This is a genomic window from Microbacterium sp. Leaf161, from assembly GCF_001423645.1.
GTDB classification, from domain to species: Bacteria; Actinomycetota; Actinomycetes; order Actinomycetales; family Microbacteriaceae; genus Microbacterium; species Microbacterium forte.
Genome location: NZ_LMOW01000001.1, coordinates 1 through 449,666 on the forward strand (window position 1 = coordinate 1; position 449,666 = coordinate 449,666).

Sequence of the window (449,666 nt, forward strand, 5' to 3'; positions counted from 1 at the left end):
AGACGAGGATAATTTGGCATTTGACAAGTGCACGCTGTTGAGTTCTCAAGGATCGGATGCTCCCACGACCCAGTCATCACAACCAGGCCCGAAGGGCAACTTCTCTATCTTAGCCATCCCGTCCCGCTTGTCAAATCAGCGCGCCGTGCGGATCTTGGATCCGGTACGCAGCCGGTGACAGCCGCAGAGGGGGTGGATCTCCCATCCTAGGCGCAAGCGCCTGTTCTCACAAGTGAGTGGATCGGGAGGTGGTTCTCCACTTGAGGGGGGTGAGGCTCTCGGCCTCTCCGCTTCCCTGTGGGGCGAACAAGTAATAAGTTACGTGGGTTCCGGGGTTCTGGCAAATCGGGCCACCACCCCCGGGCGTGTCGCCGCATCGTTCGATGGATCTTTTCCCAGTCCAGCGCCGGTATTCGTCTCACATCGCCGCCACGAGTACGATCGCAGCGTGAACGAGCCGACGAATCTCGACCCCGCTCTCGGGCTGTTGGACCGGGTGTGGGCAGAGCTCGGCATCGAGCCGCACCCCGCCGCCAGCGCTGCCCCGCCCCCTCATGCCGTGCCCCTCCCGTCGCGCCTGGCAACGGGTGATCTGGCATGGGCGAGCGTGCGCGCGGTCTGTCTGGCGTCCGGCATAAGCCTGCCTCCCGACCCCGATCGCATCGCCGCCGCGTACCGGAGTGATCGGGCTCTGAGCATCGATGGTCTCTCCCCCGATGTCTGGTCGCCATACTCGGGGTTCTTCCGAGCCTCCGACGGGTGGATCCGCACGCACGGAAACTATCCGCACCACGCGATGCGCCTGCAGGCCGGACTCGGACTGACCGCCGACGCCGACGCCGACGATGTGCGCACTGCCATCCTGCCGCTGAGTGTCACCGAGGCGGTCGAGCGGATCACGCTCGCACGCGGGCTGGCTGTGCCTGTGCTGCCGGAGGCCCCAGAGCGTGACGCGAGACTGCGCGCCACTCCCCTGCTCCAGGTCGAGCGGATCGGTCTCGCACCTCGCCCCGCCCGACACGGGATCGATCATCGGCACAGTCTCGCGCCTCTCGCCGGCGTGCGAGTGCTCGACCTCACACGAGTGATCGCCGGCCCCGTCTGCACCCGCACTCTCGCACTTCTGGGCGCCGACGTGCTTCGCGTCGACCCGCCGCGCCTGGTCGAACCCGAATGGCAGCACCTCGATACCGGCCACGGCAAGAGGACGACATTGCTCGAGGCCCGCACAGATCGGTTCGAGGAGCTGCTCGCTGCGGCTGACGTCGTCGTTTTGGGGTATCGGCCGGAATCCCTCGATCGTCTCGGTCTCTCTGCATCTGCAGTCCTCGAACGGCATCCGGCGCTGGTGGTCGCCCAGCTCAGTGCGTGGGGAATCGAGGAGCCGTCCCGAGCCGGTTTCGACAGTCTGGTGCAGGCGGAGTCCGGGATAGCCATGATCGAGACCCCCGACGGCGATCGCCCCGGGGTTCTGCCCGCACAGGCCCTCGACCACAGCACGGGGTATCTTCTCGCCGCCGCGGTCGTCTCGCTGCTCGACCGACGGCGGCGTGAGGGCGGCGGCTGGGTGGTGCGAACCTCACTGCGTCGCGTGGCAGCCGAGCTTCTCGGCATGTCGCGGTCCTCACAGCCGGAAGCGGGGCGGGAGCCGGACCTCGCCGCCCACACCTCCGTGTTCGATGTCGCCGGGCAGATGGTCACCACCGCCGCGTCTGCGCTTCCCGGCCTCGAGTTCGCGGCTCCCCACCCCTGGGGGTCGGATCAGCCGCGCTGGTGAAGGCGGCGGAACAACGGCAGCGAGAGGCACAGTGCGAGTGTCAGGACACCCCACAGCGCACACGCCGGCGGCAGCATCCGATAGGCCAGATGCTGATACGTGAACCCTTCGGTGAAGGGTCCGTATGCCGCGTATCCCAGGATCCAGGCGGTGACCAGCACTGCGGGAAGCGACAGCCACCAGGCGAGCCGGACGGCTGCCGGCATCGCGCGCTCGACGTCTTCGCGAGGGTCGGCGCTCTGCAGCCGGCGGATCGCCCAGATGCCGATGATGAGCAACCCGATCACGCTCGATCCGTGCTGCAGCCATTTGTACCCGGTGAGCGGCCCCCACATGTCGTCCAGTGCGGGAAGCGCATCCACTCCCCATCGCCCCTCGTGCGTGAACAGATCCCAGACGATGTGCGTCAGGACACCCAGAACCAGCGACGCCGCGAGCATGAGCGGATACAGCCGACTCTGCGCCCCGATGCCGACGGCCGCTCGCGCCGCCTCGACACCGGACTGCGACCACCCGGCGGGCAGTCGCCGAGCCAGCCAGAGCGGCGACAGCTCGCCGACCGCCGGGCGCAGCACCACGCGCCAGAGCAGGAACAGAACGAACGCGACCAGCGCTGTCCAGAGCACGTTGCCGAACGTGTGGGTGAACGAATACGGGAGGCCGAACCCCCTGAGGAACAGGGGAAGGTCCGGCGTCATGGCTCCGATCGCGATCGCGGCGGGCACGAGCGGGGTGCGGATGAAGGGCAGGGCGACCAGCGCGTGACTCGGCGTGAACGGCATCGGCTCTCCTGACGAGCTGGGTGGGGGGAAGCGTGACGGCGGTCGCCCGAGAATCCTCAGACGACCGCCGTCACACGATCAGCAACAGATCATCAGCCGAGGAAGACTCCTGCGAGAGTCTTCTTGCCGCGACGCAGCACGGAGACCCCGCCCGGAAGAGTCCCCTGGACTGTGGCCGAGTCGTCCTCGACGCGTGCGCCGTCGAGCGACACCCCGCCCTGACTGATCGCGCGGCGCGCTTCGGACAGGCTGGATACCAGCCCAGTGGCGACGAGCGCATCCACGACCGGTGATCCGGCGTCGACTGTCGCGTGCGGGAGCTCCTCGAGGGCGGTACGCAGCGTCGACGCGTCGAGAGCGGTCAGGTCACCCTGACCGAACAGCGCTTCGGATGCCGCGATCACGGCGGCCGTCGCATCAATCCCGTGGACGGTCGCCACGACCTCGAGCGCGAGGCGCTTCTGCGCTGCACGCCGGAACGGCTCGGACTCGACGAGAGCCTCGTACTCCTCGATCTCGGCACGGGTCAGGAACGTGAACACCTTGAGCCGCTCGATCACGTCGGCGTCCGCCGTGCTGAGCCAGAACTGGTACATCCGGTACGGGCTGCACATCTCGGCATCGAGCCAGATCGCATTGCCCTCGCTCTTGCCGAACTTGGTTCCGTCGCTGTTGGTGATCAGCGGCGTGCCGATGGCGTGCGCGGAAGCCCCCTCGGCGCGACGGATCAGGTCGGTGCCGCTGGTCAGGTTGCCCCACTGGTCTGAGCCGCCCGTCTGCAGAACGCAGTCGTACTGCCGGTAGAGCTCGAGGAAGTCCATCCCCTGCAGGATCTGGTAGCTGAACTCGGTGTAGCTGATGCCCTCATCCGAGTTCAGACGCGCGGCGACAGCATCCTTCTTGAGCATCGTGCCGACACGGTAGTACTTGCCGATCTCGCGCAGGAAGTCGATCGCCGACAGCGGCGCGGTCCAGTCGAGGTTGTTGACGATTCGGGCCGCGTTCTCGCCCTCGAAGCTCAGGTAGCGCTCGACCTGGGTCCGGAGGCGCCCCACCCACTCCTCGACCGTCTCACGGGTGTTGAGTGTGCGCTCCGCCGTGGGTCGAGGGTCACCGATCAGACCGGTGGAGCCGCCGACGAGGCCGAGCGGCTTGTGGCCGGCGAGCTGAATGCGACGCAGCGTCAGCAGCTGCACCAGGTTTCCGAGGTGCAGGCTGGGAGCTGTGGGGTCGAAACCGCAGTAATACGTGATCGGGTCCCCGGCGAGAAGGGCGCGCAGCGCCTCCTGGTCAGTGGACACGTGGACGAGGCCGCGCCACAGCAGTTCGTCCCACACGTTCTCGAACGTGGGGTCGATCGCCGGCGGGGCGGTCGTCAGAGCGGAATTCGACACGCGCCTCAGGCTATCAGCGGTCGGGCAGGCGAATCGCCGTGACGGCGTCCGATCAGCTGTGCGCCGCCCACCACACCAGGAATGCGGCACCCAACCCGATGACCCAGCTCACGAGGCTGCCGACGAGGAAGTACTCTGCGCGGGCTCCGGTCTCCCCGTCTCGAGAGATCTCCGGGAAGCGGACGATTCCCTTGGCTGCCAGCATCGCGGCGAGAATCGGATACGCGGCGGCCAGGGTGAGAAGCATCACGAGAATGCGTTCGAGCGGGCCGATCAGTCGCCCGCCCTTGAAACCCGCCCGGGGATCGCGTGCGGGCACGGCGTCGGCTTCGCCCGCCGGCTCGGACTGCTCTGCCGCCACCGCGTCTGCCGCACCCACGCCGGCCTCACCGATGACTCCGATCGCGCCGTCGTCAGCCTGGGCGCCAGGGGCCACCGGATGCGCGACCGGGGTGTCGGAAGCAGTCGGCTGCTCGTCTGGAGAGTCGAGCACCGCGGCTCGCCTCAACTCGGCAGGCCGCCACGTGTGCTCGCCGTCGAGCGCTGCCCGGACCACGAGATTCGCGGACTCCAACAGGAACACCCCTGTGCCCATGGTGAGGAGCGCGAGATCGAAAGGGATCTCTCCGAACGGGGAGCGCACACTCCACACAGACCCGATCAGACCGGCATCCGTGCGAGCACCCAGCCACACGACCGATCCGATGCTCAGCACACCGAGCAGCACGGCGGGCCAGAAACCGAGGGGCGCGCGCCTCTCCGCCGGCATGCACCACACCCAGAGCGCGCCGACCACGAGGCCGAGGACCATGGGCAGCAGGGCGTCGCTCACGCTGCCGAGCAGAAGGAGCATCACTGCGACAGTGAGGTAGCCGACCCATCGGCGTGGGGCGAACTGGCGCACGAGATCGGCTGAGCCCACGGCCAGCAGGATGAATCCGGCGACGATCATGCGCTCGACCCCCTCAGCGCGGCCACCCCTTCGATGAGGGCGGCGCTGCCGGCGCTGCGCAGCGACTTCGAGACGCTGGGCTGCGAGATGCCCTCCTCAGCGGCGAGGTCGTGCTGCGATCTGCCGACCAGGCGCCCATAGGTCAGACGCCGTTCACGCTCGTTCATCGCCCCGACCAGCTCGTCGCGGACGAGGAGGTAGGCGTTCGACGCGGCGATGGTGCTCTCCATGACCTCATCCTGCCCCGGGGCTCCGACAATCCACGTCCGCGTGCGCGGCACGGTGCGGTTCTCCCTCGCGTGCACGGTCTCGATCGCGGCGCGTGCCGCGTACCACCCCGGTCCGTCGGCGAGTTCGCCGTGCACGGAGTCGACAGAACTCACGTCTCCGATACCGATCCCGAAGCGGAAGGCGATGCCATCGGGAAGCGCGAGCTGGATCATCAGCAGCGACACCATCGCGTCCTCGAGTTCGAGGTAGACGCCCTGCTGTTCATCCCCTACCGTGGGCGTCAGCGCGTGGTGCGCGAGGGGCAGATGCTTCTCGACACGAGCGATGGTGTCGTCGAGGATGCGCTGCGCCGCCGACCGATCGTCGAGCTTGCGAGAGCCCACGATGTCGGCGAGTACGGCGATGACCATGTGATAACCGTATCACGAATAACTTTCATTTATGCCCTATTTGGTTATAGCATGAGAACATGCCTGAATCAGACATCATCCCCTGGTCCGACGGATCCTGGACCCACGCTCCCGCCCACCTCGCCCACGGCGACGACCACCTCGACGTGACAGCTGTGGAAGGCAGTGACGCCTGGCGGCACACCGCCTACGGGTTCGTGCACGACACCGAGCACGCGCTGCTCGCTCCCTTGGCCGTGGGCGAGGCGATGGATGTATCGTTCCGTGCCCCCTGGGACGGACAGTTCGACCAGGCCGGAATCTTCGTGCGCATCGACGACGAGCACTGGATCAAGGCGGGCGTCGAGTACGCCGACGACCATCTCGGTCTCGGCGCCGTCGTCACCGACATCCGCTCGGACTGGTCGGTCGGCTACGTCGACGACTGGCACGGCAGCGAGATCACGGTCCGTGTGAGCCGCTGGCCGGATGCCGTGATCGTGCGTGCACGCGCCGACGACGGCGAATGGCGCCTGGTGCGGGTGGCGCCGTTCGACGGTGGGGCCGCCGCATCCGCCGGTCCGTTCCTCGCCGGCCCCACTCGCTCCGGACTCGTCGTTCGCTTCACCCGCTGGACGCGCTCGGCCGCCGACGTCGCACTGCACTGAGTCCCACGGACACCCACGGACCAGACGCTCTGCGGAGCGCCGAAACGGCCCGCGGAACTCTCGCCGAGAGTTTCGCGGGCCGTCTGCGGTCATGCGGAGCGCTTCGCCTGCGCGTCGGCTAGAGCCCCAGAGCGTGCGCGGCCGCCTGTGCTCTGGCGACCAGCTCAGCACGCTGCTCGGCGACCCGGACGGGAGCCGTTCCGCCGACGCCCGTGCGGGAGGCCACGGATCCTTCGATCGTGAGCACCTCGCGCACCTCGGGCACGAGGTGGGGCGACACCGAGATCAGCAGCTCGTCGGATGCGTCTTCGAGGCCGATGCCCTGCTCTTCGCAGGCGCGCACCAGCGCGCCGGAGATCTCGTGCGCATCGCGGAACGGCACACGGCGCTTCACGAGCCATTCGGCGACGTCGGTCGCGAGCGAGAACCCCTCGGGTGCGAGGGCGGCCATGCGCTCGGTGTCGAACCGGAGCGTCGCGATCATCCCGGCGAAAGCCGGCAGCACGACCTCGAGGGTCTGCACCGAGTCGAAGACGGGCTCCTTGTCTTCCTGCAGGTCGCGGTTGTACGCGAGCGGAAGCCCCTTGAGCGTCGCCATCAGCCCCGAGAGATTGCCGATCAGGCGCCCAGACTTGCCGCGAGCGAGCTCGGCGATGTCGGGGTTCTTCTTCTGCGGCATGATGCTCGAGCCCGTCGAGTACCCGTCGTGCAGAGTGACGAAGCCGAACTCGCGAGTGTTCCAGAGAATGATCTCCTCGCTCAGTCGCGAGATGTCGACCCCGGTCATCGCCATGATGAAGGCGAACTCGGCGACGACGTCGCGCGCCGCGGTTCCATCGAGCGAGTTCTCGGCCGGGCGGTCGAGTCCGAGCTCGGATGCGACCAGTGCGGGGTCGAGTCCGAGCGTCGAACCCGCGAGGGCTCCCCCGCCGTAGGGCGAGACGCCGGCGCGGCGACGCCAGTCGACCAGACGCTCGAGCTCGCGCACGAGCGGCCACCCGTGGGCCTGCAGATGGTGCGCGAGGAGCACCGGCTGCGCGTGCTGCAGATGCGTCCGTCCGGGGAGGATCGCGTCGGGGTGAGCCTCCGCCTGTGCGACGAGCGCGTCGATGACCCGCAGGAGGTCTCGCGCGATCACTCGGGCGTGGTCGATCAGGTACATCCGCACGAGCGTGGCGATCTGATCGTTGCGGCTGCGGCCGGCACGAAGACGCCCGCCGAGCTCGGGCCCGAGCTCTGCGATCAGAGCCTGCTCGAGAGCCCCGTGCACGTCTTCATCCGACGGGACGGGCAGCAGCGTGGCGTCGGCGACCTTGCGCGCCACGGCGTCGAGCCCCTCGTGCATCCTCGCCGCCTCGTCGGGTTCGAGGTAGCCGGCGGCCTCGAGCGCCTTCGCGTGGGCGTGCGAGCCCGCGATGTCGTACGGTGCGAGGATCCAGTCGAAATGCGTCGACCGGCTCAACTCGACCAGCTCAGGAGACGGTCCGCTCGCGAAACGAGCACCCCACAGCGCGCCCTCGTTTGTGCCGTCGTTCTTCGCGTCGACCATCATGCGTCCTTCTTGTCGAGCAGCCAGACGAGCAGGGCCTTCTGTGCGTGGAGGCGGTTCTCGGCCTCGTCCCACACGACGCTCTGCGGTCCGTCGATGACTTCGGAGTCGACCTCGTAGCCTCGGTCGGCGGGAAGGCAGTGGATGAAGATGGCCTCCGAGTCGGCGATCTCCATCGTCTCGGGCGTCACCTTGTAGCCACCGAGATCGCGGATGCGCGCGAGCTTCTCCTCTTCCTTGCCCATCGACACCCAGGTGTCGGTGACCACGACGTCGGCGCCGGCCGCTGCCTCGACCGCATCGGTGAACAGGGTGATCGAGCCGCCGGTCTCCGCGGCGCGGCGGTCGGCCGCCTCGACGACGTCCGCGCGCGGCGCGTAGTCGGCGGGCGAGGCGATGCGCACATGCATTCCCGCGGTCACCCCGGCCAACGCGTACGAGTGCGCCATGTTGCTCTGACCGTCGCCGAAGAACGTCAGGGTGAGCCCCTTCAGATCGCCCTTGTGCTCGCGGATCGTGAGCAGGTCGGCGAGCAGCTGGCACGGGTGGAAGTCGTCCGAGAGCGCGTTGACGACGGGCACGGTCGTGCCGGCGGCCATCTCCTCGAGCCCCGCCTGCGCGTACGTGCGCCAGACGATCGCCGCGACCTGCCGCTCGAGCACGCGCGCGGTGTCGGAGGGGGTCTCCTTGCCGCCCAGCTGACTGCTGGCGGTCGAGATGATCAACGGCGACCCGCCGAGGTCGGCGATGCCGACCGCGAACGAGACGCGGGTGCGCGTCGACGACTTGTCGAAGATCACCGCGACCGTCTGAGGGCCCTCGAGGGCCTTGTTCGCCCAGCGGTCCTTCTTCAGCTCGATGGCGAGATCGAGGATCTCCGCCTGCTCAGCGGGGGTCAGATCGTCGTCACGCAGCAGGTGGCGGGTCATGCGAGGGCCTTTCCGGATTCGGCGAGGGATGTCTGGACGTCGGAGAGCGACGCGGCGAAGAGCTCGCGGAACTCGGCGAGTTCGGCGTCTCCGATGGTGAGGGCGGGCGCGATGCGCACGGTCTCGGGGTTGGCGGCGTTCACGATGAGACCGCGCTCCTGTGCAGCCGCGACCACGTCGTTCGCGACGGGGGCGCCCAGAGCGACCCCGATCAGGAGTCCTCGGCCACGCACTCCCGTGACGAGAGGCGAGTCGATGTCGGCGATGATCTCGCGGATCTCTTCGCCACGGCGCGCGGCGTTGTCGACGAGGCCTGCGCTCTCGATCTCGGTGAGCACCGCGTCGGCGACGGCCGTCGCCAGCGGGTTGCCGCCGAACGTGGAGCCGTGCGAGCCGGGCGTGAAGAGCGAGCTCGCCGCACCATAGGTGACGAGAGCACCGATCGGGAAGCCGCCGCCGATGCCCTTCGCGAGTGTGATGGCGTCAGGCGTGATGCCTTCGTGGCTGAAGCCGAACCAGGCACCCGTGCGCCCCGCGCCGGTCTGGATCTCGTCGACGATGAGCAGCGCGCCGTGCTTCAGGGTGAGCGACCGAGCCGCCTGGAGGTACCCCTCAGGAAGCTCGACCACGCCGGCCTCGCCCTGGATCGGCTCGACGATCACGGCGGCGACACGGTCGTCGATCGCGGTCTCGAGTGCCTCGATCGTCGCCGGGATGTGCTCGACTCCGCCGGGCATCGGCTCGAAGGGCGCACGCATCGCCGCTTTCGCCGTGAGCGCGAGGGATCCCATGGTGCGGCCGTGGAATCCGTTCTCGAGTGCGATGATCCGCGGCTTCTCCGTTCCGCCGTGCAGGCGGGCGAGCTTGAACGCGGCCTCGTTCGCCTCGGCGCCGGAGTTCGAGAAGAACACGCGCCCGTCGATCCCGGCACCGGCCAGGCGCTTCAACCGTGCGGCGAGCGCGAGCTGCGACGGGGTCGCGAAGTAATTCGACACATGCGCGAGGGTCGCGGCCTGCGTCGATACGGCCTCGACGAACACCGGATGCGCGTGCCCGAGCGAGGTCACCGCGATGCCGGCGAGGAAATCGAGGTGGCGCTTGCCCTCGGAGTCCCAGAGGTACGACCCCTCCCCACGGGTGAGCATCGCCAGTCGGGGGCCTGCGTTGAGGACCAGATCGCTCGCTGCGTCATCCTGCCAGTTGCTCATGCCTTCACTCCTGCGCTTCCCATGACCACTTCTGTTCCGATTCCCTTGCTGGTGAAGAGTTCGACGAGCACCGAGTGCGGCACGCGTCCGTCGATGATCGCGGCGGCGTCGACGCCGCCCTCGATCGCGTCCAGGCAGGCCTTCATCTTCGGGATCATGCCCGACTCGAGGGTCGGCAGCATCTCGATGAGAGCCTCCGACGTGAGGTGCGACACGAGAGAGTCGCGGTTGGGCCAGTCGGCGTACAGTCCGGGGACATCCGTGAGGATGACGAGCTTGCGCGCCTTGAGAGCCACGGCGAGCGCGGCAGCCGCGGCATCCGCGTTCACGTTCAGCGATTGGCCCGGGTGATCGAGGTCGGGGGCGATGCTCGAGACCACGGGAACGCGTCCGGCCGCGAGGTGGTCGAGCACGGGCGTCGGGTCGACCTCCACCACATCGCCGACACGGCCGAGGTCGATCTCCTCGCCGTCGATCACGACACCTCGACGACGCCCGCCGAACAGCCCCGCATCTTCACCGCTGAGCCCGGTGGCGATCGGGCCGTGCGAATTGATCTTCGACACGAGCTGCGGGTTCACCTGGCCGGTGAGCACCATGCGTACCACGCTGATCGCTTCGGTGTTGGTGACCCGGTAGCCGCCCTTGAACTCGCTCGGGATCTCGAGGCGCTGCAGCATGTCGGAGATCTGGGGCCCACCGCCATGCACGACCACCGGCAGCACGCCGACGTACCTCAGATACGCGATGTCCTGCGCGAACGCCTCCTGCAGCTCGTCCGAGACCATCGCATTGCCGCCGTACTTCACGACGACGATCTGGTCGCGGAACTTCTTCAGCCACGGGAGCGACTCGATGAGCGTCGCGGCCTTGACGGCGGCGACGTCAGGCGTGGTGTCCTGGATGTCGGTCATGAGGCGTAGGCGCTGTTCTCGTGCACGTAGTCGTGGGTCAGGTCGTTGGTGAGGATCGTCGCAGTGGCCTCGCCGACTTTGAGGTCGATCACGAGGTGCGTGGCGCGAGGGGTGAGGTCGACCTCTTCGCGCGGACGGTCGGGGCCGCCCTCGCTGCACACGCGGACGCCGTTCATCCAGACGTCGACGTCGTACGGGTCGAACTGCGCGTTGGTCGTGCCGATCGCGGCGAGCACCCGACCCCAGTTGGGGTCGTTGCCGAAGATCGCGGCCTTGAAGAGGTTGTTGCGGGCGACCGAGCGGCCGACCTCGACGGCCTCCCCCTCGCTGGCGGCGTGCCGCACCTCGATGGTGATGTCGTGACTCGCGCCCTCGGCATCGCCCTGCAGCTTGACCGCGAGTTCCAGGCAGAGCTCGGCGAGGGCAGCCGAGAAGTGCTTGAGGTCGGGGGTCACCCCGGAGGCACCGTTGGCGAGCAGCGTGACCTGGTCGTTGGTCGACATGCAGCCGTCGGAGTCGAGGCGGTCGAACGTCGTGCCGGTCGCGAATCGCAGCGCCGCGTCGGCCTCGAGAGGTTCGAGCACGGCATCCGTTGTGATGACGACGAGCATCGTCGCGAGGCCCGGGGCGAGCATGCCCGCGCCCTTCGCCATGCCGCCGATCGTCCAGCCGTCCCGGCTCACGACAGCGGTCTTCGAGACGCTGTCGGTGGTCATGATGGCCTCCGCCGCGACGTCGCCGCCGTCGGCCGACAGCTCGGCGATCGCCTGTTCGGTGCCCGCGAGCACCTTGCCGCGGAAGACCTCGTCTCCGACCCCGATGAGACCCGTCGAGCAGACGAGGACGTCGCCGGCGCTGACGCCGAGCAGCTCCGCCGCTTTCTCGGCGGTCTGGTGCGTCGTCTGGAAACCGAAGCTGCCGGTGAAGCAGTTCGCTCCGCCCGAGTTGAGCACGACGGCCTCGACCACGCGATCGGCGACGGCCTGCTGCGACCAGATGATCGGGTTGGCCTTGGCGCGGTTGCTCGTGAACACGGCGGCGCCGACCTTGCGCGGGCCGCGGTTGACGACCACTGCGACATCGGGCTTGCCGGTCGACTTGAGGCCGGCGGCGACTCCGGCCGCCTCGAATCCTGCGGGGGCGGTGACGCTCACGGTGCGACTCCGTTCACTGAGAGGGCGCGGGACTCGGGAAGTCCCAACGCGAGGTTCATGGACTGGATGGCAGCGCCTGCGGTGCCCTTGACGAGGTTGTCGACCGCGGCGACCACCGTCACGCGGTTCGCAGCACGGTCGATCGCGAGGCCGATGAGTGCGGTGTTCGCGCCGAGGACATCGGCCGTGCGCGGGAACTGCCCCTCGGGCAGCAGCTGCACGAACGTCTCGTCACCGTAGGCGTCCTCCCAGGCGGCGCGGATCTCCGCGTTACTGACGTCACCGGCGATCGGCGCGGTCGAAGTGGCGAGGATTCCCCGCGACATCGGAACGAGCACAGGGGTGAAGGAGATGCGGATGCCGTCGGCGGCAGCACCGGATGCCGCGGCGAGCGCCTGGCGGATCTCGGGGATGTGCCGGTGGGTGCCGCCGACCGCATAGGGATTGGCGCTGCCGAGGATCTCACTGGCGAGCAGATTGGTCTTGAGGCTCTTCCCCGCACCCGAGGGGCCGACGGCGAGCACCGAGACGATGTCTCCCGCGTCGATCACTCCCGCTGCGACGCCGGGAGCGAGACTCAGACTCACCGTGGATGCGTTGCATCCGGGGGCGGCGATCCGCTTCGCATCGCGCAGCGTCTCGCGCTGCTTGATGCCGTCGACGAGCAGCTCGGGGACCCCGTAGGCCCAGGGTTCGTGGAAGTCGCCGCCGTAGAACGCATCCCAGGACGCCTGCGAGGTGAGGCGATGGTCGGCCCCGGCGTCGATCACCAGCGGGGTGTCGCCGAGCGCGTCCGTGTACTGACCCGACTGACCGTGCGGCAGAGCGAGGAACACGATGTCGTGACCTGCGAGCGTCTCGGGTGTGGTGTCCTGCAGAGTGAGGTGAGCGAGAGACCGCAGGTGCGGCTGATGCTGCACGAGCGGCTGACCGGCGTTCGAGTGAGCCGTCACGGTGCGGATCTCGATGTCGGGATGAGACGCGAGGAGGCGCAGGATCTCGCCGCCCGCGTAGCCGGATGCGCCGGAGACGGCGACGGAGTACGTCATGCTTCTACCTTAACGGTCGGACCCCTCGGCGAACGCGGGGTGCAGTGTCGGGAACCGGGGCGGCGACACCGGCACTCGACCGCCGTGCGTACGCAGGCAGAAGCGCAGGGTCGCCTAGAGTCGGCGGCCGCTGCGGCGTCGGCGCACCGCGATGGCGCTCGGAGCGAGCGTCAGAGTTGCGGTGGCGGCCGAAGGCATGTCGCGACGATAGCGCGCTCGTCGCGGCATGCGCAAATCCGGTCCGTCATCCAGCAGGCACGTGGAGCGCTGGCGCCGCGAAGAACGCGAGCTCGTGGGCGCTCGAGACCTCGAACGCTCGGAGCATCCGTCGACGCCGCGGGGCATCCGACTGCGCCGCCGCGTCCATCACGTAGCCCACCGCCTGCTCTGTCGCCGCCTCGAAGGCCGGATCGGCGTAGGTCGCGAGCCACGACGCATAGGGATGCTGCGGATCGCGTGCGTACTCGCCGAACGCCCCCGCGTGCAGACGCGTCCCGAGATCGGTGTAGAGCCAGAAGCAGGGAAGCAGGGCGGCGATGAGCTCTGCGTAGTCTGCGCCGAAGGCGACGGATCGCAGATGGTCGAGGTACGCGACGGTCGCGGGGGCCGGATCAGCGGCGAAAGTCTCCGCCTCCACGCCCGCACCGGGGGTCAGCCACGACGCGTGGAGTTCGAGTTCTCCGGCGATCGCCCCGTGCGCCGACTCCGCCCAGAACGCCTGCTCGTGCGGTGTCGGTGCGAGCCGAGACGCCTCGGCGAGGACCCTCGCGTACTCCCGGAGGTAGAGCGCGTCCTGGCGAAGGTAGAACAGGAACCACTCGCGGTCGAGTGTCCCGTCGGCGAGAGCGCCGACGAAGGGCAGCTCGTCGATATCTGCCCGCAGGTGCGCGATCCGCTCCCACCACTGATCGCGGATGTGCGCCCGGTCGGGGGTGGTCTCGAGTCCGCCACGTCGCCAGAGGCCGCCGAAGTGGTTGATCGGCCCGTGTCCTCGTCCGACGTGGAGCGCATCGCTCTCCGTCAGAGACTCACGCAGCCACGAACGGGCCGAGGCGACCGCGTCGGTGAGGGACTCGCCCCTGGCGAGGCGGGTGGCGAGGGCGGACGAGAGGGAGCACCCGGTGCCATGCGTGTTGCGGGTCGCGATGCGCGCGCCCGGATACCCCCGACTCACTCCGTCGGCAGCGTCGATCACCGCGTCGGGAACGTCGTCGCCGTCGAGATGCCCTCCCTTCACGAGCACCGCCGCGCCCACACGGTCGGAGAGCGCAGCTGCCGCCGCGAGCGCGTCATCCCACCCGTCGATCGGATGGTCGGCCAGCGCGGCGAGCTCGGCGAGGTTGGGCGTCACGACATGCGCGCGCTCGAGGAGTCCGCGCAGCGCGACCTCGGCCTCCCGGTCGAGAAGCCGGTCGCCACTGGTCGCGACCATCACCGGGTCGAGCACGATGATCGGCGGCCGCATGGCATCGAGCCAGTCGGAGACCGCACGGATCACGTCGGCATTCGCCAGCATGCCGATCTTCACCGCATCGATGACGATGTCGTCTGAGATCGCATCGAGCTGCTCCCGCAGGAACTCCGCGGGCGGCACATGCACCGCCCGCACGCCCACGGTGTTCTGAGCGGTGAGTGCGGTCAGAGCCGCCATGCCGTACCCGCCGTTCGCGGCGATGGACTTGAGGTCGGCTTGGATTCCCGCGCCGCCCGATGGATCGCTGCCCGCGATGCTGAGCACCCGCGGCGTGCCTGACGCTCGCCACCGCCGGAGGAAACTCTGCGCCGTCTGCTTCGGATCGACCGCGGCGCAGATGGCCGAGACCACCGCGAGGCCGGCCGCGCCCGCGTCGCGGAGTCGCTCTGTGTCATCGATGTCCACGCCGCCGATGGCCACGCAGGGCACGGCGGACGTCTCGATGAGCGACCGGAAGCCGTCGATGCCCAAAACCGGCGGATGGTCGGGCTTGGTGTCGGTGGGGCGGATCACACCGACGCCGAGGTAGTCGACCACGCCCGCGGGCAGAGCCGCCACCGTCTCGAAGTGGTCGGGTGTGTTCGCCGTCAACCCGATGATCGCCTCGGCACCCAGTCGCTCGCGCGCCCGCAGTACCGACGCATCGCCCTGACCGAGATGCACGCCGTCGACGCGAGCTCCCCGAGCGCGAGCGACGAGCGCCGCATCGACCCGGTCGTTCACCAGGAGGATCGCACGGCCGGCGATCACGCGCGACAGCTCGACCAGCTGATCGGCGGTCTCGGCATCCGTCGCGATCTTGTCGCGCAGCTGCACGATGCGCACTCCCCCGTCGACAGCGAGGCGCACGGTCTCGACGACACCCCGCTCACCGCAGAGGCCCGGATCCGTGACGAGGTAGAGCGAGAGGTCGGCGATCACAGCGCGCTCTCCTGAACGCGCGCGGAGGCCACCAGGTCAGCCGGCTGCACGGCGGCGAGCGCGTCGAGCAGAGCGACAGCGAAGGTGCCGGGGCCCGAGGCGTGCACCGCGGCCCTCTCGGCGGCGATCGTGTAGACGAGGCTCGCCGACGCCACCGCCGTGAGCGGATCGGCAGAGGTCGAGCGCGCCGCGCCGAGGAACGCGGCCATGACCGCGCCCAGCGCGCACCCGCCGCCGGTGACCCGGGTGAGCAGCTCGTGACCGTTCGCGATGCGCAGCAGACGGACGCCATCGGTCACCAGGTCGACCGGTCCAGACACCGCGACCACAGAGCCATGACGCGCGGCGAGTGAGAGCGCTGCCTCTGCCGCATCGTCTGTCGTGTCTGTCGCGTCCACACCCCGGCCGCCTGCGCTGAGTCCGGCGAGCGCGAGGATCTCGGATGCGTTCCCCCTGATCGCCGTGGGGCGCGAGGCGATCAGCTCGTGGGCGAGGGCTGTGCGCACCGGGAGTGCGCCGATCGCGACGGGATCCAGCACCCACGGAGCGCCCGCGGCGACGGCACCGGCCGCGGCTTCGAGGCTCGCCGCCCGCTGCTCGGGGGTCGGCGTTCCGAGGTTGATCAGGACGCCGGACGCCACCCCGGCGAACATTCCTGCTTCGTCGACGATGTCGACCATCGCCGGTGCCGCGCCGAGGGCGAGCAGCACGTTGGCGGTGAACCCCGTGACGACGCTGTTGGTGATGCAGTGGGTCAGAGGTGGACTCTCGCGCAGCTCGGACAGGAGCTCTCCGGCCGTGGCAGCCAGGGTCGATTCGGATTCAGGACGCAGACGATCGCTCAATGCGACATCCCTTCGCTAGTACGAACTAGATCAGGTTCGACGGGTCTGTTCTCAGCCGCGGATGCGGCACCCCGTGTCACTGCTCGCAGTCTAGCGAGCGCGCCGTCAGCGCAGGAGCTGGATCAGCGCGAGTTCGTCTGTCCGGGTCAGACCTGCCCGCCGCTCGCGATCGACACCGCGTTCCTGCTCGTCTTCGACCACCGCGGCGATGGTCTCGTCGAGCGGGCGCAGCTCTCCCCCGGCCGCACGGTAACGCGCGTTCGACCTCGTCATGAATCCGGTCATGTCGCTCGGGAGCCACAGCGGCAGCGATCGCTTGCCCGCCCAGTACTCCACCTCATTCGCCACGAGCCAGTCGTCGGTGGCCGTGACGGTGTCTCCTCGGTGACCCACGTGCCTGCGCACCGCCTCGATGACCTCGGCCATCGGGTGCCGGTCGCCGGTCGCGTTGATCACTCCGGTCGCGGTCGTCGTGCTGATGAACTCCGACAGGTCATCGACATCGATCACCTGCACGTCGCGCCCGTCTGCACGGGGCAGCAGCACGGGTTCGTCGTGAGCGCGCAGGAACGCCGCAGCCCAGTATCCGAAGCGGTCGCTCGGGTCGCCCTTCCCGACGATCAGCCCCGGGCGCACGATCAGCGTTCGGTCGCCGAGCGTGCGAACCGCGTTCTCGGCGGCGACCTTCTGCGCGCCGTACTCGTACTCATCGCCGGCGCCGGCCGGCTGATGCAACGGCGCGGACTCATCCGCCCCGACCGTCTCATCATCGGAGTATGCAGACACCGACGAGACGTACGTCCAGCGGGCGGCTCGATCCCCGAGCGCCTCGACCGCCGCCGCCACGTGCGCCGCATTCGAGGAGACGTCGATCACGTGATCCCAATCGCGACCGCGGACGGCGTCATAGGCGTCGGCGTCGTCACGATCGGCCAGAACCAGGCTCGCACCCTCCGGGGACGGTCGACCTCCTCGCGCGAGGCACATCACCGCCGCCCCGTTCACCAGCATGCGTCTGGCGATCCGACCGGACAGCCAGCCGGTCCCGCCGAGAATCAGAGCGTCAGTCATGGACCCATGCCACCATCTCCGCCGTGCGAGGGGAAGTGTCTTCCGCTCACGGCGGATGCCGGGTTCACCGCGGACGGAGGTCTGACAGCCCCGTGAGCTCCGGGACGGTCCAGGAGGGATCCGGCCGCCAATCGCGCCAGTCCGCGGCGAACGGCCAGTCACCGTCGCGGTACGACGCGATCGCCGCGTCGGCGTGCCGCTCGATCTGCGCCGCCTGCTCGGATGTGAGACGGCCCTGCTCGACGGCCGCGATCAGCTCATCCTCATCCTTCAGATGCACCCGGCCGTCCGGCTCGATCTCGACATCGAGGATGTGGTCCGACGAGTAGGTGTCGCGGTCGGTGCGCAGGTGCGCGTTCTCGAGGTTTACGTACCAGCCGGCGAACTGCCACTCCGCCCCGCTCACATCGCTCCAGAAGAGCCACACCGACCACGCGGCGCCTGCGGGGGCGATCCGCAGGATGCCGTTGCCCCACCACTCCTCCACGATCCGCGTCCGCGGGTCCAGCCATCGCCGCTCGAGCGGAACCGTTCGGATCCGCTCGCCTTCCGGAGTGCCCTGCCCCTCCTGCAGCGTGCCCGGAGCGAGCCAGGCGACGAGGCCCCGCTCGTCGTCGCGGACGACTCGCATGGGTGTGATCGTCGACGCATCTCCGGGCTGCCACCCCGGCTTCCGGTAGTGCCAGGAGATCTGATCGCCCGGGTCGAGGAAGGGCGCCTCGCCCATCGGTCGGACGCCATCGGGAACCGCCGCAGGCGTGCTGTGGGGAAGGATGCTCATCACGACACGCTACCTCGCGGGAAAGCCAGGTTCAGGTCGGCTCGGCGGTGGCGGTCACTTCCACATCTGACGCCTCGATCGCTGCGTGGCGGACTGCATCCCGTACTGGAATGCAGTCCGCGCAGTGCTGAGTCAGTCGCGCAGCGTCGCGCCGAAGCGCTCGGCCGTGACAGCGACGCCCGCGAGCTTCGCCTCGGTCGCCTCGGCCGCGGTGAGCGTGCGATCGTCCGCGCGGAATCGCAGAGCGAAGGTGAGACTCTTCTGCCCTTCCGCGACGCCGTCTCCGCGGTAGTCGTCGACGAGTCGGATCGCCTCGAGGAGCTCTCCCGCGCCTTCGGCCAGCGCAACCTTGACGTCGCCGGCGGGGACGTCAGCCCCGAGCACGAGCGACACGTCCTGCGTGGCGGCCGGGAACGTCGACAGCGAGGCGGCGACCGCACGGGCGTTCGCCAGCGTGAGAATTCCGTCGAGATCGAGCTCGAGCACGGTCGCGCGACCCGGCAGGTCTGCTCCCGCTGCGACGTCGGGGTGGAGTTCTCCGACATAGCCGACCTCGACGCCGCCGACCGACAGCACGCCTGTGCGCCCGGGGTGCAGCGCCGCGCGCTCGCCCTGGGCCACCTCGATGTCCACGCCGGCAGCTGCGGCGATGACGCGAGCCGCGTCCAGCGCTTCCGACAGACCGGCCGCTTCAGCCGCACGGCCGGGCTGGCGTGCCACGACATTGCCCGTGAACAGCGCCGCGACATGGCGGTGCTGCGGCGGGATCGACGCGTTCAGCGCGGCGAGGGTCTCGTCCGACGGACGCACGCCGAGCGGCGGCACATCATCGGTGCCGTACTCGACACCGGGCTCGGGCAGGAACACGACTCCGGTCTCGAACAGCGCGAGATCCGTGAGGCCGCGCGAGATGTTGCGATGCGCGGTCTGCAGCAGTCCCGGGATGAGCGAGCGACGCAGGAACGGAGCAGAGCCGTCGAGCGGGTTCGCGAGCCGGATGCTGGGCAGGTGCTCTCCCGACGCCGAACCGTGCAGGTCGTTCTCGGCGTCGGTGGTGAAGGGGAAGGAGGGCGTCTCGACGAGACCGGCTGCTGCGAGCGCGTCAGCCACGCGACGTCGCCCCTGCTGGTGCGGCGTCAGGCCACGGCCGGACGGAGGCGTCGGCAGCACCGAGGGGATGCGGTCGAGACCGTGGATGCGCGCGACCTCTTCAGCAAGAGACCACTTGTCGGTGAGATCCGGGCGCCAGGTCGGCGGGATGACGACCCAGCCGGCATCCGTCTCGGTGACCTCGCCACCGATCGTCGTGAGCGCGACCACGATCTCGTCGTCGGAGTAGTCGACCCCGATGAGTCCCTGGACGAATCCTCGCGGCAGCTCGATCTCGGCGACGAAGACCTCGGCGAACAGCGCGCCACCCTCTTCGGTGAGCGTGCCGCCGGCGAACTCGACCATCAGGTCGGCGGCTCGACGAGCCGCGACGAACGGCACGAGGGGGTCGACGCCGCGCTCGAAGCGCTTAGACGCCTCGCTGGGGAGCTTGTGACGACGGGCCGTGCGCGCGATCGTCACCGGGTCGAACGTCGCTGCTTCGATGAGGACGTTGCGTGTCGTGTCACTCATCTCGGTCGTGCCACCACCCATGACACCGGCCAGGCCGATGGGCCCGGATCCGTCGGTGATCAGGAGATCCTCGACGTGGAGCTTCCGCTCCTGGCCGTCGAGAGTCGTCATCTTCTCACCGGGGGTCGCACGGCGCACCGTGATGCCACCCGAAAGCTTGTCGAGGTCGTATCCGTGCAGCGGCTGCCCCAGCTCGAGCATGACGTAGTTGGTGATGTCGATCAGGATGCCGAGTGAGCGCATGCCGGCGAGCGACAGGCGAGCGATCATCCACGGCGGGGTCGGGCGCGACGGGTCGACGTCGCGGACGACACGGGTGACGAACTCGCTCGCCCCGACGCGGCCGCGCACGGGGGCGGCGTCGTCGACGATCGCCGTATGACCGGTTCCGGGCTGGAGTTCGGCGAAGTCCCGTTCGGCCGGGTCGCGGAACGTAGCTCCGGTGGCGTGCGAGTACTCGCGTGCGACACCTCGGAGCGAGAACGCGTACCCGCGGTCGGGTGTCACGTTGATCTCGACCGCGACATCGTCGAGACCGAGCAGGCTGATCGCGTCAGTGCCGACGGGAGCGTCGATTCCGAGGTCGGCGAGAACGAGGATGCCGTTGTGCTCGTCACCCAGACCGAGCTCCCGCGCCGAGGCGATCATGCCGTCGGACACATGACCGTAGGTCTTGCGGGCGGCGATCGGGAACGGCCCAGGCAGCACAGCGCCCGGCAGGGTCACCACGACCTTGTCGCCGGCGACGAAGTTGTGCGCTCCGCAGACGATCCCGCGGATGCCGCCGTTCGCCTCGCCGACGTCGACCTGGCACCAGTTGATCGTCTTGCCGTTGGACTGCGGCTCCCCCTCGAGGGAGACGACCTGTCCGACCACGACGGGACCCGAGATCTCGAAGCGGTGGATATCCTCCTCCTCGAAGCCGACGGTGACCATCGCCGCCAGAACGTCTTCGGGCGTCGCATCCGCTGCCAGATCGACGTACTCACGCAGCCACGAAAGCGGGACGCGCATCACACCACCATCCCGTACTGCTCGCTGAAACGGACATCGCCCTCTGCCATGTCCCGCATGTCCTGCACGTCGCTGCGGAACATGAGTCCGCGTTCGACGCCCATACCGAAGGCGAAGCCGCTGTAGACGTCGGGGTCGATCCCCGCCGCACGCAGCACGTTCGGGTTGATCATGCCGCAGCCGCCCCACTCGATCCAGCGGGCGCCGCCCTTGAAGGTCGGGTGCCACAGGTCGAGCTCGGCAGACGGCTCGGTGAAGGGGAAGAAGTTCGTGCGGAAGCGCGTCTTCGCCTCCGGTCCGAAGAGCTGACGCGCGACGTGGTCGAGCGTGCCCTTGAGGTGGGCCATCGAGATGCCCTTGTCGACGACCAGCCCCTCGAACTGCGTGAAGACGGGGAGGTGCGTCGCATCGAACTCGTCGGTGCGGTACACGCGACCGGGGCAGAGCACGTAGATCGGCACGTCGCGGTCGAGCATCGAGCGCACCTGCACGGGACTCGTGTGCGTGCGCATCACGAGGTGGCGCGAGGGCGGGTCGACGTAGAAGGTGTCCTGCTCCTGGCGAGCGGGGTGGTCGACGTCGAAGTTCAGCGCGTCGAAGTTGAACCACTCGTGCTCGAGCTCGGGCCCTTCCGCGATCTCCCAGCCCATGCCGACGAAGATGTCGGAGATCTGCTCGCTGAGCAGGGTGAGCGGATGCCGCGCCCCGACGCGGGTCCGGGAAGAAACGGCGGTGATGTCGATGCGCTCGGATTCGAAACGGGCGGCGACCTCGGCGGCTGCCAGCTCCTCCTCCTTGGCGGCGAGGGCCTTCGTGACCTGACCGCGCCCCTGCCCGACGAGCTTGCCGAAAGCCGCCTTGTTCTCGGGAGCCACCTGCCGCATCGAGGCGTTCAGGACGGCGAGAGGCGAGCCGTCTGCGACATGAGCGGCTCGAGCCGCCTTCAGCTCGGTGGTATCGGCGGCCGCAGTGATCGCTTCGAGTGCGGCCGCGACGGCGGCTTCGACCGCTTCCGGGGTGATTTCGGGAGACTCAGACACGAGATAGGAGTCTACCGGGACGGCGGACTGCTCCTTCCCGGGGCCGGGCTCAGAGCGGGCCGAACATCGGCACTGCGACCAGGGGCACCCATGTGACCCGATCGCGCTCGAGCGCGGCCACGAGTCGCTGGTCCCGCGCCGCTTCGCGACGCAGCGTCTGACGCCCCCGGCCGATGACCGCGGCCGGGATCACGAACACCGAGACGAGCAGGAGTGCGAATCCTGCGTCGAGGACGAGGAGCGGCACCGGGTCGACCGAGGAGACGATTCCGGGGATCAGGAAGGCGTTGAGCGCCCCGAAGATGCTGGCTGCGGCGATGAGGCCGCCTCCGAGCGAGCCGGCACCCCGGGTGGTGTACGACGTGCCGGGTTTCGGGATCCAGCCTCTCACCCGTGCGAGGAACACGCCGGAGACGACGGCGACGATGCCACCGACGATCATCGACGGCACGTATGCCGAAGGCGGCATACCGACCGCCAGCAGGACGAGCCCGAAGACAACCGACGACGAGCCGAGCGCGAGGAACGAGGCCCACATCCCACGGCGCATCGCGCGAGCATCGGCGACCTCACGCAGCCGAGACCGGGAGTCCGTGCCATGCAGCGCGGCCAGGTCAGCATCCATCCACTCCGCGAGCGTGCGGCTCGTCGCAGGCGGATAGGCGGAGATCGGCTCGACGCGCATCACGACGGACGCTCAGACCGGGCCGGGGCCGTCCCCGCCCGCGACACCGCCCCCGCGCTGCAGGGTGATGAGCTCGGTGTTGGTGCCGTCGCCGTGCTGGCGCGGGTCCCCGGCCGCCTGGATCGCCTTGACCTTCGGCGAACGACGGGTGCTGATCTCCACCCACTTCGCGATGCCGGAGAGAATGAGGCACATGACGATGTAGATGCCGCCGATGACGAACGCCGACTGCAGGATCGGACGCCCCTGCTGCGACGTCAGCTGCTTCGCGTAGTACAGCAGCTCCGGGTAGGTGATGATGAACCCGAGAGCGGTGTCCTTCATGGTCACGACCAGCTGGGCGACGATCACCGGGAGCATCGCCCGGATCGCCTGGGGCAGCAGGATGAGACGCATGACGCCGCTCTTGCGGAGTCCGATCGCGTAGCCGGCCTCTTTCTGCCCGCGGGGCAGGGACTCGATACCGGCCCGAAGCACCTCTGCGAGCACGGAGCCGTTGTACGCCATCAGCGCGATGACGACCGCCCAGTACGGGTCCATCTTGATGCCGACCACGGGCAGTCCGTAGTACAGCAGCATCATGAAGACCAGTACCGGGACCGCGCGGAAGAGCTCGGTGATCGCGGTCACCGGGATCCGCACCCAGGCGTGGTCGGAGAGCCGACCGATCGCGAGCACGAATCCCAGCACGATGCTGAGCACCGCGGCCAGCGCGAACGCGGCGAGCGTGTTGCCCAGCGCCTTGAAGATGCCCATCCACACGTTGGAGAACGTGAAGACGAACCACTTCTCCGCCGAGAACTGGCCCGTCTCCACCATCCGCAGGACGATGAAGCCGAGAGCGGCGAGGACGAGGATGACGGTGGCGACCGCGATGACGCGGTTGCGGGCGATCGCCCGGGGCCCCGGGACGTCGTACAGTACAGAGCTCATCGCGCGATCCTCCATCGGTTCTCGAGATATCGCTGCAGCCAGCTCAACAGCAGCACCAGGGCGACGAACACCACCGCGACCCAGAGGAGGACCTCCATCGGGTTGCCGGGGCGATCGGCCGAGTCGTTGATGGTCGAACGCAGTGCCGCCAGTTCGGCGACCGAGAATCCGGCCGCCACGGTCGTGTTCTTGAGCAGGGCGATGAAGACGCTCATCATCGGAGGCACCACCGAGCGGAACGCCTGCGGGAGGATCACGAGGCCCATCACCTGGCCGAAGGGAAGCCCGATCGCTCGCGCCGCCTCAGCCTGGCCGACCGGGACCGTGTTGATTCCGGCCCGCAGCACCTCGGCGACATAGGTCGCCGTGTAGATGCCGATGGCGAGGATGCCGAGCACGAGGTTCGACAGATCGGGAAGCCCGAGCTGCGGGTACCCGAAGATGAAGAAGAAGAAGACGAGGGTGAGTGGGGTGTTGCGCACGGTGTTCACGTACACGGTGCCGACGCCTCGCGCGATGGGCACTGGAGACACGCGCATCGCCCCGACGATGAGGCCGAGGATCAGCGCGATGATCCCGCCGGCGAAGAACACGATCAGCGTGTTGCTGATCGCCTGTCCCCACAGGTCGAGGTTGCCGAAGATGACGTCCACGCCACCCTCCCTTCTTCAGAATGAGTGGGCGGCCTCCCTGAGGAGGCCGCCCATGTCGATCAGTACGCGTCGACCTCGGGCTGCTCGACCTCGATGCCGCTGGAACCGAGGTTCGCGTCGAAGATCGCCTGCCAGATGTCGCCGTTGTCGGTGAAGAGCTCGTTGATGTGCGTGCGCAGCGCGTCATCGCCCTTCGTGAGGCCGACACCGTAGCGCTCCTCGGTGAAGAGGCCGCCGGTGACCTTCACGTCGTCCGGGTACTGCGCTGCGTAACCGATCAGGATCGCCTGGTCGGTGGTCACAGCGTCGACCTTGCCGTCGATGAGATCCTGCACGCAGGCGGAGTACAGGTCGTACTCCTGCGTCTTGATCTCGGGGAAGTTCGCCTTGATGTTCTGGATCGGCGTCGAGCCGGTCGCAGAGCAGACGGTCTTGCCGTTGAAGTCCTCGAGCGCCTCGGCGTCGTCAGCATCAGCGGCGACCAGGAGTCCCTGGCCGGTGATGAAGTACGGGCCGGCGAAGTCGATGAGCTCCTTGCGCTTGTCGTTGATCGAATAGGTGCCGACGTAGTAGTCGATGTCACCGTTCGTGATCGCCTGCTCGCGGTTCGCCGAGGCGATCGGCTTGAACTCGATCTTGTCCTCGTCGTAGCCGAGCGATGCGGCGATCCACCGAGCGATGTCGACGTCGAAGCCGGTGCGCTCCCCCGTCGTCACGTCGAGGTAGCCGAGTCCTGGCTGGTCCTCCTTGACGCCGACGACGACCTTGTCGCGCTCCTGGATGGCGTCGAACGTCGGGCTGCCCTCGAGCTGCACGTCCTCGGCGACCTCGAACCAGGTGGAGTCCTCGCCCTCGTCGCCGCCGGTTCCGGCGCCGGGGTCGGACGGGCTGCCGCTGTTGCAGGCGGTCAGCGCGAACAGTGCCACCGTCGCGATCCCGATCCCTGCCAGTGTGCGTGTGCGTCGCATGTGCGTCTCCTTCGTGTGCTGTGTGTGCAAAGGTCTGTGAAGCTCGTCAGTGCGTGAGGAGCTTGGAGAGGAAGTCCTTGGCGCGGTCGCTCTTCGGGTTGGTGAAGAACTCCTCGGGTGTCGCCTCTTCGACGATCTTCCCGTCCGCCATGAACACGACGCGGTTGGCAGCCTTGCGCGCGAAGCCCATCTCGTGGGTGACGACGATCATCGTCATGCCGTCACGGGCGAGTTCGACCATGACGTCGAGGACCTCGTTGATCATCTCGGGATCGAGCGCACTGGTCGGCTCGTCGAAGAGCATGACCTTGGGCTGCATGGCGAGGGCACGGGCGATCGCGACGCGCTGCTGCTGTCCGCCCGAGAGCTGGGCGGGGAGCTTCGACGCCTGCTGGGCGACGCCGACGCGCTCGAGCAGCATCATTGCCTCCTTGTCGGCATCGGCCTTCTTCATGCCGCGGACCTTGATCGGGCCCAGCGTGACGTTCTCGAGGATCGTGAGGTGCGCGAAGAGGTTGAACGACTGGAACACCATGCCGACGTCGGCTCGCAGGTTCGCGAGTCCCTTGCCCTCGGCCGGCAGCGCCTTGCCGTCGATGCTGATCGTGCCGCTCGTGATCGTCTCGAGTCGGTTGATGGTGCGACACAGGGTCGACTTGCCCGAGCCGGAGGGGCCGATCACCACGACCACCTCGCCGGCGTTCACGGTGAGGTCGATATCCGTGAGCGCCTGGAAGTCGCCATAGTGCTTCTGGACGTTGTCGACCACGACGAGAGGCTTACCAGAGGTCATCATTTCTCCAAACTAGCCAGGTCGATCACGTGGCTCCACATTGATGCGTCGACATTTACACGTTCGTAACCACGCGAAGAGGCGAATCCCGTCCGGATGCCGGAGTGCCCCACGGTCCGCCCCCGCGAACCGTGGGGGCGTCCCTGCTGCGCGGTTCCTCCCCCGAGTAGAACGTTGCAGCAAGCCTCCGACCGGATCCGCTCGCACGACGATCCCCGGGAACGACCGAGAGCGCGCCCGAGTGAAGGGCGTGGGCTCTGTGGCATCTGAATTCTCCGTCGAATCGAGCGCGATCGACCACCACATTGGCAGAGCAGCATGCCGGCATGAGACTTCTTGAGGATTTCTTGAGGCCTCAGTCCCGCTGGTCTCGGTAGTACTCGATCGCACCGGGGTGGAGGTCGACCGGCCCTGTGAAGATCGCCTGTCTCCGGTCGAGCAGAGAAGCGACCGGGACCCGCTGCGCGATATCCGTGCGGCCGTCGAAGAGGCTCGTCAGAACGTCTCGCACGATGCTGTCGGGAGTGTCGGACGAGGTGACCAGATAGTTCGGGACCGCCATCGTCGGCACCGACTCGTCGAGCCCGTAGAGGCCCACGGGGAAGTCCGACGGACGGTATGCGTCGGAGTAGCGCGTGTTGATCGCGGTGACCCAGGTCTGCTCCACCGGCACCAGCCGCACGGGGGTGGTCTTCGCCAGTTCGGCGATGCCGGGAGTCGGGATGCCACCCACCCAGAAGAATCCGTCGATGCCTGACCCCTCGAGTGCATCGATCGACGCGCTGAGGTCGAGCTGCGGATCCGCGATCGACGCGATGTCGACCTCTGCGGCATCCAGGGCTCGTGCGGCGATGACGTTGACGCCCGAGTTCTCCGCGCCGAGCGACACGGTCTTTCCCGCGAGGTCGCCGAGGTCGACGATGTCCGAGTCGGCGCGCACGACCACGTGGAGGTACTCGTCGTACAGGCGGGCGACGGCCCGCACCGGCAGCGCCTCGTCGAATGCCCCGGCACCCGCGACCGCGTCCGCCGCGGCATCCCCCTGTGCGAAGCCGAGGAGAGCCTCCCCCGAACTCACCCGAAGAAGGTTGTCGACCGACCCGGCGGTCTCTGCCACCTCCACGCGGACGTCCAGCGAGCCGGACAGCGCGCGAGCGACCTCCGCACCGTAGGCGTAGTACACCCCGTTCGATCCCCCTCCGGCGATCGCGTACTGAGAGTCACCCCATTCGTCCGACCGGGTGCTGCAGGCACTGCTCGCGCCCGCGATCACCAGCATGGCCGCCGCAGCCGCGATCCTGCGCCAGCGGGCGTGCCGGTTGCCGCGCGGACTCATTCCGCAGCTCCGTCCGGCAGCAGCAGCGAGACCAGCAGCCCGCCGTCCTCCGGCGTGTCGACCCTCAGCTCGCCACCGATCGTCGCCAGGAGGTCGGTGGCGATCGCGAGGCCGAGCCCTGAACCGGGCACCCCGCCGCTGTCGTCGCTCCGCCAGAACCGGTCGGCGGCGTTCTCGGCCTGCTCGCGGGTCAGACCCGGGCCGTGATCGCGGACGGTCAGCACGCAGAGTCCCTCGCTGCGGTGCGATCCGATCTCGACGACGGTGTCGGATGGAGAGAACTTCACCGCGTTGTCGATGACCGCGTCGAGCGCGCTCTCGACGATCGTGCGATCGGTGACGCTCATCACCGGGGCGTCCCCCGACGAGAGTGTGCGGATCCCCCGGTGAGAGGCCACCTGGCTCCAGGCCTCGGCGCGCCTGGCCGCGAGCGTCGTCAGATCGACAGCCGAGATCGTGGTGTCTGAGCGTCCGCCCCGCGCGAGCCCGAGGAGCGTCTCGAGGATGCGAGCCATGCGGCGTCCCTCCTCCCGCGTCTCCTCGACGTCGTCCTTCCAGTCGTCATCGAGGCCGGTCGAGAGGTGCTCGACGCGCAGAAGCAGCGCATTGAGGGGGTTGCGGAGCTCGTGCGAGGCGTTCAGCGCAAACTCCTGCTGGCGCGTCATGACGCGCTCGATCTCATCCGCCATGCCGTTGAAGACGCGGGTCATCCGGCGCAGCTCGGGTGGTCCGGTGTCCTCCGCGACTCTGGCGTCCATCTCCCCCCGCTCGATCGCGATCATCGCCTCGTCGAGACGACGCACCGGAGAGAGCACCCACCTGGCGAGCTGGAACACGAGCAAGACGCCCAGTCCGATCGACACCGCCGACACCGCCGACAGCACGAGGATCTGCCGCAGGATCTCCGTCCTCGGCGCCTCGACGTCGGCGGAGAGCATGACGGCGCCGATGACGTCGCCGTCATCGAACACCGGCTCGACGAGCGAGGACTCGGCCGCGATCCAGGGGAACACCGGCTCAGGAGCTTCGGCCCGCCGCCCCGAGAGCGCGAGGTCGACGCGTGCGGCATCGTCGTCGGGCAGCACCTCGGCTGCGTCCAGTCCCGAAGCCCACACGCCGCCGGCGAGATCGAACACGACGATGTCGATCCCGTACACCTCGTGGAATCGCTCGACCTCGGCATCGATCACGGTCGCGCTCCCCGACCGCAGCGCCTGTCGTGCACTCGTCACGAAGTACCCCAGGTCGCCGAGCTGCTCGGTGTAGAACGCCTGCTGGATGCTGCGGGTCGCGCTCCAGGCCGTCGCGCCACCCAGCGACAGGAGGATCGCGACGAGCGGCACGAGGAACACGACGACCAGACGTCTGCGCATCGACGGCTACCCGGCCAGCCGGTAGCCGACACCGCGCACGGTCTCGATCAGACGACGCTGGCCCGTCTTCTTGCGGATGGCGCCGACATGCACCTCGAGAGAGTGGCCGAACCCGCGCCAGTCGGTGTTCCAGACCTCGCGGATGAGTCTCTCTTTCGGCACGGCCACACCGGGGTACCGGGCGAGCACCGACACGATGTCGAACTCCTTGCGAGTGAGCTCGATCGGGGCCCGGTCGATGAGCACCTGACGAGCGACGAGGTCGATCTCCACCTCGCCATCGTGCAGGAGCACACGCGCCTCGGACTCTGGCCGCACCGGTCTCGAACGTCGGGTGACGGCCTCGATGCGAGCAAGGAGCTCGTGCACGTCGTAGGGCTTGACGACGAAGTCGTCGGCTCCGGCCCGCAACCCTCTGATGCGCTCGGTGACCTGGTTGCGCGCTGTCACAATGACGATCGGAACCTCGGAGCGACCGCGGATCCGGCGGCAGAGATCGATGCCGTCGACATCGGGCAGACCGAGATCGAGGAGCACGACCTCGGTGTCGGCACCCAGCAGCTGCAGGGCGGACGCTCCGTCTGCCGCTCGTACGGACGCATAGCCCGATCGGGCGAGGAATGCCTCGAGTGCGGCGGCGACGCGCTCGTCGTCCTCCACGATCAGAATCCGCATCGACCCTGGGTCCCCTTCTCCGCTCGAGCAGGGACAAACCTACCAGCAGAGCGAGAGAGCGCCTCGCCGGCTGCGATCAGGCGGAGGATGCCGCCCGCTGCGCGAAAGCGCTCTCATAGAGGCAGACGCTCGCGGCCGTGGCCAGATTCAACGACTCGGCCCGACCGAAGATCGGCAGCTTCAGCACCTGATCGGCCTGGTCGAGCGCGTCGTCCTCGAGACCCCGCGCCTCGTTGCCGAACAGCCAGGCCGTCGGCTCGGCGAGGACTCCGTCCGCGCGTGCCCGAAGCAGATCGTCGCCCTTCACATCCGCCGCGAGGATCTGAAGACCGGCAGCGTGCGCCTTCTCGACCACATCGGCGAGCTCGGCTCCCACCGCCACGGGCAGGTGAAACAGTGACCCCGTCGTGGCACGGACGACCTTCGGGTTGTACGGGTCGACCGTACGTCCGGTGAGCACCACGGCATCCGCCCCCGCCGCGTCGGCGGCCCTGATGATCGTGCCGAGGTTTCCCGGGTCCCTGATCTCCTCGCAGATCGCGACGAGACGCGGGGAGTCCGCGAAGATGTCGCGGACGGAGGTCGGCGCCTGCCGGACGACCGCGACCAGTCCTTGCGGCGTGACCGTGTCCGCCATCGCGTTCAGCACGTACTCGGTGACGTGCTCGACGTCGATGCCGGCATCCGATGCCTTCGCGCGGATGTCCTGATGCTTCTCCCAGCCGGTCGGTGTCGCGAACAACTCGACGATCGCCTCGGGGCTGTAGGTCAGCGCCTCTCGAACCGCCTGAGGTCCTTCGAGGAGGTAGAGCCCTGTCTCTGCTCGCGCGCTGCGCTTGGTCAGCTTGGCGACGGCACGGACTCGGGGCGAACGGGGGTTCTCCAGCACGTTCACAGTCTAGAGAACGGCAGAGCTGTTCCTGCGCAAACGCCGGGCGAACGACAGAGGACGCCCTCCCGAAGGAGAGCGTCCTCTGTGGTGAAGAGCTGCTTACGCAGCGGACTTCGGAGCGTTGACGTCAGAGGGCAGAGCCTTCTTCGCCGTCTCGACCAGCGTCGTGAAGGTCGCTGCGTCGTTGACCGCGAGGTCGGCGAGCATACGACGGTCGACAGTGACACCCGCAAGACCGAGGCCCTGGATGAAGCGGTTGTACGTGATGCCGTTCTGGCGTGCAGCAGCGTTGATGCGCTGGATCCACAGGCGACGGAAGTCGCCCTTGCGCTTGCGACGGTCACGGTACGAGTAGACCAGCGAGTGGATGACCTGCTCTTTGGCCTTGCGGTACAGGCGCGAACGCTGACCGCGGTAACCCTTTGCGCGCTCGAGGATGACCCGACGCTTCTTGTGGGCGTTTACCGCCCGCTTGACTCTTGCCATTTTCCTGTGTTCCTATTCGTGCGTCGGGCGCGTCAGCGGCCGAGAAGCTTCTTTACGACCTTGGTGTCTGCCTTGGAGACAACCTGGTCCTGGTTGAGCCGGCGGGTGCGACGGCTCGACTTGTGCTCGAGCAAGTGGCTCATCCCGGCCTGCTTCTTCTTCAGCTTGCCGCTGCCGGTGAACTTGAAGCGCTTCTTGGCACCCGAGTGGGTCTTCTGCTTCGGCATCTTCTCTTCCTTCGTATGGCGCCTTCTCAGGCGACGGTGTCAACCCGCGGTGCGGGAGTCTGGGGGCGGGAGTTACTCCGCTGCGGCCTCGGCCGGTGCGTCGGTGTCGCTCTTGGCTTCGCGGGCGGCCTGCTTGTTCGCTGCGCGCTGGGCGTCGCGAACCGCGTTCTGCTCCTGCTTGGCCTCGGACTTGCTCTTGAGCGGAGCCACGATCATCACCATGTTGCGACCGTCGATGGTCGGGTTCGACTCGACGGTTCCGAGCTCGGCGACGTCCTCGGCGAACTTGCGGAGAAGACGGACACCCTGCTCGGGACGCGACTGCTCGCGGCCGCGGAACAGGATCATGGCCTTGACCTTGTCGCCGGCCTTCAGGAAGCCCTCGGCGCGCTTGAGCTTGGTCGTGTAGTCGTGCGCCTCGATCTTCAGTCGGAAGCGGACCTCCTTGAGAATGGTGTTCGCCTGGTTGCGGCGAGCTTCCTTCTCCTTCTGGGCGGCTTCGTACTTGAACTTGCCGTAGTCCATGATCTTGACCACGGGCGGCTTCGAGTTCGGTGCGACCTCGACGAGGTCGAGGTCGGCTTCCTGCGCAAGGCGCAGCGCCGCCTCGATGCGGACGACGCCGATCTGCTCACCCGCGGGGCCGACGAGGCGGACCTCGGGGACGCGGATGCGCTCATTGGTGCGGGGATCGCTGATGCGTAACTCCTTAGACGATGGGATTCAGCCACCAGGACGCAGTCAGCATCCCGGGCGAAATCAGAATCGTCCCCACCCACCGGCAGTCAGACGCCGGCTATGCACCCTGCCTGCCGGATCAGTCTGGCGACGCGATCCGGTGGAGTGCAAGACCCGGTAGCCTGGAACGGCAAGCGCGGGTGGGAAGTGAATCCTCTTTCGTACCGGAGCATGACGCTCCGGAGCCCGACACAGTCTAACAGAAGGCAAGGCGAAGTGACGAACCAGGCATCGGACGAGGCTGCACGCGAGCGCGAAGAGCGCTGGGCACGGCAGGAGGAGGCGGCTTCTTCCGCCACCCGGGACATCGCAGACGTTCCGGCGGTGGAGGTCATCACCACCGCAGCCGTGCACCTCATGAGCGCGGCGGCCGTCAAGCTCGGCCTCGCCGACGACCCGCACGCGGCAGAGCAGCTCGATCTCGACGAGGCTCGCAAGCTCATCAACTCTCTGGCCGGTCTCATCACCGCCGGCGCGCCCGAGATCAGCGACATGCACGCACGCTCCCTGCGTGACGGGCTGCGCTCACTGCAGCTCGCGTTCCGCGAGGCATCGACCATCCCCGACCCGATCGGCAAGGGTCCGGGCGAGAAGTGGACCGGGCCGGTCAACTAGTCACCGCGTGTGGCGGGCTCCTGGATCCCGTGCGACGCGGCTGACCTGAGCGTCAGAATGCTGCGGTCCGGGTTCCAGGAGCATCGCGGGCTCCGCCGCAGGGTTCCCAGATGGTCCGGTCGGCGGCGCGCACCACGTCGACACACGAGTCAGTGGGGCGCATGCGACGGACTGCGTCCGAAACGTGCCAGCAGATGCCAGACCCGCTTCAGCGCCTGCGGCTCATGGATGCCGGAGCGCGCTGCCGCTCCGACCACGTCGGGCGTCAGTTCGTCCGACAGACTCCTCGCCAGTTCGACGTACTCGGCTCCGCGATACCTCGGATCGAGGGCGGCCGTGTCAGCCCTGAAACCGGGATGGAAGTCGACCGCTGCGAGCCGAGCGGCGGCGGCATGTGCGTCGGAGTCGCGAAAGCAGGGGTCGAGGACGATCTCCTCGACATCCACCGCGAAGTCGACTCCCCCGTGAACGTGCGCCTCGACATAGCGATCCAGCGGGTCGATGTCGCCCGATCGCATCTGCTCGACCAGAGCGTCGACGCCATCGAGGTCGACGACGCCGTCGGGCTCGAAGACCGAGTCCGGGTAGCAGAACGTGGCGCGCGCAGCCGCCTCGGAGCGGAGCCGGACGAACGACGACCCGAATCGTGGAGATGCTCCGTGCGCGTCGCCGAGGTCGAGCGCGCCGTACACGGGTCTCGCGTGGGGCGCCCCGGCGTCGTATCTCCCGTCGAACAGACGGCTCTCCCAGCGCCACCGATCGCCCTGCCGATGCGCGGTGAGCCCGCCGTTCGACGTCCCCGTCTCGAACTGTGAGCGATACCGGCCGTCCCTCGCCATCGCATCCATGACCGTGCCGTCTCGAAAGGGCCAATCCGGATGGAAGTGCAGGAGGACGGCGACGGGCATGCAGCAACCCTAGCGATGGGGTGCGCTGCTCCGGTCAGGCCGAACGACGGAGCTTGACGGTCAGCGAGTCGGCGAGCACGGCGATGCGGTCGTCCGCCGCCCAGCGTTGTGCGAGGCGGGCGAGCACGGCATCGAGCACCTCGCGTTCGAGGCCGTCGACCAGCTCGAGTATGACGATGAGCTCTGGCCCGCGCAGGCGCGCGTCCGGGTCACCCGCGGCGACTGCGACATCGATCACCGCGAGTTCGTGCGCGACGCTCGCCTGCAGGGCGCCGAACACCTCGGGTGACAGGAAGCTCGGCTCCCAGCCGTGCCCCTGCGCGATCGCCCACACTGCCGGGCGACGGATGACGAACTCGGTGTCGGAGGTCGGATCGAGCACGATGAGGTCGGTGTCGTCCGCGGACGCCGCGAGTGCGGCGCGCGTCGCGTCGACCGGAATCGGTCGCGCCGTGGCGTCCCAGCGCTGCATCGCCTCGACCGAGGAGAACACCGGCTGCACCCGGCGACCGTCCGGCGCAGCCACCGTCACGATGGAGAGCTCCTGCGTCTTGTCGACCGCGAGACCGCTGGGGGCGACGCCCTCTTCGCCCTTCTCGGCGACCAGAGGTATCAGCACCCGTGCCGTGCGGAACGCGTCGACGACCTCGCTCTGAGCGCCCTCACCTGCACGGAATCGCAGGAGGGCATCGAGAAGCGCCGGGTCCGCGGAGCCGTCGTCCCCCGCATGCGGATTCGACTCGAAGCTGCGCCCCTCCCAGGGCACACCTGCGGAGTCTCCCTGCTTCGGCGACGCATGATCCTGTGAGCCGAGGCCCTGTGAGCCGTGGCTGCAGGCGTCGTCAGTCCCCTGCGACATCCAGAGCCTCAGCCAACGTGAAGGCGCCGGCGTAGAGCGCCTTGCCGACGATCGCACCTTCGACACCCAACGGCACCAGCTCGCGAAGCGCGGCGATGTCGTCGAGGCTCGAGATGCCCCCGGAGGCCACGACAGGCTTCGGCGTGCGGGCGGTGACCTCGCGGAGCAGCTCGAGGTTCGGGCCCTTGAGCGTTCCGTCCTTCGTGACGTCGGTCACGACGTAGCGGCTGCAACCGGCATCCTCGAGGCGCTCGAGCACCTCCCAGAGGTCGCCGCCTTCCTTCGTCCAGCCGCGTGCGGCGAGCGTCGTGCCGCGGACGTCGAGTCCCACGGCGATCGCCTCGCCGAAGCGGCCGATCACGTCGGCGGCCCACTCCGGGTTCTCCAGCGCGGCCGTGCCGAGATTGATCCGTGTCGCGCCGCTCTCGAGAGCCGCCTCGAGCGTCGCATCGTCACGGATGCCGCCAGACAGCTCGACGTTGACGTTCTTGAACTGCTTGATGACCTTGCGGAGGATCGGGGTGTTGCTGCCGCGACCGAAAGCTGCATCGAGGTCGACGAGGTGGATCCACTGCGCGCCCTGCGCGACCCACTCCCCGGCGGCGTCGAGCGGGTCGCCATAACTGGTCTCGGTGCCGGCTTCACCCTGGGTGAGACGGACTGCCTTGCCGCCGGCGACATCGACGGCGGGGAGCAGAGTGAGAGAGGGAGACTGAGCGAAGTCGTTCATGGTGTCCTTGATGACGAGGGCGCGCCGAAACGGCAATACGAAGACCGACCATAGCCGCCTGAGGACACCGATCAAAATGACGCTCTAGGTCAGCTGAGGTGCAGCCTCAACTCCTGCGGTGACCGAGTCCATTGACCAACTGCTCCCTATGACCGCTTCCAAGCACCCCGACGGCCTGAGATCTCAGCAACTCGAAACGTCTCCAGCGGATTGCGCCGCCCCCGCTGAGTCGCCCAACGATCGATCTGCTCGGGAACACTGACCCCGTCCCACTCCATCCCCTTCAACTGAGAAGAATACGTTGCACTAGCCGCGATACGCCGGATCCAGTCATCTCGTTCGATTGTCACTCCGAACGACGGACCGACCGCATATTTCGGCGGCAGAAGTGGAGGCGCGTCGTCGTAATGTGTCGCGTAGGGCAGATCGTTCCATAGCAAAACCGACCACGTCTCTCGCCCGTCGGCACCCACGGCCTCGAGGACGGCGTCGCGCGCGCGCGCATGGTCGACATGCCCACCGATGCTTGCCGGCGCGAGCACCACACCACCCTCATACTCACTCAGGCGTCTCCGTATGCGCGCGACAATTCGTTGTAAAAGCAACCGCTCCGAGGCGGCATGAACAGTCGGGTGGTTCGTAGGAGTCGCCTCGGTGATCAGCCATCGCCCGTCATCTTGACGACGATAGATGGCGTCGAGTTCATCCCAATGCTCGTGTTGGCCACCCAGTAGTTGAATGGCCGCGCGGTCCTCCGCACGTCGCACCTCCACCATCGAGTCTAAGTCGCCCCAAGTGCCGTGATACGCGGAGGCTGTGGCCGAAATCTCAGAGGGAGGCTGGCCTCCAAAGATCGTGATGACCGTGAAGGAATCCAACCGTCCGGCAGCCGAGAGCAAGCCTCCAGCAGAGAACACAGCGTCGTCGAAATGAGGCGAGAATGCCAAGACGACCCCTGGATTCAGTACGTCCTGAACCGACCTCATGAAGGGTATATCCGGACTTACCAAATCCGGAATTAGAGTGGGACGCCACTCTCCAGCGGTCATATCGCCTCAACTCTACGACTGGGTGGTTGACACGCAGAAGACCTTCAGACGCGCGATCAACGTTCGGACTATCGAGCATACCAAGAGTCGACATCCGCGAGTGCGACCGATCCGCTGTCGCGTTGCGAGTTTGGGCCGAAACGGTCCCGCGTGTGTCGAATGCCCACTGGTATCGCTGAGAGGAACGCTACCGGCGTGAAGGACACGACACATTTCGGACGGCGGGTCTTCAATCCTTTACGGATGACCGTGCCGTAGCCGTCTCACACAACGAGCATCTCTCATTGCCCTCAACTGCGCCCTTAGCGTAGTCGCGACACGCAAATCATCTCACTTCCGGGGCACACTTCCACATACACTGAATCCTGCAGAGACCACCTATCCGCGGGCGGAGACGGCTGTCTCTCGTGCACCGTGACGGCCACCGCTGAAAGGCAGAATCACATGAACGAACTCCCGATGTCTACGAGGAACATCCAATTCTTCGACGAGCTGTACACGCAGGAGAGTGATCCGTGGCAGACCTACTCGAGCCCCTACGAGCTCGAAAAGATACGACGGACGTTGGCGGTCGCGCCAGAATCGCAGTATCGCCGTGCGCTCGATATTGGGAGTGGAGCAGGCGCGATGATCGAGCCTCTCCGCGAGATCGCATCAAGCGTGACTGCAATCGACGGATCCTCTGTCGCGGTGCAGCACTTGCGCACCCGATTCCATGATGAGGTAACAATCCGCGAGGTCGTTCTCCCACCTGCGGAGAGCCTGGAAGGTCCTTTTGACCTGATCGTGATGTCGGAGGTCGGGTACTACCTATCACCTGCGGATCTCACTACTACCAGGGAAGCGATAGTTGAGGCGCTCGCGGTTGGCGGGGACCTCATCCTCGCCCATTGCCTAAATGAAACGCACGGCCTTCGGCTCGGCGGCGACGAAGTACACCGGTTCTTTGGCTCGGACTCGAGACTTACGCAGAGCGTCATTGAGACCCACACTGTCGACGACACGACATTCGAGATCTGTCTCTATAACCGATCTCGCTAGCCCCTCCGGCGGGGGTTGGGATCCGCAGAGCGGGAATAGCCCTATGCACCTTGCCCATCGCTCAACGCCTTCGAATGCGCGCACGCTGTCGCGATGTGTTCTCGTGCCCGACACGGCTGTCGCCGTCGTTCCCGCTAGTGGGCTGGACTCCGAGCAAACGTGGACGCTTCGCTCGAACTTTCCCTCAGATTCCGGCGCGCTCGTAGGACAGCCGGGATCAAAAGCGTAACAGCTGCCGCCCACGCGATGGGGCTGGTGAGGGCGACGCCGACATAGCCCATCAGCGAGCCCAGAGTGATGGCGGCAATAACTCGCGCGGCCACTTCCGCAAGGCCGCTCAGCGTTGGCATCAGCGGTTGGCCGAGACCCTGCAACGTATAGCGGAAGATGAAGAGAACCGCGAGCACGGGATAGCTCGCTCCGTTGACCACCAACACGATCCATGCCATGCGAATCACGTCCTCGGCGCCTTCCCCAGTGAACAGGCTAACGATGGCGGCACCTCCTACGACGAGAACGCTTCCGAGAACCACAGCCGCCGCGCCAGCAATGACAACAGACTGCGCGACGCCCTTGTGCAAGCGTTCCGAGCGTCCGGCGCCAAGATTCTGCGCTGCAAACACCGACGTCGCCATTCCGAGGGACGAAAGGAAAGCAACAGCGACTCCATCCACTCGCCCTGCTGCTGTGTAGGCGGCGACGGCGTCGGCCCCTAGCCCATTAACCGCAACTTGCACGGTAAGGAGCCCGATGGCGATGATGGAGGACTGGAATCCCATGGGAAGGCCGAGTCGTGCGTGCTCCCACAAACTCGCTCCGACGCCGCGGAAGTCTGCGACTCCGACTTGCAGAGCTGGAACGCGCCTTCTGATGTAGATGAGACAAAGAACTACCGATATTCCCTGCGACACAATAGTTGCCAGAGCCGCGCCTGCAATTCCAAGACCGATACCCCCGACAGCAATAAACACAAGCGCTATATTGATCACGCTCGAAAGAGCGAGAAATATCAATGGGGTCCGTGAATCGCCGATCGCTCTGACAAGCGCCGCTAGATAGCTGGACCCCATGATGAGACTCCCACCAAGGAATGTGATCTGCGCGAACGTCGTTGCATCATTCAGTAGGGACTGAGGGGTCTGCAGGAGCACGAGCGCCGGCTTGGTCACGAGCGGGCCAAGAATGGTGATCACCAGACTCGTGAACAGAGTCAGTGAGACTCCCGCCGCAACCGAACGACGCAGCCGCGCCTGGTCCCCTGAGCCGAACGCTTGGGCTGCAGGTATCGCAAACCCGCTCGCCGCTCCCCAGGCGAATCCGATGAGGAGGAACACAAGACTGCTCGTAGCGCCGACCGCCGCTAGCGCACTCACTCCCAGCAACCGTCCGACCACGATCGCATCAACAAAATGATAGGCCTGCTGAAACAGATTGCCCAGGAGTAAAGGAGTCGCGAACGCGAGGATCCCCTTCCAAGGGGTCCCAACCAGGAGTGATCTAGGCATTCACAGGCTCTCAGAAGGTGGGACGCGGTTGCGCTACTACACGAAACTACAAGGTATCACGACGAACCGGACCCGAGAACAAGCGCGGCGAAGTGTCCCCTGATCTATCCACTCACTTGACTTACGCGAAGTCGTACACAAAGATCGGATCTCAGGCAATGAAGCCCGAGAGACCAGGGGGGTTTGGATGGCACGGTTTACTGTTTCCGCAGAAAATTACGGATACGGGCCCGCTTCGAAATTGGAGACCATCAGCCGGAATCTCATCCAACGGGGCCATGAGTGCCACTTCGTCGGAAGCGGTGTCGCGTTGTCATTCGCGAGATCGAATCCAGCAAGCTTCTCCTCAATTCGGCAGTTCGACCGATTCGTGGATGTGTCCCCGGAGGGTACAGACGCAGTCATTAGCGTGATGGAGCCAGCACTTGCGGTGTGGGCGCACGCGTATGACCTCCCCTCCGTCTATGTGGACAGCTTGTATTGGATGTGGAATTGGGACGGAATCGAACCGATAGCAGAGCATCATCTCCGTGAGCTTCGACGCACTACGGGACCAGCCGATGCACTCGCGTACCTCGGAGATGTGCCGATGCACACCGCTCAGTTCATGGCAAACTGCTTGAGCACCATCACTTGCGCACAGATGGCCGGCGACCGAGACTGTCGTCGAGTTCCCGACCATGACGTCGTTCACCATGTAGAGGGAATCGTCGATCTCTCCCAGAGAGCATCAGTTCCCCGCGACATGTGGCTTGCCTCGACGGCTGGGCTAACAAATCCTTTGATGAATGATCAACGGGCGGCAGAGTGGATCTACACCGTTGCTGAGCTACTCATGGATGCCTCCGACTCTGCTGGAACGAGTGCGCCGATTGTCCTTGCCGGCAATCCTCTTCACCTTCGAGCGATGCGCTCGCTCCCGCGGCGGATTGAGCTCCGACCACTCAGCCACAAGGACACTCTGACTACACTCAATCGCGCAATCGGATGTCTGACCCCGCCGGGACTGACGACGGTGCTCGAGTCGCTCGCGTACGACACGCCGGTACTGTTCCTTCCCGAGCAGCACTACGGTCACCACGCGAACTATGCACGTATCACCGGCGTCGACGGCCCCTCTGAGGTGTTCCCCGACGCGCTCGTCGGCACCCGGAAAATGCGAGTTGCCTCCGCCGATGCGATGGCGGAGACGAAAGAACTGGGGGCGCTTCTCCGCGAGTGCTCCATGAACCGAGGCGCGATGTGGGATGACATGGTCGATTCCCTAGCTCGCGGAATGAGGAGCGCGATGCGCGGTGAGGATCTTGTGTCACGTCAACAGCAGGAACTGCAGCGCCTCGCTGGCGGAATCGACGGCGTGCACCAAGTGGTCGATGCTGTGGAAACCGTGCTCACAGCTCGCCATCGGTTCGCCGGAGTCGGCGCCCAGAGCACGCTGTCCGCAGTAAGTTACATCTGAGTTCTTGAGGTGGATATCCTAAACCCCTGTCATGTCGCTGCTTCCGATTCACAATCTGCGGCGGTTACCGCACCCGAGGCGAGCGACGGGGCGCCTCTGGCGATCAGCGTCGCGATGATGCATCACCCATCTCGAAGCAGGAATGTTCGCACTATCCGACGGCTCTGCGCACCGCTGGAGGTCTCGGTCGTCACTGACCCCGACCCCGATGGCATTCCTAGCCCACTCCGCACGGCACGAATCGCGTGGGTTCCGCCCGCGGGGAGCACCCATCACATGGTGATCCAGGACGACATAGTGCCGGCCCCCGGTTTTGCGGCAGCAGTCCTGCAGCTCGTCACTGCCCGTCCCGATGCCGTGATCGCTCTGTCTACTAATAGCGACAGCCCTTGCAATTCGTGGCAGGTACGGTCGGCGGCAGTGGCTGGCCAATCATACGCGAACCTTGTGCCATGGGAATGGACGCCTTCTCTCGCGCTGATCATGCCTCACGAGCTGGCGCGCGAGGTTGCCTCGCACCTTCAGGCGCTTCCCTCGACGATGAAAGCTGATGACCTCGCAATCGGTGATTTTCTGCGTGATCACAAGGTGAGGGTACTTACACCGATTCCGCATCTCGTTGATCACGGCGGGAGTGACAGCGTCGCTGGAAATATGGACGAAGGCCCGCGCCACGCCACTGTCTTCGCGGGACGCCCAGGGGCGACGCTTCCGGATTGGTCCCGTATCGCCCATCTGGAACGAGCTTCGCTCGATGGCAAACCAGAGGACTACCTGCACACCGTGACATTGCAGGACTCCCGTTGTCTCGTCGACACGCCCATCCAGGGCGATGAGCTGTGGCCCGCGAAGCGGCGTTGGCGTATCTGGGGTCACTGGCCAGAGCAAGTCGAGTTCTTCGGAGTCACCAGGAGAGAAGTCCTGACCGACGCAGAACAATCGCGAGTGGGCTTGATACCTGCGTTGCCTGGTCATCTCATGAACGAGATATGGGCTGCGGGCTTTCTACTTGGTCTGGACGCAAGTAGGCGTCAGTGGGTGGAGGCTCCGCCCCCTGCGGGCGTTCTAGGCTCAGCCGCGATGGCATCGCTTCGAAGCTGGCTAGAGGTTGGACTTCGCACGTCTCACCTCGACGTAATTGGACCAGCGGAGATGGAGACGCTCATCAACTATTGCGCGCAAGCCGTTCGTAGAGGCGGCACCGCATCGAGATCTGATCCGCGCGCAGATTGATGGAGCACCCATGAAGACACGAACTTTGAGGATTCTTGCCGCGCATCGCTTTGGCGACATCGGTGGGAATGCGGACCTAAATTTGCTCTACGAGGGCATCAAGTCGTCAGGACCCGTGACTATTTTGCCACTCACTGCACGATCACTCTGGCGCGAGCGCGCCGACATAATACATGTCTATTGGCCTGAGTGGTGCATCAACCGCAAGCACGGCTCAATAGTCTCTGCAATCGATGCCGCACGTCTGCTCCTTCAATTACGGCTCGCCCGACGACGGGGCGCACGACTGGTATGGAGCGCAAACAACATCATCTCCCACGAATCTGACCGCTCAGGAGTCGTCGACTTCTTCATGCAGGCTTTCGTTCGACAAACCGATCTGGTGCTCTGCGCGTCCCAAACATCTATGGATGACTTCCAGCGCTACTACCCCACGCTGCGAAATGTGGAACAGCGAGTAATTCCTCTCGGCCACTATCGAGGTGTCTATCGGGACGGTCAGGTTTCCCAGGCCTCGGCTCGGGAAATACTATCGCTCCCGCCAGATAAACGTATCGTGATCGCCCTAGGTATGCTACGACCTTACAAGAACCTGATGCAATTGCTCGAATGCCATGCTCAAGTTACCCGCGACCGCGAGGATGTCTTCCTTTACATAGTTGGAGACGCTCTCGACGAGCGATTCGCGAAGCGGCTCGTCGAGAAGGCGCAGCAGGTTGGCAATGCTCGCGTTGACGTCCAGTATGTGGAGGACGACAACATGCATCTCTATTACCAGGCCGCCGACGCTGCAATCCTTCCCACCTCTCTTTCTGTGAATTCCGGAAGCGCGATGTTGTCCTTGTCATTTGGCGTTCCGGTAATGATTCCGCACCGAGGTACGTTCATCGAAATGCGGGAAACTGTCGGCGCCGACTGGGTCCACACCTTCGACGGTGGCATCCGTGCAAGCGTTCTCGACCGCACATTTGACCTCGCCAAGCCCGCTACGTTACCCGACCTGGACAAACATCACGACTGGAGAAATATCGCGCGAACGACATACGATGCTTTCGTTGAAGCCGCAACAGCCTAGTAATGCACCATCTTGCAAAGGATACATATGAAAAGGCACATCCAATCACCAAGTTCCTGGGATGCCGAACAACTCGCAGATAGCGGATGGCGGATACGCTGCTCCGACAGCGAGATCTCCGCGTTGGACTCACTTCTGGATACATTGCGATCGCGTGGCGTGACGCTGGACTCAGCGACGAAGGAAGATTTCGCAGACGCTACAATGCAGGACTTGGCTCATCGCATTCTCGAACAACTGCGAGACGGCCCCGGAGTTGCTTTGGTCGGTACATGGCCCCTGCAGAAATGGGGCATCGATGACGCCGGGCTCCTATTTTGGGGCCTCGGCGCACTCCTTGGATCTCCGCGAGCGCAAAGCGAAGATGGTGCCCGCTTGTACTCGGTCGGCGAAGAAGTCCCGCGCGGCGCAGACCTTGAGATGGCCTATCACGTCGACGTCGGCCGCCCGCCTAGTCCCCCAGAGGTTATCGGGCTTCTGTGCTGCCGCGCCGCTCGCACCGGCGGCGCTTCGTCCGTTGTCAGTGGGAAACACGTCTACGAATCGCTTGCGTCATCTCGAGCCGACCTAGCGGAGAAACTCCTCGACCCGATTCCATTCCTTCGACCCGACGTCGGAGGTGGATGGCAGGACCGAAAGCACATCGATTTGCGGCCGGTCGTCCAAACTGGAGATGACTTCCGGATCAACTACAGCAGATACTGGATGGACCAAGGCGAACTTGCACACGGCGAACCACACGATGAGATCACTGCTGAGGCTCTAGCCGCTTTCGAAGATCTGCTCAACACCCCCGGCATCGGCGCGAGTCATAGACTCGAAACTGGCGAGATGATTTTCATCAACAACCGGCACGTGCTTCACGCTCGCCAGCGTTACGAGGATAGCGCGTTACCTGATGAGAAGCGCATGCTCTGGCGTGTATGGGTCGATCTCGAGAGTTCGTCCTGAGATACGGCCGCGAGGATCTCGACGAGACGAACTCGGAGCCTTCTGGTTGGCCCGCAAGATCTGGCCTCTGGACGGCGTCGATCTGGATTTCGGGCCGCCGCCCGTCCTGTTTCTAGCCGACATGACGGGCGGTTACCCTGCTCGAGATCAGCGACGTCACATGGACGTAGTTTTATGTCAAACGATGAAACCTGATCCTCGGCACGAGATGAACTACCGCAGGCTGTCGACCCAGTTGCGGAGCAGCTGGATTCCTGCCTCTCCCGACTTCTCCGGGTGGAACTGCGTCGCCGAGAGCGGTCCGTTCTCGACGGCGGCGAGGAACGGGTCTCCGTAGGTCGACCAGGTGAGCACGGGCTGTGGGAACGGCGGGATGACATCGAGCTCCCACGACTGCGCGGCGTACGAGTGCACGAAGTAGAAGCGCTCGTTCTCGATGCCCTTGAACAGCACGGAATCGGCGCCCGGCTCGACGGTGTTCCACCCCATGTGCGGAAGCACGGGCGCGTTGAGTTCGGTGACCGCTCCGGGCCACTCGCCGAGGCCCTCGGCATCATGCCCGCGTTCGACGCCGTGTGCGAAGAGAACCTGCATCCCGACGCAGATGCCGAGGACGGGGCGTCCGCCTGCGAGGCGACGGTCGATGATCTCGTCGCCGCCGTGCGCGTAGAGCGCGTCTCGGACGGCTTGGAACGCGCCGACGCCGGGCACCACGAGACCGTCGGCCTCGAGCGCCTCTTTGCGATCGCGCGTCAGCACGGCGTCCGCACCCGCAGCGACGAGAGCCTTCACCGCCGAGTGGACGTTGCCCGATTCGTAGTCGAAGACGGCGACCCTGGGTGCCGAGCTCACAGCGCACCCTTCGTCGACGGGATGCCGTCGACCAGGGGGTCGAGCGCTTTGGCCTGGCGGAATGCTCGAGCGAACGCCTTGAACTCGGCCTCAGCGATGTGGTGGGGGTCACGGCCACCGAGGACGCGCACGTGCACCGTCAGCCCGGCGTTGAACGTGATCGCCTCGAAGGAGTGGCGCACCAGCGACCCGGTGAAGTGCCCCCCGATGAGGTGGTGCTCGAAACCGGCGGGCTCTCCCGTGTGAACGAGGTACGGGCGCCCCGAGATGTCGACGACGGCCTGGGCGAGCGCCTCGTCGAGCGGGACCAGCGCGTCGCCGTAGCGGGAGATCCCGGACTTGTCGCCGAGCGCCTCGCGGATCGCCTGACCGAGCACGATGGAGATGTCTTCGACGGTGTGGTGGGCGTCGATCTGCGTGTCTCCGGATGCGCGCACGGTGAGATCGGTGAGAGAGTGCTTCGCGAACGCCGTCAGCATGTGGTCGAAGAACGGCACCGACGTGTCGATGCGGCTCGCACCGGTGCCGTCGAGGTTCAGCTCGAGCTCGACGGTGGACTCCGACGTGCTGCGCACACGCGTGGCGGTGCGGGAGGTCTGGGCGGGGGTGCTCATGAAGCCGATCCTATCGAGGCGAGGGCATCGAGGAACGCGGTGGTCTCCGCCTCGGTGCCGGCGGTGACGCGGAGGTGTCCGGGGATCCCGACGTCGCGGATCAGCACTCCCCGGTCGTACAGCTGCTGCCAGACCTTCTGAGGCTCTGCCACGCCCCCGAAGAGGACGAAGTTCGACCACGACTCGTGCGGCGTGTAGCCGAGGGCCTCGAGCGTCGCCGAGATGCGATCCCGCTGCTCGACGATCTCCTCGACCATGCCCAGCATCACGTCGGAGTTGCGCAGTGCGGCCACCGCCGCCGCCTGAGTGAGAGCGCTGAGGTGGTACGGCAGACGCACGAGCCTCAGGGCGTCGATGAAGGCGGGATCGGCGGCGAGGTAGCCCACGCGAGCACCCGCGAACGCGAAGGCCTTGCTCATGGTGCGAGACACGGCGAGCCGAGGGCGTCCTTCGAGCAGTGTCAGGGCGGAGGCCGCCTCGCGCGGCGCGAACTCCTGGTACGCCTCGTCGACGACCACGATCCCGGTCGATGCCTCGTAGACCGCTTCGACCACGTCTAGACCGAGCGGTGTGCCCGTCGGGTTGTTCGGGGAGCACAGGAGGATGACATCGGGGTCGACATCCCTGACCTGGGCTGCCGCCTCTTCGGGCGTGATCGTATAGTCGGGCTGCCTGGCGCCGGCGACCCACCGCGCCCCGGTCCCCTTCGAGATCAGCGGGTACATCGAGTAGGTCGGGCTGAAACTGAACGCCGTACGACCCGGCCCCCCGAATGCCTGCAGGATGTGCTGAAGGACCTCATTCGACCCGTTGCCCGCCCAGATCTGATCCGCCTCGAGACCGTGGCCGAGGTACTCGGCGAACCCCTCGCGCAGCGTGGTGAACTCGCGATCCGGGTAGCGGTTGACGTCTCGGAGCGCGACCGCGATGTCATCGAGGATGTCGCTGGCCACGGCGTCCGGAACCGGATGCGTGTTCTCGTTGACGTTCAGTGCGATCGGGAGAGGCGCTTGAGGCGCTCCGTACGGCGTGAGCCCCCGGAGGTCGTCGCGAAGTGGCAGGTCGTCGAGTGATGCAGTCACCCTTCCCATGGTAGGCCGCGTTCGCCCGATGAACGCCCGTGAGGACCGAGTATGAAGGGGAACTCCCCCGCCTCGCTCCACGAATCGGGGGAAGTCGGGCTCACTCCGAATACTGCGCCGGAATCGCCAGCTCCTGACCGATCTGCAGCTCCCCGCCGCGCAGCAGGTTCAGCCGTGTGATGTCGCCGATCACGTCGCGCGGATCGGCCTCGGGCGCGATGCCCTCTGCGATCGACCAGAGGGTGTCGCCCGGCATCACGGTCACGGTCGCGAACGTCGCCGTCGCCGCCTGCTCGCCCGAGGCCATCGCGCTGCCGCCGCTGATCGCCGCGAAGGCGATTCCGACGGCGAGGGGCACCGCGGCGACGGCGAGCACGACGCGTCGACCACGCGCCGTCAGCCGGAGCCGCGTCGCCGGACGAGCCGGAAGGACTGCTGCACTGCTGAAGGTGATGGTGCTCATGTCGTGCTCCTCTGCATCTACCGCGTGGGCGGTGAAGTTGGCGTAGCGTTCGCATCCACGCCTCGGCCGGGAGCCGGGGATGCGAAGCTACGTACCGAAGTTATCTTCGAATTCGAACATCTGTCAAGCGTTCTTCGAAACAGAAGTGCGAGAATCGGCCGACACGCTCGAACAGATCTTCCACATCGTCGCGTTTCTCGGATACGGTTTCGATAGGAACACCCCATCACGGGCCTCCGACATTCGAACTGAGACGCCGGATCGCACACCTGAGGAGCACCATGAGCGACAACTCCGCCCCCGAGGCCGACGCCCCGCGCACTCGTCGCCGGAAGAGCCTGAGCCCGAAGCAGATGGCGATCCTCGAGGTCATCCAGACGTCGATCAGTCACTACGGCTACCCGCCGAGCATGCGCGAGATCGGCGACGCCGTCGGACTCAAGTCGCTGTCCAGCGTGACTCATCAGCTGGGTCAGCTCGAGCTCAGCGGATATCTGCGCCGCGATCCGGGAAAGACCCGCGCGATGGAGGTGCTCATCGACCTCCCCGGGGCGAGCGGTGAGAACCCTGCCGATGTGGCGACGCCCGTCGGAGACGCCGCACTGGTTCCCCTCGTCGGGCGCATCGCCGCCGGCGTTCCGATCACCGCCGACCAGCAGGTCGAGGAGATCTTCCCGCTCCCCCGTCAGCTCGTCGGCAAGGGCGACCTGTTCATGCTCAAGGTGTCGGGCGAGTCGATGATCGACGCCGCGATCTGCGATGGTGACTGGGTCGTCGTCCGTTCGCAGAACAGCGCAGAGAACGGTGAGATCGTGGCCGCCATGCTCGACGGCGAGGCCACCGTCAAGGTACTCCGGAGACGAGACGGCCACACGTGGCTGCTGCCTCGGAACTCCGCTTTCGAGCCGATCCTCGGCGACGAGGCCGTCGTGCTCGGCAAGATCGTCGCGGTGCTCCGCTCCGTCTGACCCTCTCCGCACACGAGCCTCCGGAATCGTGCATTCTCGGAGACCTCGTCGCCTGGCCCGAAACCCACCCTGTGTGACGCCGTGAGCCGGTGCACCATAGGCTCGAACCATGTCGTCGCCGTTCGGTACCTGGCCCTCTCCGTTCACTCCCGACCGGATCGCCGCGTCGTCTCCGAGGATCGACGGCGCCGCCTTCGTCGGCGATGACATCTGGTGGGGCGAGTCGGTGCCTGCCGAGGGCGGTCGCCTGACGGTACGAAGTTCCAGCGGCGCCGAGATCCTCCCCGCGCCCTGGAGTGCACGGTCGCGCGTGCACGAGTACGGCGGAGGGGCGTGGACGGCGGATGCCGAGGGGACACTGTTCTTCGTCGAGGCCAAGGATCAGCGTGTGCATCGGATGCCCCGCGGTGGCGCCCCGATGCCCCTGACTCCCGCGGGGCCGGCACATGGCGGCCTGCGCCTGCAGAACGGGCGACTGTTCGCGGTGCGGGAGGACCTCTCGGTCGACCCGCACCAGCGCGGCATCGTCGAGATCCCGACAGACGGGTCCGCCTCCGACGATCCGACGCTGCTGAAGGTGCTCGTGGAGGGAGAGTCGTTCTACGCGCATCCTGCGCTGTCTCCCGACGGGACTCGCGCCGCGTGGGTCGAATGGTCGGGCGAACGCATGCCGTGGCAGGACGCGTCGCTGGTGCTCTCCGACGGCACCGGCCGGACGGAGCTGCCCACGCGAGCCGCCCTCCAGCCGGAGTGGACGGACGACGGCGAGATCCTGTACTCGGATGACCCCTCCGGTCGCTGGGCGCTGCACCGACAGCGCGTCGACGGCCGCGAGGCGGTCGGTCCCGCAGAGCGGATCGACGACACGGACGCCGACACGGGATACGGACTCTGGGTGCTCGGCAATCGCTGGTATCGACCGCTCGCCGACGGTCGCATCGTGGCGGTGCGCACGAACGGACGCGACGAGGTGGACGTCATCGAGCGGGACGGCGGTGCCCACCGCATCCCCGTTGCCGCCGACGGCCATGTCAGCATCGACGATGTCGCAGGCACCCGAGTGCTCCTCTCCGGCAACAGCTCGACGACCGCGCCAGGTGTCTGGTGCGTCGACGTCGACTCCGGCGACATAGAGGTGGTCGCGGGAGCGACGCCGGCGGACCCGACGTGGATGCCCGCAGCATCAGAGATCCTGGTCGATGGCGCTCACGGCCCTGTCCATGCTTTCGTCTACGAGCCCGTGAATCCGTCGGTTTCAGCCGCAGACGACGAGCTCCCGCCCTACCTCGTGCTCGTGCACGGCGGCCCGACCGCCCATGTGACGGGCGCCTCGTCCGCGGCCATCGCGTTCTGGACCAGCCGCGGCATCGGCGTGCTCGACGTCAACTACGGCGGATCGACGGGATACGGGCGCGCCTACCGAGAACGACTCGACGGCGGATGGGGCGTGGTCGACGTCGACGATGTGATCGCCGCGGCGCGCGGCCTCGCCGAGGCCGGGCTCGCCGATCCCGACCGCATCGCGATCCGAGGGGGTTCGGCCGGCGGCTGGACGGTGCTCTCGTCGCTGGTGCGGGGCGGCACGTTCGCCGCGGGCATCAGCCGATACGGCGTGGCCGATCTGCGGATGCTGACCGAGCACTCGCACGACTTCGAGGCGCACTACGTCGAGGGCCTGGTGGGACCGCTGCCCGAGGCCGAGGCGCTCTACGTCGATCGTTCTCCCCTGACGCACGCCGATCGGATCGGCGTGCCCGTGCTGCTCATGCAGGGAGCGGAGGACCGTGTCGTGCCGCCGTCGCAGTCCGAAGCGATCCGCGACGCTCTGGCGCAGCGAGGCGTCGAGCACGAGTACGTGCTCTACCCGGGTGAGGGCCACGGCTTCCGTGCGAGCGAGACCATCATCGACGCACTCGAGAGGGAGCTCGGCTTTCTCGGACGCGTGTTCGGCTTCACGCCCGCGCGCTGATCACTCCCCGACGCGGTTGCGCAGGCGCATGGCGCGGTCGGCCTCGCGGGTGTCCTGACGCTCACGCAGCGTCTGACGCTTGTCGTATTCCTTCTTGCCCTTGGCGAGGGCGATCTCGACCTTGGCCCGACCGTCCGAGAAGTACAGCTTCAGCGGGATCAGCGTGTAGCCGCCGGCAGACACCGCATGCTGCAGCTTCGCGATCTCCTCGCGGTGCAGCAGCAGCTTGCGGACGCGCTTGGCGGAGTGGTTGGTCCAGTGCCCCTGCGAGTACTCCGGAATGTGCACGGAATCGAGGAAGACCTCGTTCCCCTTGACGAACGCATACCCGTCGCTGAGGTTCGCGCGTCCCTGACGCAACGACTTGACCTCGGTGCCGGTGAGCACCATCCCCGCCTCGTACGACTTCTCGATGTTGTAGTCGTGACGTGCGCGACGATTGGTCGCGATGACCTTCTCCCCGCGTTCCCTGGGCATGATTCTCTCCTGATCCGTGTCGCGCAGTGTTCCAGAGCCCGAGTCGGGCGCACGACAGCCTGTCAGTCTATACCGGCGAGCCGCTCACGTGCGAAGCCAGCGCCGGATCGCGAAGCCCGCCGAGAGCGCGGCCAGCACGACACCGATCCCGATCAGCACGGGGACGACGACGACGGCATCCTGCATCGACACCCACGTCGTGATGAACGGCACGCGTCCTCGAAGGTAGCCGTCGACACCGAAATGCACCCCGGCGACGACCGCCGCGCTCGCGAGGGCCGAGCCGAGGAACGCGGCGAACACGCCCTCCAGCACGAACGGCGTCTGGATGAAGCGGTTGGATGCACCCACCAGACGCATGATCCCGATCTCCTTGCGCCTGGCGTAGGCGGAGAGTCTGATGGTCGTGCCGATCAGCAGGATGGCGGCGATCAGCATCAGCGTGGCGATCCCCACCGCGATGTATGTCGCGACCGTCAACGCGGAGAAGAGCGGCTCGAGGTACTGCAACTGGTCCTGCACCTGCTCGACGCCGGCGACGCCGTTGAACGCCTCGGAGATCACCTGAGACTGGCCGGGGTCCTTCATGGTGACGAAGAAGACCTCGAACGCCTGCTCCGGGGTGATGACGCTCGCCTGGTCCTCGCCGAGCTGCTCGACGAGCTTGGCGTAGGTGTCCTCCTTGGAGTCGAAGGTGACCTCGCTGATGAGGGGGGCGAGCGCCTCGCCCTCGAGCTGGGCCCGCACGGCGTTCACCTGCTCCTCCGAGGCACCACCGTCGACACAGGTGTCCTGCTCGGAGATGTCGGAGCACATGTACACGGCGACCTGGGCCCGCTCGGTCCAGTACCCGCGCATGGTGCCGATCTGCGCCTGCATGAGGATCGCAGCGCCGACGAACGTCAGCGACACGAAGGTGACGAGAACGACGGAGATGACCATCGAGATGTTCCGTCGGAGGCCGCCGAGGGCCTCGGTGAGGATGAGTCCGATTCTCATGACGTCGGCCCCACTTCTTCGGAACCGTCATCAGACAGGCCGAGGCGATCGGCCACGCCGAGCTCGGCGACGTCGACCTGCGGCATCACGATGGGATGCGTCCGAGGCGCGACAGGGGCCTGGACGGCCACGGGCTGCTCCTCGACGACGGGCGGCTCGATCGGTGCGGCCTGCGCCTCCGGCGTCTCGGATGCGGTCGGTACGGCATCCGCGGATGCTCCCTCGGCCCTGCGCTGAGCGGTGAGCTCCTCAGCGAGCGCAGCGCGGACGAGCGAGAGGTCGGCGGTCTGGCGCTGCACCTCCTGCACCGCGGTGAGGGCGGCTGCCGCTGCCGCACCGCGCACCTCCTCCGGGACGAGGCGCGGGATGTTGGATGTGTCGCCATACCCGCCGTGCACTTCGTCTCGCACCATCTCGCCGTCGCGGAGCTCGATCACTCTGCGCTGCATCTGGTCGACGAAGCCCGCCTCGTGCGTCGCCATGAGCACGGTCGTACCGCCCGCGTTGATCCTCGCGAGAAGCTGCATGATGTCGACCGACGTCGCCGGGTCGAGGTTTCCGGTCGGCTCGTCCGCGAGCAGCACCTGGGGGCGGTTGACGAGCGCTCGAGCGATCGCGACGCGCTGCTGTTCTCCACCGGAGAGCTCGTGCGGCATTCTCTTCTGCTTGCCGTCGAGCCCGACCAGCGCGAGCGCCTCGGGGACGGCCTGCTGGATGAAACCGCGCGACGAGCCCGTCACCTGCAGGGTGAAGGCGACGTTCTGATAGACGGTCTTCGACGGAAGCAGTCGGAAGTCCTGAAACACGGATCCGATGTGGCGGCGGAAGTACGGCACCTTGCGGTTCGCCAGCGAACGCAGGTCGCGTCCGAGCACGGCGACGCGACCGGTGGTCGGCACGTCCTCTCGGAGGATCAGCCGCAGACAGGACGACTTGCCCGACCCTGAAGCGCCCACGAGGAAGACGAACTCGCCTCGCTGCACTTCGAAGTCGACATCGGACAGAGCGGGCCGTGAGGTCCCGCGGTAGCGTTTCGTGACGTTCTCGAACCGAATCATGGCGGTTCGAGCCTAAGCGCGCCCGTTCATCTGTTCGCGAGCGACACCCCGCGGGAGCCCCCTGCGTGTCACACCGCACTGCTATACATGGAGGTGCGATCCACGCCATCAGGGTGGACGATACTCCGAGGGGGAACCATGACGACGCCTGCAGGCTGGTATGACGACGGATCCGGGCGCCAGCGCTGGTGGGACGGCACCCAGTGGACCGAGCACTTCGCTCCGATCGTCGACTCCACGGAGCCCGCAGCGGATGCGTCGACCGCCGGTTCGACCGACGACGAGGCGACGAACTCCGGTTCCGCCCAGAGCGCGCATGACGCCTCCTCCGCAGGCTCCCCGGAGACCGCGGCCGACGCAGAGACCGCCGCGTCGATCGAATCCGTCGCTGCGGTCGAGACCCAGTCGTGGAATGCCCCTGCACCCTCCGACTCCGATGCCGGTGCGCAGGCGCCTGCGGACGAGGTCGCAGCTCCCGAGTCCGAGTCCTCCTGGTCCGCCTCCGAGACTCCCGTTGAAGAACCCGGCAGCGCGCAGGCACCCGACTTCACCGCTCCGGGCGCCGCTGCGCCGGCCGACGGCACCGTGCAGCCGTATGGCGGGGGCGCGCCCTCGTACCCCGGTGCCGCTGCTCCTGCGCAGCCCCAGGAGTACCCCGTCACCGCCGGCTACCCGGGGGCCGCAGCGCCGAGCTACCCCGGCGCCGCACCCTATGCGTCCGCAGGACAGCAGTACGGTGCTCCCACGGGCTACCCGCCCGCGTACGGAGCGACGGCCCCGGCAGCTCCGTCGGGGCCCTCGATCCTCGGCCTCGTCGGGCTCGGGCTCGCAGCGCTCGGCACCATCCTGTCGTGCATCCCCGTGATCTTCTGGCTCGGATGGCTCTTGCTGGGCGTCGGATTCATCGTCTCGCTGATCTCGCTGTTCCTCAAGGGCAAGAAGTGGCCGGGCATCTCCGGCCTCATCCTGTCGGTGATCGGCGCGATCATCGCGGTCGTCATGTTCTTCGTCATCGTCTTCGCGACGGTGTCCGAGGCCGTCCGCGACCTGCCGACGGCCCCGCCGTCGAGCGATTCGGACACGGGCACCGGAACGGAACAGGATCCCGGGACCGACGAAGAGGGCACGGGAGCTCCCGAGGTCGTCGAGGGCGAGATGGGCTCCCCCGTGCCGATCAACCAGATGGCCGCCACGAGCGAGGTCACGATCCACTCGGCCACGTGGGCGACGAGCGACGGCTCGAGCATTCCCTCGACCAACGGCGGTTACGTGATCCTCGACGTCACCTTCACCGGCGTCTCGGGCACGAGCTACCTGAGCGCATTCAACTTCGGCATCGAGACCGCTGAAGGCGTCGAAGGGACCTACGACTACTACGTCGACGGGATCGTGGCTGAAGAACTCGAGCCCGGCGACACGGTCGACGGCAAGATCACCTTCGACGTCGCGCAGAGCGAGTCCTACGACGTGATCTTCACCGACGAGGTCCTGCAGGAGGTCACGCGCATCACCGTCACCCCGTCAGCCGGCTAGAACACAGCGCAAGGCGAACCCGTCCGGCGGTCGCCGGCGGTTCGCGTCGCAGGTGGGCCCGTGCACGATGCTTCGGCATCCGGCACGGGCCCACTTCCGTCCCGGCCCACTTCTGCACGGGCCCATCTCGGCTCCGGCCCGCTTCAGCTCCGGCCATGTCCGCCCGTCGCCACGCGCACTCGTCGGGGTTCGGCCTCCGACATGGACACGAACCGCGAGGGGGGACGACAAAAGCGGGCCGCCTCGAAGAGGCCGCCCGCTGAGAGTGAGCCTTCGCTCAGTCCTCGTCTTTGCGCTTGCGCCAGCGGATGCCGGCCGAGATGAACCCGTCGAGATCGCCGTCGAACACGGCAGCCGGGTTGCCCGACTCGTGTCCGGTGCGGAGGTCCTTCACGAGCTGTTGGCCGTAGAGGAAGTAGGAGCGCATCTGATCGCCCCAGCTCGCCGTGATGTTGCCGGCGAGTTCCTTCTTCTTCGCGGCCTCCTCCTCCTTCTGCAGGAGCAGGAGTCGGGTCTGCAGCACTCGCATGGCCGCGGCGCGGTTCTGGATCTGCGACTTCTCGTTCTGCATCGACACCACGATGCCGGTCGGCAGGTGGGTCAGGCGCACCGCGGAGTCGGTGGTGTTGACCGACTGTCCGCCAGGGCCCGACGAACGGAAGACGTCGACACGGATGTCGTTCTCGGGGATGTCGACCTCGGTCGCCTCCTCCATGAGAGGGATGACCTCGACCGCGGCGAACGACGTCTGACGCTTGTCGGCAGAGCCGAACGGGCTGATGCGCGCGAGGCGGTGCGTTCCGGCCTCGACGGACACCGTGCCGAACGCATAGGGCGCGTCGATCTCGAACGTCGCCGACTTGATGCCGGCCCCCTCGGCGTACGAGGTGTCGAGCACCTTCACGGGGTACTTGTGACGCTCGGCCCAGCGCAGGTACATGCGCATCAGCATCTCGGCGAAGTCGGTGGCATCGTCGCCGCCGGCACCCGAGCGGATCGTGACGATGGCGGAACGCTCGTCGTACTCGCCGTCCATCAGCGTCTGGACCTCGAGCTGGTTGATGATCTCGGTGAGCGCGGTGAGCTCGGCGCGAGCCTCGACGGCGGATTCCTCATCGCCCATCTCGTTCGCGAGCCCGACCAGCACTTCGAGGTCGTCGAGTCGACGACCGATGCCCTCGACCCTGGCGAGCGCCGACTGCCGGTGGCTCAGCGCGCTGGTCACCTTCTGGGCGCGTTCGGGGTCGTCCCAGAGGTCCGGCACGCCGGCTTCCTCGCTGAGGCGCGCGATGTCGGAGCGGAGGGTCTCGACATCGATGACCTCGCGGATGTCACCGTAGGTGAGTCGCAGGGCCTGGATGTCGGCGGAGAGATCGAGTTCGAGCATGTCGCGTCCAGCCTAACGTGCCGCCTGCGCGGGCGGGGACGGCGTTCGAACGGGAGTAGCGTGAAACGGGTGAGCAGCGCATCCACGGTCCTGAGGCGGTTCGGGCCGATGGTGTACCTCCCGACCGTCCTCTTCTCGCTCGGCGAAGGCGCGGTGATCCCGCTCATCCCGGTGATCGCGGCGCGGATGGGCGCCGACATCGCGTTCGCCGCGCTCGTGGCCTCCGCTCTCGTGGTCGGCCAGCTCTGCGGAAACCTCCCCGCCGGCTGGGCAGTGGGCCGCATCGGCGAACGCTTCACGATGGTGATCGCGGGCGTGATCGCGATCAGTGCCGGCGTGGGCATGGTCTTCGCCCCCACGCTCGGCGTGCTCGCGGCGTCCGTCTTCCTCCTGGGCTTCTGCGCGGCCGCCTTCGGTCTGGCACGTCATGCCTTCATGACGACGAGGGTGCCGATCGCCTTCCGCGCGCGGGCCCTCTCGCTGCTCGGCGGCAGCTTCCGCCTCGGGATCTTCATCGGACCGTTCGTCGCTGCGGGTCTGCTGCAGCTGTTCGGTTCGGAGACGGCAGCGATCTGGTTCTTCCTGGGCTGCCTCGTCGTGATGGTGCTGCTCGTGCTGTTCGGCCCGGATCCTGAGAAGACGATCGCGCCGACGACTGCGGTGCGCACCGCTGCGCTTGCGGATGATTCGGGCGAGCCTGTCACAGGTTCGATTCCCACGGCAGCGCGCGCGGGCATCTTCCGCACCATGTGGCAGCAGCGCAGCGTACTCGGCCGACTGGGACTCGCCGCCGCGTCGCTGTCGGCCGTACGGTCTGCACGGCAGGTCGTGCTGCCGCTGTGGGGGTTGTCGCTCGGCCTCGACGCCTCGACGATCGCGCTGGTGGTCGGAATCTCGGGTGCGATCGACTTCGCGCTGTTCTATGCGAGCGGCCAGGTGATGGACCGTTTCGGACGGCTCTGGGCGGCGATGCCGGCGATGGTGCTGATGGGAGCGGGATTCCTCGCGCTCTCCTTCACACATGATCTGGATGCGGCCGTGCTGTGGTTCGGCATGTTCGCCGCCGTGCTCGGGGTCGGCAACGGGCTCTCGAGCGGCATTCTGCTGACGCTGGGCGCCGACGTCGCCCCGAAGAGCGAGCCTGCCGCGTTCCTCGGCTCGTGGCGCACGCTGACGGATGCCGGAGGAGCCGTCGCTCCCCTGCTGGTCTCGGCGATCGTCGCGATCGCGTCCCTGCCGATCGCGGCGGCGGCCATGGGCGTGATCGGTCTGGTCGGCGCGGGCGGGTTCATCCGCTGGATCCCCCGGTTCGTGCCCCGCACGAGAGAGGAGCCTTCATGACCGGTGGCCTCGGCGCCGATGTGCGTCTCCTGGTTCTGGGCGCCGCGGTGTCCTCCGAGCGCGAGCGCGCTGCCCAGGTCGACTTCGCGAGCTTCTTTCCCGACGACCACGGCCCCGTCTCCCGTGACGACGGTCCACGCCACGCCACGGCATCCGCGCTCGTTTTCGATCCGACACTCACTCGAACCCTGCTCGTGTTCCACGCCAAGGGGCAGTTCTGGGTGCAACCTGGAGGACATCTCGAGGCGGGCGACCTGTCGATTGCGGATGCCGCGCTCCGTGAGCTGCGTGAAGAGACCGGAGTGGTCGTCTCGGGCCTCGCCGAGCCTCTCGTGTACGACCTCGACCACCACGCGCTCTCCTCGGCCTTCGGACGCTGCGCCTCGCACCTCGATATCGGGGTCGCCGTCGTCGTCTCAGATGACACGGCACTGATCGTGAGCGACGAGTCGGAGGACGTGCGCTGGTGGCCGATCGACGCGCTGCCCGTGCAGGTACCGGATGGATTCCCACGGCGGGTGCGTCGACTGCGGGATCGTCTGATGAACTGACGACCTCGCGAAGGACCGGTGTCCTGAAGGAGCGGTGTCGTGAAGGAACGGTGTCGCGATGGGCCGGTGTCGCGAAGGGCCGATGTCGCGACGGGCCGGTCCGTCCCGATCAACGCAGAGCCGTGCGGCTCGTCGCCGTCGCCTCCAGTCGCACTCCGTCCGGAACGAACAGCGACGCGAGCGGCGGACTCCACATGGTGGCGACGGTCACCCGCGAGGAGCGGCCGTCGGGGCTCGACGCCGATTCCAGAGTCACCGCCGCCGGGAGTGCTGCGAGCAGCGCCTCGACCTGATCTCTGACGCCCTGATCGGTGAGATCCGCGTGTGCAGCCTCGCCGTCGAGCGCCAGGGTGAATCCGTCCGCTCCGGCGAGCGCTGCCGCGTCGGCGATCGCATCGAGTCTCTTCTGCGAGATGTACAGGTCCGTCGCGCACACGCTCACGAAGATGAGGGCGACTGCGAGCAGCGCATAGCCGAGGGTCAGGAGCAGCACGCTTCCGTCGTCGCCCGCCTGCTTCACCCGTCACCCCACAGACGGGACATCTTCTGCACCGCCGCCCCCTCGACATCGATCGATGCAGCCTCGTCCACTCCGAAGATCGTCGGCACGAGGGGCAGGGACACCGACGTCGCGACCGTCACGGTCACGGTCGCGCCCGCCGACGGACATGCCACCTCGATGGGTGCGCAGGTCACAGACACCTCGATGGATTCCGCATCGAGGCCGTACTGATCGGAGATGCTCGCGATCACCTGCTCGCTCCGCATGGCTGCCGTCCCGGCATCAGGCGCGAGGGCGATCGCCCGTGCCGTGTGCCGTGCGGCGGCCTCGACACCCAGCGTCTGCTCCTGGACAGCCCCCAGCGCGATGATCAGATACACGAGCGGCACGAGCAGAATGACGCCGACGGCGATGAACTCGAGGGCGGCCGAGCCGTCGTCATCCGTCATCGAACGACTCCTCCGGTGCATGCGCCTGCACCTCCAGTGCGAGCGGCACACCGAGGAGACCGATCACGGGAAGTGTGGTGCGGATGCGAACCTCGATCGTCGGCTGAGCGAGTGACATCGAATGGACGACAGTCACATCCTCGGCGTAGGTTTCGCCGACCGCGCGGGTGATGACCTCCCGTGCACGCTCGGCTCCCTGCTCTGTGCTCGTGTCCGCCAGAGCGGCGTGATAGGCCCCGTCGACCGCCGCGTCGTGCACGACGTTGCGGACGTAGACGGCGAGCGCGAGTTGCATCACGGCAAGGGTGAGCAGGGTGAGCAGCGTTCCCGCGAGCACGAACTCGACCGGGCTCGATCCGCGGTCGTCCGTGAAAGAGGGCCGTGATGATGTGACCGGCATCGAGATAGCCCCTCAGAGTCCCGACACACGCTGGATGGCCTGCTCGAACAGCGCACTGAGCGCAGGTCCGGCCACCGCCCAGATCAGCACCACGAGGCCTGCCGTCATCAGTGTCACCAGCACCCAGCCAGGCACGTCTCCGGATTCGTCGTCGAGGAGATTCTTGGCGGGAGCATGAGAGAGGCAGGTCGCGAAGCGCGCCCTGTGAGGTCGAGGAGTGTTCATGTCGTCCTTTCTTGATCGCTCAGCCGATGCCGAGACGCAGAATGAAGAGGCCCGGATAGATGGCGAAGAGAACGGAGAGCGGAAGGATCAGGAACACGAGCGGGAGGAGCATCAGGATCTCCTTGCGTCCGGCCTGTTCGATGAGGACACGCTTGGCATCCTCGCGTGCGTCGCCGGCCTGCGCGTGCAGGACGGCCGAGAGCGGGGCACCGTGCTCGAGAGCGGCGATCACCTGGTCGATGGCGCGTGAGAGCCCTGGAAGCTGCAGCCGCACGGCCATCTCGGTGAGGGCGTCGGCGAGCGGCGAACCTGTGCCCACGGCGAGAACCACACGGCGGAACTCGCCGGTGAGCTCTCCGGATCCGACCGCGGCCACCCGGCGCAGGGAGTCGAGGAACCCCTCCCCTGCCGACAGACACAGTGCGAGGAACTCGAGGGTCGTCGGCAGTTCGTCGGTCAGTCGAGCTCGACGAGACGAGACTCGCGCCGTGAGCTGCATGTCGTACCCGAATCCCCCGGCGGCTCCCAGAATGCCGGGCAGCAGCGCGATCGGCGGACTCATGCGGCCCGCGAGGGCGAGGCCGATGACGGCGATCGCGCCGGTCACGACGCCTGCCAGCACCCAGCCGAGCTGACGCCCGCGGAAGGCGCCCTGTTCCAGGGGGAGCCCGGCCTGCTCGATCCTGCGACGCAGAGTTTCTCCACCGCCGAGAAGGCGCTCGAAGATCGCCCGCGATCGCAGCCACACCGTCCGGTCGCCCGCCGAGAGCACTCCGACTCGCGGGAGTGCGCCGTCAGGCAGGTCGTCATCAGAGACCACGTCTCGCACGTACGAGGCGATCCGCTGTGAGAGGGGCGATGCTGACCAGTGCGGCATGGCGGCGAGGAGGCAGAGCACGCCCGACCCGAGCGCGACGCCGCCGAGAATCGCGATCGCGACCGCGGAGACCGGGTTCACCCGAACCACCTCCCCGGCTCGGGCAGACGACCGATGTGGATCATGATGCGGTACGCGGTCACCGACACGGCAGCACCGAGGAAGATCACCAGCATCCCCTCCGCGGTGCCGTAGGCGGCAGCACCCTCGGGGCGCAGCACGAGCAGACAGAGGATCACCCAGGGCGCCACGGCGCCGAGCACGGCCGCGCCGCGGATCCATGACTGCCGGGCCTCGACCTCGCCGCGCAGCACAGCGTCTGCGCGAACCGACGACGACAGCGCGCGCAGCACGCCGGTGAGCTCGGTTCCCCCGACCTGTCTTGCCATGCGCAGCGTCTCGATGATCCGGTCGGCGATGGGATCGGCCAGCGCGGACTTCAGTCGATCGAGGCTCGTCTCGAATCGACCGGTGGCGCGCAGATCCCTGGCGAACACGATGAAGGCGGGCCGGATCATCGACGGCGACGACTCGGCCAGGCTCGCGACGGCATCAGGCAGCGACAGCCCCACGCGGATGGAGGCAATCAGGAGATCGCAGACGTCGGGCCAGAGTTGTCGCCGCTGTTTGCGCAGCCGCATCCGCCGCGATCGTGCGAACACGATCGGTGCCACCGCTGCAGCCGCGCCTGCCAACCCGGCCAGGAGGGGAATCGCCGTGAGAAGCCAGACGAGGGACGCTGCGGCGAGCGCGACCGTCGCCATCACCGACAGAAGTGTGCGCGGGCTGACGGCGGCGAGACCACCCTCTTCGAGCAACCGAGAGAGATGGCCGCGGCGTCTGACCTTCTCTTCCTCCGGACGTGGAGGCCACAGCCATGGCGACGTGCACAACAGCACGCCGGCGGCGAGCATCGCTCCGAGCAGCACCGTCATGGGGTGCCTCCGACCCTCATCAGCTCGCCGCGTCGCCATGCCGTCCCGGCAGCGACGGCGGGCCCGCCACGGGTGTAAACCTCTCTCGCGACGATCCGACCGTCGATCACCTCGCCGGTGGGCGCGATGACCTCCTCCACCCGTCGGACCCCGTCGTCGCCGCGTACGCAGTGCACGACCAGATCGACGGCTCCCGCGAGTGCAGGCACGATGAACGATCGGTCGAAGTTCCGTCCGGCGAGGAGCGGCAGCAGTGTGAGCTTGTCGAGCGCCTCGGCGGCGGAGTTCGCGTGCACGGTCGCTGCTCCTGGCACACCGGTGTTCAGTGCGAGGACGAGGTCGAGCGCCTCCGCGTCCCTGACCTCGCCCACCACCAGGCGGTCGGGCCGCATCCTCAGCGCCTCTTTCACAAGTCTGCGCAGCGTGATCTCGCCCGTTCCCTCGAGGCTCGCCTGACGGCCCTGCAAGGAGACGACATCGGGCCCCTGCACGGCGAGCTCGAATGTCTCCTCGACGGTGATGATCCGCTGATGGTCGGAGCACGAGGCGAGCAGCGCACCGAGGAACGTGGTCTTGCCCGCATGGGTGGCGCCCGACACGACGACACTCTTACCCGCACGCATCGCCTCGCGCAGCAGGTCGCCGAGCTCTGCGGTCAGAGCCTCGTTCTCGACCAGCGCGTCGAGGGTGCGAAAGCGCGGCAGGAACTTGCGGATGTTGACCGACCACGATCCGCGGACGACATCTGCGATCGCGACATGCAGACGGGATCCGTCGGGAAGAGACGCATCCACGAACGGCTGGCTGATGTCGACGCGGCGCCCGGTCGACTGCAGCATCCGTTCGACGAGCTCGCGCAGGGCCGCGTCGGTGAGACGCAGCTCGACGCGTTCGGCGATTCCGCCGCGGGCGATGTGGATGCTCTCGGGACCGTTGAGCCAGATCTCCTCGATCTCCGGGTCGTCGAGAAAGGGCTGTAGCGCTCCGAACCCGCTCACCGAGGCGAGCACGTCGCGCACGCACGCGGCTTCGTCGTCGATCATCGCCGCGCCCCGTGCGAGCGCCAGATCGTTGAACCTGCGGACCTCCGCCAGCGCGATGGCGCGCGCCGCCGCGGGATCGGATGTCGGATCCGTGCCCTCAGAGCGGAGTCGCTGCCGCACGCGCTCGGCGACGAGGACGGGAGGCGGGATCACCCGAGCATCCTCGCAAGGATCGAGCGCCGCCCGTCGGAGTTATCCACAGTGACAGCGCTCGGGCTGCGGGCGGATCCCCAGCATCGACGGATCCCCCGATCAGTAGACTTATCTCACCGCGCGGGAGTGGTGGAATTGGCAGACACGCAGGATTTAGGTTCCTGTGCCCTAGGGCGTGTGGGTTCAAGTCCCACCTTCCGCACCGATCTGTCGTGTTCCCCGCGACAGGTGTCTGTACCGCCGCACACATCACTACGACGGGAAATCCATGCATCACGCCGCTCTCATCCCCTGGCTCGACCCCGCCACCATCATCGGATCGGCCGGGCCGTGGGCGCTTCTCGTGGTGTGCTTCATCGTCTTCGCCGAGACCGGCCTGCTGGTCGGGTTCCTGCTTCCGGGCGACACGCTGCTCGTGATCTCGGGCCTGCTGTCGCACCCGCTCGCGGGTTCGGAGCACGGAGTCTTCGGCATCAACGTGTGGATCGTCGCACTGCTCATCGGCCTGTCGGCGTTCGTCGGCGGCGAGGTCGGCTATCTGATCGGCCACAAGGGCGGGCCGGCGGTCTTCGAACGCAAGGAATCAGGGCTCTTCAGCAAGAAGAACGTCGAGCGGACGAACGCCTTCTTCGAGCGCTTCGGCGGCATCACGGTCATCCTCGCCCGTTTCGTGCCGATCGTGCGCACCTTCGCCCCGGTCGCGGCCGGTGTGGGCCACATGCCGTGGCGCCGCTACACGCTGTACAACCTGATCGGCGCCATCCTCTGGGGCTTCGGTCTGACGATGTTCGGCTACGCCATCGGGTTCATCCCGCCGGTCGCGCACTTCGTCGAGAGCTACATCGACCTGATCCTCCTCGCTGCCGTCGGTGGCACCGCGCTGATCACCGTCTGGCACTACTTCTCGGAGCGCCACAAGGCCAAGAAGGAGGCTGCGGCCGGCGAGGGTGAGACCGACGCCGCCGAGGCCGAAGAGCTCGCGCTCGACCCCGAGGTCTTCGACCGCGCTCCCGACTTCGACGGCGACGGCAAGCACTGATCCCGAACGACTGAGAGAGGCGGGCTGAGGACTCAGCCCGCCTTCTTCTTGGTCGGGCTCTTCTTGGTGCTTTCCTTCTTATCTGACGACTCCGAGCGCGCGGCCTTCGTGCGAGCGACGCTGGCGCGCAGCGCCTCCATCAGGTCGATGACCTCGCCGCTCTTCGAGTCGTCCTCGGCCTCGCCGAAGGTCTCCGAGACGTCGAACGTGTCGCCCGCCTCGATCTTCGCGTCGATCAGAGTGCGCAGCTCCTTCTGATACTCGTCGACGAACGACTCGGGGTCGAAGTCGGCCGAGTAGCTGTCGACGAGTGAAGCCGAGAGCTCGAGTTCCTTCTTAGAGATCCGCACATCCTCATCCAGAGCCGGGAACGCCGCCTCGCGCACCTCATCGGCCCACAGCAGCGTCTGCAGCACCAGCACCTTGCCCCGCACGCGGAGCGCAGCGAGGCGGGTCTTCTGACGGAGCGTGAACCGCACGATCGCGGTGCGGTCGGTCTGCTCGAGCGTCCTGCGCAGAAGCACGTAGGCCTTGGGCGACTTCGAGTCGGGCTCGAGGTAATACGGCTTGTCGAGGGTGAGCAGGTCGACCTGGTCGGAGGGCACGAACTCGACGACGTCGATCTCTCGGCTCTTCTCGGCCGGGAGCGCCGCCAGGTCTTCCTTGGTGAGAACCACCGTCTGCCCCTCGTCGACGTAGGCGCGATCGATGTCGGCGTAGGCCACGGTCTCGCCGCACACCTCGCACGTGCGCTGATACCGGATGCGTCCGCCGTCCTTCTCGTGCACCTGATGCAGCGGCACGTCGTGGTCTTCAGTCGCGGAATACACCTTGACCGGCACGTTCACGAGGCCGAAGGTCAGCGCGCCCTTCCAGATCGTTCTCATGCCCCCAGTGAACACCAGCCGCCCCGATGGGGGCCAGTACCTTGACTACGCTGGCGCTATGGCTCCGGAGGCGCAGAACGTGCAGATCGACGGTCGTCGACTGCGCATCACGAACCTCGACAAGGTCGTCTACCCCGAGACCGGCACCACGAAGGGCGAGATCATCGCCTACTACACGGCGATCGCGCCCCACATCCTGCCGCTGCTCGACGGACGCCCGGTCACCCGCAAGCGCTGGGTCGAGGGAGTCGGAACCGCCGATGCTCCCGCCGACGCGTTCTTCACGAAGCAGCTCGAACCCGGCGCTCCGAGCTGGATACCCCGACAGGAGATCCAGCACTCCGACGGCCCCAAGGCCTACCCCCTCGTCGAGGACGTGCCGACCCTGGTCTGGCTCGCTCAGGTCGCGGCGATCGAGCTCCATGTTCCTCAGTGGCGCTTCGACACGGATGGCCTGCCCGGCACACCCGATCGTCTCGTGCTCGACCTCGACCCTGGCCCCGGAGTCGGGCTCGCGCAGTGCGCCGAGGTCGCCCGCATCGCCCGCGCCCTGCTGACTGACATCGGTCTCGTGCCGGTGCCCGTCACGAGCGGCAGCAAGGGCATCCACCTGTACGCGGCGCTGCCGGGTCAGCAGACCAGCGACGAGATCTCGTCGGTCGTCAAGGAGATCGCCCGGCTCATCGAGACCGAGCATCCGGATCTCGCCACGAGCACCATGGCCAAGGCCGCACGCGGGGGCAAGGTCTTCCTCGACTGGAGCCAGAACAACGGCAAGAAGACCACGATCTCGCCGTACTCCCTGCGAGGACGAGCGCAGCCGTGGGTGGCAGCGCCTCGCACCTGGGAGGAGCTCGACGATCCCGATCTGGCGCAGCTCGACTTCGCGAGCGTGCTCGAGCGGGCGGAATCGGGGCTGGATCCACTCGCACCTCTTCGCACCGAGCATCCCCCCGAGCGCCCGCGCCGGGTCGAGGCGAAGTCAGAGCAGGTGCCCGCAGATACGACAGCCACACGACCGGCTTTCCCGCGTCACCGACCGCGAATCACCGGGGCAGCGAGCGCGTCCGCACCAGGGTCCCCTGCATCCGTCTCCCCCATGCTCGCCGAGAACGGCACACCGGCCATCGCGCGCGGCCTCAGCTCGCCCTCGTGGGTCGAGGTCAAATGGGACGGCATCCGCGCGATCGGCACCTGGGCCGACGGCCGGATGCTGCTGCACGCCCGCAGCGGCACAGACATCACAGCCCGGTACCCCGAGCTGACGGCCGACGGCGCGCCCTTCCTGCCGGTGGCCGACGCGATCATCGACGGCGAGATCGTGGCGTTCGACGCGCACGGCAGGCCGAGCTTCTCGATGCTGCAGAACCGCATGCACCTGACTCGACCGCGCGAGATCGAGCGCGAGGTCGTGCGCACCCCGATCGTCTACATGGTCTTCGATCTGCTGCGGCTCGACGGCCACGACCTCAGCTCGATGCCGCTCTCGCAGCGACGCACCCTGCTCGAGGACGTCATCTCCGACCTCGACGCGCCCGTGCAGGTGCCGCCCGTGTTCGACGACCTCGATGCGGCTCTCGCTGCGAGCGACGAGTTCGGCCTCGAAGGTGTCGTCGTCAAGGATCCGGCGTCGCGCTATCGTCCTGGTCAGCGCTCACCCTCGTGGCTCAAGCTCAAGCACACGCGGATGCAGGAGGTCGTGATCGTCGGCATCCGTCCGGGCAAGGGCGACCGCGAGGGGACGTTCGGCTCACTGCTGCTCGCGGTACCCGACGAAGGTCGGCTGAGGTACGTCGGTCGCGTGGGCACGGGCTTCACCGACCGGATGCTGCGCGACCTGCTCGCTCGCCTCGCGACCCTGCGCGTCGAGTCGGCGCCGCTCGACGGCGTCCCGGCTCTCGATGCCTCGGACGCTCTGTGGGTCGAGCCGGAGCTCGTGGGCGAAGTCGAGTTCGCGAACTGGACTCCCGACGGAGTGCTCCGGCATTCGCGTTGGCGAGGGCTGCGCCCCGACAAGGCACCCGCAGAGGTCGTCGTCGAGGCCTGACGCCTCAGGCGTGATGCGGCTCGCAGTCCGACTGCTCGGCCGGCTCGATCTGGAACGTCGAATGTGCGACATCGAAGTGGTGCGCCAGGCACGACTGCAGATCATTGAGCAGCTTCGTCGAGCGTCCGTCGGCCAGCAGAGCGGGGTCCACGCTGACATGTGCGCTGAACACGGGCGCCCCGCGCGTGAGCTGCCAGACATGCACGTCGTGCACTCCGATCACGCCGTCGTAGTCGAGCAGATGCTGGCGGATCTCGCTGACCGCGGTGCCCTTCGGCGCCGATTCGGAGAGCACCGAGAACACCTCGCGAAGAAGCGAGATCGCCCGGGGGATGATCAGCACCGCGATCATCAGTGAGGCGATCGCATCCGCGGGCATCCATCCGGTGGTCACGATCACGATCGCCGCGATGATCACCATCGCCGACCCGATCAGGTCGCCCATCACCTCGAGGTAGGCTCCGCGGACGTTCATGCTGGTGCGCTGTGCTCGGCTGAGCAGCCACATCGAGATCGCGTTCGCGACGAGGCCCACGACCGCGACGACCAGCATCAGCCCGCCCACGACCTCGGTCTCGCCCGGGTTCAGCAGCCGTCCCACCGCTTCGAATGCGACCCAGCCTGCAAGCAGGATCAGGATGATCGCGTTGATCAGCGCTCCGAACACCTCGGCTCGCTGATATCCGAAAGTACGTCGGTCATCCGCCGGACGCGCGGCGACGGCGGCGGCGATGAGCGCGATCACGAGAGCCGACGCATCCGTGAACATGTGGGCGGCGTCGGCCAGCAGCGCGAGCGAACCGGTGAAGATCGCACCCACGACCTGCACGACCATGATGGTCGCGGTCAGGGTCAGCGAGATCGCCAGCAGGCGGCGATGGCTGGCCGAGCGGATGCCGCCGGCGGCGGGCGCATGATCGTGCATGTCTCCAGGCTAGACCGGCTCTCACGCGCGTCGGCGGGGATCCGCCCAGTCGGGAATGGTGATGATTCTCAGTAGTCGATTCGTCAGCGGGACCGGGAGTACTCGAGCACGACGCAGCCGTTGTCGAACGAGCGCACCTGATCGAGTGCGAACCGCGTCGGGGAGAACGGGTGGCGCGCCATCGGGATGCCGGTGCCGGCGATCACCGGGTACTTCTTGACGATCAGCCGGTCGATCTCATCGAGGAGGACCCCCGCGAGCGACGCACCGCCCGCGAGATAGATGCCGAGCCCGTCCTCCGCCTTGAGCTGCCGAACCCGCGCGACGGGATCGGTGCTCACGACCTCGACATTGGCTTCGCCCGGATCGTCGAGCGAGCGGCTGAACACGACCGTGCGCAGGTGCGCATACGGATCGGTGATGCCGACCTCCTGCGCGGGCTCGTAGGTGCGTCGTCCCATGACGACCGTGTCGAACCGGGTCAGCGGTTCGTCTTCGCCTCCGCCGGCCGCGCGGACGTGAGCCGGCTGGATGTCGGCGAACTCCGTGCCCAGGACTTCGGCGAAGGCAGGGGTCACCGGGTAGAAATCGACCTCATCGTCGGGGCCTGCGATGAACCCGTCGAGGGTCACTCCGATGTAGTAGGTCAGGTCTCTCATGCCGACCACCATAACCACTACGCGTGAAGTACGTCAAGCGTAGTGGTTACGTTCGGCTCAGAGATCAGCGAGCAGAGGCAGCAGCTCGACGAAAGCGCGGGCGCGGTGCGACTGCGCCTGCTTCTCCTCCGCGCTGAGATCCCCGACCGTGCGCTCGGCCCCCGCGGCCTGGCCGTCGGGGATGAAGATCGGATCGTATCCGAAGCCACCCCCGCCCGATGCCTCGGTCGCGAGACGACCAGGCCAGTTGCCCACGACCACGTGCTCGCGCCCATCCGGCGTGACGAGTGCGATCGTCGAGTTGAAGTGAGCGACGCGATGCGGGTCGGCGATGTCGTGCAGCTGGTCGAGCAGCAGTTCGAGGTTGGCCGCGGCGTCCTTCTTCTGCCCCGCCCAATAGGCCGAGAACACCCCGGGCGACCCACCGAGCACATCGACGCAGATGCCCGAGTCGTCCGCGAGGGCCGCGAGACCCGTGTGTCGCGCAGCGGCGCGTGCCTTGATGAGCGCGTTCTCGGCGAACGTGACGCCGTCCTCGACCGGCTCCGGGCCGTCATACGCGATGATCTCGAGATCAGGGCGCGCAGACGCCACGATCTGCTGGAACTCCGCGACCTTGTGCGGATTGTGAGTGGCCAGGACGACCCTCATCAGCCCGCGAGAGCCTTCAGCTGGTGGTCCTTCAGGTCGGCGCAGCCCGCGACGCCCAGATCGAGCAGGGCGTCGAGCTCGCGCTTGTCGAACGGCGCCCCCTCTGCCGTGCCCTGCACCTCGACGAAGAGCCCACGACCGGTGACGACGATGTTCATGTCGGTCTCGGCGCGGACGTCCTCGACGTATGCGAGATCGAGCATGGGCTCGCCGTCGATGATGCCGACCGAGATCGCCGCCACCGAATCGAGCAGCGGCGTCGCGTTCTTGCCGATGAACTTCTTCTCCCGGCCCCACTCGATCGCGTCTGCCAGCGCGACGTATGCTCCGGTGATCGCGGCCGTGCGCGTCCCTCCGTCAGCCTGCAGCACGTCGCAGTCGATGACGATCGTGTTCTCGCCGAGAGCCTTGGTGTCGACAACGGCGCGAAGCGCGCGACCGATCAGTCGGGAGATCTCGTGCGTGCGTCCGCCGATGCGACCCTTGACGCTCTCCCGGTCGTTGCGGCTGTTCGTCGCGCGAGGAAGCATCGAGTACTCGGCCGTGACCCACCCCTTGCCCTTGCCGGTGAGCCAGCGAGGGACGCCGTTCGTGAACGACGCCGTGCACAGCACCTTGGTTCCGCCGAAGCTGATCAGGGCCGATCCCTCGGCGTGGCTGCTCCATCCGCGCTCGATCGTGATCTCGCGGAGCTGGTCGGTGGAACGGCCGTCGGCGCGGACGATGCTGGTCATGGGTTTCCTTCGGGTGGAGGTGGATGAAGCGGGTGCTGCGGGAGAGCTACGACCCGGAGGCCGTCGCAGGGAGGGTGATGACGCCGGTCTGCACGAGCTGGACGTCGCGCACCTCCCGGCCCATCAGACGGTTGGCGAGGGCGGTGAACTCGGTCGTCGAGTCGCCGGTCGCCTCGTAGACGTACGACGCCGTGGCGTCGGGAGAGGCGAGAAGGTCGCCTCGCACGAGCTGACGGTACACATCACCGGCGGTCTCGTCGTCACTGGACACGAGCGTGACGCCCTCCCCCATCACGTAGCTGATCGCACCGCGGAGGAACGGGTAGTGCGTGCACCCGAGCACCAGCGTGTCGACGTCGGCATCCCGAAGCGGTGCGAGGTACTCCTCGGCGGTCGCGAGCACCTCCGGGGTTCCGGTGATGCCCCCTTCGACGAACTCCACGAAACGAGGGCACGCGGCGGTGAATACCTCGAGGCGCTCGTTCACCTCGAGCATGTCCTGGTAGGCACGCGACCCGATCGTGCCGACAGTGCCGATGACACCGACGCGGCCGTTGCGCGTCGTCGAGACGGCTCGGCGCACCGCCGGACCGATCACCTCGACGACAGGGATGTCATACCGCTCCCTGGCATCGCGGAGCATGGCTGAGGACGCGGTGTTGCACGCGATCACGAGCATCTTGACGCCCTGCTCGACCAGTGTGTCGAGGACTTCGAGGCCGTACCGCCGCACGTCCGCGATGGGCTTCGGACCGTACGGGGAGTGTGCCGTGTCGCCGATGTAGACGAACGATTCCCGGGGCAGCTGGGCTCGGATGGCACGTGCCACCGTGAGTCCGCCGACACCGGAGTCGAAGATTCCGATCGGGGCGTCGTTCATGACTACCCAGCCTACCTGCGCGCGAGCGCGTCATGCTCAGCAACCCGTGCGGGTGTCGTCACTAAGCTGAGCGGATGACGACGTCCACGGCGCTTCTGACCGATCGTTACGAACTCACCATGCTCGCCGCCGCGCTTCGCGACGGCACGGCATCACGACCCAGTGTGTTCGAACTGTTCTCCCGGCGATTGTCCGGAGGCCGCCGCTTCGGCGTCGTGGCCGGCACCGGCCGCCTGCTCACGCTGCTGCGCGAGTTCCGCTTCGGAGACGACGAGCTGCGCTTCCTGCGCGACAACGACGTCGTGGATGCCGAGTCGCTCACCTATCTCGAGAACTACCGCTTCACCGGCTCGATCCGGGGCTACCGCGAGGGCGAGCTGTACTTCCCCGGGTCTCCGATCCTGACGGTCGAGGGCAGCTTCGCCGACGCCGTCGTGCTCGAGACGCTGGCTCTCAGCGTCCTCAACCACGATTCGGCCGTCGCCACTGCAGCATCACGCATGAGCATCGCCGCCGGCGAGCGACCGCTCGCCGAGATGGGATCACGCCGCGCGGCAGAGCAGTCGGCGGTCGCGGCGGCCCGCGCCGCATACATCGCCGGCTTCCGCGCGACGAGCAACCTCGAGGCCGGACGTCGCTGGGGAATCCCGACGATGGGCACCGCCGCGCACTCGTGGACCCTGCTGCACGAGACCGAGGAAGAGGCCTTCCGCTCGCAGATCGACAGCCTCGGCACCGATACGACCCTGCTCGTCGACACCTACGACATCCGCACGGGCGTCGAGACGGCCATCCGCGTGGCCGGCACCGGCCTCGGCGGTGTGCGGATCGACTCGGGCGACCTGCCGATCGTCGCCGCAGAGGTGCGGGCACAGCTCGACGAGCTCGGTGCGACGGGCACGCGCATCACGGTCACGAGCGATCTCGACGAGTATGCGATCGCCGCGCTGGCGGCGTCACCGGTCGACGCGTACGGTGTGGGCACCTCAGTGGTCACGGGCTCCGGATACCCCACGGCGAGCATGGTCTACAAGCTCGTGGCTCGCCAGGATCCGAGCGGAGCGTGGATCGGAGTGGCCAAGGCCTCGACCGACAAGGCATCCCACGGCGGGCGCAAGGCCGCATTCCGCACTCTCGTCGACGGCGTCGCCGAGGCTGAGACGGTCGTCGTCTCAGACGGCTTCGAAGAGCTCGACACCCCGGCGGAGCATGCGGACGGGCGGGCGCTGCAGACGACCTTCGTCGAGGGCGGAGAGATCGACACGGCGTTCGAAGGTGCCGAAGGCACCGCTTCCGCTCGGGCACATCACCTTCGGGTGCGGGAGGAGCTTCCTGTGCGGGCGCTCGCGCTCAGCAAGTCCGACCCGGCGATCCCCACCGTCTTCGTCGACGCGAGCTGACTGCCGGCGAGTCGGCGCAGACTCAGCCGACCATCGTCTCGTAGATCTCCTTGCACGTGGGGCAGATCGGGAACTTCTCGGGGTCGCGACCCGGCGTCCACTTCTTGCCGCACAGTGCGCGCACCGGCTTGCCGGTGATCGCCGATTCGAGGATCTTGTCCTTCTTGACGTAGTGCGAGAAGCGCTCGTGATCGCCCGGCTCGAGGTTCTCCTCGCGGAGGAGTTCTTCCAGTTCGCGATCAAGCGTTGCCACGCCGCCCTGATCGGGGCTGTCCAGCGGAGTACTCATGCCGAGAGTCTAGCCGCGCACGCGCCCCGTGGGGCGGCTGTCACGCGGTCTCGACGAACTCCATCAGCCGCTCGCCCTCATGCTCGAAGATGCGCCCGCCCACACCGACGCCGATCGCGAAGACCGCGATGCCGGTCGCGAGTCCCGCCCAGAACGTCGCGGGAGCGAACTGCGACCCCTCGAGCATCGTGAGCACGAGCAGCCAGATGGTCGGCACACTCACGACGATCGCGCCGAGGAACGCCGCGGCGGGGCCATATGCACCGCGCGACGTCGGCCGCTGCGGCTGCTGGAACGGGCTGTCCCCCGGACGCGACACGGCGTAGGGAGCGATCACCGAGACGATGCTCGAGAATCCGAGTGCCGACAGCAGGAGGCTGGCCCCGAGGCCGGTGAGCGGAAGGAGCAGACGCCAGTCGTCGATCCACAGCAGCGTGAGGGGAACGGCGATGGCGAGCACCGGAACAGCCACGAGTATGACCGGGACGAGTCGTCCGAGACGATCGGGGATGCCGCGGACGCCGCTGGCCACGTGCGTCCACAACGCCGTGGAATCGTAGGCGACGTCGTTGTGCGGGAGCCACCCGAAGAACAGGGCCATCACCGGGACCGGAACGAGCGCAGCGATTTCGAGCGGCACTCCGGCGACGAGGAGAGGCAGCACGGTGAGCACGCCCGCGACGGGGACGACGATGAGGTTCATGATGTACCTGCGGTCGCGCAGCCAGTAGACCAGGCTGCGCGAGGCGATCGCACCGAAGGCGTTCGACGGGAGCAGGCCGAACCAGCCGAGGCCCGAGCGCTCCCGCAGGGTCACGGGCCGCTCTGTGGTGGTGAGCAGTCTGCGCACCAGCCACGACCACGCCACGCAGAGCACCAGGATGGTGACGAGGGCCACGATGCCGCTGATCCAGTTTCCGGCGACATCGTTTGTCGCGAAGGAGAAGAGGAACCGCGACGACGCCGCCAACGGGGTGAACCCGATCGTCGCCGTCAGCGACGCGACCGCCGCAGGAACCTGCCCGTCCCACTTGAGCGAGGCGAGGAACACGGCGACGGGGAACGCGATCACGATCACGGCCAGTGCGAAGAGCGCGGTGAGCTCGCGCGACCGACGCTCCGGCAGCAGCAGCGCGTTCACCGCCATGCCGATGCGCGCCGAGAGGATCGTCGACAACAGGCTGACGACGCTCATCAGCACCGCGACGAACCAGGGTGCGCCGAGCCTGATCGCCACGATGCACACGCTGATGTTCACTGCGATCAGGGCAAGGCTCGGGACGCTGACGAACGAGGCGAGGGTGAGGATCCAGGGCATCTGCCGCTCGTCGACCCCGAACACCGCGAAACGCCGGGGATCGAGCTGGTCGACGGCACCCACGAGGATCGGCCCGACCAGGAATCCGAGGAGCAGAGCGGCGCTGCCGAGCACGATGACCGTGCGCGCGACAGCGACAGGGGCGTCGTCGAGGCTGAGGACCGCAGCGCAGACCACAGCCGTCAGAACCACCACGACAGCGAGCATGACCAGGGTGCGCACCCGACGTTCGCCGCGAAGCGATCCGATCAGGAGCGCCGCCCTCAGTCGGAGAACGTGTGCAGCCACTCGAGCCCCTCCACCTCTCCGATGCCACCGGAGAGTTCGACGAACCGCGCTTCGAGCGTCTGCCCTGCGCGGACCTCATCGATCGTGCCTTCGGCGAGCACTTCTCCCCCGACGATGATCGCCACGCGCGAGCAGACGCGCTCGACGAGGTCCATGCCGTGGCTCGAGAGGACCACCGTTCCACCGTGCGAGACATAGGCCCGCAGGATGTCCAGGATCACCGCGGAGGACACCGGGTCGACGGCCTCGAAGGGCTCGTCGAGCACCAGGACGCGCGGCGAGTGGATCATCGCGCCCGCGAGCATGATCTTCTTCGTCATGCCGGCCGAGTAGTCGGAGACGACGCGGTTCAGCGCCTCTCCGAGGTCGAAGGCTCGTGCGAGGTCGGCGACGCGCTTCTCGATCACCGCCGATGCGAGCCCCCGCAGCAGCCCGTAGTAATAGAGGAGCTGCCGCCCGGTGAGCCGGTCGAACGTGCGGAGGCGATCGGGCAGCACGCCCATCATGCGCTTCGCAGCGAGCGGCTTCGCCGACTGATCGATGCCGCAGATCGCGATGTCGCCCGCGTCGGCACGCAGAAGGCCCGCCACGATCGAGAGCGTCGTCGTCTTGCCCGCACCGTTGGGACCGACGATGCCGTAGAACGACCCTGCGGGCACAGTGAGATCTATGCCGTTGACCGCGGTGTGGTCGCCGAAGCTCTTCACGAGGCCGCGGATGCGGATGGCTTCGGAGCCGGATGCCTCCTCGATTCCGCCGACGGCCTCATCCGTCTCATCCGTATCGGACACGGCGTCGACGAACTCGGATGTCGCGTCCTCGTCGACGGTCGGCTCCTCAGCGGACTCGATGACCGGCTCGGCTTCCGCCGTGGCGCCTTCGACCGGTGACGTGTCGAGGGCAGGATCGGCCGACGCTTCGTCTGCGGATCGCGTGCTCGGAGTCGACTCGACGGGCGCGGACGTCGCATCGTCTTCGCTCTCGACGGCGACCGCGTCGGAGGATGCCGCCGCCTCGGTCGTCAGCGGCAGCGACGGGGTCTCGATGGGGGTCTCGATGCGCGTCTCGACAGCGGCATTCTCTTCGAGAACCTCGCCCGTCGTGTCTGACTCAGTGACGCCGAGCTCGCGTGGATCCGCGTCGGCCGTGGTCACATCAGCTCCCGTTGTGTCCACAGCGACGGCCTCGATCGCCACAGTGTTCTCAGCCTCGACTGCCGACTCCTTCGCCGCAGCCGCCTTGGCAGCGGCCGCCTTCGCTGCCGCTGCCTTCGCTGCCGCGGTCTTCGCCGCTGCTGTTCTCGCGGCAGAGGTGCGCGCCGCCGACTTCGCCGCAGCGCTCTTCTCTGAGGCCGCCTTGGCAGCGGCGGTCTTCGCGGCGGCGGTCTTCGCGGCCGACGTGTTCGACGTGCCTGAGGCAGCGGTCTTCGAGGCAGCCGTCTTCGCAGCGGGGGTCTTCGCAGCGGCGGCCTTGGCAGCGGCGGTCTTGGCTGTCGTCGCCGTGGTCGCTGCGGAACGTGCCGAAGCGGACTTCGCCGCAGCCGCACGAGCCGTCGTGTCGCGCGTCGAGTTCTTGACTGCGGCCGCGCGCGCCGCAGCGGTCGTCGTCTTCTTCGATCCTGCGGATCGCGGACCGGAGCTTGCGGAGCTCCGGTCGATCTTCAGCGCCGGCTCGGCGACCACCTCGACGGTCGCCGCGGCCTTGTCGGCTGCGGCCTTCGACGGAGCACGTGTGCCGGTCGTCTTCTTCGCGGGGGCCTTGCGGGCGGGAGTCTTCTTCGGGGCGGCGGGCGCGGCGTCAGCCACCTGATCGGTGCGGTCGTCGGAGGAAGAAGCAGTCACCGTCCTACGGTATCAACGGGTGCCGACTTTCTTCGGGTCACCGCAACAAATCGCCCTTCGGATCGTCAGACCGACCTCTCGTCGCCCCGATCTGGACGAATCTGAGTGTTGGGTGTGTACTGGATCACGAAATGGCAACAGCGACCTCAACCCCCGGGGCTTCCCAGGCTTGATCGCTAGCATGACTCTCGGCACGACGAAGTGTCTGGTCGGTGAACCGACCGTGAACACATACTTCCTTTAGGAGCACTCGTGACTCTTCAGACCGTCATCCTCGCAGCAGGCATGGGCTCGCGCCTGGGCCGTGCGCTGCCGAAGCCGCTCACGGAGCTGAGCGACGGCCGCACGATCATGGGCCAGCAGCACGACAACATCCGCGCCGCCTTCGGATCGGACGCCCGCATCACCGCCGTCGTCGGATACCGCGCCGAGACCATCATCGAAGCATTCCCGAACGTCAACTACGTGCACAACGAGCGCTACGACGAGACCAACACCTCGAAGAGCCTGCTGCGCGCCCTCAGCGCCACGGGCAAGTCGGGCGTGCTCTGGATGAACGGCGACGTGGTCTTCGACCCGATGATCCTGGGTCGGGCCGCCGCCTACATCGAGCGCGACCAGTCGTTCGTCACCGTCAACACCTCCAAGGTCAGCGACGAAGAGGTGAAGTACACGGTCACCGCCGAGGGCTTCATCAACGAGCTCTCCAAGACCGTCAAGGGCGGCCTCGGCGAGGCCGTGGGCATCAACTACATCTCGTCCGCGAACAAGAAGGCGTTCATGCGTCAGCTGCAGCGGGTCGAGGACCAGGACTACTTCGAACGCGGCCTCGAGCTCTCGATCGCGGAGGACGGACTCCTTCTCGAGCCGATGGACGTCTCCGACCTGTACGCGGTCGAGGTCGACTTCGCCGAAGACCTCGAGCGGGCGAACCTGTTCGTCTGATCGCTTCCACGAAAGCCCGGCTCCGTCAAGGGGAGCCGGGCTTTCGGCGTTTTCGCGGTCTGGGTTCCTAGGATCGTTCCATGGCCCCCAAGGTGCACAAGATCCACTCCCTCCCCGACGACGCCGCGTGGGACAAGGGGGTGCCGCCGGTGGGCTCCGCGGAGCACCCGCTGATGGTCCGAGGACTCGATCGCGTTCTCGCCATCCAGCGCCCTCTCGTGCTCGCGCATATCCGCAGCATCCGCCTGAGGAACCCGCACGCGTCGCCCGAGCAGATCATCCGCATCCTCGAGCGTCGCTACCTCGCGGCTGTCACGACCGGCGGTGCCGCCGTCGGCGCGACCGCCGTCGTTCCCGGCATCGGCACAGGCATCACTCTCGCCCTCTCAGGGGTCGAGACCGTGGGGTTCGTCGAATCGACCGCACTGTTCGCGCAGTCGGTCGCCGAGGTCCATGGGATCGCGGTCGCCAACCCCGACAGGGCCAGGGCCCTGGTCATGACCCTGATGCTCGGCAAAGAGGGCGTGGCGCTGGTCGGACAGCTGGCAGGACAGGCGACGGGTCGCGGCGGCACGCGATCGTCGTACTGGGGTGAGACGGTGACCAAGTCGCTTCCTCGGGCCGCTGTCGGACCGCTGGTCGACCAGCTCAAGACCCGGTTCGTGAAGCAGTTCGCCGCGAAGGGCGGAGCATCCTTCATCGGCAAGGCGCTGCCGTTCGGAGTCGGTGCCGCCGTGGGTGGCGCGGGCAACCACATCCTCGGACGCCGCGTCCTCACTACATCGCATCATGCCTTCGGCGCCGCCCCGATGGACATGCCCCTCGAGCTCGAGCCGGTCGACGGGGCGGAGAAGCTCGAACTGCGGATGCTGCACGGCGCGCAGTTCGTCGGGGGCGCCGTCGCGGGTGCGGCCGGATCGGCGGCACGCGGTGTGGGCTGGGCAGGACGGAAGATCGCATCCGTCGGTCGTGGCCGCAAGAGCGGCGCCGACGAGATCGGCCCGACGGGAACTCACGATCTTCCGGGCGAGCTCGGATCCGGCAGGTCGGACGTCGTCCAGGACTGACGCGATTCGGCATCCGCCGCAACCTGCGCCGACTGCACGACAGCAGCCAAAGGATCCGGCGACCCGTTGTGGCGAGCATCCAACGGACGAGGCCGACCCGACGATAGGGTGGAATCCGTGACGGACAAGCCCGAACTCTCGACCACCGCCGGCAGGATCGCAGACCTCCGCGCTCGCTACAACGAAGCCGTTGTCGACGCTGAGAAGGTCGCGCAGGAGAAGCAGCACGCCAAGGGCAAGATGACCGCCCGCGAGCGCATCGAACTGCTCGTCGATCCAGGGAGCTTCGTCGAGTTCGACGAGTACGTCCGACACCGCACGACCTCGTTCGGCATGGATCGCAATCGCCCGTACGGCGACTCGGTCGTCACGGGCGTCGGCACGATCCACGGACGCACCGTGGCCGTGTACTCGCAGGACTTCACCACGTTCGGCGGCTCTCTGGGCGAGGTCTCGGGCGACAAGATCATCAAGATCATGGAGTTCGCGCTGTCCGGCGGCATGCCGATCATCGGCATCCTCGATTCGGGCGGAGCCCGCATCCAGGAGGGCGTGCTCGCGCTCAGCAAGTACGGTGAGATCTTCCGTCTGAACACCCGTTCGTCGGGCGTCATCCCGCAGATCTCACTCATCATGGGCCCCGCAGCCGGCGGCGCCGTGTACGGCCCGGCGCTGACCGACTTCGTGATCATGGTCGACAAGACCAGCCAGATGTTCGTCACCGGCCCCGACGTCATCAAGACGGTGACCGGCGAGGACGTCGGCATGGAAGAGCTCGGAGGAGCCCTCACGCACAACACCCGCTCGGGTGTCGCGCACTACCTCGCCGAAGACGAGGACGACGCGATCGACTACGCTCGCACGCTGCTCGGGTTCCTCCCCGACAACAACATGGCGGAGATCCCGGCCTACGAGAGCGGCTTCGAGTGGGAGACGACGGATGCCGATCGCTCCCTGAACACGATCATCCCCGACTCCGCCAACCAGCCGTACGACATCCACACCGTGATCGAGCACGTCGTCGACGCGGGCGACTTCATCGAGGTCCAGCCGCTCTTCGCACCGAACATCGTGATCGGCTTCGGACGTGTCGAGGGCCGCTCCGTCGGCATCATCGCCAACCAGCCGTCGCAGATGGCCGGAACCCTGAACATCGAGGCGGGCGAGAAGGCCAGCCGGTTCGTGCGATTCTGCGACGCGTTCTCGATCCCGATCGTCACGCTCGTCGACGTGCCCGGGTACCTGCCGGGCACCGACCAGGAGTGGACCGGCGTCATCCGCCGCGGTGCGAAGCTCATCTACGCGTACGCCGAGGCGACGGTTCCTCTGGTCACGGTCATCCTCCGCAAGGCCTACGGCGGGGCCTACATCGTGATGGGCTCGAAGCAGCTCGGTGCGGATGTCAACCTCGCCTGGCCCACGGCGGAGATCGCCGTGATGGGCGGTCAGGGTGCGGTCAACATCCTCTACCGCGGCGAGATCAAGCGTGCCGAGGAAGCCGGCGAGGACGTCGCCGCCGTGCGCACGCGCCTCGCCAACGAGTACACCTACAGTGTGACCTCGCCTTTCCTCGCCGCGGAGCGCGGCGAGATCGACGGCATCATCGAGCCCGCGAACACCCGGGTCTCGATCGCCAAGGCGCTGCGCGCCCTCCGTGGGAAGCGCGCCGAGCTGCCGCCCAAGAAGCATGGGAACATTCCGCTGTGACCATCGGGGCAACGCGGGACGCGACGTCGGAGGAACACCAGCCGCCGACGATGCAGATCACTCGGGGTGCCGCCACCGAGGAGGAGCTCGCCGCTCTCATCGCGGTGGTGAGCGACGCCTACGCGCAGGAGGCTTCCGAGGCCGTGGCAGACGAGCCTCGCGTGTCGGCATGGGCCCGCACACAGCGACCGCTGCGACGTCCGCTGCGACGCGACATCCCGTGGGGCCGCTTCACCGGCTGACCGCAACGGGCACGGAGTGCCTGCGAGGCCCGGAGCCCCCCCCAGCTACCGGGCCACGCAGACGACCCTCCGATGATGCGGGGCCGTCGCCCCTGGCACCTTGTAACCCCAGATGGCGCATCTCTTCGATAGTACATCGAATGGAGTTATAGCCCTGGGGGCGTAACCGATATACCGGTATGTGAATCGCGGGACGGCGTTCAGTCCTCCAGGTACAGGTCCGAGGCCCGGGGTGTGAGAACGGCGTCGAGCACGACACAGGCCGCGCCCACCGCACCGACGTCGTCTCCGACGACGGCACCGTCGACGGTCAGTGTGCGCACTGCGCGAGTCGCGCTCCTCCGGTGCAACGGCTCGGGGATCTCACGAAGGTAGACATCGGAGAGCGGCCCCCAGAACGGGCCCCCGAGGACGACGCGATCGACGTCGAGCACGTTCGTGAGCACCGAGATCAGCACCGCGAGATGGCCGGCAGAACGACGCAGCACGCCGAGCGCCGGCAGCTCCCCTGCCGAGGCCCGCTCGCACAGGCGCAGGAACCGCTCGTCGACCTCGTTCGCGCCTCCGCCCTGAGGCTCATCGTCGAACACCCCCGCCGCCTCGGCCTGCTCGACGATCGCCTGCGGAGTGCACACCACCTCTACGCAGCCGCGCGAGCCGCACGCGCACGGCGGCCCCTCCGGGTCGACCATGATGTGGCCGATCTCACCGAAGTTGTGGGTGCTGCCGGCAACCACGCCGCCGTCGCGCGCGGCGGCTGCTCCCAGCCCCGTGCCGAGGTACACGAAGAGAAAAGACCCCTCGGACGTCGCATCTCCCGTCCACAGCTCCCCCACCGCGGCAGCGGTGGTGTCCTTTTCGAGCGTGACCTCGAAACCCGTCGCCTCCGCGAGCACCGAGCGCAGCGGAACACGGTGCCACCCGTCGAGCTTCGGAGGGTCGATCACGGTGCCCTTCGCGGCGTCGAGCGGGCCGGGAGCAGCGACTCCGACTCCCGCGACCAGATCCCGATCGATGCCCGCTTCGTCGATCAGGATCTCGATCGTCTTCGCCATCGTCTCGACGATACGGCTCGGATCTCGGTCCTGAGTGCGCACGACCCTCCGACCGACCGCCTCGCCGGTCATGTTCAGCAGCACGAACGTGATCACGGCCGGATCGAGATGCACGCCGACCGAGAAGCGACTCTCCGCCACCAGGCGCAGCGTGACGCGCGGTTTGCCCGGCCCGTTGATGGTCCGTCCGGCTTCGGCGATGAGCCCCTCGTCGAGAAGACGCCGGGTGATGTTCGTGATCGTCTGCGCGGAGAGACCGGTCGCCTCGACGAGTTCGATCCGGCTGAGTCCTTCACCCGACCGGCGGATGGCCTCGAGGATGACCGACTGATTGAAGTCGCCCATACGGGGGAGGTTTGTTCCTCGACGCATTCCCATGCCCCATCTTCTCGCACCGGGGCCGCATCCGTGTCCCCCAAAATACCTACAGACAACGACTTGACTAACCGCGAAACTGAGTAAGACGCTCAGCGTTCGGCTGGTCTCTCTGTCCCAGGGTAGATAGACGCAGACCGGCCACCAGCGGACGGTTTTCGGGTAACTTGTCCGCTTGGCGAGGGGCAGGCGGATTCGCCGCCCCTCGCCCACTCTGTCTGACCTCGACTCTGACCTCCCTCCCCCGGCCAGAGCCGAGGGCAGGGCCAGGCGTCAGCCCTCCGGCGCGTCTCGGGGGATCTCGTGCCACACGTCGACGGCATCGTCGTCGCTCTGTCCGCCTGCACCTGCCCGACCGACGATCGTCACGGCGGTGAGAGGATCCTGAGCCGCCCGGATGATCCACCGCTCCGCATCGGCATCGCGCAGCACTCGCGCGAGCTCGTCGCGGATCGTCGCGCGCCTCTCCTCGTCGACGTCTGCCAGGCCGCCCTCATCGAAGACCGTGACCACGGCACCCCGGCGACGCGCGTCCTCGATCGCATCACGTACCGCGTCGTTGAGCAGATCCGCGCCGCGCAGCTCGTCGCGGAGCCGTCCCTCGGCCAGGCGCGCCTGCAGACGTTCCTCGTCGTTCAGCGCGCCGCGAGAGGCGACCGTGCGGCTGAGCACGGGCCCGGCGACCGCGAGCGCGAACTGCGTGCGCAGGCGACGTTCCTTCTGGCGCACCTGCTGGGTCGCGTGCCACGCAGACACCGCCTGCTGGATTCCCGCGAGACGCTCGGTGTCGCGGACGGCTCTGTCCCAGAAGATCACGAGCAGGTGAGCGATCACGACCCACATGAGCGAGCCGACGAGACCGAGCGACAGTGCGACGAAGAAGCCCAGATACGCCGAGGAGGTGGCGACGAGGACGGCCACCACCAGCCAGCCGATGACGAAGCGACGCCGCACGATGCACACGACGCCCATCAGACCGAGGGCACCGATGTACCAGGTCGCGAACGGCGCCGTGCGCGTCAGCGGATCGAGAGACAGCGTCACGAGCACCGGAATCAGGATGCTCGAGACCAGGGTCGCCAGCGCCGCCCAGAGAGGCATCCGCACCGAGACCGCCGAGTCCCAGAGGATCGCGACGTTGACGACGACGAGATAGAGGGCGATCGCCGCGACCATCAGCAGCGGTGCGGACGGCTGCTCGATCCACCAGACGCCTCTGGCGGCGAAGTACATCGCGAAGCCGACAGCGAGTGAGGTCGCGACGCTGCGCACCGTGCGGTTCATGGACGCTCCCAGCCCAGAGTGACAGTGGTGCCGCACTCGCTCGAGTCGATCTCTGCGGTGCCGGCCACTCCGGCCATGCGCGCGAAGATCGATGCTCTGATTCCGAGGCGGTCGGCACCGATCGCCCGAAGATCGAACCCCGGCCCCGTGTCCGAGATCGTCACGGTGATGCCCTCATCACCTCGGCCCTCCACGAGGATGTGCAGGCCGCGCCCGCCCGCATGGGTGACGGCGTTGCCGAGCGCCTGCCTGGCAGCGAGCACGAGCGCTCTCGCGGCGCGTCCGGGGATCAGGCCGATCCCGCCTCGTTCCTCGACGATCGCATCCGCCCCGAGCTCCGAGAGCGCTCTGCGGAGCTCGACCACGACCTGTGCCGCACCCACAGGTTCATCGCTCCCCTCCTGAGCGACTGCGGCCTCCGTGTTCGCCAGCCGGGTGAGAGCCTCGCGCGCCATACCCACGGCGAGGTCCTGCGCGCGCTCTCCCTCCGCTCGCTCGGCGGCGATCAGTGCCGCGAGAACGCTGTCATGCATGAGTGCCGACATGGCCGCGCGCTCCTCTTCTGCCGCGGCCGCGGCCGCTGCCCCCGCATACGACGCGACCGCCCGCGCGCGAGCCTCGTCGACGCCGGCGGCGACCGAACGGAACATCCACCCGAGCGCGATGATGACGAAACCGAGAATCAGCGTGAACGACACGTCGAAGGCGGTCGTCACCCAGAAGTCACGAGAGAAGTCGCCCTCGACGAGACGGACGTAGCCGTAGACGAACGGCAGACACAATGCCCAGGCGAACTGGAGCCAGAGCGGGAATGCGAGCATGGCGGCCACGACGCCCACGTTGACGAGGAAGAAGATCCATGGCTGGTCGGCCGCCTCTCCCACCGGCTCGACGAAACTCGGCCACGCACCGAGCGCGACCGTGTAGACGATCGCGAACGCCCCCGACGCCGTCCTGACACCACGGCCGATGACGCACGCGATGAGCATCACGATCAGCGGAATGAAGACGACGAGCAGGATCGTGATGCGCGCAGCATCCGCCCCCGATGTGGTGGTGATGCCCGCGATCAGCGCCTGCGCTCCGAGAACGCCCGATCCGATCGCGACGACAGTGGCGAGGATGCGCTCCATGCGCTTGCCGGTGAAGCGCTCGAACTCGGTCTCCACGCTGCCGGGAGAAGGAATCTTGCTCCAGGCCTCGCGGATGCTGAGCGGATCAGCGGCCACTCGGCGCCCCGTCTGCGGCGACGATCCCATCCTCCATCGCGCGGCGCAGAAGGTCGACCTTCGTCGGTGCCGGTCGGCCGACCTCCACGTACTTGACCCGGATGCGAGTGATGTTCTCCTTCGCGGTCGAGTAGGCCACGCCGAGTCGCTCGGCCACAGCCTTCAGCGGCAGGCCGGCCGCATAGAGCCGCAAGACCTCTCGTTCTCGGGTCGACAGCTGGGCATCCGCGAAGTCGCGATCCCCGTCGACGGCGCTCGCCCACTCGACGTTGTTGAGCGCCTCACCCTGGGCGACGGTGCGGATGGCGTCCAGCACGTCGTCGAGCGCCGAGGACTTGCTCACGACGCCCGCCGCACCGGCGGCGAGCGCCTCGCGCACGGCCGCCGGTCGATCGGCGACGCTGTGGATCACGACGCTCGCGCCGTCTGCGACGAGTGAGCGGACGTTTTCCGTCACCGTGGTGCCGTCGCCGAGCGTCAGGTCGAGCACCACCACGTCGGCCGGCTGCGACGACGTCGCCGTCCTCCACTCGAGATACGACACGACCGTGCTGCCGGAGAAGACGACGGTCTGCGCTCCGTCACGAGCGCACGCCGCCTCGAGACCGAGACGGACGGATTCGTGATCGTCGATGAGTGCGACCCTGCTCATCCGCCCAGCCTACTGAGTAGTCAGCGTCCGCAGATCACCGGTCACCGAGTGAGCAGCGCGACGACCTCGAAGTGGTGCGAGTGCGGGAACAGATCGAACCCTCGCAGAGTCCCCACGTTCCACCCATGCGCACGGAAGGTGCCGAGGTCACGGGCGAGCGCGACGGGGTCGCACGCGACGTAGGCGATGGCTTCGGGGGCGAGCGTGTCGAGAGCGTCGACCACGGCGCGGCCGGCGCCCGCACGCGGCGGATCGAGGACGACGGCTCCTGCGCGCGTACCCGCGGGGACACCGGCGAGATAGCGGTCGACTCTCGCCGTCACGGCATCCACTGCGAGGGGCGCGAGGTTCTGCTGCGCGTGAAGGGTCGCTCGTCGGCTCGACTCGACCGTGACGATGTCGGTGCCGCCGAGATCCGCGAGCGACGCGGCGAAGAGCCCGACTCCCCCGTAGAGATCGAAGTGCTTCTTCTCGGGGTCGACATGGCCGTCGAGGATTCCGTAGACGGCGCCGTCGAGCACCGAGGCGGCACGGGGGTGCACCTGCCAGAATCCACCGGCGTCGACCTGGAACCGACGGTCGCCCACCTGCTCGTAGACGACCTCGGGGGCCGGCCGACGATGCTGGCCCCGCGCCGGGCGCTCGTCGAGGCGGTCTCGGCGGATGACCCGCACCTCGCCGTCGCCGGGTTCGACGAGGTCGACGCTTCCCGCGTCGCCGCCGGCGAGGCGCAGCGCCGCCTTCGCGACCGCCGGGCGGGCGAGCGGGTGGGAGCTGACCGGGATCACGCGGTGGCTGCGCGCGGCGTAGGGCCCGACCCGGCCCTCGTCGTCGACGTGCAGGGTGACCCTCGTGCGCCACCCGGTGCCGTCGGTGGAGTCGACGGCTTCGATCTCGGGGGCCTCGAGTCCGGGACCGGCGAAGCGATCGAGCGCCTCAGTCAGCACCTGACGCTTCAGCACGCGCTGCTGCGCGAGGTCGATGTGCCCGAGGTCGGCACCACCCGGCCGATCCTCCGGGGTGCGAGAGACGTCGGCCTCCGCCCAGACGTGCGGTCGGCGGTGCGGCGAAGCCTCGAGGACCTCGACCGTCTCGGCGCGCCAGAAGCTCTTCGACTCTCCGGTCGAATCCTCGGTCAGGCGCGCGCGGACCCGCTCACCGGGGATGGCGTCGGAGACGAAGACGACGCGACCTTCGTGTCGGGCGATGAACGTGCCGCCGTGCGCGATGCCGGTGATGTCCAGATCGAGCAGGGCTGGGGAGGAAGTCATCCTTCGAGGATACGGTGGTGAACATGCGCGTCTGCCTCGCCTCCACCTCTCCCGCCCGTCTCATGCTGCTGCGACAGGCCGGCATCGAACCGCTGACCCAGTCGCCCGGCGTGGATGAGGATGCGGTCGCCGCCGCTGCCGCTGCCGAACGCGGCGCCGAGCTCGCGCCGGCCGACCTCGTGCTGCTGCTCGCCCGCGCCAAGGCCGCGGATGTCGCCCAGCGGCTCGCGGAGGACGGGTCGTTCGACGGCATCGTGATCGGCGGGGACTCGATGTTCGAGATCGGCGGTCGTGTCTACGGCAAGCCCTACACGGCGGAGGAGGCGACGAGGCGCTGGCAGGAGATGCGCGGCGCCACCGGGATCCTGCACTCGGGTCACTCGGTCTTCCGGGTCTCCCCCGGCTCCGCTCCGGTCGAGGCCACCGCGACGGCGGAGGCTTCGGTGACCTTCGCCGAGGACATCACGGATGCCGAGATCGCGGCCTACGTCGCCTCCGGCGAGCCTCTGCTCGTCGCCGGCGCATTCACGGTCGACAGCCTGGGCGGAGCCTTCATCACGCGCGTCGACGGAGACCCGTCGACGGTGGTCGGGATGTCGCTGTCGACCGTCCGCCGCCTCGCTGCGGATCTCGGCGTGACGTGGACCGACCTCTGGTCGTAGAGTCTCGTCGACGTTTCTCCCTCTTTCTTGTGGAGAGTCGTCAAAGCGAACGCCACCCTTCTCGCTAGGCTGGCAAGCATGCCTGATATCGCCAAGGTGCTCATCGCCAACCGCGGCGAGATCGCCGTCCGCATCATCCGTGCCGCTCGCGACTCGGGGATCGCCTCGGTCGCCGTGTACGCCGACCAGGACCGGGACGCTCTGCACACCCGCCTCGCCGACGAGGCATACGCCCTCGGCGGTGCCACGAGCGCCGAGACCTACCTGCAGATCGAGAAGATCCTCTCGATCGCCCGCCGTGCCGGCGCAGATGCCGTGCACCCCGGGTACGGCTTCCTCGCCGAGAACGCCGAGTTCGCCCGCGCCATCATCGGTGCAGGTATGACCTGGATCGGCCCCTCCCCCGAGGCCATCGAGGCGCTCGGCGACAAGGTCACCGCCCGTCATGTCGCCGAGAAGGTGGGCGCTCCCCTCGCCCCCGGCACGCCGGGCCCGGTCGCCGGAGCGGACGAGGTCATCGCGTTCGCCCAGGAGTTCGGTCTGCCGATCGCGATCAAGGCCGCGTACGGCGGTGGAGGCCGAGGCCTCAAGGTCGCCCGTGAGCTCGACGAGGTCGCCGAGCTGTTCGAGTCGGCCACCCGTGAGGCCGTCGCGGCGTTCGGTCGTGGAGAGTGCTTCGTCGAGAAGTACCTCGACAAGCCCCGCCACGTCGAGACCCAGTGCCTCGCTGACGCGGAGGGCAACGTCGTCGTGATCTCGACGCGTGACTGCTCGCTGCAGCGGCGCCACCAGAAGCTCGTCGAGGAGGCACCGGCTCCGTTCCTCACGGACGAGCAGAACGACCTGCTCTACTCGGCCTCCAAAGCCATCCTCAAGGAGGTCGGCTACGTCGGCGCAGGAACCTGCGAGTTCCTGATCGGCGCCGACGGCACCGTGTCGTTCCTCGAGGTCAACACCCGCCTGCAGGTCGAGCACCCCGTCTCCGAAGAGGTCACCGGCATCGACCTGGTGCGGGAGCAGTTCCGCATCGCCGCCGGCGGCACCATCGACTACGACGACCCGAAGCCGACCGGCCACTCGATCGAGTTCCGGATCAACGGCGAAGACCCCGGTCGCGGGTTCCTCCCCCAGCCGGGTCCGATCCACGTCTTCAAGACCTTCGGCGGCCCCGGCATCCGGCTCGACTCCGGCGTCACCGCGGGCGACTCGGTCTCGGGAGCATTCGACTCGCTGCTCGCGAAGATCATCGTCACGGGCAAGGACCGCGCCGAGGCTCTGGAGCGGTCGCGCCGGGCGCTCGACGAATTCGAGGTCGCCGGCCTCCCGACCGTGATCCCGTTCCACCGCAAGGTCGTCCGCGACCCCGCCTTCACCGCGGAGAACGGCGAGTTCGGCATCTTCACACGCTGGATCGAGACCGAGTTCGAGAACGACATCCCGGCGTGGGACGGCGAGCTCGAGTCTCCCGCGGCCGCCGAGAACCGCCACACGGTGGTGGTCGAGGTCGCAGGCAAGCGCCTCGAGGTCAGCCTTCCGGACCGCGTCGCTGTAGCCGCAGGCACCGCCGGACGACCGGCCGCCGTGCCGCCGTCTCGTCGCAGCCACGCCACCTCCGTCAGCGCCGGTGCTTCCGGCGACGCCGTGAAGTCGCCCATGCAGGCCACCGTCGTCAAGATCGCCGTCGAGGAGGGGCAGCAGGTCGTCAAGGGCGACCTCGTCGTCGTGCTCGAGGCGATGAAGATGGAGCAGCCGCTGCAGGCCCACAAGGACGGCACGATCGCGAACATCAGTGCGGTCGCCGGTGCGACGGTCTCGGCCGGGCACCAGCTGCTCACTATCAGCTGATCGCGTAGGAACGACAAGGGCCCCCGCCTCGAGGCGGGGGCCTTCGTCATTCCTTCAGTCCGCAGGGGCGGAGGCGCACCACTCGTCGAACATCCGCTGCCCTGCCGAGGTGCCGAGAGCGGCGCGTGCCGCCGGCGAATCGTGGAACTCACGCAACGCCGACCAGACGACCTGCGGGTGCGTCCTCAGCATCGCCGGGGCGACGGTGACCGTGGCGGGAACGCGCATCCCGTCGGATGCGGTCACGCGACGCGGATCTACGCGGAGTCTGATGAGCGGGAGCTCGTCCATGCCGCGCCGGGGCTCGGTCGTGTCCGGCTCCACACCACGGATCGCGCTCCACGGCACGTACAGGGTCTCGGTGGCACGCATCAGGAGCACCCCGTCGGGGCCGATGCCCAGCCCCATCGGTCGACGGCCGAAGGAATCGGAACGGTATTGCGTGATGGCCGCGCGCACCGCCGTGTAGACGAACAGCGCGGCGGTCGCCGCGAGCACCGCCACGCCGAGGAAGGCCTCCGGTCGGCCGGTGAGCCCGATCCCGACCGCCACGATCGTCGCGGCCGTGAGCGCGATCGCCCACACGACGCACAGCATCAGGGTGACGACGCCCGGGCGCCGCTCCGGCACGAAGTGCACGCGTGCATCAGGGCTTCCTATCCGCCCGCGCGTCAGCGTCGCCGCGTCGACCAGACGCGCGCTCCCTGCGGCGAAAGGCCTGCGGGCAGCGACGGCGAGGGCCGTGAGACCGAACAGCGCGACGAACGCCCCCGACCACAGCGGCCCCGCGGCGCCGCCGGAGAATCCGGCCATGGCGGCCGCGGCGGCGAAGAGGACCACGCCGAGCCAGAGCATGCCGGTGTTGCGTCGGGGGCGACGTTCGCCCCACTTCGCCGGCCATCCCTGCAACCGCGGCGATGCGAACGAATCCGTCACGGCTGCCCCTCCGCGACGAGGAGCGGCGGTTCGACGAGGGCAGTTCGCATGGCCACCATTATCGCAGCGCATTCGAAGTAGGCTGATCGCCGGACCACCACCGAGGAAGGATCGCATGTATCGGATCGACCCCGCGCGACTCACGGCGCACGCCGGCGCACTGACCGACGATTCCGGATCGACGGCCACAGCCACGACCTACGCCTCCGACCACATCACGCTCGAGTACCTCGACACTTCTTTCGTCTATTCGAAGGCTCTGTTCGCGGCCAATGAGACGGTGGAGGCGCTCAACAGCTACTTCGGCGCACTGAACACCGCGCTGACGGCATCCGCGACCGAGCTGCAGGGCACCGCGACCCGATCACTCGAACTCGACGACGCGATCGAAGCCGACCTCGACCGGAACTATCCCGGCGGGGGCGGCAGCGGTGCCACGACATCGGCGGACGACGCGTCGTCCGGTTCGCCCCACAACGCAGTGGACGAGCTGTCCCCTCCGGCCACGGAGACTCCGGAGGATCTGGTCTCCACCATCCTCACGACCGACTGGCTGAGCCCGTCGTCGGTGCTGGCCCAGGTGCTGGACTGGATCTTCGACTGGAACTACCTCGACGTCATCTCCAAGAACTTCAGCGGCGATTGGAACAAGCTGTACGAAGTCTCGGACTCGCTCCGCAAGCTCGGCGCCTACACCGGCACCCAGGGCGACAACGTGGCCTACGAGATGGCCGTGACCGCCGGATCCTGGACCGGGGAAGCGGCGACAGCCGCGAACGCGTTCTTCACCGACCTCGCGGAGCTCCTCCGCGAGGCGGGCACCAAGATCGCCGAGCTCGGACCGGAGTTCGAGATGGTGGCGCGGGGCATGATCAGCACGGCTGCACTGGTGAGCGGCATCTTCTCGAAGATCCTCGACGCCGCACTCGTGGCCGCCGTCTGCATCGCGGCGGGCACAGTGACGATCGAGACGGTCGTCGGTGGAATCCTCGGCTACCTCTGCGGTGGCATCGAGATCGGATACGCCCTGTGGCTCGCCAAGTCCGCCTACGACACCGTGCAGTCCGTGCTGACCTTCTTCGACGCGCTGAACGCCTCGGTGGGAGTGCTGAGCTCGCTGCTCGCGGGCGGCACCGACCTCCCCCTCCCCGTCGGATACGACAATGCGCAGGTGAACTGATGATGGACGACCCCTCGATCTCTCCCGAAGGAGAAGTCCCCGGCCAGCCCCGCGTGCTCGGCACCGCTCAGGCCGGAAGTCCCCTCGACCTCCGCGCCCGCGAACTGCTCGCACGCCTGAGCCGCGATCCGCAGATGGACGAATCGGTGCGCAATCGCGCTCAGGCGGCGCTCGCCGGACGCGCGACGCTCCGGGACGTCGCCCAGACCCCGGCATTCGCCGCACGGATGGAAGAGGCGGGCCGCCTGCTCAAGGCCGCCCTCGCCGATATGGACGACGAGCAGCGAGAAGCCGTGCGAACGGCCTTCCTGTACGGACCGGGCGACCGCTCCGACACGACCGGTTCGGGTGACGACCGTGCGCGGTGAGCGCGCGCTCGCGGTCGTCGGCACGGCACTCGCCGCGATCCTGCTCAGCAGCTGCTCGTCTTCCGCGGAATCCACGCTGACCGTGCAGTTCGAAGAGGGCGAAGGACAGACCGTCTCGGTTTCAGATCTGCAGTGCGTCACCTCAGGCGATCGATTCACCGCATCCAGCGCGCAGGACCGCGTCGGCGAGCTCTCGGCGTTCACCGCGTCCATCTCCGGTGCCGCGGACGCGACCACCTGGATCAGCCTCGGAGACGACCGGTGGCTGCTGACGACGGACGCGTTCGAGCATGACGGCGCGGTGACGTTCGACAACGCCGAAGCCCGAATCGGCACCTCCACCGACGGGTATCCGGCCGAACTCGAGACGTCGGCGACACTCGACGGCACACTGACCTGCACATCGCAGAAGGACTTCTGAGGGGAGTGAGATGAACAGTCGAATCATCTCGATCGAGCACGACCAGCTGGACGCCGCGTGCACCGAGATCTCGGAGCATGTGAGGCAGATCGACGCCGAGCTCGATCGACTCGAGGCTGCGGCGGACGCGCTGTCCTGGCAGTGGTCAGGAGAGGCACAGGTCGCCTATCGTGTGGCGCAGCGCGAATGGCACCAGTCGATGCGCGAGATGACGGCGATCGCACATGCGCTGTCCGCGATCGCCCATCGGGGCAACAACAGCTTCCGCGCGCAGGATCGCCGCGACGCGGCCGTCTGGGCACGCTGAGGCGAGCCGTCGGACTCGCGCCGGTACCGTCTTCGCAGACGACGGTACCGGCCGTGGTCCGACCGTCTCGACGAGCTACGAGATCTTCGCGTTGACGAGGTGCATCGCCCGGCTCGCGTCGGTGATGCTGCTCGACAGCGACGGGTAGGCCGCGAACACACGCGATACCTGGTCGACCGTCAGACGGCGTTCGACCGCGACGGCGATCGGGTAGATCAGCTCGGATGCCTTCGGTCCGACGATCACGCCGCCGATCACGGTGCCGGAGCCCTTGCGGGCGATGAGCTTCACGAAGCCGTCCTTGATGCCCATCATCTTGGCCCGTGGGTTCGCGGCGAGAGGCAGCTTGTAGACGAGCCCGTCAGCCACGCCGTCCTCGACGTCCTTCTCGGAGTATCCGACCGTCGCGATCTCGGGCGCGGTGAAGATGTTCGACGTGATCTTGATCAGCTCGAGCGGGATCACGATGTCGCCCAGCGCGTGGAAGACGGCCGTGCGGCCCTGCATCGACGCGACGGATGCCAACGGGAAGAAGTTCGTGCAGTCGCCGACGGCGTAGACGTTGGGAACCGAGGTGCGAGCCACGCGGTTGACGCGGACGTGTCCGCTCTCGTCGAGTTCGACTCCCGCATCCTCGAGGCCGATGCCCGCGGTGTTGGGGATCGATCCGACGGCCATGAGGCAGTGGCTGCCGTCGACCGTGCGTCCGTCCGACAGCGTCGCCGTCACGCCGTCCTTGGTGACCTCGACCTTCTCGGCGCGAGCCTTCGAGAGCACCGTCATGCCACCGCGCTTGAAGACCTTCTCGAGCACGCGCGCGGCGTCCTGATCCTCGCCCGGAAGCACCTGATCGCGGCTGGACACCAGGGTGACCTTCGCGCCGAGGTTCATGTAGGCGGAGGCGAACTCGGCACCGGTCACACCGGATCCGACGACGATGAGGTGCTCGGGCAGAGCTTTCATGTCGTACAGCTGCGTCCAGGTGAGGATGCGCTTGCCGTCGGGCTTCGCCGAGTCCAGCTCGCGCGGCGACGCGCCGACGGCGACGATGATCGTGTCGGCCTCGATGCGGTCGAAGTCCGTGCCGCCGTGACCGGTCGAGACGATGATCGCGTTCGGGCCCTCGAGGCGCCCGTGTCCGGACAGGATGCGCACTCCGGCCTCGAGCAGAGCGGAGCGCATGTCCTCGGACTGCTGTCCGGCGAGGGCGATGAGTCGCTTGTTGACGGCGGCGAGGTTGATCGCGATCTCGGGCTTCAGCGGCTTGCCGTGCTCGCCCTTCGCATAGAACTGCACACCCAGGTCGGACGCCTCCGAGATCGCGATGGCCGCATCGGCCGTCGCGATCAGGCTCTTCGAGGGCACGACGTCGGTGAGGACCGCCGCACCGCCGACTCCCACGCGCTCGACCAGGGTCACCTCGGCTCCGAGCTGGGCGGCGGCGAGTGCCGCCTCGTAGCCGCCGGGACCGCCGCCGAGCACGGCGACGCGCTGAGTGCGCTCAAAAGGGGTGGAAGACATGATCTCCATTCTTCCGCAATCCTGGCCCCCGAGCCTGCACCTTCCTAGAGTGGATCCATGTCCGAAACACACAGCAACCCCCTCGACGACCCGAATGCGAACCCGTTCGAGGTCGCAGCCGACGCAGCCGCCGACATCGCGCGCCTGACCGGAGTCGAGAAGCACGACATCGCCCTGACCCTCGGCAGCGGCTGGGGAAAGGCCGCCGACATCATCGGCGAGACCACAGCGACCATCCCCGCCACCGAGGTGACCGGCTTCTCGAAGCCCGCTCTCGAAGGGCACGTGGGCACTCTGCGCAGCATCCGCACCCCCGACGGCAAGAACGTGCTCGTCATCGGCGCCCGCACCCACTACTACGAGGGCCACGGTGTGCGCCGGGTCGTGCACTCGGTGCGCACAGCCGCAGCCACGGGGGCGAAGATCATGGTGCTCACCAACGGTGCAGGCGGCATCCGCGAGACGTGGACCCCCGGACAGCCGGTGCTGATCAGCGACCACATCAACCTCACCGCCGACTCGCCTCTCGAAGGGGCGACCTTCATCGACCTCACCGACCTCTACTCCCCGCGCCTGCGTGACATCGCCCGCGGCGTCGATCCCTCGCTCGATGAGGGCGTCTACACGCAGTTCCGCGGCCCGCACTACGAGACGCCGGCCGAGGTGCAGATGGCGAAGCACATCGGCGGCCACATCGTCGGCATGTCCACCGCCCTCGAAGCGATCGCCGCACGCGAGGCAGGCATGGAGATCCTCGGGTTCTCGCTCATCACGAACCTCGCAGCAGGCATCCAGAAGACGCCTCTCAGCCACGCGGAGGTCATCGAAGCCGGCCGCGAGGCCGAGCCGGTGATCTCGGCGCTGCTGGCCCGAGTGGTCGAGGCGCTGTGAACGACGAGCGCCTGGCGCAGGCGCGCGCCTGGATGAGACAGGACCCGGATCACGAGACCCGCGACGAGCTCGCCGCGGTCATCACCCGCGCGGCCTCCGGCGACGAGGCGGCGGCCGCCGACCTCGACGACCGCTTCGGCGCCAGACTCGCGTTCGGCACGGCAGGGCTCCGCGGGGCGCTCGGCGCCGGCAGCAACCGCATGAACCGCGTGCTCGTCGCGCAGGCGGCCGCGGGTTTCGCCGCCTACCTGCGCGAGAAGTCGCAGGGCCGCACGCCGACGGTCGTCATCGGCTATGACGGCCGCCGCAACTCCCGGGTGTTCGCGACCGACTCCGCCGAGCTGTTCGCCGGAGCAGGTCTGCGAGCGATCCTCCTCCCGAGGCTGCTGCCGACACCCGTGCTCGCCTTCGCGGTGCGCCACCTGGGCGCGGACGCCGGCGTCATGGTGACGGCATCGCACAACCCGCCGAACGACAACGGCTACAAGGTCTATCTGGGCGGCGCCGACCAGGGTTCGCAGATCGTCGCACCCGCCGACGCCGAGATCGCCGCGCACATTCAGCGGGTCGCCGACGCGGATGACGTCTCGGCCCTGCCTCGCTCCACCGACTACGAGACGGCGGGTGAGGACGTCGTCGAGGCGTACGTGGCGGCGACAGCCGCGATCTCGCCTGCGCCTGCGGGCGCATCGGACCTCCGCTGGGTCTACACCGCGATGCACGGGGTCGGCTGGGAGACGCTGTCGAAGATCGTGTCGGCCGCCGGATATCCGCAGCCGATGGTCGTCGAGGAGCAGCTGACGCCCGACGCGACGTTCCGCACCGTGTCGTTCCCCAACCCCGAGGAGCCGGGGGCGATGGACCTGTCGTTCGCTCGGGCGCGCCGAGTGCAGGCGGACTTCATCATCGCGAACGATCCGGATGCCGACCGCCTCGCCGTGGCCATCCCCGATGCGTCCTCCGAGAGCGGATGGCGTCGCCTCACCGGCAACGAGGTCGGACTCCTGCTCGGTGCGCGCGCGGCTCGGGCGGCTGCGGGCACTCCCGGGGCCTCGCTGGCCTGCTCGCTCGTCTCCTCCCCCGGCCTCGGCGCCGTCGCCGCGCACCACGGCCTCGACTTCCACGAGACGCTCACGGGCTTCAAATGGATCTCCCGCGCCCCCGGCATCGTGTTCGGGTTCGAGGAGGCCCTCGGGTACCTCGTGAACCCCGAGACCGTGCGCGACAAGGACGGCATCTCGGCCGCCGTCGCGGTCCTCGGTCTCGCGGCCGAGGCTCATGAGCGCGGGAAGTCGCTCGCCGACCTGCTGTCGGAGCTGGGCGACACCTACGGCCACTTCGCCAGCGGACAGGTGTCGGTGCGCGTGCAGGATCTCTCGGTCATCGGCAGTGTGATGCTGTCCCTGCGCACGATTCCGCCGCGGCAGCTCGGTGGCCACGCCATCGCCTCTGCGGAGGATCTGCTTCACGCCGATGAGGGACAGCCGTCCGGCGATGTGCTGCGGTACCGGCTCGCAGACGGCTCGCGCATCATCGTGCGTCCGAGCGGCACCGAGCCGAAGCTCAAGGTCTACATCGACGCCACCGCCGACTCTGCGGACCGGGCGAGTGCGACGATCGCGGAGCTCGAGGCCGCGGTGCGCGTGCTCCTGGAAGAACGCTCGTAGGCCGCATGCCGAGAAGACATGTCGTGATCAGCGCCCACAACGGGGTGCACGCGCGCCCCGTCGCCGAGCTCGTCAGGCTCGTGCAGGCGCACCCGCACGTCGTGACTCTGCGCACGTCGTCGGGCGCAGTCGTGGACCTCAGCAGCGTTCTCGCGCTGATGGACCTCGCACTCGCGCCCGGCGACGCGGTGGTGCTCGAGACGGCGGAGTCGGCGGATGCCGAATCGGTCCTCGACACCCTGGCCGGCGTGCTGGATCCTCGGGCCTGACGCGGTCGTCAGCCGTCGATGACGGCGACGAGCTCGTCGAGGAATGCCTCGAAGCTCGTGCCTCGGCGGAGGATCCGCTGCACGCTGTCTCGTTCGCTGAACACCTCGACGAGCTGCTCGAACACCGTCTGGAATGCGGCGCGGTCGCTCTCGCTGAAGGCGGCGAGGGCGACCACCTGCACGCGCCCCTCACCCCAGGCCGCCGATCCGTCGGCGACGCCGATCGCGATCGCGGTGCGCGTCGCGGTCATCTGGAGCGCGTGCGGCACCGCGAGGGCATCGGTGAACGCCGTCGATGACATCCGTTCGCGAAGAATCGTGTTGTCGACGTAGTCGTCGCCGATGAGACCGGCATCGACGAGCAATCCGCCCAGCCGCCGGATGATCGCCTCCTCGCCCTCATCGGGCAGCGGGTAGACGAAAGCATCGGCGACGAAGTAGCGCGCGAGCTCGGCGCGGAGCCTGGTCAGGCGGCGTCCGCGCCTGACGCGCGCCGCCGCCTGCTGGATCCGATCGACATCGGCATCCGTGAGGAACGGCTGGATGCGCACGAAGCGATCTCCCGACGCCCCCGGTTCGATCGTGCTGAGCACCAGATCGGTGTCGAACGATGCCCAGTCCGGGTCGACCTTGGTGATGACGCTGGTCACCTCGATCGCTGAGCCCAGGGAGCGGTCGACACTCGAACGCAGCAGCTCGTGGAGCTCGTAATAGCCGGGACACACGATGGTCGCCGTGAGGATCGACTCCGCCTTGCGGCTGCGCTCGAGGCGGCCGCCGACATGCATGGCGATGTACGCGATCTCGTCGTCGTGGATCGGCGTGCCGAGTCGGTCGTGCAGGCCACTGGCTATCGCGACAGCCACCTCGAAGATCATCGGATACGAGGTCTTGAGCGAACGGGTCAGCGGATTGCGCGTCAGCGCGCTCTCCTCTGCTCGCCGCATCAGATTCTGCACGTGCAGGGCGAGGCGCAGCACGAACGTCTCGTCGACCAGATCGACTTGGAAGTCCTCCGCCGCCCTCGCGATCTCGGCTCGGACGGCGGCCTCGACCCGCGGGTCGACGCCGCTGCGGGCGACATCACCCGCAGCGTCCTCTCCCGGTGCCACGATGCGGGTGAGCACAAGGGACGCGAGATGGCCGCTGTCGCCGTCTCCGAGCGTGACAGAGAAGTGCTGCTGAGCGAGGCGGGCGATCACGGCGCCGACCCGCGAGATCTCCTCGCGTGCGCCGGCGGGCCCCGACTCGAGCGCATGCCCTGCGGCGACCCTCTCGGCGGCGATGGCGATGTGCAGCAGGACGTCGGAGATCGCAAGCTCGTTGACGTAGTAGCCCTGCTCGCCGAGTTCGCGCACCAGCTCGGATTTGAAGGGTGCGACGGCATCGGCGGCAATGACCCCTCCGGCGAGCGCTCGCCGGAACGTCTCGGGGTGGAACGACGCGGCGTCCATCTCGTCGTGCGCCAGCCGAGACAGCAGGCGCCGCTGTGCCGCCTCGTTGCCGCGCAGGCGCACGATCTCCCGGTCTCTCTCGAGGGTGAGATCGGTGCCGTCGATCAAAGCGCGCACGCGGGCGAGGTCGGCTTCGAGAGTGGCCTCACTCACATGCAACGCCTCGGCCGTGGTGAAGACGTCGACGCCGTCCGGCACATCCAGCAGCGTGCGCACGAGACCGTGCAGGCGGTCACGCGGAGCGGACTCACCGCTCTGACGGGCGCGCAACGCGTTCCGCGCCCCTGACCCGGCGCGGTACCCGGCCGGGCCCGATTCGACGGCATCCGCCGCTCCGGTCCTCGCATTCAGGGCGGCGACGTACGAGCGGATGCTGCGTGGGGTGACGCCGAGCTGATCCGCGAGGTTCGCTGCCGTCACCCACTTCTCCTGTCGGAGCAGAGACGACAGGAGCTGGTCCTGACGCTGTCGCGACATGATGCTCCCTCCTCCGTGCCGACTGCACTGTCCTGACGTGACTTCCATGATGTCAGGAAGGCGGGGGGCCCGCTCCGAAACCGATGTTCCGCAGGGGCGGAAAGGAACCTGTTGGCGACCGCACCCCGACTGTTCCCAGACTGTTCTCAGGAAAGGTGAGCATCGATGAAGATCCTCGTGGTGTGCGGCGCCGGTGCGTCGAGCACGTTCGTCGCGCAACGACTCCGCCGTGCGGCCTCCGAAGCGGGCCTCGACTGGGACACCGCCGCCGGTATGGAGCAGTCCGTCGCCGGCAGCGACCACGACCTCATCCTCATCGGTCCTCATCTCGCCGATCGCCTCGAGGCGATCCGCCGGGCCGCACCCGCTCGGGTGGCAGTGCTCCCCGACGACGTCTTCGCCGACCGGGACGGCACCCGCACGCTCGCGCTGGCGCGGTCGATCGTCGCCGACGCCAGGAACACCCCGAAAGGAACATCATGACCGTCTCCCGCACCGTCCGCATCGGCTCATCCCATGGACTCCACGCCCGTCCGGCGAAGCTGTTCGCACAGGCGGCCAAGGATTCGGGGATCCCGGTGACCATCGCGAAGGACTCGGGCAAGGCGGTCAATGCGGCCAGCATCCTCGGGGTGATCGCGCTGGCGATCGAGCACGGCGACTACGTCACGCTGACCGCCGAGGGCGACAGCGCCGAGGGCGTGCTCGACACGCTCACCGAGCTGCTCACGACCGACCATGACCAGGACGCCGGCGCGTGAGCGAGCTGCGAGGAGTCGGGATCGGTCTCGGGGTCGCCCAGGGCGTCGTCGTGCGGATGACCGAGGCGCTGCCCGCTCCCGACGACACGCCCAGCACCCAGGGAGCCGACGCGGAACGCAGCAGGGTCCGCGAGGCGGTCGCGGCCGTCGCCCAGGAGCTGACTGCCCGCGGAGAGACGGCAGGCGGCTCGGCGCAGGAGGTTCTGGAGGCCCAGGCGATGATCGCCGAGGACCCGACGCTGCAGGACGAGGTCGACACGCGCATCGACGACGGCGCGACCGCCGAATGGGCCGTGCACGACGCGTTCGCGGGCTTCCGCGCGACGCTCGAAGCCGTCGGGGGCTACCTCGGAGAGCGTGCAGCCGACCTCGATGACATCGCCCAGCGCGTGCTCGCCCGCCTTCGCGGCGTCGATGCGCCAGGGGTCCCCGACCCGGGGCATCCGTTCGTCCTGGTCGCCCGCGACCTCGCCCCGGCGGACACCGCGCTGCTGAACCTCGATCAGGTGCTGGCTCTGGTCACGTTCGACGGCGGACCCACCTCGCACACGGCGATCCTCGCCCGCGAGAAGGGCATCGTCGCGATCGTCGGCGCGGCCTCGGCATCCGCTCTCACCACCGGCCAGTCCGTGATCGTCGACGCGGCCGCCGGAATCGTGACGCTGGACCCGACCTCCGACGAGAAGGAGCGCGCCGCACAGCGCGCAGCCGCCCGACGCTCTGCGGACGACGCTCCCTTGACTCCCGGCGCCCTCGCCGACGGCACGCTGATCCCGCTGCTGGCGAATCTGGGGAAACCTGCAGACGCATCCGATGCCGTCGAACGTGGGGCCGAGGGCGTCGGGCTGTTCCGCACCGAGTTCCTGTTCCTCTCATCGGCTCAGGCGCCGACCGTCGAGCAGCAGCGCGAGTCGTACCGCGAGCTGCTCGCGGCGTTCCCGGGCAAGAAGGTCGTCGTGCGGATGCTGGACGCCGGCGCCGACAAGCCGTTGGCATTCCTGAACGACGCGCACGAGGAGAACCCGGCTCTGGGGCTTCGCGGCCTCCGTGCCCTGCGCGCGAGCGAAGACATCCTGCGCGAGCAGCTGACCGCTCTCGCCGAGGCGGATGCCGCGACCGATGCCGACCTCTGGGTCATGGCGCCCATGGTCGCGACCGTCGAAGAGACGCAGTACTTCACCTCGCTCGCCCGTGAGTACAACCTCAAGACCGCCGGCGTGATGGTCGAGATCCCGTCCAGCGCGCTGCTCGCCGACCGGATCCTCGCGCATGCGGACTTCGCATCGATCGGCACGAACGACCTCACGCAGTACACGATGGCCGCCGACCGCATGCTGGGTTCCGTCGCCGGATTCCAGGACCCGTGGCACCCCGCCGTGCTCAGGCTCGTGCGCGAGGTCGGCACAGCAGGAGCCCGCCTCGGCAAACCCGTCGGGATCTGCGGTGAGGCTGCCGCCGACCCGATGCTGGCCGTCGTGCTCGTGGGGCTCGGCGCCACGAGTCTCTCCATGGCGCCGTCAGCCCTCGCAGACGTGCGGCACACCCTGTCGCAGCACACTCTCGACGAAGCCCGCAACTTCGCCGAACTCGCACTGGCGGCCGACGACGCCGCCGGTGCTCGCCTCGCCGTGGCTGACGCCGCGGCATCCCTCCCCCCTCACCAGAAAGAGACGACATCATGACGACGACGTCACCGGCCGCCACGAAGGCAGGCGGCCTCCGAACGGGCGTGCAGCGCTTCGGCACGTTCCTGTCCGGAATGATCATGCCCAACATTCCCGCGCTGATCGCGTGGGGCATCATCACGGCGTTCTTCATCCCTGTGGGCTGGACGCCGAACGACCAGCTCGCGACATTGGTCGGACCGATCATCCACTACCTGCTGCCGATCATCATCGCCTACACCGGTGGAACGATCGTCTACAAGACCCGAGGCGGCGTCGTCGCAGCGATCGCCGTCATGGGTGCAATCGCGGGATCGGACTACCTGATCGCCCAGGTAAACGCGACCCTCCCGGACGACAACCAGCTCGGCCAGATCCACATGTTCATCGGCGCGATGATCATGGCCCCACTGGCTGCGTACACGATGAAGTGGCTCGACTCGCTGTGGGACGGCAAGATCAAGTCGGGCTTCGAGATGCTCGTGAACATGTTCTCGGCGGGCATCTGGGGCTTCGTCATGGTCGTCATCGGCTTCTACCCCGTCGCATGGCTGGTCAACGGGCTCATGAACGTCCTCTCCACCGCCGTGAACTGGCTGATCGAGACGAATCTGCTTCCGCTGACCAGCATCCTGATCGAGCCGGCCAAGGTGTTCTTCCTGAACAATGCGATCAACCACGGTGTGCTCACGCCCCTGGGTACGCAGCAGGCGGCGGAGGACGGCAAGTCGATCCTGTTCCTCCTCGAGGCCAACCCCGGCCCCGGCGTGGGTCTGCTGCTCGCGTTCACGTTGTTCGGAATCGGCGCTGCGCGCGCCTCCGCTCCAGGTGCCGCGGTCATCCAGTTCTTCGGAGGCATCCACGAGGTCTACTTCCCCTTCGCGCTGATGAAGCCTGTCCTGATCCTCGCGCTCATCGCGGGTGGCATGACCGGCGTCACCACGAACATGCTGTTCGGAACAGGTCTGATCGCTCCGGCCGCACCGGGAAGCATCATCGCGGTGCTCGGGCAGACCTTCCGCACCGACTATCTGGGTGTGATCCTTTCGGTCGTGCTGTCGGCGGCCGTCACCTTCATCATCTCGATGTTGATCCTCCGGGCGAGCCGCAAGAAGGATCTGGCCAAGGAAGACGCATTCGCGGCAGCAGTGGCACAGACCGAGGCCAACAAGGGGAAGTCGTCTGACGCGCTGAGCGGACTCGCCGCGAGCGCGGCAGGTGCGGCAGCCACGGGCGCAGGTGTCACCACCGACCGCCGCATCGAGAACATCGTGTTCGCCTGCGACGCCGGCATGGGCTCGTCGGCCATGGGCGCGAGCGTGCTGCGCAACAAGTTCAAGAAGGCAGGGGTCGAGGGCGTCACCGTCACGAACCAGGCCATCGCGAACCTCGACGGCACCGCCGACCTGGTCATCACGCAGCAGCAGCTGACCGACCGGGCGCAGGCGCAGTCGCCGAACTCGATCCACGTGTCGGTCGACAACTTCATGAACTCTCCGAAGTACGAAGAGGTCGTCGAGATGGTGCGCGAGCAGCGCGACTCCGGCGCGTGACAGACCGGGCGGGGCGGGTGCCACGGCATCCGCCCCGCCCCCACATTCTCAGAAAGAAGGAATCACCATGAGCGTTCTCACCCTCGACCAGGTCCGCATCCACGCAGGCTCCAGCACTCAGCAGGAGGCTCTGCAGGAGGCGACCGACATCCTCGTATCCGTCGGTGCCGTCACTCCCGCCTACGTCGACGCGATGCGTCAACGCGAAGAGACCGTCTCGACCTACATGGGCAACGGTCTGGCGATTCCGCACGGCACGAACGACACCAAGGATGCGATCCTCGCCTCGGCTCTCTCGGTCGTGCGCTACGACGGCGGCGTCGACTGGGCCGGTGAGCCCGCGACCTTCGTGATCGGCATCGCCGGACGCGGCGACGAGCACCTCGAGATCCTCTCGCAGATCGCGATCCTCTTCTCCGACGAGGACGACGTCGCCAAGCTGAATGCCGCGCAGACCCCGGACGAGCTGTACGCACTCCTCTCGGCGGTGAACGACTGATGAAGGCCGTCCATTTCGGCGCAGGCAACATCGGCCGAGGCTTCGTCGGACTGCTGCTGCACGAGGGCGGCTACGAGGTCGTGTTCTCCGACGTCGCCGACGCTCTGGTCGACGCGATCAACGCGGTCGACTCCTACACGGTGCATGAAGCCGGCCCTGGCGGCACCGACCACGTGGTCACGGGCTTCCGCGCCGTGAACAGCAAAACCGACCCGGATGCCGTCGCCGACGAGGTCGCGACCGCCGATGTCGTCACGACGGCCGTCGGGCCGACGGTGCTGCGTTTCGTGGCTCCGACGATCGTGGCAGGGCTCGCCCGCCGCTCGGCCGGCGCCGCACCGCTGCAGGTGATGGCGTGCGAGAACGCGATCGGCGCGACCGACACCCTTCGCGCCGAGATCGAGAAGGCGGCGGGAGTGGATGCCGAAGAGCTGCTCTCCCGCGCGGTGTTCGCGAACACCGCAGTCGACCGCATCGTGCCGGGACAGCCCGCGGACGGAGGAGTGGACGTCACGGTCGAGCCGTACTTCGAGTGGGCGATCGAGTCGGAGGCCTTCGGCGGCGCGTTGCCGAAGATCCCCGGAGCGCATTTCGTCGAGAACCTCGCGCCCTACATCGAGCGCAAGCTCTTCACGGTGAACACCGGGCACGCCGCGACGGCGTACTTCGGCGCTCGTGCCGGCATCGAGCGCATCTCGGACGCGCTGGCGGATCCCGACATCGCCGCTCGCGTGTCGGCTGCGCTCGAAGAGACCTCCGCGGTCCTGGTCGCCGAGCACGGCCTCGACCCCGCCGAGCTCGCCCAGTACCGCGCGACGATCCTCGAGCGGTTCCGCAATCCCGCGCTCGTCGACACCGTGCAGCGCGTCGGACGACAGCCGCTGCGCAAGATCTCGCGGCACGAGCGGTTCATCGGCCCCGCGGCGATGGCCGCCGAGCGAGGACTCTCCACCATCGCACTGGTCGGCGCCGTCACCGCCGCGCTCGAGTTCGAATCGCCCGACGACGAACAGGCGGTCGAGATGCAGGAGGCCCTGCGCACCGAAGACGCTCTCGCCTTCACCTCGCGCACGACGGGACTGGATCCCGAGCATCCGCTGTTCCCTGCGGTTCGCGACGCCGTCGTCTCGCGTCAGACGGCCCTGAACGCCTCCTGAGCGCCGCTGCACGCATCGCCTGCGCCCTCTGCCGATACGATCGGCGGAGGGCGCAGGTGCGCGCACAGCGAGGTGCGGGAGCAGCATGAACAGATACGCCGTCATCGGCGCGGGGCCGTCAGGACTCGCTGCCGCCCGAGCGCTCACGAGACGTGGGATCGGCGTCGACGGATACGAGGCCGCGGCAGGGGTCGGTGGACTCTGGGACATCGACAACCCGCGCAGCACCATGTACGAGTCGGCGCACCTGATCTCCTCACGTACCACCACCGAATTCTCCGAGTTCCCCCTGCGATCGACGGTCGACTACCCGGGCCACCGCGTGCTGCGGCAGTACTTCCGCGACTATGCCGACCACTTCGGGCTCACCGACCGCTTCCGGTTCGAGACGAGGGTCACCCGTCTCGAACCGCAGGGCGGCGGCTGGGACCTCACCAGCGACGGCCCCGAGGGCGAGCACACCAGGTGGTACGCCGGCGTCGTGCTCGCGAACGGCACTCTGGCCGAACCGAACATCCCCGCCTTCCCGGGCACCTTCACCGGTGAGCTGATGCACACCAGCGCCTACCGGTCCCCCGCCCAGCTCGCGGGCAGGCGCGTGCTCCTGATCGGCGCGGGCAACTCGGGCTGCGACATCGCGGTGGATGCCGTGCATCACGCCGCGTCCGTCGACATGAGTGTGCGTCGCGGCTACTACTTCGTCCCGCGGTATCTCTTCGGTCGCCCGAGCGACACCCTCAACCAGGGTCGTCCGCTGCCCGCACGCATCAAGCAGGCCGTCGACAGCCGCGTGCTGCGGGCATTCACCGGCGACCCGGTGCGCTTCGGCTTCCCGAAGCCCGACTATCGCATCTACGAATCGCATCCGATCGTCAACACCATGATCCTCAACCACCTCGGCCAGGGCGACCTGCGCATCCGCCCGGACATCGACCGGTTCGACGGCTCGACCGTGCGGTTCCGCGACGGCACGGCCGACGACTACGACCTCGTGCTCCTCGCGACCGGCTACACGCTCGACTATCCGTTCGTCGACCGCGCGCACCTGCACTGGCGCGGCGCGGCCCCTCGGCTGTTCCTGAACATCTTCCCCGCCTCGTTCAACGGCCTGTACGTCATGGGAATGATCGAGGCATCCGGCATCGGCTGGCAGGGACGATACGAGCAGGCCGACCTGCTGGCGACCTATCTCGACGCCCTCGAGCACGACCCGGACACCGTGACCCGGTTCCGAGACCGGGTGGCCTCTGAGCCGTGGCCCGATCTCACCGGTGGCTATCGCTACCTCGGACTCGACCGCATGGCCTACTACGTCAACAAGGACGCCTACCGCGGTGCCGTCCGCCGCGAGAAGCACGCGCTGGAAGACCAGACGGGGCGGCGGCCCTGATCCTCGCGGCAGAGGCCGTTCACATGCGCAGGCTCTAGCCTTGATCCGTGCAGAAGAAGCGTGGCCGTCGTGTCCTGAAGGTGATCGTCTGGGGACTCGTCGCCGTCCTCGTGCTCGGAATCGGCGGCATCGTCGCCTGGAGCCAGATCGGGGTGATGCCCGCCGAGAAGGCACCGCTGGCGAGCGTCCGGGAGAACCCGGCGATCCACGTCGAAGACGCCGAGCAGGGAATCGTCCTCACCCCCGCCGACGGCGAGTCCGAGACGGGTCTGGTGTTCATCCCCGGGGCGAAGGTGGACCCGTGGGCGTACGCCGCGATCCTGCAGAGCCTCGCCGAGGAGGGCGTGACGGTCGTGATCACCCGCCCGTGGCTGAACCTCGCGTTCTTCGACCTGCGCGGCCTGGATTCCTTCACGTCGGCGGCTCCCGACATCGACGAGTGGGCGGTCGGAGGTCACTCGCTGGGCGGCGTGCGCGCGTGTCAGCTCGCCGCAGACGCCGATGCGCTCGTGCTGTTCGGGTCGTACTGCTCGAACGATGTCTCCGACACCGACCTCGCAGTGCTGAGCATCTCGGGCAGCGAAGACGGGCTCTCGACGCCCGAGAAGATCGACGCGGCCCGCGACCTGCTCCCCGCCGACGCCGAGATGGTCGAGATCGAGGGCGCATCCCACGCGTCATTCGGCGACTACGGCCCTCAGGCCGGCGACGGGACGCCGACCATCGCGGACGACGAGATGCATGCCGAGATCGCCGATCTCCTGAACCCCTTCATGGCTGAGCTCTCCCAGGGCTGATCTGCTCTCCGCCCGCGTCCGAGGCCCCCGGTGTCAGACGATCACGGGATCGAGCAGCGGATGCAGGTGCCTGGTGCCGAGCACCCCCGACGCCGTCCGCGCGCCCGCGCGGAGAGCCGACGGCACGTCGGCGCCGGAGAGCCGGGCGTCGAGCACACCGGCGAGGAAGGCGTCGCCGGCGCCGTTCGTGTCGACGACGTCGACGGGCACGGCCGCGACGCGGTGCTCGACGCCGTCTGCATCGATCGCCACAGCGCCCTCCGCGCCGAGCGTGCACACTGCGAGCGACGCTCCCGCCGAGATGCGCGAACGGAGAAACGCCACCGGATCGGCGAGGCGGTCGGCGTTGCAGAACACGACGTCCGCCGCATCGAGAAACGGTGTGTGGAAGTCGGCCTCGCCGTCGTAGTCGTGCACGTCGACCCAGATCGGGCGCCCGGTGGCTCTGGCCGCGGGAAGCAGCCTCAGGGGCTCCGCCGCGAGGTCGAGCACGATCGCATCGGCCTCTCGCATCGCAGAGACCAGAGCAGCGTCATCGGCACCGCCGGTCACCGAGGGCGACGCGAGATAGAGCGACACGCGCTCGCCGCGACGGGTCATGAGGTTCAGATGGCGCTCCGTGACGTCTCCCTCACCCCACAGGGTGCGCACACCTGCCCGATCGAGAGCACCCCGCACGCGCTGACCCGGCTCGTCCGCCGCACTCACCGCGTACAGCAGCGTGGGGCGTCCGAGCGCGGTGAGGCTGAGCGCCTTGCCTGCGCTCGTGCCGCCTGTCGTCTCCCACGAGTCCTCGGCGAACTGCATGTGGGGCACGGGCTCCGGCAGACGATCGAGCACGACGATCGAGTTCCACGAGACGGGGCCCGCGATGAAGACGGATGCGGTCATGGGTCCATCCTGCCCCGTGCGGCGGCTCGATCAGCCGATCCGCTTGATCAGCGAGTCCAGGCCCATCCCGTAGTCGATGCGCACGACCGGCAGCGCGAGCTTGTCGGTCCCGATCTCGACGTACCCGGGTTCGATGGTGCGGGCCATCTCGAAGCCGGCCTGTGCGACACCCTGCTTCGCGGTGTCGTTGTAGTGCCCGAACGGATACGCGATCACCTCGCGTACCCCGAGCACATCCCCTGAGAGATTCAGGTCGGCCGCGATCTCGTCGGCCGTCCAGTTCGTCATCCGGCCCTTGCCGTTCTCGCCGGCCTGATGCATGTCGTGGGTGTGCGAACGGCGCAGCACGTAGATCGACGGCGGCGGATCCTGCCGGTAGGCCGTGATCATGAACGACGTCGACAGGAGCCTGTTCCGCTCGATCACCGGAACGGCCAGATCGAACCAGGTCTGGTCGGCGTCGTCGTCGGTGATGATCACCGAGCGGGCGGGCAGCGAGAGGCGCCCGTCGATGAACGCGCTGAGCTCGTCCCAGGTCGGAAGATAGAACCCGGTCGTCGCGATGTGAGTCATCTGCGCGTCGAAGTCGCCGATGTACGCGTAGTTGCCGCGCAACCACCCCGTCTCGCCGTCCGGATTCGTCGTGAACTGGTGGTACATCAGGATCGGCACCTGCACATCGGCAGCGGTGTTCGCCTCGGGGGTCGTCCACCCGGCGAACAGTTCGGTCTGCTGATCGACGCAGGCGACAGGGTCGGCGCCGTTCACCCGCGCGGCGACGGTGTATGCGGCGGCATCCGCCTCGGTGGTGTACCACCCCGCGAACACCCGCCCATCCTGCACGGGGATCGGAAGCGCCGCGTAGAGGGCGTCCTGCCTCTGCAGCATGGGCTCGGCCGGGGCCCCCTCGCCGAAGAAGCTCACCGCGCACGCCAGCGGATCGTCGGCATCGGCGAGCAGCTGCTGAGCGGGTGTCAGCGGACGATCGATGGCCGCGGCGCCGGCGCGCGGAACGCTCTCCTCCGGCGCACGCGTCGACCACGCGTATGCCGCGGCAGCCCCTGCGGCGAGCACGACGACGGCGCTGATGATCACTGCGACGCCGACGCGGCGTCGCTTCCCCCCGGAAGCCATGATCTAGATGTCGAATCCGTCGGCGATCATCTCCACGAGCTCTTCGCGCTCCTCGACGGGCAGGAAGGCCGCGGCCGCGGCGTTGAACTGGAAGGTCTCGAGATCGTCGAGGTCGTACTCGAACGTCTCGACGAGATTGGCGAGCTCGCGCGTGAGAGACGTGGCGCTCATCGTGCGGTTGTCGACGTTCACCGTGACGGCGAACCCGAGCTGGTAGAGCAGGTCGAAGGGATGATCGGCGAGGGTGTCGCCCCACGCAGCGATCGCCCCGGTCTGAAGATTGGACGACGGCGAGAGCTCGAGCGGGATCTCGCGGTCGCGCACCCAGCGGGCGAGATCGCCGAACTGCACCTGCACCTCGTCGCCCTCCTGGGTGATCACCTGCAGGTCCTCGGCGATGCGCACGCCGTGGCCGAGGCGCAGAGCTCGCCCGTCGATGAGCGCCGAACGGATCGAGGCCGAACCGGCGGCTTCTCCCGCGTGCACCGTGACGGGGAAGAAGTTCTCGGCCAGGTAGTCGAAGGCGGCTCGATGGTTCGAGGCGGGAAATCCGTCCTCCGGGCCGGCGATGTCGAATCCGACGGCCCCGCGTCCGCGGAACCCGACCGCGAGCTCTGCGATCTCGCGAGAGCGGTCGGTGTGACGCATCGCTGTGATCAGCTGGCCGACGCGGATGCTGTGGCCGTCGCGGTCAGCGGCGTCCTCGCCCTCCTCGATGCCCTGCTGCACGGCCTCGACGGCCTGCTCGAGCGAGAGACCGCGGGTGAGGTGCTGTTCGGGCGCCCAGCGAACCTCGCCGTAGATCACTCCGTCGTGTGCGAGGTCCTGCACGAACTCGCGCGCGACGCGGGTCAGCCCCTCCGTCGTCTGCATGACGGCGGTCGTCAGATCGAACGTCTTGAGGTACTCGACCAGAGAACCTGAGTCGCTCTTCTTCGCGATCCACTTGCCGAGAGCGGCCGGTTTCGACTCCGGCACACCGACGCCGATCGCATCCGCCAGTTCGATGATGGTCGACGGGCGCACTGCGCCGTCGAGGTGGTCGTGCAGCGACACCTTGGGCAGGCTGCGCAGAGACGCTCCCTGGATGGTGACATCGCCGTTCGCGTCGATCGACATGGGGATTCCTCTCGGTCGCGGATTCGCTGTGTTCAGGCTAGCGGTCGGCGGATCAAGCCGAGATGCGCTCGCGCACGATCGGACCCGCAGCCGGAGCCTCGTCACCGATCGCCCATGCGCCCTCGAGCGCCTCGAGCGCGCGGGGGAACCTGGCCTCATCAGCAGCGGAGAGGGTGAACAGCGGCTGGCCGGCCACGACGCGGTCGCCGGGCTTGGCGTGCAGATCGATGCCGGCTTCGAAGATGACCGGGTCCTCGGCCCGCGCGCGTCCTGCACCGAGACGCCACGCCGCGATGCCGAACGGCAGCGCGTCCATCTGAGACACCACGCCGTCGGCGGGAGCGGTGACCACGTGCGTCTCACGTGCCGTCGGCAGCGGTGCGTCGGGGTCGCCGTCCTGCGCGCGGATCATGGCCTTCCAGCCGTCCATCGCACGTCCGTCGTCGAGAGCGGCCTCGACATCGGCATCCGGCTGTCCTGCGAGCGCGAGCATCTCGCGCGCCAGGGCGATCGTCAGTTCGCGGACGTCGGAGGGGCCTCCGCCTGCCAGCACCTCGACGGACTCGCGGACCTCGTTGGCGTTGCCGATCGCTCGCCCGAGGGGCACGTTCATGTCGGTGAGCAGTGCGGTCGTGGCGACACCGGAGTCGGTTCCGAGGGCGACCATCGTGCGCGCGAGTTCGCGTGCCCGATCGATGTCCTGCATGAACGCCCCCGAGCCGAACTTCACGTCCAGCACGAGCGCATCCGTGCCTTCGGCGATCTTCTTCGACATGATGCTCGACGCGATCAGCGGGATCGCCTCGACCGTGCCGGTGACATCGCGCAGTGCGTAGAGCTTCTTGTCTGCAGGCGCGAGACCTGACCCTGCGGCGCAGATCACCGCTCCCACATCGCCCTGCATCTGCGCGAAGATCTCTTCGTTGCTGAGCGCGGCACGCCAGCCGGGAATCGACTCGAGCTTGTCGAGCGTGCCGCCGGTGTGGCCGAGTCCACGGCCGGAGAGCTGCGGCACCGCCACGCCGAACACGGCGACCAGCGGTGCGAGCGGCAGGGTGATCTTGTCGCCCACCCCTCCGGTCGAGTGCTTGTCGACGGTCTTCTTGCCGAGGGTCGCGAAGCTCATCCGCTCCCCCGAGGCGATCATGGCTTCGGTGAGCACCCGGATCTCGTCGCGCTCCATGCCGCGCTGGAAGACCGCCATCGCGAACGAGGCCATCTGCGCGTCCGACACGTAGCCGCGCGTATAGGCGTCGACCATCCAGCGCAGCGCCTTCTCGGGCACGGCACCTCCGTCACGCTTGGCACGGATCACATCGACGGCGTCGAAGGGTTCAACGCTCATCGGGCGTCCTCCAGGTCTCGGGGGCCGAACGCATCCGGCAGTACTTCATCGATGGTCCGGATGCCGGAGACGGTCTCCAGCAGCATCCCGGGCATCGCGTGCTCGTAGAGCAGTTGGCGGCAGCGGCCGCACGGCATGATCGTCTGTCCGTCGTTGTTCACGCATACGAAGGCGACGAGCTGGCCGCCACCGGACATGTGCAGGTCACCCACCAGTGCACATTCAGCGCACAGGGTCACCCCGTACGACGCGTTCTCGACGTTGCAGCCGGCGACGATGCGACCGTCGCCGACGAGGGCGGCGGCTCCCACGCGGTACCGCGAATACGGCGCATAGGCCTTCGTCATGGCGTCTGTCGCGACCTGGCGAAGCTCGTCCCAGTCGATGTCGGTCATGTCTCTCCTAGGACTTTATGTACGGCTTGCCGCTGGCCGCCGGCCCGCGGATCTGACCGGCGAAACCGGCGACCGCGAGAAGCGTCACGACATACGGGAGCATCAGCATGAACTCGCCGGGGATCGGTGTCTTGAGGATCGACAGCAGGTTCTGCAGGTTCGTCGCGAAGCCGAACAGCAGGGCGGCGAGCGTCGCGCGGATCGGATCCCAGCGTCCGAAGATCACGGCGGCGAGGGCGATGAAGCCGAGACCGGCCGTCATGTCCTTGCCGAACTGCGGCACCGAGACGAGCGTGAAGTACGCGCCGCCGATGCCGGCGATCGCGCCCGCGAGCAGCACGTTCCAGAACCGTGTCGAGTTGACCTTGATGCCGACCGTGTCCGCGGCCTGCGGGTGCTCGCCGACGGCGCGGACCCGGAGCCCCCACTTCGTGCGGTACAGGCCCCAGGCGACGATGGCGACGGTGATGAACATGAGATAGACGATGAACGTCTGGTTGAAGAGCACCGGACCGATGATGGGGATGTCGCTGAGCAGCGGGATCTCGATGCGGCTGAAGCGCACCGGGGTGTTGAGCTCGGCCTCGTTCGGTGCGAGCAGCGCACCGTAGAGGAACCCGGTGAGACCGCTGACGAGCACGTTGAGCACGACACCGACGATGACCTGCTCGACGAGGTACTTGATCGCGAACGCGGCCAGCACGGCGGCGACGAGCACGCCGCCGAGCATCGCACCCAGCAGTCCGATGAACGGACTGCCGGTGACGCTCGAGAGCAGCGCGGCCGAGAACGCGCCGAGGAGCAGCTGGCCTTCGATCGCGACGTTGACCACGCCCGCCCGCTCGCCGATGACGCCGCCGAGGGCGCCGAACACGAGGGGAACGGAGAGGGAGACGGCTCCGAAGAGCAGGCTGCTGACGGGAACGAGGCCACCGGCGCCCGCCCACACGAGGAACCCGAAGACGGCGATCACGCTGAAGGCGATCACCAGCCAGATCGAGGGCTTGCGGTACGTCCACGCCCGCAGGAACGCGAGCACCGACAGCAGCGCGAGGATCACGATGACGACCCAGCTGGTCGGCCCGGTCGGCAGCGCCACGTCGGGCAGCGCGAACGGCGACGACGGGTCGTTGAGTCGGAAGCTGCTGGTGCCGCTGCGTGGCACGAGCAGGAAGAGGAGCGCCAGCAGCACGGTGGCTGCGGCGAGGACGATCGGCGCTTTCAGGTGCCGCTCGCGCACGGTGGCGAGCTGCACGGTTCCGTCGGCGGCTTCGCTCTGGACGAGGGAGGTCATGCGGTCACCGCCTTCTTCGTGGCTTTGGCTCTCGCCTTGGCCGCCTTCTCGAGGTCGGACTTCGGCAGGAAGAACACTGCGCGCAGCAGAGGCGGCGCGGCGATGAACAGCACGACGAGCGACTGCACGACGAGCACGATGTCGACCGGGATGTCCTGCGCCTGCATCGAGAACGAGCCCGCCTTCAGGGCACCGAACAGGATACCTGCTGCGAAGGTGCCCCATGCACGGCTGCGGCCGAGCAGGGCAACGGTGATCGCGTCGAAGCCGATCCCGGCGTCGATCGTCTCGGTGATACCGGTCGTGACCGCACCCTGCACCTGGTTCATGCCGGCCAGACCGGCGAGAGCACCGGCCAGGAGCATCGCGTAGACGTAGACGCGCTGCACGCTGATTCCGGCCGCGCGCGCGGCGTGCGGGTTCTCACCCACGGCGCGCATCCGCATTCCGAGCGACGAGCGCTCGATCAGCCACCAGACGAAGAGGGTCGCGATGATCACGATCACGAACCCGAGGTCGAGCAGCGGGAACTGCGGCCCGAGGAGCTCGGGGAACTGCGCGCTCTCAGGGGTGGCGTAGCCGAGGGCCTGGTTCGTGCCGGGCTTCTGCAGCAGACCGGGTGTGCGGATCATCCACAGCAGCAGGTAGTACGCCACGTAGTTGAGCATGATCGTGAGGATGACCTCGTGGGCGCCCGTGCGCGCCTTGAGCAGACCGGCGATCGCGCCCCACAGTGCTCCGCCGGCGATGCCGGCGATCAGGGTGACCGGGATGTGCAGCCAGAACGGCAGGTCGAGCTGGAAGGTGAGGAGACCAGCGGCCGCCACGCCGATGAGCATCTGACCGCGCGCACCGATGTTGAACAGGCCGACGCGGAAGGCGAGGGCGACGCCGAGACCGGCGGCGATCAGGGGCGCCGCGAAGCCCAGCGTGTTGGTCAACGGGCGGATCTGCGCGGCGAAATCCGCACCGCGTGCGTTGAAGATCGCTCCGCGGAAGAGCGCCTCGTAGCCGTTGTAGACCGCGTTCCAGATCGCGGCGAAGGTGTCGCTCGGACGCTGGAAGAAGTAGCCGGATGCCTCCAGCACGTCCTCGTTGGTGAAGGCGATCAGGATGCCGCCGACGACCAGCGCCAGGAAGATCGCGAGGATCGTCGTGACGGCGCTGCCGCGGAGCATCTCCTTCAGGATCACGTTGCCGCGCGGGGGCGGCGGAACCTCGCCCGTATCGCGCGGCGTCGTGGTCGTGTTCACCGAGAGCTGATCGGCGGAACCCCGTCCCACCGAGTCGCTCCCGTGTGGCGTCGTACCGCTCATGCGGCCACCTCTCCCTCGGCGGCGCCCGCCATCATCAGTCCCAGCGTCTCGCGCGGGGTGTCGCCGGGAACGATCCCGACGATCGTGCCTCTGTACATGACGGCGATGCGGTCGGCGAGAGCCGCCACCTCGTCGAGCTCGGTCGAGACGACCACGACGGGGATCCCCGCGTCTCTCGTCTCGATGATCCGCTTGTGGATGAACTCGATGGAGCCGACGTCGACGCCACGGGTCGGCTGCGCGGCGACGAGCAGTTTGAGCTCGCGGCTCATCTCGCGGGCGATCACGACCTTCTGCTGGTTTCCTCCTGAGAGGGTGCCTGCCGCGGTGTGCGGGCCCTGCGTGCGGATGTCGTACTCGCTGATCCGTGCGCGGGCGAAGTCCTCGAGCGCAGATCGCCGGATGGTCCCGCCCCGGCTGAACTCCTCGTCGCCCGTGCGGTCGAGGATCAGGTTCTCCGCGACCGAGAAGCCTGCGACGAGTCCATCCTCGGTGCGGTCCTCGGGCACGAAGCCGACACCCGCGTCGAGGATCGCTCGCACGCTCTTGCCGACCAGTTCGGTGCCTCCGAGGGTGATCGATCCCTCGACCCTGGCCGCGAGGCCGACGATGGCCTCGACCAGCTCGGTCTGCCCGTTGCCCTGCACTCCGGCCACGGCGAGCACTTCGCCAGGGCGCACGGAGAAGTCGATGCCGTCGACGACGATCGCCCCCGCGGAGGTGAGCACGCGCAGTCCCTTGACCTCGAGGCCGCCCTCGCCGAGGCGCGGCGGGTCCTTGTGCACGGTGAGCTCGACCGCACGTCCGACCATCAGAGAGGCCAGCTCGGCGTTGGTCGCCGTGGGCGATGCCTCGCCGACGATGCGGCCGAGGCGGACGATCGTGATCGTGTCCGCGACCTCGCGCACCTCACGCAGCTTGTGGGTGATGAAGACGATCGCCGTGCCTTCGTCCCGCAGCTGACGCATGATGCCCATCAGCTCGTCGGTCTCCTGCGGCGTGAGCACAGCGGTGGGCTCGTCGAAGACCAGGACCTTGGCATCGCGCGAGAGCGCCTTGATGATCTCGACCCGCTGCTGCACGCCGACGGGGAGGTCGCCGACGATGGCATCAGGGTCGATGTCGAATCCGAAGCGGGCGGCGACGGAGCGGACGTGCTCACGCGCCTTCGTGATGTCGAGGGTGCCCAGGCCCTTGGTCTGCTCGTGGCCGAGCATGACGTTCTCCGCCACAGTGAACACGGGGACGAGCATGAAGTGCTGATGCACCATTCCGATGCCGGCGTTCATCGCGTCGCCGGGGCCGCGGAACCGCTGGACGACGTCGTCCAGGAGGATCTCGCCCTCGTCGGCCTGATACAGCCCGTAGAGGACGTTCATCAGAGTGGACTTGCCTGCACCGTTCTCGCCGAGCAGCGCATGGATCTGCCCCGGCTCGACGACCAGGTCGATGTGGTCGTTGGCCACCAGGGTTCCGAACCGCTTGGTGATACCGCGAAGTTCGAGCTTCATATCTGCACCTTATCCAGAAGTGTCATCCAGAAGAGTCCGAAGAATCTCCGGCGCATCGCACGGGGATCGCCCGGATGCGCCGCGAACAGTCGTCATCGTCCGTCCACGGCGCGGGGCGAGTGGCCGCTTGCACCACTCGCCCCGCCATGGATGTGAACTGCTTACGGGGAGTTCTCCGACTCCACCGTGATGTCACCCGAGATGATCTGCTCCTGCAGAGCCGAGATCTCATCGAGCAGCCCGTCGGGCAGGTCGCCCTCGAAGGCACCGAAGCCCGAGAGCTTGACGCCCTCGTTCTCGAGCGTGCCGATGTAGGGAGCCGGGTCGAAGTCGCCCTCGGATGCGGCGACGGTCGCGTCCTCGACGGCGACGTCGATGGCCTTCATGATCGAGAAGAGGGTGACATCGGCCACGCTCTCATCGGCCACCGCGAGGTCGCTGTCGACGCCGACCAGCAGCGTGTCCTTGCCGCTGTCGGCGATGGCCGCCGCAGCGCTCTGGTAGATCGGTCCACCGACCGGGAGGATCACGTCGACGCCCTGGTCGAGCACGCCCTGGGCGGTCTGCTTGGCGGTGTCGTTCGCGTCGAAGCCGCCGGTGAAGGAGCCCTTCTGCGTGGCGGCGTCCCAGCCGAAGACCTCGACGGCGCCCGACTTGTCCTCGTTGTACTTCTCGACTCCGAGCTGGAAGCCGTCCATGAACACGGCGACCGACGGGATCTGCATTCCGCCGAAGGTGCCGACCTTGTTCACGCCCGATGCAGCAGACCAGCCGGCGGCGGCGTAGCCACCGAGGTAGGCGGCCTGAGCCGTGTCGAAGACGAGGGGCTTGATGTTGGGAGCATCGGTGGTGCCGTCGAAGTCGTTGTCGGCATAGTCGTCGATGATCGCGTAGTCGATCTCGGGGTTGGCGAGAGCGGACTCGACGGTCGCGGCGGAGAGCTTGAAGCCGACTGCGACGATGAGCGAGCAGCCCTCCGAGACAGCGGTCTCGAGGTTGGGCGCGTAGTCGTTGTCGTTGGCGGACTCGAACTCGATCGGCTTGACGCCGAGAGTCTCCGCTGCGCGGTCCATGCCCTCCTTGGCGGACTGGTTGAACGACTTGTCGTTCCAGCCGCCCGCGTCCGAGACGAGGCAGGGGATGAAGTCGGAGTCAGCCTCGCCGCCGCCGGTGCCGCCCGATTCGGTGGGAGCCTGGCCGCAGCCGGCAAGTGCGAAGACGACGCCAGCGGCGATGGTCGCGCCGAGCAGCTTCTTGGTGGTGGAGATGGTCAACTCATGCCTCCTGAACGGTGCCGCGGCCCTCGCGGATCGCTCAAAGTTACCCAGTGTTTCGACTTTTGTGCATGCACGAGGGCGAAGCACTGGCGAATGGTTACAAACCTGAAACCAAGACAGCCGATGAGCGACGGTGCGTGCTCATCAGAGCACGTCGCTCCGCCCCGTCAGCTTCAGGGACTCGACGACACCCTTCACCCGCTGCGCATGTTCTATCGTCGTGACGAGCAGAGCGTCTGGCGTGTCGACCACCACGATGTCCTTCACGCCGATCAGGCTGATCACGCGAGAGGTCTGACTGACTAGGATCCCGCTGGCAGCATCCGACAGCACCCGGGCTTTCGGCCCGAGCACGGCGAGGTCGTTCTTCCGACCGTTGTTGATGAGCTTGGTGAGGGAGGCGAAGTCCCCCACGTCGTCCCAGTCGAAATGCCCGGGCACGACCGCGAGGCGTCCGCGTCGCGCAGCCGGCTCAGCCACCGCGTAGTCGATCGCGATCTTCTTCAGCCCGGGCCAGATCCGATCCACGGCGGGGCCGCGGCGCTCACGGTCGTCCCATGCCTCGGCGAGCTCGAGCAGCCCGGCGTGCAGGGCCGGCTCGTTCGCGGCGAGCTCATCGAGCAGCACGCTCGCCTTGGCGATGAACATTCCGGCGTTCCAGAGGTAGCCGCGGTCGGCGAAGTAGGCCTTGGCCGTGTCGAGGTCGGGCTTCTCGACGAAGCTCTCGACCAGGGCGGCCTCGCGCGCCCCTTCGACGAGGAGCTCCGCGCCCCTCTTGATGTAGCCGAAGCCGATCGCGGGCTCGGTCGGAGAGATGCCGATCGTGCAGATGTATCCCTCGCGCGCGACCTCGACGGCGTCGCGGACGGCGAACTCGAACACACGCGTGCTGCGGATGACGTGGTCGGCGCTGAACGAGCCGATGATCACATCCGGGTCTCTCCGATGCAGGATCGCGGCCGCCAACCCGATCGCCGCCGCGGACTCGCGCGGCTCCGACTCCAGGAACACATTCAGATCCGGTATTCCGGGCAACTCCGACTCCACCGCCGCGCGGTGGGCCCGACCTGTGACCACGGCGATCCGGTCGGCCCCGGCCAACGGCTCCAGCCTGTCCCACGTGTCGCGCAGCAGAGAGTGCCCGGAACCCGTCAGATCGTGCAGGAACTTCGGCGCGTCCGCGCGGGAGAGGGGCCAGAGTCGGCTGCCGATTCCGCCGGCAGGGATCACGGCGTAGAAGTTCTCGATGGGTTGGCTCACCCTGCCAGGGTATCGCCACGGAAAGTCTCGACATCGAGACACTTAGGCTCCCCTTCGTCGCCCGCAGTCGTCTCACGGGAATAGGATGGTGTCCGATCGGCCGTGCCTGATGACAGCAGGCTCACGCTTGGAACACGCACTGCACGCGACCGAGTCACTTCGATCCAGGGAGGACGACCGTGTCCACAAGCGCTCGCTTGACACCGTCGATTTCGGAAACCACTTCCAAGACGCCACGCGGCACCCTCTACCGGGGTCGCGAAGGCATGTGGTCGTGGGTGCTTCACCGCATCACCGGAGTCGCCATCTTCTTCTTCCTGTTGGTGCATGTGCTCGACACTGCACTCATCAGGGTCTCCCCCGAGGCGTACAACGCCGTCATCGGCACGTACAAGAATCCGATCATGGCGCTCGGCGAGGTCGTGCTGGTGGCAGGCATCGTGTTCCACGCGATGAACGGCCTCCGCATCATCGCCGTCGACTTCTGGTCGAAGGGCGCCAAGTACCAGCGCCAGCTGTTCTGGGGCGTGCTTCTGGTGTGGGGCATCATCATGGCGGGCTTCGTGCCTCGTCACCTGATGCTCGCGTTCGCCGGCTTCGGAGGAGGACACTGATGACCGCTCAGACCGTCGCAGCCCCTGTCCGCCGTCAGCGCGGATTCAACCTCGAGAAGTGGGGCTGGCTCTTCATGCGCGCCTCCGGCGTCGTGCTCGTCGTGCTCATCTTCGGACACCTGTTCATCAACCTGATGGTCGGCGAGGGCATCCACGCCCTGGACTTCGCGTTCATCGCCGGAAAGTTCGCCACGCCGTTCTGGCAGTGGTGGGACGTCCTCATGCTCTGGCTCGCGCTGATCCACGGCGCCAACGGCATGCGCACGATCGTCAACGACTACGTGACGAACAACACCGCTCGCAAGGCGCTGATCTGGGCCCTCGGCCTGGCCGCAGCCCTGCTCATCATCCTCGGCACCCTGGTCGTCTTCACGTTCGACCCGTGCCTCGGCGTGACCGAGTCGAGCACACTGTGGGAACAGTGCCAGACGCTGGGCAAGTAGAAGAGAAGGCATACGAGAAGTGACTACCGAGACCCAGGATTCCGTCGTGCGCGACGGCGTGCACTACCACCAGTTCGACATCGTGATCGTGGGCGCCGGCGGCGCCGGCATGCGAGCGGCCATCGAGGCAGGCTCCGGCGCGAAGACCGCGGTCATCTCCAAGCTCTACCCGACGCGTTCGCACACCGGTGCGGCACAGGGCGGCATGGCGGCTGCGCTCGCGAATGTCGAGGAGGACAGCTGGGAGTGGCACACCTTCGACACCGTCAAGGGCGGCGACTACCTGGTCGACCAGGATGCTGCGGAGATCCTCGCCAAAGAGGCCATCGACGCGGTCATCGACCTCGAGAACATGGGTCTCCCCTTCAACCGCACGCCCGAGGGCAAGATCGACCAGCGTCGATTCGGCGGCCACACCGCCGAGCACGGCAAGACGCCGGTGCGCCGCGCATGCTACGCCGCCGACCGCACCGGTCACATGATCCTGCAGACGCTGTTCCAGAACTGCGTCAAGCTCGGCATCAACTTCTTCAACGAGTTCTACGTCCTCGACCTGCTCACGGTGAAGGACGCCGACGGCAAGACCCAGATCTCGGGCGTCGTCGCATACGACCTCTCGACCGGTGAGCTGCACGTGTTCCAGGCCAAGGCCGTGATCTTCGCGACCGGCGGCTTCGGCAAGATCTTCAAGACGACCTCGAACGCGCACACCCTCACCGGCGACGGTGTCGGCATCGTCTGGCGAAAGGGCCTCCCCCTCGAGGACCTCGAGTTCTTCCAGTTCCACCCGACCGGACTCGCCGGACTCGGCATCCTCCTCACCGAGGGCGCCCGCGGCGAGGGAGCCATTCTGCGCAACGCCTCGGGCGAGCGCTTCATGGAGCGCTACGCCCCGACGATCAAGGACCTCGCCCCTCGCGACATCGTCGCCCGCTGCATGGTGCAGGAGGTGGCCGAAGGCCGCGGCGCCGGTCCTCACAAGGACTACGTGCTGCTGGACTGCACTCACCTGGGTGCCGAGGTTCTCGAGACCAAGCTGCCCGACATCACCGAGTTCGCCCGCACGTACCTGGGTGTCGACCCGGTCGTCGAGCCCGTGCCGGTGATGCCGACGGCCCACTACGCGATGGGCGGCATCCCCACGAACAACGACGCAGAGGTTCTCGCCGACAACACCACCGTCGTCCCGGGTCTCTACGCCGCGGGCGAGTGCGCCTGCGTCTCGGTGCACGGCGCCAACCGTCTCGGCACCAACTCGCTGCTCGACATCAACGTGTTCGGCAAGCGCGCAGGCCGCAATGCGGTGGAGTACGTCAAGACCGCCGAATTCGTGCCGCTTCCGGAGAACCCCGCCGGGTTCGTCTCCGGGATGCTCGAGGGCCTGCGCAACAACCAGGGCACCGAGCGCATCGCCGTGCTCCGCAAGGCGCTGCAGGACGAGATGGACAAGGGCGCGCAGGTCTTCCGCACGCACGAGTCGCTCGAGCACGTGCTCGGCGTCATCAAGGAACTGCGCGACCGCTACATGAACGTGCACGTCGACGACAAGGGCAAGCGGTTCAACACCGACCTGCTCGAGGCCGTCGAGCTGGGCTTCCTGCTCGACATCGCCGAGGTCGTCGTCTATGCCGCGCAGAACCGTGAGGAGAGCCGGGGCGGCCACATGCGCGACGACTTCCCCACCCGCAACGACGAGAAGTACATGCAGCACACGATGGCCTATCTCACGGGCGATCCGCACTCCTCCACTCCGAGCGATCACATCAAGCTCGACTGGAAGCCGGTCGTGTTCACGAAGAACGAGCAGGGCGAGTTGAACTACCCGCCGATGGAGAGGAAGTACTGAGCATGTCGAACGCCATCGCCGAAGCTCCCGCAGACACGACGCAGGACACGGGCATCCAGTCGTTCATCGTCACGTTCAACATCCGTCGATTCGACCCCGAGATCGACTCCGAGCCGCACTGGGTCGACTACGACGTGGAGCTGTACTCGACCGACCGCGTCCTCGACGCCCTGCACAAGATCAAGTGGGAGGTCGACGGCTCGCTCACGTTCCGCCGCTCGTGCGCCCACGGCATCTGCGGCTCTGACGCGATGCGCATCAACGGCCGCAACCGCCTGGCGTGCAAGACGCTGATCAAGGACCTCGACATCTCGAAGCCGATCTACGTCGAGGCGATCAAGGGCCTGCCGCTCGAGAAGGACCTCGTCGTCGACATGGAGCCGTTCTTCGCGTCGTACCGCGAGGTGCAGCCGTTCCTCGTCGCGAACTCGGTGCCGGAGAAGGGCAAGGAGCGGGTCCAGTCGATCGCGGATCGCGAGATCTTCGACGACACGACCAAGTGCATCCTCTGCGCCGCGTGCACCTCGTCGTGCCCCGTCTTCTGGACCGACGGTCAGTACTTCGGACCCGCGGCGATCGTGAACGCGCACCGCTTCATCTTCGACTCCCGCGATGACAACGCTGCGGTCCGTCTCGACATCCTCAACGACAAGGAAGGCGTCTGGCGCTGCCGCACGACCTTCAACTGCTCCGAGGCCTGCCCCCGCGGCATCGAGGTCACCAAGGCCATCGCCGAGGTCAAGCAGGCAGTGCTTCGCGGTCGTCCCTGACTCTCGCGCGCTGACGACGACGGGCGGGCTCCTTCACGGAGCCCGCCCGTTCTCTTTGTGTGGATAGGGTGAGGATGTGTCTGATCCCGCTGGCGCCGAGAGCGAGCCCCGCCGCCTCGACGCGGCCGTCGAACGGGCCACCGCACTGACCCAGCGCACGCTCGGGCTGTTCCCCGTGCGCGTGTGGCGACATTTCCTGCAGCACAACGGGTTCCTCCTCGCAGCGGGCGTGAGTTACCAGGCGCTGTTCGCGATCTTCGCGGCGATCTATCTCGCCTTCGCCATCGCCGGTCTCTGGCTCGGAGGCAGCACCGAAGCGGTCGACGGCATGATCGACATCATCAACAGCTACATCCCCAACCTGATCCAGGACGAGGGCGGGGTGTTCACCCCCCAGCAGGTGCAGGAGATCGCTGCGAGCACGACCGGGCTGCTCAGCATCACCGGTCTGATCGCGCTCGGAACCGTGATCTGGACGGCCATCGGCTGGGTGACGTTCTCGCGACGCGCGACACGCGACATCTTCGGCCTGCCGCCCGACCGCCGCAGCTACGTCATCCTGAAGGCGAGGGATCTGCTCGCCGCGCTGATCTTCGGAGCGTCGCTGATCGCCGGTTCACTGCTCAGCTCCGCCAGCGCGGTCGCGATGAGCTGGATCCTGAGCCTGCTGGGATGGGGATCCGCCCTCGACGGCCTCACCAGCATCCGGATCGGCACAGTGCTCGTGTCCTTCGCGCTGCTGTCGGGCGCACTCGCGGCGATGGTGCGCTTCCTGACCGGCACATCCCTGCACTGGAGCACGATCTGGCCGGGCGCGCTCCTCGGCGGCGGGGCGATGACGATCCTCCAGTTCGGCGCGGGATTCCTGCTGAGCTACACGCCAACGAATCCGCTGCTCGCCACGTTCGCGATCTTCATCGGTCTGCTGCTGTGGTTCAGGGTGAACGGCGTGGTGATGCTGGTCGCCTCCTCGTGGATCGCCGTCGCGGCGAAGGATCGTGATCTGCCGCTGCTGGCTCAGTCCGACGCGGAGCGGCGGGCGGCTGAACACCAGACCCTGGTGGCAGCAGCCCGCATCCGCGTGCGCGAGGCGCACGAGGCTCGCGAGACGGCTCCGTGGTACCGCGCCTGGGCCGCCGCCAGGGCCGTGCATGCGACGGAGCAGGAGCTCGCCGATCTTGAGGCCTCCGCTCCCCCGCCCGTCGATGCGAGCTCCGCCTTCGCCCAGCGTCTGCTGGCCGATCTGCAGCGTCCGTCCAAGGATGTCGGCGGTCCTCGTTAGGCTGGTGAGCATGCCTCATCTGCGTATCGCCTCGGTCAATGTCAACGGAATCCGAGCGGCGGCTCGCAACGGTATGAGCAGCTGGCTCGATGCGGCCGACGTCGACATTCTGACGCTGCAGGAGGTCCGCGGGCAGGACGAGCACCTCGAGGCCGCGCTTCCCGGATGGACGTTCGTGCACGACGAGGCCACGGCCAAGGGACGCGCCGGCGTGGCGATCGCGAGCCGCGTGCCGGCCATCGCCTCCCGCACCGAGTTCGGCGACGACGACTTCGATTCGAAGGGGCGATGGATCGAAGCTGATTTCCTCATCGGAGACCGCCCGCTCACGGTGGTCAGCGCCTACGTGCACAGCGGCGAAGCCGACACTCCGAAGCAGGAGGAGAAGTGGAAGTTCCTCGATGCGTTCGGTGTGCGTCTCGCGGATCTCGGCGATGATGACGGCGCGCTCGCTCTCGTGACCGGTGACCTGAACGTCGGCCATCGCGAACTCGACATCAAGAACTGGCGGGGCAACCGCAAGAAGGCCGGTTTCCTCCCCCGCGAGCGCGCGTACTTCGACCGATTCCTCGGAGCGGCGGGCGAGACGGTCGAGTCCGCAGACGGCTCGACAGGCACCGGTCTCGGCTGGGTCGACGTCGGGCGCGTGTTCCACGGTGAGGTCGACGGGCCGTACACGTGGTGGTCGATGCGCGGTCAGGCATTCGACAACGATTCGGGGTGGCGCATCGACTACCACCTCGCGACTCCCGCGCTCGCCGAGCGGGTCACGGCCTATCACGTCGCCCGCGCGGCCGCGTACGACCAGCGCTGGAGCGACCACGCTCCGGTCGTGGTCGACTACAGCTACTGACCTCTCGCGCACCGACTGCCTGCTGTCCGGGTCTCGGTCCGGGTGCGATCAGGCAGTGACGAGAGCGACGACCAGTGCGGCCGCGACCGCGAGGTATCCGAGCATGCTCCACAGGTAGGCCGTGCCCCGGAGTGCGCGAGGGAACACGAGCGGCACCGCGATCGCGACGAGGATGCCGGCGATGAGCGCGAGGAACGTGCCGAAGATGATCCCATAGCCATGCGGGTCGCCGCTCGTCCATCCGAACCGGCTGCTCAGCGCCACCCACGCGAGCAGGACGAACGGTGCGCCGAACAGCACCGTGAGCACGACTCCGATGATGCGAGAGACCCCATCGCTGCGTTCCCTATCGGCGCCGGCAGCATCCGGAGCAGTCGTCATGGAGCGAGTCTCCCCCGCCGGCTCGCGGACCACCACCACCCCCATAGGATTGATACCGTGACGAAACCTCGCCTCTACTCAGGAATGCAGCCCTCCGCCGACTCTCTGCAGATCGGCAACTACATCGGAGCGCTCCTGCAGTGGCGGGACCTGCAGAGCTCGTACGACGCGTACTTCTCCGTGGTCGACCTGCACGCGCTCACAGTCGCTCAGGACCCTGCCGAGCTGCGTGAGAAGACCCGCCGGACCGCCGCCCAGTACATCGCCGCAGGCATCGAGCCCTCGCTGTCGACGCTGTATGTGCAGTCGCACGTCCGCGCGCACGCGGAGCTCGCTTGGATCCTCTCGACGATCACAGGGTTCGGTGAAGCAGGCCGCATGACCCAGTTCAAAGACAAGTCAGCGCGCTACGGCGCCGACGCGACGAGCGTCGGCCTGTTCACCTACCCCGTGCTGATGGCCGCCGACATCCTGCTCTACCAGACCGACGTCGTGCCTGTCGGCGATGACCAGAAGCAGCACGTCGAGCTCACGCGTGACCTGGCCGAGCGCTTCAATTCGCGGTTCGGAGAGACGTTCGTCGTGCCGCGACCCGTGATCCAGAAGGACACGGCGCGCATCTACGACCTCCAGAACCCGACGTCGAAGATGTCGAAGTCGGCAGAGAGCGACGCAGGCGTGCTGTGGATGCTCGACGACCCGGCGAAGTCGGCGAAGAAGATCATGCGCGCGGTGACCGACAACGAAGGCTCGGTCCGCTTCGATCGCGAGAGCAAGCCCGGCGTCTCGAACCTGCTGACCATCTACGCGGCGCTCTCAGGACGACAGGTTCCCTCGATCGAAGACGAGTATGCGGGCCGCGGCTACGGCGACTTCAAGAAGGGGCTCGCCGAAGTGGTCGTGAACGAGTTCGAACCCGTGCGTGCTCGTGCGCTCGAGCTTCTCGACGACCCGGCCGAGCTCGATCGGATCCTCGCGCAGAACGCTGCGCGCGCGGATGCCGTCGCCGACGCGACCCTCGGAGCGGTCTACGACCGGGTCGGACTGCTTCGTCGCGTCTGACCTCGACAGCCATAGGATGGGGGCGTGACTGATCCGCAGCAGCCCCCGTCCGGTGCCGTCCCCCCTGTGCCTCCCGTGCCCCGGTCGGACGAGGAGCAGCCGCAGTTCGCATCGTCCGTGTCGTCACCGGCGCCGCAGATCTCGGCGCCGGCGCCGCCCGCCCCGCCTTCGTACTCGACGCCTCCGGCTCCGCCCGCGTACGAGGGCGCGCCTCCCGTCTACCAGGGCGCACCCCCCGCGGCTCCCGCCGCACACGGCGAACAGGCCTTCCCCGCTCCCGCCGCCCCGACCCAGCCGTTCTCCGCCGGCCAGCCCGCACCCGCATACCCGGCACCGACGGGCGCCCCCGTGTACCCGCATCCCGCGGGTCAGCAGCCCGGCGCACCGACCTACCAGGCGGCGCCTCCCGGCGCCTACCAGGTTCCGGTCGGTGGCTACTCGGCGCCCGCAGGCGCGTATCAGGCGCCGATCACCGGGGAGAAGAAGTCCGGGCTGATGGGCATCCTGGCGCTGATCCTGGCGATCGTGGCCGCTGTCGTCACGCCGATCGTCGCCGGAGTCGCCGGCTTCGATATCGGTCGTCGCCTCCCGGGCGGTCTCGACACGACCGATCCCGACTTCCTGTCGATCCTCTCGCCCGCGCGTGACCAGGTGCTGTGGGCGGAGATCTCGTTCTGGACAGGGACGATCCTCGGCATCGCCGCCATCGTCATCGGCATCATCGCGATTCGCAGGAAGCAGGCGCGCGGCGCGGGCATCACTGCACTCGTCGTCGCGGTGCTCGGCCCGATCATCTTCTGGGTCGTCCTGCTGGTCACCCTGTCGACCGGCACCGCGACCGGCTTCCTGCCGTAACGAAGCGGTGCGACGACCGCACCTCGTTCGGATCAGCGTGGCGCGTGGTGCTTCTGCTGCGCGGAGAGCAGGCCTTCCTCGACGAGCAGCTCGACCGCGTCCGCCCCGTCTGACACGAGAATCGGCAGGTTCGCGCGCTCGTCTTTGCCGAACGGAGAGAGCACCCAATCGGCGGGGTCCTGTCGACCCACCGGGCGGCCGATGCCGACGCGCACCCGCGGGAACTCCGGCGTGCTGAGGGCGCGGGCGATGTCGCGCACCCCGTTGTGTCCGCCGTGGCCTCCGCCGATCTTGAGCTTGACGGTGTCGAAGGGGATGTCGAGTTCGTCGTGGACGACGATGACCTGCTCCGGCGGCACCGAGTAGAAGCGAGCGAGAGCCGCCACCGGAGTGCCGGAGACGTTCATGAACGTGTTGGGCTTGGCGAGCACGAGCTTGTCACCGCCCGGACGTACCCAGGTCTCGACGACACGTGCCCCGCCCTTGTGCTCGCGAAAGCTCTCGCCACGACGCGAGGCGAGCTCGTCGACGACCATCTGGCCGATGTTATGGCGCGTGGCCTCGTATCGCGTGCCGGGGTTGCCGAGCCCCACCACGAGCCAGGTGGATGCCATGTGGTCGTCCTCTCGCATGCGGGCCCTTCGCGGTGCCCGGGTCAGGATACGACAGAGGGGGCGCGATCTGCTCGCGCCCCCTCTGTGATGCAGTCAGCTGTGCGCTGCGCCTGCGGAGATCACTCCGCGGCGGGAGCCTCTTCGGCGGCAGCCTCGTCGGCTCCGGCCTCGTCCTCACCGAGCGACTCCTCAGCCGGGATCGCGATCGCGACGACGAGCACCTCGGGGTCGGTGAGCAGCGTCGAGCCCTTGGGGAGCGTGACGTCGGCGGCGGTGATGTGCGCGCCCTCTTCGAGACCCTCGACCGAGACCTCGACGTTCTGCGGCAGGTGCGTGGCCTCGGCCTCGATCGAGATCGTGTTCGCGTCCTGGTTGACGATCGTGCCGGGAGCCGGCTCTCCGGTGACGATGACGGGAACGTCGATCGTGACCTTCTCGCCCTTGCGAACGACCAGCAGGTCGATGTGCTCGATGATCTGGTGCACCGGGTCGCGCTGGACATCCTTGACGAGGGCGAGCTGGTCCTTGCCGTCGATGTCGAGCTCGAGCAGCGCGTTCGCGCGGCGGATGATCAGCGAGACCTGGTGGCCGGGCAGTGCGACGTGCACGGGGTCGGTGCCGTGACCGTAGATGACGGCGGGGATCTTGCCTGCGGCGCGCAGACGACGGGCGAAGCCCTTGCCGAAGCTCTCGCGGAGCTCGGCCTTGACCTTGGTGTCTTCAGACATGGGGTTCTCCTTCGGGGCACGCAGCGACAGCTACGCGGTGGTCTTGGAATTGTTCTCGAACGCAGACACGTGAGGAAAGCCACCGGCTTGCTTCGCCGCGTCGATAACGGATGCCAGCGCACGCGCAGAAGCATCCCTCGCCGAGGTACTCCTCTCATGGTACCGGATGAGCCGATAGGCTGAGAACACCGATCCCCTCTCTGCAGAACATGGAGTTCCCACATGCTCGACGGCGTCTTCTTCTCCCACGCGATCGCCTGGCTCATCGGCGCGATGACCGTGTGCGCCGCAGGCTTCACCTTCGCGGCTCTGTTCTCGCTCGGGCGCTCGGGGTACCGCAAGGACTGATCTCCTCGCGTCCGACACCACCCGTCACACGGGAGCACCACCCCGGACGCCGCGATAATCTGGGAGCATCCCCTTCTTCTCGATCTAGGAGCCATCTGTGCCCGAAGCATCAGCGAACATCGGAGTCGTCGGACTCGCCGTCATGGGTTCGAACCTCGCCCGCAACCTCGCCAGCCGCGAGGGCAACACGGTGGCGATCTTCAACCGCAGCTACGAGAAGACCGAGACGCTCGTCTCCGAGCACCCTGAGGCCGGCTTCATCCCGGCCAAGACGTACCAGGAGTTCGCCGACTCGCTGCAGAAGCCGCGCACGGCGATCATCATGGTCAAGGCCGGCGGCCCGACCGACGCCGTGATCGACTCGCTCGTCGAGGTCTTCGAGCCGGGCGACATCATCGTCGACGGCGGCAACGCGTACTTCCCCGACACGATCCGCCGCGAGAAGGCCGTCCGAGAGACGGGCATCAACTTCGTCGGCGCCGGCATCTCGGGCGGCGAAGAGGGCGCGCTCACAGGCCCGTCGATCATGCCCGGCGGCTCGGACGAGTCCTGGATCACCCTCGGCCCGATCCTCAAGTCGATCGCCGCGATCGCCGAGGGCGAGCCGTGCGTCACGCACGTCGGACACGACGGCGCGGGCCACTTCGTCAAGATGGTGCACAACGGCATCGAGTACGCCGACATGCAGCTGATCGCCGAGGCCTACGACCTCATCCGTCGCGGCACGGGCAAGTCCCCCGCCGAGATCGCCGAGATCTTCGCCGAGTGGAACAAGGGCGAGCTCGAGTCGTACCTGATCGAGATCACCGCAGAGGTGCTGCGCCAGGTGGATGCCGAGACCGGCAAGCCGCTCGTCGACGTCATCCTCGACCAGGCCGGGGCCAAGGGCACCGGCGCGTGGACCGTGCAGACCGCCCTGTCGCTCGGCGTTCCCGTCTCGGGTATCGCCGAGGCCACCTTCGCCCGATCGCTGTCGTCGCACCCCGAGCAGCGCGAGGTCGCAGGCTCCCTTCCCGGCCCTGACGACGCGTTCACCGTCGCCGATGAGGCCGCGTTCATCGAGGACGTGCGTCTCGCGCTCTACGCCTCGAAGATCGTCGCCTACTCGCAGGGCTTCGACGAGATCCGCGCGGGCGCGGCAGAGTACGGCTGGAACATCGACCTCGGTGCGATCAGCAAGATCTGGCGCGGCGGCTGCATCATCCGTGCGCAGTTCCTCAACCGCATCGCCGACGCCTACGCCGCAGAGCCCGGCCTGCCCGTGCTGCTGACGGCTCCCTACTTCACCGAGGCGATCACCCGCGCGCAGGCGCCGTGGCGTCGCGTCGTGATCGCGGCGGCTCAGGCCGGCATCCCCGCTCCGGCGTTCTCGTCGTCGCTGTCGTACTACGACGGCATCCGCGCCGACCGCCTCCCGGCCGCCCTCGTGCAGGGACAGCGCGACTTCTTCGGTGCGCACACCTACAAGCGCATCGACAAGCCGGGCACGTTCCACACGCAGTGGTCGGGCGACCGCACCGAGATCGAAGCCGAAGACACGCACTGAGCGCTCTGACGCATGACGAAGGCCCCGGCGAGTCTCGCCGGGGCCTTCGTCTTGTCTCACCTGGTGATGTCCTGCACCGTCCCCTTCGCGAGCCGCAGCCGCCTCGTCGCCCGGCGAGCCACCGCCGAGTCGTGCGTGACGACGATCATGGTGATCCCCTCGGCGCACAGTCCCTCGAGCAGCGTGAGGATCTCGTCTCGCATGCTCTCGTCGAGGTTGCCGGTCGGTTCATCGGCCAGCAGCACCCGAGGCCGCTTCACGATCGCCCTGGCGATCGCCACGCGCTGCTGCTGACCGCCCGAGAGCTCGGTCGGCAGGTGGTCACCACGGTCGTCGAGGCCGACGTGAGCGAGCGCCTGCGCCACGCGGGCCGATCGCTCGGCGCGGCTCAGCGAGGCAGGCTCGAGCGCCATGTTCACGTTCTCGACAGCTGTGAGGGTCGGGATGAGGTTGAACCCCTGGAAGACGAAGCCGATCTCCTCGGCCCGGATGCGAGTGAGCTCACGAGCGGATGCGGAGGCGAGCTCGATGTCGCCGAGCTTCAGCGACCCCGAAGACGGCTTGTCGAGCGCTCCCAGCAGCTGCAGCAGCGTCGATTTGCCTCCTCCAGTGGGCCCCTGGATCGTGACGAACTCGCCGGGGTCGATGGTGAGATCGACACCGGTCAGCGCCTTCACCGTCCTTGCCTTCTGCCGGTAGGTGCGAGTGACGCTCTGCGCGCGGTATATCGGCGCCGCGGCATCCGTCCCGTTCGCCGTGGGGGCGATGTCTGCGATGGTCATGATGTCTCTCCTCTGTCTGTGATGTGTCGTGAACTCTGTCTGTGATGTCTCGTGAACCGTCAGGCGACGGAACGCAGTGCCTCGGCAGGGCTCAGTCGCGCCGCCCGCCATCCGCCGAACGCTCCGGCCACGAGGCCACCGAGCACGGCGAGACCGACGGCCGCGACCAGCACCCAGGGGGTGAAGGGGGCCTGCAGCACGATGTCGGCCGCCTGTTGCGTCTGGAACATGCCGCCACCTCCGGCGGGTCCGCCACCCGTTCCCCCGGGGCCGCCTTCGGCAGTGCCCGCGGCCGCCGCGGCGACCGTGGGCTTCACGAGGTTGATGACGACGATCCCGGCGATGCCGAGCACCAGGCCTACGGCGCCGCCGATGAGTCCCTGCACCATCGACTCGCCCGCGACCTGACGCACGACACGGCCGTTGGACCAGCCGATCGCTTTGAGGGTGCCGAACTCTCTCGTGCGACGTGAGACGCCAGACAGCGTCAGCAGCACCGAGAGCAGCACGGCGACCGCGAGCACGATGATCGACAGCCAGGTGCCGAGGTTCGTGATCAGCGAGGTCGCGCTCGACAGCGACCCTGAGACGGTCGATGCGAGCTCGGACTGCGACGTGACGGTGGCATCGGGAAGCTCGTCGGCGAGTGCCGTCTGCACAGCGTCGATGGACGCCGCCGACTCGGCCTGCACGTAGACGGTGGAGACGACGTCTCCGCCACCCGAGAGCTCCTGGGCCGTGTCGAGGGGCAGGTAGACGTTGGCCGCGGTGTCGGCGGAGTCGGAGGTGGATGCCACGATGCCGACGATCTCGACATCGGAACCGGCGACGTCGATCGTGTCACCGACGGCGATCTCGTTCGTGCTCGCGTAGGTGGCGTCGACGAGGGCGACGAGCGCACCCGCATCATCGCTGTCGAGAGCGCGGCCGTCGCTGATCTCGACCGAGGCGAGTGGACCCACCGACGTCACGGCCGGATCGATGCCGAGCACCGTGAACGACTCGACGCCGAAGGAGCCGCCACCGCCGCCGCCCTGGGGCGGTGCGTCGCCCTCGGTGGGAGCGGTGCCTTCAGCGGTTCCGTCCTGCGCTCCGAAGCCGCCGCTGGGCAGCTCACCCGAGAAGGTCGAGTTCGTGAGGCTGAGCGCAGCGGATGCCGCCGTCACGCCGTCCGTCGCCGTCACCGTGTCGAGCACGGTCGCGTCGAGAGTTCCGCGCATGAAGTCCGTCATCAGGGTCGACTGACTCAACGTCGTCGTGTCGCCTTCGGTGGCTCCGTCCTCCGATCCGAAGTCGAAGCGCTGACCACCGCCCTCCCCCGGCTCAGCCGCGGCCCCGGTGACCGTGAGGTCGGTTCCGACGCCGTAGACCGACTCCAGTGCCTGGGCCTGCGCATCGCGCACTCCCGCGGTGAGCGCGTTGACGACGATGACCAGGGCGATCGCGATGGCGAGCCCGATCGCGACGATCATCGTCTGTTTCTTGCGGCCCGCCAACTCGCGCCGCAGATATGTCCCGTACATGTGTCTCCTTCCGCCGCGCCGTTCGCGGGCCGATGATGACGCTAGGGAGCGGACTTTTGCGAGATCGAGGGAGGAGTGATGAGAAGACTATGGCCGGCGGATCTCACAGCCCACGCATAGCGCTCTCCATAGAAACCCCATAGGTGATTCCGCAGAATGTACTCATGAGCTCCGATCTCCCCGAACTGCGCCGCCCCGACGGCTCCCCCCTGCGCATCCTCGCCGTCGACGATGAGCAGATGCTCACCGATCTCCTCGCGATGGCCCTGCGGATGGAGGGCTGGGAGGTGCGCACCGCATCATCCGGCCTGGAGGCGCTGCAGGTCGCGCGCGAATTCGAACCCGACGCGCTCGTGCTCGACATCATGATGCCCGACCTCGACGGCATGGCCGTGCTGCGGCGCCTTCGCGAATCCGGCAGCCTCGTGCCGGTGCTCTTCCTCACTGCGAAGGATGCCGTCGGTGACCGGGTCGCCGGCCTCACCGCCGGTGGTGACGACTACGTCACGAAGCCGTTCAGCCTGGAAGAGGTGATCGCCCGACTGCGCGCGATCATCCGCCGCACCGGACACGCGACGGCCGACGACGGCCAGTCGATCCTCCGCGTCGCCGACCTCACCCTCAACGAGGACAGCCACGAGGTCGTCCGCGACGGCACCGAGATCGAGCTGACCGCGACCGAGTTCGAGCTGCTCCGCTATCTGATGCGCAACGAGCGACGAGTGCTGTCGAAGGCCCAGATCCTCGACCGGGTGTGGAGCTACGACTTCGGCGGCAAGTCGTCGGTCGTCGAGCTGTACATCTCTTACCTGCGCAAGAAGATCGACGCCGGGCGCACCCCGCTGCTGCACACGGTGCGAGGTGTCGGCTACATGATCAAGGCGCCCCAGTGAGCCTGACGGGGATGGCTCGGCGACCGATGAGTCTGCAGACACGGCTGATGACAGCCGTGATCGGGTTCGTCTCGCTCATCCTCGTGATCGTCGCCGTGATCACCAGCGCTCTGCTCGGTAGCACACTGGAGAGACAGCTCGAGGATCGCCTGCACAGCTACTCAAACCAGGTGACACGCTGGATCAGCCAGGTTCCGGCGGACTACGCGACCATCGACTACGTGGTAAACGGCACCAACCCCGTGCCCGGAATCCTTCTCGCAGTATCAAGCTCGGCGGGCGGCACGGGCGGGGTCGTCTTCCCCGACACGAAGGACCAGTGGAGCGGCGTCTCACAGACGCTGACCGACGATGACCTCGATCGCATAGATGCCGCACTGGACGGTCGCGCAAGCGCTGTGGTGACCATCGACGACTTCGGCTCGTACATGGTCTTCGCGAAGCCGGCACCCAACGGTGTCAACGTCGTCACCGGACTCCCCCGGACCGAGATCCAGAATCAGCTGACGACACTGCTCACGGTGATCGCCCTGGCGACGATCGGAGGCCTCATCCTGTTGGCGCTCACCACGGCGATCACCATCCGCGTGGGGCTGAGACCATTGCGCGCGGTCGCGGCGACGGCAACCCGGGTGGCTAATCAGCCCCTGGACCGAGGCGAAGTGCAGATCACCGAGCGCGTTCCCGCGTCGGAGGCCGATCCGCGCACGGAGACCGGCCTGGTCGGCTCGTCTCTGAACAAGCTTCTCGACCACGTCAACGACTCCCTCGCCTCGCGTCAGAAGAACGAGGAGCGGATGCGCCGGTTCGTCGCCGACGCGAGCCACGAGCTGCGCACTCCGCTGTCGTCGATCCGCGGATACTCCGAGCTCTCGCTGCGCGCGTTGAAGCAACAGGGTGGCGAGGCGGCCGTCGAGAGCACCACCACGTCGCTCGAGCGCATTCAGGCTCAGTCGCTGCGCATGACGCGCCTCGTCGAGGACCTGCTGCTGCTCGCCCGTCTCGACGAGGGACGGGAGCTGGTCTACGGCACCGTCGACCTGACCCAGCTCGCGCTCGAGGGCCTCTCCGACGCACGCCCGACTGCGGCAGACCATCACTGGAACATCGAGGCGCCGGACGAGCCGATCGTCATCGTCGGCGACGCGGGGCGGATGCATCAGGTCGTCGCGAACCTTCTCGCCAATGCCCGGACGCACACGCCCGCGGGCACCTCGATCACTCTGCGCGTGAGTCGCGAGGGCGATGAGGCCGTGTTGCGGGTGCACGACGACGGGCCCGGTATCGACCCCGGCGTGCGCGATGAGCTCTTCGCCCGGTTCGCGCGTGGCGACAGCTCCCGCGCTCGTCAGACCGGCGGCACCGGCCTCGGACTGGCCATCGCGAAAGCGATCGTCGAGGGCCACGGCGGCCACCTCACCGTCGCCAGCCAACCCGGCGACACGACGTTCACGGTGCGACTCCCCCTGAGCCCGGCCACTGCATCCACCGACTGACGTCCCGTCCCCAAGGCTGCGGGGTCAAAAGAACATCGGATACAGGCGATCCCGGTGCGTTTTTGACCCCGCAGGACATGCCTCGGAGTAGACGCACGCCGAGCGGAACCCCGGCTCAGTATCCGGCGAAGGCGTCGGTCGTGAGGGAGCGGGCCTTCTGCAGCGCGGGAGCGAGGTCGGCGATGAGCCGCGGAGGACCGGAGATGTACGAGTGCCGCTCGCCGATGTCGGGAACGTGACGCTCGAGGCCTGCGGCGTCGAGGCGCGCGCCCTGCGCCCAGGTCCAGTGCGTCGGAAGGTTCGCAGGCTCATCGCGCGTGAAGACGATGACGCGCGCGCCGGTGGCGGCCAGCTCGTCTCGGAAGGCCAGCTCCGAGCTGTCCGAGGCCACATAGACCAGCACGATGTCACGCTGCTGCTCCGTGAGCTGGAGTTGCCGCAGCTGCGACACGAACGGCGTGACGCCGATGCCTGCGGCGACCATCAGGACGGGCGTCTCCGAACGCGGGAGGAGGAAGTCGCCCCACGTGCCCGTCACGGCGAGAGCTGAGCCCGGTTCCGCTGCAGCCAGTGCGCGCTTGTAGCTCGACGGATGCTTCTGATCGCCGTCCTTGTAGGCGATGCGGAGCGTCGGGAGGTCTGCCGGCGCCGAGACGATGCTGAACTCACGGCGGGTTCCGCGGGCATCCGGTCGGGCGTGCGGCACATCCAGTTCGAGGTACTGCCCCGGAAGGAATCTCAGCTTTCCCTGTGCGCGGAACGTCAGCTCCTGAGCGGTCGGCGTGATGAACTGCCGCTTCTCGAGCACGAGCCGCACCGACCCTCGCAACGCGAAGGCGAACGCGAGCAGGTTCCCGATGAGCAGCGCGCGCTCCTGCCCGAGGGTGAAGAGGCCGCCGATCGCGATCGGCCACCCGGCGAGTGCTCCGACGAGAACCGCCACCGAGAACTGCTGCCACCGGCGCGGCGGCAGAGTCAGCGGCTCGGAGAGCATGAACGCTCCGAGGAACAGGAACGGGGACTGCAAGATCGCGAACGAGAGAGCGGCGCCGGGATCGAAGGCGATCGAGAACTCCTGAGCCTGCACGGCCTGCCGCAGCATCGCGACAGCGATCGCCACGATGAGGAAGACGACGACGACGCGCACCTTCTCGGTGCGCCAGAGGACGACGAGTCCGAGAAGCAGGACGGGGACGAAGAGCGACGGTGTGCCGACCCACCACGACGAGGACGTCCCGAGCCACTCGAAGGCACCGAAGGATCCGAGGATCGACACGACGGCCGCACCGAAGGCGGCGGGGTTGAGGACGTGCCGACCCCGCCACACGATCAGATACTTCGACAGGCTCGCCACGACTCCGGCGATGGCCAGCCCGAGCAGGGCGTTCGGCTCGATGCCGGGGCGGAGCACGAAGAGCAGAATCAGTGCCGTCACCAGCGAAGACTCGATGCGCCACGGCAGCCGCAGGATGCGCTGGGCCGCCGCGTCCACCAGCGATATGACAAGCGCAAGCACGATGAAGGACGCGATGATCTCGAGCGGTGTCGGCGAGACGATCACGCCGAGAGCCGACAGCACCACGGCGATGAGCCCCAGCGCGAGCAGGGCGAACAGCACCAGACGGTACATGGAGATGCCGCCGAGCAAGGCGAGAACCCGCTGCCGCAGCGCGGTGATGGAAGTGATCACAGGTCTACTCTCCCCTACTTCGATGCCTCATCGGCGGGTGGTGAACAGCTGTGCGGGGCAGCCCGGCGAACGCTCGGCGCGTCCGTCGGTCGTCATGCGCACCCACTCGACGCCCCACGATGCGGCGAGCTCAGGGCCGTCGTCGAAGAACAGGGCGGTCGCGACGGCATCCGCTCGCATCGCCTCAGGGGCGATCGCCCACGTGGCCGCCCAGGTGCGGACCGGCACCCCGGTGCGAGCGTCGAGCACGTGGTGGAGTCCATCACCCCACGCTCGGCGATTGATCGCCGAGGCACAGAGCGCGGCATCCTGCAGTTCGATCACGCCGATCGCCTTCGTCGGATCGTACGGATGCTCGAGTCCGACCCGCACCACGTCTCCGCGGACTCTCATGTCACCTCCGGCATCGACCACGAGGTCACCGGGCACGTCGGCGAGCACCCCGGCCACGAGATCGACCAGACGCCCTTTGCCGAGTGCCCCGACGTCGAGAAGAGCCGGCGCGGATGCCGTGGCCTCCTCCGCCGTCCAGCGCACCCGATCGGTCCAGTCTGCCGGGGCGGCGATCGGGGAGCTCGCGACGAGCGAGTACGACGCGTCGTAGCCGAGGGCATCCAAGCTCTCCGCGACGAGCGGGTTCACCGCCCCGGAGCTCGCCCTCGACAGGTCGCGGTAGGCATCGAGCATCGCGCCCGCATCGGGAGACGAGATCGAGCCGCCGTCTCGGCCGACACGGGTGACCGATGAGTCCTCTCGGAACCGCGACCACTCCTGGTCGAATCGCTCGATCTCGGCCCCGACGCGTTCACGGTCGTCCGCGCCGAGCTCGTGCGACGTCTCGATCTCCCAGAGTGTGCCGATCGCGTCGAAACGCCAGACCGTCATGCCGTGGTCAGGCGCCTCAGGCGGCGGCCTGCTCCTTGATCGACTCGACGGCCTCGTTGAACCCGCCGCTGGTGAGCGACGAGCCCGCCACACGGCTGACCTCGATGTCGTCGAGGGACTTGCCCACGACCTCATCCGCGATGCCGCCGATGAACTCGCCCTGGTATTGCTCGCTCTCGCGGGCCTGCGGGTCGCCGGTCACCTCGACATCCGTGACCAGACCGTCGGCGACCGTGAGGGTCACGCTGATCGTCTCGACCGTCTCGGGGGTCTGGTAAGAGCCGTCGGCGGTGTAGGTGCCGTCGGTGTAGTCGCCGCCGGCCGCCGCTCCGGAATCGGTCGATTCGGTGCTCGTGTCGGTCCCGGTGTCGGTCGACTGGTCTTCGGCGTCAGCCGTGCCGGAGCACCCCGCGAGGACGAGCAGTCCTGCGACGCCGGCCAGGGCTGCGCCCTTGCGAACAGAAGTCGGTACAGTCGTGCGGATCATGATGGTCCTCCCGGCCTTGATCGGTGTGTGTGGTTCGACCGTAGGGACAGCATCTATGCGCGGGCTGTGTCCGAAGTATGGGTCGCCTAAGCGTCGCCGCCGAACATGCTCGTGACGGATCCGTCTTCGAAGACCTCGTGGATCGCGCGGGCGAGCAGCGGAGCGATCGGGAGGATCGTGAGCTTGTCCCACTGGCGCGACTCGGTCAGTGGGATCGTGTCGGTGATCACGACCTCGTCGATCGACGCGTCCTGCAGACGCTCGGATGCCGGGTCGCTGAAGATCGCGTGCGTCGCGGCGACGATCACGCGATGCGCACCGCTCGCCTTCAGCGCCTGCGCCGCCTTCACGATCGTGCCGCCGGTGTCGATCATGTCGTCGACGAGGAGGCAGGTGCGCCCCTCGACGGTGCCGACGATCTCGTGCACGGAGACCTGGTTGGCGACCTTCGGGTCGCGACGCTTGTGGATGATGGCGAGCGGTGCCCCGAGGCTGTCCGACCATGTGTCTGCGACGCGGACGCGCCCCATGTCGGGCGAGACGACGGTGAGGATCTTTCGGTCCTCGGCGCTCAGCGTGCTCTTGAAGTACTCCATCAGCACGGGCTTGGCGAAGAGGTGGTCGACGGGGCCGTCGAAGAATCCCTGGATCTGGGCGGCGTGCAGGTCGACGCTCATGACGCGGTCTGCACCGGCCGTCTTGAGCAGATCGGCGACGAGGCGGGCACTGATCGGCTCACGGCCGCGGCCTTTCTTGTCCTGACGCGAGTACGGATAGTAGGGGGCGACGACCGTGATGCGCTTGGCGGAGGCGCGCTTCGCGGCGTCGATCATGATGAGCGTCTCCATGAGCCACTCGTTGACCGGCTCGCCGAAGGTCTGGATCAGGAACAGGTCGCAGCCTCGGATCGACACCTCGAACCGGGCGTAGATCTCACCGGATGCGAAGGTGCGGTGCTCGGTCGGCACGACCTCTGTTCCGAGTGATGCGGCCACCGCTGCGGTCAGCGCGGGGTGCGATCGACCACCGGCGACCACGAGTCGCTTCTTGGTCTTGGCTACGAGACCCGGAGCGATGCCGTTGTCCCTGTCCAGATCGACCGTCTTCTTCTTGCGCGCCATCGTTCTGCCTACTCCGCCACTCGGGATCGGGCTGCGGCGTCTGCCGCGCCCGTGCCTGCCCTGTTCTTCTCGACCCAACCCTCGATGTTGCGCTGAGGGGCGACGCTCATGGCAAGGGAGCCGGCAGGGACATCCTTGCGGACGACAGCGCCGGCACCTGTCTTGGCGCCGGCTCCCAGCCTAACGGGCGCGACGAGGGTCGTGTGCGACCCCGTGTGCACCTCGTCTTCGACGATCGTTCGGTGCTTGTTCACGTCGTCGTAGTTCGCCGTGATCGTGCTGGCGCCGAGGTTGACGCCTCGACCGATGGTCGCATCGCCGACGTACGACAGGTGCGGGACCTTGCTGCCTTCGCCGATCTCGGCGTTCTTCGTCTCGACGTAAGCGCCGATCTTGCCGCGGGCCCCGAGGACGGTGCCGGGGCGCAGGAACGAGAAGGGGCCGACGGTGGCCTCGGCGCCGATGACCGCGAGCGTGGCATCGGTGCGGCGGACGATCGCGTCTTCACCGACCTCGCAGTCGACGAGGGTCGTGTCGGGGCCGATGATGGCACCTTCGGCGATCGTCGTGGCGCGCAGGATATGGGTGTTCGGGAGGATCGTGACGTCGGGCGCCAGGGTGGCGTCGTCGTCGATCCAGGTCGTCGCCGGGTCGATCACGGTGACGCCCTCGAGCTGCCAGCGCCGCACGATCCGGCGGTTGAGCAGACGACCGACCTCGGCGAGCTGAGCACGGTCGTTGACGCCGTAGGTGACGGTGACGTCGGAGACGACGGATGCCGCCACACGGCTGCCGTCGCGGCGCAGCAACCCTGGCACGTCAGTCAGGTACATCTCGCCCTGCGCGTTGTCCACGCCGACGGACGGCAGGTACTTGCGCAGCGTCGCGACCCGGAACACGTACATGCCCGCGTTGATCTCGCTGACCGCAGCTTCGTCTGCTGTGGCGTCCTTCTGCTCGACCACGCGGTCGACTCCGCCGTCTGCATCGCGGATGACACGGCCGTAGCCGGTCGGGTCGTCGACCACCGCGGTCATGAGTGTCGCTTCTGCCTCGGCGGCGCGGTGCGCGTCGAGGAACGAACGCAGCGTGTCGGCATCCGCGAGCGGGCAGTCTCCCGAGAGCACGAGCACGTCGCCGTCGAAGTCCGCGGGGAGCGCGTCGACCGCGACCTGCACCGCTCGCCCGGTGCCCGGGACCTCGTCCTGGTCGATGAAGACGGCGGCCGGGTAGTCCTTCTCGAGTGCGGCGACCACCTGGTCGCGCTCGTGCCGCACGACGACCTCGACGTGATCTGCCTCGAGGCGCCCGGCCGTCGTCAGGACGTGGCCCACGAGTGGGCGCCCGCCGATCGGGTGCAGCACCTTCGGCAGGCGCGAGCGCATGCGGGTTCCCTGGCCTGCGGCGAGGATGATGATCGCGAGATTGTTCCCAGTCATGCTCCGCCGCCAGGACTCGAACCTAGACCTAACAGCTCCAAAGGCTGTCGTGCTGCCATTACACCACGGCGGACCGCTGCTCCCGAGGGAGCCGCGGATCAAGTCTGCCACGTCCGCCTGCGTGCTACCGGCGATAATGGACGGATGACTGAGGCGGATGAGGTTGATCGGATCGTCGGCGCCTGGAACACCCAGCGACCCGACCTCGACTTCTCACCCCTCGAGGTGCTGTCGCGGATGGATCGCCTGACCCGGCTGCTCGACCGCGCTCGTCGCGACGTGTTCCGCCGGAGCGATCTGGAGGCCTGGGAGTGGGACGTGCTGTCGGCGCTGCGCCGCGCCGGGGCGCCCTTCCAGCTCTCACCCAAGCAGCTCCTCCAGCAGACGCTGGTGTCGAGCGGCACCATGACCAATCGCATCGATCGTCTCGTCGGGCGTCGTTTCGTGCGGCGTGAGGGCGACCCTGCTGACGGCCGCAGCGTGCTCGTGACGCTCACGGATGATGGGCGAATCCGGGTGGATGCCGCGATCACGCGTCTGGTCGACGTCGAGGACGACCTGCTGCGGGCCCTGTCGCGCGGCGACCGCGATCGCCTGGCTGCGCTGCTGCGCAAGCTGAGCCTCAGTTTCGACGCGTGAGGAACTGACGACATGGCGATGCTCTCCCCTCTTCCCGTGCGCGACGGCGTCGGCGCCACGCGCCTGCACGTTCCGATGAGCGGCGACTGGCCGACGGTGGGCGCCTACATGATCGACCGCTTCTTCCACCTCGACCCCGAAGGTCTGCTCAGCCGCTTCGACCGCGGCGAGATCGTGGCCCGCGACGGCACTCCCCTGGCGCGGGACACGCCCCTGGGCGTCGAGGAGTTCATCTGGTACTACCGTGATCCTCCCGTCGAGACGCGCCTGCCGGTCGAGATCGAGGTCATCCATCAGGACGACGACCTCGTCGTCATAGACAAGCCGCACTTCCTCCCGACGATCCCCGGCGGAAAGTTCCTGCAGAACTCCGCGCTGATCCGCCTCCGCAACCTGCTCGGCAACGACGAGCTCGCACCGATCCACCGACTCGATCGGGCGACCGCCGGGGTGCTGATGTTCTCGGCGCGTCCGGCCACGAGAGGCCCGTACCAGCTGCTGTTCGAGACCCGACAGGTGCAGAAGGTCTATGAGGCGGTCTCCGCCCGGCCGGCCGACTGGGAGGCGGCGCGATTCCCCCTCGTCTACCGCAATCACATCGTGAAGCTGCGCAACGAGCTGAAGGTCCAGGTCGACGACGAACGCGAGCCCAACGCCGAGACGCTGATCGAGGTCCTCGGTGCCGACGAGCGCGTCGTGCACACGCTGCTGCGCCCGCACAGCGGCAAGATGCATCAGCTGCGGGTGCACCTCGCCGCTCTCGGCCTCGGCATCCTGAACGACCCGTTCTATCCCGAGCTGCGCGGCGAGCGGCCGGACGACTTCGATCACCCCATGCAGCTGCTCGCGCGCGAACTGCACTTCATCGATCCGCTGAGCGGCGCGCCGAGAGTGTTCTCCACGACGCGCACGCTGCAGGAAGCGCCCGTCAGCGGCGCATGATCTTGCGCGCGAGCCGCGTGCCGAGCATCTGCACGAGGTGCACGAACACCACGATCAGAACGATCGCCGCCCACATCACGAGCGGCTCGAACTGACGGAAGCCGTAGATCTGCGCGAACGCTCCGAGACCGCCGCCGCCGATGAGACCGGCCATCGCCGTCATGTCGATGAGCGCGACGACGATGAATGTGTAACCGAGGATGAGCGGTCCGAGGGATTCGGGGATCGCCACGGTGAACAGGATGCGCCAGGGGCCGGCGCCCATCGCGCGGGCGGCCTCGATGACCCCGGGCGAGACCGAGACGAGATGCTGCTCGACGATGCGGCCGATCGCGAAGGCCGCGGCGAGACCGATGATGAACGCTCCGGCAGTGGTGCCGATCCCCGTGCCGACGACGACGCGGGCGAACGGCTGCGCGACGGCCATGAAGATCACGAACGGGATCGGGCGGAAGAAGTTCACCGCGAGGTTCGCGACCACGGAGACAGGTCGGTTCTGGGCGAGCCCGCCGGGGCGGGTGACGTAGAGGATGACACCGATCGCGAGACCGAGGATGCCGCCGAGCACGAGCGCGAACGACGTCATGTAGAGGGTCTCGAGCGCGGCCTTCCAGAATTCGGGCCACAGTTCGTTCAGACGGTCCATCAGCGCGCCTCCTCTCCGGCGATCTCGGTGACTTCGACGCGCTGCGAGATCTCCCCGAGGGTGCGGTCGATCACGGCGCTCTCGCCGCGGATCGCGAGCGTGAGGTGGCCGAAGGCCCGCCCGCGGATGTCGTTGATCCCGCCGTACACGAGCTCGAAGTCGAGCCCCGCCCCGGCGAGGTCGAGGAACACCTGCGCCTGCGACGAGTCGCCGTCGCGGAACGAGAACGTGACGAGGCGGCCTCGGTGGCGCTCGCGCAGCACACCGAGCTCGGACGGCGAGGGGATGCCCTTCACGACCGTGCCGACGAAGCGCTGCGACGCGGGGTTCTGCGGAGCGGAGAAGACGTCGAAGACATCGCCCTGCTCGATCACGCGACCGTTCTCCATGACCGCGACCTTGGTGGCGATCGTCTGGATGACGTCCATCTCGTGCGTGATCACGACGATCGTGACGCCCTGCTCCCGATTGACCCGCTTGAGCAGATCCAGCACCTCGTGCGTGGTCTGCGGGTCGAGGGCGCTGGTGGCCTCGTCGGCGAGCAGGATGGCAGGGCCCGTGGCCAGGGCGCGGGCGATGCCGACGCGCTGCTTCTGACCGCCGGAGAGCTGCTCGGGATACGCCTTGGCTTTGTCGGCGAGGCCTACGAAGGTGAGGAGCTCGGAGACCCGCGTCTCGATGTCGGCCTTCGACCAGCCGGCGAGCTTGAGCGGGTACGCGATGTTCGCCTTGACGCTGCGCGAGGCGAACAGGTTGAACTGCTGGAAGATCATCCCGATCCCCCCGCGGACCTTGCGCAGCTCGCTCTCCCGGAGAGAGGTGATGTCCACGTCGTCGACCGTGATGGTGCCGCTGGTCGCCGGTTCGAGGGCGTTGATCAAGCGGACCAGCGTCGACTTGCCCGCTCCGGAGTATCCGATGATGCCGAAGACATCGCCCTTCTCGATCGAGAGGGTGACGTCGTCGACGGCCACGACCTCGGCGTCTTCACGGGTGCGGGAGGGGTAGGTCTTCGAGACGTTCGTCAGGGTGACGATCGGCATGTGGTGCTCCGGTCTGCTTCGGGAACGAAGAATCGGGTGACGCACGAAGCGCCACCCGATTCTCCCTCATCGGACGGGGGTGTTCTGCACCCGGTCGTCCTACTTCTTGGCCTCGGTGTCCTCCTGGACCTTCTTCAGCGAGGCGACGAGATCCTTGGCGGGGGTCTGCAGCGGCACCGCAGTGTCACCCGAGGACTCGATCAGACCTGCCTGCACGTCTTCGTTCGTCTGGAAGATCTCGACGAGCTTGAGGTACGTCTCGTTGTCGGCGTCCTCGGCGCGCGACGCGAAGATGTTCACGTACGGCAGCGCGTTCGGGTCCTCCGGGTCGTCCTGCGCGATCGCGTCGTCGAAGGTGAGACCGGAATCCTCCACGAAGTCGTTGTTGATGATCGCCGCGGCGACATCCGGCAGCGACGTCGGGATCAGGGCGGCCTCGAGGGCGGTGACCTTCACCTTGGACTTGTCGGTGTCGACATCGGCGAGGTCGGAGAAGATCGTTCCGCCGCTCTTGAGCTCGATGAGACCGGCCGACTGCAGCACGAGGAGTGCGCGCGCCTGGTTCGAGGCATCATCCGGGACGGCGACGGTCTCGCCCTCGGGGATGCTGTCGACGTCGTCGTACTTCTTCGAGTACAGGCCCAGCGGGTAGATCGCGGTCGAGCCGATCGGCGTCAGGTCGGAGCCCGAGGCGCTGTTGTACTCGGCCAGGTACACGATGTGCTGGAACTGGTTGAGGTCGATCTCACCCTCGGTGAGCGCGGGATTCGGCTGCTCGTAGGAGCCGAAGTCGACGAGCTCGACCGTGATGCCCTCGTCAGCGGCTGCGTCGACGAAAGGAGCCCACTGCGCGTCTCCCTTACCGACGACCCCGATCTTGACGGTCTCGTTCTCGGAGTCACCGCCGCCTGCGCCGGCGTCGGATGATGCGGTGGCGCAGCCTGCGAGTGCGACGAAGAGCGGGACCGCGGCGAGCGCGGCGATGACGGATGTGGTCCGACGGGATGCTGTGATGGACATGAGTGTTCGGGTTCCTCTCTTGGGGGACTCGAATACGTTAGGCAGGGCGACGCAGTGCGCGACAATCGAGCGTCACAGAGCGTCACAGCTCTCAGTCGTAGTCCTCGATGCCCTGCAGCCTGACCTGCTCCAGGTCGAGTCGCGCCGAGATGCGACGCACGACGAGGTCGTCGACGGTGCCGTCCCTGCGCAGCCCGAGCAGCACTTCGCGCTTGCGGTCGAGAAGGGCGAGCTTGAGACGCGTGTGCTCCTCGTGGCGCAGCAGCGGCGAGCGCTGCATGACGTCGACGTCGACCGACGTCGCGAGCATCTGCAAAGTCCTCACCTCGCCCTCTGTGCCGTCTTCATCGTCGACGAGGCGCGTCGCATCCGGCATCCGCACCGTCGTCGGCGCAGCATCCGCTCCTGCGTCCCCCGCCTCGGATATCGAGCCGCGGCCGAGGGGATCCGGCTCGTCGAGCATCACATCGAGCGCCTGCGCCTCGGCGTCGACGATGGCCTGTTCGCGGGCCAGGGCGCGCGCGTTCGAGAACTCGAGCATCTGATAGCCCTCGGCGCGCACCTTGTCGCGGATCTCCTGTCCGACGCCGTGCTCGACCGCGAGGTCATCGAGGGCTGCGAGTGCCGCGCCCGAGATGGTGCGCTCGGCCAGCTCGTACTCCTCGTCTTCGGCGTGGTCGACCGGGAATCGGGCCCAGCGCACGATGGCCGGAAGGAGCGGCCCCTGCACGAGCAGGCTCAGCAGGATCACCCCGGCGGTGACGAAGACGATCTCGTCACGCCCCGCGATCTCGCCTTCGGTCGCACTGGCGGCAGGCACGGACAGCGCGATCGCGAGCGAGACCGCACCTCGCATGCCTGCGACGGTCGACACCGCCATCGAACGCGCCCGCGCACCGCGCGACGGGCGCGCGGGGTTGCGTCGCTGGAACGGGGCGTTCATCACCTGGAAGAGGTAGCGCACGACGAGCAGCGTCATCCACACGGCGAGCGTGATCAGCACCAGACGGCCGATCGCCGCGGCCGAGATCTCGTGCGCGACGAACTGCACCTCGAGCCCGATCAGGACGAAGAGCGCGCCGTTGAGCAGGAAGACCCCGAAGGGCCAGGCCGCCGCGACCTGACGTCGAGACGAGGCGGTCGTCACCCGAGGCGACACATAGGCGACGATCAGGCCGGCGACCACGACGGCGAGGACGCCGGAGGCGTGCACGATCTCGGCCAGCAGGAACGCCGAGAACGGGATCAGCAGAAGTGTGACGTTGATGACGATCGTCGAGGAGGTGCGACGCAGCAGCAGGTATCCGAGCGCGGCGACCACGACACCGGCGGCGATGCCTCCGATGTACGAGGTGAGCACCGACATGGTCACCGACAGCGGCGTCACGTTGCCCCCGAGGGCCAGCGAGATGGCGATCGCATAGAGCACCAGGGCGGTGCCGTCGTTCGTCAGGCTCTCCGCCTTGAGCTTCATGAACATGCGCGTCGGCAGCAGGCGTCCGAGGGCGGCGACGGCCGTGGCGTCCGGTGGGGCGACGGCAGCGCCGAGAATCAGGGCGGTCTCCCACGGCATCCCGAACAGCAGTCCGATGCCGGCGACGGCGAAGGCGGATGCCACCACGAGCAGCGTGCTCATCGGCAGGATGTAGCGGAAGTCGCGGCGGATCGACCGCAGCGAGGTGGTCAGGCTCTCCCAGAACAGCATCACCGGGAGGAACAGCAGCAGCACGGTCTCGGGCGGCAGCTGGATCTCGCGCAGCTGCGGCACGAAGCCGAGCAGCAGACCCAGGATGACGAGCACGAGCGGCAGTGCGAGCCGCACACGCGGCGCCAGCATCGTGCCAACGAGGATCGTGAGTCCGATCAGGACGGTGACCTCGAGTCCTTCCATCTGAACCTCCCGGGTACCGCAGGATCAAGCTGTGCGATCCCAGATGGCATCGAACCCCGCCCAGAGCACAGCGCATCGCACTGCCACCGTATTCCCGCTAGGGCCGAATGGCGAGACCCCGAATCAGTCGAGTTCTTCGGTCAGCTCGAACCAGCGGAGTTCGAGCTGCTCGATCTCGGCCTGCTGATCGCTGATCGCCTTCATCTTGTCGCCGAGGCCCGCGAAGTCCGACTGGTCGTGTTCCGCGAGAGCGGACTTCGCCTTGTCGACCTGCTGGGTGAGCTTCTGGATGCGGCGCTCGAGCGACGAGACCTCTTTCTGCGCCGAACGCAGGGCGGCGCCGTCGAGGCTGGAGGCCTTCTTCTCGGTGTTGACGGCAGTCTGAGACTTGCCGGGCGCCGAGGTCTGCAGCTGACGCAGCCGCAGGTATTCGTCGACGCCGCCGGGCAGATGCCGAAGGTGGCCGTCGAGGATCGCGAACTGCTGGTCGGTCACGCGCTCGAGGAAATACCGGTCATGGCTGACGACCAGCAGGGTTCCGGACCACGAGTCCAGGAGATCCTCGATGGCCGCGAGCATGTCGGTGTCGAGATCGTTGGTCGGCTCGTCGAGGATCAGCACGTTGGGCTGGTCGAGGAGCACGAGCAGCAGCTGCAGTCGCCGCTGCTGGCCTCCCGAGAGATCCTTCACCGGGGTGGAGAGCTGTGCGGAGTCGAAGCCGAGCCGCTCGAGCAGCTGCCCGGGCGTGAGCTCCTGCGCCTTCGAGCCCGAGCCCATCGTGTACGAGGTGCGCAGCCGCGAGATCACTACTCGCACCGGCTCGCGCCGCACATCTTCGAGTTCGTCGAGGCGCTGCGTGAGCGTCTTGACCTTCACGGTCGAGCCGCGCTTCACGCGGCCGACGGTCGGCTCGACGGTGCCGGCGATGAGGCCCAGCAGCGTCGACTTGCCGGCGCCGTTGACGCCGAGGATGCCGGTGCGCTCCCCCGGCGCGATGCGCCATTCGACGTCACGCAGCACCTCTCGCGTGCCGCCGTCGACGGTCGGATAGGTGACTCCCACGTCGAGCAGGTCGACGACGTCCTTGCCCAGGCGCGACACCGCGAGCGACTGCAGAGAGATCTTGTCGCGGATCTCGGGCACGTCGGCGATGAGCTCGTTGGCGGCGTCGATGCGGAACTTCGGCTTCGCGGTGCGAGCAGGGGCGCCTCGGCGCAGCCACGCGAGCTCCTTCTTCGCGAGGTTCTGTCGCTTGGCCTCGGTGGCGGCCGACATCCGGTCGCGTTCGACGCGCTGCAGAATGTATGCGGCGTACCCGCCCTCGAAGGGCTCGACGATGCGGTCGTGCACCTCCCAGGTCTCGGTCGAGATCTCGTCGAGGAACCATCGGTCGTGAGTCACGACCATGAGCGCTCCGGAGTTCGGGCTCCACCTCTTCTTGAGGTGCCCGGCCAACCAGGTGATGGCTTCGACGTCGAGATGGTTGGTGGGCTCGTCGAGCGCGATGACGTCCCAGTCGCCCGTCAGCAGCTTGGCGAGCGAGACGCGACGACGCTGACCACCGCTGAGAGAGCCGATCTCGGCATCCCACGGCAGATCCTTCAGCAGTCCCTCGATGACGTCACGGATGCGGGGGTCGCCCGCCCACTCGTATTCCGGGGTGTCGCCGACGACCGCGGCGCTGATCGTGAGGTCGTCGCTGAGGGTGTCGGCCTGGTCGAGGACGCCGATGGTCGTTCCGCCGCGCACCGTGACGCGGCCCGAGCTCGGCTCCTTGAGGCCTGCCAGCATCCCCAGGAGGCTCGACTTGCCGTCGCCGTTGCGGCCGACGATGCCGATGCGGTCACCTTCTTCGATGCCGAGGGTCACGGAGTCGAAGACGACCCTCGTCGGATATTCGAGATGAAGGGCTTCTGCCCCGAGAAGATGTGCCATATCACTCCCCAGGGTAGTCGGGCACGCTGGGTGAGCCGGTCAGCTGAGCGCTGCGGTGACAACGGGAGCATGACGCGCCTCCATCTCGGCATCCCAGACGCCCAGGAGCTGGAAGGTCGCGATGCGGAACACGAGGGCGCGGATGATGTGCTGGCGCCCGTCTGCTCTCTCGTCTGCAAGCCTCAGCATGTCCGCCGGTGCGAGACGATGCCAGCACGCGGCATCGGCCAACACGATCGCGTCGGCGAAGCCGACCGGACGCCAGTAGGGCGCCCAGTCGATGATCACCGGGGGCTGCCCGGGTTCGAACATCACGTTGCCGAGAAGATCGCCGTGGACGATCTGGGCCGGGACGGCGACGGGCCTGAAGGCGTCAGCGAGTCGCCGGAGTGCGTCGCCGGGCGGCAGGTCCTCTTCTTGCCAGGCGATCCTGTCCGACCGCGCCCAGGGGTCGCGTGCGGCATCGAGGAAGTCCGGACGATCGAGGTCTGCGACAGCTCGATGGAACGCGGCGGCGGTGGCGAGCACGTCGGCCACGCGGGTCTCATCCGTGTGACCGGGCAGCCACTCCCAGGCCTCCCAGCCGTCGATCGTCCACGCTCCGGATGCCGACGGGATCGGGCGCGGCGTGCGGAATGCCGAGGTGTGCGGCAGCTGCGCGAGGACGTTCGCCTTCCACAGCGTCTCGCCGTCTCCGGCCGAGGGGCGCAGGACTGTGTCGGCCGCACGCCAGGTGAGACCGCGGCCTCCGGGGAGGTTCCGGAGTTCCTCGTGATCCGCGGCGGGGATCCCGAAGTCCGCGAGTACCGCGTTCGAGGGTGGCATCGCGGTCGTCATGATCCGAGGCTATGCCAGCGGGTGCGGTGGCGGTGGGCCGAAGAGTTCGGGGAGGGACGCGGTGAATGCGTCGAAGTGGCTGTACCAGATGGTGTGCGCGGCCCCGGGGATGCTGCGGACATCGGCGCCGTTCGCCGCGAATCTGCGGGCGTCGTCGTCGTTGACCCACGCGCTCGGTTCTGCGCGCACGACGATCGAGCCGGCTTCGGGAAGCCAGGAGTGATCCGTGTCGCAGGAGATGGACGCTGTCGTCGCCGGGTCGAAGAGTGCGGCGGCGCGAGCCTCCACCTCGGCATCCTGCGCGGAGTAGAAAGGGCGGGATGCGAGCAGATCTTTCGGAGACAGGCGCGCTCTGCGGTCACGTGCGTACTGCGCCGTAAGAGCCGCGCGGTCGTGTCCCCCGGACAGAGAGAACGCCGCGTCGACATACACAGACAGGTCGGGCTGCAGCATCTCGGCGGCCGCGGCGAGGACCGTCGCTCCGTAGGAGTGGCCGATGGCGGCGAGCGGGCGCCCGGGGGCGAGGTGCCGGACCGTCTCGACCATCGAGGCCGCGGCACGCTCGATCGTGAGCTGCGGGTCGCGCTCCGACAGGCCGTGACCGGGCAGATCGACGGCGACCACGCGATGGCCGTTGGCTGCGAGCGCCGGGATCACGCGCCTCCAGCTCTCGGAAGACCCCATCATTCCGTGCAGCAGAAGCACCGTGCCCGGGCCTGTTCCTGTGTCGATCGCGTGGAGGAGCATCCCGTCAGTGTTGCACGCTTCCGTTACTCTTCCGTGATCATATCCAGATCGGAATGTTTCGGATTTATCTTCGAATGTCGGTGGTCTCTGATCTACTTATGACATGACAGCACTGCTCGACGCGCCGGACGCACAGATCGCGACACTCGCCGATCTCGTCGACGCGCTGCAGGTCGCGGAGGCGACGCTGAGCAGCATGAGCGCCGCACGCGACGGGCTGCTGGCGATCGCCGGGCGGCTGGCGATCGACATCGCCAAGCAAGGTAATCACCCCGATCGCGGAGACCACTCTCTTCGCACCGTGGCTGCCGAGATCGGTGCTGTGCAGCGCGTCAGCGATCGCACGATCGAGCGGCGGATGGCTGCCGCAGAGCTGCTGGTCGATCAGTTTCCGGCCGTGTGGGCGGCACAGGGGGCTGGGCGGATCAGCCCGGCTCATTCCCGGGTGATCGTCGACGCGGGGTCGGGCATCGAGTCGCCCAGCGACCGTGAGAAGTACTCCGCGGTCATCCTCCCGATCGCCGAGGCGGAGTCGCCCAACCGTCTGCGTGCGTTGGCCCGGCGAGTAGCCGAGCGGTTCGCTTCGACGACCGTGTCGGAGAGACACCGTCGAGCGAGGTCGCAGCGGCGGGTCTGGGTGACGGACGGCGACGACGGAATGGCGGCTCTGCACACGCACGCGCCCGCCGCGCTCGTCCACGGCATGTTCGACCGTCTCTCGCAGATGGCGCACGCACTGCGCAACGAGAACCTTCGCGCGAGGCGACAGGCAGCTCGCGACGGCAGCGAGTTCGAGCCGGATGATCGGACGGTCGATGAGATCCGTGCCGACCTGCTCGCCGATCTCGTGCTCAGCGGACAGCCGACAGGTCACGACAGCGAAGACGGACTGCTCGGAGCCATCGACGCCCGGATCGAGATCACCGTTCCGGTGACGACGCTGATGGATGATGACGCGCACGCCTCGTCTGATGCCGATGCGGCACCGCCGGCCGAACTCGACGGGCGGACCCCGATCGATGTCGACACGGCGCGCAAGATGGCGGGCCAGACGAAGGGGTGGGACCGGGTGTTGACGCATCCGATCAGCGGTCGGGTGCTCGCGGTCGATCGGTATAGACCGAGCCGCCACCTGCGCAGACACCTGCGTGCGCGTGACCAGCGATGTCGCTTCCCCACCTGCGGGATCGTGGCTAGCAAATGCGATCTCGACCACAATCATGCTGCCTCTACTGGTGGCGCGACCTGCGAGACGAACCTCGCGTCCTTCTGTCGCCGACATCATGTTCTGAAACATCACTCCCCCTGGCACGTCGAGCAGCAGCCAGGCGGAGTCGTGGAATGGACGAGTCCCACTGGCCGAACCTACGTCGACACTCCTCCTGCACCGAACACGGTGACCTTCACCGTGGAGGAGGATGCTGGGCCCGCGCCGTTCTGAGGAAGCCCCGGTCGCCGCCTCGCGCTGTGGATAACTGCGACAGCACCTATTGCCCTTTGGCTACGGTGGCGCGGTGACCTCTCCTCGCTCGCGACCCTTGCCGACGCTCCCGACTCGACCGACATCAACAGCTGCCCCCGGGATGAGACGGCGATGACGACGCATCGGAGAAGTGCGGGTGTCGTGATCGTCGGGCTCACGCTGGGCCAGGTGCTCGGGTGCGCTCCGGCGCCTGCCCCTGCTCCCACGCCGACACCCGCGTTCGCCAGTGAGGCGGAGGCATTCGCGGCAGCGGAAGAGGTGTACCGGGCGTACTTCGACGCCCTAAGCGCTCGGGTACGTGGTGAATCAGAGCCAGACCCACAAGAGTTCCTCACATCCATCGCGCTCGAAAGTGACATCGACGCTCAAAGGTCACTGCGCGAGTGGGGGTTACGTGCTAGCGGAGAAGCGAAGATCTTGTCGTTCCGCGGCACCGAAACAGGCGGTGACGAGCCGACCACGACGGTTGAAGGGATCGTGTGCATAGACGTATCCAAGTTTCGAGTCGTTGATGCGGGCGGCATCGACTTAACGCCTCCTGACCGAGGCGATGTTGTTGCGCAGCGTGTGGAGTTCGCCGGCGACGGCAATCACCTACTGATCGCTCACGAGGATTCCGCAGACGAGGAAGCGTGTTGATCAGTGCAGTGACAGCGATGATGACGCTCATGCTTATGCTGGCCGCACCAAGTGCCCCTACCGAGCCCGCTTCGGCCTGCACCACGTCCTCGCAGATGATGGGCCTGTGCGGCTCCACGGATGGCTCGTCTCTTACGATCTCGGGCACGCAACAACAGCAGCCCAGCATCGATCCCGGCACGAGCTCGCGACAGAGCAACGGCGGACCAGGCAGCCCCGGCGGCCCATCCGGCCCCGGCACACCGTCGGTGCCGAGCGATGAAGCGATCGACCTCGCGGCGTGCATGGACGACTCGGGCACCACGCGATGCGCACCCCGCCCGAACCGGCCCGCTGCCCCGGCGACGACCCCGTCCGCACAGGGCACTCCGACGATCACCATCTCCGACCTCGCGCGGTTCGCCCCGGCATCCGTCGTCGCCGCCGCCGAACCCGGAAACGTCGGGATCGCTGGGATGCCGACCAACTTCACCGTTGCTGCGACACCGCAGATCCAAGGCGGCGAGCTGTTCGGCCTGCCACTGCGCGTGCGATTCGTCCCGGCTGCATACGACTACACCTACGGCGACGGCAGCTCGGCGACACTGACAACGCCGGGGCAGACGTGGGAGGCGCTCGGCCAAGCACAGTTCACACCGACCCCGACCAGCCATGTCTACCGCGAACCCGGCGTGTACCCGGCCCGCGTGGACATCCGATACTCCGCGCAGGTGAACCTCGGCGGAGGCTGGATCGACATCCCCGGGCAGCTCACCACCAGTGGCGCCACGCAGGAGATCCGCATCCTCGAAGCCCGCACCGCGCTCGTCGCCCACACCTGCGACGAGAACCCGGCCGGCGTCGGCTGCTGAAGAACGCACCACAGCAGCACGCCAATAAGGAAGACCCCCTAACCCCGAAGGTCCGAGCGGCCCTGTTCTGCGAGATGACTGATCGCTTTCTCGTGCGACTCGACGATCTCGAGGAGGCTCGGCCTTCCGAGAGCAAATTCGCCTACGGCGCTCTGCTCCTCGAGAGGCAGCCGCCGACCGATCCCCCGCCTAAACTAGACAGGTGCCATGGAGTCGCCGGGTGTTCTCGCTCTCACTAGCCGACCGCAAGGCAAAGCTGGTGCAGTCGAGAAGGCGACCCGGTCGCTTCGAGCTCAGCGTGGATGGAATTGCGCAGTCCGTCGTCTCGATCACCGAACCCACCGCCCTCGAGTACAGCTACACCCGACACATCGCCCGCGCAATGGATGCCGCCGCCGAGCCGGATGCGCCGCTGTTCACCGTGCATCTGGGCGCCGGAGCACTCACGCTGGCACGCTACGTCCAGGCGACGCGCGCCGGATCACCTCAGCTGGTGGTGGAGTTCGAACCCGCGCTCTACGCCGCCGTCATCGACGCGCTGCCATTGCCTCCCGGGTCTGACATACGAGTCATCCTCGGTGACGCTCGTACGGTCGCGGACGCCGCTTTTCCGAACGAGAAGACATCGCCGGTGCAGTCATCTCCGTCCCCCGGGCTTGACGACGCAGCGAGTTACCGCACCGCAGTCGACACCGATTGGGTGGAGGCGTGCTTCACCGTCGTCGATCTCTGGGATGCCGCCGTCATCCGGCATCGTGTGGCCAGCCAGGAGTTCTATCGCCGGGTCGCCGCCCGCTCCGCAGCAGCGGGCGTGGTCGCCGTGAACCTGCTCGACGGGCATCCGTTCGAATACTCACGACGACAGGCCGCGACCCTGAGCACCGTGTTCGATCACGTCGCTGTCGTGCTTGACACAGAGCCGGAAGATGCGGAAGGGCCACTCGGCAACGTCGTCATCTTCGCGAGCGATGAGCCGCTGGACAAGGTGACCGCCTCCGTTTTGCTCGACACACCGCGACCTCATCTCCTCCGCGATGGCGCTCTGACGTCGTGGATCGCTGAAGCGCGCATCATGACAGATGCCGACGGCACAGACTCTCCCGATCCCGACGACCCCCTCTGGGGCTAGCGCACCGTGTGCGGACGTCCTCCGACAGGACGTCCGCTTCTCGCCAGCGGCTCGCCCGCGCGCGGTGTGAAAAGTCGACCCGACATGGCAAAGAGCCGCCCGGACCCGAAGGTCCGGACGGCTCGTCGTTGTTCGAGCGGAATCGCTTACTGGTACGACTTCACGATCTCGAGGAGGCTCGGCACGTTGGCGTAGGCTTCAGCGGCGTTCTCCTTCGTGACGATGATCGGGTCGAGCAGGTATGCCGGAACAACCTTGGCGCCGTTGTCGTACGACTCCTCGTCGTTGACGTCGACCTCCTCGCCCTTCTGCAGCTGGCCGACCATCTTGATCGACTGCTCGACGAGCAGCGCGGTGTCCTTGTTGATCGTGGAGTACTGGATACCCTCCATGATCGACTTCACCGACTCGACCTCGGAGTCCTGACCCGTGACGACCGGAACCGGCTTGCCGGCCTGCTGCACCGACGTGATGATGGCGCGAGCAAGGGTGTCGTTCGGCGACAGCACACCGTCGACCACGGTGTCACCGCTGTACGACGAGGTCAGAAGCGTGTCCATGCGGTTCTGCGCGTTCTCCGGAAGCCATCCCTCGGTCGCGGTCTGCGCGATCTCGGTCTGACCAGACACGACGACGAGGTTGCCGTTGTCGATCTCCGGCTGGAGCACGTCCATGGCGCCGTCGAAGAAGACCTTCGAGTTGGCGTCATCCGGCGAGCCCGAGAAGAGCTCGATGTTGTACGGAGCCTCGTGGCCCGCACGCTCGGCGAGTCCGTCGAGCAGAGCCTGGCCCTGCAGCTGGCCGACCTTGAAGTTGTCGAACGCGACGTAGTAGTCGACAGCCTCGGTGTTCTCGATCAGACGGTCGTACGCGATCACGTACGCGCCTGCATCCTTGGCGGCCTGCACCTGGGTGGCGAGCTGCTTGCCATCCTTCGCACCGATGATGATGACCTTGGCGCCGTTGGTGACCATGGCCTGGATCTGGTTCTGCTGCTCGGCGACCGTGTTGCTCGCCGGAGCGTACTGCACGTCGGCCTTGAAGCCGGCCTCTTCGAGGCCGTCCGTGAAGAGCTGGCCCGCGAGGACCCAGTTCTCACTGGTCTTGTCGGGAAGCGCGACACCGATCGGAGAATCGGCGGCGAAGCCTGCTTCGGCCTCTTCGCCGGATCCCGTGTCGGTTCCGCCGCCGCGCTCACCGGAGCAGCCCGTGAGTGCGAAGGCAGCCGTCGCGACGAGCGCTGTCGCTGTGACGATGATCTTCTTCATGTGATCTCTTTCTGTGTGATGTGACGGATTCTGCGTGCGAGCACTGCGCGGAGATTCCGCTTACTCGGCCCTTGTCTTGTCGACGGGAGGGGCTTGGTAAGTCCTGTTGGGTTCGAACGTCTCGGTGGCCGGGTCCTGCTGGCGGCTCGAGCGACGCATCATGAAACCGATGAGAGACGGGCGGCCCTGCTGCTTGTTCCAGACGTCGATGCCGACCGCGAGCAGGAGCACGAGGCCCTTGATCATCGAGACGACGTCGGCACCCTGGCCGAGCAGAGCGAGACCGTTGTTGAGGAAGGCCATGACCAGACCACCGATGATCGATCCGATCACGGTGCCGATGCCACCCGCGACGGCGGCGCCACCGATGAACACGGATGCGATGGCGTCGAGCTCCCAGCCGGTGCCGTCGTTCGGTCCGGACGCCTGCGAACGGGCGACGAAGATCATGCCGGCGAGAGCGGCCATCATCGACATGTTCATCATGACGAAGAAGTCGACCCAGCGGTCCTTGACACCCGAGAGGCGTGCGGCCTGACGGTTGCCACCCACGGCGTAGATGTGACGGCCGAACACGGTGTTCCGCGTGATGAACGAGTAGATGATGACCAGCGCGAGCAGGATCAGACCCGGAACCGGGAAGCTCGTGCCGGGGCGACCGGTCGCGAACATCCACGCCGCGGCGAGGACGACGACCGAGAGCAGCACGACCTTGACCACGCTGACCCACAGAGGCGCGCTGTCGGAGCCCATCTTGTGCTGCTGGCGACGGGTGCGGATCTCCCAGAAGACCAGCCACGCCACGGCGACCAGGGCGAGGAGCATCGTCGGCACGTTGAAGTCGAGCGGAAGCCCGACCTCGGGCAGATAGCCGGTGCCGATCACCTGGAAGCCCTTGGGCACCGGAATCGTCTGAGCGTCACCGATCCACTGCTGCGCGCCGCGGAAGAAGAGCATGCCGGCGAGCGTCACGATGAACGCGGGCACCCCGACATACGCCACCCAGAATCCCTGCCAGGCACCCACGAGGGCACCCACACCGAGGCCGAGGAGGATCGCCGCCGGCCAAGGGAGGTTCCAGTCGGCCATCGACTTCGCGACGATGATGCCGGTGAACGCCGCCACCGAGCCGACCGACAGGTCGATGTGCCCCATGATGATGACCATCACCATGCCGATCGCGAGGATCAGGATGAACGAGTACTGGTTGATGACGTTGATCAGGTTGCCCGACGTCAGAGTCGCGCCGTTCGGTCCGTTGCGGAGCAGCGTCAGGATCTCGAAGAGGGCGATGATGACGATGAGGCTGCCCAGGATGCCGAACTGGCGCAGCGACGAGGTGCCGTTGCTTCCGAACATCTTGCGGATGTCGCCGAAGTGGAAGCCGCGCTTCGTTGTCGTGAGGTCGGTGGTCATGCTGATGCTTTCTGAGTCGCGGAGGTCATGCTGCGCATGAGGGCCTCGGGTGTCGCCTGGTCGGCCGGGATGCAGTCGGTGACCCGACCTTCGAAGACTGTGTAGATGCGGTCGGAGATGCCGAGCAGCTCGGGCAGCTCGCTGGAGATGACGATGACGCCCTTGCCCTGCGAGGCGAGCTCGTTGATGATCGCGTAGATCTCGTACTTCGCACCCACGTCGATGCCTCGGGTGGGCTCGTCGAGGATCAGCAGATCGGGGTCGGTGAACATCCACCGCGCCAGCACGACCTTCTGCTGGTTTCCTCCCGAGAGCTTGCCGACGCCCTCTTCGACGCTCGGCGTCTTGATGCGCAGCGCCTTGCGGTAGCGCTCGGCGACCGAGTACTCCTCGCGCTCGTCGACGACGCCGCGCTTCGAGATCTTCGACAGCTTGGCCGCCACGACCGACCGCTTGATGGTGTCGAGCAGGTTGAGGCCGAGCACCTTGCGGTCCTCGCTGACGTACGCGAGACCGTGCTTGATGGCGGAGGAGACGTCTGGGATCGAGATCTCCTGGCCGTCCTTGACGATCTGCCCGCCCAGGAAGTTGCCGTACGAGCGGCCGAAGATGCTCATCATGAACTCGGTGCGGCCCGCGCCCATCAGCCCGGCGATGCCGACGACCTCGCCGCGGCGGACGTTGAGGTTCGATCCCTTGACGACCATGCGCTCGGAGACGGTCGGGTGCTGCACCCACCAGTCCTTGACCTCGAAGAAGACCTCCCCGATCTCGGGGGTGCGGTCTGGGTATCGGCTCTCGAGCGAGCGTCCGACCATCCCGCGGATGATCCTGTCCTCGTTGATCTCGCCGCGCGAGATGTCGAGCGTCTCGACCGTGCGACCGTCGCGGATGATCGTGATCTCGTCGGCGATCTGCTCGATCTCGTTGAGCTTGTGGCTGATCATGATCGACGCGATGCCCTTGGCCTTGAGGCCCAGGATCAGGTCGAGCAGGTGCTGCGAGTCGTTCTCGTTCAGGGCGGCGGTGGGCTCATCGAGGATGAGGAGCTTGACGTCCTTGTTGAGGGCCTTGGCGATCTCGATCAGCTGCTGCTTGCCGACACCGAGAGTCTTGATGGCCACGTCGGGGTCTTCGCGCAGGCCGACGCGAGCCAGCAGCTCGACCGTGCGCTGGCGCTGTGCACGCCAGTCGATCTTGCCGAAGCTGCGGATCTCGTTGCCGAGGAAGATGTTCTCGGTGATCGAGAGCTCGGGGATCAGCGCGAGCTCCTGGTGGATGATCGCGATCCCGGCCTGCTCGCTCGCCGCGATGTCGCGGTAGCGCTGCTCCTCGCCATAGAGCAGGATGTCCCCCTCGTACGTGCCGTAGGGGTACACGCCGGAGAGGACCTTCATCAAGGTCGACTTCCCGGCGCCGTTCTCCCCGCAGATCGCATGGATCTCTCCTGCGCGGACGGTGATGGACACGTCGGACAGCGCCTTGACACCCGGGAACTCCTTGGTGATGCTGCGCATCTCCAGGATGGGGCCTGACACGACCGGCAACGTTGCTGTGGTGCTCACAAGATCTTCCTCGCGACGGGCGGTCACCTTCGATGTGACCGTTCACATTGGATTACATAGTCTACGCTCGCCGAGACCCTGTCAAGACCACGAGCCAAATTGTGGCTCTATCGAGGTGCGGACGATTCCCTCGTGCGCAGGGCGGTCTGGAGCGGCCCGAACTCGGGCACCTGCTCACCCCGGATCTGCGCGAGCAGGATCCGCACCGCCCGGCGCCCGAGCTCGGGGAAGTCCTGATGCACGGTGCTCAGAGTCGGCGCGACATGCGCGGCGACGGGGATGTCGTCGAAGCCGACGACGCTCACATCCTCGGGCACGCGGACGCCGGCATCCCGGAAGCCGTGCATCAGACCGATGGCCATCTGGTCGTTCGCAACGAACACGGCCGTGAAATCGCGGCGGCGCGACAGTTCCTTGCCCGCGAAGTAGCCGAAGTCGGCCGTCCAGTCGCCGCGGATCGGCGGGAAGGTCGGAAGATCGGCTTCGCGCAGCGCATCCAGGTACCCGCGCATGCGCGACTCGGCCTCGATCCAGTCCTGGGGCCCTGCGATGTGGATGATGTCGCTGTGGCCGAGCCCGATCAGATGCTCGGTGGCGGCGCGGGCACCCGCGACCTGGTCTGCCGACAGTGTCACCCCGTCGGAGCCCGAGGCGGTCTGCAGCGACACGAACGGCATCTCGACCGCCATGCCCTTGAGCACGTGGAACGCCCTGACCTGCGGCGCCAGCACCACGATGCCGTCGACCTGCTCGCGCGCCAGCTGCCGCAGGGCATTGCCGATCGCCTCCGGCGTCGTGGCCGAGAGGTTGAGCGTCGAGACCGAGTACCCCTCTTCGCGGGCGGCATCCTCGATGCCGACGATCGAGGACGTGGGCCCGAACTCCCCGACGGTCGCCGCGAGGATGCCCAGCATGTTGGACTTGCTGGTCACCAGCGCCCGGGCTGCGAGATTGGGACGGTAGTCGAGCACCGCGATGGCGTCGAGCACCTTGGCCTTGGTCTCGGGACGGATGCTCGCGTGATCGTTCAGCACCCTCGAGACGGTCTGGTGCGACACCCCTGCGAGTCGAGCGACGTCGCGGATGCTCGGCATCCGGGCACGCTCGGAGGCAGTCGACATCACAGACCTCCTTGTATGTGCACGGTCACATCGTCTCTTCATTATGTATGCCGAGCGCGCCGAACGCACCTCGCCGACGCGAGGATGCCGACAGCGCGGGTCAGGCGAGGATGCGAGCGCCCGGCACCGGGCCGTGCACATGCAGCGACTCGAGCCCGTGCTCGCGCAGCAGCGACTGCACTTCCTGCGCACCCTCGGGGCTCGCGCAGAGGAGTGCGACGGTGGGCCCTGAACCGGACACGATCCCCTGCAGCGCACCGGCATGGATGCCGCGCAGTATCGTCGTCTCGAGTTCCGGCCGCTCATGCAGGGCGGCCTCCTGCAGGTCGTTGTAGATGCTCTCGGACAGCAGATCCGGGTCGCCCGAGCGCAGCGCCTGCAGCACGGGCGCCGGAACTTCGAGCGACAGCGGCGGATCGTCGGCGAGCGCGCCCTCGGCGTCGCGCAGGGCATCGAGCCGCGCGTACACGACCGGCGTCGACAGCCCCTCGTCACTCGGGACGAGCACCCAGTCGAAGCGTCCTCTCGCCAATGCCGGGTTCAACTGGTCTCCCCGACCCGTGCCGACGGCGGTGCCGCCGTGGAGCGCGAAGGGCACATCGGCGCCGAGGCGTGCCGCGAGCTCGTGCAGGCGCGCCGTCGAGAACCCGGTGCCCCACAGCGCATCGCAGGCCACGAGGGCGGCAGCGGCATCCGCTGACCCGCCTCCCATGCCCCCGGCGACGGGCACGCTCTTGCGGATCTCGAGCGCCACCCCGCCGCCGTACTCGGCTGCGGTCGCCAGCAGCTTCGCCGCTCGCATGGCGAGGTTGCGATCGTCGAGCGGCACCGTGTCCGGGTCATCGACGCCCGACACCGTGATCGAGAAGTCGTCGGCGTGCCGGGCGATCACGTCCTCATAGAGCGACACCGCCTGGAACACTGTCGCCAGCGCGTGGTACCCGTCGTCGTGACGGCCGCCCACGCCCAGGTAGACGTTGATCTTGCCTGGCGCGCGCACGTGCACGGAATCGACGGGGGCGGCGAAGCTCATCTCGGTGCTCCCGTCACAGCTCCGTGGACGACGCCCACAGGTCGACGTCGATGGCCCCGGCCGCCTCATCGATGCGGCTGAGCTCGTCAGCCGTGAATGCCGGTCCGTTGACGGCGGCGATGTTCTCATCGAGCTGCTCGGGGCGCGACGCCCCGACCAGTGCAGAGGCGACCACCGGGTTGCGCAGCGTCCACTGGATCGCCATCTGAGCCAGCGACTGCCCCCGACTCTCGGCGATGGCGTTGAGCGACCGGAGCGTCTCCACAGCGGCATCCGACAGCGGAGCATCGGGCAGCGACCCGCGCTTCTGGGCCCGAGCCGCGGTGCCGTCACCGAGGTACTTGTCAGTGAGGAGCCCCTGCGCCAGCGGTGTGAAGGCGATCGCGCCGACGCCGGACTGCTCGAGCGTCTCGGTGAGCCCGTCTTCGACCCAGCGGTTGAGGATCGAATAGGCGGGCTGGTGGATGACGAGCGGGGTGCCGAGCTCGGTGGCGACGGCGACGGCCTCGGCCGTGCGCTCGGCGCTGTACGACGAGATGCCCACGTAGAGCGCCTTGCCCTGACGCACGAGCGTGTCCAGTGCGCCGACGGTCTCGGCGACGGGGGTCACCGGGTCTGCACGGTGCGAGTAGAAGATGTCGACGTGGTCGAGACCCATGCGCGTGAGCGACTGCTCGGCACTCGCGAGGATGTACTTGCGGCTCCCGAGGTCGCCGTACGGCCCCGGCCACATGTCCCAGCCCGCCTTCGACGAGATGATCAGCTCGTCACGATAGGGGCGGAAGTCCTCGGCGAAGATGCGACCGAAGTTCTTCTCGGCGGAGCCGTAGGGCGGCCCGTAGTTGTTCGCGAGGTCGAAGTGGGTGATGCCCCGGTCGAACGCGTGACGCAGCAGTGCGCGCTGGTTGTCGAGCGGGATGTTGTCGCCGAAGTTCCACCACAGGCCCAGCGAGATCGGCGGCAGGTAGAGCCCCGAGGAGCCGACCTGGCGGTACTCGAACTGCTGGTAGCGGCTCTCGTCGGCAGCGTACGGCCGGTGGAGCTCAGGGACGTTGGGACGGAAGCGGGGAGACTCGGTCACCGTGCCAGGTTAGCCGGTGATGGCGGTGTCTTCGATCTGGGCGACGTGCCGCGCAATACGGTGATAGTCGTCGACCGTGAGATCCTCGCCGCGAGCGGTCGGCGCGACTCCTGCTGCGATCAGGATCTCGGATGCCGCGGCCGAGCTGCCGAAGAGCTCGGACAACGCCTGACGGAGCATCTTGCGGCGCTGGTTGAAGGCGGCATCCACGATCGTGAAGGTGAGTCGGCGTTCATCCTCCGTGCCGCGCTCGCCCTCCGACCGGTCGAAGCCGACGAGGAGGCTGTCGACGTTGGGCACCGGCCAGAAGACCTGACGGGACACGGTGCCCGAGAGCCTCCATTCGCCGTACCAGGCCGCCTTGACGCTCGGGGTGCCGTAGATCTTCGACCCTGGCTTGGCCGCGATGCGCTCGGCGACCTCGGCCTGCACCATCACGACGCCGCGCTTCAGGTACGAGAAGTTCTCGAGGAAGTGCAGCAGCACGGGGACGGAGACGTTGTAGGGGAGATTCGCGACCAGCACGGTGGGTTCGCCGGGCAGCTCGGTGATGCGCAGCGCGTCGGCATCGACGACCGTGAGCCTCTCGGCGGGAACGCCGTGCTCGACCGCGGTCTGGGCGAGCCGGGCTGCGAGCCGGTGGTCGATCTCGACGGCGGTGACGGATGCCCCGGTCTCGAGGATCGCGAGGGTGAGCGAACCGAGCCCCGGCCCGACCTCGACGACCCGCTCCCCCGGCTGCACGCGGGCGGCGTGCACGATCTTGCGCACGGTGTTGGCATCGACGACGAAGTTCTGTCCGAGCTTCTTGGTCGGGGTGACGTCGAGCTGAGCGGCGAGGCGGCGGATCTCGGTGGCGCCGAGCAGGGTGACTGTCATTGCTCCATTGTCCCCCACCCCTCACCGGTGTCCGAATCCGCCAGTAGTCTTCTGTGGTGCCCTCCCTCGGTGAACTGATCGCGCCCCGTCGGATGGGCAGGGATTTCCGCTGGCTGCTCGCATCGTCGTGGACGAGCAACGTCGGAGACGGCGTCGCTCTGGCGGCCGCTCCCCTGCTCATCGCCTCGATGACGTCATCGCCGATCCTCGTCGCCGCCGGCGCCATCATGCAGTTCCTTCCGTGGCTGCTGTTCGGGCTGCACGCCGGAGCGATCGCCGACCGGTTCGACCGCCGACGCCTCGTGATGTTCGCCAACGCGGCGCGGGCCGTGGTGCTCGCAGGCCTCTGCGCGTTGCTGCTCACGGGCACGGCGAACATCTGGATCGTGCTCGCTGTGGCCTTCCTCTACGGCACGGCAGAGGTCTTCGTCGACACGGCGGGAAGCACGCTGCTGCCGATGCTCGTGAAGCCCGCCGATCTGGGCATCGGCAACGCGCGTCTGCAGGCCGGGTACCTCGTCGCGAACCAGTTCGCGGGTCCTCCGCTGGGAGCCTTCCTCTTCGCCGCGGGCACGGCGTGGCCCTTCCTGCTCGAGGTCCTCTGCGTGCTCCTCGCGGTCGTGCTGATCTCGCGCATGGCCCGCACGCCGGTGCCGCCCCGGGCGACGGGCGACACCGAGAAGACGCACGTGCACACCGACATCGCTGAGGGCCTGCGGTGGCTCTGGCAGAACCCGCCGGTGCGGATGCTCGTGCTCATCATCCTGGTGTTCAACGTGACCTGGGCGGCCCCCTGGGGCGTGCTCGTGCTCTACGCCACCGAGCACCTGAACATGGGCGCCGTCGGCTATGGAGCGCTGACCACGGCATCCGCCGCCGGTGGCATCCTCGCCACGCTGTGCTTCGGGTGGCTCGAACGACACGTGTCCTTCGCGACGCTCATGCGCGTCGTGCTGTCTCTCGAAGTGCTGATGCACCTCGCCTTCGCGCTCACCAGCACCGGGTGGGTCGCGCTCGTGATCATGTTCGTCTTCGGCGCCTACGCGTTCATCTGGGGCACGATCTCGACGACCGTCCGTCAGCGCCTCGTGCCGCCCGAGCTGCAGGGCCGGGTCGCCTCGGTCAACATGGTCGGCGTGTTCGGCGGCATGGTGATCGGGCAAGCACTGGGCGGCGTGATCGCGCAGTTCTGGGGTCTCACCGCTCCGTGGTGGTTCGCGTTCGTCGGCGCTGCGCTCACACTGCTGTTCGTGTGGAAGCCGATCTCGCAGATCGTGTCGGCGAAGCCGGTCTCCGACACGCAGGCGATCGAGACTCAGGTGAACGAGCCGTAGACCCGCAGGGTGTTCGCGGCGAGCTGGGCAGAGAGCTCGTCGACCTCGATGCCGAGCTCGGCGGCCATGAACCGCACCGTGATCGGCACGAGATACGGCGCGTTCGGCCGGCCGCGCAGCGGCGTCGGGGTGAGGAACGGCGCGTCGGTCTCGACCAGGATGCGATCCAGCGGCGTCACCTTCAGCGCGTCGCGCAGATTCTGCGCGTTCTTGAACGTGACGTTGCCCGCGAACGACAGGTGGTATCCGGCATCCGCACAGATCCGGGCCATCTCGTCGTCACCCGAGAAGCAGTGGAACACGGTCCGGTCGGGGGCACCCACCCGCGTCAGCGTCTCGAGAACCGCGTCGTGCGCGTCGCGGTCATGGATCTGCATCGCGATGCCATGCTTCTTCGCGAGCGCGATGTGAGCCTCGAAGGACTCGAACTGCGGTGCTCGGCGCTCGGGCCCGGTGCGGAAGAAGTCGAGCCCCGTCTCGCCGATCGCCCGCGTGCGGGGGTGCGCGGCGAGCTCGTCGATCACCGCGATGGCCTCATCGAGGCGCCCCTCTTCGGCGTAGGCAGGCGCGTCGTTCGGGTGGATCGCGACAGCCGCGAGCACACGGGAGTCCGATTCCGCCGCCTCGACCGCCCACCGAGAAGACTCGATGTCACCCGACGCCTGCACCACCCCGGCGATGCCCACGGCCTGGGCCCGATCCAGCTGCTCGGTCAGCGACAGCGGCTCATCGCCGTCGAGGATCTCGAGATGCGCGTGGTTGTCGTACACGGGCACGGACAGCGGCTCGGGGGCCGCCGGATACCGCAGGTTCTTGCGTCCCTCGCCGTCTCGCTGCTGCACGTAGGTCATGCTCAGGCGTTGGACTCCACACGCGGGAACAGCGGGCTGAGGCCGTTGACGCTGGTTCCCGGGCGCAGCGCTCCCCAGGCTCCGGCCTCACGGATCGGCTGATCCTGCAGACGTCCGAGGCTCTCGGCAGCGCCGAGGGCGACCCAGAGCTTCTCCGTCGACTGCGGCATCACCGGCGAGAGCAGCACCGCGAGGGCACGCAGACCCTCGGCACACGTGTAGAGCACGGTGCCCAGACGTCCGCGCTGAGCCTCGTCTCCGCTGTTCGCCTGCTTGGCCAGCGCCCACGGCTCGTTCGCGGTGATGTAGCCGTTCAGGGCATCCACGATCGTCCAAATCGACGAGATGGCCTCGTCGATGCGGAACTGCTCGATCGCGGCATCCGCATTCGAGGCCGCATCCGCGACGATCCTCTGGATCTCGAGATCCTTCTCGGTGTAGTCAGCGGGGGGCGGCACGATGCCCTCGAAGTACTTCTCGATCATCGCCGTGGTGCGCGAGGCGAGGTTGCCGAAGCCGTTCGCGAGCTCGGCCTGGTAACGGGCCGACAGGTCCTCCCACGAGAACGAGCCGTCCTGACCGAACGCGATCGCGGAGAGGAAGTAGTAGCGGTACGCGTCGGAGCCGAAGACGTCGGTGATCTCGGTCGGCGCGATGCCGGTGAGCTTCGACTTCGACATCTTCTCGCCGCCGACCAGCAGCCAGCCGTGCGCGAACACGCCCTTCGGCACGTCGAGACCCGCGGCCATCAGCAGCGCGGGCCAGATCACGGCGTGGAAGCGCAGGATGTCTTTTCCGACGACGTGATAGGCCGGCCAGCGGCGGTCGAACGTCTCCTGGTCGGAGCCGTAGCCGACGGCGGTGGCGTAGTTGAGCAGCGCGTCGACCCACACGTAGATGACGTGCGACTCGTCCCACGGCAGCGGGATTCCCCAGTCGAAAGTCGACCGCGAGATCGAGAGGTCCTTGAGTCCCTGGCTGACGAAGGAGACGACCTCGTTGCGCGCCGAGTCGGGGCGCACGAAATCGGGCTGGGCCTTGTAGAGCTCGAGCAGGCGGTCCTGGAACTCGCTGAGCTTGAAGAAGTAGTTCTTCTCCTGCAGCAGCTCGAGGGGCTTCGAGTGGATCGCGCACACCTTCAGACCTTCGAACGGACCGGTGCCGTCGACGATCTCGGACTCGGGCTTGAACTCCTCGCAGCCGACGCAGTACAGCGCCTCGTACTCGCCCGCGTAGATGTACCCGCGGTCGTACAGACGCTGGAAGAACGTCTGCACGTTGGTCTCGTGGCGCTCCTGCGTGGTGCGGATGAAGTCGTCGTTCGCGACATCAAGGGTCTTCAGCAGCGGGAACCACGCCTCGGTCACGAGCTTGTCGACCCACTCCTGCGGGGTGACGTTGTTGGCCGCCGCCGCGCGGAGCATCTTCTGCCCGTGCTCGTCGGTGCCCGTGAGCATCCACGTGTCATCGCCGCCCTGACGGTGCCAGCGCGCGAGCGCGTCGACCGCCACCGAGGTGTACCCGTGACCGATGTGAGGCACATCGGAGGGGTAGTAGATGGGCGTGGTGATGTAGAACGATTCGCCTGCGGGCATGGGGACAATTCTAGGTGGGATGCAGGGGGTCGTTACGCTCAGGCGACCGACACCTCGATGCGATGCCACCCCTGAGCGCCGTCGGGGACGACGTCGGCCGGATCCGAGGTCTGCGTCTCGCCGTCCGCGCTGATCGCGCGGCACTCGATCGTGTGCGCTCCGCTCTCAGCCGACCAGTCGAGACGCCACTGCACCCAGGTGTCGTCGGAGATCGCGGTGGCGAGCTCGGCCCGACGCCATGCGCCCTCGTCGATCCGCACCTCGACGCCCTCGACTCCCACATGCTGCTGCCATGCCATGCCGGCGATCACGGCGTCGCCCGCTTCGATCCGAGTCCCCCGACGGGGCACGTCGATGCGCGACTGCAGCTTGATCGGTCCGCGCTCCGACCACCCGCGGTCGGTCCAGTACGCGGTCGCCCGGTCGAACCGCGTGACCTCGAGGTCGGTCACCCACTTGGTCGCCGAGACATAGCCGTAGAGCCCCGGCACCACCATGCGCACCGGAAAACCGTGCTCGATGGGCAGCGGATCACCGTTCATGCCGACCGCGAGCAGGGCGTCGCGGTCGTCGGTGAGAGCCTCGAGCGGTGTCGACGCCGTGAATCCGTCGGACGAGGTCGACAGCACCATGTCGGCGTCCCGGTCGACGCCCGCCCGCGCGAGGAGCTCGCGGACCGGATGCCCGAGCCACAGGGCGTTGCCGATCAGGTCTCCGCCCACCTCGTTCGACACGCACGCGAGCGTCACATGCGACTCCTGCATCGGCAGGGTGAGCAGTTCGTCCCACGTGACCACGATCTCTCGGTCGACCATCCCATGGATGCGGATCGACCAATCGGCCGGGTCGATGCGCGGCACGATCAGAGCGGTGTCGATGCGGTAGAACTGCGCATTCGGTGTGACGACGGGCGCAAGCCCCTGGATGTCGAGTTCTGCGGCGACCGGCACTGCAGGGGCCGGCGTGGCGGCCTTCGGCAGGCGCAGTGTCGACCGCACCGCCTCGATCGACCGGGTCACGCCGCGGGCCGCGTTGCCGATGGCGAGCGCCACGATGCCGGTGGCTGCGACACCGACGGTCCACAGGAGGAACTGTCGGCGCTCCTCATGCTCGGCGCGGAGATACGGCACCGGGTGCACCTTGCGCATGAGCAGCCGCAGCGCGACGACCGCCGTCACTCCCGCGACGAGGCCGGGGAGCCAGGCGAACGGTCCCGCACCAGGACGGATCATCGCGGCCACCAGAGCGAGCACGCCGAGAGCAGCGAGGATCGTCGACCCCGCTCCCGCCCGGCGGGATTCCAGGATGCCGGCGAGCGCCGCCAGTCCTGCCAGCACGATGGCGATCCCGGTGAGGAGCGCGACCTTGTCGCCGGTGCCGAACAGCGCGATCGCGGTGTCCTTCGCCCAGCTGGGCGCGAGGTCGATGAGCCCGCTGCCGATCACGGCGAACGGACTCGCGCTCGGTTCGACGATGGCGGCCACCAGCTCCGCCAGGCCGACCGCGACGACCGCCGCGCTCAGCCCGGCGGCCGCCGATCGGAGCCTGTCACCGCGCGTCGTACGGGTTGCATGGCTCATGATCCGAGGGTAACCCCGGGGCAGAGCCCCGGGGTCGTCCGGCTCAGAGCCCGTTACGACGCGCGACCTCGCCGAGCCAGGCGAGCGACGGCTTCGGCGAGCGCTCGAACGTCTCGTGGTCGAAGCCGATCAGGCCGAAGGTCGGACGGAATCCGCTCGCCCACTCGTAGTTGTCGAGTGCACTCCAGTGCTGGTACGCCTTCACCTCGATGCCGTCGGAGATCGCCCGGTGCAGGCCCTCGAGCGCGCCCTGCGTGTAGGCGATGCGACGAGTGTCGTCGGCGGTCGCGATGCCGTTCTCGGTCACGAGCACCGGCACTCCACCGCTGCGCTCCCAGGCGCTGCGCACGCCCATCTCGAGCGCCTCGGGGAAGAACTCCCACCCGGTGAGCGTCGTCTCGACATCGTCGGCGACCGGCCGCGGCCCCTCGGGTCCGATGAAGGTGCGCGTGTAGGCCTGCACGCCGACGAAGTCGTCGCCCGCCGACTGGTCGAGGTACCAGTGATCACGCGGGTCGCCGTACTCGGCGAGCATCTCGTCTGCGCCGGGCTCGCCGGTGGAGTGGAAGGCCTGCGTGGCGATCGTCCATCCGGCCTGCACGCCCGAGACGGAGTGCAGGATCTCGGTCGCACGGTGGTGCGCGTCGAGCAGCGTGTCGGCGACAGCGAGGTCAGGGTTCGGCAGTCCGAACGCGACGAGGTTGGCCGCATCCTCTCCCCCGGCGAGCATCGCCGCGATGTTCGGCTCGTTGATCGTGCAGACGTAGGTCACGCCCTCGAGGATCGGCAGCACCGTCTCGACGTAGCGCGAGAACAGGTCGACCGCGTCGTCCGCACGCCAGAAGCCGTCCTTCTGGAACCACTGCGGCACGGTGAAGTGCATCAGGGTCACCGTCGGGTCGAGCCCGTTCTCGCGAGCCGTGTCGATCATGCGGCGATAGTGATCGAGCATCGCCCGCGAGACGAACCCGCGCTCGGGCTCGATGCGGGCCCACTCCATCGAGAAGCGGTACGAGTTCAGACCGGCGTCCGCCAGCAGCCGCATGTCCTCCGGGTACCGGTGGAAGTGATCGGCGGCGTCGCCCGAAGGCTCCACCATGGGCGAGCCGGGAGCATGCTCCATGGCCCACCAGTTGCTGGTCGTGTTGTTCCCCTCCACCTGATGGGCTGCGGTCGCAGCACCCCAGAGAAAGCCGTCAGGGAATGTGAGCACGAGTGCTCCTTTCGTCTTGCGGTGGTCTTCGGTCAGCGTTCGGCTCGTGCCGGGTTCGGCACCGCATCCAGCAGCTGGACCGTGTACGGGTCCTCCGGATGCTGAAGCACCTGAGATGTCTCGCCGCGTTCGACGACGCGGCCGCTGTTGAGCACGAGGATGTTCTCGGTGACGAGACGCGCGCTGAGCAGGTCGTGCGTGATGTAGAGCATGCTGATGCCCCACCGTTCGCGCAGATCCTCGAGCAGCGCGAGCACGCCGGCTCGGAGCGACACGTCGAGCATCGACACGGGCTCGTCGGCGATCAGCACCTGCGGATCACTGGCCAGCGCCCGGGCGATGACGACACGCTGACGCTGGCCGCCCGAGAGCTGGTGCGGCAGCTTCGCCGCGAACTGCTCGACCGGCGTCAGCCCCACCGTCTCGAGCAGCTCGAGCACGCGAGCTCTCGCCTCCTGCCCTCGCAGCGGCGTGTAGTTGCGGATCGGCCGGCTGAGCGCGTACTCGACCGTGTGCAGCGGATTCAGCGCGGCATACGGATCCTGGAACACCATCTGCACGTCCTTGCGCAGATCGCGGAGGCCCTTGCGGCCCAGCGTCGCGACGTCGACGTCACCGAAGCGCACGGTGCCCTCGGTCGGCTTCTCGACCCCGGTGATGAGCTTCGCGATCGTCGACTTGCCCGACCCCGACGCACCCACGAGCGCCAGCGCCTCACCGGGCTCGAGACGGAACGACACGTCGTCGACCGCCGTCACGGGCTTCTCCCCCCGACGGGGGGCCGGGTAGCGCTTGGAGACGCCCTCGACCACGATCGCGGCATCGGCTCGTCGGGTGTCGCGCTGCGACACCGTGGGCAGGGTCTCGGTCAGATCGGTGCGCGAGTGCCCCTCGCGACGCCGGGTGCCGAGGTCGACGAACCCGGGGATCGAGATCGACTCGGCCCGAGGGTCGGCGTAGTGGCTCAGCAGCATCCGCGTGTACTCGTCCTGCGGGCGGTGCAGGATGTCGAGGCTCGGCGCGTCTTCGACGATCCGCCCCTCGTGCATGACCATCACACGGTCAGTGGCCTCGAGCACGATGCCGAGGTCGTGACTGATGAGGATCGCGGTGAAGTGCTCGGAGCGCTGCAGGTCGCGGATCGTGTCCATGACCGCGTGCTGCACGAGCACGTCGAGCGCGGTGGTCGGCTCGTCGAACACCATGAGCTGCGGCTCGAGCGAGAGAGCCAGGGCGATCGACGCGCGCTGGCGCATTCCGCCCGACAGCTCTCCCGGGTACCGCGACAGCACGAGAGGGTCGAGACCCACCTTGCCGACCAGTTCCTTCGCCCTCGCATCCCGGGCGTCTCGGGCCACATGCCCGTGCGCGGCGAAGATGTCGCGGAAGTGGTTGCCGATCGTGCGGACGGGGTTCAGCGCGTTCATGCCCGACTGCAGCACCATCGCGAACCCGCCCTGACGCTGTCGACGCAGCTCCTCGGCGTCGAGGTCGCGGATGTCGCGGCCGTCGAACAGGATCCGCCCGTCGCTGATGCGAGCCGGCGGCTTCTGCAGCCGTGTCAGCGCGAAACCGAGCGTGGACTTGCCCGAGCCCGACTCGCCGACGAGGCCGACGAACTCGCCCCGACGCAGCGTGAACGACACGTTCTCGACGGCGGTGACCGGCGTCGCACCCGGCGAGGCGTACTCGACGGACAGGCCCTGGACATCGAGCAGGACGTCGTTCGTGGTCGCGGGGGTGTTCGCTTCCATGGCGCTCATCGTCCCTTCCCCTCTCGCAGGCGCGGATTGGAGATGCCGTCCACGCCGAAGTTGATCAGTGTCAGGCTCAGAGCGAGCAGGGCGATGCAGAGACCGGGGGCGAACAGCAGCAGCCACTGCCCGGTGAGCAGGGAGTTGGAGTTCTGCGCCCAGTAGAGCATCGTTCCCCAGCTGACGATGCTGGAGTCGCCGAGCCCGAGGAACTCGAGTCCGGCCTCGGCGAGGATCGCCGCGGTCGCTGCTCCGAAGAGCGTGCCGGCGATGATCGACGTCATGTTCGGCAGGATCTCGCGGAACACGATGCGCGCCCGGCTGTCACCCGAGAACTGCGCCGAGGTGACGAAGTCGTTGCCTCGCAGCGACTGGGTCTGGCTGCGCAGCACGCGCGCGCCCCACGCCCACCCGGTGACGACGATGACCGCGATGATCATCAGGATGCCGCCGTTCTGCAGGTACGCGGCGATCACGATCATGAGCGGGAGACCGGGGATCACGAGGAAGAGGTTGACGATGAAGCCGACCACCTCCCCCAGGAAACCGCGCATGTAGCCCCAGCTGAGACCGATCAGCACGGCGACGATCGTCGAGAGCAGGCCGGCGGCCATGCCGACCAGCAGACTGACCTGCGAACCGTAGATCAGCTGGCTCAGCACGTCCTCGCCTGCAGCGGTGGTGCCGAGCCAGTGCGCGGCCGACGCATCGGCGTTGCGCTCGAACGTGTTGACCTTGGGGCCGTACGGGGCGAGCAGCGGTGCGAACACCGCGACCACGACGAACAGCCCGAGGATGATGAGGCCCAGTCGGGCCTTGCCGTTGGACCAGAGGGTGCCCACCATCCGGGCGAACGAGCGCCACGGGCTGGGAGCCGCGATCCGGTCGGAGGGAACCTTGACATTCATGGTGGAGGTCATCGGCGGGTCCTTGGATCCAGCACGCCGTACAGGATGTCGACGAGGAAGTTGGCGATGAGCACGCTGACGGTGATCATCAGGAAGAGCGCCTGCATGAGCGGGTAGTCCTGCCCGATCACGGCGTTGAAGAGCAGATAGCCGATGCCCGGGTATCCGAACACCTGCTCCACGAGGATCGATCCGCCGACCACACCGCCGAGCGTGAGCCCGAAGCCGGTGAGGTTCGGCAGGATCGCGTTGCGCGCGGCGTAGCGGAGGGCGATTGTGCGACCGTGCAGACCGTTCGCCTCGGCGAACGTCACGTAGTCCTCACCCAGCGTGTTGATCATCGCGTTGCGCATGCCGATGATCCACCCGCCGAGCGAGGTCAGCAGGATGGTCAGCGCGGGGAGAACCGCATGCTGCGCGAGGTCGACGATGAAGTCCCAGGTGAACCCGGGCGTGGTCGTCGCCGCATACGCTCCCGTCGTCGGGAACCAGTGCAGCACGTAGCCGAAGAAGAACAGCAGCAGCAGCGCCGTCCAGAAGTACGGGAAGGTGCTGAGGAACGACCCCGTCAGAGTCGGCAGGCTGTCGAGCCATGTGCCGCGGCGCCAGGCCGCGGCGGTGCCGATCAGGGTGCCGATCACGAACGCGAGGATCGTGACGATGCCGACCAGGCCGATCGTGTAGGGCAGTGCGGTCGAGACCATGCTCGAGACGCTCTGCGGATAGAACGTGTACGAGACACCGAAGTCGAGTCGTGCGACCTGACCGAGGTAGGCCACGTACTGGTCCCAGATCGACCCGGTCGGCACGCCGAGCTGGGCCTCGATCGCGGCCCGCGTCGCATCCGACACCGGACCGTTCTGCGAGAGCTTCGCGATCGCGGCGTCTGCCGGCGAACCGGGCATGAGGCGCGGAAGGAAGAAGTTCAGCGTGATGGCCGCCCACAGCGTGAGGACGAACAGCCCGACCTTCTGGAGGACGTACTTCATCGGTCATCCTCCTTGACGCGCTCGAGCCGGGTGAAGATGCCCAGCGGCGCCGAGTCGTAGTTCTGCGGAATCATGTACGGGTCGTCCTCTGTGGGCCAGCCGGTGAACTTGGAGTCATTGAAGAGGCCCCAGATCCCGCCGTAGTAGAGGCCGATGACGGGCAGGTCGTCGTAGACGATGCCCTGCAGCTCCTCGACGATCTCGGTCTGGCGGGCGGGGTCGACGGTCTCGCGGTACTCCTTGAGCAGGGCGTCGGCCTCGTCCGAGCGGTACCGCTCGAAGTTGTTCGCGGTCGCCTCGCCGGACGGCACGTAGAACTCGCTCGAGAGCAGGTTGTTGAACGCCTGGTAGACGTTGCCGTTGCCCATGCCGCCGATGGCCATCTCGAAGTCGCCGTTGCTGATGGCGCTCTGATATCCCGCCGGCTGCGGGAGCTTGAGAGTCACCTTGACGCCGACGTCTGCGAGCTGGCTCTGCACGGTCTGCGCCGCGCGGGTCCAGTCCGAGAAGCCGTTGGCGGTCGTCAGCGCGAACTCGAGCTGGGTGCCGTCCGCGCCCACGAGCCGGTCACCGTCGAGGGTGTACCCCGCCTCGGCGAACGCGGCGAGTGCGGCATCCGTGTCCTGCGTGATCATGCCCTGATCGGGGATGCTCGGATCGAGGTACTCCTCCTGGTTCGGGAGGATGAGCCCGGTCTGCCCTGCCGGTTCCATGTAGCCCTCGGAGGCGGTCTCGGCGATCTCCTCACGGTCGAGCGAGAGGGCGATGCCGCGGCGCACGTTCACGTCGTCGAACGGAGCGACCTCGAGGTTCGGCATGAGCGCGATGACTCCACCCGGCGGGAACCACCAGGCGTTGTGCTCGCTGGCCGCGCCCCAGGTGCCCTCGACGTCGGAGATGAACGAGTAGGCCCAGTCGTAGCCGCGGGTGACGGTGTCGAGCTGCGAGTTCGTGGACGGCAGGATGATGTGCTCGATCTCGATCTTGTCGGCCTGCCAGTAGTCGGGGTTCTTGTCGACCGAGTACTGCTGGTCGTTGTAGTTGCCGAGCACGAACGGGCCGGTGCCGACCGGGTTCTCGTTGCGGTAGGTGCCCGGATCCTTCACGTCGGCCCAGAGGTGCTCGGGCACGATCATGGTCTGACCGAGGATCGGCAGCGACGGGGCGTCGTCTGTCTGAAGGTGCATGATGACGTCGTCGCCGTCGACCTCGACGGTCTCGAGGTGCTGCCAGGCGCCCTTGATGTCGAGCGAGGGATTGTCCTTCAGCAGCTGGAAAGTGAACGCCACGTCATCGGGCGTCAGCTTCTCGCCGTCGCTCCATTCGACGTCGTCGCGGATCGTCATCACGACCGTGCGGGCGTCGGGCTGCGACCATTCGCTCGCGAGCCACGGGTTCTCGGTTCCGTCGAGCGGGTTCACCAGGATCAGAGGCTCGTAGATCCACCTCGACGCCGTGCGCGTGTTGGTGAGGTACGGATTGAAGTTCCGCGTGAAGAACGGGTTCCCCTTGTCCGCATTGATGAGCATCGTGTCGTCGCCGATCGATGGATCGGGCTGCGAACTGATCTGCATGCTGCAACCGCTGAGCACGACGGCTGCTGCCGCCAGTCCCACGATCGCGGCTCTCCGCCAGCGCCGGAGCATGTGCGTCTTCGCCACACTGCCACCTCATGTCGTCTGTGTCATGAAGGGGGGTCCCGGGGGTCGGGGCACCCCGCGGCCGAAGCCGCATGAGTGATTGTAAGCGCATACATTTTGCGAGCGCAACCCCTCGACCAGCACACAACGAGGGTGACTTCCCCACCGTGACGAGGATGGGAGCGGTGCCAAACCTGTCTTTATCGCGGTGAATCGTGCAGGGAGGGCACCATGCTCCGCAGCGCCCGGAGCGCAGCCGCCTGCTCGTCGTCGGTCATACCCGCGAGCATCCGCACCTCGACGGACCGCACCGCCGCCGTGGCCTGCCCCAGACTGCTCCTCCCCCGCGACGTGAGCGTCGTCGGCAGCGCCTTGCCCGCCGGAGCCTCGGGCGGTCTCGTGACGAATCCATCCCGCTCGAGCGCCTGCAGCAGCACGTTCATCGACTGCCGCGTCACGAATGCACCGCGGGCCAGCTCGGAGTTCGAGAGGCCGGGCCGCTGGGCGAGCAGCTCGAGACACGAGTAGTGCGTGATGGTCATGCCGAGTGGACGCAGCACTTCCTCCATCGCCGAACGCAGCGCGCTGGAGGCCTCCTTCAGGAGGTATCCGAGCGATGTGTCGAGGTCGATGCCGCCGGGGATCGGCGCCGCTATCTGGTTGCATGCCAGCGACGTGCAGGCGATCCACGACGCTCTCGCCGCGACAGGGCACACGATCGTCGCGGATCCGATCGACGGCCCGTTCGGCCGCACCTTCAGGTTCGCCGACCCCGACGGCTACCGCACCACGCTGCACGATCGCGCCTGAGCGGGTCGTCAGACCGCTCAGGCGGGGCGCTGCGAGCTCTCGCGGACGAGGATCTGCAGCGGCAGGCGCACCGTCATCGGCTCGGCATCCGGCTGCTCCAGTCGTCTGGCGAGCAGCTGCACGGCGGCGCGGCCGAGGTCGATCATCGGCTGGCGCACCGTGGTCAGTGTCGGCCGCGAGAGCGCCGCAGCCTCGATGCCGTCGAATCCGGTGACCCGCACGTCGTCGGGAACCCGGATGCCGGCCGAGCGGAACGCATCGATCGCCCCGAGGGCCATCTGGTCGTTCGCCGCGACCACCGCGGCCGGTGCGCCGCGGGCGATCAGCTCCTCGGCGGCGCGGCGTCCCGATGCGCGCGTGAAGTCACCGCGCAGCACTGTCACATCGTCCGCCGCGATGCCCGCCTCGGCTATGGCGGCAGCGAAGCCCTCCCAGCGCTGCGCGCCGTCGGGCGAGTCCTCGGGGCCTGCGAGGAAAGCCAGGCCTCCGGGGTCGGCCTGCGCGAGCACCAGGCGTGTGAGCTCCGACATCGCCTCGGCGTTGCTGACTGTCACGTGGTCGTAGCTGTCGCCCCGCGCCGGACCCGAGAGCACGACCACAGGGATCCGCTGGGCGAGACGCGCGAGCACGTCGTCCGGCACGCTCTGCGCCAGCACCATCAGCCCGTCGACCCGGCCGGCGATGTCGCGCACCGTCTCGCGGGCGGGGTCGCCCCGCCCGACGCCGATCATGAGCACGAACCCCTGCTTCCAGGCTTCCAGCTCGGCACCGCGCAGCACCTCGTCGAGGAAGAGCATGGTCGGGTGCGGCGCCCCCGAGTCGGCAGAGGCCTGCTCGACCGTGAACGGCGGCACCTCGGCCTGATCCCCGCCGAGCACATCGAGCACGGGAGCGTCCTCCGAGGCGTCGAAACCCGGGAAGTACAGTCCCAGCACCCCGGTGCGACGTTCCGCCAGGCCGCGCGCGCTGCCGCTGGGCACATACCCGAGCTCGGAGACGGTGTCGAGCACGCGCTCCCGTGTGGCGGGGCGCACAGCATCCGGCTGCCGCAGCACTCGCGACACCGTGGCGATCGACACTCCCGCGCGCTCTGCGACGTCGTAGACGGTCGCCTTCTTGCTCACGCTCGGTCCTCCTCCGGTTGCGTGTGCACCAGGGTACCCGGGAAGCGAGTCACCGCTTGCGCGCGACGAGTGAGCCGTGAGGCCGGGCGCTGATCTCGCCCTGCTCCCGGCCGCGGGTCTCACTCGACACGACCGTGAAGCCTGCATCGGTGAGAAGCCCCGCGAGCGCGTCGCCAGACCAGAAGTAGGCCGGAGCGACGGCATGAGAGAACGGCTCGCGCGGCTCGCCGTCGAAGAATCCGATGAGGATGCTGCCGCCGGGGGCCAGCACGCGACGGAACTCGGCGAGGATCTCGGGCAGGTCCGCCGGAGGCGTGTGGATCAGCGAGTACCAGGCGAGGATGCCCCCGACGGAACCGCCGTCGAGCGGCAGGTCGCGGAACGTCCCGAGATCGAAGGGGACATCGGGGTGCCGTGTCCGCGCGGTCGCGATGAACTCGGCCGACAGGTCGACTCCCCGCGCCTCGCGCCCGCCCGTGCCGAGGAACTCGGTCCAGTGCCCGGGCCCGCATCCGGCATCGAGCAGCCGTCCAGGGGTCGCGTCACGCCAGGCAGCGATGACCGCCGCATCCCGTGCATCCATCTGTTCGATCGCGCCGGCCAGCTCGACGTACTCCGCGGCCCTCGCGTCGTAGGCGGAGCCGATCGCGGCGTCAGTGCCCTGCACCATCAGCTGCGGGCGGCGAGCGCTGCCTGATACAGGTCGCGCGACGACAGACCGGTGGCCGCGGCGACCTCGGCGCACGCATCTTTCAGGCGCACCCCGGATGCGACGAGGCTCTGCACCTGCGCGAGCGCGTCTTCCGCAGACGCCTCACGATGCGGCGCTCCCTCGACGACGACGACGATCTCACCCTTGACCCCCGCCGTGGCCCACTCGACGAGCTCGGCCGAGGTGCCTCGACGCACCTCCTCGTAGAACTTGGTCAGCTCACGACACACGGCGATGCGGCGGTCGGCACCGAACGCAGCGCCCATGTCGGCGAGCGACGACGCCAGCCTGGCGGGGGATTCGAAGAAGACCATGGTGCGGGGCTCTGCGGCGAGCGCCCGCAGGGTCGACCGCCGCTCCCCCGGCTTGCGGGGCAGGAACCCCTCGAAGGTGAAGCGATCGGTCGGCAGGCCCGAGATCGAGAGGGCCATCAGCACCGCACTGGGTCCGGGGATGGCCGTGACCGTCACGCCCTGCGCGACGGCTTCGGCGACGAGACCGTAGCCGGGATCGCTGATGGCCGGCATCCCCGCGTCGCTCACCACGACGACGTCGGTCTCGATGGCGAGGGTCGCGAGCTCTGCCGCTTTCTGCTTCTCGTTGTGATCGTGCAGCGCGATCAGCCGCGGACGGTTCGCGATCTGCAGAGCCTGCATCAGCTTCTGCGTGGTGCGGGTGTCCTCGGCGACGATGACCTCCGCGTTCTCCAGCACTTCGACGAGGCGACGCGAGACATCCCCCAGGTTTCCGATCGGTGTTGCGGCGAGGATGATCACCCGCCCAGCTTATGCGGGCCCCATCGACGGAGTGTCTAGGCTGGTGCGGTGACCGCGCCCCTGCCCCTGCTGCCTCCCCCCGAGCAGCGACCGACGCGCTACGAGCGACTGCGCGACCGCGTGCTGCAGGACCCCGACTGGGGGCGCATAATGCGCTGGTTCGCACCTCTCGTGGTGACCGCCCTGGCTGCGGTGCTGCGCCTGGTCAACCTCGGGCACCCGCACCAGCTCGCGTTCGACGAGACCTACTACGTCAAGGACGCCTGGTCGCTCTGGACTCTGGGATACGAGGGCACCTGGGGCAAGGACGCGAACGAGGCGTTCATCACGCTGCAGCAGCTGCCGCTGTCGGACGCAGGGGCGTTCATCGTGCATCCGCCCCTCGGCAAGTGGCTCATCGCCCTGGGGATGGCCGTCGGCGGCCCCGACAACACGGTGGGCTGGCGCATCGCGACGGCTCTTCTCGGCGCGGCCACCGTGCTGCTGACCTACCTGGTCGCCCGCAGACTGACCGGCTCGATCGTCGTGGCCACCGTCGCCGGCTCTCTGCTCGCCATCGACGGCCTCAGCATCGTGATGAGCCGCACCGCACTGCTCGACGGCCCGCTGACGTTCTTCCTGATGCTCGGCGCGCTGTTCATCCTGATCGACCGCGACCGGTCGATACCTCTGCTCGAACACAGCGCCCCCGACTCCCCCGAGCCGATGTGGGGTCCCGTGCTCTGGCGGCGCCCCTGGCTGATCGCCGCGGGTGTCGCGCTCGGCGCGGCCTGCGCCGTGAAGTGGTCGGGGCTCTACGCACTGGCGGCGTTCGGCCTGTACGTGGTGGTGACGGATGCTCTGGCGAGACGCCGCGCCGGAGTCGTCCTCTGGCCGACCGCGGCGGCCTTCCGTCAGGGGCCGGTCTCCTTCGTGCTGCTGGTCCTGCCGGCGCTCGCCACCTACCTCGTCAGCTGGACGGGGTGGCTCGTCACAGCCGGCGGCTATGCCCGTCAGAGTGACCCGAACCCGCTGATCGCACTGTGGAACTACCACGAGGCGATCCTGAACTTCCACGTCGGCCTCAGCAAGGGGCACCCCTACGCGAGCCCTGCGTGGGAGTGGCCGCTCCTGCTGCGGCCCACGGCGGTCTGGGTGGGGAGCGATCCGGGGCCCTGCGGTGTCGACCACTGCATCGCGGTGATCTCGACGATCCCCAACCCGATCATCTGGTACGCCGGTGTCGCCGCCGCCCTCTACCTGATCTACCGGCTCGTACGCGGGTGGATCGAACGCACGCCGGTCGGCCCCGCGTTCACGTTCCCGCTGGTCGGACTCGCGGCGACCTACGTGCCCTGGCTGCTGTTCCCCGAGCGCACGATCTTCCAGTTCTACACGGTCGCCATGGCGCCGTTCCTCGTGATCGCGCTCGCCGTCGCTCTGCGTCAGATCGCGGGGCGACGAGACGATCCGCTGCATCGCCGCCAGTCAGGCGAGCGCACGGTGCTGATCTTCCTCGCCGTGGTGCTGCTCGTCTCGGTGTTCTTCTACCCGGTGTGGACCGGCATGAGCGTGCCCTACGACTTCTGGCTGCTCCACAACTGGCTGCCCGGCTGGATCTGACCTGTCAGCCGGCGTCGCCGGCGACGTGCTCGACCAGCGGCAGCACGCGCCCCGACAGGTGGGTGCGCATAGCGATCGATGACGCCGTGCGCGAGACCCCCGGCACGAGAGCCACCCGATCGAGCACCTCCTGCAGCTGGGTCGCATCGCGAGCGACGAGTCGCAGCTGCATGTCGCTCGCACCGGTCACGGTGTGCATGTCGACGATCTCGGGCACCGCATCGGCGAGCGCCGTGGCGACATCGTCGTGACCCACCTTCTGGTCGATCTCGACGAGGCAGAACGCGACGACCCCGTAGCCGAAGCCCGCGGGGTCGATGCGTGGCACGATCGCCTCGATCACCCCGCCCTCATGCAGGCGCGCGAGACGGCTGGTCGCGGTGCCCCTGGCGACCCCCAGACGTCGCGCGCACTCGAGGATCGGCAGCTGCGGCGACTCGGTGAGCATGCGGATGAGCTCGGCGTCGAGGCGGTCGATGTGCACGGTCAGTCCACCACCGCGCTGTCGCGCTCGCTGGTGACACCGGGGCGGGAGGCGTTCCGTGTGAGTCGCGCGACGATCAGGAGCACGACGGTCAGGCCGATCGTGAGCAGCAGCTGCACGCGCGCGGCGCCGTCGATCATCGTGAGCGCGATGACACCGGCGAGGAGCGCCAGGCACAGCCACGACAACCAGGGGAAGCCCCACATGCGCATAGGCATGTCCTCCCCGGCCCGATCGGCGCGGCGGCGAAGGATGATCTGCGACACGGCGGTCGCGGTCCAGATGACCAACAGCGTGGATCCGACGACGTTGAGGAGCGCGGGGAGCACCACATCGGGGAACGCCCAGTTCAGTCCCACGGTGACGAAGCCGAACGCGACGGAGGCGAGCACAGCGACCACCGGCACGCCCTTCGACGTCGTGCGGGTCGCAGCGAGCGGAGCCAGACCGCGCTCCCCGAGCGAGTAGGCCATGCGCGATGCGCCGTAGATGTTCGCGTTCATCGCCGAGAGCAGCGCGATCACCACGATGAGGTCCATCACGAGCCCGACGCCGGGCAGCTGCAGGGTATCGAGCACGGCGGAGAACGGTCCGTCCTTGACGGCGGGGTCGTTCCACGGCAGCACCGACACGATGACGAAGATCGAGCCGACGTAGAAGATCAGGATGCGTACGAGCACCTCGCGCACGATCCGACGGATGTTGCGCGCGGGGTCGTCGGACTCGGCAGCCGCGATCGCGACGACCTCGGTGCCGCCGAACGCGAAGACCACGATCAGCAGCGCGGCAGCGATGCCGGTCAGCCCGTTCGGTGCGAAGCCGCCGTTGTCGACCAGGTTGGCGATGCCTGTCGCGGGAACACCGGGGATGAAGCCGACGATGGCGCACACGCCGACGACGAGGAACACGATGATCGCGGCGACCTTGATCGCTGCGAACCAGAATTCGAACGTGCCGTAGTTGCGCACCCCGAAGAGGTTCACCGCGGTCAGTGCCACCACGAAGACGAGCACCCACACCCAGGCCGGGATGCCGGGGATCCAGGCAGAGATGATCCCCCCGGCTCCGGTCGCCTCCGCCGCGATCACCACGACGAGCTGGATCCAGTAGAGCCAGCCGACCGCGCTGCCGGCACTGCGTCCCATGGCCTTCTGCGCATACGAGCTGAAGGCTCCGGAGCTCGGCCGGGCGGCGACCATCTCGGCCAGCATCGCCATGATCAGCACCACGATGCCACCCGCGACGAGGTACGAGATCAGCACAGCGGGGCCGGCGATGCTGATCGCCTGGCCCGAACCGACGAACAGCCCGGCGCCGATCGCGCCGCCGAGTCCCATCATCGAGATCTGCCGGCGGGTCAGCCCGGGGTGCAGACCTTTCGTCGTGGTCGTCGTGGTCGGAACCTCGGTCATGCGCGTGCCTCCTGCAGTGCGGTCTCAGCCTGGAGCGCTGACTGCACCCGGTCTATGTCATCCATTGAACCCGATGAGATGCGGATCCCTTCTCCGGCGAAGACCCGCGTGATCACCCCGCCCTCGTTCAGCAGGGACTCGAGTTCGTCGGTGCGGTCGCCCGCGGGGACCCAGACGAAGTTCGCCTGCGAGGTGACGGCGGGCCAGCCGGCATCGACGAGCAGCGCGCACAGGCGATCGCGGTGCGCGACGACCTCGTCGATGCGCACCGCGAGCTCGTCCTCCGCATCGAGGGATGCGAGCGCCCCGGCCTGGGCGAGATCGGTCACCCCGAACGGCACGGCGACCTTGCGCTGATTGTCGGCCACCGCGAGCGGCGAGAGTGCGTAGCCGATGCGCAGACCGGCGAGGCCGTACGCCTTCGAGAAGGTGTGCAGCACCGCGACGTGCGGATAACGGTGGAAGAGCTCGACGCCCGCCCCGTGCGACCCCGTGCGGTCGAAGTGCACGTAGGCCTCATCGATCACGACGAGCACGTCGCGGGGCACCGCCGCGACGAATGCCTCCAGCTCTGCCGCTCCGACGACCGTTCCGGTCGGGTTGTTCGGGTTGCACACGAAGATCAGCCTCGTGCGCGGGGTGATCGCGGCGAGCATGACATCGAGATCGTGGGCATGCTCGGCGTTCAGCGGCACCGCGACAGGAGTCGCTCCGGCGATGCGCACGAGTGACGGGTAGGCCTCGAACGACCGCCACGCGAACATGACCTCGTCTCCCTCACCGGCCACGGCGTGGATGAGCTGCGAGGCGAGCTCGACGGACCCGGCACCCACGGTGACGGACGCCGGCTCGACGCCGTAGCGCTCCGCCAGGCGCTCGCGCAGAGCGGCGGCGCTCATGTCGGGATAGCGATGGATGGTCGCGAGGCGCTGCTGCACCGCCTCGACGACGGACGGGAGCGGCGGGTGCGGAGACTCGTTGGAGGAGAGCTTCGAGGCACCGGCCGGGGCGGAACGCCCCTGGCGATAGGCAGGCACGGCGTCGAGTCCGGCACGGGTGGGAAGAGTCATCGTCTGAGCGTCCTTGCTGAGATGCGGTGGCGTCCGGGCGGCGCCTGCTGTCGCGCAACACTAGACCGGATGATGAGAGGTGGGCAATCGGTGCAGCATGCGGTGCGCAACGCGCGCAACTGGCGAGGTGGAATCGCGGAAGAGGCGAGCAGACTGCACAGTCATGCGCGGCGCGGCGGGCGGTCTACGATCACAGGATGGGCAGCGCCTCAAGTTTCGAGTTCACGGTGCGTGGCGACGACGTCGTGATCCGTCACCACGGGGTCACTGCGGCCGTGCTGCGCGGAGCCACGGCGAGCGGGTTCCTCGCTCAGGTGGATCAGGGCGATGCGCAGCTGCTGATGGCGCGGCTGACCGGGAACTACCGCCGCGGCACCGAGCGCACCGCGCGGGAACACCCGCGCAACGCTCGCTGAGTGCTCACCGCGCGAGGGGAAGCTCGGCGGGATCGCTCACGGGGAGCCGACACACGAACGAGCGGCAGTCGAACGCCTGCTCGCCGCCAGTCCCCTTGCCCTCGAACAGCTCGAAGCCGGCGTCCGCGAATGCCAACGCCTGCTCGGCGGTGACGATCGCGACGACATCGGCGTCTGCCCGACGAGCAGCGGATGCGAGAGCACCCTGCGGTGCCTCGGTGACGACGACCACCTGCCTCGGGGCATCGACGAGCCCCGCAGCGACCCGCAGCAGGCTGCCGTGCGCGAACGGCTGACCGATCGCCGAGCCGGCGTGCTCCCGCACTCGCACTGCCGCGGCTTCGCGATAGCGGTCCCCTGCACCGAGCCGCCAGGCCGTGAGCGATGCGGCGGCGACCGCGGCCGCATCCGAAGGCAGGTCTCCGTCGGTCTGATCGGGCGCGGCCGCGATGCCGTGCTCAGCGAGCAGCGGATCGCCCTGGATGCCGGAGAGGACCACATCGAGCAGGTCGCGACCCTCGACGGCCCATCGAGGATCGCCGGTCGCGGCGGCGAGCGAGAACAGCCCGTCGGCGAGCAGCGCGACATCAGCGGCGGTCGCGACGGCCTGCGACGCGACGCCGTCGAGAGACGCGCGCACCAGAGCGCCCGCCATGTCGCGGTTCACCCGCAGCACGTATGCCGCGGCATCCTCCGCCTCGGCGACCCAGGTGGGCTCGCCGAGCCTCGACCCGGCGCGCGCCAGCGCCCCGATGGCGAGCCCGTTCCAGCCCGTGATGACTTTGCCGTCGACAGCCGGGGGCTCGAGTGCCGCCCGTTCGGTCACCGGTCGCAGGTAGTACCCGCCCTCGCTGCGCTGACCGTCGATCCACGACTCCGAATCCTGAGCGGCACCGAAACCGCCGCCCTCGCGGCGCAGAGTGCCCACGAGGAAGTCCGCGATACCGCGCGCGGTCGACTCGTCCCCCGCATCCAGTGCCACGAGCAGCAGCTGGGCGTTGTCGGTCAGCATCCGCTCGTAATGCGGCACGGTCCAGTCGCGTTGCGTCGCGTAGCGGAAGAAACCGCCGTCGGCATCGCGCAGATCGGATGCCGACATCGCGGCGAGCGCCCGATCGGCCGCGGCCGCGGCATCCGGAGCCTCCCGCCGCACCAGCGGCGTCTGCAGCAGGCCCAGGGTCGTCGCGACGGGGAACTTCGGGGCGGCGCCGAACCCGCCGAACTGCCGATCCTCGCGTGCAGCGATGGCCTCGGCCGCCCCGGCGAGCGCCGCGGCGTCAGGCAGATCCGAGGGCACGGCGGCCCCCGCTCTGGCGAGCGCATCGGTCACGGCATCCGCCGACTCCTCGGCCTGCACCCGGCGCAGGGTCCAGGCCTCGTTCACGGCCGCGAGGACGTCGCGGAACGCGGGCATGGGCTGTCGCGCCTCGGGCGGCCAGTAGGTGCCTGCATAGAACGTGCGGCCCCGCGGAGTCGTGAACACCGTCAGCGGCCACCCCAGGTTCTGCGTGAACGCCGACGCTGCGGCCATGTAGGCACCGTCGACGTCGGGGTGCTCCTCGCGATCGACCTTGATCGCCACGAAGTCGCGGTTGATCAGGGCGGCCGTGTGCGGGTCGGCGAACGACTCCCTCGCCATCACGTGGCACCAATGGCATGTCGAATAGCCGATGGAGATCAGCAGCGGCACGTCGCGCCGCTGCGCTTCGGCGAAGGCCTCCGGCCCCCAGGGATACCACTCGACGGGGTTGTCCGCGTGCGCACGGAGGTAGGGGCTGAGCGTGTCGGCGAGCCGGTTCGTCATACGCCCACGCTACGCCGGTCGGGCCTCGACGAGACGGTCAGGAGACGAGCAGCTCCACGGGCCGGGAAGCGGCGTAGCCGACGAGAGGCAGCGCGCGGTCTGCGGCGAGCTCGATCCGTGCGCGGAGCACGTCGGATGCGATCACATAGCCGTCGAAGTCGGTGTCGCTGGCGTAGACGCCGAGCGGCAGCGTCAGCGCCTGGAAGAAGGCGAACAGCGGCCGCAGCTGGTGCTCGATGATCAGCGCGTGGCGCTCTCCTCCTCCGGTCGCCGCGAGCAGCACCGGCTTGCCGACGAGCTCGTACTGGCCGACGAAGTCGAACAGATGCTTGAACAGGCCGGTGAAGGACGCGCGGTAGACGGGGCTGCCCACGATCAGCAGGTCTGACGCCTCGATGGCCACGAGCTTCTCCTCGACGCTCGCCGGCAGCTGGTCGCGACGAAGCGCCCCCGCGAGCGACGGACCGATGTCGGTGAGCTCGATGACCTCGATCTCGACCTCGGCGCGCTCGGCGATCGCCCCCGCGATCGCACGGATGAGGGCCGTGGTCTTGCTGGGCTCGTGCAGAGAACCGGAGACGGCGACGACGCGGTAGGGAGCAGTCATGCCGTTGACGCTACTCACGACGACGCCCCGTGTCGCGCGAAGCGACACGGGGCGTCATCTGTCGAAACGGGACGCCTCAGTTGACGTCGTCGGGGTGCGAGCCGACACGGCCCGAGCCGTCGAGCGGGTCGAGCGCGTCGATCTTCGCGATCTCGGCGTCGGTCAGCTCGAAGCCGAAGACGTCGAGGTTCTCGCGCAGACGCTCTGCCCGCACCGACTTCGGGAAGACGATGAAGCCCTTCTGCAGGTGCCAGCGCAGCACGGCCTGGGCGGGGGTGACGCCGTGCGCCGCTGCAGCCTCGGCGATCGCCGGCGTGCCGAACAGGTCGTACTTGCCCTGGCCGAGCGGCCCCCACGATTCGATGCGGATGCCGTGCCCGGTCGCCCAGTCCACGACGTCGCGCTGCTGGTAGGCGGGGTGCAGCTCGATCTGGTTGACCGCCGGGGTGACGCCGGTTTCGGCCACGACGCGCTCGAGGTGCGGCACCAGGAAGTTCGAGACGCCGATGCTGCGCGTGAGGCCGGCGTCGCGCAGCTCGATGAGCTTGGCGAACGCGTGCACGTAGTCGTCCTTGGCCGGGGTGGGCCAGTGCACGAGGTAGAGGTCGACCGCATCGAGACCGAGCTTCTCGAGGCTCTCGCCGATCGCCGCACGCGGCTCCTCGCCGTGGTGCCGGTCGTTCCAGAGCTTGGTGGTGATGAACAGCTCGTCGCGGGCGATGCCGGATGCGGCGATGGCCGCGCCGACGCCCTCTTCGTTGCCGTAGATGGCGGCCGTGTCGATGTGGCGGTAGCCGATCTCGAGCGCCTCGCTCACGGCGCGCTCGGTCTCGTCGGCCGGAACCTTGAACACCCCGTAGCCGAGCTGCGGGATGGAATGGCCGTCGTTCAGTTCGAGTGCAGGAATCGTCATGGTCCCACCCTACGACCTGTGATGACAGGTGGCCCAGGGGGAACCGCGGCCATCCTCGTCGCAGCCCAGCCGACGAGTCGTTCGAGCGGCCCTCGCCCGAACAGGATCGACCACAGCGTCGTGGCGAGAAGGAGCACGATCGCGGTGGCAGCCCAGAACGCGTTGCTCGAGAAGAAGCCGCCGGGTCCTGCGATCAGCGCGACCGACGCGACGTGCACACTGTAAGCCGACAGCGGCATCGATCCCAACGCCCCCAGCGGAAGCAGCACCGCGCGCAGCGGTCCGCTGAGCAGCACGCACAGCGCGATGACCGACAGGGCGAACCCGCCGGAACCCAGGATCTCGGCCGTTCCGCCGGAGTGCGGATCCACGGCGAAGATCGCCCGGACGACGGCCCCAGCCGGGTCCGCCGCGGCCAGCGCATCGGGGTAGGTGCTCCATCCTGCGGCGCCCTCTCCTTCTGTCATCCACGAGGAGGATCTGATGCCGGTGACACCCCCGACGAGGCCGAGCCCATAGCCGACGAGCATGAGCCCCACGCCGACGCCGAACGTGATCGCCGCGGTCTCGAGCTTCTCGACGTGCAGGCGCCCGAGAGCCATGCCTGCGAAGACGAACGCGAGCCACGCCGTGATCGGATACGAGCCGTAGAGCACGAGGCTGATGCCCGCTCCGGTGGGGTACAGCGTGAGGGCGGCCAGCAGCGCGAGCACGGCCGGCGCCGCGAGTGCCAGGATGCCGGCGGCGATCAGCAGCTTCCAGGGCTGCCACCGGAGGAACGGGATGACGGCCACGTAGAGAAGGCCGTAGAGGGTGAGGATCACCGCGATCGGCGTGTTCAGCATCTCGAGCGCCAGACCGATCAGGAAGATCACCGCTCCGCGACCGACGAGCTGCAGGCGGATGCTCGGCATCCGCTCGGGGTCCGGCAGCGCGCTGCGCCCGGTCATCAAGGCGATCGAGATTCCGGCGAGCACCGCGAACAGGATCGACGAGCGCCCGTGCACCAGGTCGGTCCACGTCGACAGGTCGAACGGATCGAACGCCTCGGTCTCGCCGATGTGCGCGCCGGCCATGCCGAGGATCGCGAGGCCTCGGGCGACGTCGAGGCCGAGGATGCGCGGGGTCCGCCCGAACTCTCGAAACCACCGCGTTGCAGGAAGGGGCTTCGACACAGTGCTCACGGATGAATCGTACGATGGGAGTTCTATGCCTTCCCCCGTGATCTTCTATCCTCCCGAGCTGCCCGTCAGCGCTGCGCGGGACGAGATCGCCGACGCCATCCGCGACAACCAGGTCGTCATCGTCGCCGGAGCCACCGGGTCGGGCAAGACGACTCAGCTTCCGAAGATCTGCCTCGACCTCGGGCGCGAGCGCATCGCACACACGCAGCCCCGTCGACTGGCCGCCCGCACGATCGCCGAACGCGTCGCCGAAGAGCTGCAGGTCGAGCTCGGCACCCTCGTCGGTTACAAGGTGCGCTTCACCGACAAGGTGTCGGACGAGACGCGCATCGCGCTGATGACCGACGGCATCCTGCTCAACGAGATCCACCGCGACAGGCTGCTGCGTCGCTACGACACGATCATCATCGACGAGGCGCACGAGCGCTCGCTCAACGTCGACTTCCTGCTCGGCTACCTCGTGCGGATCCTTCCCGAACGCCCCGACCTCAAGGTGATCATCACCTCGGCGACGATCGACCCCGAGAGCTTCGCCCGGCACTTCGCCTCGCCCGACGGCGTGCCGGCGCCGGTCATCGAGGTGTCGGGGCGCACCTTCCCCGTCGAGATCCGCTATCGCGCCCAGACGGAGGAGACGGAGAACGCCGAGGAGGCCGACGAGGTCACCGCGATCGTCGCCGCGCTGCGCGAGCTCGACCGCGAGGAACCGGGCGATGTGCTCGTGTTCCTGCCAGGCGAGGCGGAGATCAGGGACGCGGCGGATGCCGTGCGCGGCGCCTACTCGAAGGATCGCTTCCCCACCGAGGTGCTGCCGCTGTACGGCCGGTTGTCGGCCGCCGAGCAGCACCGGGTGTTCGAGAAGAGCCGCGTCGCCGGGGTGCGGCGCCGGGTCGTGCTCGCCACGAACGTCGCCGAGACCAGCCTCACCGTTCCCGGCATCCGGTATGTGATCGACACCGGCACCGCGCGCATCTCGCGCTACAGCAACCGGTCGAAGGTGCAGCGGCTGCCGATCGAGGCGATCTCGCAGGCCTCCGCGAACCAGCGCTCCGGCCGTGCCGGGCGCACGAGTGACGGCATCGCGATCCGCCTCTACAGCGAAGAGGACTTCGAGAGTCGGGCGGAGTTCACGGAGCCCGAGATCCTGCGCACGTCGCTCGCCTCGGTCATCCTGCAGATGCTGTCGCTCGGGTTCGGCGACATCACGGCATTCCCGTTCCTCACTCCCCCGGACTCCCGCGGCGTGAAGGCCGCCGTCGATCTGCTCACCGAACTCGGCGCCGTGACCGGAAGCGGTGACACCCCTCGCCTGACCCGCATCGGCCGCGACATCTCGCGCATCCCGATCGATCCCCGCTTCGCCCGCATGCTCATCGAGGCCGGACGACCCGGCGGGGCCGACGTCACGCGCGACGTGCTCGCGATCGTCGCCGGCATGTCGATCCAGGACGTGCGCGAGCGCCCCTCGCAGGAGGCGCCGCAGAGCGTGCGCGACGAGGCCGACCGCATGCACGCCCGGTTCGCCGATCCGACGAGCGACTTCCTCTCGATCCTGAACCTCTGGAACCATCTCAGAGAGCAGCAGCGCGAACTCGGCTCGAGCGCGTTCCGCCGGCTCTGCCGCTCGGAGCACCTGAACTACGTGCGGGTGCGCGAATGGTTCGACGTGCACCGTCAGCTGCGGTCGCTGGTGAAGGACAAAGACGCACGAGGCACCGGCACGGCTGATCCGGATGCGATCCACCGCGCGCTGCTCGCGGGTCTGCTGTCGCAGATCGGCATCCTCGACGAGCGCAACACCGGCAAGGGCATCGATCCCAAGAAGAAGAGGATGGCGGAGTACCGCGGCGCCCGCGGCATCCGCTTCTCGATCTTCCCCGGCTCTGCGCTGCGCAAGAAGGCCCCGCAGGCGGTCATGGCCGCCGAGATCGTCGAGACGTCGCGCACCTACGCCCGCACGGTCGCCGCGATCGATCCCGCCTGGGCCGAGGCGCTCGCGGGCGACCTCGCGAAGCGCCAGATCACCGAGCCGCACTGGTCGAAGGATGCGGGGGCCGCTGTCGCCTACGAGAAGGTGACGCTGTTCGGGGTCGAGATCATCCCCCGCCGTCGCGTGCAGTTCGCCCGCATCGACCGCGCAGCCTCGCGCGAGATGTTCGTGCGGCATGCGCTCGTCGAGGGCGAGTGGGACCCGACCCGCATCGACAAGCGGGTCAGCGCGTTCTGGCGCAGCAACGCCGAGCTGCGCAAGCGCCTCGAGAAGCTCGAGGAACGCGAACGCCGCCGCGACATCCTCGCCGGCGACGAGGCGGTCTTCCGCTTCTACGACGAGCGCATCCCTGCCGAGGTCTTCGACGTGCGCTCGTTCGAGAAGTGGTGGCGCGAGACCCTGGCCGCCACACCGAAGCTGCTCGTGATGCGCGAGGCGGACCTGCTCGACGACGAGAGCAGAGCGGATCAGAGCGAGTTCCCCACGCGATGGACGCAGGGCGACCAGGTGCTCGGGCTCGCCTACCGCTTCGAACCGGGAGCCGCCGACGACGGCGTCAGCGTCGTGATCCCGCTCCCCCTGCTCGCGCAGATCGAGGATCGCGGGTTCGACTGGCAGGTACCCGGCCTGCGAGCGGAACTCGTCACCGGACTGCTCCGCGCGCTGCCGAAGGCGATCCGCCGCCATGTGGTGCCCGCGGCCGACTGGGCCGACAAGTTCGGGGTCGAGCTCGCCGGAGACGGGCCCGAGTCGCACGGCGGCCTCCCGGGCCGCACGCTGAAGGAGGCGCTCGCCCGCCTCATCCAGCCTCTGGCGAATCAGCTCGTGTCGGCTGCCGACTTCGAGGACGACCGGGTGCCCGCGCACCTGCGCATGAACTTCCGCGCCGTCGACGAGCGCGGACGCGTCGCAGGATCGAACCGCGACCTCAGCACGCTGCAGGCGGAGCTCGCCGATCGGGCCCGCAGCAGCGTGGCCCGCTCGATCGCGGCCCCGCCCCGCCGACCGGGGCCGTCGAAGGGTCCACAGCCGGCCGCGGCTGCCGCCGCCTCCATCGAGCAGGACGGCCTGACAGCCTGGACGTTCGGCGACCTGCCCGAGGTTCTCGACACCCGGGTCGCCGGTGGTGTGGTGCGCGGGTACCCCGCGATCGTGGATCAGGGCAAGACCGTCTCGGTGCGGGTCGAATCGACGGCGGATGCTGCGAGCGCGGCCACCCGGGCCGGCGTGCGGCGCCTCGTGCTGCTCGGCGTGCCCTCACCCTCGTCGTACGTGCAGCAGCACCTCACGAGCCAGGAGAAGCTCGCACTGGCCGCGTCGCCGTATCAGTCTGCAGCCGCCCTCATCGAGGACTGCCGCGCGGCCGTGGTTCATAGCGCGATCGACCGGCTGGCGCCCTGGGGCATCGTGCGCACCCAGGCCGAGTTCGAGCGCGTGCGCGACGCCGTCTCGGCATCACTCGTCGACGAGCTCTTCGCCTGCGTCTCGCTCGTCGCTCGCATCCTCACGAAGGCGCGTGACGTCGAGCGCGGCATCAAGTCGCAGAACTCACTCGCTCTGCTGGGGCCGCTCAACGACATCCGCACGCAGCTCTCGGGGCTGCTGCATCCCGGGTTCGTCTCTGCGGCGGGCATCGACCGCCTCGCGCACTTCCCCCGCTACCTCGACGGCATGCTCGACCGGCTGAAGACCCTGGCGAACGAACCGGGCAAGGACCGCACGCGCATGAGCGAGTTCGAGCGCATGGCGAAGGTGTTCGAGGATGCCGGTGGGACGATCCCGCTCGAGCCCGGAGCCCCCGCCGCGCTCGTCGAGACCCGCTGGCTGCTCGAGGAGTATCGCGTGAGCGTGTTCGCACAGCGCCTCGGCACCGCGCAGCCCGTCTCGCCGCAGCGCATCATGAAGGTGCTGGCATCCCGGGGGTAGCCTGAGGGCATGGCTCGCGCGATCGTCTACACAGAGTTCGGTTCCCCTGATGTGCTGCACCTGATCGAGGTCCCCGATCCGATCGCGCTCGACGGCGAGGCCGTGGTGCGCATAGAAGCGGCAGGGGCCAACCCGATCGACGCCAAGCTGCGCAGCGCGAAGCGGCCATCGCCGCCGATCACCGAGCCCCGCGCCGTCGGCTTCGACGGCGCCGGGGTGATCGAGTCACTCGGCGACGACGTCGACGGCTTCGCGGTGGGTGACCGCGTCGCGATCCGCGACACCCTCGGCACCTACTCGAGCCTGCTCGCCGTGCCGGTCGAGAAGCTCGTGGCACTACCCGATGCGGTCACCTCAGCGGAGGGCGCCGGCATCGGGATCCCCGCCGGCACCGCCTACCAGGCGCTCCGCTCGCTCGACGTCGCGACGGGCGACGTGCTGCTCGTGCACGGCGGCTCCGGCTCGGTCGGCCAGGCGGCAGTGCAGTTCGCGGTCTCCTGGGGTGCCACCGTGATCGCCACGGCCAGCCCCGCGCGGCACGATCAGCTGCGCGAACTCGGCGCGACCCCGGTCGCCTACGGCGACGGTCTGCTCGAGCGCGTGCGCGAGGCCGCACCGGACGGCGTGACCGTCGCGCTCGACTGTGCAGGCACCGATGAGGCCATCGAGGCGTCGCTCGAACTCGTCGCCGACCGCGACCGCATCGCGACGATCGTGCGCGGACCGGATGCCGCATCCTTCGGCATCCGCGCCTTCTCGGGCGGCTCGCCTGAGCCGCTCACCGAGCAGGAGCTCGCGTGGCGGGCCGACGCCCTGGGCGCAACCGTCGAACTGCTCGCGACCGGAGACTTCATCATCGAGCTCGGACCCGAGCTGCCGCTCGCCGAGGCGGCGCAGGCCCATGAGCTCATGGAGTCCGGCGCCGCCTCGGGCAAGATCGTGTTGATTCCGTAGAGACTCGCGATCAGGCAGGAGCGACCGGGCGGCCGATCGACAGCATCAGACGGTTCGCCCAGTTGAAGAACGCGGCCCCGTGGATGACGTCGGCGATCTCGAGATCGTCGAGGCCGGCCGCACGCAGACGGGCGATCTCGTCGGCGCCGAACGCACTCGGGGTGTCGGTCAGCGCGACGGACGCCGCCACCACGGCGTTCCACCGCTCGCCGAGGTCGGCATCCACGCCCTCGTCGAGCAGGCGATCGACGTCGTCGACGCGCTTGCTGTGGTGCGCCGCGAAGCGCGAGTGCACCGAGGCGCAGAACACGCAGCCGTTGCGACGGGATGCGGCCGTCGCCGAAAGCTCGCGCTCGGCGCGAGGCAGCCCTTCAGCGGCGTTGTAGAAGATGTCCTTGTCGACGAGCGTGCGCGCCCTGAGCACCTCGGGGTCGCGTGCGAGCAGACGGAAGTAGTCGTTCTTCGCGCGCGAGGCGTCGACGAGCCCGTCGTAGTGCCGCTCGGTCAGCTCGTCCTCGGCGAGCGGCGGGAGGTGAGGCGTCCAGCCGACCTCGGCGCGGGTGAATGCCTCGGGGTGCGGTGCGATGTCATGCAGCAGAGCGGTCATGCGGCGATTCCCTTCTGAAGTGCGGTCAGTCCTGTGATCACGCGCTGCTGGAACGCGAGGAACGACACCAGCTGCGACAGCGTCACGATGCCATCGGCCGACCACCCCGCGTCGATCAGCCGCTGGATGTCGTCAGCCGACGACTCCCGCGGGCGGAACACGAGCAGATGCGTGTGCACGAGCGCGGCGGCGAGACGCTCGCCAAGCGCCCCGGCGACCTCGGCTGACGGCGTGTAGCGCTCGCCCTCGGTGTTCTCGGCCTGCAGCCCCACCTCGGTGTACGAGCCGAAGGGCCCGGTGATCGCGGCATCCGCTGCCTCGGCGATCGCGACCGCCCCGCGCTGCGGGTCGACTGCCAGCGCCCGGTCGGCGTAGAACGTGCCCGTGGCATCGTCGTCACCGGCGAGGCGCGTGGCGAAGGCGGCGATCAGCTCGCGCTCGGCCCGCGACACCTCCTCCGTCGACACGGGCGCGAAGAGCGCGTCGAAGCTCGCCTGCAGCTGATCCCTGGTGACGGGGCGACGGCGCCGCAGCGCATCGAGCTCGGGCGTCACCCCCACGATCTGGTCGACGATGTCGGTGGTCATGCCTTCTCCTTGATGGTGTCGGTGAGGGTGTAGCCGAGAGCCGGGGCGACCTGCTCGGCGAAAAGCTCGATCGAGCGCAGCACGTGCGCGTGCGGCGCATCGACCGAGTGCACCTGGAACGCCACTTCGGTGGCCCTCGCGAGAGTCGCGTCGGCGGCGAGCGATTCGGCGACCTGCTCGGGGGTGCCGAGGTGGGTGTCGAGCGCGACGATCAGCTCGTCGAGGTCGTCACCAGGGATCGTCTGCCCCTGACGCCGGAACCCCTCGGCGGCGCGGCGCAGGCCGACCTCCGCGAAGCGCAGGGCCTCGGCGCGGTCGTCCGCCACGACCACAGTGCGCGAGGCGGTGATCCGCGGAGCGATGCCCGCGGGCAGAGCGTCGAGGTATGCGTCGATCACCGGATCCTGCAGCGCCGAGAGGGGCGCGTGCAGGGCATCGACCGATCTCGGCTGAGTGCGAGAGAGCAGCAGGCCGTGCCCGTGGATGCCGGCGCGGTGACCGCCCGGCGACGAGAACGTCGCCTGCCAGATGCGGTCGGCGAGCGTGCCGGCATCCGGATAGAGAGTGTTGTCCGCGCCGATGTCGCGCCCCGAGAGCGCGTCGAGGAGGAGGCGGAGCTTGCGGTCGTAGGTCGGCGCCTTGTCGCGCACGTCCTCGCCGAACGGAATGAACGACGACGGCGTCCCGCCGCTTCCCAGCCCCAGATCGATGCGCCCGCCCGCGAGCAGGTCGGCGACCACGGCATCCTCAGCGACGCGCACCGCATCTTCGAGCGGAAGCGTGACGACCCCGGTGCCAAGGCGGATGTGCGACGTCTGCGCCGCGACGTTCGCCAGGAACACGAGGGGCGAAGGGAGCCCGCCCTCCGCCGCGCGGAAGTGATGCTGCGCCACCCAGGCGCGACCGACGCCGTGTTGCTCGGCGTGCTGGATCTGCTCGGTCGCGAGCGCATACCGCTCGGCAGGAGGCGCGTCATCGAGCAGACGTGTGAAGAAGGCGATCGTGGGTCCGGTCATGCGGGCTGCTCCGTTCGTCCGGGGACGGCTGCGAGCAGCTCCCTGGTGTACTCGTGCTGCGGGTCGTGGAAGAGGTCCTCGGTGTTGCCCTCCTCGACGATGCGCCCGCGGCGCATGACCGAGACCGTGTGGCTGATCCGACGCACGACGGCGAGGTCGTGCGAGATGAACAGGTACGTCAGCCCCAGTTCCGACTGCAGAGAGGTGAGCAGTTCGAGGATGCGCGCCTGCACTGTCACGTCGAGGGCCGACACCGCCTCGTCGAGCACGACGATCTCGGGGTCGATGGCGAGCGCCCTCGCGATCGCCACCCGCTGCCGCTGACCGCCTGAGAGCTCACGCGGCGTGCGCCGGGCGACGTCGCTCGGCAGCGACACCCTGTCGAGCAGCGCCAGCGCGCGGTCGTTGCGCTCGGCGCGCGACCCGACACCGAAGTTCTGCAACGGCTCGGCGATGATGTCGACGATCTGCTGCCGCGGGTCCAGCGAGGCGAACGGGTTCTGGTAGACGAGCTGGATACGGCGGCGCAGGGCGCGCAGGCGCTGCCCCGACAGACCGGTGACATCTTCGCCGTCGATCTCGATCGCCCCGGCATCCGGCTGATGGAACCGCGTGATCAGGCGCGCGGTCGTGGTCTTGCCCGATCCCGATTCGCCGACCAGGGCGTGCGTCGTGCCCCGGCGCACCCGGAACGAGACGTCGTCGACCGCACGGAAGCGCTCGCGTCGGGCGACCGCGAACTCCTTGACGAGTCCGGTCGCGGTGATCGCGAACGGGTTCTCGGCGGCCACCGCCGCGGCATCCCGCAGGAACGGCGGCGCCTCGGGCCGACGGAACCCGGTGACGAACGCCGGGGCGTCGGCGAGCAGCTGTTTCGTGTAGCCGTCTGAGGGGGACGCGAGCACCTTCTCGCTCGCGCCCTGCTCAACGATGCGCCCGTCCTTGAGCACGACCAGGCGCTGCGCACGGTCGGCGGCGACTCCGAGGTCGTGGGTAACGAGCAGGATGCTCGTGCCTTCCTCACGGCGCAGCTCGTCGAGCAGATCGAGCACCTTGCGCTGCACGGTGGCATCGAGCGCGCTGGTCGGCTCATCCGCGATCAGCAGGCGGGGGCGCAGGGCGATCGCGGATGCGATGAGCACCCGCTGCCGCATGCCACCGGATAGCTCGTGCGGATACTGGCGCACGCGCAGCTCAGGGTCGTCGATGCCGACCCGCTCGAGCAGCTCGATCGCCCGCGTCCGGCGCGACCGACGGTCGCGGTGGCCGTGCAGCCGCAGCACCTCCTCGACCTGTGCGCCGATCGTGCGCACGGGATCGAGCGAGGTCACCGGGTCCTGCGGGACGAGACCGATCTCAGGACCGCGGATGCTGCGCAGCGCGCGATCCGACCAGCCCGAGATGTCGAGGTCGCCGAGGCGCACCGCGCCGCCTTCGACCCTGCCACCTGCCGGCAGCAGACCGAGCAGGGCGTGCGCGGTGGTCGACTTGCCCGAACCGGACTCCCCGACGAGCGCGAGCGCCTCGCCCTCGGCGATCTCGAACGAGACGCCGTGCACGACCTCGCGCCGCCCCTCTCGGGTGGCGTACGAGACCCTGAGGTCGTCGACGGCGAGAACGGTCATCGTGAGCTCCTTCCGATGCGATGCGAGATGCGATTGGCGCTCAGCACGACCGCGACCACGACGAGACCGGGAAGAGCGGTCAGCCACCACGCGGTCGCTGTGTAGTTGCGCCCTTCGGCGATGAGCAGTCCCCATTCCGGTGTGGGCGGCGGAGCACCGTAGCCGAGGAAGCCGAGGGTCGAGATCGCCAGGATCGCGGTGCCGAACTGCAGTGCGGCGAGCGCCACGATCGGGGTGAGCGAGTTGGGCAGCACATGCCGGCGAAGCACCGTGAAGAACGTGCCACCGCTGCCGTACGCCGCCTCGACGTACTCGCTGCGACGCACCCGCGCGACCTCCGACCGCATCAGACGGGCGAACGCCGCGACGCTGCCGAGACCGACGGCGATGGCCGCGTTCACGGTTCCGAAGCCGAGCAGGATGATGACCGAGAGCGACAGCAGCAGGCCGGGGATCGCCAGCAGCACGTCGACCACGCGCATCAGGATGTCGTCGACGACGCCGCCGATGGCTCCGGCGATCGCGCCGAGGATGGTGCCCAGCGCGAGGCCGAGCGTGACGGCGATGAGGGCGCCGGAGAGCGAGTGCACGGCGCCGTGCACGACGCGCCCGAACAGGTCGCGCCCCAGGGTGTCGGTGCCGAACCAGTGCGCCGCGCTCGGCGGCAGCAGCTTGTCTGCAGGGGTGCCGGTGAGCGGGTCACCCGGGGCGAAGACACCGGGGATCACCGCCCAGAGCACCGCGAGAGCCACCACGGCGATGGCGAGGTAGAGATCCCAGGGTCGGGCCCCGAGCCGCCGGGACCGTCTGCTCGGGGCGGATGCCGCGGCATCCTCGTGTGGGGGCTCGACGGCGGGGTCGGCGGATGCGGCGATGGCGGCGACGGTCATGCCGAGACTCCTGCCTTCGAGAGGGCGCGCTGACGGGGATCGATCAGCGGGGTGACGAGGTCGACGGCGAAGCTGATGAGCACGAATCCGAGCGCCGACAGCAGCACGACGCCCTGCAGCACCGGGATGTCCTGGTTGGACACCGCCTGTTCGGTGAGCCTGCCGATGCCGGTGCGGCCGAACACGGTCTCGGTGACGACCGCACCACCGACCAGCTCGCCGAACAGCACGCCGGCGATCGTGAGCGTCGGCAGCGCCGCGTTGCGCGCCACCGAGCGGGTCAGGACCCACGACGGCGGCGCGCCCTTGGCGCGCACGACGGTGATGAAAGGCTGCGCCTGCACCTGGTCGATCGCCCGGACCAGCACCTGTGCGAGCGGCGCCGAGATCGGCACCGCGAGCGTGAGCACCGGCAGGATGAGCCCCGCGACCGGGTCGGCGCCGACGACCGGCACCCAGCCGAGGCCGAACGAGAAGACCTGGATGAGCAGGATGCCGAGCCAGAACACAGGCACGGCGACGAACAGGCCCGGCACCTGGCGGATGCCGTCGCGCAGCCACGCGAACGGTGCGAGCGACGAGAGCCCTGCGACGAGCACCGCGATCAGCAGCGCCACCACGAGTCCGAGCGACGCGAGCAGCAGCGTCGACGGCAGCGCCTCGCCGAGCATCGTCAGCACCGGGGTGCCGAACTGCGTCGAGAAGCCGAAGTCGCCTCCGAGGAACCCGAGCCCCGCGTGCAGGTACTGCTGCCACCACGGCAGGTCGGTGCCGTAGGTGGCGCGGATCCCGTCGAGCTGCTCGGGCGACAGTCCGAGACTGGGGTCGGAGAACTTGATCAGGATCGCGTCGCCCGGCAGCAGCTGCAGCAGGAAGAAGGTGGCCGTGAAGGCCGCGATCAGGACGATCGCGGCCTGCCCGGCTCGTCGGAGGACGAAGTTCATCGATGCACCGTCGCTCAGGCTCAGTGCTCGGCGAGCCAGACGCCCGAGAAGGTGGGGCGACCGACCGACTCGAAGTCCACGCCGTGCACATAGGTCGCGGCGCCGTAGACCTGCGGCTCCTCGAACAGCGGGATGACGTACGCCTGCTCGGCGATATAGTCCTGCACCGCCTGCGACGCCTCCGCGCGCTTCTCGGTGTCGGGCTCAGAGGCGACCGCCTCGAGCAGGGCGTCGAGCTCGGCGTCGTTCGAGATCAGCGCATCACGGTTCTTCGTGTGGAACTGGCTCTTGATCACATCGAAGTCCGCGCGGCCGACCATCGAGTGGTAGAACCCCGTCTTCAGGGGGTCACGCGTGTCCTCGGCATACGAACCGGCATCCGCCGGCTTGACCGTGAGCTCGACGCCCACCTTGGCGAGCTGCTGCGCGACGAGCGCGAGCGTCTGCTTAGAGAGCGGCTGCGGGGCGGCTTCGTAGACGGTGATCGACAGACGCTCGCCGTCCTTCTCGCGGATGCCGTCTGATCCGGCCTCCCATCCGGCCTCGTCGAGCAGCTCCTCAGCCTTCTCGGGGTCGTAGGCGTAGTGCTCGGACTCATCCTTGTAGCCGAGCGCCTCCTGCGACAGCACCGACGTCGCGACCGGGTAGTTCTCGGTGAACAGGGTGTCGACGACCTCCTGCGCGTCGACCGCAGCCACGAGCGCCTGGCGCACCGTGATGTCGGCGAGCAGCGGGTTCTCCGGCCGCAGCGAGATCGAGTTGTTCACTCCACGGGTCTGTGGCGCATAGAGGGTGAAGCCCGCGCTCTCTACGCGGTCCTCGTCGAAGGCCTGCACGTAGCGCACATAGTCGGCCTGACCCGAGAGCAGCGAGCCGATGCGCACCGAGTCCTCGGGGGTCACGAGCACGTGCACGGCGTCGACGTATGGGCGCCCCTGGTTCTCGGCGCTCTCGGGTGCCCACGCGTAGTCCTCGCGGGCGGTCAGGGTGAACTCGGTGCCGAGCTTCTCGTCGGTGACCGTGAAGGGCCCTGCGCCGACGATGGCCTCGGCGTTGCCCGCACCGAAGTCCTCGATCGTGCCGTCGAGTGTGTCGGAGGAGAGGAGTCCGGAGTTGATGGTGGAGGTCGCCTGCAGGAACCCCGGGGCCGGGGCCGAGAAGCGGAACGTGACGGTGTCGTCGTCGACGACCTCGCTCGACGCGTAGTTGTTGATCGCCTCCGAGACGGTGAGTCCGCGCTCCGGATCGCCCAGGCCGTAGGTGTCGAAGTTCTTCGCCACGGCTGCGGCATCCACCGGGGTGCCGTCCGAGAACGTCACATCCGGCTTCAGGGTGAACGTGTACTCGGTGGCGTCGGCGTTCACGGTCCAGTCCGACGCGATCCACGGCTCGATCTCGAGCGAGTCCGGGTTCTGCCAGGTGAGGCGGGCGGTGATGTTGTTGACCACGCCGCCGTTCGGATAGAACCCCGCCTGCGGCGGGTACAGGTTCGTGAACGTCTGGTGCTCGAGGTACGTGAGCGTACCTCCGGTGACGGGGTCACCGGAGGCGTCCGACGCTCCGGAGGGCGCCGGCGACGAGGCGCACGCCGCGAGGCTCGCGGCGAGGACGAGCGGGAGCGCGACTGCTGCTGCGCGGATGAGACGGCGGGTCATGCGGTCCTCCTGAGAAGGGATGCTGTGGTTCGTGGTGTGCGGGTGATGGTCACGCTAGGGACTCTCCTCGCCCCGCCGCCAATGGAGTCGTCATGCACGGACGTGCCCTGTCACGAGGCGTCATGACCGGTCACCCGGCGCAACGTGACGTAATGATCCGGGGGGTCACCGCGCCGCGAGCGTGGCCGCCGCGGCCCCGTCTCGACGGCCGATGCCGAGACGGTCGCGCAGGGTGCCGGTGGCGCCGACGTCTGCGCGCCCGAGCAGGCCGCGGCGACGCAGCTCGGGGGCCGCGAGGCGGGTGAACGCTTCGAACTGCGCCGGCTGGAAGGCCGAGAGCACGTTGAAACCGTCTGCGGCCCCCTCGTCGCGCCAGGTCTCGAAGTGGTCGGCGATCGTGGCGGCATCGCCGACCACGAAGGCGGCAGGCACGGCGTGCGCCGCCACCAGATGACGCCAGGTGAGCGCGGCGGACCTCCCCTCCCCCGCGACGCGCACGCCCGCGATGCGCGTGAGCCGATCGATGAGCGCGGCGCCGGCGTCACCCAGTCGCCGCGCATCGTCCGCTGATACCTCGTCGTCGAAACCGGCCGCGCGCAGCCGGTCGTCCGGTGCCACCCCGAGCGCGTCGGCCAGTGCCGCGACCGATCGGTTCGTCGGGAAGGCCGTGCGCGACGGCTGATGCCCTTCGGCGAGGGGCACGAGGGCGAGCAGCCGTTCGACGATGCGGTGCGCCTCGTCATTCGAGTCGGCGACGACGGGAAGCACGGGAGCGATCACCGCGAGCGCCTCGGGCGAGCGCCCGGAGGCGGCTGCGATGTCGCGCAGGTCACGCCGGGTGGCGATCGCATCCGCGAGGTTCGGGGCCGCGATCAGTGCCAGGTCTGCCTCGGTGGCCGCGAGCACACGGGACCGAGCAGACGTCCCCGCGTGCACGATCGGGATCTGCCCCTGCGGCGGCCTGGCCACGTTCAACGGACCGGAGACCCGCAGATGCTCCCCGTGCAGGTCGGCGCCACGGAGGCCGTCCGGGTCGATCAGCACGCCGCGCTCGGCATCCGCGATCCAGGCGTCGTCACTCCACGAGTCCCACAGGCGTCGCAGCGCCGCGACGAACTCCTCGGCGCGGTCGTATCGGGTCTCGTTGTCGGCGTGCGCGTCTCGGCCGTGGTTGCCCGCGGCGCGAGGCTCGGCGCCGGTGACGAGGTTGACGCCGGCGCGTCCACGGGTCAGCACGTCGAGGGAGGCGAGCGAGCGAGCGGTAGCGTAGGGGTCGGCGTAGGTCGTGTTCACGGTGGCGATGAGGCCGATGCGCGACGTGACGCCGGCGAGGAACAGCACCGCACTCACCGGGTCTATGCGCGCCAGCAGATACGGGTCGCGGAACTCGAGGTCGGGCCCGGTGGCCAGCCAGTCGCCGAAGAACAGGTAGTCGAGCCCGGCGTCCTCACCCTCGCGCGCGATGTGACGGAGGATGTCGGCATCCGACGAGGGGTTCCGGTGCGCTCCCGGCTGACGCCAACCCGACGGATAGGCGCCGAGGGTGCGCACCATGGCGCCGATGATGAGGGGTTCGGTCATGCCCCCGAAAGTACGAGCGCCGTGGGCGGCCGCCAATCGCAGGGGAAGCTCGGAGACACGCAGCGCCATACGCCGACACATCCTCGCGGCGATCCGGCTGTCGGTGCGACCCTCTACGCTGAGACCATGACTGGTCTTCGTTGGGGAATCCTCGCGACCGGCGGCATCGCCGGCGCCTTCGCATCCGATCTGCGCACGGCAGGGCTCGACCTCGTCGCTGTCGGCTCGCGCTCGCAGGAGTCGGCCGACGCGTTCGCGGCCCGCTTCGACATCCCCCGCGCGCACCCCACGTACGAGGCCCTCGTCGCCGACCCGGACGTCGACATCATCTACGTCTCCACCCCGCACCCGCTGCACCACGAGAACGCCCGCCTCGCGCTCGAGGCCGGCAAGCATGTGCTGGTCGAGAAGGCCTTCACCCTCAACCGGGGCGAGGCCGAAGACCTGCAGCGCCTCGCCGCCGACCGCGGGCTGCTGGCGATGGAGGCCATGTGGACGCGGTATCTGCCGCACATGGTGCGCATCCGCGAGATCATCGCCGACGGAACGCTCGGAGAGATCCGTGCCGTCACCGCCGACCACACCCAGCTCCTGCCGGACGACCCCACCCACCGCCTGAACGCTCTCGAGCTCGGCGGCGGTGCACTGCTCGACCTCGGGATCTACCCGATCTCGTTCGTGTGGGACGTCCTGGGCGCCCCGACCGCCATCCATGCCGTGGCCCGGCTCATCGAGACCGGAGCGGATGCCGAGGTCGCCACCGTCATGACCCACGAGGGCGGCGCGATCTCGACCACTCTCTCATCGTCGCGAGCCGCCGGCCCGAACGCCGCGAGCATCGTCGGCACGAGGGCCCGCATCGACATCGATCGCGTCTGGTACACCCCGACGACTTTCCGCGTCGTGCTCCCCGACGGCACGGTCGTCGAGGAGTACGTGTCCGAGGTGGCCGGCCGCGGCATGCAGTATCAGGCGCATGCGGCCGAGCGCCTCGTCGCCGACGGCGTGCTCGAGGGCGACATCCTGCCGATCGCCGAGAGTGTCGCGATCATGGGCACGCTCGACGACATCCGCGCCCAGATCGGGGTGCGCTACCCGCGCGAAGGAGTCAACCATGGCTGAAGCCAACGACGCCCGTGTCGCCGTCTATCTCGACTTCGACAACATCGTCATCTCCTGGTACGACCGCGTGCACGGACGCAACGCCTACGGCAAAGACCGTCAGCGCATCACCGAGAACCCGACCGATCCCGAGGTCACCGAGCGGCTCTCCCGCGCCATGATCGAGGTCGGCGCGATCATCGACTACGCGGCGTCCTTCGGCACGCTCGTGCTCACACGTGCCTACGCCGACTGGTCGTCGCCGGTGAATGCCGTGTACCGCTCGCAGCTCGTGGCCCGCGCCGTCGATCTCGTGCAGCTCTTCCCGGCCGCCGCCTATGCCAAGAACGGCGCTGACATCCGCCTCGCCGTCGACGCCGTCGAAGACATGTTCCGTCTGCCCGACCTCACGCACGTCGTGATCGTCGCCGGCGACAGCGACTACGTCCCCCTCGCGCAGCGCTGCAAGCGCCTCGGCCGCTACGTCATCGGCGTCGGCGTCGCGGGATCCACGGCCAAGTCGCTCGCCGCGGCGTGCGATGAGTTCGAGGCATACGACTCGCTGCCCGGTGTGGTGCGCCCGAGCAAGACCGCTCCGGCCACCGTCGTCGCGGTGCCGGAAGCCACCGTCGAACCCGCCGTCGAGCCGGCCGCAGAGCCTGCCGCGAAGACGAGGACGAGGCAGCCTGCCAAGACCGCCAAGGCCAAGGCCCAGGCGGCCGCCGCCACGGCTGCGAGCGCGACTCCGGCCAAGGTCGACGAACACGCCGAGGGCACAGAGCAGGGCGAGGCGACAGAGCTGCTGCATCGCGCGCTGCGTCTCGGGCATGACAAGGCCGACGCAGACGAATGGCTGCACAGCTCGGCCGTGAAGACGCACATGCGCCGCATGGACCCCTCCTTCAGCGAGAAGGCCCTCGGCTACCGGTCGTTCTCGGACTTCCTCAAGTCGCGCGAGAGCATCGCAGAGCTCGAGGAGACCGGGCACGAGCGTCTCGTGAAGCTGCGCGACTCGGCCTGACCCCGCACAACTCGACCGGCCTGTCACGAAACCGGACGGTCACTCCTCGAAGTCGTATTCCTGGAAGGCGGCGACCTCGGGCACCCAGCGCTCCGATACGAACGCGGTGTGCGCAGGGTGTGCGTCGTATGCGCGGTACGCCGCTCGGTCGTGGAACACCATCGAGAACTGGTGCTCCAGGTCGCTCTTCGGGCTCACCTGGCGACGGATCGTGAAGTCGTCGACCCCGGGGATCGACGTGAGCACGGCTCTGGCGGTGGCGAGGAACTCGCGCTCCTCGGGGCTGCCCGCCTCGTGCACGAGGCGGAAGACGACGGTGTGCTGGATGGTCATGCGGTGTCTCCGGTCGTCTGGTTGCTGAAGGCGGCGTCGAAGGACGCGGTGGGCACGGGCCACAGCAGCGACCGCACGTAGGCGAGCGCCTGCGGGGCCCCGTGCAGGCGGTCCATTCCGGCATCCTCCCACTCGATCGAGATGGGGCCCGCATACCCGATCGCGTCCAGCGCGCGGAACGAGTCCTCCCATGGCACGTCGCCGTGACCGGTCGAGACGAAGTCCCACCCGCGTCGGGGATCTCCCCATGGCAGGTGCGAGCCGAGCACTCCCGCACGCCCGTTGTGCGGCCGCATCCGGGTGTCCTTGCAGTCGACGTGATAGATCCGGTCGGCGAAGTCGACGATGAACCCGACCGGGTCGATGTTCTGCCACATCATGTGCGACGGGTCCCAGTTGAACCCGAACGCCTCGCGGTGGTCGATCGCATCCAACGCCCGCACCGACGACCAGTAGTCATAGGCGATCTCGCCCGGATGCACCTCGTGCGCGAAGCGCACGCCCTCGCCGTCGAACACGTCGAGGATCGGGCTCCAACGGGCGGCGAAGTCCTCGAAACCGGCCTCGATGACGGATGCCGGCACCGGCGGGAACATCGCCAGATACGGCCAGATCGACGAGCCGGTGAACCCCACGACGGTGTCGACGCCGAGCTTTCGCGCCACTCGAGCCGCGCGTCTCATGTCCTCCGCCGCGCGGCCGCGCACGCCCTCCGCCTCCCCGTCTCCCCACACGTAGTCGCGCAGGATCGCCCGGTGGCGGAAGTCGATGGGCGCGTCGCACACCGCCTGCCCCGCGAGATGATTCGAGATCGCGAAGATCTGCAGTCCATGCCGGTCGAGGATCTCGAGGCGCGAGGCGACGTACGCGTCATCCTCATCGGCCCGCCGCAGGTCGAGGTGATCGCCCGAGGCGGCGACCTCGAGGCCGTCGTACCCCCACTCCGCCGCGAGGCGCGCGACCTCCTCGAAGGGCAGATCTGCCCATTGGCCGGTGAACAGGGTGACCGGGTGAGTGGTCATGGACACTCCTTCGTATCGCGTGACGGTTCAGGCGCCGAGCACTCTCAGCGCCTGGATGCTGCGTGCGGCGAGTTCGTCCTGACTCTCCGCGAGTGGTCGCCACACGGACGCGGCGACCGCGATCGTCGCGTTCTCACCCGTGAAGCTCTCAAGCCCGAGCGGACCCCGATACCCCGCGTCGTCGAGGGCTCGCAGGATCTCCGGCCAATCGGTGTGATCGTCGCCGACCGCTCCCCGATCGCTGCCGCACACCTGCACGTGGGCGATCGCCGACCCCGCCGCGCGGATGGCCTGCGTCGGCTTCTTCTCCTCGATGTTCAGGTGATAGGTGTCGAGAGCGAGCCCCACGCCCGCACCGAGCAACGGCGCGAGCACATCGAGGCTCTGCTCGACGGTGTTGAGCACGCTGGTCTCATAGCGGTTGAGCGGCTCGATGGCGAGGGTGACCCCGGCATCGGCGGCATCCGACGCCAGCGGTTCGAGGTTCTCGCGCAGCTCCCGCACCATCTGAGCGCGTTGATCCGCCGACATCCGCCAGGTCGCGCCCGTGGGTGCGTAGAAGGGGCCGGCGACCACGGCGGAGCCGAGCGTCGCCGCTGCGGCGATGCACGATCGCAGGTAGTCCTGGGTCGCGCCGACGTCGCCCGCCTGCGCGAGCAGCGAGCGCCCCGTCCCCATGGCTCCGATGACGATGGCGCCGAGACCGAGATCGTCGAGCACGTCGCGGGATCGCGCCGGATCCCAGTCCCCGATGCTCTCGAGCGGCAGTTCGAGCGCCTGATACCCCATGGCGGCGGCCTTGCGCGCGAGCGGTCCGAGCGTCGCGTCGGTGAGCGGAGACGTCCACACCCACGTGTTGACGGCGATCGTGCGAGGCATCCTGCTCCTTCGGGGATGACGCGAGTGCTCCCACCCTCCCATCCGCGGGACGCGGAGGGAAGGGCGGGAGCATCACAGAGGGTTACGGGATCTGACGTTCCTGCCACACCGTCGGGTAGCCGGGGAGGTTCTCCCCGCCGAACTTCGCGTAGTGCCCGTCGGGCATGCCCTCGTTGGCGGCGAGGTAGTCGTCGAGCTCTCCCTCGGTGATCGGCTTCTGCGGCAGCACCCACTCCTTCGGCACCTCTTCACCCGCGAAGATCATCTGCGCGGCGAGCAGGGGCGTGCGCCATTGGAAGTTCGAGTAGACCGGTGCGAGCCCGGTGAGACCCGTGTCCTTCCACTTGCGGAGGAAGCTCATCTCGTCTTCACCGGTCATCACCGGGTAGTCGGCGCCGGCGTCCTCGAAGGCCTCGATCGCGGCGACAGCGCCGTCACCGGCATCCATCCAGACGCCGTGGACATCGCCCTTGGCGAGCTCGTCGCTGATGATGCTCTTGATCTCTGCCGGGTCCGCGCCTGTGAAGTAGTCCACCGCCTCGATACCCGCCTCGTCGAAGAGCTTCTCCGCCGCGGCCCACCGGTGCTCGAGCACGTCGACGCCGGGGAGGATGCGGAGCGCCACGACCTTGTCGCCCTCTTCGAGGTTGTCGATGAGGAACTCGGCGGTGTCGATGCCCCACGCGAATCCGCCGATCGGGTGGATGAACGTGACGGGGCAGTCGGTGTCGACGCCGCGGTCGAACACGATCACCGGCTTGCCGGTCTCGCATGCCCGCTCGACGGCCGGGGTCATCGCCGCGGTGCTGTTGGGCGAGATGAGGAAGACGTCGCAGTCGCCCTCCGAGATGAAGTAGTCGATGTCGGCGATCTGCGTGTCATCGGAGTCCTGCGCGTCGCGGGTCTCCATCTCGCTGATCGCGCCGGCCTCCTGCAGAGACTTCAGCTGCTCGTTCATCGTGATCCAGCCCGTCTGCCGCCACGGGTTCGAGATCGAGGCGTTCGCGAAGCAGGCCTTCTTGGCTCCTTCGCTCGCGAACTCCGAGGTGTCGACCATCTCGGCGTTGATGTGCTGGAGGTACGGCTCGTCCGCCGGGCCCTGGGGCTCGACGCCCCGCTCCTCCATCTGCTTGTCGAAGAGCTCCTGGTCGAACCACTCGGTGGTCTCCGCCGACTCCTCCGGGTTCTCCGACTCCGCCGGCGCCACGGACGGGTCTGTCGTACACCCGGCGAGCGCGATGAGGCCGAAGAGAGCCACCCCTGCGGTGGCGATCTTCATTGATCGTCGCATTGCTAATCTCCTCTGGTTTCTGTGTGGATGGTGCTGGTTGTTGCGGGTTCTGCGGTCTGTGCGGGTTCTGCGGTCGAGAGATCGAAAGAGGTCTGCGGGCCTCGCTTGCGCCGTGCGCGGAAGGCCACGGCGGAGTAGGCGACGGCGGCGATGATGATGACGCCCTGCACGGCGTCTCGCAGCGTCGACGGGACACCGGCGATGTTCAGCAGCATGAAGAGGGCCTCGAGAGCGAAGGCACCGGCAGCCGCCGCGACGATCCAGCCTCGACCGCCGCCCAGCACGACGCCACCGAGGACGACGGCCGTGATCGCGACGAATTCGTAGCCGCGGCCGACCGAGGGGTGCACCCCGGCGTATCCCACGAGGAGCACGGCCGAGAGCGTCGCCGACAGCGACGAGATCACGAAGGCGCGGGTGGTGACCCAGGCGCTGCGCGCACCGGCGAAGTCGACCGCCGTGGCGTTGTCGCCCACCGCGATGAGCAGCTTGCCGAGCGGGCGCTTGGTGATCCAGATGCCGAGGGCGAGCCAGCCGATGAGGATGAACACCGCCCACGGGATGAACTCGAGAAGCGGCACATCGCGGATGCCGCCGCGGCCGATCTCGCGGAAGCTGTCTGCCGGGTTTCCCGTGGCCGCTCCGCCCGTCCACCACATGACGCCGCCGAGAAGGGCGAGCATCATGCCGAGCGTGACGATGAAGGAGGGCACCTTGAGCAGCGTCGTGATGACCCCGTTGACGAGTCCGACGACCACTCCGAAGACGATCATGAGCAGCAGCACGGGAATCGTGCGCGAGTCGTTCTGCCCGACGAGGTTGCCGGCGATGATCACCTGGGCCGTGATCAGCGAGCCCTGCGACAGGTCGAACTCGCCCGCGATGATGACGAAGTACTGACCGATGGCGACGATCGCGATCGGGGCGACGCGCTGGATGAACCTCATGACCTGGCCCGGCTCGGCGAAGCTCGGGTTGAGGATCATGACCGCCACGAGCAGGATCACGAGCAGCAGGAACACCGCGCCCCGAGGGCTCACGAGTGTGCGCAGCGCGTTCATGCGCGTCCTCCTTCCGCCACGGGGTTCGTATCGGCGAGCTCCGATGCGGCGGCCGCCATCTCGGACTCGGCCGCCTTCGCGGCGTCGTCTCCCCCGGTTCTCGTGCCGCCTGCTCCGAAGCGCGGGCGGCGGCTGACGATCGAGCGCCGGCTGTAGACCGCCACCGCGGCGACGATCACGACGCCGCGGACGACGTCCTTCAGGAACGGGTTGACCTGCATGACGCTCATGACGTTGTCGACGACCGCGAGGATCGCGACGCCGCCGATCGCTCCCCAGATCGAGCCGCGTCCGCCCAGCAGCAGCGTGCCGCCGAGCACGACCGCGGCGATCGACAGCAGCGCGTAGCCGCCCTGCTGGCCGACGGTGGGGCTGCCGACGCCGAGACGGCTGGCGAGCAGCAGACCGGCGAGCCCTGCGAACACCGAGCACAGCACGTGCGCGGCGATCAGCGGCGGCTTGGTGCGCACACCGGACAGGCGGGCGATCTCCGGGTCGCCGCCGACCGCGTACAGATGGGCGCCGGTGCGGGTGCGGTTGAGCAGGAACCAGACGAGCACGGCGAGCGCGATCATGATGATCGTCGAGACGGGAACGGGCCCGACGCCGGTGGCGCCGATGAGCTGGAACTCCCAGGGCACGCTGCCTGCCGAGCCCTCGAAGTTGGTGTTGAGGATGCCCTGCAGAATGAGCCCCACGCCGAGGGTGGCGATGAAGCCGTTGACCTTGAGCACGGTGACGATCAGACCGTTGACCAGGCCGATGCCTGCGCAGACGAGCAGGGTGACGGCGACGGCGGCCGGCACGTTCGAGGGGTTCCCGTTCATGATCGTCGCAGCCAGCAGGCTCGAGAGACTCACGACGTAGGTCACCGACAGATCGAGCGATGCTCCGAGCACCACCAGGGTCTGGCCGATCGCGACGAGTCCGAGCACGCTCATGCCGGTGAGGATGTCGCGGATGTTCCCGGGGCTGAAGAAATTGCGCCCCACGGTGCCGACGAGGATGGCGCCGACGATGAGGGTCAGGATCAGGATGCCGAGGACGATGACCGTCGAGTCGATCCGAAGCCGCTTCATCGTGCACCTCCGTCGATGGTGGCGCCCGTGGCCGCGCCGAGGATCTCATGCTCGGCCGACCCTGCGGGCAGCTCGGCGACGAGCTCGCCGTCATGCATCACGAGGATCCGATCGCTCATGCCGATCACCTCGGGCAGCTCGCTCGACACCATCAGCACCGCCTTGCCCTGAGCCGCCAGCTCGCGCATGAGCTGGTACACCGCGTACTTCGCACCGACGTCGATGCCGCGGGTCGGCTCGTCGAAGAGCACGATCTGCGGCTGGGTGAGCAGCCACTTGGCGAGGACGACCTTCTGCTGGTTGCCGCCGGAGAGGAACCGCACCTCCTGGTCGACGCCCCTCGAGCTGATCTCCAGGGAGCTGAGCACTCCGGGCACCTCGCGCCTGGAAGAGGCGGTGCGAGCAGCGAAGACGCTGCGGGTCACGAGCAGGGCGTTGTCGAGCACCGACTGCCCCAGCGCGAGCCCCTGGGCCTTGCGGTCCTCCGAGACGAGCGCGAACCCGGCGCGCACTGCCGCCCTGGCGCTCGTGATGCGCGCCGGTGAGCCGTCGACCCGCATCGAGCCCCGCACGAACGGGTCGATCCCGAAGACGCCTTCGACCAGTTCGGTGCGCCCGGAGCCCTGGAGTCCCGCGAGTCCGACGATCTCCCCCGCGCGCAGGGTCAGCGACACCCCGTCGACGAAGGCGTTGCCGCAGCCGTCGAGCTCGAGACGCGGCTCCCCCACGACCGTGCCCGCCACGGCATCCGGGTAGTACGACTGGATCGAGCGGCCGACCATGCGGCGCACGAGCTCCTCGGTCGTCAGCGCGCCCGTGTCGTCGGTCGACACGAGAGCGCCGTCCTTGAGGATCGTGATGCGGTCGCACAGGTCGAAGATCTCCTTCAGCCGGTGCGAGACGTAGATCACCGCCACCCCGCGCGAGGTGAGCCGACGGATGATTGCGTAGAGCAGCTCGACCTCGCGATCGCTGAGTGCGGCGGTCGGCTCATCCATCGAGATGACCTGCGCCTCGAACGAGAGCGCCTTGACGATCTCGACGATCTGCTGCTCCGCGACCGTCAGCGACCCGACCCGCGCCTGGGGGTCGATGAACGAGACACCGAGATCGGCGAGCAGCTCGCCGGTGCGGCGGACCATCGCCTTCTGATCCACGAAGCCGGCACGGCGGGGCTCGCGTCCGAGGTAGACGTTCTGCGCGACCGTGCGCTCTGGCAGCAGGGTGAACTCCTGGAAGACGGTCACGATGCCGTCGTCCATCGCCTGTCGAGGGTGCGCGTACCGCACCTCTCCGCCGCGGTACCGCACGACGCCGTCGTCGGCGGGTTGCACCCCGGCGATGATCTTCATGAGAGTCGACTTGCCTGCACCGTTCTCGCCGACGAGGCCGTGCACCTCGCCCGGACGCACGTCGAAGTCGATGCCCTTCAGCACCTCGACGCCGAAGAACGACTTGCGGATGCCCGACACCTCGAGCACCGGCTGGGTGATCGTCGCGGTCATGCCGCCACCTCCGTCCATCGTCCGTCAGCGGCCGCGGAGGCGAGGACCGCCTCGGTCAGCACGGCCGAGCGGAACCCGTCTTCGAACGTCGGCAGTCCCTCGGGCTTCGCACCGCCGATCGCCGCGTACACGTCGGCGATGAAGCCGTTGAAGGCATCCTGGTAGCCCATCGCGTGCCCCGAGGGCACCCGCTGCAGGCGGGCCGAGTCGGGCGCGGCCGTGGCGGGATCGCGCAGCAGCAGTCGGGACTCGTCGCGCATGCCGATCCACAGCTCCTCCGGCCGCTCCTGCTCGAAGCGGAGTGTCTGCCTGGATCCGTGCAGCTCGAGCGTCAGAGCGTTCTTGCGTCCGGCCGCCATCTGCGAGATGAGCAGCGTGCCGAGGGCACCGGACTCCGTCTCGACGAGGATCGCGACGATGTCCTCGGTGTCGACCGCCTGGCCCGCTCGCTCGTCGAACACCCTGCGGGTGCGCGCGCTCAGCGCGCTGATGCGCTGGCCGATCACGAACTCGATGAGGTCGCACAGATGCGAACCGATGTCGGCGAACGCCCGGGACGACCCGCCGGATGCCGAGCGCACCCGCCAGTCGTCGTCGGTGGGATGCAGCATCCAGTCCTGCAGATACGAGCAGTCGAGCGTGAGGAGCTCGCCGATGTCTCCCCTGGCGACGCGGGCACGCGCCTCGCGCGCCATCGGGTGGTAGCGGTAGACGAAGGGAACCGCGCCGACCCGCCCTCGCGACGCCGCGGTCTCGGCGAGCCTGCGGGCGTCTGCGGCGTTCGTGGCCAGGGGCTTCTCGCAGATGACGTGCTTGCCGGACTCGAGCGCTCGGAGTGCCAGTGCGGCGTGTGTGGCGTTGGGGGTGCAGATGTGCACGACGTCGATGTCGTCGGCGTCGAGGAGCGCGGCGGCATCGACCTCGGCGCGCCCGGCACCCAGTTCATCTGCGGCCAGTCGTCCGCCCGAGGCGGAGCGGGTGGCGACGGCGCGGAGCTCGCCGCCCGCGTCCCTGGCCGCGGTGCGATGCACGCGTGCCATGAATCCCCCGCCGAGGATGCCGGCTCGGATCGTCCCGAGACCGGTGTCAGTGACATCCGTTGTCATGCGGGTGAGTCTGACACAGGCTCTCCGACTTTTGCTAGACCTCTGTCAAAAGTTCTTTGTAACGAATCGGAAGTCGATCGAGCCCTGTTCCAAGTCTGTGGTTTACTGACGCAATGGTCGACGCACTCCGCACCGCCGCGGCAGCGAACCCCGGCGCGGGCGAGATCTTCCAGATCCTTCGCGACGGCACCGCTCGCACCAAGGCCGAGCTCGCAGCCATCACCGGCCTCGCCCGGTCGACCGTCGCGCTGCGCGTCGACGCCCTGCTCGCCGCGGACCTCCTTCGTCCGGCGGGCGAGGCCGTCTCGACCGGCGGGCGTCCGCCGGCGCGGCTGGCCTTCAATTCCCGCGCCGGAGTCGTGCTCGCCGTCGACCTCGGCGCCACCCATGCCACGATCGCCGTCGCGGATCTCGCCGGCGTGATCCTCGATTCGCGCACACGCACGATCGACATCGCCGACGGACCGGACAATCTGCTCGACGTGATCCTCGCCGACGGGGCGACCCTGCTCGAAACTCCGGCGGCCGTGGGCATCCCGCTGCTCGGCATCGGGATCGGCGTGCCCGGGCCCGTCGAGCACTCGACGGGTCGGCCGACCAACCCTCCGATCATGCCCGGCTGGGACCGCTTCGACGTCCCCGGCTACGTGCAGCGCACGTTCGACGTGCCTGTGCTGGTCGACAACGACGTGAACATCCTCGCCCTCGGCGAGCACGCGACGATGTGGCCGCACGTCGACGACCTGATCTTCGTGAAGGTCTCGACCGGCATCGGAGCCGGCATCATCGCCGGCGGACAGCTGCAACGGGGGGCGCAGGGCTCAGCCGGCGACATGGGGCATGTCCAGGTGCCGAGAGTGGCCGGGTCCACCAGGGAGCCCGGCGACGAGCGCGACCTCGAGGCGCTCGCGAGCGGGTCGGCCCTCGCGACGGCGCTGCGCGGCGCGGGGCACGAGGCGCACAGCCCGGCCGATGTGATCGAGCTGGTGCGCTCCGGCAATGCCGCAGCCATCGAGGCGACACGGCAGGCGGGACGCGATGTGGGCGAGGTCCTGGCGACGGTGGTCAATCTGCTCAATCCGTCGATCATCGTGCTCGGCGGCAGCATCGCCAGGGCCGGCGAGCACCTGCTCGCCGGGGTGCGCGAGGTCGTCTACAGACGGTCCATCCCGCTGGCGACCCAGCATCTGGCCATCGTGCAGTCACAGGCGGGCGACAGGGCCGCCGTGCTCGGGGCCGCGATCATGGTCGCCCGCGAGGTGCTCTCACCCGCGAGCGTCGACCGCTATGTGGTGACGAAGGCGCGCTGACCGCGCCCTCGTCACCACATCGGCCGATCTCAGAGCGTCGCCTCGAACGGGTCGAAGTCGGCGTCGAGTGAGCCGACCTCGTCGATCGTGCTCGCGACCTGCACGAAGCTGCGCGATTCGGCGGCCTCTTCGATCGACAGCAGGGTGTCGAGCACGTGGTAGCCGAACTCACCGGTCGCGACATGCGGGCGGTCGGCGGCGATCGAACGCGCCATGTCGAGCAGACCGACGCCGCGACCCGAGAGCACACCTTCCTGGACCACGTCGACGACCTCCTGCGTCATCGGCGCGGGCGGCACGAAGGCCTGTGTCAGCGGCCGGGTGATCGTGATCTCGCCTCCGAAGGTGTTCGGGTCGGGGATCACGATCGTCCCCTCGGTGCCGGTGATCTCGACGATGCCCGTGCGCAGCAGCGGCGAGTCGGTGCTGTACAGGCTCTGCGCCTGTCCACCCTGCTCGAAGTCCATCAGCACGCTCAGCGTCGACGGGATCTCGACAGGGAACTCCTGGCCGGCGAGCTCGCCGACCTGCACGGTGCGGGTCGGGCTGCCCTGAAGACCGAGCGCGGCGACGGCTGCGACCGGTCCGAACACGTGCACGAGAGCCGAGACGTAGTACGGCCCCATGTCGAGCAGCGGCCCCGCGCCCTTGGCGTACAGGAACGCGGGGTTCGGGTGGAAGATCTCCGGCCCCTGCCATTGGAACGTGGTCTGGGCGAACAGCGGACGACCGATGTCGCCCCGGGCGATGGCGCGCTTCGCCGTCTGCACACCCGGCCCGAGCACCGTGTCGGGCGCGACGCCGACGCGCAGCCCCGCGGCATCCGCCTTCTGCAGCAGGCGCAGCGACTCGTCGCGGCTGACGCCGATCGGCTTCTCGGTCCACACGTGCTTGCCTGCGGCGAGGATCGCCTCGGACACCTCGACATGCACCGCGGGGATCGTCAGGTTCACCACGATGTCGATCTCGGGGTCGTTGAGCACGAGCTCGACGCCGCCCGCCCGCGGGACGCCGTACTTCTCGGCCTGCGCCCTCGCGCGCTCCTCGAGCAGGTCGCCGATGGCGAGCACCCGCACGTCGGGGAACGTGGTCAGGTTCGACAGGTACTGGTCGCTGATGTTCCCCGCGCCGATGATTCCGACACCGACGGGCCCGTTGCCGATCGCCATCAGCCGGCCACCTTCTCGTCGAGGTAGACGCGGCTGCGCTCGATGGCGTCCCAGAGGTCGCCGTCGAAGTGGTCGAACTCCACGATCGCGAGCTCGAGTGCCGGGGCCGCGGCGATGGCCTCGACCAGCGGGACCACGCCCTCTCCCGCCGCGACCTGGTCGGCGGGCGGGTAGGCGCTCAGCAGCGCGGGATCGAGCGTGCCGTCCTTGGCGTGCACGGCGATGACCCGGTCGCCCAGACGCTGCAGAAGTGCGACCGGGTCGACGCCGCCGCGGGCGACCCAGTACAGGTCGACCTCGAGCACGACGCGGTCGTCGAGCAGGCCCGCGAGCACCTCGAGTCCGGTGACCCCGTCGAAGACGGCCTCGAGCTCGTGGGCGTGGTTGTGATAGCCGACGCGCACGTCGACGGTGGCACCCACGGCGGCCGCCTCGTTGAGCAGACGTGCGGTCTCTTCGATCTGCTCGACCGTCTCCCAGCGCGCGGGCTCGGTGTACGGGTCGATGACCGTGTCCATGCCGAGCACCTTCGCGGCAGCGAACACCTCAGCGGGCGAGGGCACAGGAAGCGTGGTGCCGCTGCCGTCCGGGTTCACGAACGACTCGGAGGCGAGGAACGCGTGACCCGAGGGCGCGGTGAGACCCGCGTCGGCCAGCGCATCGGCGAGCGGCTGCGCACGGCGCACGAAGTCATAGGGCTCGACGGCCGTAAAGCCTCGGGCGGCAACCTCTTTCAGTGAGCCCTCTAGGTCGGTCTCGAGCTGATCCTTGATCGTGAACAGCTGGATGGAAGTCTGAATCGCCACGGGGTCTCCTTCGGTCGTCGGTGACGTGCGGGCCGTCTTCGCCCGTCTGTCCGAGCACGCTATCACCAAATACCTCCGCGCGGAAGTTTTCATGTCGTTACACTCTCACCATGACCGACGATCAGGATCGCCCACGGCAACGCGGTGCGTATGCGAAGGGCATCGCCCGTCGCCAGGAGATCCTCGATCGAGCCATCGAGGTCTTCGCCGAGCGCGGGGCCGACCGCACGAGCCTGCGCTCCATCGCGAGCGCCGTCGGCGTCACCCACTCAGCCCTCACGCACTACTTCGGGTCGCTCGAAGAGCTGCTCGTCGCGGTCTACCAGGAGAGCACGGCACCAGAGCGCCAGCATCCCGACGCTTTTCAGCCGGATGCGACCCCCGTCGAGCGGATGATCGAGTCCGCGCGCACCAACCGCGAGGTCCCCGGTCTCGTGCAGTTGTATTCGATGCTGGTCGCCGCCGCTCTCGAAGAAGGGCACCCGGCCGCCCGCGAGTTCGCGACGACCCGATTCGCGCGGTTGCGAGCGGACATGGCCGCGGTCGTGCGGGAGCAGCAGAACACCGGACGCATGCGGGAGGACGTGGATGCCGAGGCCGTCGCCGCCCTGGTGGTCGCCGCCTCCGACGGCCTGCAGACGCAGTGGCTGCTCGATGACACCGCCCCGCAGCACGAGGCTCTCGCGCTGCTCGACCGGCTGCTGCGGCCGACCGCTCGATAGGGTGAAGGCGTGACAGCACCAGGCACGGATCGACGTTCGCCCTACGAGCGCGCGCTCGGCGACCGCATCTCGGAACTCCACCCGAAGACCGCCTGGTACTTCCGCACGATCCCCGAAGGCCACGTCGGTGTCGGCACCGGGGTCTTCACGACCGCGGGATCCCGTCATCGCTGGCTCTGGCCCGTGCTCCGCATCGCGGAGTCTCTCGGAGTCGCGTTCGCCGGGTGGGAGCACGACGTGCCGTTCCGCATCGAGAACCGCACGGTCGCGGGCGAGGCTCTTGCGGTCAGGCACTTCTACCTTCCGGGGCGCACGTGGGTCATGCCCGACATCGTCTCGCTCGGCGCCAACGGCATCCTGCGCAACGAGATCGGCCCTCATCGCACGGTCGTCACGACCTTCGACATCGACGTACGCGACGGCGCGGTCGTGCTGACCATCCGCCGCGTCGGGATGCGTTTCGGGCGGCTGCGCATCGCGGCTCCGCGTTTCCTTCGTCCGCGCATCGGCCTCGTCGAACGCTGGGACGAGCAGCGTGAACGACACCACGTGAACATGACCATCGATGCCCCTCTGCTCGGTCGCGTCTACGAGTACACCGGCTTCTTCGAGTACGCGATCGAGAGCGAGACCCCGTGACAGATCCGACACCCCTTGCGTCAGGCCCCGTCGTGATCGGCGGCTCGACCGGGTTCATGGGGCAGTACCTGATCCCGCACCTGCAGTCAGCCGGGCGGGAGGTCATCACGATCTCGCGCTCGGGCGCCGACATCTCCTGGGGCGACCAGGCGGCGATCGATCGAGCCGTCGACGGCGCGTCGCTCGTGATCGGCCTGGCGGGCAAGAGCGTGAACTGCCGCTACACACCCGAGAACCGCGCGGCTATCTTCCGTTCGCGGCTCGACACCACCTCGTCGCTGAGCTCCGCGATCGCGAGAGCCGCGAGTCCTCCCCCGCTGTGGGTCAACTCGTCGACGGCGACGATCTACCGCCACGCGGAGGAGCGACCGATGACCGAGTCATCGGGCGAGATCGGCACAGGATTCTCCGTCGAGGTCGCGAAGGCATGGGAGCGCGCCCTGTTCGCCGACGACCTGCCGCACACGCGCCGGGTGGCCCTGCGCAGCGCGATCGTACTGGGCCACGGCGGCGTGCTCGGCCCCCTGAAGAACCTGGCCAGACTCGGCCTGGGCGGGGCGCAGCACGACGGGCGGTGGCCGATCAGTCGCGCGCGCCGGGCCGCCGGCACCGCGCACCGCCCGGGAGCACGCCGCGGTCGGCAGCGGTTCAGCTGGGTGCACGTCGAGGACATCGCCCGCATCATCGACTTCCTCGAGGTCACGCCGACGCTCGATGGCCCTGTGAACGCCGCCTCCCCGAATCCGACGGACAACGCCGACTTCATGGCGACCGTCCGGCGGGTGCTCGGAGTGCGCATCGGACCGCCGATGCCCCGGTGGATGCTCGAGCTCGGCGCCATCGCCATCCGCACCGAGACCGAGCTGATCCTCAAGAGCCGATGGGTGATCCCCGAGAAGCTCACGGTCGCCGGCTTCGAGTTCGCGTACCCGGACCTCGAAGACGCCCTGCGGGAGTCGTTCGATCTCGAGCGCGTCCGCTAGCGAGGCGCGTCAGTCGTCCCGCTCGACGAGTCACCGCCGCCCTCGCGCCTGCGCTTCTCGATCTCCTGACGCAGCCGCCACTCCTCGATCTCGTGATCGAGATCGGCGATCTGCTGCTCGGTGCTGCGGGCGTCGACGGGCGGTGTCGGGCGCGGTTCAGGTCGAGCAGCCGCAGGTCGAGCAGCCGGCCGCATGCGGGGGATCCGCGGGATCCGAAGACCGGCCTCGGAGTACTCCCTGCCGATCGCGAACCACAGCAGACTGCCGATGAGGGGCAGCAGGATCACGATGATGACCCACGCCATCTTCGGCAGGTACCTCACCTGCGCGTCGTCTCTCCTGATGATGTCGACCATCGCGCCGACCATCAGCGCGATGACGAGGAGCGAGAACAGGAACGGCATGCGTTCAGGGTAGACGACCGGGCCGCGTCTTGCCGCTGCTAGGGCAGCAGGTGACCGGCCGCGCGGAACAGCTCGTACCACTCGGCCCTGGTGAGCTCGATGTCGGCGCCCGCTGCCGCATCCTGCACGCGCTGCGGAGTCGTGGTTCCGAGCACGACCTGCATCTTGGCGGGATGACGCGTGATCCACGCCGTCGCGATCGCGATCGGTGCGACTCCGTACGACTCCGCCAGGCGATCGATCACCCCGTTGAGCTCGGCATACTCGGGGTTGCCGAGGAAGACGCCCGTGAAGAAGCCACCCTGGAATGGCGACCAGGCCTGGATCGTGATGCCGTTGATGCGGCAGTACTCGACGATGCCGCCGCCGTCGCGGACGAGGCTCTGGTCTTCGCCGGCCATGTTCGCGGCGACGGGCTGCGCGAGGATCGGCGCGTGCGTGATCGAGAGCTGCAACTGGTTGGCGATCAGGGGCTGGGTGACGGCGGTGCGGAGCAGATCGATCTGCCGAGGGGTGTGGTTCGAGACGCCGAACGCGCGGACCTTGCCCGCGGCCTCGAGCTCGTCGAACGCCCTGGCGACCTCTTCGGGTTCGACCAGCGCATCCGGACGGTGCAGCAGCAGCACGTCGATGTGGTCGGTGCGCAGCGCCGCGAGGGACCCCTCGACCTGGCGGACGATGTGATCGTACGAGAAGTCGAACGTGCCCTCAGCGGGGTGGATGCCGCACTTGGTCTGCAGCACGATCTCGTCGCGCTCGGCGGCGCTCAGCCCCAGTGCCTCGGCGAAGCGGCCCTCACAGAAGTGCATGCTTCCGCCATAGATATCGGCATGGTCGAAGAAGTCGATGCCCGCGCCGCGGGCCGTGTCGTAGAGCTCGCGGATCTGCGCGTCATCCTTGTCATCGATGCGCATCATTCCGGCGACGACGGCGGGGGCAGTGACGGATCCGAACGGGATGGTCTTCATACCCCCACGCTAGTGCGGGCGAGGGGTGAGCTGTGCGACTGCGATGTCGAGCGCCTGCGCGATCTCTGCCAGGTCGGTGACGGTGAAGTCGACCTCGCCCGCGAGCTTCTCGCGCAGCTCGGCGCCGGTGATGCCCACCCGCGCCGAGAGCCACTGAGTGCTGCGACCCGCGCGCAGCAGTTCTTCTTCCACTGCCTCAGCCACCACACGTCGCACATCTGTCGTCATTCATCGACAGTATCGCCGCATACGTAGCACCTCAAGCCTCGAAGACACCAATATGACGGCATCCTGGCTTCATCTCGGTGCTATCGTGACTCACGTGAAGACACCGGGCGAGCAGTTCAACGCGGCGGTCGGCCGCCAGCTCCGTGCCGAGATCGGCGCCGCAGGCAGCAGCATCGCCGCGATGGCGCGAGAGATCGGCATCGCCAGGAGCGCGCTGGACAACTACGTCACGGGCAAGCGCTCCATCCCGGTCCCCATCGTGTACGCGGTCAGCGCGTCGCTCGACCTCGCGCCCCACATCATGATCACTCGCGCAGAAGAGCGGCTTCGCTCCGAGGTCGAGCGCGGCGGCGCCACAATCACCCCGCTCCACCCGCGCACCGATGTCCGTGGTCGACGCGAAGATCGATCCGAAGTCGCGTTCGAGTCTCCCCTCGCCCACGCCGACGACACCGACGATCTCTACGACTGACGACCTGCGACGAGGAGGACCATGGAGGCCCTCCTCCGCCTGCTCGAAGAGAACGGGCTGCACCTCGTCGAACGTCGAGGTCGGTGCCACGGCGGCTACGAACCGCAGACGGCGACCATCCGCATCTCCCCTGGACTCAGCCGGAGAGCGACCTGCAGCGTGATCGCGCACGAGCTGGCGCACGCCGTGCTCGGCCACATCCCCGAGGCAGACCCGTCGATCCGCGCGCGTCAGGAGCGACGTGCCGACGAGTGGGCTGCGCGCCTGCTGATCAGCGCCGACGCCTACGCCGAAGCCGAGAAGGCGCGAGGCACCCACCCGGCCAGCCTCGCGTTCGAGCTGGGAGTGACGATCGAGATCGTGACCGCCTACCAGCGGCTGCTCCGCCGCGTCGGCGACGCCACGTACGTCGGCGCGAAGATGGGCCGAGGCCAATGGGAGCACCGCACCCTGATCGCATGATCCGCCCCCGGGCGCCACGCTGATTGAATGGCTGCATGACCTTCCGCACCACCCCGGCCCCGATCACCCTCACCGGACGACTCGTCGAGCTCCGCCCGCTGGAGACCTCGCATCACGACGGACTTCTCGACGCGCTACGCGAAGGCGATCTGTGGAAGCAGGCCTGGTACACATCGGTGCCCTCTCCCGAAGGTCTCGCCGCCGAGATCGACCGTCGCATCGGTCTGATCGAGAGCGGCGGGATGATCCCCTTCACGGCGTTCGACGCCTCGGGGCGCATCCTCGGCCTCACCTCGTACTACGACCTCGAGGGTGACGTCCCGCGGCTGCACATCGGGTACACCTGGAACCGTCCGTCTGCGCACGGAACCGGGACCAACGCCGAATCGAAGCTGCTGCTGCTCCGGCATGCATTCGAAGAGCTCGGCGTCTTCCGGGTGGGCCTGACCACTCAGTGGGTCAACTTCCAGTCGCGCGCCGCGATCGAACGCCTGGGAGCGAAGCAGGACGGCGTCATGCGCGCGATGAGCCGGTACCGCAACGGTGCACTGCGCGACAGCGTCGAGTTCTCGATCATCGAACCGGAATGGCCCGCAGTGCGGGCCAACCTCGAGGCGAGGCTGGCCAGACGACGCTGATCACTCGGTGGCGTTGCCCGACCAGTTGTCCTTGCGACGAGTGGCCGAACCGCCTGCACGCATCATGAATGCGAGCGACAGGCTGGTGATGAGAAGTCCGCCGACGAAGACGATCGCCTGGAAGTCCTCGAGCGACTGCGCGAGACCCATGAGCCAGATGCCTCCGAGGAAGAGGATCATGAAGAAGATGAAGCTGAGGATCACGGGATCTCCTGTCGTAGCGGCCGTCATCCAGGATACCGTCTAGCGCACACCTGCCAGCGACGGAACCCCCTGGGCTATCGACGCCGACGATGATTTGGTGCAGGGATGACCGCACAACTGACTGCTCTCGCCATCTCCTGCACCCTCAAGCCCTCCCCCGCGGAATCGAGCACCGACCTTCTCGGTTCGCAGATCCTCTCAGCACTCGCCGAGCACGGAGTGACCGGCGAGCTCGTACGCGCCGTCGATCACGTCCTCAGCCCCGGCGTGGAGGCCGACATGGGTGGAGACGACCAGTGGCCCACGCTGCGCGAGAAGGTTCATGCCGCCGACATCCTCGTGTTCCTGACGCCCACCTGGATGGGACAGCACTCGAGCGTCGCGCAGCGGGTTCTCGAGCGCCTCGACGCGGAGTTGAGCGAGACGGATGACGCGGGACGACCGATCCTCTTCGACAAGGTCGCGATCGCCGGCATCGTCGGCAACGAGGATGGCGCGCACCACATCGCCGCGATCCTGTTCCAGTCGCTGAACGACGTCGGATACTCCGTGCCGGCGCAGTCGTCGATCTACTGGAACGGGGAGGCGATGCAGACCGTCGACTACAAGGATCTCGACGAGATCCCCGAGAAGGTCGCACAGGCGACGGCGACAGCCGCTCGCAATGCCGCGCACCTGGCCAGCCTGCTGAAGACGGACCGCTACCCGGCCGAGTAGGTCAGGACTTCGGCTTGCTCCCGTCGGCGATCTTCGCCTGCACGTAGTCATCGATCACGAGTTCGCCCGTCGCGTTGAGGGCGTGCATGATCTCTTCGACCCGCTGCTTCTGGATGACCTGGGGCTCGGCTGACGTGAAGAGGAACTGCAGCGGGATCGCCGGATGGATCCATACCGTGACGCGCCCAGGATCGCCGCCCTCGGGAGGAAGCCAGGTCATCATGAAGCTCTCCTGGCGACGCAGCTTCGTGCCGACGATGACCTTCAGATGAGCCAGCGTCTCGTCATCGATGAGGATCGGCTCAGATGTGCCGTCATACCGCAGTCTTCCCATGAAGGAAACCGTACCCCGGGGTACGGGTCCTCGTGTACACGCGTGCGCGATCAGGGCCGGCGGAACGTCACGACCTCATCACGGCGCGCGCGTTCGACGCTCAACCCTGAGAGTTCGAGCCGGCGGAAGACCCGGCGCGGCAGCGCGGGCAGCTCGCCGGTGCGGCCCGGCGGCGGCTCGGCGAGCCCGGCGATCAGCGAGAGGTCCACACCCGCGCCCCGCACCTCGATGCGGGCATAGTCCGAGCGGGTTCGCCAGACGAGGCGCTGCAGCTGACGGAAGGGGATGCGGTGCGTCGTGGACCCCGCACGGATGCGCAGCTCGTCATTGCCGAATGCGACGCCGCACGACAGCGTACGACGGCGCAGCGCTCCTCTGAGCAGCAGATAGATCGGCAGGCCGACGACGACACCCATCAGGATGATCGCGAGACGGGCTCCGACGCGCATCACCGCGTCGTCGAAGGCGATGAGCAGAGCCGTTCCTGCGAGGCCGACGACCAGGACCACTGCCACGATGGCGAGCGTCAGCGTCCGCATACGCAGGTCGAGGGCCGAGAATTCCACGCCGGAGCCGTCGCCGCCCTCGTCGCGCTCCCACTCGGGGGCAGCGGGAGGCGGTCGTCGCTTCGCATCACGACGCCCGATGAGATCGATGAGGCGCGACAGGAGGCCCAGCCAGATCCACCCGGCTGCGGGGCCGGCGGCGATCTGCAGCACGATGGCGACCGCGCGCACCGGCTCGGGCAGGCCGGCCAGCAGCGCGTCACCGGGCTCGATCACGAGGATCATCGCGGCTGTCAGGCCGACCGCGACACCGAGATGCACCGCGACGCCGGTGCGCACCGGGCGCATCTCCATCGTCGCGTTGACGAACGAGAACGCGATGCTCCAGCCACCGAGCAGCATGAGCAGGAACGGGAAGAAGCTCAGGTCGTCGCCCGCGATCGTCCAGACCATCGCAGCGATCAGGAACAGCAGTCCTCATGCGAACGGAGTGCGCACGAACCTGCGACCGATCTCGCGCCTCAGCCGCCTCTCCGACGTCGTCTCGGGCGCTGTGTCGGTCATCGCAGCAATCCTAGGACGAGACCCGACGTCATCGCGGGCGCATCGGGTCGCGTGCGGCAGTACCGTGGATCCATGACCGCTCCTGTTGATCCGACACACACTCCCGCCTGGTCCGAGCTCGCCGCGCTGCGCGAGTCGATCACCGTCGATCTGCGGGGCTGGTTCGCCGCGGATCCGGACCGCACTGAACGTCTCTCGTTCCCGCTCGCGGACCTCCATGTCGATCTGTCGAAGAACATCGTCACCGATGACGTTCTGGCCGCGCTTCTGCGTCTCGCCGAGCAGACGGGTGTCGCCGAGCGCTACGCCGCCATGCTCGAGGGGAGCCATCTCAACACCTCCGAAGACCGGGCTGTGCTGCACACCGCACTGCGCCGACCGGCCGGGGCCTCCCCCGCGCTCGTCGTCGACGGACAGGACGTGGATGCCGATGTGCATGCCGTGCTCGACGCGCTCAGCGCGTTCGCCACCCGGGTTCGTGCCGGCGAGTGGCTCGGCATCACCGGCAAGCGCGTCACCCACGTCGTCAACATCGGCATCGGCGGCTCCGACCTCGGGCCGGTCATGGTCTACGAGGCTCTGAAGCCCTACGCGGATGCCGGCATCGAGGCCCGGTTCGTGTCGAACATCGATCCGACAGACCTCGCGCAGAAGACCTCGGACCTCGACCCCGAGACGACGCTCTTCATCGTCGCATCGAAGACCTTCACCACTCTCGAGACGCTCACCAACGCCCGGCTTGCGCGCGATTGGCTGTGGGCCGGGCTCCAGGCCTCCGGCGCCATCTCCGACGACGACGACGCGCGCACCGACGCCGTCGCACACCACTTCGTGGCGGTGTCCACGGCGCTCGACAAGGTCGCCGCGTTCGGCATCGACCCGGCGAACGCGTTCGGGTTCTGGGACTGGGTGGGCGGTCGCTACTCGGTCGACTCCGCGATCGGGCTGTCGCTCGCCATCGCGCTCGGTCCTGATGCGTTCCGCGAGCTGCTGGCCGGTTTCCACGCCGTCGACGAGCATGTCCGCACGACCCCGCTCGAGCGCAACGTCCCCGTGCTGATGGGCCTGCTCAACGTCTGGTATGTCAACTTCCACGGTGCTCAGTCACACGCGGTGCTGCCCTACGCGCAGCAGCTGAGTCGGTTCCCGGCCTACCTGCAGCAGTTGACGATGGAGTCCAACGGCAAGTCCGTCCGGTGGGACGGCACCCCCGTCACCACCGACACCGGCGAGGTGTTCTGGGGAGAACCGGGCACCAACGGCCAGCACGCGTTCTACCAGCTGATCCATCAGGGCACGCGGCTGATCCCGGCGGACTTCATCGCCTTCGTCAACCCGGCGTACCCGCTGACCGACGGCGGTCAGGACGTGCACGAGCTGTTCCTGGCGAACTTCCTCGCCCAGACAAAGGCCCTGGCCTTCGGCAAGACCGCCGAAGAAGTCGAGGCCGAGGGGACCACGGGAGCGCTCGTGGCCGCGCGCACCTTCCCCGGCAACCGCCCGACCACCTCGATCTTCGCGCCCGCACTCACCCCCGGGGTGCTCGGCCAGCTGATCGCGCTCTACGAGCACGTCACTTTCACCCAGGGCACGATCTGGGGCATCAACTCGTTCGACCAGTGGGGCGTCGAGCTCGGCAAGCAGCTCGCCATGCAGATCGCACCGGCGATCGGCGGCGACGAGTCGGCGATCGAGGCGCAGGATGCGTCCACGAAGGCGTTGCTCGCGTACTACCGCGCGAATCGGAAGTAGGTGGAGGCGGACGAGACGCAGATGCCGTCGTCCGCGGGTCGCGATTCGCCCGTGCGTGCACGTCGACGAGGTCTGCTCGTCGGCGCCGCACTGGTGGTCGCGGCGGGGCTCGTCACGCACTTCGTCGGCAGCGGCCCGATAGCGGACCTGGCCGGCGATGCCCTTTACGCGGTGATGATCTACCTCGTCCTCGCCATCGCATTCCCGCGCGCCGCCTTCTGGGTCGTCGGCGTGACCGCGCTGGCCCTGTGCACGCTGATCGAGTGCTTTCAGCTCACCGGCCTGCCGGGGCTGTGGGCTGAGAGCTTCTGGCCGGTGCGGTTCGTCTTGGGCGTCGGCTTCGACGCGCGCGACCTCGCCGCATACGCGCTGGGCGCCGGCGTCACGACTCTCGTCGACGTCGCGGCCAGCCGTCGTCGCAGGGCACGCGCCTGACAGACAGCGAAAGACCCCCCGAGCGGTGCTCGGGGGGTCTTGCTGTCTGTGTGGTCGAGTATGTCCAGGAGCGCGTGTGGCTCTACACGAGGCCTCGCACAGACCCCTGCCGATGCGGCCGAGGGTGCAGAGACATACCTCCAGTCACGTCCAGAATCGCTCCAGTCGTACGATGAGCCTTGTCGGAGACGAGAAAGCTGACTGCATCCGCAACGGCAGATGGTGGGGCTACGCCTCCAAGCATCGAAAGCTCGCTCATGTATGCGACCGCGGCGTCGTTCGAAAAGGCCGGATGGCCGTTGTCCGTGAAGCCGGGTACTACAGCGTTGACTCGAATACCCCGCGGCGCCAAGGCCTCGGCCATGTTCCGCGTGAGTGATTCGAGGGCAGACTTCGTCATCGCGTAGACGAGGTCCCCCGCACTGGCAATATGGGCGCTCGCTGACGAGATGTTGACGATGCTCGCTCCCGCCACCATGTCCCTAGACAGCAGCTGCGCAAGGAAGAGCGGCGCTCTTGTGTTCAGCGAGACGAACTCGTCGAAGCTCGCTGGCGTCGCTTCAGTGAATGACGGCCCCAACATCTTGGCCGCGTTGTTGACAAGTGTCGACACACTCCTTTGGGAGCCCGACGCCCTTTCGCGGACAGCTTCGACGAAAGAATGGATACCGTCCATGGATGACAAGTCCGCCTTCACCAGGTCGCACCCGCCGCCAGAATCCTGAATCGTCGCCCGAAGGATGTTCGCTCTCTCTGCGTTGCTCCGGTACTGAGCGATGATATGAAATCCGTCGCGACTCAGCGCTTTGGCGATCTCTGCTCCGATGCCCCCCGAACTTCCAGTGACAATCGCGAGTTTGTCTGGCATTGGTGTCCTGTCATCCTTCAAGAGTGCCGGTGATTTTGGCTCGTCGCACGCCGAGTTGCACGACTTCAGCCCTCAACCGGCCCGACTTTGAGACCCTGAGCTGCAGCGTCGGGGCGGGATCCGCATCGGCGTACCGATGGAACTCAAGCTTCAACGAACGAACGCGTGCGTATGACGACTGCTCCAGAGAAACCCTCTCGACATCAGCGATGGTCTGAACCGCGGTGAGGTGGTCGGAGGGATGGTCGGACAGCAAGGGGTCCTCAGCGCTCACGCGGATGGGCTCCATGTACGTATATCTGGGCCCTGCAGAGGTAGTGCCCTCCTCCGCTGTGGGGCGGCTTCGAACACGGTCGTAGACCGCATGCGGAACAAGCGATGCGGCAGCTGTACCCACCGCTATGAGCCCCCCGGGCCCTTCGAGCGCGAAGTACTGCGAAAGAGAGCGAGACCGCCCCCTGCTGGACGTTGCGACAAGCTGCGCGCGAACAACTCCGGAGTGCCGTGATATATCTGACGGTCCGTAATTCGTCACGAGCTTCAACGCTATCTCGTCGAGAACAAACACGTCCGTGTCCGGGACGCCCATCTGGCGGTGCGCCTGCAGAATGCCAACCTGGCGTTGCACTTCCATCAGATCGACGAAGCGAGGAACCCCCCGCGACGCGGGGACGCGGAAATCAGCACACATCGAGTGAGGCGACTCTTCTACCGCGTGATGAATCCACACGTTGCTGGGATCGGTTTTGTGGATCTCAGCAGGACGAATCGACGGCGTTCCAACGGGCCGTCCGACCACGCCGTTTGCCAGTTCAGCGCGACGGAAGGATTCCGCAACTTCGGAGGTAATCACCGGTCAATCACTCATGCCGCAAGGATCGCTTCCAGCGCGGGCGTCAGCCGTTGAATCCGCCGGGGCAGTGAAGTCCAGTGATCCTCGAGACCCGACAACACCTGAGAACCTACGAATACCGTGTTGAACAGCTCGGCGTAGAGGTCGACGTCGACGTCGACGCGGATCGACTGATCCGCGACACCCCGAGCCACGAGCGACCTGGCGATACGTACCCACTCGAGGTATGGCTCGCTCGCCTCAGCAGTGACCTCGGAGGAAGGCTGACCGGCGAGCTGAATACCTGCTTGCACGATCTCATCATCGGCGATGAGGCTCCCCAGATTGGCCATGACCCGGAGAAGAATTTCGAGCCCAGATCCGTCTTCCGCCTCGGTATCCAGAAGGACCGCCGTCATCCGCTCCTGCTGCGCGCTCAGAATCGCCTTCGCGAGGTCCGCTTTGCTTCGGAAGTGGAAGTAGAGTGCGCCCTCACTGGCGCCGGACTCCGCAGCGACGTCGCGGTATCGAGCTTCAGCATAGGTAACTCGGGAGAACACGCGCGCAGCGCCCGAGAGGATTGCTTCGCGCGTATCAATCGAGCGCTGCTGCTTCAGCTGCGGCATCCTTTGCGCGGACATCGACCCTCCCGGCGGATAGTGTTCTCCTTCGATAGTAGTCAACGCGGCCCGGGCGCTTGTGCTCCATGGGCTCCGCCGAAGAAGGCGTAGTTCATTTTCGTCGCGCCCCTGCACGCCTCCATTGGCAGATGGATCAGTACGCACGGCGACGCTCCCGCGCGCGCGATCACGGTGGCGTCGCGACCCACTCACGGGCACCTTCGCCGCGACGGCGGCCACTGACAGATGAGCGACGCAATTGGCGTCACTGTTCGCCGTCGAGATTCAAGTCGGGTACATTACTTTCAAATTGCCGTCACTTGAGTACATTTTTCTGCGTTTATTGGTATTCTGACTATGGCGCGGTAACCGAGCTGGCGACACATATCCATGCGAAAGGGACCAACATGTCGAAACGAGTGGTCGTCGAACTGGTAGACGATCTTGACGGTGAACCCATTGAGGACGGCGATGGCGGTGGCGCAGTGAATTTTGCGTTGCAGGGCCGTCAATATGAACTCGATCTCCGAGCGGCGAACCTGGCCAAGCTGGAGAAAGCCGTCGCCCCCTTCATTAAGGTGGCGCGCGCTTCGAAAGCGAAAAGCTCCTCCTCTCGCGAACCTCGACGCCGGAAATCGACCTCCGAGCTTGCGGAGATTCGCGAATGGGCGCGCGCGCATGGGCATTCGATCAGCGGCTACGGGCGAGTCCCGGCCGAAATTCGCGAAGCATATGCCGCGAGTATGAGCTCGCGCTCTTAAGACCGCAGTCGAGCCGCACGCATGTCTTGCCTGCGCCGCGTTGTCCGCACATGCGGTGGCGGTAGACCCGAGCATCGATCACGTGTCGCGACGATTACCAAGGCCCCCGTGCTTCGTTCGGGGGCCTTCTTCTTTCGGTGGGTCGTTTGTATGGGGCTGAGCACCCTGTCTCGACCAGGCCGCGGGAAGGCCGTGTCGGCCACGTTCCCGCGGTGAGCGCCAGATTTCCCCAGCACCGCGGAACGATCCCCCATCCTGGCATCTCAGGCGCAGCGTCTGTCGTACCCGCGATACTGGGGCGGGTACGACGGACATCCGTCGCAGAGCCGAACAGGAGGGGGGTCCTGTGCAAGCATTCCTAGCTGAGCACACCTGGGACATCGTGATCGGCGTCGGCGGGATGATCCTAGGGGCAATAACGTCATTTTTACTGAACTTCGTGCGACGAGGCGGAGGGCAGGACTGGTGACAGCGCCAACCTGGTTCTCGGCGGTTTTCACGATCGCGCTCCTCGTCCCCGGGGCAATCATCGGTGCTGCGTTTGCAGACATGGCCACGCTTCCTGCCGCAAGGCATCGGCGTTCACTCAACGACGCGCTGACAATCGCGCGTGAGGCAACCCCGTGGCGGTTACGACTGCCTCAACGGCAGAATCGTGGGTCCAGCGATCCGGACACCGAGAAGCTCATCCTGATTCTCGCGGTGGTGGGCGTGGTCATCGCCGTCGCCAAGTATTCGCAGTACGTCGGCGAGATCGCCTACGCACTTGTGTTGTTCTCCGCGGTCGTCTTCGGCGGCACGATCCTCTCGTTTGTTGTCTTCTGGGCGAAGAGATGCGTCGACGGTCGCTCAGTCGTGTGGAGGCTGCTACTCAGTTCGGTGCTCTGGACCACGGGCCTTTTCAATGCGTACTGGCTCCAAAACGCGCCCCTTCATGGCGATGCGGTTGGGCAGTTTCGCGCACGCGTGGATCAGTACGGTCCAATCGGCGCTTTCGTCCGGGCGCCCGCAGGCGAGTTCCAACAAGTGTCGAACCAGATGATCGGCGCGTTCCTCTGCCTCATGATGCTCGTCGTCTTCATCGCACTCTGCTTGTCGAGCCTTTCCAGCGTCTACATCGCGTCCTACGGTCGCCCTCGATGGTTCTGGCTCGCTTTGTTCTGGAGCAACGGCTGGGCTGTTCGCGCACCTGTCTGGATATTCGCCGCCGCGATCGGAGCCATCGCGCTCTTCTGTACGAGCGGGATGGCATTCGATGGCGGCGAATCGTTCACGGCCTGGCTCCGCTCCCTTATTGCAAGGCCCTCATCAGGGTGAGGGGCGGCGCGTTGCGCGAAATCTTCACCCCCGCCTCGTCAGGCACGCGCGGGGCATCGACATGCGTGCCTATCCGATTGCCTTTGGTGAGATCGGCTCGGCAACAAAGCTCACCACCAGACAGATGCACATGAAACAAAAGCGGCCGATCAAGCATGATTTCTCATTCCTGATCGGCCGTCTTCTCAGTGGACCTAAGGGGATTCGAACCCCTGACCTCCTCGATGCGAACGAGGCGCGCTACCAACTGCGCCATAGGCCCTGACGTCTTCTACGCTATCACGCTCGAAGGCCCGCTCGTGCCGCGAAGATCAGCCGGCTGCGCGCTTCGCGAGAAGGTCGCGGACGTGCGCCTCGATCTCGGCGTCGTCGACGTATCCCATCTTCGCGAAGGGAGAAGATGCCGCCGGCGCGGCGGCGGGGATCTGCACCGGCGTCGCGGGCGCCAGGCGCTCGGCGCGCTCGCGCAGCTCGGCGAGGCGAGCCGCGGTCCGGCGCTCCTCCTGCGCATCGAGCTCTGCTCGCGCGACCTGCGCACGAGAGCCTGCGACGGTCACCAGCGGCTCGGGCAGTGGACGCGGAGTCCATGTCGCTCGACCCTGGTCGTGCAGTTCGGGCGCCACTCTCTGCACGGGCTGCTCGGCCTCCCGAACGGAGCGTCGGGCTGCACGAGCGGCGACCGACGACATGCGCTGCAGGGCGTAGCCGGCCACGACGATCATCGCTCCGCCGATCCACAGCAGCAGCTGGGCCTGACCGGCGATCAGCTGCCACCCGCCCAGCCCGGCGATGACGAGACCGAGAAGCAGAGTCGAGGTGGCGACGATGCGCACGCGGCGACGAGCGCGTGCCTGGCGCATGACAGGATCAGCCCTCGTGGCCGCGAGCTCTTCACGGAGGAGCATGAGCTCGGCGGCCTCCTTCTCGGACTGCAGGCGCTTCGCGAGCTTCTGTTGCGCGAGAGCCGTCCGCGCATTGAGCTCGAGGCGCACCTCGCCGGGGGTCTCGCTGGTCTCGGCGAGCACCCGCAGGGCCTGGTTCAGCCTGACGGCGTTGCGCTCGGCGGCGTCGTACTGGAAGCGTCCGCGCCATGACGGCAGCAGATAGAGCATCCACAGGAGCACAGCGACGAGGACTATCACTCCCCCGCTCAGCACTGGCCCGTCCATGTCGACAACGGTACGGGAACATCGATGGTCACGACGCTCAGTGGCAGCGTGTGTCGCGACGAGTTCTGAACTCAGCGGCGTGTCAGAGCGCGAAACGGTCGGACGGAGGGATCGTCGCGGCGTCCGGGGGCACTTCGCCGTTCAACCAGCGGGCCAGCACGCCCTGCGGCACATCCTCGCGCGTCAGGGCGAACGCGTAGTGATCGCGCCAGTCGCCGTCTATGTGGATGTACCGGCGACGCAGCCCCTCATAGCGGAAACCGAGCTTCTGCACGACCCTCAGGCTCGCGACGTTCTCTGGGCGGATGCAGATCTCCATGCGATGCAGTGCGTACTCGGTGAAGCACGCGTCGGTCGCGAGCGCGACGGCCGTCGGCGTGATGCCCTTGCCGGCGAACCGCTCGCTCACCCAGTAGCCGATGGTCGCCGAGCACAGCGACCCCCTGGCGACTCCCCAGACGTTGAGCTGCCCGGCGATCTCGCCGTCGTACTCCATGACGAACGGGTAGCCAGCGCCGTCTCGGTACTGCTGAAGCAATCGACGGATGCTGAGCCGCATGTCGAACGAGACCGAGCCGTAGGGGACGGTGGCCTCCCACGGCTGCAGCCACGAGCGGTTGCTCAACAGCTCATGCTGCAGAGCCCTCGCGTCGCGTGAGCGCACGAGGCGCAGCTCGATGAGACCGTGCCGCATCCCCGTCGCCTGATCCATCCGTGCGCCCCCGCGATGACGCCTAGAGGCGTTCCGCGAACTCCTTCAGCCACGGGCGCAGCTCGGGGCCGAGGTCGTCGCGATCTGAGGCCAGCTGCACGATCGCCTTGATGTAGTCGACGCGGTCACCGGTGTCATAGCGGCGGCCGCGGAAGATCACGCCGACCACGCCGGGGCCCTCGGGCCTGGTCGCCAGCACCTGCAGCGCGTCGGTCAGCTGGATCTCTCCGCCCTTGCCGGGTTCGGTGTGCTCGAGCACCTCGAAGATCGACGCGGGAAGAACGTAGCGACCGATGATCGCGAGGTTCGACGGAGCGTCTTCGGCGGCCGGCTTCTCGACGAGGTCGGTCACGCGCACGGCGTCCGATCCTTCGATGTCCTCCACGGCTGCGGCGCCGTACATGTGGATGTTCGCGGGGTCGACCTCCATGAGGGCGATCACGGCGGCGCCGGAGCGCTCGTGCTCGGCGATCATCTCGGTCAGCAGCTGGTCGCGCTCGTCGATGAGGTCGTCGCCCAGGAGCACGGCGAAAGAGCTGTCGCCGACGTGCGTGCGGGCACGCAGCACCGCGTGACCGAGGCCCTTCGGCTCGCCCTGACGGACGAAGTGGATGTCAGCGAGATCACTCGAGTGGATGACCCGAGCCAGACGACCCGTGTCGCCCTTCTCCATCAGCTTCACCTCGAGCTCGGGAACCGAGTCGAAGTGGTTGGAGATCGCGTTCTTGTTGCGGCCGATGATGACGAGGATGTCGTCGATCCCGGCTGAGGCGGCCTCTTCGACGACGTACTGGATGGCCGGCTTGTCGACGACCGGCAGCATCTCCTTCGGCATCGCCTTCGTCGCAGGCAGGAACCGTGTTCCCAGTCCTGCGGCGGGAATGACAGCCTTCATCTTCCTAATACCCATCCACACAGCCTAGTGGGGATGCCGCCGTAGACTCGGAGGCATGCCTCACGACGTCGAGCACGAGAAGCGCGCGCTTCGCGCCGAGCTCCGCGAGCGCCGCCAGCTGCTGAGCGACGCGCAGCGGGAGATCGCGGCATCCGCCATCACGCAGCGACTCGACGAGCTCGTCGCATCGCTGGGCGCCCGGTCGATCTCGTGCTTCCTCTCGACCACGACCGAGCCGGGCACGAGGGAGTTCGTCACCGGGGCAGTGCGCCGCGGCATCCGGGTCCTGCTTCCGGTGACCCGCGCAGACGGTCTGCTCGACTGGGCGGTCGCGACCGATGACGACGACGTCGCCGAGGGGCTGTTCGGACTGCCCGAGCCGACAGGCGAGGTCCTCGGCCCGATCGCCGTGAACGACGTCGACCTGATGATCATCCCTGCCGCCGCGGTCGACCGCACCGGGATGCGCATGGGCTGGGGGCGCGGATACTTCGACAAGACCATCGGATCGATGGAGAAGTGCCCGCCTGTCTACGCAGTCATCTATGATTCCGAGGTACTCGACTTCCTGCCGAGGGAGGTGCACGATCAGCCGGTGTCCGGCGTCGTCACTCCCACGCAGACCCTCCACCTGTCGCCGACGCGACGCTGACCCGCGAGGATCGCCATGCCCACCTATGCCTACGCCTGCCGTTCGTGCGGCCACGCCTTCGACGCCGTGCAGAGCTTCTCGGACGACGCTCTCACCGTCTGCCCCGAGTGCGGCGGCGAGCTGCGCAAGCAGTACGGATCGATCGGCGTGACGTTCAACGGATCGGGCTTCTACCGCAACGACTCGCGCGCGGGTTCCGGCGCATCGACGTCCGCACCGGCATCATCGAAGTCGGAGCCGGCGAAGAGCACCACTCCGGCGCCCGCGTCGACCAGCACTTCATCCTGACCACATCGACTCTTCGGAGGCACTCACCATGCTCAAAGGCTTTAAGGACTTCATCCTCCGCGGCAACGTGATCGACCTGGCCGTCGCCGTGGTCATCGGCACCGCGTTCACGGCGATCGTCACCGCCGTGGTCAACAGCATCATCACCCCGCTCGTCTCCCTGTTCTTCAAGGCAGACGCGACCGGAAACTTCGGGCCGCAGCTGACGAGCATCTACGGCGACACGGTCACGTTCCCCATCGGCGACCTGATCTCGGCGGTCATCAGCTTCCTGTCGGTCGCCCTGGTGGTCTACTTCGTCTTCGTCCTGCCGATGAACACGTTCAAGGCGCACGTCGAGGCTCGCAAGGGCACGCCCGCCGAGCAGCCGGAGGAGGAGCCGGCCGCCGCGACCGAAGCCGAGCTGCTCGTCGAGATCCGCGACCTGCTCGCCAGGAACAGCTCGCGCAGCTGACGCGGCATCGTCCTACGACGAAGCGCACGGTCCTGATCGGACCGTGCGCTTCGTCGTATCCCCTGCAGAAGGCGCAGGGGCAGGTGTTCAGTAGTGCGGGGGCACGTCCTGCATCAGCTGATCGTCGTTCGGACCCTTCGGGCCCTTCGGCCGCTGGGGGTCCTTCACGACCCGTTCCGGGTCGGTGTCGGTTCCCGGCACGGGAGTCAGCCGGGCACGTCTCGATCCGGAGACCCGCACGACCTTCTGCCGGGGTGCGTCAGGGTCGCGCTCGTCAGTCATTCTGCGGATCGGTGAGATCGATCGGCTGCGTGTCGTTGTCGGCGCGAGCCGCGGATGCCGAGATGCCCAGGACACCGGCGATGCGCGAGGCCGCGGTGACCGGGTCGCTGTAGAGATCGAACGCATGCACGCGCACGTAGTGCCAACCGAGGCGACGCAGCACATGCGGGCGCAGTCGGAGCGTCTCGCGCAGCGACTCGCCACGAGACTCCGGGTCGGACTCGATCACGACCGCCTTGCCGTTGTGCTGGGCGACGAGGGGCAGCAGGCCGCGATAGTCCACGTCGACGGAGGCGCCGAGGCGGCGCAGCTCGCGTGCGAGTGCGAGCGTCAGCGGATCGGCGAGGTCTTCGAGGCGCGCATCGCGTGCACGGGTGGCGAGGCCGCCCAGGATCGACATCAGCGTGGCCGCGCCGTACTCGAGTCGACCGTCGTCGAACGAGGAGGGTCGGATCGACGAGACGATGACCATGGACCGCCGGGCGCGGGTCATTCCCACGGTGAGCAGCCGCTCGCCGTCCGGCGTCGAGAGGTCACCGAAGTCGCTGAGCACCCGGCCGTGCTTGGTGAGGCCGTAGCCGAGCGAGAAGATCACGCGGTCGCGACTCTCGGCGACGGACTCCTCGAGCGTGAGCACCGCGAAGGGCTCGGCGGTATCGCGACCGACGAAGTCGGCGACATCCGATCGTCCGGCGAAGGCGGAGGTGACCGCCGCGCGCACGCGCTCGGCGTGACGCCTGCTCGCCGTGACGACCATCAACGACTCGTCCGGGCGATGCACGGCGTGCTCGACGACCAGAGTCACGACACGGGCGACCTCAGCCTCGGGGCTCTCCACCGCACCCGATACGGGGTCGGGCGCTCCCGTGCCGCCTTCGACGTAGTCGACGGTGAGGCTGCCGCGTCCCAGATACGACCCCGCCCAGGGCAGGGAGACGATCTCGCCGCCGTAGAACGCGTCGTTGATGAGTTCGGCGAGATCTTCGCCGCCTGCGCGGTAGCTGCGCGTGAGGGTCATCACCGGCAGCAGCTCCGACAGCCGCTCGAACACCGACACGGAGTCGAAGGGAACCTCGTGCTCCCACTCGGAACCCGGGTCGACCGCGACGTGGAACGCGGTCGGCAGCTGCGTGACCGGGTCTCCGAACGCCACGACCTGACGCGCACGGCGGATCGCCGGGGCGGCTTCTGCCAGGTTGATGGCGGCCGCGTCGACGAGGAGAACCGTGTCGAACTCGACCGAGTCGGGGATCTGCGGCACGAGGTAGGGCGACGAGATCCAGACCGGCGCGAGCACGTCGACGAGCGTTGGCGCGGAGCTCACGATCTCGGCCGTCGTCGTCGCGGGCTGCTTCAGTGCGCGCCTCAGATTCTGGGATTCCTGCGGCTCGTCGACGATCGCGATCTTCCACTGGTTCGCGAGCTGCCATGCGAGAAGCGGACCTGCCATCGCGGCATGCGCCTCGTCGACGAGACGGAAGTCCCGCTCGAGCCGATCGACCACCGCCGTGTTCGCGCCGAGCAGCGCCCGGTCCTCCTGCAGAGCGCGCTCGAGCAGCGTCTGCCACCAGGCGAACTCCAGCTCGTCCCCCACGCGCGACTCGGCCACGTGCCGAACGGACAACTCCGCCAGCAGCGGCTCGAGACCGAGTTCGGCCAGTCGATCGCGCAGCTGCGCACGCTCGACGAGGTTGTCGAAGACATCGGACTTGGCCGCGAGGCCCGCGAGAGTGCGCACGAGACGGGCCACGGGAAGCGTCGAGAGCGGCTCCCTGCGTCCGAGCGCGACGTCCAGCTCTGCGAGCTCGGCCGTGACGCGCTGCCAGGAGGCGTAGACGTCGGCGAGGCCGAGCGGCACCTCGGGTGCGACACCGGCTTCCACGAATCGCTGCCACTGGGTGCGCTGCGCCTGGATGCGGAGCAGCGACTCATGCATCTCGGTGACGTGCACTCCGGGGCGGACGTATTCCTTCGCGAGTCGACGCAGACGGCGCCGGTTGGCTCCGGACATGGCCGGCGCATCGCGTCGCGAACCGTGGGCCTGGATGAGCTCCCCCAGCGGGCGCTCGAACACGGTGGGGCTGAACCGGTCGAGGGAATCACGGATGCCCTGCAGGAGCCGCAGGTACTCGCCGAGCTCGTCGATGGTCGAGAACGGACGCATATGCGTCTGGGCGATCAGCGCATAACCCCGCTCGAGCAGGGCAGGCACGCTCGCGGAGTGCAGGCGCGCCGCCAGCTGATGCGCGGACTTCGCAGCCTCCGTGCTCGAGAAGGTCACGCCGTACCAGGGTGAGTCGTTCGGGCCGAAGCGGAACTCGCCCAGGCGCGCCGCGTGCGCGAGCGCTGCGGCAGCCGATGAGCGATCGTCGGCGAGACGGCGGAGGGTCTCGGCGCTGAGCCGCGCGGTGGTCGACGGCGGAGTCGGCAGGGAGGCGAGCCTCGTGAGGTGACGCGTCGCGTCGAGCACTGAGGAGTTCGTTCCCGCGACCGGAGCGGTGAGCGCGTGCCGGTAGTCCCGCAGCACGGCGCGCAGACGCACCAGCGCGTCATCGACGTCGCTGACCTTCGGAGCAGTCGCCTTCTCGTTCCGGCCGATCGCGCGCACGAGGTCGCGGCGCACGCTGGCGGGTGAGACCGCCAGGCTGTCGAGACCGATGCCCGCGAGGCGGTGCCGCACCCCGTCGAGGGTCGAGCGCCGAGCCGAGACGACGAGCACGCGCTTGCCGGCGCGCACGAGCTCGCCGAGCGCATTGATCACGGTCTGCGTGCCGCCGGTGCCGGGGAGAGTCGCGACGGTCAGCGAATGGCCGGCCGCGATCTTCGCGAGAAGAGCCTCCTGCTCGGCATCCGCGTCGAGCAGCAGATTGTCGGATGCCGGTGCGCGGTCATCCGGTCCGGTGTGGTGCGGGTCGGGCCTGCGGGCGGAGACCTGTTCGCGGTCGCCGACGTGTCCGGCGAGAGCGTTGAGCACGACGTGGTCGAGGCTGCCCCCGTCGCGGGACATCGCGCCGCCGACGTCGGCGAAGGTCGAGACCACGAGCCTCGGCAGCACGGTGAACGTGTCGATCGATCGCGTCGTGGCACGCAGGCTGTCGATCACGGGCTGGGGCTTGAAGATCCCGCCGTCGTAGGCGAGGGCGGCGAGCGCTGCGGCGTCGATCGTGATGCCGAAGTGCTCGCGCGCGATCCGCACGAGCTCCGGGTTCACCTCGAAGGCACCCTGCAGCTTGAGCTCGAAGTCGGAGTGGTGCCGTCGGATCGCCAGCGGGCGAAGGAGCACGGGTGCCGAGAACTCAGCCCCGCCGATGCGCCATCCGGCGACCCCGACCGCGAGGTGCACGGCTTCGATGCCGCGGACGGTGCGCAGCTCGGTGTTCTTCGCGGTGATCCGCTCGGCGGCGAGCCTCGCGGTCCGCAGACCGACCTCGTCGCGGTAGAGGTTCGACAGCAGGGTGGACTTGCCGGTGATGAACTGGGGAAGGCTGCCGGGGTGGGCCTTCGAGATGTCGATGCCGGACTCGACCGTGTCGCGGAAGTTGACGAGCGGCGATGGGCCGCCGAGATCCGCGGCTTCCGCACGCAGACGGGTGCGCTCCGCTTCTGCGGCATGCGCGATGCCGATACCGGAGACCGGCTCGTGCAATTCGCCGAGGGTCACTGCGGCATCGGTTGCCGCGTCATCCGCAGCCTTGCCTTCACGTCGCCACACACCTCACACACTAAGCGCGCCTCGCCCCGCAGCCGGTATCCCTGGCGGGTTTCACCGGATTTCCGCCCATCAGGGGGCTGGATCAGGTGTATGCGGACTGCTTCTGCACGCAAGCCGTGAGTGAGCGGCGTCTCCCCCGGTCGCGCTCGTGATGATGCCCGCGCTCGATCGCGGCGGTCAGTATGGAGGCATGACCTTCCGCTACGACTTCGCACCGACCCCCTTCGGAGACGCACTCGCCGTGTTCTCCGACGAGGGGCTCGTCCGATTCGACCTCTCGGAATCGGACGATCCCTCGGTTCCCTGGGTTCTCGAGAACGTCTCGGGCCAGCTCGGCGCCGTCCCCGATCCCGACCCCGGAGCAGCCGACGACGTGACCGAGCTCCTCGACGCCTACTTCGACGGCGCGCCGGTGCGATTCGAGGATCATCTGGAGTTCGATTGGCGCCTCGTCGACGGGTTCGCCCGCACTGCTCTGCAGACGATCAGCACGATCGAGTGGGGAGAGACGATGAGTTACGGCGAGATCGCGGTGCTGGCCGGTCGCCCCGGCGCCGCGCGCGCCGTCGGCACCGCGTGCCGCCTCTCCCCCTTCTCGATCGTCGTCCCGGTTCACCGCGTGGTGCGGTCCGACGGAACGGCGGGGCAATACGGCGCGCATCCGGAGCGCAAGAGGTTCCTTCTCGATCTCGAGTCGCACAGCTGACCGCACACGACGTGGACCCCGACGAGTAGGCCGTCGGGGTCCACGATCGCTTCACCGCCGGATCAGTGATCCACGGCTTTCTCTGCTCCGAACCCGGTGAGCGACCGCACCTCCATCTCGGCGGCCAGGAGCGGCGACTCCTTGGTGCGGCTCGTGACGGTTCCGAGCCAGCCGAGGAAGAAGCCGAGCGGGATCGATACGATGCCCGGATTGTTCATCGGCCAGAGGACGATGTCGATCCCGGGGATCATCGACGTCGGCGAACCGGAGAACACCGGCGACAGGACGATGAGGATGATCGCCGCCGCAAGACCGCCGTACATGCTCCAGACCGCGCCACGGGTGTTGAATCGCTTCCAGAACAGCGAATACAGGATCGTCGGCAGATTCGCCGAGGCGGCGACCGCGAAGGCGAGCGCGACGAGGAAGGCGATGTTCTGCCCCTGGGCGCCGATGCCGCCGATGATGGCGAGGATGCCGATCACGACCACCGTTCGTCGCGCGACGCGCACCTCGCCGTCGGGGTCGGGCTCGACCGGGTTGCCCGCGGAGTCCTTCTTGCCCTTCTGGATTACGTTCGCGTAGATGTCGTGCGCGAACGAGGCGGCTGCCGTGATCGTGAGTCCGGCCACCACGGCGAGGATGGTCGCGAAGGCGACCGCCGAGATGAAGCCGAGCAGCACCGGTCCGCCCAGATACAGCGCGAGCAGCGGGGCGGCCGAGTTCGGTCCGCCGGGTGCTGCCGCGATCACATCCGCGCCGACGAGCGCGCCCGCTCCATATCCGAGCACCAGCGTGAGCAGATAGAAGCCGCCGATGAGCCAGATGGCCCACACCACTGAACGACGAGCCTCCTTGGCGGTGGGCACCGTGTAGAAGCGCATCAGCACATGCGGGAGCCCGGCGGTTCCGAGCACGAGGGCCATGCCGAGAGACACGAAGTCCCAGGGGTTCGCCCCGTACTGCAGCCCCGGCCCGAGGATGGCATCACCCTTGTCGGAATTCGCCACCGCTCCCTCGAGCAGCGTGTTGAGACTGAACCCGTTGATCGCCAGCACCCAGATCGTCATCGCGATGGCACCGCCGATGAGCAGGAACGCCTTGACGATCTGCACCCAGGTCGTGCCCTTCATGCCACCGATGAGGACGTAGACGATCATCAGCAAACCGACCACGGCGATCACGATCGACTGCCCGATCCGGCCGTCGATTCCGAGCAGCAGCGAGACCAGGCCGCCGGCACCCGCCATCTGCGCCAGCAGGTAGAAGAAGCACACGGCGAGCGTCGTGATCGCGGCCGCCATGCGCACGGGGCGCTGCTTCAGACGGAAGGACAGCACGTCGGCCATCGTGAACTTGCCGGTGTTGCGCATGAGCTCTGCGACCAGAAGCAGTGCGACGAGCCAGGCGACGAGGAATCCGATCGAATACAGGAATCCGTCATAACCGTTGATCGCGATTGCTCCGCAGATCCCGAGGAACGACGCCGCCGACAGATAGTCGCCGGCGATCGCGAAACCGTTCTGCGGCCCCGTGAACGAGCGGCCGGCGGCATAGTAGTCAGCCGCCGTCTTGTTGTTCTTGCTCGCCCGAATCACGATGAAAAGCGTCACCGCGACGAAAGCCAGGAAGATCGAGATGTTGAGGACGGGATTGCTCTCGGCCGTAACCGGCTGGGTGGCTGCGTGAATGATGTTCATGCTTCTCCCTGCGCCTTCTCGAGCTCTTCACGGATCTCCGTGGCGATCGGATCGAGCCGCCGGTTGGCGAACGCGACATAGCCCATCGTGATCGCGAAAGTGGTGACGAATTGCCCGAGCCCCATGAGCAGTCCGACGGTGATATCGCCCCACACCCTCTGCGACATGAAGTCGATCGCGAATGCGGCGAGCAGGACGTAGACGAAATACCAGATGAGGAAGAACGCCGCGAGCGGGAAGATGAACGATCGCTGCGTCTTCTTCAACTCACGGAATCGTGGTGATTGCTCGACAGCGATGTAGTCGATCGCTCCCGGCGAATCAGCCGTCTGATGGTCGGTCATGGGGCCTCCTTGCCTCATGTGCTGCGGCTCGCCCCGGTTTCCCAGGCGAATGATAGGGTCGACGCTACGAAACGGGGAACAGCGCCGTCACCCCCGAAAGTAGGTAGTCGTGACCACATCGACCCGGATGGAATCAGAGACCGAGCTCGTCGCCAGAGCCGTGCGCGAGCTCGCTCAGCGCACCCGGTTCCCGGTCGCCTTCGGTGGGCTCATCGACGAGGGTGTCGTCAGCGTGACCAGCATCGTCGGAAACCGCACCCGCAGTCTCGACGGGCTGCGTGTGAGACCCGAGCGCGGCCTCGGAGGGCGGGCGATGATGGAACTGCGCCCCCGCATGACCAGCGACTACGGATCCTCACAGCAGATCACCCATGACTACGACGTGTTCGTGCTCGGCGAAGGACTGCGGACCCTGCTTGCTCTGCCCATCGTCGTGAGCAGTCGCCCTCGAGGCATCCTCTATGCGGGAGCCTGGGACAGGACACCCGTCGGAGGGGTGACGACCGCCCCGGCGATGCAGGTCGCGCAGTCTGTGGCTGAGGAGCTCCGCGTCCGCGACGAGGTGGAGCGACGACTTCGTTCGGTGGCACCGGCATCCGATTCCGTCGCGCCGCGTCATCGCGAAGAGCTGCGCGAGAGCTTCGCCGAGCTTCGCAGCATCGCGGCGTCCGTCGATGACGCCGAACTGCGCGCGCGAATCGCGCAGGTGGAACAGCGTCTCGTGATGCTCGCCGAGGACGCTGTCCCGTCGGGGACCGGACCGATCTCGACGGTTCATCTCTCCCGTCGGGAGACCGATGTGCTCGCGTGCGCGGCCCTCGGGGCGACGAATGCGGAGATCGCCGGCCAGTTAGGCCTCCGCGAGGGCACGGTCAAGGCCTACCTCGGCACGGCCATGTCGAAGCTCGACGCGTCGACCCGACACGCTGCTGTGGCGAAGGCGCGCCGCGCCGGGCTGCTCCCCTGAACCGCAGGCACGCGCGGCAGCAGGGCTGCACAGGCGCTGCCCAGCGCTGACGGCTATCGTGGACACTGGTCGGTGAACCCCGGCCCCGGACGAGGCAGACCAGTACCCGGTGAGCGAAAAGACTGGTCCGAAAGGACCGTCATGTCGTGGATCGTGCTGATCGTCTCCGGAGTTCTCGAGGCCGTGTGGGCGACTGCCCTGGGCAAATCCGAGGGACTCACCAAGCTCTGGCCGAGCATCATCTTCGCGGGCGGTCTAATCCTCTCGATGATCGGGCTCGCATTCGCGATGCGGGATATCGCGACCGGCACCGCATATGCCGTATGGGTCGGAATCGGGGTGACGCTCACGGTCATCTGGGCGATGGTCACGGGTGACAGCGAGGTCTCCTGGGTGCGCATCCTGCTGCTTCTCGGACTCGTCGGATGCATCGTCGGACTGAAATTGATCGACCCCGGTCATGAGTAATATTCCGGAACTTGTCAATTCGGAGTATCGTCATTTCCATGGCAAGAAGAATTGTGCACCAGCTGGTAGACGACATCGACGGAAGCGTTCTGGACGCCGGTGAAGGCGAGACCGTGCATTTCTCGCTGAATGGGACCTCTTACGAAATCGATCTGAATACCGCCCACGCAGAAGAATTGCGCGCGGCATTCGAGCCGTATATATCGGCAGGGCGTCGGGCCGGCTCCGCCGTGTCTGCGCGCTCGGCGGCACCTCGTAAGCACGCCGGCCGTAACCCGGAGGTCGCCGCGATCAGGGCGTGGGCCAACGACAACGGCTACACGCTCTCAGAGCGGGGCCGCATTCCTGCTCCGGTCGTCGAGGCGTACAACGCCGCGCACTGACTCACTCGGAGGTCGCGACTCCGGGTTGGGCCCACGGCTCATCCCGGAGCGTGATCTCCTTCGCCATGTCCGACAGGAATCGGATGACGACGTCACGCTCCTCCGCCGTCAACCGCGCTGCTGAGTAGAAGCGCTTGGCCTGCTGACGACCCACCGTCTCCATCGCCGCCTGTCGCGTCTCCGGAGTGATGGTGATCGCCAGAGCGCGCCGGTCGGTCGGATGCGGTGCGCGCCGGATGTGGCCGCCCTTCTCCAGGCGGTCGAGCAGCTTGGTCGTCGACGCCGTCGAGATGCCGAGGTGGGTGGCGATGCCTCCAGGAGTGGCCGTCGCACCGCGGTTCGCGCAGACGATCAGATAATGCAGCGCTCGCATGTCCGTGTCGTTGAGGCGCATGTAACGTCGCGAGGCGAGCGACAGCTTCTGCTCCGCGTCCCTGAGCTCGCCGAGCGCTCCCATCACCAGCGCGATCTGGCGCAGGTCCTCAGGTGCGACTCCGGACCGGTCGATCAGGGTGCTCCGCGGATCCGCGGACTCGACGTCGTAGATCGCCGCGTGCGCGACGCCGTCCGGCGAGCCCGCCTCCAGTCGAGAGAGGACGTCGGACGCGCCGCTTCCGCGGGGGGTGGCGTCGGGTCCGTCGTGCATGACATCATGCTACACACGAATGTTTCATGTTATGTTGATTATTAGCTAAGCTAGCGAAAATCGAGGAGGTTCCCCCGTTGGATGAGGTCACCCTCCTTTCTGCAGACGGAGTCGCGATCGGCACCAGTGCGAAAGACACGGTCCACACGACCGATACCCCTCTTCACCTGGCCTTCTCCTGCCACGTCTTCGATCGTGAGGGGCGTCTTCTGGTGACGCGACGAGCACTCGCGAAGCGCACATGGCCCGGCGTATGGACCAACAGCTTCTGCGGTCACCCTCGCCCCGGCGAAGACATGACCGACGCCGTGCATCGACGCGCACAGGACGAACTCGGGCTCCGCCTCACCGACGTCTCCCTGGTGCTGCCCGACTACCGCTACCGGGCCGTCGACGCGAGCGGAATCGTCGAGAACGAGATCTGCCCCGTCCATGTGGCCATCGCAGACGGCCCCCTCTCCCCTGACCCCGACGAGGTCGCCGAGTGGGCATGGGTCGACCCGGCGGAGTTCGCCGACTCCGTGATCGGCGCTCCCTTCGCCTTCAGCCCCTGGCTCGTCGAGCAGCTCCCCCAGCTCCGCGACCTCGGGGTGGTGTGACCATGACCGTGACCGTGACGCAGGCCGCGCCGCGAGAGGACCTGAGCCCTCGAGTCGAAGAGATGCTCCGCCAGCGCTTCGCCCTGCACTGCGAGAACGCAGAGGCGTATGGAACCGAGTTCGCTGCGCTCTGGCGCGCGACCGCAGACCATGCGCTCGGCGGCAAGCTCGTTCGCCCGAGGCTGCTGCTCGACATCCATCGCGCACTCGTCCCGTCCGCCGACGACAGCGCGACGGTGGCCGCCGTCGACATCGCGACGCACATCGAGCTGCTGCACTACGCCTTCCTGCTGCACGACGACGTCATCGACGGAGATCTGACCCGCCGCAAGCGACCGAACCTGATCGGAGAGCTCGCGGCGAGCACGCCGGCCACCTCCGAGGAGGACTCGCTGCACTGGGCAAGATCCAGCGCGATCCTGATGGGCGATCTGATGCTCTCGGCCGCGATCATGGGTTTCGCCCGGGCAGAGGTCTCGGCGCACGCACGACGACGCCTGCTCGATCTCGTCGAGCAGACCATCCTCGAGACGGTGGCCGGCGAGCACACCGACGTGGCGCTGAGCCACGGGATCATCGCGTCGGACGTCGACACCGTCCTCACCATGAGCGTCTACAAGACGGCGACCTACTCGTTCTCACTGCCTCTGAGAGCAGCGGCGCTCCTCGCCGACTCCTCCGATTCGGCCGAAGCGACGCTGCAGTCCGTGGGCCGCCACCTGGGTCTCGCATATCAGCTGCAGGACGACCTGCTCTGTGTCTTCGGAGACCACCGCACACATGGCAAGGATGCGTTCTCCGATCTGCGGGAGGGCAAGGAGACGGCCCTCATCGCCTTCGCCCGATCGACGGGCACCTGGGAGCGCATCGCGCCCCGATTCGGTTCCGCAGATCTGAGCCTCCAGGATGCCACCGCGATGCGCGACCTGCTGCGCGAATGCGGAGCCGAGCGATTCGTCGTCGGCCTCATCGGCGATCAGCTCGACGCGGTCTACGCGCTGTTGTCAGAGGCGGAGCTCGCCGGCGAGATCAGCTCGGATGCCGCGCGGTCGATTCTGGTCTCCGCGTCTCGCCTCGAAGGACGACAGGCATGAGCCCGACCCCTCACGACGCGTCGGGTGCGAGTCTGGGACGGTTCAACCGCGCCGCCGACACAGCATCCACCGAGGTCATCCGCACATACTCGACGTCGTTCGGGCTGGCGACCCGACTGCTCGGGGAGAGACATCGCCAGCATGTGCGCAACATCTACGCCATGGTTCGCATCGCCGACGAGATCGTCGACGGCGTCGCCGCGCAGGCAGGACTCGACGAGTCCGCGCAGACCGGCGCGCTCGCGTCTTATGTGGCCGAGACCCACCGGGCGATGGATGTCGGATACAGCACGGACCTCGTGTTGCACGCCTTCGCGCGCACGGCGAGGGAGTGCGGGATCGGCGAGGATCTCACGCAGCCGTTCTTCGACTCGATGGCCGCAGACATCGCGGGCGACACCGGCTTCACCGCCTACGACGCGGCGGCGCACGAGCGCTATGTCTACGGCTCGGCCGAGGTGGTCGGACTGATGTGCCTGCGGGTGTTCCTGCGAGAAGACACGCGCACCACCGGCGAACTCGAGACCCTGACCCACGGAGCACGACAGCTCGGCGCCGCGTTCCAGAACGTCAACTTCCTCCGTGACCTCGCCGACGACACCGAGCGCCTCCAGCGCGGCTATCTCGGCGACGGCGGCCGCCTCACCGATGCCGACCGCGACGACTGGGTTCGCACCATCACGGCGCAGCTCGACGATGCGGCACGCTCGATCCCCTTGCTGCCCAAAGACGCTCGCGCCGCCGTGCGCAGCGCCCACGCGCTGTTCGCCGCCCTGACGAGACGCGTCGCGAAGACTCCGGCCTCGAGCCTCTACGAGCGCCGGGTGCGCGTGCCGGATCCGATCAAGGCGCTGCTGGCCACGCGGTCAGTGCTCGTGACGGCGCTGGAGCGGAACCGATGAGCCGGGTCGCGGTGATCGGCGCGGGAGTCGCCGGTCTCGCTGTCGCAGGACTGCTCGCCCGCGACGGTCACGAGGTGACCGTCTATGAGAAGAACAGCCGCGTCGGTGGTCGCGCGGGCACCATAGAGCGCGACGGCTTCCGGTTCGACTCCGGGCCGTCGTGGTACCTCATGCCCGAGGTGTTCGACCACTTCTTCGAGATGATGGGCACCTCGACGCAGGATCAGCTCGACCTGACGCTCCTCGATCCCGGGTACCGCGTCTTCCAGGCACCGGAATCGGACGGGCACCCATCGCCCTCCGTCACCGTGCCCTTCGGGCGCGCGGCGGTATCTCGTCTGTTCGAGTCCCGCGAGCCCGGCTCGGCGCAGGCGCTCGACGCGTACCTCGACTCGGCGCACGACGCGCGCGTCATGGCCGAACGCTACTTCCTCTACAACCCGTTCACGCGACTGCGCACGCTGATGACGCCGGAGGTGCTGCGAGCCCTTCCTCGTCTCTTCACGCTGCTCGGCACGCGCCTGCAGTCGTTCGCCGCTCGGCGCTTCCGAGACCCGGTGATCCGTCAACTGCTCGGATACCCCGCGGTGTTCCTCGGCACCGATCCCCGCACCGCCCCGGCGATGTACCACCTCATGAGCGCTCTCGATCTCGACGAGGGCGTCAGCTATCCGCAGGGCGGGTTCTGGCGCGTCGTCGAGCGCATCGCGGAGCTGGCCGAGGCGGCGGGCGCCAGGATCGTGCTGGATGCCGACGTCACGGCGATCAGCACAGGCATCCGGTCGGGCGCACCCACTGTGACGGGTGTCGAGTGGCGCGACTCCGACGGAGTCGCGCACACGGCAGACGCCGACATCGTCGTCTCCGGCGCCGATCTGCATCACACCGAGACGGCGCTGCTCCCACCGCACCTTCGCACGTACCCCGATTCGTGGTGGCAGCGGCGCACCAGCGGACCGGGTGCCGTGCTCGTGATGCTCGGCGTCCGCGGCTCTCTGCCCGAGCTGCCGCACCACTCGCTGTTCTTCACCGAAGACTGGGATGCCAACTTCGACGCCATCTTCGGCGATGCGCCCGAGATCCCCTCCCCCGCCTCGACGTACGTCTGCCGTCCGAGCGCCACCGACAGCACCGTCGCCCCCGAAGGGCACGAGAACCTCTTCGTGCTGGTGCCCATCCCTGCCGACACCGCATTGGGCGCGGGCGGCTCCGACGGCGGCGGATCTGCGGCGATAGAGCGGGCAGCGGATGCCGCGATCGACCAGATCTCGCGCTGGGCCGGCATCGACGACCTGCGCGAGCGCATCGTGGTGCGTGAGACGAAAGGTCCCGCAGACTTCCTCGAGGACTACAACTCGTGGCGCGGCGGGATGCTGGGACCGGCACACATCCTCTCCCAGAGCGCGATGTTCCGCGCTCAGAACGAGTCGCGCCAGGTGACGGGGCTGTACTACGCGGGCGCCACGACCGCACCGGGGGTCGGCGTGCCGATGTGCCTGATCAGCGCAGAGATCGTTCTCAAGCGGATCCGCGGCGACCACTCCAGCGGACCTCTCGACGTCTCGGCCACCGCTGAGTCTGCGAGCGGAACCGCGTGATGGGCTTCGTATATCCGGTGGTCCTGCTCGCCACCCTCGGATGCATGCTGCTGCTCGATCGGAGATTCCGGCTCTTCTTCTGGCGCGACGCCGTCTCCGCGTCCGTCGTCACGGCCGTCGGGCTCGCGTTCTTCCTCGTCTGGGACGTCGCGGGCATCGCCGGAGGGATCTTCTTCCGTGGCGAGTCGGCCATCGCGACAGGGATCGTCCTCGCCCCCGAGCTCCCGATCGAGGAGCCGGTCTTCCTTCTGTTCCTGGTCGTGTGCACGATGATCGTCTACACCGGCGCCGTGCGCATCCTGACGAGACTGACCCGACGCCCGAGCGAGGTCGCACAGTGACCTACCTCGAGCTCTCCGCGTGGTTCGTCGGCGCCGCGGTGGTGGCGGCCATCGTTCTGTCCGTCGTCTCGGGCCGGCATCGCGCCCACCTCGGCGCCGTGGCCGTGACCGTCGTCGTGCTCTTCATCCTCACCGCCGTGTTCGATACGGTGATGATCGCGACGGGCCTGTTCCACTACTCCGCCGATCATCTGCTCGGCGTGCACATCGGTCTCGCGCCTCTCGAGGACTTCGCCTATCCGCTCGCCGGGGCGGTGCTGCTGCCGACTCTGTGGGCGGCGCTGCGCGCCCGTCGACGCGCTCGTGACGACGTCAGAACCGCCGACGAGGATCCCTCATGACCTCGTCGGCCCGCGGATCCGTCGGTCGCGACATCGCGCAGATCGTCCTGTCATCCCGTCCGATCAGCTGGATCAACACGGCGTTCCCCTTCGCGGCCGCATACCTTCTCAGCACCCGAGAGATCGACCTCACGCTGATCATCGGCACGCTGTACTTCCTGGTGCCCTACAACCTGGCGATGTACGGCATCAATGACGTGTTCGACTACGCGTCCGACCTCGCCAACCCGCGCAAGGGCGGGATCGAAGGCGCGCTGCTCTCCCCCCGCATCCACCGGGCCACACTGTGGGCGGCGGTCGTGACGAACATCCCGTTCCTCGTCTACCTCGTGGTGGTCGGAAACCCCGCGTCGTGGTTCTGGCTGGCGATCAGCGTGTTCGCCGTGATCGCCTACTCCGCGCCGGGGCTCCGGTTCAAGGAGCGGGCATTCCTCGATTCGACGACCTCGAGCCTGCACTTCGTGACCCCGGCGATCGTGGGTCTCGCCCTGGCCGAAGCATCCGCCACGCCCACGGCGGTCATCGTGCTCATCGCCTTCTTCCTGTGGGGCATGGCGGCACACGCCTTCGGCGCGGTGCAGGACATCGCACCCGACCGCGAAGGCGGGATCGGATCGATCGCGACCGTGATCGGAGCCCGTGCGACCGTGCGGCTGTCGATCGCGCTCTGGGCGCTGGCCGGCATCGCGATGCTGTTCACCTCGTGGCCGGCCCCGCTGGGCGCTGCGCTCGCGCTGCCGTACATCGTGAACGCCGCGCCCTGGTGGAACGTCACCGACGAGACCTCCGCGGGCACCAACCGCGCCTGGCGGCGTTTCATCTTCCTCAACTATTTCGCCGGGTTCCTCGCGACGATGATCCTCATCCTCGCCTGGGTCTCCTGACGTCCACCATCGCTGATCCCCACCCTGCACCACCCGAGAGGAACCCCGATGTCCCGCCCTGAGCACGCGCCCACCCCGCCGACCCGAGTGCGCACACGGCGACACTCCTGGGCGCGCGTCCTCATCCCCGTCGCCCTGATCCTGGTGTGGCTGGTCGGAGCAGGGCTCGGCGGCCCGCTGTTCGGCAAGGTCGATGAGGTCTCGTCGAACGATCAGACGAGCTATCTGCCCGAATCCGCTGATGCCACCCAGGTGCAGAAGCTCCTCGGCGAGTTCAACGACAGCGATGCCATTCCCGCGATCGCCGTCTTCGTGTCCGATGACGAGCTCTCGGAATCGGATCTGCAGACCATCTCGGATGCCGTCGCCGACGCCCCCTCGGTAGAGGGTGTGAGCGAGGACGTCTCCCCCGCTCTGACGTCCGAAGACGGCAAGGCGGTGCAGGCGTTCATCCCCATCGAGGGCGACGCGGAGCTCGCCGATGCGATCGACGCGCTCGGCGCTCAGCTGCGGGAAGCCGCTCCTGGCGGCGTCACCGTCTACATCACCGGTCCTGCGGGCTTCAGCGCAGACCTCGTCGCCGGGTTCGCCGGCATCGACGGACTGCTGCTGGGCGTCGCCCTTCTCGCGGTGCTCGTCATCCTGGTCCTGGTCTACCGCTCGTTCCTGCTGCCGATCGTCGTGCTCTCTACGAGCCTGTTCGCTCTCTGCGTGGCATTGCTCGTCGTCTGGTGGCTGGCCAAGTTCGAGGTGCTGCTGCTCAGCGGACAGACCCAGGGCATCCTGTTCATCCTGGTGATCGGAGCGGCGACCGACTACGCCCTGCTCTTCGTGGCGCGGTTCCGTGAAGAGCTCCGCGTCGTTCAGGACAAGGGAGCAGCCGTGCTGGCTGCGTGGAAGGGCTCGTTCGAGCCGATCGTCGCCTCCGGCGGCACCGTGATCGCCGGCCTTCTGTGCCTGCTGCTCAGCGACCTCAAGTCCAACAGCACTCTCGGGCCCGTGGCCGCGATCGGCATCGTGTTCGCGATGCTCGCAGCGCTCACTCTGCTTCCTGCACTGCTGCTGCTGTTCGGCCGCGCGGTGTTCTGGCCCCGGCGTCCGAAGTTCGAGCCGGAGGTCGTCGCCGAAGAGCACGGCATGCGCAAGACCGGGCTGTGGGCGCGTCTGGCCCGCATGATCACCAAGAGCCCCCGCGCGATCTGGATCGTCACGACTCTCGTGCTGCTCGCCGGCGCGTCCGGCGTGCTGCAGCTCAACGCCGCCGGCGTTCCGGCGTCCGACCTCGTGCTCGGCGCCTCGGAGGCCCGCGACGGACAAGTGGCCCTCGGCGAGCACTTCCCTGGCGGTTCCGGCAGCCCCGTCTACGTGGTCGTCGCAGAGGACAGGCTGCAGGATGCCGCCGACGTTCTGCTCGCCGACGAAGGCATCGACGGCGTCTCGGCGACGGCTGCCGATTCGCCGAGCGGTGCGGCAACGGTCACCGCAGACGGACTGGTCGCGGTCGGCCCTCCAGGTGCCCCCGTGCCCGAGCCGACAGTGGTGAATGGCGAGGTGCTGCTGCAGGGCACGTTGACCGACGCGGCCGACTCGGATGCTGCTGCTGCCACGGTGCGCGAGCTGCGCGTCGAGTTGAACGAGCTCGACGCGCTCGTGGGCGGTGTGACGGCGACCGCGATCGACACGAATGACGCGTCGATCCACGACCGCAATCTCATCATCCCGGTGGTGCTCGTGGTGATCATGCTCATCCTCATGCTGCTGCTGCGTTCGATCCTCGCCCCAGTGCTGCTGATCATCACCACGGTGCTGTCGTTCGGCACGGCCATGGGCGTCTCGGCGCTGGTGTTCAACGGCGTGTTCGACTTCCCCGGTGCCGACCCTGCGGTGCCGCTCTACGGGTTCGTGTTCCTCGTCGCGCTCGGCATCGACTACAACATCTTCCTGATGACCAGAGTGCGCGAGGAGTCTCTCGAGCACGGCACGCGCGAGGGAGTCCTCCGCGGGCTCTCGATCACCGGAGGCGTGATCACCTCCGCCGGTCTCGTACTCGCTGCGACCTTCGCCGCACTGTCGGTGATCCCGATCCTTTTCCTGGCACAGCTCGCGTTCATCGTGGCGTTCGGCGTGCTGCTCGACACGTTCGTGGTGCGCTCGCTGCTCGTGCCTGCGCTCGCCTACGACCTGGGTCGAGTGATCTGGTGGCCGTCGAAACTGTGGCGGAGCGGTCGCGACTGAGGAGTGCCCTCGACTGGATTCGAACCAGCGACCTGCCCTTTAGGAGAGGGCTGCTCTATCCTGCTGAGCTACGGGGGCGAGGATTCCATTCTAGAGGAACCCTCGCCCCCGGCTTCCGCTCACGCCGCCAGGGCGAGGTACGGCTCCCACCTCGGGTCGCTCCGCTCGGTGCCACGCACCGTCCACGCGGTTCCGTGAGGAGGACGCGGCGCGAAGCGCAGCTCCCAGCGCATCTCCTGCGGAGTGCGGTCGCTCTTGGTGTTGTTGCAGCGCAGGCAGCAGGCGACGAGGTTCTCCCATGAGTCGGCTCCGCCCCGCGAGCGCGGCATGACGTGGTCGATGGTCGACGCCGCCTTGCCACAGTAGCCGCAGCGGTGATTGTCGCGGCGTAGGACGCCCCGCCTGGTGACCGGCACCCGTCTGCTGGCGGGAATGCGCACGTAACGCGAGAGGACGATGACGGCGGGGCGGTCGTAGACGCCGTGGCTGCCCCAGACGGGGTCGTCTTCCACGCGCTCGATCACGGTGGCCTTGTCGTTCATGACCAGGACCAGGGCTCTCTTGAACGACACGATCGCGAGCGGTTCGTATCCTGCGTTCAGTACAAGTGTGCGCATCGTCATCCTCTCGATCCGCCGGGACGGCTTCCCGGCACTCTCGACTCACACGAAGCCGCACGGAGCGGAGGCGTTCGCAGGGATGAAAAAAGGCGCTGTCTACAGACAGCGCCTCATTCGCACGGCAAAGCCGTGGTGTCCCTGCGGACGATGCAGAAGGACGTGACGACCGAGGTCATCCATGGTTCGGATGCTCGATATTCGCTCCATCAGCTTCTCCCGCCTGTGCGACAACGGGTTCAGGCTAACCCATCAGGAGAGCACGAGGGCGAAACTGCGGGTGAACTCCCGGAGGCGTGTCCGCGAGCAAGAGGGTGGAGTGGCTCGATCAGCCCGCGTTGGCGCCGAGCCAGGCGATGGGCTCCATGAGCCCGCCGTTGACCCAGACCTCGAAGTGCAGGTGGTTCGCCGTCGAACGCCCGGTGCTGCCGACGAAGCCGATCAGCTGACCGGCGGCGACGGTCTGTCCGGCTTGGACCTGGCGCGAGCCGTAGATCATGTGGCCGTACGTGGTCTGCACGCGCTGGCCGCCCACGACGCTGTCGAGCATGACGGCGACGCCGTATCCGCCGATGCTCTCCGCCGAGGCGCGCACGACGCCGGCAGCGGCGGCGTAGATCGGCGTTCCGGCCGGAGCCAGCATGTCTGCACCCTGGTGCGCACCGCCGACTGTGCGGCTGACGTTGTACGAACCCTGCGGAAGCGGATAGCGGACCTCGCCGGAACCCGGCGAGACCAGCGCGTAGTTGCCGATGTCGAAGCTCGACGAGGACGAGGCGGTGACGGCCTTGGCGGCGGCCGCAGCACGGGCCGCGGCGGCTTCCTCCGCCTTCTTCTTCTCGATCTCACCCGGAGTCGTGGCGGTGAAGGTGCCACGACTGAGTGGTGCGGCCGTGGCGTCGGAGGCGACGACCAGAGACTGGGCGTCAACGGCAGCCATCTGCTGCACCGTCGTCGCCGCCTCGGCGGGCTTCGTGGCAGCGTAAGCGGGAAGAGCGACAGCAGCGACGAGAGCACCGACGGCCCCGAAGATGGCGATCGAACGCAAGGGCTTGACGACCTTGCGGGCGTCGACGCGGCTGCGGGAGCTGCGAGCGACTGCTCGATCTTCAGTTGTCTTCATGGGCGATTCGATGTCTTTGGCCAAAACTTGATCCTCCAGCGCCTGCGCGCTCGGGTAGCGCTGGCTCGTCGGCACTCTGCTCTCGTGGCACGAATGTAGCTCGGGTACGTTGTGCGGTCTGACCGGGAGGTCGACGAGCCTGGAAGGCGAGTCCTCTCGGGTGTCATCAGCGGGCTTCTTCGACGACCTGTCCGAGGTTACCGGAAGATAACGATTCTGTCACCCCGCGAACCTGGCAATCCTCGGAGAGGCGGAATTACGCGGATCTGAGGGCCGATCGGCCTCGTGGATCAGGCAGGTTCGCCGACCAGGAAGATGTGGGAGGCGAGCTCGACGGGGAGCTCAAGACCGTCTTCCTGGCCCTCCATCTGGATGAGGACGTATCCCTCGTTGAAGCGATAGTCCCCCTTCGCGCCGGGGACGACGCCCGCGTCGCGGAGCTGCTCGAGCAGCTCAGGATCGACCTGAGCGGGCTCGGCGAGACGACGCACAGTTCCGTCGATCGGAGCGCCCGCAGCGTTGAGCTTCTGCACCAGTCCGATGACACCTTCGTCGAAGGTGCGTGCCGGGGTGTCGCCCAGCTGGTCGAGCCCGGGGATCGGGTTGCCGTACGGCGATTCGGTCGGGTGACCCAGCAGCTCGACGAGTCGACGCTCGACCTGCTCGCTCATGACGTGCTCCCAGCGGCACGCCTCTTCATGCACGTACGCCCAGTCGAGACCGATGACGTCCGAGAGCAGACGCTCGGCCAGGCGGTGCTTGCGCATGACGTTGACGGCCTTGCGACGGCCAGCGTCGGTCAGTTCGAGGGTGCGGTCCTCGGAGACGACGACGAGACCGTCGCGCTCCATGCGCCCCACTGTCTGGGAGACCGTCGGACCCGAGTGTCCGAGACGCTCGGAGATTCGCGCACGCAGCGGCACGATGTTCTCCTCCTCGAGTTCGAGGATGGTGCGGAGATACATCTCCGTGGTGTCGATCAAGTCCGTCATGTGGCCCTCCGGGTCTTCTTAGGCAAGCCTACATTCCCACGCGGACATCAGGGCGTCATGCGGTGAGGGCACTCGGGGCTCACGCCGTAGAATCGACGCATGGCGATCGAGATTCCCCGTGACCTCCTGCCCGCTGACGGCCGCTTCGGCTGCGGTCCCTCGAAGGTGCGCACTGCGCAGCTCGACGCGCTGCTCGCCGCGGCGCCCACCCTGCTGGGCACCTCGCACCGCCAGGCGCCGGTCAAGAACCTGGTCGGCAGCGTCCGTGAGCAGCTGGCGGCTCTGTTCCGGCTCCCCGAGGGATACGAGATCATCGTCGGCAACGGCGGTTCGACGGCGTTCTGGGATGCTGCGGCCTTCGGGCTGATCGAACGACGCAGCCAGAACCTCGTGTTCGGCGAGTTCGGCGGCAAGTTCGCCGCCGCCGCCGCCGCTCCGTGGCTCGAGGCGCCCGATGTGCGCAAGTCCGAGCCCGGTTCGCGCACGGCCGCAGAGGTCGTCGAGGGCATCGACGTCTACGCCTGGCCGCACAACGAGACGTCCACCGGTGTCGCGGCCCCCATCGAGCGCGTGATCGCCGACGGCGCTCTGACCGTCATCGACGCGACCAGCGCTGCCGGCGGCATCGACTTCGACGCCGCCCAGGCGGATGTCTACTACTTCGCGCCGCAGAAGAACCTCGGCTCCGACGGGGGCCTCTGGTTCGCCGCGGTGTCGCCTGCCGCGGTCGACCGGATCGAGCGCATCGCCGCCTCCGACCGGTATATCCCGGAGTTCCTCAGCCTGAAGAACGCCGTCGACAACTCGCGACTCAACCAGACGCTGAACACGCCGGCGCTGACGACGCTGCACCTGCTCGACAGCCAGCTCGGCTGGATCCTCTCGAACGGCGGCCTGTCGTGGGCCGGCGCCCGCACGGCGGAGTCCTCGGCGGTCCTCTACGACTGGGCATCGGCATCATCCGTGGCGACCCCGTTCGTCTCGGATGCGGCACACCGCTCACCCGTCGTCGTGACCATCGACTTCGCCGACACCGTCGACGCCGCAGCCGTAGCCAAGACCCTGAGGGCCAACGGCATCGTCGACACCGAGCCCTACCGCAAGCTCGGCCGCAACCAGCTGCGGGTCGCGACCTTCGTGTCGATCGAACCCGACGACGTCCGACAGCTCACTCGCTCTCTCGACTACGTGCTCGAGCAGCAGGGCGCCTGACGCCAGGGAGTCGACGTGAAAAGGGGCCGCGTTCACACGCGGCCCCTTTTCACGTTCGACTCAGTGGACGGTCATTCCTCGTCGTCGGAGTCGTCGTCGTCGTCGGAGTCCTCGTCGTCATCGTCGTCGTCGTCGGAGTCCTCGTCGTCGTCGGAGTCGTCGTCGTCCGAGTCGTCGTCTTCGTCCGAGTCGTCGTCTTCGTCCGCAGCAGCCGAGTCGTCGAGTTCGTCGACGTCGACTCCGTCGAGGTCTCCCGCATGCAGCACACGCGGCTCGGCGGCGAGCTCGTCTTCGTCGATGTCGTCGTCGTCATCGTCGATGTCGTCGTCCTCGTCGATGTCATCGAGATCGTCGTCGGATTCGTCGTCGTCGACCGAGCTCTCGTCCTCGCCTTCCGCGGCGGCCGCGGCCGCCTGCGCCGCGAGCTCCACCTGATGGGCGCGGTAATCGGCCAGACGCTCGGCCCACGGCACCCATTCGGGTGCGAGAAGCGCTCCGTCGCCCGGCAGCAGCTCGAGCTCGAGCACCGTCGGCTCCTCATCATCGACGCGCGCGACCGTGACGGTCCAGAACCAGCCCGGGTACCCGGGAAGTCGGTTCTCGAAGCGCAGCGACACAGAGCCGCCCTCTTCGGGGATGTAATCGGCTGCGGGTCCGACGGTCGACGGCGGAGTGATCTCGTGCAGTGCGGCGAGCGCGAGATCATGAGCGTCGATCAGACGCTGGTCCACCTCAGGCTTCGAGGTCATCGGCTACCTTGCGCAGAACTGCCGCGATCTTGCGGCCTTGGGCCGACGAGGGGTACCGGCCGCGTCGCAGATCGCCGCCCATCCCGTCGAGGAGCTTGACGAGGTCCTCGACGATGATCGCCATGTCGTCCGCCGGCTTGCGCTTCGCCTTCGCGAGGCTCGGCGGGGCTTCGAGCACCCGCACGGACAGCGCCTGGAGGCCGCGCTTGCCATCGGCGACACCGAACTCCACCCGTGCGCCCGCCTTGACCGCCGTGCCCGTGGGCATGGCTGAAGCGTGCAGGAAGACGTCTTGGCCGTCATCGCTGGCGATGAAGCCGAAACCCTTGTCTTCGTCGTAGAACCTGACCTTGCCGGTGGGCATGGGAGAAACCTCGCTGAGTCGGTGTGGAGCTGGATCGGACGCACGCGTGCGACCACCTCCAGCCTACCGGTCGCGGGGCGGGGAATCCGTAGGTCACGATGCGGAACCGTGAGACCCTGCAACGACTAGGCTGAGACGGATGAGCACCAAGAGTCCCGAACCTGAGGTTCCCGTTCGCCGCATCGATCGCATCCTGGCGTTCACGGCACTCGGACTCGCCGCGGCATCCATCATCTGCTTCTTCGCGATCATCATCGGCACCGCCGTCGGCATGGAGCAGCAGGACTTCGGCACCGGTGCCTGGCCGTTCATCGCCGCGATCCCGTACTGGGGGCTTCCGGCAGCGTTCGTCATGATCATCGTGCTCCTCATCATGAGCTTCATCCGCAAGGGGCGCGCGGCATCGCGGCCCTGAGGAATCCGTCATGAGCACGCACGCCCGACCGCTGGCCGAATGGCTCTCCGAGGCGAGCGATGAGCAGCTCACCACTCTGTTCTCGGTCCGACGCGTGCGCGCGGATGCCGGATGGCAGGACTTCTTCGATGCCGCCGAGGCGCTCCTCGATCCCACGTCGATCGCGCGGATCCTGCCGTTGCTCACGCACGACGAGGCCGTTTCTCTTCTCGCGGCCGCGGCCACCCCTGTCACAGAGCACTCCCCTCAGCGGGCGACGCTCGAGAGTCTCGCACTGCTGCGCCCCGACGGCGCCACCTTCCCGCCGGTCGCCGCCGCCATCGCCGATCGACCGGAGCCGGCTCCGCTCAGCCTCTCGGCGCCGACGCCCGCGACCGATGCCGAGAGCGCCCATGCGGCCGAGCGGGCGTTCACGACGGTCTCCGCCCTCGCCGATCTGCTGCTGCTCGCGCGAGAGAAGCCCTTCGCACTTCTCGCCGGCGGCAACGTCAGCGCGGGAGAGAAGCGGCAGCTCAGCGAAGCGGGCGTCGCCGCTGAATCGATCGACGGGCTGATCGAGATCGCGATCGACTCGGGGCTCGTCGCACCCGATGCTCGCCGGCTGCGCACCACGCCGCGGACCGAGGAATGGCTGCGATCGCCCGTGGCCGATCGGTGGAGCGCACTCGTGGAGGGCTTCCGCGATGCTCTCCCCCGAGGAGTGCGGGCGTCGGACGGCGGCTGGTCGTCCACGACGGCCTGGGAGCAGGCGCACCCGTGGGACCCCGCGTGGGCCCACCGCAGTGACGCGCTGCTCGAGCGCGCTCGTCTGCTCGGGCTCATCACCGACGGCGGGAGTGAACCCGCATGGGCGGCGGCGATCCGCCGAGGCGAGAACGTCGACGCCGCTGCGCTCGTCGCGCTGCTTCCGAACGAGGTCGATCGCATCTTCCTCCAGAACGACCTGAGCGCGATCTCGCCCGGCCCTCTCGCTCCTGGGCTCGACGTGCGGCTGCGCACGATCGCCGCGCGAGAGTCCGCAGCCCAGGCCTCCACCTACCGCTTCACCCCCGAGTCGATCGCGCACGCGCTCGTCGCCGGCGAGACCGAGCAGTCGATCCTCGAGTTCCTCGAATCGCTCTCGCTCACCGGCATCCCTCAGCCGCTCCGCTACCTCGTCACCCAGATCGCGCAACGGCACGGCCTGGTTCGCGTGTCGATCGACCCCGAGACCGGTCGGACGCGCATCGAGAGCAGCGACCAGCACCTGATCGAGGCGATGGCCGTCGACCAAGGACTGCGACCGCTCGCCCTGACGAAGCACGTCGCCTCTCTGACGACGCGTGTCGGGCGCGACACCGTCTATTGGGCGCTGACTGACGCTCGGTACCCGGCGACGCTCGTCGACGACGACGGACGCGCGATCGCCCGCGAGCGGAATCCGATCACCGAGGCGACGCCCGACCCCGCGCCCGACTATTCCGCGCTCATCGCCGCGATGCGCTCGCATCAGGGGCCGGACGCGGACGCCGCCTGGCTCGACCGCGAGCTCGAGGCCGCTGTCCGAGCGAAGGCCGTGCTGCGAGTGAGCGTCGGAATGCCCGACGGCTCGACGAGAGAACTGATCCTCGAAGCCACCGGGCTCGGCGGAGGACGCCTCCGCGGGCGAGATCGCGCGGCAGATGTCGAACGCACGCTGCCGGTGTCGAGCATCCGCGCCGCCGTCGTGATCGCGCAGTAAACTGGACAGCTATGTCTGATGGACCCCTGATCGTCCAGAGCGATCGCACAGTGCTGCTCGAAGTCGCCCACTCCGACGCTGAGAGCGCCCGCCACGAGCTGGCGATCTTCGCCGAGCTCGAGCGCGCGCCAGAGCACATCCACACCTACCGCATCACGCGGCTCGGACTGTGGAACGCGCGTGCCGCCGGGCACACCGCCGAAGACATGCTCGAGACGCTCGACCGCTGGTCCCGCTTCCCCGTGCCGCCGTCGGTCGCCGTCGACCTCCGCGAGACCGTGAACCGGTACGGCCGCCTCGTGATCGAGCGTGACGACGAAGGCACCCTGATCCTGCGCTCGACCGACCCGGCCGTGCTCGCCCAGGTCGCGAACAACAAGCGCATCCAGCCGCTGCTGATCGGGCACCCGGCTCCGGACACCTTCGTGGTCGACGCGTGGGCGCGCGGACAGATCAAACAGGAGCTGCTGAAGATCGGCTGGCCGGCCGAGGACCTCGCCGGGTACACCCCCGGCACACCGCACGAGATCGAGCTCGCCGAGGACGGCTGGCAGATCCGCCCCTACCAGCAGGATGCCGTCGACGCGTTCGCGAAGGACGGCTCGGGCGTCGTGGTGCTGCCCTGTGGCGCGGGCAAGACCATCGTCGGTGCCGCGGCCATGGCGGCGACCAAGACGACGACCCTGATCCTCGTGACGAACACCGTCTCGGCACGGCAGTGGCGCGACGAGCTGCTCAAGCGCACGAGCCTCACACCCGAGGAGATCGGCGAGTACTCCGGCCAGGCCAAGGAGGTCAAGCCGGTCACCATCGCGACCTACCAGATCCTCACGGCGAAGCGGAAAGGCGAGTACGCCCACCTCGCACTGCTGGATGCCCTCGACTGGGGTCTCATCGTCTACGACGAGGTGCACCTGCTCCCCGCGCCCGTGTTCAAGCTGACCGCCGATCTCCAGGCTCGGCGCCGGATCGGCCTCACCGCCACGCTCGTCCGCGAGGACGGTCGCGAGGGCGACGTGTTCAGCCTGATCGGCCCCAAGCGCTTCGATGCTCCGTGGAAGCAGATCGAGGCCCAGGGGTTCATCTCCCCCGCCGTCTGCTACGAGGTGCGCGTCGACCTGCCGCCGGACGACCGGCTCGAGTACGCCGCCGCGACAGACGACGAACGCTACCGTCTCGCCGCTTCCGCACCGGCGAAGATCGCGGCCGTGCGAGAGCTCATCGAGAAGCACAAGGACGAGCGGATCCTCGTGATCGGTCAGTACCTCGACCAGCTCGACTCGCTCTCGCAGTCGCTGAACGCACCGCAGATCACCGGCGCCACGCCCATCGACGAGCGCGAGGAGCTCTATCGCGCCTTCCGCGAAGGTGAGATCTCACTGCTCGTGGTGTCGAAGGTCGCGAACTTCTCGATCGACCTCCCCGAGGCATCCGTCGCCATCCAGGTGTCGGGTTCGTTCGGCTCGCGACAGGAGGAGGCCCAGCGCCTGGGCAGGCTCCTGCGTCCCAAGCAGTCCGGCCGCACGGCGAGCTTCTACACGCTGGTCGCCCGTGACACGATCGACCAGGACTACGCCCAGAACCGCCAGCGGTTCCTCGCCGAACAGGGCTACAGCTACACCATCATGGACGCCGACGCCCTCGCCGCCTGACCGCCTGCGGGCCCTCCCCGCAGCATCGCTACGCGGAGGGCGAAAGCGCCGCTCCGACGGATAATCAGCATCCGCATGGCCGAAGTCACCATAATGGGGACATGACTGATGCGCGCATCCTGGTCGTCGACGACGAACCCAACATCCGCGACCTGCTCTCGACAGGTCTCAGCTTCGCCGGGTTCCAGGTGAAGACGGTGGCCAACGGCGCCGCCACCATCTCGGCGGTGCTCGAGGAAGAGCCGGACCTCATCATCCTCGACGTCATGCTCCCGGACATGAATGGGTTCAGCGTGACCAAGCGCCTTCGCGGCGCCGGTTTCACCGCTCCGATCCTCTTCCTCACCGCGAAGGACGGCACCGACGACAAGATCGAGGGGCTCAACGCCGGCGGCGACGACTACGTCACCAAGCCGTTCAGCCTCGACGAGATCGTCGCCCGCGCCCAGGCGATCCTGCGACGCACCATGCAGGCCGACGAGGAGTCGATCATCCGTGCCGGCGAGCTGTCGATGGACCAGGACACCCACGACGTGCATGTCGGCAAGGAGTCGATCGAGCTGAGCCCGACCGAGTTCAAGCTGCTGCGCTACCTGATGCTGAACCCCAACCGCGTCCTGTCGAAGGCGCAGATCCTCGACCACGTCTGGGAGTACGACTTCAACGGGGATGCCGGCATCGTGGAGAGCTACATCTCCTACCTCCGTCGCAAGATCGATCCGCACACCGAGGAGTCGGTGATCCAGACGAAGCGCGGCTTCGGATACATGCTCAAGGTCGGCAAGTAGTCCGGCTCACCGCCGCACGCTGACGCCGCACAGCATCCGTCTCCAGGGAGGTCCGCATGGCGCATAAGCCTGACGCGATCACCAAGTGGTGGCGGTCGATCAGCCTGCGCGCCAAGGTGACGGGTGTCACGGTCGCCGTGCTCGCGTTGGGCCTGCTCGCGGCGGGCCTCGGCACCGTGCCGATCCTGCGCAACTCGCTGGTCAGCAACATCGACGCTCAGCTCCCTGCTCTGGTGTCTGCCGATCTCGCGAACCGGTACTTCGACGTGACGGTCGAAGACGGCAAGACCGTCTACACACCCACGGACTCGCCCCGTGACTTCTTCGTCGCGATCTACGACGCTGAGGGCGTGCTGCAGACGACCACAGGCAACTCCGACAACGGGGCACCGCTCTTCCCCTCGTCGTACTCCCCCCTCGACGTGCAGGCCAACGAGGACACCCGGTTCACGATCGAGGGCACCAAGGGATCGAGCTTCCGGGCGGCTGTGGCACGGGTGCCCGGAGAGGGCGACGGATCGCTGCGGATCCAGATCGTCGCGATGCCGCTCGAGTACGCGGATCGCATCATCAGCCAGTACTTCGGCATCTACATCACCGTCGCGTTCGTCACCATCTTCCTTGCGGCGCTGCTGACCCGAGGGCTTGTGACACTGACGTTCCGACGGCTCGGTCAGGTCGAGTCCACGGCCATGTCGATCGCCGCGGGCGACTTCACACAGCGCCTCACCGATCTCGAGCCGACGACCGAGGTCGGCCGCCTGAACAGCGCGATCAACACGATGCTCGATCGAGTCGACGGATCGCTCGCGCAGCGGGACCGCACCGTGCAGCACATGCGTCGCTTCATCGGCGACGCCAGCCACGAGCTGCGCACACCTCTGGTGAGCGTGCGCGGGTATGCGGAGCTCTACCGGATGGGTGCGATCAAGGGCGAGGAGGACACCGCCCGGGCCATGGAGCGCATCGAGAAAGAGGCGATCCGCATGGGCGTGCTCGTCGAGGATCTGCTTGCGCTCGCGCGTCTCGACGAAGAGCGCGAACCCGAGATCGAGGCACTCGACCTCCGTCCCATCGCCCGCGACGCCGCCCTCGATCTGCGTGCTGCGGCTCCGGCACGCACCGTGACCGTCGTCGACCGCACGGTCGAGGCCCCGCTGATCGACCTCACCACTCGGTCGACGCCTGTCGTGCCCGCCGCACCCGAGACTCCCGCTCCGCGTGGGCTCTCCCGCGGCACGCTCGCCCGTCTGCGACGTCGCTCGCGAAGCTCCGCGGCGGACGTGCCGGCGATCGACTTCACTGAAGCCGCGGACATTCCCGTGCGCACCCCGCCGATCGTGCTCGGCGAGGAGAACAAGGTGCGCCAGGTGGTCACCAACCTGCTCGGCAATGCGCGTCGCTTCTCGCCTGAGGAGAGTCCGATCGAGATCGTCGTCGACGCGGACCGCGTGCGGGGCACGGCGAGCATCGCGATCGTCGACCACGGCGAGGGAATCCCTCCCCAGATCCGCGAGCAGATCTTCGAGCGCTTCTGGCGCGCCGACACCTCCCGAGCACGTGAGACCGGTGGGTCCGGGCTCGGGCTCGCGATCGTGTCATCCATCGTGAAAGCGCTGCACGGAAGCGTCGCAGTGTCCGAGACGCCGGGTGGCGGAGCGACCTTCACCGTCACGCTGCCGCTCGCCCCCTCACGCGCGACGCCCGCCCACCTCCTCGAAGACACTCAGCCCCTCGAGCGGCTGGATCTCTGACCGCACCTCGCTTCTCGCGCGGGTGCTCCTGCTCGGCGCTCCTGATCGGCGCTCCTGCACGGCGCGGCGCCCATGCGGGTTCTCCACAGCGGGCGCCGGGACGCGCGCGCACCCGCATCCGGGGATCTCGTCTCCCCTATCGTCGGAGCACCAATCGAGAGGAGTTCCCATGTCCGTCATCACCGTCGACACCGAAGCCGTAGGTGCCGCCCAAGGCGCGGCGCTGGCCACCATGGAGCGTCTGCAGACGGAGTCCGCGACGCTCATGTCCCAGCTCACACAGCTGCAGACCACGTGGGTCGGCACCGCGTCGGCCGCGTTCCAGTCATGTGCCGAGGAGTGGCGTGGAGCGCAGCTGCACGTCGAGCAGGTGCTCGAATCGATCGGGCATTCGCTGGGCAGCGCGGCGACGCAGTATGCAGACGCCGATCAGTACTCGGCGAGCCTGTTCCGCTGATTCACGGTTCGAACACCCGCGAACGCAGAAACGCCCCGACCGAGGTCGGGGCGTTTCTGTCAGTGCTGATGGATCAGAAGTCCATGCCACCCGACGGGTCACCCATCGGAGCAGCAGCCTTCTCAGGCTTGTCAGCGACGACGACCTCGGTGGTGAGGAAGAGAGCCGCGATCGACGCTGCGTTCTGCAGAGCCGAGCGGGTCACCTTCGCCGGGTCGATGATGCCGGCGGCGAACATGTCGACGTACTCGCCCGTTGCCGCGTTGAGGCCCTGGCCCGAGGGGAGCTCGGAGACCTTGTTCGCGACGACACCAGGCTCGAGGCCTGCGTTGAGGGCGATCTGCTTCAGCGGAGCCTCGATCGCGACGCGAACGATGTTCGCACCGGTCGCCTCGTCACCCGTGAGCGAGAGAGCGTCGAGAGCCTTGGTGCCCGACTGGATCAGCGCGACGCCTCCACCGGGGACGATGCCCTCTTCGACGGCTGCCTTCGCGTTGCGAACGGCGTCCTCGATACGGTGCTTGCGCTCCTTGAGCTCGACCTCGGTTGCCGCGCCCGCCTTGATGACGGCGACGCCACCTGCAAGCTTGGCGAGGCGCTCCTGCAGCTTCTCGCGGTCGTAGTCGCTGTCCGTGTTCTCGATCTCGCGACGGATCTGCGTGACGCGACCCTCGATCTGGTCTGCCTCACCGGCACCCTCGACGATCGTGGTCTCGTCCTTGGTGACGATGACCTTGCGAGCACGACCCAGCAGGTCGAGCGTGGCGTTCTCGAGCTTCAGGCCGACCTCTTCGGTGATGACCTGACCACCGGTGAGGATCGCGATGTCCTGCAGCTGCGCCTTGCGACGGTCGCCGAAGCCGGGAGCCTTGACGGCGACCGACTTGAAGATGCCCTTGAGCTTGTTGAGCACGAGAGTCGCGAGAGCCTCGCCCTCGACGTCCTCGGCGATGATGACGAGCTCCTTGCCGTCCTGGATCACCTTGTCGACGATGGGCAGAAGGTCCTTGATGTTCGAGATCTTCTGGTTCGCGATGAGGATGTAGGCGTCTTCGAAGACAGCCTCCTGGCGCTCCGGGTCCGTCACGAAGTACGGGTTCAGGTAGCCCTTGTCGAAGCGCATGCCCTCGGTGAGCTCGAGCTCGGTGCCGAAGGTCTGCGACTCCTCGACGGTGACGACGCCTTCCTTGCCGACCTTGTCGATCGCCTCGGCGATGAGCTCGCCGATGGCGGGGTCAGCAGCGGAGATCGACGCGGTGGCGGCGATCTGCTCCTTGGAGTCGATCTCCTTCGCGCTGGCGAGGAGCTCCTCGGTGATGGCCGCGACGGCCTTCTCGATGCCGCGCTTCAGCGAGATCGGGTCTGCGCCGGCTGCGACGTTGCGCAGGCCCTCGCGGACCAGAGCCTGAGCGAGCACCGTGGCGGTGGTGGTTCCGTCGCCGGCGACGTCGTCGGTCTTCTTGGCGACCTCCTTGACGAGCTCAGCGCCGATCTTCTCGTACGGGTCGTCGAGCTCGATCTCCTTGGCGATGGAGACACCGTCGTTCGTGATCGTGGGGGCGCCCCACTTCTTCTCCAGCACGACGTTACGACCGCGCGGGCCGAGGGTCACCTTGACAGCGTCGGCGAGGATGTTGAGGCCGCGCTCGAGGCCGCGTCGGGCCTCCTCATCGAAAGCAATGATCTTTGCCATGAGTTTTTTCGTCCCTCCTGGACGTAGACGTTGGGTTTAGCACTCAGAGTGAGAGAGTGCTAACGCCATTCTGGCACTCGACCCCATCGAGTGCAAGCTGCGCGGACGGACCGCGCGGCGGTCTACGGGGCGGGAGTGTCTGCGGGCGTCTCCGGCGCGGTCGTCGCACGATCGAGTCCGATGACGACCGTGAGCTGCTTCGCCCCCGTGTCGTTCAGGTCGGAGTAGAAGTCGCTCTGCTCGACCGCGGCACCGCCGATCAGGTTCGCGAGGCCGAGGGCGGCGAGCTCATCCTCTTCGGCGACGTAGTAGACGGTCGTCGTCGAGAAGTCCTGGCTCGCGCTGTCGCTCGCGAACACGACGTCGGCGGCCCAGCCGTTGTTGATGAGCAGGTCGCGCATCTGCTCGTCCAGACCCTCGTCCGGCGACGCGTTGAGGATCATCACCGAATAGGTGACGTCGACGACACCGGTCTCGACGGGCGTCGGGCTCGACGTGGGGACGGCCTCCGGGAAGAGGGTGATGCGCCCCATCACCACGAGCGAGCCGAAGATGCCGCCGATGATGAGCACCAGGGCAGCCACGAACGACCACAGGAGCACCACCCAGCCGTTCATCCCCGGGGATTCGGCGCGGTGCGCTCCGACGCGTCCGGACGAGCGGGGGACGTCGTCGAATCGATCTCGGCTGAGCTTTGACACTCCTCGATGCTAATGGCACCGGCCCGTGTATCCGCTTCCGACGGCGCCGACGCGTGGCGCGAGCCTCGTCAGCCCACGAATCCCGGAGTGCGTGCGGCGCGCTGGAACGACCTGGCGTCCCGGATGCGGCGCAGCCGTCGCACGAGCATCGGGTCGTACTCCAGGGCTGCCTCCGACTCGATCAGACGGCCGAGGAGCTGGTAGTAGCGGGCTGCGCTCATGCCCAGTTGGGCACGGATGACCTCTTCCTTCGCGCCGCCGTGCCGCGGCCAGGCGGTCTCGAGCGCGAGGATCGCGCGATCCCGTTCGCTCAGATCTCCCAGCATGTGACCAGATTAGGTCGCGGAAGCGGCGATTCCGGTGCGCCACTCCCACCATCTGCCGAGCGGATCGGCCGCCGCGCGCACGTCGCCGTCGAGCGCCACGACGAACCCGGTCCACTCCTCGGCGACCACGGGCGGCTGCCAGACGTCGCCCAACAATGCCGGAGGATCGATCGTCACCCAGCGGGCATCCAGAGCTGTGATGCGCTCGACCAGTGCTGTGCGTGCCTCTCGCGGAATGTGCACGAGCACGCCCGGCGTCGTGATCACGAGAGCGGCACCCCGGGGTGCCTCGGCTGCGAGCGCGTCGATCCTCTCGAGCGCGTCGCCGGCGATGAGGCGGGGCGGATCGGCTGCGGCGATGTCGAGCGCCGCTCTCACCCGCTGTTCCCGCCCTTCCTCCCCCGGCCAGACGAGCCCCTGCAGCCAGCGACGGTCTCGGTCGTCTCGGGCGTCGAGAGGCGCGAGGTCGATGCCGGCGCGCCAGACGATGTCCGGCATCCTCATGGCGGGGAGGCGCCCGTCGACTCTGCTCTGCAGCACGACCGGGCTCGGCCCGTCGTGCGGGTCGAGTGCCGCGCGCACCTGACCGTCGGAGCCGACGAAGCGGTACGAGTAGCGATCGGGGTACAGGCACAGGCCCGCGGAGGCGCCGACCTCGAGCAGGGCGATCGGTCCATCGATCTCGGACAGCACAGGAAGCAGCGGTGCGAGTCGGAGCGGCTCGTTGGTCTGCAGACGCCGGCCACTGCATTCGCTCACGATCTCGTCGGCGCGGGAGAGCACGAACGCGCGCCACGCGTCGTAGCGGACGAGGCCGACGCCCAGCATCCGCGTCACGGCGAACACGAGCGGGGGCTGCCTGCGGTTCTCAGGGATCCGAGCGAGCACCCCCTGCATCTCGGGGTCACCGGCCACGCCGGAAGCCCAGTCGACATAGAGATCGCTGCGCCCCGGCGCTTCCTCATCGGCGAAGCGCCGATAGCGCAGCCGCACGGCATCCGTCATTCATCCATTGTCTCGTGACGCCGACCCCCTCTGAACGCGAGAGAATGGAGCAGACCCCGGGAGGACCTATGTCGTACAGCGTGGACAAGACCGAAGAAGAGTGGCGCGAAGAGCTCGGTGAAGAGCAGTATGCGGTGCTCCGCGAAGCCGCGACCGAGCGCGCCTGGACGGGCGAGCTGCTCGACGAGGGCCGCGCCGGCCTGTACACCTGCGGCGCGTGCAACGCCGAGCTGTTCAAGAGCGGGACCAAATTCGATTCCGGATGCGGGTGGCCGAGCTTCTACGAGTCGATCCGCCCCGACGCGGTGCAGCTCATCGAGGACACGACCCTGGGCATGGTGCGCACTGAGGTGCGCTGCGCGAACTGCGGATCGCACCTCGGGCATGTCTTCCCCGACGGCTTCGGCACGCCCACCGGTGACCGCTACTGCATGAACTCCATCGCCCTGAACTTCACACCCGAAGAGTCGTGAGCGCCCTCGAGGCCGTTCGCGCACGGCAGTCCTCCTCGAAGGTCACCGACGAGGCACCGTCGCGCGACGAGCTTCTGAAGCTCGTCGCAGCCGCCGGACGCGTCGCCGACCACTCCTCGCTGCGCCCGTGGCGCCTGATCGAGCTGCGCGGATCAGACCGAGAGCTGCTGGGCGCCGCGATCGCCAAGGCCGAGGGCGACAAGTCCCCCTCTACCAAGCCGCTGCGCGCTCCGCTGCTGATCGCGGTCGTCGCCAGCTACCGCAAGAGCGAGAAGGTCCCGCGGTGGGAGCAGGAGGCCGTCGCCTCGGGTGTCGCTCACATGCTCAGTCTGCTGCTCGACGAGGCCGGCTTCGGCGTGCTGTGGCGCACGGGTCACTACACGCGATCGAAGGCCGTCGCGAAGGCCCATGGCCTCGGCAAGAACGAGGAGCTGCTCGGATGGCTGTACGTCGGAGGCAAGCCCTCAGGCCGCAGGCCCGGTCGCCGCAAGCCTGTCGATGCGCGGGGCCTCGTGACGCGGATGCCCAAACCCCAGCCGACTGCCGAGCCGAAAGCGAAGAAGAACGCGAAGAAGCAGAAGAAGCAGTAGGTCAGTTCCGCCTGCTGCGAGGCAGCGCGACGGCGACGGATGCCACGGCGACGACCACCATCCCGATGATCTGCCAGGGCGCGGGGCCGGCCGCGGCCGGCCAGATCAGGTCGATGATCACCGAGGTCGCGAGCTGGCCCAGCACCGACCCGAGTCCCATCAGCAGCACCCCCGTGTGCGCGACGATGAAAGTGCCGAGCAGGATGTACGCGGCGCCGAGGAATCCGCCGAGGTACAGCCACGGCTCAGCCGGAGGAGCGTCTGGTGCGCCCCGCACCGCGATGCTGATGCCGGCGGCGACCAGCAGTGCGATGGTGCCGGCGATGAAGCTCATGAACGTCGCCGCGAGGGGCGAGCGCACGCGCTGCGACAGACGGCCGTTGGTCGCGGCCTGCCAGGCGATGCCGACGCCTGCCGCGAATGGCAGGAGGAGCATCCAGAGCGGGGCAGTGGTCAGGACGTCGCCGCTCAGCGAGATGCCGACCGCGGCGAGCGCGAGCGCTCCGCCCAGCACGCGCCCTGGTGTGATCGCGACGACCCCGGCGGGACCGAACCCGATGCGGTCGAGCACGAGCCCGTGCAGGGTCTGTCCTGCGACGACTCCCACCGTGAACAGCGAGACGCCGAGCACCCCGGCCGTGATGCCCTGAGTCGAGACGGTGAGTGCACCGCAGGCACCGCCGAGCAGCATCCAGAACGGGATCGTCCGATCGCGGATGCCGCCGAGCAGACGCCCGACGCCTCGACGCGCGGAGGGAATGCAGACGATCACCACCGCGAGGGCCGCCAGTCCGACGGAGAAGGAGATGAGGCCGGCCACGATGCCGTTGTCGACCTCGACGCCCAGCACGCCGTTGGTGCGCGCCTGGATGGCCGTCATGACGCCGATCGCCACTGCTCCGCCGAGCGCGAGGGGCGGAGACAGTGGACGGGCCTGGGTCACCTGTCGACCCTAACCGAGAGATGATCGCCATCTCGCCGTGCGCACGATGTCGGCGGCCGGGCGTACCCTGACGGCATGTGCGCGAGTTACGGACTTGACCCCCGGTTCACCGATACCGAGCTCCTGGCCGCCGCCGACGAGGCGGTGCTCGAGGGGCTGCGTGGCTGGGCCGAGCAGAACGCGCGCGAGACCGTGCGCCCCACAGGCAAGAATCTGCGCAACCTCAACCCGATCGTGGTGCAGCCCGAGACCGAGCCCGTGCTCGAACCCGCCTGGTGGGGGTTCCTGATCGGCGGGGAGCCCTCGAAGTTCCCGTCGATCAACACCCGATCCGAGCGCCTGCAGGAGCGCCCCGGCGGATTGAAGACCCGTGCTCTCGTGCCGGCGACGAGCTGGTACGAGATGAAGAAGCCCGAGCGCGTCTGGCACGAGTTCGTCGTCGACGACGGTGCGCTCTTCGGCATGGCCGCCGTCACCCAGCGGGGGCGCACCGCCGATGGCGATTCCTTCACCTGCTACTCGATCGTGATGCGCCCGGCTCCCCCTCACCTCGCCGGCATCCACGATCGGATGCCGCTGCTGATCCCCGCGGCGCTGAGCGACGACTGGCTGACCGCCGAGCCCACGAAGGAGATCATCGACGAGGCCCTGCTCGCCGCGGCCGCGATCGACGAGCGCGTTCAGGCCGCGCCCCGCGCCGACGACAAGGGCGCCGATCGGCTGTTCTGAGCATGGACTCGACCCAGTTGGGCGCCGCCGCCACTGCGCGCGCCGAAGAGCTTCCCGGTGCGGAGCGCGACAACCCGTTCGGCCCCGAGTGGGACGTCTACAAGGTGCGAGGGCGAGTCTTCCTGCTGATCCCTCTCGACGGCACCGGGCGCGTGACGCTCAAGTCCCACCCCGATGACTCCGTCGCGTTGCGAGAGACGTTCCCCGACATCGTTCCCGGCTACCACATGAACAAGAAGCACTGGATCACCCTGATGCCAGGGCCATCGCTCGAAGAGGATCTGGTGACCGAACTCGTCACCGAGTCGTACCGGCTGGTGGTCGAGAAGCTCCCCCGAGCGCAGCGGCCGATCGACCCTGACCGGTTCGGGCGCCCTGCCGACTGAGACGGCGAGACCACGGCATCCGCCGAGAGGATGACTCCGGACGTCGGCGGAACGGTACCCAGGGAGGACGCGGGGGCGGTGGGGTGGTCGATAGCGTCGTAGACATGATCACAGCAGAAGGCCTCACGAAGAGATTCGGAGACAAGACAGCCGTCCAGGACGTGTCGTTCACGGTGCAGCCGGGCACGGTCACGGGGTTTCTCGGGCCGAACGGCGCGGGCAAGTCCACGACGATGCGCATGATCGTCGGCCTCGACCGGCCGACCTCGGGCATCGCGACCGTCGGCGGACGGGAATACCGCAAGCTCCGCGCCCCGCTCACCGAGGTGGGAGTGCTGCTCGATGCCAAGGCCGTGCACACCGGCCGCACCGCGCGCAACCACCTGCGTGCGATGGCGGCGACCCACGGCATCCCCGCATCCCGCGTCGACGAGGTCATCGACCTCGCGGGCATCGGCCCCGTTGCCCGCAAGCGCGCGGGCAAGTTCTCGCTCGGCATGGGGCAGCGGCTCGGAATCGCCTCCGCCCTGCTCGGCGACCCGCACACTCTGATCCTCGACGAGCCGGTCAACGGCCTCGACCCCGAGGGCGTGCGGTGGGTGCGCCAGTTCGTGCGTCACGCGGCCTCCGAGGGACGCACCGTGCTGCTCTCGAGCCACCTGATGAGCGAGATGGCGCAGACCGCCGATCACGTGATCGTGATGGGTCGGGGAAAGGTGCTCGCCGACGCCCCGCTCGAGGAGCTCGTGCGGGCCTGGACGACCAACACCGTGCGTGTTCGCACCCCTCGAGCCGCCGACCTGGCTGCCGCAGTGAGCGGTCCGTCCGTCGAGATCGTGAGCTCCGCCCCCGATCTGATCGACATCGTCGGCCTCCCCGCGTCGCGCATCGGCGACCTCGCCGCAGAGCGCGGCATCCCCCTGCACGAACTCACCCCGACCACCGGATCGCTCGAAGACGCCTACCTCGCCCTCACCGGCGACTCGGTCGAGTACCGGACGAAGGAGATCTCATGACCGTCCAGGCTCCGCCCCTCCGCCGTCAGCATGTCGACACCGATCGCCGGCTCACGTTCATCCGCGCCGTGCGCGGCGAGTGGATCAAGCTGGCCACGCTCCGTTCGACCTGGTGGTCGATCGGCATCGCGGCGATCCTCACGATCGGCATCGCCGTGCTCATCGCGCAGGCGATCGACATGCCGGGCTTCGATCCCATCCAGGCCGTCGTCATGCCGATCCAGTTCACGATGCTGCTCGCCGGCATCCTCGGCGCGATCTCCGTGACGGGCGAGTACTCGACCGGGATGATCCGTTCGACGCTGGCCGCCAACCCGAAGCGCGGATCCGTGCTGGGCGCCAAGGCGGTCGTGGTCGGTCTGTTCATGTTCGTGTCGTCGCTGGTCATCTTCATGGCGGCGGCCGTGGCGGTCTCCGCGGTCGTCGCCTCGCGGGATCAGGGCATCGACTGGGGCGACCCCTCGGCATCGATCCTCCCCATCGTGGTCTCGTCGCTCGCGATGGCCGTGTTCGCCCTGATCGGTGTGGCGTTCGGGTTCATCCTGCGCTCGGGCGCCGGAGCGATCGCCGCGACCGTCGGCCTGTTGTTCGTGCTGCCGATCGTCGCGAGCTTCTTCGCGGTCGCCGGCGAGGCCTGGGCCTGGGTCATGGACGCCGCGAGCTACCTCCCGGTGGCCGCAGCCCAGAGCGCGATCCTCCCCGAGGTTGCTGCCCTCGAGGCTCCGGTCGCATATCTCACGCTGGCGGGCTGGGTCGCCGCGGGCATGCTCGCTGCCTGGGCCGTGCTCCGCACGCGCGATGCGTGACCGCGAGATCGCGCGACGATGAACCCGCGTAGAGTCGCCCGGTGACCCGCACGCGCAGCCGCAGCACCTCAGTCCGCGAGGACGAGGGGCTGCGGCTGCCGCGTCCACCGGGCGTTCTGCGCCGTTTCTGGGCGCGGCATCCGGTGGTCGCCGACGTCCTGATCGCGCTCGTGTGCCTGTTGCTCTCGCTCGTGCCGGCCGGTGTCATCACCCGCGACCTTCCGATGCCCCTCGCCATCGGCGTCGCGATCCTGGTGCCCGCGTCCGTCGTCGCAGCCTGCGCGACGCTCCTGTGGCGGCGCCGGCGGCCGCTCGTGCCGTTCGTCGCGTCCTTCGCACTCGAGGCCGGATTCCTCTTCGCGCTGCAGCCGATCGGCTCGCCGCTGCTGCTCGTCACCTGTTACTCGCTCGCGGTGTACCGGTCGTCGCGGGCCGCATGGACGGGGTTCGGCATCGCCCTCGGGTCGCTCGCCGCGCTCGGCGGACTGCTCACGCTCACCGGCGTCATCACTCTGCAGGTCGCCGCGAACGCCGTCGTGATGTCGCTCGTCCTCGGGCTGATCGGCACACTGATCGGTGTGAACGTGGGTGGGCGCAAGCGCTACCTCGCTGCCGTGATCGACCGCTCCCGTCAGCTGCTCGTCGAACGCGATCAGCAGGCGCAGCTGGCCGCGGCGGGCGAGCGCGCCCGCATCGCCCGTGAGATGCACGACATCGTCTCCCACTCGCTCACCGTGATCGTCGCGCTGTCCGAGGGAGCGGCTGCCACCCCGGATCGAGCGCAGGCACGATCGGCGGCGTCCTCGGCCGCGGAGACGGCTCGAACCGCACTCACCGAGATGCGTGCCATGCTCGGCGTGCTCCGGGCCGACGATTCGCCGCTGCCCCTCGCTCCACTCGAGCCGACGCCCCCGCAGGAGACGGTCGCTGCGGCACAGCGAGCCGGCTTTCCGGTGTCGCTCTCGGTCACCGGGGCTGCCTCGCTCTCCCCCGTTCTGGCACACGCGGTCGGGCGCATCGTGCAAGAGGGCGTGACGAACGCCATGAGGCATGCACCCGCGGCGACGTGGATCGAGGTACGACTCGTGCACGCCGCGGATGCGGTGACCATCGAGATCGTGAACGACGGCGTCACCGGCCTTGTCGGCGCATCGGGGTTCGGCCTGCGCGGTCTCGCCGAACGCGCAGCGTACTCGGGGGGAACCATCGCCTCCGAACCCGTCGACGGCGGGCGGTGGATGCTGCGCGCCGAGCTCCCCACGACGCCGGTTGACCCGACAGACCGCGACCCGGAGGAAAGACCATGACCGAGCCGATCAGGCTGCTGCTCGTCGACGACCAGGCCCTCATCCGCGTCGGATTCCGGATGGTGCTCGACGCCGAGGCCGACATGGTCGTGGTCGGCGAGGCCGCGGACGGGCACGACGCGATCGCCCAGGCGGCCGAGCTGCGCCCCGACCTGGTGCTCATGGACATCCGGATGCCGGGGCTCGACGGGATCGCCGCGACCGCGGCCATCGTCCGCGAGCACCCGCAGACCCGCGTCCTGGTGCTGACGACGTTCGATCTCGACGAGTACGCCTTCGGGGCGATCCGCGCCGGGGCGAGCGGATTCCTGCTGAAGGACGCACAGCGGCACGAGATGATCGCGGCGATCCGCGCCATTCACAAGGGTGATGCCGCGCTCTCGCCTCGGATCACACGGATGCTGTTGGAGCATGTGACGCCGACGCTCGGTGCGACGCCCGCACCACGGGCCCGTGCGATCGACGATGTCACGGCGGACCTCACCGACCGTGAGCGCGACGTCTTCGTCGAGATCGCGCGCGGTCTCACGAACGCGGAGATCGCCCAGGCGCTGTTCGTCAGCGAGTCCACCGTCAAGACCCATGTGGGCAGGATCCTCTCGAAACTCGGATCCCGCGACCGCATCCACCTGGTGATTCTGGCGCACCGGCTCGGTCTCGTCGACGACGACGCCCTGCCCTCCGGCCCCTAGGTCGGGTGGAGGGCAGAGCGAGAGGTCTCAGGCTTTCGCCGGGGTCCACTCCGAGACGCGGTTCAGAGCGTCGACCTCGTCAGGGGTCAGCTCGAGACGCGCGCCTGCGAGGAGATCGGGAACCTGCTCGACCGTGCGGGCGCTCGCGATGGGGGCGGCGACCGTCGGCTGAGCGCGCAGCCAGGCCAGCGAGGTCGCGGCGATCGAGGCTCCGTGCGCGTCACCGATCTCCTCGAGGGTGTCGATGATCCGGAGCCCCGCCTCGGTCGCGTACTTCGCCGCGCCGGAGGCACGCGGAGACGTCTGCCCTTCGGCGTCGACCGAGCGGTACTTGCCGGTGAGGAAGCCGCTCGCCAGCGAGTAATAGGGCACGAGGCTGAGGCCGAACTCCTGGGCCACCGGGATGATCGTCTCCTCGACGTCGTTCCGGTGCACGAGGTTGTAGTGCGGCTGCACGGCGACCGGCAGCGCGACTCCTGTGCGGCGGGCGATCTCGACCCACTCGCGGATGCGCTCTGCCGTGTAGTTCGACACCGCGACGTGGCGCACGAGACCGTCGGAGACGAGCTCGCCGAAGGCCGCGACCGTCTCCTCCAGCGGAACGGTCTCATCGTCGAAGTGCGCGTAGTAGAGGTCGATCGTGTCGACACCCAGGCGACCGAGCGATGCCTCGGCGGCCCTGCGGACGTTCGACGCCGAGAGGCCCTTGAAGTCCGGATGCTGGCTCACCTTGGTCGCGACGACGACGCCCTTCGGCTGGCGAGACGCGAGCCACTCGCCGATGATCGTCTCGCTCTCGCCCCCTGAGTTGCCGGGCACCCAGGCGCTGTAGCCGTCTGCCGTGTCGATGAAGTCGCCACCCCCGTCGACGAACGCGTCGAGCACCGCGAACGATGCCTCGCGATCGGCCGTCCAGCCGAATACGTTGCCGCCGAGCGAGAGCGGGAAGACGTCAAGATCACTGTTTCCGATACGAGTCATACTCGGGACAACCCGTCACCCCCGCGCACTATTTCGTGTGTGACGTCGCGTGTCACTCGCCCGCGGAGCACTCCTTCGCCGGCTCCGCCTCGCAGCGCGTCCTCGGCGTGCACCCGCCGCTCGCCGGTGAGGCGCGGTAACTTGGTGACTTCACGCGGGGTCAGCTCGCTGCAACCTGCGGATGCTGCGCATGCCGCGCAGCTGGACGCCTGCGACGGGAAAGGAACCGCCGGTGACTCGTTCTGTTCCGCCGCCTTCCGGACTCGTTCGAAGGCGGCGGGGTGTGCGATGGCTGATCGCGCTCACCGCGACCGCCGTGGTCGTCATCGGCGCCCTCGTCGCCGTGATCGTCATAGGCCAGCGGCCGTGGCTCACGACCGACGTGACGATCTCCCTGAGCTATGTCGGCGACGACGGGCGAACCTACTCCTGCACGTACGACTACAGCACGTCGGATCGCGTGCGGATGCCTGCCGACATCGCCGAGAGCATGAACGAACGTGACTGGTCCGCCACCGGTCAGCTCATCTACGACTGGGCGAAGCACCACCCGGCGGAGCATTGGACGACAGAGGATGAGCTGCCCGCTGACGACCCCGAGTCGACGCGAGCGGACGCGTCGTGGAGCCTGGCCATGGACCGGTACGTCGAGTTCCCCCCATGGTCGATCGACACGGACGACGGTCGCGAATACGAGCTGTGGTCGAGAGCACGACCGGGGAGCGATTGCGAAGACGGCCTGCGGTGAGCCCCTCGCCACGAGGCGGAGCCATGGGCTGCGTTTCTCGCCCAGACACGAAGAAGGCCCGCGTCCCGGGTGTTCTCAAGGGGACGCGGGCCTTCGCGTGCGGTGCCGACTACAGGACTCGAACCTGCAACCCCCGTATTACAAGTACGGTGCGCTACCAATTGCGCCAAGTCGGCGGATGCCTCCCAGCTTAGCGATGGGCGGCGGGCGCCGACGAACTACGACGCGGGAGTCTCCGAGGGAGCGGGCTCCGTGGTCTCGGTGGGCGTCGGAGCCGGCGTCGGGGTCTCCGTGGCGTAGTAGGCGTCGCTGGCGACGGTGAGCACGAACTGCGAGAACTCGCTCGGGTCGTCGAGCGCACCCACGTAGGCCTCGCCGTTCACGACGATCATGGGAGCGGCCGTGAGCACGAGATCGTCCGAGCCGACGAGCGGACCCTCGAGTGCGCGCGAGGTGGCTTCCTTCGCCCACGTGACGTAGTCCTGATCCTCGATGCACGATCGGACGCTCTTCACGTTGTCCGAGCCGACTGCGCCGGCGATGTCGGCCAGCTGCGCATCAGAGAAGCCGTCGGTGTTCACCTCTGGCTGGTCGTCGAGCAGGTCGTGGTTGAACGCGTAGAACTGCGCGGGCGAGTGCGTGGCGACGCAGGCCGCGGCTGCCGCCGAACGCAGCGAGTACTTGGTGCCGTTCGAGCTCGCGGTGAGCAGGGCGACCGGGTGATAGGTGACGGTGGCCGCCCCCTCGGAGATCCAGTTGACGAGCTGACGCGCGTTCGCTCGCTCGAACTCGCCGGCATCCGGCGACAGGTAGTCGACGTAGATGTGGATGTCGACCGTGCTCGACGTGGTGGGCTCCGGGGTCGGCGTGGCCTCGCCACCCGCTTCCGTCTCTTCCGGGCTCGGGGGTGCGACCGTCGCATCCGACATCGCGGACGCGCTGATGTCCGAGACGAGGATGCCGTCGTCGTCCATGCCGCCCGGCGTGAGCTGGGGCTTCGACACCTGCGCCGAGACGGCGAGGGTGATGGCGGTGCCGATGGCGCCGACGGCGACGATGGCGATCGCGCCGAGGATGATCCGTCGCATCACGCGCGCCCTCGACTGCTGGGCGTGCACCTTCTGGGCCTTCTCCCGCACGGCCTCACGCGTGTTGCGAGGGCTGGGGACGTTCGGCGTCTCGTCGCTCGACATCGTTCCTCTAGACAGTCTCAGGGGGGCAGGGTGGCCCCGGACGCCACTCGGGCGGCGAACGCCGCGAAAGGCGGCCGAGATCGATGTTAACCAGCCAGGCTGAGAAATACCCAGATGGACGAGCTTCTGCCATACTGATTCCGACCCGATGAGGGGTCACGGTGGATCGCTCCGCCGCTCTATCACTACGGATCGTCCGGCACGTACCTGCCGGTGAAGGAGAAACACAATGGCATCTGTGACTTTCGACGAGGCCACCCGCCTCTACCCCGGCGGAACCCGCCCGGCTGTCGACAAGCTCAACCTCGAGGTCGCCGACGGCGAGTTCCTCGTCCTCGTCGGCCCGTCCGGCTGCGGAAAGTCCACCTCGCTTCGCATGCTCGCCGGCCTCGAAGAGGTCAACGCAGGGCGCATCCTGATCGGTGACCGCGACGTCACCGACGTGCCGCCGAAGGACCGCGACATCGCGATGGTGTTCCAGAACTACGCGCTGTACCCGCACATGACGGTCGCCGAGAACATGGGTTTCGCGCTCAAGATCGCCGGCGTCGGCAAGGAAGAGCGCGCGACCCGCGTTCTGGAGGCCGCAAAGCTGCTCGACCTCGAGGAGTACCTGACCCGCAAGCCGAAGGCCCTCTCGGGTGGTCAGCGTCAGCGCGTCGCCATGGGCCGTGCGATCGTCCGTCAGCCCCAGGTCTTCCTCATGGACGAGCCGCTGTCGAACCTCGACGCCAAGCTCCGCGTCCAGACCCGTACGCAGATCGCGTCGCTGCAGCGTCGTCTCGGCGTCACCACGGTCTACGTCACGCACGACCAGACCGAGGCGCTCACCATGGGCGACCGCATCGCCGTGCTCAAGGACGGCCTGCTCCAGCAGGTCGGAACGCCGCGCGACCTGTACGAGAAGCCCGAGAACGTGTTCGTCGCCGGCTTCATCGGCTCGCCTGCCATGAACCTGTTCAGCGCAGACCTGGCTGAGGGCGGCGTGCGCTTCGGCACCGAGGTCGTCCCGCTCGACCGCGACACGGTCGGCCGCGCCAACGGCTCGCAGGTCACCGTGGGTGTGCGCCCCGAGGACATCACCGTCGGCCCGGCCGACGGCAAGGGCCTCGCGGTCGTCGTCGACCTCGTCGAGGAGCTCGGCGCCGACGGCTACCTCTACGGTCACACCGAGATCAACGGCAAGCGCGCCGACCTGGTCGCTCGTGTCGACGGCCGCAGCCACCCCAACGCCGGCGAGACCGTCACCCTCGCGGCGAACGCAGGCCACGTGCACGCGTTCGACATCGAGTCGGGTGTGCGCCTGAACGACAAGCCGATCGTCTCCGCCTGATCGGATCCACGGACGCGGCGCGGGCTGACTTCGGTCGCCCGCGCCGCTTCTTCTTTCCCCCACCGACTGGAGAGACATGCAGGATGCGCTGCGGATCACCGCGAGTTCGATCGATCCGGGATTGCTCGCGCTGCCCTGGTCGACACCGCTCGCCAAGTGGCCGTCCGAGTTGATCGTGTCGCTCCCGAAGGGGCTCTCGCGGCATCTGGTGCGGTTCGCCGATCTGTCGGGCAAGGTCGTCGCCGTCAAGGAGACGACCGACGAGATGGCGAGGCGCGAGTACGAGATGCTCGGCAACCTCGCCAAGCTCGACGTGCCCTGCGTCGACCGCGTCGCTGTGATCGCCGGGCGCTCGGATGCCGACGGCGAGCCGCTCGCTGCCGCCCTCGTGACATCGCACCTGCGGTTCTCCATGCCCTACCGTGCGCTCTTCACCCGCGTGCTGCGCCCCGACACCGCCACGCGTCTCGTCGACGCCCTGGCCGTGCTGCTCGTGCGCCTGCACAACGTCGGCTTCTACTGGGGCGACGTGTCGCTGTCGAACACGCTCTTCCGCCGCGACGCAGGTGCGTACGCGGCCTATCTCGTCGACGCCGAGACCGGCGAGCTGCACGAAGAGGGGTTGACCGACGGCCAGCGCGCCTACGATCTCGATCTCGCCCGCACCAACATCGCCGGCGAGATCATGGACCTCGCCGCCGGCGGGCGCCTGGAGCACGGCGTCGATGCGGTCGCGATCGCCGACGGCATCGTCTCGTCATATCGCTCGCTGTGGGCCGAGTTGACCGCGCAGGAGTCTTTCGCCTCTGCCGAGACCTGGCGCATCACCGAACGTGTCGAGCGTCTCAACGCCCTCGGGTTCGACATCGATGAGATGTCGATGTCGACGACCTCCGACGGCACGGTCGTCGAGATCCAGCCCAAGGTCGTGGACGCGGGACACCACCAGCGTCGCCTGATCCGCCTGACCGGCCTCGACGTCGAAGAGAACCAGGCTCGACGCCTGCTCAACGACCTCGATGAGTTCCGCGCTCGCTCGACAAAGCAGTGGGCCGACGAGGAGATGTACGCGCACGAGTGGCTGACCCGCGTGTTCGAACCGGTGGTCCGTGCGATCCCCTGGGAGCTGCGGGCCAAGCTCGAACCCGCCGAGGTGTTCCACCAGGTTCTCGAGCACCGGTGGTACCTGTCACAGGCTCAGGGACGCTCTGTTCCGCTCGCCGAGGTGCTGACGAGCTACATCAACGAGGTGCTGCGGCACCGCCGCGATGAGGCGACCATCATGGGCCCGCCCACCGAGACGATGAGCCTGCCCGTCGTCACCGGCACGAATCCGGTCGCCGATGACGACGACGAGGTCGACTGGCGCGACCTCGTCTGACCGTGCAGCCTCAGTAACCGACGGTGAAGCGCTCGCGGTGGTGGTTGCCCTGCTCGATCTCGTCGACCACGGCGACGGCGAAGTCGCCACCGGAGATGAACGACTTGCCGTCGGCGTCGCGCACGATGACGTCGCCGCCATCGCGGTAGTGACCGGTGCGCTCGCCCTCTGCCCAGGGTCCGAAGACCTCGGCGGGGTGGATGAAGAACCAGTCGAGCGAGTCGTCGGTCTGCTCCAGCAGCGCGAGCGAGTCGAGGCCTACCTGCGCCTCGTGCTTGTACTCCTCCGGGAAGCCCTGGTCGAAGAGTCGGGGCCCTCCGGGGGCGATGAGGCTCCCGCCCGCGCCGCCGACCACGCCGACGCGCGTCTCTGTGCCGCTCAGCTTCTCGACGAGGCCGCCGAGCGCATCGAGCACCGAGTTCTCCATGTCGCCGCGAGGAGACAATGCCGACACGACGGCGTCAGCACCGTCGAAGACGTCGCCGAGGCTCGCGAGGTCGAGCACGGACCCCTGGACGTTCTGCGCACCCTCGACCGGGTTCGACGGTGCGGAGCGAGAGACCGAGACGACCTCGTGCCCGCGGTTCACCGCCTCCGAGACGATGTGGCGGCCGGCGTAGCCGGTTCCCCCGAGCACGACGATGCGAGCCATGAGCTTCTCCCCTACTTCTTCGCGTTGCGGATGGTCGACACCTGGTACAGCGCGACCGAGGTCGCGATACCGGCGTTGAGCGACTCGGTCACAGCAGAGATCGGGATCGACACGATCTGGTCGCAGGTCTCGGCGACGAGGCGCGACAGACCCTTGCCCTCGGAACCGGTGACGATCACGACAGGACGGTCTGCGAGCTGCAGCTCGGGCAGCAGCACGTCGCCGTCGCCGTCGAGGCCGAGCACGAACACACCCTGCTTCTTGAACTCCTTGAGCTGCGTCGTGAGGTTCGTCGCGAGAGCGACCGGCACACGCGCTGCCGCACCGGCGCTGGTCTTCCAGGCCGCGGAGTTCACACCGGCCGAGCGACGCTGCGGCAGGATGATGCCGTGGCCGCCGAAAGCGCCGGTCGAGCGGATGATCGCGCCGAGGTTGCGCGGGTCGGTGATGCCGTCGAGGGCGACGAACAGCGGAACCTCGCCCTTGTCGATCACTGCCTCGAGCAGATCCTGCGGGTGGGCGTACTCGTAGGGCGGAACCTTGACGGCGACGCCCTGGTGCACCCCGTCGTACCCGGCCATGCGGTCGAGCTCCTGACGCGTGACCTCGAGCACCGGGATGCCGCGGTTGGTCGCGAGCGACAGCATCTCCTTCACGCGGTCGTCCATCTCGACGCGCTGCGCGATGTAGAACGCCGACGCGGGGATCTTCGCACGCAGAGCCTCGAGCACCGAGTTGCGGCCGGTGACGACCTCGACCTCGGTGGTGTTGTCCTTCGCGCGTGCCGACCGGTTGGGGTTGCCGCCGGCGGTCTGACGCTGCCCCGGCTTTCCCTTCCCGCCGGACGCCGCATAGCGCTCGGCCGCGGCCTTGCGCTTGCCGGCAGGGTGCCATGCGCGGTCCTCGGCCTTGGGGGTCGGTCCGCGGCCCTCGAGCGCCTTGCGCCCGAGTCCGCCTGTGCCCTTGCTCGGGCCCTTCTTCTTGCCCTTGCCCGCTGAGGGGTTGCCTGGCTTAGCCATCGATACTCCAATGAGTTCCGGCCGGAGAGTCCTCCAGCGTGATTCCTGCGGCGGCGATCGCATCACGAATGCGATCGGCCGCCGCCCAGTCCTTGTCAGCGCGCGCCTGCGCACGCTGCGTGATCATCGTCTGCACGAGCGCGTCGAGAGCGGACGCCTGCGCGTCGCCGCCTCCCGACGCCTCACCGACACGATCGAATCCGAGCACGTCGAGCATCGCGATGACCTCGTGCCTCGCCGAGGCCGCACCGTCGATGTCGCCCGCGTCGAGCGCCGCGTTGCCTGCGCGCACCGTGTCGTGCAGGACCCCGAGCGCCTGGGGAATGCCGAGGTCGTCATCCATCGCGGTCGCGAAGGCGTCGGGCATCGGGGTGGGCTCCGCCCAGCCGATCGTCTGAGGGAGCATGCGCTCCGCGCGTTCGACGAACGTGCGGATCCGCCCCAGCGCCGCCTCGGCCTCGGCCCACGACGACTCCGAGAGGTCGAGGCTCGACCGGTAGTGCGCGGCGGCGAGCGCGTAGCGCACGACCTGCGGGTCGCGCTCGGCGAGCACATCGCGAGCGAGCGTGAAGTTGCCGAGGGACTTCGACATCTTCTGCCCGCCCACCGTCACGAGGCCGTTGTGCACCCAGTACCTCGCGAACCGGTCTCCGGCAGCGGTCGACTGCGCGAGCTCGTTCTCGTGGTGCGGGAAGCGCAGATCGAGTCCGCCGCCGTGGATGTCGAACTCGGGGCCGAGGTAGCGCTTCGACATCGCCGAGCACTCGATGTGCCAGCCGGGGCGGCCCGCGCCCCAGGGAGACTGCCACGTGGCATCCGCCTGCTCATCGGCCTTCGCGCCCTTCCAGAGCGCGAAGTCCTGAGGGGTGCGCTTGCCTCGGGGGTCGGCGTCCTCCGCTGCCTCCATGGCGTCGATCGACTGATTCGTCAGTGAGCCGTAGTCCGACCACGAGCGCACGTCGAAATAGACATCTCCCGAGCCGTCGGGCGCGGGGTACGCATGACCGCGCTCGATGAGGGTCGCGATGATCTCCTGCATCTGGGGCACGGAGGCGGTCGCGCGGGGCTCGTAGGTCGGCGGAAGGATGCCGATTCCGGCATATGCCGCGGTGAACTCCTGCTCCATCCGGTACGCCAGCGCCCACCAGGGCTCAGTGTCGGTCGCGTTCGCGAGCACCTTGTCGTCGATGTCCGTGACGTTGCGCACGAACGTGACCCGGCCGTACCGGTGCGTCAGCCAGCGTCGCAGCAGATCGAAGCTCAAAGCTGCGCGGACGTGCCCGATGTGGGGGCCCGACTGCACCGTGGGTCCGCAGACATACATCGTGACATTCTCGGGATCGAGAGGCACGAAGTCGCGCAGCTGCTGTGCGCGGGTGTCGTAGAGGCGGAGAGTCACCGCACAAGCTTACCGGGCCGCCGATCCCGTTGACTGGGTGTGACCCCGGGCCCTCGAACCGCCTCGCCGACCCTCAGTCGACCGGGAACACCTGCCCGGTCTGCACCCCGAGCACGCTCTTCGCGTACGCCTGTCCGACGCGGTGCGACGACACGGGCACGAAACCGGGGAACGACGAGTGATACGACGGCGCATCCTCGAGCACCGACGGGCTCACGGCGTTGATGCGGATGCCGCGGGGCAGTTCGGTGGCCGCCGCAAGCACGAAGGACTCGACGGCCCCGTTCGCGAACGACGCGGCAGCGCCCGCCGCGATGGGCTCACGCGCGAGGATGCCGGAGGTCAGGGTGAACGACCCGCGGTCGCGCACGAACGACGTGCCGATGCGCACGACGTCGAGCTGCGACAGCACCTTGCCCCGGAACGCGGATTCGTAGTCTCCACGGGTCAGCCCGTCGAGGGGCCGGAACGGCACCTCCCCCACCGCGACGATCACGGCATCGACCTGGCCGACTGTCGCGAACAGGCGTTCGACGGAAGCCGGATCCGTGACGTCCACCGAGGGCTCACTGCTGCGCGATGCGGCGATGATCTCATGACCGTTCAGCGCGTGGACGGCGGTTCGTCCTACCTGACCACTGGCTCCGATGACGAGAATCCTCATGACGCCTCCTTCTCCGCATGCGACTGCCGCACGACGATGTCCGACAACGACGGCGGATGCCGACGCATTCCCCGATGCCGTCCGCAGCGTCAGGTCGGGTGGACCATGGCGACCGCCGTCACCGCGATGCCCTCCCCGCGGCCGGGGAACCCCAAGCCGTCGGTGGTGGTGGCCGTGACCGAGACCGGCGCGCCGCCGAGTGCCGCCGAGAGCACCCGCTCGGCCTCGGCACGGCGGCCGCTGAAGCGCGGTCGATTGCCCTGGAACTGCACCGACACGTTGCCGATCGCATAGCCCGCTTCGTGGAGGAGCTCGCGGGTGCGGGCGAGGAAGACCTCTGCGTGAGCGCCGGTGTACTCGGGGTGCGCGGTGCCGAAGTGCTCGCCGATGTCGCCGAGCCCCGCGGCGCCCAGCAGGGCGTCGACCATCGCGTGGGCCACGGCGTCGCCGTCGGAGTGACCCGAGAGCGCTCGCTCACCCGGCCACTCGATGCCGGCCAGCCACAGGTTGCCGTCTCCGCCGAACGCGTGCACATCTGTGCCGAGCCCGAGCCGGGGTCCGGTCCATGTGGAGTCCGGCACGGAGTCCGGCACGGACGTCGGCGTCTGCACGTCCGCCAGCAGATGACGGGCGCGCTCGAGGTCGGCCGGCGTGGTGATCTTGAATCCGCGAGGCGACCCGGCGATCTGTCGCACGAGATGCCCGGCCGCCGCGAACAGCGCCGCATCGTCGGTGTACTCGATGCCCGACGCGGCCGCCGCTTCGTATGCGGCCTCGAGCAGAGCCCGCGGGAAACCCTGAGGAGTCTGCGCCGCGGCGAGCTCGGACCGGTCGACCGGCGCGATGACCGCATCCCCCTCCACCCGCTTCAGCGTGTCGACGACCGGGAGGGTCGGGATCACCCCACTCTCGCCGTCGGTGGCCGCCGCCACCGCATCGATGATCTCGGGGGGCGTCAGAGCACGAGCCGCGTCATGAACGAGCACTCGCGTGACATCGCCCCACAGCGCTCCGAGACCGGCGGCCACGGACTCCTGCCGCGTAGCCCCGCCCGTCACGACCCTGCCGAGATCGATGCGGTCGCCGGCGGCGGCGCGGACCTCGGTCTCGGCGTCGCCCTCGAACCCGGCAGGGGCGACGACGATGACCTGGGCGGGGGCGGCGGCGAAGACCCCGTCGAGCGCGTGGCGGAGGATCGAATGCGTGTCGATGCCGACGAACGCCTTGGGCGCTCCGGCATCCAGTCGGGTGCCGGAGCCGGCGGCGACGACGATGATCGCGGTGTCAGGAACGGGAAGCATGCTCACCAGGTTCACGTTACCGGCGCGCACGAAAAAAGGCGGATGCCGAAGCACCCGCCTTCTCTCAGTCCACTCAGGACGCGAGGACCTCGTCGAGCAGTGCGCTCGCCTTGTCCTCGTCGGTCTTCTCAGCGAGCGCGAGCTCGGAGATGAGGATCTGACGCGCCTTGGCCAGCATCCGCTTCTCACCCGCAGACAGCCCGCGGTCCTGGTCACGACGCCACAGGTCGCGCACGACCTCGCTCACCTTGATGACATCGCCGGAGGCGAGCTTCTCGAGGTTCGCCTTGTAACGACGCGACCAGTTGGTCGGCTCTTCGGTGAACGGCGCGCGAAGCACCTCGAACACAGCGTCGAGGCCCTCTCGGCCGATGACATCGCGGACCCCGACGAGATCGACGTTCTCAGCGGGCACCTCGATGATGAGGTCCCCCTGGGTGACGTTGAGCTTCAGGTATTTCTTCGCCTCACCCTTGATGATGCGCTCCTTGACCTCGATGATGGTCGCAGCGCCATGGTGCGGATAGACGACAGTTTCGCCAACCTCAAAAAGCATAAAAACTTGTCCTTTCGGCAACCTCAAGGATACCACAGGGGGAATGCGCTAAGGTTCGCGCCTCCACGTCCTCAGGGGGCATCCCGCATGCGCATAGAATGGATGCGGATATCCCGTCGGACCTCAGGAGGACCCGTGAAATCGCGCCTTGTTGCGTCTGCCGCCATCAGCGCCCTCGTTCTTCTCGGCGCGACCGGCTGCACGTTCATTACGCCGCAGTCGACGGAGGTCCAGTACTCGGCCTCGGACGGCGTCAACGTCTCGGACTCGGACGGCCCGATCGACGTGCGCAACGCGTTCATCGTCGCGAACGAAGACGGCTCCGTCGGCAACTTCGTCGCCGCCGTCGTGAACCCGACCACCGAGAAGGCCACGCTCACGATGACGATCGACGGGCTCGACCCGTTCACCGTGTCGGTGCCCGCAGGCAAGACCGTCAGTTTCGGCGCCGATGAGGAGCCGCTGCGCATCGAAGACCTCGACACGATGCCCGGTGCGACGATCGAGATCCACTTCCAGTCGGGTGACGGCGCCGGCACCAAGACCGAGGTCCCGGTTCTCGACGGCGCGCTGCCGTACTACGCCGACCTGGTGCCCAGCGCCACGAAGTCGACCCCCACGCCGGAGCCGGTCCCGTCCGACACGGCCGCCCCCGCTCCCTCGGAGTGATCCGGCGCACACGCTGAAGAAGAGGCCGTCACCCCCGGGGTGACGGCCTCTTCTGTACGGCGCTGGGGCTCAGCCCTCGCTCAGCCCTCGAATCGGTAGCCGAGGCCCCGGACGGTGACGAGCATGACCGGCTCGCCCGGGTTCTCCTCGATCCGCGAGCGGATGCGCTTGATGTGCACGTCGAGGGTCTTGGTGTCGCCGAAGTAGTCGCTGCCCCACACCCGGTCGATCAGCTGACCGCGCGTGAGCACGCGACCCGAGTTGCGCATGAGCACCTCGAGAAGTTCGAACTCCTTCAGCGGCATGTTGATCTGCTGACCGGCGACCGTCACCGTGTGGCGGTCGATGTCGAGTGAGACGCGGCCGCCGTCGAGCACGCGCTCGTCGAGCTCGCTGTCGGCCTGGACCACGCGGCGCAGCACCGCGCGCATCCGAGCCAGCAGCTCACGCGACGAGTACGGCTTGGTGACGTAGTCGTCGGCGCCGAGCTCGAGCCCGACGACGATGTCCACCTCCGAGTCCTTGGCCGTGACCATGATGATCGGCACGGCAGAGGTCGAGCGGATCTGCCGGCACACCTCGGTGCCCGGCATGCCGGGCAGCATCAGGTCGAGGAGCACCACATCGGCGCCGCGCTCGCGGAACGCGGTCAGCGCCCCCGGACCGTCCTCGGCGATCTCGACCTCGTACCCCTCTCGGCGCAGCAGGTAGGCGAGCGGGTCGGCGAGGTCGGGCTCGTCTTCGACGAGAAGGATGCGGGTCATGCGTTCTCTCCGTTTCGGACGCGAGCTGCGGCCTTCGCCGCCTTGCGCTCGCGCTTCTTCTTGTTCTTCTTGTCCCTGTCGATGCTCGGGGGAGCATCGATCGTGGGAAGCCTGATGGTGAAGGTCGAGCCTCGTCCGGGGCGCGACCAGAGGCGCACCTCGCCACCGTGGCGCTGTGTGGCGTGCTTGACGATCGAGAGTCCGAGTCCGGTTCCGCCGGTGCGGCGCGACCTCGCCTCGTCTGCACGGTAGAAGCGCTCGAAGATCCGCTCTCGATCCGCCTCCGCGATGCCGATGCCCTGGTCGGACACCGCGATCTCGACGACACCGTCGTCGGCCTTCACTCCGATGCCGACGCGGGACCCCCTCGGGGAGTAGACGATCGCGTTGGCGATGAGGTTGCCGAACGCCTCGATCAGGATCTGCGAGTCACCGCGCACCCAGACTCCCCGGTCGCCGCCGCGAGCGAGCTCGACCCCGGCCGAGTCGGCCTGCACGACATGCGCCTCGAGGGCGGTCGCCAGCACCTCGTCGATCGAGACGGGGCGCACGTCCGACAGCGCGTCGTCGGTCTGGAGCCTCGACAGACTCATGATGCGGCCGGTCAGCTGACCGAGACGAGCGGCCTCGGCCGAGATCCGGGTGGCGAAATGGCGCACCTGCGCAGGATCGTCCGCCGCGGACTCGATGGCCTCGGCCAGCAGGGTCACCGCCCCGACCGGGGTCTTGAGCTCGTGGCTCGTGTTGGCGACGAAATCGCGGCGCATCTGATCCAGGCGCTCCTGCTCGGTGACATCGCGGATGATCAGCAGGGTCATGCGGGGGCTGATCACACTCGCGCGTGCCGAGACGAGTCGGGGATCGAGGCTGAGCCCGCCCCGTGTGATGCGCAGAGATTCGGTCGCCGAGCCGCCGTCGTTGCGGCCGCCGCGCACGAGCTGACGCAGCTCGGGATTCTCCAGCGGTGCTCCCACCTCTATGCCGAATCGCGTGGCTGCTTTGGAGACGGCGAGCACGAGCCCCGAGGAATCGACCACGCAGGCTGCGTCGTCCATGCTGCCCAGCACCGCGGTGACGCCCGCCGGAACGGCGAGTGACGTCTCGTCGGCGACCCGTGCCCTGGCGCGGTACGCCCAGGCGATGAGAAGCGAAAGGCCGATGCCGATCACGAGGCCGACGGCCAACGCGAGCAGCGCGATCTGCGGCAAGGTCATAACCACAGCGTAGAGTGCGTTCACCGCCGGATCGGCGGGTTCTCCTGTGCTGGCAACAACGCGAGAAGTACTATTCACGTGCTGGGCACCGTTCGTTAACCTTCGAAGCAGACAATCGCTTTCGGGCCTGTGCGGGAGCGCGGACCTCTCCTCCCGCGCGGACGACCCAGCCGTCTCGCGCTGTCACCACAGTCGAGACCCGAATGAAAGGTTGCGCCCACATGCGCGAAGTCTTCCACCAGTCCCTCGAGGACCTGCAGTCCCGTCTCGTGGAGATCGCCGACCTCGTCACGGTCTCGATCGACAAGGCGACGCGTGCGTTCGCCACCAGCGACGTCGAGCTCGCCGAAGAGGTCATCGCCGACGACGCGAAGATCGACGAGCTGGCGGTCAAGCTCGACGAGCAGGCCATCGAGATCCTCGCCCGTCAGCAGCCCGTCGCCCGCGACCTGCGCATCGTGGTGATCGCGCTGCGTGTCAGCGCCTCGCTCGAGCGCATGGGCGACATGTCAGAGCACATCGCCCAGCTCGCTCGCCTCCGCTTCCCGGAGCGCGCGATCCCGAAGGGTCTCAAGGGCACCTTCACCAAGATGGGCGAGCTCGACGTCGAGATCTCGCGCACTCTCTCGGAGCTGCTGCGCACCCAGGACCTGCGCCTGGCCGACACCATCCGCAACACCGACGATGACATCGACGAGCTGCACGCCAGCGTGTTCGAGAAGGTGCTCAGCGACAACTGGAAGGGCGAGGCGACCGCGACGGTCGACGCCACGCTCGCCAGCCGCTACCACGAGCGCTTCGCCGACCACGCCGTCGCCGTCGCCAAGAAGGTCGTGTACCTCGCGACCGGTGACTGGCGCGTCGAAGAGGAGGACATCCCCCTCGCAGCCGAGCAGCAGCGCGAGTTCGGTCACGCCTGAGGCGTCACGACAGAGAAGCAGGGGGCGGATGCTGACAGCATCCGCCCCCTGCGTCGTCCGGTGCTACTTCTTGCCCTGCGCAGCCACGGCGGCGGCGCCTGCGGCAGCGGCCTCGGGGTCGAGGTAACGACCGGGGCCGGTCGGGACGTTGTTCTCGTCGAGCTCGTAGACCAGCGGAATGCCGGTGGGGATGTTGAGTTCGGCGATGTCGTCGTCGCTGATGCCCTCGAGGTGCTTCACCAGGCCGCGCAGCGAGTTGCCGTGGGCGGTGACGAGAACCGTCTTGCCGGCCTCGAGGTCGGGGACGATCGCGTCGTTCCAGTACGGCAGCAGGCGGTCGATCACGAGCTTCAGCGACTCGGTGCGGGGCACCTCGCCGTCGATGTCGGCGTATCGCACATCGCCGACCTGGCTGAACTCGCTCTCATCGTCGAGCAGGGGCGGCGGCACGTCGAACGAGCGACGCCACAGCTGGAACTGCTCGGGGCCGAACTCCTCGAGGGTCTGCGCCTTGTCCTTGCCCTGCAGGGCGCCGTAGTGACGCTCGTTGAGGCGCCACGAGCGCGTCACGGGAATCCACAGGCGGTCGGCTGCGTCGAGGGCGATGTTCGCGGTCTGGATCGCACGGCTGAGCAGAGAGGTGTGCAGCACGTCGGGCAGCATACCGGCCTCGGCCAGCAGCTCGCCGCCGCGCTGAGCCTCCTTCTTGCCCTGCTCGTTGAGGCGGACGTCCACCCAGCCGGTGAACAGGTTCAGTTCGTTCCACTCGCTCCGGCCGTGACGGAGCAGGATCAGGGTGCGCTTCGAAGTCATGACGTCAGTTTATCGGCGCAGCTCGACGCGTCCACGCCCGTGCCCTGCGAGGATTGACGCATGGCGTCATCTCCTCTCGGTCGGCCGACCCGCGGCACAACCGGGACGAACCGGCTGCGCCGCAACGATCGATGGATCGCGGCGAGCCCCGCGTTCCGCCGAGCCGAAGACCCGCTGGTGATCGACCTCGGCTACGGCGCCAGCGGCGTGACGGCGTTCGAGCTCGCGACCCGTCTGCAGCGCGTCCGCGCGGATGCCGAGGTGCGTGGCCTCGAGATCGATCCGGAGCGAGTGGCCACTGCGAACCGCCAGCTCGCCGAGGTGCAGGCTGCGCGCACGCCCTTCTCCCCCGACCTCCGAGTCTCGTTCGCCCGTGGAGGGTTCGAGGTGCCGCTGCCGGCCGGACGCCGACCCGCGGTCATCCGGGCCATGAACGTGCTGCGGCAGTACGATGAGGGCGACGTCGCGAGCGCCTGGCGCACCATGTCGACTCGGCTGTCTCGTGACGGGCTTCTCGTCGAGGGCACCTGCGATGAGATCGGGCGCGTGTCGAGCTGGGTCGACGTGGGCCCGACGGGGGTGCCGCTGCGATTCACGATCTCGCTCCGACTCGCCGACCTCGAACATCCGAGCATCGTCGCAGAGCGCCTGCCTAAGGCTCTCATCCACCGCAACGTGCCTGGCGAGCGGATCCACTCCCTGCTCGTCGACCTCGACCGCGAATGGGACCGTGCAGCACCGCTGTCGACTTTCGGCGCGACGCAGCGGTTCCTGGCCGCGGTCGCGGCGCTCCGGGATCAGGGGTGGCCGGTGCTGGGCGGCAAGACCAGGTGGCGACTGGGCGAGCTCACGCTCCCCTGGGATGCGGTGGCTCCCCTCCCCTGACGGGTGGGCCCTGCACGCCTCGCTCAGCCCGCCTGACGGGGATCCGGGGCGCTGGGGCGACGGGACAGCCGGGTGAGGCGCGGGATGTCGGCCATGGCACCCGCATCCGCCGGCACGATGACCTGCTGGGTCGCGGCGATGTCGGCGCCCTCGGCTCGGACGACGAGATCGCCCACCGGTGTGCGACGAGACAGGATCGCGAGCGCGATCGGGCCGTCTTCATGGTGTCTGGCGACGGAGGTGATGTGCCCCACCTCGTCGTCGCCGGCGAAGACCGCATCGCCGACTGCCGGCAGCACCGCCTCGCTGCCGTCGAGGTGCAGCGCCGCGAGCCTGCGAGGCGGGTGTCCGAGGTTGTGCACCTTGGCCACCGTCTCCTGGCCGCGGTAGCACCCCTTGTTCAGGTGCACCGCGGTGCGGATCCAGTCCGATTCGTGGGGCAGCGAGCGCTCGTCGACCTCGGCCGACCACCGCGGACGCCAGGCGGCGACGCGTAGTGCCTCGGCGGCGAGGAGCCCTGCCACCTCTTCGGACGACAGGGTCGCGGCGAGCGCGTCAGCGGCGTCGGTCGTCGCGATCGCCACTCTCCACGCGAGCTCTGCGCCCGGGTGATCGGTGACCTCGGCGTACTGATGACCACCCGCGCTCACGCGCTGCCAGGGGTCGGCCCAGATCAGCGGAGCGCCGGACGGAGCGGATGCGGCAGCAGTCGCACGCTCAGCCGCCGCGCCACCGTCGACGAAGCCGAGCAACGCCAGATCGGGGCGCACAGCCACGGTCGCCTGGGTGCGGAACTTCATGCGCGTCAGCCAGGTCGCGAGCGCCTCCGCGTCGTCGGTGTCGGCGATCAGCCAGGTCGACGAGCCGTCGTCGACGACCCCTGCCGCGTGCTCCACGCGCCCCTGAGGGTCGAGCACCAGCAGTTCCGTGCTCTCGCCGGCAGCGAGTCGCCCCACGGACTGAGAGGTGATCGAGTCCAGCCACCCCAGCCGTTCGGGACCGGCGACTTCGATGACCGTCCGGTCGCCGAGCGGAACCAGGGCCGCGCCGTCTGCGAGACGACGCTGCTCGCGGAAGGCGTCGCCGAAGTGCGCGATCCCGTGCTCGGCGATCACAGCGCCCGGGAAGTCGGTGAATCCGGTCATGTCAGACCTTCGCGAGTCGAGCGGAGGCGTGAGACCGCATCGGCGTGCCGAGAGCCGCGATGTCCCAGGCCCAGAGAAGGTGGTTGTCGACCAGGCCGTACATCCGCGTGGCTGCGCCGTACTCCTTGGCCCCGGCTCCGCGCACGATGGCGTCGGAGGCGATGTCGATACGCGGACCGTTGATCTCGCCGAGGTAAAGCTCGAGCGTCCCGTCGGCGTGGGCGATCGAGATCTCGATCGGGAAGCCGCCTGAGGGAGCGCGCAGTTCCTCCACGTCGTCGACGCTGCGCACGACCTGCTCGGCGCGCGGCGGCAGCAGTGCGGGGCCGGCGTCGGAGTCGGAGGCCGGCCGGGAGAGACGCCAGTAGCCGCTCTCGGCGACGAGCGGGATCGAGACGGCACCGTCTTCGCCCGCCAGGATCGCCGTCGCGGAGTAGTTCAGGAAGGGTCCGCCGTCATGGCTGAAGCTCACCCGGTGGGTGAACTCGCCCTGCAGACGGTCGTCGCCGACCGGATAGTCGATGACCCCGGTGCCCTCCCAGACGCCGATCAGCCACGAGAGCGGCGCGAGGTCGGCCGGGAGATCGGTGGGCAGCTCGAGCACGATGCTCAGCGCTGGCCGCGGAAGAGGTTCCGCAGCACGACGACCGAGACGAAGGCGATCGCGAGGCTCGCCAGCCCCAGAAGGCCGATGAAGAAGAGTTCGAGCGCCATGAGGTCCATGGCCTCCACTTTACCCTCCAGCAGGCCGGGTGTCTCGTCCGCTGATCAGGTGACGAGAGCGGCGAGGCCGAAGCCGACCGAGATCACGCCCATCAGCAGCAGTGCGCCGATGGTGCTGGCGCCCACGCGGAAGATGAAGCCCTGCGTGCGCCCGTACTGCAGCTGCACGGCGAAGGAGAGGAGCACGATCGCGCCGAAGACCACGAGCAGCCAGGGCACTCGCCACTCCTCGGCGACGAAGATGCCCACGCCGATCGAGGCGACGAAGGCGACCGCCCAGACGATGAGCACGCCGACGAAAGCATTACGCGGTGCGAGCGCTGGATCCGTCATGACTCCATTGTGACCCATCGGCGCCCGGTATCATTGCGGCACGGCGTACCCCGCCGTCCGGAAGGAGTGCGTGTGGCCCAGGTCCTGGTGTTGACCAATGCTCCGGTCTCGGAGCAGGTCCTGCCCGCACTCGAGCTCCTCAGCCATCGAGTGCGCCAGATCCCGGCCGAGCCCGCCCAACTCGTGAGCGCCCCCGAATACGACATCGTGATCGTCGACGGGCGTCTCGACCTCGTCGGCGCGAAGTCGCTCTGCCGCCTGCTGCGAGCCACCGGTCAGGATGCGCCGCTGCTGCTCGTCGTGACGGAGGGCGGGATGAGCGCGCTGTCCGGGGACTGGGGCATCGACGACGTGCTCCTCGCCACCGCCGGCCCGGCCGAGACCGATGCCCGCGTGCGGCTCGCCCTCGCCCGCCGGGACGAGGTCGCAGAGCCGACGCGCGTGCAGGCCTCCGGCGTCACGATCGACGAGCAGTCGTATTCGGCGAAGCTCAGAGGGCGCCCGCTGGACCTCACGTACAAGGAGTTCCAGCTCCTGCACTTCCTCGCCACGCACCCGTCGCGGGTGTTCACGCGCGAGCAGCTGCTCAGCGAGGTGTGGGGCTACGACTACTTCGGCGGCACCAGAACCGTCGATGTGCACGTGCGACGCCTGCGGGCGAAGCTGGGCGACCAGGAGCAGATCATCGGCACGGTCCGCAACGTCGGCTACCGATTCAACGTTTATGACGAGGAGACGGTCGCCGCATCGCGGTGACGCACGCACCGTCAGTTCACACGCGCGTCACCTCACGGTGCTTAGATGTACCCCATGATCGATCCCGCACTCGCCGACGCAGGTCTCGGTGACGCTGAAGATGACGACTTCGATGCCGTCGAGTCCCCCGACTCGCTTCTCCCCGACCACCGCTACCACGATCGCGAGCTGAGCTGGCTCGCTTTCAACCAGCGCGTGCTCGAACTCGCGGAGGATCCGTCGCTCCCCGAACTCGAGCGTGCGAACTTCCTCGCCATCTTCGCGAGCAACCTCGACGAGTTCTTCATGGTGCGCGTCGCCGGACTCAAGCGCCGCATCCTGACCGGTCTGGCGGTGCCCACCAACATCGGCCGCTCCCCCGCCGACGCCCTCGCCGACATCGCCCGTGAGGCGCACGCACTGCAGCTGCGTCACGCCGACGCCTGGAAGTCGCTCGTGCGTCCGGCGCTGGCCGAGTCCGGCATCGAGATCACCGAGTGGGCCGAGCTCACCGACGAGGAGCGAGCCAAGCTCTCCGAGTACTTCGGCGCCCAGGTGTTCCCCGTGCTGATGCCGCTCGCGGTCGACCCGGCGCACCCGTTCCCGTACATCTCCGGGCTGTCGCTGAACCTCGCCATCCGCATCCGCAACGCCCGCACCGGGCGTCAGGAGTTCGCGCGCCTCAAGGTGCCGCCCATGCTTCCCCGATTCGTCGAGGTTCCGGGCTCCGGCGAGATCAAGCGCTTCCTCACGCTCGAAGAGCTCATCGCGAACCACCTCGGCGATCTCTTCCCGGGCATGGAGGTCCTCGACCACCACGCCTTCCGCCTCACCCGCAACGAGGATGTGGAGATCGAGGAGGACGAGAGCGAGAACCTCATCCAGGCGCTCGAGGCCGAGCTGCTCCGCCGCCGCTTCGGTCCGCCGATCCGCCTCGAGATCACCGACGACATGGACGAGGTCACGATGGACCTCCTCGTGCGCGAGCTCGAGATCACCGACCAGGAGATCTACCGACTCCCCGGACCGCTCGACCTCCGAGGTCTCTTCGACCTGTCGCGCGTCGATCGCCCGGATCTCCGCTACCCGCCGCATCTTCCGACCACGGCAGTCGCCTTCCAGCCGACCGGGAGCAACACCCGAGCCGACATCTTCAAGGCGATCCGCAAGTCGGACGTGCTCGTGCACCACCCGTACGAGTCGTTCACCACGAGTGTCGTCTCCTTCCTCGAGCAGGCGGCGCGCGACCCGCACGTGCTCGCGATCAAGCAGACTCTCTACCGCACCTCGGGCGACAGCCCGATCGTCGAGGCGCTGATCGACGCCGCCGAAGCGGGAAAGCAGGTGCTGGCGCTGGTCGAGGTCAAGGCCCGCTTCGACGAGGCGAACAACATCGTCTGGGCGCGCAAGCTCGAGAAGGCGGGCGTCCACGTCGTCTACGGCCTCGTCGGACTCAAGACCCACTGCAAGCTCGCGCTCGTCATCCGTGAGGAAGACGGCGTGCTGCGTCACTACTCGCACATCGGCACGGGCAACTACAACCCGAAGACCAGCCGCATCTATGAGGACTTCGGGCTGTTCACTACCGACGCCCAGGTCGGCAAGGATCTCACGCGCCTGTTCAACGAGCTCAGCGGATACGCGATCGAGAAGAAGTTCAAGCGCTTGCTCGTCGCGCCGCTCCACCTGCGCAAGGGCCTCGTGCGCCAGATCGACCACGAGCGCCGCAATGCCGAGAACGGCAAGCCGGCGAGCATCCGCATCAAGGTGAACTCGATGGTCGACGAAGAGGTCATCGACGCCCTGTACCGCGCGAGCGCCGCCGGCGTGAAGGTCGACGTGTGGGTGCGAGGCATCTGCAGTCTGCGCACCGACCTCGAGGGGATCAGCGACAACATCACCGTCCGCAGCATCCTCGGTCGTTACCTCGAGCACTCGCGCATCTTCGCGTTCCACAACGACGGCGACGCGCAGGTGTACATCGGCAGCGCCGACATGATGCACCGCAACCTCGACCGCCGCGTCGAGGCGCTGGTGCGCGTCACCGACCCCGGTCACATGAAGGACCTGCTCGACTTCTTCGACCTCGCCATGGACCCAGGAACCACCTCGTGGCACCTCGGCGCCGACGGCGTCTGGACCCGGCACGCCACGGATGCCGCAGGCAAGCCGCTCATCGACCTGCAGGACAAGACCATGGGGTTGGTCCAGCGACGCCGTCGTGCACGGGCGGTTCGATGAACGACGATTCGAGCATGAGGGCAGCACGGTCGAAGTGGACGGACAAGGCCGTGTACGCGGCCGGCGCGGTCGTCTGGCGACTCATCGACGGCAAGCTGCGGATCCTTCTGATCCATCGCACCAAGTACCGCGACGTCACGCTTCCCAAGGGCAAGGTCGACCCCGGTGAGATGCTCGCCGAGACGGCTGTGCGGGAGGTGCACGAAGAGACCGGCATCCGCGTCTCGCTCGGAGTCCCCGTCGGCGTGAGCCGCTACCATCTGCCCTCCAGCAAGCAGAAGGTCGTGCACTACTGGGCGGCCGAGGCCACGTCCGACGCGATCCGCGCCTCGACGTTCGTGCCGAATCGCGAGATCGCCGCGCTCGAATGGGTCAGCGTCAAGAAGGCGCGCGACCGGCTGAGCTACCCGGTCGACATCGAGATCCTCGACTTCTTCGCTCAGCTCGTCGATGACGGCGTGCTGCGCACGTTCCCGATCATCGCCCTGCGCCACGCGAAGGCGCTCTCGCGCGGCGACTGGGACGGCCCGGATGCCGAACGTCCTCTGACCGATCGAGGCCTGCATCAGGCGAAGTCGATCGTCGGCCCGCTGCGGGCCTTCGGCGTGCGCAAGATCATCACGAGTGATGCCGTGCGCTGCATGCAGACCGTGACCCCGCTCGCGAAGGCCCTCGATCGGAAGACCGTCACCACGCCGAAGATCAGTCAGGACGCGTGGGAGGACGGCGAAGACGATCTGCGTTCGATCGTCGGTCGCCGCGTGCGGTCGGGCAAGCCGGCAGTGCTGTGCAGCCATGGCCCTGTGCTCCCGGGAATCCTGACCGAGATCGCCCTGGCCACCGGAACGGTCCGCGGCTCCTATGTCAGCAGCGCGGCCGACCTCGAACCGGCCGCCTTCTCGGTCGCGCACCTCTCAGCCTCCAACCCGGGGTCGGGGATCATCGCGATCGAGACGCACATCCCCAAGGTCTAGCGCGCTGCGAAAGACGACGAAAGGCCGCATCCGTCGACGGATGCGGCCTTTCGCATGCCCCAGAGAGACGCGCGCCGTTCACCTGCCGTTCACCTGCACGGGAGAGTCTCGTTAACCGCCGCACATAGCGTCACTGTGTGCCCTGCACCGGGCCCCACCACATCAAAGATCGAAGGATCCACAGTGAAGATCTCCCGAATCGCACGTATCGGCGCCGTCGGCGCCGTGGCCGCTCTCGCCCTCGCCGGCTGTGCCGCGAACGAAGGCGGAACCGGCGGAACCACCGACGCGCCGAGCGAATCCACTCTCTCCGGCACCATCGAGGCCACCGGAGCCTCCTCGCAGGAAGCAGCCCAGCAGTCCTGGGTCGCCGCATTCCAGACCGCCAACCCCGACACCACGGTGAACTACACCGCGACGGGTTCGGGCACCGGCCGCGAGAACTTCATCGCCGGTTCGTCGAACTTCATCGGCTCCGACCGCGCGTTCAACGCCGACGAGCTCGCCGCGGGCGGCTTCGGCTCGTGCGCCTCCGACGAGATCGTCGAGATCCCCGTCTACATCTCCCCCGTCGCCGTCGCGTTCAACCTCGAGGGCGTCGACGAGCTGAACCTCGACGGCGAGACCATCGCCAAGATCTTCGCGGGCACCATCACGAAGTGGAACGACGAAGCGATCGCCTCGCAGAACGAGGGCGTCGAACTGCCCGACCAGGCCATCGTGACCGTGCACCGCTCCGACCCCTCGGGCACGCAGGAGACGTTCACCAAGTACCTCAGCGCCGTCGCCCCCGACGTGTGGACCTACGAGCCCAGCGACGAGTGGCCCCTGCAGACCGGCGAGGCCGGCGACGGCACCTCGGGCGTCGTCGACGCGATCACCAACGGCTCCGGCTACATCGGCTTCGCCGACGCGTCGCGCACCTCCGAGCTCGGACAGGTCGCCGTCGAGGTCGAGGGCGAGTACGTCCCCTACTCGGCAGACGCCGCAGCCGCGCTCGTCGAGGCGTCGCCGCTCGAGGAGGGCCGCTCGGACCACGACCTCGCGTTCGCCGTCGACCCGGCCGCCGCACCCGCCGGCTCGTACCCGATCGCACTCGTGTCCTACCTCATCGGCTGCGTCGAGTACGACGACGCCGAGACCGCCGGCCTCGTGAAGGCGTACTTCCAGTACGTCGCATCGGCCGAGGGTCAGGATGCCGCAGCCGAGGCCGCGGGCAGCGCGCCGATCTCGGACAGCCTGCGCGACCAGATCAGCACCGCGATCGACGCGATCGTCACGGAGTGACCGAAGGCTCAGCCCACCGCTGAGCCCCGGTCCGACGCCCCCGGGTGTCGGTCGAGAGGACTCGACCGACACCCGGGGGCACCCGCATGAAAACCCCCGAAAGTCCCTCAGAGCCTGGAGTCGCTCCGATGTCCACAACCACAACGGGTCCCGATACCACCCGTTCAGCCGGGACACCCCCCAAGCTGCGTCGACGGGGAGACCTCGTCTTCTCGGGCACCGCGCTGGCCGCGGGAATCATCATCCTCGTCACGCTCGCCGCCGTGGCCCTGTTCCTCATCGTGCAGTCGATCCCCGCGCTCTCGGGAGACACGAGCGGCAACCACATCCTCGAGGGTCAGTCGTTCCTGTCCTGGGTCTGGCCGTTCGTCTTCGGAACGCTGTGGTCGAGCTTCATCGCCCTCGTGATCGCCGCTCCCATCGCGATCGGCATCGCTCTGTTCATCTCGCACTACGCCCCGCGACGCCTCGCCGGGTTCCTCGGCTACATCATCGACCTGCTCGCGGCGGTCCCGTCGGTCGTCTTCGGCCTCTGGGGAGCCCTCACCTTCGCCCCGATGCTCGTGCCCTTCTACAAGTGGCTCAACGAGAACCTCGGCTGGATTCCGATCTTCAGCGGCACGCCCTCGGGCACGGGAAAGACGATCCTCACCGCATCCCTCGTGCTCGCCGTCATGATCCTGCCGATCATGACCGCGATCTGCCGCGAGGTGTTCCTGCAGACGCCGAAGCTCCATGAGGAGGCGGCGCTCGCGCTCGGGGCCACCCGCTGGGAGATGGTCCGCATGGCCGTCCTGCCCTTCGCACGCAGCGGAATGGTGTCGGGCGCCATGCTCGGCCTCGGACGCGCGCTCGGCGAGACCATGGCCGTGACCCTCGTGCTCTCGCCTCTCGGCATCGTCACGTTCAACCTGCTCAACCCGGAGAACCCGACGACGATCCCCGCGATCATCGCGCTGCGGTTCCCCGAGGCCCACGACGAGGGCGTCAACACGCTCATCGCGGCGGGTCTGATCCTCTTCATCGTCACCTTCGCGGTCAACTTCGTGGCCCGCTGGATCGTCTCGCGCCGTGCTGAGTTCTCGGGAGCCAACTGACATGACCGCCACCCTCACGCCCTCGCCGTCATCCGTCGCCGCTCCGGTGCACAGCACGTCGGCAGGTCATCTTCCCCGGTGGGCGCCCTGGGCGCTGCTGCTGGCCGCCTTCGTGGTGTCGGCCACGATCTTCGCCTTCGTCAACGCGGGCAACGACCCCGCCGACTTCAACATCGCACTCACCCTCGTCGTCGGCCTCATCTTCTACATGGTTCTGATCTTCGTGATCTCCACCGTGGTCGAGAGCCGTCGCCACGCGATCGACCGCCTCATGACGGCGCTGGTGTCCGGCGCCTTCGTTGTCGCGCTCCTCCCGCTCATCTCGCTGCTGTACACCGTGGTCGTCAACGGCCTCATGCGGTTCGACGGCGAGTTCTTCAGCTTCTCGATGCGCAACATCGTCGGCGAAGGCGGCGGCGCGGTGCACGCCATCTGGGGCACGCTCCTCATCACGCTGGGCGCCACGATCATCTCGGTGCCGATCGGTCTGATGACCTCGATCTACCTCGTCGAGTACGGAGAGGGACGCAAGCTCGCCCGCGGCATCACGTTCCTCGTCGACGTCATGACGGGCATCCCGTCGATCGTCGCCGGTCTGTTCATCTACTCCGTCTTCTCGCTGATCGTCGGCCCCGGCACCCGCATGGGCATCATGGGCTCGCTCGCCCTCTCGGTGCTGATGATCCCCGTGGTCGTGCGCGGTTCCGAGGAACTCCTGAGGATCGTCCCGAACGAGCTCCGAGAGGCCGCCTACGCGCTCGGTGTGCCGAAGTGGCTGACGATCATCAAGGTCGTCCTGCCGACCGCCATCGCCGGAATCCTGACCAGCATCATGCTCGCCATCTCACGCGTGATCGGTGAGACCGCGCCGCTGCTGCTCACGGTCGGCATCGTGCAGGGCATGAACCTGAACATGTTCAGCGGGCAGATGGCGACGCTACCCGTGTTCTCGTACATGCAGGCCAAGTACCCCGGCATCCCCGTCGATGCCTACCTCGACAGGGCCTGGGCCGCCGCCCTCACCCTGATCGTCATCGTGATGGTGCTGAACCTGCTGGCCAGGATCATCGCCAAGGTGTTCGCCCCCAAGATCAACGGCCGCTGAGCCGTCTTTCCCGACTGAAGAAGAAGGATCACACGTGTCCAAGAGCATCGAAGTCAACGACCTCAACGTCTACTACAGCGACTTCCTCGCCGTCGAAGGCGTCAGCATCGAGATCAAGCCCAACACCGTCACGGCGTTCATCGGCCCGTCCGGCTGCGGCAAGTCCACGTTCCTGCGCACCCTCAACCGCATGCACGAGGTCATCCCCGGCGCGCGTGTCGAGGGAGAAGTGCTGATCGACGGCAAGAACCTCTACGGCGCCGGCGTCGACCCCGTGCTGGTGCGTCGTCAGGTCGGCATGGTGTTCCAGCGTCCCAACCCGTTCCCCACCATGTCGATCAAGGAGAACGTGCTCGCGGGCGTCAAGCTCAACAACACACGCATGGCGAAGAGCGATCAGGATGCTCTCGTCGAGAAGTCCCTGCGTGGCGCGAACCTCTGGAACGAGGTCAAGGACCGCCTCGACCGCCCCGGATCGGGTCTCTCGGGCGGCCAGCAGCAGCGTCTGTGCATCGCGCGTGCCATCGCCGTCTCCCCCGACGTGATCCTGATGGACGAGCCCTGCTCGGCGCTCGACCCGATCTCGACCTTCGCGATCGAGGAGCTCATCGCCGAGATCAAGTCGGAGTACACCGTCGTCATCGTGACGCACAACATGCAGCAGGCGAGCCGCGTGTCCGACCGGACCGCATTCTTCAACATCGCCGGCACCGGCAAGCCCGGCAAGCTCATCGAGTACGACGACACCCGCACGATGTTCACCACCCCGTCGGTGCAGGCGACCGAGGACTACGTCTCGGGACGCTTCGGATAAGCATCCGGTCTCAGACCGAGAGAGGGCCCGGCGCTTCGGCGTCGGGCCCTCTCTCGTTCCTGCGACCGGGCGCGCCTCAGTCTCGGGGCGAGAGGAGGTACTCGTTGAGATCGGCCGTGAGCGCGCGATCGACGGGCAGCTCGACTCCGTCTACGGCGGTGATCGGGGCGGCGAGGCGGACGCTGGAGACGAGCCAGGCGGCGTCAGCACGCGACAGGTCGGATGCCGGCACCTGCGCATACTCGGCGACGAATCCGCGCGCGGTGAGGTGCTCGTAGACGCTGAGCTGCGTCGTACCGTGCAGGATGCCGCCGTTGGGCGCCGGCGTCACGAAACGCTCGCCGAAGCGCAGGATCAGCGACGCGGTCGGTGCCTCGAGCACGAAGCCGTCACGCGAGAGGAAGATCGCGTCGTCAGCTCCACGTCGGTGCGCTTCGCGAAGCGCCGCCATGTTCACCGCATACGAGAGGGTCTTGGCGCCGAGCAGCAGCCACGGTGCCTTCTCAGCCACGTCGAGGTCGTACCCGCGGTCGAGGGTGACCACGCGGATCCCCTGCTCGCGCACCGCCGAGAAGTCGGATGCCGGTGCGGCCGTGACCCAGGCGGTCGGTGTGGGGCCGTGCTCGACCCCACGGCTGAGGATGAGTTTGATGACGTACTCACCCTGTTCGCAGTGGGCGGCCGCTCGCTCGACGGCCTGGTGCCACTGCGCCTGATTGGGGAGCGGCAGGTCGCACAGCTGCGCTGAGTGCGCGAGCCTCTCGAGGTGCGGCACGACCTCCTGTGCATGCCCGTCGATCACGCCGATCGACTCGAACACCCCGTCGCCGCGCTGCGTGCTCAGCTCCCCCACGCTCAGCGCCGGTGCGGCGGCATCGACGAGGGTGAACGTGTCTGCGAAGTCGGAGCGGTCGGCGTCGGCCGTCGCAGGATCGATCATCAGAGCAAAGCGCCGTGTCATGATCCGAGCCTAGAGCCCCGGGAATAGCTTCAGCGCGAACTTGTTACACTGGAGTGGCCGGGCCGCATAACCCCGGGCTCCAATTTTTGCCGCTGCGAGCGGCCTTCCGCCGAGAGGCGTTTTTGCGGCCCGGTCTTTTCATGCCCGGGCACGGATCCCGACGAGAACCCGGCCGCCGCGTCGATTCAGGCCAATGCGCCCGAGCGCCACAGCACAGCCGCGGCAGACAGGTCCTGCGCATAGCTGCTCAGGCGCAGGGCGCGGGTGGTGAGCTCGCTCGCACGCGACGGTTCGGTCGGCTCATAGTCGTCCGCCGCGTGGGTCGCGCCCGAGGCCTGGACCCGGCAGAACGCCGCGGCCCGATCGAGGGCGACCGCGAAGTCTCCGCGAAATGCACCGCGGAGGATCGTGTCGATCAGGGCGACGAGCTCGTCGGGGTTCGCCGGCACCGGCGCTCCGGCGATCACGGCATCCACGGATGCGAGCTCCACTCTGCCCCGCTCGTACAGCAGGGCCGCGGTGTGCGGATCGCCGTGGATGGCCAGCTGCAGGAGGTACAGCCGCCACAGCGCGCCCGGCAGAGTGCGAGACGGAGCCTTCGACCAGAGCTCGGCGATCTCGTCGATGCCGTGCTCGTCGGTGAAGGCGACGAGCCGGTCGGCGCTCACGCCGCTCTCATCGGCGCGCACGCGGGTCAGCAGAGCGGATGCGGTCGCATGCGCGACGCGCGTCTCCTCGGCGGGATCGTGACTGCCCACGATGTTGTCGAAGGCACTGGTGGGCCGGCGCACCGGACGGGAGAACTGCTCAGGCATCAGTCCAGGGTACGCGCGATCCGAGACATCAGGCCGTCGGGATCACGACGACGGGATCGGATGTCGGCAGGCCCGAGGGCGAGCCTCCGTCCTGCTCCACCGTGACGGCGATCACATCGCCCGCGTGCATCTCGCCCGCGAGCACCGCTGTCGCTTCGCCGTCGTCGGCCGCGAACACGCCTGCCGACACCGGAGTGTCACCGCGCACATACCAGAGCTCGTAGGTCTTGCCCTCGGCGAGCGACGGGATGCCGTCGGTCACGAGCACAGACTTGCCGAGCGACGCCGACCAGTGCGCGGTCGCAGTGCCGCCGCTCTCGAGCGACACGCTGGCCTGCTGAGCGTCACCGGCCGCCTGGATGTCCTCGAGTGCGACGACACTCGCCGGTCGGTTGATGTAGGTGTTGATCGCGACGGCGCCTGCCCCCACACCGACGAGCAGCGCGAGGCATGCCGCGAGCGCGAAGAGGAAGCGGAGGCGGTGTGCCGGAGCCTTCGGGGCGTCGTCGCCATCGCGTGCGGCGGGCGCTGAGTCCGCCACGGGCGCGGAATCTGCCGTCTCGCCGGGCGCCGGGTCGGGCATCGAATCGGGCGCCGAGTCCGAGAGAACGACATCGCCGCTCTGCGGCGTGACGGCGATACGTGCGAGCAGAGCGGCACGAATGTCGGGCGAGGGAACGGCCTGCGCCACTCCGTCGGCGAGGAAGCCGGCACTGTCGGCATCGGCATCCACGATGCTCTGCCATTCCGGGTGCGCTGCGAGTGCGGCGTGATACCGCTGCTGGTCATCGGGCGACAGCGCGTCGAGCGCCGCTCCTGCCGCGAGTTCTGCGAAGTCCTTCTCGTTCATGCCGTCACCCCCATAGCTGTCCTCAGTCGCGAGAGCCCATCTCGCATCCGTGTTTTGATCGTCCCCAGCGGCGCTCCGACGAGCGCTGCCACTTCGTTCTGACTGTAACCGCCGTAATAGGCCAGGACGAGAGCTTCGCGCTGCACCTCGGGAAGGCCTGAGAGCGCGTGAACCACCTTCTCGCTCTCGATGCCCAGCTCCACCGTCTCCGCCACACTGTCGTGCGCGACCCCGATGTCCCTGAACCCGGCTCGTACGTCTCGGTCCGCGCTGGACTGGGACGCCCGAACCCGGTCGACCGCACGACGGTGCGCGATCGTCATCACCCAGGTTCTTCCCTGGCCCTTGTTCGTAGCGAACTTCGTAGCGGATTGCCAGATCTCCAAGAAGACCTCTTGGAGCACCTCTTCGCTCTGCGAGCGATTCACGAGGACCCTGAGGATGAGGCCGAAGACGCGTGACGACAGAGTGTCGTAGAGCTCCGCGAATGCGCGCTGATCACCGTCGCCGATGCGAAGGAGCAGGTCAGCGACAGCATCCCGAGCCGTACCGTCTTCGGGTACGTCCATTCCATCGATGACCATCTCTAACAGCATGCCGCATTCACCCCGCTTTCCCGTGCACCCGCCACCCGAAAGTGACGGAAACGAGTCCTCTTAAGTGCTCCTCGTCGAAACCTGTTCGCTGCAGACCCTCGAAACGGATTGGATTCGGCGGCTCGGAAAAAATCTTTGACGTTTCTCCCATCCGATCCCGGTGGGGCTCCGAACGACTGTCAACGCCACGGAGAGGCCGTGGCAGTGTTCTGAAGGAGCTTGAGATGTTCAGCACCAAGAAGAAGGTCACCGCAGCCATCACCCTCGGCCTTGCGAGCGCATTCCTGCTCTCCGCATGTTCCATGGGCGGCACCACCGAAGAGCCGGCAGAGTCGACGGCCCCCGAGTCGTCCGAGACGATGGCTCCCGAGACCGAGACGATGGACCCGGCCGCGAACCTGGTCGGCCCCGGCTGCGCCGCATACGCAGAGGCTGTTCCGGACGGCGCAGGATCCGTCGAGGGCATGTCGCTCGACCCGGTCGCCACCGCAGCATCCAACAACCCGCTGCTCACCACGCTCGTGGCCGCAGTCAGCGGACAGCTGAACCCCGACGTCAACCTCGTCGACACGCTGAACGGCGACGAGTTCACCGTCTTCGCACCCGTCGATGATGCTTTCGCGAAGATCGACCCGGCCACCATCGAGGCACTCAAGACCGACAGCGCCACGCTGAGCTCGATCCTGACCTACCACGTGGTCCCCGGCCAGGTCGCACCTGACGAGATCGCCGGCATGCACACCACCGTCCAGGGTGCTGACCTCGAGGTCACCGGCAGCGGCGACGACCTGATGGTCAACGACGCCACCGTCATCTGCGGTGGAGTCCAGACCGCCAACGCGACCGTGTACCTCATCGACACGGTCCTGATGCCCCCGGCCGAGTAAGGCCCGGGAACGCCGAGGCGGACACTCGGTAAGCCGTCCCACCTCTCGGGGGAGGTCGGTGGGATGGAGAAGGAGCCGCTGACGACACGTCGTCAGCGGCTCCTTCTTTGCGCCCTAGACTGGAGGGGCGGGCCTCTAGCTCAGTTGGCAGAGCATCGGACTTTTAATCCGCGGGTCGTGGGTTCGAGCCCCACGGGGCCCACCAGTCAGGCACTGGGATCGCGCGGTTCCGCCGGGAAGCCGAAATCGGACATCCCGGCGAGAACCCGTCGTAGGGCGCTATCTTGAACCAAGGATTGAAGCTTGGGGCGCACATGCACTGGTTCGTGACTGATGAGACAAATAACGACTCCGTGTCGGGAACGTTCTTCATTTACGGAGGGTTGGTGGTAACTGACGCCCAGCTCCGAGAGATTCACACAGCGCTCGAAGCGATCCGCTCGAAGTATGGCTACCTTCCCGGCGATAGCCTCAAGTTCCATACTCGGTCGCGTCCCGCCCAGGTCTCGATACCTGACTCAAAGGCGGCCAAGCGAGAAGTGATCGAGGCGCTTGAGCGCATCGGCGCACGGCTCATCATCTATGTCATCCTGCACGACATCGCGAACAGCCAGACCGCTGATACGAGACAGAAGTGGGCGCTCAACACTGTCACCTATGCCTACTACCGCTTGCTCAGCGAGGAAAATGCGGGCGGTGTCTTCCTGATGGATCGAGACGACGATCAGCACACACATCTGGCGTCTCTGTTCCAGACCGGGCCGCAGATGGCGGATGGCCGTCACATCGCCGTGTCCGACCGGATCTTCCTATTTGGAATGACTGCCAACAACTCGTCCCACCTCAGCTCGGCTGTCGACATCGCGCTCGGCGGTTTCCGATACTGCGTGAACACCGCAGGCGGCGATGGAGCGCAAGTTGTAGCTGGTGAGATCTTCCCACCACTTGCCCGGATGCTCTGGGGTCGAGAAGTTGGCGGGACCAAGTACATCCGAGACCGTGGCTTCCACTCCATGCCGAAGACCGAGATCAAGTCGTACTCGTACAAACGGATCTATAAGAATCTCTTCGAGAAGCTTAACGACTACTCCGGGGGAGACGCTGATACGCCGGAGGAGGGCCAGCCATAGGCGTTAGCGCTTCTCCTCAACTCGAGGGTGACGACGCACACGGCGCACGAGGCGCGGTAGAATTTCGCACGACGACGGGGACCCGGCATACAGCCGAGCCCCCGCCTAGACCTCACCAGTTACTTTCCAGAGCGCTTGGTGGGCCTCTCCACGACGGTCGTCCGCGGGTTGCGGGCGGCCGTCGTGTGCTTCACGTAGCGGCCGGTGATGGCGCTACGTGCGTGGCCTTTGCCACTCGAAGATTTGCTAGTCATATTCACCTCCTCTCGCTCGGCTTCGCAGGTCACTCCGCAGCGGAGGCCTGCTTGAACTCGTTGAACGCCTTGAGAAGCTTCATCGTGGCCTCGTAATCGAGGGTCGCTCCCTCGTAACGCACTTCGTACAATCCCTGCAGGTTGGACGGCAACGTAACTCCCTTCTCGACGAGGAGAATGAAGTTCCGCTTGTAGAGCGCCATAGCGCCGCCGATTTCGATCAGGACGTTGGAGTTCAGCATCTTGACCTCGCCGCCCTTGTCGTCCAGAAGGCGAGTCTCGGAACCGACGTGCACGATTCCCGCGCCGCAGGATCGCATGTCGTCCATAACCTTGTCGGGTACCGGCTTTGACACCGATTCCTTCTCAACGGACACGATGGGTTCGAATCCACCAAAGGTGAGCAGCTCCTTGATCTGCGCGACGATGTCGGAGTTCTTCCCGTGGCTGACAAACACTCGCTTGTTGTTCGCGATGCTGTTGGTCTGCGCAGGCGAGATGGGCGCTGGAGGGATCGGTGACTCAACCGGGGTGGCGACCCTCGGCGTCAGCGGCGCTGCATCTTCCGCGGGCGGAGCCGATGATTCGGTGGTGTCGGGCGTCACCGTTGTGCGACCGGTCCCGTCGAGATTGACGTACTGCTGACCGTTGATGTCCTGAAGAAAGCCCGCCGCGGCAGCGTTCTCCAAGATCATATCGAGCGCCTTGCCGGTCACTTCCGCGGGCACATTCATCTCTTCGAGCACGTTCAGCGCGATGGACCGTGAGGGCACCTTGCTGCCGTCGTACTTTTCGAGGAACTGCCGAACGGCACGCGGCTGGAGAACTGCTTCCCGAAGCGCGTTACGATCGTCACCCTCGGATGTGGGTGCCACCGCCCGGCGGCCGAGCGCGGTCAGACCGATCGTTTCGCCCTGTGCGGCGCCATCCGTCAGGCCGTAAGCCACCGCTGCACCGGTGAGCATTCGGAACGTACCGCCAGTAGGCGAGACATTCAGAGCTGCCGCGACCATCAGAGGCCGCGTCGGCTGCTTGCCATACTCATCGCGCAATGCCTCTGGGACGCGGAGCGCCTCGGTGATCGAGTAACTCGGTACATCCGCCTGACTCAGACGAGCCTTCCTCCTCCCGGCGCTCTGGGCTTCTTCTTCTGTGTCCGTGCTGGCCATTCTGGCCTCCTATCTGTAGTGGACAGCGCCAGCGTACACCCAACTGTCGACTTGAAACGCGATTTGGACAAATGCAAGAGGACAGGCGTATCTCCTCAGGACCTGTAAAGACGCATGATCTAGGCGGCTTCGCTCTTCGCAGACACCGCGGCGCACTTCTACATGCTCACAAGCAGGCACTCTTGAACCCCAAAACATCGGATTCTGGGGTAGCGCGGGTACTAATCCGCGCTTTCACGCTGGTTCTTGTCCTCGCGAATCAGAGGACCGACAAAACGAAGCAGCGCGGCTTGTCAAGTCTCGGCCGCGAAACGCTCGAACCGAGCGATGTGCTGCGAGTAGTCGGTCGGGTAGAGATGGCTGTAAATCGTGTCAGTCGTAACGACGCTCGCGTGGCCCAGCCAGCGGCTCACCTGGTAGGGGCGGGAAGCCCGCGGCTAGCCACAAGCTCGCGGCGGTGTGGCGAAGGTCGTGGACGCGGATTGTGGGCACCTCGGCGCGCACGAGGGCGGGCTTGAAGTAGTTACGCCGGAAGCTCGCGAGATCTCAGACGCGGTCGTAGTCCACTCGGTGTGATCCCTGAGTGCGACCCGGCCAGAACAGGGCGTCGGGGTCACCCGATCGCGGGTGCTGCATCTTCAGTCTCTTGGGTCGGCGATGAGCGCCCGGTCGAGTAGCGGCACGTCGCGAGAGGAGCGCCGCGACTTGGGAGTACCAAACACCCAATCCCCCACCGCCTGATCCTTTCGCTTGACCCACTGCGCGGTCTGTCGCACCGAGACGTGGCCGGCAGTCAGGTCGACGTCCTTCACGCGCAGCCCGATCACGGAAGCCGCGAGGCGAATCAAGAAACATACCTCCTTATGACTCATAGTCCGTGGACTCATCGCCTGCGCACGCCGAGCGTTGGAGTATGCCCGTTCCCGATCACCGCCGCGCCTTCGGTGACCGCGTTCGAGAGCTCCGCAAAGAGCGAGGCTTATCGCAGGAAGGCCTCGCGCACGTCGCTACTCTCGACCGCACCTATGTCAGCGGGGTCGAACGGGGATTGCGCAACGTAAGTCTCGACAACATCCATAAGCTTGCCACTGCGCTGAAGGTGGACGTCAGCGCTCTCTTCTAGCAATTCGGATGAGATAACCCGGCGGTTTCCCGTCCGACCACGCCTACCCAGGGCCGACCACAGTCGTACCGAGGTCGCTCCGCTTCCGCGTATTTCCGAGGCAGAACGCCTCACTGGGGATACCCCCTGGGCACCTGAGGTTTACTTAGGAGAGGCACCCTTGGCCGTCTTTTAATCCGCGGGTCGTGGGTTCGAGCCCCACGGGGCCCACCGTTTATCACCACCGGCCGGATCCGGCCACCCCCTTCACTCCGTCGGCACCCTGCGAGAGAGTCGTGGCGTCCCCATCCGGGACATTCACCCCACGAAAGGACGCATCATGGCGACTCTCACCGACAGCCGAGTGGCATTCCTCGCGACAGACGGATTCGAGGACAGCGAGCTGACCAGTCCGTGGGAAGCGGTGCAGGGCGAAGGCGCGAGCGCCACGCTCATCGCACCGGACGGACAGCAGATCACCGGCAAGAACGGTCACGTGCAGCACGTCGACCTCACGTCCGAGACGGCGAAGGCCGACGAGTTCGACGCGCTCGTGCTCCCGGGCGGCGTCGTGAACGCCGACCACCTGCGGCTCGACAAGGCATCGATCGACCTCGCCCGCTCGTTCTTCGAGCAGCACAAGCCCGTCGCGGTCATCTGCCACGGCGCCTGGATCCTCATCGAGGCCGGCGTGGTCGACGGACGCACGCTCACCAGCTACCCGAGCCTCGCGACCGACCTCCGCAACGCCGGCGCCACCTGGGTCGACGAGGAAGTGGTGGTCGACGCAGGTCTCGTGTCGAGCCGCACTCCCGACGACCTCCCCGCGTTCAACGCGAAGCTGATCGAAGAGGTCGCCGAGGGGAAGCACGCCGAGCAGACCGCATGATCTGAGCACCCGGCGGTCCGGTGTCAGGCGCCAACGCGCGCCCTGTGACGCCGGACCGCCGCTCTGTTCGCACAGCGCACCGAGCAGAATCGCTGCCGCCCGTTGCGGGTCACGTCGACGACCACGTTCGTGCAGGGTGAGGCCTCGCAGCGACCCAGTCGGTCCATGCCGCGGGTGACGAGGTGCAGCGACGTGCCGACCGCGAAGACGGCCCGGAGCACATACGGCAGAGATCGCACATCGTCGCGGTAGTGCAGGTGCCAGCCTTCGCCGTCGTGGTTCGTCAGGCGCGGGTATGCCGCAGCTTCCGCCATCTGCGCGTTGAGGATCTCCGCGCGAGAGTCCGGATCCGCCGCGTCGACGATCCGCAGCCAGTCGTCGACCACCTCTCGGACCCGTTCATGGTCGTCGGCGGCGGGAGGGAACGTCATCGTCATCCCCATCTCGAGGGTGCGCTCCTCGATTCCCGCTCGATCGACGGGGAAGTCGTCGGCGAGGGATGCGGCCAGGAGAACCGCATATTCGCCGTAAGGGTTGAGATGCATAAGGCCATTACATCACGCTGGATCCATGACCACGTTGCACACTCTGCCGATCCCTCGTCAGACCACCACCGCACACGAGCACGCCTGGGTCGCCGACTCGCGGCATCCGACCAGCGAAGGCGTCGTCGTGTACGTCCGCTGCGCCGGCTGCGGCACGCATCGCGTCGACCTGCAGGCGCACCCGCTGATGCCTCCCTCGGCGATCAGCCGCGAGACCTCGGACTGAACCACTGATCAGACAGCGACGATCTCGCCGTTCCGCGGCACCCAGTCCTGCTCTCCTTCGCGAAGAAGGGCGAGCGGGATCCCCCGGGCCTCCTGCTCGATCGAGTCCGAGACCTGGACGTGCAGATGCGGTTCGGTGCTGTTCCCGGAGTTGCCGCATTCGCCGATCACCTCCCCCACCGACACTCGATCGCCGAGCCGCGGCCTCACGCTCCCTGCCCGCAGATGGGCGAGCAGCACGAGGGCGTCACCGCGACGGATGACGATGTGATTTCCGGCGATTCCCGGCGCACCCGCGCGGACACGCGATCGCTGGGTCAGCGCGTACCGCAGCTGCGCACCGAACGAGCGCCGGGCGACATGGTCGTGCTCCCCATCGTGAACCCGCACGACCTCGCCCGACACCGGCGCGAGGATCGGGCGTCCGAAGCCGACGAACGCGGCAGCAGGCTCGGTCCCGAACATGCTCCCGAGAGTGCGAGGCGCGCTGCGGCCGCTCGAGTCGACCGGCACGAAATCGATCGCGTGCGAGCTGCCGAACAGCTCTGTTCCGTGGCTGGGGACGCGCGACGCCGGGCTGTTCTGCACGATCCACCGCCCCGTGAAGGGCAGGGCCAACGTGAACGGCTCCCTCTCGCTCATGCGGTCAGCTCGGCGAGCTTCCGGACCGTGCGGAGGTTGCGCGCCGTGCCTGCGACGCCGAGCGCACGATCGAGGACGGCCTTGGTGAGCCTCGTGCTGTGCACACCGCCCTCCGCGTAGTCGATCCACAGATCGTCGCCGACCAGCGCGATCCGCTCCCCCGGCACGGGCCGCTCCTGCAGCGCCTCGACGGCCCCGGGCGCGGCCGGCACCTCGAGGAACATCGCGTGGAGCAGCTTCTCCGACGCTCCGCCGAACGGGTGCGCATCCAGGGCGTGCACGAGGTCGTCGTGAGTCCTCAGGATGACCGGGGTGTCGACGTCGAACTCGTCGGCGATCAGCTCCCGGACCCGAGCGCTCACCGACGTCGGATCATCCGGATGCTCGCAGACGATGTTCCCACTCGCGATGTAGGTCGAGACCTCACCCAGCACCGGAGCGAGCACCACGCGCAGCTGTGCCATCGGCACTCGATTGCGGCCCGAGACGTTGACCGCTCGCAGCAGCAGGACACTGCGTGTCACGCAGAGTCGCTCTCGACGAGCACGGCACCCGCATGAGCGAGTTCTGCGAGAGCCGCCGCACTCGGCTCCGGTGCGACACCCGCGATCAGGTCGGTGAGGATGCGCACTCGGACTCCGTGCGCCACCGCGTCCAGCGCAGAGGCCCGCACGCAGTGGTCCGTGGCGATGCCGACGACGTCGGCCTCGAGGACACCCGCGGCGGTGAGGATCGCGCCGACGGTGTCTCCCGTCTCGGTCGCGCCCTCGAACATCGAGTAGGCGGGGCGCCCCTGCCCCTTGTGCACATGGTGCGTGACGGCATCGGTCACCAGCAGGGGGTCGTATTCGGCACCGGGCGTGCCTGCGACGCAGTGCACGGGCCACGTGTCGACGTAGTCCGGCGCCTCTCCGAAGTGGCCGCCGTTGTCGCCTTCGGAGTCGTGCCAGTCGCGCGAGGCGATGATGACGTCGTACTCCGTCGCATGTGCGGCGAGGAACGCTGAGACAGCGGATGCCACGGCATCCCCGCCGTCGACGGCCAAAGCGCCGCCCTCGGTGAAGTCGTTCTGCACATCGACGATCAGAAGCGCTCTGCTCATGGTCCGAGCGTACGCCGCCCTCGCGGGTCTCCCCAAGGCAGGAAACCAAAAGGCCCCGAGATGTTGTTCACATCACGGGGCCTGCTGGAGCCGCTTGTCAGAATCGAACTGACGACCTTTTCATTACGAGTGAAATGCTCTGCCGACTGAGCTAAAGCGGCGCGATCATCGATATTACCCGTTCCGGAGCCGCACCGCGAATCGAGCCGGGATCACTCGCACCGGACGTCACCCTCGGGCACGACATCGTCGAGGAGGAACGCCTCGACGGCGTCGTCGACGCACGTGTTGCCCTTGTTGTATCCGGTGTGGCCTTCGCCCACGCGGGTGATCAGCACGCCCTCTTCGAGCTGCTCGGCGAGCGACTCGGACCACTCGTACGGGGTCGCCGGATCGTTGGTCGTGCCGACCACGAGAATCGGGCCCGCACCCTCGGCGTTGATCTCGCCTCGCGTCCCGGTCGGCGGGTAGGGCCACACCGAGCAGGAGTCGGGACCGTTCCAGTACGGAGCGATGGTCGGTGCGCCGTCGGCGATCTTCTTCTCGGTCGCCGCCTCGGCCGCCGGGTCGTCCTCGACGGGATAGTCCATGCAGTTGTAGGCGCGGAAGGCTTCGCTCGAGTTGTCGAGATAGGTGCCGTTCTCACGTCCGTTGTAGAAGTCGGCGAGGAAGAACGCCGTCGTCGGATCGCCCTGCAGAGCCTCGTCGAGCGCCTGCGTGAGGTACTGCCAGCTGTCTGCCGAATACAGGGCGGCGATGATCGCGGTCATCAGCGAGTCCGCGCCGAGCATGCGCCCGTCGCCGTTCTCGAGCGGAGACGCGTCGACGCTCGCGAGCAGTGCACCGAGATCGGCCATGGCCTCGTCGACCGTGCCGTTGAACGGGCACTCGCCCGAGTCGAGGCAGTTCTGCATGTAGGCGCGGAGGGCCGATTCGAATCCGAGCGCCTGGGTGGCACCGACATCGAGCCCCGAGACGGCCGGGTCGATCGCGCCGTCGAGCACGAGTCGACCCGCTTTCTCGGGGTACAGGTCGGCGTAGGTCGCACCGAGGAAAGTGCCGTAGGAGTAGCCGAGGTAGTTCAGCTGCTTGTCGCCGAGCACCGCGCGGATCAGATCCATGTCGCGTGCGGCGTTGATCGTGGTGACGTAGGGCAGGATGCCGCCGCTGTTCGCCTCGCACGCGTCGGCGAACTCCTTGTGAGCCTCGAGCAGCTCGGCCTCCCACTCCGCGCTCCCCCGCTTGCCTGAGGGGATCGTGTAGAGGTAGTCGTCCATGCCTGCAGCGTCGAAGCACGTCACTGCGGTCGATTCTCCGACGCCGCGGGGGTCGAATCCGATCACGTCGTAGTTCTCGATGAGATCGGCGCCGACCGCGAAGTCGAGACTGTCGCGGATGAGCTCGACGCCGCTGGCGCCAGGACCACCGGGGTTCGTCAGCAGTGAGCCCTGAGCCGTTCCCGTCGCCTGGTGGCGCACGACGGAGAGGGTGATCTCCCCCTCGCCCGGGTTCTCCCAGTCGAGCGGAGCGGTCACCTCCGTGCAGTCGAACCCCGTGCCGCATTCGCTCCAGGTGAGCGTCTGGCCGTAGAACGGCAGCAGGTCTTCTGCCACGCCTTCGGTGTCTGGCGCGTTCGTGGTGGACGGATTCGGCTCGGCCTGCTCGGAGATCATCGAGTACAGGCACCCGGAGAGGGCGACCGAGGCCGCGGCGAGGCCGGCGATCACGGCGACGGCGCGTCGGATGCGGGAAGTCGGTCGATTGTTCACGGTGTCCTCCCGCTCGTGACAGTCACGAGCAAGCTCTCGAGAGCGAGCAGCGGTGCGACGTTGCGCTCCAGCGACTGGCGTGTGTCGGCAAGGTGGTCGAGTACGACAAGAGTACGGGTCTCCGGCCAGGCCGCAGCCAGCGCGGCCAGGTGTTCGCGAAGCTCGCGATTGATCAGCTCGTCGTCTCGGCCGAACTGCAGCATGACGACATCACGGAAGAGAGACTGCAGATCGGTGAGGACTCTGTCGATCCCGTCACGCAGACTTCGGGTCGCACGCTTCTTCTGGTCGTCCTCCAGCGCGGAGATCTGCGTGCGAAGGGCCGGCGGAACGGCCTGCCCCTCGGCGATCCCGACCATACGCAGCAGGGATGCACGCTCGGCCGCGTCGCGCTCGGCGGTGAGCGCCTTGGCGTCGTCAGTGGCCGCCTGGATGATGCGGCCGGCGACCTCGACGGCGTCGCTGACACCGCGAACCCCCAGCACAGACCGCAGGGTCTCGTCACGGCGGCGGCGGGCAGCCTCATCGGTGGCGAGTCGCTGGGCCATGCCGATGTGCCGTTGCGCATGACGAGCGGCCTGCTCGGCGATGCCCTCATCGACCCCTGTGCGCAACGTGATCAGACGTGCCACGTCTGCGACGTCGGGCTCGCGCAGTCGCAGTGAGCGCACGCGCGAACGGATGGTCGGCAGTAGGTCGGCTTCGCTCGGGGCGCAGAGTATCCAGACGGTCTGCTCCGGCGGCTCTTCGAGAGCCTTCAGCAGCACGTTGGAGGTGCGCTCGACCATGCGGTCGGCGTCTTCGACCACGATCACGCGATAGCGGCCGGCCGACGGCGCGAAGTACGAGCGCTCGACGAGCGCACGAGCCTCCGCGATCGTGATGATGACCTTGTCGGTGCGCAATGCCGTCACATCGGGATGCGTTCCCGCGAGCACCTGACGCATCGACGCCTCGTCATCGGGGTGATCCGCCACGAGCGCTGCGGCGAAGGCGTGCGCGAGCGTGGAGCGCCCCGACCCGGGCGGACCCGTGATGAGCCAGGCGTGCGACAGCGCGGAAGGATCGGATGCGGCGTTGCGAAGCGTGTCGACCGCGGCATCCTGTCCCCACACATCGGCCCACGGGAAAGGTGCGGCGACAGTCTGGGGCATGCTCTCAGCCTAATCGGGAGCACCGACGTGCGCGGCAACCGTCGCCGTATGCACGGCGACGCCCCAGACAGACGGCGTGCTGCGCGGAAGGCTCAGCCGATCAGCGCCGCTACCCGCTCGCGGATCTGCTCGGCGATGACCTCGGGCGTCGCTGCGGCGTCGAGAACCAGGAAACGATCCGGCTCGGCCTGAGCCAGAGCGAGGTACGCGTCGCGGACTCGCGCGTGGAACTCGTTCTTCTCGGCTTCGAGTCTGTCGAAGGGCTTGTCAGCCGAGTCGAGTCGCACACGCGCCGATTCGGGGTCGAGGTCGAGCAGCACGGTGAGGTCGGGCAGCGCGCCCTCGGCGGCCCACAGCGACAGGTCGCGGATCTCGTCGCCGTCGAGCACTCGCCCTGCGCCCTGATAGGCGACGGATGAGTCGAGATAGCGATCCTGCAGCACGACCTCACCGCGGGCGAGAGCAGGCCGGACGACCGTCGCGACGTGATGCGCGCGGTCGGCGGCGTAGAGAAGAGCCTCGGCACGCGGCGCGATGTCCCCACGATGGTGCAGCACGATGTCTCGGATCAGCTGGCCGACCTCCGACCCGCCCGGCTCGCGGGTGCGCACGACGGTTCGCCCTTCATCCGTCATCCACTGGGCGAGGAGGTTCGACTGCGTGGTCTTCCCCGATCCGTCTCCGCCCTCGAGGGTGATCCAGATTCCGGGATCTGATGTCACGAACCGGCCTTCTTCGCGGCGTTCGCGGCACGCGTCGCCGCGGCCTTCTTGGCTGCTGCAGACCGTGCGGCGGCCTTCTCGGCATCCGTCCCGGTCGACTTGGCCGGCGCCTTCTTCGCCGCGGGCTTCTTCGCGGCAGGCTTCTTGGCCGCAGGCTTCTTCGCGGCCGGCTTCTTGGCCGGCGCCTTCTTCGCGGCTGCGCCGCGCTTCGGGGCCGGACCCTTGGCGCGCTTGTCGGCGAGCATCTGCACGGCGACCTCGAACGTGATGTCTTCGACCTTCTGGCCGCGAGGGATCGTCACGTTCGTCTCTCCGTCTGTGACGTAGGCACCGAAGCGACCGTCGCGGATGCGGATCGGCTTGTTGCTGACGGGGTCGGCCTCGAACTCGGCGAGCGCGCTGGACGCACGTCGGGACCCTGCGCCGTATTTCGGCTGCGCGTAGATCTCGAGCGCCTTCTCGAGCGTCACGTCGAAGATCTCCGACTCGCTCTCGAGCGATCGGGAGTCCGTGCCCTTCTTCAGGTACGGACCGAATCGGCCGTTCTGTGCGGTGATCTCCTCGCCGCTCTCGGGGTCGGCGCCGACGACCCGCGGCAGGCTGAGCAGCTGCAGGGCGGTGTCGAGGTCGATCGTGTCGACTGACATCGAGCGGAAGAGTGAGGCGGTGCGCTGCTTGGGCGCGGCGGCCTTCTTGGCTCCCCGCTTCGGCTTGGGGGCGTCGACGACCTCACCGGTCGCCTCGTCGACGGCGGCATCTTCGGACACCGGGTCGTTCTCCTGCACATAGGGACCGAAGCGTCCGTCCTTGACGACGACGATCTTGCCGTTGTCCGGGTTGGTGCCCAGCACCCTGTCGCCGGCGACCGGCGCGTCGATGAGCTCCTGCGCCTTCGCAGCGGTCAGCTCGTCGGGGGCGAGATCCTCGGGCACGTTCACGATGCGAGGCTTCTCGTCGGGCGCCTCGGGGTTCGCGACCTCGAGGTAGGGACCGTACTTGCCGAAGCGCAGCGTGGCGGTGTCGGTGATGGGCGTGGAGTTGAGCGCCCGCGCATCGATCTCGCCGAGGTTGTCGACGGTCTGACGCAGGCCGACGTGCGAATCGGAGCCGTAATAGAAGGAACGCAGCCACTCGACGCGCTTCTGCTCGCCTCGCGCGATCGCGTCGAGGTCGTCTTCGAGCGCCGCGGTGAAGTCGTAGTCGATCAGGTCGGCGAAATGCTCTTCGAGCAGACGGACCACGCTGAACGCCAGCCAGGTCGGCACGAGGGCCTGGCCGCGCTTGGTCGCGTAGCCTCGGTCGATCACCGTGCCGATGATGCTGGCGAACGTCGAGGGGCGGCCGATGCCGTGCTCCTCGAGCGCCTTGACCAGCGATGCCTCGGTGTAGCGCGGCTTGGGGGTCGTGCGGTGCCCCTTGGCCTCGGACTCCGACATGCGCAGTTCGTCGCCGACGGCGACGACCGGGAGCGACTGGTTCTCGTCGGTGTCCTTGTCATTGCGCTTCTCGTCGCGTCCTTCTTCATAGGCCTCGAGGAAGCCCTTGAAGGTGTACACGGTGCCCGACGCGGTGAACTCGGCGTTGCGCCCCGCGGCGTCGACCGCGATGGTGACGGTCGTGGTCTCGTACTTCGCATCGGCCATCTGACTGGCGACGGTGCGCTTCCAGATCAGGTCGTAGAGACGGTGCTCCTCGCGGTCCAGTTCCGACGAGACGGACTTCGGGGTGCGGAAGTTCTCGCCCGAGGGACGGATCGCCTCGTGCGCCTCCTGCGCGTTCTTGCTCTTCGACTTGTAGGCGCGCGGCTTCAGCGGAACCGCGGTGTCGCCGTAGAGCGCGACGGCCTGGCTGCGAGCGGCTTGCACGGCCTGGGTGCTCAGCGCGACGGAGTCGGTTCGCATATAGGTGATGTAGCCCTTTTCGTACAGCCGCTGCGCGACGCTCATCGCCTGCTTGGCGCTCATCGAGAGCTTGCGGCCTGCCTCCTGCTGCATGGTGGAGGTGGTGAACGGCGCGTAGGGGCTGCGGGTTCCCGGCTTCGCCTCGACCTTCGTGACCGAGCCTGCGCCGGCGGCGTCGACGGCGAGTGCGAGCTCAGCGGCCTGCTTCTCGTCGAGGATGACGACGGCCTTCTTGAGCTTTCCGTTGTCGTCGAAGTCGGTGCCTCGGGCGAGCTGGCCGCCGTCGACACGCACAAGACGAACCTTGAATGCTGACGACGACGAGGCGAGCGCCTCGACGTCCCAGTACTCGGCGGAGACGAACGCCATGCGCTCGCGCTCTCGTTCGACGATCATGCGGGTGGCGGCGGACTGCACGCGTCCGGCAGACAGGCCCGTCTTGACCTTGTACCAGAGCACGGGCGAGACGTCCCAGCCGTACAGCCGGTCGAGGATGCGGCGGGTCTCCTGCGCGTCGACGAGGTCGGTGTCGAGCTCACGGGTGTTGCCGATGGCCGCCTGGATCGCGTCCTTCGTGATCTCGTGGAAGACCATGCGCTTGACGGGGACCTTCGGCTTCAGAGTCTCGAGCAGGTGCCAGGCGATGGCCTCGCCTTCGCGGTCCTCATCAGTGGCGAGCAGGAGCTCGTCGGCGGTCTTGAGCGCACGCTTGAGTTCGGCGACGGTCTTCGTCTTGCGATCGGAGACGACGTAGTAGGGATCGAAGTCGTTGTCGACGTCGATCGAGTACTTCCCGTACGCCTGCTTGTCGGCGGCGGGGATGTCCTTCTTGTCTGCGAGGTCGCGGATGTGGCCGACGGAGCTGAGCACCTCGTAGCCATCGCCGAGGTATCCCTGAATCGACCGCATCTTCGTCGGGGACTCGACAATGACGAGCTTCTTGCCTTCAGCCAAGGGAGCGTCCTTTCTTCGAAGCACACCATACACACCGCCGTGATGGGTTGGTCACAGTGGTCGCCTGCATTTTCGCCGGAAAGTGCTCGCGCCGCCGTCAGGATCCCTCGGGTGGCCCAGCACGGGCTCGGGAGACGGCAGCGAGTCCAGCGTACGCCGCGTTCACCTGCACAGTCGCCACGAAGCCCTCGACGGCGCACTCGGTGAGGGCCGCGCCTGAGGCCGCCGCGACCCGCGCGGCGAGGGCGCACGGGTCGTCGGCCGTGACGATCGCACCGCTGGCCGCGTCGGCCGCGGCGAGCGCCGCGGCGTCGGCGGCCCCCGCAGCCCGCTGCGCCGTGACGGCGGCTCCCCCGACCGCGGCGAGCCCCAGCGAGAGCACCGCTGCGACCGAGAGAACACCGGCCGCGAGAGCAGAGCCCGCCATCAGCCGCTCTCCGCTGCGATGGTCGACATCAGAGTCCTCCGGAGAGTGCACAGCTGGACGCCTGCAGCGGGATCCGGACGAAGCCGCCGATCGCGACGTCGGCGTGCGCCTTCACGCAGACGAGGTCTCCGGATGAGCTGCTCGACATTCCGGCGCCAGGAACCGCGGTCGACACTGCATGTGAGGCCCGGCCCGCGTCCTCCCCTCGGCCGAGGAGGCGCGCGGCGTCGGCCGATGCGTCCTGGAGCGCGACCTGACGAGCGGCCGCGCCCAGCGCACCGGCCCCGAGCAGAAGAGTGAGGACCACCGCGGGCAGCGCGAGTGCGAGCTCGGCGGCCACCGACCCCCGCTCGCCGTCACGACCGGCGCTCATCACGACACCGTGAGCGCCCGACGCACCAGGTCGGTGAGGATGCCGCGCACCTCATCCGACCTCATGATGACGACGAGCAGCCCGGCGAAGGCCACGGCGGCCATCGTCGTGATCGCGTACTCGGCGGTGGCCGCGCCGCTGTCGTCTCCGAACAGCATCGCGGAACGGCGCCGAGTGAGTGGAGGGAGTGTGTTCATGGGTTCCTTCTTTCTGTGTACGGATGCACGGGCATCCTGTGGTCGGCGGCCGTCAGAGCGGCAGCGGGGTCGAGAGGAGCACGCTCAGCAGCAGCGGAGCGACTCCCAGCAGAAGAAAAGCCGGCAGCGTGCAGACACCGAGCGGGATCAGCAGCGTGGTCGAGAGCTTCGCCGCGCGGAGGCGGCCGTCGATGCGGGACGCGTGCCGCTCCTGCCCGGCGGAGGCGCGGAGGAGTTCGCCTGCCGGCACCCCCGCGGCGTGCGACAGCTCGAGCACCGCGCGGACTCGCGCGTCATCTCCCCGATGAGACGCAGGACTCTCCGCGACGAGGCGCAGGGCCCGATCGATGGAGGCGCCGCCGGAGAGAGCGACGGCGATGAGCTCCGCCTGCATCCCCGGAGTGCCCGGCTCGGGTCGCGCGTTCCGAAGCAGTCGGTTCGTCCAGCCTCGGGCAGCGAACACGAGCAGGAGCCCGGCCGCGACGCAGGCCGCTCCCGCAGGCGCCCCGAAGATGACACCGAGAGTGTCGAAGCCGAGGGCGAAACCGAGCAGCAGACCGGCGAACGGCATCCACAGGAGCAGCCGCGCGGTTCCCGCCGGTTCAGCGAGAGCGATGCGCACATCATCGGCGGCGGACGCGGCGTCGCGAAGCGTCTCCGCGATCATGCGCAGCACCTCGGCCAGAGGCGCCCCGACGGTGGTCGCCACCTCCCACGCCGCAGCGAGGTCTCGCCACGGGCCGCCCTCGGCCTCGATCGCGGCGATGAGCGAGACGCCGCCGTCGACTCGCTCCACCACCGATGCGGCGTGCACGTCGCCGATCGAGGCGAGGTGCCTCCAGGCGACCAACGGCACCGCTCCGGCCTGCAGCAGCACGGCGAGCGTCTGCACCGAGGTCGCCGCGTCTGTTCCGGCGTCGGGGGCGCTTCTCCGTCGAGCGCTCACCACGGTCGCACCTCCTCGATGCCCAGCCGGTCTCCGGTGAGCTCGAGTACCCCCGCCTGCGCGATGCGTCGCCGCCCTCCGGGCGCCCTGTCGAGGTGCAGAACGATCGTGAACGCGCTCACCGCCTGGCGCGCGAGCGCCGTGGCGTCCATGGATGCGAGCGCGCCGAGTGCCTCGAGCCGGGCCGGCACATCGCTGAGACCGCTCGCGTGGAGGGTTCCGGCGCCGCCATCGTGTCCGGTGTTCAGAGCTGTCAGCAGCTCCCTCACCTCCTCGCCTCGGCACTCACCGACCACGAGACGGTCGGGGCGCATGCGCAGCGACTCGCGGACCAGCCGTGCGAGGCTGATGCCGCCGGCGCCCTCGAGGTTCGACTGTCGCGCCTCGAGAGCGACATGGTGGGGGTGCTGCGGGCGCAGCTCGGCGACATCCTCGATCGTGACGATGCGCTCGGAGGTCGGCGCGGCCGACAGCAGCGCCGACAGCAGAGTCGTCTTGCCCGTGCCGGTGCCGCCGGTGATGAGGATGTTGGCGCGCTCAGCCACCAGACCGAGGAGCCAGCTGTGCTGCCTGGCGTCGAAGGCGCCGAGCGCCGCCAACGCATCGAGATCCGCGGCGCGCACTCTGGGCACACGGATCGATAGAGCCGTCCCCGAGGTCGAGATGGGCGCGAGGATGGCATGCACCCGGATGCCGGACTCGAGCCTCACATCGACGCACGGTGCCTGGTCGTCGAGATGGCGACCGCCGAGACCGACGAGCGCGACCGCGAGATCGCGAACCTCCCGCTCGGACGCGCTCCACCCGTGCACCGCCTCGGCGCCGCGCCCCCGGTCGATGAACAGCCCTGAGGCGCCGTTGACGAAGATGTCGGTGACCTCGTCGTCAGCGCAGTGCTCTGCGAGCGGACCGAAGACGGGATCGACCTGCAGCGGCGTGCGACCACCCCGTTCGGCGCCGTCGACGAGAGGCGACGTGCCGCGCGGCTGGATGACGAAAGGATCGGGCATTCCCCGAAGCTAGGCGCCGCGCTCAGCGCGCGACCCCCGCGTCGAGCGGCTCGGACGGCGTCTGTGGGCAACCCCGCCCGGGCGTTCAGCGTGCAGAGCAGGTCGCGAAGACGGACATGAGGAGTGAGCCCGACGTGGGAGCGCTCCCGAAAAAGAGAGGGCGGCATCTCACGGGGGGAATGAGATGCCGCCCACGGCGTCCCTCATGGGGGAATCGGGCACGCCAAGGCCAGAATGATAATTCGGCTGTCGTCGAGTGTACGCAAGGCGACCGTCCTGACAAAACCGGCCGGACTACCTACTTTCGGCAGTATGCGATGTCCCTGCCCGAGGCTAGATTCGCCCTGACCTGATCGCGTGCAGACGCGTTCATGCCCGCACGACCTGCCACGCCGCAAAGGAGCGCCTGCCGATGAGCAGCCAGATCGATCATCTTCTCGATGAGACCCGCCAGTTCCCGCCCTCCGAGGAGTTCGTCGCGCAGTCGGTCTCGTCCCCCGCGCTGTACGAGAACGCGGCTGCAGACCGAGAGGCCTTCTGGGCCGCGCAGTCCGCCGAACTGCTCGAATGGCACAAGCCGTTCACCCGTGTGCTCGACTGGTCGACCCCTCCGTTCGCGAAGTGGTTCGACGACGGCGAGCTGAACGTGGCCTACAACTGCCTCGATCGCCATGTCGAAGCGGGCAACGGCGATCGCGTCGCCCTGCACTGGGAAGGCGAACCGGGCGACTCACGCACCATCACCTACGCGGAGCTCACCGACGAGGTCAAGCGCGTCGCCAACGTGCTCGAGGGCCTCGGCGTCGGCCACGGAGACCGCGTCGCGATCTACCTGCCGATGATCCCCGAGGCGGTCGCGTCGATGCTCGCCGTCGCTCGGGTCGGAGCCATCCACTCGGTCGTGTTCGGCGGTTTCAGCGCCGACAGCCTGCGGTCACGCATCGACGACGCGGGCGCCAAGCTCGTCATCACCGCCGACGGCGGATATCGCAAGGGCCGTGTCTCGGCACTGAAGCCGGCCGTCGACCAGGCCCTCGCGGACCGCGGCGACGGCGAGCAGCAGACCGTCGAGCACGTGCTCGTCGTCAAGCGCGGCGAGAACGAGGTCGACTGGCAGGACGGCCGCGACCTCTGGTGGCATGAGGTGGTTCCGGCCGCGTCGCCCGAGCACACCGCCGAGGCCTTCCCCGCCGAGAACCCGCTGTTCATCCTCTACACCTCGGGCACGACGGGAAAGCCCAAGGGCATCCTGCACACCTCGGGCGGATACCTCACCCAGGCCGCGTACTCGCACAAGTACGTGTTCGACCTGCACCCCGAGACCGACGTCTACTGGTGCACCGCCGACATCGGATGGATCACCGGGCACAGCTACGTCACCTACGGCCCGCTCGCGAACGGAGCGACCCAGGTGATCTACGAGGGCACACCCGACGCCCCGCACCCCGGCCGCTGGTGGGAGATCATCGAGAAGTACAAGGTCTCGATCTTCTACACGGCGCCGACCGCGATCCGCTCGTTCATGAAGATCGGCCGCAGCGTCCCCGCGAAGTTCGACCTGTCGTCGCTGCGTCTGCTCGGCTCGGTCGGCGAGCCCATCAACCCCGAGGCCTGGATCTGGTACCGCGACGTGATCGGTGCGGGCACGACCCCCATCGTCGACACCTGGTGGCAGACCGAGACGGGCGCGATCATGGTCTCGGCGCTCCCCGGCGTCACCGCGACCAAGCCGGGCTCCGCGCAGGTTCCGCTGCCCGGCATCTCGATCGACGTCGTCGATGAGACCGGCGCCGAGGTGGGCAACGGCAACGGCGGCCTCCTGGTGGTCACCGAGCCGTGGCCGAGCATGCTGCGTGGCATCTGGGGCGACCCGGAGCGCTACAAGGAGACGTATTGGGAGAAGTTCGAGAAGCAGGGCTACTACTTCGCAGGCGACGGCGCTCGCCTCGACGACGACGGCGACCTGTGGCTGCTCGGGCGGGTGGACGATGTGATGAACGTCTCGGGTCACCGCCTCTCGACCGCCGAGATCGAGTCGTCGCTCGTCGCTCACGAGGCGACGGCAGAGGCCGCCGTCGTGGGCGCCGCCGACGAGACCACGGGCCAGGCCGTCGTCGCATTCGTGATCATCAAGGAGAGCTATCTCTCGGCGCATGACCCTGCCGGTCTCGCTCAGCAGCTGCGCCTCTGGGTCGGCGAGCAGATCGGTGCGATCGCACGCCCCCGCGACGTGTACATCGTCGGCGAGCTGCCGAAGACCCGCTCGGGCAAGATCATGCGGCGCCTGCTGCGCGACGTCGCTGAGGGCCGCGAGGTGGGCGACACCACGACCCTCGCAGACACCGCCGTGATGAGCATCATCTCGGCTCAGGTCAAATAGGGCCGATGCAGAAACGCCCCCTCCCGATCCGGGAGGGGGCGTTCTTCATGTTCGGGTCAGGCGAGGATGAACGTGACCTCGACCTCGACCGGGCTGTCGAGCGGCAGCACCGGCACGCCGACAGCCGCGCGCGCATGGCGACCGGCGTCGCCGAAGATCTCGCCGAGTACGAGGCTCGCACCATTGATGACGCCGGGCTGGCCGGTGAAGTCGGGCGTGGACGCCACGAACCCGCCAAGCCGCAGCACTCCGCCGATCCGGTCGACCCCGCCGGCGGCATCGGCGGCCGCAGCGAGGGCGTTCAGCGCGCAGGTGCGGGCGTACTCGTTCGCGTCTTCCGCGCTGACCTCGGCGCCGACCTTGCCCGTCGCAGGAAGCTGACCTGCGGTGAACGGCAGCTGACCGGAGGTGTAGACGAGCCCGGCGTGGACGACCGCCGGAACGTAGGCGGCGACGGGTGCCGCCACCGCCGGAAGCTCGATGCCGAGCTCGGTCAGACGCTGAGAGAGGCTCACGCGGCGCCCCCTTCGAACTGGCGCGACGCCTCGGCAGCGGCCGCGAGACCGGCGTTGCCCGCGGCATCCGTCGACACCGGACGCTTGAAGTAGGCCACGAGCCCGCCCTCGGGCCCCTGGATGACCTGCACGAGCTCCCAGCCCTGCTTGCCCCAGTTGTTGAGGATCGCAGCGGTGTTGTGGATCAGCAGCGGGGTGGTGAGGTACTCCCACGTGGTCATGGCTCTCCTGTCTGGCGGCATCCGCGATGGCGGCTGCGTCAAAGGCGGTATTCAGGGAACTCCCCTACGATCTAGCGTATGCCTCAAAAGAATCGCACGGTGAAAGGTGCGCTCGGCGGAGTCCTCGGACTCGTCGGGCTGAGCACCGTCGCCGGTCTCCTCGTCGCGGCCAGCGTCACCCCTGTGCTCGCCATGACCGGTATCGCCGGGTCGCAGGCCCTCACCATCTTCGAGGACCTCCCCGAGAACCTCCAGGTCGGCGCTCCGATGCAGCAGTCCACGATCTACGCGACCGGTCTCGACGGCAACCCCGTCGCTCTGGCGTCGTTCTACGAGCAGAAGCGCATCCCGGTCGCCTACGACCAGGTGGCACCCGTGATGTACGACGCGATCCTCTCGAGCGAAGACAAGAACTTCTACACGCACGGCGGGATCAACCTCGGCGCGACGATCAAGGCCGCAGTCGGGAACGTCGCGGGCACGACCGATCGAGGCGCCTCCACGATCACGCAGCAGTACGTGAAGAACGTCCAGGTTCAGGAGTGCGAACAGGACGTCGACCCCGGAGCCGAGGACTACTCGACGCAGATCGAGCAGTGCTTCCTCGATGCGGCAGTCGCGAAGGGCGGCGAGGGCGTCGAGCGCAAGCTGCAGGAGATGCGCTACGCGTTGAAGATCGAGAAGGAGTACTCGAAGAACGAGATCCTTCTCGGCTACCTCAACATCGCCAACTTCGGCGGGACCATCTACGGCATCGAAGCCGCAGCGAACCGCTACTTCTCGACCACCGCGGCGAACCTCACCCTCGCTCAGGCAGCCACGATCGCCGGCATGGTCCAGGAGCCCAACAGGTTCCGCATCGACCGCCCGGGCGGGATCTGGACCGATGACGCCGGAGTGGCGCACAACGGAGACGCCGACGGCTACAAGGACACGAAGGACCGCAGGGACTACGTCCTCGACCGGATGCTGCTCGACGCCAAGATCACGCAGGCCGCGCATGACGAGGCTGTGGCCACGCCGATCACCCCGGTGCTCAGCGAGCCCCAGCAGGGTTGCGGGGCGGCCGGCGACAACGCCTACTTCTGCCAGTACGTGAAGGCCGTCATCGAGAACGACGAGGCCTTCGGCGCCACCGCGGAGGAGCGTCGTGCGAACCTGCGTCGCGGAGGCATGGAGATCTACACCTCGCTCGACATGCGCGTGCAGCAGACCGCGATCGACGCGGTGAGGTCGCAGGTCCCGCAGGCGATGCCCGGGATCCTGGTCGGCGGCACCGGAGTGTCGGTCGAAGCATCCACCGGTCGCATCCTCGCCATGGCCCAGAACACCGTCTTCAACGAGACCACCGAAGCCAACCTCGCCGCCGGCGAGACCTCACAGGTCTTCGCCGCCGACAAGGCGCACGGCGGCTCGACCTACGGGTTCGAGACCGGATCGACGTACAAGCTCTTCACCCTTCTGAGCTGGCTCGAGTCAGGACACTCGGTGAACCAGGTGCTCGACGGCCGCCTCAAGACCTTCAGCCCCTTCACGAAGTGCGGCGACAGGGTCACGAACAGCGCCAAGATCAACAACTTCGGGAACTCAGGCGGTTCAGTGGGCAGCGTGCGGCAGTTCACTGCGCAGTCGCTGAACACCGGCTTCCTCGCGATGGCCCAGCAGCTCGACCTCTGCGACATCAACGAGGTCGCCAAGAGGCTCGGCGTCCACTACGGCAACGGCGATGACATCACGGTCGGTGGAACCACCTCCAACACTGCCCCGAACGATCCGTTCCCGACAGTCCTCGGCTCGAAGAGCGTGGCCCCGCTGCAGATGGCAGGCGCCTACGCGACTGTCGCCAACAACGGCGTCTACTGCGAGCCGCGCGTGATCGACCGGGTCATCGGTGAGAATGGAGCGGAGATCACGCCTCCTGCGCAGAACTGCTCCCAGCAGCTCACTCCCGAGGTGGCAGCCACCGCGGCGTTCGCACTGCGCGGCGTGATGGAGGGCAACGGCACGGGAACGCGGGCGAACCCGTTCGACGGCACCCAGCTGATCGGCAAGACCGGTACCGCCGAGAAGGAGCACACGATGCTCGTCGAGTCGAGCACCAAGGTCACCACTGCGGTGTGGGTGGGAAACATCGACGGCCGCGTGCCGCTGAACGACTTCCGCAACGGCGATGGCACCCGACTCGGCGACATCCGCTACGGTCTCGCCAGGGCGATCCAGGGAGCTGCGAATGCCGTCTACCCCGCTGACCAGTTCCCCCGGCCCGACGACAAGCTCGTTCGTCAGGTGCTGACGGACGTTCCCGATGTCGTGGGCAAGTCGGTCGGCGAGGCGAGCTCGCTCATCGAGGCAGCGGGCTTCACCGCAGCCGTCGGTCCGGCCGTCGATGGCCCCGCAGGTGACGTGATCATGGCTCAGGACCCGTCCGGACAGGCCCCGAGCGGCGCGACCATCACGATCTCGCCCAGCAATGGCCAGGGTGCGACCGTGCCGGACATCACCGGGCAGTCGAAGTCCGAAGCGCAGAGCGCGCTGTTCGGCGCAGGGTTCTCATCGATCGATTTCGACGGATCGTGCAACGGACAGAACGCCTCCGTGACCTCGACCGACCCGGCAGCGAACACCGCGACCACCAAGAGCACCTCCATCAAGGTCAGCTGCAAGTGACGTCACGCCATGCGGCACACCCGGCCCTCATCGCGCTCGGCGCGGTGGGGGCCGCTGGTGCTGCGGCCGCCGTCTGGGGCATCGGCATCGAGCGCTACCTGTTCACGGTGCGCGAGGCGACGGCATCCGCTCTCGCGCCCGGCTCAGCCCCGCTGCGCGTGCTGCACATCTCGGATGCGCACATGGCTCCGTGGCAGCATCGCAAGCAGGACTGGCTCGCCTCGCTCGCGCAGCTGAAGCCCGATCTCATCATCAACACGGGCGACAACCTGGGGCATCGCGATGGCCTCACGGGCATCCGCCGAGCCTTCGAGCCCCTCGCCGGCATCCCCGGCGTCTTCGTGCACGGCTCGAACGACGTGATCGGCCCGTCGCCGCGCAATCCGATCCGGTACTTCGCGGGCCCGTCGGAGCGACCGCGAGAGCTGAACTTCCTCGACACCGATGCGATGGACGCCTACTTCACCGACGAGCTCGGATGGACGAGTCTGAACAACGCCGCTGCGCGCCTCACGGTCGCCGGCAACCCGCTGGACCTCTTCGGCGTGAGCGACGCGCACTGCGACTGGGATCGCCTCGAAGATCTGCCGGGGGCGATCGACTCCCTCGGACCGCGACCCTCCGACACGACCGTGCTCGGGGTCACCCACGCGCCGTATCAGCGCGTACTGAACGGTTTCGTCGACCTCGGCGCCGACGCGGTCTTCGGCGGTCACACGCACGGCGGCCAGGTCTGTCTGCCGGGATTCGGTGCTCTCGTCGCGAACTGCGACATCCCTCTGAAGCAGGCGAAGGGCCTCAGCACGTGGAGGCAGGGCGACCGCACGGTTCCGCTCAACGTCAGCGCCGGCTGCGGGCACTCGATCTACGCACCGGTGCGATTCGCATGCCGCCCGGAGGCGACGCTGCTCACGCTGACGGCGCGCGGTTGACGCCTCGATTCGGTGCTCAGAGCTTTTCGCTGTAGACTCGGAGGGTTGCAAAACGGGGTGTGGCGCAGCTTGGTAGCGCGCTTCGTTCGGGACGAAGAGGTCGCAGGTTCAAATCCTGTCACCCCGACCAGTAACACCGGAAGGCCGTCCTCACGGGCGGCCTTCTCTGTATCCGTCCCGAGGTGAAAGGCACCGTGTGAGTCGTCTGCTCCCTCCCCCGCGCCGGCTCACCCGCGGTATCGCGCTCGCTCTCGGCATCCCGTTCTTCGTCGGTCTGGCGCTACTCACACTCACGCCCGAGCGCGTCGAGAAGTCGATGCCGAACCTGCTCGATCTCGTGCTCTCCTCCGCACACCGCCTCGGGTGGGAGTCTCTCGATTTCACGAGCCTGGAGATCATCGCCAACGTGCTGGTGTTCGTGCCCATCGGCATCCTCGCTTTCCTCCTCGTACCGCGCCGCTTCTGGCCACTGGCGATCGTGCTCGGACCGGCGCTGTCGCTCTCGATCGAAGTTCTCCAGCGGCTCGTGCTGCCCCACCGTGCGGCCACCCTCACCGACGTGGTCGCGAACTCCGGCGGCGCCCTGATCGGAGTCGCCCTCGCGATCGTCGGCACGCTGCTCTTCGCACCGCGTCTCTCTCAGCATCGCCCGTCTACGCTGGAGGCATCATGACCTCGCCTGCACTCGTCGCCTTCGACCTCGACGACACCCTCGCCCCGTCGAAAGAGCCCATCGACGCGCGAATGGTCTCGCTGCTGCTCGCCTTGCTGCAGAAGGTCGATGTCGCGATCATCTCGGGCGGCAACGAGGCGCAGTTCCGCGCACAGGTGGTCGCTCGGCTCGGAGCAATCGATGACGAGTCCGCCGCACGTCTGCATCTGCTGCCGACCTGCGGCACCCGATACCTGCGGCACGACGGCTCGGACTTCTCACCTCTCTACGCCCACGACCTCACCGCCGAGCAGAAGTCCGACGCCTTCACCGCACTGCGCGAAGAGGCGGAGCGCCTCGGACTCTGGGAGGCGCAGCCCTGGGGCGAGATCGTCGAGGACCGCGGATCTCAGATCACCTTCTCGGCGCTCGGGCAGAAGGCTCCCCGCGAGGCGAAGCACGACTGGGACCCATCGGGTGCGAAACGTGAGGCGCTTCGAGACGCCGTGGCCGCGCGACTCCCCTACCTCGAGGTGCGATCCGGCGGCTCGACCTCGATCGACATCACCCTCGCCGGCATCGACAAGGCGTTCGGCATGAAGCAGCTCGCCGAGCACACGAGCATCCCGCTCGGCTCGATGCTCTTCTACGGCGACCGGCTCGACGAGGGTGGCAATGACTACCCCGTGCTGGCGATCGGAGTGCCCTCCGTGGCCGTGGAGGGCTGGGAGGACACCGCCGACAAGCTCGACGAGCTTCTGCGGACTCTCTGACCCTCGACTTCAGCATCCGCGCACCCCGCGCGGAGGAGTTCTAGCATGTCGGTATGGAACCGCTGCTGATCGTCGTCTGGACCGCGGGCGTCGCGAGCGCGGCGTGCTGGCTGCTCTCGCTCGTGACCCGTGACACCTCCTGGGTGGACCGTGCGTGGTCGATCGTGCCCGTGATCTACCTATGGATCTTCGCGGGATCGGCCATCGCGAGCGGCGAGGACGCTGGTCGCCTGGTGCTGATGGCATCCCTCGTGACCGCGTGGGGTGTGCGGCTGACGTTCAACTTCGCCCGCAAGGGCGGGTACACCGGCATGGAGGACTACCGATGGGCGATCCTGCGGCGCCGGATGAAGCCCTGGCAGTTCCAGATCTTCAATCTGCTGTTCATCGTCGGGTACCAGATGACGCTGCTCGTGCTGATCACTCTTCCCGCCGAGATCGCGCTGCGGAACCCCGCCCCGCTGAACGCGTGGGACCTCGTCTTCGGCCCCCTCTTCCTCGCGCTGCTGGTCGGCGAGACGCTCGCCGACCGCGAGCAGTGGGAGTTCCACCGGCGAAAGAAGCAGGCCGGTGGCACACTCGCCCCTGGCTTCGCCACGGAGGGGCTGTTCCGTTACAGCCGCCACCCCAACTTCTTCTTCGAGCAGAGCCAGTGGTGGGTGCTCTACGCGATCGGGGCGAGCGCCGCCGTGGCATCGGGCTCAGGCTTTCTCGGCGGCGCGATCAACTGGACGATCATCGGCCCGATCCTGCTCAGCGTCCTGTTCGTCGGGTCGACGATCTTCACCGAGTCCATCACTGCAGGAAAGTACCCGGCGTACGCCGACTATCGCCGCAGCACGTCGATGCTCATCCCCTGGCCGCCGCGAGCGCGGCCGGTCACCGAGCCCGCGGCCTGACTCAGAAGGATGTCAGCGCACCACCGCGTCGGAGGCCGTGCGCGTCACCGGCACGAGGCGCGTGAGCTGCGTGACGTGCGACGGCTCGAGCTCGGCGAGCGAGGCGACGCCCAGAAGCCGCATGGTGCGCTCGATCTCGGTGCGCAGGATGTCGATCGTCCGATCGACACCCGCACGCCCACCCGCCATGAGGCCGTAGAGATAGGCGCGACCGATCAGAGTGAAGTCCGCACCGAGCGCGACCGCCGCCACGATGTCCGCGCCGTTCATGATCCCGGTGTCGACCATGACGGTGAAGTCGTCGCCCACCGCCCTGCGGACCTCGGGAAGGAGGTGGAACGGGATGGGCGCGCGGTCGAGCTGGCGCCCGCCGTGGTTGGAGAGCACGATTCCGTCGACGCCGGCGTCACGCAGCCGCATCGAGTCCTCGACGTTTTGCACTCCCTTGATCACGATTTTCCCGGGCCAGATGTCGCGGATCACGGCGAGGTCGTCGTAGCTGATGGTCGGGTCCATGGCGGCGTCGAGCAGCTCGCCGACCGTGCCGCCGGTGGTGCTCAGCGAGGCGAACTCGAGCTTGGGCGTCGTGAGGAAGTCGTACCACCACCATGGCCGAGGGATCGCGTTGATGATCGTGCCGAGAGTCAGCTGCGGCGGGATGCTGAAGCCATTGCGCTTGTCACGCAGCCGCGCGCCGGCGACAGGCGTGTCGACCGTGAACTGCAGGGTGTCGAAGCCCGCTGCCGCTGCACGACGGGTGAGCTCGTACGAGATCTCACGATCGCGCATGACGTATAGCTGGAACCAGTTGCGGCCGTGCGGGTTGGCGGCCTTGACGCCCTCGATCGACGTCGTACCGAGCGTCGACAGCGTGAACGGGATGCCAGCCGCGGCTGCGGCCCCCGCACCGGCGACCTCGCCCTCGGTCTGCATGAGACGCGTGAACCCGGTCGGGGCGATGCCGAACGGCAGCGCCGACGGGCCGCCGAGGATGTCGACCGAGGTATCCACCGACGGAGCCGGACGAAGGATACCGGGGTGGAACTCCACGTCCTGGAACGCCTGCCGAGCACGCGTGAGCGACAGCTCGCCCTCGGCCGCGCCGTCGGTGTAGTCGAACGCCGCCTTCGGGGTGCGACGCTTCGCGATCGTGCGGAGGTCGTCGATCGTGAGCGCCGAGTCGAGACGGCGCTTCTTGCCGTTGAACTCGGGCTTCTTGAACTTCATCAGGTCGAGAAGCTCTGCGGGGTTGGGAACCTGGCGCTGGACCATGGCCTTCCTCTCAGTCAGTGGGTCGGGTGCTGCGGGTCAGCCCCGCCGCGGTGTAGTAGCCGGTGATGTGTGCGCGCACGAGGGACCGGGCCGTCGTGGCGTCGCCCGCTTCGATGGCGTCGATGATGGCCCGGTGCTCGGCGCGGAGGACGTCAGCCATGGCGCCCCAGTCGTCGATCGCGGCGGCGCCCTGCTGCACGTACGACTCGATGGCCGTGCGCAGCCCCGCCATGATCGCCGCGACCACAGTGTTACCGCTGGACTCGGCGAGTGCGAGGTGCAGCTGTGCGTCGAGCGCGAGGAACTCGGCGGGCGTGAGCGCGTGGGCGTCCATCGCCTCGAGCACTCGGTGCGCGCCGACGAGATCGGGGGCATCCTGACCTGCCAGCGCGGCGGCCACCGCGTCTTCGAGCAGCAGACGGGTCTGCACCACATCCGCGAGCGGGAATCCCTGTGCGGCGACCTGGAGACGCAGCAGCGTCGACATGCCGCCGGTCGGCGTGGCGATCACGATCGCACCGGACTGCGGCCCTGAGCCGGTGGACGTGCGGATCAGGCCCATCACCTCGAGCACGCGCAGCGCCTCGCGAACGCTGGAGCGGCCGACCCCGAGGTCGGCGGCGAGGTCGCGTTCGGAGGCGAGTCGGTCGCCGGGACCGATTCGCCCGTCGAGGAGATCTCGCTCGACGTGCTCGAGCACGAGGCGCCAGGCGCGTGCAGGCTGCTCCGGCATCCGCTCTCCTCGTCGTTCGCGTTCGGACGCGTCATCTGCGCGCCACGTGTGGTCTGACCACAGTAGCGCGTGCGGTCAGACCACGCAATCGCCGTTCACAATTCAGCAGGAACACCGCAATCGGGGCCGCAACGGGCCGCCGCACGTGATTCCGCGGGAGCTCATGCTGAACTGTGGACGGCAGCCCGTCGTCACGGCACACAGAACCAGCGCACAGCGTCCACCGGACGCGCTGCGCCGAGTTGTCGAGCGGGCTCTCAGCCCAGGCGCCCGCCGGACTCCTCGAGGTAGCACGCACCGCACAGCGACTCGTACGTGGTGATCTCCGGCGCCGCCGACCCGTCGGCGCCCTCGTCGATGGCGACCTGATCGCCGTCGAAGACGAAGCGCCCGCCGACCACCCGGCCGTTGAAGACGGCCTTGCGCCCGCAGCGGCAGATCGTCTTCAGCTCTTCGAGAGAGTGCGCGATGGCGAGCAGCCGCGCGGAGCCGGGGAACGCGTGGGTGAGGAAGTCGTTGCGGATCCCGTAGGCGATCACCGGGATGCCGTCTTCGATCGCGATGCGGAAGAGATCATCGACCTGCTCAGAGGTGAGGAACTGCGCCTCATCGATCAGGAGGCACGCGACGTCGAGCGCTCCACCTGTGAGGTGCTCGCCTGCAGCCGCGCTGCGCACGGCCGTCCGGTGCTCGGCGAACAGCGCGCGGGCGTCGACATCGGGGGCGATGAGGAAGTCGACCTCTCGGGTGACGCCCAGACGGCTCGCGATCTCGGATGCGCCCTTGGTGTCGATCGCAGGCTTCGCGAGCAGCACATGCTGACCGCGCTCCTCGTAGTTGTACGCGGCCTGGAGCAGCGAGGTGGACTTGCCCGAGTTCATCGCCCCGTAGCGGAAGTAGAGCTTCGCCACCGGGGAGCTACTCGTTGATGCCGAGAGTGGCCGCTGTCGCCGCGGTGGACTTCGCCGCCAGCTCTGGATCCTTGTTCAGCTGCTCGCCGAATGTGGGGATCAGCTCACGCAGCTCGGACTCCCACCCGGGGTACTCATCCGGGAAGCACTTCTTGAGCAGGTCGAGCATGATCGGCACGGCAGTGGAGGCACCGGGCGACGCACCGAGCAGACCGGCGATCGAGCCGTCCGCGGCCGATACGACCTCGGTGCCGAACTGCAGGATGCCGCCCTTCTTGGGATCCTTCTTCATGACCTGGGCGCGCTGACCGGCGTCGATGAGGGTCCAGTCCTCGTCCTTCGCGGTCGGCATGAACGTGCGCAGGCTGTCGACCTTCTTCGCATGGTTCTTCAGCAGCTCCCCCACCAGGTAGGTGATGAGGTCGGGGTTCGCGAAGGCGACCCGCAGCATCGGCCACAGGTTGTGCGTGCGCACCTGCGACACGATGTCGAGCATCGAGCCGTTCTTGAGGAACTTGGGGCTGAACGTCGCGAACGGCCCGAACATCAGCGATGCCTCGCCGTCGACCACACGCGTGTCGAGGTGCGGCACCGACATGGGCGGTGCTCCGACGGACGCCTGCGAGTAGACCTTGGCCTTGTGCTGGGCGACGATCTTCGGGTTGGAGGTCTTGAGGAACTGCCCGCCGATCGGGAACACGCCGTACCCCTTGATCTCGGGGATGCCCGAGCGCTGCAGCAGCTTGAGAGCCCAGCCGCCCGCGCCGACGAACACGAAGCGCGCCTTGATCTGGTTCGGCGTGCGCCCGATGGTCGTGCGGTAGTTGATGAGCCAGGTGCCGTCCTTCTGCTTCTTCAGACTCTTGACCTCATGGTTGGTGCGCAGCGTCACACCCGATTCCGTGAGGTGATCGAACAGCTGGTGCGTCAGCGCACCGAAGTCGACATCGGTGCCCGCGGGCACCCGAGTGGCGGCGAACGGCTCGCCCTTGCGGCGCTGCTGCATCAGCAGCGGCGCCCACTTGTTGATGACGCGCGAATCCTCGCTGTACTCGATGCCGTCGAAAAGCGGCTGCTTCTTGAGGACCTCGTAGCGGTCCTTGAGGTACTTGACGTCCTTCTCACCGCGGACGAACGTCATGTGCGGAGTCGCGTTGATGAAGGTCGACGGGGCGTCGAGCACTCCCCTGTCGACCAGCGTCGACCAGAACTGGCGGCTCTGCTGGAACTGCTCGTTGATCGAGACGGCCTTGGCCGGGTCGAGCGGAGCGTCCTTCTGCTGCGGCATGTAGTTCAGCTCGCAGAGGGCTGCGTGGCCTGTGCCCGCGTTGTTCCAGGGGTTGGACGACTCCTGAGCCACATCGGAGAGTCGCTCGAAGGCGACGATCTTCCAATCCGGCTGCAATTCGTGCAGCAGGGTACCCAGGGTGGCGCTCATGATGCCACCACCGATCAAGACGACATCGACGGTTTCGGTCACCGGAACAGTCTAGTTCGAGGTCACGGCACTGCTGACCACGCGGGCCGGCCTGACCAGACCGGTTCCGCATGACGGAGATGCGGTCAGGCTATGACGGCCAGGCGCTCGGCGAGGATTTCGGCGATCTGCACGGCATTCAGCGCCGCGCCCTTGCGCAGGTTGTCGTTGCTGATGAACAGCACGAGACCCTTGTTCTCGGGTGCGGACTGGTCGGCGCGGATGCGGCCCACGAAGCTCGGGTCCTTGCCCGCGGCCTGCAGCGGGGTGGGCACCTCTTCGAGGACGACGCCGGGCGCTGCCGACAGCACCTCGGTAGCGCGCTCGGGGGTGATGTCTCTCGCGAACTCGACGTTGATCGAGAGGGAGTGGCCCGTGAAGACCGGCACACGCACGCAGGTGCCGGCGACGCGCAGATCGGGAAGCTCGAGGATCTTGCGGCTCTCGTTGCGCAGCTTCTTCTCTTCGTCGGTCTCGTTCTGGCCGTCGTCGACGAGGTTGCCCGCGAACGGGATGACGTCGAAGGCGATCGGGGCGATGTACTTCTCGGGCTCGGGGAAGTCGATGGACGAGCCGTCGTGCACGAGACGCAGTGTGTCGCCCTGAGCGAGCACGCCCTCGACCTGGCCGAGGAGCTCCTGCGCACCGGCGAGACCGGAGCCTGAGACGGCCTGGTAGGTCGAGACGATGAGCCGCTCGAGGCCGGCTTCGGCATCCAAGGCCTTCAGCGCCGGCATCGCGGCCATCGTGGTGCAGTTCGGGTTCGCGATGATGCCGCGAGGGCGGTCGTCGATCGCATGCGGGTTGACCTCGCTGACGACGAGCGGAACCTCGGGGTCGTTGCGCCAGGCGCTGGAGTTGTCGACGACGACGGCTCCGGCCTCGGCGAATCGCGGAGCGTACGCCCGGCTGGCGGTCGCACCGGCCGAGAAGAGGGCGATGTCGATGCCCCCGGCATCCGCGGTCTCGACGTCTTCGACGATGACCGTCGCTCCGCCGAACTCGATCGCCGTGCCCGCAGAGCGCGACGACGAGAACAGGCGCAGCTCGCGGATCGGGAAGGATCGCTCGATGAGAATCTCGCGCATCACGGTGCCCACCTGGCCGGTGGCGCCCACGATGGCGACGGAGAGTCCTGAGTCGGAGATGCGGGTCATGATGTTCCTTGGCGTCGTGCAGTGCTGCATGCGAGGCTTCGGGCGCGACGTCGGGGTGCGGATGCCGCGCCTGGCGCCGATGTCAGGGTTTCGGTGAGTCTATCGTGCCGTGCGCCGGTCGAGGACCGTCGAGGCCGCCAACCCGCTGGCCGGCGGCCGTACGGCCGGCTGGCTGGCGTGGTACGACCGGCTGGACGATTCCCGCCCGGCGGTCAGCACCCAGGCGGAGCGTCAGCCCGGCGGGGATATCCCCGCCGTCCGTGCTCGATCAGCGGCCGGTGCCGGCGTGGACGGTCGCCTCGGCGTCGCCGTCGAGTCCGTACGCGGTGTGCACGGTGCGGGCGGCCTCGGCCAGGTCTGTGTCTCGGAGCACGACCGAGATGCGGATCTCGGAGGTCGAGATCATCTCGATGTTGATGCCCCCGGCCGACAGCGCTTCGAACAGCACCGCCGAGACACCGGAGTGCGTGCGCATGCCGGCGCCCACGACCGACAGCTTGCCGATCTGGTCGTCGTGCACGAGGTTCTGGAAGCCCACCTCGGTCTGCTCTCCCGCGAGCGCCTTGAGCGCCGCGGCCGAGTCGGCCTTGGGAACCGTGAACGAGATGTCGGTGCGGCCGGTGGCCGACACGTTCTGCACGATCATGTCGACGTTCGCGCCCGACTTGGCGACGATCTTGAAGATCTCCGCGGCCTTGCCCGGAACGTCGGGGACGCCCGCGACAGTGATCTTGGCCTGGCCGAAATCGGTGGCGACACCGGCGACGATCGGTTCTTCCATGGCTGCTGCTCCCTCGGCTTCGCGAGGGTTCTTCATGCCCTCGCCCAGAACGTATGTGCCCTCGGACGACGAGAACGTCGAACGGGCGTGAATCAGGACGCCGTGACGGCGTGCGTACTCGACGGCGCGGATGTAGAGCACCTTGGCCCCGTTGGCGGCGAGTTCGAGCATCTCCTCGCTGCCGATGTGGTCGAGCTTCTGCGCCTTCGGGATGACGCGGGGGTCAGCCGTGAAGATTCCGTCGACGTCGCTGTAGATCTCGCAGACATCCGCATCGAGGGCCGCGGCCAGAGCGACGGCCGTCGTGTCGGAGCCGCCACGACCGAGCGTGGTGATGTCGCGGGTGTCGCGGTTGAAGCCCTGGAACCCGGCGACGATGACGATCGCCCCCTCGTCGAGGGCCTCGCGCAGGCGGACGGGCGTGACGTCGACGATGCGCGCCGCGCCATGCTGCGAGTCGGTGATCATTCCGGCCTGGCTGCCGGTGAACGAACGCGCCTCGAACCCCATCGAGTGGATGGCCATGGCGAGCAGCGCCATCGAGATGCGCTCACCGCTCGAGAGCAGCATGTCGAGCTCGCGCGGGGCGGGGATCGGCGCGACCTCGTTGGCGAGGTCGAGCAGCTCGTCGGTCGTGTCGCCCATCGCGCTCACGGCGACGACGACGTCGTGCCCCGCTCGTCGCGTGTCCACGATGCGCTTGGCGACGCGCTTGATGCTCTCTGCGTCGGCGACTGAGGAGCCGCCGTACTTCTGCACGATGAGGGCCACGTTCACTCCCTGGGATGTCGGGCGGATCCGCCCACCCTCATTCTACGATCGGCGCATATGCGCTTCGTCGCATGTGACGCTGCGGGCGAAGTCAGGGGTGGGCCGGCACAGCTTCGGACCTCGTGACGTAGAGGTCGGTCTCCGGAGTCACGCCGCGGCGCGTCGGCCGCGGCATCCGAAGTCGTGCTCGGCGGCGAAGAGGTCAGGGAGCCGGCGGGAGTGGTGTGACGGCCAGAGCGGGGCCGGCGGATGCCTGCGGGCGGAGGCGTCCGCCCGTGGCGGCGAACCAGCAGCCCACGATGATGAGCGGGAATCCGAGGAGCAGTCCCGGGGTCAGGGGCTCGGCGAGGACGATCGCACCGAGGACGATCGCCACGACCGGGTTGACGTAGGTGAACAGCGGCGCACGAACAGGGCCGACCTCACGAATGAGCGCGAAGAAGGCCAGGAAGGCGACAGCGGTGCAGATGACGGCCAGCGCCAGGAGCGCGAAGATCGAGGGAAGCGTGGGCACCTCGTGCTGCGTGAGCAGACCGATGGGCAGATAGATCACGCCGATCATGAGCAGGGACAGCGTGATGGTGCCGAGCGAGGGGACGTCGTTCAGCTTGCGCGCGACGATGAAGGGCGCGATCGCATAGAGGATGGCGACCAGCAGCACCTCGCCGGCCGCGAGCACACTGACCTCGCCGCCGAAGAGTCCTGGGCCGGCGACGACGATCGCGACGCCGACGAAGCCCACGAGAAGACCGATTCCGCGCGCCGGGCGCAGCACGCCCCGGTCTCCTCCGCCCAGGGCGATGAGGGCGGCGAACAGCGGCACCGTGGCGACGAGGAGACCGGTCATGCCGGAAGGCAGGGTCATCTCGGCGTGGCCGAGCAGCACGAACGGGCCGGCCATCTCGACGAGCCCGAAGGCGAGGACCCAGGGCCAGTGCTTCCACGCCGCTCTCAGTGCACCGCCTCGGAGGGCGAACGGCAGCAGCAGCAGGGCCGCGATGAGGGTGCGCCCAGCGACGATGGCGGGAGGCGAGAGCGACTCGACCGCGATGCTGATGAACAGGTAGGGCACACCCCACAGCAGCGCCATGGCCCCGAAGAGCAGCCAGCCGCGTCGTGTGAAGCCGCCCTGGGTGCTCACAGCACGCGCCGGCCCTCGAATGCGCGGCCGAGGGTGACCTCGTCGGCGTACTCGAGGTCGCCGCCGACCGGAAGGCCGGAAGCGAGGCGGGACACCGTGATCTGCATGGTGGTGAGCAGGCGGCTGAGATAGCTGGCCGTCGCCTCACCCTCGAGGTTGGGGTTCGTCGCGAGGATGACCTCTTGCACCGTGGCATCGGCGAGACGAGTCATCAGCTGCGCGATGCGCAGGTCGTCCGGCCCGATGCCGGCGATCGGGCTGATCGCACCACCGAGCACGTGGTAGAGGCCACGGAACTCGCGGGTGCGTTCGATCGCGGCGACGTCCTTCGCGTCTTCGACCACGCAGATGAGAGCGGTATTGCGTCGGGGATCGCGGCAGATCGCACAGCGATCCTGCTCTGAGACGTTGCCGCAGATCTCGCAGAAACGCACCCGCACCCGCACCTCGACGAGAAGCTCGGCGAGCCGTGCGACGTCGAACGTCGGCGTCTGCAGGATGTGGAATGCGATGCGCTGCGCGGACTTGGGGCCGATTCCGGGGAGCCGGCCGAACTCGTCGATCAGCTCCTGGACGATTCCGTCATACATCAGGAGAACCTCGTCGGGGGCTCGTAGGGCTCTTCGCGAACGAACGTCGCGCCGAGCACCTGGCGGATCACGGCCTCACCGTAGCGCTGGACTCCCCCGGCGGGGGTGCGCTCGGTGATCACCGGGGCTGCTGCGGCCGAAGCCACTCTGCGCGCCGGGGCTGCCTGCACTGGCGTCTGCCCCGCGGATGCGGAGGGAGACGCCGACTGCCCGCGGGCGGCCGCCGGTGCGGCGTGCGACGTCGGCGCAGGCTCGTAAGACGGGTCGTAGGGCGGCTCGTCGTCGAAATAGGGCGGCTCGTCGTCGAGGGGAGGCGGCGGCTCGTCTCCTCCGGAGGGCCGATCGTCGCCGGGGGTCGTCGGCCTCGCCATCGGCGCTGAGGCAGGAGCGGCCTGCGCGGTCGTCGCCGCGGCGGGTGCCGGAACTGCCGCCGGCACGGGCACCGCGACCTCGGATGCCGGAATCGACGCGACCGCCCACTCGGTCACCGGAGCGGCTGACGCACCGTGTGCCTGAGGTGGCGACGTCCGAGCAGCGGGCGTCTCAGCGCGCTGTACGTCAGCAGAAGAAGTCTGCGGAGGCGAGGGCTGAGCGCGCTGTGAACCCGCTGACGCAGGCTCCGATGCGGGCGCGTCATCTGTCGGGCGCGCCGCCGAGGGCGACGAGGGCTGGCGAGGCGCACCACCCGCGGGCATCGGCGCAGGCAGGTACTTGACGCGCACACCGAGTTCCTGCTCGATGGCTCCGCGCAGATGGTCGGACGGACCGGAACCCGGCGTCGTCCCCTTGAACTTCGCCACGTCGTGCTGGCTGGCGAAGCCGAGGGTGAGCACCTCGGTCTCTGTGACGAACGCGAGTGGCTGCACGGCGGTGGCCAGCAGCCACGACGTGCGGCTGACGCTCTCGAGTCGCTTGAGCACGGCCGGCCAGGCGGCGGTGATCTGCTCGAACGCGACCGGCCCCGACGGCGGGACTGTGTCGGGGGTCGGTGCGGCCGGCGGCGTCGATGTCGCGTCACCCGATGCCGCGGGCTCGGCGTCCGCGTTCTCGACCACCGCGTTCTCGACCACCGCGGTCTCGGCCACGGCGTCCGACCCGACGTCAGCAGACCCGACGTCGGCCGACTCGGCGACGTGCTGGGTCCCGGCAGCGGGCGCACCGGCCGCAGCGGGCTGGACAGCCGAAGCACGCGGAGCGGCAGCGGGCTGAGTCCCCGCAGCAGGAGGAACCGTCGCGCGTGCCGGTGCCGCGGAGGCACTCTGCGCGGACGGGACGGCGGCGGCCGTCTCCGCTCCCCCTCCTGAGGCGAGGACACGAGCGACCATCAGCTCGAGGTGCAGTCGGGGCGACGTCGCGCCCGACATGTCGTCGAGAGCGGCGCTGACGATGTCGGCCGTGCGCGACAGCCGCGCCGATCCGAAGGAGTCCGCCTGGGTGCGCATGCGAGCGAGCTCGTCGTCGGCGATGCCGCGAAGCACGGAGGATGCCCCGGCGCCGACCGCGGCGATCACGATGAGGTCGCGCAGGCGTTCGAGCAGGTCGTCGACGAAACGACGGGGGTCCTGGCCGGTCTGCACAACACGGTCGATCGCGGGGAACGCCGCGGCCGCGTTGGCGGCGGCGAGCGCGTCGACGATCTCGTCGAGCAGCGCCGCGTGCGTGTAGCCGAGGAGAGCGACCGCGCGCTCGTAGGCGACGGTCACCGTCTCGGAGCCCGCGGGCGAATCGGACCCGGCGATCAGCTGGTCGAGCAGCGACAGCGTGTCTCGCGGCGAGCCGCCCCCTGCCCGAACCACCAGGGGCAGCACACCGCGCTCAGCGACCACGCCCTCTTCGCCGCACAGCTTCTCGACGTACTCGAGCATCGCGGCCGGCGGCACCAGGCGGAACGGGTAGTGGTGCGTGCGCGAGCGGATGGTGCCGAGCACCTTCTCGGGCTCGGTCGTCGCGAAGATGAACTTGACGTGCTCCGGCGGCTCTTCGACGAGTTTGAGGAGAGCGTTGAACCCCTGCGGCGTCACCATGTGCGCCTCGTCGAGGATGAAGATCTTGTAACGGTCGCGGCTGGGAGCGAACGTCGCCCGCTCGCGCAGGTCGCGGGCGTCGTCGACGCCGTTGTGGCTGGCCGCATCGATCTCGACGACGTCGAGTGATCCGCCGCCGGCGCGCGAGAGCTCGACGCAGCTCGGGCACGTGCCGCAGGGCACATCGGTCGGCCCCTCCGCGCAGTTGAGGCAGCGGGCGAGGATGCGCGCAGACGTCGTCTTTCCGCACCCACGGGGTCCGGAGAACAGGTACGCGTGGCCGACACGGTCGCCACGGAGGGCCGTCATCAGAGGTTCGGTCACCTGGGACTGCCCGATCATCTCGCCGAACGACTCGGGGCGGTAGCGGCGGTAGAGGGCTGTGGTCACCAGAACAGCCTACGGCGTGCCACGGACGTTCCGGCAGCCGGGCGCCGACGATCGTGCGGGTGATCCCCGACGCGCCGCTCAGGCTGCCGAAGAGCAGCGCGGAATCATGAAGACACGGCCTCGAAGACGCCGCCGACGACCTCGACGACCCCGCCTGTCGCGTCGACGAGCTCGCCGACCGCGCTCACGAGATGCACGACGCCGCCCACCAGCTCGATCACGTCGATCACGGCCCCCGCCACCTCCATGGCACCATCGATCCCCTCGGCGACGCGCAGCTCCCGCGACTCGGTCTGCAGCACAGCCGTCCACGATCGTTCGAGGCCGAAGAGCACCGCATAGGGCAGCAGTCGCTCGTTGAGCAGGAACCTCTGGAGTCGTGCGCTCGAGGCCTCAGGAGAGACATCCGCCCTCAGCTCTGCTCCCCCGGCGGATTGCGAGAACCGCAGCGGCTCCGCCTCGGCGAGGGCGATGTACTCGCGCATCCCGGCGAGATGCGCGCGCATCGGCTGCGCGGCCGGGCGGAATCGGCGCCACGGCCGCGGTGCGACCGCGATGGCGGCGATCGCGACGATCAGACCGGCGATCAGCACCACGTAGAGCGCGGCTCCCGGTTCGCTCACCGCCCAGGCGGCGACGAGCAGGAGCAGGCAGACCGCGATCACCAGCACGGCAGCGACGCGGATCAGGAACGTGGCCCACCCGCGTCGTCCCCGGGCGATGAGCCCCGCGGACGCGAGTCGCTTCTCCGTCTCGTCGAGGACTCCGCGCACTCGGCGGTGCAGCGCCCGAGCATCCGAGCTGAACCGTCGCACTCGCCCCGGAGTGTGATCCGGACCGAACAGCGCCTCGAGGACGCTGAGCTCCTCGGGCGTGAACGTCGCGCCGTCGACGATCTCCATGCCGACAGGCGCACGCTTTCGCGACCCGCCCGACTCCGCCGCATCTGCATCGACCAGCAGCCGCACCTTGCGGCGCACGGCCAGGTCGATCAGAGCGGCGGCGACCGCCTTCCGATCCGCATTCAGCAGCAGTGCGTCGTACAGCACGGTCGCGCCCTCTGCGGGCGTGAACCGCGCCCCGGGCGACGCCACGCGCTGCGCGGAGCGCGCCCGCTCGACCACGGCGAGCACCAGCAGGAGCAGCGCGGGCGCCAGCCCGAACAGCGCTGCAGTGATCAGCACCCTCAGTCGATCGATTCGATGATGGGGATCGCGGTCGTGATCACCGGGACGGATGCCGACAGGCGCGTGCCGTCTTCACGAAGAGCGTCCGCGAACTGCCGCAGCGACGGGCGGCCGGGGATCAGCGGTCCCTGGTCCGCGAGCGGCACGACGACCTCGCGATCGGTCGTGGCGATGTATGCGACGTCGCGCACCGTGAACGGCACCGGGTCTCCGCTGTCCACGCGGACGCGCAGCTCGTCCGTCGTGAGCGTGATCTGCAATGCGGATCCCTGCCACTGCAGCGGGTACGACAGCGACGGCCAGTCGGCGGGCAGCCGCGGGTCGAAGCTGAGCTCGCCGGCGTAGTCGCGCATGCCGCCGAAGCCGCACACGAGAGCCGTCCACACGCCACCGGCGGAGGCGACGTGCACGCCGTCTGCCGCGTTGTGGTGCAGGTCGTGCAGGTCGACGAACAGCGACTGGCGGAAGTACTGCAGAGCGAGATCCTGGTAGCCGACCTCGGCGGCGAGGATCGACTGCACGACCGCCGACAGCGTCGAGTCACCGGTGGTCAGCGGGTCGTAGTAGTCGAAGTCCGCCTTCTTCTCCTCCGGCGTGAAGTGGTTGCCCTGCAGGAACAGCGCGAGCACGACATCCGCCTGCTTGAGCACCTGGAACCGGTAGATGACGAGCGGGTGGAAGTGCAGCAGCAGCGGGCGCTGCTCCTTCGGCGTGTGGGCCAGATCCCATACCTCGCGCTCGAGGAACAGCGAGTCCTGCGGGTGGATGCCGAGGCGCTCGCTGAACGGGATGAACATCGCGTCGGCGGCGCGCTCCCATCCCTCCGCCTCGCCCTCGGCGAGCCCGGTGCGCTCGACGACCCTGGCGAACTCCTCGCCGTCGGCCTCCTGCGCCTCTCGCACGACCCTCGCCGCGTAGCGCAGGTTGTAGCGCGCCATGACGTTCGTGTAGAGGTTGTCGTTGACCACCGTCGTGTACTCGTCGGGCCCCGTCACACCGTGGATGTGGAAGGTCTCGATGCCGTCGTCGTCCTTCGTGTCGGCGACGAGCCGCGAGGTGCGCCAGAAGCCGAGCGTGGCCCACAGGCGAGCCGTCTCGATGGCGATGTCGATGCCCTCACGGCGCAGGAAGTCCTCGTCGCCGGTCGCACGCACGTACTTGCCGAGCGCGAAGCTGACGTCGGCGTTGATGTGGTACTGAGCGGTGCCGGCCGCGTAGTAGGCCGACGCCTCTTCGCCGTTGATCGTGCGCCAGGGGAACAGCGCGCCCGCCTCATTGAGCTGCGCGGCCCTTCGGCGGGCCGCCGGCAGCATGAGCACTCGCGCCCTCAGCGCGTTGCGCGCCCACTGCGGCGACGTGTAGGTGAGGAACGGGAGCACATAGATCTCGGTGTCCCAGAAGTAGTGGCCGCTGTACCCCGACCCCGAGACGCCCTTCGCAGGCACACCGGTTCCGTCGGCGCGCGCCGACGCCTGAGCGAGCTGCAGGAGGCACCAGCGGGTCGCCTGCTGGATGTCTTCGTGGCCGCCGATCTGCACGTCGCTGCGGCCCCAGAACGCGGCGAGCCACTCGGCCTGCCGGTCGAACTGCGCCTGGACGCCCTCGAAGGCGACGCGGTCGAGGGACCGACGGCAGCGGTCGACGAGCTCGCGAGCCGGCACGCCCCGGGAGGTGTGGTAGCTGACGAGCTTGGTGACCGTGATGGGCACTCCGGCCTTCGCCTGCACGCGGAACACGTTCTTCGAGATGTCGGCCTCGATCAGCGTGCGCGAGGTGTAGTCGTTCTCGGTCTCGATGATGTGATCGGCGACGACAGCGACCGTCATTCCGGAGTCGGCGACGCTGTACGACAGCGCCGAGCGCAATCCGTCCTGCCAGTACTCGCCGGGCTCGAGCACGCGCTCGGCGATCTTCTCGGCCTTGCGCGGATCGAATCCGCCCTTCGCCTGGTTGGGTGTGCCCGCGTAGACGCCGGCGCCGTCCTGGCGGTTGATCATCTGGCAGCTGACGGTGACGGGGGCGTCGGCGTTCTCGACGACGACCTCGAGACGGAGCACGGCGAGGTGACGCTCCTCGAAGCTGACGATGCGCTCGTCGCGCATGCGCACGCGCTTGCCCGACGGCGTCTCCCACACCACGACGCGCTCGAGCACACCGGTGCGCATGTCGAGCGTGCGGCGGTACTCGCGCACGTCGGCCTCGTCGAACGAGATCGGCTCGTCGTCGACGTACACGCGCATGACCTTGGCATCCGGTGCGTTGACGATCGTCTGCCCGACCTCGGCGAAGCCGTACGCCTGCTCGGCGTGCCGGATCGGCCAGGTCTCGTGCAGACCGTTGATGAAGGTGCCGTGCTCGTGGGCACCTCGACCCTCGATGTGGTTGCCCCTGAGTCCGAGGTAGCCGTTGCCGACGGCGAACAGGGTCTCGGCCACTCCGTCTTCGGAGTATCGCGTCTCGATGAGTCGCCAGGGGTCGACGGGGAAGCGGTCGCGGTCGATCATGCGGGGTCCTCGTTGTCGGAGCGGGTGTCCTGGTCGGCGGAGTCTGAATCGGAGCGCGCGCCCTGGTCGGCTGCGGCGTCGACGAACACGTCGAGATCGCTGACGACGACGGTCGCACCGGCCGCGCGCAATGCGTCGGCTCCGGTGCCGCGGTCGACGCCGACGACGGTCGCGAACCCCGCGGCGGCCGCAGAGGCCGCTCCCGAGGTGGCATCCTCGACGGCGATGCTGCGGGCGGGATCGACGCCCAGCGCCACGGCGCCGGCGCTGAACATGTCGGCGGCGGGCTTCGAGGCGAGGTTGTTGCGTTCTGCGACGACACCGTCGACCACGACGCGGAAGAACGAGCGGAGGCCGGCGGCGGCGAGCACCTCTTCGGCGTTCTTGGAGCTGGAGACGACGCCGATCGGGATGCCGGCGGCGTGCAGCTTCTCGACGAGCGCCAGCGAGCCGGGGAACGGTGCGATGCCCTCGCCCCGCAGGGACTCGGCGAACGCGGCGTTCTTGCGATTGCCTATGCCGCAGATCGTCTCAGCCTCGGGCGGGTCGTCGACCGCTCCCCAGGGGATCTCGACGTTGCGGCTGCGCAGCAGGCTCGCCACGCCGTCATAGCGCTTCTTGCCATCGACGTAGTCGAAGTAGTCGGCATCCGAGTACGCAGGCGTGATCCCCCAGCGTTCGAACACGTCGTCGAACACGACCTTCCAGGCGCGCATGTGCACCTCGGCGGTCGGCGTCAGCACTCCGTCGAGGTCGAACAGGACGCCTTCGGCGCGGAGCGGATCGGGCAGAGCTTCGGGCACAGGAGCCTCCAGGAGAAGGACGAGGGGTTGTTCCGGCACCTCTCCGTGCCACTGTGCAAGCGTAGTGCGGCCCGGCGCCGGGCGGTAACCCCCGAGGCGTGTCGATCAGAGCAGGCGAGAGGTCTGTCTGGCGATCTCGAGCTCTTCGTCGGTGGGCACGACGAGCACGGTGACCCGTGAGTCGTCGGTGGAGATCCGTCGGATGCCGCGCTGCCGCGCGGTGTTGCGCCGGTGATCGATCTCGACCCCGGCGAATCCGAGCGTGGCCATCGCCTCTGCACGCACGACGGCCGCGTTCTCGCCGACCCCCGCGGTGAAGGAGATCACGTCGACACCGCCGAGCTGAGCGATGTACGACCCCGCGTATGCGCGCAGGCGGTGGATGTAGACGTCGAACGCGAGCGTCGCCGCCGCATCTCCGGCGTCCCTGCCCGCGAGGATGTCGCGCATGTCGCTGTGCCCCGCGAGTCCTTTCAGACCGCTGCGCGAGTTCAGGAGCGCGTCGAGATCGTCGATCGAATAGCCGGCCCTTCGCGACAGATGCACCAGCGCCGCGGGGTCTAGGTCGCCTGAGCGGGTTCCCATCACGAGCCCCTCGAGCGGCGTCAGCCCCATCGACGTCTCGACCGATCGGCCGCCCTCGATCGCGGTCACCGATGCGCCGTTGCCGAGGTGGAAGACGATCTGCCGCAGTGTGCCGAGGTCGCGTCCGAGGAACGCGGCCGCCGATTCGCTCACGAACTGGTGGCTCGTGCCGTGGAATCCGTATCGACGCACCCGGTGCTCGGCGGCGAGCTCGGCGTCGATCGCGTACGTGTAGGCGGCCGGAGGGAGGGTCTGGTGGAAGGCCGTGTCGAACACGGCGACGTGCGGGACGCCGGAGAACACCGCCTTCGCCGCGACGATCCCGGCCAGGTTCGCCGGGTTGTGCAGCGGGGCGAGCACCGAGAGCTCCTCGATCTGCTCCTCGACGTTCTGAGTCACGAGCGTCGGCGCATAGAACCGCGCCCCTCCGTGCACCACGCGGTGGCCGACCGCGACCGGAGGATGCTCGTCGAGCAGCGGACCGTGCTCGGCGAACTGCTCGAGCATCACCGTGAAGGCCGCGCCGTGATCGGCGACGGGTCGCTCGGAGTCGTAGGAGGCGTCGAGCATCGCCACGACCGCATCCGCCGCGGTGTCCGGACGGACCGTGTGCCGGATCGCGCTGAGGTCCTGTCCGATCCGCTCGATGAGCCCCGCGGCGAGCTCGTTCTCGTTCTCGATGTCGATCAGGCTGTACTTGAGCGACGAGGACCCGCTGTTGATGACGAGGATCGCGCTCACGCGGCCGCTCCCTCGGACTGCGCCTGGATGGCGGTGATCGCCACCGTGTTGACGATGTCGTCGACCAGCGCACCGCGTGACAGGTCGTTGATGGGCTTGTTGAGTCCCTGCAGCACCGGGCCGATCGCGACGGCACCCGCCGAGCGCTGCACGGCCTTGTAGGTGTTGTTGCCGGTGTTGAGGTCGGGGAAGACGAAGACGGTCGCGCGGCCGGCCACCGCGGAGTCGGGGAGCTTCGCCTTCGCCACTGCGGCGTCTGCGGCGGCGTCGTACTGGATCGGTCCCTCGACGAGCAGCTCCGGGGCGCGCTCGTGCACGAGGGCGGTGGCCGCGCGGACCTTGTCGACGTCGGCGCCCGATCCGGATTCGCCGGTCGAGTACGAGAGCATCGCGATGCGGGGCTCGATGCCGAACTGCTGCGCGGTCGCCGCAGACGAGATCGCGATGTCGGCCAGCTGCTCGCTGGTCGGATCCGGGATCACCGCGCAGTCGCCGTACACGAGCACGCGGTCGGCGAGCGCCATGAGGAAGACGCTCGACACGACGGTGACTCCCGGCTTCGTCTTGATGATCTCGAACGACGGACGGATGGTGTGTGCTGTCGTGTGGGCGGCGCCCGAGACCATGCCGTCGGCGAGCCCGAGGTGCACCATCATCGTTCCGAAGTACGAGACGTCGGTGACGGTGTCGGCCGCCTGTGCCAGCGTGATGCCCTTGTGCGCGCGCAGCCGCGCATACTCCGTCGCGAAGCGCTCGACCATCTCGGGATCGGTCGGGCTGATCACCTGTGCCGCCGAGATGTCGACGCCGAGCTCGACGGCGCGCGCCCGGATCGCCGACTCGTCGCCGAGGATCGTGAGGTCCGCGACCTCGCGCGCCAGCAGAGTGGCGGCCGCGCGGAGGATGCGATCGTCATCGCCCTCCGGCAGCACGATGCGCCGACGGTCGGAGCGTGCGCGCTCGATGAGTCCGTACTCGAACATCAGCGGAGTCACGACGCGCGACTCGGCGAGCCCCAGCTGGGTGGTGAGCTCGGCGATGTCGACGTGGGTCTGGAAGAGCCCCAGCGCGCGATCGTAGCGGCCGCGGGACTCGGGAGAGATGCGACCCCGCGCTCCCATCACGCGCACCGCGGTGTCGTAGGTGCCCAGGTCCGTCGCGATGATCGGCACGGTCGAGGTGAAGCCGTCGAGCAGCTGCACGATCGGCTCGGGAAGAGGGAAAGGGCCGTTGAGGATGATGCCCGCGACCCGCGGGAACGTGCCGGAGGCATCGGCGAGCAGCGTCGCCAGCAGCACCTCGGTGCGGTCGGCGGGGATCACCACCACCGACTCCTCCGTGAGCCGGGGAAGCACGTTGACCATCGACATGCCCGCGACCACGATCGTCAGGGCCTCGCGGCCGAGACGATCAGGATCGCCCTTGATGAGTCGACCGTCGACGGCCGCGAGGATGCCGTCGATCGACGGCGCCACCAGCGTGCGGTCCTCGGGGATCGCCCAGACGGGCGTGGTCTTCTGCGGACGCAACGCAGCGACGGCCTCCTCGATCCCGTCGAGCTGCTCGGGGTCGGCTCGATTCACGATCACCGCGAACAGCTCGGCGCGCTCGACCTCGAGTTCGGAGAGCGCGAGCGCCCCGATCTGCCCGACCGCGGCGGGAGTGCGGGCGGTGGTGGTTCCCAGCTGCTCCGCCTGACGCTGCTGATCGCGACCGCTCAGCACGAGCAGCACGGGCGCAGCCAGGTTCGCGGCGATCCGGGCGTTGTACCCGAGCTCTGCGGGGCTGGCGACATCGGTGTAGTCGCTGCCGATGATGACCACGGCGTCGCACTGCGCCTCGACGGCCTTGAACCGAGCGACGATCGTCGAGAGCGCCCCGTCGGGATCGTCACGCACATCGTCGTAGGTCACGCCGATGCAGTCCTCGTAGTCGAGGTGCACTCCGTCGTGCGCGAGCAGCAGCTCGAGCACGTCGTCGCGCTCGGTGACCGACCGCGCTATCGGACGGAAGACGCCGACCCGGGGCGTGACGCGCATGAGCGCATCGAGCACACCGAGGGCGATGGTCGACTTGCCTGTATGGCCTTCGGCCGAGGTGATGTATATGCTCTGCGCCACAGCTCCACCCTAGGTGCACGACCTCATGATCTCGCTGGGTTGACAGCCGTGCGAAAACGCTCAGCAGGGCGTGGAGAGAGCGTCGACCACAGCCGTGGCATCCGACGCGTAGCGCGTGTAGTAGGTGGGGTCGACGTTGATCTGCACCCGATGGATCGCGAGGGACGGATCCATCGACTGCCAGTCGGGCACCCTCGCGAGACGTTCGTAGAACAGCGTCGCGGCGGTCGCCGGGTCCATGCGCTGCTCGGCCGACCCCCACCAGTGCTGCTGCTGGAAGAGTCCGATGCTCGTCGTTCGGCTGCCGTCGGGGTTGGTGAACCCGATCGTCTCCCAGTCTCCGTAGTCGATGTTGTTCAGGCTGCTCTCCCCCATCGCCGTCATCACCCCGAGGATCTGACCGTCGCGACCGAAGCCGAGCGCGGTCGCCGTCTGCACGATGGTCGCGGCATTCTCGAGCTGCTCGCCCTGCCACCCCGCCACGCCCGACTCGGGGAACGTGGTCGGATCGGTGATGCAGATCGCCAGCGGTTTCTCGTGAGCGAGCCCCAGCGGGATCAGCACCGCGGCGAGCGCGACGACGATCACGGCCGCGACGGACAACGCGATGCGACGCAGCAGCTTCGCTCGGCGCATCCGCTGCTGCGCTCGACGACGCGGCGACGCACGGCGCGTGCGCGAGCTCAGACGGGTCGGCGCCTTCCCTCTCGCCGACTTCCTGGCTGTCGGCTTCCTGCCGGCCGGCTTCTTTCCGGTCGGCTTCTTTCCGACCGGTTTCTTGCGAGTCGCGGCGCCTCGGGTGCTCCTGGTCGTGCTCATGAGCCTCGGGTCGTGGTGCTGCCTCTGCCGACGAACGCGGCGAGGCCGCCGCCGATCGCGCCGAACAGATGCGCCTGCCACGAGATGCCCTCGCGCACGCCGACGACGCCCGCGAGCATGGATCCGCCGTAGAGGCCTATGACGATGAGCGCGACGATCGCGTAGAGAACGCGGTGTGCCACTCTTCCCGGCGCGAAGACCCGCATCACGGTGTATCCGAAGTATCCGAAGACGAGGCCCGACGCCCCGACCGTCAACGCCCCCGGGGAGTTCACGAGCCACGTGCCGAGGCCGCCGATCACGGCGGCGAACGCGGTGACGGTCCAGAACCGGCGTGCGCCCTCGACGGCGACGAGGCAGCCGAGCACGAGAAGCGGCACGGTGTTGCCGATCAGGTGCGCCCAATCCGCATGCAGAAGAGGACCGACGACGATGCCGCCGAGGCCCGAGAGATCCCACGACCGGAGCCCGAAGCCCGTGAAAGAGCCGGGGAGGACCGCGTCGACGAGCTGTACAGCCCACATCAGGGCGACGAGCAGAAGAGGCGCTGCGAAACGACCGAGAGCACTGGAGCGCGGGGAATCGGCGGTGCTGATCACATCTGGCCTTGTCACGTCACGATCCTGTCAGGACTGGCCCGGAGGACGCTGACAAAAAGAAAGTGACCCTCCGCGCACCCAGCAGAGCCCGGTTACCCTTGCTGCGTTTCCGCCCTGGGGGAATTGGCCTGGATGCCGCCACGCGGAGAGCCGTCGACAAGTCTAGCCGATGTCGGCACCCGCTCTTTGACAGACTGGGCAGGTCATGGATCCCGTCACCGCCACTCCCCTGTCGACGTGGCGCTTTCCGGGCACACTTCGCACCTACCAGGCCGAGGTCCTCGAGCGTCTCGCACCGGGAGGAGCGGGTCCGCTGCACATCGTCGCCCCGCCCGGCTCCGGGAAGACCCTGCTCGGCCTGCTGCTCGCCGCACGCGAAGGTCATCGCACCCTCGTGCTCTCGCCGACGGTGACGATCCGACAGCAGTGGGTGCGCACCGCTGGGGCGCTGGCACCACACGCCGCGGCCGTCTCGGACGACCCCGCGCGGATCGGCGATCTGACGGCACTGACCTATCAGCTGCTCAGCGTGACCGGAGACGGCTCGCCGTTCGACGACCTCGCGCGCTCGGTGTGGGTGGAGGAGCTCACGGCGAGCGGGCGCGTGGAGGCGGACGCGGCGACGTGGCTCGCCGAACTGGCGATCGACAATCCGGGGAGGTACCGCTCCGGCATCCGCACCCGCTCCCGGCGCCTGCGCTCGCACTTCGCGAGGCGACGGCCCGCCGAACTCGCCCGCGTGCTGCATCCGAACGCCGTCGCCCTGATCGATCGTCTCGTGGCCGCGGGTGTGCGCACGGTCGTGCTCGACGAATGCCATCACCTTCTCGATCACTGGGCCATCGTGGTCGCGTACCTCGCCGGTCGCATCCGCGAGAGCGGCGTCGAACCGCTGCTGATCGGCCTGACCGCGACCCTTCCCTCTCCCGATGACGAGACCGAGTTCGAGAACTACAGCCAGCTGCTCGGCGAGGTCGACTACGAGGTGCCGACCCCCGCCGTGGTGAAGGAGGGCCATCTGGCCCCCTATCGCGACCACGTGATGTTCACCGAGCCCACGCCCGCAGAGGCCGGATTCATCCGTCGTCACGAGGCCCTGCTGCACGAGATGATCACCCGGGTGCTGTCGACGCCCGACGCGGTGTCGTACCTCGAGCATCAGCTGCAACCGGCAGAGGACTCCGACGGCGAGGGAACGCCGCTCACACGCCTCGACCGTGCGTTCTCTGCAGACTTCCCCCTCACACGATCCTGCGCTGTCGTGCTGCGCGAGGTCGCGCCGCAGCATCCGCTCGTCGCTGCGATCCCGCCGGTGCTGCTCGAGCGCTGCACCACCGACGACCTGCTCACGGTGCTCTCGCGCTTCGCCCAGGTGCGACTGCTGTCGGACCCCGCCGCCGCGCGACAGTGGGAGTACGTCCGACGCTCTCTGGCCGACTTCGGCTATTCCCTCACCGACCGCGGCATCCGTCGCGGTCGCAACCCGGTCGAGAGCACCCTGGCATTCTCGGCGGCGAAGGATCATGCGGCCGTCGAGATCATCCGCCGAGAGCTCGACGGCGACGACGGCGACCGCATCCGCGCGGTCGTCGTCACCGACTTCGTCGAGCACGGCAACAACCGAGGGCTGTCCGGCGACGCTCCGGCCGGGGCACTGCGCACGTTCGATCTGCTCGCCGTCGACGACGCCACCGCGGCGCTCCGGCCCGTGCTGCTCACCTCCGGGCACCTGCGCGTCCGCGCCGACGATGCGGTCGACCTCGCCCGGGCGCTGGCCGAGCTGATCGGCGAACCCGTCGAGGTCGCCGCGGGCATCGGGCCCGTGCGCGATCTCGAGGTGCGGGGCGTCGGAAGCGGACGTCTCGTCGGCGCGGTGTCGGAACTGATCCGCCGAGGCGACGTGCGGCTGCTCGTCGGCACCCGCGGCCTTCTGGGCGAAGGCTGGGACTGCCCGGCCGTCAACACCCTGATCGACCTCACCACCGTGGCCACTTCATCGGGCACACAGCAGCTTCGGGGCCGCACCCTGCGGCTGGATCCGGACTGGCCGGAGAAGGTCGCGCACAACTGGTCGGTCGTCTGCCTGATCCCCTCGGATGTCGACCTCGACGACTCGTCTGAACCGGCTCGACTGCGCCGCCGTCATTCGCACCTGTGGGGTCTGAGCGCCGACGGCGACGGTCGGATCGTGAGCGGACTCGGCCACGCGCTCCCCACCGCGGTCGCCGAGGCATGGGAGCGAGTACTCGACAAGGACACGTCCACCTCCATCGGCGATCTCGACGCACTGCTGCGCGAACAGTGGCCGACCCGGAGCAGCACCAGGAGCGAGTGGCGGATCGGCGAGCGATATGAACCGCGCGAACGTGAGGTCGTGGCGGTGCGTCGCGCCCCGCGCGCACCGCTGCTGCGCACTGGGCAGGCAGCGGGTGCCGGCGCTGTGGGAGCGTTCGTCGCCGGAACGGCCGGAGTCGGCGGGCTCGTCGGCGTGCTCATGGCGTCGGGAGCCGATGTCGCCCCGCTGCTGTGGGCCGCGCTCGCGCTCGGCGGTGGCGCCGCCGCTGCCGCCGTCTCATCGCTGCGGATGCTCGCCCGGCTGCTGCGCGACCGTCGGCGGCCCGCCGGGATCTACCGGGCGGCAGCGATCGCCGTCGCCCGCACCCTGCACGACGCGGGCCGGATCGGCCCCGTCGACGACGCCATGATCGTGGCACGACCGGACGACGCGGATCCGACCCGGATCCGCATCGAACTGGGAGGCTCAGCCCACGACGCGCGCGTGATCGCAGACGCCGTGGAGGAGCTGTTCGCGCCGGTGCGCACTCCGCGTTTCCTGCTGCGCATCGACGCCGCCGGCCTGCCACGGCTGCGGTTGCTCGAGCGGCTCGCCGATCGCCTCTCGCCCGGACGCACTCTGCTGGCGGTGCCTCGGCTGATCGCTCGCCGTCGCGGTGACGCCGAACGCTTCCGCGAGCACTGGCAGGCGCTGATCGGCACCTGCACGCTGCACGAGCTCACCGGAGTCCAGGGGCTCGCGCTGCTGCGGATCGCCCGCAGCGCCGACGATCGACTCGACGCCGCGGAGCCCCGCGCCCGCGTCTGGGGCTGACGGTCGCGTCGCGGACCGCACCGCACCGCGCCCCGGACCCGGACCCGGAGCACGGTTCCCACCCCATCCGTAGACAGCCGGGTTACGATCAGATCACGCGCACCGCAGCGCCCACGCGAGAGGGAACGCATGCCAGAGAACCCGCCCCTGACCCCGGCCGTCGTCGATGCCGAGCAGTTCGCCGCGCAGACGTCTGCCATCGTCGAGTCTGTCGGACGGGTCATCGACGGAAAGCCGGATGCCGTGCGGAGCGCTCTCGTGTGCCTGCTCGCCGAGGGCCACCTGCTGATCGAAGACGTACCGGGAGTCGGCAAGACGGTGCTGGCGCGCGCGCTGGCCGCGAGCGTGGATGCCACAGTGCGCCGCATCCAGTTCACCCCCGACCTCCTTCCCGGTGACGTGACAGGCGTGAGCGTCTACAACCCCGTCGACCGGGAGTTCGAGTTCAAGCGCGGGGCGGTGTTCGCGCACATCGTGATCGCCGACGAGATCAACCGCTCTTCTCCGAAGACGCAGTCCGCGCTGCTCGAAGCCATGGAAGAGGGGCAGGTGACCGTCGACGGATCGACGCACATGCTTCCCAATCCCTTCCTGGTCGTTGCGACCCAGAATCCTCTCGAGATGGAGGGCACCTACGCGCTGCCCGAAGCTCAGCGCGACCGCTTCATGATGCGCATCTCGATGGGCTACCCCGACGCGGCGGCCGAAGCCCTCATGCTCCGCCAGCGCGACACGGTGAACCCGCTCGCCGCGGTGCGAGCCGTCGCGAACGCGGGGTCGGTCTCGGGGCTGATCGCCTGGGCTCGCTCGGTGCACGTCGCCCCAGCGCTCGAGGAGTACACGGTTGCTCTCGCCCAGGCGACCCGCGCCGACCCCAACCTGCACCTCGGCGCGAGTCCGAGGGCGACCCTGCAGCTGATCCGGGCCGCGAAGGTCTGGGCGGCGCTCGATGGACGCGACTTCGTGATCCCCGACGACGTGACGGCGCTGATCGTCCCTGTTCTCGCGCACCGTCTTCTTCCGGCCCGCGGGGCGCACCGTGCGGGCGCCCAGCCCGTAGAAGCGGCCCTGCGACAGATCGTCGAGCGCGTGCGGGTGCCCGTGACGGCGCGCTCCTGACCCTCAGCTCGCCATGCCACACCGTCGAACCCTCACCCTTCGGGGCACGGGTGCGCTCCTCTCCGGTCTCGGCTGCCTGATAGCAGCGAACATGGTCGGCGCGCCGATCCTGCTCTACATCGGCGTCCTCCTGCTCGCGCTCACCGCCTTCTCGGTGCTCGTCGTGCGGGTGCCGCGCCGTGCGGGTACGGTCACTCGTCAGATCTCGACCGACCTGTTGACGGTCTCGGAGACCTCTCGCGTCACGCTGCGCTTCACGCTGCGCGCCCTGCGCGTGCCGCGAGGTCTCTGGCGCGATGTGCTCCCGCCCGCGGTCACCGGCGATTCGGCCGGCGAGTACCCGTCGGAGACCGGCCAGCTGAGCTACCTGATCACCGGTGTGCGGCGCGGTGTATGGCCGATCGGCCCACTGGTGCTGCGAACGGTCGACCCGTTCGGCCTCGCCCAGCGCGAGCAGGCGTTCGGCGAGACCCGCTCCGTGACGGTCGTGCCCGAGGTGTTCACACTCGCGCCGCTGACCGTCAAGGTCGGCGCCGCCGGCGGCACAGCGCACACCTCGTCGAGCCGACTCGGGCAGGGCAGCGACAATCTGTCGCCGCGCCGCTACATTCCCGGCGACTCGATGCGTCGCATCCATTGGAGGGCGACCGCGCACCGCGGGCAGCTGATGGTGCGCCAGGAAGAGGAGGAGTCGAGCCCCGACGCGCTCGTGATCCTTGACCGGAGCGCGGCGCGCTGGGCACGCCCCGGTGACGACGAGGATCGAGCGTTCGAGACCGCCGTGTCGATGTGCGCCTCCGTCGCCGTGCACCTCGTGCAGGAGGGATACGGCGTCGACGTGATCGACAGCAGCGGCACGCTTCTGGGCACCCTGCGCGGTCACGAGGACGACCGCGACGGACTGCTCGTCGCCCTCGCGCTGGTCGGCCCGCGCGGCGATGCCCGCGACATCATGACCCTGGTCGGCGGCACCCCTCCCGGCCCGCTCGTCTACATCACCGGCGAGATCGACGAAGAGGATGCCGCCCTGCTGCGCCCCTCCGGTGCTGCGGCCCCGATGCTGTTCGCGACCGCGCCGCAGCGCGGTGCCGCAGCGGCAGCCGAGCAGCACGGCTGGCGTTTCGCGCGACTGGGCGACGATGTCGCGGAGGCGTGGGAAGACGTGCTGCCCGACCGCATCGGCGGCCCCGCCGAGCAGCGGGGGGCGACCGATGTCACGAGCTGAGCGAAACGCCGAGCGCGGATCCCGCCTGTCGTGGCACCGCGAGCACGAGCTGCCCGTCGGCACGGTCGTGCCGTCGGTGCTGGCCGCGGCCGCCGGTCTCGTCGCGATGTGGCCGTTCACGTCGGTCATCGAACCTGGCACCTGGTCGTTCGCAGTCCTGGCTGTGGTCGTCGTCACGGCGCTCACCGGCATGGGGTCGCGCACCCTGATGCGCGGCCGCCCGGCCTGGGCGCGAGACCTCGTCACCATCGCCGTGCAGATCGTGGCGGTGATGGGCACCGTGATCCTGCTCGTCGCGGGCGACACCGCGCTTTTCGGCATCATCCCCACCGACGCGACCTTCTTCACATTCCAGGCGCTCGCGGCCGCGGCGTGGGAGGAGATCACCTTCGGCTCTGCGCCGATCGCCGCCTCCCCCGGACTCGAAGCCGTGATGGGCGTGGGCTTCGGCATCGTCGCCATCCTGCTCGACCAGCTGGTCGCGCAGCGCGGAGCCATCCTCGCCAGCCTTCTCACGGCCGTCGTCGGATCCGTGCCGATGATCGTCACCCTCGGCGGAGTGAACGTCGTCTGGTTCGTGATGCTCGGCATCCTGATCCTCGCCCTGCTGGGGTACACGGCGGCTCAGAATTCCGAATCGCCCCGACGCACATCGGTGGCGGTCGCCGCGGGCGTCGGAGTCGCGGCGCTCGCAGCGACCGTGATCATCGCACCGGTCCTGCCGGTGTCGGCGAGCCTCGCGGGCACAGGCACGGGCGTCACGGTCGATGCATCACTGCGGCTCGGCGATGACCTGCGCCAGCCGAACCCGGTCGAGGTGCTCACGTTGGCGACGACGGCGGACACGGCGCCCTACCTGCGGCTCACGACACTGTCGACGTTCAACGGACGTGTGTGGGAGCCGGATCGCGGCGACCTGCAGGCGCAGAGCGAGGGATTCGGCCCCGCCGAGTGGACGGACGACATCGCCACCACCGACCAGAACACCTCCATCAGGGTGATCCGGATGTCGAGTTCCTGGCTTCCGGTGCCCTACCCCGCCACGAGTGTGCAGGGTCTCCCCTCGACCTGGAGGGTGAGCCCGGAGAACCGCACTCTGGCATCTCGCAGCGCGGATGCCGTCGGCAACGACTACACGGTGCGGTCGCTCGAGGTGTCACCGACTCTCGAGCAGATTCGCGCGCTGCCCGCCGCTGCACCGATCGTCGATCCCGGCACGGAGCCCGTCGAGCTGCCTGAGGTCATCGGCGAGACGGCGGCAGGCGTCACCGCTGACGCCACGAACGACTACGACCGGCTGATCGCGCTGCAGTCGTGGTTCCGCAGTCAGTTCTCCTACTCCCTGGAGACGCCGGTCGATGAGGGTTTCGACGGCACCGGCGCGGACGCGGTCGCGCGGTTCCTCGATGTGAAGTCGGGGTACTGCATCCACTTCGCCGGCGCATTCGCGCTCATGGCGGAGAGCCTCGACATGGAGGTGCGCATCGTCGTCGGCTACCTGCCCGGTGCCCTGACCGAGACCACGCGCGGCGACGAAGCCGTGTACTCGGTTTCCAGCGACCAGCTGCACTCGTGGCCCGAGGTTCTCTTCCCCGGCGTCGGATGGGTGCCCTTCGAGCCGACCGCCTCGCTCGGGGTGCCCACGTCCTTCTCCGCCGCGGCGACCGCAGGCGGCGGTTCGGGCGGTGCTGCCACACCGGCTCCGACCGCCGCCCCCAGCACCGAGCAGACGTCGGGGCCCGAGCTCGAGCGTGAAGACGCGGGCGACAACGCCGGGGCGACCGGAGAGCTCCGGCGACTGGACCCGACCCCTGTCGTGCTGACGACGCTCGGCGTTCTGGTGGTGCTGCTGCTGCCCGCATCCGCTCGTCTCGCACTGCGCATCGCCCGGCGCGGACGCGCACGAGGCGGTGACGCAGGGGCGGCCTGGACCGAACTCCGGGCGACCATGCAGGATCTCCGCCTGCCGCTGTCGGATGCCGAGACGCCGCGCATGCGCGGCGACGATCTCGTCAGAGACAGCCGGGTGGATGCCGACGCCATGCGGGTGCTCGTCGAAGCGGTCGAGCACGCCAGCTACGCGCGCCCCTCGGCCAGCGCGACGCGAGATCTCGACGCGGCTCTCGTCGAGGTGACGGCTCAGCTGCGCCGCAGTGTCGACAGGTGGACGAGACTGCACGCGTTCCTGCTTCCGCGATCGCTCTTCGCGAGCCGACGCACCGACGTGCCGCTGCTCACCTGAGCTCGCGCGTCGCGGCCCGGCGAGGGCGCACGCGATGAGATCAGGCCGCGTGCAGGTCGCAGCGCACGGTGTCGCACGATTCGCAGACCACGAACTGGGTACGGCACGCCAGATCGGGGCAGTTCGCCGTGCGCTTGGTCGCCGTGCCGCAGCCGGCGCACTCGCCGATGACGGACGCGTGATCCGTGAAGTCGACGGATCCGCGCTTGTCGAACACGTAGAGCGAGCCCTCCCACAGGCCGTCGTCGCCGTACTGCTCGCCGTAGCGGACGATGCCGCCTTCGAGCTGGTACACCTCGCCGAATCCGCGCGCGGTCATCAGGCTGGAGAGCACCTCACAGCGGATGCCGCCTGTGCAGTAGGTGACGACCGGCTTGCCCTTGAGGTCGTCGAAAGCGCCGGAGTCGAGCAGCTGCACGAAGTCGCGTGTGGTCTCCGTGTCGGGAACGACGGCTCCCCGGAAACGGCCGATCTGCGCTTCGAGCGCGTTGCGTCCGTCGAAGAAGACGACGTCGTCGCCCCGCTCGCCCACCAGGTCGTGCAGTTCCTCGGGGGTGAGTCGGGTGCCGCCGCCGACGACGCCCTGCTCATCGACGCGCAGCTCGCCCGGCGCTCCGAACGACACGATCTCGTCGCGCACTTTGACGCTCAGCTTGGGAAAGTCGAGACTGCGACCATCGGCGTCGACGCCGGTGCCCTCGCTCCACTTGATGTCCGCGTCCGAGAACGGAGCATAGGACCGGAACGAACGCGCCCATTTCTTGAGCGCCGGCAGGTCACCGCCGAGAGTGCCGTTGACTCCGTCCTTCGAGATCAGGAGCCGTCCACGCAGCCCGAGCGCTTCGCCGAGGTCGCGCTGCCACACCCGGATCGCGTCCGGATCGGCGAGCGGGGTGAAGACATAGAAGAGAACGATCTTGGGTGTTGCCACCCGGCGATTTTACGTCGGCCACCTGACCGCCCGCCCTCGCGGGGCGGCTCGAGACTGCTACTTCACATCGCGGTTCATGAACGACAGCCCCGCAGCGACCAGCGTCCCCAGCACCCAAGCGGCCGTCACCAGCCCAGCCGTTGGGCTGTCGATCCCCTCGTCCGGCAGGATGCCGAGCGCGGAGACATCGAACCGCAAGGCTTCGAGCATGGCGAGGAGAGGGAGGTAGACAGCGCCGGATCTCCAGAAGATCACGACGAGAACCGCCACGCTCATGGACATCGGAGCAACGAACAGAGCGACGAGATGGGCCTGCACGACGATTCCCACCCCCAGCCCCCAGAGTCCGGCCAGTGCGCCGAGACCCAGGGTCGATCCGAACGAGGACCACTCCAGCGGAAGACCACCCATGGCCACCCACAGCGCTGCGTGTCCGCCGACGGCTCCAGCGAGAGCCACGATCGCTCCGCCGACGGCGGAGGCAGGCACCCTGACGAGAAGAGTCGCCCACCGAGGCTGCAGCATCAGACGCTGAGCGACGACACCGTCTCGCCTGTCGACGGTGTATCGGAAAGAACCGTAGGCGGCCGCGAGAACTGCTCCATAGGTCGCGAGCACCGCTTCGTACGGCGCCGCGAAAGCGGCTCGGACGTCAGGCGGTGCGTCCGCGAGTTCCGGCGGGATGTTCGTCGCCACCGAAAGCGACAGCAGGAACCCTGCCACCGTCACCCAGAACAGCACGACATCGCGCGCGAAGCCGCGGGCGTGAGCTCGAAAGGCGCGGGCGATCACGTGACCTTCCTTCGCCCCATGCCCCATGCTGCGGCGACCAGCACGACAGCCCACGCGAGCGCGAGGCAGAGGGCGGGACCGAACTCGAGCAGTCGGTCCTGGTATCCGGGAACGCCCAGCGCGGCCAGAACCAGCCCGGGCGAGAACTTCGCCAGCTCCGGCGCAGTGCGCAGCAGGGCGAACTCCACGACCATGGGAAGGACGAGGATGATCGCTGCGGTCACGTAGTAGTTCCTGGTGATCCAGCCGATGGCCCCACCGATGAATGCGCCGAGAACCACCCCGACGAGCGCACCCGCGTAGATGCGCCACGCGCTGCCGGTGAGCGCGAGCGTCGATCCGTTCCGAGCCAGGAAGACGGAGATGCCCACCGTCCAGACCGCGAAGATGCAGAGCGACAGCGCGAACGCGACGACGGCACCGGCGACGATCTTGGCCGAGAAGGCACGAGCGAACCCGACCCCGGTGAGCGTTCTGTCCATCGAGCCGTAGTAGCACTCGCGGGTGACACCGTAGGCGCCGACGAACGCCGCGGAGATGGCCGACCAGGCGAGCGGCTCCAGAAGCAGGGCGGTGGCCGTCGCAGGATCGAGGCCGGCGAGGTCGAAGCGCGAACCGTCCGAGAACAGCACGAAGACGGGCATCAGGACGGCCACCAGGTAGACCGCCAGGATGGACGACCCGCTCACCGAGCGCAGGGCTTCGCTTCGGACGGTGTCCTTCATGCGGATGCTCCTTCAACGAGATCGAAGTACTTGCTCTCGAGCGAGTCGGCGTCGCTCGTCACGAGGTCGCCGAGCCTCCCGGCGAAGAGCGCGCGCCGCTTGATGACGACGACCTCGTCGACGACCTGCTCGAGCTCAGCGAGCTGGTGGCTGGCGATCAGGACGGTGCCGCCGCGTTCCGAATAGCCGCGCAGGAATCTGCGGAGCCAGCGGATGCCGTCGGGATCGAGCCCGTTGGCCGGCTCGTCCAGGATGAGTGTCCGTGGCGAGCCGATGAGGGCAGCAGCCAGCCCGAGTCGCTGGGTCATCCCGGTCGAGAAGGTCTTCACGCGGCGTCGGGCATCTGCCGCGAGACCGACCTCCTCGAGCACCTCGTCGACACGGCCTCGAGGCGCCCCGGCCGCGAGCCGGCAGATCTCCAGATGCCGCCTGGCCGTGATGCCGCCCTCGAATCCGAAGCCGTCCATGTGGACGCCGACGTGAGACGCGGGGTTGTCGAGCTCCGAGAACGGCCTGCCGTCGATGAGGCTGTCGCCGATCGTCGGCTTCAGCAGGCCGACGATCGTTCGCAGCGTCGTCGATTTGCCTGCGCCGTTGGGGCCCAGAAGGCCCACGATCGACCCGTACGGCACGCCGAACGACAGCTCTTCGACCGCGGCCCGATCTCCGTACTTCTTCGTGAGTCCTCGAACCTCGATCGCGTGGTCGTTCATGCTCATTCCTTTCCCACCTCTCCGCTCTGAAGAGATGACAGTGGCATCTCCACACCGGTCGCCCAGAGCGTCTGCCACAGACTTCTCACACCGAGTTCGACTCGCGCCTGCCCGGTCGCAGGCAGGGAGCGGCTCTCCCCGATCACGTCCACTCCGGCGATGATCACTGCGGCGACCGTCGCACCGTCCGCCGTGATGGGGAACAGCGCCTCGAGCGGCACACGCGTCGGTTCCGGCTCTCGCGACATGACAGTTCCTCTACCGACCTGCTCGTTCGCGAGGATGCCGTTGCTCATCAGGACCACGCGCGCACCCTCAGGCACGTCTGTCTCGACTGTCGCTGCGGTCTCGCCCGCATGCAGAAGGATCACACGGCTGCCGTGTGCGACGAATCCGAACGTGGCGGTCACCGGCACGGGAATCACGGCCCCGGCGATCACGATGCCCGCGACCAGTGCGGTGACGACGGAACAGAAACGGAGCCGCGCGACACCCGACCGCAGCACACGACGAAGGGCCTTGCTGAGAAGCACGACGCCGGCGAGCGCGACGACGACCTCGAGCGCGACGACGAGCACGCCGAGGACCGGTCCACCGCCGGCAAGCGCTCGAGCTATGCGTGCGACGGCGAAGACCACCAGCACGACCGGGGTGACGAGACTCGCGAGACCGAACGGCACACTCCACCACGTGTCCAGGCGCTTGGTCCTGCGCTGAGCTCCGAACAGCAGACCGGTCAGGAAGTTCGAGCCGTCGAGGATCGCGCGACCCCGGAGGTTCGGCTCGTCCAGAGCGCTCATGAGCGCGATGTACCCGTCGAACCGCACGAAGGGGATCAGATTGAGGAGAACGATGGCGCCGCAGGAGACGGCGAGGAGCAGCACTGCCTGGTGGATCAAGGGTTGGCGAAGCATGAGCGCCGCAAGAAGCGCGATCGCGCCGACGACAGCGTGCACCGCAGGCCCTGCCAGCGCAATCGCGACGCGCTGCCGGCGTTCGGGGAGCCGCCATCCGTCCGTCACGTCCACGAAGAACGCGGGACTCAGGTAGAAGATCATGAAGCCCGCCCGGCGCGGTCTGCCTCCGAACCTCGTGAGCGTGAGTCCGTGGGCGCTCTCGTGGAGCAGGGTCATGAGCGAGAGCGCTCCGACGAGATACACCAGTGCGACGAGCGGCACCGGCGAGGTGAGGGCGTCCCACAGCTCCTCCGCCTGAGCGGCTGCGGCGAGGAGTCCCAGACAGATCGGAACCGCAGCGGACACCTGCATCGCTCGGCGTGGGAGCGGGACGATCAGTCGGTCCAGACGACCGAAGATGGCGGGTGCGCGAAGCGTCGCGATCTGCAGAGTGAATGGGGGCCGATAGACCAGGCGGCCGGGTGGGAGCTTCTCGCCGCCCTCGAGGAGCCCACAGGTGTCGAAGCGCTGAGCCAGTTGCAGAAAGTTTTCCCACGACTCGGAAGGGGCGAAGCGCCGGTGCAGATCCTGCAGCGCCGTTTCGCCGTTCATCGCTCGCATCAGGTCGACGACCGCTCGAGAGACCCTCGATGACGGCACACCGTGGATCATCGCGATCCACGTCCCGTCTTCGGCCGCCTGTTCGAAGTCGACGCCGGAGGCGAGGCGAGGGCGCGCGTCGGCACTGAGCGCGTCTTCCACCGAGTGAGACTGTCGGCGTCGAGGGAGGCTACCGGGAGGCATCGTCATCCCTCGTCCCCGAGTGTCCCGCGAATGTCGTGGTGAGCAGAACGATGTCCTCTCCACCGAGCGTCCGAACGGGAGAGACGGCCGGAACGGCGAACCCCGCGTGAACGAGCTCTCGCGAGAGGATCTCGTGGTCGAGCACTCTCAGGCGGCTCGTGAGAACTGTCACGTCGCCGCCCTCCACCAGGTCGGCGACGCGAACCCAGTTGACGATGCGCGCCGCGCCATCCTCTTCCACCTGCTGAGAGAACACATAGGTCTCCGCGCCGTCAGGACCGGGGACCTCGATCTCGCAGTCTGTCGACACTGAGAAGCTCTCCGCGGAGGCGTTTCCGGCAACCGTGAAGGCGAAGACGCCGTGAGCTGCGAGGTGGCGTCGCACAGTGTCGTAGAGGAGGGACCTCCCCACACGATCGAGCAACGTGATGGAGGTCGCTCCGATGATCACGAGCCCGAACTGCTGCGGCAGCGAGAAGTCGCGCATGTCCGCGACGACGCACTCGAGCATCGCGTGGTCCGGCAGCGTTCGACGCAGACGGGAGAGCATGTCGTCGGAAAGATCGATCGCGGTCACCCGCTTGCCCGATCTGACCAGCGGGACGGTCAACCTTCCGCTCCCCGCCGCCACATCGAGGATCGGTCCTTCGGTTCCTCTCGCGAGCGCGAGCATCTCTCTGATCTCCGCACGGTCGGACCCGACCAGCCGGTCGTAGAAATCAGTGCCGGCACCCGAATACAGATCCTGCTCCTTGGGCACCGCTCCGACCGTGCGGAGCCTCGCCACTACGGCTTCAGTAAGAGAACTGGACATTCACGCATCACCTCTCAGCGGGGAAAACGGGGTGCGGGCGCGTCGAACCCACCCGCACCCCTTCGGTCAGGTCGCGATCGCTGCCGCACCGCCGATGATGGCGATGATGTAGCTCGCGTGCTCCCACCATTCGAGTGGTGCATCGATGTGGTCGAGCTCCACGAACTCGAGCGACTCCGTCTGCATCTACTACCTCCTCGGTATGCCTTGCGAAGGCGGTTTCTATGTCAGCGCGATGATTCCGATGATCACGCCAACGGCGAATCCGCGGGTCCAATCAAGGGCGTCATCCGGCGCCTCCATGGCCTCCAGTTCGGTGAACTCGAGGGTCGGCATTGCTGCGTGCATACTCACCTCCCTCCCCTTTCGTCTTGTCTGCTCGACAGGATCACGTCGCTGCGGCAGCGCCGATCCCGATCAGCACCAGCGCACTGATCGCGCCCTGATAGAAGCTCTCCCAACTGGGGGCATCCATTCCCTCCAGCTCTTGGAACTGGACACTCGTGTGCACGCTTTCGTTCATGTCATTCACCTCCTTCGCTCCAGTAGGAATCACGGAGCAGATCGCAGAAGTCGTCCGCGAAGAGCCCTGCGAGCATCGGGTAGCGGTTTCCCCACGCCGTTTCCGCGGCGGCGGAAATGCGATGGATCGTCTGGGCGGTGGGCCGTGGCGGAGTCGGGATCCCCCAGCGGTCGATGAGCGCGGCGATACCCGCTGGGGGGTCGAGGGGCAGTGCCACCCGTCCGGCTACCCCCGTCCAGAACTCTTCGAGGCTCTCGCGATCTCCCCACCGCGGGTCTCCCGAGCACACTCGACGCCAGACCGCCGCGATGACCGCAACCGTGGCGACCATCTTGCGAACCTCCAGAGCGAAGGCGACTTCGTTGGCCACATACCAGTGGCGGGCGCTGTAGGGATCCTGGCCTCTCAGCGCCCCGCTGCGCTGGGTCGCCGCGCTCAGACGGGCGAGACGCAGGCGTGAGGCGGCGGCATTCACCTCGCCGGAGGCCGTTTCGAGAAGGGCGCCTCCGATCACGACCGCGTCGCGTCGCCCCCTGGCGCTTCGCCGTGAGCTCGTCGATGCGCCTGCGAGACGAAGAAACGCCTCGAGTGCGCCCTCCCTGACGGAGGCCGGCGTGAGAGTCATCAGATTGCAGGGATCGATGATGGCGTGTCGGGCTCTCAGGGACTGCCCGACGATGAGCCGATAGCCGCTTTCGTTCTTGAGGATGCCGACGCTGTTCGTCTCCGACGACGTACCGAGCGTCGTCGGCACCGCCACGACGTCCACGGCCGGCGGGGCATCCGGCAGGAACGTCAACGCCGACCTCGATGCTCGTTCGATGGCGAAGTCGAAGATTCGCCCCGGGGCGAGCGAGAGCGATGCGATCTTGGTGGCATCGAGAATGCTCCCCCCGCCGACGGCCACGATCACGCTCGGGGGCCGACGAGCGATCTCCTGCGCTATCCCGACGACAACTGCGACGGTCATGGAGTGAGCGTCCACCTCGATGGTTCTGGCCGAGTGGTCGACTACGTGTGTTGCGACCGACGAATCCGCGATCACGAGGGTCTCGCGATCGGCGGTGAGCCGCGTTGTCGTCTGCCGCGTGATGCCGCGCCCGTGCCAGAGCGTCGGAACCCGACCGGCGAACTCAGAGCTCACGCTGACGCTCCTGCACCTGCGCGACGCCGGCGCGCACAGCCGAATCGATCTCGAGAAGTTCAGTCGTGCTGAACCCGTATGCCGGCATCAGTTCGATGGCGCTGGGGCCGGGCTGCACGAGCACACCGTGCTCCGCGATGGCGGCCACGACACGGAGAACCTCGGCGCCGGTGAGCTGACTCGCATCCTGGTTGCGAAGGGTCAGCCCCACGAAGCAACCGCGTCCTGTCACCTCAGCGACGACCCCGTCGGACTTCAGCCGAGCCGCCAGGTGCCACAGGTCTGCCGCCAGCGCTCGCGTGGTCGCCTCCACGTCGATACGGCGCAGCTCTTCGATCACCGCGACGATGGCAGCCGCACACGCCGGCGTCCCCGCCTGCGTCTCGCCATGGACGAAGGTCCAGCCGCCGCGCACGAACTCGGACGCCACGCGAGCGCCCACCAGCAGCGCAGCGGCGCCCGTTGCACCGTTCGTCAGCGCTTTCGACAGAACGAGCACGTCTGGCGGGGCAGCCCACTCATCTGTGGCGAACATCGTGCCGGTGCGTCCGAAACCCGTCGCGACCTCGTCGGCGACGATCAGGAAGCCGTATTCCTCTCGCAGGTCGAGGATCCGGGATATGAAAGCGTCGGACAACGGGTGCGCGCCGCTGCCCAGGACGGGCTCCACGACCACTGACGCGACCCTGGAGCCTTCCCGCTTCAGCAGCGTCTCCAGCTCCTCTCCGTCATCGCTGTGAGACACATGCCGCACCGACCTCCGGTCGACGGAGTAGACGGATTGCAGGAGGTCGTCTCCGCTCAGTGCGTGGCTGCCGTACATCGTGCCGTGATAGCTGCCTTTCAGACCCACGACCAGCGAACGCGACGCGGCTCCTTGCTGCGCCCAGTACTGCCGTGCGAGTTTCATCGCGGAGTCGTTCGCTGCCCCGCCCGACGTGCCGAAGATGACACGGCTGTACCGGCTGGGGTCGGCGAGTTCGATCAGCGCTTCGGCCGCGACCTCGGCGTATCGATGCGGTGCGCGGAACAGGGTCAGGTACGAGGCGTCGTGCGTCGCTCTGCTGACGGCGTCAGCGACCGCACGATTTCCGAAACCGAGAGGAACGTTCCACAGTCCGCTCGTCGCGCTGAGGCGTGTGGATCCGTCCGCGAACTCGATGAGATTTCCGGCGGCCCTGACGGCGACCCGGTCTTGCGTGAAGGTGGCGTCTGCGGGGAGCATCGACGTCCACAACGCGTGCGGAACACTCATCGCCCGCTGCCCGAAGCCGCTTGGCATGACGCGTGAGCCCGTGTGCCGAAGTGGATGTTGAGTGCGGTGGCAGCGTCGCGGCACAGGCCGTTCGCGTCAGACTCGGACAAGCCGCACTCCCGAGCCAATCGCTCGACCGCGATCTCAGGTGCGCTCGAGGTCTGAGTGGCATCGACGACCTTGGCTGTCATCGGCGACAGCAGTTGCCGACGCAACGTCGTCACGTCGGCGAGCACGAAACCGTCTGAGGTCTCGAGCAGGAACGGATCCGAGGCCGACGGTTCGGCATCTGCGTGGGCATCATCGACGAACGACCAGCCGAATCCCGAGATCTTCTCGACGCCGTTCGCCAAACGGAGCATCTTGATGAGGTCCGTCGCGTTCAGATACCGACCGATCCAGCCGCGACCGGTCAGTCCCTCGATGAGTGCCTGTCTGGGCACCATGCCTCCTAGCGCCACAGCCCGAGGCAAGCGGGACTCGATCACGGTCGCCAGCTCGTCGACCTCGCCGATGACCTCGCCCTGCAGACCGACGCTGACCCGACCATCCGAGCCCACCCTGATCGCGCTCGGAGTCGCGAGTTCGCCCGGTGCCGCAAGTGCGCGGCGGTTCGCGAGCAGCACCCGCGGGTCGATCAATGACGACGGGAAGACTCCCGTGCGACGAGCGAGATCGGCGTCGTCGAGAAACGACTGCCAACCGGTCTCATCGAAGAAGCCCACCGTTGTGGGTCCGATGATCTGCACGAACGCCGCAGCGACGTAGTCCTGGAGCTCGACGCCGCGTTCGCCGAGGAACAGCTCGTCACCGACCTCACTCAGCGCACCCGTGAAGCGAAAGGCATGGGCCGGTCCGTCATAGGGGCCGCTCTGCGCGTGCAGCAGAACCGCGTCGTCTTCGCGGGCCACCGCGGCGACTGTCTCCACTGAGGTGCCGCTCTCGACGAGGAACACCCGCGAGTACTGCTCCTGCTCACCGGTGATCCATTCACGGAGCGCCCGCGCCCCGACGGGCTCCGGTTCGTGGCTCTTCCGCGATGCCTCAGTCGTGCTGATGTGCATTTCTCCCCAGAAATGTCGGGATGCCTTTCCGGCATCGGTGCGTCCTCACATGAGGTTATATATCCATCAAATGTGCTGCAATATTTTTCATTCAGAACGAGGAATGCAAGGTGAGAGCTCGGTTTGCGCCGGCGGAGGCAACCTCAGGTGGTGCTCGACGACCTTCGCCCCGGGGGGACCCGGGTGCCGAGAAGGCGCCCCACATGGCGATGAAGCGCGGGGACGAGATGCTCGTGCTCCCCTGCGTCGGCACGGGTCAGCAGCTTCGTCATCACGTACAGCTGCGACACGATGCCGCCCTCCGACTCCAGGTCGCGCCGGAAGCGTCGGGCGATCTGATCGGCGACGTGCGGCACTGCCAGCGAATGACCGAGCAGAAACGCCGCGTCGTAGCCGCGCGGCGCGAGGCCCCACGCCTCCCAGTCGGCGATCGCGAACGGATCGCGGTGGATGTTGTTCCAGTGCAGGTCGCCGTGGCTCGGCACCCAATCGTCCGAGTCGATGTCCATCTCGATGCCGAAGAAGACGCTGATCCGCCGGCGCATGATCTCAGGGTCGAGCACCATCCGATCCGTCCTCGCATCCGACAGGGCTTCGAGGTTGCGCTCCAGCTCTCCCCACCACGACTCGTCAAGGGCAGGCGCTCCTGCGAGCACGGCGTCCGTCGCGCACGCTCGCCCGGGCAGCAGGGTCATGAGTTCGGCGCGATACACGAGTGGCCCTTCCTCCCACGCCCGCACCTCGAGCAGGCGCGGCTTCGCAACCCCGTCGATCTGCGAGGCGTCCCGATTGCCGGTCCACCAGGAACCACGCGCCCGATCTCTGGCAGACCAGACGACGCGCAGCCAATACCGCCCACCCGCGCGTTCGACCACCGAGCCGATCGACCGATCGCGCCACCCGAATCGGGCGCGACCGATCGCATTGAGTCCGAGGTCTGCGAGCGACCGGGAGTGTGCAGTGCGCAGCGCCACGCGCAGAGCCGAGCCGGGCGCGGCCGTGGTTTCGACAGTCGTCATCTAGTACCTTCCGGGACAGTAGCGCCCGATCGACGCAGGAGTGATTTCATATGACGACATTGCGTCCACTCCCGAGGCTAAGAAGGGCGTCGGTGCGAGCGCAAGACGAAGACACATCGCATATCGGTTCAACGGAATCCCGCGCGATGGCGGCATAATCGGCATCCGAGACCCCTGGTCGGGGCCGTCCGCGCGATCGGATAGACTGTTCAGGTTGTTCCCTGGTGACGTGTCCGAGCGGCCGAAGGAGCACGCTTGGAAAGCGTGTGTTGTGCAAGCAACCGCGGGTTCGAATCCCGCCGTCACCGCCGAAAGCACGAAGGGTCCCCGCGCCAGCGGGGGCCCTTCGTGCTTTTCATCGAGCACCGGGGACTCGGGGAGGAGCGAGCGCAGCGAGCACCGGAGTCCCGCCGTCACCGGCATCCACCCCGAGATCCGCACCCCCGTCAGGCGGAGTTCCTCCCCTCGGGCGGAAGCGCGCACAGCATGCGTCCGCCCATCTGCAAATCAGACGAAGCGCACTCCGAAGCTCTGTCCGCCCGGCTCTGCGGGCAGGGGCTTCATGCCGAGGCGCTCGTAGAAGGCGGCGGCACCGGTGTTGTTCGGGTCCATACCCAGGTGCAGCCCGCGCACTCCGCGGCGGGTCAACTCGGCGAACAGCGTCTCGATGAGCTGTCGTCCCAGTCCCTGCCCCTGCGTCTCGGGCAGCAGGTCGATGTGCAGGTGGGCGGGGTACTCCGCGGCATTGCCGTTGCGTCCGGGCGCTTGCGCGTAGCCGTGCTCGATCATCCGCTCCTCGCGGGTCGTCGGCTCGACGGGCTGCGGATACCGGTCCTGCCGCGTCGGCCACCACTCGTCGCGGAACCAGGTCGCGAAGGCGTCCGTGTCGTCGGTCGCCACGATGTAGCCGATCACCCGCTCGTCGTCGGTCTCGACGACCCAGGCGAGGTCGGGGTGCCTCTCTGCATAGGGCACCGCGAACAGGTCGCCCCAGAGCGAGTCATCGGAGAACAGGCCGGTCGCGTCCGCCCCGGCATCCGCTGTCCTCACGCACACCTCGTAGAGGGCATCGCGGTCGGACGGTCGATACGGACGGATGCGGGACACTGCTGCTCCTCGATGAGTGGGGTGGGCTGTCAGCCTACCGAGGTGACCGCCGGATCGTCTCGGCGCGACCTCGTCACCCACGGCAGCAGCCACGCCCCGAGCACCAGCACGACGCCGGCCCCGACCAGTGCGCCGCCGAGCGTGTCGGTGGCCCAGTGCACCGAGAGCAGGGTGCGCGAGACCGCCATCGCGACGACCCACGCTATGCCGAGAATCGCGGTCCACATCCGCGGGAACACGAGCCACAGCACCATCGCGATCGTCGCTGCGTTCGCCGCATGCCCCGAAGGGAATGAACCGAAGTCGCTCGCCACGATCATGTCCTCCGGACGCGCCCGGCCGAACAGGTGCTTGAGCAGCTGCACCGCACCGGCGCTCACGAGGAACGCCACGGCGGCGAACACGGCCGCCTGCCATCTCCGCGCGATCAGAAGCGCGATGATCACCAGCATCGGCACGAGGAGGATAGCGACCCAGCCGCCGCCGATGTGATCGAGCAGCAATGCGAACGACAGCATCCAGTCGGAGCGAGACGCGCTGATCGTGTCATTCCACCAGGTGTCGAACCCTGGCGGCTCGGTGTACCCGAACACGATCGCCGCTCCGAGGAGCGTCGCCGCGACGAGCATCCCTGTTCCCCACCACAGCAGCGTTCGTGATCTCATCGAACCATTCTGCCGGTCGGAAGCTGAAAATCAGGGAGCCAGCATGCCGACGGTCCGCGGACGCACGATCAACCACAGCGAGAGGATGCCGATCGCGGCGCATCCGACCATGACCGATGCCATGCTCGTGGCGGTGATTCCGGTGCCGTGCGAGATCCATCCGACGACCGGCGAGACGAGTCCCGCGACGCCGAAGTTCGTGGCGCCGATGACCGACGCCGCAGTGCCTGCCGCCTTGCCGTGGCGGTCGAGCGCGAGCACCTGCACGTTCGGGAAGGTGAAGCCGCAGGCCGTCATGAAGAAGAACAGCGGGATGACCGTGCCCCAGAGCCCGAGCCCGAGCTGATCGGTGACGATGATCGCGACACCGGCGAGCAGCAGCACCGCGGTGGAGTACGCCATCACCCATTGCGGACCGAATCGCGCGGCGAGTCGCGAGGCGGTCTGGACGCCGGCGACGACGCCGAGCGAATTGACCGCGAACAGCAGGCCGTACTGCTGCGCATCCAGCCCGTGGGTCTGCTGGAACAGGAACGGCGACGCCGACAGATAGGAGAACAGGCCCGAGAAGGTCATGCCGCCGATGATCAGCACGCCGATGAAGACACGGTCGGAGAACACCGACCGATAGCGCTGCAGGACGGTCGCGCCGCCCTTCTCCTGGCGACGCGCGATCGGCAGCGTCTCGGGCACGAACACCACGGTCGACACCAGCATCACCACGCCATAGAGGGCGAGCACGACGAAGATGCCCCGCCACGGCATGAACGTGAGCAGCCACGACCCGATCAGCGGGGCGATCACGGGCGCGACGCCAGAGACCAGAGCGAGGCGCGACAGCATCACGACCAGACGACGACCGCCGAACAGATCGCGCACGATCGCCATCGCGACGACGCCACCTGCGGCGGCTCCCACTCCCATGAGCACGCGGGCGCCGCTGAGCAGGGGAAGAGTCGGGGCGTAGGCGGCGGCGACGCTGGCCAGCACATGAAGCGCGGTCACGATGATCAGCGGAATGCGCCGCCCCACCTTGTCGCTGAGCGGGCCCACCACGAGCTGGCCCAGTGCGAACCCGATCATCGTGCCGGTCAGGGTCAACTGGATGGCGGCGGCCGTGGTCTCGAAGTCCTGCTCGAGCACTGGGAAGGCAGGCAGGTACAGGTCGATCGTGAAGGGTCCGAGTGCGGTGAGAGCCCCGAGCAGCACGATGTAGAGCGCGCGGCGACCGTTCGAGATCGAGTCGCCGGGGTGCAGCATGATCGGGGCTGTGGCCGGATTCGACCCGAGGGTGCGGATCGCGCCCGTCGCCGAAGGGATGCGGATGCTGCCCGTCGCCGTCCGCTCGGGGGCGGGGGTCGTCGAGATGGAGTCAGTGCGTGGAGCGTCGGGCACGACGGTCCTTCCGGAGTTCGAGGGCGTTCAGGAAGAGTGAGAGATCGAGTCGCGAGAGCAGAGGAATCGGCGACGAAAAGTCGAATCGATTCGATCAGGGCGAAGTCTCCATGCTACAGCCCGCTCGCACACACCTGCATGCCCAAAGACGGATGCATGCCGAAACACGTGGTTTCCGCATGCATCCGTCTTCTGAGCCTGCATCCGCCTTGCGCTGCCGGCGGCTGCCGCCCAGAGAGCCGGGCATCAAGCGCGCGGAGGGAGTCAGCGGAGGCGCGCGAGTCCCTGCTCGAGATCAGCGATGAGGTCGTCGACGCCCTCGATGCCCACCGACAGGCGCACCACGTTCTCGGGCACGGCGAGCGCGGTTCCTCTCACCGAGGCGTGGGTCATGTCGGGCGGATAGCCGATCAGCGACTCGACGCCGCCGAGCGACTCGGCGAGCTGGAAGAGCTCGGTCGACTCGGCGAACGCCTTGGCGGCATCCGCACCCGCCGACAGGCCGAGCGACAGCATCCCGCCGAAGCCGCTCATCTGGCGAGCAGCGACATCGTGTCCCGGGTGCGAGGCGAGCCCCGGGTAGTACACGGTCGCGAACTCGGGGCGCGCCGTGGCCCACTCGGCGATGGCCTGTGCGTTCTCGGAGTGCTGGCGCACCCGCACCGCGAGCGTCTTGATGCCGCGGGTCGTGAGCCAGGCGTCGAGCGGGGCAGAGACCGCGCCCACGGCGAACTGCTGGAACTTGACCTGCTCGAAGAAGCGGTCGTCTCCGAACACCACCGCGCCGCCGAGGACGTCGGAGTGTCCGCCGAGGTACTTCGTGGTGGAGTGCACGACGAGGTCGGCGCCGAGCGAGAGCGGCTGCTGCAGTGCCGGAGAGGCGAAGGTGTTGTCGACGACCGCGATGGCACCGGCGGCGTGCGCGATCTCGGCGACGAGCGCGATGTCGACGATCTTCAGCAGCGGGTTGCTGGGTGTCTCGACCCAGACGATCTTCGTCTCGGGACGGATCGCCGCGCGCACCGCGTCGACGTCGGACAGTTCGACCGTCGAGAACTCGATCCCCCACGGTGCGAGTACGCGGGCGAACAGGCGATAGGTGCCGCCGTAGACGTCGTTGCCGAGCACGACATGGTCGCCGGGTTTCAGGATGCCGCGCAGCAGCGCGTCCTCCGCTGCGAGCCCCGAGGCGAACGACAGGGCGTTCGCGCCGCCCTCGAGCGCCGCGAGCTGGGTCTCGAGCGAGGAGCGCGTCGGGTTGCCTGCACGGTTGTACTCGTAGCCGTCGCGGAACCCGCCGATGCCGTCCTGCACATGGGTGGACGCCTGATAGATCGGCGGGATGATCGACCCCGTGGTCGGGTCTGGTGCCTGACCGGCGTGGATGGCTCGGGTGGCGAAGGCATGCTCTGACATGCTCCTCAGCCTACGTCCGCCCCGGGGAGTGCGGCTGGCCCTGTTACGCCGGGCGTCAGCGCGAGAGGTACGACAGCAGATCCTGCCGGGTGAGCACGGTGTGCGGCTTGCCGTCGAGCGTGACGAGCAGCGCGTCGGCGTCGGCCAGAGCGGCCCTCGCCTGCGCGAGCGGGGCATGGATGCCGAGAAGCGGCAGCCGCTCCCCCACGTGCGCTCCCACGGCATCCGCCGGCTTGGCGTCGCCGCGGAACAGCAGGTCGAGCAGGCCTTTCTCGTCGACCGTGCCCACGACCTCGCCCATCATCACGGGCGGCTCCGCGCTCAGCACCACCAGCTGCGAGACGTCGTATTCGGTCATCATGCCGATGGCCTCGAGCACGGTGTCGGTCGGGTGCGCGTGCACCAGATCGGGGATCCCCTCCCCCAGCCGGGCGGTGCGGGCGGCCAGCACGTCGGCCACCGTCTCGCCCTCCTCGACCTCGCTGAAGCCGTAGGAGCGCATCCAGCCGTCGTTGAAGATCTTGCTGAGGTAGCCGCGTCCGCCGTCCGGCAGCAGCACCACCATCACGGCATCCGCCGGCAGGTCGCGAGCGACCCGCAGCGCGCCGACCACGGCCATGCCGCTGGAGCCGCCGACGAGGATTCCCTCTTCACGCGCGAGTCGTCGGGTCATCGCGAACGACTCCGCATCGTCGACCGCGACGATCTCATGCGGAACCCTCGGATCGTAGGCGCCGGGCCAGATGTCCTCGCCGACCCCCTCGACCAGATACGGGCGTCCCGTGCCACCGCTGTAGACGCTGCCCACCGGGTCGACTCCCACGATGCGCACGCGATCTTCCGACACCTCACGCAGATAGCGACCGGTGCCCGTGATCGTGCCCCCGGTGCCGACGCCGGCGACGAAGTGCGTGATCAGTCCCTCGGTGTCGCGCCAGATCTCGGGACCGGTGGTCTCGTAGTGGCTGCGGGGTCCGTTCGGATTCTCGTACTGGTTCGGCTTGAACGCCCCGGGGATCTCGCGGGCGAGCCGATCGCTGACGCTGTAGTACGACTCCGGGCTCTCTGCCGCGACCGAGGTCGGCGTCACGACCACCTCGGCACCGTATGCCCGCAGCACGTCGATCTTGTCCTCCCCGACCTTGTCGGGCAGCACGAAGACGCACTTGTATCCGCGCTGCTGGGCGACCAGTGCGAGGCCGACGCCGGTGTTCCCGCTCGTGGGCTCCACGATGGTGCCGCCCGGCTTCAGGTCGCCCGAGGCCTCGGCGGCATCGATGATTCGCGAGGCGATGCGATCCTTCGCAGAGCCGCCGGGGTTGAGGTACTCCAGCTTCACCAACACGGTGCACGCGACGCCCTCGGTGACGTGCTGGAGCTTCACGAGGGGCGTGTCGCCGACGAGATCGACGATGGAGTCTGCGTACTTCATGTTCACAGCGTACGTGCGACGATGCCGCGACCGGGGCTGTGTTGCGCCCGATCGCGGCATCGTGTGCTCGACCTGTCGTACTGAGCCGATCAGCCCTTCGTGGAACCCGCCAGGAGTCCTCGCACGAAGTACCGCTGGAGCGAGAAGAACACGATCAGCGGGATGACGATCGAGACGAAGGCGCCAGCCGTGAGCAGGTACCAGTCGTTTCCCCGGGTTCCGGTGATCTCAGCCAGCAGCTTCGTGATCGGGGCGGCAGCGCCGTCGGCGAACACGAGGGCGACGAGCAGGTCGTTCCACACCCAGAGGAACTGGAAGATCGCCACGGAGGCGATCGCCGGCATCGTCAGCGGCAGCACCACGCGGAAGAAGATCTGTCCGCGCGAAGCTCCGTCGACGCGCGCGGCCTCGATGATCTCGCCCGGGATCTCCGACATGAAGTTGTGCAGCAGATAGATCGCCAGCGGCAGTGCGAACATCGAGTGCGCGATCCAGACCTGCGCGTAGCCCTGCGAGGCGTCCAGCGGCAGCGTGACCTGCACTCCGAACAGGTTGATGCCTCTCGAGAACGAGCTGAGCAGCGGCACGAGAGCCATCTGGATCGGCACGATCTGCAGGGCGAACACGAAGATGAACAGCGCGTTGCGCCCCTTGAAGTCGATCCACGCGAAGGCGTATGCCGCCATCGCCGCGATCATCAGCGGGATGAGCGTCGCCGGGATCGTGATCGCGATCGAGTTGACGAACGACTCGATGATCGTCAGCTGCGTGGTGCCGGACTGCAGCACCTGCACGTAGTTGTCGAACGTGACCTGCGGGTTGGCGAAGAACTCCCACCAGCCGCTCGACTGGATCTGGTCGCGGGGCCGGAACGACGAGATGAACAGCCCGAGCGTCGGGATCGTCCACAGGACCGCGATCAGGATGGACGCCGCCGACGCCCAGGGGCGGGACAGCTTCTTGCGCGCACGTCCGGCCGCGCCGTCGAGGCCGCCTCCGGTCGTGATGGCTCGAGTGCTGGTCGAGTCTGTCTGGGTCTTCAGCGTGTCGCTCATCGGACCTCCCGCTGCTTCTTGATCTGGCGCGCGTTGTAGATGACGATCGGCAGCACCAGGATGAACAGGATGACCGAGAGCGCGGCGCTGCGGCCCGCCTCGAACTTGGAGAACTGCGTGTACATCTCGTTCGCGAGCACGGATGTGCCGTAGTTTCCGGCCGTCATGGTGCGGACGATGTCGAAGACCTTCAGGGAGGCGATCGAGATCGTGGTGAGCACGACGATCAACGCGGGGCGGATCGCCGGCACGGTGACCGCCCAGAATCGCTCCCACGCGTTCGCGCCGTCGAGCTCAGCCGCTTCGAGCAGCTCGGCCGGGACGCCCTTGATCGACGCCGACAGCACCACCATCGCGAATCCGGTCTGCACCCAGATGAGCACGACGATGAGGAACAGGTTGTTCCATGGCTGGTTCAGCAGCCACTGTTGCGGCTCTCCACCGAACCACACGAGGATCTGGTTCAGCAGGCCGATCTGCTTGAACTCGGGTCCGCGGTACTCGTACATGAAGCGCCAGATGATGCTGGCTCCCACGAAGGAGATCGCCATCGGCATGAAGACCAGGACCTTGTAGATCTTCTCGCCGCGAGTGCGGTCGATGAAGACGGCATACGCGAGGCCCACCAGGGTCGACACCGTCGGCACCAGGAGCACCCAGATGATCGAGTTGATCACCGATGTGATGCCGTCGGACTGGGTGAAGATCCAGAGGTAGTTGGCGAAGCCGACGAAGTCGTTGCCCGAGGAGTTGAAGAACGACGTGTACATCGTCTGGATCGACGGGAGGATCAGCCCGACGAGCAGAAGCAGCATGGCCGGAGCCATGAACGCGACCAGCTGGATCAGGTAGCCCGCTCCGTCGCGTGAACGGTAGTCGAGAAAGAAGAACAGCACTCCCACGGCGACGGCGACGCCCATGGCCCAGTAGTAGGAGCTGAAGAAGAACATCACAGCGAGCGGGATGAGCACGCACATCGCCAGTCGCACCCAGGTGTAGATCGCTCCCTTGCGCGGAGCGATGTCCACGAGCAGCAGGATGACGGCGACGACCACCGCGAAGGCGATGACGACGACGACGGCCTGAAGGACGGGCGGGAGCATGCCGATCCATTGGAAGAATTGAGTCGCGTTCACGGAATCCCCTTCATGACGCGTGAGAAGCTGCAGTCCGTGCGGCGGTGCACGAACCGAATGGTGACGAGGAGGGCCGCCCTTCCGGGCGACCCTCCTCATCCGATCAGCTGGACGGCCAGCCGGTCTCGATCTGCGTCAGGACCTCATCGGTCGACGTGCCGTTGACCCATGCGACGATGCCCTTCCAGAAGGTGCCGGCGCCCACGGCACCCGGCATCAGGTCGGATGCGTCGAAGCGGAACGTCGTGTCCGGGTCCTGGAGGATCTTGATGGTCTCCTGCAGGATCGGGTCCTTGGCGTTGGCCGGGTCGAGTCCGTTGTTGGCCGAGGTGACGCCGCCGAGGCTCACGCGGCTGTTCGCCCACTCGGGGCTCGACAGGTACGCGAGGACCTTCTGGGTGGCCTCGGACTCGCTGAAGGCACCGACGATCTCACCGGCACCGGTGACCGCCTTGTCGTCTGCGCTCTCGCCCGGGAGCATGAAGGCCCACACGTCGCCGTCCTCGGCGATGTTCGTGCCCTCGGGGAAGAAGCCCGACAGGAACGACGCCTGGTGCGTGAGTGCGCAGTTGCCCTCGGCGAGCGCCGGGGCGACATCGCCGAACGCGGTCGAGTTGATCGAGCGTACGTCGCCGAATCCCGCGTTGACATTGGCCGGGTTCAGCAGCACCGAGCCGACCGAATCGAACGCCGTCTTGATCTGGGGGTCCGTGAACGGGATCTCGTTCGTCACCCACTGGTCGTAGACGTCGGGACCGGCCTGACGCAGCACGTAGTCCTCGACCCAGTCGGTTCCGGGCCATCCGGTCGCCGTTCCGGACTCGAACCCTGCACACCACGCGGGCGTGCCGGTCGCAGCCTGGATCGTCTCGGTCAGCGCGGTCATCTCGTCGAGCGTGGTCGGCACCTCGACGCCCCACTCGGCGAACTTCGCCGGGGAGTACCAGATCCAGCCCTTGACGTTCGCCATCAGCGGCGCCCCGTAGAACTCTCCGTCGACCGTGCCGTAGTTCACCCAGTCCTCGGTCCAGTACTCGTTGGCGTTCTTCTCGACCTCTTCGGGTGCCGGCTTCAAGAAGTCGCGCTTGGCGAAGTCGGCGAACAGACCCGGCTGCGGGAAGATCGCGATGTCGGGCGGGTTGCCGCCCTGTGCGCGCGTTCCGAGCTGAGTCTCGAAGTCCTGGCTGCCCTCGTACTTGATCTCGATGTCGTTCTCCTCGGCCCAGTCGGCCCAGGACTCCTGGAGCAGTTCGGCCTCGGAGTCGACGATCGTGCCGTAGATGGTGACGGTGTTGTCATCGCCGCCCGAGCCGCCGCCCGCGGGCGCACCTCCGGGAGCACCACAGCCGGCGAGCGCGATGCCCGCGACTCCCAGCAGTGCGATTGGCGCGTAACGCCGGGAACGCTGTGACAGACCCATGTGAATTCTCCTCTTCGAGTTTCACGGTTCCCACGTCATTCTGCGCCGCCCCTCGGCGCCGAATCGGGAACCGATTCCAGGACAACCTACCGGGGTCTCACGCCGCGACACAATAAGCCAGGATCACAAGCTCGCAACCTTTCGTGATGTCCGATGCTCGGACGTGGGAGCGCTCCCGAGCGATTCGTATGGAACCGGTTCCTTTCCCGCCGCTGAACAGTTACGCTGTCATCGGCGTGGAGGTGGGGACTCGCGTCGAAAGGCATGGTCGAGGAGGACCGATGAGCACGATCGCCGACGTCGCGGCGCGCGCAGGCGTGTCGAAGGCGACGGCGAGCCGAGCGCTCAGTGGACGCGGATACGTCTCCGATGGCACCCGCCAGAGAGTCGCCGATGCAGCCGATGAACTCGCCTACGTCGCTCACTCCTCTGCGACGAGCCTCGCCACGGGACGCACGCAGACCGTCGGCGTCATCATGCCTCCTGTCGACCGCTGGTACTTCTCCGAGCTGCTGGCCGGGATCCAGGAGTCGCTGTTCGCGCTCGACTACGAGCTCGCCCTCTACGGCATCCGCGAAGGCAGCGAGACCCGCGAGCGCCTCTTCGACACGGTGCTGCCCGGCCGGCGGTTCGACGGGATCATCGCCGTCGGAATCCAACCCAGCGCGCAGGAGCTCGAGCGGCTTCATCGCTCAGAGCGGCCGCTCGTCAGTGTCGGCCCCTACAGCGAAGGGTCGAGCGCGGTGTCCATCGATGACGTCGCCGCCGCACGCATCGCCACCGAGCACCTCATCGAGCTCGGCCACACCGACATCGCATTCGTCGGTGGTTCCACGGATCCGGACGACCTCAGCTTCGGCGACGCCCAGCGTGTCGAGGGATACCTCGAGGCACTCGCTGCAGCGGGCCTCGAAGCGATCGCCAGGATCGCGGATGCGCGCCCGACGATGCCCGGCGGCTACGCCGCCGCCGTCGAGCTGCTCGGTGATCGCCGAGGGCGACCCACCGCGATCGTCGGCGTGTGCGATGAGGCGGCGATCGGAGCGATGATCGCGGCCCGGCGCCTGGGGATCGCCGTCCCCACAGAACTCAGCATCGTCGGGGTCGACGACCACGAGCACGCCGAGATGTTCGCGCTCACCACCATCAAGCAGTCGCCACGGGAGCAGGGGCACGAGGCGGTGCGGCTGCTGCAGCAGCAGATAGATCAGCCGGACTCGCCACGAGAGCGCACTGTGACGGCATCCGCCCTGGTCGTTCGCAGTTCCACCGCGGGTCGACGCTGACCCGCGACCTCGCTCGCGAGGCCTCTCACCGGCCCCGGACGCACGAAAGCCCCGGGCGGACCCGGGGCTTTCGTGAAGCGTTCAGACGCATCCAGGGCGAGGCGCACGCGCCGCGACCTGGAACGGATTACTTGAGGGTAACCGTGGCGCCTGCCTCTTCGAGAGCAGCCTTTGCCTTCTCGGCGGCTTCCTTGTTCGCGCCCTCGAGCACGGCCTTGGGAGCACCGTCGACGACAGCCTTGGCCTCGCCGAGGCCGAGCGAGGTGAGCTCGCGGACGGTCTTGATGACCTGGATCTTCTTGTCGCCGGCAGCCTCGAGGATGACGTCGAAGGAGTCCTTCTCCTCAACCTCTTCAGCAGCGCCGCCGCCTGCGCCTGCAACGGCGACGGGGGCAGCAGCGGTGACCTCGAACTTCTCCTCGAACGCCTTGACGAAGTCGTTGAGCTCGACGAGGGTCAGGCCTGCGAACTGCTCGAGCAGCTCCTCAGTGGTGAGCTTAGCCATGATGTATCTCCTAGATAGATGGGTTTGTTGAACGAGATCGCAGGTCGCTCACGCGGCCTCAGCGGTCTCCAGCTTTTCGCGAAGAGCATCGATGGTGGCGGCAGCCTTGCCCATCGTGGCCTTCATCATGCCCGCAGCCTTCGCCAGCAGAACCTCACGGCTCTCGAGCGCGGCGTACTTGTTGACCTCGTCGGCGGTGAGGGCGTTGCCCTCGAAGATGCCCGACTTGATCACGAGAAGCGGGTTGGCCTTGGCGAAGTCACGAAGAGCCTTGGCAGTGGCGACGAAGTCACCGTGCACGAACGCGACGGCCGACGGACCCTTGAGGTCGTCGTCCAGCGCGGTGATGCCAGCCTTGTTGGCGGCGATCTTGGTCAGCGTGTTCTTCACCACGGCGTACTCAGCGTCCTGACGGATGCTGTTGCGCAGCTCCTTGAGCTGGGCAACCGTCAGACCGCGGTACTCGGTCAGCAGAACGGCAGTCGAGTTCTCGAATGACTTCGTGAGCTCGGCAACCGATGCGTCCTTCTGCGCCATGGTCACTCCTTGGTGTGTACGAGGCGCCCCACGGAGGTGAGGCGCCGGTTCCGACCGCTGGCAACAGAAAAGCTCCGGCGCAAGCGCACGGAGCTTTGGAAAGTTCGTGTCCTGCGCGGGCCCCTGCTGAGCAGAGCTTCGATCCTCATGCGCTTGCGCACACGACGACGACCAGCGGTCTTCGGTTACGACAACTGTACCTCACGGCATCCCCGGCCCCAAATCGGTCGGGATCACCGACGGTGCGCGGCGCGACCTCCGTGGCCCGCGAGCGCGTCGGCGGCGCGGATGAGACTCAGGTGCGAGAGCGCCTGCGGGGTGTTGCCCGCCTGCCGCTCGTTCGCGACGTCGTACTCCTCCGACAGCAGTCCGAGGTCGTTCGTCATCCCCCTCAACCGCTCCATCAGGTCGCGCGCCTCGTCGACACGGCCACTCGTCGCATACTGCTCGACCAGCCAGAAGCTGCACGCGATGAAGGGATGTTCTCCTCCGTCGAGCCCGTCCACACCCGACTCCGTGCGGTAGCGACGGAGGAATCCGTCGGTGAGCAGGGTGCGCTCGATCTGCTCCACCGTGCGGAGCATCCGCGGATCGTCAGGGTCGCAGTACCCCACCTGCGGCAGCACGAGCAGCGACGCATCCACCTCGATCGAGCCGTAGTGCTGAACGAAGTACCCGTGGTCCGCGTCGACTCCGTGCTCGTCGATCTCGCGCCGCAGCCCGTCACGGACGCCCGCCCACCGATCGGCGTCGCCCGGGAGGCCATGCTCCTGCACGGCCCGGACGCCGCGGTCGAGCGCAGCCCACATCATGACCCGGGAGTGCGTGAACCACTGCGGCTCGCCCCGGATCTCCCAGATGCCGTTGTCGGGACGCTGGATCGAGGCGATCACCTGCTCGATGAGCGCCCGCTGGAGGGGCCACGAGAAGTCCCCCTCCTCAAGGCCGGCGATCCGGGCGCACTCGAGCGCGACGAGCACCTCGCCGATCACGTCGCCCTGGTACTGGTCGACCGCGCCGTTGCCGATCCGCACCGGGGCCGCGCCTCCGTAGCCGGGCAGACTCGTGAGCTCTCGCTCGATGAGATCGCGCTCTCCCGCGATCCCGTACATGATCTGCACCTCGTTCGGCTCACCGGCCACGGCTCGGAGCAGCCATCGCCGCCAATGGTGCGCCTCGGTGAGGAACCCGTGAGCGATGAGGGCTTCGAGCGTCAGGGCGGCGTCCCGCAACCAGACGAAGCGGTAGTCCCAGTTGCGCGAGCCGCCGAAGTCTTCGGGAAGCGATGTCGTGGCCGCAGCCACGATGCCACCGGTGTCCTTGTTCGTGAGTGCCCTCAGCACCAGCAGAGACCGCACGACCTCGCCGCGGTACGCGCCGTCGTGCTGGATCCCGCTCGCCCACCCCTGCCACCAGGATCGCGTGGCGGCGATCGCGTCGTCGACGTCGAGTGCCGCTGGCGCGTGCTCGTGCGAGGGGAACCAGCTGAGCGTCAGGTCACGGACCTCCTCCGCGGCGACCGTGAACGTCGCACGGTGCCGGTGGTCCTCCGCGACGAGCCGCACGCCGCGCACGGTCACGGCTTCGGGTCCGGCCGTCGCGCGCAGCGCCGGCTCCTCACTCGTGCCCACCTGCCGCACCCACGGGAGCCTGCGGGAGTAGTCGAAGTGCAGGCGCAGCTCGGTGACGAATTCGACGTGGCCCGTGATGCCGACGACCCTGCGAACAACATCGCTGCGCGAGGAGTGGAGCGGCATGAACTCCTGCACCTCTGCGATACCGCCGGCCGTCTCCCATCGGGTGACGAGGATGAACGTGTCCGACACGTAGTGGCGCTGCGGTGTCGCGGTGGCATCGAGCGGCCGCAGGCTCCAGCATCCGTTGCTCGCCTCTCCGAGCAGGGCTCCGAACAACGACGGCGCGTCGAAGCGAGGAAGGCAGAGCCAGTCGATACTGCCCTCCTTCGAGACGAGCGCGCCGGTGCGGCAGTCGCTGAGCAGGGCGTAGTCCTCGATGGGAGCGGGCATCGACCGATTCTGGCACGACCGTCCGTCGAGTGGACGGGATACGGTGAGACCATGACCGATGCGACGACGCTGGTGATCCTCGGGGCCGGTGGCGACCTCACCGCCCGGCTCCTCCTCCCCGCGCTGGGACAGCTGCTGACACGGGAGCCCTCCCGCGCGGTGCGCATCGTCGGCGCCGACCGCGAGGAGTGGACCGACGCGGATCTCGATTCCGTCGTCCGCTCGTCGTTCGCGTCGATGGATGCCGAGGACGCCGCGTCCCGCGTGGACGTGACGTACACGCGGACCGACATCACACATCCGGACGACCTCCGCGCACTGTTGAAGGACTGCACCGGGCAGGTCGCGCTCTACTTCGCCGTGCCGCCCGCGGTGGCCGCGGCGTCTGTCGCGACTCTCACTCCCGACATGCTGCCTGCGGGCGCGATGCTCGTCATGGAGAAACCCTTCGGCACGGACGAGGCGAGTGCCGAAGAGCTGAACCGGACGTTGACCGATCTCGTGCCCGAGAGCCAGGTGTTTCGGGTCGACCACTTCCTCGGCCGCTCGACCACGCTCAACCTCCTCGGGGCGCGGTTCGCGAACCGCATCCTCGAGCCGCTCTGGTCTGCCGAGAGCATCGAGTCGGTCGACATCGTCTACGACGAGTCGCTGGGGCTGGAAGGACGCGCGGGCTACTACGACAAAGCGGGCGCACTGGTCGACATGATCCAGAGCCACCTGCTGCAGGTGCTCGCCGTGCTCGCGATGGAGGAGCCGGCGACTCTCGATGAGATCGACTTCCGGGCCGCGACCTCTGCGGTGCTGCGTGCGACCGCGGTGTGGGGCGACGACCCCGCGGGGTCGTCGCGCCGAGCCCGATACACCGCAGGAGAGATCGACGGGGCGGCGAAGCCGTCCTACGTCGACGAGCCGGGGGTCGACCCCGACCGCCAGACCGAGACGCTCGCCGAGGCGACGTTCGAGGTGCGGAACGCCCGATGGGCGGGGATTCCGTTCCGGCTCCGCTCCGGCAAAGCCCTCGGCACGCCTGCAAGGGAGATCGTCGTGCGCTTCCGTCCGGTCCGCCACCTGCCGCGGGGACTCACGGGCACGTCGGACGGCGCGGTGCTGCGGTTCTCACTGGGACCGGACCGGATGTCCCTCGAGCTGAACCTCAATGCGTCCGAGGACCCGTTCGAGCTGGAGCGGGCCACGTTGTCGGCCGAGCTCGGAGAGGGTGCACTCAAGGCGTATGCCGAGGTCCTGTCCGGCGTCTTGGACGGCGACCCGATGCTGGCAGTGCGCGGCGACGCCGCCGAACAGTCCTGGCGCATCGTGGCTCCGATCCTCGAGGCGTGGCGGCAGGGCGATGTGCCGCTCGACGACTACGTCGCCGGATCCTCCGGCCCCGAGGGGTGGCCTGAGCTCGGCTGACCCCTTTCCGACGCGGAGAGCGCCCGAGGGATGCCACGGAGCGGCGTGTGCGGGAGGGAGAGTCGGCGACCGGGGTTACCCTCGATAGGTGACCCCCGAACTCCAAGCTCGCATCGTCGCGGACTCCCGCGACCGCGTGGCCTGGATGAGGGCACGATCGCGCGGGATCACCGCCACGGACGTCGCCGGACTCACGAGCGAGAGGTCGATCGCGCGCGCGGCCGACTCGAAGCTCGGCGGTGGACCCCGCTTCGGAGGCAACGCCTACACCGATCACGGGCGACGCCGCGAGCCCGAGATCGCCGCCTGGGTGGCGGCGACCCACGGCATCCTGCCGTCGTCCGCCCTGTTCCGCGCCGAGGTCGAGCATCGGCACCTGGCGACCCCCGACGGCATCGCCGTCGACGCGGACGGCCGCGTCAAGCTCGCCGAGATCAAGACCACGAACAAGGCGTTCCGCGGCATCCCCCGCACCTACCTCCGCCAGATCTGGTGGCAGCAGCACGTGCTCGGCGCCGAGCGCACTCTGTTCGTCTGGGAGGAGCACGTCGACTTCGCTCCGATCCACGATGAGCCCCGCTGCGTCTGGATCGATCGCGACGACCGCGAGATCGCGAAGCTCGTCGGCCTCGCCACCGACCTCATCGACGAGCTGTACCGACGAACCACCGGCATGCAGGTGCCGACCCGGATAGCGGATGCTGCGGCAGCGGCCGCCGCCAGTCGCCGCGAGCACCTTCGCGAGCGCGACGCCTTCCGCGCGCTCGCTCTCGCCGACTAGACGCCGTTGGCGGGAGTGCAGGTCGGCGCGCCCGCGATCAGCGGAGCGTTGTAGGTGGCAGTGGTGACTCCGGGAGAGATCCACCCCGAATACGTCGTCCGCATCTCGAGGATGACGTCCGCGCCCAGCAACGATCCGAGCAGCCCCGAGAGCAATCCTGTCGTGATGTCCGCCGTGTACCTGCCCTGGGCATCCGGCCCCGTGACCACGGGGGCGATCACCGTCGTGCCGACGCGCCACTGCACGTTCGCCGATGTCATGGTCGAGTACGGTGCCGCAGCGTTCGGCCACTGGAAGACGATCTTCATGAACGAACCGCCCAGCACGGGCGGCCGGATGCACGAGGAGAAGCCGGTGATCTGAGGTGGAGCGAGACGCAGTGCGGTGATGGTCGTCCGGGCGTGGTCGCTGTCGGTGAAAGCCGCCTCGCTCATCTGAGCCGACGGTGCCATGCCGATGCCCAGCAGAAGAGCTGCCCCCGCGACGCCGGCGAGGACGCGCCGCCCACGTCGGCCGGTCATGACTCGTCCTCCCTCTCGACGAAGACGCGGCGGCGACCCGCCACGAACAGCAACGTTCCGACGGCGCCCACGGCGATGGCCGCGCCGATCGTCCAGGGCGCGAGCGGTGAGAGGCCGGTCGTCGCGAGTCCCCCGTCCGGGCCGATCACGGCCGACTCCCCGGCGCCGCGCGCATGCACCCGCACCTGTGTGCTTCCGGCTTCGTCGCCGGCGAGAGAGATGACGAGTCTCAGGTGCGCGACCTCCGTGTCCGCCATCTCGAGGAGGGCCACCTCCGCGCCGTCTCGGGGAATCGGCCAGCCCGTTGTCAGCTCTTCCACGTCGCCGACGCAGCCGGTCTCGTCCCACTCCAGCTCGCACCGGTAGGCATCCACGATGAGCGACGCATCTCCCGACGCGCTCACGCCCACCGCCACGACTCCCGGGTCGGGCGCCTCCGCACTCACCGTCACGTCCCATTGCACAGGCTGTCCTGGCAACAGGCTCGAAGCAGCGTCCCAGTCGGCGACCGAGACCAACCGCAGAACATCTCCTTGCACCACCTGGGTCGACGGCGCCGCCCACGCGGGGCCCGCCGCGAGAAGCACTCCGAGAACGACCGCCGAGGCGCTCGTCGCGCATGCGGCCCGCCGGTTCATCGGCCGGCCCCCGCCGTGTGGGTCCGCACGCGACGCTCCTTCGACGAGCGTGGCCAGAACGCCCAGACGACCAGGGCCGTCGCGCCGAGGGTGAGACCGCCGAGCACGTAGGGGTTGCCCATCGCGACGATCACGGTGGCGATTCCCGGAACCGAGAACAGCACGACTCGCACCGTCTGCACGGTGTAGGGGTACGGATCGTCGGCCGTGTTCGCGTCCCCTCTCATCGTGATCACCCTCTCGTCCTTGCTCGCGCCGGGAGCGATCGAGGTGATCCGGTGAGTGACAGGCAGGTCGCCCTCCCGATCGACGGTGACCACGTCGCCGACCTGCGCCTGTGAGGCCGCGATGCTCTGCACGACCGCGACGGAGCCTGCCGGGATCGTCGGCGACATGGATCCGGTGCGGAACATGATGAGGGTGATGTTCGCCGTGAGTGCCACGACGACCAGCACCATGCAAGCGGCGCCGGCGATGGCCGCGAGCCAGAGAAGGGCGTCGGCCAGCACGCGCCCGGGACCTCGCCGACTCGATCGCCGCGGGACGGATGCCGACGGCGAGGGCCCAGACGGTGACTCGTCGATGGCCGCCGCCTGCTCACGCAGGCTCCGCCTCGTCGGTGCACTCATCGTTCCTCCTCAGACCCCGCCCGCAGCTCTGCCCGCGTATCAGCTCGAGACTCCGGCGACCTGCCATGTCTGGATCGCCGTCAGCCCCTGGGCTCCGTTGTCGGTCGCAGCAGGCAACGTCACCGCGAAGCAGTAGTTCACGGTCGTCCCGCTGTTCGCCGCGACCGCCTGGGTTCCGGTTCCCCCGACCGACATCAGCGAGTTGTCGGGAACGACCGCGGTGCCGGCCGTATACGTCGTGCTGTTGCAGGCGGTGCCGGCGATCGCCCGCACGCCGTATCGCAGATACGTGCCGAGTCCGGTTCCCGCCGTCGAGGTCACACTCAGCTGCAGCGTGCCCGCGACCGACGGATTCGCGGTGCGCACGCTGAACAGCGCATAGCTCGTGTTGCCGGGGGCCATGGCCGAGAACGGTGCGCTGAATGACAGGGCCGCCGGGGTGCCGACCGGGTGACTCGAGAAGGTCGCCCCGTCGGTCGCACCGACGATGTCGAACCTCCCCGCGGTGAATGTCGCGGTGCCGTATTCGGAATCGTTCCAGGCGGCGAGGGTCATCGTCGCGCCGACACCGAACACCAGGCCGCCCGCGAGCACGGCGCGTATCCGACGGGAGAGCAGTCGCTTCCCCTCCCGCATGCCCCTGCGGGTGACAGCCATGATCAGTTCGCGGTCGAGGTGGCCGTGAACTTCCACGTCGCGGTCGCCGCAGCGCCCTGGGTCAGTCCGGCGCCTGCGGTCACGGCGAAGCAGAGTTGCACCGGCGTGCCCGCCGTCCCGGCAGTCGCTCCCTTCGTCAGCGGTACGGAGGCCGGGCCGGTCTGTGCACTGAGTGTCGCTCCGGTGGCGACGACCGTGCCCGTGGCTCCCGCGCCGCAGGTCGCAGCGGGGCCGATCGCCGTCACGGTGTACGACAGGTTCGCGGTGTTACCACCGGCGCCCGCTGTGACGCCTGCGGGCAGCAACGTGGCGCTGTTGGTCGTCGTGCTGTCGAGACGCACCCAGAACGGCGCGTAGACGACGTCGCCGGGCGACATGGACGAAGCCACGGCGGGCAGCTGGAAGACCAGCGTGGCAGCAGTGTCTCCGTTGTCGACGTTGTGGTTGGCATATCCGGTCGTGGCGCTCGTCGTCGACCCCTCCAGGTTGAACGATCCTGCGGTGAACGTGCCGGTCGCGAACTCCGAATCGTTCCAGGCTGCGAGCGTCACCCCGATCCCGACGCCGAGCACCAGCCCACCGGCCAGAACTGCCAGAACCTTGCGTTGCGTGTCTCTTTCAGCCATGACATTCCCCCTCCGGAATTCATGAACCGCAGATGCCTGGGGATGGTCGCCCTTCTGCGGCCTGCATCCGAGTGTTCATGTCATTGCCGACAGCTTTGTCCAAGATCTCGATGAATACAAGGGCACGTGCATCACGAATGCTGCTGTCCAGCCCGATTCGCCGACAGAATGTCTGGGCGAATCCATCACCGATCGGCTGGATGACTGTCAGTGCGACAGCACTCGTCGAGCCTCGTCCGCGACCTCGGCGGCGATCGTGTCGAGCAGCCGAGACCGCAGATTCCACTGTTGCCAATAGAGGCTGACCCGCAAGGGTGCTCCCCCGAGCCGCACCAGCTCATGATCGCCCTGCAGCAGCGGCACCATTCCCCAACCGAGCCCCAGCCGGACGGCGAGCGCGTAGTCATGCGACGCCGGCACGTAGTGCCTGGGGACCCCGTGCTGCGCGACGCCCATGGCGCTCAGCCACTCATGCTGAAGCGTGTCGCGTCGGTCGAAGTCGACGAAGGGAGCGGCTGCGAGAGCCTCGGCTGTGACGCCGTCGCCGAACCAGCGTCGGGCGAACGCGGGCGCGGCCATCGCGTGATACTCCAGCACGCCGAGCGGCGAGACGGAGCATCCGGCCACGGGCTCCGCCTCGCTGGTGACCGCCCCCATGACGGTGCCCGACTCGAGCAGACGGGCCGTGAAGTTCTGGTCGTCCCGATGCAGGTCGAAATCCAGCTCGTGCGTTGCGGAGAGCCTCGCCAGCGGGCTGAGGAACCACGTCGCCATCGAGTCCGCATTGACCGCGAGAGGGATGCGGGTGCGCGGCGCGTTCACATCGTCGAGGCCGAGCGCGGTGAGGGCATCGTGTTCGAGCAGCGCGATCTGCCGCGCCAGTCGGACGACCGACTCACCGGCCTCCGTAAGGCGCGCGGGCTTGGTGCGCACCACGAGCACGCGTCCCAGCTGCTCTTCGAGGCTCTTCAGCCGCTGACTCACCGCAGAGGGGGTCACCCCCAGCACTCGGGATGCCGCGTCGAAGGTTCCTTCGTCACCGACGGCGGCGAGGGTCACGGCGAGTTCGGGGTCGATCTTCACATTAGCGATGCTAATGGCCAGCAAGGAATCCGAACTGGTGTTGATGCTGACGCAGACCTAGCGTGGGACCATGCTCCCCGTGTTCTCCGGCCTCGGCCTCGGCCTCTCCCTGATCGTCGCCATCGGCGCGCAGAACGTCTTCGTCCTTCGTCAGGGCATCCGCCGCGAGCACGTGCTGCCCGTCGTCATCATCTGCGCCGTCTCGGACGCCCTGCTGATCGCCGCGGGCGTGGCCGGGCTCGGGTTCGTGATCTCAGCGGCTCCCTGGCTCATCGTCGTCGCGCGCTGGTCCGGTGCCCTGTTCCTGCTCGCCTACGGGATCCTCGCGGCTCGCCGAGCGTGGCGGGGCGGCGAGCAGCTGCGCGTCGACCAGACCGACGATGAAAGAGCGGCCGCACAGTCGAGCCGCGCAGGCGCGGCCACCGCGACTCGCACGACCCTCGCTGCGGTGATCGCGACGGCGCTGGCGCTGACCTGGCTGAATCCCCATGTCTATCTCGACACCGTGCTGATGCTCGGATCGATCGCGGCCACTCACGGCGAGGATCGCTGGCTGTTCGCGGCCGGAGCGATCATGGCCAGCATCCTGTGGTTCACCGCGCTGGGGTTCGGCGCCCGCTACCTCGGTCGCTGGCTGCGCACCGAACGCTCATGGCGCATCCTCGACGCCCTCATCGCGATCGTCATGATCACGCTGGCTGTCAGCCTGGTGCTGCCGGTGCTCGGCGACTGAGACGCCTCGAGGCGATCCACCTCGGCGTCTCGGCACGGTCTGCGGTCACTCGCCGTCGAGGGGCCTCATGATGCGGGTGAGGAATCTCTTCGTGCGCTCGTGCTGCGGGGCGCCGAAGATGTCGGCCGGAGCGCCCTCTTCCACGACGACGCCCGCATCCATGAACAGGACATGGTCAGCCGCCTCGCGCGCGAAGCTCAGCTCGTGCGTGACGACCACCATGCTCCAGCCTTCATCGGCGAGCTCTTTGATCACCAGCAGCACCTCCCCCACGAGTTCGGGATCGAGCGCGCTGGTCGGCTCGTCGAAGAGCAGGAGGTCGGGGCGCAGCGCGAGAGCGCGAACGATGCCGACCCTCTGCTGCTGGCCACCGGAGAGCTCGTGCGGGCGGGCGTCCGCCTTATCGGCGAGCCCGACCCTGGCGAGGAGCACCTGTGCCTCTGCGACGATCTCGGCCTTGGGGCGCCCCTGCACGCGCCACGGCCCCTCGATCACGTTCTCGAGCACCGAGAGGTGCGGGAAGAGGTTGTGCTGCTGGAAGACCATCGCCGAACGATCACGCAGCGCGAGTCGCTTCTGTGCCCGCGTGCGCTTCGACACCGGCACCTCAGGGGCGAAGTCGATGTCTGGCCCGCCCGCGACGACGATCGTGCCGGAGTCCGGTGTCTCGAGGCCGTTGAGCGACCGGAGCACAGTGGTCTTGCCGGAGCCGCTCGGCCCGATCAGCACGACGACCTCGCCGCGGTGCAGTGTGAGATCGATGCCGCGAAGCACCTCGTTATCGCCGAAGCGCTTGTGCAGGCCGCGCGCGGTCAGCAGCGCGTCCGGGGTGGTCTCACCGAAGCCGGTGGGGTCAATGCGCGACATCGCGGTCGAGCCTCCTCTCGAGAGCGCTCTGCGCGAACGACAGAATCAGGCAGATCACCCAGTACACCAACGCTGCCGCCAGATAGACCACCATGAACTCGAGGGTGGCCGATGCGATCTGCTGCGCCACCTTGAACAGGTCCGTCACGAGGATCAGCGACGCCAGCGAGGTGTCCTTGACGAGGGAGATGAAGGTGTTCGACAGCGGCGGCACCGAGACCCGCGCGGCCTGCGGGAAGATGACGCGGGTGAGCGTGCGTGTGCGGTTCATGCCGACCGTGTACGCCGCTTCCCACTGCCCCTTGGGCACCGACTGGATCGCCGCGCGGACGACCTCTGCTCCGTATCCGCCGACGTTGAGCGACAGCGCGATGATCGCGCTCGGCCACGGGTCGAGCTTGATCCCGATCGATCCGAGGCCGTAGAAGATCACGAACAGCTGCACGATCATCGGCGTGCCGCGGATCACCGAGATGTAGAACCGCGCGATGCCTGACACGATCGGGATGATCGAGATCCGCATCAGGGCGACACCGATCGCGATGACGAGCCCCAGCGCGAACGACACGAGCGCGAGCGGCACCGTCACCGTCACTCCCGCCAGGGCTATCGGCCCGAGCGACGAGAAGAACAGCTGCCAGGGATTCTCCATCGGCTACTGCGTCACGTCTTCGCCGAAGTACTTGTCGCTGATCTCGGCCAGGGTGCCGTCTGCCCGCAGCTCTTCGAGTGCGCCGTCGACGGCCTCGACGAGGTCGGTCTTGTCCTTGGTGAACACGAACGCCTGCTCGCCCGCCTCCTCGGTCTCGGCGGCGATCTTCAGACCGGACGGGCTGTTGGTGGTCTCGTAGTCGAGGAAGGTCAGCTTGTCGTTGACGGTCGCATCGACACGGCCCTGGCGGAGCAGCTCGACGGCCTGCGCCCAGCCCTCGACGCCCTCGACCGTGGCACCGGACTCGGTGGCCAGCTCATACCAGTTGCTGGTGAGGGACTGCGCGGTGGTCTTGCCTTCGAGGTCGTCGAACGACGAGATCGAGTCGTCGTCCTCGGCGACCACGATGACTCCGGGCGAGACGGTGTACGGAGTGCTGAACAGGTACTTCTCCTGCCGCTCCTCGTTGATGCTGACCTGGTTCGCGATGAGGTCGAAGCGCCCGGCGTCGAGGCCCGCGAAGATCGCGTCCCACTGGGTCTCCTGGAACTCGATCTCGAGGTCGAGCTTGTCGGCGACAGCCTGGATGATCTCGACGTCGAAGCCGGTGAGGTCACCCGTGCCGCCGTCGCCGTGGAAGCTGAACGGACGGTAGGTCCCTTCGGTGGCGACCGTGAGCACCCCGTCGTTGACGAGACCGAAGTCCGAGCCGGCCTCGCTCGAGCTGCTCTCAGCGGGGGTCGTGCTTCCGCTGCAGGCAGTGAGTGCTGCTGCGGTGACGACCAGTGCGGTGACGGCGATGAGGCGACGGGACATGTGACCCTCCTGGGGTGCGATGAGGCGCGATTGCTGTGGCGCGGAACTCATTCACAGTACGCGGCATCCGACCCGCATCCCAACATCCGATGACGCTCGATGTCGTTCTGGATGCAGAAAGGCCCCCGCAGAATGCGGGGGCCTTTCCGGAATCACACTCAGATGGCGTTGACGTCCAGCGGGATGCCGGGGCCGAACGTGGTCGACACCGCACCCTTCTGGATGTAACGGCCCTTCGAGCTCGACGGCTTGAGGCGGACGATCTCCTCGAGCGCTGCGCCGAGGTTCTCATCGAGCTGCTCAGCCGAGAACGACGACTTGCCCACGACGAAGTGCACGTTGGCGTGCTTGTCGACGCGGAACTCGATCTTTCCGCCCTTGATCTCCTCGACGGCCTTGGCCGTGTTGGGGGTCACCGTGCCGGTCTTCGGGTTCGGCATGAGTCCACGCGGACCCAGGACCTTTCCGAGACGACCGACCTGGCCCATGAGCTCCGGGGTCGAGACGGCCGCGTCGAACGCGGTCCAGCCTGCCGCGACCTTCTCGATGAGCTCGGCGCCGCCGACCTCATCTGCACCTGCGGCGATCGCTGCCTCGGCCGCGGGGCCGGTGGCGAAGACGATGACGCGGGCGGTCTTGCCGGTGCCGTGGGGCAGGATGACGGTGCCGCGCACCATCTGGTCTGCCTTGCGGGGGTCGACTGCGAGCTTGAGCGCGACCTCGACGGTCGAGTCGAACTTCGACGAGCCGGTCTCCTTCGCGAGGGCGACTGCCTCGCTCGGAGTGTAGAAACGGTCTGCCTCGATCTTCTCGGCGGCAGCCTTGTAAGCCTTGGACTTCGTAGCCATGATTATTCTCCTCAGCCCTCGACCGTGATGCCCATGGAACGGGCGGTGCCGGCGATGATCTTCGAGGCAGCCTCGATGTCGTTAGCGTTCAGGTCGGCCTGCTTGGTCTCGGCGATCTGACGGACCTGGTCCTTGGTGATCTTCGCGACCTTGACCGTGTGAGGCGTCGACGAGCCCTTGGCCACACCGGCGGCCTTCTTGATGAGCTCGGCGGCCGGCGGGGTCTTCAGGATGAACGTGAAGCTGCGGTCCTCGTAGACGGTGATCTCGACGGGGATGACGTTGCCGCGCTGCGACTCGGTCGCGGCGTTGTACGCCTTGCAGAACTCCATGATGTTGACGCCATGCTGACCGAGCGCGGGGCCGATCGGCGGCGCCGGGTTGGCTGCACCGGCGTTGATCTGAAGCTTGATCAGGCCGGTCACCTTCTTCTTCGGTGCCATATCCTCTTCCTTTCATCGAACGGATGCGGGTGCATCCGCTCTCCCGCGAACCCGGCATCTCCGGGCTGCGGTCGTCCTCGCGCACGCCGAAGCGGCACGCAAACCACACAAGTCTACCTGATCCGGAGGCATGCCTCCAACGCAGGAACGGCCGCCCCGAAATGGGACGGCCGTTCTCTGAGGCGTATGTCAGATCATCTTCGTGACCTGGTCGAACGACAGCTCGACCGGGGTCTCGCGCTCGAAGAGCGATACGAGCACGGTGAGCTTGCCGCTCTCGGGCTTGATCTCGCTGATCGAACCGGGAAGACCCGCGAACGAGCCCTCCTTGATCGTGATGGTCTCGCCGACCTCGAAGTCGACCTCGGCCGGAAGCGGACGAGCGACCGCGAGGCCGCCCTTCGACGCGATGTTCTTGGCCGTCGGGACGTCCTTGACCTCGACGAGCGACTTCAGCATGTTGAAGGCCTCTTCGAAGCGCAGCGGCGTCGGGTTGTGGGCGTTGCCCACGAAGCCGGTGACGCCGGGAGTGTGGCGCACGACCGACCAGGTGTCCTCCGTGAGCTCCATGCGCACGAGCACGTAGCCCGGGATGCGCACGCGGGTGACCATCTTGCGCTGGCCGTTCTTGATCTCGACCACGTCTTCCATCGGGACCTCGATCTGGTAGATCTCGTCCTCGACCTCGAGCGTCGACTTGCGCTGCTCGATGTTGGCCTTGACCTTGCGCTCGAATCCGGCGTACGAGTGGATGACGTACCACTTGCCCGGAAGCATCCGGAGGTCCATGCGGAAGGCCTCGTACGGGTCTTCCTCGGCCTCGTCCTCGTCGGACTCGGCGTCGTCTTCGGCCCCGGCCACGACGTCATCGTCGCCGTTGACGTCGGGTCCGTCGTACGGGGTGACCTCGTCGGCCTCAGCAGCCTCGAGCTCGGCGGTCTCTTCCGCCACAGAGTCGTTGAGGACCTCGGCGGCAGCCTCAGACTCAGCCGCTTCGTCCAGGTTGAGAGCGTCGTTCACGATAGCGTCCGCCTCCGGGTCGTTGATGTCGATGTCGGTGTCGTCGTCCTGCGCGTCGACGTCGTCGTCTCCGTCGACGTCCTCGATGTGGAGGGCGACATGTTCGGCCGAGGTGACCGACTGCTCCTCCGCAGCGAGCACGTTGCCCTCCTGGGCCTCGTCCTCTTCGCTGGACTGCTCGGCAGCCGTCGCCCAGTCGGCGTCGTCGGAATATCGTTCAGACACGTTGTTTCTTTCCAATCACTGCGGCCAGGGCCGCGAGGGCGTCAGGCGCCCGGGACTCCGAAGACGATGTGCGTCACCCAGGCGAACAGGGTGTCCAGTCCGTAGACGATGCCCATGACGATGAGAACGAAGACGAGCACCACTGCGGTGAACTTGACCAGCTCTTTGCGGGTCGGCGTGACGACCTTGCGCAGCTCTGCGATGACCTGACGGAAGAACAGGGCGATCCCTGCGAAGAAGCCCGCGATGCCACGCTTCTTCTCGCGGGTGGCGCCGGCCGCGACGACCTCGCCGCGCGGTTCGTCCTGATCCATCCTGAATGTACCTTTCGTGTGTCAGCGTGTGCTGACGCGCAGGGCGGACAGGAATCGAACCTGCAACCTGCGGTTTTGGAGACCGCTGCTCTGCCAATTGAGCTACCGCCCTAGAGACCGGGAGGTCTCGGGGTGTCGTCTCCATCCTGCCACCGCTGTCGGACCGGAAGGACCGGGCACGGCGAAAGAATGCAGACAACAACTGCTGGTCAAGCATACGGCATCCGCCGGTCGGTGCCGAACCGGGCCCGCTCTCGTCGTTGTTGTTAGGCTCGGCGAGCGGACGAAACGGGAGGGGTCGCAGTGAGCGCTGACGTGCAGCAGTTCCAGGTGGACCTGCGCGGTGTCGTCGACCTCCTGAGCCGTCACATCTACTCGAGTCCGCGCGTGTATCTGCGCGAGCTGCTGCAGAACGCCCGCGACGCCATCACGGCACGACGCGAGGTCGACGGCGGGGGCGGCAGCATCCGCATCACCGCGCTGACGGACGACTCCGGCGAGTTCGTGCTGCGAGACGACGGAGTGGGCCTGAACGCCGCCGAGGTCGGCGATCTGCTCGCCACGGTCGGACGCAGCTCGAAGCGCGACATCTTCGATCTCCCTCGCAGCGACTACCTGGGTCAGTTCGGCATCGGCCTGCTCAGTTGCTTCATGGTCGCCGATTCGATCGTGATCCGCTCGCGCAGCGCACGGGGCGGTCCGGCCGTCGAGTGGACGGGCAGCGCCGACGGCACCTTCCGCGTCGTGGAGATCGACGACGACCTGCCCGTCGGCACGAGCGTGCACCTGAAGCCCCGATTCGACGCCGACGAGCTGCTGCGCCCCGCCGCCGTGCGCGAACTGGCCACTGCCTTCGCCGAGTTCCTGCCCGTGCGTGTCACGCTCGAGTCCTCGAACGGCGACATCGACATCACGAGACGCGCGCCCTTCCTCGACGCCGTCGACGACATCGAGGGCGCAGTGCAGTACGGACGCGATCTGCTGGGGGCCACTCCGCTCGACGCGATCGAGCTCAGCGAACCCGCCACGGGCACTCGAGGACTCGCCTTCGTGCTCCCCTACGCTCCCCCACCGGGTGCCCGCCAGGCCACTCGCATGTACCTCGGCAGGATGCTGCTCGGCGAGCGGGTCGACGACGTGCTGCCCGAATGGGCCTTCTTCGTGCGGGCGGTCGTCGATTCGACCGGCCTCGCCCCGACGGCGAGCCGTGAGTCGCTCGTCGATGACGCGGCGCTCGAGCGCGTCCGCGAGCAGCTGGGCGCCGGCATCCGCCGCTGGGTGCTCGAGCTGGGGCTGCGCGAGCCGCACCGACTGGCGCAGTTCGTGGCGATCCACGAGGTCGGCCTGAAGTCTCTCGTGCGCCACGACGACGAGCTGGCGACGTTCATCACCCGTTGGCTCACCCTCGAGACGACGCATGGCACGATGCGCATCGGCGATCTCGTCGAGCGGTACCCGCACGTGCGCTACGCGCAGACGGTCGACGAGTTCCGCCAGGTCGCCGGCATCTCGCCCGGCTCCGAGGTGCTGGTCAACGGCGGCTACCTGTACGACGCAGACCTCGTGCGGATGCTGCCGGACCTCTACCCTCATGTCACGATCGAGCTCGTCGACGTCGCGGGTGAGCTCGATCGCCTCGACCCCCCGCCCCTCGACGACCGCGATGCGGCGATGGCATTGGAGGAACGAGCGGGCGTCGTGCTGACGGCATCCGGATGCTCCGTCACGGTGCGCTCGATCGACCAGCCGGAGCTCGCAGCGCTCTACGTCGCCGATCCGGAGGTGCTGCGCCGGATCGACCGCGGTCGCACGAAGGGCATCACCGGATCGCTGTGGGGCGGCGTGCTCGACCGCATCGACTCGACCGTCTCGGCCTCCCGCGACGACGATCTGAGCGCGCGCCTCTGCCTGAACTGGTCGAACCGGGTCGTGCGTGCGCTCGTACGCGTGCAGGACGACGCGGTGTTCGCCCGCACCGTGCAGCTGCTCTACATCCAGGCTCTGCTCGCCGGTCACCATCCGCTCTCCGACGCCGATCGTGCGCTCATGACGACGGCGCTCTCCGACCTCGTGTCGCTGTCGGCCGGCATCGAAGAGGACTCGATCCCCTTCGGCGACGCCGTCTGACCACAGCTCTGCCATCCGCTCCGTTTGAAGGATCCCCATGACACATCCGAAGAAGCGCTTCACGCAGCTCATCGAGGAGATCGACCGTACTCCGTGGGGCCCGGCGGAGCAGGCGCTGGTGGCGGATGCCGTCTCACTCGCCGTCGAGCTCGGCGACGAGCGGCTCGAGTACGAGGCACGGATGCGGCAGACCGCGTCCGCGAACATGAACGGCGCGACCGACGTGATGCTGAACTCCTTCGCGTGGTGCCTCGCCAGGCACGACGCCGACCCTCAGCGGTTCCCCGCCGATCTCGAGTACGGCGGCGCCGATCTGATGTGGCAGTTCAAGTGGATGGCATCGTCGCTGCGTTCGTCTCCCGCCTTCTCCGTCGAGCAGATCGCGGCGGTGCTCGATGACATGGAGACGCACTACCGCACAGCCGGGCTCGGCATGAGCGGAGTGCTCACGGCCCGATTCGAGGACGCCTGGGACGCCGGGCGCATCGACGACGCCGAGGCGCTGCGCGTGCAGCTGGAGGCCACCCCGCGCGACGATCACAGCCACTGCGACGCGTGCGGGCGCAGCCAGTTCGCCGGGTTCTTCGCAGAGACCGATCGAGACTCCGAGGCCATCCGGCTCGTCGAGGAGATGCTCGAGGGCGGATTCTCGTGCGGCGAGGAGCCGGAGCACGCGCTGTCGCGCGTGCTCGTGCCCTACCTGCGCGCCGGGCGCCTCGACGAGGCGAAGAGCGCGCATCTGCGCAGTTATCGTCTGGCGAAGGATAACCCCGACAACCTGCGCATCGTCGCGAACAACATCGTGTTCTCCGCCCTCACCGGCAACGAGGCCAGGGCGCTCGCCCAGGTCGAGCGCCACATCGCGTGGCTCGCCCACGACGGCCTCAACGTCGACGCGCACTTCGCGGCGCTGGCCGCATTCGCCTTCGCCCTCGACCGTGTCACCGCAGCAGGCCACGGCGACGCCCCGGTGCGCGGTGCCGACTCCCCCGCGCTCACCTCGTTCTTCGGCGAGCACGACGGAGCATGGGGCGCAGCCGAACTCGCCGCCGCCGCCTGGGCCGCTGCCGAGCGCATCGGCTCCGAGTTCGATCGCCGCGACGGCACCGAGGGCCACTCACGCAGCCTCGCCCGCATGCGCGCTCTCGCGGACGAGCACTACGACGTGCCGATCAGGTCGGACGCCTTCGCCACCGCACCGGACTCGGCCACGCCCGGCGATCCGGACGCCTGGTTCGACCGGGTCATGGATCTCGCCCAGTTCGGGGCGGAGCACGAGACGCTGCAGGCTCTGCCGCATGCCCTGGCGGTCAAGGACCCCTCGAAGGTCGCTCAGCTCATGTCGATGCGCCTCGGCATCCTCATCGCGCTCGATCGCGCCGACGAGGCCGCCGACCTGTTGCCGGCACGGATCGATGCCCTGCGCGCCGCCGGCCTCGATGCACAGGCCGATCTCGAGCAGCGCGTGGGTCTGGCGATCTTCGGGCTGAACACCGCCGATGCCGCAGCGGCGCTCGAGGACGAGCTCGCGAACGCCGAGTCCCTCCCGGCGTGGTCGCGGGGAGATGTCGCGATCAGCCGGGCGTCGCTGCACATGCAGGCCGACGAGCCGGATGCGGCGCTCGACATGGCGGAGATCGCCGCCCGGGCGTTCGCCGACGCAGACGATGTGCGCCTCTCGAACACGACGACTCTCGTGGCCATCGCGGCAGTGCTGCAGAAGGGCGACATCGAGGCGGCATCCGCTCTGCTCGATCGCTTCCTGGCCCAGGACGATCTCAGCGTCGGTCACCGCGCCCAGGCCCTGCAGACGCGTGCCAGGGTGCGGGGAGGCAGCGAAGACTACGCGCGAGGCGCGGCGGATGCCGATGAGGCGTCCCGGCTGCTCGCCGGGCTCGGCGCGACCACGGCGCTGGCAACGGCGCACCTGCTCGCCGGGGCGCTCTGGGAGGACGCCGGCGACCCCGAGAAGGCGGTCGCCCGCTACCGCGTCACCTCGCGTCTCGTCGCCCAGGAGGGCGGCGACCAGGCGGGGGCGGACTTCCGCCTCGCGCGGGCCATGCTCGCCGCGGGTGACGCCGAGGTGGCCGCCGAGCTGTTCGGTCAGGTGCTCGAGCGTGAGGAGCAGGCCGAGGTGCCTGCCGCTTCTCGGGCGATGACGGCATCGCTTCTCGCGCGCTCCCTGGGTTCGGCCGGCGAGTTCGGTCAGGCAGTCGGCGCGTTCGGGTATGCGGCCGATCTCTTCGGCGAGGCGGAGGAACACGCCGATCAGGCCATGGCGTTGACCGAACGTGCGAAGATCCTCGCCCGATTCGACGAGCACGACGACGCGATCGAGTCCCTCGAAGCGGCATCCGAGATCGTGCGCAAGGCCCCCGAGGCGGTCGGTGCCCTCGCCGACGTGCTGCACAACCTCGGGCAGGCCTACGGCGCGAAGCAGGACGACCGCGCCTTCACCCTGTTCGACGAGGTCGCAGCGCTGGCTCAGGAGCACGAGGCGGGGTGGCTGCTCGCCGACGTGACCGATTCGCGAGGTCGGGTGCTCGCTCAGTTCGGACGGATCGACGAGGCTGTTGCCGCTGCTCTGACGGCAGCCGACGGATTCGCGGCGATCGGGGATGCGGGTTCGGCGGGCGGCTCCGAGCTGTTCGCCGCCCGCCTGCTCGCCGGCGACGACCGCGCGGCTGACGCCGTGCCGGTCTACCGCAGCGCGCTCGAGCACGCGGTGGAGCATGCGCCGCTGCGTCAGGTGTCGGCGCTCGAGCTCGGCAACGTACTCGAGTCGCTCGGTCGCCAGGTCGAGGCAGCCGAGGTGCGCGCGCTCCTCGAGAGCTAGGCGCGGGTTCGGAGCCTTTGCTTCGCCGCCGTTTCGACACCGTGGCAGCACCTCACCGCGGCTGACTGCTCGTCGGGAGGAGATCTTCCCCTCGGGAGGAGGAATCGGGCCGATTCCTCCTCCCCAAGAGGCGTTGTCCTCCCGAGCGCCCCAGGCTCAGAGGAACTGACGCCAGTTCGCGCGCGCGAGGTCGAGCAGTTCGTCTCCCTTGCCCGACATGACCGTGCGGATCGCGTACAGCGCGAAGCCCTTGACCTGCGCGGCCTCGATCGCCGGCGGCATCGACAGCTCCTGCCGCTCGGTGACGACGTCGAGCAGCGCGGGGCCGTCGTGTGCGAGCACCTCGCGGACGGCATCCGGCAGATCCTCGCTGTTCTCGACGCGGCGGGCGAAGATTCCCATGGCCTCGGCGATCGCCGCGAAGCTCGGGTTGTCGAGCGCAGTGCCGTAGTTCACGAAACCGGCGGCCTTCATCTCGAGCTCGACGAAGTTCAACGACGAGTTGTTCACCACGATCGTCTTCACGGGCAGCTTGTTCTGCGTGAGCGTGAGCAGCTCGCCCAGCATCATCGCGAGCCCGCCGTCGCCGGCGAGTGCGATGACCTGTCGATCGGGATGCGAGACCTGCGCGCCGATGCCGTGCAGCAGGGCATTGGCCATCGATCCGTGCGTGAACGAGCCGATCAGACGTCGATTCTCGGTCATCGACAGGTAGCGGGCGGCCCAGACGGTCGGGGAGCCCACATCTGCAGTGAACACCGCATCATCTGCCGCCTGCTCATCGAGCAGTCGCGCGAGGTATTGCGGGTGGATCGGCCGACCGGCCTTCGTGGGTGTCGCGAGGTCGTCGAGCTTCGCCCTGGTCTTGCGATAGTGCGCGGTCGAGTCGTCGAGGTGATCGCGGTCGCTCTTCTCCGCCAGCCTCGGCAGCAGTGCCTCGGCGGTGGCGCGGACATCACCGACCAGACCGAGATCGAGCGGATGCCGCTTGCCGAGCTGTGAGCCGCGGATGTCGACCTGGATGGTCGTCGCGTGCTCGGGATAGAACTGCTCGTACGGGAAGTCGCTGCCCAGCACGAGCAGCGTGTCAGCCGCCTCCATCGCCCGATAGCCGGAGGCGAAGCCGAGAAGACCCGTCATTCCGACGTCGAACGGGTTGTCGTACTCGATGAACTCCTTGCCTCGGAGCGCATGCACGATCGGCGCGCCGAGCCGATCGGCGAGTGCGATGACCTCGTCGTGGGCGCCCTCGACACCGGCTCCGGCGAGGATCGTGGTCTTCTTCGAGGCATTGAGCAGTGTCGCCGCCCTGGCGAGTTCGTCGCCGCTCGGCACGATCACGGGGTGGGATCGCTCGATGACCACGGCTCGGTCGTCGGCGATCTCGGCCAGGGCGACGTCGCCGGGGATCACGAGCACCGCGACTCCCCGCTGCTCGATCGCCGCGCGCATCGCGATCTCGAGAAGGCGCGGCATCTGCTTGGGGTCTGCGACGTACTCGACATAGACGCTGCACTCGCGGAAGAGCTCCTGCGGGTGGGTCTCCTGGAAGTACCCCGTGCCGATCTCGGTCGTGGGGATGTGCGCCGCGATCGCGAGCACGGGGACTCGTGAGCGGTTGGCGTCGTAGAGGCCGTTGATCAGGTGCAGGTTGCCCGGTCCGCACGAGCCGGCGACGACGGCGAGGTCGCCCGTGAGCGCCGCATCCGCCGCCGCCGCGAAGGCCGCCGACTCCTCGTGCCGCACGTGCACCCAGCGGATGCCGCCGTCCTTGCGGAGGGCGTCGGTGAAGCCGTTGAGGGAATCACCCGGAAGGCCGTAGACACGGTCGATCCCGTTGGCGCGGAGGGTCTTGACGATGTTCGCTGCGACGGTTGCCATGCTTCCAACCTACGCCCGGGTGCGCATGCGGGCTCCGGCATCCGTCGAACCCCGGGCGCGTCAGGCACCGGGCACCGTGCGCACGAAGGGGCGGATGCCGCAGCATCCGCCCCTTCGTGTGGCGAGCGTCGCTCAGCCGATGCGGATGAGCTTCTTGTTGACGAACTCGTCGGCCGCGAGGTGGCCGAGCTCGCGCGAGGTGCCGCTGCGCTTGATGCCGCCGAACGGCAGCTCGGGGCTGTCGGCCAGCACGAGGTTGACGTAGACCATGCCCGCCTCGATGTTGTCGGCGACGCGCTCGGCCTGCTCGACGTCGGTGGTGAAGACGTACGAGCCGAGACCGAAGGTCGTGTCGTTCGCGAGGGCGACGGCCGCGTCCTCGTCTGCGACCCGGTAGACGACCGCGGCGGGGCCGAAGAGCTCCTCACGGTAGACGTTCATCTCGGGCGTCACATCGGCCAGCACGGTCGGCGCGAAGAACGCTCCGTCGCGGGTGCCGCCGGTCAGCAGCGTCGCGCCCTGCTCGACGGCCTGGTCGATCTGCTTCTGCAGGTTCTCGGCCGCCGTCTCAGATGAGACGGGCCCGAGCACGGTGTCGTCGAGCGTCGGGTCCGAGGGCTGCACGGCGGCCATCGCCGCGGTGAACTTCTCGACGAATTCGTCGTACAGACCGTCGACGATGATGAAGCGCTTGGCGCCGTTGCACGCTTGTCCGTTGTTGTCGAGACGCGCGTCGACGCCGGCCTGCACCGTGGCGTCGAGGTCGTCGGTCGACAGCACGATGAAGGGGTCTGAGCCGCCCAGCTCGAGCGCGACCTTCTTGAGGTTGCGCCCGGCGATCTCGGCGACCGCGGCGCCTGCGCGCTCCGAGCCCGTGAGCGAGACGCCCTGCACGCGGGGGTCGGCGATCATGTCGGCGATCTGCTCGTTCGTCGCGAGCACGTTCTGGTAGGCGCCCTTCGGGAATCCGGCGTCGTGGTAGATCGCCTCGATCGCGGTCGACGACTCAGGGCACTGCGGTGCGGGCTTGAGCAGGATCGTGTTGCCGACGATCAGGTTCGGAGCCGCGAAGCGGACGATCTGGTAGGCCGGGAAGTTCCACGGCATGATCCCGACGAGCGGTCCGAGCGACGAGCGACGCACGATCGCCGAGCCCTCTCCGAGGATGGCGATCGGCTGGTCGGCCATGATCGCCTCGGCCTGGTCTGCGTAGTACTCGGCGATGTCGGCGGCGAAGTCGACCTCTCCGAGTGCAGCCTCGCGGGGCTTGCCCATCTCGCGCACGAAGACGTCCGCGAGCTCCTCGCGGCGCTCGCGGTGCAGCTCGGCCGCACGGCGCAGCAGCGCTGCGCGCTCAGCCACGGTCGAGGAACGGGACCACTCGCGGTGCGCCTCGTCGGCGGCGGCTACCGCCTCCTGGATCTGCGCATCCGTGAACGTGTCGAAGGACGCCAGCGTCTCTCCGGTGGCGGGGTTGATGACGGCGTAATCGGTCATGTTCTTCTTCCTCTCGTTCGGTGTCCGGTCGTCGAGCGAGGAGCGGAGCTCTGCCCGCTCGACGACCGGAGGGATCAGGAGATCGGGATCAGCGTGTACTTGGTCGACAGGTACTCGTGGATGCCCTCGAGACCGCCCTCGCGGCCGACGCCCGACTGCTTGACGCCGCCGAAAGGTGCCGCCGCGTTCGACACGACGCCGACGTTGAGACCCATCATGCCGGTCTCGAGCTTGTCGATCATCCGCTGCCCGCGCTGCAGGTTCTCGGTGAACACGTACGAGACGAGCCCGTACTCGGTGTCGTTCGCGAGGCGCACGGCGTCGTCTTCAGTCTCGAAGGTCGCGATCGCGAGCACCGGGCCGAAGATCTCCTCCCGAAGGATCGCTGAACCTGCGACCACGTCGGTGAGCACGGTCGGCTCGTAGAAGGTGCCGGTGCCCTCGAGCGCCTTGCCTCCGGCGAGCAGCGTGGCTCCGCGTTCGACGGCGTCATCGACGAGCTCCCCGGCCTTCGCGACCGCGTCTTCGTCGATGAGCGGTCCGATGGCCACGCCCTCTTCGGTGCCGCGGCCGATCTTCATCGCCTTCACGCGCTCGGTGACCTTGCGGGCGAACTCGTCAGCGACGTCCTGGTGCACGATGAAGCGGTTGGCGGCGGTGCAGGCCTGGCCGATGTTGCGGAACTTCGCGGCGAGCGCGCCGTCGACCGCCTTGTCGAGGTCGGCATCGTCGAAGACGACGAACGGGGCGTTGCCGCCGAGCTCCATCGACACGCGCAGCACGCCCTCGGCGGCCTGGGCGATGAGCTTGCGGCCCACCTCGGTCGACCCCGTGAACGACAGCTTGCGCAGACGCGGGTCGGCGATGATCGGGGCCGACAGCGCCGACGACTTCGACGTCTGCACCACGTTGACGACACCGGCGGGGAGGCCTGCCTTCTCGAGCAGCGAGGTGAAGAACATCGTCGTCAGCGGCGTGAGTGCCGGTGGCTTGATGACCACGGTGCAGCCGGCGGCGAGGGCAGGGGCGATCTTGCGCGTCGCCATCGCGAAGGGGAAGTTCCACGGCGTCACGAAGAACGACGGGCCCACAGGACGCTGCGAGACGACCATGTGGCCGGTGCCTTCGGGGTTGATGCCGTAGCGGCCGCTGATGCGCACCGCCTCCTCGCTGAACCACCGAAGGAACTCGCCGCCGTAGCCGACCTCTCCTCGTGCCTCGGCGAGCGGCTTGCCCATCTCGAGCGTCATCAGCAGCGCGAGGTCCTCCTTGTGCTCCTGCACGAGGTCGAACGCACGGCGCAGGATCTCGCTGCGGGTGCGCGGTGCGGTCGCCGCCCACGAATCCTGAGCGGCGACGGCCGCATCCAGCGCACGGATGCCGTCGCCGGGGGTCGCATCCGCGATCGTGCGGATCACGGCGCCGGTCGCCGGGTCGATCACGTCGAACGTGCCGCCGGTCTCGCCGTCGATCCACTCTCCCCCGATGAAGAGGCCGGTGGGGATGCTGTCGAGCAGCGCCTGCTCAGTCTGAGTGCTCATGGAATCTCTTTCTGTGGGGAGGAAGGAATGCGGATGCCGCGGATGCGGTCAGCGTCTGCGGATGCTCGCGGGAGCATCCATGCTGAGCGTCTCGCCGCGGAAGAACGCCGGGCGCTTGATCGACTGCCAGATCATGATGACGATGCCGATCACGATGATGCCGACGCCGAGGACGAACACGAGTCCGACCCCGCCGATGCTCGATCCGCTGCCGTACGCGGGGTCCATCGAGTCGATGAGCGTCGTCACGAACAGCACGGCGAGGATCGCGCCGCCGACGAGCGGGAACAGGAACGTGAAGAAGAAGCTCCTGGCCGAGTCGAACCACTGCTTGCGGAAGTACCAGACGCACGCGAACGCGGTGAGGCCGTAGTAGAAGCAGATCATCATGCCGAGCGACAGGATCGTGTCGGTGAGCACGTTCTCGCTCACCAGTCGCATCACGGCGTAGAAGACCGAAGCGACGACGGCCGAGACGATCGTCGAATAGCCGGGCGTGAAGAAGCGCGGGCTGACCCGTGCGAACTTCTTCGGCAGGGCGCCGTAGTGCCCCATCGCCAGCAGCGTGCGGGCGGGCCCGACGGCGGTCGACTGCAGCGACGCCGCCGAGCTCGACAGCACCGCGAGCGAGACGAGGAACGCGAGAGGGCCCAGGATCGGGTCGGACAGCGCGAAGAACACGTTCGCCGAGATGTCCTCGTTCGCGAGCCCGTAGTCGCCCGTGCCGACACCGGCGAACATGATGAGACCGATCGCGAGCAGCAGGTAGAGGCTGACCACGACGACGACGGTGACCATCGCCGCACGACCAGGAGTCTTCTCAGGGTCCTTCGTCTCCTCGTTCATGGTGAGGACGACGTCCCAGCCCCAGAAGATGAAGATCGACAGGGAGAGGCCGGCGGCGAAGGCGCTGAACGACGGCACCTCGAACGGGTTGAACCACGACCACGAGAACGCCGTGGGCTCGGGGGCATCGCCGGAGACGGCCTTGACGATCGCGACGGTGGCGAAGATCACGAGCACCAGCACCTGGAAGCCGACGAGGATGTACTGGAACTTCTGCGTCGTCTGCATGTCGCGGTACGACACGAGCGTCGCGCCGAGCATGAAGAGCAGGCACACGACCACGTTGATGATCGGGTTGAAGGCCAGGTCGGCGATCTCGGGGTTGCCGCTGAGCTGTGCGATCAGCAGGAAGAGGAACTCGACGGCGATGCCGGCGAGGTTCGACAGCACGATCACGGTGGCGGCGATCAGGCCCCACCCCGTCATCCAGCCGATCCACGGGCCGAAGGCTCGCACTCCCCAGGTGAACGAGGTTCCCGAATCCGGCATCATGCGGTTGAGTTCGCGATAGCCGAACGCGGTCAGGAGCATCGGGATGAAGCCGACGAGGATGATCGCCGGAACCTGCGTGCCGACGACAGCGACGGTCGGGCCGAGCGATGCGGTGAGAGTGTATGCCGGGGCGATCGTGGAGACGCCGATCACGACGGCTCCGAGGACTCCGACGGCCCCCGCGCGCAGGCCCTTCTGCGAGATGCCGGTCGTCACACCGGATGCGGGCTCCGTCGCCCGGTTCGAGCTGCTCATCAGCGGACTCCTGCTTCGGCGCGCGTGCGCGGGACGACGATCATGGGCACGGGCAGTTCGTGCAGCATCTTCGCTGCCGTCGAGCCCAGGAACAGGCGGCGCGGCTGCGCCAGGCGGCTGGAACCGACGAGGACGACCTCGCCGGGCAGCCACGACAGATGAGCGACGGCGTCTTCGACCGTGTCGCCGGGGGCTTCTTCGACCTCGGCCTTCAGCTCTTCGGGCAGCAGACCCTTGGCGATCTCGAGAACTTCGTTCGCGTGCTCGTCGCCGACCACGCGGATCGCCCCGGTGTCGAGACCGGGTGGCACGTCGAACGGCACGAGGGAGACCAGACGGAGACCGACGCGCGACTCGGTCGCGATCGCAGCGGCCTCGTCGAGGAGGTTGTCTGCGCCGGCGCGGTTGCCGACCGCCGCCGTCACCCGCGGGAGCACGTGGTCGTCCTGCTCTGCCGTGCCGGCCGGGGCGAGCGCGACGGGGATGGTCGACGAGTGCAGCAGCTCAGAGGCGACGCTGCCGAGGCGGTGGCGGCCGAAGATGCTGCCGCCGGCGGTGCCGATGACGATCAGCCGCGCATCAAACTCCTCACCGGCGGCGATGAGCCCTTCCGCGAACGACTCGGCGAAGCGCACATGACCCGTGCGGGTGAGCTCCTGAGGCAGTCGCACGACGGCATCTTCGAGCCACTCCTTCGCCTGCCTGCGGATGTGCTCTTCGTATGCCCGTTCGGGCGGAACGGCCGCGTTGCGGGTGCCCTCCGAGGGAAGCACGATCACCAGGTGCAGGACCGCACCGAGGCTGCGGGCGAGCCGCGCGCCGAGCGCCGCGGCATCCGCTCCCGCATCCGTCGCCGTGTACCCGACGACGATCGCGCCGGTCATCAGCCGACCTCGGCGGTGTCGCCTGCGGCGCGCGTGGCTTCGACGATGGTCGACGCGACGAGGTGCCCCATGCGGATCGCGCCGTCGACATGCTGGTATCCGGCGCCTGCCATGTCGCTGCAGGCGAAGTGGATGGGTCCGACGGCCGAACGCAGGTCGGCGCCGTAGCGGTGCAGTCCGCCCATATCGAAGCTCGCCGCGTACGCGCCGCGCGTCCACTCCTCCGTGCCCCAGTCGCTCTCGTAGTACACGACCGGGTTCTTCGCCTCGTCGCCGTAGTAGTGCGAGAGAGACTCGAGGATGCGCTCTTTGCGCTCCTCTGCCGACAGCGTGAACAGGTCGTCGGCGTTCTGGTCGCTCACGAAGCCGACCAGGGTGCCTCGTTCGTCGCCGTGGTTGGTGTTGTCGTACGCCTCGTGCGCGAGCTCGTAGGGGCTGAACGCGGTGCCGCTGAGCCCCTGTTCGCGCCAGAACGGGCGGTCGTAGACGGCGTGCACCTTGATCACGAAGCCCATCGAGATGTGCTGGTGCATCTGGTGCTGGCGACGGGGCAGCGGCGGCACGAAGGCGATGCGGCTGTAGAGGATCGGGGCGTGCGCGAGGATCGCGAAGCGCGCGCGCACCGTGGTGTCATCGGTCGTCGCGGTCACACCGTCGGCACTCCATTCGAGCGACCGCACCGGCTGGTTCAACAGCACGTCGTCCCCGAGGCGCTCGGCCAGCAGCAGCGGCACCTTCTGCAGGCCGCCGACGACGCGCTTGTCGAGGATGAAGTCGGCGTCGACGAGGTTCGAGTACGAACCGGCGGATGCCGCCATCAACAGCGACTGCAGCAGCGAGAACGAGTGCGTGGGCTTCGTGAGCATCGCGGATCCGGTGGCGAATGCCAGGTTGCGCACTGCTTCGTCGTCGTCGGTCTGCGCGCGCAGCCAGGCATCCCACGTGACCGAGTCCCACTCTTTCGCCTTCGCGTGCTCCCAAGGGCGGTCGGGGTCGATCTCGGCGACCATGGCGTCGAGACGCTCGGTGATCTCGGCGATGACGGCCTCGGTCTCGGCGGACACCGGGAACATCTCTCCCGTGAAGCGGTGCGTCTGTCCGTCGGGTCCGACGTACACGCTGTCGCCCTCGCGATAGCGGCTGTAGGTCTCGAGCCCCAGCTCCTCGATCGTGTCCTTCAGGGCATCCTGATCGGGCGAGACCCACTGACCGCCGATCTCGAGCATGGCGCCGTCGATGACGTCGGTCCACAGACGGCCGCCGACGCGGTCACGCGCCTCGAGGACGGCGACCGACAGGCCTGCCTTGCGCAGGTCGTTCGCGGCCGTGAGCCCTGCGGCTCCGGCTCCGACGATCAGCACGTCACGAGTGATCTCAGCCATCTGCTTCTCCTTCATTGGAAATGTGTGTGCCGGCCGCGACTCGAAATCCCCCGATCCTCGTCGCGGCCGGACGTGTGGTGGCGGTCACGACTGAGCGCGACCGCTGGTCTGTCAGGCCGCGTTCGCCGCGAGTGCGGCCGCGACGACGTCGAGGCCCTCGTTGAGCAGGTCGTCGCCGATCGACAGCGGCGGCAGGAAGCGGATGACGTTGCCGTAGGTGCCGCAGGTGAGGACGATGACCCCCTGGGCGACGCACGCCTTAGCGACCGCGGAGGTCAGAGCGGCGTCAGGCGCCTTGGTCTCGGGGTCGACGAACTCGGCCGCGATCATCGCGCCATGACCGCGGATGTCACCGATGCGGGCATCCTTCTCCTGCATGGAGCCGAGACGCTGCACGAGGATCTCGCCGATCTCACGGGCGCGCTCGATCACGCCGTCGTTCTCGAAGACGTCGATCGCGGCGAGCGCTGCGGCGCAGGCGATCGGGTTGCCGCCGTAGGTGCCGCCGAGGCCGCCCGCGTGCGAGGCGTCCATGATCTCGGAGCGCCCGGTGACGGCGGCGAGCGGCAGACCGCCCGCGATGCCCTTCGCAGTCGTGATGAGGTCGGGCTCGATGCCGAAGATCTCGCTCGCGAACATGTGGCCGGTGCGGGCGAAGCCGGTCTGCACCTCGTCGGCGATGAAGACGACGCCGTTGGCACGGCACCAGTCGGCGATCGCCGGCAGGAATCCGTCGGCCGGCACGATGAAGCCGCCCTCGCCCTGGATGGGCTCGATGATCACGGCGGCGAGGTTGTCTGCGCCGATCTGCTTCTCGAGCTGCAGGATGACGCGGGCCGCAGCCTCGCCGCCTTCGAGCCCGTCACGGAAGGGGTACGACATCGGTGCGCGGTAGACCTCGGGGGCGAACGGGCCGAAGCCGCTCTTGTAGGGCATCGACTTGGCGGTCAGCGCCATCGTCAGGTTGGTGCGGCCGTGGTAGCCGTGGTCGAAGGCGACGACGGCCTGGCGACCGGTGTGCTTGCGGGCGATCTTGATCGCGTTCTCGACAGCCTCGGCGCCCGAGTTGAACAGGGCGGTCTTCTTGGCGAAGTCACCGGGGGTGAGACGGTTCAGCGCCTCGGCCACCTCGATGTACGACTCGTACGGAGAGATCATGAAGCAGGTGTGCGTGAACTGCGCGGCCTGGGCGGCCACCGCCGCGGCGATCTTGGGGTGCGCGTTGCCGACGGTCGTCACTGCGATGCCCGAGCCGAGGTCGATCAGCGAGTTGCCGTCGGCGTCGACGACCACTCCTCCGCCGGCCGCGACGGCGGCGACAGGAACGGTGTGACCGACGCCTGCGGCGACGGCATCCGCCTTGCGGGCGAGAATCTCGGCCGATCGGGGGCCGGGGAGTTCGGTCACGAGGCGACGCTCCTGGGGGAGGTCGGGTCCGCCGAGGGGGACTGCAACAGCTGCGGTGTCGAGGAGAGCCATGTTCGTGAGCGTACGACCGGATCCCCTGTGGGCGCATTCGCCCAGCTGTACAATCTCGAAGAGATCGTCGCCCGACCGTACAACCCGCCGACCGCGGCGACGAGAGAGGAGCGTCGCGTGGACGACACCGAGCAGCCCACCCTGCGCGCCCTGTTCCGACGTCGCGACCTCGGACTCGGCCTGATCTCGGCCGAAGGCGAGCTTCCGGCCGGCTCCCTCGATCGTCCACTGCGCTGGGTGCACAGCTCCGACCTCGCCGACCCGACGCCGTTCCTCGCCGAGGATCTCGCTCTGCTGACCACAGGCACCCAGTTCGACGCCGGCACCGACTTCGATGTCTACGTGGGGCGGCTCGCGGATCGCGGGGTGCTCGGCCTCGGATTCGGCACGGACGTGCACCGCGCAGGGATCCCCGAGGAGCTGATCCTCGAGTGCGCACGCCGCGGGATCCCCCTCTTCGAGGTGCCCTATCGCACGCCGTTCATCGCGGTCGCCCGCGCACACTCCGAGGCCATAGCCGCTCAGGCATATGCCCGCAGATCATGGGCGCTAGACACCCAGCGCGCGCTCGCACTGGCGGCGCTCCGCCCGCGGGGACTCGACGCGACCGTCGCCGAACTCGGCCGTCGCCTCGGCGTCTGGGTCGGCATGTACGACGCAGCCGGCGCCCTGCAGCTGTCGCACCCTCGATCAGCCGTGTCTGCGGGCCGCCTGACCGAGCTCGGCGAACGCGCCACGGAGATCCTCACCCGCGGTCTCGAAGCAGGGCAGTCGCTCACGATCGACGATCAGACGTTCACACTCTTCACGGTCGGCCGCGGCGGACACCTGCGGGGAGTGATCGCGTTGGCCGTCGATGCGCTCGACGCCGAGGCGCGCACGGTCGTGACCTCGGTGATCGCGATGGCCGGGCTCGCCCTCGAGCAGAGCGACCAGCTCGCCCGCAGCAAGCGTCGGCTGAACTCGCAGCTGCTGAGCTCTCTGCTCGATGACGACCCGTCCCTTGCACGAAAGGTGCTCGGAGGCATGCCGTCGGCGCCCGTCGTGGTGGCGATCGCCGCCGACGCGCCGACCGGACCGTTCGCCGACTGGTGGGACCGCCGCCGCGCCGAGCACGGCACTGCCAGCTTCCTCGCGGAGTCGCCGGAGGGAGTCGTGCTCTGCGTGTCGATGGCCGACGACGCACTGCTCGACGAGGTCGCCGCACGTTTCGGCATCCGCATCGGCGCATCGGGCTCGGAGTCGTACGACGCGTTCTCACGTGCCCACGCTCAGGCACTCGCGGCACTGCGCCAGCAGTCCGGCGCAGGGGTGTTCCACTTCGCCGACACCGCAGGATCCAGCATCCTCAGCGCGCTGGCGACCGACGAGGCCCGCCTGGTCGCCGAGTCGCGCCTCGCTCCCCTGCGCGACCACGATGCGCGATCCGGCGGCGACCTGGAACGCTCCCTGCGAACCTGGCTCGAGCACGATGCGAAGGCCGATCCGGCGGCCGCTGCTCTCGGGGTGCACCGTCACACGCTGCGGTCGCGGATCACGCAGGCCGGTGCCCTGCTCGGCAGCGATCTGTCGACGTTCCCCGCCCGCGCAGAGCTGTGGGCTCTGCTGCAGACGGCGCGGGACTGACGCCTCGGCGCCGCTACTCCCCCGAGCCCTCTCCGAGGTTGTCGGAGACGACCTCGAGCGCATGCGCCCGCGCCTGCACGGCATCCGCACCCCGCTCCGTCGTGACGGCTGCGGCGAACACCTCGGCGAACACCAGATATGCGACGCGGGAGGTGTGCGCGAGCTCGTCGCGGAAGCTCACTCCGGTCGGCGCGATCACGAGCGACAGCGTGGCCGCCTCGGTCAGCGCCGACGAGGCGAAGGACGTGAGGGCGATGACCGTCGCACCGCCTCGGGCTGCGGCGGTCGCGACGCGCAGGCTCGCTTCGTTCGCGCCCGATCCGCTGACGATGAGGCAGACGTCGTCGGATGTGAGATGGCGTGCGGCGATCTGCTGCGCGATGGCATCCGCGATGAACTCCGCCGCGCGACCCGACGCGGTCAGCCGCATGGCGAGGTCGTTCGCGATGGGCGATGACAGACCGTTCGCGAGCACGAGCAGCCGGCGAGCGGACGCTGCGAGCCGGATGGCCTCGCTCACGGCATCCGCGTCGAGCAGGCTCGCGAGGGCAGGGAGGGATGCCGCGACGCGATCGATCTCGCCCCGCATCCGCCCGAGCGCGCCCGGCCCGTGGTCGATGCCCGCCTCCCCCGGCCCACTGCCGAGTTCGGAGGCGAGCGCGACGCGCAGCTGCGGGTATCCGCGGTAGCCGAAGCTCTGGCACGCGCGCACGACCGTGGCGCGGCCGACACCCGCTCGGTCGGCGAGCTCCTGGGCGGTCCATTCGACCACCGCCTCCGCCGACTCGACGATCAGCTCGGCGACGCGGCGTTCGGCGGGCTGCAGGGTGTTCAGCACCGCGGCGATTCGAGCGGTGGGTGGGGCGCTAGGAGAGAACACGGGCGCGGGCTCCCTCCATGATCCGGCGGCGGATCGCGCCGGACACGGCATCGATCAGCATCGTGACAGCGACGACCACGATGAGCAGGACGCCCACCGTCGACCACTCACGGTACTGGGTATAGGAGGTGAGCATGTCACCGATTCCGCCGACGCCGATCAGACCGAGCACGGCCGACGAGCGCACGTTGATCTCGAAGCGATACAGCCAGAACGACCAGAACGCGGGCTCGACCTGCGGCCAGACACCCCAACGCAGCACCTGCAGGGTACCGCCACCGGCCGCGCGTGCGGCCTCGATCGGCCCGGACGGCACGGCCTCTACCGCTTCGTATCCCCACTTGCCGAGTGTGCCGATGCCGTTGATCGCCAGCGCGAGCGCACCCGTGAACGGCGTGAGCCCGGTGACCGACAGGATCACGATCGCGATGATGATCTCGGGAACGGCCCGGATGAGCGAGAACAGGCCGCGCAGCAGCGCGCGCAGCCAGGCGGGGCCGAATCCGCGCGCGGCGAGCAGGCTGATGGGGGTCGCGAGCAGGATGCCGAGGATCGTACCGACCCACGCCATCTCGATGCTGCGCCAGGTCTGCCAGAGCGCCTCGGGCAGCTTCTCCCAGTTCGGGCTGCCGAACATCAGGAAGGTGTAGCGGACGATCTCCGCAGGCAGGTCGGCGAGACGTGCCCAGTTGATGTCGATCGACCAGAAAGCCAGCACGACGATGGCGGTGACGATGATCCACGAGGCAACGAGCCACGGGCGTCGCGGCCTGTCGGGGATGACGGTGATGGCAGGAGGCGGAGTGAGCACGGTGGTCATACGAGCCTCCGTCGGATGGCGTCGGAGACGAGGTCGATCACGATGACGACGATGAGGATCTCCAGGATGATGAGCGAGAGCTGGTCGTAGCGGTAGAACGTGCGGACGGCGTCGATGAGCAGGCCCATGCCGCCGGCGCCGACCAGACCGAGCACCGTCGAGGCGCGGACGTTGAGCTCGAAGACGTAGAGGGTCTGGTTCGCGAACGCCGGCCAGGCGTCCGGGAGCGCGAGCGTGCGGTTGATCTTCGTCTGAGTGGCTCCGACCGCACGGCCCGCCTCGAGCGGACCCCGGTCGTTGGTGTCGATCGCCTCCGAGACGAGCTTGACGATGATTCCGACATTGAACAGCAGCAGCGCGAGGATGCCAGGAAGCGCGCCGACACCGACCATCGCGACGAGGATCGCCGCGTACAGCAGGTCGGGGACGCTGCGGATGATGTTCAGGATGCCGCGTACGGCGATGCGCGCCGGGGCATTCGGGTTGGTGGCGCGAGCCGCCCAGAAGCTCAGCGGCAGGGAGATCACCGCGCCGATCGCGGTCGCGATGACTGCCATCTGCAGCGTCTCGATGAGCGGCGGGAGCGTGCGCGGGAAGAAGCTCCAGTCGGGCGTCAGCAGCTTGATGATCTTGTCGGCGCCGTTCTGCCAGTTGCGCGCGATCGCCGAGAGGTCGACCCCGATGCCGATGCCGGGCAGGCACATGACCACGGTGATGGCGACGATGGCCAGCAGGATCACGGGCCCACGCCACGCGCCGGACGGCCGCCGAGGTATCTCGAGCGGTGCCGGTGTCGCCTCGGTCACGTGTCGAGCCGATCGTCGGCGGTGAGGGATCGACCGTAGATGCTCTCGAAGTCGGCATCCGTTGCGCTCGCTGCCGGACCGTCGTAGACGATCCTCCCCGCGCGCATGCCGATCATCCGCGCTCCGTATTCGCGGGCGAGGTCGAGCAGGTGCAGGTTGACCAGTACGGTGATGCCGAGGTCCCGATTGATACGCCGGAGGTCGTTCATGACACCGTGCGCGGTCGGCGGGTCGAGGCTCGCGACCGGCTCGTCGGCCAGGACGATGCGCGGCTCCTGCGCCAGTGCGCGTGCGATGGCGACGCGCTGCTGCTGCCCTCCCGAGAGATCGGATGCGCGCGAGTGGAGCTTCGGCAGGATGCCGACCCGGTCGAGCGCCTGATAGGCGAGCTGCCGGTCGGCGTCGGGGTAGGCCCCCAGCAGGGTGCGCCACAGCGGCGTGTGGGCGAGACGCCCGACGAGCACGTTCTGCAGGACGCTCGCCCGGCCGGCGAGGTTGAACCCCTGGAACACCATTCCGATGTCGCCGCGCAGTCGCCGCAGAGTGCGGGGTGAGGCTCCGCTGACGCGGTGCTCGCCGACGTCCAGCGTTCCGCTCGTCACCGGCACGAGGCCGTTGATCGTGCGGATGAGAGTGGACTTGCCCGACCCTGAGAGGCCCACGACCGCGACCATCTCTCCGGCGTCGATGTCGAGCGAGACACGGTCGAGACCGACCGTCCCGTTCGGGTATCGCACCGTGACGCCATCGAGACGGATGGACCACGGCGTGGACGCCGCAGCCTGCGCTGCGGCGTCCACGTGCTGGATCTGATCGGACAATTTACTGGAGCCCCAGTGCCTGGGCGGCGCGGGCGACGACGTCGAGCGACTCGGGATCGGCGGGCGCGAGCTTCGTGATCGAGTAGATGCTCGTGAGGATCTCGGAGCCCTCCTCGGTGTTCGAGAAGTCTTCGAGAGCCGTGGAGATGCGGTCCTGCAGCTCAGGCGACAGGTCGGACGACAGCGCGACGCCGTCATTCGGGATCTCCTCGGTCAGGGCGAAGACGACGACCTTCTGGCCCACATCGGGGGTGTCCTTCTGAACGATCGTGCGGGCATCCCAGAAGCTGAAGCCGACCTCGGCGTCGCCGTTGTAGACCGCCAGCACGGACGCGTCGTTCGCGGTCACGGGGATCTGCTGGATGTCGGTGTCGGTGTCGAGTCCCGCCTCCTGCAGCGCGAGAACCGGGTAGATGTAGCCGGCCGGCGAGCCGGGTCCGAGCAACGCGACCTTCGCGCCCTCGACCTTGTCGATGCTGTCGAGACCGGCAGGACCCGACATGGCGTCGGCGCCGTTGCAGAACAGCATCCCGTCGCGCTCGACCGGCTCGTCGTCGCAGTACTTGTCGGGGTTGTTCGTCATGAACTGCGCGGGGTAGGTGATATTGCCGTTGCGCTCGGTCTGCAGCACGACCGATGCGTCGTACATGTCGTTGGCCTGCCACAGCTGCAGCGACGGGAGGAACCCGATCTGAGCCTGACCGGCTCCCATCGCCTCGACCGCCGCCTGGTAGTCCTTCGAGACCACACCGGTGACCTCGATGCCGAGCTCCTCGGTGAGGTAGTCGGTGAGCGGAGCTGCCGTGTCGACGAGGCCGTCCTGGTCCTGAGAAGGGACGAGTGCGAGCACAAGCGACTCAGGGTCGGCAGCGGGGGCGGCGGACTCGTCGGGCGCGGCGGTGTCGGTCGAGCAGCCGGTGAGCACGACGGCGAGCAGGGCGCCCGCGGCGACGAGCCCCGCGGCGGTCCGACGGAAGGGGGAGGTACGCATTGTCATCCTTCGATGGGGTGGTGGGTGTGAGGGAAGGTGGAGTGGTGCGGGTTCAGGAACGCAGCCATGCGGTGAGCTGAGGGATCAGCGTCGCGAAATCGGCAGCGCGATAGGTGGGGGTCGCGTGCGGGTCGGCGAATCCGCCGATCAGCGCGGTCTCGTGGCCACGGGCGTGGGCGGGGGCGAGGTCGTTGTGCCAGATGTCTCCGATGCTCAGCACCCGCGCATCAGCGGGCAGGTCAGCCAGGAACACATCGAGACCGGCCGGCTTGCCCGCACTCGTGACGATGCGGTCGAAGAGCCCGGCGAGGCCGAGCGCGTCCAGCGCCTGGTCGATGCGGATCGCCGGTGCGTTGGTGACGAGAACGAGCTCCGCGTCAGCTGCAGCAGCGGCGAGGAAGGCTGCGAGGCCGTCGGGTGCGGTGATCGGAGCCGCTGCGGTGGCGAGTTCTGCGCGGCTCGCGAGATACGCGGCGCTGAGCATCCGGGCATCCGCACCTCGAGCAGCCGCAGCCCGCCGCACTGCGTCGTAGCCGTCGAGGGCCTCACCGTCAGCAGCGGAGAGCGTCTCGCGGATGCCGTCGACGAAGCCGTGGTCGTCGTCGAGAGCGGCGGCCACCTGCGTGGCGTAGGCGAGAACGGGGCCGTCGCCGAGCGCGATCGTGCCGTCGAAGTCGAAGAGGAGAATGGAGTTCACGGGGTTCTTTCCGCATCCGCACTCTGATCTCGCGGACGCTCCGTCCAGCATGGTCAGTCATTGTGGACAGAAAGTCCCGATCGTGTGAACGCCGTGTGAACACTCCGTCCATCGGAGTCTTGTAGCGTGAACGCCGTGTCCGGAATCGACGACCTCACGACCGCTGCGATCCGCGCGCAGTCCGACTCGGCGACGGCCGCGCGCACAGCCCTCGACAGTCTTCCGTGGCTCGTCGCCTCGCTCGAGGACGACCGCGCCCACGGACGGTTCGACGCGTGGGGCCGATCGACCGTGATCGACGAGAACATCGGCGCGGCCGTCATCTCTCCGGCGCTGTTCGACGAGTTGCACCGCCGAGCGGGCGTGAGGGCGCAGTGGCCCGTCGGCAACGCCGGCCTCCTGCACTGCTACGGGTATCTGCTGTCACTCGTCGAGACGCCATACGGGCTCAAGCGCGACCGCTGGGTGACAAACGCTCTCGCCGAGGCATGCGCTCTCACACCCGACGCGTTCCTGCCCTGGCGCGAAGACGCCACACTGCTCGACAGGGCAGGCACCGCCGCATCCGAGATCCTCCACAGCGCATCATCGTCGCGCACAGCGACCGTCGACGGGCGACACACCCGCGTCGGGGTCACCCGCGAGCAGGGACCCGCGGCTCTGGTCTACGCGGTCGCCGCCGCCTCCGAGACCACTCCGCTGCTGATCACGATGTTCCCCGTCGCCGACGCGGGCGTCGTCCTGACGGAGTTCGCGAGCACTCCTCGCCTGCGCTGGAACGCGGTGTGATCCACATACCTCAGGCGCGCCGGTCACGATGCTGATCGGCGTCGCTCCGAGACGACCTCGATTGCATATTGCGCTTTCATGACGTTCGTCATAGTTTCAACATAGCGCTCGCGCGCTTCACCCACCCCGACGCACTGTCGCGTCATTGTGAAGGAGACGACGATGTCTGCCACTTCCCCACTCCGAACCGACGAGGCCGTCTGGCCGGTACCCCGACGCGTCACCGGGATCGTCCTGTTCAGCTGCTGGATGGCGATCCTCGCCGACGGCTACGACATCGGCGTGATCGGCGCGGTGCTGCCGGCTCTCGCCGAGGATGACGCCTGGTCACTCTCCCCCGTCGAGCTCGGGGGACTCGCCTCCTGGGCTCTCGTCGGCATGCTCATCGGCGCACTCTTCATCGGCACCCTGAGTGATCGGGTCGGCCGAAAGCGCATGCTGCTGGTGTCGATGTCGATCTTCACTCTGATGCAGCTCGGCGCAGCACTCGCCCCCACGCCTGAGATCTTCGGGCTCTTCCGCTTCCTGGGCGGCCTCGGCATGGGCGGCATCATTCCGGTCGCCGCCGCACTCACGATCGAGTTCTCCGCGCCGCGGCGACGAGCCCTGAACTACGGGATCATGTACTCCGGCTATTCGCTGGGCATCGTCGTCTCGGCACTCGTAGCCATCCTGCTCCTCCCGCACCTCGGCTGGCGCTGGGTGATCGCGGTCGGCGCTCTTCCACTCCTGCTCATCCCCGTGATCGCGAAGGCGCTGCCGGAGTCGCTCGAATCCCTCGAGAATCGCGGTCGTCACGACAAGGCAGTCGCGCTCGCCGATCGGCTCGGCATCCGCCCCTACATCCCCACCGACCGCCCGGCTCCTGCCGATGGTGAGCGCCGCCCGTGGCACAGCATCCTGCACCAGCTCTTCTCCCGGCGCTATCTGCGCTCGACCGCCTTCCTCTGGATCTCGCTCTTCGCCGGGCTGCTGCTGGTCTACGGCCTGAACTCGTGGCTGCCGTCGATCATGCGCGCCTCCGGCTACGACCTGGGCCCCGCGCTCACGTTCCTGCTGGTATTCAGCCTTGCGTCCGCCGTCGGCGGCCTGGGGGTCGGATACCTCGCCGACCGCTTCGGAGCCAAGCCGGTGCTCATCCTCTTCTATGTGCTGGGCGGAGTGGCATGCCTGCTGCTCATGTTCCCGAACGGGATGTTCGTGAATCTCGTGCTCGTGGCCATCTCTGGCATCGGGTCGATCTCGACGTCCCTCGTGCTCACTGCCTACATCACCGACTACTACCCGGCATCCGTCCGTGCGACCGCAGCGGGCTGGGCGTTGAGCTTCGCTCGCATCGGTGCGATCCTCGGTCCGATCATGGGCGGCTGGCTGGCCTCGCTCGCGATCGGCGTCGAGTGGAACTTCGTCGCCTTCGCACTCGTGGCGATCGTCGCGGCGGTGGCCGTATCCCTGGTGCCGAAGAAGCCCGCGACTCTCGGCTGAGGCACGTCAGCGCGGTGCGTGCGCCTCGAGGAACTCGTAGACGTCCGTCGTGTCGACCCCAGGGAAGGCACCGGTCGGCAGCGTGGCGAGCAGCGTGCGAGGAGTCTTGACGTTCGGCCAGGAGTTCTCGCGCCACCGCCCCTCCAGGTCGGCCGGCGCGCGGCGGCAGCAGACCTCGACCGAGTGCTTCGAGACCCCCCGATGCGGGGTGTCCCGGCCGACGAACCACTTCGTGTCGTCGAAGCGCACGCCCACGCTGACCGAGTGCAGCCCCTCGCTCGACGCCTCGACACGGGCGGTGCACCAGTAGGTGCCGTTGCCCGTGTCGGTGTACTGGTAATACGGGTTGAAGCGGTCGTCCTCGTCGAACACGACACGGCTCGTCCATCGGCGACAGCACATCTGTCCCTCGATCGAACCGAGCCTGTCCGTCGGGAAGTTCACGTCGTCGTTCTCGTATGCCTTCGTGATCGTCCCCGACTCGTGCACCTTGAGGAAGTGCACCGGGATGTCGAGGTGGCGGGTCGCGAGGTTCGTGAACCGATGCGCCGCCGTCTCGTACGACACCGAGTAGGCGTCTCGGAGGTCTTCGATCGAAATGGCCCTGCGGGACTTCGCATCCTTCAAGGCGGGAACCACGTGGGCCTCGGGAACCAGCAGCGCCCCGGTGAGATAGTTCGTCTCGACGCGCTGGCGCAGGAACTCGGCATAGCTGCGCGGTTCGGCATGCCCGAGGATGCGGCTGGACAGCGCCTGCAGCACAGCCGTTCTCGCATCGCCCTTGGCCGGCACACTGCTCGACAGATAGAGCCGCCCGTTCGCGAGGTCGGCGACACTGCGCGTGGTCTGCGGCAGATCGGGCGCGTAGTGCAGGGTGAAACCGAGATAGGCGGCGATCTCGGATGCGGTGCGCTGCGTGAGCGGTCCACCCGGGTGCCCGACCGCCGCGAGTATCTCGGCGGCCCTGCTCTCGAGGTCGGCGAAATGGTTGTCCTGCCTGCGCATGAGGTGACGCAGCTCGACGTTCGCTCGCCTGGCCTCCTCCGGGGTCGCGGCCCGCTCGTCCCTGAGCCGGTCGATCTCGCCGTGCAGCGCGAGCAGCGCCTTCAGCGCATCCGTCGGCATGCTCTTGGCGATGCGGAAAGGCTCGATCCCGAGCGCCTGGAACGTCTGGCCTTTCATGGCGCGCTCGAGGGCGATCTCGATCGCGCTGCGCTCGTCGAGTGGCTCACCCTCGAGCAGCGCATCGATCGTGACACCGAGAGCGCGCGCGATCGCTTGAAGCTGGGTGAGCTTCGGTTCTCGCTTGCCGGTCTCGACCATCGACATCTGGCTCGGTGCTCGATCGACGGCCGCCGCGAGGTCGTCGAGGGTCATTCCCCGCGCGGTGCGCAGCTGGCGGATGCGTCGACCGATCGTGAGGGAGTCGGCGTCTTCTTCGACCGCTGAAGTGCTCATGCGGCCGATTCTGTCACAGAAACAGAATTTCGCGCGATCTTCACAAGCCGAGTGGCCGGTTTCAGGGTAGATCTTCACGCACAGTGGAAACACGCCACCCGGCTTCACGGTCCGGGCATCCAACGGAGGAGACACCATGACGAACACCGCTCAGAACCCCGCACCTCGCCCCGCCGGTCTGCGCGCCGGCGACCAGGTTCAGACGGCCGCCGAGCTCCGGGAGATCTGGGAGACGGATCCCCGTTGGGACGGTGTCGAGCGCACCTACTCGGCCGAAGACGTCATCCGCATCCGCGGCTCGGTGCGCGAAGACGCGACCCTCGCCCACCGCGGGGCCGAGAACCTGTGGAACCTGCTGCACACCGAGGACTACGTGCGGGCGCTCGGCGCCTACACCGGCGGCCAGGCGGTGCAGCAGGTGCGGGCAGGCCTCAAGGCCATCTACCTGTCGGGGTGGCAGGTCGCCGCCGACGGCAACCTCGCCGGCCAGACCTACCCCGACCAGTCGCTCTACCCGGCGAACTCGGTGCCGGCGGTCGTGCGTCGCATCAACAACGCGCTGATCCGTCAGGACCAGCTCGAGCACGCCGAGGGAGAGATCACCCAGGACTGGCTCGCCCCGATCGTCGCCGATGCCGAGGCCGGGTTCGGCGGGCCGCTCAACGCCTACGAGCTCGCGCAATCGCTGATCCAGGCGGGCGCCGCGGCGATCCACTGGGAGGACCAGCTCGCGAGCGAGAAGAAGTGCGGTCACCTCGGCGGCAAGGTGCTCGTGCCCACTCAGCAGCACATCCGCACGCTGAACGCGGCACGCCTCGCGGCCGACGTGGCAGGTGTCCCGACGGTCATCATCGCCAGGACGGATGCTCTCGCCGCCGACCTGCTGACGAGCGACGTCGATGAGCGCGACCAGCAGTTCACCACCGGCGAGCGCACGACCGAGGGCTTCTACCGCATCCGCCCCGGCATCGAGTCGGTCATCAGTCGCGGCCTGGCATTCGCGCCGTACGCCGACCTGCTGTGGGTAGAGACGGGCGAGCCCAACATCGAGCTGGCGCGTGCGTTCGCCGCGGCGATCCACGAGCAGTTCCCCGGCAAGATGCTCGCCTACAACTGCTCCCCCAGCTTCAACTGGAAGCGCCACCTGTCGGACGCCGAGATCGCGACGTTCCAGCAGGAGCTGGCCGACCTGGGCTACAAGTTCCAGTTCATCACGCTCGCCGGCTTCCACGCCCTGAACCACTCGATGTTCGACCTCGCCCGCGGCTACGCCGATCGCGCCATGAGCGCGTACGTCGAGCTGCAGGAGGCCGAGTTCGCCGCAGAGGCGAACGGCTACACCGCCACCAAGCACCAGCGCGAGGCGGGCACCGGCTACTTCGACGTCATCTCGACCGCGCTCAACCCCGACAGCGCGACCCTCGCCCTCGCCGGCTCCACCGAAGCCGCGCAGTTCCACTAAGCCATTTCAAAGGACTCAGATCATGACCACTCCCACCGCTCCCCCGACCACCGCGCCGATCCAGACGACACAGCAGGGCCCGGCCATCAGCGTCACCGGCCCGCTGCGTGAGCGCTACGACGAGATCCTCACCCCCGAGGCGATCGCGTTCCTCACCGAGCTGCACCACCGCTTCGCCGCTCGCCGTCACGACCGGCTCGCCGACCGCATGCGCCGCCGGTTCGAGATCGGCAACGGGCACGACCCGCGCTTCCGTGACGACACCGCGCACATCCGTCAGGATGCCGACTGGCGTGTCGCCGGCCCCGGCCCCGGACTCGAAGACCGTCGGGTCGAGATCACCGGACCGACGGATCCGAAGATGACGATCAACGCGCTGAACTCCGGAGCGCGGGTGTGGCTCGCCGACCAGGAGGACGCCACGAGCCCCACGTGGAAGAACGTCATCGAGGGTCAGCTCTCGCTGCGCGACGCGATCCGCGGCGAGCTCTCCTTCACCGGACCTGCGAGCGACGCAGGGCCGGGCAAGGAGTACCGCGTCACCGCCGAACGCACGCCGACGATCGTGATGCGTCCTCGCGGCTGGCACCTTCCCGAGAAGCACCTGCAGTTCACCGATCGCGCGGGGCGACGCACTGCGGCATCCGGTTCGCTCGTCGACTTCGGACTGTACTTCCTGCACAACGCTCGGGAACTGATCGCGAACGGCCGCGGACCGTACTTCTACATCGCCAAGCTCGAGTCGAGCGAAGAGGCGAAGCTGTGGGACGACGTGTTCACTTTCAGCGAGGAGTACATCGGCATCCCGCACGGCACGATCCGCGCGACGGTGCTCATCGAGACCCTGCCCGCGGCGTTCGAGATGGACGAGATCCTCTTCGAGCTGCGTGATCACTGCGCCGGCCTCAACGCCGGACGCTGGGACTACATCTTCTCGATCATCAAGAACTACCGCGGCCGGGGCGCGCGCTTCGTGCTTCCCGACCGCAGCGAGGTGACGATGACCGTTCCCTTCATGCGGGCGTACACCGAGCTGCTCGTGCAGACCTGCCACAAGCGGGGCGCCTACGCGATCGGCGGCATGAGCGCCTTCATCCCGAACCGGCGCGACCCTGAGGTGACGGCACGGGCGATCGAGAAGGTCTCGGCCGACAAGAAGCGCGAGGCCGGCGACGGCTTCGACGGCACATGGGTGGCGCACCCCGACCTGATCCCGACCGCGCAGGCCGAATTCGACGCCGTTCTCGGCGATCGCCCGAACCAGGTCGACCGTCAGCTCCCCGAGGTCACGGTGACCGCGTCGCAGCTGCTCGACCTGCACATCGGTCGCCCGATCACGGCTCAGGGCGTGCGTGACAACGTGTCTGTGGCGATCCGGTACCTCGAGGCGTGGTTGCGGGGCCTCGGCGCAGTGGCCATCGACAACCTGATGGAGGATGCCGCGACCGCCGAGATCAGTCGCTCACAGGTGTGGCAGTGGATCCATCAGGATCGCACCACGGAGGACGGCACGCCGATCACCGCCGAGTACATCGAGGGCTTGATCGGCGAGGTGCTCGACGAGGTCGAACGACGCGACGACGACCGCTTCGAGGACGCGGCATCCGTGTTCCGCGATGTCGCGCTGCACGAGGAGTTCCCGGCGTTCCTGACGCTCGGCGCCTACAGCCGCTTCCTCGTCGAGGAGGCCTGACCCTCTGCACGAGAGCCCCTCGGATGCCGCAGTTCGGCACTCGAGGGGCTCTGTCACGCGACGCCGGACGTTCACCGAAGGGTCGGATCCGCCCCTCGAGAACGGGCGTAGCCTGAGATCATGAGCGACGTCTGGTCCGACATCTCCTCCGAGTTCCTGCATCTGTACCCTCGCGGGCGACGGCTGGTCGTCGTCGCCGGAGCGGATGCCGAGCGCTCACGCCGCGCAGCGGACGACCTCGCCTCCACCCTGACGTCCGCGGGTCAGCAGGTCGAGCGGAAGCACAGCGCAGACGGCGACGAGCAGGCTCTGCGCGCCGACATCATCGCTCCGTTCCGCGCCGCACCCGACAGCGGCACCGTTCTCATCGTCTCGGGTCCGCCCGAGTTGCTCAGCACGACAGCGCGCGGACTCTGGAACTTCATCGTGTGGCAGCTCGCCGGCGACGAGACGCCGCACTCGATCGCCACTGCGATCGTCGATGTCTCAGACCCCGATCATCCGACCCGACGCTTCGCCGACTACTGCGCACTGCCCTCGTCGTTCGGCGCCTGACAGCATCCTCCGCAGCCGGGTTCGCGGGCGCCTCGGTCCCCCCGACCGAGGCACCCGCACGTCCGCCGGCGCTGCGCGCCGACGATCCGTCGTGCCCGACGCTCTCGCGCCTTCCCCCGAGCTTCCGGACGGGCGATCCCGCCTCGTCCGGAAGCCGTGACGGCGGGCGTGTCGGAAGCCGCGGCTTCTCCCTCACCTGCCGTCATGGCCCGCCTGGGGACACGGGCAGGTTCAGGTTATGCACGGGCCGGCCGAACCAGAAGCGCTCGCGATCGACCTGTCACCGGGAGCACGAACTTCGGCACTCAGTGCGCCCGATGGCGCCGGATTCGCGGTCGGGCGTCACTTCGCGCACCGTGCACACCACGTCTCTCGCGCGCCGGTTCAGAGCGTTCTTCGCCTGCGCCCCGCCCGGTGCAGGCATTGACATGCGGAAGATGACCGCGGATCGACTCATTGCGGCCACGAGCGGACCGACATGGTGGCGATGGATCAGACGGACGGCCCCTGCTGCTCATCGCTGAGGAGCATCGCCTCTGCCAGACGCGCTGGTCGACTGCGCGCAGCGAGACGGAAGGCACTGGGACTGTGCCCGACGTGGCGCGAGAACTGCGCGCGCAAGGCTGCCGCATCGGAGAAGCCCGATCGCTCGGCGACCGCGGAGAGGTCTTGCGGGGGAACGGACAGCAGCTCCTCTCGTGCAGTGATCAGTCGTCGTCGCAGCAGGCGCGCCGCAAGACTCTCGTCGGTTCCCGCATACAGCCGGAACAGCTGGCGTCGGCTCACGTGGAGTTCGACCGCGAGATCCTCGATGCCGAACGACGCGTCGCGATGGCGTCGCTCGATGATCCTTCCGGCCTCGGCGCGGAGTTCGCTGGCCCTGTCCATCTCGCCGTCACCGGGGAATTGCCGGAACAAGCCCCGCACCATCGCGAGCAGTGCGGCCTCGGTGCCGGCGAGCGCGCCCACACCCTGGTCAGGATCCTGGGCCCACTCGAACAGCATCCGCGCCAGAGACGCACCGGCCGCGCGGGTGAGCGGGGTATCCGGAAAGATGTCGGCTCCGCGGGCCAGGACATGCCGATAGCCCGCGACAGCAGCGGCGGGCACGACGACTCCTGTCGTGTCGGTCACACCGAGCTGCTCGACGGCCGATGGCCCCAGGCTCGACATGAATCCCATTCTCCCGACGACCATGGACTGCACTCCCGCGGCCGTGTGCAGGCGCTGTCCACCCTGGCTCACCATTCCGATGATGATGATGTCCTCGTCTTCGAGGGTGGCGCCGTCGTAGCTCACGGTGTGAGCTGTCTCGAGTGTGCTGTAGAGCATGGTCATGCCGATGGACCGACGAAGGAGCGCGGCTTCGAACGCGTCGGGATCGTCGGATCTCATCGCCCCGAAGTTCGACAGCTGGAGCATCCCGTGATGGCCGTCGAGCCGGATCACCTCGGTGCCGAACCACGCCGGCACCCCACCGTCTGCTCCTCCTGCTGGCGGCGACCACAGTCCGCCTGAGAGCCGACCCAGCCATGCGGCCATCTCCGCATCATCGAGTACTCGTGCCATCGCATCCCCCAGCGGGTGCGAGCCGCCTTCTGCGCCCGCCCCAATCCCCGCCCTCACGATAATTCCGCTCGATGAGGCACAGCAATATATACGTTCGACCGAGCCCCGCACGACGTCGACGCCGCGCACCGAGGCGGCGGATGCGCGGTCCGACGGCGGGTGACGTCGGCAGCTCAGCGGAAGGACGCAGCGACCGAGTTGCGGTGATAGTCGAACACGATGCTGGTCCGGGTCGAGGCGACGCTGCTCTGCGCAGAGAGGTGCTCGAGCACGAATTCGCGCATCTCCGAGGAGTCCGCCACGGCGATGTGCAACAGGAAGTCGTCGTCTCCGCCGAGGAAGAACACCTGGATGACCTGCGGCAGCACCCGCACCCGGTCGGCGAACTCGACGATGCTCTCCCTGCGCCCGCTGGGACGCAGGGTCACACCGATGATGGCCTGCAGTCCGGCGCCCAGCATCCGCTCGTCGACGCTTGCGTGGAAGCCGCTGATGACTCCCCGCTCGACGAGTGCGCGCAGGCGGGCGTGCGCGGTCGACGGTGCCACCCCGAGCTGGCCCGCGAGCTCTGCGTTGGTCATCCGGCCGTCCGCGCTCAGCAGCTGTACGATCCTGGCATCGACCGCATCGAGTGCCGGCGCCCGAAGGGTGTTCGCCTGAAGGGCTTCGGATGACTTCTCCATGCGAATGATTATGCAGGATTCGCGGGTGAAACGAATGTTCTTCAGGGAATCTGTCGAATCGTCGACGTTTCTGCGATTCTGAGATGCACTCACGCAACCGTCACTTGGAGGATCGATGAAGATCGGCGTGCCGACCGAGGTCAAGAACAACGAGAACCGCACCGCGCTCACCCCCGCGGGTGCCGATCGGCTGGTTCACGAGGGCCACCGCGTGCTCGTGCAGTCGGGAGCGGGAGTCGGCTCGGGCATCTCCGACGAGGCGTACCGGATCGCCGGCGCCGAGATCGTCGAGACCGCCGAGGAGACCTGGGGCGAGGCAGACCTTCTCATCAAGGTGAAGGAGCCGATCGCCCAGGAGTACGGATTCCTGCGCTCGGACCTCACCCTCTTCACGTATCTGCATCTCGCCGCAGATCGGGCGCTGACGACCGCGCTCGTCGACGCGGGAACCACGGCCGTCGCCTACGAGACGGTGCAGCTGCCCGACCGCAGCCTGCCTCTGCTCGTGCCGATGAGCGAGATCGCCGGTCGCCTCTCTGTGACGATGGGCTCATACTCACTCATGCGATCCGCGGGGGGACGCGGAGTGCTGATGGGCGGCATCGCAGGGGCCCCGCGCGCCAAGACCGTCGTGATCGGCGGCGGCGTCGCCGGCGAACATGCGGCTGCGAACGCGCTCGGCCTCGGGTCCCAGGTCACGGTGATCGACATCTCGCTTCCGCGTCTGCGCGAGCTCGAGCACCGTTACGGCGGCGCTCTCCAGACGCGTGCGTCGAGCCGGTACGACATCGCCGAAGAGCTCGCGACGGCGGATCTGGTGATCGGATCGGTGCTGATCCCCGGTGCCGCAGCGCCGAAGCTCGTCACCGACGACATGGTCGCCGGAATGAAGCCCGGCTCGGTGCTCGTCGACATCGCGATCGACCAGGGCGGATGCTTCGAGGGATCCCGTCCGACGACGCACGACGACCCCACCTTCGCGGTGCACGACTCGATCTACTACTGCGTCGCGAACATGCCCGGCGCCGTGCCCGAGACCGCCACGAGGGCGCTGACCAACGCCACCCTCCCCTACGTCTCCGCCATCGCGGGCAAGGGCTGGGAGCGCGCTGCGGCAGACGACGCCGCACTCGCCAAGGGCCTCAACGTCCAGGGCGGACGCATCACCCTGGATGCCGTGGCGAAGGCCCACGGTCTCGCGTCCGCCTGAACAGCGCGCGATCCGTCTCTCCTGCCGGCGAGCGCGGTGATCGTCGTCTCCGTTCTGCCAGGATGAGCGCATGGACGTGACGCAGGCCCAACGAGATGTCCGACGCGTGTACCGCGGAGGATTCTCTGGCCCGCTCGTGTCAGCCTTCATCTGGGGGGCCGCGGCGGCTGCATACCAGTGGTGGTCACCCGGGGCGACGATGGCGATCCTGTTCTTCGGAGGGATGCTGATCTTCCCTCTGTCATCGCTCGTACTGAAGGCGATGGGAGGCCCCGCATTCCTACCTAAGGGCCACCCGTCGATCGCGCTCGCGATGCAGAGCGCTTTCACGGTGCCGCTCGGGCTGCTCGTGGCGATCGCGCTCGGTCTGCTGGAGCCGTCATTGTTCCTGCCGGCCTCCCTCATCGTCGTCGGCGCGCACTATCTGACCTTCATCTCGCTGTACGGGATGCGTGCGTATGGCGTGCTCGCCGGTGTGCTCGTAGCTGTCGGCGCAGCCGCCCTCTTCGCCGTGCCGTCACTGCGTCCGATGAGCGGGTGGATCGGTGCTGCCGCGCTCCTGGCGGCGACGGTTCCGCTCTTTCTGAGTGCCCGCTCCGAATCTCTCGAGAGTCGACGCGAAGCCTCACCGGCACCTCAAGCGCAGCGCTTCGATAGTGCGCCAGCCAAGCCTTCGCACCGACCCGACTGACGAACACAGCGCCCCGCCCTACCGCAGGTCGTCGAATCGGATGGTGTTGCGGAGCACGCCGATACCCTCGATCTCGGTCGTGACCAGGTCGCCGTGACGAAGCCACCGTGGTTCCGGCATCCCCAGCGCCACTCCCCCAGGCGTGCCGGTGAGCACGATGTCTCCCGGGCGCAGCACTGTGATCTGCGACACATAGGCGACCAGGTCGGCGGCGTCGAACACGAGCTCGGAGGTGTCTGCATCCTGCACCAGCGCTCCGTTCACCGCACACGTGATGCGCAGCCCGGCGCGCGGGTCGAGTTCGTCGGCGGTGACCACCCAGGGGCCCACCGGCGTCGTCGCGTCGAACGCTTTGCCCTGCAGCCACTGGAGCGTGCGCTGCTGCCAGTCGCGCATGGAGATGTCGTTCGACACGGCGTATCCGAGAATCGCCGCCTGCGCGTGCGCACGGTCGGCTCGATGCACCTCGGCGCCGACGACGACGGCGAGTTCTGCCTCCCAGTCGAGCTTGTCGGTGTTGCGCACGACGATGTCGTCCTCCGCGCCCGTCAGTGTGTCGGCGAATTTGGCGAACAGGGTCGGGAACTCGGGCACCGGTCGACCGGTCTCGACGATGTGGTCCCGATAGTTCAATCCGCAGCAGAACACCTTCGATGGCCGCGGCACAGGATTCGCGAACTCATGTGCCTCGACATCGGTCCTGGCCGGATGCCGCAGCGCGGCCTCTGCACGCGCGCGCCAGTTCGGCGCACAGATCAGCTCCTGCGCGTCGGCGTCGTCGAGCAGCACCCAACCGCCGGCGTCTCCGACGGCGGCATGCGTGCGGTCGGCTCGCCGCACCGTGGCGAGCCGCATCAGCTGGCCCGCGACGCCGCGAGGTGCGCGACGCCCTGGATCTCGATCAGCGCCTCCGGCTGCCACAGCCTCGTCACCCCGATCCCCGCCATTGCGGGGTACTCCGTGCCTGCCAGCTCGCGCCAGCGCCGACCGATCTCACGCCCGTTGCGCTGGTAGTCCTCGACGTCGGTGAGATAGATGGTGACGTCGACCAGATCGCGCGGCTCGCCTCCGGCAGCGGCGAGGGTGGTGAGCACGTTCGAGAACGCCTGGACGAACTGCTCGACGATGCCGCCCTCGACGATGTGCCCGTCGGCATCCATCGCCGTCTGCCCGCCGAGGTAGACGAAATCCCCCGCTCTGACGCCGTGCGCGAATCCGCTCGGCTTCACGAGCGAGTCCGGGTTGATGATCTGCCGCGACATGTGCGGTCTCCTTCGTATCGGTGTGTGTGTGTCGATCTGCGCGTCGGCCGACGCTGATTCAGTGGGCGAGGACGTCCAGCGTCTTCGGTGCCGGCACCCAGCGGCGATGGCTCGACCCGGCGCCGTCTCTCTGCGGATCCCGCACGAGAGCGAGCCGGGGGCGAACCGCGTCGGTGCGCGACGACGTCGGCTTGCGTGATCCCGCGCGAAACTGCGGCACCCATTCGGCCCCCGCTCCGCGATAGCCCTGATCCGCAGCCGCATGCAGGGTCCACTGTGGGTCCCACAGGTGAGTGCGCCCGAGAGCGACGAGGTCGGCGCGCCCCGCCAGCAGGATCGAGTTGACGTCGTCATGACTCGAGATGGCCCCGACGGCGATCACGCTGACCCCTGCGGCGGCCGCCACCCTATTGCGGATCGCGTCAGCGAAGGGGGTCTGGTAGCTGCGACCGAACTGCGGACGCTCGTGCTTCGCGATCTGCCCCGACGACACGTCGATCGCCGCAGCACCGTGCGCGATGAAGGCGCGGGCGATCTCGACCGCGTCGTCGACCGTGTTGCCTCCGTCGACCCAGTCCTCCGCCGACAGACGCACGGTGAGCGGCCGTTCTTCGGGCCATGCGGCGCGCATCGCGTCGAACACCTCCAGGGGGTACCGCAGTCGGTTCTCGAGCGAGCCGCCGTACTCGTCTGTGCGCCGGTTCGACGCCGGCGACAGGAACGATGAGATGAGGTAGCCGTGAGCGGCGTGGAGCTCGGCAAGATCGAATCCCGCATCGGCGGCGCGACAGGTCGCCGCGACGAACTCTTCGCGGATCGCCGTCATCGTCTCGCGATCGAGCTCTCGGGGCACCTGATTGTCCGCCCCATAAGGCAGCGCAGACGGCGCGACCGTGTTCCAGTTGCCCTGCTCGAGCGGCTGGTCGATGCCGTCCCACATCCGGCGGGTGGACCCCTTGCGCCCCGAATGACCGATCTGCACGCCGATCCTGGCGGTCGACTGACCGTGCACGTAGTCGACGATGCGTCTCCACGCTCCCGCCTGCTCGTCGGTGTAGAGCCCTGCGCACCCCGGTGTGATCCGCCCCTCGGGCGACACGCACACCATCTCGGTCATGACGAGTCCAGCACCGCCCATCGCCTTGGAGCCGAGGTGCACCAGGTGGAAGTCGCCCGGAACCCCCTCGACTGACGAGTACATGTCCATCGGCGACACGACGATGCGATTCTTCACCTCGAGTCGACCGATGCGATGCGGTCGGAACATCGCCGGTTCGTCGGCGTCGCGGCTCGGAAGAGGCACCCCTCGGACGATTTCCGTCGCGAACTCGGGGTCGCGCACCGCCAGGTTCTCGAGCGTGATCCGACGACTCCGGGTCAGCAGATTGAACGCGAACTGCAGCGGTTCCTGATCGGCATACTGACCGATCCTCTCGAACCATTCGAGCGACGCCTGCGCCGCGCGCTGCGTCGAGGCGACGACGGGACGACGCTCCGCCTCGTAGGCGTCGAGCGCCTCGTCGAGCGATGTGTGCTCGTGCAGGCACGCGGCGAGCGCGAGGGCGTCCTCCATGGCGAGCTTCGTGCCGGAGCCGATCGAGAAATGCGCGGTGTGCGCTGCATCGCCGAGGATCACCAGGTTCTCATGGTGCCAGTGATCGTTTCGCACCGTGGTGAAGTTCAGCCACTTGGAGTTGTTCGTCAGCACCTCGTGACCGTCGAGCACGTCGGCGAAGAACCCGCGGATCTTCGCGACCGAACGCTCGTCGCTGACGCCGGGAGGGAAGACCTCGTTCTCGGTCGCGTCGAGGCCTGCCGCTCTCCACACGTCCTCGTGCATCTCGATGAGGAAGGTGCTTCTCTCGTCGGAGTACGGGTAGCCGTGCAGCTGCATCACTCCGTGCGGCGTGTGCAGCACCGCGAAGGTGAACGCTTCGAACACACGATCGGTGCCGAGCCACATGTACTTCGAGACGCGACGATCGAGAACGGGCCCGAAGCGGTCTGCGAACTGCCCCCGCACGAACGAGTTGATGCCGTCAGCACCGAGCACGAGGTCGTACTGCTCCATGAGCTCGGCCGCCTCCGGCGCGGGCGTGCGGAAGAGGATCGTCACCCCGAGCTCGAGGCAGCGCTGCTGCAGCAGCTGCAGCAGCTCCTTGCGGCCCATCGCCGCGAAGCCCTGACCGCCGATGGTGTGGGTCTCGCCGCCGAAGACGACGTCGATGTCGGTCCAGCGCGCGAACTGCTCGCCCATGCGCTGCGCGATCACCGGGTCGGCGTTCTCGATCCCGCCGAGGGTCTCATCGCTGAACACGACGCCGAACCCGAAAGTGTCGTCAGGCGCGTTGCGCTCCCAGACCGTGATCTCGTGGGTGGGGTCGAGCTGCTTCATGAGAGCGGCGAAGTAGAGCCCCGCGGGGCCTCCGCCGATGACTGCTGCGCGCATGTCAGGCTCCTCGGGTTTCTGTGACGGCGACGTCGGCCGAGGCGGCCGCGCGTTCGCGGAGGATGAAGTGCTGCACCTTGCCGCTGGGATTGCGGGGCAGCTCGGTCAGGTAGTCGACCCGACGCGGGCACTTGTAGACGGCCAGTCGGGATTTGACGTGATCGAGGATGCTCGTCGTGAGCTCGGCGGACGGTGAGACGCCGTCGCGCGGGACGACGAATGCCGCGACGATCATGCCGCGCTCGGGATCGGGGCAGCCCACGACGGCGCACTCGAGAACATCCGGGTGTCCGAGCACGACCTCCTCGACCTCGGGAGCCCCGACGTTGTATCCGGCCGTCACGATCATCGAGTCGTTGCGGGCCTGGAATGTGAAGTAGCCGTCTTCGTCTTGCACGAATGTGTCGCCGGTGATGTTCCAGCCGTCGTGCACGTAGACGCTCTGACGCTCGTCGTCGAGGTAGCGGCATCCGGTCGGCCCGATCACACCCAGACGCCCGGGCTCGCCGACCCCGAGCTCGCGCCCGTCGTCATCGAGGATCACGGCCCGGTAGCCGGGCACGGCTCGCCCCGTGGCTCCGGGACGGATGTCGTCGCCCGATGCCGAGATGAACACGTGCAGCATCTCGGTCGCGCCGATGCCGTTGACCAGTCGGAGTCCGCTGGCGGCCTCGACCGCATCGAAGGTCGAGATCGTGAGGTGCTCGCCCGCGGCGACGGCGATGCGCAGACGGCGCAGCTCAGCGGCCAGTCCTTCTTTGATCACACTGCGATACCCGGTCGGAGCCGTGTAGAGCACGGAGATGCCGAGCGGTTCGATGAGCTTGGCGAGTTCGACCGGGGTCGCGCGCTCGACGAGAACCATGGCTCCTCCGGTGCGCAGGGGGAACACGACGTTGCCGCCGAGGCCGAAGGTGAATGCGAGCGGCGCCGTGCTCGCGCTCACGTCATCCGAGGTGAGGTGCAGCACGTGGCGAGCGAAGGTGTCGGCGTTGGCGAGGATGTCTCGGTGGAAGTGCATCGTGATCTTCGGCACGCCGGTGGTGCCGCTGGTGGCGCCCAGGAGAGCGACATCGTCGGCCGCAGTGTCGACCGGCGTGAAGTGGCCGCTCTTGGCCTCGCAGGCACGGATCAGTGCATCGTCGTCGCCCCCGAAGACGAGCACGGCGGGCGCGACGGCCAGCTCGGCGAACGCCGCCTCGGCGTCGGTCACGCCTCGATGATCCACCACCGCGACGGCGGGACGCACTCGCTCGGCGATCGGGCGCAGTTCTCTTGCACGCCACGCCACCATCGTCGTGACGACGACCATTCCCGCCTTGAGCGCGCCGAGCCAGCAGACTACGGTCCACGGGCCGTTGAGCATTCGCAGGAGCACCCTGTTGCCCGGAACGAGGCCGAGGTCCTCGGTGAGGACCTGAGCGAACTGGTCGACGCGCGCGCGCAGTTCCCGGTAGCTCCAGGATGTGCCGTCGGCGAGCAGGATCGCCGGGCGGTCTGCGCCGAACCTGTCGATGGTGCGGTCGAGAAGCTCGACCGCGGCGTTCAGCCGCTCGGGGTACTGGACGTCGGGGATCGTGAACTCGAGGGTGGGCCAGAGGTGGGCCGGTGGCAGCGCATCGCGCGTGAAGGTGTCGACGTGCGCTGAGGGGGAAAGCGTCATTGCTGGTCCCTTCGGACTGGAGTGGAGATGTGGTCAGAGCGGACGACCCGGGCGGATCATCCCCTCCTGCGCGACGGTGGCGACGAGCCGCCCGTCACGGGTGTAGAACCGCCCGAGGCCGAGACCGCGGCCGTCGGAGATCGACGCGGACTCCTGCGCATAGAGCAGCCATTCATCAGCACGAGCGACTGTGTGGAACCACATGGCGTGATCGAGACTGGCCGTCACCAGCCCCTCGGTGCGCCAAGGGAGTCCGAGCACACGCAGCACCGGCTCGAGGATCGTGTAGTCGCAGACGTAGGCGATCGCCAACTGGTGGGTGCGCGGGTCGTCGTCGAGCCGGGAGAAGGCGCGCACCCAGACCGCCTGATGCGCCGTGCGCTCTCCCTCGATCTCGAGGTAGACGCTGCCGGGCACATGCCGCATGTCGAAGCTGCGGCCGTGCGACCAGTACTCGACGTCGGCGCCGTCGACGCCCGAGAGCACTTCGGCTGACGAGAGCAGCAGCTCGGGCATGGGCACCTCCGGCATCGGCGGAGCATGCTCGGGGAAGGCCTCGGACACATGGAACGACGCGGTCGCCATGAACGCCAGCTTTCCGTGCTGATGACCTCGCACGTGCCGAGTCGAGAACCCCCTGCCGTCGCGGATCATCTCGACCTCGTAGTGCACGGGCTCCGCCACATCGACACCGCGCAGGAACGTGCTGTGCACGGAGTGGAGGGACCGGTCGTCGCCCACCGTGCGGAGTGCCGCAGCCACGCTCTGGGCGACCAGATCTCCGCCGTAGGCCTTGGGCCACGGCACCGGCTGCGGCTGGGCCGCGAACGCACGATCGGCTCGTGTCGTCATCACTTCGGTCAGGGCGATCGCCCGATGGAACGTGGCAGAGGTGCTCATACGCGACGGAAGCCCTCGAGCGTCGAGTCGTCGACGTCGTCGAGGTTCACCACGATGTTGTCGGGGGTGCGTGTCGTGAGCCAGACGAGCTCCTCGGTCACCGACATGTTGGCTTCGACGTGCGGCATGAACGGAGGCACGAAGACCCAGTCACCGGCCGTCATGTCGAGGTATTCGCGATAGCCCTCGCCGAAGTAGATGCGGCCCGTGCCGCGGAGCACGTATCCGCCGGTCTCGGCCTCGCCGTGGTGGTGCGGGAGCGACCGGTAGCCCGGATCGTTCGACACCTGGCCGAACCAGATCTTCGTGGCCTCGGTGTGCTGCGGTCCCACGCCTGAGACGCGGACGCACCCGCCCGACGACATCGTCTGCGTGTCTTCTTCTCCGCTGCGGGTGACCTGCGGGACTCTGTCCCAGCGCAGTTCGTGCTCGGTCATGAAAGCTCCTTCGCTCCGTGTCGAAGAAGTGTCACACATGTGACGACCGTCACGCAAGTGCGATACCGATATGCAGTGTCAGGTCATCACGGATGTCACGAATCGCTCGGCCGACGGCTCCAGGCCCGAGTGGAGCTCGGCGAAGACGCGGGCCGCCTCGACGCCGATCCACCCGTCCGGAAGCAGCCCGAGCGGCAGACCCGGATCCAGATAGACCAGACGACGCCACTGTGTGATTGCGCGCACGTGAGCCGCGAATGCGAGTCGCTCGTCGGTCTCGCCGATCACAGCCCCGAAGGCTTCGACGAACCCCCGGTAGAGCGGCTCCATCGCCTGGAGGTCCCACCACTCACGCACGGCCTCGTCGAGCGGGTCCGACGATACCCTCGAGCCGAGGAACAGCTCGACGTAGCCGTCGAGACCGGTGCCCTGCAGCGCCGTCCTGGTCTCTTCAGCGATCAGGCCCGGAGCGATCCAGAGCCCTCCGCTGACCTGCCCGAAGCCCAGCCGCTGCAGGAGCTTGCGCAGCTGATGGCGCAGCGGCCGCTCACTCTCGGGAACACTGAAGGAGGCGAGTAGCCAGGGATCGGCGGTCTCGGCTCTCCGCGATTCGAAGATTCGGCGATCGCCGGCCGCGAAGACGCCTTCCAACGACGACGACAGCCGGTAGGCGCCTCCCCCTTCGCTCACGAGGATCCCGCGCTGCTTCAACCTCGAGACCGAAGAGCGCACGACACCGGGGTCGATGCCCAGCGCGGACATCATCTCGATGAGGGCGGCGATGCGGATCTCGCCCCCGTGCGCACGGACATATCGACCGAACACCGTCACGATGAGGTGCTGCGGCCGGACTCCGGCCTCAGGCGTCAGCTCGTCAGCATCCATCGGCATCCCGTCCGCACTCATGAGCATTCAGCGTAGCGGCCGGACCACGGCGCCCTGCCCCGCCGCTCATGCCGAGGCCAGGCCGACGGCGTGCTCGAATACGAGGTGCGTCTGCGATTGGCCGAGGTCAGGGTGCGCCCCGATGTTGACTCTGATGAACTCGCGCAGGGCGGGCACGTCGGCGACAGCGACGTGGATCACGAGGTCGCGGTCGCCGCCCAGGAGGAAGACCTGCTGCACCCCGGGCAGCGCTCGCATGAGCGGAACGAGATCGGTGACCTGACTGCGCGCGTGGTCGAGCACCGCGACCGACACCAGCGCGCTGATCGCCGCCCCCGCCGCCTGCGGGTCGACGACTGCACGGTAGCCGCGGATCACCCCGGCGTCCTCGAGCAGGCGCACACGACCATGGCACGTCGACGGCGGGAGTCCGACACGGGCCGCCAACTCCTTGTTCGACAGCCGTCCGTCCCGAGACAGCTCGTGCAGGATCCGTCGGTCGCCATCCGTCACCGTGAACATCATCGTCCCCCTTTTTCGCGCCCCAGCTCGAACAGGATTCGAGAATTCGGAAACATCTCGAATCATCTTCATGACTGTGCCATCGAGGTCGAATCCTTGCAAGACTCTCGTCGCGCACGGGTCCGAAGAAGGCCACGGCGGCGCTCCTCACCCGAATGCAACGACGCTGGAAGGACAGCCATGGCTGAATTCTCCGACATCCAGACCCGAGAGATCGGTCTGCAGAAAGCCCTCACGGCGCGGCAGCTCGGCATGATCGCGCTCGGCGGCGCGATCGGCACAGGCCTGTTCCTCGGCAGCAGGTTCGCCATCGGATTCGCCGGACCCAGCGTCGTGCTGAGCTACCTCATCGGCGGCGTGATCGCCCTGCTGCTGATGGCGGGACTCGCCGAGATGACCGTGCAGCATCCGACCTCCGGATCGTTCGGCGCCTATGCCGAGCACTACATCGGGCCACTCGCCGGGTTCCTCGTGCGATACATGTACTGGGCATGCATCGTGCTCGCCGTCGGCACCGAGGTCACCGCCGTCGGCGAGTACATGCAGCTGTGGTTCCCCGACATCCCGCCGTGGATCTGGGTCATCCTGTTCGGCGGAGCACTGATCCTCGTCAACGCGATGAACGTCAAGAGCTTCGGCACGCTCGAGTACTGGTTCTCGGCGATCAAGGTCTTCGCGATCATCGCGTTCATCGTGGTCGCGGGCTGGCTGGTCTTCTTCTCGGGCGACCAGAAGCGCGGAGTGCACAGCTGGGCGACAGAAGGCGGTTTCATGCCGAACGGCCTGAGCGGCATGTGGTTCGCCGTGATCGTCTCGATCTTCAGCTACCTCAGCATCGAGATGATCGCCGTCGCGGCCGGCGAGGCCGCCGAGCCCGAGAGAGCGGTCAAGAAGGCCTTCAAGGTCACCGCCGTCCGACTGCTCGTCTTCTACATCCTGACGCTGTCGCTGATCGTCTCCATCGCGCCGGTCTCCGAGATCCTCTCCGGATCGAGTCCGTTCGTCACGGTCATGCAGGTCATCGGCGTCCCCTTCGCGGACTCGGTGCTGAACTTCGTCGTCATCATCGCCGCACTGTCGGCGATGAACAGCCAGCTGTACATCTCGACGCGCATGATGTTCTCGCTGTCGCGCGCCGGCGAGGCGCCGCGGATGTTCGGCCAGGTCGGCAGGAACGGCGCTCCGCTGAACGCCCTGCTGCTCTCGACCGGCGGCATCGCGGTCGCCACCGTGATCTACGTGCTGAATCCGGCCGATGCCTTCGCGATCATGTTCGCGATCTCCATGTTCGGCGCGCTCTTCACGTGGTTCATGATCTTCGCGACGCACGTCGCGTTCCGCCGCCGCCTGGCCGCGCGCGGCGAGCAGCCGAAGTACTCCGTGCGGGGTTCCCGGCCGGGCGCGATCGTCGGCGCCGTGCTGATGCTCGCGATCGCGATCTCGACCGCGCTCACCGACGAGTTCCGCGCGACGCTGCCGTTCGGCCTCCCGTGCCTCGCGATCGCGATCGGCGCGTTCTTCCTCGTGCAGCGGCAGCGACGACGAGCACGAGACGCTGCGCCCGTCGAGTCCGCGGCGAGCGCCGGAAAGAACCACGATTCTTGACGGCGTCCGACCCGTCATCCGGTCGCCCCACCCGAGTACGCTCGTAGTCGTGACCGAACGCGCTCCTCTCTCTCGCAAGCTCTCCGCCATCGCCGAATCCGCGACCCTCAAGGTCGACGCCAAGGCGAAAGCCCTCAAGGCCGAAGGCAAGCCCGTCATCTCGTATGCCGCGGGCGAGCCCGACTTCGCGACGCCGCGGTTCATCGTCGACGCAGCGGCCGAGGCTCTCGCCGACCCGGCGAGCTACCGCTACACCCCGGCTCCGGGTCTTCCGGCACTGCGGGAGGCCATCGCCGCGAAGACCCTGCGCGACTCGGGCCTGCAGGTCTCACCGAGCCAGGTGATCGTGACCAATGGCGGCAAGCAGTCCGTGTACCAGGCGTTCCAGGCAGTGGTGAACCCCGGCGACGAGGTGCTTCTTCCCGCTCCGTACTGGACCACCTACCCCGAGGCGATCCGCCTCGCCGACGGCACCCCCGTCGAGGTGTTCGCGGGCGCCGACCAGGACTACAAGGTCACCGTCGAGCAGCTCGAGGCCGCTCGCACCGAGCGCACCACCGCGCTCGTGTTCGTCTCCCCCTCGAACCCCACGGGCTCCGTCTACACGGCTGAAGAGACCAAGGCCATCGGCGAGTGGGCTCTCGAGCACGGGATCTGGGTCATCTCCGACGAGATCTACCAGAACCTGACCTACGAGGGCGTCAAGGCGACCTCGATCGTCGAGGCCGTGCCCGAGGTGGCCGGCCAGACGATCCTCGTCAACGGCGTCGCGAAGACCTACGCGATGACCGGCTGGCGCGTGGGCTGGATGGTCGGACCGGCGGATGCCATCAAGGTCGCCGCCAACCTGCAGTCGCACCTGTCGAGCAACGTGAACAACGTCGCCCAGAAGGCCGCGATCGCCGCACTCAACGGCCCCCAGACCGAGGCCGAGCAGTTCCGCGAGGCGTTCGACCGCCGTCGCCGCCTGATCGTGTCGGAGCTGTCGAAGATCGACGGACTCGTCGTGCCCAACCCGCTCGGCGCGTTCTACGTCTACCCCGACGTGCAGGGTCTGCTCGGCCGCACCTGGGGCGGCAAGACGCCGACCACTTCGCTCGAACTCGCCGACCTCATCCTCGAGCAGGCAGAGGTCGCCGTGGTTCCCGGCGAGGCGTTCGGTCCCTCCGGCTACATCCGCATGTCGTACGCGCTCGGCGACGACCAGCTCCTCGAGGGCGTGCAGCGCCTGCAGCGTCTGTTCGCCTGAGTCGCACTCCCACTCTGCCGCGACACCCGGGACCCCCTCACTCCACATGCATGTGAGGGGGTCTCGGCGTCATGGCCGGACTCGATGATCAGAGTCCCGCTCGCGCTCATTCCTCGTCGTGGAATCCGATCAGCCAGCGGATGCCGTAGCGATCGATGACCGTGCCGTCGTAGTCGCCCCAGGGGCGCTTCTGCAGGGCGTCGATCACGCGACCGTCCGAGGCCAGCTGGTCGTACCAGCTGGTCAGCGTCGAGGCATCCGCGGTGCCGAGCAGCGACAGGAACATCCCGCTCATCTGCACCGCGTCATCGTCGGCTCCGGCATCCGCACCCGCGAGCCCGACCGGCCCCGCGAGCTGGCCGTGTGCGATCGCATCTCCCGGCCCGTCGTGTCGTCCGGCGCCGGCGTAGTCGAGGAGTTGAAGCTCACCCCCGAAGACCGAACGGTAGTGCTCCAGCGCTTCGGCTGCGTTCCCGGGGAACAGAAGGTAGGGGATCGGTCCGCTCATGCCGCGAGTGTACGGCGAACGGGCGACGTTGTCAGTCGGGCCGATGCCGCCGGTCGCCCGGCGCTGCACGGGCCCGACGACCTCAGAGTTCGACGCCGAGCAGCACGGGCTCCGGCTGCAGCACGAGCCCGAACTCCGCATGGACGCGGCTCTGGATGAAGCGGGCGAGCTCGGAGACCTCGGCGGCAGTCGCGCCGCCGCGGTTGGTGAGGGCGAGAGCGTGCTTGGTCGAGACGGATGCCCGTGACCTCGGCAGCTTGAAGCCCTTGCGAATTCCGGCCTGCTCGATCAGCCAGGCGGCACTCACCTTCACGTCGGGGGCCTCCGGCTTCGCAGCGGGCACATAGCCGTCGTACCAGGCGAGGGGGATCACCGTGACGGTGTCGAGGTCAGGGGTCACCGGCCAGCGCGGGCACTCGGGCGGAAGGGCGCGGGCGACGACCTCGGGCACGATCGCATTCTGGAAGAACGAGCCGACGCCGTGCGTATCGGGGTCGTTCTCGTCGAGCAGCATGCCCTTCGACGCGCGCGTGGCGAGGATCCGCTCCCGCACCCACGCGAGCGGCACAGGGGCGTCGGAGTCGAGTCCCAGCGCCCTGCGCAGCTGCTCGCCGCGGACGACGCGCTCTTCGGCGACGAGAAGATCGACCGTGACCGACAGGATGACGGCACGGCGCTGCGGCACACCGCCGTAGTGATGCTTGAGCACGGAGGTTCGGAACCCGAGCCCGAGCTCGGATGCCGGGACGACCGACACCTCGCCCGTCGCCTCATCGATGAGCTCGACCTCGACCAGGGTCTCTTGGATCTCCTGACCGTACGCACCGATGTTCTGCACCGGCGAGGCGCCGACGGTGCCCGGGATTCCGCTCATCGCCTCGAGTCCGGCATACCCGTGCTCGACGGCGTAGGCGACGAGATCGTCCCAGCCGTGCCCCGCCTGCACACGAAGGCGGATGCGTCCGGCATGCGGCGACGGAAGCTCCTCGATGCCGCGGGTGAGGATCCGGATGACGGTTCCCTCGAACGGTTCGTCACCGATGAACAGGTTGGAGCCGCCGCCGAGGACGAACCACTCGTCGCCGCGTGACCACACGTCTGTGAGCGCGTCGACCAGCTCGGCGGTGGTCGACGCGTCGAGCATCCGCTCGGGTGCCCCACCCGTTCGGAGAGTCGTCAGAGCGGCCAGCTTGAGCGGCTCGACCTCGCGCACCACGCCGTCGCCCATCAGGAGGCGACGCGCAGCTGCGCCTTGACGAGGACCGTCGTCTCGCCGAAAGTGACCTTGAGGTCGATGCGCGTCGATTCCTCATCGATGGTGCCGACGGTGGCGACGACGTGAAGGTCGGCTCCGTCTGCGGGGTCGACCACGACCGGCTTGGTGAATCGCACGCCGTAGTCGAGGATGCGGGTGCCCGGTTCGAGGGCCGCGACGACCACCGACGAGGCGATGCCCATCGTGAGCATGCCGTGCGCGAGGACGCCGGGCAGACCCACCTCGGCGGCGATGTCGTCACGGTAATGGATCGGGTTGAAGTCGCCCGATGCTCCCGCGTACCGCACCAACGACTCGCGGGTGATGTGCACCGTGCGCTCTGCGACGACGTCTCCGACAGCGAACGGCATCACTCTGCTCCTTCTTCGGCGCCGACCAGCAGCACGCTGGTGGCGGTGACGACGTGCTCGCCGGCGGCATCCGTGATCTCTGCCGCGCTGGTGATCATGGCGTTGCCACCCATCATGCGGATGGCGGTCACGCGCAGCCGGCCGGTGAGCTCGTCGCCCGCCACGATCGGGCGCGAGTAGGCGAACTTCTGCTCGGCGTGGATCGTGCGCGCCAGCACGATGCCCGAGTCCGGTTCGGCGAGCAACTGCTGCAGCGTGAGATCCTGAATGACCATCGCGAAGGTCGGCGGCGCCACGACATCGGCGAAACCGGCCGCACGCGCAGCCTCGACGTCGGTGTGCTGCGGAGCGTCGGCGAAGACCGCGCGCGCGAACTCGCGCACCTTCTCGCGACCGACGAGATAGGGGGACGTCGGCGGGAACTCCCGGCCGAGAAGATCTTGGTTCACTGCCACCCCTCGATCCTACGTTCTCGGTCGTGGAGCTCGGTGCCCGAAGGCCGGATCAAACGCTGCTCAGTCCTTCTTCTTGCGTCCCTTGATCGCCTTCATTGCCATCTGCACCGCGATGACCACGAGGTATGCCGCGAACAGCATGTTGCCGACCTGCGGGTCGATCAGCGTGGCCAACCACGCGCCGAGCGCGGTGGTGGTGCACGCTGACACTCCGACCAGCGCCGCAGCGAGCAGGTCGACGTTGCGGTTGCGCAGGTTGCCGATCGTGCCTGAGATCGCGGTGGGGATCATCATGAGCAGCGACGTGCCCTTGGCGACCAGGTCGCTCGTGCCGAAAGCGAGCATCAGGATCGGCACGACGATCACGCCTCCGCCGACGCCGATGAGCCCTGCCAGGATGCCGGTCGCGACGCCGACCAGCACGAGGGCGATCCCGTTGAGCAGCTGCAGCTCGAACTCCGCGTCTCGCGAAGGGATGACCAGGAACAGGCTGACGATGACGACGACGAGGAAGCCGACGAAGAACCAGCGCAGCACGGTCTGCGAGATCTTCGGCAGCATCCGGGTGCCGATCTGCGCGCCGACGACGGAGCCGGCGGCGAGGATCAGCGCGGGGATCCAGGCGACCGATCCGTTGATCGCATACGAGACGACGCCGACCGTCGCGGTCGGGACGATCGCGGCGAGCGACGTGCCTGCGCCGAGCCGCTGGTTGAAGTGCAGGAAGAGCACGAGCAGCGGAACGATCACCGTGCCGCCGCCGACGCCGAAGAGGCCGGAGAGGAGGCCCGCGATCAGGCCGATGCCGATGAATGCCGTATAGGCGCGAGGCCCTCTGCTCAGGGTCTCTGCATCAGTCACCGGATCAGCCTACTCGCAGGCGCGCTCCCTTACTCGCGCCGCACTGCGGGGGCCCGCGTCCCGACCGCCGCGCGAAGGATCCCCCTGGGACCCGGTCTCCTCCTGTGCGACACTGGATCGCATCAGACGGCGTCGTCGATGACCCGGATCGAAGGAGATCTCATGGTGCGCAGTTCCTACCCCGATGTCGAGATCCCGGCGGTCTCGATCCACGACTTCCTGTTCGGCGATGTCGAGGACGACCGCCTCGACGCGATCGCGATCGTCGACGGTGTCAGCGGCGCCACCACGACCTATCGCCAGCTGATCGCACAGATCGACCTGTTCGCGGGCGCCCTCGCCGCACGTGGAGTGGGCGTCGGAACGAAGGTGGGCGTGTTGTGCCCCAACATCCCTGCCTTCGCGACGGTCTTCCACGGCATCCTGCGCGCAGGAGCGACGGCCACCACGATCAATTCCCTCTACACACCCGATGAGATCGCGAATCAGCTGACGGATGCCGAGGCGACATGGCTCATCACCGTCTCACCGCTGCTTGCCGGGGCGAAGGCGGCAGCCGCGGCTGTGGGCCTCGACGACGACCACGTCATCGTCCTCGACGGCGCCGACGGGCATCCGTCGCTGCCCGCCCTGCTCGGCGAGGGGCGCACTGCACCCGAGGTGAGCTTCGATCCGGCAACTCATCTCGCGGTGCTCCCGTACTCCTCGGGCACCACCGGTCGCCCCAAGGGCGTCATGCTCACGCACCGCAACCTGATCGCCAATGTCAGCCAGTGCCGCTCCACGATCTCTCTCGGTGACGACGACCGCGTGCTCGCCGTCCTGCCCTTCTTCCACATCTACGGCATGACGGTGCTGCTGAACTTCGCGCTGCGTCAGCGCGCGGCCCTGGTCACGATGCCCAGGTTCGATCTCGCCGACTTCCTTCGCGTCGTCCAGGAACACCGGACCAGCTGGGTCTTCATCGCGCCGCCGATCGCCGTCGCCCTCGCGAAGCACCCGCTCGTCGACCAGTACGACACCTCGGCGATCAAGGTCATCTTCTCCGGGGCCGCTCCCCTCGACGGCGGCCTCGCGTCTGCGGTCGCTGATCGCCTCGGCTGCACGGTGTGCCAGGGCTACGGCATGACCGAGACCAGCCCGGTGACCCACGCGATCCCCTACGACCGACCGGACATCGACCGGTCGTCGGTCGGCATGCTGCTCGCGAACACCGAGGCGCGCCTCGTCGCAGAAGACGGCACCGACGTCGATGCGCCGGACGAGGGCGCCAGCGAGCCGGGCGAGCTGCTGATCCGCGGGCCCCAGGTGATGGCCGGCTACCTCAACAGGCCCGACGCCACAGCCGAGATGCTCGATGACGACGGCTGGCTGCACACCGGCGACGTCGCTACCGTGACCCACGACGGCATCTTCCGCATCGTCGACCGGCTCAAGGAGCTCATCAAGTACAAGGGCTACCAGGTCGCGCCGGCAGTGCTCGAGGCGGTGCTGCTCGAGCATCCGTCCATCGCCGATGCGGCTGTCATCGGCGTGCCGGACGCCGATGGACAGGAGGTCCCGAAGGCGTTCGTGGTGGTGCAGCAGGGCGCGGAACTCGATGCGGATGCCGTGATGGCACACGTCGCCGCGCACGTCGCACCTCACGAGAAAGTGCGACAGGTCGAGTTCATCGACGCGATTCCGAAGTCCGCATCCGGAAAGATCCTGCGCAAGGATCTGCGTACGCGCTGATTCCAGCGCCCGGAAACGGAGAAGCCCGCCGTCCCTTTCGGGGCGGCGGGCTTCTTCGAACGAGCGAGGTGCTTACTCGGACTTCTTCTCGACAGCGTCCTCGGCGGCAGCCTCGGCTGCCTCTCCCTCAGCCTGCGACTCGGCGCCGGCGTCGGTGGTCTCCTCGACGGGAGCCTCCTCGGCGGGAGCCTCCTCGACGACCTCGGCGGGCTTCTCAGCCTTGGCAGCCTTCTTGGTGGACTTTGCCTTGGGGGTGACGGGCTCGAGAACGAGCTCGATCACTGCCATGGGGGCGTTGTCACCCTTGCGGTTGCCGACCTTCGTGATGCGGGTGTAGCCACCCTCACGGTCTGCGACGAGCGGAGCGATCTCGGTGAAGAGCACGTGTCCGGCGTCCTTGTTGGTGCGCAGGACGGTCATCGCACGACGACGCGCGTTCAGGTCGCCGCGCTTGCCGAGCGTGATGAGACGCTCCGCGAGCGGACGCAGGCGCTTGGCCTTGGTCTCGGTCGTCTTGATCGACTTGTGGATGAAGAGCTGCGCCGCCATGTTGGCAAGCAGCAGGCGCTCGTGTGCGGGGCCGCCTCCGAGGCGGGGACCCTTAGTGGGCTTGGGCATAATCGTCTAACTCCTGGTCAGAAAGGTCGGGTTTCAGAAGGACTCGTCTTCGCTGCCGCCATAGAAGTGGGCGCCGTCGAAACCAGGCACCGAATCCTTGAGCGACAGACCGAGCGAGATGAGCTTGTCGCGCACCTCGTCGACCGACTTCTGGCCGAAATTGCGGATGTTCATGAGCTGCGTCTCCGACAGGGCGACGAGCTCGGAAACAGTGTTGATGCCCTCACGCTTCAGGCAGTTGTAAGAGCGGACCGAGAGGTCGAGGTCCTCGATCGGCATCGACAGCTCGCTGGAGTTCACTGCCTCCACCGGTGCCGGGCCGATCTCGATGCCCTCAGCCTCGACGTTCAGCTCGCGAGCGAGACCGAACAGCTCGGTGAGCGTCTTCGCAGCCGAAGCGACAGCGTCGCGGGGGCTGATGGCGGACTTGGTCTCGACGTCGAGGACGAGCTTGTCGAAGTCGGTGCGCTCACCCGCACGGGTGGCGTCGACGCGGTAGCTGACCTTGAGAACCGGCGAGTAGATCGAGTCGATCGGGATCTGACCGGCCTCGGCGTACTCGTTGCGGTTCTGCGTCGCCGAGACGTAGCCACGGCCACGCTCGATCGTGAGCTCGAGCTCGAACTTCGCGGTCTCGTTGAGCGTCGCGATGACGAGCTCGGGGTTCTGGACCTCGACACCGGCCGGAGCCGAGATGTCAGCGGCGGTCACTTCGCCCGAACCGGTCTTGCGCAGGTACGCAGTGATGGGCTCGTCGCGCTCCGACGAGACCACGAGCTGCTTGATGTTGAGGATGATCTCGGTGACATCCTCCTTCACGCCGGGGATGGTGCTGAACTCGTGCAGCACGCCGTCGATGCGAACGCTGGTGACCGCGGCGCCGGGGATCGACGACAGCAGGCTGCGACGAAGCGCATTGCCGATCGTGTATCCGAAGCCGGGCTCCAGAGGCTCGATGATGAACCGGCTACGGTTCTCGACGATCTTTTCCTCGGTCAGTGTGGGACGCTGTGCAATAAGCACTCTGTGTTCCTTTCGATCACATGCCCGCTATATGACATGTGGTGGGGTGAGGTTTTGAGTTTTGGGAGTCGATGCCCGCGCTGGCGGGCGTCGAGCCGCTCGGCCCCGAAGGACCGAGCGGCTCAACAAGCCGGATCAGACGCGGCGGCGCTTCGGCGGGCGGCAACCGTTGTGCGCCTGCGGAGTGACGTCCTGGATCGAGCCGACCTCGAGGCCGGCGGCCGTCAGCGAACGGATCGCGGTCTCGCGACCCGAGCCCGGTCCCTTGACGAAGACGTCGACCTTCTTGACGCCGTGCTCCTGCGCCTGACGGGCAGCCGACTCGGCGGCCAGACCAGCGGCGTAGGGGGTGGACTTGCGCGAGCCCTTGAAGCCCACGCCACCCGACGATGCCCAGCTGATGACAGCGCCGGACGGGTCGGTGATCGAAACGATGGTGTTGTTGAACGTCGACTTGATGTGGGCATGGCCCAGCGCGATGTTCTTCTTTTCCTTGCGGCGCGGCTTGCGCGCGGCGGCCTTGGGTGCAGCCATGAAAGTGTTCTCCTAGTCCCTGGGGGCCGCGCTTAGCGGGCCTTCTTCTTGCCTGCGACGGTGCGCTTCGGGCCCTTGCGGGTACGGGCGTTGGTCTTGGTGCGCTGACCACGGACCGGGAGGCCACGACGGTGGCGGACGCCCTCGTAGGAGCCGATCTCGACCTTGCGGCGGATGTCTGCGGCGACCTCGCGGCGCAGGTCACCCTCCACCTTGTAGGTGCCTTCGATGTAGTCGCGGAGGGCGATCAGCTGGTCATCGCTGAGGTCCTTCACGCGGATGCTCTCGTCGATCTCCGTAGCCTTGAGGATCTCGACCGAGCGGGTACGGCCCACGCCGTAGATGTAGGTAAGGGCGATCACCACGCGCTTATCGCGCGGGATGTCAACGCCGGCAAGACGTGCCATGCGGTTCTCCTGAGTGTTGTGGAGGTATGGAGCAGGATCGGTGCTCGGGCCTCCGCCCCGAGGTGTCCCCCACTCTCGTGGGATCTGATCCTGCCGTTGTGTGTATTGAGTTGTGAGTCAGCTTCGAAGAGTCCGCCGGCCAGGCCGACGGGCGCTCAGCCCTGGCGCTGCTTGTGGCGCGGGTTGCTCTTGCAGATGACCATGACGCGGCCGTGACGGCGGATCACCTTGCAGTGATCGCACATGGGCTTGACGCTGGGGTTGACCTTCATGATGTTTCCTATTCGCTGTCTTCACCGGGCAGGCTGAGTGCCTGGGGTGTTACTTCTCGACCGATCAGCGGTAGCGGTAGACGATTCGTCCACGGGTGAGGTCGTAGGGGCTGAGCTCCACGACGACACGGTCTTCGGGGATGATGCGGATGTAGTTCTGCCGCATCTTGCCTGAGATCGTTGCAAGGACCTTGTGTCCGTTGGAGAGCTCAACGCGGAACATCGCGTTGGGCAGAGCCTCGGAGATCACGCCCTCGATCTCGATGACACCGTCTTTCTTAGCCATAGCCTCGCTGACGCTTCTGCAGACCGGTCGATCTGCGGTGGGTGATTGGATTGCGGTGCTTTCTGCCGATTCAGACACGCCGAATCAAGGCGCAAGGCACCAAGGATCTATGTTATCCGACAACGGGAGTTCCGGCAACCTGGCCAGGATGCCGGAACTCCCGTTGTGCGACTGACGCGGATCAGCCGAGGATCTTGGCGAACTCCGTGGCGATCTCGCTGTTGTCGATGCGGGTGCCGTTGATCTCGACGGTCGGGGTCCCCGAGATCTCGTGCGCCTTGGTCTGGGAGTCGGCGAACTTGTTGTAGGTGCCGTCGGCGATGCAGTCCGCCGCGGCCCCCGCTCCTGCCTGCTCGGCAAGGGCGCTCAGCTCCTCGGCGCTGAGTCCGGCGGAGTTCTCCTCGGGCTGGTTCGCGAACAGCAGGTTGAAGTAGTCCAGAGTCGCGTCGGGAGCCTCTGCGGCGACGCAGTACATCGAGCCGGCCGACAGCGAGGAGAACTCCCCGGTCGTCGAGAGCCTGTTGAGGATCGACACGGGGTGGATGTTGAGCGTGATCTTGTCGTCAGCGGCTGCTGCCTGCAGCTGCTCGCCGTAGGCGTCCTCGAACTGTCCGCACACGGGGCACATGAAGTCGACGTAGGTGTCGATCTCGTCCTCGCCGGAGCCGAACGAGATGGCCCCGGTCTCCTCGTTGATGATGGAGCTCTGCGGGGCGGTGCCGGGGTCGGTGGCCTGGTTGTTCAGGAACACGACGACGAAGGCCAGCACGGCCAGCACGACCACCACTGCCGCCGAGACGCCGATCACGAACCAGTTGGTGTTGCTCTTCGCGGCTGCCATTGCTTTCCGTTTCTGTCGAGGCCCGACGTGGCGGACCCGGCCTGAAGTCTTCGGGTGCATGCGCACCCATACACCCATTGTGCCCGGAGAAACCTATGCGCACGTTGTGATCGCGTGCAGGATCACAGTTCCCGCCGCGTCTGAGAGGGGCGAGAGGTCAGGCGATGGGCGTCGGCGTCACGCCGAAGGGTGCGAGGCCTGCCGCTCCCCCGTCGGGGGCGGTGAGCACCCAGATGCCGTCCTCGTGCAGGGCGACGCTGTGTTCCCAGTGCGATCCGTCGGTGCCGTCGACCGTCGAGACGGTCCAGTCGTCGTCCTCGACGAAGGTCTCGTCGCTCCCGGCGGTCACCATCGGCTCGATGGCCAGCACCAGACCGGGCTTCACCTCTGCACCGGGATCGGGCGTGCGGTAGTTGAAGACGCTCGGCGCCTCGTGCATCTTGCGACCGATGCCGTGGCCGACGTACTCGCGCAGGATGCCGTAGGTCTCCCCCGAAACGGCTGACGGTCCCTGAGCCTCGATGTAACCCTGGATGGCGGCGCCGATGTCACCCAGGTGAGAAGCGGACGCCATTGCGGCGATACCGGCCCACATGGACCCCTCTGTCACGCGCGACAGCTCCTGCCGCTGCGCGACGAGCTCGGGGCGCGTGTCATCGGGGACGACCACCGTGATCGCGCTGTCGCCGTTCCACCCTTGGAACTGCGCCCCGCAGTCGATCGACACGATGTCGCCTGCCTGCAGGATCCGCTCGCCGGGGATGCCGTGCACGACCTGTTCGTTGACCGAGATGCACGTGGTGTGCTTGTAGCCGCGAACCAGCTGGAAGTTCGACTCGGCACCACGGGCGAGGATCACGCGGTTGGCCTCGGCGTCGAGCTCGAGGGTCGTGACCCCCGGTCGGATCAACGGCCGGACGGCGTCCAGCGCCGCGGCAGTGATGAGGCCGGGCTCGACCATCGCTCGCAGCTGAGCCGGATTCTTGTAGATCGACTTGCGGAACATCGCGCGGTGTTCAGGCCGCGAGACGCAGGCCGCGAGCGACGAGAGCCGCGAAGACGCGCTCGGTGATCTCGTCGAGGGAGCCGACGCCGTCGATCCGGTCGACGATGCCACGGGGCCCGTAGACCTCGAGGATCGGGGCCGTCTCGTGCTCGTAGATGTCCAGGCGGTGCGCGATGGCCTCGTCGGTGTCGTCCGAACGGCCCTGCTCGGCCGCACGGAGCTTCAACCGCTCGATGCTCTCCTCGCGGGGAACGTCGAGAAGGATGACGGCGTCGAGCGACTCGCCGCGAGCGGCCAGGAACGCGTCGAGATGCTGCACCTGAGCGGCGTTGCGCGGGTAGCCGTCGAGAAGGAAGCCGTTCGCGGCGTCGTCCTGCGACAGGCGATCGCGAACGATCTCGCTGGTCAGCTCGTCGGGAACGAGGTCGCCCTTGTCGAGGACGGCCGTGACCTGCTGGCCGAGCGGCGTGCCCTCTTTGATGTTCGCGCGGAAGATGTCTCCGGTCGAGACGACCGGGATGCCGTACGACTCGGCGATGCGGACACCCTGGGTGCCTTTGCCCGAGCCCTGCGGACCGACGATGAGAAGACGAGCTGATCGAGTCATCGGAGGAGCCCTTCGTAGTGACGCTGCTGCAGCTGGGCGTCGATCTGCTTGACCGTCTCGAGACCGACACCCACGATGATGAGGATCGACGCGCCGCCGAACGGGAAGTTCTGGTTGGCGCCGACGGTGGCGAGAGCGATCAGCGGGATCAGCGCGATCAGGCCGAGGTAGATCGAACCGGGAAGCGTGATGCGGGTGAGCACGTAGTCGAGGTACTCGGCGGTGGGACGACCGGCACGGATGCCGGGGATGAACCCGCCGTACTTCTTCATGTTGTCTGCGACCTCGACGGGGTTGAAGGTGATCGCGACGTAGAAGTACGTGAAGCCGATGATCAGCAGGAAGTACACCGCCATGTAGATGGGGCTGTTGCCTGTCGTGAAGTTCGCGCTGATCCAGGTCACCCATGCGGCCGGCTCGGAGCCGTCCTGCGGAGTGTTGAACTGCGCGATGAGCGCAGGGATGTACAGCAGCGACGAGGCGAAGATCACAGGGATCACGCCGGCCATGTTGACCTTGATCGGGATGTAGGTGTTGGTGCCGCCGTAGGTGCGACGACCGACCATGCGCTTGGCGTACTGCACCGGGATGCGCCGCTGGGACTGCTCGACGAACACGACGAGCGCCATCACGATGATTCCGACCAGGAGCACCAGGAGGAAGACCTCGAAGCCCTTGCTCTCCCAGATGAGCCACATGGCGCCGGGGAAGGTGGCGGCGATCGAGGTGAAGATGAGCAGCGACATGCCGTTGCCGATGCCGCGCTCGGTGACGAGCTCGGCGAACCACATGATGAGTCCGGTGCCTGCGGTCATGGTCATGATCATGAGCAGCTGCGCCCACCACACGTCGTTGGTGAGGAGGTTCTGGCACGCCGCGATGTCGGTCGTGCCGAAGAGCTGGCCGCTGCGGGCCACGGTCACGAGCGTGGTCGACTGCAGAAGCGCCAGCGCGATCGTGAGGTACCGGGTGTACTGGGTCAGGCGGGCCTGGCCGGCCTGACCCTCCTTGTGCAGAGCCTCGAAGTGAGGGATCACGACGCGAAGGAGCTGCGTGATGATCGTCGCCGTGATGTACGGCATGACGCCGAGCGCGAAGATCGAGAGTTGGAGGAGCGCGCCACCCGAGAACAGGTTGACGAGCCCGAGGAGTCCCTCTGTCCCGGAGTTCAGCGCGAGGCACTCCTCGACGTTCGGGAAGTTCACGAACGGAGCAGGCACATTCGAGCCGAGCCGGTAGATGGCGACGATGGCGAGGGTGAAACCGATCTTCCGACGCAGGTCGGGCGTGCGGAAGATCCGCGCGATGGCGCTAAACAAGGACGTCCTCCTGAAAGGTTGCCGATCCCTGAAGGACGGCTGAAAGAACAGGCTAACCCATAAGAGGGGCCGGAGAATCTCCGACCCCTCTCATGAAGTGGTTACTTGACGGATCCGCCAGCCGCCACGATCTTCTGCTCGGCAGAACCCGAGACCTTGTCGACCGCTACGGTGAGCTTCACGGCGATGTCGCCGTTTCCGAGAACCTTGACCTTCTCGTTCTTGCGAACGGCACCCTTGGCGACCAGGTCGCCGATGGTGACGTCGCCACCCTTGGGGTACAGCTCCGCGAGCTTCTCCAGGTTCACGACCTGGTACTCGACGCGGAACGGGTTCTTGAACCCGCGCAGCTTCGGGGTGCGCATGTGCAGCGGCATCTGCCCACCCTCGAATCCGACGCGAACGGTGTTGCGAGCCCTCGTACCCTTGGTACCGCGACCCGCGGTCTTGCCCTTGGAGCCCTCACCGCGACCGACACGGGTCTTCGCGGTGTTGGATCCGGGAACCGGACGCAGGTGGTGCACCTTCAGCACGCCGGGGCGGGATGCCGGAGCATCCTTCTTCGGCGCAGCCTTCTTGGCAGCGGGCTTCTTGACGGCGTCGGCCTTTGCCGAAGACGCCTTTGCAGGTGCCTTCTTGGCGGCGGGCTTCTTCTCGGCTGCGGCCTTGGGAGCGGCAGCCTTCTTCGGGGCCTTCTCGGCCTCGACGGCTTCGTTCTTCTCAGCCATTAGTCGATCTCCTCAACCTTGACGAGGTGGGCGACGGTCTTGACGTAACCGCGCGTCTGCGCGTCGTCGGGGCGAACGGTGCTGTCACCGATGCGCTTCAGACCGAGGCTGCGCAGCGTGTCACGCTGGTTCTGCTTCTCGCTCACCTTGGATTTGACCTGCGTGACCTTCAGGCGCGCAGCCATCAGGCACCTACCTTCTGTGCGGCGATGGCGTCAGCCTCCGCACGGACAAGACGCGCGGGTGCGACCTGGTCGAACTCGAGGCCACGACGTGCGGCGACCGCACGGGGCTCCTCGAGCATCTTCAGGGCCGTCACCGTCGCGTGCACGATGTTGATCGTGTTCGACGAGCCGAGCGACTTCGAGAGCACGTCGTGGATGCCGGCGCACTCGAGCACGGCACGGACGGGACCACCGGCGATGACACCGGTACCGGCAGCGGCCGGACGAAGCAGGACGACGCCTGCTGCAGCCTCACCCTGCACGGGGTGCGGGATGGTGCTGCCGACGCGCGGCACGCGGAAGAAGTTGCGCTTGGCCTCTTCGACACCCTTGGCGATCGCCAGGGGGACCTCGCGAGCCTTGCCGTAGCCGACGCCCACCAGACCGTTGCCGTCACCGACGACCACGAGAGCGGTGAAGCTGAAGCGACGACCACCCTTCACGACCTTCGAGACGCGGTTGATGGTGACCACGCGCTCGAGGAACTGGTTGTCCCCACGGTCGCGGGAGTTGCGGTCACGGCCACCCTGGTTGCGGTCACCACGGCCACCGCCGCGGCGGTTGTCGCGCTGAGACGGCTCTGCCTGCGTGGTGCCGGTGGCAGTCTCGGAAGTGGCAGCTGCCGCTTCGGTCACTTCGTTCTCCTTGTTGTCACTCACAGTGCCAGACCCCCTTCGCGGGCGCCGTCGGCGATGGCGGCGACACGACCGGCGTAGCGGTTGCCGCCACGGTCGAACACTGCCTCGGAAACGCCGGCAGACTTCGCACGCTCGGCGAGAAGCTCGCCGACCTTGCGGGCCTTGGCGGTCTTGTCACCCTCGAGCGAACGCAGGTCGGTCTCGAGCGTAGATGCCGACGCCACGGTGTGACCCTTGCTGTCGTCGACAAGCTGCACGAAGACGTGGCGAGCCGAGCGGTTGACGACGAGACGCGGACGCGACTCGGTGCCGACGACCTTCTTGCGAAGGCGGGCATGACGACGCGCGCGGGCGTCAGACTTTGACTTGAGAGCCA

443 protein-coding genes, 10 tRNA genes, 1 other RNA gene, 1 pseudogene and 2 riboswitches (1 of these 457 running past the window's edge) are annotated in these 449,666 nt (G+C 67.9%); of the genes and pseudogenes, 153 read left to right on the forward strand and 302 right to left on the reverse strand.

Annotation, left to right across the window (positions count from 1 at the left end):
* The first annotated feature begins 448 nt into the window (after nt 1-448).
* Complete coding sequence (locus ASF87_RS00005; protein ID WP_235558827.1) at nt 449-1,777, forward strand: CoA transferase; 1,329 nt, start codon at nt 449-451, stop codon at nt 1,775-1,777.
* On the opposite strand, the gene ASF87_RS00010 is transcribed toward ASF87_RS00005, so the two are convergent.
* The 4 genes from ASF87_RS00010 to ASF87_RS00025 form a co-directional block, all read right to left on the reverse strand.
* Nucleotides 1,762-2,559: a DUF4184 family protein gene (locus tag ASF87_RS00010; protein ID WP_056373267.1), complete on the reverse strand. Its 798-nt coding sequence runs from the start codon at nt 2,557-2,559 to the stop codon at nt 1,762-1,764. The genes ASF87_RS00005 and ASF87_RS00010 overlap by 16 nt on opposite strands.
* 92 nt (nt 2,560-2,651) lie before the next feature.
* Nucleotides 2,652-3,953: a tyrosine--tRNA ligase gene (tyrS, locus tag ASF87_RS00015; RefSeq protein WP_157549970.1), complete on the reverse strand. Its 1,302-nt coding sequence runs from the start codon at nt 3,951-3,953 to the stop codon at nt 2,652-2,654.
* Between the two features lie 52 nt (nt 3,954-4,005).
* Nucleotides 4,006-4,905: a hypothetical protein gene (locus ASF87_RS00020; protein WP_056373269.1), complete on the reverse strand. Its 900-nt coding sequence runs from the start codon at nt 4,903-4,905 to the stop codon at nt 4,006-4,008.
* On the reverse strand, nt 4,902-5,546 hold the full coding sequence (locus ASF87_RS00025; protein WP_056373271.1) for a SatD family protein: 645 nt from the start codon (nt 5,544-5,546) through the stop codon (nt 4,902-4,904). The genes ASF87_RS00020 and ASF87_RS00025 overlap by 4 nt, the downstream gene beginning before the upstream one ends.
* A gap of 59 nt (nt 5,547-5,605) precedes the next feature.
* Between ASF87_RS00025 and ASF87_RS00030 the strand changes: the two genes are divergently transcribed.
* Nucleotides 5,606-6,193, forward strand: a complete 588-nt coding sequence (locus ASF87_RS00030; protein ID WP_056373273.1) for a DUF1349 domain-containing protein — start codon at nt 5,606-5,608, stop codon at nt 6,191-6,193.
* Between the two features lie 118 nt (nt 6,194-6,311).
* Here ASF87_RS00030 and argH read toward each other — a convergent pair whose 3' ends face one another.
* The 24 genes from argH to infC form a co-directional block, all read right to left on the reverse strand.
* Nucleotides 6,312-7,742: an argininosuccinate lyase gene (argH, locus tag ASF87_RS00035; RefSeq protein WP_056373275.1), complete on the reverse strand. Its 1,431-nt coding sequence runs from the start codon at nt 7,740-7,742 to the stop codon at nt 6,312-6,314.
* Nucleotides 7,742-8,671 (reverse strand): ornithine carbamoyltransferase, encoded by a 930-nt coding sequence (gene argF, locus ASF87_RS00040; protein ID WP_056373277.1) that lies wholly within the window; start codon nt 8,669-8,671, stop codon nt 7,742-7,744. The genes argH and argF overlap by 1 nt, the downstream gene beginning before the upstream one ends.
* A complete protein-coding gene (locus tag ASF87_RS00045; RefSeq protein ID WP_056373279.1) occupies nt 8,668-9,879 on the reverse strand; it encodes an acetylornithine transaminase in 1,212 nt (403 codons plus the stop codon). The genes argF and ASF87_RS00045 overlap by 4 nt, the downstream gene beginning before the upstream one ends.
* Nucleotides 9,876-10,793, reverse strand: coding sequence for an acetylglutamate kinase (argB, locus tag ASF87_RS00050; protein WP_042536571.1), 918 nt, complete (start codon nt 10,791-10,793; stop codon nt 9,876-9,878). The genes ASF87_RS00045 and argB overlap by 4 nt, the downstream gene beginning before the upstream one ends.
* The gene (argJ, locus tag ASF87_RS00055; RefSeq protein WP_056373281.1) at nt 10,790-11,947 is read right to left on the reverse strand and encodes a bifunctional glutamate N-acetyltransferase/amino-acid acetyltransferase ArgJ; all 1,158 of its coding nucleotides are present in this window, start codon (nt 11,945-11,947) and stop codon (nt 10,790-10,792) included. The genes argB and argJ overlap by 4 nt, the downstream gene beginning before the upstream one ends.
* Nucleotides 11,944-12,996, reverse strand: a complete 1,053-nt coding sequence (argC, locus tag ASF87_RS00060; protein ID WP_056373283.1) for an N-acetyl-gamma-glutamyl-phosphate reductase — start codon at nt 12,994-12,996, stop codon at nt 11,944-11,946. Before argC ends, argJ begins: the two co-directional genes overlap by 4 nt.
* A gap of 244 nt (nt 12,997-13,240) precedes the next feature.
* The gene (locus ASF87_RS00065; RefSeq protein WP_056373285.1) at nt 13,241-15,391 is read right to left on the reverse strand and encodes a bifunctional hydroxymethylpyrimidine kinase/phosphomethylpyrimidine kinase; all 2,151 of its coding nucleotides are present in this window, start codon (nt 15,389-15,391) and stop codon (nt 13,241-13,243) included.
* Nucleotides 15,388-16,236 (reverse strand): hydroxyethylthiazole kinase, encoded by an 849-nt coding sequence (thiM, locus tag ASF87_RS00070; RefSeq protein ID WP_082508866.1) that lies wholly within the window; start codon nt 16,234-16,236, stop codon nt 15,388-15,390. The genes ASF87_RS00065 and thiM overlap by 4 nt, the downstream gene beginning before the upstream one ends.
* A riboswitch (TPP riboswitch) is annotated at nt 16,227-16,320 on the reverse strand. Its footprint overlaps the gene before it by 10 nt.
* Before the next feature lie 21 nt (nt 16,321-16,341).
* A complete protein-coding gene (locus ASF87_RS00075; protein WP_056373288.1) occupies nt 16,342-17,307 on the reverse strand; it encodes an NAD-dependent epimerase/dehydratase family protein in 966 nt (321 codons plus the stop codon).
* 64 nt (nt 17,308-17,371) lie between these two features.
* Nucleotides 17,372-18,088, reverse strand: a complete 717-nt coding sequence (locus ASF87_RS00080) for a DUF402 domain-containing protein (protein ID WP_082508703.1) — start codon at nt 18,086-18,088, stop codon at nt 17,372-17,374.
* 132 nt (nt 18,089-18,220) lie between these two features.
* Nucleotides 18,221-20,725 (reverse strand): phenylalanine--tRNA ligase subunit beta, encoded by a 2,505-nt coding sequence (gene pheT, locus ASF87_RS00085; protein WP_056373292.1) that lies wholly within the window; start codon nt 20,723-20,725, stop codon nt 18,221-18,223.
* Nucleotides 20,725-21,765: a phenylalanine--tRNA ligase subunit alpha gene (pheS, locus tag ASF87_RS00090; RefSeq protein WP_056373295.1), complete on the reverse strand. Its 1,041-nt coding sequence runs from the start codon at nt 21,763-21,765 to the stop codon at nt 20,725-20,727. The genes pheT and pheS overlap by 1 nt, the downstream gene beginning before the upstream one ends.
* A 49-nt stretch (nt 21,766-21,814) precedes the next feature.
* Complete coding sequence (locus tag ASF87_RS00095) at nt 21,815-22,453, reverse strand: hypothetical protein (RefSeq protein WP_157549971.1); 639 nt, start codon at nt 22,451-22,453, stop codon at nt 21,815-21,817.
* A 9-nt stretch (nt 22,454-22,462) separates the two neighbouring features.
* A complete protein-coding gene (locus ASF87_RS00100; RefSeq protein ID WP_056376259.1) occupies nt 22,463-23,383 on the reverse strand; it encodes an amino acid ABC transporter permease in 921 nt (306 codons plus the stop codon).
* Nucleotides 23,380-24,036, reverse strand: a complete 657-nt coding sequence (locus ASF87_RS00105) for an amino acid ABC transporter permease (RefSeq protein ID WP_042536554.1) — start codon at nt 24,034-24,036, stop codon at nt 23,380-23,382. Before ASF87_RS00105 ends, ASF87_RS00100 begins: the two co-directional genes overlap by 4 nt.
* Before the next feature lie 59 nt (nt 24,037-24,095).
* Nucleotides 24,096-25,004, reverse strand: coding sequence for a glutamate ABC transporter substrate-binding protein (locus ASF87_RS00110; protein ID WP_042536552.1), 909 nt, complete (start codon nt 25,002-25,004; stop codon nt 24,096-24,098).
* Nucleotides 25,005-25,050: 46 nt separating this feature from the next.
* The gene (locus tag ASF87_RS00115; protein WP_376708823.1) at nt 25,051-25,800 is read right to left on the reverse strand and encodes an amino acid ABC transporter ATP-binding protein; all 750 of its coding nucleotides are present in this window, start codon (nt 25,798-25,800) and stop codon (nt 25,051-25,053) included.
* A gap of 352 nt (nt 25,801-26,152) precedes the next feature.
* Nucleotides 26,153-27,133 carry a TAXI family TRAP transporter solute-binding subunit gene (locus tag ASF87_RS00120; protein ID WP_056373299.1) on the reverse strand — a complete coding sequence of 327 codons (981 nt, stop codon included), beginning with the start codon at nt 27,131-27,133 and terminating at the stop codon, nt 26,153-26,155.
* Complete coding sequence (locus ASF87_RS00125) at nt 27,130-28,506, reverse strand: sensor histidine kinase (RefSeq protein ID WP_056373301.1); 1,377 nt, start codon at nt 28,504-28,506, stop codon at nt 27,130-27,132. Before ASF87_RS00125 ends, ASF87_RS00120 begins: the two co-directional genes overlap by 4 nt.
* 6 nt (nt 28,507-28,512) lie before the next feature.
* A complete protein-coding gene (locus tag ASF87_RS00130; RefSeq protein WP_056373304.1) occupies nt 28,513-29,181 on the reverse strand; it encodes a response regulator transcription factor in 669 nt (222 codons plus the stop codon).
* 76 nt (nt 29,182-29,257) lie between these two features.
* Nucleotides 29,258-30,070 (reverse strand): TrmH family RNA methyltransferase, encoded by an 813-nt coding sequence (locus ASF87_RS00135; protein WP_056376260.1) that lies wholly within the window; start codon nt 30,068-30,070, stop codon nt 29,258-29,260.
* A 102-nt stretch (nt 30,071-30,172) separates the two neighbouring features.
* Nucleotides 30,173-30,559, reverse strand: coding sequence for a 50S ribosomal protein L20 (rplT, locus tag ASF87_RS00140; protein ID WP_029262486.1), 387 nt, complete (start codon nt 30,557-30,559; stop codon nt 30,173-30,175).
* Between the two features lie 32 nt (nt 30,560-30,591).
* Complete coding sequence (gene rpmI / locus ASF87_RS00145; protein WP_056373306.1) at nt 30,592-30,786, reverse strand: 50S ribosomal protein L35; 195 nt, start codon at nt 30,784-30,786, stop codon at nt 30,592-30,594.
* Between the two features lie 72 nt (nt 30,787-30,858).
* Complete coding sequence (gene infC / locus ASF87_RS00150; protein WP_079113185.1) at nt 30,859-31,509, reverse strand: translation initiation factor IF-3; 651 nt, start codon at nt 31,507-31,509, stop codon at nt 30,859-30,861.
* A 231-nt stretch (nt 31,510-31,740) separates the two neighbouring features.
* Between infC and ASF87_RS00155 the strand changes: the two genes are divergently transcribed.
* A complete protein-coding gene (locus ASF87_RS00155) occupies nt 31,741-32,139 on the forward strand; it encodes a DUF1844 domain-containing protein (RefSeq protein ID WP_042536542.1) in 399 nt (132 codons plus the stop codon).
* Nucleotides 32,140-32,288: 149 nt separating this feature from the next.
* Here ASF87_RS00155 and ASF87_RS00160 read toward each other — a convergent pair whose 3' ends face one another.
* The 4 genes from ASF87_RS00160 to ASF87_RS00175 form a co-directional block, all read right to left on the reverse strand.
* The gene (locus ASF87_RS00160) at nt 32,289-33,047 is read right to left on the reverse strand and encodes a DUF3626 domain-containing protein (RefSeq protein ID WP_056373307.1); all 759 of its coding nucleotides are present in this window, start codon (nt 33,045-33,047) and stop codon (nt 32,289-32,291) included.
* Nucleotides 33,048-33,081: 34 nt separating this feature from the next.
* Nucleotides 33,082-33,906 carry an SseB family protein gene (locus tag ASF87_RS00165; protein WP_056373310.1) on the reverse strand — a complete coding sequence of 275 codons (825 nt, stop codon included), beginning with the start codon at nt 33,904-33,906 and terminating at the stop codon, nt 33,082-33,084.
* Nucleotides 33,890-34,636, reverse strand: a complete 747-nt coding sequence (priA, locus tag ASF87_RS00170) for a bifunctional 1-(5-phosphoribosyl)-5-((5-phosphoribosylamino)methylideneamino)imidazole-4-carboxamide isomerase/phosphoribosylanthranilate isomerase PriA (protein ID WP_056373312.1) — start codon at nt 34,634-34,636, stop codon at nt 33,890-33,892. The genes ASF87_RS00165 and priA overlap by 17 nt, the downstream gene beginning before the upstream one ends.
* A gap of 146 nt (nt 34,637-34,782) precedes the next feature.
* Complete coding sequence (locus ASF87_RS00175) at nt 34,783-35,685, reverse strand: PIG-L deacetylase family protein (RefSeq protein WP_082508704.1); 903 nt, start codon at nt 35,683-35,685, stop codon at nt 34,783-34,785.
* A gap of 444 nt (nt 35,686-36,129) precedes the next feature.
* On the opposite strand from ASF87_RS00175, the gene ASF87_RS00180 reads away from it, so the two are divergent.
* Nucleotides 36,130-36,726: a class I SAM-dependent DNA methyltransferase gene (locus ASF87_RS00180; RefSeq protein WP_056373316.1), complete on the forward strand. Its 597-nt coding sequence runs from the start codon at nt 36,130-36,132 to the stop codon at nt 36,724-36,726.
* A 134-nt stretch (nt 36,727-36,860) separates the two neighbouring features.
* On the opposite strand, the gene ASF87_RS00185 is transcribed toward ASF87_RS00180, so the two are convergent.
* Nucleotides 36,861-38,231 (reverse strand): MATE family efflux transporter, encoded by a 1,371-nt coding sequence (locus ASF87_RS00185; protein WP_056373318.1) that lies wholly within the window; start codon nt 38,229-38,231, stop codon nt 36,861-36,863.
* A 589-nt stretch (nt 38,232-38,820) separates the two neighbouring features.
* On the opposite strand from ASF87_RS00185, the gene ASF87_RS17600 reads away from it, so the two are divergent.
* The 3 genes from ASF87_RS17600 (at nt 38,821) to ASF87_RS00205 (ending at nt 42,949) form a co-directional block, all read left to right on the forward strand.
* Nucleotides 38,821-39,690 (forward strand): hypothetical protein, encoded by an 870-nt coding sequence (locus ASF87_RS17600; RefSeq protein ID WP_157549972.1) that lies wholly within the window; start codon nt 38,821-38,823, stop codon nt 39,688-39,690.
* A gap of 1,243 nt (nt 39,691-40,933) precedes the next feature.
* Nucleotides 40,934-41,998, forward strand: a complete 1,065-nt coding sequence (locus ASF87_RS17405; protein WP_082508705.1) for a glycosyltransferase — start codon at nt 40,934-40,936, stop codon at nt 41,996-41,998.
* A 27-nt stretch (nt 41,999-42,025) separates the two neighbouring features.
* A complete protein-coding gene (locus ASF87_RS00205; RefSeq protein ID WP_082508706.1) occupies nt 42,026-42,949 on the forward strand; it encodes a TauD/TfdA family dioxygenase in 924 nt (307 codons plus the stop codon).
* 213 nt (nt 42,950-43,162) lie between these two features.
* Here the strand turns inward: ASF87_RS00205 and hisH are convergent, their stop codons facing one another.
* The 4 genes from hisH to ASF87_RS00225 all read right to left on the reverse strand — a co-directional run bounded on the left by hisH (nt 43,163) and on the right by ASF87_RS00225 (nt 45,960).
* On the reverse strand, nt 43,163-43,801 hold the full coding sequence (gene hisH / locus ASF87_RS00210; RefSeq protein WP_056373328.1) for an imidazole glycerol phosphate synthase subunit HisH: 639 nt from the start codon (nt 43,799-43,801) through the stop codon (nt 43,163-43,165).
* On the reverse strand, nt 43,798-44,415 hold the full coding sequence (gene hisB / locus ASF87_RS00215) for an imidazoleglycerol-phosphate dehydratase HisB (protein ID WP_056373330.1): 618 nt from the start codon (nt 44,413-44,415) through the stop codon (nt 43,798-43,800). The genes hisH and hisB overlap by 4 nt, the downstream gene beginning before the upstream one ends.
* A complete protein-coding gene (locus tag ASF87_RS00220; RefSeq protein WP_200933682.1) occupies nt 44,412-45,506 on the reverse strand; it encodes a histidinol-phosphate transaminase in 1,095 nt (364 codons plus the stop codon). Before ASF87_RS00220 ends, hisB begins: the two co-directional genes overlap by 4 nt.
* A 91-nt stretch (nt 45,507-45,597) precedes the next feature.
* On the reverse strand, nt 45,598-45,960 hold the full coding sequence (locus tag ASF87_RS00225; RefSeq protein ID WP_056373335.1) for a LysM peptidoglycan-binding domain-containing protein: 363 nt from the start codon (nt 45,958-45,960) through the stop codon (nt 45,598-45,600).
* 281 nt (nt 45,961-46,241) lie between these two features.
* Between ASF87_RS00225 and lexA the strand changes: the two genes are divergently transcribed.
* The gene (lexA, locus tag ASF87_RS00230) at nt 46,242-46,928 is read left to right on the forward strand and encodes a transcriptional repressor LexA (protein WP_042536533.1); all 687 of its coding nucleotides are present in this window, start codon (nt 46,242-46,244) and stop codon (nt 46,926-46,928) included.
* 109 nt (nt 46,929-47,037) lie between these two features.
* Complete coding sequence (locus tag ASF87_RS00235) at nt 47,038-48,897, forward strand: S9 family peptidase (protein WP_056373337.1); 1,860 nt, start codon at nt 47,038-47,040, stop codon at nt 48,895-48,897.
* Here ASF87_RS00235 and smpB read toward each other — a convergent pair whose 3' ends face one another.
* The 3 genes from smpB to ftsE all read right to left on the reverse strand — a co-directional run bounded on the left by smpB (nt 48,898) and on the right by ftsE (nt 51,431).
* On the reverse strand, nt 48,898-49,374 hold the full coding sequence (gene smpB / locus ASF87_RS00240; RefSeq protein WP_042536531.1) for an SsrA-binding protein SmpB: 477 nt from the start codon (nt 49,372-49,374) through the stop codon (nt 48,898-48,900). It lies immediately after the preceding gene.
* Nucleotides 49,375-49,458: 84 nt separating this feature from the next.
* Entirely contained in the window at nt 49,459-50,373 is a 915-nt protein-coding gene (ftsX, locus tag ASF87_RS00245) for a permease-like cell division protein FtsX (RefSeq protein WP_042536530.1), read from the reverse strand.
* Entirely contained in the window at nt 50,370-51,431 is a 1,062-nt protein-coding gene (ftsE, locus tag ASF87_RS00250; protein WP_042536529.1) for a cell division ATP-binding protein FtsE, read from the reverse strand. The genes ftsX and ftsE overlap by 4 nt, the downstream gene beginning before the upstream one ends.
* A 138-nt stretch (nt 51,432-51,569) precedes the next feature.
* On the opposite strand from ftsE, the gene ASF87_RS17860 reads away from it, so the two are divergent.
* Nucleotides 51,570-52,964 (forward strand): DUF2510 domain-containing protein, encoded by a 1,395-nt coding sequence (locus ASF87_RS17860; protein WP_056373338.1) that lies wholly within the window; start codon nt 51,570-51,572, stop codon nt 52,962-52,964.
* A gap of 277 nt (nt 52,965-53,241) precedes the next feature.
* On the opposite strand, the gene prfB is transcribed toward ASF87_RS17860, so the two are convergent.
* On the reverse strand, nt 53,242-54,351 hold the full coding sequence (gene prfB, locus ASF87_RS00260; RefSeq protein ID WP_042536528.1) for a peptide chain release factor 2: 1,110 nt from the start codon (nt 54,349-54,351) through the stop codon (nt 53,242-53,244).
* A 108-nt stretch (nt 54,352-54,459) separates the two neighbouring features.
* Here prfB and ASF87_RS00265 point away from each other — a divergent pair, with 108 nt between their 5' ends.
* Together ASF87_RS00265 and ASF87_RS00270 are read left to right on the forward strand one after the other, a co-directional pair.
* A complete protein-coding gene (locus ASF87_RS00265) occupies nt 54,460-55,692 on the forward strand; it encodes an MFS transporter (protein WP_056373340.1) in 1,233 nt (410 codons plus the stop codon).
* The gene (locus tag ASF87_RS00270; RefSeq protein ID WP_056373342.1) at nt 55,689-56,243 is read left to right on the forward strand and encodes an NUDIX hydrolase; all 555 of its coding nucleotides are present in this window, start codon (nt 55,689-55,691) and stop codon (nt 56,241-56,243) included. The genes ASF87_RS00265 and ASF87_RS00270 overlap by 4 nt, the downstream gene beginning before the upstream one ends.
* A 109-nt stretch (nt 56,244-56,352) precedes the next feature.
* On the opposite strand, the gene ASF87_RS00275 is transcribed toward ASF87_RS00270, so the two are convergent.
* Genes ASF87_RS00275 through ASF87_RS00305 form a run of 7 tightly spaced genes read right to left on the reverse strand, consistent with a single transcriptional unit; the run spans nt 56,353 to nt 60,827 of the window.
* Nucleotides 56,353-56,763: a hypothetical protein gene (locus tag ASF87_RS00275; protein ID WP_056373344.1), complete on the reverse strand. Its 411-nt coding sequence runs from the start codon at nt 56,761-56,763 to the stop codon at nt 56,353-56,355.
* Complete coding sequence (locus tag ASF87_RS00280) at nt 56,760-57,194, reverse strand: TadE family protein (RefSeq protein ID WP_228385536.1); 435 nt, start codon at nt 57,192-57,194, stop codon at nt 56,760-56,762. The genes ASF87_RS00275 and ASF87_RS00280 overlap by 4 nt, the downstream gene beginning before the upstream one ends.
* Nucleotides 57,184-57,594: a TadE/TadG family type IV pilus assembly protein gene (locus ASF87_RS00285; protein ID WP_056373349.1), complete on the reverse strand. Its 411-nt coding sequence runs from the start codon at nt 57,592-57,594 to the stop codon at nt 57,184-57,186. Before ASF87_RS00285 ends, ASF87_RS00280 begins: the two co-directional genes overlap by 11 nt.
* A gap of 12 nt (nt 57,595-57,606) precedes the next feature.
* The gene (locus ASF87_RS00290) at nt 57,607-57,819 is read right to left on the reverse strand and encodes a hypothetical protein (protein ID WP_056373351.1); all 213 of its coding nucleotides are present in this window, start codon (nt 57,817-57,819) and stop codon (nt 57,607-57,609) included.
* A gap of 19 nt (nt 57,820-57,838) precedes the next feature.
* Nucleotides 57,839-58,777 carry a type II secretion system F family protein gene (locus ASF87_RS00295; RefSeq protein ID WP_056373353.1) on the reverse strand — a complete coding sequence of 313 codons (939 nt, stop codon included), beginning with the start codon at nt 58,775-58,777 and terminating at the stop codon, nt 57,839-57,841.
* Entirely contained in the window at nt 58,774-59,631 is an 858-nt protein-coding gene (locus tag ASF87_RS00300; protein ID WP_056373355.1) for a type II secretion system F family protein, read from the reverse strand. The genes ASF87_RS00295 and ASF87_RS00300 overlap by 4 nt, the downstream gene beginning before the upstream one ends.
* Entirely contained in the window at nt 59,628-60,827 is a 1,200-nt protein-coding gene (locus ASF87_RS00305; protein ID WP_235558828.1) for a CpaF family protein, read from the reverse strand. Before ASF87_RS00305 ends, ASF87_RS00300 begins: the two co-directional genes overlap by 4 nt.
* Before the next feature lie 120 nt (nt 60,828-60,947).
* Between ASF87_RS00305 and ASF87_RS00310 the strand changes: the two genes are divergently transcribed.
* Together ASF87_RS00310 and ASF87_RS00315 are read left to right on the forward strand one after the other, a co-directional pair.
* Nucleotides 60,948-61,029, forward strand: a tRNA-Leu gene (locus ASF87_RS00310).
* Between the two features lie 66 nt (nt 61,030-61,095).
* Nucleotides 61,096-61,866, forward strand: coding sequence for a DedA family protein (locus ASF87_RS00315; protein WP_042536508.1), 771 nt, complete (start codon nt 61,096-61,098; stop codon nt 61,864-61,866).
* A 32-nt stretch (nt 61,867-61,898) separates the two neighbouring features.
* On the opposite strand, the gene ku is transcribed toward ASF87_RS00315, so the two are convergent.
* The gene (gene ku, locus ASF87_RS00320) at nt 61,899-62,753 is read right to left on the reverse strand and encodes a non-homologous end joining protein Ku (protein WP_056373356.1); all 855 of its coding nucleotides are present in this window, start codon (nt 62,751-62,753) and stop codon (nt 61,899-61,901) included.
* Nucleotides 62,754-62,811: 58 nt separating this feature from the next.
* Between ku and ligD the strand changes: the two genes are divergently transcribed.
* Complete coding sequence (gene ligD / locus ASF87_RS00325; RefSeq protein WP_042536506.1) at nt 62,812-64,800, forward strand: non-homologous end-joining DNA ligase; 1,989 nt, start codon at nt 62,812-62,814, stop codon at nt 64,798-64,800.
* Between the two features lie 4 nt (nt 64,801-64,804).
* Here ligD and ASF87_RS00330 read toward each other — a convergent pair whose 3' ends face one another.
* The 5 genes from ASF87_RS00330 to murI all read right to left on the reverse strand — a co-directional run bounded on the left by ASF87_RS00330 (nt 64,805) and on the right by murI (nt 68,649).
* A complete protein-coding gene (locus ASF87_RS00330) occupies nt 64,805-65,725 on the reverse strand; it encodes a cation diffusion facilitator family transporter (protein WP_042536505.1) in 921 nt (306 codons plus the stop codon).
* Nucleotides 65,726-65,808: 83 nt separating this feature from the next.
* Nucleotides 65,809-66,384: a dihydrofolate reductase family protein gene (locus tag ASF87_RS00335; protein WP_056376261.1), complete on the reverse strand. Its 576-nt coding sequence runs from the start codon at nt 66,382-66,384 to the stop codon at nt 65,809-65,811.
* A 57-nt stretch (nt 66,385-66,441) separates the two neighbouring features.
* Nucleotides 66,442-67,035, reverse strand: a complete 594-nt coding sequence (rdgB, locus tag ASF87_RS00340; protein WP_042536504.1) for an RdgB/HAM1 family non-canonical purine NTP pyrophosphatase — start codon at nt 67,033-67,035, stop codon at nt 66,442-66,444.
* Entirely contained in the window at nt 67,035-67,769 is a 735-nt protein-coding gene (gene rph, locus ASF87_RS00345; RefSeq protein ID WP_042536503.1) for a ribonuclease PH, read from the reverse strand. The genes rdgB and rph overlap by 1 nt, the downstream gene beginning before the upstream one ends.
* Before the next feature lie 46 nt (nt 67,770-67,815).
* The gene (gene murI, locus ASF87_RS00350) at nt 67,816-68,649 is read right to left on the reverse strand and encodes a glutamate racemase (protein ID WP_042536502.1); all 834 of its coding nucleotides are present in this window, start codon (nt 68,647-68,649) and stop codon (nt 67,816-67,818) included.
* A 74-nt stretch (nt 68,650-68,723) separates the two neighbouring features.
* On the opposite strand from murI, the gene ASF87_RS00355 reads away from it, so the two are divergent.
* The gene (locus tag ASF87_RS00355) at nt 68,724-70,049 is read left to right on the forward strand and encodes a nicotinate phosphoribosyltransferase (protein ID WP_042536501.1); all 1,326 of its coding nucleotides are present in this window, start codon (nt 68,724-68,726) and stop codon (nt 70,047-70,049) included.
* A 22-nt stretch (nt 70,050-70,071) separates the two neighbouring features.
* Here ASF87_RS00355 and ASF87_RS00360 read toward each other — a convergent pair whose 3' ends face one another.
* The 3 genes from ASF87_RS00360 to ASF87_RS17935 are packed head-to-tail and all read right to left on the reverse strand — an operon-like array spanning nt 70,072 to nt 73,785.
* Nucleotides 70,072-70,338 carry a DUF3039 domain-containing protein gene (locus tag ASF87_RS00360; RefSeq protein ID WP_042536500.1) on the reverse strand — a complete coding sequence of 89 codons (267 nt, stop codon included), beginning with the start codon at nt 70,336-70,338 and terminating at the stop codon, nt 70,072-70,074.
* 40 nt (nt 70,339-70,378) lie between these two features.
* The gene (locus ASF87_RS00365) at nt 70,379-71,944 is read right to left on the reverse strand and encodes a hypothetical protein (RefSeq protein WP_056373359.1); all 1,566 of its coding nucleotides are present in this window, start codon (nt 71,942-71,944) and stop codon (nt 70,379-70,381) included.
* Nucleotides 71,920-73,785, reverse strand: a complete 1,866-nt coding sequence (locus ASF87_RS17935; RefSeq protein ID WP_235558829.1) for an ABC transporter ATP-binding protein — start codon at nt 73,783-73,785, stop codon at nt 71,920-71,922. The genes ASF87_RS00365 and ASF87_RS17935 overlap by 25 nt, the downstream gene beginning before the upstream one ends.
* 252 nt (nt 73,786-74,037) lie before the next feature.
* Here ASF87_RS17935 and ASF87_RS00380 point away from each other — a divergent pair, with 252 nt between their 5' ends.
* The 4 genes from ASF87_RS00380 (at nt 74,038) to ASF87_RS00395 (ending at nt 77,746) form a co-directional block, all read left to right on the forward strand.
* Nucleotides 74,038-74,730: a phosphocholine cytidylyltransferase family protein gene (locus tag ASF87_RS00380; RefSeq protein WP_042536498.1), complete on the forward strand. Its 693-nt coding sequence runs from the start codon at nt 74,038-74,040 to the stop codon at nt 74,728-74,730.
* 80 nt (nt 74,731-74,810) lie between these two features.
* The gene (locus ASF87_RS00385) at nt 74,811-75,797 is read left to right on the forward strand and encodes a hypothetical protein (protein WP_235558830.1); all 987 of its coding nucleotides are present in this window, start codon (nt 74,811-74,813) and stop codon (nt 75,795-75,797) included.
* Between the two features lie 117 nt (nt 75,798-75,914).
* Nucleotides 75,915-77,504 carry an acyl-CoA carboxylase subunit beta gene (locus tag ASF87_RS00390; RefSeq protein WP_375137374.1) on the forward strand — a complete coding sequence of 530 codons (1,590 nt, stop codon included), beginning with the start codon at nt 75,915-75,917 and terminating at the stop codon, nt 77,502-77,504.
* Complete coding sequence (locus ASF87_RS00395) at nt 77,501-77,746, forward strand: acyl-CoA carboxylase subunit epsilon (RefSeq protein WP_327037332.1); 246 nt, start codon at nt 77,501-77,503, stop codon at nt 77,744-77,746. Before ASF87_RS00390 ends, ASF87_RS00395 begins: the two co-directional genes overlap by 4 nt.
* Nucleotides 77,747-77,946: 200 nt before the next feature.
* Here the strand turns inward: ASF87_RS00395 and ASF87_RS00400 are convergent, their stop codons facing one another.
* From ASF87_RS00400 to ASF87_RS00420, 5 genes are all read right to left on the reverse strand, one after another.
* Nucleotides 77,947-79,146 carry an ROK family transcriptional regulator gene (locus tag ASF87_RS00400; RefSeq protein WP_056373363.1) on the reverse strand — a complete coding sequence of 400 codons (1,200 nt, stop codon included), beginning with the start codon at nt 79,144-79,146 and terminating at the stop codon, nt 77,947-77,949.
* Nucleotides 79,147-79,449: 303 nt separating this feature from the next.
* On the reverse strand, nt 79,450-80,460 hold the full coding sequence (locus ASF87_RS00405) for a hypothetical protein (RefSeq protein WP_042536494.1): 1,011 nt from the start codon (nt 80,458-80,460) through the stop codon (nt 79,450-79,452).
* Nucleotides 80,457-81,689 carry an ATP-binding protein gene (locus ASF87_RS00410; RefSeq protein ID WP_235558831.1) on the reverse strand — a complete coding sequence of 411 codons (1,233 nt, stop codon included), beginning with the start codon at nt 81,687-81,689 and terminating at the stop codon, nt 80,457-80,459. The genes ASF87_RS00405 and ASF87_RS00410 overlap by 4 nt, the downstream gene beginning before the upstream one ends.
* A complete protein-coding gene (locus tag ASF87_RS00415) occupies nt 81,679-82,341 on the reverse strand; it encodes a response regulator transcription factor (protein WP_056373366.1) in 663 nt (220 codons plus the stop codon). Before ASF87_RS00415 ends, ASF87_RS00410 begins: the two co-directional genes overlap by 11 nt.
* Before the next feature lie 41 nt (nt 82,342-82,382).
* A complete protein-coding gene (locus ASF87_RS00420; protein WP_056373368.1) occupies nt 82,383-83,612 on the reverse strand; it encodes a class I SAM-dependent RNA methyltransferase in 1,230 nt (409 codons plus the stop codon).
* Nucleotides 83,613-83,635: 23 nt separating this feature from the next.
* On the opposite strand from ASF87_RS00420, the gene ASF87_RS00425 reads away from it, so the two are divergent.
* Together ASF87_RS00425 and ASF87_RS00430 are read left to right on the forward strand one after the other, a co-directional pair.
* Nucleotides 83,636-84,274 (forward strand): Maf family protein, encoded by a 639-nt coding sequence (locus tag ASF87_RS00425; RefSeq protein WP_056376263.1) that lies wholly within the window; start codon nt 83,636-83,638, stop codon nt 84,272-84,274.
* A gap of 78 nt (nt 84,275-84,352) precedes the next feature.
* Entirely contained in the window at nt 84,353-86,119 is a 1,767-nt protein-coding gene (locus tag ASF87_RS00430) for an acetyl/propionyl/methylcrotonyl-CoA carboxylase subunit alpha (RefSeq protein WP_056373370.1), read from the forward strand.
* A gap of 54 nt (nt 86,120-86,173) precedes the next feature.
* Here the strand turns inward: ASF87_RS00430 and ASF87_RS00435 are convergent, their stop codons facing one another.
* A complete protein-coding gene (locus tag ASF87_RS00435) occupies nt 86,174-87,055 on the reverse strand; it encodes a hypothetical protein (RefSeq protein ID WP_056373372.1) in 882 nt (293 codons plus the stop codon).
* Nucleotides 87,056-87,170: 115 nt separating this feature from the next.
* Here ASF87_RS00435 and ASF87_RS00440 point away from each other — a divergent pair, with 115 nt between their 5' ends.
* From ASF87_RS00440 to ASF87_RS00455, 4 genes are read left to right on the forward strand one after another with little or no spacing between them, the layout of a single operon-like run.
* Nucleotides 87,171-88,235: a hypothetical protein gene (locus ASF87_RS00440; protein WP_042536489.1), complete on the forward strand. Its 1,065-nt coding sequence runs from the start codon at nt 87,171-87,173 to the stop codon at nt 88,233-88,235.
* The gene (locus tag ASF87_RS00445; protein ID WP_153302227.1) at nt 88,235-88,603 is read left to right on the forward strand and encodes a hypothetical protein; all 369 of its coding nucleotides are present in this window, start codon (nt 88,235-88,237) and stop codon (nt 88,601-88,603) included. Before ASF87_RS00440 ends, ASF87_RS00445 begins: the two co-directional genes overlap by 1 nt.
* Nucleotides 88,584-89,024, forward strand: coding sequence for a hypothetical protein (locus ASF87_RS00450; RefSeq protein ID WP_056373374.1), 441 nt, complete (start codon nt 88,584-88,586; stop codon nt 89,022-89,024). The genes ASF87_RS00445 and ASF87_RS00450 overlap by 20 nt, the downstream gene beginning before the upstream one ends.
* 10 nt (nt 89,025-89,034) lie before the next feature.
* On the forward strand, nt 89,035-89,331 hold the full coding sequence (locus ASF87_RS00455; RefSeq protein ID WP_056373376.1) for a WXG100 family type VII secretion target: 297 nt from the start codon (nt 89,035-89,037) through the stop codon (nt 89,329-89,331).
* A 75-nt stretch (nt 89,332-89,406) separates the two neighbouring features.
* Here the strand turns inward: ASF87_RS00455 and ASF87_RS00460 are convergent, their stop codons facing one another.
* The gene (locus ASF87_RS00460; RefSeq protein WP_194285947.1) at nt 89,407-90,861 is read right to left on the reverse strand and encodes an NAD(P)H-quinone dehydrogenase; all 1,455 of its coding nucleotides are present in this window, start codon (nt 90,859-90,861) and stop codon (nt 89,407-89,409) included.
* Nucleotides 90,862-90,909: 48 nt separating this feature from the next.
* Between ASF87_RS00460 and ASF87_RS00465 the strand changes: the two genes are divergently transcribed.
* From ASF87_RS00465 to ASF87_RS00475, 3 genes are read left to right on the forward strand one after another with little or no spacing between them, the layout of a single operon-like run.
* Nucleotides 90,910-91,743 carry a purine-nucleoside phosphorylase gene (locus ASF87_RS00465; protein WP_056373378.1) on the forward strand — a complete coding sequence of 278 codons (834 nt, stop codon included), beginning with the start codon at nt 90,910-90,912 and terminating at the stop codon, nt 91,741-91,743.
* Nucleotides 91,740-93,410: a phospho-sugar mutase gene (locus ASF87_RS00470; RefSeq protein ID WP_056373380.1), complete on the forward strand. Its 1,671-nt coding sequence runs from the start codon at nt 91,740-91,742 to the stop codon at nt 93,408-93,410. Before ASF87_RS00465 ends, ASF87_RS00470 begins: the two co-directional genes overlap by 4 nt.
* A 5-nt stretch (nt 93,411-93,415) precedes the next feature.
* A complete protein-coding gene (locus tag ASF87_RS00475; protein ID WP_042536484.1) occupies nt 93,416-93,679 on the forward strand; it encodes an HPr family phosphocarrier protein in 264 nt (87 codons plus the stop codon).
* Nucleotides 93,680-93,687: 8 nt separating this feature from the next.
* On the opposite strand, the gene ASF87_RS00480 is transcribed toward ASF87_RS00475, so the two are convergent.
* On the reverse strand, nt 93,688-95,610 hold the full coding sequence (locus tag ASF87_RS00480) for a BglG family transcription antiterminator (RefSeq protein ID WP_056373382.1): 1,923 nt from the start codon (nt 95,608-95,610) through the stop codon (nt 93,688-93,690).
* A 165-nt stretch (nt 95,611-95,775) separates the two neighbouring features.
* Here ASF87_RS00480 and ASF87_RS00485 point away from each other — a divergent pair, with 165 nt between their 5' ends.
* The 8 genes from ASF87_RS00485 (at nt 95,776) to ASF87_RS00520 (ending at nt 103,431) form a co-directional block, all read left to right on the forward strand.
* Nucleotides 95,776-96,093, forward strand: coding sequence for a PTS sugar transporter subunit IIB (locus tag ASF87_RS00485; protein WP_056373384.1), 318 nt, complete (start codon nt 95,776-95,778; stop codon nt 96,091-96,093).
* Nucleotides 96,090-96,371 (forward strand): HPr family phosphocarrier protein, encoded by a 282-nt coding sequence (locus ASF87_RS00490; protein WP_042536481.1) that lies wholly within the window; start codon nt 96,090-96,092, stop codon nt 96,369-96,371. Before ASF87_RS00485 ends, ASF87_RS00490 begins: the two co-directional genes overlap by 4 nt.
* Before the next feature lie 56 nt (nt 96,372-96,427).
* Nucleotides 96,428-98,053 carry a phosphoenolpyruvate--protein phosphotransferase gene (ptsP, locus tag ASF87_RS00495; protein WP_056376264.1) on the forward strand — a complete coding sequence of 542 codons (1,626 nt, stop codon included), beginning with the start codon at nt 96,428-96,430 and terminating at the stop codon, nt 98,051-98,053.
* Nucleotides 98,050-99,588 carry a PTS mannitol transporter subunit IICB gene (locus ASF87_RS00500; protein WP_056373386.1) on the forward strand — a complete coding sequence of 513 codons (1,539 nt, stop codon included), beginning with the start codon at nt 98,050-98,052 and terminating at the stop codon, nt 99,586-99,588. Before ptsP ends, ASF87_RS00500 begins: the two co-directional genes overlap by 4 nt.
* A 67-nt stretch (nt 99,589-99,655) precedes the next feature.
* Nucleotides 99,656-100,087 carry a PTS sugar transporter subunit IIA gene (locus ASF87_RS00505; protein ID WP_042536479.1) on the forward strand — a complete coding sequence of 144 codons (432 nt, stop codon included), beginning with the start codon at nt 99,656-99,658 and terminating at the stop codon, nt 100,085-100,087.
* Complete coding sequence (locus ASF87_RS00510) at nt 100,087-101,244, forward strand: mannitol-1-phosphate 5-dehydrogenase (RefSeq protein WP_056373388.1); 1,158 nt, start codon at nt 100,087-100,089, stop codon at nt 101,242-101,244. The genes ASF87_RS00505 and ASF87_RS00510 overlap by 1 nt, the downstream gene beginning before the upstream one ends.
* A gap of 85 nt (nt 101,245-101,329) precedes the next feature.
* Complete coding sequence (locus ASF87_RS00515; protein WP_056373390.1) at nt 101,330-102,634, forward strand: flavin-containing monooxygenase; 1,305 nt, start codon at nt 101,330-101,332, stop codon at nt 102,632-102,634.
* 47 nt (nt 102,635-102,681) lie between these two features.
* Nucleotides 102,682-103,431 carry an alpha/beta hydrolase gene (locus ASF87_RS00520; protein ID WP_056373391.1) on the forward strand — a complete coding sequence of 250 codons (750 nt, stop codon included), beginning with the start codon at nt 102,682-102,684 and terminating at the stop codon, nt 103,429-103,431.
* Between the two features lie 33 nt (nt 103,432-103,464).
* On the opposite strand, the gene ASF87_RS00525 is transcribed toward ASF87_RS00520, so the two are convergent.
* From ASF87_RS00525 to ASF87_RS00570, 10 genes are all read right to left on the reverse strand, one after another.
* Nucleotides 103,465-104,322: a carbohydrate kinase family protein gene (locus ASF87_RS00525; RefSeq protein WP_056373393.1), complete on the reverse strand. Its 858-nt coding sequence runs from the start codon at nt 104,320-104,322 to the stop codon at nt 103,465-103,467.
* 30 nt (nt 104,323-104,352) lie between these two features.
* On the reverse strand, nt 104,353-105,456 hold the full coding sequence (locus ASF87_RS00530) for a polysaccharide deacetylase family protein (RefSeq protein ID WP_056373395.1): 1,104 nt from the start codon (nt 105,454-105,456) through the stop codon (nt 104,353-104,355).
* 3 nt (nt 105,457-105,459) lie between these two features.
* Nucleotides 105,460-106,575, reverse strand: coding sequence for an adenosine deaminase (locus tag ASF87_RS00535; protein ID WP_056373397.1), 1,116 nt, complete (start codon nt 106,573-106,575; stop codon nt 105,460-105,462).
* A gap of 52 nt (nt 106,576-106,627) precedes the next feature.
* Nucleotides 106,628-107,920, reverse strand: coding sequence for a thymidine phosphorylase (locus tag ASF87_RS00540; RefSeq protein WP_056373399.1), 1,293 nt, complete (start codon nt 107,918-107,920; stop codon nt 106,628-106,630).
* On the reverse strand, nt 107,917-108,315 hold the full coding sequence (locus ASF87_RS00545; RefSeq protein ID WP_042536471.1) for a cytidine deaminase: 399 nt from the start codon (nt 108,313-108,315) through the stop codon (nt 107,917-107,919). Before ASF87_RS00545 ends, ASF87_RS00540 begins: the two co-directional genes overlap by 4 nt.
* A 7-nt stretch (nt 108,316-108,322) precedes the next feature.
* On the reverse strand, nt 108,323-109,609 hold the full coding sequence (locus ASF87_RS00550; RefSeq protein WP_042536470.1) for an ABC transporter permease: 1,287 nt from the start codon (nt 109,607-109,609) through the stop codon (nt 108,323-108,325).
* Nucleotides 109,606-110,925 carry an ABC transporter permease gene (locus ASF87_RS00555; protein ID WP_042536469.1) on the reverse strand — a complete coding sequence of 440 codons (1,320 nt, stop codon included), beginning with the start codon at nt 110,923-110,925 and terminating at the stop codon, nt 109,606-109,608. The genes ASF87_RS00550 and ASF87_RS00555 overlap by 4 nt, the downstream gene beginning before the upstream one ends.
* Nucleotides 110,922-112,436, reverse strand: a complete 1,515-nt coding sequence (locus ASF87_RS00560) for an ABC transporter ATP-binding protein (protein ID WP_042536468.1) — start codon at nt 112,434-112,436, stop codon at nt 110,922-110,924. The genes ASF87_RS00555 and ASF87_RS00560 overlap by 4 nt, the downstream gene beginning before the upstream one ends.
* Before the next feature lie 161 nt (nt 112,437-112,597).
* Nucleotides 112,598-113,710, reverse strand: coding sequence for a BMP family lipoprotein (locus ASF87_RS00565; RefSeq protein WP_056373402.1), 1,113 nt, complete (start codon nt 113,708-113,710; stop codon nt 112,598-112,600).
* Between the two features lie 147 nt (nt 113,711-113,857).
* Complete coding sequence (locus tag ASF87_RS00570; protein WP_056373404.1) at nt 113,858-114,973, reverse strand: mannose-1-phosphate guanylyltransferase; 1,116 nt, start codon at nt 114,971-114,973, stop codon at nt 113,858-113,860.
* A 179-nt stretch (nt 114,974-115,152) separates the two neighbouring features.
* Here ASF87_RS00570 and sdhC point away from each other — a divergent pair, with 179 nt between their 5' ends.
* From sdhC to ASF87_RS00600, 6 genes are all read left to right on the forward strand, one after another.
* On the forward strand, nt 115,153-115,587 hold the full coding sequence (gene sdhC, locus ASF87_RS00575; RefSeq protein WP_072591539.1) for a succinate dehydrogenase, cytochrome b556 subunit: 435 nt from the start codon (nt 115,153-115,155) through the stop codon (nt 115,585-115,587).
* Nucleotides 115,587-116,030, forward strand: a complete 444-nt coding sequence (locus ASF87_RS00580; RefSeq protein ID WP_056373405.1) for a succinate dehydrogenase hydrophobic membrane anchor subunit — start codon at nt 115,587-115,589, stop codon at nt 116,028-116,030. The genes sdhC and ASF87_RS00580 overlap by 1 nt, the downstream gene beginning before the upstream one ends.
* A 19-nt stretch (nt 116,031-116,049) precedes the next feature.
* On the forward strand, nt 116,050-117,876 hold the full coding sequence (sdhA, locus tag ASF87_RS00585; protein ID WP_042540323.1) for a succinate dehydrogenase flavoprotein subunit: 1,827 nt from the start codon (nt 116,050-116,052) through the stop codon (nt 117,874-117,876).
* 2 nt (nt 117,877-117,878) lie between these two features.
* Nucleotides 117,879-118,646, forward strand: coding sequence for a succinate dehydrogenase iron-sulfur subunit (locus ASF87_RS00590; RefSeq protein ID WP_042540321.1), 768 nt, complete (start codon nt 117,879-117,881; stop codon nt 118,644-118,646).
* 76 nt (nt 118,647-118,722) lie between these two features.
* Nucleotides 118,723-119,928, forward strand: a complete 1,206-nt coding sequence (locus tag ASF87_RS00595) for a YihY/virulence factor BrkB family protein (RefSeq protein ID WP_042540319.1) — start codon at nt 118,723-118,725, stop codon at nt 119,926-119,928.
* 10 nt (nt 119,929-119,938) lie between these two features.
* On the forward strand, nt 119,939-120,781 hold the full coding sequence (locus ASF87_RS00600; protein WP_197066003.1) for an exodeoxyribonuclease III: 843 nt from the start codon (nt 119,939-119,941) through the stop codon (nt 120,779-120,781).
* Between the two features lie 48 nt (nt 120,782-120,829).
* Here the strand turns inward: ASF87_RS00600 and ASF87_RS00605 are convergent, their stop codons facing one another.
* Nucleotides 120,830-121,162: a hypothetical protein gene (locus ASF87_RS00605; protein WP_056373410.1), complete on the reverse strand. Its 333-nt coding sequence runs from the start codon at nt 121,160-121,162 to the stop codon at nt 120,830-120,832.
* 57 nt (nt 121,163-121,219) lie between these two features.
* Between ASF87_RS00605 and trpS the strand changes: the two genes are divergently transcribed.
* Both trpS and ASF87_RS17940 read left to right on the forward strand, forming a co-directional pair.
* On the forward strand, nt 121,220-122,224 hold the full coding sequence (gene trpS / locus ASF87_RS00610; RefSeq protein WP_079113214.1) for a tryptophan--tRNA ligase: 1,005 nt from the start codon (nt 121,220-121,222) through the stop codon (nt 122,222-122,224).
* A gap of 24 nt (nt 122,225-122,248) precedes the next feature.
* On the forward strand, nt 122,249-123,079 hold the full coding sequence (locus ASF87_RS17940; RefSeq protein ID WP_235558957.1) for a hypothetical protein: 831 nt from the start codon (nt 122,249-122,251) through the stop codon (nt 123,077-123,079).
* Nucleotides 123,080-123,111: 32 nt separating this feature from the next.
* Here the strand turns inward: ASF87_RS17940 and pth are convergent, their stop codons facing one another.
* Both pth and ASF87_RS00625 read right to left on the reverse strand, forming a co-directional pair.
* Complete coding sequence (gene pth / locus ASF87_RS00620) at nt 123,112-123,693, reverse strand: aminoacyl-tRNA hydrolase (protein WP_056376266.1); 582 nt, start codon at nt 123,691-123,693, stop codon at nt 123,112-123,114.
* A gap of 119 nt (nt 123,694-123,812) precedes the next feature.
* Complete coding sequence (locus tag ASF87_RS00625) at nt 123,813-124,421, reverse strand: 50S ribosomal protein L25/general stress protein Ctc (RefSeq protein WP_056373411.1); 609 nt, start codon at nt 124,419-124,421, stop codon at nt 123,813-123,815.
* 222 nt (nt 124,422-124,643) lie between these two features.
* Here ASF87_RS00625 and ASF87_RS18100 point away from each other — a divergent pair, with 222 nt between their 5' ends.
* Together ASF87_RS18100 and gndA are read left to right on the forward strand one after the other, a co-directional pair.
* Nucleotides 124,644-124,769, forward strand: coding sequence for a hypothetical protein (locus ASF87_RS18100; protein WP_256381367.1), 126 nt, complete (start codon nt 124,644-124,646; stop codon nt 124,767-124,769).
* 97 nt (nt 124,770-124,866) lie between these two features.
* Nucleotides 124,867-126,315, forward strand: coding sequence for an NADP-dependent phosphogluconate dehydrogenase (gene gndA / locus ASF87_RS00630; RefSeq protein WP_056373413.1), 1,449 nt, complete (start codon nt 124,867-124,869; stop codon nt 126,313-126,315).
* Between the two features lie 56 nt (nt 126,316-126,371).
* On the opposite strand, the gene ASF87_RS00635 is transcribed toward gndA, so the two are convergent.
* Nucleotides 126,372-127,097 carry an ABC transporter ATP-binding protein gene (locus tag ASF87_RS00635; protein WP_082508708.1) on the reverse strand — a complete coding sequence of 242 codons (726 nt, stop codon included), beginning with the start codon at nt 127,095-127,097 and terminating at the stop codon, nt 126,372-126,374.
* A 59-nt stretch (nt 127,098-127,156) separates the two neighbouring features.
* Nucleotides 127,157-128,620: an ABC transporter permease gene (locus ASF87_RS00640; protein WP_056373415.1), complete on the reverse strand. Its 1,464-nt coding sequence runs from the start codon at nt 128,618-128,620 to the stop codon at nt 127,157-127,159.
* 164 nt (nt 128,621-128,784) lie between these two features.
* Here ASF87_RS00640 and ASF87_RS00645 point away from each other — a divergent pair, with 164 nt between their 5' ends.
* Nucleotides 128,785-129,513: a response regulator transcription factor gene (locus ASF87_RS00645; RefSeq protein ID WP_042540306.1), complete on the forward strand. Its 729-nt coding sequence runs from the start codon at nt 128,785-128,787 to the stop codon at nt 129,511-129,513.
* A 26-nt stretch (nt 129,514-129,539) separates the two neighbouring features.
* Entirely contained in the window at nt 129,540-131,009 is a 1,470-nt protein-coding gene (locus tag ASF87_RS00650) for an ATP-binding protein (RefSeq protein WP_157549973.1), read from the forward strand.
* 115 nt (nt 131,010-131,124) lie between these two features.
* Here ASF87_RS00650 and ASF87_RS00655 read toward each other — a convergent pair whose 3' ends face one another.
* From ASF87_RS00655 to ASF87_RS00680, 6 genes are all read right to left on the reverse strand, one after another.
* On the reverse strand, nt 131,125-132,699 hold the full coding sequence (locus tag ASF87_RS00655) for an FAD-dependent oxidoreductase (protein WP_056373419.1): 1,575 nt from the start codon (nt 132,697-132,699) through the stop codon (nt 131,125-131,127).
* 27 nt (nt 132,700-132,726) lie between these two features.
* Nucleotides 132,727-133,584: an FAD:protein FMN transferase gene (locus ASF87_RS00660; RefSeq protein ID WP_056373422.1), complete on the reverse strand. Its 858-nt coding sequence runs from the start codon at nt 133,582-133,584 to the stop codon at nt 132,727-132,729.
* Between the two features lie 16 nt (nt 133,585-133,600).
* Nucleotides 133,601-134,071, reverse strand: coding sequence for an FMN-binding protein (locus ASF87_RS00665; RefSeq protein ID WP_042537434.1), 471 nt, complete (start codon nt 134,069-134,071; stop codon nt 133,601-133,603).
* An 86-nt stretch (nt 134,072-134,157) separates the two neighbouring features.
* Nucleotides 134,158-135,192: a ribose-phosphate diphosphokinase gene (locus ASF87_RS00670; protein WP_042537432.1), complete on the reverse strand. Its 1,035-nt coding sequence runs from the start codon at nt 135,190-135,192 to the stop codon at nt 134,158-134,160.
* Nucleotides 135,193-135,200: 8 nt separating this feature from the next.
* Nucleotides 135,201-136,631, reverse strand: a complete 1,431-nt coding sequence (gene glmU / locus ASF87_RS00675; protein WP_056373424.1) for a bifunctional UDP-N-acetylglucosamine diphosphorylase/glucosamine-1-phosphate N-acetyltransferase GlmU — start codon at nt 136,629-136,631, stop codon at nt 135,201-135,203.
* Between the two features lies 1 nt (nt 136,632).
* Nucleotides 136,633-136,704, reverse strand: a tRNA-Gln gene (locus tag ASF87_RS00680).
* 71 nt (nt 136,705-136,775) lie between these two features.
* On the opposite strand from ASF87_RS00680, the gene ASF87_RS00685 reads away from it, so the two are divergent.
* Complete coding sequence (locus tag ASF87_RS00685) at nt 136,776-137,270, forward strand: MarR family winged helix-turn-helix transcriptional regulator (protein ID WP_042537429.1); 495 nt, start codon at nt 136,776-136,778, stop codon at nt 137,268-137,270.
* A gap of 18 nt (nt 137,271-137,288) precedes the next feature.
* On the forward strand, nt 137,289-138,212 hold the full coding sequence (locus tag ASF87_RS00690; RefSeq protein ID WP_197065946.1) for a pseudouridine synthase: 924 nt from the start codon (nt 137,289-137,291) through the stop codon (nt 138,210-138,212).
* On the opposite strand, the gene ASF87_RS00695 is transcribed toward ASF87_RS00690, so the two are convergent.
* From ASF87_RS00695 to ASF87_RS00725, 7 genes are all read right to left on the reverse strand, one after another.
* Nucleotides 138,199-138,858 carry a methionine ABC transporter permease gene (locus tag ASF87_RS00695; protein WP_042537425.1) on the reverse strand — a complete coding sequence of 220 codons (660 nt, stop codon included), beginning with the start codon at nt 138,856-138,858 and terminating at the stop codon, nt 138,199-138,201. The genes ASF87_RS00690 and ASF87_RS00695 overlap by 14 nt on opposite strands.
* Entirely contained in the window at nt 138,858-139,901 is a 1,044-nt protein-coding gene (locus ASF87_RS00700; protein WP_042537423.1) for a methionine ABC transporter ATP-binding protein, read from the reverse strand. Before ASF87_RS00700 ends, ASF87_RS00695 begins: the two co-directional genes overlap by 1 nt.
* A 99-nt stretch (nt 139,902-140,000) precedes the next feature.
* Nucleotides 140,001-140,921: a MetQ/NlpA family ABC transporter substrate-binding protein gene (locus ASF87_RS00705; protein ID WP_056373427.1), complete on the reverse strand. Its 921-nt coding sequence runs from the start codon at nt 140,919-140,921 to the stop codon at nt 140,001-140,003.
* A 91-nt stretch (nt 140,922-141,012) separates the two neighbouring features.
* Nucleotides 141,013-142,812, reverse strand: coding sequence for a Na+/H+ antiporter (locus tag ASF87_RS00710; protein ID WP_056373429.1), 1,800 nt, complete (start codon nt 142,810-142,812; stop codon nt 141,013-141,015).
* A gap of 123 nt (nt 142,813-142,935) precedes the next feature.
* Nucleotides 142,936-144,747 (reverse strand): ABC-F family ATP-binding cassette domain-containing protein, encoded by a 1,812-nt coding sequence (locus ASF87_RS00715; RefSeq protein ID WP_042537418.1) that lies wholly within the window; start codon nt 144,745-144,747, stop codon nt 142,936-142,938.
* A gap of 39 nt (nt 144,748-144,786) precedes the next feature.
* Entirely contained in the window at nt 144,787-145,584 is a 798-nt protein-coding gene (locus tag ASF87_RS00720; protein ID WP_056373430.1) for a hypothetical protein, read from the reverse strand.
* 9 nt (nt 145,585-145,593) lie between these two features.
* The gene (locus ASF87_RS00725; protein WP_056373433.1) at nt 145,594-146,331 is read right to left on the reverse strand and encodes an alpha/beta fold hydrolase; all 738 of its coding nucleotides are present in this window, start codon (nt 146,329-146,331) and stop codon (nt 145,594-145,596) included.
* Nucleotides 146,332-146,434: 103 nt separating this feature from the next.
* On the opposite strand from ASF87_RS00725, the gene ASF87_RS00730 reads away from it, so the two are divergent.
* The 4 genes from ASF87_RS00730 (at nt 146,435) to ASF87_RS00745 (ending at nt 150,433) form a co-directional block, all read left to right on the forward strand.
* On the forward strand, nt 146,435-147,772 hold the full coding sequence (locus ASF87_RS00730) for an HNH endonuclease signature motif containing protein (protein ID WP_056373435.1): 1,338 nt from the start codon (nt 146,435-146,437) through the stop codon (nt 147,770-147,772).
* A gap of 153 nt (nt 147,773-147,925) precedes the next feature.
* Complete coding sequence (locus ASF87_RS00735; protein WP_056373437.1) at nt 147,926-148,453, forward strand: hypothetical protein; 528 nt, start codon at nt 147,926-147,928, stop codon at nt 148,451-148,453.
* A gap of 29 nt (nt 148,454-148,482) precedes the next feature.
* A complete protein-coding gene (locus ASF87_RS00740; RefSeq protein ID WP_235558833.1) occupies nt 148,483-149,304 on the forward strand; it encodes a PKD domain-containing protein in 822 nt (273 codons plus the stop codon).
* Between the two features lie 298 nt (nt 149,305-149,602).
* On the forward strand, nt 149,603-150,433 hold the full coding sequence (locus ASF87_RS00745) for a hypothetical protein (RefSeq protein ID WP_157549974.1): 831 nt from the start codon (nt 149,603-149,605) through the stop codon (nt 150,431-150,433).
* 146 nt (nt 150,434-150,579) lie between these two features.
* Here ASF87_RS00745 and ASF87_RS00750 read toward each other — a convergent pair whose 3' ends face one another.
* The 7 genes from ASF87_RS00750 to rsmA form a co-directional block, all read right to left on the reverse strand.
* Complete coding sequence (locus tag ASF87_RS00750; protein WP_056373441.1) at nt 150,580-151,701, reverse strand: substrate-binding domain-containing protein; 1,122 nt, start codon at nt 151,699-151,701, stop codon at nt 150,580-150,582.
* A gap of 60 nt (nt 151,702-151,761) precedes the next feature.
* Nucleotides 151,762-153,117 carry a multiple monosaccharide ABC transporter permease gene (mmsB, locus tag ASF87_RS00755; protein WP_042537404.1) on the reverse strand — a complete coding sequence of 452 codons (1,356 nt, stop codon included), beginning with the start codon at nt 153,115-153,117 and terminating at the stop codon, nt 151,762-151,764.
* Nucleotides 153,114-154,634 carry a multiple monosaccharide ABC transporter ATP-binding protein gene (gene mmsA / locus ASF87_RS00760; protein ID WP_327037343.1) on the reverse strand — a complete coding sequence of 507 codons (1,521 nt, stop codon included), beginning with the start codon at nt 154,632-154,634 and terminating at the stop codon, nt 153,114-153,116. Before mmsA ends, mmsB begins: the two co-directional genes overlap by 4 nt.
* A gap of 155 nt (nt 154,635-154,789) precedes the next feature.
* On the reverse strand, nt 154,790-155,803 hold the full coding sequence (locus tag ASF87_RS00765; RefSeq protein WP_056373445.1) for a LacI family DNA-binding transcriptional regulator: 1,014 nt from the start codon (nt 155,801-155,803) through the stop codon (nt 154,790-154,792).
* Nucleotides 155,804-155,903: 100 nt separating this feature from the next.
* Nucleotides 155,904-156,836, reverse strand: a complete 933-nt coding sequence (locus ASF87_RS00770; RefSeq protein WP_042537400.1) for a 4-(cytidine 5'-diphospho)-2-C-methyl-D-erythritol kinase — start codon at nt 156,834-156,836, stop codon at nt 155,904-155,906.
* A 13-nt stretch (nt 156,837-156,849) separates the two neighbouring features.
* Nucleotides 156,850-157,917, reverse strand: a complete 1,068-nt coding sequence (gene mgrA / locus ASF87_RS00775) for an L-glyceraldehyde 3-phosphate reductase (RefSeq protein ID WP_056373447.1) — start codon at nt 157,915-157,917, stop codon at nt 156,850-156,852.
* 9 nt (nt 157,918-157,926) lie between these two features.
* A complete protein-coding gene (gene rsmA, locus ASF87_RS00780; protein ID WP_056373449.1) occupies nt 157,927-158,796 on the reverse strand; it encodes a 16S rRNA (adenine(1518)-N(6)/adenine(1519)-N(6))-dimethyltransferase RsmA in 870 nt (289 codons plus the stop codon).
* A gap of 56 nt (nt 158,797-158,852) precedes the next feature.
* Between rsmA and ASF87_RS00785 the strand changes: the two genes are divergently transcribed.
* Complete coding sequence (locus tag ASF87_RS00785) at nt 158,853-160,130, forward strand: MFS transporter (RefSeq protein ID WP_235558834.1); 1,278 nt, start codon at nt 158,853-158,855, stop codon at nt 160,128-160,130.
* Here the strand turns inward: ASF87_RS00785 and ASF87_RS00790 are convergent.
* The 9 genes from ASF87_RS00790 to ASF87_RS00830 form a co-directional block, all read right to left on the reverse strand.
* The gene (locus ASF87_RS00790) at nt 160,112-160,981 is read right to left on the reverse strand and encodes a TatD family hydrolase (RefSeq protein ID WP_056373453.1); all 870 of its coding nucleotides are present in this window, start codon (nt 160,979-160,981) and stop codon (nt 160,112-160,114) included. The genes ASF87_RS00785 and ASF87_RS00790 overlap by 19 nt on opposite strands.
* A 2-nt stretch (nt 160,982-160,983) precedes the next feature.
* Nucleotides 160,984-162,576: a methionine--tRNA ligase gene (metG, locus tag ASF87_RS00795; RefSeq protein WP_056373455.1), complete on the reverse strand. Its 1,593-nt coding sequence runs from the start codon at nt 162,574-162,576 to the stop codon at nt 160,984-160,986.
* 38 nt (nt 162,577-162,614) lie between these two features.
* A complete protein-coding gene (locus ASF87_RS00800; RefSeq protein WP_056373458.1) occupies nt 162,615-164,156 on the reverse strand; it encodes a molybdopterin-dependent oxidoreductase in 1,542 nt (513 codons plus the stop codon).
* A gap of 43 nt (nt 164,157-164,199) precedes the next feature.
* Entirely contained in the window at nt 164,200-165,369 is a 1,170-nt protein-coding gene (locus ASF87_RS00805; RefSeq protein WP_042537386.1) for a glycoside hydrolase family 1 protein, read from the reverse strand.
* 32 nt (nt 165,370-165,401) lie between these two features.
* Complete coding sequence (locus tag ASF87_RS00810) at nt 165,402-167,123, reverse strand: ABC transporter ATP-binding protein (RefSeq protein ID WP_157549975.1); 1,722 nt, start codon at nt 167,121-167,123, stop codon at nt 165,402-165,404.
* 5 nt (nt 167,124-167,128) lie between these two features.
* A complete protein-coding gene (locus ASF87_RS00815) occupies nt 167,129-168,043 on the reverse strand; it encodes an ABC transporter permease (RefSeq protein WP_056373462.1) in 915 nt (304 codons plus the stop codon).
* Nucleotides 168,040-169,020 carry an ABC transporter permease gene (locus tag ASF87_RS00820; RefSeq protein WP_042537382.1) on the reverse strand — a complete coding sequence of 327 codons (981 nt, stop codon included), beginning with the start codon at nt 169,018-169,020 and terminating at the stop codon, nt 168,040-168,042. The genes ASF87_RS00815 and ASF87_RS00820 overlap by 4 nt, the downstream gene beginning before the upstream one ends.
* The gene (locus ASF87_RS00825) at nt 169,017-170,681 is read right to left on the reverse strand and encodes an ABC transporter substrate-binding protein (RefSeq protein ID WP_235558835.1); all 1,665 of its coding nucleotides are present in this window, start codon (nt 170,679-170,681) and stop codon (nt 169,017-169,019) included. Before ASF87_RS00825 ends, ASF87_RS00820 begins: the two co-directional genes overlap by 4 nt.
* A gap of 179 nt (nt 170,682-170,860) precedes the next feature.
* Nucleotides 170,861-171,304 carry a MarR family winged helix-turn-helix transcriptional regulator gene (locus ASF87_RS00830; protein WP_056376270.1) on the reverse strand — a complete coding sequence of 148 codons (444 nt, stop codon included), beginning with the start codon at nt 171,302-171,304 and terminating at the stop codon, nt 170,861-170,863.
* On the opposite strand from ASF87_RS00830, the pseudogene ASF87_RS00835 reads away from it, so the two are divergent.
* Nucleotides 171,294-171,470 (forward strand): annotated as a pseudogene (locus ASF87_RS00835) (VOC family protein); the annotation flags it as partial. The gene ASF87_RS00830 and the pseudogene ASF87_RS00835 overlap by 11 nt on opposite strands.
* A 17-nt stretch (nt 171,471-171,487) precedes the next feature.
* Here ASF87_RS00835 and ASF87_RS00840 read toward each other — a convergent pair.
* From ASF87_RS00840 to rsmI, 3 genes are read right to left on the reverse strand one after another with little or no spacing between them, the layout of a single operon-like run.
* Entirely contained in the window at nt 171,488-172,594 is a 1,107-nt protein-coding gene (locus ASF87_RS00840; RefSeq protein WP_056373465.1) for a LacI family DNA-binding transcriptional regulator, read from the reverse strand.
* 49 nt (nt 172,595-172,643) lie between these two features.
* Complete coding sequence (locus ASF87_RS00845; RefSeq protein WP_056373467.1) at nt 172,644-173,264, reverse strand: class I SAM-dependent methyltransferase; 621 nt, start codon at nt 173,262-173,264, stop codon at nt 172,644-172,646.
* Nucleotides 173,264-174,082, reverse strand: coding sequence for a 16S rRNA (cytidine(1402)-2'-O)-methyltransferase (rsmI, locus tag ASF87_RS00850; protein WP_056373469.1), 819 nt, complete (start codon nt 174,080-174,082; stop codon nt 173,264-173,266). The genes ASF87_RS00845 and rsmI overlap by 1 nt, the downstream gene beginning before the upstream one ends.
* A 48-nt stretch (nt 174,083-174,130) precedes the next feature.
* On the opposite strand from rsmI, the gene ASF87_RS00855 reads away from it, so the two are divergent.
* Nucleotides 174,131-175,684 (forward strand): dolichyl-phosphate-mannose--protein mannosyltransferase, encoded by a 1,554-nt coding sequence (locus ASF87_RS00855; protein WP_056373471.1) that lies wholly within the window; start codon nt 174,131-174,133, stop codon nt 175,682-175,684.
* A gap of 4 nt (nt 175,685-175,688) precedes the next feature.
* On the opposite strand, the gene ASF87_RS00860 is transcribed toward ASF87_RS00855, so the two are convergent.
* Genes ASF87_RS00860 through hisC form a run of 3 tightly spaced genes read right to left on the reverse strand, consistent with a single transcriptional unit; the run spans nt 175,689 to nt 178,650 of the window.
* Nucleotides 175,689-176,168 carry an Lrp/AsnC family transcriptional regulator gene (locus ASF87_RS00860; protein ID WP_056373472.1) on the reverse strand — a complete coding sequence of 160 codons (480 nt, stop codon included), beginning with the start codon at nt 176,166-176,168 and terminating at the stop codon, nt 175,689-175,691.
* Between the two features lie 2 nt (nt 176,169-176,170).
* Nucleotides 176,171-177,580 (reverse strand): amino acid permease, encoded by a 1,410-nt coding sequence (locus ASF87_RS00865; protein WP_056373475.1) that lies wholly within the window; start codon nt 177,578-177,580, stop codon nt 176,171-176,173.
* Entirely contained in the window at nt 177,577-178,650 is a 1,074-nt protein-coding gene (gene hisC, locus ASF87_RS00870) for a histidinol-phosphate transaminase (protein ID WP_056373478.1), read from the reverse strand. The genes ASF87_RS00865 and hisC overlap by 4 nt, the downstream gene beginning before the upstream one ends.
* A 197-nt stretch (nt 178,651-178,847) precedes the next feature.
* On the opposite strand from hisC, the gene ASF87_RS00875 reads away from it, so the two are divergent.
* On the forward strand, nt 178,848-179,066 hold the full coding sequence (locus ASF87_RS00875) for a hypothetical protein (RefSeq protein ID WP_056373480.1): 219 nt from the start codon (nt 178,848-178,850) through the stop codon (nt 179,064-179,066).
* A gap of 4 nt (nt 179,067-179,070) precedes the next feature.
* Here the strand turns inward: ASF87_RS00875 and ASF87_RS00880 are convergent, their stop codons facing one another.
* The 4 genes from ASF87_RS00880 to ASF87_RS00895 all read right to left on the reverse strand — a co-directional run bounded on the left by ASF87_RS00880 (nt 179,071) and on the right by ASF87_RS00895 (nt 183,574).
* Nucleotides 179,071-180,870 carry a thioredoxin domain-containing protein gene (locus ASF87_RS00880; protein ID WP_056373481.1) on the reverse strand — a complete coding sequence of 600 codons (1,800 nt, stop codon included), beginning with the start codon at nt 180,868-180,870 and terminating at the stop codon, nt 179,071-179,073.
* Between the two features lie 37 nt (nt 180,871-180,907).
* Nucleotides 180,908-181,477 (reverse strand): FMN reductase, encoded by a 570-nt coding sequence (msuE, locus tag ASF87_RS00885; RefSeq protein ID WP_042537450.1) that lies wholly within the window; start codon nt 181,475-181,477, stop codon nt 180,908-180,910.
* Nucleotides 181,478-181,553: 76 nt separating this feature from the next.
* Nucleotides 181,554-182,390, reverse strand: a complete 837-nt coding sequence (locus ASF87_RS00890; RefSeq protein WP_056373483.1) for an aldo/keto reductase — start codon at nt 182,388-182,390, stop codon at nt 181,554-181,556.
* On the reverse strand, nt 182,387-183,574 hold the full coding sequence (locus ASF87_RS00895) for a heparan-alpha-glucosaminide N-acetyltransferase domain-containing protein (protein ID WP_235558836.1): 1,188 nt from the start codon (nt 183,572-183,574) through the stop codon (nt 182,387-182,389). Before ASF87_RS00895 ends, ASF87_RS00890 begins: the two co-directional genes overlap by 4 nt.
* Before the next feature lie 25 nt (nt 183,575-183,599).
* Here ASF87_RS00895 and hrpA point away from each other — a divergent pair, with 25 nt between their 5' ends.
* Both hrpA and ASF87_RS00905 read left to right on the forward strand, forming a co-directional pair.
* On the forward strand, nt 183,600-187,490 hold the full coding sequence (hrpA, locus tag ASF87_RS00900; protein ID WP_056373487.1) for an ATP-dependent RNA helicase HrpA: 3,891 nt from the start codon (nt 183,600-183,602) through the stop codon (nt 187,488-187,490).
* A 9-nt stretch (nt 187,491-187,499) separates the two neighbouring features.
* Complete coding sequence (locus tag ASF87_RS00905; protein WP_056373488.1) at nt 187,500-188,444, forward strand: quinone oxidoreductase family protein; 945 nt, start codon at nt 187,500-187,502, stop codon at nt 188,442-188,444.
* A 10-nt stretch (nt 188,445-188,454) separates the two neighbouring features.
* On the opposite strand, the gene ASF87_RS00910 is transcribed toward ASF87_RS00905, so the two are convergent.
* From ASF87_RS00910 to ASF87_RS00945, 8 genes are all read right to left on the reverse strand, one after another.
* Nucleotides 188,455-189,051: an alkylhydroperoxidase domain protein gene (locus ASF87_RS00910; RefSeq protein ID WP_056373490.1), complete on the reverse strand. Its 597-nt coding sequence runs from the start codon at nt 189,049-189,051 to the stop codon at nt 188,455-188,457.
* Nucleotides 189,048-189,638, reverse strand: a complete 591-nt coding sequence (locus tag ASF87_RS00915) for a CMD domain protein (protein ID WP_056373492.1) — start codon at nt 189,636-189,638, stop codon at nt 189,048-189,050. The genes ASF87_RS00910 and ASF87_RS00915 overlap by 4 nt, the downstream gene beginning before the upstream one ends.
* On the reverse strand, nt 189,635-190,654 hold the full coding sequence (locus ASF87_RS00920; RefSeq protein WP_056373494.1) for a putative FMN-dependent luciferase-like monooxygenase: 1,020 nt from the start codon (nt 190,652-190,654) through the stop codon (nt 189,635-189,637). Before ASF87_RS00920 ends, ASF87_RS00915 begins: the two co-directional genes overlap by 4 nt.
* Entirely contained in the window at nt 190,651-192,279 is a 1,629-nt protein-coding gene (locus tag ASF87_RS00925; RefSeq protein WP_056373495.1) for a dipeptide ABC transporter ATP-binding protein, read from the reverse strand. Before ASF87_RS00925 ends, ASF87_RS00920 begins: the two co-directional genes overlap by 4 nt.
* Nucleotides 192,276-193,169 carry an ABC transporter permease gene (locus ASF87_RS00930; protein ID WP_056373498.1) on the reverse strand — a complete coding sequence of 298 codons (894 nt, stop codon included), beginning with the start codon at nt 193,167-193,169 and terminating at the stop codon, nt 192,276-192,278. The genes ASF87_RS00925 and ASF87_RS00930 overlap by 4 nt, the downstream gene beginning before the upstream one ends.
* Nucleotides 193,166-194,113 (reverse strand): ABC transporter permease, encoded by a 948-nt coding sequence (locus tag ASF87_RS00935; protein WP_056373500.1) that lies wholly within the window; start codon nt 194,111-194,113, stop codon nt 193,166-193,168. The genes ASF87_RS00930 and ASF87_RS00935 overlap by 4 nt, the downstream gene beginning before the upstream one ends.
* A gap of 20 nt (nt 194,114-194,133) precedes the next feature.
* On the reverse strand, nt 194,134-195,768 hold the full coding sequence (locus tag ASF87_RS00940) for a TIGR04028 family ABC transporter substrate-binding protein (RefSeq protein ID WP_056373502.1): 1,635 nt from the start codon (nt 195,766-195,768) through the stop codon (nt 194,134-194,136).
* Between the two features lie 165 nt (nt 195,769-195,933).
* Nucleotides 195,934-197,349 carry an NtaA/DmoA family FMN-dependent monooxygenase gene (locus ASF87_RS00945; RefSeq protein ID WP_056376271.1) on the reverse strand — a complete coding sequence of 472 codons (1,416 nt, stop codon included), beginning with the start codon at nt 197,347-197,349 and terminating at the stop codon, nt 195,934-195,936.
* Between the two features lie 126 nt (nt 197,350-197,475).
* Between ASF87_RS00945 and ASF87_RS00950 the strand changes: the two genes are divergently transcribed.
* Both ASF87_RS00950 and ASF87_RS00955 read left to right on the forward strand, forming a co-directional pair.
* A complete protein-coding gene (locus tag ASF87_RS00950) occupies nt 197,476-198,471 on the forward strand; it encodes a Gfo/Idh/MocA family protein (protein WP_056373504.1) in 996 nt (331 codons plus the stop codon).
* The gene (locus tag ASF87_RS00955; RefSeq protein ID WP_056373506.1) at nt 198,464-199,471 is read left to right on the forward strand and encodes an NYN domain-containing protein; all 1,008 of its coding nucleotides are present in this window, start codon (nt 198,464-198,466) and stop codon (nt 199,469-199,471) included. The genes ASF87_RS00950 and ASF87_RS00955 overlap by 8 nt, the downstream gene beginning before the upstream one ends.
* A 39-nt stretch (nt 199,472-199,510) precedes the next feature.
* On the opposite strand, the gene ASF87_RS00960 is transcribed toward ASF87_RS00955, so the two are convergent.
* The 8 genes from ASF87_RS00960 to ASF87_RS00995 form a co-directional block, all read right to left on the reverse strand.
* Nucleotides 199,511-199,804 (reverse strand): Dabb family protein, encoded by a 294-nt coding sequence (locus ASF87_RS00960; protein WP_056373508.1) that lies wholly within the window; start codon nt 199,802-199,804, stop codon nt 199,511-199,513.
* A complete protein-coding gene (locus ASF87_RS00965) occupies nt 199,801-200,826 on the reverse strand; it encodes a sugar phosphate isomerase/epimerase family protein (RefSeq protein ID WP_056373510.1) in 1,026 nt (341 codons plus the stop codon). Before ASF87_RS00965 ends, ASF87_RS00960 begins: the two co-directional genes overlap by 4 nt.
* A 27-nt stretch (nt 200,827-200,853) precedes the next feature.
* The gene (locus tag ASF87_RS00970; protein ID WP_056373512.1) at nt 200,854-201,705 is read right to left on the reverse strand and encodes a sugar phosphate isomerase/epimerase family protein; all 852 of its coding nucleotides are present in this window, start codon (nt 201,703-201,705) and stop codon (nt 200,854-200,856) included.
* Nucleotides 201,706-201,787: 82 nt separating this feature from the next.
* On the reverse strand, nt 201,788-202,996 hold the full coding sequence (locus ASF87_RS00975) for a substrate-binding domain-containing protein (RefSeq protein ID WP_056373514.1): 1,209 nt from the start codon (nt 202,994-202,996) through the stop codon (nt 201,788-201,790).
* A 2-nt stretch (nt 202,997-202,998) separates the two neighbouring features.
* Nucleotides 202,999-204,057 (reverse strand): ABC transporter permease, encoded by a 1,059-nt coding sequence (locus tag ASF87_RS00980; protein ID WP_056373516.1) that lies wholly within the window; start codon nt 204,055-204,057, stop codon nt 202,999-203,001.
* A complete protein-coding gene (locus tag ASF87_RS00985) occupies nt 204,054-205,136 on the reverse strand; it encodes an ABC transporter permease (RefSeq protein ID WP_082508710.1) in 1,083 nt (360 codons plus the stop codon). Before ASF87_RS00985 ends, ASF87_RS00980 begins: the two co-directional genes overlap by 4 nt.
* The gene (locus ASF87_RS00990; RefSeq protein ID WP_056376272.1) at nt 205,133-206,641 is read right to left on the reverse strand and encodes a sugar ABC transporter ATP-binding protein; all 1,509 of its coding nucleotides are present in this window, start codon (nt 206,639-206,641) and stop codon (nt 205,133-205,135) included. The genes ASF87_RS00985 and ASF87_RS00990 overlap by 4 nt, the downstream gene beginning before the upstream one ends.
* On the reverse strand, nt 206,638-207,747 hold the full coding sequence (locus ASF87_RS00995) for a Gfo/Idh/MocA family protein (RefSeq protein ID WP_056373518.1): 1,110 nt from the start codon (nt 207,745-207,747) through the stop codon (nt 206,638-206,640). The genes ASF87_RS00990 and ASF87_RS00995 overlap by 4 nt, the downstream gene beginning before the upstream one ends.
* A gap of 113 nt (nt 207,748-207,860) precedes the next feature.
* On the opposite strand from ASF87_RS00995, the gene ASF87_RS01000 reads away from it, so the two are divergent.
* A complete protein-coding gene (locus ASF87_RS01000; protein WP_042537317.1) occupies nt 207,861-209,057 on the forward strand; it encodes an ROK family transcriptional regulator in 1,197 nt (398 codons plus the stop codon).
* A gap of 29 nt (nt 209,058-209,086) precedes the next feature.
* On the opposite strand, the gene ASF87_RS01005 is transcribed toward ASF87_RS01000, so the two are convergent.
* Together ASF87_RS01005 and ASF87_RS01010 are read right to left on the reverse strand one after the other, a co-directional pair.
* Entirely contained in the window at nt 209,087-210,226 is a 1,140-nt protein-coding gene (locus tag ASF87_RS01005) for a Gfo/Idh/MocA family protein (RefSeq protein WP_056373521.1), read from the reverse strand.
* Complete coding sequence (locus ASF87_RS01010) at nt 210,226-211,032, reverse strand: sugar phosphate isomerase/epimerase family protein (RefSeq protein WP_056373523.1); 807 nt, start codon at nt 211,030-211,032, stop codon at nt 210,226-210,228. The genes ASF87_RS01005 and ASF87_RS01010 overlap by 1 nt, the downstream gene beginning before the upstream one ends.
* A gap of 110 nt (nt 211,033-211,142) precedes the next feature.
* Between ASF87_RS01010 and ASF87_RS01015 the strand changes: the two genes are divergently transcribed.
* The 3 genes from ASF87_RS01015 to ASF87_RS01025 are packed head-to-tail and all read left to right on the forward strand — an operon-like array spanning nt 211,143 to nt 213,376.
* Nucleotides 211,143-211,754: a TetR/AcrR family transcriptional regulator gene (locus ASF87_RS01015; RefSeq protein ID WP_056373525.1), complete on the forward strand. Its 612-nt coding sequence runs from the start codon at nt 211,143-211,145 to the stop codon at nt 211,752-211,754.
* A 9-nt stretch (nt 211,755-211,763) separates the two neighbouring features.
* Nucleotides 211,764-212,393, forward strand: coding sequence for a DUF4166 domain-containing protein (locus ASF87_RS01020; protein WP_056373527.1), 630 nt, complete (start codon nt 211,764-211,766; stop codon nt 212,391-212,393).
* Nucleotides 212,390-213,376, forward strand: a complete 987-nt coding sequence (locus tag ASF87_RS01025; protein WP_082508711.1) for an epimerase — start codon at nt 212,390-212,392, stop codon at nt 213,374-213,376. The genes ASF87_RS01020 and ASF87_RS01025 overlap by 4 nt, the downstream gene beginning before the upstream one ends.
* Here the strand turns inward: ASF87_RS01025 and ASF87_RS01030 are convergent.
* The 3 genes from ASF87_RS01030 to ASF87_RS01040 are packed head-to-tail and all read right to left on the reverse strand — an operon-like array spanning nt 213,373 to nt 214,976.
* Entirely contained in the window at nt 213,373-213,780 is a 408-nt protein-coding gene (locus tag ASF87_RS01030; protein ID WP_056373530.1) for a PLD nuclease N-terminal domain-containing protein, read from the reverse strand. The genes ASF87_RS01025 and ASF87_RS01030 overlap by 4 nt on opposite strands.
* Nucleotides 213,781-213,818: 38 nt before the next feature.
* On the reverse strand, nt 213,819-214,748 hold the full coding sequence (locus tag ASF87_RS01035; protein ID WP_056373532.1) for an aldo/keto reductase: 930 nt from the start codon (nt 214,746-214,748) through the stop codon (nt 213,819-213,821).
* Nucleotides 214,749-214,757: 9 nt separating this feature from the next.
* Nucleotides 214,758-214,976: a hypothetical protein gene (locus ASF87_RS01040; RefSeq protein WP_056373534.1), complete on the reverse strand. Its 219-nt coding sequence runs from the start codon at nt 214,974-214,976 to the stop codon at nt 214,758-214,760.
* Between the two features lie 94 nt (nt 214,977-215,070).
* Between ASF87_RS01040 and ASF87_RS01045 the strand changes: the two genes are divergently transcribed.
* The 3 genes from ASF87_RS01045 to ASF87_RS01055 are packed head-to-tail and all read left to right on the forward strand — an operon-like array spanning nt 215,071 to nt 216,548.
* Nucleotides 215,071-215,448, forward strand: a complete 378-nt coding sequence (locus ASF87_RS01045; RefSeq protein ID WP_235558837.1) for a helix-turn-helix domain-containing protein — start codon at nt 215,071-215,073, stop codon at nt 215,446-215,448.
* Nucleotides 215,449-215,469: 21 nt separating this feature from the next.
* Nucleotides 215,470-215,910 (forward strand): ImmA/IrrE family metallo-endopeptidase, encoded by a 441-nt coding sequence (locus ASF87_RS01050; protein WP_082508712.1) that lies wholly within the window; start codon nt 215,470-215,472, stop codon nt 215,908-215,910.
* Nucleotides 215,911-215,945: 35 nt separating this feature from the next.
* On the forward strand, nt 215,946-216,548 hold the full coding sequence (locus ASF87_RS01055) for a GNAT family N-acetyltransferase (protein WP_056373536.1): 603 nt from the start codon (nt 215,946-215,948) through the stop codon (nt 216,546-216,548).
* Here the strand turns inward: ASF87_RS01055 and ASF87_RS01060 are convergent, their stop codons facing one another.
* Nucleotides 216,549-216,752 carry a hypothetical protein gene (locus tag ASF87_RS01060; protein WP_042537303.1) on the reverse strand — a complete coding sequence of 68 codons (204 nt, stop codon included), beginning with the start codon at nt 216,750-216,752 and terminating at the stop codon, nt 216,549-216,551.
* A 105-nt stretch (nt 216,753-216,857) separates the two neighbouring features.
* Between ASF87_RS01060 and ASF87_RS01065 the strand changes: the two genes are divergently transcribed.
* Entirely contained in the window at nt 216,858-217,469 is a 612-nt protein-coding gene (locus ASF87_RS01065) for a flavodoxin family protein (protein WP_056373538.1), read from the forward strand.
* 1 nt (nt 217,470) lies between these two features.
* On the opposite strand, the gene ASF87_RS01070 is transcribed toward ASF87_RS01065, so the two are convergent.
* Together ASF87_RS01070 and ASF87_RS01075 are read right to left on the reverse strand one after the other, a co-directional pair.
* The gene (locus tag ASF87_RS01070) at nt 217,471-217,803 is read right to left on the reverse strand and encodes a DUF7882 family protein (RefSeq protein WP_056373540.1); all 333 of its coding nucleotides are present in this window, start codon (nt 217,801-217,803) and stop codon (nt 217,471-217,473) included.
* Nucleotides 217,804-217,853: 50 nt separating this feature from the next.
* The gene (locus ASF87_RS01075) at nt 217,854-218,762 is read right to left on the reverse strand and encodes a hypothetical protein (protein ID WP_056373542.1); all 909 of its coding nucleotides are present in this window, start codon (nt 218,760-218,762) and stop codon (nt 217,854-217,856) included.
* Between the two features lie 183 nt (nt 218,763-218,945).
* Here ASF87_RS01075 and pgi point away from each other — a divergent pair, with 183 nt between their 5' ends.
* Nucleotides 218,946-220,625 carry a glucose-6-phosphate isomerase gene (pgi, locus tag ASF87_RS01080; RefSeq protein WP_056373544.1) on the forward strand — a complete coding sequence of 560 codons (1,680 nt, stop codon included), beginning with the start codon at nt 218,946-218,948 and terminating at the stop codon, nt 220,623-220,625.
* A 21-nt stretch (nt 220,626-220,646) separates the two neighbouring features.
* Entirely contained in the window at nt 220,647-221,060 is a 414-nt protein-coding gene (locus ASF87_RS01085) for a ribosomal maturation YjgA family protein (protein WP_157549976.1), read from the forward strand.
* A gap of 82 nt (nt 221,061-221,142) precedes the next feature.
* Here the strand turns inward: ASF87_RS01085 and ASF87_RS01090 are convergent, their stop codons facing one another.
* The 3 genes from ASF87_RS01090 to ASF87_RS01100 are packed head-to-tail and all read right to left on the reverse strand — an operon-like array spanning nt 221,143 to nt 223,386.
* Entirely contained in the window at nt 221,143-221,928 is a 786-nt protein-coding gene (locus tag ASF87_RS01090; RefSeq protein WP_056373547.1) for an SDR family NAD(P)-dependent oxidoreductase, read from the reverse strand.
* A gap of 10 nt (nt 221,929-221,938) precedes the next feature.
* Nucleotides 221,939-222,781, reverse strand: coding sequence for an AfsA-related hotdog domain-containing protein (locus ASF87_RS01095; protein WP_082508713.1), 843 nt, complete (start codon nt 222,779-222,781; stop codon nt 221,939-221,941).
* Between the two features lie 11 nt (nt 222,782-222,792).
* The gene (locus tag ASF87_RS01100) at nt 222,793-223,386 is read right to left on the reverse strand and encodes a TetR/AcrR family transcriptional regulator (protein ID WP_162238664.1); all 594 of its coding nucleotides are present in this window, start codon (nt 223,384-223,386) and stop codon (nt 222,793-222,795) included.
* A gap of 401 nt (nt 223,387-223,787) precedes the next feature.
* On the opposite strand from ASF87_RS01100, the gene ASF87_RS17775 reads away from it, so the two are divergent.
* The gene (locus ASF87_RS17775; protein WP_162238665.1) at nt 223,788-224,141 is read left to right on the forward strand and encodes a histone-like nucleoid-structuring protein Lsr2; all 354 of its coding nucleotides are present in this window, start codon (nt 223,788-223,790) and stop codon (nt 224,139-224,141) included.
* A gap of 465 nt (nt 224,142-224,606) precedes the next feature.
* On the forward strand, nt 224,607-225,458 hold the full coding sequence (locus ASF87_RS01105) for a hypothetical protein (RefSeq protein ID WP_056373553.1): 852 nt from the start codon (nt 224,607-224,609) through the stop codon (nt 225,456-225,458).
* Nucleotides 225,459-225,647: 189 nt separating this feature from the next.
* Here the strand turns inward: ASF87_RS01105 and ASF87_RS01110 are convergent.
* The 4 genes from ASF87_RS01110 to galU all read right to left on the reverse strand — a co-directional run bounded on the left by ASF87_RS01110 (nt 225,648) and on the right by galU (nt 228,249).
* Nucleotides 225,648-225,720: transfer RNA gene (locus ASF87_RS01110), tRNA-Ala, on the reverse strand.
* Between the two features lie 49 nt (nt 225,721-225,769).
* A complete protein-coding gene (locus ASF87_RS01115) occupies nt 225,770-226,627 on the reverse strand; it encodes a hypothetical protein (protein WP_056373555.1) in 858 nt (285 codons plus the stop codon).
* A gap of 82 nt (nt 226,628-226,709) precedes the next feature.
* On the reverse strand, nt 226,710-227,321 hold the full coding sequence (locus tag ASF87_RS01120; protein ID WP_042539893.1) for a GNAT family N-acetyltransferase: 612 nt from the start codon (nt 227,319-227,321) through the stop codon (nt 226,710-226,712).
* Nucleotides 227,322-227,361: 40 nt separating this feature from the next.
* Nucleotides 227,362-228,249, reverse strand: coding sequence for a UTP--glucose-1-phosphate uridylyltransferase GalU (gene galU, locus ASF87_RS01125; protein ID WP_042539866.1), 888 nt, complete (start codon nt 228,247-228,249; stop codon nt 227,362-227,364).
* A 40-nt stretch (nt 228,250-228,289) separates the two neighbouring features.
* Here galU and ASF87_RS01130 point away from each other — a divergent pair, with 40 nt between their 5' ends.
* Genes ASF87_RS01130 through mscL form a run of 3 tightly spaced genes read left to right on the forward strand, consistent with a single transcriptional unit; the run spans nt 228,290 to nt 229,628 of the window.
* The gene (locus ASF87_RS01130; protein ID WP_042539864.1) at nt 228,290-228,886 is read left to right on the forward strand and encodes a 5-formyltetrahydrofolate cyclo-ligase; all 597 of its coding nucleotides are present in this window, start codon (nt 228,290-228,292) and stop codon (nt 228,884-228,886) included.
* Nucleotides 228,887-228,901: 15 nt separating this feature from the next.
* Nucleotides 228,902-229,174, forward strand: a complete 273-nt coding sequence (locus ASF87_RS01135) for an FmdB family zinc ribbon protein (protein WP_042539862.1) — start codon at nt 228,902-228,904, stop codon at nt 229,172-229,174.
* Nucleotides 229,175-229,202: 28 nt separating this feature from the next.
* Nucleotides 229,203-229,628, forward strand: a complete 426-nt coding sequence (gene mscL / locus ASF87_RS01140) for a large conductance mechanosensitive channel protein MscL (RefSeq protein WP_042539861.1) — start codon at nt 229,203-229,205, stop codon at nt 229,626-229,628.
* Between the two features lie 87 nt (nt 229,629-229,715).
* Here the strand turns inward: mscL and ASF87_RS01145 are convergent, their stop codons facing one another.
* Both ASF87_RS01145 and ASF87_RS01150 read right to left on the reverse strand, forming a co-directional pair.
* On the reverse strand, nt 229,716-229,910 hold the full coding sequence (locus ASF87_RS01145) for a hypothetical protein (protein ID WP_056373557.1): 195 nt from the start codon (nt 229,908-229,910) through the stop codon (nt 229,716-229,718).
* Entirely contained in the window at nt 229,903-233,622 is a 3,720-nt protein-coding gene (locus tag ASF87_RS01150; protein WP_056373559.1) for an ATP-binding protein, read from the reverse strand. The genes ASF87_RS01145 and ASF87_RS01150 overlap by 8 nt, the downstream gene beginning before the upstream one ends.
* 190 nt (nt 233,623-233,812) lie before the next feature.
* Here ASF87_RS01150 and ASF87_RS01155 point away from each other — a divergent pair, with 190 nt between their 5' ends.
* The gene (locus ASF87_RS01155) at nt 233,813-234,328 is read left to right on the forward strand and encodes a methylated-DNA--[protein]-cysteine S-methyltransferase (RefSeq protein ID WP_056376275.1); all 516 of its coding nucleotides are present in this window, start codon (nt 233,813-233,815) and stop codon (nt 234,326-234,328) included.
* Between the two features lie 62 nt (nt 234,329-234,390).
* Here the strand turns inward: ASF87_RS01155 and ASF87_RS01160 are convergent, their stop codons facing one another.
* Entirely contained in the window at nt 234,391-236,028 is a 1,638-nt protein-coding gene (locus tag ASF87_RS01160; protein ID WP_042539855.1) for a solute symporter family protein, read from the reverse strand.
* Nucleotides 236,025-236,372 (reverse strand): DUF485 domain-containing protein, encoded by a 348-nt coding sequence (locus ASF87_RS01165; protein WP_042539853.1) that lies wholly within the window; start codon nt 236,370-236,372, stop codon nt 236,025-236,027. The genes ASF87_RS01160 and ASF87_RS01165 overlap by 4 nt, the downstream gene beginning before the upstream one ends.
* Before the next feature lie 109 nt (nt 236,373-236,481).
* Between ASF87_RS01165 and ASF87_RS01170 the strand changes: the two genes are divergently transcribed.
* The 3 genes from ASF87_RS01170 to ASF87_RS01180 all read left to right on the forward strand — a co-directional run bounded on the left by ASF87_RS01170 (nt 236,482) and on the right by ASF87_RS01180 (nt 238,190).
* The gene (locus ASF87_RS01170; protein WP_056373561.1) at nt 236,482-237,339 is read left to right on the forward strand and encodes a LuxR C-terminal-related transcriptional regulator; all 858 of its coding nucleotides are present in this window, start codon (nt 236,482-236,484) and stop codon (nt 237,337-237,339) included.
* Between the two features lie 63 nt (nt 237,340-237,402).
* A riboswitch (guanidine-III (ykkC-III) riboswitch) is annotated at nt 237,403-237,470 on the forward strand.
* Nucleotides 237,471-237,480: 10 nt separating this feature from the next.
* Nucleotides 237,481-237,807, forward strand: a complete 327-nt coding sequence (locus ASF87_RS01175) for a DMT family transporter (RefSeq protein WP_056373563.1) — start codon at nt 237,481-237,483, stop codon at nt 237,805-237,807.
* A 38-nt stretch (nt 237,808-237,845) separates the two neighbouring features.
* On the forward strand, nt 237,846-238,190 hold the full coding sequence (locus tag ASF87_RS01180) for a histone-like nucleoid-structuring protein Lsr2 (protein ID WP_056373565.1): 345 nt from the start codon (nt 237,846-237,848) through the stop codon (nt 238,188-238,190).
* A 1-nt stretch (nt 238,191) separates the two neighbouring features.
* On the opposite strand, the gene ASF87_RS01185 is transcribed toward ASF87_RS01180, so the two are convergent.
* Nucleotides 238,192-238,836 carry a MarR family winged helix-turn-helix transcriptional regulator gene (locus ASF87_RS01185; protein WP_082508715.1) on the reverse strand — a complete coding sequence of 215 codons (645 nt, stop codon included), beginning with the start codon at nt 238,834-238,836 and terminating at the stop codon, nt 238,192-238,194.
* A gap of 77 nt (nt 238,837-238,913) precedes the next feature.
* Here ASF87_RS01185 and idi point away from each other — a divergent pair, with 77 nt between their 5' ends.
* Genes idi through ASF87_RS01225 form a run of 8 tightly spaced genes read left to right on the forward strand, consistent with a single transcriptional unit; the run spans nt 238,914 to nt 246,830 of the window.
* The gene (gene idi, locus ASF87_RS01190; protein ID WP_079113265.1) at nt 238,914-239,435 is read left to right on the forward strand and encodes an isopentenyl-diphosphate Delta-isomerase; all 522 of its coding nucleotides are present in this window, start codon (nt 238,914-238,916) and stop codon (nt 239,433-239,435) included.
* Nucleotides 239,436-239,437: 2 nt separating this feature from the next.
* Nucleotides 239,438-240,529, forward strand: a complete 1,092-nt coding sequence (locus ASF87_RS01195) for a polyprenyl synthetase family protein (RefSeq protein WP_052492919.1) — start codon at nt 239,438-239,440, stop codon at nt 240,527-240,529.
* Entirely contained in the window at nt 240,526-241,431 is a 906-nt protein-coding gene (locus ASF87_RS01200) for a phytoene/squalene synthase family protein (RefSeq protein WP_042539842.1), read from the forward strand. The genes ASF87_RS01195 and ASF87_RS01200 overlap by 4 nt, the downstream gene beginning before the upstream one ends.
* Nucleotides 241,428-243,029 (forward strand): phytoene desaturase family protein, encoded by a 1,602-nt coding sequence (gene crtI, locus ASF87_RS01205; protein WP_042539841.1) that lies wholly within the window; start codon nt 241,428-241,430, stop codon nt 243,027-243,029. The genes ASF87_RS01200 and crtI overlap by 4 nt, the downstream gene beginning before the upstream one ends.
* Complete coding sequence (locus ASF87_RS01210) at nt 243,029-243,370, forward strand: lycopene cyclase domain-containing protein (protein WP_042539838.1); 342 nt, start codon at nt 243,029-243,031, stop codon at nt 243,368-243,370. The genes crtI and ASF87_RS01210 overlap by 1 nt, the downstream gene beginning before the upstream one ends.
* Complete coding sequence (locus ASF87_RS01215) at nt 243,367-243,711, forward strand: lycopene cyclase domain-containing protein (RefSeq protein WP_056373570.1); 345 nt, start codon at nt 243,367-243,369, stop codon at nt 243,709-243,711. The genes ASF87_RS01210 and ASF87_RS01215 overlap by 4 nt, the downstream gene beginning before the upstream one ends.
* Nucleotides 243,708-244,595 carry a prenyltransferase gene (locus ASF87_RS01220; protein ID WP_056373572.1) on the forward strand — a complete coding sequence of 296 codons (888 nt, stop codon included), beginning with the start codon at nt 243,708-243,710 and terminating at the stop codon, nt 244,593-244,595. The genes ASF87_RS01215 and ASF87_RS01220 overlap by 4 nt, the downstream gene beginning before the upstream one ends.
* Nucleotides 244,596-244,643: 48 nt before the next feature.
* Nucleotides 244,644-246,830, forward strand: a complete 2,187-nt coding sequence (locus ASF87_RS01225; RefSeq protein ID WP_056373574.1) for an MMPL family transporter — start codon at nt 244,644-244,646, stop codon at nt 246,828-246,830.
* Nucleotides 246,831-246,834: 4 nt separating this feature from the next.
* Here the strand turns inward: ASF87_RS01225 and ASF87_RS01230 are convergent.
* The 4 genes from ASF87_RS01230 to ASF87_RS01245 all read right to left on the reverse strand — a co-directional run bounded on the left by ASF87_RS01230 (nt 246,835) and on the right by ASF87_RS01245 (nt 249,562).
* Nucleotides 246,835-246,908 (reverse strand) — tRNA-Arg (locus ASF87_RS01230).
* 41 nt (nt 246,909-246,949) lie between these two features.
* A complete protein-coding gene (locus ASF87_RS01235) occupies nt 246,950-247,447 on the reverse strand; it encodes an HNH endonuclease (protein WP_042539885.1) in 498 nt (165 codons plus the stop codon).
* Nucleotides 247,448-247,775: 328 nt separating this feature from the next.
* Entirely contained in the window at nt 247,776-248,570 is a 795-nt protein-coding gene (locus tag ASF87_RS01240; protein ID WP_042539830.1) for a M23 family metallopeptidase, read from the reverse strand.
* A gap of 290 nt (nt 248,571-248,860) precedes the next feature.
* Complete coding sequence (locus ASF87_RS01245; RefSeq protein ID WP_042539828.1) at nt 248,861-249,562, reverse strand: metal-dependent transcriptional regulator; 702 nt, start codon at nt 249,560-249,562, stop codon at nt 248,861-248,863.
* Between the two features lie 99 nt (nt 249,563-249,661).
* On the opposite strand from ASF87_RS01245, the gene serC reads away from it, so the two are divergent.
* Nucleotides 249,662-250,774, forward strand: a complete 1,113-nt coding sequence (serC, locus tag ASF87_RS01250; RefSeq protein ID WP_056373576.1) for a phosphoserine transaminase — start codon at nt 249,662-249,664, stop codon at nt 250,772-250,774.
* 71 nt (nt 250,775-250,845) lie between these two features.
* On the opposite strand, the gene ASF87_RS01255 is transcribed toward serC, so the two are convergent.
* Together ASF87_RS01255 and ASF87_RS01260 are read right to left on the reverse strand one after the other, a co-directional pair.
* A complete protein-coding gene (locus ASF87_RS01255; RefSeq protein ID WP_056373578.1) occupies nt 250,846-251,523 on the reverse strand; it encodes a DUF3027 domain-containing protein in 678 nt (225 codons plus the stop codon).
* Nucleotides 251,507-251,887, reverse strand: a complete 381-nt coding sequence (locus ASF87_RS01260) for a cold-shock protein (protein ID WP_056373580.1) — start codon at nt 251,885-251,887, stop codon at nt 251,507-251,509. Before ASF87_RS01260 ends, ASF87_RS01255 begins: the two co-directional genes overlap by 17 nt.
* Nucleotides 251,888-252,026: 139 nt before the next feature.
* On the opposite strand from ASF87_RS01260, the gene ASF87_RS01265 reads away from it, so the two are divergent.
* From ASF87_RS01265 to ASF87_RS01290, 6 genes are all read left to right on the forward strand, one after another.
* A complete protein-coding gene (locus ASF87_RS01265; RefSeq protein ID WP_056373582.1) occupies nt 252,027-252,302 on the forward strand; it encodes a hypothetical protein in 276 nt (91 codons plus the stop codon).
* Between the two features lie 10 nt (nt 252,303-252,312).
* Nucleotides 252,313-254,022, forward strand: coding sequence for a helicase-associated domain-containing protein (locus ASF87_RS01270; protein WP_056373584.1), 1,710 nt, complete (start codon nt 252,313-252,315; stop codon nt 254,020-254,022).
* Nucleotides 254,023-254,033: 11 nt separating this feature from the next.
* A complete protein-coding gene (locus ASF87_RS01275) occupies nt 254,034-255,674 on the forward strand; it encodes a DNA repair helicase XPB (protein WP_056373586.1) in 1,641 nt (546 codons plus the stop codon).
* 101 nt (nt 255,675-255,775) lie between these two features.
* Nucleotides 255,776-256,462: a response regulator transcription factor gene (locus ASF87_RS01280; RefSeq protein WP_042539813.1), complete on the forward strand. Its 687-nt coding sequence runs from the start codon at nt 255,776-255,778 to the stop codon at nt 256,460-256,462.
* Between the two features lie 56 nt (nt 256,463-256,518).
* A complete protein-coding gene (locus ASF87_RS01285; protein ID WP_082508716.1) occupies nt 256,519-258,216 on the forward strand; it encodes a sensor histidine kinase in 1,698 nt (565 codons plus the stop codon).
* 169 nt (nt 258,217-258,385) lie between these two features.
* Nucleotides 258,386-258,673: a WXG100 family type VII secretion target gene (locus ASF87_RS01290; RefSeq protein WP_056373588.1), complete on the forward strand. Its 288-nt coding sequence runs from the start codon at nt 258,386-258,388 to the stop codon at nt 258,671-258,673.
* Between the two features lie 73 nt (nt 258,674-258,746).
* Here ASF87_RS01290 and groL read toward each other — a convergent pair whose 3' ends face one another.
* The 4 genes from groL to ASF87_RS01310 form a co-directional block, all read right to left on the reverse strand.
* Nucleotides 258,747-260,366, reverse strand: a complete 1,620-nt coding sequence (gene groL / locus ASF87_RS01295) for a chaperonin GroEL (protein WP_042539806.1) — start codon at nt 260,364-260,366, stop codon at nt 258,747-258,749.
* Nucleotides 260,367-260,488: 122 nt separating this feature from the next.
* A complete protein-coding gene (locus ASF87_RS01300; RefSeq protein WP_235558838.1) occupies nt 260,489-261,067 on the reverse strand; it encodes a LytR C-terminal domain-containing protein in 579 nt (192 codons plus the stop codon).
* A 68-nt stretch (nt 261,068-261,135) separates the two neighbouring features.
* The gene (locus ASF87_RS01305) at nt 261,136-261,393 is read right to left on the reverse strand and encodes a DUF3263 domain-containing protein (RefSeq protein WP_056373590.1); all 258 of its coding nucleotides are present in this window, start codon (nt 261,391-261,393) and stop codon (nt 261,136-261,138) included.
* 9 nt (nt 261,394-261,402) lie between these two features.
* A complete protein-coding gene (locus ASF87_RS01310; protein WP_056373592.1) occupies nt 261,403-262,398 on the reverse strand; it encodes a DUF2332 domain-containing protein in 996 nt (331 codons plus the stop codon).
* Between the two features lie 68 nt (nt 262,399-262,466).
* Between ASF87_RS01310 and msrB the strand changes: the two genes are divergently transcribed.
* Both msrB and ASF87_RS01320 read left to right on the forward strand, forming a co-directional pair.
* Complete coding sequence (gene msrB / locus ASF87_RS01315) at nt 262,467-262,871, forward strand: peptide-methionine (R)-S-oxide reductase MsrB (RefSeq protein WP_042539800.1); 405 nt, start codon at nt 262,467-262,469, stop codon at nt 262,869-262,871.
* Nucleotides 262,868-263,461 carry a nitroreductase family protein gene (locus ASF87_RS01320; protein WP_056373594.1) on the forward strand — a complete coding sequence of 198 codons (594 nt, stop codon included), beginning with the start codon at nt 262,868-262,870 and terminating at the stop codon, nt 263,459-263,461. The genes msrB and ASF87_RS01320 overlap by 4 nt, the downstream gene beginning before the upstream one ends.
* A 1-nt stretch (nt 263,462) precedes the next feature.
* Here the strand turns inward: ASF87_RS01320 and ASF87_RS01325 are convergent, their stop codons facing one another.
* Nucleotides 263,463-264,404: a DMT family transporter gene (locus ASF87_RS01325; RefSeq protein WP_082508717.1), complete on the reverse strand. Its 942-nt coding sequence runs from the start codon at nt 264,402-264,404 to the stop codon at nt 263,463-263,465.
* A 75-nt stretch (nt 264,405-264,479) separates the two neighbouring features.
* Between ASF87_RS01325 and ASF87_RS01330 the strand changes: the two genes are divergently transcribed.
* The 6 genes from ASF87_RS01330 (at nt 264,480) to ASF87_RS01355 (ending at nt 269,340) form a co-directional block, all read left to right on the forward strand.
* The gene (locus ASF87_RS01330; RefSeq protein WP_056373596.1) at nt 264,480-265,133 is read left to right on the forward strand and encodes an SOS response-associated peptidase family protein; all 654 of its coding nucleotides are present in this window, start codon (nt 264,480-264,482) and stop codon (nt 265,131-265,133) included.
* A 2-nt stretch (nt 265,134-265,135) separates the two neighbouring features.
* Nucleotides 265,136-265,519, forward strand: coding sequence for an MmcQ/YjbR family DNA-binding protein (locus ASF87_RS01335; RefSeq protein ID WP_056373598.1), 384 nt, complete (start codon nt 265,136-265,138; stop codon nt 265,517-265,519).
* A gap of 104 nt (nt 265,520-265,623) precedes the next feature.
* A complete protein-coding gene (locus tag ASF87_RS01340) occupies nt 265,624-266,535 on the forward strand; it encodes an ABC transporter ATP-binding protein (RefSeq protein WP_056373600.1) in 912 nt (303 codons plus the stop codon).
* Nucleotides 266,532-267,341 (forward strand): ABC transporter permease subunit, encoded by an 810-nt coding sequence (locus tag ASF87_RS01345; protein ID WP_056373602.1) that lies wholly within the window; start codon nt 266,532-266,534, stop codon nt 267,339-267,341. The genes ASF87_RS01340 and ASF87_RS01345 overlap by 4 nt, the downstream gene beginning before the upstream one ends.
* 41 nt (nt 267,342-267,382) lie before the next feature.
* Nucleotides 267,383-268,648: a sensor histidine kinase gene (locus ASF87_RS01350; protein ID WP_056373604.1), complete on the forward strand. Its 1,266-nt coding sequence runs from the start codon at nt 267,383-267,385 to the stop codon at nt 268,646-268,648.
* Nucleotides 268,645-269,340: a response regulator gene (locus ASF87_RS01355; protein WP_056373605.1), complete on the forward strand. Its 696-nt coding sequence runs from the start codon at nt 268,645-268,647 to the stop codon at nt 269,338-269,340. Before ASF87_RS01350 ends, ASF87_RS01355 begins: the two co-directional genes overlap by 4 nt.
* Before the next feature lie 27 nt (nt 269,341-269,367).
* On the opposite strand, the gene ASF87_RS01360 is transcribed toward ASF87_RS01355, so the two are convergent.
* Nucleotides 269,368-270,321 carry an aldo/keto reductase gene (locus ASF87_RS01360; RefSeq protein WP_056373607.1) on the reverse strand — a complete coding sequence of 318 codons (954 nt, stop codon included), beginning with the start codon at nt 270,319-270,321 and terminating at the stop codon, nt 269,368-269,370.
* A 283-nt stretch (nt 270,322-270,604) separates the two neighbouring features.
* On the opposite strand from ASF87_RS01360, the gene ASF87_RS01365 reads away from it, so the two are divergent.
* Nucleotides 270,605-271,069: a hypothetical protein gene (locus ASF87_RS01365; RefSeq protein ID WP_235558839.1), complete on the forward strand. Its 465-nt coding sequence runs from the start codon at nt 270,605-270,607 to the stop codon at nt 271,067-271,069.
* A gap of 103 nt (nt 271,070-271,172) precedes the next feature.
* On the opposite strand, the gene ASF87_RS01370 is transcribed toward ASF87_RS01365, so the two are convergent.
* Nucleotides 271,173-271,245 (reverse strand) — tRNA-Thr (locus ASF87_RS01370).
* 42 nt (nt 271,246-271,287) lie between these two features.
* Nucleotides 271,288-272,262, reverse strand: coding sequence for a DsbA family protein (locus tag ASF87_RS01375; RefSeq protein ID WP_056373609.1), 975 nt, complete (start codon nt 272,260-272,262; stop codon nt 271,288-271,290).
* A 229-nt stretch (nt 272,263-272,491) separates the two neighbouring features.
* Between ASF87_RS01375 and ASF87_RS01380 the strand changes: the two genes are divergently transcribed.
* Both ASF87_RS01380 and ASF87_RS01385 read left to right on the forward strand, forming a co-directional pair.
* Nucleotides 272,492-273,595, forward strand: a complete 1,104-nt coding sequence (locus tag ASF87_RS01380) for an ABC transporter ATP-binding protein (protein ID WP_056373611.1) — start codon at nt 272,492-272,494, stop codon at nt 273,593-273,595.
* A 76-nt stretch (nt 273,596-273,671) separates the two neighbouring features.
* Nucleotides 273,672-274,976 carry a DUF4032 domain-containing protein gene (locus ASF87_RS01385; RefSeq protein WP_056373613.1) on the forward strand — a complete coding sequence of 435 codons (1,305 nt, stop codon included), beginning with the start codon at nt 273,672-273,674 and terminating at the stop codon, nt 274,974-274,976.
* Nucleotides 274,977-274,986: 10 nt separating this feature from the next.
* On the opposite strand, the gene ASF87_RS01390 is transcribed toward ASF87_RS01385, so the two are convergent.
* The 6 genes from ASF87_RS01390 to ASF87_RS01415 form a co-directional block, all read right to left on the reverse strand.
* Nucleotides 274,987-275,628, reverse strand: a complete 642-nt coding sequence (locus ASF87_RS01390) for an NAD(P)-dependent oxidoreductase (RefSeq protein ID WP_056373614.1) — start codon at nt 275,626-275,628, stop codon at nt 274,987-274,989.
* A gap of 11 nt (nt 275,629-275,639) precedes the next feature.
* Complete coding sequence (rlmB, locus tag ASF87_RS01395; RefSeq protein WP_042539772.1) at nt 275,640-276,647, reverse strand: 23S rRNA (guanosine(2251)-2'-O)-methyltransferase RlmB; 1,008 nt, start codon at nt 276,645-276,647, stop codon at nt 275,640-275,642.
* Nucleotides 276,640-278,046, reverse strand: a complete 1,407-nt coding sequence (gene cysS / locus ASF87_RS01400) for a cysteine--tRNA ligase (protein ID WP_056373616.1) — start codon at nt 278,044-278,046, stop codon at nt 276,640-276,642. Before cysS ends, rlmB begins: the two co-directional genes overlap by 8 nt.
* Before the next feature lie 73 nt (nt 278,047-278,119).
* Nucleotides 278,120-278,710 (reverse strand): short chain dehydrogenase, encoded by a 591-nt coding sequence (locus ASF87_RS01405; RefSeq protein ID WP_056373618.1) that lies wholly within the window; start codon nt 278,708-278,710, stop codon nt 278,120-278,122.
* Between the two features lie 89 nt (nt 278,711-278,799).
* The gene (gene ispD, locus ASF87_RS01410; RefSeq protein WP_442922802.1) at nt 278,800-280,011 is read right to left on the reverse strand and encodes a 2-C-methyl-D-erythritol 4-phosphate cytidylyltransferase; all 1,212 of its coding nucleotides are present in this window, start codon (nt 280,009-280,011) and stop codon (nt 278,800-278,802) included.
* Between the two features lie 73 nt (nt 280,012-280,084).
* On the reverse strand, nt 280,085-280,567 hold the full coding sequence (locus ASF87_RS01415) for a CarD family transcriptional regulator (protein WP_042539766.1): 483 nt from the start codon (nt 280,565-280,567) through the stop codon (nt 280,085-280,087).
* A gap of 135 nt (nt 280,568-280,702) precedes the next feature.
* Between ASF87_RS01415 and ASF87_RS01420 the strand changes: the two genes are divergently transcribed.
* Nucleotides 280,703-281,236, forward strand: coding sequence for a hypothetical protein (locus ASF87_RS01420; RefSeq protein ID WP_056373619.1), 534 nt, complete (start codon nt 280,703-280,705; stop codon nt 281,234-281,236).
* Between the two features lie 80 nt (nt 281,237-281,316).
* On the opposite strand, the gene ASF87_RS01425 is transcribed toward ASF87_RS01420, so the two are convergent.
* Both ASF87_RS01425 and ASF87_RS01430 read right to left on the reverse strand, forming a co-directional pair.
* A complete protein-coding gene (locus ASF87_RS01425; protein WP_042539762.1) occupies nt 281,317-282,000 on the reverse strand; it encodes a response regulator transcription factor in 684 nt (227 codons plus the stop codon).
* Nucleotides 281,997-283,214: a sensor histidine kinase gene (locus ASF87_RS01430; protein ID WP_056373621.1), complete on the reverse strand. Its 1,218-nt coding sequence runs from the start codon at nt 283,212-283,214 to the stop codon at nt 281,997-281,999. The genes ASF87_RS01425 and ASF87_RS01430 overlap by 4 nt, the downstream gene beginning before the upstream one ends.
* Nucleotides 283,215-283,435: 221 nt before the next feature.
* Here ASF87_RS01430 and phoU point away from each other — a divergent pair, with 221 nt between their 5' ends.
* Nucleotides 283,436-284,134, forward strand: coding sequence for a phosphate signaling complex protein PhoU (phoU, locus tag ASF87_RS01435; protein WP_042539758.1), 699 nt, complete (start codon nt 283,436-283,438; stop codon nt 284,132-284,134).
* A 63-nt stretch (nt 284,135-284,197) separates the two neighbouring features.
* Here the strand turns inward: phoU and ASF87_RS01440 are convergent, their stop codons facing one another.
* On the reverse strand, nt 284,198-284,947 hold the full coding sequence (locus ASF87_RS01440) for a phosphoglyceromutase (RefSeq protein WP_056373623.1): 750 nt from the start codon (nt 284,945-284,947) through the stop codon (nt 284,198-284,200).
* A gap of 60 nt (nt 284,948-285,007) precedes the next feature.
* Between ASF87_RS01440 and ASF87_RS01445 the strand changes: the two genes are divergently transcribed.
* Nucleotides 285,008-285,832: a class I SAM-dependent methyltransferase gene (locus ASF87_RS01445; RefSeq protein WP_056373625.1), complete on the forward strand. Its 825-nt coding sequence runs from the start codon at nt 285,008-285,010 to the stop codon at nt 285,830-285,832.
* 23 nt (nt 285,833-285,855) lie between these two features.
* Here the strand turns inward: ASF87_RS01445 and ygfZ are convergent, their stop codons facing one another.
* The 3 genes from ygfZ to ASF87_RS01460 all read right to left on the reverse strand — a co-directional run bounded on the left by ygfZ (nt 285,856) and on the right by ASF87_RS01460 (nt 288,033).
* Nucleotides 285,856-286,977: a CAF17-like 4Fe-4S cluster assembly/insertion protein YgfZ gene (gene ygfZ / locus ASF87_RS01450; RefSeq protein WP_056373627.1), complete on the reverse strand. Its 1,122-nt coding sequence runs from the start codon at nt 286,975-286,977 to the stop codon at nt 285,856-285,858.
* A gap of 1 nt (nt 286,978) precedes the next feature.
* The gene (locus ASF87_RS01455) at nt 286,979-287,581 is read right to left on the reverse strand and encodes an FABP family protein (RefSeq protein ID WP_056373630.1); all 603 of its coding nucleotides are present in this window, start codon (nt 287,579-287,581) and stop codon (nt 286,979-286,981) included.
* A gap of 164 nt (nt 287,582-287,745) precedes the next feature.
* A complete protein-coding gene (locus ASF87_RS01460) occupies nt 287,746-288,033 on the reverse strand; it encodes a hypothetical protein (protein WP_042539747.1) in 288 nt (95 codons plus the stop codon).
* Nucleotides 288,034-288,105: 72 nt separating this feature from the next.
* Between ASF87_RS01460 and ASF87_RS01465 the strand changes: the two genes are divergently transcribed.
* The 7 genes from ASF87_RS01465 to pstB all read left to right on the forward strand — a co-directional run bounded on the left by ASF87_RS01465 (nt 288,106) and on the right by pstB (nt 296,286).
* Nucleotides 288,106-288,789, forward strand: coding sequence for a winged helix-turn-helix transcriptional regulator (locus ASF87_RS01465; RefSeq protein WP_042539745.1), 684 nt, complete (start codon nt 288,106-288,108; stop codon nt 288,787-288,789).
* A 54-nt stretch (nt 288,790-288,843) separates the two neighbouring features.
* Nucleotides 288,844-291,009 carry an RNA degradosome polyphosphate kinase gene (locus ASF87_RS01470; protein ID WP_056373631.1) on the forward strand — a complete coding sequence of 722 codons (2,166 nt, stop codon included), beginning with the start codon at nt 288,844-288,846 and terminating at the stop codon, nt 291,007-291,009.
* A 14-nt stretch (nt 291,010-291,023) separates the two neighbouring features.
* Nucleotides 291,024-291,983 (forward strand): NUDIX hydrolase, encoded by a 960-nt coding sequence (locus ASF87_RS01475; protein ID WP_056376282.1) that lies wholly within the window; start codon nt 291,024-291,026, stop codon nt 291,981-291,983.
* Between the two features lie 183 nt (nt 291,984-292,166).
* Complete coding sequence (pstS, locus tag ASF87_RS01480; RefSeq protein ID WP_056373633.1) at nt 292,167-293,270, forward strand: phosphate ABC transporter substrate-binding protein PstS; 1,104 nt, start codon at nt 292,167-292,169, stop codon at nt 293,268-293,270.
* 128 nt (nt 293,271-293,398) lie between these two features.
* Complete coding sequence (pstC, locus tag ASF87_RS01485) at nt 293,399-294,367, forward strand: phosphate ABC transporter permease subunit PstC (protein ID WP_056373635.1); 969 nt, start codon at nt 293,399-293,401, stop codon at nt 294,365-294,367.
* A gap of 1 nt (nt 294,368) precedes the next feature.
* Nucleotides 294,369-295,472 carry a phosphate ABC transporter permease PstA gene (pstA, locus tag ASF87_RS01490; RefSeq protein ID WP_042539734.1) on the forward strand — a complete coding sequence of 368 codons (1,104 nt, stop codon included), beginning with the start codon at nt 294,369-294,371 and terminating at the stop codon, nt 295,470-295,472.
* Nucleotides 295,473-295,506: 34 nt separating this feature from the next.
* Nucleotides 295,507-296,286: a phosphate ABC transporter ATP-binding protein PstB gene (pstB, locus tag ASF87_RS01495; RefSeq protein WP_042539732.1), complete on the forward strand. Its 780-nt coding sequence runs from the start codon at nt 295,507-295,509 to the stop codon at nt 296,284-296,286.
* Nucleotides 296,287-296,362: 76 nt separating this feature from the next.
* Here the strand turns inward: pstB and ASF87_RS01500 are convergent, their stop codons facing one another.
* The 4 genes from ASF87_RS01500 to sigK form a co-directional block, all read right to left on the reverse strand.
* On the reverse strand, nt 296,363-297,247 hold the full coding sequence (locus ASF87_RS01500) for an aminodeoxychorismate lyase (RefSeq protein ID WP_056373636.1): 885 nt from the start codon (nt 297,245-297,247) through the stop codon (nt 296,363-296,365).
* Between the two features lie 185 nt (nt 297,248-297,432).
* A complete protein-coding gene (locus ASF87_RS01505; protein WP_042539728.1) occupies nt 297,433-298,062 on the reverse strand; it encodes a hypothetical protein in 630 nt (209 codons plus the stop codon).
* Between the two features lie 28 nt (nt 298,063-298,090).
* On the reverse strand, nt 298,091-298,912 hold the full coding sequence (locus ASF87_RS01510) for an anti-sigma factor (protein WP_056373639.1): 822 nt from the start codon (nt 298,910-298,912) through the stop codon (nt 298,091-298,093).
* Nucleotides 298,909-299,508, reverse strand: coding sequence for an ECF RNA polymerase sigma factor SigK (sigK, locus tag ASF87_RS01515; protein WP_200933683.1), 600 nt, complete (start codon nt 299,506-299,508; stop codon nt 298,909-298,911). Before sigK ends, ASF87_RS01510 begins: the two co-directional genes overlap by 4 nt.
* A 224-nt stretch (nt 299,509-299,732) precedes the next feature.
* Here sigK and ASF87_RS01520 point away from each other — a divergent pair, with 224 nt between their 5' ends.
* From ASF87_RS01520 to ASF87_RS01530, 3 genes are all read left to right on the forward strand, one after another.
* Nucleotides 299,733-300,395: a fasciclin domain-containing protein gene (locus ASF87_RS01520; RefSeq protein ID WP_042539725.1), complete on the forward strand. Its 663-nt coding sequence runs from the start codon at nt 299,733-299,735 to the stop codon at nt 300,393-300,395.
* A gap of 129 nt (nt 300,396-300,524) precedes the next feature.
* Nucleotides 300,525-300,600, forward strand: a tRNA-Lys gene (locus ASF87_RS01525).
* Nucleotides 300,601-300,721: 121 nt separating this feature from the next.
* Complete coding sequence (locus ASF87_RS01530; protein ID WP_157549977.1) at nt 300,722-301,525, forward strand: hypothetical protein; 804 nt, start codon at nt 300,722-300,724, stop codon at nt 301,523-301,525.
* A gap of 119 nt (nt 301,526-301,644) precedes the next feature.
* Here the strand turns inward: ASF87_RS01530 and ASF87_RS18105 are convergent, their stop codons facing one another.
* The 3 genes from ASF87_RS18105 to ASF87_RS01540 form a co-directional block, all read right to left on the reverse strand.
* The gene (locus ASF87_RS18105; protein ID WP_268776045.1) at nt 301,645-301,779 is read right to left on the reverse strand and encodes a hypothetical protein; all 135 of its coding nucleotides are present in this window, start codon (nt 301,777-301,779) and stop codon (nt 301,645-301,647) included.
* Between the two features lie 29 nt (nt 301,780-301,808).
* Nucleotides 301,809-302,948, reverse strand: coding sequence for a TIR domain-containing protein (locus ASF87_RS01535; protein WP_082508718.1), 1,140 nt, complete (start codon nt 302,946-302,948; stop codon nt 301,809-301,811).
* A gap of 638 nt (nt 302,949-303,586) precedes the next feature.
* Complete coding sequence (locus tag ASF87_RS01540; protein ID WP_157549978.1) at nt 303,587-303,796, reverse strand: hypothetical protein; 210 nt, start codon at nt 303,794-303,796, stop codon at nt 303,587-303,589.
* A gap of 65 nt (nt 303,797-303,861) precedes the next feature.
* Between ASF87_RS01540 and ASF87_RS01545 the strand changes: the two genes are divergently transcribed.
* Together ASF87_RS01545 and ASF87_RS01550 are read left to right on the forward strand one after the other, a co-directional pair.
* A complete protein-coding gene (locus tag ASF87_RS01545; RefSeq protein WP_056373647.1) occupies nt 303,862-304,071 on the forward strand; it encodes a helix-turn-helix domain-containing protein in 210 nt (69 codons plus the stop codon).
* 319 nt (nt 304,072-304,390) lie between these two features.
* Nucleotides 304,391-304,939: a type 1 glutamine amidotransferase domain-containing protein gene (locus ASF87_RS01550; RefSeq protein WP_056373649.1), complete on the forward strand. Its 549-nt coding sequence runs from the start codon at nt 304,391-304,393 to the stop codon at nt 304,937-304,939.
* Nucleotides 304,940-304,962: 23 nt separating this feature from the next.
* On the opposite strand, the gene ASF87_RS01555 is transcribed toward ASF87_RS01550, so the two are convergent.
* The gene (locus ASF87_RS01555; protein ID WP_056373651.1) at nt 304,963-305,484 is read right to left on the reverse strand and encodes a CGNR zinc finger domain-containing protein; all 522 of its coding nucleotides are present in this window, start codon (nt 305,482-305,484) and stop codon (nt 304,963-304,965) included.
* Nucleotides 305,485-305,509: 25 nt separating this feature from the next.
* Here ASF87_RS01555 and ASF87_RS01560 point away from each other — a divergent pair, with 25 nt between their 5' ends.
* A complete protein-coding gene (locus ASF87_RS01560; RefSeq protein ID WP_056373653.1) occupies nt 305,510-305,710 on the forward strand; it encodes a hypothetical protein in 201 nt (66 codons plus the stop codon).
* A gap of 8 nt (nt 305,711-305,718) precedes the next feature.
* Here ASF87_RS01560 and ASF87_RS01565 read toward each other — a convergent pair whose 3' ends face one another.
* From ASF87_RS01565 to ASF87_RS01625, 13 genes are all read right to left on the reverse strand, one after another.
* Nucleotides 305,719-306,351 carry a M23 family metallopeptidase gene (locus ASF87_RS01565; protein ID WP_056373654.1) on the reverse strand — a complete coding sequence of 211 codons (633 nt, stop codon included), beginning with the start codon at nt 306,349-306,351 and terminating at the stop codon, nt 305,719-305,721.
* Nucleotides 306,348-306,875, reverse strand: coding sequence for a DUF1697 domain-containing protein (locus ASF87_RS01570; RefSeq protein WP_056373656.1), 528 nt, complete (start codon nt 306,873-306,875; stop codon nt 306,348-306,350). The genes ASF87_RS01565 and ASF87_RS01570 overlap by 4 nt, the downstream gene beginning before the upstream one ends.
* Nucleotides 306,872-307,453: an isochorismatase family protein gene (locus ASF87_RS01575; RefSeq protein WP_056373658.1), complete on the reverse strand. Its 582-nt coding sequence runs from the start codon at nt 307,451-307,453 to the stop codon at nt 306,872-306,874. Before ASF87_RS01575 ends, ASF87_RS01570 begins: the two co-directional genes overlap by 4 nt.
* 85 nt (nt 307,454-307,538) lie before the next feature.
* Nucleotides 307,539-307,614 (reverse strand) — tRNA-Thr (locus tag ASF87_RS01580).
* A 51-nt stretch (nt 307,615-307,665) separates the two neighbouring features.
* Nucleotides 307,666-309,222, reverse strand: a complete 1,557-nt coding sequence (locus ASF87_RS01585) for an alpha/beta hydrolase (RefSeq protein ID WP_056373660.1) — start codon at nt 309,220-309,222, stop codon at nt 307,666-307,668.
* Entirely contained in the window at nt 309,219-310,376 is a 1,158-nt protein-coding gene (locus ASF87_RS01590; protein ID WP_056373662.1) for a DNA polymerase III subunit delta', read from the reverse strand. The genes ASF87_RS01585 and ASF87_RS01590 overlap by 4 nt, the downstream gene beginning before the upstream one ends.
* Nucleotides 310,377-310,468: 92 nt before the next feature.
* Nucleotides 310,469-311,098 (reverse strand): dTMP kinase, encoded by a 630-nt coding sequence (tmk, locus tag ASF87_RS01595; protein ID WP_056373665.1) that lies wholly within the window; start codon nt 311,096-311,098, stop codon nt 310,469-310,471.
* Entirely contained in the window at nt 311,095-313,953 is a 2,859-nt protein-coding gene (gene topA, locus ASF87_RS01600; protein WP_056373667.1) for a type I DNA topoisomerase, read from the reverse strand. Before topA ends, tmk begins: the two co-directional genes overlap by 4 nt.
* Before the next feature lie 97 nt (nt 313,954-314,050).
* A complete protein-coding gene (locus tag ASF87_RS01605; protein ID WP_056373669.1) occupies nt 314,051-314,380 on the reverse strand; it encodes a hypothetical protein in 330 nt (109 codons plus the stop codon).
* A gap of 28 nt (nt 314,381-314,408) precedes the next feature.
* Nucleotides 314,409-314,753 (reverse strand): TadE family type IV pilus minor pilin, encoded by a 345-nt coding sequence (locus ASF87_RS01610; protein ID WP_056373671.1) that lies wholly within the window; start codon nt 314,751-314,753, stop codon nt 314,409-314,411.
* Nucleotides 314,753-314,950 carry a DUF4244 domain-containing protein gene (locus ASF87_RS01615; protein WP_056373674.1) on the reverse strand — a complete coding sequence of 66 codons (198 nt, stop codon included), beginning with the start codon at nt 314,948-314,950 and terminating at the stop codon, nt 314,753-314,755. The genes ASF87_RS01610 and ASF87_RS01615 overlap by 1 nt, the downstream gene beginning before the upstream one ends.
* A 52-nt stretch (nt 314,951-315,002) precedes the next feature.
* Entirely contained in the window at nt 315,003-315,896 is an 894-nt protein-coding gene (locus ASF87_RS01620) for a type II secretion system F family protein (protein WP_056376284.1), read from the reverse strand.
* Nucleotides 315,893-316,906 (reverse strand): TadA family conjugal transfer-associated ATPase, encoded by a 1,014-nt coding sequence (locus ASF87_RS01625; protein WP_056373677.1) that lies wholly within the window; start codon nt 316,904-316,906, stop codon nt 315,893-315,895. The genes ASF87_RS01620 and ASF87_RS01625 overlap by 4 nt, the downstream gene beginning before the upstream one ends.
* A 412-nt stretch (nt 316,907-317,318) precedes the next feature.
* Between ASF87_RS01625 and acs the strand changes: the two genes are divergently transcribed.
* Complete coding sequence (acs, locus tag ASF87_RS01630; protein ID WP_056373679.1) at nt 317,319-319,286, forward strand: acetate--CoA ligase; 1,968 nt, start codon at nt 317,319-317,321, stop codon at nt 319,284-319,286.
* A gap of 56 nt (nt 319,287-319,342) precedes the next feature.
* Here the strand turns inward: acs and ASF87_RS01635 are convergent, their stop codons facing one another.
* Both ASF87_RS01635 and ASF87_RS01640 read right to left on the reverse strand, forming a co-directional pair.
* On the reverse strand, nt 319,343-319,801 hold the full coding sequence (locus ASF87_RS01635) for a RidA family protein (protein WP_056373681.1): 459 nt from the start codon (nt 319,799-319,801) through the stop codon (nt 319,343-319,345).
* Entirely contained in the window at nt 319,798-320,022 is a 225-nt protein-coding gene (locus tag ASF87_RS01640) for a hypothetical protein (protein WP_056373683.1), read from the reverse strand. The genes ASF87_RS01635 and ASF87_RS01640 overlap by 4 nt, the downstream gene beginning before the upstream one ends.
* A 78-nt stretch (nt 320,023-320,100) precedes the next feature.
* On the opposite strand from ASF87_RS01640, the gene ASF87_RS01645 reads away from it, so the two are divergent.
* The 6 genes from ASF87_RS01645 to ASF87_RS01670 all read left to right on the forward strand — a co-directional run bounded on the left by ASF87_RS01645 (nt 320,101) and on the right by ASF87_RS01670 (nt 325,945).
* Entirely contained in the window at nt 320,101-322,689 is a 2,589-nt protein-coding gene (locus ASF87_RS01645) for a transglycosylase domain-containing protein (RefSeq protein ID WP_042539662.1), read from the forward strand.
* Complete coding sequence (locus ASF87_RS01650) at nt 322,686-323,621, forward strand: metallophosphoesterase (RefSeq protein WP_056373684.1); 936 nt, start codon at nt 322,686-322,688, stop codon at nt 323,619-323,621. The genes ASF87_RS01645 and ASF87_RS01650 overlap by 4 nt, the downstream gene beginning before the upstream one ends.
* A gap of 53 nt (nt 323,622-323,674) precedes the next feature.
* A tRNA-Pro gene (locus tag ASF87_RS01655) sits at nt 323,675-323,751 on the forward strand.
* Nucleotides 323,752-323,817: 66 nt separating this feature from the next.
* On the forward strand, nt 323,818-324,294 hold the full coding sequence (locus tag ASF87_RS01660; protein WP_056373686.1) for a VanZ family protein: 477 nt from the start codon (nt 323,818-323,820) through the stop codon (nt 324,292-324,294).
* Nucleotides 324,291-325,046, forward strand: a complete 756-nt coding sequence (locus ASF87_RS01665; protein ID WP_056373687.1) for an HAD-IIB family hydrolase — start codon at nt 324,291-324,293, stop codon at nt 325,044-325,046. The genes ASF87_RS01660 and ASF87_RS01665 overlap by 4 nt, the downstream gene beginning before the upstream one ends.
* A 53-nt stretch (nt 325,047-325,099) precedes the next feature.
* Nucleotides 325,100-325,945: a DUF1295 domain-containing protein gene (locus ASF87_RS01670; protein ID WP_056373690.1), complete on the forward strand. Its 846-nt coding sequence runs from the start codon at nt 325,100-325,102 to the stop codon at nt 325,943-325,945.
* A gap of 12 nt (nt 325,946-325,957) precedes the next feature.
* Here the strand turns inward: ASF87_RS01670 and ASF87_RS01675 are convergent, their stop codons facing one another.
* From ASF87_RS01675 to ffs, 17 genes are all read right to left on the reverse strand, one after another.
* Nucleotides 325,958-327,217: an alpha-hydroxy acid oxidase gene (locus tag ASF87_RS01675; RefSeq protein ID WP_056373691.1), complete on the reverse strand. Its 1,260-nt coding sequence runs from the start codon at nt 327,215-327,217 to the stop codon at nt 325,958-325,960.
* Between the two features lie 10 nt (nt 327,218-327,227).
* Nucleotides 327,228-327,950, reverse strand: coding sequence for a FadR/GntR family transcriptional regulator (locus ASF87_RS01680; protein ID WP_042539652.1), 723 nt, complete (start codon nt 327,948-327,950; stop codon nt 327,228-327,230).
* A 257-nt stretch (nt 327,951-328,207) separates the two neighbouring features.
* Entirely contained in the window at nt 328,208-328,861 is a 654-nt protein-coding gene (locus ASF87_RS01685) for a thymidine kinase (protein WP_042539650.1), read from the reverse strand.
* Nucleotides 328,862-328,868: 7 nt separating this feature from the next.
* Nucleotides 328,869-330,341 carry a malate:quinone oxidoreductase gene (locus ASF87_RS01690; RefSeq protein ID WP_056373693.1) on the reverse strand — a complete coding sequence of 491 codons (1,473 nt, stop codon included), beginning with the start codon at nt 330,339-330,341 and terminating at the stop codon, nt 328,869-328,871.
* A gap of 83 nt (nt 330,342-330,424) precedes the next feature.
* On the reverse strand, nt 330,425-331,495 hold the full coding sequence (locus tag ASF87_RS01695) for an aspartate-semialdehyde dehydrogenase (protein ID WP_042539645.1): 1,071 nt from the start codon (nt 331,493-331,495) through the stop codon (nt 330,425-330,427).
* Nucleotides 331,496-331,763: 268 nt separating this feature from the next.
* Nucleotides 331,764-333,047, reverse strand: coding sequence for an aspartate kinase (locus ASF87_RS01700; RefSeq protein ID WP_056376285.1), 1,284 nt, complete (start codon nt 333,045-333,047; stop codon nt 331,764-331,766).
* 202 nt (nt 333,048-333,249) lie between these two features.
* Nucleotides 333,250-334,188 carry a DMT family transporter gene (locus ASF87_RS01705; protein ID WP_056373695.1) on the reverse strand — a complete coding sequence of 313 codons (939 nt, stop codon included), beginning with the start codon at nt 334,186-334,188 and terminating at the stop codon, nt 333,250-333,252.
* The gene (gene recR / locus ASF87_RS01710) at nt 334,185-334,778 is read right to left on the reverse strand and encodes a recombination mediator RecR (protein WP_056373698.1); all 594 of its coding nucleotides are present in this window, start codon (nt 334,776-334,778) and stop codon (nt 334,185-334,187) included. Before recR ends, ASF87_RS01705 begins: the two co-directional genes overlap by 4 nt.
* On the reverse strand, nt 334,778-337,192 hold the full coding sequence (locus tag ASF87_RS01715; protein ID WP_200933684.1) for a DNA polymerase III subunit gamma and tau: 2,415 nt from the start codon (nt 337,190-337,192) through the stop codon (nt 334,778-334,780). Before ASF87_RS01715 ends, recR begins: the two co-directional genes overlap by 1 nt.
* A 104-nt stretch (nt 337,193-337,296) precedes the next feature.
* Nucleotides 337,297-338,376, reverse strand: coding sequence for a DUF2207 family protein (locus ASF87_RS01720; protein WP_056373702.1), 1,080 nt, complete (start codon nt 338,374-338,376; stop codon nt 337,297-337,299).
* 2 nt (nt 338,377-338,378) lie between these two features.
* On the reverse strand, nt 338,379-340,883 hold the full coding sequence (locus tag ASF87_RS01725; RefSeq protein ID WP_056373704.1) for a glycoside hydrolase family 65 protein: 2,505 nt from the start codon (nt 340,881-340,883) through the stop codon (nt 338,379-338,381).
* Complete coding sequence (locus ASF87_RS01730) at nt 340,880-341,686, reverse strand: HAD family hydrolase (RefSeq protein WP_056373706.1); 807 nt, start codon at nt 341,684-341,686, stop codon at nt 340,880-340,882. Before ASF87_RS01730 ends, ASF87_RS01725 begins: the two co-directional genes overlap by 4 nt.
* A gap of 105 nt (nt 341,687-341,791) precedes the next feature.
* Complete coding sequence (locus tag ASF87_RS01735) at nt 341,792-343,012, reverse strand: acetate/propionate family kinase (protein WP_056373708.1); 1,221 nt, start codon at nt 343,010-343,012, stop codon at nt 341,792-341,794.
* On the reverse strand, nt 343,009-345,132 hold the full coding sequence (pta, locus tag ASF87_RS01740) for a phosphate acetyltransferase (protein ID WP_056373710.1): 2,124 nt from the start codon (nt 345,130-345,132) through the stop codon (nt 343,009-343,011). Before pta ends, ASF87_RS01735 begins: the two co-directional genes overlap by 4 nt.
* A 60-nt stretch (nt 345,133-345,192) precedes the next feature.
* Nucleotides 345,193-345,951: a hypothetical protein gene (locus tag ASF87_RS01745; protein ID WP_235558840.1), complete on the reverse strand. Its 759-nt coding sequence runs from the start codon at nt 345,949-345,951 to the stop codon at nt 345,193-345,195.
* Nucleotides 345,948-346,565, reverse strand: a complete 618-nt coding sequence (locus ASF87_RS01750; protein ID WP_231567497.1) for a rhomboid family intramembrane serine protease — start codon at nt 346,563-346,565, stop codon at nt 345,948-345,950. The genes ASF87_RS01745 and ASF87_RS01750 overlap by 4 nt, the downstream gene beginning before the upstream one ends.
* A 43-nt stretch (nt 346,566-346,608) precedes the next feature.
* Nucleotides 346,609-346,705: signal recognition particle sRNA small type (ffs, locus tag ASF87_RS17420), an RNA gene on the reverse strand.
* A 50-nt stretch (nt 346,706-346,755) separates the two neighbouring features.
* Here ffs and ASF87_RS01755 point away from each other — a divergent pair.
* From ASF87_RS01755 to ASF87_RS01770, 4 genes are all read left to right on the forward strand, one after another.
* Complete coding sequence (locus tag ASF87_RS01755; protein ID WP_056373712.1) at nt 346,756-349,659, forward strand: DEAD/DEAH box helicase family protein; 2,904 nt, start codon at nt 346,756-346,758, stop codon at nt 349,657-349,659.
* 129 nt (nt 349,660-349,788) lie between these two features.
* Complete coding sequence (locus ASF87_RS01760) at nt 349,789-350,778, forward strand: AAA family ATPase (protein ID WP_042539622.1); 990 nt, start codon at nt 349,789-349,791, stop codon at nt 350,776-350,778.
* 13 nt (nt 350,779-350,791) lie between these two features.
* Nucleotides 350,792-352,003, forward strand: coding sequence for a DUF58 domain-containing protein (locus tag ASF87_RS01765; protein ID WP_042539620.1), 1,212 nt, complete (start codon nt 350,792-350,794; stop codon nt 352,001-352,003).
* A complete protein-coding gene (locus tag ASF87_RS01770; RefSeq protein ID WP_056373714.1) occupies nt 351,990-354,245 on the forward strand; it encodes a transglutaminase family protein in 2,256 nt (751 codons plus the stop codon). Before ASF87_RS01765 ends, ASF87_RS01770 begins: the two co-directional genes overlap by 14 nt.
* Before the next feature lie 40 nt (nt 354,246-354,285).
* Here the strand turns inward: ASF87_RS01770 and trhO are convergent, their stop codons facing one another.
* The 13 genes from trhO to ASF87_RS01820 all read right to left on the reverse strand — a co-directional run bounded on the left by trhO (nt 354,286) and on the right by ASF87_RS01820 (nt 364,925).
* The gene (gene trhO, locus ASF87_RS01775) at nt 354,286-355,176 is read right to left on the reverse strand and encodes an oxygen-dependent tRNA uridine(34) hydroxylase TrhO (protein ID WP_056373716.1); all 891 of its coding nucleotides are present in this window, start codon (nt 355,174-355,176) and stop codon (nt 354,286-354,288) included.
* Nucleotides 355,177-355,233: 57 nt separating this feature from the next.
* The gene (locus tag ASF87_RS01780; protein ID WP_056373717.1) at nt 355,234-355,968 is read right to left on the reverse strand and encodes a hypothetical protein; all 735 of its coding nucleotides are present in this window, start codon (nt 355,966-355,968) and stop codon (nt 355,234-355,236) included.
* Complete coding sequence (locus ASF87_RS01785) at nt 355,965-356,693, reverse strand: hypothetical protein (RefSeq protein ID WP_056373720.1); 729 nt, start codon at nt 356,691-356,693, stop codon at nt 355,965-355,967. Before ASF87_RS01785 ends, ASF87_RS01780 begins: the two co-directional genes overlap by 4 nt.
* Nucleotides 356,690-357,406, reverse strand: a complete 717-nt coding sequence (locus ASF87_RS01790) for an ATP-binding cassette domain-containing protein (protein WP_056373721.1) — start codon at nt 357,404-357,406, stop codon at nt 356,690-356,692. Before ASF87_RS01790 ends, ASF87_RS01785 begins: the two co-directional genes overlap by 4 nt.
* 2 nt (nt 357,407-357,408) lie before the next feature.
* On the reverse strand, nt 357,409-359,064 hold the full coding sequence (gene mpaP, locus ASF87_RS01795; RefSeq protein ID WP_056373723.1) for a daptide biosynthesis intramembrane metalloprotease: 1,656 nt from the start codon (nt 359,062-359,064) through the stop codon (nt 357,409-357,411).
* Nucleotides 359,065-359,092: 28 nt separating this feature from the next.
* Nucleotides 359,093-359,920 (reverse strand): daptide-type RiPP biosynthesis methyltransferase, encoded by an 828-nt coding sequence (mpaM, locus tag ASF87_RS01800; RefSeq protein ID WP_056373726.1) that lies wholly within the window; start codon nt 359,918-359,920, stop codon nt 359,093-359,095.
* Between the two features lie 66 nt (nt 359,921-359,986).
* On the reverse strand, nt 359,987-360,106 hold the full coding sequence (gene mpaA3 / locus ASF87_RS18135) for an MpaA3 family daptide-type RiPP (RefSeq protein WP_309690458.1): 120 nt from the start codon (nt 360,104-360,106) through the stop codon (nt 359,987-359,989).
* A 36-nt stretch (nt 360,107-360,142) separates the two neighbouring features.
* Entirely contained in the window at nt 360,143-360,268 is a 126-nt protein-coding gene (gene mpaA2, locus ASF87_RS18110) for an MpaA2 family daptide-type RiPP (protein ID WP_258184265.1), read from the reverse strand.
* 40 nt (nt 360,269-360,308) lie between these two features.
* Entirely contained in the window at nt 360,309-360,443 is a 135-nt protein-coding gene (gene mpaA1, locus ASF87_RS18115) for an MpaA1 family daptide-type RiPP (RefSeq protein ID WP_257788257.1), read from the reverse strand.
* A 1-nt stretch (nt 360,444) separates the two neighbouring features.
* The gene (mpaC, locus tag ASF87_RS01805) at nt 360,445-361,587 is read right to left on the reverse strand and encodes a daptide-type RiPP biosynthesis dehydogenase (RefSeq protein ID WP_056373727.1); all 1,143 of its coding nucleotides are present in this window, start codon (nt 361,585-361,587) and stop codon (nt 360,445-360,447) included.
* Complete coding sequence (mpaD, locus tag ASF87_RS01810) at nt 361,577-362,842, reverse strand: daptide-type RiPP biosynthesis aminotransferase (RefSeq protein WP_056373729.1); 1,266 nt, start codon at nt 362,840-362,842, stop codon at nt 361,577-361,579. Before mpaD ends, mpaC begins: the two co-directional genes overlap by 11 nt.
* The gene (mpaB, locus tag ASF87_RS01815) at nt 362,839-363,906 is read right to left on the reverse strand and encodes a daptide biosynthesis RiPP recognition protein (RefSeq protein WP_056373731.1); all 1,068 of its coding nucleotides are present in this window, start codon (nt 363,904-363,906) and stop codon (nt 362,839-362,841) included. Before mpaB ends, mpaD begins: the two co-directional genes overlap by 4 nt.
* 143 nt (nt 363,907-364,049) lie before the next feature.
* The gene (locus ASF87_RS01820) at nt 364,050-364,925 is read right to left on the reverse strand and encodes a hypothetical protein (RefSeq protein ID WP_056373733.1); all 876 of its coding nucleotides are present in this window, start codon (nt 364,923-364,925) and stop codon (nt 364,050-364,052) included.
* A 223-nt stretch (nt 364,926-365,148) separates the two neighbouring features.
* Here ASF87_RS01820 and ASF87_RS01825 point away from each other — a divergent pair.
* Nucleotides 365,149-365,233 (forward strand) — tRNA-Ser (locus ASF87_RS01825).
* Between the two features lie 199 nt (nt 365,234-365,432).
* Here ASF87_RS01825 and ASF87_RS01830 read toward each other — a convergent pair.
* The 8 genes from ASF87_RS01830 to ASF87_RS01865 all read right to left on the reverse strand — a co-directional run bounded on the left by ASF87_RS01830 (nt 365,433) and on the right by ASF87_RS01865 (nt 374,551).
* Nucleotides 365,433-366,032, reverse strand: a complete 600-nt coding sequence (locus ASF87_RS01830; RefSeq protein ID WP_056373735.1) for a GNAT family N-acetyltransferase — start codon at nt 366,030-366,032, stop codon at nt 365,433-365,435.
* 29 nt (nt 366,033-366,061) lie between these two features.
* Entirely contained in the window at nt 366,062-366,697 is a 636-nt protein-coding gene (locus ASF87_RS01835; protein WP_056373737.1) for a phosphatase PAP2 family protein, read from the reverse strand.
* A 30-nt stretch (nt 366,698-366,727) separates the two neighbouring features.
* Nucleotides 366,728-368,092 carry a multidrug effflux MFS transporter gene (locus tag ASF87_RS01840; RefSeq protein WP_442922789.1) on the reverse strand — a complete coding sequence of 455 codons (1,365 nt, stop codon included), beginning with the start codon at nt 368,090-368,092 and terminating at the stop codon, nt 366,728-366,730.
* Between the two features lie 264 nt (nt 368,093-368,356).
* Nucleotides 368,357-369,508 carry a cystathionine gamma-synthase gene (locus tag ASF87_RS01845; RefSeq protein ID WP_056373741.1) on the reverse strand — a complete coding sequence of 384 codons (1,152 nt, stop codon included), beginning with the start codon at nt 369,506-369,508 and terminating at the stop codon, nt 368,357-368,359.
* A 55-nt stretch (nt 369,509-369,563) separates the two neighbouring features.
* Nucleotides 369,564-370,940, reverse strand: coding sequence for a cystathionine beta-synthase (locus tag ASF87_RS01850; RefSeq protein ID WP_056373743.1), 1,377 nt, complete (start codon nt 370,938-370,940; stop codon nt 369,564-369,566).
* Between the two features lie 89 nt (nt 370,941-371,029).
* A complete protein-coding gene (locus tag ASF87_RS01855) occupies nt 371,030-371,995 on the reverse strand; it encodes a carbohydrate ABC transporter permease (RefSeq protein WP_056373745.1) in 966 nt (321 codons plus the stop codon).
* Complete coding sequence (locus ASF87_RS01860) at nt 371,992-373,131, reverse strand: carbohydrate ABC transporter permease (protein ID WP_235558841.1); 1,140 nt, start codon at nt 373,129-373,131, stop codon at nt 371,992-371,994. Before ASF87_RS01860 ends, ASF87_RS01855 begins: the two co-directional genes overlap by 4 nt.
* A gap of 103 nt (nt 373,132-373,234) precedes the next feature.
* Nucleotides 373,235-374,551 (reverse strand): ABC transporter substrate-binding protein, encoded by a 1,317-nt coding sequence (locus tag ASF87_RS01865; RefSeq protein WP_056373746.1) that lies wholly within the window; start codon nt 374,549-374,551, stop codon nt 373,235-373,237.
* 281 nt (nt 374,552-374,832) lie between these two features.
* Here ASF87_RS01865 and ASF87_RS01870 point away from each other — a divergent pair, with 281 nt between their 5' ends.
* Nucleotides 374,833-375,837, forward strand: coding sequence for a LacI family DNA-binding transcriptional regulator (locus tag ASF87_RS01870; protein WP_042539581.1), 1,005 nt, complete (start codon nt 374,833-374,835; stop codon nt 375,835-375,837).
* A 127-nt stretch (nt 375,838-375,964) separates the two neighbouring features.
* Here the strand turns inward: ASF87_RS01870 and rplL are convergent, their stop codons facing one another.
* The 3 genes from rplL to ASF87_RS01885 form a co-directional block, all read right to left on the reverse strand.
* Nucleotides 375,965-376,342 carry a 50S ribosomal protein L7/L12 gene (rplL, locus tag ASF87_RS01875; protein WP_042539579.1) on the reverse strand — a complete coding sequence of 126 codons (378 nt, stop codon included), beginning with the start codon at nt 376,340-376,342 and terminating at the stop codon, nt 375,965-375,967.
* A gap of 48 nt (nt 376,343-376,390) precedes the next feature.
* Complete coding sequence (gene rplJ, locus ASF87_RS01880; RefSeq protein ID WP_042539577.1) at nt 376,391-376,879, reverse strand: 50S ribosomal protein L10; 489 nt, start codon at nt 376,877-376,879, stop codon at nt 376,391-376,393.
* A gap of 233 nt (nt 376,880-377,112) precedes the next feature.
* Nucleotides 377,113-378,906: a glycoside hydrolase family 15 protein gene (locus tag ASF87_RS01885; protein ID WP_056373747.1), complete on the reverse strand. Its 1,794-nt coding sequence runs from the start codon at nt 378,904-378,906 to the stop codon at nt 377,113-377,115.
* A gap of 51 nt (nt 378,907-378,957) precedes the next feature.
* On the opposite strand from ASF87_RS01885, the gene ASF87_RS01890 reads away from it, so the two are divergent.
* On the forward strand, nt 378,958-380,322 hold the full coding sequence (locus ASF87_RS01890) for a glucose-6-phosphate dehydrogenase (RefSeq protein ID WP_056373749.1): 1,365 nt from the start codon (nt 378,958-378,960) through the stop codon (nt 380,320-380,322).
* An 88-nt stretch (nt 380,323-380,410) separates the two neighbouring features.
* Nucleotides 380,411-381,103, forward strand: coding sequence for a YqaJ viral recombinase family protein (locus ASF87_RS01895; protein ID WP_042539571.1), 693 nt, complete (start codon nt 380,411-380,413; stop codon nt 381,101-381,103).
* Here the strand turns inward: ASF87_RS01895 and ASF87_RS01900 are convergent.
* The 6 genes from ASF87_RS01900 to ASF87_RS01925 all read right to left on the reverse strand — a co-directional run bounded on the left by ASF87_RS01900 (nt 381,100) and on the right by ASF87_RS01925 (nt 385,257).
* Nucleotides 381,100-381,624 (reverse strand): hypothetical protein, encoded by a 525-nt coding sequence (locus ASF87_RS01900; protein WP_056373751.1) that lies wholly within the window; start codon nt 381,622-381,624, stop codon nt 381,100-381,102. The genes ASF87_RS01895 and ASF87_RS01900 overlap by 4 nt on opposite strands.
* Complete coding sequence (locus ASF87_RS01905; protein ID WP_056373753.1) at nt 381,621-382,262, reverse strand: hypothetical protein; 642 nt, start codon at nt 382,260-382,262, stop codon at nt 381,621-381,623. Before ASF87_RS01905 ends, ASF87_RS01900 begins: the two co-directional genes overlap by 4 nt.
* A complete protein-coding gene (locus tag ASF87_RS01910; RefSeq protein WP_056373755.1) occupies nt 382,259-382,891 on the reverse strand; it encodes a signal peptidase I in 633 nt (210 codons plus the stop codon). The genes ASF87_RS01905 and ASF87_RS01910 overlap by 4 nt, the downstream gene beginning before the upstream one ends.
* A gap of 39 nt (nt 382,892-382,930) precedes the next feature.
* A complete protein-coding gene (locus ASF87_RS01915) occupies nt 382,931-383,584 on the reverse strand; it encodes a SipW-dependent-type signal peptide-containing protein (protein ID WP_235558842.1) in 654 nt (217 codons plus the stop codon).
* Nucleotides 383,551-384,174, reverse strand: a complete 624-nt coding sequence (locus ASF87_RS01920) for a SipW-dependent-type signal peptide-containing protein (RefSeq protein ID WP_056373760.1) — start codon at nt 384,172-384,174, stop codon at nt 383,551-383,553. Before ASF87_RS01920 ends, ASF87_RS01915 begins: the two co-directional genes overlap by 34 nt.
* Nucleotides 384,175-384,381: 207 nt before the next feature.
* The gene (locus tag ASF87_RS01925) at nt 384,382-385,257 is read right to left on the reverse strand and encodes a LysR family transcriptional regulator ArgP (protein WP_056373762.1); all 876 of its coding nucleotides are present in this window, start codon (nt 385,255-385,257) and stop codon (nt 384,382-384,384) included.
* Between the two features lie 70 nt (nt 385,258-385,327).
* Between ASF87_RS01925 and ASF87_RS01930 the strand changes: the two genes are divergently transcribed.
* On the forward strand, nt 385,328-385,990 hold the full coding sequence (locus ASF87_RS01930) for a LysE/ArgO family amino acid transporter (protein ID WP_056373764.1): 663 nt from the start codon (nt 385,328-385,330) through the stop codon (nt 385,988-385,990).
* A 45-nt stretch (nt 385,991-386,035) separates the two neighbouring features.
* On the opposite strand, the gene ASF87_RS01935 is transcribed toward ASF87_RS01930, so the two are convergent.
* The 8 genes from ASF87_RS01935 to ASF87_RS01970 form a co-directional block, all read right to left on the reverse strand.
* Nucleotides 386,036-386,857: an amino acid ABC transporter ATP-binding protein gene (locus tag ASF87_RS01935; RefSeq protein WP_056373767.1), complete on the reverse strand. Its 822-nt coding sequence runs from the start codon at nt 386,855-386,857 to the stop codon at nt 386,036-386,038.
* Nucleotides 386,844-387,509, reverse strand: a complete 666-nt coding sequence (locus tag ASF87_RS01940) for an amino acid ABC transporter permease (protein ID WP_056373769.1) — start codon at nt 387,507-387,509, stop codon at nt 386,844-386,846. Before ASF87_RS01940 ends, ASF87_RS01935 begins: the two co-directional genes overlap by 14 nt.
* A 3-nt stretch (nt 387,510-387,512) precedes the next feature.
* Nucleotides 387,513-388,325: a transporter substrate-binding domain-containing protein gene (locus ASF87_RS01945; RefSeq protein ID WP_056373771.1), complete on the reverse strand. Its 813-nt coding sequence runs from the start codon at nt 388,323-388,325 to the stop codon at nt 387,513-387,515.
* Between the two features lie 158 nt (nt 388,326-388,483).
* Nucleotides 388,484-389,173, reverse strand: coding sequence for a 50S ribosomal protein L1 (gene rplA / locus ASF87_RS01950; RefSeq protein WP_056373773.1), 690 nt, complete (start codon nt 389,171-389,173; stop codon nt 388,484-388,486).
* 11 nt (nt 389,174-389,184) lie between these two features.
* Nucleotides 389,185-389,616, reverse strand: coding sequence for a 50S ribosomal protein L11 (gene rplK / locus ASF87_RS01955; RefSeq protein WP_042539549.1), 432 nt, complete (start codon nt 389,614-389,616; stop codon nt 389,185-389,187).
* A gap of 189 nt (nt 389,617-389,805) precedes the next feature.
* Nucleotides 389,806-390,861 (reverse strand): transcription termination/antitermination protein NusG, encoded by a 1,056-nt coding sequence (gene nusG / locus ASF87_RS01960; RefSeq protein ID WP_056373776.1) that lies wholly within the window; start codon nt 390,859-390,861, stop codon nt 389,806-389,808.
* A gap of 41 nt (nt 390,862-390,902) precedes the next feature.
* On the reverse strand, nt 390,903-391,175 hold the full coding sequence (gene secE / locus ASF87_RS01965) for a preprotein translocase subunit SecE (protein ID WP_042539545.1): 273 nt from the start codon (nt 391,173-391,175) through the stop codon (nt 390,903-390,905).
* Nucleotides 391,176-391,214: 39 nt separating this feature from the next.
* A tRNA-Trp gene (locus tag ASF87_RS01970) sits at nt 391,215-391,287 on the reverse strand.
* 191 nt (nt 391,288-391,478) lie between these two features.
* Between ASF87_RS01970 and ASF87_RS01975 the strand changes: the two genes are divergently transcribed.
* Both ASF87_RS01975 and ASF87_RS01980 read left to right on the forward strand, forming a co-directional pair.
* A complete protein-coding gene (locus tag ASF87_RS01975; protein ID WP_056373778.1) occupies nt 391,479-393,302 on the forward strand; it encodes an HSP90 family protein in 1,824 nt (607 codons plus the stop codon).
* A gap of 37 nt (nt 393,303-393,339) precedes the next feature.
* A complete protein-coding gene (locus tag ASF87_RS01980) occupies nt 393,340-396,138 on the forward strand; it encodes a hypothetical protein (protein WP_056373780.1) in 2,799 nt (932 codons plus the stop codon).
* A 156-nt stretch (nt 396,139-396,294) separates the two neighbouring features.
* Here ASF87_RS01980 and poxB read toward each other — a convergent pair whose 3' ends face one another.
* From poxB to gabT, 7 genes are all read right to left on the reverse strand, one after another.
* Complete coding sequence (gene poxB / locus ASF87_RS01985) at nt 396,295-398,019, reverse strand: ubiquinone-dependent pyruvate dehydrogenase (protein ID WP_042539539.1); 1,725 nt, start codon at nt 398,017-398,019, stop codon at nt 396,295-396,297.
* Nucleotides 398,020-398,151: 132 nt separating this feature from the next.
* Nucleotides 398,152-399,516 (reverse strand): NAD-dependent succinate-semialdehyde dehydrogenase, encoded by a 1,365-nt coding sequence (locus ASF87_RS01990; protein ID WP_056373782.1) that lies wholly within the window; start codon nt 399,514-399,516, stop codon nt 398,152-398,154.
* A 74-nt stretch (nt 399,517-399,590) separates the two neighbouring features.
* Complete coding sequence (locus ASF87_RS01995; protein ID WP_056373784.1) at nt 399,591-401,057, reverse strand: NAD-dependent succinate-semialdehyde dehydrogenase; 1,467 nt, start codon at nt 401,055-401,057, stop codon at nt 399,591-399,593.
* A 48-nt stretch (nt 401,058-401,105) separates the two neighbouring features.
* Nucleotides 401,106-402,650, reverse strand: coding sequence for an APC family permease (locus ASF87_RS02000; RefSeq protein WP_056373786.1), 1,545 nt, complete (start codon nt 402,648-402,650; stop codon nt 401,106-401,108).
* Nucleotides 402,650-403,534, reverse strand: a complete 885-nt coding sequence (locus tag ASF87_RS02005; protein ID WP_056373788.1) for a universal stress protein — start codon at nt 403,532-403,534, stop codon at nt 402,650-402,652. Before ASF87_RS02005 ends, ASF87_RS02000 begins: the two co-directional genes overlap by 1 nt.
* Nucleotides 403,534-404,916, reverse strand: coding sequence for a flavin monoamine oxidase family protein (locus ASF87_RS02010; RefSeq protein WP_056376288.1), 1,383 nt, complete (start codon nt 404,914-404,916; stop codon nt 403,534-403,536). Before ASF87_RS02010 ends, ASF87_RS02005 begins: the two co-directional genes overlap by 1 nt.
* A 111-nt stretch (nt 404,917-405,027) precedes the next feature.
* Nucleotides 405,028-406,395, reverse strand: a complete 1,368-nt coding sequence (gabT, locus tag ASF87_RS02015) for a 4-aminobutyrate--2-oxoglutarate transaminase (RefSeq protein WP_056373790.1) — start codon at nt 406,393-406,395, stop codon at nt 405,028-405,030.
* 27 nt (nt 406,396-406,422) lie between these two features.
* Here gabT and ASF87_RS02020 point away from each other — a divergent pair, with 27 nt between their 5' ends.
* A complete protein-coding gene (locus ASF87_RS02020) occupies nt 406,423-408,021 on the forward strand; it encodes a PucR family transcriptional regulator (protein ID WP_235558843.1) in 1,599 nt (532 codons plus the stop codon).
* 13 nt (nt 408,022-408,034) lie between these two features.
* On the opposite strand, the gene ASF87_RS02025 is transcribed toward ASF87_RS02020, so the two are convergent.
* From ASF87_RS02025 to ASF87_RS02050, 6 genes are read right to left on the reverse strand one after another with little or no spacing between them, the layout of a single operon-like run.
* On the reverse strand, nt 408,035-408,859 hold the full coding sequence (locus tag ASF87_RS02025) for a MurR/RpiR family transcriptional regulator (RefSeq protein ID WP_235558844.1): 825 nt from the start codon (nt 408,857-408,859) through the stop codon (nt 408,035-408,037).
* A 28-nt stretch (nt 408,860-408,887) separates the two neighbouring features.
* Nucleotides 408,888-409,721 (reverse strand): phosphonate ABC transporter, permease protein PhnE, encoded by an 834-nt coding sequence (gene phnE / locus ASF87_RS02030; protein WP_056373794.1) that lies wholly within the window; start codon nt 409,719-409,721, stop codon nt 408,888-408,890.
* Nucleotides 409,718-410,527, reverse strand: a complete 810-nt coding sequence (gene phnE, locus ASF87_RS02035; RefSeq protein WP_056373795.1) for a phosphonate ABC transporter, permease protein PhnE — start codon at nt 410,525-410,527, stop codon at nt 409,718-409,720. The genes phnE (ASF87_RS02030) and phnE (ASF87_RS02035) overlap by 4 nt, the downstream gene beginning before the upstream one ends.
* Nucleotides 410,524-411,327: a phosphonate ABC transporter ATP-binding protein gene (gene phnC / locus ASF87_RS02040; RefSeq protein WP_200933685.1), complete on the reverse strand. Its 804-nt coding sequence runs from the start codon at nt 411,325-411,327 to the stop codon at nt 410,524-410,526. The genes phnE (ASF87_RS02035) and phnC overlap by 4 nt, the downstream gene beginning before the upstream one ends.
* A gap of 22 nt (nt 411,328-411,349) precedes the next feature.
* On the reverse strand, nt 411,350-412,339 hold the full coding sequence (gene phnD, locus ASF87_RS02045; RefSeq protein ID WP_042539522.1) for a phosphate/phosphite/phosphonate ABC transporter substrate-binding protein: 990 nt from the start codon (nt 412,337-412,339) through the stop codon (nt 411,350-411,352).
* Between the two features lie 52 nt (nt 412,340-412,391).
* On the reverse strand, nt 412,392-413,036 hold the full coding sequence (locus tag ASF87_RS02050) for an HAD family hydrolase (RefSeq protein WP_231567493.1): 645 nt from the start codon (nt 413,034-413,036) through the stop codon (nt 412,392-412,394).
* A gap of 126 nt (nt 413,037-413,162) precedes the next feature.
* Between ASF87_RS02050 and ASF87_RS02055 the strand changes: the two genes are divergently transcribed.
* Both ASF87_RS02055 and ASF87_RS02060 read left to right on the forward strand, forming a co-directional pair.
* On the forward strand, nt 413,163-413,825 hold the full coding sequence (locus tag ASF87_RS02055; RefSeq protein WP_235558845.1) for an amino acid deaminase: 663 nt from the start codon (nt 413,163-413,165) through the stop codon (nt 413,823-413,825).
* Between the two features lie 162 nt (nt 413,826-413,987).
* Complete coding sequence (locus ASF87_RS02060; RefSeq protein ID WP_056373799.1) at nt 413,988-415,310, forward strand: MFS transporter; 1,323 nt, start codon at nt 413,988-413,990, stop codon at nt 415,308-415,310.
* A 6-nt stretch (nt 415,311-415,316) separates the two neighbouring features.
* On the opposite strand, the gene ASF87_RS02065 is transcribed toward ASF87_RS02060, so the two are convergent.
* Nucleotides 415,317-416,768 carry a helix-turn-helix domain-containing protein gene (locus ASF87_RS02065; protein WP_056373801.1) on the reverse strand — a complete coding sequence of 484 codons (1,452 nt, stop codon included), beginning with the start codon at nt 416,766-416,768 and terminating at the stop codon, nt 415,317-415,319.
* A gap of 136 nt (nt 416,769-416,904) precedes the next feature.
* Between ASF87_RS02065 and aceA the strand changes: the two genes are divergently transcribed.
* The 3 genes from aceA (at nt 416,905) to ASF87_RS02080 (ending at nt 420,478) form a co-directional block, all read left to right on the forward strand.
* The gene (gene aceA / locus ASF87_RS02070; RefSeq protein ID WP_056373803.1) at nt 416,905-418,230 is read left to right on the forward strand and encodes an isocitrate lyase; all 1,326 of its coding nucleotides are present in this window, start codon (nt 416,905-416,907) and stop codon (nt 418,228-418,230) included.
* A 22-nt stretch (nt 418,231-418,252) separates the two neighbouring features.
* Nucleotides 418,253-419,923: a malate synthase A gene (gene aceB, locus ASF87_RS02075; RefSeq protein WP_056373805.1), complete on the forward strand. Its 1,671-nt coding sequence runs from the start codon at nt 418,253-418,255 to the stop codon at nt 419,921-419,923.
* A 120-nt stretch (nt 419,924-420,043) separates the two neighbouring features.
* Nucleotides 420,044-420,478 (forward strand): hypothetical protein, encoded by a 435-nt coding sequence (locus ASF87_RS02080; RefSeq protein ID WP_056373808.1) that lies wholly within the window; start codon nt 420,044-420,046, stop codon nt 420,476-420,478.
* A gap of 492 nt (nt 420,479-420,970) precedes the next feature.
* On the opposite strand, the gene ASF87_RS02085 is transcribed toward ASF87_RS02080, so the two are convergent.
* Nucleotides 420,971-422,020: an AraC family transcriptional regulator gene (locus ASF87_RS02085; RefSeq protein ID WP_162238666.1), complete on the reverse strand. Its 1,050-nt coding sequence runs from the start codon at nt 422,018-422,020 to the stop codon at nt 420,971-420,973.
* 200 nt (nt 422,021-422,220) lie between these two features.
* Complete coding sequence (locus tag ASF87_RS02090; protein ID WP_056373812.1) at nt 422,221-422,730, reverse strand: Lrp/AsnC family transcriptional regulator; 510 nt, start codon at nt 422,728-422,730, stop codon at nt 422,221-422,223.
* Between the two features lie 115 nt (nt 422,731-422,845).
* Between ASF87_RS02090 and ald the strand changes: the two genes are divergently transcribed.
* Together ald and ASF87_RS02100 are read left to right on the forward strand one after the other, a co-directional pair.
* The gene (gene ald / locus ASF87_RS02095; RefSeq protein WP_042539508.1) at nt 422,846-423,940 is read left to right on the forward strand and encodes an alanine dehydrogenase; all 1,095 of its coding nucleotides are present in this window, start codon (nt 422,846-422,848) and stop codon (nt 423,938-423,940) included.
* Between the two features lie 70 nt (nt 423,941-424,010).
* Nucleotides 424,011-424,631: a DUF7010 family protein gene (locus ASF87_RS02100; protein ID WP_056373814.1), complete on the forward strand. Its 621-nt coding sequence runs from the start codon at nt 424,011-424,013 to the stop codon at nt 424,629-424,631.
* Between the two features lie 18 nt (nt 424,632-424,649).
* On the opposite strand, the gene ASF87_RS02105 is transcribed toward ASF87_RS02100, so the two are convergent.
* The 8 genes from ASF87_RS02105 to ASF87_RS02140 all read right to left on the reverse strand — a co-directional run bounded on the left by ASF87_RS02105 (nt 424,650) and on the right by ASF87_RS02140 (nt 432,752).
* Nucleotides 424,650-425,486 (reverse strand): fumarylacetoacetate hydrolase family protein, encoded by an 837-nt coding sequence (locus ASF87_RS02105; RefSeq protein ID WP_056373816.1) that lies wholly within the window; start codon nt 425,484-425,486, stop codon nt 424,650-424,652.
* Entirely contained in the window at nt 425,486-425,893 is a 408-nt protein-coding gene (locus ASF87_RS02110; protein ID WP_042538839.1) for a RidA family protein, read from the reverse strand. Before ASF87_RS02110 ends, ASF87_RS02105 begins: the two co-directional genes overlap by 1 nt.
* Before the next feature lie 58 nt (nt 425,894-425,951).
* Nucleotides 425,952-428,342, reverse strand: a complete 2,391-nt coding sequence (locus ASF87_RS02115; RefSeq protein WP_056373818.1) for a bifunctional salicylyl-CoA 5-hydroxylase/oxidoreductase — start codon at nt 428,340-428,342, stop codon at nt 425,952-425,954.
* Nucleotide 428,343: 1 nt separating this feature from the next.
* On the reverse strand, nt 428,344-430,005 hold the full coding sequence (locus ASF87_RS02120; RefSeq protein WP_056373820.1) for an AMP-binding protein: 1,662 nt from the start codon (nt 430,003-430,005) through the stop codon (nt 428,344-428,346).
* Nucleotides 430,006-430,038: 33 nt separating this feature from the next.
* Nucleotides 430,039-430,905 (reverse strand): acyl-CoA thioesterase, encoded by an 867-nt coding sequence (locus ASF87_RS02125; RefSeq protein WP_056373823.1) that lies wholly within the window; start codon nt 430,903-430,905, stop codon nt 430,039-430,041.
* On the reverse strand, nt 430,902-431,342 hold the full coding sequence (locus ASF87_RS02130; RefSeq protein WP_056373825.1) for a cupin domain-containing protein: 441 nt from the start codon (nt 431,340-431,342) through the stop codon (nt 430,902-430,904). Before ASF87_RS02130 ends, ASF87_RS02125 begins: the two co-directional genes overlap by 4 nt.
* A gap of 78 nt (nt 431,343-431,420) precedes the next feature.
* A complete protein-coding gene (locus tag ASF87_RS02135; RefSeq protein WP_235558846.1) occupies nt 431,421-432,248 on the reverse strand; it encodes a PaaX family transcriptional regulator in 828 nt (275 codons plus the stop codon).
* A gap of 45 nt (nt 432,249-432,293) precedes the next feature.
* Nucleotides 432,294-432,752: an Lrp/AsnC family transcriptional regulator gene (locus tag ASF87_RS02140; RefSeq protein WP_056373829.1), complete on the reverse strand. Its 459-nt coding sequence runs from the start codon at nt 432,750-432,752 to the stop codon at nt 432,294-432,296.
* Between the two features lie 177 nt (nt 432,753-432,929).
* Here ASF87_RS02140 and ASF87_RS02145 point away from each other — a divergent pair, with 177 nt between their 5' ends.
* Nucleotides 432,930-434,354: an amino acid permease gene (locus tag ASF87_RS02145; protein WP_056373831.1), complete on the forward strand. Its 1,425-nt coding sequence runs from the start codon at nt 432,930-432,932 to the stop codon at nt 434,352-434,354.
* Nucleotides 434,355-434,403: 49 nt separating this feature from the next.
* Complete coding sequence (locus ASF87_RS02150; RefSeq protein ID WP_056373832.1) at nt 434,404-435,603, forward strand: pyridoxal phosphate-dependent aminotransferase; 1,200 nt, start codon at nt 434,404-434,406, stop codon at nt 435,601-435,603.
* Between the two features lie 106 nt (nt 435,604-435,709).
* On the opposite strand, the gene ASF87_RS02155 is transcribed toward ASF87_RS02150, so the two are convergent.
* The 5 genes from ASF87_RS02155 to ASF87_RS02175 form a co-directional block, all read right to left on the reverse strand.
* Nucleotides 435,710-436,111, reverse strand: coding sequence for a VOC family protein (locus tag ASF87_RS02155; protein ID WP_042538820.1), 402 nt, complete (start codon nt 436,109-436,111; stop codon nt 435,710-435,712).
* 82 nt (nt 436,112-436,193) lie between these two features.
* Entirely contained in the window at nt 436,194-437,339 is a 1,146-nt protein-coding gene (locus ASF87_RS02160) for a UDP-N-acetylmuramate dehydrogenase (protein WP_442922790.1), read from the reverse strand.
* A complete protein-coding gene (locus ASF87_RS02165) occupies nt 437,339-437,737 on the reverse strand; it encodes a MaoC/PaaZ C-terminal domain-containing protein (protein ID WP_056373834.1) in 399 nt (132 codons plus the stop codon). The genes ASF87_RS02160 and ASF87_RS02165 overlap by 1 nt, the downstream gene beginning before the upstream one ends.
* Nucleotides 437,737-438,192 carry an FAS1-like dehydratase domain-containing protein gene (locus tag ASF87_RS02170; RefSeq protein ID WP_056373836.1) on the reverse strand — a complete coding sequence of 152 codons (456 nt, stop codon included), beginning with the start codon at nt 438,190-438,192 and terminating at the stop codon, nt 437,737-437,739. The genes ASF87_RS02165 and ASF87_RS02170 overlap by 1 nt, the downstream gene beginning before the upstream one ends.
* A 60-nt stretch (nt 438,193-438,252) precedes the next feature.
* The gene (locus tag ASF87_RS02175) at nt 438,253-439,053 is read right to left on the reverse strand and encodes a sulfite exporter TauE/SafE family protein (protein WP_056373838.1); all 801 of its coding nucleotides are present in this window, start codon (nt 439,051-439,053) and stop codon (nt 438,253-438,255) included.
* A gap of 162 nt (nt 439,054-439,215) precedes the next feature.
* On the opposite strand from ASF87_RS02175, the gene ASF87_RS02180 reads away from it, so the two are divergent.
* Nucleotides 439,216-440,787, forward strand: a complete 1,572-nt coding sequence (locus tag ASF87_RS02180) for an AMP-binding protein (protein ID WP_056376293.1) — start codon at nt 439,216-439,218, stop codon at nt 440,785-440,787.
* Between the two features lie 72 nt (nt 440,788-440,859).
* Here ASF87_RS02180 and rplQ read toward each other — a convergent pair whose 3' ends face one another.
* The 14 genes from rplQ to rplR form a co-directional block, all read right to left on the reverse strand.
* The gene (gene rplQ, locus ASF87_RS02185) at nt 440,860-441,405 is read right to left on the reverse strand and encodes a 50S ribosomal protein L17 (RefSeq protein ID WP_056373840.1); all 546 of its coding nucleotides are present in this window, start codon (nt 441,403-441,405) and stop codon (nt 440,860-440,862) included.
* Between the two features lie 33 nt (nt 441,406-441,438).
* The gene (locus ASF87_RS02190) at nt 441,439-442,428 is read right to left on the reverse strand and encodes a DNA-directed RNA polymerase subunit alpha (RefSeq protein WP_042538798.1); all 990 of its coding nucleotides are present in this window, start codon (nt 442,426-442,428) and stop codon (nt 441,439-441,441) included.
* A gap of 135 nt (nt 442,429-442,563) precedes the next feature.
* Nucleotides 442,564-442,962 (reverse strand): 30S ribosomal protein S11, encoded by a 399-nt coding sequence (rpsK, locus tag ASF87_RS02195; protein ID WP_042538796.1) that lies wholly within the window; start codon nt 442,960-442,962, stop codon nt 442,564-442,566.
* Between the two features lie 32 nt (nt 442,963-442,994).
* The gene (gene rpsM, locus ASF87_RS02200; RefSeq protein WP_042538794.1) at nt 442,995-443,369 is read right to left on the reverse strand and encodes a 30S ribosomal protein S13; all 375 of its coding nucleotides are present in this window, start codon (nt 443,367-443,369) and stop codon (nt 442,995-442,997) included.
* A 155-nt stretch (nt 443,370-443,524) separates the two neighbouring features.
* On the reverse strand, nt 443,525-443,641 hold the full coding sequence (rpmJ, locus tag ASF87_RS02205) for a 50S ribosomal protein L36 (protein ID WP_033106073.1): 117 nt from the start codon (nt 443,639-443,641) through the stop codon (nt 443,525-443,527).
* Nucleotides 443,642-443,705: 64 nt separating this feature from the next.
* Nucleotides 443,706-443,927, reverse strand: coding sequence for a translation initiation factor IF-1 (gene infA / locus ASF87_RS02210; protein WP_017201569.1), 222 nt, complete (start codon nt 443,925-443,927; stop codon nt 443,706-443,708).
* A 181-nt stretch (nt 443,928-444,108) separates the two neighbouring features.
* A complete protein-coding gene (locus ASF87_RS02215; protein WP_056373841.1) occupies nt 444,109-444,768 on the reverse strand; it encodes a DsbA family protein in 660 nt (219 codons plus the stop codon).
* A gap of 157 nt (nt 444,769-444,925) precedes the next feature.
* Nucleotides 444,926-445,774, reverse strand: a complete 849-nt coding sequence (gene map / locus ASF87_RS02220) for a type I methionyl aminopeptidase (RefSeq protein ID WP_056373843.1) — start codon at nt 445,772-445,774, stop codon at nt 444,926-444,928.
* 10 nt (nt 445,775-445,784) lie between these two features.
* Nucleotides 445,785-446,381 (reverse strand): adenylate kinase, encoded by a 597-nt coding sequence (locus ASF87_RS02225; protein ID WP_056373845.1) that lies wholly within the window; start codon nt 446,379-446,381, stop codon nt 445,785-445,787.
* Nucleotides 446,378-447,700 (reverse strand): preprotein translocase subunit SecY, encoded by a 1,323-nt coding sequence (secY, locus tag ASF87_RS02230; RefSeq protein ID WP_042538786.1) that lies wholly within the window; start codon nt 447,698-447,700, stop codon nt 446,378-446,380. The genes ASF87_RS02225 and secY overlap by 4 nt, the downstream gene beginning before the upstream one ends.
* Before the next feature lie 101 nt (nt 447,701-447,801).
* The gene (gene rplO / locus ASF87_RS02235; RefSeq protein WP_079113390.1) at nt 447,802-448,428 is read right to left on the reverse strand and encodes a 50S ribosomal protein L15; all 627 of its coding nucleotides are present in this window, start codon (nt 448,426-448,428) and stop codon (nt 447,802-447,804) included.
* Complete coding sequence (gene rpmD, locus ASF87_RS02240) at nt 448,428-448,613, reverse strand: 50S ribosomal protein L30 (protein ID WP_042538783.1); 186 nt, start codon at nt 448,611-448,613, stop codon at nt 448,428-448,430. The genes rplO and rpmD overlap by 1 nt, the downstream gene beginning before the upstream one ends.
* A complete protein-coding gene (gene rpsE, locus ASF87_RS02245) occupies nt 448,613-449,287 on the reverse strand; it encodes a 30S ribosomal protein S5 (RefSeq protein WP_052492887.1) in 675 nt (224 codons plus the stop codon). The genes rpmD and rpsE overlap by 1 nt, the downstream gene beginning before the upstream one ends.
* A gap of 20 nt (nt 449,288-449,307) precedes the next feature.
* Nucleotides 449,308-449,666, reverse strand: the 3' portion of a protein-coding gene (rplR, locus tag ASF87_RS02250; RefSeq protein WP_042538778.1) for a 50S ribosomal protein L18. Its footprint extends 1 nt past the window's final position; only the last 359 of its 360 coding nucleotides appear in the window; the start codon is cut by the window's right edge — 2 of its three bases fall inside, at nt 449,665-449,666; the stop codon is at nt 449,308-449,310.

What these genes read in the sequence shown, in the direction of transcription:
- ASF87_RS00010 (WP_056373267.1), bottom strand. Translation starts at nt 2,559, where the DNA reads ATGCCGTTCACGCCGAGTCACGCGCTGGTCGCCCTGCCCTTCATCCGC.
- ASF87_RS00020 (WP_056373269.1), bottom strand. Translation starts at nt 4,905, where the DNA reads ATGATCGTCGCCGGATTCATCCTGCTGGCCGTGGGCTCAGCCGATCTC.
- ASF87_RS00025 (WP_056373271.1), bottom strand. Translation starts at nt 5,546, where the DNA reads ATGGTCATCGCCGTACTCGCCGACATCGTGGGCTCTCGCAAGCTCGAC.
- ASF87_RS00030 (WP_056373273.1), top strand. Translation starts at nt 5,606, where the DNA reads ATGCCTGAATCAGACATCATCCCCTGGTCCGACGGATCCTGGACCCAC.
- argH (WP_056373275.1), bottom strand. Translation starts at nt 7,742, where the DNA reads ATGGTCGACGCGAAGAACGACGGCACAAACGAGGGCGCGCTGTGGGGT.
- argF (WP_056373277.1), bottom strand. Translation starts at nt 8,671, where the DNA reads ATGACCCGCCACCTGCTGCGTGACGACGATCTGACCCCCGCTGAGCAG.
- ASF87_RS00045 (WP_056373279.1), bottom strand. Translation starts at nt 9,879, where the DNA reads ATGAGCAACTGGCAGGATGACGCAGCGAGCGATCTGGTCCTCAACGCA.
- argB (WP_042536571.1), bottom strand. Translation starts at nt 10,793, where the DNA reads ATGACCGACATCCAGGACACCACGCCTGACGTCGCCGCCGTCAAGGCC.
- argC (WP_056373283.1), bottom strand. Translation starts at nt 12,996, where the DNA reads ATGACGTACTCCGTCGCCGTCTCCGGCGCATCCGGCTACGCGGGCGGC.
- ASF87_RS00075 (WP_056373288.1), bottom strand. Translation starts at nt 17,307, where the DNA reads ATGACTGACGCTCTGATTCTCGGCGGGACCGGCTGGCTGTCCGGTCGG.
- ASF87_RS00080 (WP_082508703.1), bottom strand. Translation starts at nt 18,088, where the DNA reads ATGAGCATCCTTCCCCACAGCACGCCTGCGGCGGTTCCCGATGGCGTC.
- pheT (WP_056373292.1), bottom strand. Translation starts at nt 20,725, where the DNA reads ATGCGCGTCCCGCTTTCGTGGCTGCGTGAGTACGTCGATCTGGCAGCG.
- ASF87_RS00100 (WP_056376259.1), bottom strand. Translation starts at nt 23,383, where the DNA reads ATGAGCTCTGTACTGTACGACGTCCCGGGGCCCCGGGCGATCGCCCGC.
- ASF87_RS00110 (WP_042536552.1), bottom strand. Translation starts at nt 25,004, where the DNA reads ATGCGACGCACACGCACACTGGCAGGGATCGGGATCGCGACGGTGGCA.
- ASF87_RS00115 (WP_376708823.1), bottom strand. Translation starts at nt 25,800, where the DNA reads ATGATGACCTCTGGTAAGCCTCTCGTCGTGGTCGACAACGTCCAGAAG.
- ASF87_RS00120 (WP_056373299.1), bottom strand. Translation starts at nt 27,133, where the DNA reads ATGAGTCCGCGCGGCAACCGGCACGCCCGCTGGCGCAGGATCGCGGCT.
- ASF87_RS00125 (WP_056373301.1), bottom strand. Translation starts at nt 28,506, where the DNA reads ATGCGCAGACGTCTGGTCGTCGTGTTCCTCGTGCCGCTCGTCGCGATC.
- ASF87_RS00130 (WP_056373304.1), bottom strand. Translation starts at nt 29,181, where the DNA reads ATGCGGATTCTGATCGTGGAGGACGACGAGCGCGTCGCCGCCGCACTC.
- rplT (WP_029262486.1), bottom strand. Translation starts at nt 30,559, where the DNA reads ATGGCAAGAGTCAAGCGGGCGGTAAACGCCCACAAGAAGCGTCGGGTC.
- rpmI (WP_056373306.1), bottom strand. Translation starts at nt 30,786, where the DNA reads ATGCCGAAGCAGAAGACCCACTCGGGTGCCAAGAAGCGCTTCAAGTTC.
- ASF87_RS00160 (WP_056373307.1), bottom strand. Translation starts at nt 33,047, where the DNA reads ATGCCCGTCGCCGTCCTCCTGCACTTCCATCCGGATTGGCCCTTTCGA.
- ASF87_RS00165 (WP_056373310.1), bottom strand. Translation starts at nt 33,906, where the DNA reads ATGTCGCAGGGGACTGACGACGCCTGCAGCCACGGCTCACAGGGCCTC.
- priA (WP_056373312.1), bottom strand. Translation starts at nt 34,636, where the DNA reads ATGAACGACTTCGCTCAGTCTCCCTCTCTCACTCTGCTCCCCGCCGTC.
- ASF87_RS00175 (WP_082508704.1), bottom strand. Translation starts at nt 35,685, where the DNA reads ATGACCGCTGGAGAGTGGCGTCCCACTCTAATTCCGGATTTGGTAAGT.
- ASF87_RS00180 (WP_056373316.1), top strand. Translation starts at nt 36,130, where the DNA reads ATGAACGAACTCCCGATGTCTACGAGGAACATCCAATTCTTCGACGAG.
- ASF87_RS00185 (WP_056373318.1), bottom strand. Translation starts at nt 38,231, where the DNA reads ATGCCTAGATCACTCCTGGTTGGGACCCCTTGGAAGGGGATCCTCGCG.
- ASF87_RS17600 (WP_157549972.1), top strand. Translation starts at nt 38,821, where the DNA reads ATGCACACCGCTCAGTTCATGGCAAACTGCTTGAGCACCATCACTTGC.
- ASF87_RS17405 (WP_082508705.1), top strand. Translation starts at nt 40,934, where the DNA reads ATGAAGACACGAACTTTGAGGATTCTTGCCGCGCATCGCTTTGGCGAC.
- ASF87_RS00205 (WP_082508706.1), top strand. Translation starts at nt 42,026, where the DNA reads ATGAAAAGGCACATCCAATCACCAAGTTCCTGGGATGCCGAACAACTC.
- hisB (WP_056373330.1), bottom strand. Translation starts at nt 44,415, where the DNA reads ATGAGCACCCCCGCCCAGACCTCCCGCACCGCCACGCGTGTGCGCAGC.
- ASF87_RS00220 (WP_200933682.1), bottom strand. Translation starts at nt 45,506, where the DNA reads ATGGGAAGGGTGACTGCATCACTCGACGACCTGCCACTTCGCGACGAC.
- ASF87_RS00225 (WP_056373335.1), bottom strand. Translation starts at nt 45,960, where the DNA reads ATGAGCACCATCACCTTCAGCAGTGCAGCAGTCCTTCCGGCTCGTCCG.
- lexA (WP_042536533.1), top strand. Translation starts at nt 46,242, where the DNA reads ATGAGCGACAACTCCGCCCCCGAGGCCGACGCCCCGCGCACTCGTCGC.
- ASF87_RS00235 (WP_056373337.1), top strand. Translation starts at nt 47,038, where the DNA reads ATGTCGTCGCCGTTCGGTACCTGGCCCTCTCCGTTCACTCCCGACCGG.
- smpB (WP_042536531.1), bottom strand. Translation starts at nt 49,374, where the DNA reads ATGCCCAGGGAACGCGGGGAGAAGGTCATCGCGACCAATCGTCGCGCA.
- ftsX (WP_042536530.1), bottom strand. Translation starts at nt 50,373, where the DNA reads ATGAGAATCGGACTCATCCTCACCGAGGCCCTCGGCGGCCTCCGACGG.
- ftsE (WP_042536529.1), bottom strand. Translation starts at nt 51,431, where the DNA reads ATGATTCGGTTCGAGAACGTCACGAAACGCTACCGCGGGACCTCACGG.
- ASF87_RS17860 (WP_056373338.1), top strand. Translation starts at nt 51,570, where the DNA reads ATGACGACGCCTGCAGGCTGGTATGACGACGGATCCGGGCGCCAGCGC.
- prfB (WP_042536528.1), bottom strand. Translation starts at nt 54,351, where the DNA reads ATGCTCGAACTCGATCTCTCCGCCGACATCCAGGCCCTGCGACTCACC.
- ASF87_RS00265 (WP_056373340.1), top strand. Translation starts at nt 54,460, where the DNA reads ATGGTGTACCTCCCGACCGTCCTCTTCTCGCTCGGCGAAGGCGCGGTG.
- ASF87_RS00270 (WP_056373342.1), top strand. Translation starts at nt 55,689, where the DNA reads ATGACCGGTGGCCTCGGCGCCGATGTGCGTCTCCTGGTTCTGGGCGCC.
- ASF87_RS00280 (WP_228385536.1), bottom strand. Translation starts at nt 57,194, where the DNA reads ATGACGGATGACGACGGCTCGGCCGCCCTCGAGTTCATCGCCGTCGGC.
- ASF87_RS00285 (WP_056373349.1), bottom strand. Translation starts at nt 57,594, where the DNA reads ATGCCGGTCACATCATCACGGCCCTCTTTCACGGACGACCGCGGATCG.
- ASF87_RS00290 (WP_056373351.1), bottom strand. Translation starts at nt 57,819, where the DNA reads ATGAACACTCCTCGACCTCACAGGGCGCGCTTCGCGACCTGCCTCTCT.
- ASF87_RS00300 (WP_056373355.1), bottom strand. Translation starts at nt 59,631, where the DNA reads ATGACGGTGCTGCTCGGAGCGATGCTCGCCGCCGGCGTGCTGTTGTGC.
- ASF87_RS00315 (WP_042536508.1), top strand. Translation starts at nt 61,096, where the DNA reads ATGCATCACGCCGCTCTCATCCCCTGGCTCGACCCCGCCACCATCATC.
- ku (WP_056373356.1), bottom strand. Translation starts at nt 62,753, where the DNA reads ATGAGAACGATCTGGAAGGGCGCGCTGACCTTCGGCCTCGTGAACGTG.
- ligD (WP_042536506.1), top strand. Translation starts at nt 62,812, where the DNA reads ATGGCTCCGGAGGCGCAGAACGTGCAGATCGACGGTCGTCGACTGCGC.
- ASF87_RS00330 (WP_042536505.1), bottom strand. Translation starts at nt 65,725, where the DNA reads ATGCACGATCATGCGCCCGCCGCCGGCGGCATCCGCTCGGCCAGCCAT.
- ASF87_RS00335 (WP_056376261.1), bottom strand. Translation starts at nt 66,384, where the DNA reads ATGAGAGACCTGACCTACTACATCGGAGTGACCCTCGACGGGTTCATC.
- rdgB (WP_042536504.1), bottom strand. Translation starts at nt 67,035, where the DNA reads ATGAGGGTCGTCCTGGCCACTCACAATCCGCACAAGGTCGCGGAGTTC.
- rph (WP_042536503.1), bottom strand. Translation starts at nt 67,769, where the DNA reads ATGACCAGCATCGTCCGCGCCGACGGCCGTTCCACCGACCAGCTCCGC.
- murI (WP_042536502.1), bottom strand. Translation starts at nt 68,649, where the DNA reads ATGAACGACGCCCCGATCGGAATCTTCGACTCCGGTGTCGGCGGACTC.
- ASF87_RS00355 (WP_042536501.1), top strand. Translation starts at nt 68,724, where the DNA reads ATGACGACGTCCACGGCGCTTCTGACCGATCGTTACGAACTCACCATG.
- ASF87_RS00360 (WP_042536500.1), bottom strand. Translation starts at nt 70,338, where the DNA reads ATGAGTACTCCGCTGGACAGCCCCGATCAGGGCGGCGTGGCAACGCTT.
- ASF87_RS00385 (WP_235558830.1), top strand. Translation starts at nt 74,811, where the DNA reads ATGGCCCCCAAGGTGCACAAGATCCACTCCCTCCCCGACGACGCCGCG.
- ASF87_RS00400 (WP_056373363.1), bottom strand. Translation starts at nt 79,146, where the DNA reads ATGGGCGACTTCAATCAGTCGGTCATCCTCGAGGCCATCCGCCGGTCG.
- ASF87_RS00405 (WP_042536494.1), bottom strand. Translation starts at nt 80,460, where the DNA reads ATGAACCGCACGGTGCGCAGCGTCGCGACCTCACTCGCTGTCGGCTTC.
- ASF87_RS00415 (WP_056373366.1), bottom strand. Translation starts at nt 82,341, where the DNA reads ATGAGCAGGGTCGCACTCATCGACGATCACGAATCCGTCCGTCTCGGT.
- ASF87_RS00420 (WP_056373368.1), bottom strand. Translation starts at nt 83,612, where the DNA reads ATGACTTCCTCCCCAGCCCTGCTCGATCTGGACATCACCGGCATCGCG.
- ASF87_RS00425 (WP_056376263.1), top strand. Translation starts at nt 83,636, where the DNA reads ATGCGCGTCTGCCTCGCCTCCACCTCTCCCGCCCGTCTCATGCTGCTG.
- ASF87_RS00430 (WP_056373370.1), top strand. Translation starts at nt 84,353, where the DNA reads ATGCCTGATATCGCCAAGGTGCTCATCGCCAACCGCGGCGAGATCGCC.
- ASF87_RS00440 (WP_042536489.1), top strand. Translation starts at nt 87,171, where the DNA reads ATGTATCGGATCGACCCCGCGCGACTCACGGCGCACGCCGGCGCACTG.
- ASF87_RS00445 (WP_153302227.1), top strand. Translation starts at nt 88,235, where the DNA reads ATGATGGACGACCCCTCGATCTCTCCCGAAGGAGAAGTCCCCGGCCAG.
- ASF87_RS00455 (WP_056373376.1), top strand. Translation starts at nt 89,035, where the DNA reads ATGAACAGTCGAATCATCTCGATCGAGCACGACCAGCTGGACGCCGCG.
- ASF87_RS00460 (WP_194285947.1), bottom strand. Translation starts at nt 90,861, where the DNA reads ATGGAGATCATGTCTTCCACCCCTTTTGAGCGCACTCAGCGCGTCGCC.
- ASF87_RS00465 (WP_056373378.1), top strand. Translation starts at nt 90,910, where the DNA reads ATGTCCGAAACACACAGCAACCCCCTCGACGACCCGAATGCGAACCCG.
- ASF87_RS00475 (WP_042536484.1), top strand. Translation starts at nt 93,416, where the DNA reads ATGCCGAGAAGACATGTCGTGATCAGCGCCCACAACGGGGTGCACGCG.
- ASF87_RS00480 (WP_056373382.1), bottom strand. Translation starts at nt 95,610, where the DNA reads ATGTCGCGACAGCGTCAGGACCAGCTCCTGTCGTCTCTGCTCCGACAG.
- ASF87_RS00485 (WP_056373384.1), top strand. Translation starts at nt 95,776, where the DNA reads ATGAAGATCCTCGTGGTGTGCGGCGCCGGTGCGTCGAGCACGTTCGTC.
- ASF87_RS00490 (WP_042536481.1), top strand. Translation starts at nt 96,090, where the DNA reads ATGACCGTCTCCCGCACCGTCCGCATCGGCTCATCCCATGGACTCCAC.
- ptsP (WP_056376264.1), top strand. Translation starts at nt 96,428, where the DNA reads ATGACCGAGGCGCTGCCCGCTCCCGACGACACGCCCAGCACCCAGGGA.
- ASF87_RS00500 (WP_056373386.1), top strand. Translation starts at nt 98,050, where the DNA reads ATGACGACGACGTCACCGGCCGCCACGAAGGCAGGCGGCCTCCGAACG.
- ASF87_RS00505 (WP_042536479.1), top strand. Translation starts at nt 99,656, where the DNA reads ATGAGCGTTCTCACCCTCGACCAGGTCCGCATCCACGCAGGCTCCAGC.
- ASF87_RS00510 (WP_056373388.1), top strand. Translation starts at nt 100,087, where the DNA reads ATGAAGGCCGTCCATTTCGGCGCAGGCAACATCGGCCGAGGCTTCGTC.
- ASF87_RS00515 (WP_056373390.1), top strand. Translation starts at nt 101,330, where the DNA reads ATGAACAGATACGCCGTCATCGGCGCGGGGCCGTCAGGACTCGCTGCC.
- ASF87_RS00525 (WP_056373393.1), bottom strand. Translation starts at nt 104,322, where the DNA reads ATGACCGCATCCGTCTTCATCGCGGGCCCCGTCTCGTGGAACTCGATC.
- ASF87_RS00530 (WP_056373395.1), bottom strand. Translation starts at nt 105,456, where the DNA reads ATGGCTTCCGGGGGGAAGCGACGCCGCGTCGGCGTCGCAGTGATCATC.
- ASF87_RS00535 (WP_056373397.1), bottom strand. Translation starts at nt 106,575, where the DNA reads ATGTCGATCGACGCGAACGGCGATGTCACCATCCAGGGAGCGTCTCTG.
- ASF87_RS00540 (WP_056373399.1), bottom strand. Translation starts at nt 107,920, where the DNA reads ATGAGCGTTGAACCCTTCGACGCCGTCGATGTGATCCGTGCCAAGCGT.
- ASF87_RS00545 (WP_042536471.1), bottom strand. Translation starts at nt 108,315, where the DNA reads ATGACCGACATCGACTGGGACGAGCTTCGCCAGGTCGCGACAGACGCC.
- ASF87_RS00550 (WP_042536470.1), bottom strand. Translation starts at nt 109,609, where the DNA reads ATGACCTCCCTCGTCCAGAGCGAAGCCGCCGACGGAACCGTGCAGCTC.
- ASF87_RS00555 (WP_042536469.1), bottom strand. Translation starts at nt 110,925, where the DNA reads ATGAGCGGTACGACGCCACACGGGAGCGACTCGGTGGGACGGGGTTCC.
- ASF87_RS00560 (WP_042536468.1), bottom strand. Translation starts at nt 112,436, where the DNA reads ATGAAGCTCGAACTTCGCGGTATCACCAAGCGGTTCGGAACCCTGGTG.
- ASF87_RS00580 (WP_056373405.1), top strand. Translation starts at nt 115,587, where the DNA reads ATGACCGCTCAGACCGTCGCAGCCCCTGTCCGCCGTCAGCGCGGATTC.
- ASF87_RS00590 (WP_042540321.1), top strand. Translation starts at nt 117,879, where the DNA reads ATGTCGAACGCCATCGCCGAAGCTCCCGCAGACACGACGCAGGACACG.
- ASF87_RS00600 (WP_197066003.1), top strand. Translation starts at nt 119,939, where the DNA reads ATGCCTCATCTGCGTATCGCCTCGGTCAATGTCAACGGAATCCGAGCG.
- ASF87_RS00605 (WP_056373410.1), bottom strand. Translation starts at nt 121,162, where the DNA reads ATGACGACTGCTCCGGATGCTGCCGGCGCCGATAGGGAACGCAGCGAT.
- pth (WP_056376266.1), bottom strand. Translation starts at nt 123,693, where the DNA reads ATGGCATCCACCTGGCTCGTGGTGGGGCTCGGCAACCCCGGCACGCGA.
- ASF87_RS00625 (WP_056373411.1), bottom strand. Translation starts at nt 124,421, where the DNA reads ATGTCTGAAGACACCAAGGTCAAGGCCGAGCTCCGCGAGAGCTTCGGC.
- ASF87_RS18100 (WP_256381367.1), top strand. Translation starts at nt 124,644, where the DNA reads ATGCTCGACGGCGTCTTCTTCTCCCACGCGATCGCCTGGCTCATCGGC.
- ASF87_RS00635 (WP_082508708.1), bottom strand. Translation starts at nt 127,097, where the DNA reads ATGACCATCGCAGACATCGCCCCCACGGCGAACGGGACGGATGCCGCG.
- ASF87_RS00640 (WP_056373415.1), bottom strand. Translation starts at nt 128,620, where the DNA reads ATGTACGGGACATATCTGCGGCGCGAGTTGGCGGGCCGCAAGAAACAG.
- ASF87_RS00645 (WP_042540306.1), top strand. Translation starts at nt 128,785, where the DNA reads ATGAGCTCCGATCTCCCCGAACTGCGCCGCCCCGACGGCTCCCCCCTG.
- ASF87_RS00650 (WP_157549973.1), top strand. Translation starts at nt 129,540, where the DNA reads ATGAGTCTGCAGACACGGCTGATGACAGCCGTGATCGGGTTCGTCTCG.
- ASF87_RS00660 (WP_056373422.1), bottom strand. Translation starts at nt 133,584, where the DNA reads ATGACGGTCTGGCGTTTCGACGCGATCGGCACACTCTGGGAGATCGAG.
- ASF87_RS00665 (WP_042537434.1), bottom strand. Translation starts at nt 134,071, where the DNA reads ATGATCCGCACGACTGTACCGACTTCTGTTCGCAAGGGCGCAGCCCTG.
- ASF87_RS00670 (WP_042537432.1), bottom strand. Translation starts at nt 135,192, where the DNA reads ATGGCGCGCAAGAAGAAGACGGTCGATCTGGACAGGGACAACGGCATC.
- glmU (WP_056373424.1), bottom strand. Translation starts at nt 136,631, where the DNA reads ATGACTGGGAACAATCTCGCGATCATCATCCTCGCCGCAGGCCAGGGA.
- ASF87_RS00685 (WP_042537429.1), top strand. Translation starts at nt 136,776, where the DNA reads ATGACTGAGGCGGATGAGGTTGATCGGATCGTCGGCGCCTGGAACACC.
- ASF87_RS00690 (WP_197065946.1), top strand. Translation starts at nt 137,289, where the DNA reads ATGCTCTCCCCTCTTCCCGTGCGCGACGGCGTCGGCGCCACGCGCCTG.
- ASF87_RS00695 (WP_042537425.1), bottom strand. Translation starts at nt 138,858, where the DNA reads ATGGACCGTCTGAACGAACTGTGGCCCGAATTCTGGAAGGCCGCGCTC.
- ASF87_RS00700 (WP_042537423.1), bottom strand. Translation starts at nt 139,901, where the DNA reads ATGCCGATCGTCACCCTGACGAACGTCTCGAAGACCTACCCCTCCCGC.
- ASF87_RS00705 (WP_056373427.1), bottom strand. Translation starts at nt 140,921, where the DNA reads ATGTCCATCACAGCATCCCGTCGGACCACATCCGTCATCGCCGCGCTC.
- ASF87_RS00710 (WP_056373429.1), bottom strand. Translation starts at nt 142,812, where the DNA reads ATGGAAGGACTCGAGGTCACCGTCCTGATCGGACTCACGATCCTCGTT.
- ASF87_RS00715 (WP_042537418.1), bottom strand. Translation starts at nt 144,747, where the DNA reads ATGGCACATCTTCTCGGGGCAGAAGCCCTTCATCTCGAATATCCGACG.
- ASF87_RS00720 (WP_056373430.1), bottom strand. Translation starts at nt 145,584, where the DNA reads ATGACGACCGCGATGCCACCCTCGAACGCGGTACTCGCGGACTTCGGG.
- ASF87_RS00725 (WP_056373433.1), bottom strand. Translation starts at nt 146,331, where the DNA reads ATGCTCCTCCACGCGATCGACACAGGAACAGGCCCGGGCACGGTGCTT.
- ASF87_RS00730 (WP_056373435.1), top strand. Translation starts at nt 146,435, where the DNA reads ATGACAGCACTGCTCGACGCGCCGGACGCACAGATCGCGACACTCGCC.
- ASF87_RS00735 (WP_056373437.1), top strand. Translation starts at nt 147,926, where the DNA reads ATGACGACGCATCGGAGAAGTGCGGGTGTCGTGATCGTCGGGCTCACG.
- ASF87_RS00740 (WP_235558833.1), top strand. Translation starts at nt 148,483, where the DNA reads ATGCTTATGCTGGCCGCACCAAGTGCCCCTACCGAGCCCGCTTCGGCC.
- ASF87_RS00750 (WP_056373441.1), bottom strand. Translation starts at nt 151,701, where the DNA reads ATGAAGAAGATCATCGTCACAGCGACAGCGCTCGTCGCGACGGCTGCC.
- mmsB (WP_042537404.1), bottom strand. Translation starts at nt 153,117, where the DNA reads ATGACCACCGACCTCACGACAACGAAGCGCGGCTTCCACTTCGGCGAC.
- mmsA (WP_327037343.1), bottom strand. Translation starts at nt 154,634, where the DNA reads ATGCGCAGCATCACCAAGGAGTTCCCGGGTGTCAAGGCGCTGTCCGAC.
- ASF87_RS00765 (WP_056373445.1), bottom strand. Translation starts at nt 155,803, where the DNA reads ATGTCGACTGCCTCCGAGCGTGCCCGGATGCCGAGCATCCGCGACGTC.
- ASF87_RS00770 (WP_042537400.1), bottom strand. Translation starts at nt 156,836, where the DNA reads ATGAGCTTCGCCGCCCCCGTCGATTCCGTGCACGTGCGCGCGCCAGGC.
- rsmA (WP_056373449.1), bottom strand. Translation starts at nt 158,796, where the DNA reads ATGACAGTCACCCTGCTCGGCGCCACCGAGATCCGCCGCCTCGCCGCT.
- ASF87_RS00790 (WP_056373453.1), bottom strand. Translation starts at nt 160,981, where the DNA reads ATGACCTACGTGCAGCAGCGAGACGGCGAGGGACGCAAGAACCTGCGG.
- metG (WP_056373455.1), bottom strand. Translation starts at nt 162,576, where the DNA reads ATGCCCGCAGGCGAATCGTTCTACATCACCACGCCCATCTACTACCCC.
- ASF87_RS00800 (WP_056373458.1), bottom strand. Translation starts at nt 164,156, where the DNA reads ATGAGCCATGCAACCCGTACGACGCGCGGTGACAGGCTCCGATCGGCG.
- ASF87_RS00810 (WP_157549975.1), bottom strand. Translation starts at nt 167,123, where the DNA reads ATGGAAGCGAACACCCCCGCGACCACGAACGACGTCCTGCTCGATGTC.
- ASF87_RS00815 (WP_056373462.1), bottom strand. Translation starts at nt 168,043, where the DNA reads ATGACCTCCACCATGAATGTCAAGGTTCCCTCCGACCGGATCGCGGCT.
- ASF87_RS00820 (WP_042537382.1), bottom strand. Translation starts at nt 169,020, where the DNA reads ATGAAGTACGTCCTCCAGAAGGTCGGGCTGTTCGTCCTCACGCTGTGG.
- ASF87_RS00845 (WP_056373467.1), bottom strand. Translation starts at nt 173,264, where the DNA reads ATGGTGCAGGGCACTGACGCCGCGATCGGCTCCGCCTACGACGCGAGG.
- ASF87_RS00865 (WP_056373475.1), bottom strand. Translation starts at nt 177,580, where the DNA reads ATGACCGAGGTTCCGACCACGACGACCACGACGAAAGGTCTGCACCCC.
- hisC (WP_056373478.1), bottom strand. Translation starts at nt 178,650, where the DNA reads ATGACTCTTCCCACCCGTGCCGGACTCGACGCCGTGCCTGCCTATCGC.
- ASF87_RS00875 (WP_056373480.1), top strand. Translation starts at nt 178,848, where the DNA reads ATGGGCAGCGCCTCAAGTTTCGAGTTCACGGTGCGTGGCGACGACGTC.
- ASF87_RS00880 (WP_056373481.1), bottom strand. Translation starts at nt 180,870, where the DNA reads ATGACGAACCGGCTCGCCGACACGCTCAGCCCCTACCTCCGTGCGCAC.
- msuE (WP_042537450.1), bottom strand. Translation starts at nt 181,477, where the DNA reads ATGACTGCTCCCTACCGCGTCGTCGCCGTCTCCGGTTCTCTGCACGAG.
- ASF87_RS00890 (WP_056373483.1), bottom strand. Translation starts at nt 182,390, where the DNA reads ATGACGATTCCTGCACTCGAACTGAACGACGGCCATTCCATCCCGCAG.
- hrpA (WP_056373487.1), top strand. Translation starts at nt 183,600, where the DNA reads ATGCCTTCCCCCGTGATCTTCTATCCTCCCGAGCTGCCCGTCAGCGCT.
- ASF87_RS00905 (WP_056373488.1), top strand. Translation starts at nt 187,500, where the DNA reads ATGGCTCGCGCGATCGTCTACACAGAGTTCGGTTCCCCTGATGTGCTG.
- ASF87_RS00910 (WP_056373490.1), bottom strand. Translation starts at nt 189,051, where the DNA reads ATGACCGCTCTGCTGCATGACATCGCACCGCACCCCGAGGCATTCACC.
- ASF87_RS00915 (WP_056373492.1), bottom strand. Translation starts at nt 189,638, where the DNA reads ATGACCACCGACATCGTCGACCAGATCGTGGGGGTGACGCCCGAGCTC.
- ASF87_RS00920 (WP_056373494.1), bottom strand. Translation starts at nt 190,654, where the DNA reads ATGACCGGACCCACGATCGCCTTCTTCACACGTCTGCTCGATGACGCG.
- ASF87_RS00925 (WP_056373495.1), bottom strand. Translation starts at nt 192,279, where the DNA reads ATGACCGTTCTCGCCGTCGACGACCTCAGGGTCTCGTACGCCACCCGA.
- ASF87_RS00930 (WP_056373498.1), bottom strand. Translation starts at nt 193,169, where the DNA reads ATGACCGTCGCCGCCATCGCCGCATCCGCCGACCCCGCCGTCGAGCCC.
- ASF87_RS00935 (WP_056373500.1), bottom strand. Translation starts at nt 194,113, where the DNA reads ATGAACTTCGTCCTCCGACGAGCCGGGCAGGCCGCGATCGTCCTGATC.
- ASF87_RS00940 (WP_056373502.1), bottom strand. Translation starts at nt 195,768, where the DNA reads ATGACCCGCCGTCTCATCCGCGCAGCAGCAGTCGCGCTCCCGCTCGTC.
- ASF87_RS00945 (WP_056376271.1), bottom strand. Translation starts at nt 197,349, where the DNA reads ATGACCGAACCCCTCATCATCGGCGCCATGGTGCGCACCCTCGGCGCC.
- ASF87_RS00950 (WP_056373504.1), top strand. Translation starts at nt 197,476, where the DNA reads ATGACTGGTCTTCGTTGGGGAATCCTCGCGACCGGCGGCATCGCCGGC.
- ASF87_RS00955 (WP_056373506.1), top strand. Translation starts at nt 198,464, where the DNA reads ATGGCTGAAGCCAACGACGCCCGTGTCGCCGTCTATCTCGACTTCGAC.
- ASF87_RS00960 (WP_056373508.1), bottom strand. Translation starts at nt 199,804, where the DNA reads ATGACCATCCAGCACACCGTCGTCTTCCGCCTCGTGCACGAGGCGGGC.
- ASF87_RS00965 (WP_056373510.1), bottom strand. Translation starts at nt 200,826, where the DNA reads ATGACCACTCACCCGGTCACCCTGTTCACCGGCCAATGGGCAGATCTG.
- ASF87_RS00970 (WP_056373512.1), bottom strand. Translation starts at nt 201,705, where the DNA reads ATGCCTCGCACGATCGCCGTCAACACGTGGGTGTGGACGTCTCCGCTC.
- ASF87_RS00975 (WP_056373514.1), bottom strand. Translation starts at nt 202,996, where the DNA reads ATGCGACGATCAATGAAGATCGCCACCGCAGGGGTGGCTCTCTTCGGC.
- ASF87_RS00980 (WP_056373516.1), bottom strand. Translation starts at nt 204,057, where the DNA reads ATGAACGCGCTGCGCACACTCGTGAGCCCTCGGGGCGCGGTGTTCCTG.
- ASF87_RS00985 (WP_082508710.1), bottom strand. Translation starts at nt 205,136, where the DNA reads ATGAAGCGGCTTCGGATCGACTCGACGGTCATCGTCCTCGGCATCCTG.
- ASF87_RS00990 (WP_056376272.1), bottom strand. Translation starts at nt 206,641, where the DNA reads ATGACCGCGACGATCACCCAGCCGGTGCTCGAGGTGTCGGGCATCCGC.
- ASF87_RS00995 (WP_056373518.1), bottom strand. Translation starts at nt 207,747, where the DNA reads ATGACAACGGATGTCACTGACACCGGTCTCGGGACGATCCGAGCCGGC.
- ASF87_RS01000 (WP_042537317.1), top strand. Translation starts at nt 207,861, where the DNA reads ATGGTCGACGCACTCCGCACCGCCGCGGCAGCGAACCCCGGCGCGGGC.
- ASF87_RS01005 (WP_056373521.1), bottom strand. Translation starts at nt 210,226, where the DNA reads ATGGCGATCGGCAACGGGCCCGTCGGTGTCGGAATCATCGGCGCGGGG.
- ASF87_RS01015 (WP_056373525.1), top strand. Translation starts at nt 211,143, where the DNA reads ATGACCGACGATCAGGATCGCCCACGGCAACGCGGTGCGTATGCGAAG.
- ASF87_RS01030 (WP_056373530.1), bottom strand. Translation starts at nt 213,780, where the DNA reads ATGCCGTTCCTGTTCTCGCTCCTCGTCATCGCGCTGATGGTCGGCGCG.
- ASF87_RS01035 (WP_056373532.1), bottom strand. Translation starts at nt 214,748, where the DNA reads ATGAAGACCATCCCGTTCGGATCCGTCACTGCCCCCGCCGTCGTCGCC.
- ASF87_RS01040 (WP_056373534.1), bottom strand. Translation starts at nt 214,976, where the DNA reads ATGACGACAGATGTGCGACGTGTGGTGGCTGAGGCAGTGGAAGAAGAA.
- ASF87_RS01050 (WP_082508712.1), top strand. Translation starts at nt 215,470, where the DNA reads ATGGAGGCCCTCCTCCGCCTGCTCGAAGAGAACGGGCTGCACCTCGTC.
- ASF87_RS01055 (WP_056373536.1), top strand. Translation starts at nt 215,946, where the DNA reads ATGACCTTCCGCACCACCCCGGCCCCGATCACCCTCACCGGACGACTC.
- ASF87_RS01065 (WP_056373538.1), top strand. Translation starts at nt 216,858, where the DNA reads ATGACCGCACAACTGACTGCTCTCGCCATCTCCTGCACCCTCAAGCCC.
- ASF87_RS01070 (WP_056373540.1), bottom strand. Translation starts at nt 217,803, where the DNA reads ATGGGAAGACTGCGGTATGACGGCACATCTGAGCCGATCCTCATCGAT.
- ASF87_RS01075 (WP_056373542.1), bottom strand. Translation starts at nt 218,762, where the DNA reads ATGGTCTGGACGATCGCGGGCGACGACCTGAGCTTCTTCCCGTTCCTG.
- pgi (WP_056373544.1), top strand. Translation starts at nt 218,946, where the DNA reads ATGACCGCTCCTGTTGATCCGACACACACTCCCGCCTGGTCCGAGCTC.
- ASF87_RS01085 (WP_157549976.1), top strand. Translation starts at nt 220,647, where the DNA reads ATGCCGTCGTCCGCGGGTCGCGATTCGCCCGTGCGTGCACGTCGACGA.
- ASF87_RS01090 (WP_056373547.1), bottom strand. Translation starts at nt 221,928, where the DNA reads ATGCCAGACAAACTCGCGATTGTCACTGGAAGTTCGGGGGGCATCGGA.
- ASF87_RS01100 (WP_162238664.1), bottom strand. Translation starts at nt 223,386, where the DNA reads ATGCCGCAGCTGAAGCAGCAGCGCTCGATTGATACGCGCGAAGCAATC.
- ASF87_RS17775 (WP_162238665.1), top strand. Translation starts at nt 223,788, where the DNA reads ATGTCGAAACGAGTGGTCGTCGAACTGGTAGACGATCTTGACGGTGAA.
- ASF87_RS01115 (WP_056373555.1), bottom strand. Translation starts at nt 226,627, where the DNA reads ATGGACGGGCCAGTGCTGAGCGGGGGAGTGATAGTCCTCGTCGCTGTG.
- ASF87_RS01120 (WP_042539893.1), bottom strand. Translation starts at nt 227,321, where the DNA reads ATGCGGCACGGTCTCATCGAGCTGCGCCTCGTGCGCTCACGCGACGCG.
- galU (WP_042539866.1), bottom strand. Translation starts at nt 228,249, where the DNA reads ATGGGTATTAGGAAGATGAAGGCTGTCATTCCCGCCGCAGGACTGGGA.
- ASF87_RS01130 (WP_042539864.1), top strand. Translation starts at nt 228,290, where the DNA reads ATGCCTCACGACGTCGAGCACGAGAAGCGCGCGCTTCGCGCCGAGCTC.
- ASF87_RS01135 (WP_042539862.1), top strand. Translation starts at nt 228,902, where the DNA reads ATGCCCACCTATGCCTACGCCTGCCGTTCGTGCGGCCACGCCTTCGAC.
- mscL (WP_042539861.1), top strand. Translation starts at nt 229,203, where the DNA reads ATGCTCAAAGGCTTTAAGGACTTCATCCTCCGCGGCAACGTGATCGAC.
- ASF87_RS01145 (WP_056373557.1), bottom strand. Translation starts at nt 229,910, where the DNA reads ATGACTGACGAGCGCGACCCTGACGCACCCCGGCAGAAGGTCGTGCGG.
- ASF87_RS01155 (WP_056376275.1), top strand. Translation starts at nt 233,813, where the DNA reads ATGACCTTCCGCTACGACTTCGCACCGACCCCCTTCGGAGACGCACTC.
- ASF87_RS01160 (WP_042539855.1), bottom strand. Translation starts at nt 236,028, where the DNA reads ATGAACATCATTCACGCAGCCACCCAGCCGGTTACGGCCGAGAGCAAT.
- ASF87_RS01165 (WP_042539853.1), bottom strand. Translation starts at nt 236,372, where the DNA reads ATGACCGACCATCAGACGGCTGATTCGCCGGGAGCGATCGACTACATC.
- ASF87_RS01175 (WP_056373563.1), top strand. Translation starts at nt 237,481, where the DNA reads ATGTCGTGGATCGTGCTGATCGTCTCCGGAGTTCTCGAGGCCGTGTGG.
- ASF87_RS01180 (WP_056373565.1), top strand. Translation starts at nt 237,846, where the DNA reads ATGGCAAGAAGAATTGTGCACCAGCTGGTAGACGACATCGACGGAAGC.
- ASF87_RS01185 (WP_082508715.1), bottom strand. Translation starts at nt 238,836, where the DNA reads ATGCACGACGGACCCGACGCCACCCCCCGCGGAAGCGGCGCGTCCGAC.
- ASF87_RS01195 (WP_052492919.1), top strand. Translation starts at nt 239,438, where the DNA reads ATGACCGTGACCGTGACGCAGGCCGCGCCGCGAGAGGACCTGAGCCCT.
- ASF87_RS01200 (WP_042539842.1), top strand. Translation starts at nt 240,526, where the DNA reads ATGAGCCCGACCCCTCACGACGCGTCGGGTGCGAGTCTGGGACGGTTC.
- crtI (WP_042539841.1), top strand. Translation starts at nt 241,428, where the DNA reads ATGAGCCGGGTCGCGGTGATCGGCGCGGGAGTCGCCGGTCTCGCTGTC.
- ASF87_RS01210 (WP_042539838.1), top strand. Translation starts at nt 243,029, where the DNA reads ATGGGCTTCGTATATCCGGTGGTCCTGCTCGCCACCCTCGGATGCATG.
- ASF87_RS01220 (WP_056373572.1), top strand. Translation starts at nt 243,708, where the DNA reads ATGACCTCGTCGGCCCGCGGATCCGTCGGTCGCGACATCGCGCAGATC.
- ASF87_RS01225 (WP_056373574.1), top strand. Translation starts at nt 244,644, where the DNA reads ATGTCCCGCCCTGAGCACGCGCCCACCCCGCCGACCCGAGTGCGCACA.
- ASF87_RS01235 (WP_042539885.1), bottom strand. Translation starts at nt 247,447, where the DNA reads ATGCGCACACTTGTACTGAACGCAGGATACGAACCGCTCGCGATCGTG.
- ASF87_RS01240 (WP_042539830.1), bottom strand. Translation starts at nt 248,570, where the DNA reads ATGAAGACAACTGAAGATCGAGCAGTCGCTCGCAGCTCCCGCAGCCGC.
- ASF87_RS01245 (WP_042539828.1), bottom strand. Translation starts at nt 249,562, where the DNA reads ATGACGGACTTGATCGACACCACGGAGATGTATCTCCGCACCATCCTC.
- serC (WP_056373576.1), top strand. Translation starts at nt 249,662, where the DNA reads ATGGCGATCGAGATTCCCCGTGACCTCCTGCCCGCTGACGGCCGCTTC.
- ASF87_RS01255 (WP_056373578.1), bottom strand. Translation starts at nt 251,523, where the DNA reads ATGACCTCGAAGCCTGAGGTGGACCAGCGTCTGATCGACGCTCATGAT.
- ASF87_RS01260 (WP_056373580.1), bottom strand. Translation starts at nt 251,887, where the DNA reads ATGCCCACCGGCAAGGTCAGGTTCTACGACGAAGACAAGGGTTTCGGC.
- ASF87_RS01265 (WP_056373582.1), top strand. Translation starts at nt 252,027, where the DNA reads ATGAGCACCAAGAGTCCCGAACCTGAGGTTCCCGTTCGCCGCATCGAT.
- ASF87_RS01270 (WP_056373584.1), top strand. Translation starts at nt 252,313, where the DNA reads ATGAGCACGCACGCCCGACCGCTGGCCGAATGGCTCTCCGAGGCGAGC.
- ASF87_RS01275 (WP_056373586.1), top strand. Translation starts at nt 254,034, where the DNA reads ATGTCTGATGGACCCCTGATCGTCCAGAGCGATCGCACAGTGCTGCTC.
- ASF87_RS01280 (WP_042539813.1), top strand. Translation starts at nt 255,776, where the DNA reads ATGACTGATGCGCGCATCCTGGTCGTCGACGACGAACCCAACATCCGC.
- ASF87_RS01285 (WP_082508716.1), top strand. Translation starts at nt 256,519, where the DNA reads ATGGCGCATAAGCCTGACGCGATCACCAAGTGGTGGCGGTCGATCAGC.
- ASF87_RS01290 (WP_056373588.1), top strand. Translation starts at nt 258,386, where the DNA reads ATGTCCGTCATCACCGTCGACACCGAAGCCGTAGGTGCCGCCCAAGGC.
- groL (WP_042539806.1), bottom strand. Translation starts at nt 260,366, where the DNA reads ATGGCAAAGATCATTGCTTTCGATGAGGAGGCCCGACGCGGCCTCGAG.
- ASF87_RS01305 (WP_056373590.1), bottom strand. Translation starts at nt 261,393, where the DNA reads ATGCTGGGAGATCTGAGCGAACGGGATCGCGCGATCCTCGCGCTCGAG.
- ASF87_RS01310 (WP_056373592.1), bottom strand. Translation starts at nt 262,398, where the DNA reads ATGACGGATGCCGTGCGGCTGCGCTATCGGCGCTTCGCCGATGAGGAA.
- msrB (WP_042539800.1), top strand. Translation starts at nt 262,467, where the DNA reads ATGTCGTACAGCGTGGACAAGACCGAAGAAGAGTGGCGCGAAGAGCTC.
- ASF87_RS01330 (WP_056373596.1), top strand. Translation starts at nt 264,480, where the DNA reads ATGTGCGCGAGTTACGGACTTGACCCCCGGTTCACCGATACCGAGCTC.
- ASF87_RS01335 (WP_056373598.1), top strand. Translation starts at nt 265,136, where the DNA reads ATGGACTCGACCCAGTTGGGCGCCGCCGCCACTGCGCGCGCCGAAGAG.
- ASF87_RS01340 (WP_056373600.1), top strand. Translation starts at nt 265,624, where the DNA reads ATGATCACAGCAGAAGGCCTCACGAAGAGATTCGGAGACAAGACAGCC.
- ASF87_RS01345 (WP_056373602.1), top strand. Translation starts at nt 266,532, where the DNA reads ATGACCGTCCAGGCTCCGCCCCTCCGCCGTCAGCATGTCGACACCGAT.
- ASF87_RS01355 (WP_056373605.1), top strand. Translation starts at nt 268,645, where the DNA reads ATGACCGAGCCGATCAGGCTGCTGCTCGTCGACGACCAGGCCCTCATC.
- ASF87_RS01360 (WP_056373607.1), bottom strand. Translation starts at nt 270,321, where the DNA reads ATGACTCGTATCGGAAACAGTGATCTTGACGTCTTCCCGCTCTCGCTC.
- ASF87_RS01375 (WP_056373609.1), bottom strand. Translation starts at nt 272,262, where the DNA reads ATGTCGAGCGACGAGACGCCGAACGTCCCCAGCCCTCGCAACACGCGT.
- ASF87_RS01380 (WP_056373611.1), top strand. Translation starts at nt 272,492, where the DNA reads ATGGCATCTGTGACTTTCGACGAGGCCACCCGCCTCTACCCCGGCGGA.
- ASF87_RS01385 (WP_056373613.1), top strand. Translation starts at nt 273,672, where the DNA reads ATGCAGGATGCGCTGCGGATCACCGCGAGTTCGATCGATCCGGGATTG.
- ASF87_RS01390 (WP_056373614.1), bottom strand. Translation starts at nt 275,628, where the DNA reads ATGGCTCGCATCGTCGTGCTCGGGGGAACCGGCTACGCCGGCCGCCAC.
- rlmB (WP_042539772.1), bottom strand. Translation starts at nt 276,647, where the DNA reads ATGGCTAAGCCAGGCAACCCCTCAGCGGGCAAGGGCAAGAAGAAGGGC.
- ASF87_RS01405 (WP_056373618.1), bottom strand. Translation starts at nt 278,710, where the DNA reads ATGAGGATTCTCGTCATCGGAGCCAGTGGTCAGGTAGGACGAACCGCC.
- ispD (WP_442922802.1), bottom strand. Translation starts at nt 280,011, where the DNA reads ATGCTTCCCGTTCCTGACACCGCGATCATCGTCGTCGCCGCCGGCTCC.
- ASF87_RS01415 (WP_042539766.1), bottom strand. Translation starts at nt 280,567, where the DNA reads ATGCTTTTTGAGGTTGGCGAAACTGTCGTCTATCCGCACCATGGCGCT.
- ASF87_RS01425 (WP_042539762.1), bottom strand. Translation starts at nt 282,000, where the DNA reads ATGACCCGCATCCTTCTCGTCGAAGACGAGCCCGACCTCGCCGACCCG.
- ASF87_RS01430 (WP_056373621.1), bottom strand. Translation starts at nt 283,214, where the DNA reads ATGACCTTGCCGCAGATCGCGCTGCTCGCGTTGGCCGTCGGCCTCGTG.
- phoU (WP_042539758.1), top strand. Translation starts at nt 283,436, where the DNA reads ATGCGCGAAGTCTTCCACCAGTCCCTCGAGGACCTGCAGTCCCGTCTC.
- ASF87_RS01440 (WP_056373623.1), bottom strand. Translation starts at nt 284,947, where the DNA reads ATGACTTCGAAGCGCACCCTGATCCTGCTCCGTCACGGCCGGAGCGAG.
- ASF87_RS01445 (WP_056373625.1), top strand. Translation starts at nt 285,008, where the DNA reads ATGGCGTCATCTCCTCTCGGTCGGCCGACCCGCGGCACAACCGGGACG.
- ygfZ (WP_056373627.1), bottom strand. Translation starts at nt 286,977, where the DNA reads ATGACCGGATTCACCGACTTCCCGGGCGCTGTGATCGCCGAGCACGGG.
- ASF87_RS01460 (WP_042539747.1), bottom strand. Translation starts at nt 288,033, where the DNA reads ATGACGGATCCAGCGCTCGCACCGCGTAATGCTTTCGTCGGCGTGCTC.
- ASF87_RS01470 (WP_056373631.1), top strand. Translation starts at nt 288,844, where the DNA reads ATGATCGATCCCGCACTCGCCGACGCAGGTCTCGGTGACGCTGAAGAT.
- ASF87_RS01475 (WP_056376282.1), top strand. Translation starts at nt 291,024, where the DNA reads ATGAGGGCAGCACGGTCGAAGTGGACGGACAAGGCCGTGTACGCGGCC.
- pstC (WP_056373635.1), top strand. Translation starts at nt 293,399, where the DNA reads ATGTCCACAACCACAACGGGTCCCGATACCACCCGTTCAGCCGGGACA.
- pstA (WP_042539734.1), top strand. Translation starts at nt 294,369, where the DNA reads ATGACCGCCACCCTCACGCCCTCGCCGTCATCCGTCGCCGCTCCGGTG.
- ASF87_RS01500 (WP_056373636.1), bottom strand. Translation starts at nt 297,247, where the DNA reads ATGACACGGCGCTTTGCTCTGATGATCGATCCTGCGACGGCCGACGCC.
- ASF87_RS01505 (WP_042539728.1), bottom strand. Translation starts at nt 298,062, where the DNA reads ATGCCTGAGCAGTTCTCCCGTCCGGTGCGCCGGCCCACCAGTGCCTTC.
- ASF87_RS01510 (WP_056373639.1), bottom strand. Translation starts at nt 298,912, where the DNA reads ATGAACGAGAAGGACTTCGCAGAACTCGCGGCAGGAGCGGCGCTCGAC.
- sigK (WP_200933683.1), bottom strand. Translation starts at nt 299,508, where the DNA reads ATGCTGTTAGAGATGGTCATCGATGGAATGGACGTACCCGAAGACGGT.
- ASF87_RS01520 (WP_042539725.1), top strand. Translation starts at nt 299,733, where the DNA reads ATGTTCAGCACCAAGAAGAAGGTCACCGCAGCCATCACCCTCGGCCTT.
- ASF87_RS18105 (WP_268776045.1), bottom strand. Translation starts at nt 301,779, where the DNA reads ATGACTAGCAAATCTTCGAGTGGCAAAGGCCACGCACGTAGCGCCATC.
- ASF87_RS01535 (WP_082508718.1), bottom strand. Translation starts at nt 302,948, where the DNA reads ATGGCCAGCACGGACACAGAAGAAGAAGCCCAGAGCGCCGGGAGGAGG.
- ASF87_RS01545 (WP_056373647.1), top strand. Translation starts at nt 303,862, where the DNA reads ATGCCCGTTCCCGATCACCGCCGCGCCTTCGGTGACCGCGTTCGAGAG.
- ASF87_RS01550 (WP_056373649.1), top strand. Translation starts at nt 304,391, where the DNA reads ATGGCGACTCTCACCGACAGCCGAGTGGCATTCCTCGCGACAGACGGA.
- ASF87_RS01555 (WP_056373651.1), bottom strand. Translation starts at nt 305,484, where the DNA reads ATGCATCTCAACCCTTACGGCGAATATGCGGTTCTCCTGGCCGCATCC.
- ASF87_RS01560 (WP_056373653.1), top strand. Translation starts at nt 305,510, where the DNA reads ATGACCACGTTGCACACTCTGCCGATCCCTCGTCAGACCACCACCGCA.
- ASF87_RS01565 (WP_056373654.1), bottom strand. Translation starts at nt 306,351, where the DNA reads ATGAGCGAGAGGGAGCCGTTCACGTTGGCCCTGCCCTTCACGGGGCGG.
- ASF87_RS01575 (WP_056373658.1), bottom strand. Translation starts at nt 307,453, where the DNA reads ATGAGCAGAGCGCTTCTGATCGTCGATGTGCAGAACGACTTCACCGAG.
- ASF87_RS01590 (WP_056373662.1), bottom strand. Translation starts at nt 310,376, where the DNA reads ATGCCCCAGACTGTCGCCGCACCTTTCCCGTGGGCCGATGTGTGGGGA.
- ASF87_RS01605 (WP_056373669.1), bottom strand. Translation starts at nt 314,380, where the DNA reads ATGGCGGGCTCTGCTCTCGCGGCCGGTGTTCTCTCGGTCGCAGCGGTG.
- ASF87_RS01610 (WP_056373671.1), bottom strand. Translation starts at nt 314,753, where the DNA reads ATGAGCGCCGGTCGTGACGGCGAGCGGGGGTCGGTGGCCGCCGAGCTC.
- ASF87_RS01615 (WP_056373674.1), bottom strand. Translation starts at nt 314,950, where the DNA reads ATGAACACACTCCCTCCACTCACTCGGCGCCGTTCCGCGATGCTGTTC.
- ASF87_RS01625 (WP_056373677.1), bottom strand. Translation starts at nt 316,906, where the DNA reads ATGCCCGATCCTTTCGTCATCCAGCCGCGCGGCACGTCGCCTCTCGTC.
- acs (WP_056373679.1), top strand. Translation starts at nt 317,319, where the DNA reads ATGAGCAGCCAGATCGATCATCTTCTCGATGAGACCCGCCAGTTCCCG.
- ASF87_RS01640 (WP_056373683.1), bottom strand. Translation starts at nt 320,022, where the DNA reads ATGACCACGTGGGAGTACCTCACCACCCCGCTGCTGATCCACAACACC.
- ASF87_RS01645 (WP_042539662.1), top strand. Translation starts at nt 320,101, where the DNA reads ATGCCTCAAAAGAATCGCACGGTGAAAGGTGCGCTCGGCGGAGTCCTC.
- ASF87_RS01665 (WP_056373687.1), top strand. Translation starts at nt 324,291, where the DNA reads ATGACCTCGCCTGCACTCGTCGCCTTCGACCTCGACGACACCCTCGCC.
- ASF87_RS01670 (WP_056373690.1), top strand. Translation starts at nt 325,100, where the DNA reads ATGGAACCGCTGCTGATCGTCGTCTGGACCGCGGGCGTCGCGAGCGCG.
- ASF87_RS01675 (WP_056373691.1), bottom strand. Translation starts at nt 327,217, where the DNA reads ATGGTCCAGCGCCAGGTTCCCAACCCCGCAGAGCTTCTCGACCTGATG.
- ASF87_RS01680 (WP_042539652.1), bottom strand. Translation starts at nt 327,950, where the DNA reads ATGCCGGAGCAGCCTGCACGCGCCTGGCGCCTCGTGCTCGAGCACGTC.
- ASF87_RS01695 (WP_042539645.1), bottom strand. Translation starts at nt 331,495, where the DNA reads ATGACCCGCATCTCCGACTCAGGACTCTCCGTCGCCATCGTGGGCGCC.
- recR (WP_056373698.1), bottom strand. Translation starts at nt 334,778, where the DNA reads ATGTATGACGGAATCGTCCAGGAGCTGATCGACGAGTTCGGCCGGCTC.
- ASF87_RS01725 (WP_056373704.1), bottom strand. Translation starts at nt 340,883, where the DNA reads ATGATCGACCGCGACCGCTTCCCCGTCGACCCCTGGCGACTCATCGAG.
- ASF87_RS01745 (WP_235558840.1), bottom strand. Translation starts at nt 345,951, where the DNA reads ATGAGCACGACCAGGAGCACCCGAGGCGCCGCGACTCGCAAGAAACCG.
- ASF87_RS01755 (WP_056373712.1), top strand. Translation starts at nt 346,756, where the DNA reads ATGGATCCCGTCACCGCCACTCCCCTGTCGACGTGGCGCTTTCCGGGC.
- ASF87_RS01760 (WP_042539622.1), top strand. Translation starts at nt 349,789, where the DNA reads ATGCCAGAGAACCCGCCCCTGACCCCGGCCGTCGTCGATGCCGAGCAG.
- ASF87_RS01765 (WP_042539620.1), top strand. Translation starts at nt 350,792, where the DNA reads ATGCCACACCGTCGAACCCTCACCCTTCGGGGCACGGGTGCGCTCCTC.
- ASF87_RS01770 (WP_056373714.1), top strand. Translation starts at nt 351,990, where the DNA reads ATGTCACGAGCTGAGCGAAACGCCGAGCGCGGATCCCGCCTGTCGTGG.
- ASF87_RS01785 (WP_056373720.1), bottom strand. Translation starts at nt 356,693, where the DNA reads ATGAAGGACACCGTCCGAAGCGAAGCCCTGCGCTCGGTGAGCGGGTCG.
- ASF87_RS01790 (WP_056373721.1), bottom strand. Translation starts at nt 357,406, where the DNA reads ATGAACGACCACGCGATCGAGGTTCGAGGACTCACGAAGAAGTACGGA.
- mpaM (WP_056373726.1), bottom strand. Translation starts at nt 359,920, where the DNA reads ATGTCCAGTTCTCTTACTGAAGCCGTAGTGGCGAGGCTCCGCACGGTC.
- mpaA3 (WP_309690458.1), bottom strand. Translation starts at nt 360,106, where the DNA reads ATGCAGACGGAGTCGCTCGAGTTCGTGGAGCTCGACCACATCGATGCA.
- mpaA2 (WP_258184265.1), bottom strand. Translation starts at nt 360,268, where the DNA reads ATGCACGCAGCAATGCCGACCCTCGAGTTCACCGAACTGGAGGCCATG.
- mpaA1 (WP_257788257.1), bottom strand. Translation starts at nt 360,443, where the DNA reads ATGAACGAAAGCGTGCACACGAGTGTCCAGTTCCAAGAGCTGGAGGGA.
- mpaD (WP_056373729.1), bottom strand. Translation starts at nt 362,842, where the DNA reads ATGAGTGTTCCGCACGCGTTGTGGACGTCGATGCTCCCCGCAGACGCC.
- mpaB (WP_056373731.1), bottom strand. Translation starts at nt 363,906, where the DNA reads ATGCACATCAGCACGACTGAGGCATCGCGGAAGAGCCACGAACCGGAG.
- ASF87_RS01820 (WP_056373733.1), bottom strand. Translation starts at nt 364,925, where the DNA reads ATGACGACTGTCGAAACCACGGCCGCGCCCGGCTCGGCTCTGCGCGTG.
- ASF87_RS01835 (WP_056373737.1), bottom strand. Translation starts at nt 366,697, where the DNA reads ATGAGATCACGAACGCTGCTGTGGTGGGGAACAGGGATGCTCGTCGCG.
- ASF87_RS01845 (WP_056373741.1), bottom strand. Translation starts at nt 369,508, where the DNA reads ATGTCAGAGCATGCCTTCGCCACCCGAGCCATCCACGCCGGTCAGGCA.
- ASF87_RS01850 (WP_056373743.1), bottom strand. Translation starts at nt 370,940, where the DNA reads ATGAAGTACGCAGACTCCATCGTCGATCTCGTCGGCGACACGCCCCTC.
- ASF87_RS01855 (WP_056373745.1), bottom strand. Translation starts at nt 371,995, where the DNA reads ATGAGCGACACGCTGAAGACCCAGACAGACTCGACCAGCACTCGAGCC.
- ASF87_RS01865 (WP_056373746.1), bottom strand. Translation starts at nt 374,551, where the DNA reads ATGGGTCTGTCACAGCGTTCCCGGCGTTACGCGCCAATCGCACTGCTG.
- ASF87_RS01870 (WP_042539581.1), top strand. Translation starts at nt 374,833, where the DNA reads ATGAGCACGATCGCCGACGTCGCGGCGCGCGCAGGCGTGTCGAAGGCG.
- rplL (WP_042539579.1), bottom strand. Translation starts at nt 376,342, where the DNA reads ATGGCTAAGCTCACCACTGAGGAGCTGCTCGAGCAGTTCGCAGGCCTG.
- rplJ (WP_042539577.1), bottom strand. Translation starts at nt 376,879, where the DNA reads ATGGCGCAGAAGGACGCATCGGTTGCCGAGCTCACGAAGTCATTCGAG.
- ASF87_RS01885 (WP_056373747.1), bottom strand. Translation starts at nt 378,906, where the DNA reads ATGCCCGCTCCCATCGAGGACTACGCCCTGCTCAGCGACTGCCGCACC.
- ASF87_RS01890 (WP_056373749.1), top strand. Translation starts at nt 378,958, where the DNA reads ATGACCGATGCGACGACGCTGGTGATCCTCGGGGCCGGTGGCGACCTC.
- ASF87_RS01900 (WP_056373751.1), bottom strand. Translation starts at nt 381,624, where the DNA reads ATGACCGGCCGACGTGGGCGGCGCGTCCTCGCCGGCGTCGCGGGGGCA.
- ASF87_RS01905 (WP_056373753.1), bottom strand. Translation starts at nt 382,262, where the DNA reads ATGAACCGGCGGGCCGCATGCGCGACGAGCGCCTCGGCGGTCGTTCTC.
- ASF87_RS01910 (WP_056373755.1), bottom strand. Translation starts at nt 382,891, where the DNA reads ATGAGTGCACCGACGAGGCGGAGCCTGCGTGAGCAGGCGGCGGCCATC.
- ASF87_RS01920 (WP_056373760.1), bottom strand. Translation starts at nt 384,174, where the DNA reads ATGGCTGAAAGAGACACGCAACGCAAGGTTCTGGCAGTTCTGGCCGGT.
- ASF87_RS01930 (WP_056373764.1), top strand. Translation starts at nt 385,328, where the DNA reads ATGCTCCCCGTGTTCTCCGGCCTCGGCCTCGGCCTCTCCCTGATCGTC.
- ASF87_RS01935 (WP_056373767.1), bottom strand. Translation starts at nt 386,857, where the DNA reads ATGTCGCGCATTGACCCCACCGGCTTCGGTGAGACCACCCCGGACGCG.
- ASF87_RS01940 (WP_056373769.1), bottom strand. Translation starts at nt 387,509, where the DNA reads ATGGAGAATCCCTGGCAGCTGTTCTTCTCGTCGCTCGGGCCGATAGCC.
- ASF87_RS01945 (WP_056373771.1), bottom strand. Translation starts at nt 388,325, where the DNA reads ATGTCCCGTCGCCTCATCGCCGTCACCGCACTGGTCGTCACCGCAGCA.
- rplA (WP_056373773.1), bottom strand. Translation starts at nt 389,173, where the DNA reads ATGGCTACGAAGTCCAAGGCTTACAAGGCTGCCGCCGAGAAGATCGAG.
- rplK (WP_042539549.1), bottom strand. Translation starts at nt 389,616, where the DNA reads ATGGCACCGAAGAAGAAGGTGACCGGCCTGATCAAGCTTCAGATCAAC.
- secE (WP_042539545.1), bottom strand. Translation starts at nt 391,175, where the DNA reads ATGGATCAGGACGAACCGCGCGGCGAGGTCGTCGCGGCCGGCGCCACC.
- ASF87_RS01980 (WP_056373780.1), top strand. Translation starts at nt 393,340, where the DNA reads ATGACACATCCGAAGAAGCGCTTCACGCAGCTCATCGAGGAGATCGAC.
- poxB (WP_042539539.1), bottom strand. Translation starts at nt 398,019, where the DNA reads ATGGCAACCGTCGCAGCGAACATCGTCAAGACCCTCCGCGCCAACGGG.
- ASF87_RS01990 (WP_056373782.1), bottom strand. Translation starts at nt 399,516, where the DNA reads ATGACCGATTACGCCGTCATCAACCCCGCCACCGGAGAGACGCTGGCG.
- ASF87_RS01995 (WP_056373784.1), bottom strand. Translation starts at nt 401,057, where the DNA reads ATGAGCACTCAGACTGAGCAGGCGCTGCTCGACAGCATCCCCACCGGC.
- ASF87_RS02000 (WP_056373786.1), bottom strand. Translation starts at nt 402,650, where the DNA reads ATGAGCAGCTCGAACCGGGCGACGGAGCCCGCATCCGGTGTGACGACC.
- ASF87_RS02005 (WP_056373788.1), bottom strand. Translation starts at nt 403,534, where the DNA reads ATGACCGGCGCGATCGTCGTCGGGTACACGGCGACGGATGCGGGAGCG.
- ASF87_RS02010 (WP_056376288.1), bottom strand. Translation starts at nt 404,916, where the DNA reads ATGGCTGAGATCACTCGTGACGTGCTGATCGTCGGAGCCGGAGCCGCA.
- gabT (WP_056373790.1), bottom strand. Translation starts at nt 406,395, where the DNA reads ATGGCTCTCCTCGACACCGCAGCTGTTGCAGTCCCCCTCGGCGGACCC.
- phnE (WP_056373794.1), bottom strand. Translation starts at nt 409,721, where the DNA reads ATGACCACCGTGCTCACTCCGCCTCCTGCCATCACCGTCATCCCCGAC.
- phnD (WP_042539522.1), bottom strand. Translation starts at nt 412,339, where the DNA reads ATGCGTACCTCCCCCTTCCGTCGGACCGCCGCGGGGCTCGTCGCCGCG.
- ASF87_RS02060 (WP_056373799.1), top strand. Translation starts at nt 413,988, where the DNA reads ATGTCTGCCACTTCCCCACTCCGAACCGACGAGGCCGTCTGGCCGGTA.
- ASF87_RS02065 (WP_056373801.1), bottom strand. Translation starts at nt 416,768, where the DNA reads ATGAGCACTTCAGCGGTCGAAGAAGACGCCGACTCCCTCACGATCGGT.
- aceA (WP_056373803.1), top strand. Translation starts at nt 416,905, where the DNA reads ATGACGAACACCGCTCAGAACCCCGCACCTCGCCCCGCCGGTCTGCGC.
- aceB (WP_056373805.1), top strand. Translation starts at nt 418,253, where the DNA reads ATGACCACTCCCACCGCTCCCCCGACCACCGCGCCGATCCAGACGACA.
- ASF87_RS02080 (WP_056373808.1), top strand. Translation starts at nt 420,044, where the DNA reads ATGAGCGACGTCTGGTCCGACATCTCCTCCGAGTTCCTGCATCTGTAC.
- ASF87_RS02085 (WP_162238666.1), bottom strand. Translation starts at nt 422,020, where the DNA reads ATGGCCGCATGGCTGGGTCGGCTCTCAGGCGGACTGTGGTCGCCGCCA.
- ASF87_RS02090 (WP_056373812.1), bottom strand. Translation starts at nt 422,730, where the DNA reads ATGGAGAAGTCATCCGAAGCCCTTCAGGCGAACACCCTTCGGGCGCCG.
- ald (WP_042539508.1), top strand. Translation starts at nt 422,846, where the DNA reads ATGAAGATCGGCGTGCCGACCGAGGTCAAGAACAACGAGAACCGCACC.
- ASF87_RS02100 (WP_056373814.1), top strand. Translation starts at nt 424,011, where the DNA reads ATGGACGTGACGCAGGCCCAACGAGATGTCCGACGCGTGTACCGCGGA.
- ASF87_RS02105 (WP_056373816.1), bottom strand. Translation starts at nt 425,486, where the DNA reads ATGCGGCTCGCCACGGTGCGGCGAGCCGACCGCACGCATGCCGCCGTC.
- ASF87_RS02110 (WP_042538839.1), bottom strand. Translation starts at nt 425,893, where the DNA reads ATGTCGCGGCAGATCATCAACCCGGACTCGCTCGTGAAGCCGAGCGGA.
- ASF87_RS02115 (WP_056373818.1), bottom strand. Translation starts at nt 428,342, where the DNA reads ATGCGCGCAGCAGTCATCGGCGGAGGCCCCGCGGGGCTCTACTTCGCC.
- ASF87_RS02120 (WP_056373820.1), bottom strand. Translation starts at nt 430,005, where the DNA reads ATGACGCTTTCCCCCTCAGCGCACGTCGACACCTTCACGCGCGATGCG.
- ASF87_RS02125 (WP_056373823.1), bottom strand. Translation starts at nt 430,905, where the DNA reads ATGAGCACCTCTGCCACGTTCCATCGGGCGATCGCCCTGACCGAAGTG.
- ASF87_RS02130 (WP_056373825.1), bottom strand. Translation starts at nt 431,342, where the DNA reads ATGACCGAGCACGAACTGCGCTGGGACAGAGTCCCGCAGGTCACCCGC.
- ASF87_RS02135 (WP_235558846.1), bottom strand. Translation starts at nt 432,248, where the DNA reads ATGAGTGCGGACGGGATGCCGATGGATGCTGACGAGCTGACGCCTGAG.
- ASF87_RS02140 (WP_056373829.1), bottom strand. Translation starts at nt 432,752, where the DNA reads ATGATGTTCACGGTGACGGATGGCGACCGACGGATCCTGCACGAGCTG.
- ASF87_RS02145 (WP_056373831.1), top strand. Translation starts at nt 432,930, where the DNA reads ATGGCTGAATTCTCCGACATCCAGACCCGAGAGATCGGTCTGCAGAAA.
- ASF87_RS02155 (WP_042538820.1), bottom strand. Translation starts at nt 436,111, where the DNA reads ATGAGCGGACCGATCCCCTACCTTCTGTTCCCCGGGAACGCAGCCGAA.
- ASF87_RS02160 (WP_442922790.1), bottom strand. Translation starts at nt 437,339, where the DNA reads ATGGGCGACGGCGTGGTGCGCGAGGTCGAGCCGCTCAAGCTGGCCGCT.
- ASF87_RS02165 (WP_056373834.1), bottom strand. Translation starts at nt 437,737, where the DNA reads ATGCCGTTCGCTGTCGGAGACGTCGTCGCAGAGCGCACGGTGCACATC.
- ASF87_RS02180 (WP_056376293.1), top strand. Translation starts at nt 439,216, where the DNA reads ATGGTGCGCAGTTCCTACCCCGATGTCGAGATCCCGGCGGTCTCGATC.
- rplQ (WP_056373840.1), bottom strand. Translation starts at nt 441,405, where the DNA reads ATGCCCAAGCCCACTAAGGGTCCCCGCCTCGGAGGCGGCCCCGCACAC.
- rpsK (WP_042538796.1), bottom strand. Translation starts at nt 442,962, where the DNA reads ATGGCTGCACCCAAGGCCGCCGCGCGCAAGCCGCGCCGCAAGGAAAAG.
- rpsM (WP_042538794.1), bottom strand. Translation starts at nt 443,369, where the DNA reads ATGGCACGTCTTGCCGGCGTTGACATCCCGCGCGATAAGCGCGTGGTG.
- rpmJ (WP_033106073.1), bottom strand. Translation starts at nt 443,641, where the DNA reads ATGAAGGTCAACCCCAGCGTCAAGCCCATGTGCGATCACTGCAAGGTG.
- infA (WP_017201569.1), bottom strand. Translation starts at nt 443,927, where the DNA reads ATGGCTAAGAAAGACGGTGTCATCGAGATCGAGGGCGTGATCTCCGAG.
- ASF87_RS02215 (WP_056373841.1), bottom strand. Translation starts at nt 444,768, where the DNA reads ATGGCAGCCGCGAAGAGCAACACCAACTGGTTCGTGATCGGCGTCTCG.
- map (WP_056373843.1), bottom strand. Translation starts at nt 445,774, where the DNA reads ATGTTCCGCAAGTCGATCTACAAGAATCCGGCTCAGCTGCGAGCGATG.
- ASF87_RS02225 (WP_056373845.1), bottom strand. Translation starts at nt 446,381, where the DNA reads ATGACTCGATCAGCTCGTCTTCTCATCGTCGGTCCGCAGGGCTCGGGC.
- rplO (WP_079113390.1), bottom strand. Translation starts at nt 448,428, where the DNA reads ATGGCTGAGAAGAACGAAGCCGTCGAGGCCGAGAAGGCCCCGAAGAAG.
- rpmD (WP_042538783.1), bottom strand. Translation starts at nt 448,613, where the DNA reads ATGGCTGCGCGCCTGAAGGTCACGCAGGTCAAATCCAAGGTGAGCGAG.